421 protein-coding genes, 2 tRNA genes, 6 pseudogenes and 2 riboswitches (2 of these 431 cut by a window edge) are annotated in these 452,238 nt (G+C 68.0%); of the genes and pseudogenes, 206 read left to right on the top strand and 223 right to left on the bottom strand.

Annotation, left to right across the window (positions count from 1 at the left end; translation table 11 throughout):
* From FHS55_RS03355 to FHS55_RS03345, 3 genes are all read right to left on the bottom strand, one after another.
* Nucleotides 1–774: the 5' portion of an NAD+ synthase gene (locus FHS55_RS03355; RefSeq protein ID WP_183188625.1), read on the bottom strand. 912 nt of this gene lie to the left of the window's left edge; the window shows 774 of its 1,686 coding nt (coding positions 1–774); the start codon lies at nt 772–774; its stop codon lies beyond the left edge, outside the window.
* Nucleotides 775–836: 62 nt separating this feature from the next.
* Nucleotides 837–2,759: a rhamnan synthesis F family protein gene (locus tag FHS55_RS03350; RefSeq protein WP_246339785.1), complete on the bottom strand. Its 1,923-nt coding sequence runs from the start codon at nt 2,757–2,759 to the stop codon at nt 837–839.
* A 123-nt stretch (nt 2,760–2,882) separates the two neighbouring features.
* Nucleotides 2,883–3,233 (bottom strand): winged helix-turn-helix transcriptional regulator, encoded by a 351-nt coding sequence (locus FHS55_RS03345; RefSeq protein WP_183188233.1) that lies wholly within the window; start codon nt 3,231–3,233, stop codon nt 2,883–2,885.
* Between the two features lie 195 nt (nt 3,234–3,428).
* Between FHS55_RS03345 and FHS55_RS03340 the strand changes: the two genes are divergently transcribed.
* Nucleotides 3,429–4,451, top strand: coding sequence for a zinc-binding alcohol dehydrogenase family protein (locus FHS55_RS03340; protein WP_183188232.1), 1,023 nt, complete (start codon nt 3,429–3,431; stop codon nt 4,449–4,451).
* A gap of 56 nt (nt 4,452–4,507) precedes the next feature.
* Here the strand turns inward: FHS55_RS03340 and FHS55_RS03335 are convergent, their stop codons facing one another.
* The 3 genes from FHS55_RS03335 to gor all read right to left on the bottom strand — a co-directional run bounded on the left by FHS55_RS03335 (nt 4,508) and on the right by gor (nt 8,455).
* Nucleotides 4,508–5,341, bottom strand: coding sequence for an alpha/beta hydrolase (locus FHS55_RS03335; protein WP_183188231.1), 834 nt, complete (start codon nt 5,339–5,341; stop codon nt 4,508–4,510).
* Nucleotides 5,342–5,466: 125 nt separating this feature from the next.
* Complete coding sequence (locus FHS55_RS03330; protein ID WP_183188230.1) at nt 5,467–6,852, bottom strand: class II 3-deoxy-7-phosphoheptulonate synthase; 1,386 nt, start codon at nt 6,850–6,852, stop codon at nt 5,467–5,469.
* A 175-nt stretch (nt 6,853–7,027) separates the two neighbouring features.
* Nucleotides 7,028–8,455, bottom strand: a complete 1,428-nt coding sequence (gene gor, locus FHS55_RS03325; protein ID WP_183188229.1) for a glutathione-disulfide reductase — start codon at nt 8,453–8,455, stop codon at nt 7,028–7,030.
* A gap of 256 nt (nt 8,456–8,711) precedes the next feature.
* Here gor and FHS55_RS03320 point away from each other — a divergent pair, with 256 nt between their 5' ends.
* From FHS55_RS03320 to FHS55_RS03310, 3 genes are all read left to right on the top strand, one after another.
* Entirely contained in the window at nt 8,712–9,680 is a 969-nt protein-coding gene (locus FHS55_RS03320) for a Bug family tripartite tricarboxylate transporter substrate binding protein (protein ID WP_183188228.1), read from the top strand.
* A 116-nt stretch (nt 9,681–9,796) separates the two neighbouring features.
* On the top strand, nt 9,797–10,279 hold the full coding sequence (locus tag FHS55_RS03315; RefSeq protein ID WP_183188227.1) for a tripartite tricarboxylate transporter TctB family protein: 483 nt from the start codon (nt 9,797–9,799) through the stop codon (nt 10,277–10,279).
* A gap of 10 nt (nt 10,280–10,289) precedes the next feature.
* The gene (locus FHS55_RS03310; RefSeq protein ID WP_183188226.1) at nt 10,290–11,801 is read left to right on the top strand and encodes a tripartite tricarboxylate transporter permease; all 1,512 of its coding nucleotides are present in this window, start codon (nt 10,290–10,292) and stop codon (nt 11,799–11,801) included.
* Nucleotides 11,802–11,915: 114 nt separating this feature from the next.
* Here the strand turns inward: FHS55_RS03310 and FHS55_RS03305 are convergent, their stop codons facing one another.
* From FHS55_RS03305 to FHS55_RS03295, 3 genes are all read right to left on the bottom strand, one after another.
* The gene (locus FHS55_RS03305) at nt 11,916–12,479 is read right to left on the bottom strand and encodes a DUF2059 domain-containing protein (RefSeq protein WP_183188225.1); all 564 of its coding nucleotides are present in this window, start codon (nt 12,477–12,479) and stop codon (nt 11,916–11,918) included.
* A gap of 53 nt (nt 12,480–12,532) precedes the next feature.
* Entirely contained in the window at nt 12,533–13,246 is a 714-nt protein-coding gene (gene rpiA, locus FHS55_RS03300) for a ribose-5-phosphate isomerase RpiA (RefSeq protein ID WP_183188224.1), read from the bottom strand.
* Between the two features lie 142 nt (nt 13,247–13,388).
* Nucleotides 13,389–13,931: a hypothetical protein gene (locus FHS55_RS03295; RefSeq protein WP_246339783.1), complete on the bottom strand. Its 543-nt coding sequence runs from the start codon at nt 13,929–13,931 to the stop codon at nt 13,389–13,391.
* Nucleotides 13,932–14,111: 180 nt separating this feature from the next.
* Between FHS55_RS03295 and FHS55_RS03290 the strand changes: the two genes are divergently transcribed.
* The 3 genes from FHS55_RS03290 (at nt 14,112) to FHS55_RS03280 (ending at nt 15,944) form a co-directional block, all read left to right on the top strand.
* Nucleotides 14,112–14,819: an HAD-IA family hydrolase gene (locus tag FHS55_RS03290; RefSeq protein ID WP_183188223.1), complete on the top strand. Its 708-nt coding sequence runs from the start codon at nt 14,112–14,114 to the stop codon at nt 14,817–14,819.
* A 77-nt stretch (nt 14,820–14,896) separates the two neighbouring features.
* Nucleotides 14,897–14,971: transfer RNA gene (locus FHS55_RS03285), tRNA-Val, on the top strand.
* A gap of 382 nt (nt 14,972–15,353) precedes the next feature.
* A complete protein-coding gene (locus FHS55_RS03280) occupies nt 15,354–15,944 on the top strand; it encodes a L,D-transpeptidase (protein WP_183188222.1) in 591 nt (196 codons plus the stop codon).
* Between the two features lie 87 nt (nt 15,945–16,031).
* Here the strand turns inward: FHS55_RS03280 and FHS55_RS03275 are convergent, their stop codons facing one another.
* On the bottom strand, nt 16,032–16,412 hold the full coding sequence (locus tag FHS55_RS03275; protein WP_183188221.1) for a gamma-butyrobetaine hydroxylase family protein: 381 nt from the start codon (nt 16,410–16,412) through the stop codon (nt 16,032–16,034).
* 343 nt (nt 16,413–16,755) lie between these two features.
* Between FHS55_RS03275 and moaA the strand changes: the two genes are divergently transcribed.
* The 3 genes from moaA (at nt 16,756) to FHS55_RS03260 (ending at nt 20,154) form a co-directional block, all read left to right on the top strand.
* Complete coding sequence (moaA, locus tag FHS55_RS03270; RefSeq protein WP_246339859.1) at nt 16,756–17,742, top strand: GTP 3',8-cyclase MoaA; 987 nt, start codon at nt 16,756–16,758, stop codon at nt 17,740–17,742.
* Nucleotides 17,743–17,913: 171 nt separating this feature from the next.
* Nucleotides 17,914–19,104, top strand: a complete 1,191-nt coding sequence (locus FHS55_RS03265) for an MFS transporter (protein ID WP_183188219.1) — start codon at nt 17,914–17,916, stop codon at nt 19,102–19,104.
* A gap of 138 nt (nt 19,105–19,242) precedes the next feature.
* Nucleotides 19,243–20,154 carry a DMT family transporter gene (locus FHS55_RS03260; protein ID WP_183188218.1) on the top strand — a complete coding sequence of 304 codons (912 nt, stop codon included), beginning with the start codon at nt 19,243–19,245 and terminating at the stop codon, nt 20,152–20,154.
* A 49-nt stretch (nt 20,155–20,203) separates the two neighbouring features.
* Here the strand turns inward: FHS55_RS03260 and FHS55_RS03255 are convergent, their stop codons facing one another.
* The 4 genes from FHS55_RS03255 to FHS55_RS03240 form a co-directional block, all read right to left on the bottom strand.
* Nucleotides 20,204–21,298: a TRAP transporter substrate-binding protein DctP gene (locus tag FHS55_RS03255; protein ID WP_183188622.1), complete on the bottom strand. Its 1,095-nt coding sequence runs from the start codon at nt 21,296–21,298 to the stop codon at nt 20,204–20,206.
* A gap of 40 nt (nt 21,299–21,338) precedes the next feature.
* Nucleotides 21,339–22,427, bottom strand: coding sequence for a TRAP transporter substrate-binding protein (locus FHS55_RS03250; protein ID WP_183188217.1), 1,089 nt, complete (start codon nt 22,425–22,427; stop codon nt 21,339–21,341).
* A 197-nt stretch (nt 22,428–22,624) separates the two neighbouring features.
* Complete coding sequence (locus tag FHS55_RS03245) at nt 22,625–23,713, bottom strand: TRAP transporter substrate-binding protein (protein WP_183188216.1); 1,089 nt, start codon at nt 23,711–23,713, stop codon at nt 22,625–22,627.
* A gap of 155 nt (nt 23,714–23,868) precedes the next feature.
* Entirely contained in the window at nt 23,869–24,774 is a 906-nt protein-coding gene (locus tag FHS55_RS03240; RefSeq protein WP_183188215.1) for a DMT family transporter, read from the bottom strand.
* A gap of 120 nt (nt 24,775–24,894) precedes the next feature.
* Here FHS55_RS03240 and FHS55_RS03235 point away from each other — a divergent pair, with 120 nt between their 5' ends.
* The gene (locus FHS55_RS03235; protein WP_183188214.1) at nt 24,895–25,629 is read left to right on the top strand and encodes an ArsR/SmtB family transcription factor; all 735 of its coding nucleotides are present in this window, start codon (nt 24,895–24,897) and stop codon (nt 25,627–25,629) included.
* Between the two features lie 10 nt (nt 25,630–25,639).
* Here FHS55_RS03235 and FHS55_RS03230 read toward each other — a convergent pair whose 3' ends face one another.
* Nucleotides 25,640–25,930, bottom strand: a complete 291-nt coding sequence (locus FHS55_RS03230; RefSeq protein ID WP_183188213.1) for an antibiotic biosynthesis monooxygenase — start codon at nt 25,928–25,930, stop codon at nt 25,640–25,642.
* Between the two features lie 9 nt (nt 25,931–25,939).
* Nucleotides 25,940–27,130 carry an Mrp/NBP35 family ATP-binding protein gene (locus FHS55_RS03225; protein ID WP_183188212.1) on the bottom strand — a complete coding sequence of 397 codons (1,191 nt, stop codon included), beginning with the start codon at nt 27,128–27,130 and terminating at the stop codon, nt 25,940–25,942.
* 482 nt (nt 27,131–27,612) lie between these two features.
* On the opposite strand from FHS55_RS03225, the gene FHS55_RS03220 reads away from it, so the two are divergent.
* Both FHS55_RS03220 and FHS55_RS03215 read left to right on the top strand, forming a co-directional pair.
* Nucleotides 27,613–28,338, top strand: a complete 726-nt coding sequence (locus FHS55_RS03220) for an ABC transporter permease (protein ID WP_183188211.1) — start codon at nt 27,613–27,615, stop codon at nt 28,336–28,338.
* A 2-nt stretch (nt 28,339–28,340) separates the two neighbouring features.
* On the top strand, nt 28,341–29,087 hold the full coding sequence (locus tag FHS55_RS03215; protein ID WP_183188621.1) for an ABC transporter permease: 747 nt from the start codon (nt 28,341–28,343) through the stop codon (nt 29,085–29,087).
* Here FHS55_RS03215 and FHS55_RS03210 read toward each other — a convergent pair.
* Genes FHS55_RS03210 through cobT form a run of 3 tightly spaced genes read right to left on the bottom strand, consistent with a single transcriptional unit; the run spans nt 29,069 to nt 31,331 of the window.
* Nucleotides 29,069–29,740 carry a uracil-DNA glycosylase family protein gene (locus FHS55_RS03210; RefSeq protein ID WP_183188210.1) on the bottom strand — a complete coding sequence of 224 codons (672 nt, stop codon included), beginning with the start codon at nt 29,738–29,740 and terminating at the stop codon, nt 29,069–29,071. The two genes, FHS55_RS03215 and FHS55_RS03210, sit on opposite strands and share 19 nt — an antisense overlap.
* 40 nt (nt 29,741–29,780) lie before the next feature.
* Complete coding sequence (locus FHS55_RS03205; RefSeq protein WP_183188209.1) at nt 29,781–30,305, bottom strand: thermonuclease family protein; 525 nt, start codon at nt 30,303–30,305, stop codon at nt 29,781–29,783.
* A gap of 3 nt (nt 30,306–30,308) precedes the next feature.
* A complete protein-coding gene (gene cobT / locus FHS55_RS03200) occupies nt 30,309–31,331 on the bottom strand; it encodes a nicotinate-nucleotide--dimethylbenzimidazole phosphoribosyltransferase (RefSeq protein WP_183188208.1) in 1,023 nt (340 codons plus the stop codon).
* 73 nt (nt 31,332–31,404) lie between these two features.
* Here cobT and bluB point away from each other — a divergent pair, with 73 nt between their 5' ends.
* From bluB to FHS55_RS03180, 4 genes are read left to right on the top strand one after another with little or no spacing between them, the layout of a single operon-like run.
* Nucleotides 31,405–32,100, top strand: coding sequence for a 5,6-dimethylbenzimidazole synthase (gene bluB / locus FHS55_RS03195; protein ID WP_183188207.1), 696 nt, complete (start codon nt 31,405–31,407; stop codon nt 32,098–32,100).
* A gap of 16 nt (nt 32,101–32,116) precedes the next feature.
* Nucleotides 32,117–32,944, top strand: coding sequence for an adenosylcobinamide-GDP ribazoletransferase (gene cobS / locus FHS55_RS03190; RefSeq protein WP_246339782.1), 828 nt, complete (start codon nt 32,117–32,119; stop codon nt 32,942–32,944).
* Between the two features lie 20 nt (nt 32,945–32,964).
* Nucleotides 32,965–33,141 (top strand): DUF1289 domain-containing protein, encoded by a 177-nt coding sequence (locus tag FHS55_RS03185; RefSeq protein WP_246339781.1) that lies wholly within the window; start codon nt 32,965–32,967, stop codon nt 33,139–33,141.
* Nucleotides 33,138–33,866 (top strand): TIGR02281 family clan AA aspartic protease, encoded by a 729-nt coding sequence (locus FHS55_RS03180; RefSeq protein WP_183188205.1) that lies wholly within the window; start codon nt 33,138–33,140, stop codon nt 33,864–33,866. Before FHS55_RS03185 ends, FHS55_RS03180 begins: the two co-directional genes overlap by 4 nt.
* 17 nt (nt 33,867–33,883) lie before the next feature.
* Here the strand turns inward: FHS55_RS03180 and FHS55_RS03175 are convergent, their stop codons facing one another.
* Nucleotides 33,884–34,720 (bottom strand): sulfite exporter TauE/SafE family protein, encoded by an 837-nt coding sequence (locus tag FHS55_RS03175; RefSeq protein WP_183188204.1) that lies wholly within the window; start codon nt 34,718–34,720, stop codon nt 33,884–33,886.
* Nucleotides 34,720–35,751, bottom strand: a complete 1,032-nt coding sequence (gene dusA / locus FHS55_RS03170; protein ID WP_183188203.1) for a tRNA dihydrouridine(20/20a) synthase DusA — start codon at nt 35,749–35,751, stop codon at nt 34,720–34,722. The genes FHS55_RS03175 and dusA overlap by 1 nt, the downstream gene beginning before the upstream one ends.
* Before the next feature lie 493 nt (nt 35,752–36,244).
* Here dusA and FHS55_RS03165 point away from each other — a divergent pair.
* Nucleotides 36,245–36,931, top strand: a pseudogene (locus tag FHS55_RS03165) (site-specific integrase).
* Here FHS55_RS03165 and FHS55_RS03160 read toward each other — a convergent pair.
* Nucleotides 36,928–38,016: an LLM class flavin-dependent oxidoreductase gene (locus FHS55_RS03160; RefSeq protein ID WP_183188202.1), complete on the bottom strand. Its 1,089-nt coding sequence runs from the start codon at nt 38,014–38,016 to the stop codon at nt 36,928–36,930. The pseudogene FHS55_RS03165 and the gene FHS55_RS03160 sit on opposite strands and share 4 nt — an antisense overlap.
* A gap of 112 nt (nt 38,017–38,128) precedes the next feature.
* Here FHS55_RS03160 and FHS55_RS03155 point away from each other — a divergent pair, with 112 nt between their 5' ends.
* The 3 genes from FHS55_RS03155 to FHS55_RS03145 are packed head-to-tail and all read left to right on the top strand — an operon-like array spanning nt 38,129 to nt 40,824.
* On the top strand, nt 38,129–39,139 hold the full coding sequence (locus FHS55_RS03155) for an ABC transporter substrate-binding protein (protein ID WP_183188201.1): 1,011 nt from the start codon (nt 38,129–38,131) through the stop codon (nt 39,137–39,139).
* Between the two features lie 4 nt (nt 39,140–39,143).
* Nucleotides 39,144–40,019, top strand: a complete 876-nt coding sequence (locus tag FHS55_RS03150; protein WP_183188200.1) for an ATP-binding cassette domain-containing protein — start codon at nt 39,144–39,146, stop codon at nt 40,017–40,019.
* Nucleotides 40,012–40,824: an ABC transporter permease gene (locus FHS55_RS03145; protein ID WP_183188199.1), complete on the top strand. Its 813-nt coding sequence runs from the start codon at nt 40,012–40,014 to the stop codon at nt 40,822–40,824. Before FHS55_RS03150 ends, FHS55_RS03145 begins: the two co-directional genes overlap by 8 nt.
* Before the next feature lie 984 nt (nt 40,825–41,808).
* Here the strand turns inward: FHS55_RS03145 and FHS55_RS23330 are convergent.
* Nucleotides 41,809–43,866, bottom strand: coding sequence for a DUF3363 domain-containing protein (locus tag FHS55_RS23330; protein ID WP_246339779.1), 2,058 nt, complete (start codon nt 43,864–43,866; stop codon nt 41,809–41,811).
* Between the two features lie 138 nt (nt 43,867–44,004).
* On the opposite strand from FHS55_RS23330, the gene FHS55_RS23780 reads away from it, so the two are divergent.
* Nucleotides 44,005–44,235 carry a hypothetical protein gene (locus tag FHS55_RS23780; protein WP_343055951.1) on the top strand — a complete coding sequence of 77 codons (231 nt, stop codon included), beginning with the start codon at nt 44,005–44,007 and terminating at the stop codon, nt 44,233–44,235.
* A gap of 113 nt (nt 44,236–44,348) precedes the next feature.
* Here the strand turns inward: FHS55_RS23780 and FHS55_RS03130 are convergent, their stop codons facing one another.
* From FHS55_RS03130 to FHS55_RS03115, 4 genes are all read right to left on the bottom strand, one after another.
* A complete protein-coding gene (locus tag FHS55_RS03130) occupies nt 44,349–44,717 on the bottom strand; it encodes a rhodanese-like domain-containing protein (protein ID WP_183188198.1) in 369 nt (122 codons plus the stop codon).
* A 42-nt stretch (nt 44,718–44,759) separates the two neighbouring features.
* Nucleotides 44,760–45,206, bottom strand: coding sequence for an RrF2 family transcriptional regulator (locus FHS55_RS03125; protein ID WP_246339778.1), 447 nt, complete (start codon nt 45,204–45,206; stop codon nt 44,760–44,762).
* A gap of 192 nt (nt 45,207–45,398) precedes the next feature.
* Entirely contained in the window at nt 45,399–45,755 is a 357-nt protein-coding gene (locus tag FHS55_RS03120; protein ID WP_183188197.1) for a rhodanese-like domain-containing protein, read from the bottom strand.
* A 110-nt stretch (nt 45,756–45,865) separates the two neighbouring features.
* The gene (locus FHS55_RS03115; protein ID WP_183188196.1) at nt 45,866–46,942 is read right to left on the bottom strand and encodes a ketopantoate reductase family protein; all 1,077 of its coding nucleotides are present in this window, start codon (nt 46,940–46,942) and stop codon (nt 45,866–45,868) included.
* A gap of 103 nt (nt 46,943–47,045) precedes the next feature.
* Between FHS55_RS03115 and FHS55_RS03110 the strand changes: the two genes are divergently transcribed.
* Genes FHS55_RS03110 through FHS55_RS03100 form a run of 3 tightly spaced genes read left to right on the top strand, consistent with a single transcriptional unit; the run spans nt 47,046 to nt 49,840 of the window.
* Nucleotides 47,046–48,014, top strand: coding sequence for a Bug family tripartite tricarboxylate transporter substrate binding protein (locus FHS55_RS03110; RefSeq protein ID WP_183188195.1), 969 nt, complete (start codon nt 47,046–47,048; stop codon nt 48,012–48,014).
* 36 nt (nt 48,015–48,050) lie between these two features.
* Nucleotides 48,051–49,019 (top strand): Bug family tripartite tricarboxylate transporter substrate binding protein, encoded by a 969-nt coding sequence (locus tag FHS55_RS03105; RefSeq protein ID WP_183188194.1) that lies wholly within the window; start codon nt 48,051–48,053, stop codon nt 49,017–49,019.
* Between the two features lie 5 nt (nt 49,020–49,024).
* Nucleotides 49,025–49,840: an HpcH/HpaI aldolase family protein gene (locus FHS55_RS03100; protein WP_183188193.1), complete on the top strand. Its 816-nt coding sequence runs from the start codon at nt 49,025–49,027 to the stop codon at nt 49,838–49,840.
* Nucleotides 49,841–49,908: 68 nt separating this feature from the next.
* On the opposite strand, the gene FHS55_RS03095 is transcribed toward FHS55_RS03100, so the two are convergent.
* From FHS55_RS03095 to FHS55_RS03085, 3 genes are read right to left on the bottom strand one after another with little or no spacing between them, the layout of a single operon-like run.
* The gene (locus FHS55_RS03095) at nt 49,909–50,520 is read right to left on the bottom strand and encodes a peroxidase-related enzyme (protein ID WP_183188192.1); all 612 of its coding nucleotides are present in this window, start codon (nt 50,518–50,520) and stop codon (nt 49,909–49,911) included.
* Between the two features lie 16 nt (nt 50,521–50,536).
* Nucleotides 50,537–51,211 (bottom strand): 4-carboxy-4-hydroxy-2-oxoadipate aldolase/oxaloacetate decarboxylase, encoded by a 675-nt coding sequence (locus FHS55_RS03090; RefSeq protein WP_183188191.1) that lies wholly within the window; start codon nt 51,209–51,211, stop codon nt 50,537–50,539.
* A gap of 11 nt (nt 51,212–51,222) precedes the next feature.
* Nucleotides 51,223–52,428 carry a mandelate racemase/muconate lactonizing enzyme family protein gene (locus tag FHS55_RS03085; RefSeq protein ID WP_210286820.1) on the bottom strand — a complete coding sequence of 402 codons (1,206 nt, stop codon included), beginning with the start codon at nt 52,426–52,428 and terminating at the stop codon, nt 51,223–51,225.
* A 228-nt stretch (nt 52,429–52,656) separates the two neighbouring features.
* Here FHS55_RS03085 and FHS55_RS03080 point away from each other — a divergent pair, with 228 nt between their 5' ends.
* From FHS55_RS03080 to FHS55_RS23215, 15 genes and pseudogenes are all read left to right on the top strand, one after another.
* On the top strand, nt 52,657–53,637 hold the full coding sequence (locus FHS55_RS03080) for an ABC transporter permease (RefSeq protein ID WP_281379531.1): 981 nt from the start codon (nt 52,657–52,659) through the stop codon (nt 53,635–53,637).
* On the top strand, nt 53,634–54,503 hold the full coding sequence (locus FHS55_RS03075) for an ABC transporter permease (RefSeq protein WP_183188188.1): 870 nt from the start codon (nt 53,634–53,636) through the stop codon (nt 54,501–54,503). Before FHS55_RS03080 ends, FHS55_RS03075 begins: the two co-directional genes overlap by 4 nt.
* A complete protein-coding gene (locus FHS55_RS03070) occupies nt 54,500–55,345 on the top strand; it encodes an ABC transporter ATP-binding protein (protein ID WP_183188187.1) in 846 nt (281 codons plus the stop codon). The genes FHS55_RS03075 and FHS55_RS03070 overlap by 4 nt, the downstream gene beginning before the upstream one ends.
* Nucleotides 55,345–56,331: an ABC transporter ATP-binding protein gene (locus FHS55_RS03065; protein WP_183188186.1), complete on the top strand. Its 987-nt coding sequence runs from the start codon at nt 55,345–55,347 to the stop codon at nt 56,329–56,331. Before FHS55_RS03070 ends, FHS55_RS03065 begins: the two co-directional genes overlap by 1 nt.
* Nucleotides 56,328–57,545 carry an acyl-CoA dehydrogenase family protein gene (locus FHS55_RS03060; RefSeq protein WP_183188185.1) on the top strand — a complete coding sequence of 406 codons (1,218 nt, stop codon included), beginning with the start codon at nt 56,328–56,330 and terminating at the stop codon, nt 57,543–57,545. The genes FHS55_RS03065 and FHS55_RS03060 overlap by 4 nt, the downstream gene beginning before the upstream one ends.
* Nucleotides 57,546–57,576: 31 nt before the next feature.
* Nucleotides 57,577–59,178: an ABC transporter substrate-binding protein gene (locus FHS55_RS03055; RefSeq protein ID WP_183188184.1), complete on the top strand. Its 1,602-nt coding sequence runs from the start codon at nt 57,577–57,579 to the stop codon at nt 59,176–59,178.
* Nucleotide 59,179: 1 nt separating this feature from the next.
* Nucleotides 59,180–60,277 carry a ketopantoate reductase family protein gene (locus tag FHS55_RS03050; protein WP_183188183.1) on the top strand — a complete coding sequence of 366 codons (1,098 nt, stop codon included), beginning with the start codon at nt 59,180–59,182 and terminating at the stop codon, nt 60,275–60,277.
* A 19-nt stretch (nt 60,278–60,296) separates the two neighbouring features.
* Complete coding sequence (locus tag FHS55_RS03045; RefSeq protein WP_183188182.1) at nt 60,297–60,974, top strand: RraA family protein; 678 nt, start codon at nt 60,297–60,299, stop codon at nt 60,972–60,974.
* 51 nt (nt 60,975–61,025) lie between these two features.
* A complete protein-coding gene (locus FHS55_RS03040; RefSeq protein WP_183188181.1) occupies nt 61,026–62,018 on the top strand; it encodes a Bug family tripartite tricarboxylate transporter substrate binding protein in 993 nt (330 codons plus the stop codon).
* A gap of 27 nt (nt 62,019–62,045) precedes the next feature.
* Nucleotides 62,046–62,828: an RraA family protein gene (locus tag FHS55_RS03035; protein ID WP_183188180.1), complete on the top strand. Its 783-nt coding sequence runs from the start codon at nt 62,046–62,048 to the stop codon at nt 62,826–62,828.
* Nucleotides 62,829–62,835: 7 nt separating this feature from the next.
* Entirely contained in the window at nt 62,836–63,768 is a 933-nt protein-coding gene (locus FHS55_RS03030; RefSeq protein WP_183188179.1) for an NAD(P)-dependent oxidoreductase, read from the top strand.
* Nucleotides 63,752–64,213 carry a tripartite tricarboxylate transporter TctB family protein gene (locus FHS55_RS03025; RefSeq protein WP_183188178.1) on the top strand — a complete coding sequence of 154 codons (462 nt, stop codon included), beginning with the start codon at nt 63,752–63,754 and terminating at the stop codon, nt 64,211–64,213. Before FHS55_RS03030 ends, FHS55_RS03025 begins: the two co-directional genes overlap by 17 nt.
* On the top strand, nt 64,213–65,712 hold the full coding sequence (locus tag FHS55_RS03020; RefSeq protein WP_425485782.1) for a tripartite tricarboxylate transporter permease: 1,500 nt from the start codon (nt 64,213–64,215) through the stop codon (nt 65,710–65,712). Before FHS55_RS03025 ends, FHS55_RS03020 begins: the two co-directional genes overlap by 1 nt.
* Nucleotides 65,713–66,315: 603 nt before the next feature.
* Nucleotides 66,316–66,792, top strand: a pseudogene (locus tag FHS55_RS03015) (serine O-acetyltransferase); the annotation flags it as partial.
* 275 nt (nt 66,793–67,067) lie between these two features.
* Nucleotides 67,068–67,235, top strand: coding sequence for a flavin reductase family protein (locus tag FHS55_RS23215; protein ID WP_210286819.1), 168 nt, complete (start codon nt 67,068–67,070; stop codon nt 67,233–67,235).
* Here the strand turns inward: FHS55_RS23215 and FHS55_RS03010 are convergent.
* The 6 genes from FHS55_RS03010 to FHS55_RS02985 all read right to left on the bottom strand — a co-directional run bounded on the left by FHS55_RS03010 (nt 67,223) and on the right by FHS55_RS02985 (nt 72,840).
* Entirely contained in the window at nt 67,223–68,446 is a 1,224-nt protein-coding gene (locus FHS55_RS03010) for a YeeE/YedE family protein (RefSeq protein ID WP_343055950.1), read from the bottom strand. The two genes, FHS55_RS23215 and FHS55_RS03010, sit on opposite strands and share 13 nt — an antisense overlap.
* 44 nt (nt 68,447–68,490) lie before the next feature.
* Nucleotides 68,491–69,423 (bottom strand): sulfurtransferase, encoded by a 933-nt coding sequence (locus FHS55_RS03005; protein ID WP_183188176.1) that lies wholly within the window; start codon nt 69,421–69,423, stop codon nt 68,491–68,493.
* A 166-nt stretch (nt 69,424–69,589) separates the two neighbouring features.
* Nucleotides 69,590–70,540, bottom strand: coding sequence for a sulfonate ABC transporter substrate-binding protein (locus FHS55_RS03000; protein ID WP_183188175.1), 951 nt, complete (start codon nt 70,538–70,540; stop codon nt 69,590–69,592).
* 55 nt (nt 70,541–70,595) lie between these two features.
* Entirely contained in the window at nt 70,596–71,375 is a 780-nt protein-coding gene (locus tag FHS55_RS02995) for an ATP-binding cassette domain-containing protein (protein WP_183188174.1), read from the bottom strand.
* Nucleotides 71,376–71,378: 3 nt separating this feature from the next.
* A complete protein-coding gene (locus FHS55_RS02990) occupies nt 71,379–72,227 on the bottom strand; it encodes an ABC transporter permease subunit (RefSeq protein ID WP_246339777.1) in 849 nt (282 codons plus the stop codon).
* A gap of 1 nt (nt 72,228) precedes the next feature.
* A complete protein-coding gene (locus FHS55_RS02985; RefSeq protein WP_183188173.1) occupies nt 72,229–72,840 on the bottom strand; it encodes an NAD(P)H-dependent oxidoreductase in 612 nt (203 codons plus the stop codon).
* A gap of 134 nt (nt 72,841–72,974) precedes the next feature.
* On the opposite strand from FHS55_RS02985, the gene FHS55_RS02980 reads away from it, so the two are divergent.
* From FHS55_RS02980 to FHS55_RS02945, 8 genes are all read left to right on the top strand, one after another.
* A complete protein-coding gene (locus tag FHS55_RS02980) occupies nt 72,975–73,955 on the top strand; it encodes an aliphatic sulfonate ABC transporter substrate-binding protein (protein ID WP_183188172.1) in 981 nt (326 codons plus the stop codon).
* Nucleotide 73,956: 1 nt separating this feature from the next.
* A complete protein-coding gene (locus FHS55_RS02975) occupies nt 73,957–74,820 on the top strand; it encodes an ABC transporter permease (RefSeq protein WP_183188171.1) in 864 nt (287 codons plus the stop codon).
* A gap of 3 nt (nt 74,821–74,823) precedes the next feature.
* Nucleotides 74,824–75,582, top strand: a complete 759-nt coding sequence (locus tag FHS55_RS02970; protein ID WP_183188170.1) for an ABC transporter ATP-binding protein — start codon at nt 74,824–74,826, stop codon at nt 75,580–75,582.
* 8 nt (nt 75,583–75,590) lie between these two features.
* Nucleotides 75,591–76,769 carry an FMNH2-dependent alkanesulfonate monooxygenase gene (gene ssuD, locus FHS55_RS02965; protein WP_183188169.1) on the top strand — a complete coding sequence of 393 codons (1,179 nt, stop codon included), beginning with the start codon at nt 75,591–75,593 and terminating at the stop codon, nt 76,767–76,769.
* Between the two features lie 20 nt (nt 76,770–76,789).
* The gene (locus FHS55_RS02960) at nt 76,790–78,184 is read left to right on the top strand and encodes an FAD/NAD(P)-binding protein (RefSeq protein ID WP_343055948.1); all 1,395 of its coding nucleotides are present in this window, start codon (nt 76,790–76,792) and stop codon (nt 78,182–78,184) included.
* A gap of 264 nt (nt 78,185–78,448) precedes the next feature.
* Entirely contained in the window at nt 78,449–79,453 is a 1,005-nt protein-coding gene (gene tauA / locus FHS55_RS02955; protein WP_183188168.1) for a taurine ABC transporter substrate-binding protein, read from the top strand.
* Between the two features lie 163 nt (nt 79,454–79,616).
* Nucleotides 79,617–80,396, top strand: a complete 780-nt coding sequence (locus tag FHS55_RS02950) for a taurine ABC transporter ATP-binding protein (protein WP_183188615.1) — start codon at nt 79,617–79,619, stop codon at nt 80,394–80,396.
* Complete coding sequence (locus tag FHS55_RS02945; protein ID WP_183188167.1) at nt 80,393–81,298, top strand: ABC transporter permease subunit; 906 nt, start codon at nt 80,393–80,395, stop codon at nt 81,296–81,298. The genes FHS55_RS02950 and FHS55_RS02945 overlap by 4 nt, the downstream gene beginning before the upstream one ends.
* 69 nt (nt 81,299–81,367) lie before the next feature.
* Here FHS55_RS02945 and FHS55_RS02940 read toward each other — a convergent pair whose 3' ends face one another.
* The 5 genes from FHS55_RS02940 to FHS55_RS02920 are packed head-to-tail and all read right to left on the bottom strand — an operon-like array spanning nt 81,368 to nt 86,297.
* The gene (locus FHS55_RS02940; protein WP_183188166.1) at nt 81,368–82,591 is read right to left on the bottom strand and encodes an acyl-CoA dehydrogenase family protein; all 1,224 of its coding nucleotides are present in this window, start codon (nt 82,589–82,591) and stop codon (nt 81,368–81,370) included.
* Between the two features lie 7 nt (nt 82,592–82,598).
* Entirely contained in the window at nt 82,599–83,597 is a 999-nt protein-coding gene (locus FHS55_RS02935) for an NrtA/SsuA/CpmA family ABC transporter substrate-binding protein (protein WP_183188165.1), read from the bottom strand.
* Between the two features lie 30 nt (nt 83,598–83,627).
* Entirely contained in the window at nt 83,628–84,344 is a 717-nt protein-coding gene (locus tag FHS55_RS02930) for an ABC transporter ATP-binding protein (RefSeq protein WP_183188164.1), read from the bottom strand.
* Complete coding sequence (locus tag FHS55_RS02925; protein WP_210286818.1) at nt 84,341–85,183, bottom strand: ABC transporter permease subunit; 843 nt, start codon at nt 85,181–85,183, stop codon at nt 84,341–84,343. Before FHS55_RS02925 ends, FHS55_RS02930 begins: the two co-directional genes overlap by 4 nt.
* 31 nt (nt 85,184–85,214) lie before the next feature.
* The gene (locus tag FHS55_RS02920; protein ID WP_183188163.1) at nt 85,215–86,297 is read right to left on the bottom strand and encodes an LLM class flavin-dependent oxidoreductase; all 1,083 of its coding nucleotides are present in this window, start codon (nt 86,295–86,297) and stop codon (nt 85,215–85,217) included.
* Between the two features lie 374 nt (nt 86,298–86,671).
* Between FHS55_RS02920 and FHS55_RS23890 the strand changes: the two are divergent.
* Nucleotides 86,672–86,926 (top strand): annotated as a pseudogene (locus tag FHS55_RS23890) (transglycosylase SLT domain-containing protein); the annotation flags it as partial.
* Nucleotides 86,927–87,014: 88 nt separating this feature from the next.
* Here the strand turns inward: FHS55_RS23890 and FHS55_RS23325 are convergent.
* On the bottom strand, nt 87,015–87,188 hold the full coding sequence (locus FHS55_RS23325) for a hypothetical protein (RefSeq protein ID WP_246339775.1): 174 nt from the start codon (nt 87,186–87,188) through the stop codon (nt 87,015–87,017).
* Between the two features lie 273 nt (nt 87,189–87,461).
* On the opposite strand from FHS55_RS23325, the pseudogene FHS55_RS23320 reads away from it, so the two are divergent.
* A pseudogene (locus FHS55_RS23320) lies at nt 87,462–87,645 on the top strand (type VI secretion protein); the annotation flags it as partial.
* Nucleotides 87,646–87,713: 68 nt separating this feature from the next.
* Here the strand turns inward: FHS55_RS23320 and FHS55_RS02910 are convergent.
* The 10 genes from FHS55_RS02910 to FHS55_RS02865 form a co-directional block, all read right to left on the bottom strand.
* Entirely contained in the window at nt 87,714–88,697 is a 984-nt protein-coding gene (locus FHS55_RS02910; RefSeq protein WP_183188161.1) for a carbohydrate kinase family protein, read from the bottom strand.
* A 66-nt stretch (nt 88,698–88,763) separates the two neighbouring features.
* On the bottom strand, nt 88,764–90,395 hold the full coding sequence (locus FHS55_RS02905; protein WP_183188160.1) for a Na/Pi cotransporter family protein: 1,632 nt from the start codon (nt 90,393–90,395) through the stop codon (nt 88,764–88,766).
* 53 nt (nt 90,396–90,448) lie between these two features.
* A complete protein-coding gene (locus FHS55_RS02900; RefSeq protein ID WP_183188159.1) occupies nt 90,449–91,117 on the bottom strand; it encodes an HAD family hydrolase in 669 nt (222 codons plus the stop codon).
* Nucleotides 91,118–91,132: 15 nt separating this feature from the next.
* Nucleotides 91,133–91,972 (bottom strand): phosphodiesterase, encoded by an 840-nt coding sequence (locus FHS55_RS02895; protein WP_183188158.1) that lies wholly within the window; start codon nt 91,970–91,972, stop codon nt 91,133–91,135.
* A gap of 71 nt (nt 91,973–92,043) precedes the next feature.
* Nucleotides 92,044–93,324 (bottom strand): ABC transporter substrate-binding protein, encoded by a 1,281-nt coding sequence (locus tag FHS55_RS02890; RefSeq protein ID WP_183188157.1) that lies wholly within the window; start codon nt 93,322–93,324, stop codon nt 92,044–92,046.
* Nucleotides 93,325–93,412: 88 nt separating this feature from the next.
* A complete protein-coding gene (locus FHS55_RS02885; RefSeq protein ID WP_183188613.1) occupies nt 93,413–94,228 on the bottom strand; it encodes a carbohydrate ABC transporter permease in 816 nt (271 codons plus the stop codon).
* A 23-nt stretch (nt 94,229–94,251) separates the two neighbouring features.
* Nucleotides 94,252–95,169 carry a carbohydrate ABC transporter permease gene (locus FHS55_RS02880; RefSeq protein ID WP_183188156.1) on the bottom strand — a complete coding sequence of 306 codons (918 nt, stop codon included), beginning with the start codon at nt 95,167–95,169 and terminating at the stop codon, nt 94,252–94,254.
* Nucleotides 95,169–96,374, bottom strand: coding sequence for an ABC transporter ATP-binding protein (locus FHS55_RS02875; protein WP_183188155.1), 1,206 nt, complete (start codon nt 96,372–96,374; stop codon nt 95,169–95,171). Before FHS55_RS02875 ends, FHS55_RS02880 begins: the two co-directional genes overlap by 1 nt.
* 174 nt (nt 96,375–96,548) lie before the next feature.
* Nucleotides 96,549–97,391: a MurR/RpiR family transcriptional regulator gene (locus tag FHS55_RS02870; protein ID WP_183188154.1), complete on the bottom strand. Its 843-nt coding sequence runs from the start codon at nt 97,389–97,391 to the stop codon at nt 96,549–96,551.
* Nucleotides 97,392–97,444: 53 nt separating this feature from the next.
* Entirely contained in the window at nt 97,445–98,635 is a 1,191-nt protein-coding gene (locus FHS55_RS02865) for an ROK family transcriptional regulator (protein ID WP_183188153.1), read from the bottom strand.
* A gap of 113 nt (nt 98,636–98,748) precedes the next feature.
* Here FHS55_RS02865 and FHS55_RS02860 point away from each other — a divergent pair, with 113 nt between their 5' ends.
* The 5 genes from FHS55_RS02860 to FHS55_RS02840 all read left to right on the top strand — a co-directional run bounded on the left by FHS55_RS02860 (nt 98,749) and on the right by FHS55_RS02840 (nt 104,574).
* On the top strand, nt 98,749–100,023 hold the full coding sequence (locus tag FHS55_RS02860; protein ID WP_183188152.1) for an extracellular solute-binding protein: 1,275 nt from the start codon (nt 98,749–98,751) through the stop codon (nt 100,021–100,023).
* Nucleotides 100,024–100,031: 8 nt separating this feature from the next.
* A complete protein-coding gene (locus FHS55_RS02855; protein WP_183188151.1) occupies nt 100,032–100,937 on the top strand; it encodes a carbohydrate ABC transporter permease in 906 nt (301 codons plus the stop codon).
* The gene (locus FHS55_RS02850) at nt 100,934–101,782 is read left to right on the top strand and encodes a carbohydrate ABC transporter permease (protein WP_183188150.1); all 849 of its coding nucleotides are present in this window, start codon (nt 100,934–100,936) and stop codon (nt 101,780–101,782) included. The genes FHS55_RS02855 and FHS55_RS02850 overlap by 4 nt, the downstream gene beginning before the upstream one ends.
* 7 nt (nt 101,783–101,789) lie before the next feature.
* Nucleotides 101,790–102,899: an ABC transporter ATP-binding protein gene (locus tag FHS55_RS02845; protein ID WP_183188149.1), complete on the top strand. Its 1,110-nt coding sequence runs from the start codon at nt 101,790–101,792 to the stop codon at nt 102,897–102,899.
* 289 nt (nt 102,900–103,188) lie between these two features.
* Nucleotides 103,189–104,574, top strand: a complete 1,386-nt coding sequence (locus FHS55_RS02840; RefSeq protein WP_183188148.1) for an aminotransferase — start codon at nt 103,189–103,191, stop codon at nt 104,572–104,574.
* Here FHS55_RS02840 and FHS55_RS23885 read toward each other — a convergent pair.
* Both FHS55_RS23885 and FHS55_RS02835 read right to left on the bottom strand, forming a co-directional pair.
* Nucleotides 104,483–104,950 carry a DUF3363 domain-containing protein gene (locus FHS55_RS23885; protein WP_425485781.1) on the bottom strand — a complete coding sequence of 156 codons (468 nt, stop codon included), beginning with the start codon at nt 104,948–104,950 and terminating at the stop codon, nt 104,483–104,485. The two genes, FHS55_RS02840 and FHS55_RS23885, sit on opposite strands and share 92 nt — an antisense overlap.
* Before the next feature lie 17 nt (nt 104,951–104,967).
* Nucleotides 104,968–105,150, bottom strand: a pseudogene (locus tag FHS55_RS02835) (HNH endonuclease); the annotation flags it as partial.
* A gap of 172 nt (nt 105,151–105,322) precedes the next feature.
* Here FHS55_RS02835 and FHS55_RS02830 point away from each other — a divergent pair.
* Both FHS55_RS02830 and FHS55_RS02825 read left to right on the top strand, forming a co-directional pair.
* Nucleotides 105,323–106,090, top strand: a complete 768-nt coding sequence (locus tag FHS55_RS02830; RefSeq protein WP_183188146.1) for a helix-turn-helix transcriptional regulator — start codon at nt 105,323–105,325, stop codon at nt 106,088–106,090.
* Between the two features lie 442 nt (nt 106,091–106,532).
* The gene (locus tag FHS55_RS02825) at nt 106,533–113,810 is read left to right on the top strand and encodes an autotransporter domain-containing protein (protein ID WP_183188145.1); all 7,278 of its coding nucleotides are present in this window, start codon (nt 106,533–106,535) and stop codon (nt 113,808–113,810) included.
* Nucleotides 113,811–114,548: 738 nt separating this feature from the next.
* Here the strand turns inward: FHS55_RS02825 and FHS55_RS02820 are convergent.
* A complete protein-coding gene (locus FHS55_RS02820) occupies nt 114,549–115,133 on the bottom strand; it encodes a TetR/AcrR family transcriptional regulator (protein ID WP_183188144.1) in 585 nt (194 codons plus the stop codon).
* A 125-nt stretch (nt 115,134–115,258) separates the two neighbouring features.
* Between FHS55_RS02820 and FHS55_RS02815 the strand changes: the two genes are divergently transcribed.
* Complete coding sequence (locus tag FHS55_RS02815; RefSeq protein WP_183188143.1) at nt 115,259–116,281, top strand: NADP-dependent oxidoreductase; 1,023 nt, start codon at nt 115,259–115,261, stop codon at nt 116,279–116,281.
* Nucleotides 116,282–116,500: 219 nt separating this feature from the next.
* Here the strand turns inward: FHS55_RS02815 and FHS55_RS02810 are convergent, their stop codons facing one another.
* The 3 genes from FHS55_RS02810 to FHS55_RS02800 form a co-directional block, all read right to left on the bottom strand.
* A complete protein-coding gene (locus FHS55_RS02810; RefSeq protein WP_183188142.1) occupies nt 116,501–117,820 on the bottom strand; it encodes an MFS transporter in 1,320 nt (439 codons plus the stop codon).
* A 70-nt stretch (nt 117,821–117,890) separates the two neighbouring features.
* Entirely contained in the window at nt 117,891–118,313 is a 423-nt protein-coding gene (locus FHS55_RS02805; RefSeq protein ID WP_246339772.1) for a MarR family winged helix-turn-helix transcriptional regulator, read from the bottom strand.
* Nucleotides 118,314–118,721: 408 nt separating this feature from the next.
* The gene (locus FHS55_RS02800; RefSeq protein ID WP_183188141.1) at nt 118,722–119,828 is read right to left on the bottom strand and encodes a lytic transglycosylase domain-containing protein; all 1,107 of its coding nucleotides are present in this window, start codon (nt 119,826–119,828) and stop codon (nt 118,722–118,724) included.
* A 241-nt stretch (nt 119,829–120,069) separates the two neighbouring features.
* Between FHS55_RS02800 and FHS55_RS02795 the strand changes: the two genes are divergently transcribed.
* The 5 genes from FHS55_RS02795 to FHS55_RS02775 are packed head-to-tail and all read left to right on the top strand — an operon-like array spanning nt 120,070 to nt 123,465.
* A complete protein-coding gene (locus FHS55_RS02795; protein WP_343055988.1) occupies nt 120,070–120,837 on the top strand; it encodes a DUF4198 domain-containing protein in 768 nt (255 codons plus the stop codon).
* Between the two features lie 6 nt (nt 120,838–120,843).
* Nucleotides 120,844–121,488 (top strand): cobalt transporter CbiM, encoded by a 645-nt coding sequence (gene cbiM, locus FHS55_RS02790; protein WP_183188139.1) that lies wholly within the window; start codon nt 120,844–120,846, stop codon nt 121,486–121,488.
* Nucleotides 121,485–122,048 carry an Ig-like domain-containing protein gene (locus tag FHS55_RS02785; RefSeq protein WP_183188138.1) on the top strand — a complete coding sequence of 188 codons (564 nt, stop codon included), beginning with the start codon at nt 121,485–121,487 and terminating at the stop codon, nt 122,046–122,048. Before cbiM ends, FHS55_RS02785 begins: the two co-directional genes overlap by 4 nt.
* Entirely contained in the window at nt 122,048–122,758 is a 711-nt protein-coding gene (gene cbiQ / locus FHS55_RS02780; protein WP_183188137.1) for a cobalt ECF transporter T component CbiQ, read from the top strand. The genes FHS55_RS02785 and cbiQ overlap by 1 nt, the downstream gene beginning before the upstream one ends.
* Nucleotides 122,755–123,465 (top strand): energy-coupling factor ABC transporter ATP-binding protein, encoded by a 711-nt coding sequence (locus FHS55_RS02775; RefSeq protein WP_183188136.1) that lies wholly within the window; start codon nt 122,755–122,757, stop codon nt 123,463–123,465. The genes cbiQ and FHS55_RS02775 overlap by 4 nt, the downstream gene beginning before the upstream one ends.
* Before the next feature lie 36 nt (nt 123,466–123,501).
* On the opposite strand, the gene FHS55_RS02770 is transcribed toward FHS55_RS02775, so the two are convergent.
* The 3 genes from FHS55_RS02770 to FHS55_RS02760 are packed head-to-tail and all read right to left on the bottom strand — an operon-like array spanning nt 123,502 to nt 125,220.
* Complete coding sequence (locus FHS55_RS02770) at nt 123,502–123,720, bottom strand: hypothetical protein (RefSeq protein ID WP_183188135.1); 219 nt, start codon at nt 123,718–123,720, stop codon at nt 123,502–123,504.
* A gap of 48 nt (nt 123,721–123,768) precedes the next feature.
* On the bottom strand, nt 123,769–124,875 hold the full coding sequence (locus FHS55_RS02765; protein WP_183188134.1) for a WD40 repeat domain-containing protein: 1,107 nt from the start codon (nt 124,873–124,875) through the stop codon (nt 123,769–123,771).
* Between the two features lie 48 nt (nt 124,876–124,923).
* Nucleotides 124,924–125,220, bottom strand: a complete 297-nt coding sequence (locus FHS55_RS02760; RefSeq protein ID WP_183188133.1) for a hypothetical protein — start codon at nt 125,218–125,220, stop codon at nt 124,924–124,926.
* 101 nt (nt 125,221–125,321) lie between these two features.
* On the opposite strand from FHS55_RS02760, the gene FHS55_RS02755 reads away from it, so the two are divergent.
* Nucleotides 125,322–125,501 (top strand): hypothetical protein, encoded by a 180-nt coding sequence (locus tag FHS55_RS02755; RefSeq protein ID WP_183188132.1) that lies wholly within the window; start codon nt 125,322–125,324, stop codon nt 125,499–125,501.
* A 91-nt stretch (nt 125,502–125,592) separates the two neighbouring features.
* Here FHS55_RS02755 and FHS55_RS02750 read toward each other — a convergent pair whose 3' ends face one another.
* From FHS55_RS02750 to FHS55_RS02700, 11 genes and pseudogenes are all read right to left on the bottom strand, one after another.
* A complete protein-coding gene (locus tag FHS55_RS02750; RefSeq protein WP_183188131.1) occupies nt 125,593–126,063 on the bottom strand; it encodes a hypothetical protein in 471 nt (156 codons plus the stop codon).
* 120 nt (nt 126,064–126,183) lie between these two features.
* A complete protein-coding gene (locus FHS55_RS02745; protein WP_183188130.1) occupies nt 126,184–128,259 on the bottom strand; it encodes a sigma-54-dependent Fis family transcriptional regulator in 2,076 nt (691 codons plus the stop codon).
* A 94-nt stretch (nt 128,260–128,353) separates the two neighbouring features.
* Nucleotides 128,354–128,863 carry a hypothetical protein gene (locus tag FHS55_RS02740; RefSeq protein ID WP_183188129.1) on the bottom strand — a complete coding sequence of 170 codons (510 nt, stop codon included), beginning with the start codon at nt 128,861–128,863 and terminating at the stop codon, nt 128,354–128,356.
* A gap of 436 nt (nt 128,864–129,299) precedes the next feature.
* Nucleotides 129,300–130,931: a molecular chaperone GroEL gene (gene groEL, locus FHS55_RS02735; protein WP_183188128.1), complete on the bottom strand. Its 1,632-nt coding sequence runs from the start codon at nt 130,929–130,931 to the stop codon at nt 129,300–129,302.
* Between the two features lie 142 nt (nt 130,932–131,073).
* Complete coding sequence (locus FHS55_RS02730) at nt 131,074–131,937, bottom strand: metal-sulfur cluster assembly factor (RefSeq protein ID WP_183188127.1); 864 nt, start codon at nt 131,935–131,937, stop codon at nt 131,074–131,076.
* Between the two features lie 5 nt (nt 131,938–131,942).
* On the bottom strand, nt 131,943–132,965 hold the full coding sequence (locus tag FHS55_RS02725; protein WP_183188126.1) for an amidohydrolase family protein: 1,023 nt from the start codon (nt 132,963–132,965) through the stop codon (nt 131,943–131,945).
* A gap of 97 nt (nt 132,966–133,062) precedes the next feature.
* Nucleotides 133,063–133,434 (bottom strand): MmoB/DmpM family protein, encoded by a 372-nt coding sequence (locus tag FHS55_RS02720; RefSeq protein WP_183188125.1) that lies wholly within the window; start codon nt 133,432–133,434, stop codon nt 133,063–133,065.
* Nucleotides 133,435–133,440: 6 nt separating this feature from the next.
* Nucleotides 133,441–134,511, bottom strand: a complete 1,071-nt coding sequence (locus FHS55_RS02715; RefSeq protein WP_183188124.1) for an aromatic/alkene monooxygenase hydroxylase subunit beta — start codon at nt 134,509–134,511, stop codon at nt 133,441–133,443.
* A 57-nt stretch (nt 134,512–134,568) separates the two neighbouring features.
* The gene (locus FHS55_RS02710) at nt 134,569–135,630 is read right to left on the bottom strand and encodes a 2Fe-2S iron-sulfur cluster-binding protein (RefSeq protein WP_183188123.1); all 1,062 of its coding nucleotides are present in this window, start codon (nt 135,628–135,630) and stop codon (nt 134,569–134,571) included.
* Nucleotides 135,631–135,704: 74 nt separating this feature from the next.
* Nucleotides 135,705–137,379 (bottom strand): annotated as a pseudogene (locus FHS55_RS02705) (aromatic/alkene/methane monooxygenase hydroxylase/oxygenase subunit alpha).
* A 603-nt stretch (nt 137,380–137,982) separates the two neighbouring features.
* Complete coding sequence (locus tag FHS55_RS02700) at nt 137,983–139,035, bottom strand: NAD(P)-dependent alcohol dehydrogenase (RefSeq protein WP_183188122.1); 1,053 nt, start codon at nt 139,033–139,035, stop codon at nt 137,983–137,985.
* Between FHS55_RS02700 and FHS55_RS02695 the strand changes: the two genes are divergently transcribed.
* Both FHS55_RS02695 and FHS55_RS02690 read left to right on the top strand, forming a co-directional pair.
* Nucleotides 139,034–139,174 (top strand): hypothetical protein, encoded by a 141-nt coding sequence (locus tag FHS55_RS02695; RefSeq protein ID WP_183188121.1) that lies wholly within the window; start codon nt 139,034–139,036, stop codon nt 139,172–139,174. The two genes, FHS55_RS02700 and FHS55_RS02695, sit on opposite strands and share 2 nt — an antisense overlap.
* A 113-nt stretch (nt 139,175–139,287) precedes the next feature.
* The gene (locus FHS55_RS02690; RefSeq protein ID WP_183188120.1) at nt 139,288–141,153 is read left to right on the top strand and encodes a sigma-54-dependent Fis family transcriptional regulator; all 1,866 of its coding nucleotides are present in this window, start codon (nt 139,288–139,290) and stop codon (nt 141,151–141,153) included.
* A 17-nt stretch (nt 141,154–141,170) separates the two neighbouring features.
* Here the strand turns inward: FHS55_RS02690 and FHS55_RS02685 are convergent, their stop codons facing one another.
* From FHS55_RS02685 to FHS55_RS02655, 7 genes are all read right to left on the bottom strand, one after another.
* Nucleotides 141,171–143,162 (bottom strand): ABC transporter permease, encoded by a 1,992-nt coding sequence (locus FHS55_RS02685; RefSeq protein WP_343055947.1) that lies wholly within the window; start codon nt 143,160–143,162, stop codon nt 141,171–141,173.
* Nucleotides 143,159–144,235 (bottom strand): quaternary amine ABC transporter ATP-binding protein, encoded by a 1,077-nt coding sequence (locus FHS55_RS02680; protein WP_183188610.1) that lies wholly within the window; start codon nt 144,233–144,235, stop codon nt 143,159–143,161. The genes FHS55_RS02685 and FHS55_RS02680 overlap by 4 nt, the downstream gene beginning before the upstream one ends.
* Nucleotides 144,236–144,336: 101 nt before the next feature.
* Nucleotides 144,337–145,281, bottom strand: coding sequence for an ABC transporter substrate-binding protein (locus tag FHS55_RS02675; RefSeq protein WP_183188119.1), 945 nt, complete (start codon nt 145,279–145,281; stop codon nt 144,337–144,339).
* A gap of 149 nt (nt 145,282–145,430) precedes the next feature.
* On the bottom strand, nt 145,431–146,186 hold the full coding sequence (locus FHS55_RS02670) for a helix-turn-helix domain-containing protein (protein ID WP_246339768.1): 756 nt from the start codon (nt 146,184–146,186) through the stop codon (nt 145,431–145,433).
* 7 nt (nt 146,187–146,193) lie between these two features.
* Nucleotides 146,194–147,276, bottom strand: coding sequence for a heme-dependent oxidative N-demethylase subunit alpha family protein (locus tag FHS55_RS02665; RefSeq protein WP_183188118.1), 1,083 nt, complete (start codon nt 147,274–147,276; stop codon nt 146,194–146,196).
* 16 nt (nt 147,277–147,292) lie between these two features.
* The gene (locus FHS55_RS02660) at nt 147,293–148,249 is read right to left on the bottom strand and encodes a PDR/VanB family oxidoreductase (RefSeq protein WP_183188117.1); all 957 of its coding nucleotides are present in this window, start codon (nt 148,247–148,249) and stop codon (nt 147,293–147,295) included.
* Nucleotides 148,246–148,851: a dimethylamine monooxygenase subunit DmmA family protein gene (locus FHS55_RS02655; RefSeq protein WP_183188116.1), complete on the bottom strand. Its 606-nt coding sequence runs from the start codon at nt 148,849–148,851 to the stop codon at nt 148,246–148,248. The genes FHS55_RS02660 and FHS55_RS02655 overlap by 4 nt, the downstream gene beginning before the upstream one ends.
* Before the next feature lie 332 nt (nt 148,852–149,183).
* Between FHS55_RS02655 and FHS55_RS02650 the strand changes: the two genes are divergently transcribed.
* Together FHS55_RS02650 and FHS55_RS02645 are read left to right on the top strand one after the other, a co-directional pair.
* Nucleotides 149,184–150,542 carry a flavin-containing monooxygenase gene (locus tag FHS55_RS02650; protein ID WP_183188115.1) on the top strand — a complete coding sequence of 453 codons (1,359 nt, stop codon included), beginning with the start codon at nt 149,184–149,186 and terminating at the stop codon, nt 150,540–150,542.
* Nucleotides 150,543–150,570: 28 nt separating this feature from the next.
* Nucleotides 150,571–152,835, top strand: a complete 2,265-nt coding sequence (locus FHS55_RS02645) for a trimethylamine N-oxide demethylase (RefSeq protein WP_183188114.1) — start codon at nt 150,571–150,573, stop codon at nt 152,833–152,835.
* 382 nt (nt 152,836–153,217) lie between these two features.
* Here the strand turns inward: FHS55_RS02645 and FHS55_RS02640 are convergent, their stop codons facing one another.
* From FHS55_RS02640 to FHS55_RS02625, 4 genes are all read right to left on the bottom strand, one after another.
* Nucleotides 153,218–154,345, bottom strand: a complete 1,128-nt coding sequence (locus FHS55_RS02640) for an aminomethyl transferase family protein (protein ID WP_183188113.1) — start codon at nt 154,343–154,345, stop codon at nt 153,218–153,220.
* 222 nt (nt 154,346–154,567) lie between these two features.
* Nucleotides 154,568–156,250, bottom strand: coding sequence for an ABC transporter permease (locus FHS55_RS02635; protein WP_183188608.1), 1,683 nt, complete (start codon nt 156,248–156,250; stop codon nt 154,568–154,570).
* Nucleotides 156,251–156,309: 59 nt separating this feature from the next.
* Entirely contained in the window at nt 156,310–157,269 is a 960-nt protein-coding gene (locus FHS55_RS02630; RefSeq protein ID WP_183188112.1) for an ABC transporter substrate-binding protein, read from the bottom strand.
* 20 nt (nt 157,270–157,289) lie between these two features.
* Nucleotides 157,290–158,360 carry an ABC transporter ATP-binding protein gene (locus FHS55_RS02625; protein WP_183188111.1) on the bottom strand — a complete coding sequence of 357 codons (1,071 nt, stop codon included), beginning with the start codon at nt 158,358–158,360 and terminating at the stop codon, nt 157,290–157,292.
* Between the two features lie 294 nt (nt 158,361–158,654).
* Between FHS55_RS02625 and FHS55_RS02620 the strand changes: the two genes are divergently transcribed.
* The 9 genes from FHS55_RS02620 (at nt 158,655) to FHS55_RS02580 (ending at nt 170,095) form a co-directional block, all read left to right on the top strand.
* The gene (locus tag FHS55_RS02620) at nt 158,655–159,824 is read left to right on the top strand and encodes an ABC transporter ATP-binding protein (protein WP_183188110.1); all 1,170 of its coding nucleotides are present in this window, start codon (nt 158,655–158,657) and stop codon (nt 159,822–159,824) included.
* Between the two features lie 22 nt (nt 159,825–159,846).
* Nucleotides 159,847–160,998 carry an ABC transporter substrate-binding protein gene (locus FHS55_RS02615; protein WP_183188109.1) on the top strand — a complete coding sequence of 384 codons (1,152 nt, stop codon included), beginning with the start codon at nt 159,847–159,849 and terminating at the stop codon, nt 160,996–160,998.
* A 211-nt stretch (nt 160,999–161,209) separates the two neighbouring features.
* On the top strand, nt 161,210–162,031 hold the full coding sequence (locus tag FHS55_RS02610; protein ID WP_183188108.1) for an ABC transporter permease: 822 nt from the start codon (nt 161,210–161,212) through the stop codon (nt 162,029–162,031).
* Nucleotides 162,028–162,873: an ABC transporter permease gene (locus tag FHS55_RS02605; RefSeq protein ID WP_183188107.1), complete on the top strand. Its 846-nt coding sequence runs from the start codon at nt 162,028–162,030 to the stop codon at nt 162,871–162,873. Before FHS55_RS02610 ends, FHS55_RS02605 begins: the two co-directional genes overlap by 4 nt.
* A gap of 32 nt (nt 162,874–162,905) precedes the next feature.
* Entirely contained in the window at nt 162,906–164,000 is a 1,095-nt protein-coding gene (locus tag FHS55_RS02600; protein WP_183188106.1) for a LacI family DNA-binding transcriptional regulator, read from the top strand.
* Nucleotides 163,997–164,809 carry an inositol monophosphatase family protein gene (locus FHS55_RS02595; RefSeq protein ID WP_183188105.1) on the top strand — a complete coding sequence of 271 codons (813 nt, stop codon included), beginning with the start codon at nt 163,997–163,999 and terminating at the stop codon, nt 164,807–164,809. The genes FHS55_RS02600 and FHS55_RS02595 overlap by 4 nt, the downstream gene beginning before the upstream one ends.
* Nucleotides 164,806–165,564, top strand: coding sequence for a phosphodiesterase (locus FHS55_RS02590; RefSeq protein ID WP_183188104.1), 759 nt, complete (start codon nt 164,806–164,808; stop codon nt 165,562–165,564). Before FHS55_RS02595 ends, FHS55_RS02590 begins: the two co-directional genes overlap by 4 nt.
* A gap of 119 nt (nt 165,565–165,683) precedes the next feature.
* Nucleotides 165,684–166,898 (top strand): efflux RND transporter periplasmic adaptor subunit, encoded by a 1,215-nt coding sequence (locus tag FHS55_RS02585; RefSeq protein WP_210286817.1) that lies wholly within the window; start codon nt 165,684–165,686, stop codon nt 166,896–166,898.
* 134 nt (nt 166,899–167,032) lie between these two features.
* Nucleotides 167,033–170,095: an efflux RND transporter permease subunit gene (locus tag FHS55_RS02580; RefSeq protein ID WP_210286848.1), complete on the top strand. Its 3,063-nt coding sequence runs from the start codon at nt 167,033–167,035 to the stop codon at nt 170,093–170,095.
* Nucleotides 170,096–170,159: 64 nt separating this feature from the next.
* On the opposite strand, the gene cydX is transcribed toward FHS55_RS02580, so the two are convergent.
* From cydX to FHS55_RS02525, 11 genes are all read right to left on the bottom strand, one after another.
* Nucleotides 170,160–170,333 (bottom strand): cytochrome bd-I oxidase subunit CydX, encoded by a 174-nt coding sequence (gene cydX / locus FHS55_RS02575; protein ID WP_183188102.1) that lies wholly within the window; start codon nt 170,331–170,333, stop codon nt 170,160–170,162.
* 121 nt (nt 170,334–170,454) lie between these two features.
* Nucleotides 170,455–171,612 (bottom strand): cytochrome d ubiquinol oxidase subunit II, encoded by a 1,158-nt coding sequence (cydB, locus tag FHS55_RS02570; protein ID WP_183188101.1) that lies wholly within the window; start codon nt 171,610–171,612, stop codon nt 170,455–170,457.
* A 4-nt stretch (nt 171,613–171,616) separates the two neighbouring features.
* Entirely contained in the window at nt 171,617–173,194 is a 1,578-nt protein-coding gene (locus FHS55_RS02565; protein WP_183188100.1) for a cytochrome ubiquinol oxidase subunit I, read from the bottom strand.
* 69 nt (nt 173,195–173,263) lie between these two features.
* Nucleotides 173,264–174,952, bottom strand: a complete 1,689-nt coding sequence (locus FHS55_RS02560) for an amino acid ABC transporter ATP-binding/permease protein (RefSeq protein ID WP_183188099.1) — start codon at nt 174,950–174,952, stop codon at nt 173,264–173,266.
* Nucleotides 174,949–176,694, bottom strand: coding sequence for a thiol reductant ABC exporter subunit CydD (gene cydD, locus FHS55_RS02555; protein ID WP_183188098.1), 1,746 nt, complete (start codon nt 176,692–176,694; stop codon nt 174,949–174,951). Before cydD ends, FHS55_RS02560 begins: the two co-directional genes overlap by 4 nt.
* A complete protein-coding gene (locus FHS55_RS02550; RefSeq protein ID WP_183188097.1) occupies nt 176,691–177,308 on the bottom strand; it encodes a MarR family transcriptional regulator in 618 nt (205 codons plus the stop codon). The genes cydD and FHS55_RS02550 overlap by 4 nt, the downstream gene beginning before the upstream one ends.
* Nucleotides 177,309–177,490: 182 nt before the next feature.
* Nucleotides 177,491–177,907, bottom strand: a complete 417-nt coding sequence (locus tag FHS55_RS02545; RefSeq protein ID WP_183188096.1) for a DUF6691 family protein — start codon at nt 177,905–177,907, stop codon at nt 177,491–177,493.
* 3 nt (nt 177,908–177,910) lie between these two features.
* On the bottom strand, nt 177,911–178,369 hold the full coding sequence (locus tag FHS55_RS02540; RefSeq protein ID WP_246339766.1) for a YeeE/YedE family protein: 459 nt from the start codon (nt 178,367–178,369) through the stop codon (nt 177,911–177,913).
* Nucleotides 178,366–178,722 carry an ArsR/SmtB family transcription factor gene (locus FHS55_RS02535; protein WP_246339764.1) on the bottom strand — a complete coding sequence of 119 codons (357 nt, stop codon included), beginning with the start codon at nt 178,720–178,722 and terminating at the stop codon, nt 178,366–178,368. The genes FHS55_RS02540 and FHS55_RS02535 overlap by 4 nt, the downstream gene beginning before the upstream one ends.
* Nucleotides 178,723–178,726: 4 nt before the next feature.
* Nucleotides 178,727–179,608 carry an MBL fold metallo-hydrolase gene (locus FHS55_RS02530; RefSeq protein ID WP_183188095.1) on the bottom strand — a complete coding sequence of 294 codons (882 nt, stop codon included), beginning with the start codon at nt 179,606–179,608 and terminating at the stop codon, nt 178,727–178,729.
* A 28-nt stretch (nt 179,609–179,636) separates the two neighbouring features.
* Nucleotides 179,637–179,855, bottom strand: a complete 219-nt coding sequence (locus tag FHS55_RS02525) for a YgaP family membrane protein (protein ID WP_183188094.1) — start codon at nt 179,853–179,855, stop codon at nt 179,637–179,639.
* A 351-nt stretch (nt 179,856–180,206) separates the two neighbouring features.
* On the opposite strand from FHS55_RS02525, the gene FHS55_RS02520 reads away from it, so the two are divergent.
* The gene (locus tag FHS55_RS02520; protein WP_183188093.1) at nt 180,207–181,952 is read left to right on the top strand and encodes a chloride channel protein; all 1,746 of its coding nucleotides are present in this window, start codon (nt 180,207–180,209) and stop codon (nt 181,950–181,952) included.
* A 56-nt stretch (nt 181,953–182,008) separates the two neighbouring features.
* On the opposite strand, the gene FHS55_RS02515 is transcribed toward FHS55_RS02520, so the two are convergent.
* The 4 genes from FHS55_RS02515 to FHS55_RS02500 form a co-directional block, all read right to left on the bottom strand.
* On the bottom strand, nt 182,009–182,491 hold the full coding sequence (locus FHS55_RS02515) for a DUF2147 domain-containing protein (protein WP_183188092.1): 483 nt from the start codon (nt 182,489–182,491) through the stop codon (nt 182,009–182,011).
* Nucleotides 182,492–183,279: 788 nt separating this feature from the next.
* Nucleotides 183,280–184,263, bottom strand: coding sequence for an alpha/beta hydrolase (locus FHS55_RS02510; RefSeq protein WP_343055946.1), 984 nt, complete (start codon nt 184,261–184,263; stop codon nt 183,280–183,282).
* 316 nt (nt 184,264–184,579) lie between these two features.
* Nucleotides 184,580–185,542 (bottom strand): alpha/beta hydrolase, encoded by a 963-nt coding sequence (locus FHS55_RS02505; RefSeq protein WP_183188090.1) that lies wholly within the window; start codon nt 185,540–185,542, stop codon nt 184,580–184,582.
* Between the two features lie 459 nt (nt 185,543–186,001).
* Complete coding sequence (locus tag FHS55_RS02500; RefSeq protein WP_183188089.1) at nt 186,002–186,697, bottom strand: HAD-IB family phosphatase; 696 nt, start codon at nt 186,695–186,697, stop codon at nt 186,002–186,004.
* Nucleotides 186,698–187,352: 655 nt separating this feature from the next.
* Between FHS55_RS02500 and FHS55_RS02495 the strand changes: the two genes are divergently transcribed.
* Complete coding sequence (locus FHS55_RS02495) at nt 187,353–188,579, top strand: MFS transporter (RefSeq protein WP_246339852.1); 1,227 nt, start codon at nt 187,353–187,355, stop codon at nt 188,577–188,579.
* Between the two features lie 27 nt (nt 188,580–188,606).
* On the opposite strand, the gene FHS55_RS02490 is transcribed toward FHS55_RS02495, so the two are convergent.
* Nucleotides 188,607–189,677, bottom strand: coding sequence for a helix-turn-helix transcriptional regulator (locus FHS55_RS02490; RefSeq protein ID WP_183188088.1), 1,071 nt, complete (start codon nt 189,675–189,677; stop codon nt 188,607–188,609).
* Between the two features lie 542 nt (nt 189,678–190,219).
* Here FHS55_RS02490 and FHS55_RS02485 point away from each other — a divergent pair.
* The 3 genes from FHS55_RS02485 (at nt 190,220) to FHS55_RS02475 (ending at nt 194,544) form a co-directional block, all read left to right on the top strand.
* Nucleotides 190,220–191,656, top strand: coding sequence for a basic amino acid/polyamine antiporter (locus FHS55_RS02485; protein WP_183188087.1), 1,437 nt, complete (start codon nt 190,220–190,222; stop codon nt 191,654–191,656).
* Nucleotides 191,657–191,682: 26 nt separating this feature from the next.
* The gene (locus tag FHS55_RS02480) at nt 191,683–192,918 is read left to right on the top strand and encodes an arginine deiminase (RefSeq protein ID WP_183188086.1); all 1,236 of its coding nucleotides are present in this window, start codon (nt 191,683–191,685) and stop codon (nt 192,916–192,918) included.
* Between the two features lie 195 nt (nt 192,919–193,113).
* A complete protein-coding gene (locus FHS55_RS02475; RefSeq protein WP_183188085.1) occupies nt 193,114–194,544 on the top strand; it encodes a basic amino acid/polyamine antiporter in 1,431 nt (476 codons plus the stop codon).
* Between the two features lie 44 nt (nt 194,545–194,588).
* Here FHS55_RS02475 and FHS55_RS02470 read toward each other — a convergent pair whose 3' ends face one another.
* Together FHS55_RS02470 and FHS55_RS02465 are read right to left on the bottom strand one after the other, a co-directional pair.
* Entirely contained in the window at nt 194,589–195,266 is a 678-nt protein-coding gene (locus FHS55_RS02470; RefSeq protein ID WP_183188084.1) for an energy-coupling factor ABC transporter permease, read from the bottom strand.
* A 36-nt stretch (nt 195,267–195,302) separates the two neighbouring features.
* Nucleotides 195,303–195,541: riboswitch (cobalamin riboswitch) on the bottom strand.
* A gap of 68 nt (nt 195,542–195,609) precedes the next feature.
* Nucleotides 195,610–196,419: a DeoR/GlpR family DNA-binding transcription regulator gene (locus FHS55_RS02465; RefSeq protein WP_183188083.1), complete on the bottom strand. Its 810-nt coding sequence runs from the start codon at nt 196,417–196,419 to the stop codon at nt 195,610–195,612.
* 213 nt (nt 196,420–196,632) lie between these two features.
* On the opposite strand from FHS55_RS02465, the gene FHS55_RS02460 reads away from it, so the two are divergent.
* The 4 genes from FHS55_RS02460 to FHS55_RS02450 all read left to right on the top strand — a co-directional run bounded on the left by FHS55_RS02460 (nt 196,633) and on the right by FHS55_RS02450 (nt 200,642).
* On the top strand, nt 196,633–197,520 hold the full coding sequence (locus FHS55_RS02460; protein WP_183188082.1) for a choline kinase family protein: 888 nt from the start codon (nt 196,633–196,635) through the stop codon (nt 197,518–197,520).
* On the top strand, nt 197,517–199,967 hold the full coding sequence (locus FHS55_RS02455) for a GcvT family protein (protein WP_183188081.1): 2,451 nt from the start codon (nt 197,517–197,519) through the stop codon (nt 199,965–199,967). The genes FHS55_RS02460 and FHS55_RS02455 overlap by 4 nt, the downstream gene beginning before the upstream one ends.
* The gene (locus tag FHS55_RS23695; protein WP_281379528.1) at nt 199,964–200,098 is read left to right on the top strand and encodes a hypothetical protein; all 135 of its coding nucleotides are present in this window, start codon (nt 199,964–199,966) and stop codon (nt 200,096–200,098) included. The genes FHS55_RS02455 and FHS55_RS23695 overlap by 4 nt, the downstream gene beginning before the upstream one ends.
* Before the next feature lie 85 nt (nt 200,099–200,183).
* Nucleotides 200,184–200,642: an NUDIX domain-containing protein gene (locus FHS55_RS02450; RefSeq protein WP_183188080.1), complete on the top strand. Its 459-nt coding sequence runs from the start codon at nt 200,184–200,186 to the stop codon at nt 200,640–200,642.
* 2 nt (nt 200,643–200,644) lie between these two features.
* On the opposite strand, the gene FHS55_RS02445 is transcribed toward FHS55_RS02450, so the two are convergent.
* Together FHS55_RS02445 and FHS55_RS02440 are read right to left on the bottom strand one after the other, a co-directional pair.
* Nucleotides 200,645–202,696 carry an NAD(+) synthase gene (locus FHS55_RS02445; protein WP_183188079.1) on the bottom strand — a complete coding sequence of 684 codons (2,052 nt, stop codon included), beginning with the start codon at nt 202,694–202,696 and terminating at the stop codon, nt 200,645–200,647.
* A gap of 131 nt (nt 202,697–202,827) precedes the next feature.
* Entirely contained in the window at nt 202,828–203,514 is a 687-nt protein-coding gene (locus FHS55_RS02440) for a CBS domain-containing protein (protein ID WP_183188078.1), read from the bottom strand.
* A 518-nt stretch (nt 203,515–204,032) separates the two neighbouring features.
* Here FHS55_RS02440 and FHS55_RS02435 point away from each other — a divergent pair.
* Nucleotides 204,033–205,160, top strand: a complete 1,128-nt coding sequence (locus FHS55_RS02435) for an alpha/beta hydrolase (RefSeq protein ID WP_183188077.1) — start codon at nt 204,033–204,035, stop codon at nt 205,158–205,160.
* A gap of 123 nt (nt 205,161–205,283) precedes the next feature.
* Here the strand turns inward: FHS55_RS02435 and FHS55_RS02430 are convergent, their stop codons facing one another.
* On the bottom strand, nt 205,284–205,535 hold the full coding sequence (locus FHS55_RS02430; protein ID WP_183188076.1) for a DUF2188 domain-containing protein: 252 nt from the start codon (nt 205,533–205,535) through the stop codon (nt 205,284–205,286).
* Between the two features lie 244 nt (nt 205,536–205,779).
* Here FHS55_RS02430 and FHS55_RS02425 point away from each other — a divergent pair, with 244 nt between their 5' ends.
* From FHS55_RS02425 to FHS55_RS02390, 8 genes are all read left to right on the top strand, one after another.
* Entirely contained in the window at nt 205,780–207,441 is a 1,662-nt protein-coding gene (locus FHS55_RS02425; protein WP_343055945.1) for an ATP-binding protein, read from the top strand.
* Nucleotides 207,441–208,058, top strand: a complete 618-nt coding sequence (locus tag FHS55_RS02420) for a response regulator transcription factor (protein ID WP_210286846.1) — start codon at nt 207,441–207,443, stop codon at nt 208,056–208,058. Before FHS55_RS02425 ends, FHS55_RS02420 begins: the two co-directional genes overlap by 1 nt.
* 104 nt (nt 208,059–208,162) lie before the next feature.
* Entirely contained in the window at nt 208,163–208,528 is a 366-nt protein-coding gene (locus FHS55_RS02415) for a response regulator transcription factor (protein WP_183188074.1), read from the top strand.
* A 139-nt stretch (nt 208,529–208,667) separates the two neighbouring features.
* Nucleotides 208,668–209,321 carry a hydrolase gene (locus tag FHS55_RS02410; protein WP_183188073.1) on the top strand — a complete coding sequence of 218 codons (654 nt, stop codon included), beginning with the start codon at nt 208,668–208,670 and terminating at the stop codon, nt 209,319–209,321.
* A gap of 49 nt (nt 209,322–209,370) precedes the next feature.
* The gene (locus FHS55_RS02405; protein ID WP_246339762.1) at nt 209,371–210,078 is read left to right on the top strand and encodes an alpha/beta fold hydrolase; all 708 of its coding nucleotides are present in this window, start codon (nt 209,371–209,373) and stop codon (nt 210,076–210,078) included.
* Between the two features lie 43 nt (nt 210,079–210,121).
* Nucleotides 210,122–210,394 (top strand): XapX domain-containing protein, encoded by a 273-nt coding sequence (locus FHS55_RS02400; RefSeq protein WP_183188071.1) that lies wholly within the window; start codon nt 210,122–210,124, stop codon nt 210,392–210,394.
* Nucleotides 210,395–210,490: 96 nt separating this feature from the next.
* Nucleotides 210,491–212,365, top strand: coding sequence for an amidohydrolase (locus FHS55_RS02395; protein WP_183188070.1), 1,875 nt, complete (start codon nt 210,491–210,493; stop codon nt 212,363–212,365).
* 111 nt (nt 212,366–212,476) lie between these two features.
* A complete protein-coding gene (locus FHS55_RS02390; RefSeq protein ID WP_183188069.1) occupies nt 212,477–214,105 on the top strand; it encodes an MFS transporter in 1,629 nt (542 codons plus the stop codon).
* Between the two features lie 36 nt (nt 214,106–214,141).
* Here FHS55_RS02390 and FHS55_RS02385 read toward each other — a convergent pair whose 3' ends face one another.
* Nucleotides 214,142–215,161: an AraC family transcriptional regulator gene (locus FHS55_RS02385; RefSeq protein ID WP_183188068.1), complete on the bottom strand. Its 1,020-nt coding sequence runs from the start codon at nt 215,159–215,161 to the stop codon at nt 214,142–214,144.
* A gap of 133 nt (nt 215,162–215,294) precedes the next feature.
* On the opposite strand from FHS55_RS02385, the gene FHS55_RS02380 reads away from it, so the two are divergent.
* Genes FHS55_RS02380 through FHS55_RS02370 form a run of 3 tightly spaced genes read left to right on the top strand, consistent with a single transcriptional unit; the run spans nt 215,295 to nt 219,035 of the window.
* Nucleotides 215,295–216,740, top strand: a complete 1,446-nt coding sequence (locus FHS55_RS02380; RefSeq protein ID WP_183188067.1) for an APC family permease — start codon at nt 215,295–215,297, stop codon at nt 216,738–216,740.
* Complete coding sequence (locus FHS55_RS02375) at nt 216,737–216,958, top strand: hypothetical protein (protein ID WP_183188066.1); 222 nt, start codon at nt 216,737–216,739, stop codon at nt 216,956–216,958. The genes FHS55_RS02380 and FHS55_RS02375 overlap by 4 nt, the downstream gene beginning before the upstream one ends.
* 46 nt (nt 216,959–217,004) lie before the next feature.
* The gene (locus FHS55_RS02370; RefSeq protein ID WP_183188065.1) at nt 217,005–219,035 is read left to right on the top strand and encodes a primary-amine oxidase; all 2,031 of its coding nucleotides are present in this window, start codon (nt 217,005–217,007) and stop codon (nt 219,033–219,035) included.
* A 219-nt stretch (nt 219,036–219,254) separates the two neighbouring features.
* Here the strand turns inward: FHS55_RS02370 and FHS55_RS02365 are convergent, their stop codons facing one another.
* Nucleotides 219,255–220,676, bottom strand: a complete 1,422-nt coding sequence (locus FHS55_RS02365) for a helix-turn-helix domain-containing protein (protein WP_183188064.1) — start codon at nt 220,674–220,676, stop codon at nt 219,255–219,257.
* A 144-nt stretch (nt 220,677–220,820) separates the two neighbouring features.
* Between FHS55_RS02365 and FHS55_RS02360 the strand changes: the two genes are divergently transcribed.
* From FHS55_RS02360 to FHS55_RS02345, 4 genes are all read left to right on the top strand, one after another.
* Nucleotides 220,821–221,060 carry a hypothetical protein gene (locus FHS55_RS02360; RefSeq protein WP_183188063.1) on the top strand — a complete coding sequence of 80 codons (240 nt, stop codon included), beginning with the start codon at nt 220,821–220,823 and terminating at the stop codon, nt 221,058–221,060.
* Nucleotides 221,061–221,197: 137 nt separating this feature from the next.
* Complete coding sequence (aceA, locus tag FHS55_RS02355; protein ID WP_183188062.1) at nt 221,198–222,493, top strand: isocitrate lyase; 1,296 nt, start codon at nt 221,198–221,200, stop codon at nt 222,491–222,493.
* Between the two features lie 475 nt (nt 222,494–222,968).
* Nucleotides 222,969–225,152, top strand: a complete 2,184-nt coding sequence (locus FHS55_RS02350; protein ID WP_183188061.1) for a malate synthase G — start codon at nt 222,969–222,971, stop codon at nt 225,150–225,152.
* 256 nt (nt 225,153–225,408) lie between these two features.
* Nucleotides 225,409–227,718, top strand: a complete 2,310-nt coding sequence (locus FHS55_RS02345; protein WP_183188060.1) for a mechanosensitive ion channel family protein — start codon at nt 225,409–225,411, stop codon at nt 227,716–227,718.
* 23 nt (nt 227,719–227,741) lie between these two features.
* Here FHS55_RS02345 and FHS55_RS23310 read toward each other — a convergent pair whose 3' ends face one another.
* Nucleotides 227,742–228,383: a nitroreductase family protein gene (locus tag FHS55_RS23310; protein ID WP_343055944.1), complete on the bottom strand. Its 642-nt coding sequence runs from the start codon at nt 228,381–228,383 to the stop codon at nt 227,742–227,744.
* A 258-nt stretch (nt 228,384–228,641) separates the two neighbouring features.
* Here FHS55_RS23310 and FHS55_RS02335 point away from each other — a divergent pair, with 258 nt between their 5' ends.
* From FHS55_RS02335 to FHS55_RS02300, 8 genes are all read left to right on the top strand, one after another.
* A complete protein-coding gene (locus FHS55_RS02335) occupies nt 228,642–228,962 on the top strand; it encodes a GNAT family N-acetyltransferase (RefSeq protein ID WP_183188058.1) in 321 nt (106 codons plus the stop codon).
* A gap of 385 nt (nt 228,963–229,347) precedes the next feature.
* Nucleotides 229,348–232,134, top strand: a complete 2,787-nt coding sequence (locus FHS55_RS23305; RefSeq protein WP_343055943.1) for a DNA translocase FtsK — start codon at nt 229,348–229,350, stop codon at nt 232,132–232,134.
* A gap of 175 nt (nt 232,135–232,309) precedes the next feature.
* Nucleotides 232,310–233,800 carry an NAD-dependent succinate-semialdehyde dehydrogenase gene (locus FHS55_RS02325; protein ID WP_183188057.1) on the top strand — a complete coding sequence of 497 codons (1,491 nt, stop codon included), beginning with the start codon at nt 232,310–232,312 and terminating at the stop codon, nt 233,798–233,800.
* A 127-nt stretch (nt 233,801–233,927) separates the two neighbouring features.
* Entirely contained in the window at nt 233,928–234,767 is an 840-nt protein-coding gene (locus FHS55_RS02320) for a DMT family transporter (protein ID WP_183188056.1), read from the top strand.
* An 83-nt stretch (nt 234,768–234,850) separates the two neighbouring features.
* Nucleotides 234,851–235,693, top strand: a complete 843-nt coding sequence (locus FHS55_RS02315; protein WP_183188055.1) for an EamA family transporter — start codon at nt 234,851–234,853, stop codon at nt 235,691–235,693.
* A gap of 68 nt (nt 235,694–235,761) precedes the next feature.
* Nucleotides 235,762–237,096: an ATP-dependent DNA helicase gene (locus tag FHS55_RS02310; protein WP_183188054.1), complete on the top strand. Its 1,335-nt coding sequence runs from the start codon at nt 235,762–235,764 to the stop codon at nt 237,094–237,096.
* Between the two features lie 56 nt (nt 237,097–237,152).
* Entirely contained in the window at nt 237,153–237,302 is a 150-nt protein-coding gene (locus FHS55_RS02305; protein WP_183188053.1) for a hypothetical protein, read from the top strand.
* Between the two features lie 99 nt (nt 237,303–237,401).
* Nucleotides 237,402–237,851, top strand: coding sequence for an RrF2 family transcriptional regulator (locus FHS55_RS02300; RefSeq protein ID WP_183188052.1), 450 nt, complete (start codon nt 237,402–237,404; stop codon nt 237,849–237,851).
* Nucleotides 237,852–237,964: 113 nt separating this feature from the next.
* Here the strand turns inward: FHS55_RS02300 and FHS55_RS02295 are convergent, their stop codons facing one another.
* Complete coding sequence (locus FHS55_RS02295; protein ID WP_183188051.1) at nt 237,965–239,203, bottom strand: acyl-CoA dehydrogenase; 1,239 nt, start codon at nt 239,201–239,203, stop codon at nt 237,965–237,967.
* A gap of 271 nt (nt 239,204–239,474) precedes the next feature.
* Here FHS55_RS02295 and FHS55_RS02290 point away from each other — a divergent pair, with 271 nt between their 5' ends.
* The 6 genes from FHS55_RS02290 to FHS55_RS02265 all read left to right on the top strand — a co-directional run bounded on the left by FHS55_RS02290 (nt 239,475) and on the right by FHS55_RS02265 (nt 245,747).
* Entirely contained in the window at nt 239,475–241,073 is a 1,599-nt protein-coding gene (locus tag FHS55_RS02290) for an ABC transporter substrate-binding protein (protein WP_183188050.1), read from the top strand.
* Between the two features lie 224 nt (nt 241,074–241,297).
* Nucleotides 241,298–242,311, top strand: a complete 1,014-nt coding sequence (locus tag FHS55_RS02285) for an ABC transporter permease subunit (RefSeq protein ID WP_183188049.1) — start codon at nt 241,298–241,300, stop codon at nt 242,309–242,311.
* Nucleotides 242,301–243,236, top strand: a complete 936-nt coding sequence (locus FHS55_RS02280) for an ABC transporter permease subunit (protein WP_246339760.1) — start codon at nt 242,301–242,303, stop codon at nt 243,234–243,236. The genes FHS55_RS02285 and FHS55_RS02280 overlap by 11 nt, the downstream gene beginning before the upstream one ends.
* A gap of 3 nt (nt 243,237–243,239) precedes the next feature.
* Nucleotides 243,240–244,229 (top strand): ABC transporter ATP-binding protein, encoded by a 990-nt coding sequence (locus FHS55_RS02275; protein ID WP_183188048.1) that lies wholly within the window; start codon nt 243,240–243,242, stop codon nt 244,227–244,229.
* Entirely contained in the window at nt 244,226–245,218 is a 993-nt protein-coding gene (locus FHS55_RS02270) for a dipeptide ABC transporter ATP-binding protein (protein ID WP_183188047.1), read from the top strand. Before FHS55_RS02275 ends, FHS55_RS02270 begins: the two co-directional genes overlap by 4 nt.
* A gap of 37 nt (nt 245,219–245,255) precedes the next feature.
* A complete protein-coding gene (locus FHS55_RS02265) occupies nt 245,256–245,747 on the top strand; it encodes a hypothetical protein (RefSeq protein WP_183188046.1) in 492 nt (163 codons plus the stop codon).
* 45 nt (nt 245,748–245,792) lie between these two features.
* Here FHS55_RS02265 and FHS55_RS02260 read toward each other — a convergent pair whose 3' ends face one another.
* From FHS55_RS02260 to FHS55_RS02245, 4 genes are all read right to left on the bottom strand, one after another.
* On the bottom strand, nt 245,793–246,662 hold the full coding sequence (locus FHS55_RS02260; RefSeq protein ID WP_183188045.1) for an energy transducer TonB family protein: 870 nt from the start codon (nt 246,660–246,662) through the stop codon (nt 245,793–245,795).
* Nucleotides 246,663–246,726: 64 nt separating this feature from the next.
* Nucleotides 246,727–247,206 carry a TonB system transport protein ExbD gene (exbD, locus tag FHS55_RS02255; RefSeq protein WP_183188044.1) on the bottom strand — a complete coding sequence of 160 codons (480 nt, stop codon included), beginning with the start codon at nt 247,204–247,206 and terminating at the stop codon, nt 246,727–246,729.
* A gap of 6 nt (nt 247,207–247,212) precedes the next feature.
* On the bottom strand, nt 247,213–248,286 hold the full coding sequence (exbB, locus tag FHS55_RS02250; RefSeq protein WP_183188043.1) for a tonB-system energizer ExbB: 1,074 nt from the start codon (nt 248,284–248,286) through the stop codon (nt 247,213–247,215).
* A 216-nt stretch (nt 248,287–248,502) separates the two neighbouring features.
* Entirely contained in the window at nt 248,503–249,918 is a 1,416-nt protein-coding gene (locus FHS55_RS02245; RefSeq protein WP_183188042.1) for an FAD-binding oxidoreductase, read from the bottom strand.
* 150 nt (nt 249,919–250,068) lie between these two features.
* Here FHS55_RS02245 and FHS55_RS02240 point away from each other — a divergent pair, with 150 nt between their 5' ends.
* The 8 genes from FHS55_RS02240 to mgtE all read left to right on the top strand — a co-directional run bounded on the left by FHS55_RS02240 (nt 250,069) and on the right by mgtE (nt 258,573).
* Nucleotides 250,069–251,901 carry an ABC-F family ATP-binding cassette domain-containing protein gene (locus FHS55_RS02240; protein WP_183188041.1) on the top strand — a complete coding sequence of 611 codons (1,833 nt, stop codon included), beginning with the start codon at nt 250,069–250,071 and terminating at the stop codon, nt 251,899–251,901.
* Nucleotides 251,898–252,701, top strand: coding sequence for a TrmH family RNA methyltransferase (locus FHS55_RS02235; protein ID WP_183188040.1), 804 nt, complete (start codon nt 251,898–251,900; stop codon nt 252,699–252,701). Before FHS55_RS02240 ends, FHS55_RS02235 begins: the two co-directional genes overlap by 4 nt.
* 241 nt (nt 252,702–252,942) lie before the next feature.
* Nucleotides 252,943–253,569 carry an amino acid kinase family protein gene (locus FHS55_RS02230; RefSeq protein ID WP_183188039.1) on the top strand — a complete coding sequence of 209 codons (627 nt, stop codon included), beginning with the start codon at nt 252,943–252,945 and terminating at the stop codon, nt 253,567–253,569.
* Complete coding sequence (locus tag FHS55_RS02225; protein ID WP_183188038.1) at nt 253,566–254,147, top strand: flavoprotein; 582 nt, start codon at nt 253,566–253,568, stop codon at nt 254,145–254,147. The genes FHS55_RS02230 and FHS55_RS02225 overlap by 4 nt, the downstream gene beginning before the upstream one ends.
* The gene (locus tag FHS55_RS02220; RefSeq protein ID WP_183188037.1) at nt 254,140–255,606 is read left to right on the top strand and encodes a DUF6513 domain-containing protein; all 1,467 of its coding nucleotides are present in this window, start codon (nt 254,140–254,142) and stop codon (nt 255,604–255,606) included. Before FHS55_RS02225 ends, FHS55_RS02220 begins: the two co-directional genes overlap by 8 nt.
* A complete protein-coding gene (locus FHS55_RS02215) occupies nt 255,603–256,169 on the top strand; it encodes a DUF447 domain-containing protein (protein ID WP_183188036.1) in 567 nt (188 codons plus the stop codon). Before FHS55_RS02220 ends, FHS55_RS02215 begins: the two co-directional genes overlap by 4 nt.
* A 36-nt stretch (nt 256,170–256,205) precedes the next feature.
* On the top strand, nt 256,206–256,934 hold the full coding sequence (locus FHS55_RS02210) for a (5-formylfuran-3-yl)methyl phosphate synthase (protein ID WP_183188035.1): 729 nt from the start codon (nt 256,206–256,208) through the stop codon (nt 256,932–256,934).
* A 235-nt stretch (nt 256,935–257,169) separates the two neighbouring features.
* On the top strand, nt 257,170–258,573 hold the full coding sequence (gene mgtE / locus FHS55_RS02205) for a magnesium transporter (RefSeq protein WP_183188034.1): 1,404 nt from the start codon (nt 257,170–257,172) through the stop codon (nt 258,571–258,573).
* 155 nt (nt 258,574–258,728) lie between these two features.
* Here mgtE and FHS55_RS02200 read toward each other — a convergent pair whose 3' ends face one another.
* Genes FHS55_RS02200 through FHS55_RS02180 form a run of 5 tightly spaced genes read right to left on the bottom strand, consistent with a single transcriptional unit; the run spans nt 258,729 to nt 263,737 of the window.
* Nucleotides 258,729–259,526: a formylmethanofuran dehydrogenase subunit C gene (locus FHS55_RS02200; protein ID WP_183188033.1), complete on the bottom strand. Its 798-nt coding sequence runs from the start codon at nt 259,524–259,526 to the stop codon at nt 258,729–258,731.
* Complete coding sequence (fhcD, locus tag FHS55_RS02195) at nt 259,523–260,437, bottom strand: formylmethanofuran--tetrahydromethanopterin N-formyltransferase (protein ID WP_183188032.1); 915 nt, start codon at nt 260,435–260,437, stop codon at nt 259,523–259,525. Before fhcD ends, FHS55_RS02200 begins: the two co-directional genes overlap by 4 nt.
* Nucleotides 260,434–262,101, bottom strand: a complete 1,668-nt coding sequence (locus FHS55_RS02190; protein WP_183188031.1) for a formylmethanofuran dehydrogenase subunit A — start codon at nt 262,099–262,101, stop codon at nt 260,434–260,436. The genes fhcD and FHS55_RS02190 overlap by 4 nt, the downstream gene beginning before the upstream one ends.
* Nucleotides 262,102–263,343, bottom strand: coding sequence for a formylmethanofuran dehydrogenase (locus FHS55_RS02185; protein WP_183188030.1), 1,242 nt, complete (start codon nt 263,341–263,343; stop codon nt 262,102–262,104).
* A 13-nt stretch (nt 263,344–263,356) separates the two neighbouring features.
* Nucleotides 263,357–263,737, bottom strand: coding sequence for a 4a-hydroxytetrahydrobiopterin dehydratase (locus tag FHS55_RS02180; RefSeq protein WP_183188029.1), 381 nt, complete (start codon nt 263,735–263,737; stop codon nt 263,357–263,359).
* 180 nt (nt 263,738–263,917) lie between these two features.
* Here FHS55_RS02180 and FHS55_RS02175 point away from each other — a divergent pair, with 180 nt between their 5' ends.
* From FHS55_RS02175 to FHS55_RS02150, 6 genes are all read left to right on the top strand, one after another.
* Nucleotides 263,918–264,937, top strand: coding sequence for a beta-ribofuranosylaminobenzene 5'-phosphate synthase family protein (locus tag FHS55_RS02175; protein WP_343055942.1), 1,020 nt, complete (start codon nt 263,918–263,920; stop codon nt 264,935–264,937).
* Between the two features lie 90 nt (nt 264,938–265,027).
* Nucleotides 265,028–265,930: an NAD(P)-dependent methylenetetrahydromethanopterin dehydrogenase gene (locus tag FHS55_RS02170; RefSeq protein ID WP_183188027.1), complete on the top strand. Its 903-nt coding sequence runs from the start codon at nt 265,028–265,030 to the stop codon at nt 265,928–265,930.
* Nucleotides 265,914–267,071 (top strand): ATP-grasp domain-containing protein, encoded by a 1,158-nt coding sequence (locus FHS55_RS02165; protein WP_246339758.1) that lies wholly within the window; start codon nt 265,914–265,916, stop codon nt 267,069–267,071. The genes FHS55_RS02170 and FHS55_RS02165 overlap by 17 nt, the downstream gene beginning before the upstream one ends.
* Nucleotides 267,072–267,073: 2 nt before the next feature.
* Nucleotides 267,074–268,042 (top strand): methenyltetrahydromethanopterin cyclohydrolase, encoded by a 969-nt coding sequence (mch, locus tag FHS55_RS02160; RefSeq protein WP_183188025.1) that lies wholly within the window; start codon nt 267,074–267,076, stop codon nt 268,040–268,042.
* Nucleotides 268,043–268,050: 8 nt separating this feature from the next.
* Complete coding sequence (locus FHS55_RS02155; protein ID WP_183188024.1) at nt 268,051–268,971, top strand: RimK family alpha-L-glutamate ligase; 921 nt, start codon at nt 268,051–268,053, stop codon at nt 268,969–268,971.
* A complete protein-coding gene (locus FHS55_RS02150) occupies nt 268,968–269,804 on the top strand; it encodes a triphosphoribosyl-dephospho-CoA synthase (protein ID WP_183188023.1) in 837 nt (278 codons plus the stop codon). Before FHS55_RS02155 ends, FHS55_RS02150 begins: the two co-directional genes overlap by 4 nt.
* Before the next feature lie 5 nt (nt 269,805–269,809).
* On the opposite strand, the gene FHS55_RS02145 is transcribed toward FHS55_RS02150, so the two are convergent.
* Complete coding sequence (locus FHS55_RS02145; RefSeq protein WP_183188022.1) at nt 269,810–270,508, bottom strand: HisA/HisF-related TIM barrel protein; 699 nt, start codon at nt 270,506–270,508, stop codon at nt 269,810–269,812.
* A 44-nt stretch (nt 270,509–270,552) separates the two neighbouring features.
* Here FHS55_RS02145 and FHS55_RS02140 point away from each other — a divergent pair, with 44 nt between their 5' ends.
* The 5 genes from FHS55_RS02140 to FHS55_RS02120 all read left to right on the top strand — a co-directional run bounded on the left by FHS55_RS02140 (nt 270,553) and on the right by FHS55_RS02120 (nt 277,273).
* On the top strand, nt 270,553–271,530 hold the full coding sequence (locus FHS55_RS02140; protein ID WP_183188021.1) for an ATP-grasp domain-containing protein: 978 nt from the start codon (nt 270,553–270,555) through the stop codon (nt 271,528–271,530).
* Complete coding sequence (locus tag FHS55_RS02135; protein ID WP_246339757.1) at nt 271,527–272,585, top strand: hydantoinase/oxoprolinase family protein; 1,059 nt, start codon at nt 271,527–271,529, stop codon at nt 272,583–272,585. Before FHS55_RS02140 ends, FHS55_RS02135 begins: the two co-directional genes overlap by 4 nt.
* A 15-nt stretch (nt 272,586–272,600) precedes the next feature.
* Nucleotides 272,601–272,975, top strand: coding sequence for a dihydroneopterin aldolase (gene folB / locus FHS55_RS02130; protein WP_183188020.1), 375 nt, complete (start codon nt 272,601–272,603; stop codon nt 272,973–272,975).
* Nucleotides 272,976–273,055: 80 nt separating this feature from the next.
* Nucleotides 273,056–275,701: an aminopeptidase N gene (gene pepN, locus FHS55_RS02125; RefSeq protein WP_183188019.1), complete on the top strand. Its 2,646-nt coding sequence runs from the start codon at nt 273,056–273,058 to the stop codon at nt 275,699–275,701.
* A gap of 99 nt (nt 275,702–275,800) precedes the next feature.
* A complete protein-coding gene (locus FHS55_RS02120; RefSeq protein WP_183188018.1) occupies nt 275,801–277,273 on the top strand; it encodes a sensor domain-containing diguanylate cyclase in 1,473 nt (490 codons plus the stop codon).
* Here the strand turns inward: FHS55_RS02120 and fae are convergent.
* Complete coding sequence (gene fae / locus FHS55_RS02115) at nt 277,267–277,806, bottom strand: formaldehyde-activating enzyme (RefSeq protein ID WP_183188017.1); 540 nt, start codon at nt 277,804–277,806, stop codon at nt 277,267–277,269. The two genes, FHS55_RS02120 and fae, sit on opposite strands and share 7 nt — an antisense overlap.
* A gap of 369 nt (nt 277,807–278,175) precedes the next feature.
* Between fae and FHS55_RS02110 the strand changes: the two genes are divergently transcribed.
* Nucleotides 278,176–280,383, top strand: a complete 2,208-nt coding sequence (locus tag FHS55_RS02110) for a PAS domain-containing sensor histidine kinase (protein ID WP_246339756.1) — start codon at nt 278,176–278,178, stop codon at nt 280,381–280,383.
* 21 nt (nt 280,384–280,404) lie between these two features.
* Complete coding sequence (locus tag FHS55_RS02105) at nt 280,405–281,520, top strand: NAD(P)/FAD-dependent oxidoreductase (RefSeq protein WP_183188015.1); 1,116 nt, start codon at nt 280,405–280,407, stop codon at nt 281,518–281,520.
* A 12-nt stretch (nt 281,521–281,532) separates the two neighbouring features.
* Here the strand turns inward: FHS55_RS02105 and FHS55_RS02100 are convergent, their stop codons facing one another.
* From FHS55_RS02100 to FHS55_RS01970, 29 genes are all read right to left on the bottom strand, one after another.
* The gene (locus FHS55_RS02100) at nt 281,533–284,568 is read right to left on the bottom strand and encodes a bifunctional [glutamine synthetase] adenylyltransferase/[glutamine synthetase]-adenylyl-L-tyrosine phosphorylase (RefSeq protein WP_183188600.1); all 3,036 of its coding nucleotides are present in this window, start codon (nt 284,566–284,568) and stop codon (nt 281,533–281,535) included.
* 83 nt (nt 284,569–284,651) lie between these two features.
* Nucleotides 284,652–286,064 (bottom strand): ATP-binding protein, encoded by a 1,413-nt coding sequence (locus FHS55_RS02095; protein WP_183188014.1) that lies wholly within the window; start codon nt 286,062–286,064, stop codon nt 284,652–284,654.
* The gene (locus FHS55_RS02090; protein ID WP_183188013.1) at nt 286,048–286,728 is read right to left on the bottom strand and encodes a response regulator transcription factor; all 681 of its coding nucleotides are present in this window, start codon (nt 286,726–286,728) and stop codon (nt 286,048–286,050) included. The genes FHS55_RS02095 and FHS55_RS02090 overlap by 17 nt, the downstream gene beginning before the upstream one ends.
* A gap of 307 nt (nt 286,729–287,035) precedes the next feature.
* Nucleotides 287,036–288,613, bottom strand: a complete 1,578-nt coding sequence (locus FHS55_RS02085; RefSeq protein ID WP_183188012.1) for a Do family serine endopeptidase — start codon at nt 288,611–288,613, stop codon at nt 287,036–287,038.
* 95 nt (nt 288,614–288,708) lie between these two features.
* A complete protein-coding gene (locus tag FHS55_RS02080; protein WP_183188599.1) occupies nt 288,709–289,194 on the bottom strand; it encodes a cytochrome c-type biogenesis protein in 486 nt (161 codons plus the stop codon).
* 5 nt (nt 289,195–289,199) lie between these two features.
* Nucleotides 289,200–291,215, bottom strand: a complete 2,016-nt coding sequence (locus tag FHS55_RS02075; protein WP_183188011.1) for a heme lyase CcmF/NrfE family subunit — start codon at nt 291,213–291,215, stop codon at nt 289,200–289,202.
* Nucleotides 291,212–291,658, bottom strand: a complete 447-nt coding sequence (gene ccmE / locus FHS55_RS02070) for a cytochrome c maturation protein CcmE (RefSeq protein WP_183188010.1) — start codon at nt 291,656–291,658, stop codon at nt 291,212–291,214. Before ccmE ends, FHS55_RS02075 begins: the two co-directional genes overlap by 4 nt.
* 4 nt (nt 291,659–291,662) lie before the next feature.
* Nucleotides 291,663–292,784 (bottom strand): c-type cytochrome biogenesis protein CcmI, encoded by a 1,122-nt coding sequence (gene ccmI / locus FHS55_RS02065; RefSeq protein ID WP_183188009.1) that lies wholly within the window; start codon nt 292,782–292,784, stop codon nt 291,663–291,665.
* Between the two features lie 281 nt (nt 292,785–293,065).
* Entirely contained in the window at nt 293,066–293,533 is a 468-nt protein-coding gene (locus FHS55_RS02060; RefSeq protein ID WP_183188008.1) for a glycine zipper domain-containing protein, read from the bottom strand.
* A 90-nt stretch (nt 293,534–293,623) separates the two neighbouring features.
* Nucleotides 293,624–295,009, bottom strand: coding sequence for an ATP-binding protein (locus tag FHS55_RS02055; RefSeq protein WP_183188007.1), 1,386 nt, complete (start codon nt 295,007–295,009; stop codon nt 293,624–293,626).
* Nucleotides 295,009–295,680, bottom strand: coding sequence for a response regulator (locus tag FHS55_RS02050; RefSeq protein WP_183188006.1), 672 nt, complete (start codon nt 295,678–295,680; stop codon nt 295,009–295,011). The genes FHS55_RS02055 and FHS55_RS02050 overlap by 1 nt, the downstream gene beginning before the upstream one ends.
* Before the next feature lie 168 nt (nt 295,681–295,848).
* A complete protein-coding gene (locus tag FHS55_RS23690; protein ID WP_281379527.1) occupies nt 295,849–295,977 on the bottom strand; it encodes a hypothetical protein in 129 nt (42 codons plus the stop codon).
* Complete coding sequence (locus tag FHS55_RS02045) at nt 295,967–296,296, bottom strand: hypothetical protein (RefSeq protein WP_246339754.1); 330 nt, start codon at nt 296,294–296,296, stop codon at nt 295,967–295,969. Before FHS55_RS02045 ends, FHS55_RS23690 begins: the two co-directional genes overlap by 11 nt.
* A complete protein-coding gene (locus tag FHS55_RS02040) occupies nt 296,293–296,994 on the bottom strand; it encodes a lysozyme (RefSeq protein ID WP_183188005.1) in 702 nt (233 codons plus the stop codon). Before FHS55_RS02040 ends, FHS55_RS02045 begins: the two co-directional genes overlap by 4 nt.
* A 206-nt stretch (nt 296,995–297,200) precedes the next feature.
* Nucleotides 297,201–298,487 carry a hypothetical protein gene (locus tag FHS55_RS02035; protein WP_183188004.1) on the bottom strand — a complete coding sequence of 429 codons (1,287 nt, stop codon included), beginning with the start codon at nt 298,485–298,487 and terminating at the stop codon, nt 297,201–297,203.
* Nucleotides 298,487–298,660: a hypothetical protein gene (locus FHS55_RS23210; protein WP_210286815.1), complete on the bottom strand. Its 174-nt coding sequence runs from the start codon at nt 298,658–298,660 to the stop codon at nt 298,487–298,489. The genes FHS55_RS02035 and FHS55_RS23210 overlap by 1 nt, the downstream gene beginning before the upstream one ends.
* A 39-nt stretch (nt 298,661–298,699) precedes the next feature.
* Nucleotides 298,700–299,005, bottom strand: a complete 306-nt coding sequence (locus FHS55_RS02030) for a hypothetical protein (RefSeq protein WP_183188003.1) — start codon at nt 299,003–299,005, stop codon at nt 298,700–298,702.
* A gap of 16 nt (nt 299,006–299,021) precedes the next feature.
* Nucleotides 299,022–299,711: a DUF2793 domain-containing protein gene (locus FHS55_RS02025; protein WP_183188002.1), complete on the bottom strand. Its 690-nt coding sequence runs from the start codon at nt 299,709–299,711 to the stop codon at nt 299,022–299,024.
* A gap of 22 nt (nt 299,712–299,733) precedes the next feature.
* The gene (locus FHS55_RS02020) at nt 299,734–303,621 is read right to left on the bottom strand and encodes a baseplate multidomain protein megatron (protein WP_183188001.1); all 3,888 of its coding nucleotides are present in this window, start codon (nt 303,619–303,621) and stop codon (nt 299,734–299,736) included.
* A 187-nt stretch (nt 303,622–303,808) separates the two neighbouring features.
* On the bottom strand, nt 303,809–304,246 hold the full coding sequence (locus FHS55_RS02015; RefSeq protein ID WP_425485769.1) for an NlpC/P60 family protein: 438 nt from the start codon (nt 304,244–304,246) through the stop codon (nt 303,809–303,811).
* 2 nt (nt 304,247–304,248) lie between these two features.
* Nucleotides 304,249–305,106: a DUF2163 domain-containing protein gene (locus tag FHS55_RS02010; protein WP_183188000.1), complete on the bottom strand. Its 858-nt coding sequence runs from the start codon at nt 305,104–305,106 to the stop codon at nt 304,249–304,251.
* A gap of 24 nt (nt 305,107–305,130) precedes the next feature.
* On the bottom strand, nt 305,131–305,772 hold the full coding sequence (locus tag FHS55_RS02005; protein WP_183187999.1) for a DUF2460 domain-containing protein: 642 nt from the start codon (nt 305,770–305,772) through the stop codon (nt 305,131–305,133).
* Nucleotides 305,773–306,387 (bottom strand): phage tail tape measure protein, encoded by a 615-nt coding sequence (locus FHS55_RS02000; protein WP_183187998.1) that lies wholly within the window; start codon nt 306,385–306,387, stop codon nt 305,773–305,775.
* Between the two features lie 27 nt (nt 306,388–306,414).
* On the bottom strand, nt 306,415–306,606 hold the full coding sequence (locus FHS55_RS01995; RefSeq protein WP_183187997.1) for a rcc01693 family protein: 192 nt from the start codon (nt 306,604–306,606) through the stop codon (nt 306,415–306,417).
* Between the two features lie 2 nt (nt 306,607–306,608).
* Complete coding sequence (locus tag FHS55_RS01990) at nt 306,609–306,968, bottom strand: gene transfer agent family protein (protein ID WP_183187996.1); 360 nt, start codon at nt 306,966–306,968, stop codon at nt 306,609–306,611.
* A gap of 11 nt (nt 306,969–306,979) precedes the next feature.
* Nucleotides 306,980–307,387: a phage major tail protein, TP901-1 family gene (locus tag FHS55_RS01985; protein WP_183187995.1), complete on the bottom strand. Its 408-nt coding sequence runs from the start codon at nt 307,385–307,387 to the stop codon at nt 306,980–306,982.
* A 222-nt stretch (nt 307,388–307,609) separates the two neighbouring features.
* On the bottom strand, nt 307,610–308,014 hold the full coding sequence (locus FHS55_RS01980; protein ID WP_183187994.1) for a DUF3168 domain-containing protein: 405 nt from the start codon (nt 308,012–308,014) through the stop codon (nt 307,610–307,612).
* A 73-nt stretch (nt 308,015–308,087) separates the two neighbouring features.
* Complete coding sequence (locus FHS55_RS01975; RefSeq protein WP_183187993.1) at nt 308,088–308,408, bottom strand: head-tail adaptor protein; 321 nt, start codon at nt 308,406–308,408, stop codon at nt 308,088–308,090.
* Nucleotides 308,405–308,971 carry a head-tail connector protein gene (locus tag FHS55_RS01970; RefSeq protein WP_183187992.1) on the bottom strand — a complete coding sequence of 189 codons (567 nt, stop codon included), beginning with the start codon at nt 308,969–308,971 and terminating at the stop codon, nt 308,405–308,407. Before FHS55_RS01970 ends, FHS55_RS01975 begins: the two co-directional genes overlap by 4 nt.
* Nucleotides 308,972–309,103: 132 nt before the next feature.
* Between FHS55_RS01970 and FHS55_RS01965 the strand changes: the two genes are divergently transcribed.
* A complete protein-coding gene (locus FHS55_RS01965; RefSeq protein ID WP_183187991.1) occupies nt 309,104–309,847 on the top strand; it encodes a S1 family peptidase in 744 nt (247 codons plus the stop codon).
* A 41-nt stretch (nt 309,848–309,888) separates the two neighbouring features.
* Here the strand turns inward: FHS55_RS01965 and FHS55_RS01960 are convergent, their stop codons facing one another.
* From FHS55_RS01960 to FHS55_RS01930, 7 genes are all read right to left on the bottom strand, one after another.
* Nucleotides 309,889–311,139, bottom strand: coding sequence for a phage major capsid protein (locus tag FHS55_RS01960; protein WP_183187990.1), 1,251 nt, complete (start codon nt 311,137–311,139; stop codon nt 309,889–309,891).
* Nucleotides 311,140–311,215: 76 nt separating this feature from the next.
* Nucleotides 311,216–311,812, bottom strand: coding sequence for an HK97 family phage prohead protease (locus tag FHS55_RS01955; RefSeq protein WP_183187989.1), 597 nt, complete (start codon nt 311,810–311,812; stop codon nt 311,216–311,218).
* Nucleotides 311,809–311,979, bottom strand: a complete 171-nt coding sequence (locus FHS55_RS01950) for a hypothetical protein (protein WP_183187988.1) — start codon at nt 311,977–311,979, stop codon at nt 311,809–311,811. Before FHS55_RS01950 ends, FHS55_RS01955 begins: the two co-directional genes overlap by 4 nt.
* Nucleotides 311,976–312,164 carry a hypothetical protein gene (locus tag FHS55_RS01945; protein WP_183187987.1) on the bottom strand — a complete coding sequence of 63 codons (189 nt, stop codon included), beginning with the start codon at nt 312,162–312,164 and terminating at the stop codon, nt 311,976–311,978. Before FHS55_RS01945 ends, FHS55_RS01950 begins: the two co-directional genes overlap by 4 nt.
* Nucleotides 312,165–312,189: 25 nt before the next feature.
* Nucleotides 312,190–313,356 (bottom strand): phage portal protein, encoded by a 1,167-nt coding sequence (locus FHS55_RS01940; protein WP_183187986.1) that lies wholly within the window; start codon nt 313,354–313,356, stop codon nt 312,190–312,192.
* Nucleotides 313,357–313,561: 205 nt separating this feature from the next.
* Complete coding sequence (locus FHS55_RS01935) at nt 313,562–314,884, bottom strand: DNA-packaging protein (RefSeq protein ID WP_246339753.1); 1,323 nt, start codon at nt 314,882–314,884, stop codon at nt 313,562–313,564.
* Nucleotides 314,850–315,404: a hypothetical protein gene (locus tag FHS55_RS01930; RefSeq protein WP_183187984.1), complete on the bottom strand. Its 555-nt coding sequence runs from the start codon at nt 315,402–315,404 to the stop codon at nt 314,850–314,852. The genes FHS55_RS01935 and FHS55_RS01930 overlap by 35 nt, the downstream gene beginning before the upstream one ends.
* A 291-nt stretch (nt 315,405–315,695) precedes the next feature.
* Between FHS55_RS01930 and FHS55_RS01925 the strand changes: the two genes are divergently transcribed.
* Genes FHS55_RS01925 through FHS55_RS01915 form a run of 3 tightly spaced genes read left to right on the top strand, consistent with a single transcriptional unit; the run spans nt 315,696 to nt 316,925 of the window.
* The gene (locus FHS55_RS01925) at nt 315,696–316,211 is read left to right on the top strand and encodes a molybdopterin-binding protein (RefSeq protein ID WP_183187983.1); all 516 of its coding nucleotides are present in this window, start codon (nt 315,696–315,698) and stop codon (nt 316,209–316,211) included.
* Nucleotides 316,208–316,417: a TOBE domain-containing protein gene (locus tag FHS55_RS01920; RefSeq protein ID WP_183187982.1), complete on the top strand. Its 210-nt coding sequence runs from the start codon at nt 316,208–316,210 to the stop codon at nt 316,415–316,417. Before FHS55_RS01925 ends, FHS55_RS01920 begins: the two co-directional genes overlap by 4 nt.
* 10 nt (nt 316,418–316,427) lie before the next feature.
* Nucleotides 316,428–316,925, top strand: a complete 498-nt coding sequence (locus tag FHS55_RS01915; protein WP_183188596.1) for a TrmO family methyltransferase domain-containing protein — start codon at nt 316,428–316,430, stop codon at nt 316,923–316,925.
* A gap of 170 nt (nt 316,926–317,095) precedes the next feature.
* Here FHS55_RS01915 and FHS55_RS01910 read toward each other — a convergent pair whose 3' ends face one another.
* Nucleotides 317,096–317,665 (bottom strand): NADPH-dependent FMN reductase, encoded by a 570-nt coding sequence (locus tag FHS55_RS01910; RefSeq protein ID WP_183187981.1) that lies wholly within the window; start codon nt 317,663–317,665, stop codon nt 317,096–317,098.
* 247 nt (nt 317,666–317,912) lie between these two features.
* Between FHS55_RS01910 and dcd the strand changes: the two genes are divergently transcribed.
* A complete protein-coding gene (gene dcd, locus FHS55_RS01905) occupies nt 317,913–318,470 on the top strand; it encodes a dCTP deaminase (RefSeq protein WP_183187980.1) in 558 nt (185 codons plus the stop codon).
* 16 nt (nt 318,471–318,486) lie between these two features.
* Here dcd and FHS55_RS01900 read toward each other — a convergent pair whose 3' ends face one another.
* Nucleotides 318,487–318,867: a DUF6481 family protein gene (locus tag FHS55_RS01900; RefSeq protein ID WP_183187979.1), complete on the bottom strand. Its 381-nt coding sequence runs from the start codon at nt 318,865–318,867 to the stop codon at nt 318,487–318,489.
* A 143-nt stretch (nt 318,868–319,010) separates the two neighbouring features.
* On the opposite strand from FHS55_RS01900, the gene FHS55_RS01895 reads away from it, so the two are divergent.
* The gene (locus tag FHS55_RS01895) at nt 319,011–319,940 is read left to right on the top strand and encodes a DMT family transporter (RefSeq protein ID WP_183187978.1); all 930 of its coding nucleotides are present in this window, start codon (nt 319,011–319,013) and stop codon (nt 319,938–319,940) included.
* On the opposite strand, the gene FHS55_RS01890 is transcribed toward FHS55_RS01895, so the two are convergent.
* Nucleotides 319,937–320,701: a FadR/GntR family transcriptional regulator gene (locus FHS55_RS01890; RefSeq protein ID WP_183187977.1), complete on the bottom strand. Its 765-nt coding sequence runs from the start codon at nt 320,699–320,701 to the stop codon at nt 319,937–319,939. The genes FHS55_RS01895 and FHS55_RS01890 overlap by 4 nt on opposite strands.
* Nucleotides 320,702–321,107: 406 nt before the next feature.
* Between FHS55_RS01890 and FHS55_RS01885 the strand changes: the two genes are divergently transcribed.
* Complete coding sequence (locus tag FHS55_RS01885) at nt 321,108–322,244, top strand: alpha-hydroxy acid oxidase (RefSeq protein WP_183187976.1); 1,137 nt, start codon at nt 321,108–321,110, stop codon at nt 322,242–322,244.
* Nucleotides 322,245–322,300: 56 nt separating this feature from the next.
* On the top strand, nt 322,301–322,888 hold the full coding sequence (locus tag FHS55_RS01880; protein ID WP_183187975.1) for a LysE family translocator: 588 nt from the start codon (nt 322,301–322,303) through the stop codon (nt 322,886–322,888).
* Here FHS55_RS01880 and FHS55_RS01875 read toward each other — a convergent pair.
* Entirely contained in the window at nt 322,842–323,387 is a 546-nt protein-coding gene (locus FHS55_RS01875) for a YcgN family cysteine cluster protein (protein ID WP_183187974.1), read from the bottom strand. The two genes, FHS55_RS01880 and FHS55_RS01875, sit on opposite strands and share 47 nt — an antisense overlap.
* Before the next feature lie 249 nt (nt 323,388–323,636).
* On the opposite strand from FHS55_RS01875, the gene FHS55_RS01870 reads away from it, so the two are divergent.
* The 3 genes from FHS55_RS01870 (at nt 323,637) to FHS55_RS01860 (ending at nt 327,179) form a co-directional block, all read left to right on the top strand.
* Entirely contained in the window at nt 323,637–325,868 is a 2,232-nt protein-coding gene (locus FHS55_RS01870) for a transglycosylase domain-containing protein (protein ID WP_183187973.1), read from the top strand.
* Nucleotides 325,869–326,005: 137 nt separating this feature from the next.
* Nucleotides 326,006–326,581, top strand: a complete 576-nt coding sequence (locus FHS55_RS01865) for a DUF1214 domain-containing protein (RefSeq protein ID WP_183187972.1) — start codon at nt 326,006–326,008, stop codon at nt 326,579–326,581.
* A 52-nt stretch (nt 326,582–326,633) separates the two neighbouring features.
* A complete protein-coding gene (locus FHS55_RS01860) occupies nt 326,634–327,179 on the top strand; it encodes a DUF1254 domain-containing protein (RefSeq protein WP_183187971.1) in 546 nt (181 codons plus the stop codon).
* Here FHS55_RS01860 and FHS55_RS01855 read toward each other — a convergent pair.
* Nucleotides 327,174–327,401, bottom strand: a complete 228-nt coding sequence (locus FHS55_RS01855; RefSeq protein ID WP_183187970.1) for a hypothetical protein — start codon at nt 327,399–327,401, stop codon at nt 327,174–327,176. The genes FHS55_RS01860 and FHS55_RS01855 overlap by 6 nt on opposite strands.
* A gap of 211 nt (nt 327,402–327,612) precedes the next feature.
* On the opposite strand from FHS55_RS01855, the gene FHS55_RS01850 reads away from it, so the two are divergent.
* A complete protein-coding gene (locus FHS55_RS01850; RefSeq protein WP_183187969.1) occupies nt 327,613–328,776 on the top strand; it encodes a DUF2336 domain-containing protein in 1,164 nt (387 codons plus the stop codon).
* Nucleotides 328,777–328,801: 25 nt separating this feature from the next.
* Here the strand turns inward: FHS55_RS01850 and FHS55_RS01845 are convergent, their stop codons facing one another.
* Together FHS55_RS01845 and FHS55_RS01840 are read right to left on the bottom strand one after the other, a co-directional pair.
* A complete protein-coding gene (locus tag FHS55_RS01845) occupies nt 328,802–329,146 on the bottom strand; it encodes a DUF1491 family protein (protein WP_183187968.1) in 345 nt (114 codons plus the stop codon).
* 27 nt (nt 329,147–329,173) lie between these two features.
* A complete protein-coding gene (locus FHS55_RS01840; RefSeq protein WP_183187967.1) occupies nt 329,174–329,914 on the bottom strand; it encodes a peptidoglycan-binding domain-containing protein in 741 nt (246 codons plus the stop codon).
* A 202-nt stretch (nt 329,915–330,116) separates the two neighbouring features.
* On the opposite strand from FHS55_RS01840, the gene FHS55_RS01835 reads away from it, so the two are divergent.
* Together FHS55_RS01835 and FHS55_RS01830 are read left to right on the top strand one after the other, a co-directional pair.
* Entirely contained in the window at nt 330,117–330,602 is a 486-nt protein-coding gene (locus tag FHS55_RS01835) for a DUF5330 domain-containing protein (RefSeq protein ID WP_183187966.1), read from the top strand.
* A gap of 84 nt (nt 330,603–330,686) precedes the next feature.
* On the top strand, nt 330,687–331,124 hold the full coding sequence (locus tag FHS55_RS01830; RefSeq protein WP_246339752.1) for a SufE family protein: 438 nt from the start codon (nt 330,687–330,689) through the stop codon (nt 331,122–331,124).
* 12 nt (nt 331,125–331,136) lie between these two features.
* On the opposite strand, the gene FHS55_RS01825 is transcribed toward FHS55_RS01830, so the two are convergent.
* A complete protein-coding gene (locus FHS55_RS01825; RefSeq protein ID WP_183187965.1) occupies nt 331,137–331,679 on the bottom strand; it encodes a DUF6456 domain-containing protein in 543 nt (180 codons plus the stop codon).
* On the bottom strand, nt 331,672–332,079 hold the full coding sequence (locus FHS55_RS01820) for a helix-turn-helix domain-containing protein (protein WP_183187964.1): 408 nt from the start codon (nt 332,077–332,079) through the stop codon (nt 331,672–331,674). The genes FHS55_RS01825 and FHS55_RS01820 overlap by 8 nt, the downstream gene beginning before the upstream one ends.
* Nucleotides 332,080–332,311: 232 nt before the next feature.
* On the opposite strand from FHS55_RS01820, the gene FHS55_RS01815 reads away from it, so the two are divergent.
* Complete coding sequence (locus tag FHS55_RS01815) at nt 332,312–332,596, top strand: hypothetical protein (RefSeq protein WP_183187963.1); 285 nt, start codon at nt 332,312–332,314, stop codon at nt 332,594–332,596.
* A 141-nt stretch (nt 332,597–332,737) separates the two neighbouring features.
* Here FHS55_RS01815 and FHS55_RS01810 read toward each other — a convergent pair whose 3' ends face one another.
* Complete coding sequence (locus tag FHS55_RS01810; RefSeq protein ID WP_183187962.1) at nt 332,738–333,160, bottom strand: Ros/MucR family transcriptional regulator; 423 nt, start codon at nt 333,158–333,160, stop codon at nt 332,738–332,740.
* 348 nt (nt 333,161–333,508) lie between these two features.
* Here FHS55_RS01810 and msrB point away from each other — a divergent pair, with 348 nt between their 5' ends.
* A complete protein-coding gene (msrB, locus tag FHS55_RS01805; RefSeq protein ID WP_183187961.1) occupies nt 333,509–333,940 on the top strand; it encodes a peptide-methionine (R)-S-oxide reductase MsrB in 432 nt (143 codons plus the stop codon).
* Between the two features lie 14 nt (nt 333,941–333,954).
* Nucleotides 333,955–336,054: a S9 family peptidase gene (locus FHS55_RS01800; RefSeq protein WP_183188594.1), complete on the top strand. Its 2,100-nt coding sequence runs from the start codon at nt 333,955–333,957 to the stop codon at nt 336,052–336,054.
* A 75-nt stretch (nt 336,055–336,129) separates the two neighbouring features.
* Here FHS55_RS01800 and FHS55_RS01795 read toward each other — a convergent pair whose 3' ends face one another.
* Nucleotides 336,130–337,638, bottom strand: a complete 1,509-nt coding sequence (locus FHS55_RS01795; protein WP_183187960.1) for a hypothetical protein — start codon at nt 337,636–337,638, stop codon at nt 336,130–336,132.
* Nucleotides 337,639–337,935: 297 nt separating this feature from the next.
* Here FHS55_RS01795 and FHS55_RS01790 point away from each other — a divergent pair, with 297 nt between their 5' ends.
* Nucleotides 337,936–338,532 (top strand): superoxide dismutase, encoded by a 597-nt coding sequence (locus FHS55_RS01790; RefSeq protein WP_183187959.1) that lies wholly within the window; start codon nt 337,936–337,938, stop codon nt 338,530–338,532.
* A gap of 82 nt (nt 338,533–338,614) precedes the next feature.
* Here FHS55_RS01790 and FHS55_RS01785 read toward each other — a convergent pair whose 3' ends face one another.
* Both FHS55_RS01785 and FHS55_RS01780 read right to left on the bottom strand, forming a co-directional pair.
* On the bottom strand, nt 338,615–338,968 hold the full coding sequence (locus FHS55_RS01785; RefSeq protein ID WP_183187958.1) for a hypothetical protein: 354 nt from the start codon (nt 338,966–338,968) through the stop codon (nt 338,615–338,617).
* Nucleotides 338,969–339,010: 42 nt separating this feature from the next.
* Nucleotides 339,011–339,997: a CorA family divalent cation transporter gene (locus FHS55_RS01780; RefSeq protein ID WP_183187957.1), complete on the bottom strand. Its 987-nt coding sequence runs from the start codon at nt 339,995–339,997 to the stop codon at nt 339,011–339,013.
* A 180-nt stretch (nt 339,998–340,177) separates the two neighbouring features.
* On the opposite strand from FHS55_RS01780, the gene FHS55_RS01775 reads away from it, so the two are divergent.
* Complete coding sequence (locus FHS55_RS01775; RefSeq protein ID WP_183187956.1) at nt 340,178–340,567, top strand: hypothetical protein; 390 nt, start codon at nt 340,178–340,180, stop codon at nt 340,565–340,567.
* A 79-nt stretch (nt 340,568–340,646) separates the two neighbouring features.
* Here the strand turns inward: FHS55_RS01775 and folK are convergent, their stop codons facing one another.
* Nucleotides 340,647–341,195 (bottom strand): 2-amino-4-hydroxy-6-hydroxymethyldihydropteridine diphosphokinase, encoded by a 549-nt coding sequence (gene folK / locus FHS55_RS01770; protein WP_183187955.1) that lies wholly within the window; start codon nt 341,193–341,195, stop codon nt 340,647–340,649.
* Nucleotides 341,185–342,027, bottom strand: coding sequence for a dihydropteroate synthase (gene folP / locus FHS55_RS01765; protein ID WP_183187954.1), 843 nt, complete (start codon nt 342,025–342,027; stop codon nt 341,185–341,187). Before folP ends, folK begins: the two co-directional genes overlap by 11 nt.
* Nucleotides 342,028–342,192: 165 nt before the next feature.
* On the opposite strand from folP, the gene FHS55_RS01760 reads away from it, so the two are divergent.
* Genes FHS55_RS01760 through FHS55_RS01750 form a run of 3 tightly spaced genes read left to right on the top strand, consistent with a single transcriptional unit; the run spans nt 342,193 to nt 346,116 of the window.
* A complete protein-coding gene (locus FHS55_RS01760; protein ID WP_183187953.1) occupies nt 342,193–343,854 on the top strand; it encodes a helicase HerA-like domain-containing protein in 1,662 nt (553 codons plus the stop codon).
* Between the two features lie 8 nt (nt 343,855–343,862).
* A complete protein-coding gene (locus tag FHS55_RS01755) occupies nt 343,863–345,245 on the top strand; it encodes a dipeptidase (RefSeq protein WP_183187952.1) in 1,383 nt (460 codons plus the stop codon).
* Nucleotides 345,246–345,255: 10 nt separating this feature from the next.
* The gene (locus FHS55_RS01750) at nt 345,256–346,116 is read left to right on the top strand and encodes a branched-chain amino acid aminotransferase (protein WP_183187951.1); all 861 of its coding nucleotides are present in this window, start codon (nt 345,256–345,258) and stop codon (nt 346,114–346,116) included.
* 103 nt (nt 346,117–346,219) lie between these two features.
* Here FHS55_RS01750 and FHS55_RS01745 read toward each other — a convergent pair whose 3' ends face one another.
* Complete coding sequence (locus FHS55_RS01745) at nt 346,220–346,423, bottom strand: CsbD family protein (RefSeq protein ID WP_183187950.1); 204 nt, start codon at nt 346,421–346,423, stop codon at nt 346,220–346,222.
* Nucleotides 346,424–346,621: 198 nt separating this feature from the next.
* On the opposite strand from FHS55_RS01745, the gene meaB reads away from it, so the two are divergent.
* The 3 genes from meaB (at nt 346,622) to FHS55_RS01730 (ending at nt 348,827) form a co-directional block, all read left to right on the top strand.
* Nucleotides 346,622–347,614 carry a methylmalonyl Co-A mutase-associated GTPase MeaB gene (gene meaB / locus FHS55_RS01740; RefSeq protein ID WP_183187949.1) on the top strand — a complete coding sequence of 331 codons (993 nt, stop codon included), beginning with the start codon at nt 346,622–346,624 and terminating at the stop codon, nt 347,612–347,614.
* 118 nt (nt 347,615–347,732) lie between these two features.
* Nucleotides 347,733–348,116, top strand: a complete 384-nt coding sequence (locus tag FHS55_RS01735) for a response regulator (protein ID WP_183187948.1) — start codon at nt 347,733–347,735, stop codon at nt 348,114–348,116.
* Between the two features lie 63 nt (nt 348,117–348,179).
* A complete protein-coding gene (locus FHS55_RS01730; RefSeq protein WP_183187947.1) occupies nt 348,180–348,827 on the top strand; it encodes a pyroglutamyl-peptidase I in 648 nt (215 codons plus the stop codon).
* Here the strand turns inward: FHS55_RS01730 and FHS55_RS01725 are convergent.
* A complete protein-coding gene (locus FHS55_RS01725; protein WP_183187946.1) occupies nt 348,805–349,134 on the bottom strand; it encodes a c-type cytochrome in 330 nt (109 codons plus the stop codon). The two genes, FHS55_RS01730 and FHS55_RS01725, sit on opposite strands and share 23 nt — an antisense overlap.
* Nucleotides 349,135–349,202: 68 nt before the next feature.
* A complete protein-coding gene (locus tag FHS55_RS01720) occupies nt 349,203–350,432 on the bottom strand; it encodes a PQQ-dependent sugar dehydrogenase (RefSeq protein WP_425485780.1) in 1,230 nt (409 codons plus the stop codon).
* A 403-nt stretch (nt 350,433–350,835) separates the two neighbouring features.
* Here FHS55_RS01720 and FHS55_RS01715 point away from each other — a divergent pair, with 403 nt between their 5' ends.
* The 4 genes from FHS55_RS01715 (at nt 350,836) to dmeF (ending at nt 354,102) form a co-directional block, all read left to right on the top strand.
* Nucleotides 350,836–351,762: a TSUP family transporter gene (locus FHS55_RS01715; RefSeq protein ID WP_183187944.1), complete on the top strand. Its 927-nt coding sequence runs from the start codon at nt 350,836–350,838 to the stop codon at nt 351,760–351,762.
* Nucleotides 351,759–352,571: a TIGR02186 family protein gene (locus tag FHS55_RS01710; protein ID WP_210286813.1), complete on the top strand. Its 813-nt coding sequence runs from the start codon at nt 351,759–351,761 to the stop codon at nt 352,569–352,571. The genes FHS55_RS01715 and FHS55_RS01710 overlap by 4 nt, the downstream gene beginning before the upstream one ends.
* Nucleotides 352,572–352,657: 86 nt before the next feature.
* Nucleotides 352,658–352,936, top strand: a complete 279-nt coding sequence (locus FHS55_RS01705) for a metal/formaldehyde-sensitive transcriptional repressor (protein WP_183187943.1) — start codon at nt 352,658–352,660, stop codon at nt 352,934–352,936.
* Nucleotides 352,937–352,953: 17 nt separating this feature from the next.
* Nucleotides 352,954–354,102, top strand: coding sequence for a CDF family Co(II)/Ni(II) efflux transporter DmeF (gene dmeF, locus FHS55_RS01700; protein ID WP_183187942.1), 1,149 nt, complete (start codon nt 352,954–352,956; stop codon nt 354,100–354,102).
* Nucleotides 354,103–354,120: 18 nt separating this feature from the next.
* Here the strand turns inward: dmeF and FHS55_RS01695 are convergent, their stop codons facing one another.
* Together FHS55_RS01695 and FHS55_RS01690 are read right to left on the bottom strand one after the other, a co-directional pair.
* Complete coding sequence (locus FHS55_RS01695) at nt 354,121–355,530, bottom strand: AtzE family amidohydrolase (RefSeq protein ID WP_183187941.1); 1,410 nt, start codon at nt 355,528–355,530, stop codon at nt 354,121–354,123.
* Between the two features lie 11 nt (nt 355,531–355,541).
* Nucleotides 355,542–355,760 (bottom strand): DUF4089 domain-containing protein, encoded by a 219-nt coding sequence (locus FHS55_RS01690; RefSeq protein ID WP_183187940.1) that lies wholly within the window; start codon nt 355,758–355,760, stop codon nt 355,542–355,544.
* 206 nt (nt 355,761–355,966) lie between these two features.
* On the opposite strand from FHS55_RS01690, the gene FHS55_RS01685 reads away from it, so the two are divergent.
* The 3 genes from FHS55_RS01685 (at nt 355,967) to FHS55_RS01675 (ending at nt 356,874) form a co-directional block, all read left to right on the top strand.
* Nucleotides 355,967–356,043, top strand: a tRNA-His gene (locus tag FHS55_RS01685).
* A 169-nt stretch (nt 356,044–356,212) separates the two neighbouring features.
* Entirely contained in the window at nt 356,213–356,497 is a 285-nt protein-coding gene (rpsU, locus tag FHS55_RS01680; protein ID WP_183187939.1) for a 30S ribosomal protein S21, read from the top strand.
* A gap of 167 nt (nt 356,498–356,664) precedes the next feature.
* Nucleotides 356,665–356,874 carry a cold-shock protein gene (locus FHS55_RS01675; protein WP_183187938.1) on the top strand — a complete coding sequence of 70 codons (210 nt, stop codon included), beginning with the start codon at nt 356,665–356,667 and terminating at the stop codon, nt 356,872–356,874.
* Between the two features lie 210 nt (nt 356,875–357,084).
* Here FHS55_RS01675 and FHS55_RS01670 read toward each other — a convergent pair whose 3' ends face one another.
* Nucleotides 357,085–357,921 (bottom strand): universal stress protein, encoded by an 837-nt coding sequence (locus FHS55_RS01670; protein WP_183187937.1) that lies wholly within the window; start codon nt 357,919–357,921, stop codon nt 357,085–357,087.
* 150 nt (nt 357,922–358,071) lie between these two features.
* On the opposite strand from FHS55_RS01670, the gene FHS55_RS01665 reads away from it, so the two are divergent.
* The 4 genes from FHS55_RS01665 (at nt 358,072) to clcA (ending at nt 362,939) form a co-directional block, all read left to right on the top strand.
* Nucleotides 358,072–358,824, top strand: a complete 753-nt coding sequence (locus tag FHS55_RS01665; protein ID WP_183187936.1) for an ABC transporter permease — start codon at nt 358,072–358,074, stop codon at nt 358,822–358,824.
* Nucleotides 358,825–358,905: 81 nt separating this feature from the next.
* Nucleotides 358,906–360,096 (top strand): winged helix-turn-helix domain-containing protein, encoded by a 1,191-nt coding sequence (locus FHS55_RS01660; protein WP_183187935.1) that lies wholly within the window; start codon nt 358,906–358,908, stop codon nt 360,094–360,096.
* 155 nt (nt 360,097–360,251) lie between these two features.
* Nucleotides 360,252–360,366, top strand: a riboswitch (TPP riboswitch).
* 70 nt (nt 360,367–360,436) lie between these two features.
* Nucleotides 360,437–361,387 (top strand): ABC transporter substrate-binding protein, encoded by a 951-nt coding sequence (locus FHS55_RS01655; protein ID WP_183187934.1) that lies wholly within the window; start codon nt 360,437–360,439, stop codon nt 361,385–361,387.
* A 181-nt stretch (nt 361,388–361,568) separates the two neighbouring features.
* Complete coding sequence (clcA, locus tag FHS55_RS01650; RefSeq protein ID WP_183187933.1) at nt 361,569–362,939, top strand: H(+)/Cl(-) exchange transporter ClcA; 1,371 nt, start codon at nt 361,569–361,571, stop codon at nt 362,937–362,939.
* A 54-nt stretch (nt 362,940–362,993) separates the two neighbouring features.
* Here clcA and FHS55_RS01645 read toward each other — a convergent pair whose 3' ends face one another.
* The 5 genes from FHS55_RS01645 to phnC all read right to left on the bottom strand — a co-directional run bounded on the left by FHS55_RS01645 (nt 362,994) and on the right by phnC (nt 368,272).
* Complete coding sequence (locus tag FHS55_RS01645) at nt 362,994–364,748, bottom strand: ABC transporter ATP-binding protein/permease (protein ID WP_246339750.1); 1,755 nt, start codon at nt 364,746–364,748, stop codon at nt 362,994–362,996.
* A 235-nt stretch (nt 364,749–364,983) separates the two neighbouring features.
* Nucleotides 364,984–365,208, bottom strand: coding sequence for a hypothetical protein (locus tag FHS55_RS01640; protein WP_183187932.1), 225 nt, complete (start codon nt 365,206–365,208; stop codon nt 364,984–364,986).
* A 213-nt stretch (nt 365,209–365,421) separates the two neighbouring features.
* Entirely contained in the window at nt 365,422–366,243 is an 822-nt protein-coding gene (gene phnE, locus FHS55_RS01635) for a phosphonate ABC transporter, permease protein PhnE (protein WP_183187931.1), read from the bottom strand.
* 167 nt (nt 366,244–366,410) lie between these two features.
* On the bottom strand, nt 366,411–367,415 hold the full coding sequence (phnD, locus tag FHS55_RS01630; RefSeq protein ID WP_183187930.1) for a phosphonate ABC transporter substrate-binding protein: 1,005 nt from the start codon (nt 367,413–367,415) through the stop codon (nt 366,411–366,413).
* 14 nt (nt 367,416–367,429) lie between these two features.
* Nucleotides 367,430–368,272: a phosphonate ABC transporter ATP-binding protein gene (phnC, locus tag FHS55_RS01625; RefSeq protein WP_183187929.1), complete on the bottom strand. Its 843-nt coding sequence runs from the start codon at nt 368,270–368,272 to the stop codon at nt 367,430–367,432.
* Nucleotides 368,273–368,641: 369 nt separating this feature from the next.
* Between phnC and FHS55_RS01620 the strand changes: the two genes are divergently transcribed.
* Nucleotides 368,642–369,103 (top strand): hypothetical protein, encoded by a 462-nt coding sequence (locus tag FHS55_RS01620; RefSeq protein WP_183187928.1) that lies wholly within the window; start codon nt 368,642–368,644, stop codon nt 369,101–369,103.
* 66 nt (nt 369,104–369,169) lie between these two features.
* Here FHS55_RS01620 and FHS55_RS01615 read toward each other — a convergent pair whose 3' ends face one another.
* Nucleotides 369,170–369,568, bottom strand: coding sequence for a M15 family metallopeptidase (locus FHS55_RS01615; protein ID WP_183187927.1), 399 nt, complete (start codon nt 369,566–369,568; stop codon nt 369,170–369,172).
* A 94-nt stretch (nt 369,569–369,662) separates the two neighbouring features.
* Nucleotides 369,663–370,691, bottom strand: coding sequence for a hypothetical protein (locus FHS55_RS23300; RefSeq protein ID WP_246339748.1), 1,029 nt, complete (start codon nt 370,689–370,691; stop codon nt 369,663–369,665).
* 109 nt (nt 370,692–370,800) lie between these two features.
* Between FHS55_RS23300 and FHS55_RS01605 the strand changes: the two genes are divergently transcribed.
* Nucleotides 370,801–371,199, top strand: a complete 399-nt coding sequence (locus tag FHS55_RS01605; RefSeq protein ID WP_183187926.1) for a VOC family protein — start codon at nt 370,801–370,803, stop codon at nt 371,197–371,199.
* Between the two features lie 19 nt (nt 371,200–371,218).
* On the opposite strand, the gene FHS55_RS01600 is transcribed toward FHS55_RS01605, so the two are convergent.
* On the bottom strand, nt 371,219–372,880 hold the full coding sequence (locus FHS55_RS01600) for an electron transfer flavoprotein-ubiquinone oxidoreductase (protein ID WP_183187925.1): 1,662 nt from the start codon (nt 372,878–372,880) through the stop codon (nt 371,219–371,221).
* A 123-nt stretch (nt 372,881–373,003) separates the two neighbouring features.
* Here FHS55_RS01600 and FHS55_RS01595 point away from each other — a divergent pair, with 123 nt between their 5' ends.
* The 5 genes from FHS55_RS01595 (at nt 373,004) to FHS55_RS01575 (ending at nt 378,317) form a co-directional block, all read left to right on the top strand.
* On the top strand, nt 373,004–373,939 hold the full coding sequence (locus FHS55_RS01595) for a uracil-DNA glycosylase (protein WP_183187924.1): 936 nt from the start codon (nt 373,004–373,006) through the stop codon (nt 373,937–373,939).
* 175 nt (nt 373,940–374,114) lie between these two features.
* Nucleotides 374,115–375,527, top strand: a complete 1,413-nt coding sequence (locus tag FHS55_RS01590) for a cytochrome ubiquinol oxidase subunit I (protein WP_183187923.1) — start codon at nt 374,115–374,117, stop codon at nt 375,525–375,527.
* A 3-nt stretch (nt 375,528–375,530) separates the two neighbouring features.
* Entirely contained in the window at nt 375,531–376,553 is a 1,023-nt protein-coding gene (gene cydB, locus FHS55_RS01585) for a cytochrome d ubiquinol oxidase subunit II (RefSeq protein ID WP_210286812.1), read from the top strand.
* A 103-nt stretch (nt 376,554–376,656) separates the two neighbouring features.
* A complete protein-coding gene (locus tag FHS55_RS01580) occupies nt 376,657–377,712 on the top strand; it encodes a ParA family protein (RefSeq protein ID WP_183187922.1) in 1,056 nt (351 codons plus the stop codon).
* Between the two features lie 167 nt (nt 377,713–377,879).
* Nucleotides 377,880–378,317, top strand: a complete 438-nt coding sequence (locus FHS55_RS01575; protein WP_246339746.1) for a hypothetical protein — start codon at nt 377,880–377,882, stop codon at nt 378,315–378,317.
* Between the two features lie 50 nt (nt 378,318–378,367).
* On the opposite strand, the gene FHS55_RS01570 is transcribed toward FHS55_RS01575, so the two are convergent.
* Entirely contained in the window at nt 378,368–378,991 is a 624-nt protein-coding gene (locus FHS55_RS01570) for a ribonuclease HII (protein WP_183187920.1), read from the bottom strand.
* 123 nt (nt 378,992–379,114) lie between these two features.
* Here FHS55_RS01570 and FHS55_RS01565 point away from each other — a divergent pair, with 123 nt between their 5' ends.
* Entirely contained in the window at nt 379,115–379,738 is a 624-nt protein-coding gene (locus FHS55_RS01565) for a MarC family protein (RefSeq protein ID WP_183187919.1), read from the top strand.
* Nucleotides 379,739–379,759: 21 nt separating this feature from the next.
* Here FHS55_RS01565 and FHS55_RS01560 read toward each other — a convergent pair whose 3' ends face one another.
* From FHS55_RS01560 to FHS55_RS01540, 5 genes are all read right to left on the bottom strand, one after another.
* Entirely contained in the window at nt 379,760–380,641 is an 882-nt protein-coding gene (locus tag FHS55_RS01560) for a dienelactone hydrolase family protein (RefSeq protein ID WP_183187918.1), read from the bottom strand.
* Nucleotides 380,642–380,888: 247 nt separating this feature from the next.
* Nucleotides 380,889–382,526 carry a chaperonin GroEL gene (groL, locus tag FHS55_RS01555; protein ID WP_183187917.1) on the bottom strand — a complete coding sequence of 546 codons (1,638 nt, stop codon included), beginning with the start codon at nt 382,524–382,526 and terminating at the stop codon, nt 380,889–380,891.
* Between the two features lie 98 nt (nt 382,527–382,624).
* Nucleotides 382,625–382,921: a co-chaperone GroES gene (gene groES / locus FHS55_RS01550; protein ID WP_183187916.1), complete on the bottom strand. Its 297-nt coding sequence runs from the start codon at nt 382,919–382,921 to the stop codon at nt 382,625–382,627.
* A 332-nt stretch (nt 382,922–383,253) separates the two neighbouring features.
* Nucleotides 383,254–383,742: a phasin gene (locus FHS55_RS01545; protein WP_183187915.1), complete on the bottom strand. Its 489-nt coding sequence runs from the start codon at nt 383,740–383,742 to the stop codon at nt 383,254–383,256.
* 248 nt (nt 383,743–383,990) lie between these two features.
* Nucleotides 383,991–384,380 (bottom strand): phasin family protein, encoded by a 390-nt coding sequence (locus tag FHS55_RS01540; protein ID WP_183187914.1) that lies wholly within the window; start codon nt 384,378–384,380, stop codon nt 383,991–383,993.
* 312 nt (nt 384,381–384,692) lie between these two features.
* Between FHS55_RS01540 and FHS55_RS01535 the strand changes: the two genes are divergently transcribed.
* Together FHS55_RS01535 and FHS55_RS01530 are read left to right on the top strand one after the other, a co-directional pair.
* A complete protein-coding gene (locus FHS55_RS01535) occupies nt 384,693–387,626 on the top strand; it encodes a PAS domain-containing sensor histidine kinase (protein WP_183187913.1) in 2,934 nt (977 codons plus the stop codon).
* Between the two features lie 73 nt (nt 387,627–387,699).
* Complete coding sequence (locus FHS55_RS01530) at nt 387,700–389,304, top strand: site-specific integrase (protein ID WP_183187912.1); 1,605 nt, start codon at nt 387,700–387,702, stop codon at nt 389,302–389,304.
* Nucleotides 389,305–389,439: 135 nt separating this feature from the next.
* Here the strand turns inward: FHS55_RS01530 and FHS55_RS01525 are convergent, their stop codons facing one another.
* From FHS55_RS01525 to FHS55_RS01510, 4 genes are all read right to left on the bottom strand, one after another.
* A complete protein-coding gene (locus FHS55_RS01525; RefSeq protein ID WP_484477011.1) occupies nt 389,440–390,261 on the bottom strand; it encodes a ParB N-terminal domain-containing protein in 822 nt (273 codons plus the stop codon).
* A 5-nt stretch (nt 390,262–390,266) separates the two neighbouring features.
* A complete protein-coding gene (locus FHS55_RS01520; RefSeq protein WP_183187910.1) occupies nt 390,267–390,926 on the bottom strand; it encodes a hypothetical protein in 660 nt (219 codons plus the stop codon).
* Between the two features lie 113 nt (nt 390,927–391,039).
* Nucleotides 391,040–394,513, bottom strand: a complete 3,474-nt coding sequence (locus FHS55_RS01515) for a class I SAM-dependent DNA methyltransferase (protein WP_183187909.1) — start codon at nt 394,511–394,513, stop codon at nt 391,040–391,042.
* Nucleotides 394,514–394,560: 47 nt separating this feature from the next.
* Nucleotides 394,561–395,322, bottom strand: a complete 762-nt coding sequence (locus tag FHS55_RS01510) for a recombinase family protein (protein ID WP_343055935.1) — start codon at nt 395,320–395,322, stop codon at nt 394,561–394,563.
* A gap of 235 nt (nt 395,323–395,557) precedes the next feature.
* Between FHS55_RS01510 and FHS55_RS01505 the strand changes: the two genes are divergently transcribed.
* Nucleotides 395,558–396,586: a hypothetical protein gene (locus tag FHS55_RS01505; RefSeq protein ID WP_183187908.1), complete on the top strand. Its 1,029-nt coding sequence runs from the start codon at nt 395,558–395,560 to the stop codon at nt 396,584–396,586.
* A 228-nt stretch (nt 396,587–396,814) separates the two neighbouring features.
* Here FHS55_RS01505 and FHS55_RS01500 read toward each other — a convergent pair whose 3' ends face one another.
* Nucleotides 396,815–398,626, bottom strand: a complete 1,812-nt coding sequence (locus FHS55_RS01500) for an AsmA family protein (RefSeq protein WP_183187907.1) — start codon at nt 398,624–398,626, stop codon at nt 396,815–396,817.
* Between the two features lie 247 nt (nt 398,627–398,873).
* On the opposite strand from FHS55_RS01500, the gene FHS55_RS01495 reads away from it, so the two are divergent.
* The gene (locus FHS55_RS01495; protein ID WP_425485779.1) at nt 398,874–400,835 is read left to right on the top strand and encodes an acetoacetate--CoA ligase; all 1,962 of its coding nucleotides are present in this window, start codon (nt 398,874–398,876) and stop codon (nt 400,833–400,835) included.
* A 25-nt stretch (nt 400,836–400,860) separates the two neighbouring features.
* Here the strand turns inward: FHS55_RS01495 and FHS55_RS01490 are convergent, their stop codons facing one another.
* The 15 genes from FHS55_RS01490 to coxB form a co-directional block, all read right to left on the bottom strand.
* Nucleotides 400,861–402,531: an ABC transporter permease gene (locus FHS55_RS01490; protein ID WP_183187905.1), complete on the bottom strand. Its 1,671-nt coding sequence runs from the start codon at nt 402,529–402,531 to the stop codon at nt 400,861–400,863.
* A 219-nt stretch (nt 402,532–402,750) separates the two neighbouring features.
* Nucleotides 402,751–403,800 (bottom strand): extracellular solute-binding protein, encoded by a 1,050-nt coding sequence (locus FHS55_RS01485; RefSeq protein ID WP_425485768.1) that lies wholly within the window; start codon nt 403,798–403,800, stop codon nt 402,751–402,753.
* Between the two features lie 249 nt (nt 403,801–404,049).
* Complete coding sequence (gene bfr / locus FHS55_RS01480) at nt 404,050–404,526, bottom strand: bacterioferritin (RefSeq protein WP_183187904.1); 477 nt, start codon at nt 404,524–404,526, stop codon at nt 404,050–404,052.
* Nucleotides 404,527–404,650: 124 nt separating this feature from the next.
* A complete protein-coding gene (locus FHS55_RS01475; protein ID WP_183187903.1) occupies nt 404,651–404,944 on the bottom strand; it encodes a (2Fe-2S)-binding protein in 294 nt (97 codons plus the stop codon).
* Between the two features lie 166 nt (nt 404,945–405,110).
* A complete protein-coding gene (locus FHS55_RS01470) occupies nt 405,111–405,776 on the bottom strand; it encodes a GNAT family N-acetyltransferase (protein ID WP_183187902.1) in 666 nt (221 codons plus the stop codon).
* A 77-nt stretch (nt 405,777–405,853) separates the two neighbouring features.
* Nucleotides 405,854–407,140 (bottom strand): M16 family metallopeptidase, encoded by a 1,287-nt coding sequence (locus FHS55_RS01465; protein WP_183187901.1) that lies wholly within the window; start codon nt 407,138–407,140, stop codon nt 405,854–405,856.
* 30 nt (nt 407,141–407,170) lie between these two features.
* Nucleotides 407,171–408,580: a threonine synthase gene (gene thrC / locus FHS55_RS01460; protein WP_183187900.1), complete on the bottom strand. Its 1,410-nt coding sequence runs from the start codon at nt 408,578–408,580 to the stop codon at nt 407,171–407,173.
* Nucleotides 408,581–408,659: 79 nt separating this feature from the next.
* Nucleotides 408,660–409,400 (bottom strand): SURF1 family cytochrome oxidase biogenesis protein, encoded by a 741-nt coding sequence (locus tag FHS55_RS01455; RefSeq protein WP_183187899.1) that lies wholly within the window; start codon nt 409,398–409,400, stop codon nt 408,660–408,662.
* A gap of 62 nt (nt 409,401–409,462) precedes the next feature.
* Nucleotides 409,463–409,849 (bottom strand): DUF983 domain-containing protein, encoded by a 387-nt coding sequence (locus tag FHS55_RS01450; RefSeq protein ID WP_183187898.1) that lies wholly within the window; start codon nt 409,847–409,849, stop codon nt 409,463–409,465.
* Nucleotides 409,850–409,976: 127 nt separating this feature from the next.
* A complete protein-coding gene (locus FHS55_RS01445; protein ID WP_183187897.1) occupies nt 409,977–410,825 on the bottom strand; it encodes a cytochrome c oxidase subunit 3 in 849 nt (282 codons plus the stop codon).
* A 108-nt stretch (nt 410,826–410,933) separates the two neighbouring features.
* The gene (locus tag FHS55_RS01440) at nt 410,934–411,572 is read right to left on the bottom strand and encodes a cytochrome c oxidase assembly protein (protein WP_425485778.1); all 639 of its coding nucleotides are present in this window, start codon (nt 411,570–411,572) and stop codon (nt 410,934–410,936) included.
* Between the two features lie 13 nt (nt 411,573–411,585).
* The gene (locus FHS55_RS01435) at nt 411,586–411,900 is read right to left on the bottom strand and encodes a hypothetical protein (RefSeq protein ID WP_425485785.1); all 315 of its coding nucleotides are present in this window, start codon (nt 411,898–411,900) and stop codon (nt 411,586–411,588) included.
* Nucleotides 411,901–411,915: 15 nt separating this feature from the next.
* On the bottom strand, nt 411,916–412,893 hold the full coding sequence (locus FHS55_RS01430; RefSeq protein WP_183187896.1) for a heme o synthase: 978 nt from the start codon (nt 412,891–412,893) through the stop codon (nt 411,916–411,918).
* A gap of 153 nt (nt 412,894–413,046) precedes the next feature.
* Complete coding sequence (gene ctaD, locus FHS55_RS01425) at nt 413,047–414,639, bottom strand: cytochrome c oxidase subunit I (protein WP_183187895.1); 1,593 nt, start codon at nt 414,637–414,639, stop codon at nt 413,047–413,049.
* An 87-nt stretch (nt 414,640–414,726) separates the two neighbouring features.
* Entirely contained in the window at nt 414,727–415,581 is an 855-nt protein-coding gene (coxB, locus tag FHS55_RS01420; RefSeq protein WP_246339841.1) for a cytochrome c oxidase subunit II, read from the bottom strand.
* Between the two features lie 428 nt (nt 415,582–416,009).
* Here coxB and FHS55_RS01415 point away from each other — a divergent pair, with 428 nt between their 5' ends.
* Nucleotides 416,010–416,528, top strand: a complete 519-nt coding sequence (locus FHS55_RS01415) for an invasion associated locus B family protein (RefSeq protein ID WP_183187893.1) — start codon at nt 416,010–416,012, stop codon at nt 416,526–416,528.
* Nucleotides 416,529–416,538: 10 nt separating this feature from the next.
* Entirely contained in the window at nt 416,539–417,183 is a 645-nt protein-coding gene (locus FHS55_RS01410; protein WP_183187892.1) for an HAD-IA family hydrolase, read from the top strand.
* Between the two features lie 364 nt (nt 417,184–417,547).
* Here FHS55_RS01410 and FHS55_RS01405 read toward each other — a convergent pair whose 3' ends face one another.
* The 6 genes from FHS55_RS01405 to FHS55_RS01380 all read right to left on the bottom strand — a co-directional run bounded on the left by FHS55_RS01405 (nt 417,548) and on the right by FHS55_RS01380 (nt 423,388).
* Nucleotides 417,548–417,724 (bottom strand): hypothetical protein, encoded by a 177-nt coding sequence (locus FHS55_RS01405; protein ID WP_183187891.1) that lies wholly within the window; start codon nt 417,722–417,724, stop codon nt 417,548–417,550.
* Nucleotides 417,725–417,808: 84 nt separating this feature from the next.
* Nucleotides 417,809–418,051, bottom strand: coding sequence for a BrnA antitoxin family protein (locus tag FHS55_RS01400; RefSeq protein WP_183188585.1), 243 nt, complete (start codon nt 418,049–418,051; stop codon nt 417,809–417,811).
* A gap of 145 nt (nt 418,052–418,196) precedes the next feature.
* Nucleotides 418,197–419,855 (bottom strand): Na/Pi cotransporter family protein, encoded by a 1,659-nt coding sequence (locus FHS55_RS01395; RefSeq protein WP_183187890.1) that lies wholly within the window; start codon nt 419,853–419,855, stop codon nt 418,197–418,199.
* A 97-nt stretch (nt 419,856–419,952) separates the two neighbouring features.
* Nucleotides 419,953–420,558 (bottom strand): dimethylsulfoniopropionate lyase, encoded by a 606-nt coding sequence (locus FHS55_RS01390; protein ID WP_183187889.1) that lies wholly within the window; start codon nt 420,556–420,558, stop codon nt 419,953–419,955.
* Nucleotides 420,559–420,667: 109 nt separating this feature from the next.
* The gene (locus FHS55_RS01385) at nt 420,668–421,891 is read right to left on the bottom strand and encodes a DUF1501 domain-containing protein (RefSeq protein ID WP_183187888.1); all 1,224 of its coding nucleotides are present in this window, start codon (nt 421,889–421,891) and stop codon (nt 420,668–420,670) included.
* A gap of 3 nt (nt 421,892–421,894) precedes the next feature.
* Entirely contained in the window at nt 421,895–423,388 is a 1,494-nt protein-coding gene (locus tag FHS55_RS01380; RefSeq protein ID WP_183187887.1) for a DUF1800 domain-containing protein, read from the bottom strand.
* A 328-nt stretch (nt 423,389–423,716) separates the two neighbouring features.
* Here FHS55_RS01380 and mutM point away from each other — a divergent pair, with 328 nt between their 5' ends.
* The 10 genes from mutM to FHS55_RS01330 all read left to right on the top strand — a co-directional run bounded on the left by mutM (nt 423,717) and on the right by FHS55_RS01330 (nt 436,639).
* Nucleotides 423,717–424,628: a bifunctional DNA-formamidopyrimidine glycosylase/DNA-(apurinic or apyrimidinic site) lyase gene (gene mutM / locus FHS55_RS01375; RefSeq protein WP_183187886.1), complete on the top strand. Its 912-nt coding sequence runs from the start codon at nt 423,717–423,719 to the stop codon at nt 424,626–424,628.
* Between the two features lie 15 nt (nt 424,629–424,643).
* A complete protein-coding gene (locus FHS55_RS01370; protein ID WP_183187885.1) occupies nt 424,644–425,417 on the top strand; it encodes an enoyl-CoA hydratase in 774 nt (257 codons plus the stop codon).
* Between the two features lie 178 nt (nt 425,418–425,595).
* Nucleotides 425,596–425,862, top strand: a complete 267-nt coding sequence (rpsT, locus tag FHS55_RS01365) for a 30S ribosomal protein S20 (RefSeq protein WP_183187884.1) — start codon at nt 425,596–425,598, stop codon at nt 425,860–425,862.
* Nucleotides 425,863–427,017: 1,155 nt separating this feature from the next.
* Complete coding sequence (dnaA, locus tag FHS55_RS01360; protein WP_183187883.1) at nt 427,018–428,553, top strand: chromosomal replication initiator protein DnaA; 1,536 nt, start codon at nt 427,018–427,020, stop codon at nt 428,551–428,553.
* Nucleotides 428,554–428,917: 364 nt separating this feature from the next.
* Nucleotides 428,918–430,033, top strand: a complete 1,116-nt coding sequence (dnaN, locus tag FHS55_RS01355; protein WP_183187882.1) for a DNA polymerase III subunit beta — start codon at nt 428,918–428,920, stop codon at nt 430,031–430,033.
* Nucleotides 430,034–430,059: 26 nt separating this feature from the next.
* Nucleotides 430,060–431,235 (top strand): DNA replication/repair protein RecF, encoded by a 1,176-nt coding sequence (gene recF, locus FHS55_RS01350; RefSeq protein ID WP_183188584.1) that lies wholly within the window; start codon nt 430,060–430,062, stop codon nt 431,233–431,235.
* Nucleotides 431,228–431,632: a VOC family protein gene (locus FHS55_RS01345; RefSeq protein ID WP_210286810.1), complete on the top strand. Its 405-nt coding sequence runs from the start codon at nt 431,228–431,230 to the stop codon at nt 431,630–431,632. The genes recF and FHS55_RS01345 overlap by 8 nt, the downstream gene beginning before the upstream one ends.
* A gap of 62 nt (nt 431,633–431,694) precedes the next feature.
* The gene (locus FHS55_RS01340; RefSeq protein WP_183187881.1) at nt 431,695–432,309 is read left to right on the top strand and encodes a LysE family translocator; all 615 of its coding nucleotides are present in this window, start codon (nt 431,695–431,697) and stop codon (nt 432,307–432,309) included.
* A gap of 58 nt (nt 432,310–432,367) precedes the next feature.
* A complete protein-coding gene (gene gyrB / locus FHS55_RS01335; RefSeq protein ID WP_183187880.1) occupies nt 432,368–434,806 on the top strand; it encodes a DNA topoisomerase (ATP-hydrolyzing) subunit B in 2,439 nt (812 codons plus the stop codon).
* Between the two features lie 147 nt (nt 434,807–434,953).
* Complete coding sequence (locus tag FHS55_RS01330; protein WP_183187879.1) at nt 434,954–436,639, top strand: thiamine pyrophosphate-binding protein; 1,686 nt, start codon at nt 434,954–434,956, stop codon at nt 436,637–436,639.
* A 57-nt stretch (nt 436,640–436,696) separates the two neighbouring features.
* Here FHS55_RS01330 and FHS55_RS01325 read toward each other — a convergent pair whose 3' ends face one another.
* The 3 genes from FHS55_RS01325 to FHS55_RS01315 form a co-directional block, all read right to left on the bottom strand.
* A complete protein-coding gene (locus FHS55_RS01325; protein ID WP_183187878.1) occupies nt 436,697–437,260 on the bottom strand; it encodes a hypothetical protein in 564 nt (187 codons plus the stop codon).
* A gap of 29 nt (nt 437,261–437,289) precedes the next feature.
* A complete protein-coding gene (locus FHS55_RS01320) occupies nt 437,290–438,948 on the bottom strand; it encodes a lysine--tRNA ligase (RefSeq protein ID WP_183187877.1) in 1,659 nt (552 codons plus the stop codon).
* A gap of 90 nt (nt 438,949–439,038) precedes the next feature.
* Nucleotides 439,039–439,914 (bottom strand): transporter substrate-binding domain-containing protein, encoded by an 876-nt coding sequence (locus tag FHS55_RS01315; RefSeq protein WP_183187876.1) that lies wholly within the window; start codon nt 439,912–439,914, stop codon nt 439,039–439,041.
* Between the two features lie 185 nt (nt 439,915–440,099).
* On the opposite strand from FHS55_RS01315, the gene FHS55_RS01310 reads away from it, so the two are divergent.
* On the top strand, nt 440,100–442,022 hold the full coding sequence (locus FHS55_RS01310; protein WP_183187875.1) for a glycosyltransferase: 1,923 nt from the start codon (nt 440,100–440,102) through the stop codon (nt 442,020–442,022).
* Here FHS55_RS01310 and FHS55_RS01305 read toward each other — a convergent pair.
* Complete coding sequence (locus tag FHS55_RS01305; protein WP_183187874.1) at nt 441,973–442,563, bottom strand: SCO family protein; 591 nt, start codon at nt 442,561–442,563, stop codon at nt 441,973–441,975. The genes FHS55_RS01310 and FHS55_RS01305 overlap by 50 nt on opposite strands.
* A gap of 39 nt (nt 442,564–442,602) precedes the next feature.
* The gene (locus FHS55_RS01300; RefSeq protein WP_183187873.1) at nt 442,603–442,758 is read right to left on the bottom strand and encodes a hypothetical protein; all 156 of its coding nucleotides are present in this window, start codon (nt 442,756–442,758) and stop codon (nt 442,603–442,605) included.
* Nucleotides 442,759–443,059: 301 nt separating this feature from the next.
* Here FHS55_RS01300 and FHS55_RS01295 point away from each other — a divergent pair, with 301 nt between their 5' ends.
* The gene (locus FHS55_RS01295; protein ID WP_183187872.1) at nt 443,060–445,177 is read left to right on the top strand and encodes a putative bifunctional diguanylate cyclase/phosphodiesterase; all 2,118 of its coding nucleotides are present in this window, start codon (nt 443,060–443,062) and stop codon (nt 445,175–445,177) included.
* Here the strand turns inward: FHS55_RS01295 and FHS55_RS01290 are convergent.
* On the bottom strand, nt 445,171–446,106 hold the full coding sequence (locus FHS55_RS01290; RefSeq protein WP_183187871.1) for a 2-hydroxyacid dehydrogenase: 936 nt from the start codon (nt 446,104–446,106) through the stop codon (nt 445,171–445,173). The two genes, FHS55_RS01295 and FHS55_RS01290, sit on opposite strands and share 7 nt — an antisense overlap.
* A 147-nt stretch (nt 446,107–446,253) precedes the next feature.
* Nucleotides 446,254–447,198, bottom strand: a complete 945-nt coding sequence (locus tag FHS55_RS01285; RefSeq protein WP_183187870.1) for a LysR family transcriptional regulator — start codon at nt 447,196–447,198, stop codon at nt 446,254–446,256.
* Nucleotides 447,199–447,308: 110 nt separating this feature from the next.
* Here FHS55_RS01285 and FHS55_RS01280 point away from each other — a divergent pair, with 110 nt between their 5' ends.
* The 7 genes in view from FHS55_RS01280 to FHS55_RS01250 are tightly spaced (at most 51 nt apart) and all read left to right on the top strand, a layout consistent with a single transcriptional unit that may run on beyond the window.
* Nucleotides 447,309–448,763, top strand: coding sequence for a 4-hydroxyphenylacetate 3-hydroxylase family protein (locus FHS55_RS01280; protein WP_183187869.1), 1,455 nt, complete (start codon nt 447,309–447,311; stop codon nt 448,761–448,763).
* On the top strand, nt 448,760–449,251 hold the full coding sequence (locus FHS55_RS01275; RefSeq protein WP_183187868.1) for a flavin reductase family protein: 492 nt from the start codon (nt 448,760–448,762) through the stop codon (nt 449,249–449,251). The genes FHS55_RS01280 and FHS55_RS01275 overlap by 4 nt, the downstream gene beginning before the upstream one ends.
* A gap of 51 nt (nt 449,252–449,302) precedes the next feature.
* The gene (gene argE / locus FHS55_RS01270; RefSeq protein WP_183187867.1) at nt 449,303–450,472 is read left to right on the top strand and encodes an acetylornithine deacetylase; all 1,170 of its coding nucleotides are present in this window, start codon (nt 449,303–449,305) and stop codon (nt 450,470–450,472) included.
* Between the two features lie 39 nt (nt 450,473–450,511).
* Nucleotides 450,512–450,931, top strand: a complete 420-nt coding sequence (locus tag FHS55_RS01265; protein ID WP_183187866.1) for a RidA family protein — start codon at nt 450,512–450,514, stop codon at nt 450,929–450,931.
* A gap of 13 nt (nt 450,932–450,944) precedes the next feature.
* On the top strand, nt 450,945–451,622 hold the full coding sequence (locus FHS55_RS01260; protein WP_183187865.1) for a DUF1028 domain-containing protein: 678 nt from the start codon (nt 450,945–450,947) through the stop codon (nt 451,620–451,622).
* A 24-nt stretch (nt 451,623–451,646) separates the two neighbouring features.
* Nucleotides 451,647–452,072 (top strand): GlcG/HbpS family heme-binding protein, encoded by a 426-nt coding sequence (locus FHS55_RS01255; protein ID WP_183188582.1) that lies wholly within the window; start codon nt 451,647–451,649, stop codon nt 452,070–452,072.
* Nucleotides 452,069–452,238 carry the 5' portion of a type II 3-dehydroquinate dehydratase gene (locus tag FHS55_RS01250; RefSeq protein WP_183187864.1) on the top strand. Its footprint extends 289 nt past the window's final position, so 170 of the gene's 459 nt are visible here — the first part of the coding sequence; the start codon lies at nt 452,069–452,071; its stop codon lies beyond the right edge, outside the window. The genes FHS55_RS01255 and FHS55_RS01250 overlap by 4 nt, the downstream gene beginning before the upstream one ends.

Raw genomic sequence — 452,238 nt, 5'->3', positions numbered from 1 at the left:
GCCATCGGCCCAGCGCTCCCAGCGGGTGAGGCGCACCCGCTCCTGGAAATTCGGCAGCTGCACCGCCAGCGAACGGTCGGCATTGAGCACGAAGGAGGCGCCGTCGAACACGAGTTCGTCCTGCCCGCCCACCTGGTTGAGATAGGCCAGCGGCAGGCCGCTCTCGACCACGCGCGCCACCGCGACATTGGTCCGCTCGTCATAGACGGTGCGGCGATAGGGCGAACCGTTAGGATTGAGCAGCAGTTCCGCGCCGGTCTCGGCCAGGCACTCGATCACGTCCGGCGACCAGACATCCTCGCAGACCGGCACGCCGATGCGCACCCCCTTGAAGGCGATCGGTCCCGGCAGCGGCCCGGCGGTGAAGACCCGCTTCTCGTCGAACGGGCCGAAATTGGGCAGGTCCACCTTGTAGCGCACGGCGGCGATGGCGCCATCGGCGAGCAGCAGCACGGCGTTGTAGAGCTTGCCCCCCTCGACCCAGGGCGCGCCGAGAAGCAGCGCCGGGCCGCCATCGGCGGTCTCGGCCGCGAGCTCCTCCACTGCCCGGCGGCAGGCCGCCTGGAAGGCGGGCTTGAGCACGAGGTCCTCGGTCGGGTAGCCGGCGACGAACAGCTCGGTGAACAGGACGAGGTCCGCCCCCTGCTCCGCCGCCAGCGCCCGCGTCGCGCGCACCTTCGCGGTATTGCCGGCGATGTCGCCGACCGTGGGATTGAGCTGGGCCAGCGCGACGAGCAGCTGATCGGCGGGTTCGGTAGAGGAGCGATCGGACATGGCCGTCATTTAAGCGTACTCCCGCCGATCGGCAATCCTGCACCTCTCGCACCGGGCGCGCCTCAATCCTCCCAGTCGGTGCCCGGCACGCGCACGCCTACGGCCCGGTAGCCCGCCTTGCGCACGGCGAGCGGGAGGATGCGCTCCAGCGCATGCAGCAGCGTGCCGTCATCGGGCACCGGCTCGGGCGGATAATCGCTCCAGTCCAGCTTCAGGGCGAGGACAGGGGCGAGCGCGGCGGGGCGGGCGGCGAACATGTTGCCGATGGGAAAATCGACATAGGCGGTCATCGGCTCGCCCAAGTCGAGATCGGCGCGCAGCTTGGCGATGATCGCGGCATTGCGCCCCCAGTCGAGCACATGCCCGTCCTCGGGGTAGGCAAGGCCGACCGTGGGATCGCTGGCGAAGCGGGCGAGGATGGCGTCCAGCATCGGATGCTGGCCGCCGATCATGTTCTCCCACAGGAAGGTGCGCCAGGGATCGCCGATATTGCGCCGGCGCCCCTTGGTCTTCTTGCCGTGCACATGGAAGAACACGTCATAGCCGCCGTTCAGCAGCGGCTCGCGCAGCGCCGTGAAATAGGGGCCGATATCGCGGCCGAGATTGGGCACGACGGCGATTTCCACCCGCGCGGGATAGCCGGCGGTGATCGCGCGCAGCGCCGTCACCTTGGCATCGCTGTCGGTGGTGAGGAACAGGTCGGGCCGCGCCACGTTGCGCGTGAGCCGCTCCAGCATTTCCGGCAGCAGGTCGACATAGAAGAAATGCCCGTGCAGCGCGACCTTGAGCGCGGCAGCGGCGGGGCTCGCCTCTCCCGGCCTCACCACGCCATAGGACCACGGCCCCTCGGGCTGGCCGCGCTCGATCCAGTGGGCGAGCGGAAAGCGCCGGTTGGCGAGGCAGTCGACCGGGTTGAGCTCGGCATAGATCATCGGGTTGAAGCCCGAGCAGGGCCGGCGGAGAATGTCGCGGAACAGCTTCTCGCCACCGGTGCGGCGCGTGCGCCAGGCGATCACCTTCGCCCTGAGCGTCGCGGCCATGTCGCCGCCCTTGTTCTCGGGATCGAGGATTTCCAGCCGCTCCGGCCCGACGGTGAGCGCCAGCGCCACCTCGCGCTCGACCCGGCCCGCCGCCAGCGCACCGAGCGCGGCGAGGCGCGCCGAGCCCTCGCCGAGCGGGGCCTTGATGATGTGCCGATAATCGCGCCCGGCAAAGTCCGGGAAGGCCGCGTCCGCCGCCGCAAGGGCTGTGGGCGAGCAGAACACAACCTCGGTCGCCTGCCGCAGCAGGGGCTCCAGCACGGGCGGGGCGCTCTCCGCATCGGCGATGAAGACCACCGGAATGTCGCGTGCCTCGAAGGCGAGCGCGATATCGGCCGTGTCCATGCCCACCGCCACGGCGAAGCGGGGCGCGAGGCCGCGCGCCTGCAGGGCGAGCGCGCTCAGCAACACCGGGGACGGCACGCGCGACATCGTCACCGCGGCCGGCACCAGATGCGCCGCCATGTCGGGCGCGGGCCGCTCCGGATCGACCAGCAGCACGATCACGTCGTGATCGACCGCGAGCGCCTCGACCAGATGCATCGCCTCCCCGGCCGAATGCCGGCACAGAACGAAGGCGGCCGGGCGCTCAAGCTCGGCGGGCACGGGAAAGTGAACATGCGCGACCAGTGGCGGCAGGTCGGCATCGACATCCGCCATCCAGCCGGCGAAGGCGCGGCGCGGGCGGCCGTCCTTGCGGATCACCAGCGGGGCGAAGCTCTCGCGCGGGCGGCGATAGGCGTCGAAGACCAGCTTGCGCACGACCCAGCGCGGGCGGTTAGCAGCGTCGAAGATCGCCTTGGCGAGCGTGCGACCGAAGGCCTGGCTCCGGCTGGTCAGCCAGCGGCGAAACGGTCCGCGGGGCTTGGGCGCGCGATGGGGAATCCGCGGCAGATCGCGCGCGGCGGCCGCCATGCCGGCCCGGCTGCTAGTGGGCGTATCCAAGAAACCTCTCGACAGAATCCGGCGGCGCGCGCCCCCCGGCGGCTCGCGCGGCTCACAAAGCACAAGTTGCGCGGGCGTTCCAGCGCCCCGCGCACGGATGGGGCAGCCGGGCAAGGAAGCCTCTCACTCGGCGGCGGCCTCGAAGCTCGGCTGGCGCGCGCGGCCCCATTGGTGCAGCGCCATCATGGCGGGGCGCAGCGCCTCGCCCTCCGGCGTGAGCCGGTAGCCGACCTGCGGCGGCACGGTGGGGTAGACCGTGCGCAGCAGCACGCCGTCGCTTTCCAGCTCGCGCAGCGCCTTGGCGAGAATGCGCTGGGTGACGCCCGGCATGCGCCGCTGCAATTCGCTGAAGCGCAGCTCGCTGTTCAGCAGCAGGTGATAGACGATGCCGCCCTTCCACTTGGCGCCGATGATCTCCAGCGCCGCCTCGACCGCGCAGCCCTCGCGCGCATAGGTGCCGTGACGCCTCGCCATGTCCTTGCCTCCCCCGTAGCAGGCGGAATCTAGGCGCATGAGGGCGCTCGCGGAAGGGCGTATCCTTTTCGATACAAGACCACATTGTCGATACATGGCCACCTTTCCGTGCATTCTTGCGCGTGGCGCGCGATTGGTGAAACTGGCGCCAAATCCGGGTATCGCCCGGTTCGCCCAGCATCCGTCGAGGCCCGCATGAAAGCCATCGGTTACGCCCAGTCTCTGCCCATCACGGAGCCGCGCGCCCTGTTCGATTTCGAGGCGCCGCTGCCCGAACCCGGTCCGTTCGACCTGCGCGTGCGCGTGCTCGCGGTGTCGGTCAACCCGGTGGACACCAAGGTGCGCCGGCGCCGCGCCGGCACGCCGGAGGCACCGGTGATCCTCGGCTGGGATGCCGCCGGCATCGTCGACGCGGTCGGCGCGGCCGTCACGCTGTTCAAGCCGGGCGACGAGGTGTTCTATGCCGGCGATCTCGGCCGGCCGGGCACCAATGCGCAGTTCCATCTGGTCGACGAGCGCATCGTCGGCCACAAGCCGAAAAGCCTCGGTTTCGCCGAGGCCGCCGCCCTGCCGCTGACCGCGCTCACCGCCTGGGAAGGGCTGTTCGACCGTCTCGGCATCCCGCCGCGCGGCATGGGTGGCACGGAGCGCCAGTTGCTCATCGTCGGCGCGGCCGGCGGTGTCGGCTCGCTCGCCACGCAGTTCGCCCGCGCGCTGACCGATGTCACGGTGATCGGCACCGCCTCGCGCGCGGAGAGCCGCGCCTGGGTGGAAGCGCTGGGCGCCCATGCGGTGATCGACCATTCCCGCCCGCTTGCCGAGGAACTGACGGCGGCCGGGCTGGGGGCGATCGACTATACCTACAGCCTCACCCACACGGATGTGCACTGGGCGGAAATCGTCAAGGCCGCGCGGCCGCAGGGGCGCATCGCCCTGATCGACGATCCCGCGTCGCTCGACGTGATGCCGCTGAAGCAGAAGAGCCTGTCGCTGCACTGGGAGTTCATGTTCACCCGCTCCATGTTCCACACAGGCGACATGATCCGGCAGCACGAGATCCTGGACGAGGTGGCGCGGCTGGTCGATGCCGGCACCGTGCGCACGACGCTGGGTGCGCATTTCGGCGTGATCAATGCCGCCAATCTCACGCGGGCGCATGAATCGATCGAAGGCGGGCGGTCCATCGGCAAGGTGGTGCTGGAAGGCTGGCCGGACTGACCGGACCGGCACCCGATTCGGTCGCGCGGTCGCCGCTCGTTCAGGCGGCGGCCGCCTCAGACCGATTGGCGCTCGGGCAACAGCGTGACTGAGGGTGCCGAGACCGCTGTCGGGGCGGGCACCCCGAGCCGGCGGTCGAGCAGGCGCTCGATGCAGTAATAGCGGAAGCGGCGGATTAGGCCGGTGCGCTTGCGGGCGCGGATCTTGGCATAGGTGGGCGTCGAGGCCCGCTGGCGCCACAGCTTGGCCTCCAGCTCCGCCCCGTTGAACCGGTTGCCCACCACGTCAAGGATGACGCTCTCCAGCAGGCCGCATTCCAGGACGTAGCCGATGGAGCCGTGGCCGCTGAAATAGGTGTGCACCGACTCAAGCTCGACCTCCCGGCGCAGACGGCTGATATGCCGGCGGTCGAGGTTGAGCGGGTCGAAAAGGGCGTAGATCTTGGTCTCGCGGCGCGGGGCATTGCGATCCCACATCAGGCGCGCGCCCTCCGGAGCCCAGCGCGTTTCCCACCGCACCAGTTGCGGATCGACGCTGGCCTGCGGCGAGAAGGCGATCACCGTGTCGAGCGCCAGCGCCTGCGAGAAACGGATGGCGGCATAGCTGCCCATGCTGGTGCCATAGCCGATGACGCGCGTGCCGGGGGCGATGTCGGCGCGCACACGCGCCAGCGCCTCGGGCATCTCGTCGAGCTGGTACCAGGAATTGGTATGCGCGAGGAAATGATAGGCCGTGAATCCGCGACGCGCGAAGAACGCCTCGCCGAAGCCTTCACGGTCGTCGGTACGCGATGGATTTAGCGGCTCGAAGGTGACGAAGACGACGTCGTCACGCTCGCCCGCAACCTTGATGACCGAAAGCTCCGCACTCTCGAAAACGCTTTGCCGCAAGCCGGATCCCCCCCGCATTGGCAACCGCCGCAGACTTACGCCTGCGGCGAAACCAACTTACGGAGGGGCATCCGTTACGGCAAAGGCTTTTTCCAGAGATTGCCGTTATTGCTGAATATGTCGGGCTATTCCGCCGCCACTGTCACCGGACGGACACGATTGCTGCGGGATTGCTTGAGCAACTCGGCGACGAGGAAGGCCATCTCGATGGCCTGCTCGGCGTTGAGCCGCGGGTCGCAATAGGTGTGGTAGCGGTCCTTGAGGTCCGCGTCCGAGATTGCGCGAGCGCCGCCGGTGCACTCGGTGACATTCTTGCCGGTCATCTCCAGATGCACGCCGCCAGCATGAGTGCCTTCGGCCGCATGGACGGCGAAGAAGTCCTTCACCTCCTTGAGAATCTGGTCGAACGGCCGGGTCTTGTAACCCGAGCCGGCCTTGATCGTGTTGCCGTGCATCGGGTCGCAGGACCACACCACGGAGCGGCCCTCGCGCTCGACCGCGCGCACCAGCCCCGGCAGGTGGTCGCCCACCTTGTCGGCGCCGAAGCGGGCGATCAGCGTGAGGCGGCCGGCCTCGTTCTGCGGGTTCAGCGCGTCGATGAGGCGGATGAGGTCCTCCGGCTTCAGCGAGGGGCCGCATTTCAGGCCGAGCGGGTTCTTCACGCCCCGGCAATATTCGATATGCGCGTGGTCCGCCTGGCGCGTGCGGTCGCCAACCCAGATCATGTGGCCGGAGGTCGCGTACCAGTCGCCCGTGGTCGAATCCACCCGCGTCAGCGCCTGCTCGAAGCCGAGCAGAAGCGCCTCGTGCGAGGTGAAGAACTCGGTCGAGCGCATTTCCGGATGCGTCTCCGGATCGATGCCGATGGCCCGCATGAAGTCGAGCGCCTCGGTGATGCGATCGGCGAGCGCCTGGTAGCGGCCGGACTGCGGGCTATCCTTGATGAAGCCGAGCATCCACTGATGCGCGTTGCCAAGGCTGGCATAGCCGCCATTGGCGAAGGCACGCAGAAGGTTCAGCGTGGCCGCCGACTGGCGGTAGGCCTCCAGCTGGCGGCGCGGATCGGGAATGCGCGATTCCGGCGTGAAATCGATGTCGTTGACGATGTCGCCGCGATAGGACGGAAGTTCCACCCCGCCCACGGTCTCCATCGGCGCCGAACGCGGCTTGGCGAACTGGCCGGCAATGCGCCCGACCTTCACCACCGGCGAGGCGCCGGCATAGGTCAGCACCACCGCCATCTGCAGGAAGACGCGGAAGAAATCGCGGATATTGTCGGCGGAATGCTCGGCGAAGCTCTCGGCGCAATCGCCGCCCTGCAGCAGGAAGGCATCGCCGGTGGCCACCTTGGCCAGTTCGCGCTTCAGGCGGCGCGCCTCACCTGCAAAAACCAGCGGGGGAAAGGAGGCAAGCTGACGCTCCACCGAAGCGAGCGCTTCGGCATCCGGATAGTCCGGCACCTGCTGAATGGGCTTCGCCCTCCAGCTCTCCGGCGTCCAGCGATCGGACATGACGACCTCCTCACAGCACCAACGCCCGGCGGACAACCATTCCGCGCGGGAAAGGCCGGCCTTATACACCCAAGCATCCCGCCAATGCCAGAGCGCTCGCGCCACCCGATCCTTGCGCCGATGCGCACTTGCCTTGCGCCGATGCGAACTTGCCCCGGGCCTCGGAAGGCGGGCATCAGAAGGCGGGAGTGGCCTGCGCGGAAGCTTCGGGCAGCGGGTCGCTGGAGGCATGCTTGCTGCGCATCGTCACCAACTCCTCCGCGCTGGAGGGATGCAGCGCCATGGTGCGGTCGAAATCCGCCTTGCTGGCCCCGAGGTTGAGCGCCACCGCGGCGAGCTGCACGATCTCCGCCGAGGCCTCGCCGATGAGGTGGAGGCCGAGCACCGTGTCGCTCGCCTGATCGACCACCAGCTTCATGAAGACGCGCGACGGGCTGCCCGACAGCGTCGCCTTGAGCGGACGGAAATCGGTCTTGTAGATGTCGAGCCGGCGCCCCTGCGCCCGCGCCTGCGCTTCCGACAGACCGACCACGCCGACCTCCGGCTCGGTGAACACGGCGGTGGGGATCACCTCGTAATTCACCGCCCACGGCTTGCCGCCGAACACCGCATCGGCGAAGGCATGGCCCTCGCGGATGGCGACGGGTGTCAGCGCCACCCGGTCGGTGACGTCGCCCACGGCATAGATCGAGGGCACGCTGGTGCGCGAGGCGGCGTCGACCGTGATGGCGCCATTGGCGTTCAGCTCGACGCCGGCCGCGTCGAGGCCGAGACCGATGACATTGGGAACGCGGCCAATGGCGAGCATCACCTCGTCCGCGAACAGGTCGCGCCCGTCGCTCAGCCGCACGCGCTTGCCCGCCTCGCCCGCCTCGTAAATGCCCTCGATCGTCGTGCCGAAGGCGAAGGCGACGCCGTGCTGGGCCATTTCCTTGGCGAGATGGTCGCGGACCTCCTCGTCGAAGCCGCGCAGCAGCTTGTCGCCGCGATGCACCACCGTCACCTGCGCGCCCAGCGCGGCGAACACGCTGGCGAATTCGAGCGCGATATAGCCCCCGCCCTGAATGACGATGCGGCGCGGCAGGCGCGGCAGTTGCAGAGCCTCGTTCGAGGTGATGGCAAGCTCCCGGCCGGGAATGTCGATGCCGAGATTGGGATGGGCGCCGGTGGCGATGAGGATGGTGCCCGCCGTCACCACCGTTCCGTCGGCCAGCCGCACGGCATGGGGACCCTCGACCACGGCACGCTGGGCCACCATCTCGACGCCCGCCCGATCGAGATTGGCGCGATAGGCGGCCTCCAGCCGGGTGATCTCCTTGTCCTTGTTGGCGATCAGGGTCGGCCAGTCGAAGCGGGCCCCCTCGACCGTCCAGCCGAAGCCGGCGGCGTCCGCGAACTCGCCGGCGAAGCGGGCGGCATAGACGAACAGCTTCTTGGGCACGCAGCCGCGAATGACGCAGGTGCCGCCGAACCGGTATTCCTCGGCGATCCGCACCCGCGCGCCGTAGCCGGCGGCGATGCGGGCGGCCCGCACGCCCCCCGAGCCCCCGCCAATGACGAACAGGTCCACGTCGTAGCGGGTGTCAGGGGCAAAGCTCGACATGGCGGCCTCCGGTTCGCGGCGGAATATGCCGCAATCTTTGCGTGGCGCGGATCGCGATAGGCCCGATCGCCGCCACATGTGGGCATGTCGCCCCGCCGTCCCTCGCCGTCAAGCGCGCTCATGGCAGATCTACGACCTTTTCATGGCTCGTTCGCGCTCGACTCCCGTTGGGGGAGGTTCTAGCTTCCTCAACCCACAAGGGCGGGAGCAACGCCTCAGGGCATCGCATGCCCGCGCCCGAATCCGGAGGAAACTGATGACCCAGATATTGCGCGGGGCACTCGTCGCGGCGGCGCTTGCCGCCTTCGCCCCCATGGGCGCCGCCCATGCCGAGATCAAGGACCTGAAGATCATCGCCCCCGCCGCCCCCGGCGGCGGCTGGGACCAGACCGCCCGCTCGATCCAGCAGGCGCTTCAGTCCGACAAGCTGGTGTCGAACGTACAGGTGGTGAACGTGCCCGGCGCCGGTGGCACGATCGGCCTCGCCCAGTTCGTCAATGCCAACAAGGGCGATCCGAACACGCTCATCGTCGGCGGCTACGTGATGGTGGGCGCCATCATCACCAACAAGTCGCCGGTCAATCTCTCGCAGGTGACGCCGATCGCCCGCCTGACCGGCGAGTATGAGGCCATCGCGGTGCCGGCGAACTCCCCGATCAAGTCGCTGGCCGACCTCGTCGCCGCGCTGAAGGCCGATCCGCAGAAAGTGTCCTGGGCCGGCGGCTCGGCCGGCGGCACCGATCACATCACCGCCGGCCTGTTCGCCAAGGGGGTGGGCGTCGATCCCACCAAGGTGAACTACATCGCCTTCTCGGGCGGGGGCGAATCGCTCGCCTCGCTGCTCGGCGGCAAGGTCACGGCCGGCATTGCCAGCCTCTCGGAATATGATTCGCAGGCCAAGGCCGGCAAGCTGCGCATTCTCGGCGTGTCGAGCGCCCAGCGCCTGCCGGAGGCGCCCGACGTGCCGACCTTCAAGGAAGCCGGCATCGATGTCGAAATCCAGAACTGGCGCATGATCGCCGCGGCTCCGGGCATCACGCCCGAGCAGAAGAAGGAGATCAGCGAGACCATCGAAAAGATGGTGAAGTCCAAGGCATGGACCGAACTGCTCGCCCAGAAGGGCTGGGCCAACACCTATCTCTCCGGATCGGCCTTCGATGCCCAGCTGGCCAAGGATATCAGCGCCACCCAGACCATCCTGAAGGATATCGGCCTCGCGCAGTGAGGCCCTGCCCCTGAGGGCCGGAGCTTCGCGTCCGGCCCCGAACCTGCCGCAAAACCGCTCCCCCGTGGCCTGCACCGCGGGGGAGCCTTTCGTTCCGACTGCCGGGAGCAGCCCCGATGAACGCCCCTCGCCTCTCGTCCACTCGACGGCCCGACAAGGCCGGTTTCGTCATCGCCTTCGGGCTGGCCGCGCTGGCGCTCGTCGTCGGCTGGGATGCCTGGCGGCTGTCCAGCATCAACGCGCATTCCGCCGTCGGCCCCGCCGCCTTCCCCACCATCATCGCCGGGGGCCTCGCGCTGCTCGCCGTCGCCACCGCGGTGGAAGCGCTGCGCCGAGGCGAACAGGAGCGCCCGCGCGACGAGTTCGTCCCGATGGCCTGGGTGCTGGCCGGCCTCGTCGGGCAGATCGTGCTGCTGCCCTTGCTCGGCTTCTCGATCGCCACCGGCTGGCTGTTCGCCGCCACCGCAAAAGGCTTCGGCCGGGGTCCGGTCTGGGCGCATTTCCTGGCCGGCACCGTGCTGTGCTTCCTGATCTACGTGATCTTCGCCAAGGGCCTGCAGCTGGCGCTGCCCGCCGGCCCGATCGAACGGCTGATGTGAGGGCGCCGCCATGGACACATTCGCCGCGCTCAGTCAGGGCCTGACGGTCGCCCTGCAGCCGATCAATCTCCTGTTCGCCTTTGTCGGCGTCATGCTCGGCACCGCCGTCGGCGTGCTGCCGGGCATCGGCCCGGCGCTCACCGTGGCGCTGCTGCTGCCGATCACTTTCAAGCTCGATCCGGCCGGCTCGCTCATCATGTTCGCCGGCATCTATTATGGCGGCATGTATGGCGGCTCCACCGCCTCCATCCTGCTCAACACGCCGGGCGAGAGTTCCTCCATCGTCACCGCGCTGGAGGGCAACAAGATGGCGCGCGCCGGGCGCGGCGGGCCGGCACTCGCCACCGCGGCCATCGGCTCCTTCGTGGCCGGCACCATCGCCACGATCGGCCTCGCGCTGGTCGCCCCCACCGTGGTCGACATCGCCATCTCCTTCGGCCCGGAGGATTATTTCGCGCTGATGGTGCTCGCCTTCACCACCGTGTCCGCCGCCTTCGGTTCCTCGGTGACGCGCGGCCTCACCAGCCTGTTTCTCGGCCTCGCGCTCGGGCTCATCGGCATCGACCTGCAGAGCGGGCAGGCGCGCCTGTCCTTCAGCATTCCGGATCTTCTGGACGGCGTCGAGGTGACGACCCTGGCGGTGGCGCTGTTCGCCATCGGCGAGACGCTGTCGGTGGCCGCCGCCGGGGCGCGGGCCGACGAGATCATCGAGCCGGTGAAGGGCTCGGTCTTCATGACGCGCGAGGACTGGAAGCGCTCATGGAAGCCGTGGATTCGCGGCACCTTCCTCGGCTTCCCGATCGGGGCCATGCCGGCGGGCGGCGCGGAGATCCCCACTTTCCTGTCCTATGCGCTGGAAAAGCGGCTGTGCAAGAAGCCGGACGAGTTCGGCAACGGCGCCATCGAGGGCGTGGCCGGCCCCGAGGCCGCGAACAACGCGGCCGCTGCCGGCGTGCTGGTGCCGCTGCTCACGCTCGGCCTGCCGACCTCGGCGACGGCCGCCATCATGCTGGCCGGCTTCCAGCAATATGGGCTGAACCCCGGCCCGCTGCTGTTCGTCACCAATCCCGATCTGGTCTGGGGCCTGATCGCCTCGCTGTTCATCGCCAATGGCATGCTGCTCATCCTCAACCTGCCGCTGGTGGGGCTGTGGGTGCGCCTGCTCGCCATTCCCCGTCCGTGGCTCTATGGCGGCATCCTGGTCTTCGCCACGCTCGGCACGCTGGGAGCCAACCCCTCGCTGGTCGAGCTCGGCATGCTGCTGATCTTCGGCCTGCTCGGCTATGTGCTGCGCCGCTACGACTACCCCATCGCCCCGGTCGTGGTCGGCCTCATCCTCGGCCCGCTCTCCGAGCAGCAATTGCGCCGCGCGCTGGCGATCAGCGTCGGCGATCCGCTGGCCCTGTTCCAGAGCCCGATCGCGCTGACGCTCTACGCGCTCTCCGCGCTCGCCCTGTTCGGGCCGCTGCTGTTCTTCCTTCTCACCGGCCGCAAGGCACCGGTGGGGGCGGACGAGGACTGAGGCAGCCCTTCACCAGCCCCTTCACCAGCCCCTTCACCAGCCCACACAGCAAAATGCCCGGCGCGAGCCGGGCATTTTTCGTTTCCGTGCCGATCCTGCGGGAGGGAAGCGCGATCAGATGGTGAAGCCGCGCTTCTTCATCTCGTCACGAACCCGGCCTTCCATCTCGCGGGAGAAGCGCGAACTCCACGCCTGGATGCCGCGCAGGCCGTCATCGAGCACCTGCTGCCGGCGCTCCACGAACTTGCGGCCAACCGCCGAGCGGTAGAAGGTGAGCAGGTCGTTCAGCTCGGTTTCGGAGAACTGCGAGGCATAGGCGCGCGCCAGAATGTCGGTGATCTCGGCGCGGCGCGCCTCATATTCGGGCGCCAGCGACTTGGCGACCTCACGCAGGTCGCGGATGAGATCCGGATTGGCCTGCACGAAACTGCCGGCCGCCTGGTCGATGATGCCGGGAATGAGCGAATCGAAGCTCGACGCCTCGCCATTGGCGCTCAGCAGTTCGCGGGCCAGCTTCAGCTGGTTCGCGCTCGGCTCCGGCGCCTTGGCGCCCGCGGCCGGGGTAGCCTGCGCAAGCTGGAACGGCGCGGCGGGCTGCTGCTGCGCGATGGCCGGTCCCCCGGCAAGAATCGCTGGCGCAAGAATCACCGCGGCGAGGCCGGCGCCGATCAGCCGCATCCTGTCTTGTCCTGCACGGGCAACCCGCATGAATGTCTCCCTGACGAATTCTGTCACGCGCGGTCGATGACCGTCACGCCGTCGGCGCCCGCGAGAATGACGCGGCTCGCCAGATTGATGAAAAGCCCGTGCTCCACGACGCCGGGTACCTCGGCCAGCCGCGCGGCCAGCAGCGCCGGCTCGCGGATGACGCCATAGGCCGCGTCGAGGATGAGGTGTCCCTGATCCGTGACGAAAACATGACCGTCCGCACGGCGCCGCAAGGTCAGCAGCCCCTGGCAGCCGGCCGCGCGGGCGTTGCGCTCGATGCCGCGACGGATGGCGGCGACGCCGAAATCCACCACTTCGATCGGCAGCGAGAAGGCTCCGAGCTGCGCCACCATCTTCGAGGCATCGGCGATCACGATCATCTCATGCGCCGCGCTGGCGACGATCTTCTCGCGCAGCAGCGCGCCGCCGCCGCCCTTCACCAGGGTGAGGTCCGGCCCGATCTCGTCGGCGCCGTCCACGCACAGGTCGAGCACGGGATATTCGTCGAGCGTGCCCAGCGGCACGCCCAGGCTCTCGGCCTGCGCGCGCGTCACCTCGGAGGTGGGCACGCCCACCACTTCCAGACCCTGCGCCACGCGCTCGGCCAGCAGCTCGACAAAGTGCTTGGCGGTCGAGCCGGTGCCAAGCCCAAGCTTCATTCCCGAGCGGACATGCTCCAGCGCACGCGCGGCGGCCTGTCGCTTCAGCATTTCGGCGGTGACGGCGGCAGAGGACATGAGGGGCCTGGCACTTGAGGTGGGGAATTCGTCACGCGTTCCGCCGCTGCGTAGCGCCGAAACGGCGCCGCGACAAGGCTTTCCGGCCTCACATCCTGTGTCCGGGTCTTTCAGCGGCCCCGCCCTGCAACTGCCGGGCTCGTCACCGCGTCCCCGGCGTGCAGACCACGGCGGGCTCGACGCCACCGCCCTCCTTGGGCATGTCGCGCACGTAGCACACGCTCATCTGCCCGGTCTGGGTGTTGACGCGGAAAATGCCGGTCTCGCCGGAATAGCGGGTGGTCATGACATCATAGGCGCCCGCCGCCGTTCCCGCCGCGCTGGCATCGCGCGGGAAGCACTTGGTGATGCCGATGACGCTGCCCTCCGGCCGCTCGAACTGGCAGGCATTCACCTCGCCTGTGCGCATGTTCACGGAATAGACGCGGTTGGCCTGTGCCGAGGGCGGCGAGGTGAAGACATAGGGACCGTCCGCCGCCGCCGCGGGCGGCGCTGGAGTCTGGGTAGCCGCGGGAGCCGGCGAAGCTGCGGAAGGCGCTCCCGCCGGCGGCACGGTGGGCGCGGCGCCCTGCGCCATGGCCGCCCCGTCCGCCGCGATGTTCATGGCCAGCGCCAGCGCCGCAACGGCAATCAAGCCGGAGGCGCCCCGGGCCGCTGCCCCCTTGTGGCGGAACGTCGTCATCATGTCGTGGCTCCTCAATTGCGTCTCCGGATTACCATCTCACCCACGCTGCCGCATGCGCCCGATGGACGCGGTACGCTGGACAGGAAAAGCGGCGGGATTGTAGGCATCGAATGGCAGGCTCGTCTCGCGGCGGCGGGCACTCGACCCCCTCGTTGTGCACATCCAGCCGAAGGAGCCCTCATGCCCCGCTCATCCGCCCCTCCCGCCGTCATCGCCTTCGACCTCGACGGCACGCTGGTCGACACCGCCCCCGACCTGCTCGACACGCTCGATATCGTGCTTGCCGAGGCTGGCGCACCGCCGCTGCCGCGCGACGACACCCGCCGCATGATCGGCGCCGGCGCCAAGGCGCTGGTCAATCGCGGCCTCACCGCGGCCGGCATCCGCGTCGACGAGGCGACCTTCGCCACGCTTTATGACCGTTTCCTCGACCATTACGCCGCCCATATCGCCGATTCGTCGCGCCCCTTTCCCGGCCTGCTCGAAGCGCTGGACGAGCTTGCCGCGCGCGGCCACGTGCTGGCGGTCTGCACCAACAAGCTGGAATACCTCTCCCGCCTGCTGCTCGACCGGCTGGGCCTCACCGGGCGTTTCGCGGTGATCGCCGGCTCCGACACCTTTCCGGTCTACAAGCCCGATGCCGGCCATCTGCTCGGCACCATCGCGCGTGCCGGCGGGGTGCCCGAGCGGGCGATCATGGTCGGCGACAGCGCCACCGACGTGCTCACCGCCAAGAATGCGCGCATTCCGGTGATCGTGGTGCCGTTCGGCTATACCGAGACGCCGGCCGAGGAACTGGGCGGCGACGCGCTGATCCACCATTACGAACGGCTGCCGGAAACGGTGGAAGAACTGCTCATCCACGGTCCATGGCGCGAGCGCGCTTGACACCCACGGTGCCCACACACTAAATCCCCCCCGCCGCAATTGACGGCGACGCCCTCGGGGAACATCTCCGGGGCAGCGGGCGATTAGCTCAGCGGGAGAGCACTCCCTTCACACGGGAGGGGTCGCAGGTTCAATCCCTGCATCGCCCACCATTTACCTGGCAGCCCGTACGGGCGACGCCGACAATTCTCATCCTTCGCCGTATGGGTTTCTATTCCAGACACGGGAAATGAACGCGGGTCACCGCGCGAATCACGCACGTGTTCCCGCTCGCTGATTCGATTCCGTCCTCCGGGCAGGCCCTGCCGGCAATGGGCGGCGCACGACGCTTTGCCCAGATTCCCGCCCTCTCCATCCACATTCCGATACTGACTCCGACCGGCTTGGCCCGCCGGGGACGGTACAGCCGCGGGGCCGCCATCCGCCCGCTTCGTCAAGTCTCTGTTTGCAGTTCGCGGCGCATAGTCGTTTCATGGCCTCCATTGCGGGCGACGCAGAGGCAGGCCGCAAACGGATCGAGTTGTGAGGCGTGCAATGAGACTGACGAAGATTGCGGCCGGGGTGCTCACCGCGCTTGTGCTGGCGGGCAGCGCGCCGGCGTTGGCGCAGAGTTCGCTGCTGGGCAGCGCGTTTCCCAAGCCATTCGACTTCGGCATCGGGCCGAAGAGCGGCTATTCCGGTTCGCCGGTGCCGCGCCAGACCGTGCGCTATGACGGCAAGTACAAGCCCGGCACCATTGTCGTGAATACCGCCGAGCGCCGGCTCTATCTCGTGCAGGACAATGGCATGGCGCTGAAATACGGCATCGGCGTCGGCCGCGACGGCTTCCGCTGGTCCGGCGTGAAGACCATTACCCGCAAGGCCGAATGGCCGGGCTGGACGCCCCCGCCGCAGATGCTGCAGCGCCGGCCCGACCTGCCGCGCTACATGCCCGGCGGCATCGACAACCCGCTCGGCGCCCGCGCCATGTATCTGGGCTCCTCGCTCTACCGCATCCACGGCTCCAACGAGCCGGAGACGATCGGCCAGGCCGTGTCGTCCGGCTGCTTCCGCATGACCAATGACGACGTCACCGACCTGTATAACCGTGTGAATGTCGGCACCACGGTGATCGTGCAGAACTGAGAGCGCCTGACGCATCATCCCGGACCGCCGGCGCGGCCGATCCGGGATGCTCGTGCTCGACGGCGTGCCCGCTGGACGACGCGCGTGTCAGTGCCGGCGCACCGTGCCGGCTTCGTCACGCGAGAGATTCTTCGACGCCAGTTCCTGCAGGTAGCGGGTCCACCGCGCGTCCTGCTCGCGGCCCAGTTCGTGGAACGTGTCCCAGGTGTAGATGCCGGTCGAGTGGCCGTCGTCGAAAACGAGGCGCAGCGCGTAATTGCCGACCGGGATCAGCTCCTGGAGGCGCACCTCGCGCTTGCCGGCCACCAGCTGCCGGTCGGCCGCCGAATGGCCCTGCACCTCGGCGGAGGGGCTCTCGATCCGCAGATATTCCGCCGGCAGGGTGAAGCTCGCCCCGTCCTCGAAGGCGATGGTGAGCGCGCGATGATCCTTGTGGACGCGAATCTCGGTGGGCCAGGCGTCGGTCACGGTGCTCTTTCCCCGGTTGCATCTCCACCCCACATAGAGGGGGCGACGCCATCCGCCAAGCGGTGGGCGGCGCGCCCTGAACGGGCGAACGGGCAATCGTCAGTAGCTGACGTGCGCGCGGGGAAGATCTCACCGCCTCGTGATGGTCGAGTGGATGTTGCAATCGGGCGATAGGTGCCGGCGCCTTGGCGCCCGTCGGTCGACAGTCTAGAAATGCCGGCAACTGGCGCGACGTGGCGCCTCGGGAGCGATGCGCGTGAGCCGTCCGGAAGGCCTCCAGAACGCCCTCATCGGCGAAGCCCTGATCGACCGCCTGCAGCGGGAGGCGCCGCGCGCGCCGCTGATGGACACTTTCGGCCGGGCGGTGAGCTATCTGCGCGTCTCGGTCACGGACCGCTGCGATTTCCGCTGCGTGTACTGCATGGCGGAACACATGACGTTCCTGCCCAAGCCCGAGCTGCTGACGCTGGAAGAACTCGACCGGCTGTGCTCGGCCTTCGTCGCGCGCGGCGTGAAGAAGCTGCGCCTCACCGGCGGCGAACCGCTGGTGCGACGGGACGTGATGACCCTGTTCCGCTCGCTGTCTCGCCACCTCGATTCGGGCGCGCTGGAAGAGCTGACGCTGACCACAAACGGTTCGCAGCTCGCCCGCTTCGCCAAGGAACTGGCCGCCTGCGGCGTGAAGCGCATCAATGTCTCGCTCGACACGCTGGACCCGCAGCGCTTTCGCGCCCTGACCCGCTGGGGCGATCTCAACAAGGTGCTCGCCGGAATCGACGCGGCGCAGGACGCCGGCATCCATGTGAAGCTCAACGCCGTGGCGCTGGCCGGCGAGAACGAGGACGAGATCCCCTCCCTGGTCGAATGGGCGCATGGCCGCGACATGGACGTCTCGCTCATCGAGGTCATGCCGCTCGGCGAAACCGGCGCGGAGCGCCTCGACCAGTATCTCCCGCTCACCACCGTGCGCGAAAGGCTCGCGCAGCGCTGGACGCTGGAAGACATCGCGTTCCGCACCGGCGGCCCGGCGCGCTACGTCTCGATCAAGGAGACCGGCGGGCGGCTCGGCTTCATCACGCCGCTGACGCATAATTTCTGCGAGGGCTGCAACCGCGTGCGAGTCACCTGCACCGGCACGCTTTACATGTGCCTCGGCCAGGACGACGCGGCGGATCTGCGCGCGCCCCTGCGTGCCTCGGAGAGCGACGACAAGCTGCACGCGGCGCTGGACGACGCCATTTTCCGCAAGCCCAAGGGGCACGATTTCGTGATCGACCGCCCCGGCCGCCCCCCGGCCCTGCGCCGTCACATGAGCGTGACCGGCGGCTGAGGCGGACGGGCCCGGCTTGCCCCCACTATCGGCCTGAGCGGGCGCCTTTGACGCAGCGCACCGACATCGCTCCCTATTGTTGCCGCATCGCAACATCATTTGCGTAGGTTACGCGGGTACGTCCTGCTACCTACGCCCCGATCCTGCATTCCCTATCGAGCGAGTCCGTCCATGCAGCTCCCGCTGTTGGCCCTGGCCATGGCTTCCTTCGGCATCGGCACCACTGAATTCGTCATCATGGGCCTGCTGCCCGAAGTCGCCGCCGATCTTCACGTTTCCATTCCGGCGGCGGGCCTGCTGGTCACCGGCTATGCGCTCGGCGTGGTGGTGGGGGCGCCGATCATGGCCATCATCACCAATTCGCTGCCGCGCAAGGCCACGCTGATCGGGCTCGCCAGCATGTTCGTGGTGGGCAATTTCCTGTGCGCCATCGCGCCGGACTACGCGTTCCTCATGGCCGCGCGCGTGGTCACGGCGTTCTGCCACGGCGCCTTCTTCGGCATCGGCGCGGTGGTCGCGGCCAATCTCGTGCCGCCCAACCAGCGCGCCAGCGCCATCGCGCTGATGTTCGCCGGGCTCACTCTGGCCAATGTGCTGGGCGTGCCGCTCGGCACCGCGCTCGGCCAGGCCTTCGGCTGGCGCTCCACCTTCTGGGCGGTGGTGGTGATCGGCATCCTCGCGGTGAGCGCCATCGCGCTGTGGGTGCCGCGCGACATTCCCCATGCGGCCGGCAACATCCTCCGTGAATTCGGCGTGCTGCGCCGCCCGCAGGTGCTGCTGACCATGATGCTGAGCGTGCTGGCCTCGGCCAGCCTGTTCACCGTGCTCACCTATATCGCGCCGCTGCTGCGCGACGTGACGGGGCTGGCGCCGCACACCGTGACCTATGTGCTGCTGCTGTTCGGCGTCGGCATCACCATCGGCAACATTCTCGGCGGCCGCCTCGCCGACTGGCGGCTGATGCCCTCGCTGATGGGCATCTTCATCGGTCTCGCCGTGATCCTCGTGACGCTGGTCTTCGCCAGCCCCCATGCGGCGCTCACCGTGGCGACGGTGTTCGTCTGGGGCATTCTGGTGTTCGCCGTCGTGGCACCGATCCAGGTGCGCGTGGTGGATGCCGCCATCGGCGCGCCCAATCTCGCCTCGACCCTCAATCAGGGCGCCTTCAACCTCGGCAATGCCGCGGGCGCCTGGATCGGCGGGGCGTCCATCACGCTGGGCCTTGGCTATGCCGATCTGCCCTGGGTCGGGGCGGCGCTGGCCGTGGTCGCGCTTGGCCTATGCATGGTCTCGCAATCGCTGGAACGGCGTGATGGCGGTCTTGTGGCGGCGCGAGAGGGAGCGGCCTGCGAGGAATGCTGATCGGCCATGCCCTGACCGCAGGGCGTGGGACGGGATAGTTCTGGCCAAGGTGCCGGTGGCGTTCTATCACCCATGCAACATCCGATCCGGACGCGCGGCCCCTTCCTTCGCGCCGCGCCTTACGCTGCGTTCCATGACATGAACCCGTCTTCCGCCCTGCGCCGCGGCATCCTGCTGATGATCGCGGGCTCCTCGATTTTCGCGACCAACGACGCCTTCTCCAAGCTCGCGCTGGCGCATATTCCGCCGACGCAGGTGCTGGCGATACGCGGCGCCATGGCGGGCCTGTTCCTGCTCGCCCTGCTGGCGCACAAGGGCAAGTTGGCCAGCCTGCGCTTCGCGCTCGACAGCCGCGTGCTGCTGCGCTCCACCGCCGAGGCCTTCGTGGCGGTGCTGTTCATCACCGCCATCACCACGATGTCGATCGGCGATGCCGCGGCGATCATCCAGATCGCCCCGCTCATCACCATGGCGGCAGCCGTGCTGCTGTTCGGCACGCGCATCGAGCTGCGCGAATGGGTGGCGGTGCTGGTCGGCTTCGCCGGCGTGGTGCTCATCGTCAAGCCCGGAAGCTCGGCCTTCGATGCCATGGCGCTACTGCCGATCGGCTCGGCCGTGCTGCTCACCTTCCGCGACTTCGTCACCCAGCGGATCGGCGCGCATGTGCCCATCCTCGTCGTCACCTTCGCCACCGCCATGGTCGGCATGCTGCTCGGCTTCGGCGGCAGCCTGATGCAAGACTGGCGGCCGCTCGACCTGATGACGCTGGCCTGGCTGCTCGGCGGCAGCCTCACGCTGATCTGCGGACACATGCTGACCATCGCCGCGTTCCGCGGCAACGACGCCGCGGTGATCTCGCCCTTCCGCTACGCCGCGGTGGTGTGCTCGGTGGCACTGAGCGCCGCGGTGTTCAATGAGATGCCCGACCTCGTCTCGATCGGCGGCATGGCGCTGATCACGGCCGCGGGGCTCTATGCGATGCACCGCCACCGCCCCTCCCCCGCGCCGGTGGCCAGCGCGCTGCCCGAGGCGCCGGCCAAGCCGGTCTGACCAAGCCGGTCTGAACCGCGCGCCAGCGCCCGCCCTCACCCGCGCTTGCCTATCCGCGCGTGCGGGCGCGGATCATGTAGCCGTCATAGGGATATTCGCCGACCTGCCACCACAGGTATTCCTCGTTGCGGAAGGCGAGCATCGATTCATAGATGGTCTTGAAATCGGCATTCCTCGCCGAAATCTCCGCCATCAGCGCGATGTTCTCCTTGTAGGAGGCGTCCATGACCTCGGTCGGGAACGGCCGGAGCTGGGCGCCGGCGGCGACCAGACGACGCAGCGCGGCGGGGTTGCGCGCGTCGTATTTCGCCAGCATGTCGGCATTGGCATAGGCGCTCGCGGCCTCGAAGGCGGCCTGATAGGGCTTGGGCAGCGACCGCCAGGCCGGCAGGTTGACGATGAAATGGATGGTCGGGCCACCCTCCCACCAGCCGGGATAATAGTAATAGGGCGCGACGCGGTTGAAGCCGAGCTTCTCGTCGTCCACCGGGCCGACGAACTCGGCGGCATCGATCGTGCCCTTTTCCAGCGCCGGATAGATGTCGCCGCCAGCCAGGTTCTGCGGCACCAGCCCGAGGCGCGAGAGCACCTGCCCGGCCATGCCGGGGATGCGCATCTTCAGGCCCTTGATATCGGCCAGTGTCTTGATTTCCTTGCGGAACCAGCCGCCCATCTGCGCGCCCGTGTTGCCGCCGGCAAAGCCGATGACGTTGCTCTTGGCGAGGAAGGCGTTCTGCAGTTCCAGGCCGCCGCCATGATAGAGCCACGCCGTCTGCTGGCGCGCATTGAGGCCGAAGGGCAGCGTGGTGAAGGGCGCGAAGGCCGGATCCTTGCCGATATAGTAATAGAGCGCGGTCTGCGCGAGCTCGACGGTGCGGTTCTGCACCGCGTCCAGCGCCTGCAGGCCGGGCACGATCTCGCCCGGCGCGAAGACGTCGATGGTGAAGCGCCCATCGGTCGCCTCGCCCACATATTTCGACAGCAGCACCGCCGCGCCGTAGATGGTGTCGAGCGATTTCGGGTAGCTCGACGACAGGCGCCAGCGGATCTGCGGGGCGGTCTGGGCAATGGCGGGGGCGGCCAGCGCGACGCCGGCGGCGGCCGTCGCCAGCCCCGCGCCGCGCAGCAGGACGCGGCGTTCGATATGGCGGGTCATGGTTGCTTCCTTGGAGAGACGACGCCCATCACCCGCGCGAGCGGGCGCGGATCATGTAGCCGTCATAGGGATATTCGCCGACCTGCCACCACAGATATTCCTCGTTGCGGAAGGCGATCAGCGCGTCGATCACCTTCTTGAACTCGGCATTCTTGGCGCTCAATTCGGCGTAAAGCTCGTTGGTCGCGGTCCACGAGGCGTCGAGGAAGCTCTGCGGGAACGGGCGCAGCTGCGCGCCGGCACCCACCAGCCGGCGCAGCGCCGCCGGGTTGCGCGCGTCGTATTTCGCCAGCATGTCGGCATTGGCATAGGCGGTGGCCGCCTCGAAGATCGCCTGGTAAGGCCGGGGCAGCTCGTTCCATTTGCCGCGGTTGACCACGACATTCATGGTCGGCCCGCCATCCCACCAGCCGGGATAGTAGTAATAGGGCGCCACCTTCACGAAGCCGAGCTTCTCGTCGTCATAAGGCCCGACCCATTCGCAGGCGTCGATCGTGCCCTTCTCCAGCGCGGCATAGATATCGCCGGGGGCGATCTGCTGCGGCACCACGCCGAGCTTGGCCACGACCTGCCCGGCAATGCCGCCGATGCGGAACTTGAGCCCCTTGAAGTCGGAAAGGTCCTTCACCTCCTTGCGGAACCAGCCACCCATCTGGGTGCCGGTATTGCCGCCGAGGAAGCCCACCAGATTGTACTTGACGAGGAACGCGTCCTGCAGCTCGCGCCCGCCGCCATGGTAGTACCAGGCATTCTGCTGGCGGGCATTGAGCCCGAACGGCATGGTGGTGAAGCAGGCGAAGGTCGGATCCTTGCCGGTATAGTAATAGAGCGGGGTCTGGGCCACTTCGACCGTGCCGTTCTGCACCGCGTCGAGCGCCTGCAGCCCGGGGACGATCTCGCCGGCCGCGAAATTCTGAATCACGAAGCGCCCGTCGGTGGCCTCGCTCACATATTTCGACACCAGCTCGTTGGCACCGAATATCGCGTCCAGCACCTTGGGCACGCTGGAGGTGAGCCGCCACTGCACCTTGGGCGCGCTCTGGGCGATGGCGGGGGCGGCGACCGCGGAGGCGGCAAGGCCGAGCCCGGCGGAGCGAATGAGGTCACGACGTTTCATGCAGAATGTCCTGCCACAGGCCGCCCGATCCGCGCAACACCGCCCCCGTTCACGTCATCGCGGACGAGACCGGCGGGCCGCGCCCGGGAGGGCAGCGATGCAAAGGCGGACGCCGCCCCGGCCCTGCGCCAGGCAGCGACCGGGACGGCGTCCGGTGGGGCGACGGCGTTCCGCGTTCAGACGTCGGCCGCCGGTCGTCAGCCGCGCGGGCGGGTGCGGATCTGGAAGCTGTCGAACGTGTACTCGGCCACCTGCCACCACAGGTATTCCTCGTTGCGGAAGGCCTGCATGGCGTCGATCGCCTTCTTGAAATCCGGGTTTTTGGCCGAGATTTCCGCCCACAGCTCGTTGGTCGCCTTCAGACAGGCTTCCATGACATCGGTGGGATAGGGGCGCAGCTGCGTGCCGTTCGCCACCAGCCGCTTGATGGCCGGCGGGTTCTGCACGTCGTAGCGCGCCTGCATGATGGTGTTGGCATAGGTGGTCGCCGCCACCAGGGCCGCCTGGTAGTTCTTCGGCAGCGAATTGAACTTCTCGAGATTGGCGAAGGCGTGAATGGTCGGGCCACCTTCCCACCAGCCGGGATAGTAGTAGAACTTGGCCACCTTGTAGAAGCCGAGCTTCTCGTCGTCATAGGGGCCGACCCACTCGGCGCCGTCGATGGTGCCCTTCTCCAGCGCCGGATAGATATCGCCACCGGCGATCTGCTGCGGCACGACGCCGAGCTTCGCCATGACCTGCCCGGCAATGCCGCCGATGCGCATCTTCAGGCCGTTGAGGTCGGCGGGGGTCTTGATTTCCTTGGAGAACCAGCCGCCCATCTGCGTACCGGTATTGCCGCAGGGCAGGCCGAAGACGTTATATTTCTTGTAGAATTCGTTGAACAGCTCGTTGCCGCCATTCTGGTAGAGCCAGGCGTTCTGCATCCGCGCGTTCAGGCCGAACGGCACCGACGCCGCGATGGCGAAGGTCGGATCCTTGCCGACGAAATAATACGAGACGGTGTGGCACATCTCGACCGTGTTGTTCTGCACGGCGTCGAGCACCTGCAGGCCCGGCACCAGCTCACCGGCCGCGAAAACCTGGATCTGGAACTTGCCGTCCGTCAGCTCCGAAACCATCTTCGCCATCACTTCGGCACCGCCATAGATGGTGTCGAGCGATTTCGGGAAGCTGGAGGCGAGGCGCCACTTGATCTCGGGGGCGGACTGGGCAATAGCCGGCGCGGCAAGGGCTGTCGCCGCGACGCCCGTGCCGGCGGCGGCCAAAAACTGACGGCGCTTCATTCGTCTCTCCTGGTGGGGTTCCTCTCGGCGCGGTTGGGCATTTGCGCACCTCCGCACACGAATTGATTGTTCTTGAACTAGAGTTACGCCACGCCTTGCCGCTGCGCAACGGCGAGCCGCTTTCGCCTTAAGTTGAGTATCGCGATCACTGCCGGCTATTCAATTGCCGCGGTCCGTCGCGCCGGTAGCGTCATCGCCGCGACACCGGCCACCACGCAGACCAGTCCGATCCAGGCCGTGCCGCTCAGGCTCTCGCCCAACACCAGAACACCGATGGCAACGCCGATCGGCACGCGAAGATAGGCCTGCGCGGTGGTGCCGACCGAGCCCAGCGTGTCGATCAGCCGGAAATAGATCACGAAGGCCAGCGCGGTCGAGAATACCGACAGCGCCAGCAGCGCGAGGACGGAGGCGAGCGAGGGCGCCAGTGTCCACGGCCGATCGACGATCAGGCTTGCCGGCAGCAGGATCGCCGCGCCGCAGACGAGAGACCCCGCCGCCGGCAGGATGGGGTGGAGCCCGCGGAAGTTGCGCCCGAAGATCGCCGCGCCGGCATAGCAGACGGTGGCGAGCACGATGGCGAGTTGCGCCCACACTTCGCGCCCCACACCCTGCAGCGCCGGCACCCCGACCACGAGGCAGATCCCGGCCAGGCCCACGGCCACGCCAAACATCTTGGCGCCCGTCACCGGCTCGTGGCGGGTGATGAGCGCGGTCATCAGGAAGGCAAAGATCGGCGTCATCGAATTGAGGATCGCCGCGAGGCCGGCCTCCGTGGAGGTCTCGGCCCAGGCGATCAGCGTGAAGGGAACGACACTGTTGAGGCCGGCCTGAAACAGGAAACGCCGCCAGATCGGCGCGCCCCTCGGCAGCGCCAGTCCCCGACACCCCATGACGGCGAGCAGCACCGCCCCGGCGATCAGGGTGCGCGCTGCGATCAGCGTCACCGGCGGGATGGTCTCCACGCCGATCTTGATGAAGGTGTAGGACGCTCCCCACAGGGTGGAGAGAACCAGCAGCAGCAAGAGGTTCTTGGCGAGGGCGGGATCGAGGGTCTTCATGCGGGCATCCGGCGGTTCACGGGAGGCCCGCCGTCTAGCCCCTCCCCGCCCGCGAATGCTTCGGCGACGGCCGAACCATGAGCCGATGACGGGGGCCCGCGCCGCCGCTAACCTGCCGCCATGACCAACATCGCCTCCAACATCGCTTCCAACATCGCCTCCGCCAACGCCATCGCGCAGGTCGCCGCCCTCATGGGCGATGTCGCCCGCGCCAACATGCTCGCCGCCCTCATGGGCGGGCAGGCGCTGGCGGCGGGCGAACTCGCCAGCCATGCGGGGGTGAGCGCGCAGACCGCGAGCGGGCACCTCGCGCGGCTCTTGGATGCCGAACTCATCGCGGTGGAGAAACAGGGGCGGCACCGCTATTATCGGCTCGCCTCGACGCAGATCGCCGATCTGCTGGAGGCGCTGATGGCGGTGGCCGCCGCCGGCCCGAAGCGCCACCGCCCGCCGGGCCCGAAGGACGAGGCGCTGCGGCTGGCGCGCACCTGCTACGATCACATGGCCGGCCGGCTCGGCATCGCGCTGGCGGATGCCCTCACCCGCCGCGACCATATCGTGCTGGCGAATGGCCCCGGCCTCGTCACCGAGGGCGGCCGTGCCTTCCTGTGCGATGTCGGCATCGACCTCGCGGGCGCCTCAAAACGCCCGCTCTGCCGCACCTGCCTCGACTGGAGCGAGCGCCGGCCCCATCTCGCCGGCCATCTCGGCGCGGCGCTGCTGGGCAATGCGCTGGCGCGCGGCTGGGTGCGCCGCACGACCGGCAGCCGCGCGCTCGCTATCACGCCGGCGGGCCATCGCGGCTTCACCGATATGTTCGGCCTGCCGCAGGACTGGGCCCGCCCGAGCGCCTGAAAAGGCCGGCTCAGGCCGCGACGGGCTCCATCAGCGTGATGATGCACGGCTGGCGCTGGTGCGCATTGATCAGCGGCACCAGCCGGGTGAAGTGTTCCGTGCGGCAATGCGCGTCCAGCGCCGCGCGATCGGGCCATTCCTCGACGAAGACGAAATGGCCCGGGTCCTTCTGATCGATGAACAGATCGTAGGCGAGGCAGCGCGCCTCCTGCCGGGTCTTTTCCACCAGTTCGCGATAGAGCGGCAGGACGAGGTCGATGCTCTCGACCCGCATGAAATCCTGGGCGATCACTTTCAGCACGCGCGCGCCTCAGCTTTCCATCACGATGCGCGGCGCGGCGCGGGCGCCGGCGCGGCGGGCGGCGAGCGCCTCGCGCACGCCCTGGGCGATGTTGCGGTAGATCTGCGCTTCCGGACTATCCGGCGCGGTCGCCACGATCGGGCGGCCGGCGTCCGAGGTCTCGCGGATCGCCATCTGCAGCGGCACCTCGCCGAGGAAGGGCACGCCGAGGCGCTGCGCCTCATGGCGCGCGCCGCCATGGCCGAAAATATCCGAGCGCGTGCCGCAATGCGGGCACATGAAATAGCTCATGTTCTCGACCACGCCGAGCACCGGCACGTTCACCTTCTGGAACATGGCGATGCCGCGCCGCGCGTCGATCAGCGCGAGGTCCTGCGGAGTGGAGACGATGACCGCGCCGGCCAGCGGCACCTGCTGCGCCATGGTGAGCTGCGCGTCGCCCGTGCCCGGCGGCATGTCGACGACGAGGATGTCGAGGGGCGCCCAGTTCACTTCCTTGAGCAGCTGGCTGATGGCGGACATCACCATCGGCCCGCGCCAGATCATCGGCGTCTCTTCCTCGACGAGGAAGCCGATGGACATGACCTTGAGGCCCCAGGACTGCAGCGGCTGCAGCATGCGGCCATCCACGTCGGGCTTGCCCTTGAGGCCCATCAGGCGCGGCACGGAGGGGCCGTAAATGTCGGCATCGAGCAGACCGACCTTGAGGCCGAGCGACGACAGGCCGAGCGCGAGATTGGCCGCCAGCGTGGACTTGCCGACGCCGCCCTTGCCGGACGCCACGGCGATGATGGCGCCGACGCCCGGAAGGCCGGGGGTTTCCTTCTGCGGATCGGCGGGCGGCTGCGCGTGGGAATGGCCAGCATGTGAATGGCCCGCGTGAGAGTGCCCCCCGCCCTGCCCCGAGACGCGCACGGGCTGGGTGGAGCTGCCGCCCACGGGCGCCGCGCCACCCTTGCGCTCGGCGGTCAGCGCCACCAGCGCCGAGGTCACGCCAGGCGTGCCGCGCACGGTGCGCTCCACCGCCGCGCGCACCGGCTCCCAGGCCTGCGCCTCGCCGGCATCGACGGTGATGGACATGTAGACCTTGCCGTCCGACACGAGGATGTCCGACAGCGCACCCGTCTGCGTCACGGGCTGGCCGTTGGGCGCGGAAATCTGCGCCAGCCGGGCACGAACCTCATCTGCGGTTACCGCCATGATCGTCACGCTCCTTCCATGTCGTTCCCCGCGGTGAGACACCAGAGCGCCCACAGCGTCAACCCATCGATGCACATCGGCCGATCAGTTGTGCGTATGGCGGGAACACGACGCCATGCGGCGCAGTTTCCTGCTTAATTCTCCATCATTCGCGATTATGATCGTTATTGCATCGGCGGCGTTGCGCAGGGGCCGGCAAAAGTGCCAGCATTGCGCGAGCCGGAACAAAAACACAGCCGGCGCAGGCCCCGCCTTCCAGCGGGAGCACAATGGCAGAGGGGAACAGCATGAGCCTCGTCACCCGTTTCGCGGCGGTTTGTTCCGTCGTCGCGCCCGCCTCCGGCGGCGCGCCGGCCGGGCCCGTGCATCTGCCCTCCCGCGTCGACTGACGTTCCGCGCGCCGTTCCGGGCCAAGGCTTCCGGAATGGCGCTCCCGTCCCACGTCAACGGCCACCGGCCGCTTGCGGAGCGCCTTCCTCCCGATGCTGGATCTCCTGCGCCTGCTCTCCTTCGGCCCGAATGGCTGGGGCGATGAAATCGCCAGCGGCGCCCTGCTGACCGTCGAACTCGCCCTCGCGACTCTGCCCTTCGGCTTCGCGCTCGGTCTCGCCGTGGCGCTGGCCAAGGATTCGCGCTCTCGGGCGCTGCGGGCCGCGGCGGATACCTTCACCACCGTGTTTCGCGGCCTGCCCGAACTGCTCACGCTGTTCATCGTCTATTATGGCGGGCAGATGCTGTTCTCGCGCATCGCCAGCCATTTCGTCGAGGGAGCGACCATCGAGGTCAATCAGTTCCTCGCCGGCGTCGCGGCGCTGGGGCTGGTGCTGGCGGCCTTCTCCAGCGAGGTGTTCCTCGCCGCACTGCGCGCCGTGCCCCGCGGCCAGAAGGAGGCGGCGGCGGCGCTCGGCCTGTCGCGGTTCAATGCCTTCCGTCTCGTGGTGTTTCCCCAGCTCTGGCGCGTCGCCCTGCCCGGCCTGTCCAACAACTGGATGGTGCTGATGAAGGACACCTCGCTGGTCTCCGTCATCGCCATCAACGACCTGATGCGCCAGACCGCCATCGCGGTGGGCGTCACCAAGCAGCCCTTCTTCTTCTATCTCGTCGCCTGCCTCATCTATCTCCTCTTCTCCATCGCCTCCAGCCTCGTGCTGACGAGAGCCGAAAAGCGGGCGAATCGCGGGCTGACGCGCGCGGGAGGCAAGGCATGATCATGAACCTTCTTGCCCAGGCCGGCGACGGTTTCCTCTGGCTGATGGGCGTCATCGGCCTGAATGCCGACCTGATGGATCGCTACGGGCTGCGCTTTCTCGGCGGCATCTGGGTGACGCTGCAACTGGTCTTCCTCTCGGTGGGGATCGGCGCGGTGCTGTCCCTGCCGCTCGCCATCGCGCGCATCGAGGGCGGCAAGGTCGCCCGGTCGGTATCCTTCGGCTATTCCTATTTCTTCCGCGGCACGCCGCTGCTGGCGCAGACCTTCCTCATCTATTACGGCGCCGGCCAGTTCCGCGAGGCGCTGACCGATATCGGGCTGTGGTGGTTCTTCCGCGACGCGTTCAACTGCGCGGTGTTCACCTTCACGCTCAACACCGCCGCCTATCAGTGCGAGATCCTGCGCGGCGGCATCCAGAGCCTGCCGGTCGGCCAGACCGAGGGCGGCAAGGCGATGGGGCTCACGCGCTACCAGATCTACCGCACCATCCTCCTGCCGCAGGCCTATGCGGTGGGCCTGCGCCCGCTCGGCAACGAACTGATCCTGATGATCAAGTCCAGCGCCATCGCCTCGGTCGTGACGGTGTACGACCTGATGGGCGTCACCCGCCTCGCCTTCTCGCGCTCCTACGACATGGAGGTCTATCTCTGGGCAGCCGCGCTCTACCTCCTGATGGTGGAAATCGTACGCCGGGTGTGGAACCTGCTGGAACGCCGGCTGAACCGGCATCAGTTGCTCTCGCGTTGAGGGGGCTGCCCGAGAAGGCGCGCCACTTCGGCCCGCAGCACCGGCAGCAGTTCCGCCTCGAACCAGGGGTGACGCTTCAGCCAGCCCGTGTTGCGCCAGGAAGGATGCGGCAGCGCCAGCACGCGGGTCTCGCCTGACGCGGCCCAGATCTCCCGCCAGCGCGCCACCCGCTCGGTGAGCCCGCCGCCGGCGAAGCGCTCCAGCCCGAGGCGCCGGAGATGATAGGCCTGCGCGTTCGCGCCCACCGCCACCACGAGGTCGAAGGGCGGGCGCGCGGCGAACAGCCGGTCATGCCAGAGGCGCGCGCATTCCTTGCGCGGCGGCAGGTCGCCGCCCTTGGCGTCCTGCCCGGGAAAGCAGAAGCCCATGGCTGCGACGGCGATCCGGTCGGCATCGTAGAACGTGGCCCGGTCGACGCCGAGCCACGCGCGCAGCCGCTCGCCCGACGCATCGTTGAAGGACAGGCCCGACGCATGCACCTTTGTGCCCGGCGCCTGTCCGGCGATCAGGATGCGCGCCCTCGCCCCCATATGCAGCACCGGGTGCGGCTCATGCGGCAGCGGCCGGCCGAGCGGATGCTCGACGCAGGCCCGGCAGGCGCGGATCTGCGCGAGGAGCGCGTCGAGTGTTTCCGTGGGGGGCGAGGCGGGCATTCGCGTTAGATAGGCGCGACACCGGCGCGGCGAAAGCGGTTCACGACGGCGGGCGCGGATGGGCGGCGCGCCAGTCGGCCGGCAGGTCGAACGGGCCAGACCAGATGCCGCGCCCGGCATTGCGGGCGGCGGACTGCTCGCGCCGATAGGACAGGCCGGTCGCCACCGCCCAGCCCTGCTCCACGAGGCGGGCGGCGATATCCTGCCCCTCCACCTCGCAGACGGAGACGGCGCGGGCATAGCGGTCCTCGTCCACCGGGCGGCAGCTGACATTGCCGCCCTTGAGCAGCGCCACGAGCGCGGCCTTCGCCTTCTCGCCGCAGGGCCAGATCTCGCCGGCCCGACCGCAGGACTGGTGCAGTTCCGGCGCATCGATGCCGCCCAGCCGCACGCGCTCGCCCGCCACTTCCAGGCTATCGCCATCCGCCACCCGCACCGACCCGGTGAGCGGCGGCACGAGGCGCTCGACGACAAGCGCAACCACCACCAGCGCCGCGGCGAAGAGGATGGAATGCCACGTGCTCGGGCGCCAGCCGCCGCGCGGGCGTCGATAAAGCCGGGGCAAGGCTCAGGCGTCCGATACGCCGGCTTCCGCGAAGGTCGCCATGCCGGCGTGGCAGGCCAGCGCCGACTTGACGACGCCGATCGCCAGCGCCGCGCCGGAGCCCTCGCCCAGCCGCATGCCGAGATCGAGCAGCGGGACGAGGCCGAGTTGCTCCAGCACGCGGCGATGCGCCGGCTCGGCCGAGACATGGCCGGCGAGGCAATGGTCGAGCGCGCTCGGGTCCATCGCCTTGAGCACGGCGGCGGCGGCAGTGACGACATAGCCGTCCAGCACCACCGGCACGCGCTGCAGGCGCGCGGCGAGGATGGCGCCGGCCATGGCGGCGATCTCGCGCCCGCCGAGCTTGCGCAGCACCTCCAGCGGGTCATCGAGATGCCCGCGCGAACGTTCCACCGCCGCGCGCACCGCCTCGATCTTGCGCGCCAGCGTCTCGCCGGTGGAGCCGGTGCCCGGACCCACCCATTCGGCCGCCTCGCCGCCATAGAGGCCGTGGAAGATGGCGGCGGCAACCGTCGTGTTGCCGATGCCCATCTCGCCCAGGCACAGCAGGTCCGGCTCACCGGCCAGCGCCTCCATGCCGAACGCCATGGTGGCGGCGCATTCCGCCTCGGTCAGCGCGTCCGCCTCGACGATGTCGGGAGTGGGCAGATCCAGCGCGAGGTCGAACACCCTGAGGCCCGCGCCGAACACGCCGCAGATCTGGTTCACCGCCGCCTTGCCCGCCGTGAAGGTGGCAACCATCTGCTTGGTCACCTCGGAGGGATACGGCGACACGCCGCGCCCGGCCACGCCATGGGTCGCCGCGAACACCGCCACGGTCGGCCGGTTCACCGCCGGGATCTCCCGGCCCTGCCAGCCCGCGATGTGGATGGCGATCTCCTCCAGCCGCCCGAGCGCGCCGGGCGGCTTCACCAGCCTGTCCTGGCGCGCCCGCGCCGCGGCGCGGGCGGCTTCATCCGGGCCGGGCATCTGCGCGACGAGGTTGCGGATGTCGTCGAAGGGCAGGCCGGTGGCGGAGCGCAGCATGGAAGCCTCGTTCGTGATGCGGAACCGGCGCGGGGGATCGCGTCGGGCGCGGCGGCGGGGTAGACCCTCGCACATGCACGCGCAACCCCCCAAACCGGACGACACGCCTCCCGAAGCGTCAACCGAGCGCCCCAACCCTCCCCTGTTCGACGCGCCGTTTCGCGCCCGGCTCGACACGCTGTTCGCCTGGCGGCGGGATGTGCGGCATTTCCAGCGCACGCCACTGGCGACGGGCGAGGTGGAGGCGCTGCTCGCGCTGGCCATGCAGGCGCCCAGCGTCGGCCTCAGCCAGCCCTGGCGCTTCGTCCGGGTCGGCGCGCCGAAGCGGCGCGCGGCGGTGCGTGCCATCTTCACCGCCTGCAACGCTGAGGCACTGGCGGCCCAGCCCGCGAGCCGCGCGGCGCTCTATGCCCGGCTCAAGCTCGCCGGGCTCGATGACGCGCCCGAGCATCTCGCGGTCTTCGTCGAACCCGATCCGCGCGAAGGCCATGGCCTCGGCCGCGCCACCATGCCGGAAACGCTCGCCTATTCCGCCGTGATGGCGATCCACACGCTGTGGCTGGCGGCGGCGGCGCGCGGCATCGGGGTGGGCTGGGTGTCGATCCTCGATCCCCCGGCCGTGGCGACGGCGCTCGACGTGCCCGCCCAATGGCGGCTGGTCGGCTATCTCTGCATCGGCTATCCCTGCGAGCCGTCCGACGTGCCCGAACTGGAGCGCGCCGGCTGGGAGCACCGGCGGCCGCTGGCCGATGTCCTGCTGGAGCGCTGAAGGAAGCCCGCCCACCATGCCCATTCCCATGCTCGGCCCGGGACTCGGACAGATGTTGCGCGACACGCCCGGCGACGTGCCGGCGGCGCTGCGCTTCCTCTCGCGGCTGCCCATCCCGCCCCTGCCCTTCGAGCGGCCGTGGGATGAGGGGCGCGAACTCGGCCAGATGGCGCCGGCCTTCGCGGTGGCCGGTGCGCTGATCGCGCTGATCGGCGCCCTCGTCTTCACCCTCGCGGCCGCGCTCGGCCTCGGCGCCTTTCTCGCCGCCACGCTGACGCTGGCCGCGCTGATGATGGTGACCGGCGGCTTTCACGAGGATGGCCTGGCCGATACGGCCGATGCGCTGGGCGGCACGACGCGGACGCGGCGGCTGGAGATCATGAAGGACAGCCGGATCGGCAGCTTCGGCGTGCTGGCGCTGGTTGTGAGCTTCGCGCTGCGCGCCGGCACGCTGCAGGCGCTGGCGCAGCACGGCGTGCCGGCGGTGGCCGGGGCGCTGGTGGCGGCGCTGTCGCTTTCGCGGGTCGGGGCGCTGGCCATGCTCGCCGCTCTGCCCCCGGCGCGGGCGGAAGGCCTGTCGCGCCGCGCCGGGCGCCCGGCGGGCATGGCGCTCGCCGTGGGGCTGGCGGTGGCCTTCGCGATCGCCGCCGTGGCGGTTGTCCCCAGCCTTGGCGCGGGGGCCCTGCTCGGCGGCCTTCTCCTTGCGGCAGCGGGGTTTTTCGCCCTCGTCCGCCTTGCCCGCGCCCAATTCGGCGGGCAAACGGGAGATGTCGCCGGTGCGGCAGTGCTGGTGGTCGAGATTGCCTTCCTGACGGGTCTGCTTATCCTCTCCCGGCATCCCTAAGCGTACCGATTCCGATGCCGATGACGGTCTCAACTCCCTGTATCTCGATCTGCACGCTCGATGTGAGCGGACGGCAGTGCCTCGGCTGTGGCCGGACGCTGGCGGAAATCGGCGCCTGGAGCGGCATGACCGAAGCCGAGCGGCGCGCGATCATGGCCCGCCTCGCCGGCCGCCCCACCGCGGAGAGCGACCGATGAACGCCGACCGCCTGTTGTGGACCGTCATCCTCGGGCTGGCGAGCGGCATCGGCCTGCTCGTCTGGGCCTCGCAATATGGCGCCGTGGCCGGCCTCGACATGGGAGACCTCGTCCATGCGGTGGGCTATGGCTCGCTGGCGCTGGTGCTCGGCGCCGTCACCTTCACGGTGCTGACCGGCCGAATCGGTGAATTGCTGCGCGCCGCCATCCTGTGGGGGGTCATCTTCGCCTTCCTCGCCACCGGCTATACCTACCGCTTCGAGATCCACGCCGCCGCCTATCGCGTGCTGGCCGAGCTGGCGCCGGGCTATGCGGTGCCGCTGGCCAAGGACGGCACCCCCGCGGTGGAGGTGGCGCGCGCGCGCGACGGCGATTTCAACGTGCGGGTGGAGATCAACGGCAACCGCATTCCCATGCTGGTGGATACCGGTGCCTCCAGCATGGTGCTGACGCCCGAGGACGCGGTGGCGGTGGGCCTGCCGATCGAGTTCCTGCAATATGACATCCCGATCGACACCGCGAACGGGCGCGGGCGCGCCGCCGCCGTGGTGCTCGACAAGGTGGAGATCGCCGGCAGCATTGCCGAGCGCAAGGTGCCCGCGCTGATCGCCAGCCCCGGCTCGCTCAAGCACAGCCTGCTCGGCATGAGCTTCCTCTCGCGGCTCGGCAGCTTCGAGATCCGCGGCGAGAAGCTGGTGATGCGGGCGAAGGTCGGCTCGCCCTGAGGGAGCGCCGGCGGTGCTCAGTGCCCCGCCAGCGCGAACACGAAGCGCAGGCCGACGGTCAGGAGATACACCCCGAATCCGACCTCCAGCTGGCGCTTGGAGAAGCGGTGCGCCAGCCGCGCGCCGAGCGGGGCGGCCAGCGTCGCCACGCCGCCGACCAGTATGAGACCGGGCAGCGAGACATAGCCGAGCGAGAAGGGCGGCAGCTGCGCCAGATGCGGCAGCCCGCTGACGATATAGCCGAGCGTACCCGGCACCGCGATGAGCGCGCCGAGCCCCGCCGAGGTGGCGATCGCCGTGTGGATCGGCACGCGGTAGAGCGTGAGCACCACCGTCGCGATGCCGCCGCCGCTGATGCCGATCAACGGCGAGGCGGCACCGATGGCGAAGGCATAGGCCGACATGGCCAGCCGGCCGGGCAGTCGCTCCGCCAGAACCCAGCTGTCGCGGCCGAACAGAAGCTTCGACGACATCAGCACGGTGAACAGCACGAAGGCGATCTTCAGCACCGTGTCCGGCGAGATGGCCGCCAGCGCGGAGCCGGCGACGACGCCGACCACGAGCGGAAGCGCCCATTGCCGCAGCACGGTATTATCGACCTTCGTGCGGGCGCGATGGGCAAAGAAAGAGCGCAACGCGGTGGGCACGATGATAGCGAGCGCGGTGCCGACCGAGACATGCATGCGCTCGCCATCGCCCACCCCGATGGCGCCGAACACCTCATAGAGCACCGGCACCAGGATCGCCCCGCCGCCAATGCCGAACAAACCGGCGAGGATACCCGTGGCAAAGCCCGCCGCCAGCAGCGCGCCGGCCAGCCACATCAGATGGTCGAGCGGAATGGATTCGAGCATCAGGCCACCAGCGCCGCGCGCCCGGCCGCGCGCCGCGCCTCGGCCCGACGCACCTCATCCACCGCCGCCCGCAGTACCGGCAACCCCGCCTCGGGCTTCACGCCTTCCGTGGCAAGGTGCCGACGATAGGCCCGCGCGCCCGGCCGGCCGGTGAACAGGCCCAGCATGTGACGGGTGACGTCATGCAGGCGCCCGCCCGTCGCGCGATGCGCGGCGATATAGGGCTCGAAGGCCTCCACCGCCGCGAAGCCGTCCGCATGCGGCGCCGGCTCGCCGAACAGCACCGGGTCGACCGCCAGAAGCAGGTCCGGATTCTGGTAGGCGGCCCGCCCCAGCATCACCCCGTCGACATAAGCGAGCTGCGCCTGAGCCTCCTCCAGCGTCAGGATTCCGCCATTGATGCTCACCGGCACATCCGGCAAGCGCTGATCGAGCAAGCGCTGCTTGAGCCGGTGCACACGACCGTAATCGAGCGGGGGAACGTCGCGGTTCTCCTTCGGCGACAGGCCCTGCAGCCACGCCTTGCGGGCATGCACGATCAATCCGTCCACGCCCGCCGCCAGCACGGCGTCGGCCAGCGCGTCGAGGGCGGTCTCGGGGTCCTGCTCGTCGACGCCGATGCGGCACTTGACCGTGACGGGAATGGCGACCTCCGCCTTCATGGCGGCGACGCAGCGCGCCACCAGCGCGGGATCGCGCATCAGGCAGGCGCCGAAATTGCCGCCCTGCACGCGGTCGGACGGGCAGCCGACATTGAGATTGATCTCGTCATAGCCCCAGTCCGCACAGATCCGCGCCGCCTTGGCCAGCGCCTCCGGCTCCGAGCCACCGAGCTGCACCGCCAGCGGATGCTCGACATCGGAGAACCCAAGCAGCCGCTCGCGATCCCCGAAGATGACCGCATTGGCCGTGACCATCTCCGTATAGAGCCGCGCGTGGGACGACAGCGTACGATGGAACGCTCGGCAGTGCCGGTCGGTCCAGTCCATCATCGGGGCAATAGAAAATCTAAATGATTGATCTTTCGGCATTATTTTTGTAACTTCAAGGAGCTGGGCCGCGTCGTGTGCACTCGATTTTTCGCCACGATACGCCCCAATTTCCGATTTTTCGACGCGTGAGTGCACACGGAGCGCGCACGGATTCGCTGCCTTCACTAAACTAAAATCCAGCTCCTGGAGAGCCCGGATCCGTCGGAAGGGACAGTACGTCAACGAGACGTTCCTGCGCTGTCAGGATGCCGAAGAATGGGTGCTCGACAATGGACGCTCGACTTGGAGCGCCGCATCGATCGCCAGGAACCCGCTGTCATGCGCAAGTCGCGCGAGGCGAAACGCTCCGCGATCCCGTCGCGCTCCACCGCCAGGACATGGCTGAGGTGGGGATCCGGATCGGCCGCTCCAAGGATTTCTGCCTCACCGCCCTCGACGAGGCGCTCGAGCCCTGAAGATCGCCGAGATCGACCGCGAGCGCCTCATCAAATACGGAAGGGACCGCGCCAAAGAACGGGCTGGTCCGGTCAGCATGGACTTCGGATATATCAAGACCGTGCTCTCCCACGCTGCGGCGGTCCACGGCGTGACCCTCTCGACCGAGCCCCTCGATCTCGCGCGCATCGCCCTGAAGCGGCTCGGCCTGATTGGAAAAGGCAAGGAGCGGGATCGCCGGCCGACGCAGGACGAACCCAACCGCATCCTCACGGCGCTGGACGAGAATCCTCGGCAGAGCATTCCCGTTAGACGCATCGTGCGCTTTGCTGCAGCTACGGCCATGCGTCAGGCAGAAATCTGCCGCGTCGAATGGCGCGACTTCGATCCAAGGACGCGGATGCTGCTCATTCGGGACCGCAGGGACCCGCGCAGGAAAGATGGCAACCATCAGCGCATCCCGCTGCTCGATGTGGCGGGTTATGACGCGTGTGAGATCATCGAGTAGCAAGGAGCCGCCTTGAGCCGTCGAGAAGGCCGCATCTTCCCCTACAACGGCCGCTCGGTCGGCACCGCGTTTCGTCGGCAGTGCCAGGACCTCAAGATCGAGGACCTGCATTTCCACGACCTGCGCCACGAAGGCACCAGCCGGCTGTTTGAGGCAGGTTTCTCCATCGAACAGGTGGCGCTCGTGACCGGCCACAAGGACTGGAAGATGCTGCGGCGCTATACACACCTCAAGCCGGAGGCGCTGCACACTATCCGGGCACCGAGAGCGGCTTAGTAGACGAGAGAAAGGTTAGGTCGCGACAGCAGAGGCAGCAGCGTTTCTCCCTGCCGCTTGATCTCGCGCAGATAGGGCGTGTCGGACAATATGAACTGAGTAATGCCGAGGTCCTGGTATTTTCGAAGCGAACCGGCGACGTCCTCGGCCGAACCGACCAACCAGGTCGTGCCGGCGCCACCACCGCCGAACTTGCCCGGAGCCGTATAGAGATTGTCGTCGAGCACGTCGCCGCGGTGATGCAGGTCGAGCAGGCGCTGCTGACCAACGGCGGCTGGGCCCCTGTGATCCTGCCAGCCGGCGCCTCCGGTTCTGGCCATCTCCGCCACCTTTGCCTCGGCGTCGGCCCAGGCCTGCGCCGTCGTATCCCGCACCAGCGTCGTGATGCGCAGGCCGAACTCGAGAGGCGGGAGATCGCGATCCAGCGTGCGGCCCAAGGCCTTCAGACGTTCGATCCGCTCGGCCACGCCGTCGCGCGGCTCCCCCCAAAAGAGTTGAACATCCGCCTCGGTCGCCGCGACGCGTTCGGCCGCCTCGGAGGCCCCACCGAAATAGAAGCGCGGGTGCAGCCGGGCGCCGCGCGCGGTGATACGCGGCTCCACCGTTGCGCCCGCGACCAGGAAGTAGTCGCCGCTGAAGGTGACATCCTCCTCGGTCCAAAGCCGGCGCACCAGTCGCATGAATTCGCGGGTCCGCGCATAACGTTGCGTGGCGTCCCCCTCGCTGTCGCCATAGGCGGCAAGGCTGTCCTTGCCTGAGACGATGTTGAAACGGGTTCGGCCATCCGAAAGCTGGTCAAGCGTTGCCGCCGCACACGCGAACTGGGCCGGCTGCCAATAGCCCGGACGGATGGCGATCAGGGGCTCGAAACGGGTCGTGCGCGCAGCGAGCGCCGCTGCGACCGTAAAGGTGTCTGGCCGCCCCCAACCGGTGCCGATCAACGCACCGCTCCAGCCGTACTCTTCAAGTGCCTTCGCCTGATCGGTCAGGCTGTCGAGCGTGCCAGAATTCGACGCCGGCACGTCGCCACGATGGCCGGCCTTCACGTCGTTGGGGATGTACCAAAGGAAGTCAGAACGGCTCATTTCAATCCACGTTCCATGAGCGCCGAGGCAGCGGATGGAAGTCTCTATAGTATATTGACTTTATATAATAAAGCTCTGAATGTTGGTCATCCCAAGACATGGAGCCTTTCCCATGCGCGTTCGCGCCCTGCTCGTTGCTGCCACATTTTCACTAGTGTGGGTCGCTGGTTCATCCGCTGTCTCCTCCGCCCGCGCGGAGACGAATGAGTTGCGGATCGCCCAGCAGTTCGGAATCGCCTATCTGCCCCTGATCGTCGCGAAGGAGCAGAAACTCATCGAGAAACACGCCGCCACCGCTGGCGTAAACGATCTCAAGGTCGAGTGGCTGCGCCTCTCCGGCGCGGCCGCCATGAACGATTCGCTTATCTCCGGCGGCCTCGATTTCGCGACGGCCGGCGTTGCTCCGGCGATCCTCACCTGGGACAAGACGCGCGGCAAAACGGACATCCTGCTGATCGCCGCCCTCGGCTCCATGCCGAATGTGCTGACCACCAACAACCCGAACGTGAAGACAATCAAGGACTTCACCGATACCGATCGCATCGCCCTGCCCTCGGTCAAGGTCGGGTTCCAGCCGATTGTGCTCCAGATCGCAGCCGAGAAGGCCTTTGGCCAATATGACAAGCTCGATCATCTCACCGTGAGCCTGCCACATCCGGATGCGACGGCCTCGATCCTCTCCGGGACCGGCGGCATCACTGCCCACTTCACCTCGCCGCCGTTTTTCGAGCAGCAGTTGCAGAACGACAAGGTTCATGCGGTGCTGAACAGCTACGATGTGCTCGGCGGCCCGCACACCTTCAACGTCGTCTACGGCACGAAGAAGTTTGCGTTGGACAACCCCAAGACCGTCGATGCCTTCGTCGCCGCGCTGGACGAGGCCAATGAGTGGATCAAGGCGAACCCGAAGGACGCCGCCGCCCTCTATATCGCCGCCGAGAAGTCGAAGCTGGATCCCGGTTTTGTCGAGGCCATCATCCGCGACCCGCAGATCCGCTTTACGACCGTCCCGGAGCGGGTGGAGGTGTTCGTCGACTTTGAACACCGCATCGGCCTCATCAAGCAGAAGCCGAGCTGGAAGGAACTGTTCCAGCCGGGCCTGCACGCACGCAATGGGAGCTGAGCCGGTGGGTCGGCTCCCGCCGCAGAACCAGCCGGCGGCCGGTGATGGCCCACCGCCGCTGGCTGTGGAGCACGTTACTCTGCGCTACCAAACCGACGCCGGAACGGTCACGGCGGTGGAGGACGTGTCCTTCACCATCGACGCTGGCGAGCGACTGGCTTTGCTCGGCCCCTCGGGCTGCGGCAAGTCCACGCTGCTGCGCGCCGTGGCCGGCTTCCTCAAGACGAGTTCCGGCGAAATCAGGCTCCATGGCGCGCCGGTACGCGCGCCGGGGCCCGACCGCATGGTGGTGTTCCAGGAATTCGACCAGCTTCTGCCCTGGCGGACGGTGGCGGGAAACATTGCCTTTGCCCTTCGCCGTGCCCGCGGGCTGGGTCGGGCTGAATCGTTTGAACGCGCGCGCGACTGGGCGGGGCGCGTCGGTCTCGGCGGCTTTGCCGATGCCTACCCTCACACCTTGTCGGGCGGCATGAAGCAGCGCTGTGCCATCGCCCGCGCTTTCGCCGTGCAACCCGCCATCCTGCTGATGGACGAGCCCTTCGCCGCGCTCGACGCCCTCTCCCGCCGTCGCATGCAGGATGAGCTCCTGGCCCTGTGCGAAGAGACCGGCGCCACCTGCCTGTTCGTCACCCATGCCATTGACGAGGCGCTGCATGTGGGCACCCGCGTGCTGGTCATGACGCCGCATCCCGGCCGGATCGGCGCGGAATATGCCGTGCCCGATGCGGCGCGGCAGCGGGGCACCCCCGATTTCGGCCGGCTGGAGATGGAGATCCAGCAGCGCATCTTCGGCGCGGCGCTGCCGGAGGCGAAAACCGCCGCCAGTCTCCCGGCCAGGACGGACGCTCATCATCGCGTCGAGGTTACCCACAATGTCTGAAAGCACCCTCTCGACGTCCGCCCGCCCCGCCCCGTTCACCGTGGGCCCCCGCGCACGCCGTCTCGTCATCCTCGTGGGACTTGCCCTGATCTGGGAGTCCTATGCCCGCTGGCTGGGAAACTCGCTCCTGCTGCCAAGCTTTCTGGAGACGTTGGTGGCCTTGTGGGAGAACCTGCGCAACGGCGAACTGCCCGAGCGGGTGCGCGCCTCGCTCGGCATCCTGCTCACCGGCTACGGCATCGGCATCGGCCTCGCCGCGATCATCACCGCGCTGGCCGCACTGAGCCGCTGGGGCGAGAGCCTGCTGGGGCTGCTGACGGCGATGTTCAATCCGCTGCCCGCGATTGCCCTTCTTCCCGTGGCGCTGCTGTGGTTCGGCGTCGGCGCCTCCAGCCTCGTCTTCGTCATCGTCCATTCGGTGCTCTGGCCTTTGGCGCTCGCCTGTCACGCGGGCTTTCGCGCCGTGCCGCCGACGCTGCGCATGGCGGGACGCAACATCGGGCTCACCGGCCCGTCCTATGTCGTCGGGCTGCTGATTCCCGCCGCGCTACCATCCATCCTGTCGGGACTGCGCCTCGGCTGGGCCTTCGCCTGGCGTACCCTGATCGCGGCCGAAATGGTGTTCGGGGCCAGTGCGCGAGAGGGTGGCCTTGGCTGGTTCATCTTCGTCAACCGCTCTCAGCTCGAAACCGCCAATGTCTTCGCCGGCTTGCTGACCGTGATTCTAATCGGGCTGGCCGTCGAGAGCCTTGTCTTCGCCACGCTCAACCGTCTGACCGTGCAGCGCTGGGGACAAGAAGCCTGAGAGTTGGCGCACCTCAGCAAGGTGCTCTCCACGTCACCAAACTCGCTCGACTGAACATCTGCCCCGTTACTGGCACATCAGGGCGGGCTCGCCATATAGGGCGCTCACCCGGCTTGTTGAGGACGGATCGCTACTCGCCGGTTAGACGGCAAGATGAATTCGGCTCGATTCGCTACCCGAGTGCCGGGTACTGAACGTCTGGTTTCTGCCGAGGATCTATCGGCCGTTCTTGGCGGGAGCGGGATCGTTCTGTTGGGTTCGGCAATGTCCAGTGTCGGCAATTGCCCAAATGACCGCTGTCGCGCGCCCCGACCATTCCGGTTCTCTCACCGCGGAGAAAGCCGCTCACACTCCGCCCTACGCGATGGCCAGCCCCTGCCGGTCTGCCGCGGCCGGGTCAAGGCCGTAGCCGCGCGAAGCGCCAGCCTTGATGTGGCCGCGGCGGACCGGCCCACTGGTCTTGCGCGGAAGCGCTTTTCTTGTGAATGGCTTCGGTCGGCCGGCGGGGATGTCATCGACCAGCGATAGATAGCGAGCTCCCCATTGACGTCACTCCCATATTCGCATGATCGCCCATATCACCCGCCGCGAGATGTACGATCGCGTTTGGGCCGAGCCGCTTGAGGCCGTCGCCGCCAAGCTCGGCATTTCGCATTGGCGGCTGAAGTACCTCTGCGTCCAGCATCGCGTGCCGCTGCCGACCGTGACCTATTGGCGTGACAGAACAGCCGGCAAGAATGCGAGGCCGACAATCTTTGCCTCCTTAGCCGATCCCACCGTCGAGCTCATCCGTCTCGATCCGACGAGCCCGTCAGATCCGTTTATGGGGGAGCGCCTCGAACGGGCTCGCGAGGTAGCGATCGCGCCATGCCGCCTGATGAAGCCGCGAGAGCCCAATCCGCGAACGATCGACTGGTGCCGGATCGATAAACCCCACACTGCCGTATCGCTGACCGCCCATACACTGCGCCGCGCTAAGCCGGATCATGACGGCATCATCGCGATTGGCGGGGAAGGCCTGCTGTCAATGCGGCTGGGAGCCGGTTCGATCGAGAGGGCGATCTTCATTCTCGACAGCATCGCGCGCGGGATGGAGGCGCGGGAAATTTCCTGCACCCTCGCGGGCAAGCATGTCGAAGTTCGCGGGGCGTCGACAAGGTTCCCTTCATACTGGCGGAGACGATCAGACGGCAGAAGCACGAGCCCACGACCGCTGAGTTGAAGGCGGAGGAGCGCTATCGTGTCGCACGCCAGCGGAACTGGGCGCTTTCTTATCAGCGACAATATCCCGAGTTCGACTACGTCCCAACGGATGAAGGCGTACGGGTCGCCGCGCTGCCGCTCGATCACAGGGCGCGCCATTTCCAGATGCTCGCTCGGCCGATAGATGCCGCCGCTCTGCTCGGCCAGGATCGCGATGTTGAGGTCCGCCGGGCGTGGATCGGACTTTGTCGGTAGCGGGTCCAGCGCGACGATGTGGCCGCGCTTGATATCCTCCAGCCGGGAGGCGTCGCTGGTCTCGACATAATGGGTGCGCCCGTCCACCCCATCGATGACCAGATAGAACCGCTCGCCCATCTCATCGCCCGCCAATCCCTTGTCGAGCACGCGACCGACAAGGGCATGCGAGATTCTATTGCCATGAGTGACGTATTGCTCGGCGCCTCGCGCGTCAGCGAGGCCGTGATCGGCCAGCGCGCGGTGCATGGTGCGCAGGATGTCCTCACGCTCGCCCATCGCCCGGAGAGTGCTGTCGGCCCGGTCGGCAAGGCTCCAGCGTCCTGGCTCGATCTCCTCGGCGATGGCAAAGCTCTCCAGCCGCTTCACCCGATCGGTGAGAACAAGCCGGTTGGTCCGCACGAGATAGCTTTCTCCAGCGTCCGGTCGCAGGTCGACGACGCCGTGTTCGCGCTGCTCGGCGATCATCATCCGATCCAGCCGCGTGAAGCGATCCGCGTCCACCTCATGGCGCAGCTTGTTCTTCAGCTCGACCTCGGTCTGCGGGCCGAGCTCCAGCGTCATCAGCTCACTCGCCCGATGGCGGATGCCATGGGCGATGTAGTCACCGGCGACGTTGAGGATGCGGCCGTCGTCCAGCACGCCACGAACGAGGATATGACTGTGGGGATGGCCGGTGTTGTGATGATCGACGGCGATCCAGTCGAGCTTGGTCCCGAGGTCACTCTCCATGTGCTGCATCAGGTCACGGGTGAAACGCTTCAGGTCACTGAGCTCGGCGGCATCCTCCGGCGCGACGATGAAGCGGAACTGGTGGCGAACCTCACCGCTGCGCTCCATGAAGGCCCTGGCGTCGACCTCGTCACCTAGCGCCGAGTAGGCCCGCCCTCTCTCGCCGTCGCGGGTAACCCCGTCACGTTCGAGGTAGCGTAGATGCGCGCCGACCGCGCCGACCGAGACGGCGCCGCGCATCTTCGGGCCGCGCGCGCTCTTCCCCTTCCCGGCAAGCCTCACCACCCGCGCCTTCACCACGACGCGGCGGGAACGGAACCGGCCTGACGAACCGCTCTGCCAGCCGCCGCCATCGCGCGGCAGCGAGGCCATCACCTTGGCGCCGCGACCCCGGGCGTTGAAGCAGTGCTGCGCGCACATCAGCAGCGTTGGGACGACGCGGATCGCGCCATCGGCTACTCCGTCACACGACAGGAAGAGGCGGCAGCATCCGGCGATGAAGAGCGCCTGATCGCGAGGCTCTTCGCGGCAGACGCCAACTCTCTGCGCGGCCTTTCCGCAAAGCTCGACGTGCTGATCACCATCGGTGCGGATGGCGCAGAGGGGCGGCATTTCCCGTGGCCGGAACTGCGGCGCATCCGTAGGGATGTTGCACACTTGATGCAGTTGCGGTGTCACAATGCCGCCGGCTTCACTGCCTGAAGCAATCCTTGCACGCCAGGAAGTACGGATACGGATGGTGCAATGCTCGCGGCGGAGCAACAGCCCGAACACGTCCGCCGAATGCCGATTCCAGAGGTGTCGACCTTCGGGCTCTGAGGCCTTCATCATCGCCATGAGCGCCGCGGTCATTCCTGTGAATGCTGTCGACCTCGTGCAGTCGGCTTGCCATTTGGGACTGGAGGCCAGTTGCGCCGGCGAGACCATTCATATGGTGCAATCGAGGGACGACATCGCAATGTGTTCACCAATTTGCCGATGGAAGGAACGATGGATGGCTTCAAGCTGTGTAATTACGTCCGCAACCGCGAGCTACGGGTGAAGATCATCGTGGCCTCGGGCGAGGCGATCATCGAAGAGAGTGCCCTGCCTACGGGCCGCAGGTTCTTTTATAAGCCCTATCACGACCGCGTTATCACCGACGCCATAGGCCGCATGCCGTCGAACGAAGCACGGAAATCCCCTGCCGTCCTCAACGACAACCACTTGTCACATTGCTGAGATCCTCACGAACGCGGGGCCTCGCGGGACCTGGCGCACGCGATGTGAATGGTGAACGATTGGCATTTCTAAATGAAGCGACCGCCACCTAGCGGGCGAATAATCGCTTGAAATCAATCGTCCGGGGGGAGCAGCGCAAACAGGCCCGACAGGGCCAGGGCGCGAAACCCGCCGCGCACCCCGAAAACCGGCGACACGCCGAGCGAGCGGATGATCGGCACATAGGTGGACGAGCCGCGTTCGCTGCTGCAGAACACGACAACGGTCTGGCCATCGGTCAATGCGAGCCGATTGTGGGAGCGCAGACCGAACCGGTCGACGATGGTCATCTTCGGCACCACGACGGCCTGTTCGACCAGTCCGTCACGCGCGCGGGCGCGCTCCCCACGAACATCGACGAGCAGCGCGCCGGCAGCCACCGCCGCAGCGGCCTCTTCCGGTGTCAGATGATCGGGCGGCACGATCTCGGTAGCATCGGTCATGGAGATGTCCTTCGTCGCGAGGCGTTGCCTCAGCCCTGTCGCTCAGGAACAGGGCTCGTCGACCATGGCGAGGAGGTGGCCATGGGCCCGCAGATCCGCCAGCGTGCAGTGGTCGAGCACGTCGCAGATCGCCATGCGGACCTTGACCATGATGTGGCGGATCTCGCAGGTCGTCTCGTCGCAATCCGGACAGGGTGAATAGCCGCTGCGGCTGGCGCAGGCGATGGGAGCGAGCGGACCGTCAATCGCCCGGATGACCTTTCCGACAATGATATCGACGGCCGGCCGCGCGAGGCAGTAACCGCCCTGCGGTCCCTTGCGGGCACTCACATAGCCCGCATTGCGCAATTCGGAGAGAATGGATTCAAGGAACTTGCGGGGTATGCCGCGCGCCTCGGCGATCTCACCGACCTGCGCCCGTCTGCCTGCATCAATGCCGGCCAGGTATACGAGAGCCTTCAGCCCGTATTTTCCCTTCATCGTCAGCAAATGTAATGCGAGCCTTCCAACGTACGGGCAAGGATCAGCCCAGCTTTGTGCGAAACCTATGCCATGTGGCCGTACGGGTGAAGCGTGAGTTTCCGCCAAGGAAGCGCAACTCACACGACTTCGGATGGCGCGAGACCGTGCCGAACCGCTTGTGGCGGACCGGCATGGCAGGGGTTAGCGCGCAGGGCGCTATCAGCCGCAGGAGATTGCCGGCTCGCCGCCGAGCAGAGCCGGCGCTCCACCTTCCACATCGTAGACCTCGGAGAACCCGGCCTCGATCAGCGTCCGCACGAGCGGCTCGGATCCTTTGGGGCTGCCACAGAACAGCACGATCTTCTGCTCCGGCGCCACGCGGGCAACGCGGCGCGTCAGCACGTCGACGACGTCCGGCTTGGCAACGACAACCGCGCCGGCGACTTCGCCATCGCGGTTACGCCCGGTCAGGCTGCGGACATCGATGAGCAGGGCGCCCTGCGCGACCGCCTTGTGAGCTTCGGCGGCTGTGATCCGGAAGGCCGGGCGGACTTCGGAAGCGGTGGTTTCGGTCATTGTCGGTTCCTTGGTGGTGAGACAAAGCTCTGGTGAGACACAGGAGGGCCGTGCGGCCGTCCTCCCGAAGTGGGGTTGGCGACGTTTGCGAGTGCCGGCATGCCGCGCGCTCAGGTTGCGGCGAGAATCTCCTGCTCGAGGGTTGCGATCAGTTCGGCCGAAGGAGACAGTTCCCCCCGCTCGATCCCCCGCACGGCTGCGACAATCGCCGCGTTCGCGGGCGTCGCGATGCCAAGGCGGCTGCCGGTCTCCACGACGAGTGCGTTGAGGAAGTCGATCTCGGTGCGGCGCCCGCGCAGGACGTCCTGCCCCATCGACGGCCGTTGATATTCGCTGCGCCGGCCGTTGCGGGTCTCTTCGATGAGGATGCCCTCGACTTCGGTATAGGCAGCAGCATCGCCGCGCCCGGCACGACGCAGCGTGTCCGGGTCGATGCGGCTGACCGCCTGCAGCTTCAGCCCCTGCGCGAAGCCGACATCAACGGCTTCGCTGCCCAAGCGTATGGCGAAGCGGCGCGCCACGTCGTTTCGGGTGATGTCATTCCCCGACAGACTGCTGGCCGCCGAGAGCGAATTGCGCATCGCGTTGACCGAGAGCTTGGTCCAGCGCTCCGCATAGAGATCGGTGGTGATCTGCACCGTGTCGACGTCGCCCAGCACGGCGGCGAGATTTTGCAGCCGTGGTGTGAGGCTGCCGTCGAGTTCCCCCACGCGCAGGACGCCCGGCACGCCGCGCGGCACCGCGCGGCGAATTTTTGCCGGCTCATAGAGCTCGGCGGCGATGCCGGCAATCACCACGCCAACGGTGCGCTCGCGGCCGGCGACGCTCGCCACGCGCTCATCATTGATGCAGTTCTGCGCCGAGGCGATCACGCCCTGGGGAGTCAGGTAGGGCAGGATGAGCCGGGTCGCCCAGAGCGTGTCGTAGGACTTCAGCGCGATCAACGCGATGTCGAACGGGGCTTCGCGAACGAAGCCCTGGACATCGCCGACATGCAGGATGCGGACGGGAACGTTGATGCTCTCCTCCGGCGTGAGGCCCGACAGGGAGAAGCCGTCGCGGCGCACCGCCTCGACATTCTCCGGCCAGGGATCGATGAGCGTGACGTCGTGGCCGGCGCGGGCGAGGTAGGCGCCGATATAGCCGCCGACGGCGCCGGCACCGACGATGGCAACCCTGTTGGTCATGGGGCGGAATTCCTTGGAGCTATTGCGCGAGCTTTGAGTGCAATGTTAATCTATAGGACATATAGATATTATATTGAACCTATTTGAAGCAACAGGAATTCCGATGACGCTTCTGGATCGTCTCATCACGGCAGCGGTTGTCACGCTGCTGCTGGTGTCTGCCGTGCATGCCGACACCTATCCGTCGCGCCCGGTGACGCTCATCGTGCCTTTTGCTCCGGGCGGCGGGCTGGACGTGCTGGCGCGGGCGCTGAGCCCCGAGCTGGAGACACGTCTGGAGCAGCCCTTCGTGGTGGAGAACAAGCCGGGCGCCGGCTCGGCGGTCGGCACCGAGCAGGTCGCGCGCGCCGTGCCGGACGGCTACACGCTGCTCGTCACCTCCGATTCGCTGGTCACCGGGGCGGCCGTAAACAAGGATCTGCGCTACGATCCGGTGACGGACCTCGTGCCGGTCTCCGCGCCCTACCAGTCCAGCTATGTGCTGGTGGTTCACCCGAGCCTCGGCGTGTCGACGCTCAAGGAGCTCATCGCCAAGCTGAAGGCCGAGCCCGGCAAGTATAATTACGCCAGCTCCGGGATCGGCGGCTCGCCGCATCTGTCGGCGGCTTATTTCATCCAGCGCACCGGGGTGGACATCGTGCATGTGCCGCTGAAGGGCTCGTCGCAAATGGTCGCGGAGTTGCTGTCGGGCCGGGTGCAGATCGCCTTCCTCGGCCTCAGCACGACCTCCCAGTACATCGCCGACGGCAGCCTCAAGGCGCTCGCCGTGACCTCGCCCGAGCGTTACCCGCAACTGCCCGACGTGCCGACCGTGGCCGAGGCCGGGGTACCGGACTTCAAGATCGTCACCTGGTCCGGCGTCTTCGCGCCGAAGGGCACGCCGCAGCCGATCGTCGAGCGCCTGCAGAAGGAGATTTCCGCCATCGTGCAGCGCGCCGACTTCGCCAAGAGGACCGTCGCCAACGGCAACACGCCCTATGGCTCGTCCTCGGCGGCGCTCGGCGACGCCGTGACGGCGGACCTCGCCCTGTGGCGCGCGATCGTCAAGGCCGGAAACATCCAGGCGCAGTGAGCGCCGCCTCCGCATCCCTCTCACCGGAAGATCCTCATGAAACGCGTCGTCGTCGCGCTCCTCGCGCTGGCCGGCATGGCCGGGCTGTCGCCCGCCGCCATGGCGGATGACTATCCCGCCAAGCCGATCACCATCGTCGTCCCCTATGCGCCGGGCGGTGGCGTGGATGTGGCGGTTCGCACCATCGCTCCGTTCCTGCAGCAGCGGCTGGGCCAGCCCGTGGTGGTCGACAACAAGCCGGGTGCGGCGACGCTGATCGGCACCGAGGCGGTCGCCCGGTCCGCGCCCGACGGCTACACGCTGCTGGCGATTTCCGATTCGCTGGTGACCAACTTCGCCACGGCCAAGGAGCCGCGTATCAACCCGATCACCGATCTGGAGCCCATCGTCGCGACGCAGACGTCGAGCTACCTGCTGGTCGTGCATCCCAGCCTTGAGGTGAACAGCCTTGGGGAACTCGTTGCCAAGCTGAAGGCCAATCCGGACCGCTACAACTACGCGAGCTCCGGCCTTGGCGGCGCGACCCATCTGACCACCGAGTCTTTCCTCTCCCGCACCGGCACCAAGCTGGTGCATGTGCCGCTGCGCGGGGCGGGGCCGATCATCCCGGAAATACTCTCGGGCCGGGTGCAGCTCGCCTTCATGGGGCTGACCTCGATCGGCGAGCCGCTGGCGACCGGCCAGCTCAAGGCGCTGGCGACCACCGACCGGCAGCGCCAGCCGAGCTTGCCCGACGTGCCGACCTTCGCGGAGGCGGGTGTGCCGGATTTCGAGGTGGTCAACTGGTTCGGCCTGTTCGCGCCCAAGGGCACGCCCGACGCCGTGCTGGATGGGCTCAACCGGGAGGTCGTCGACATCGTGCGCTCCGAGGATGTCGCGGCCAAGATCCGCGCCACCGGCGGCAAGCCTTTCGGCTCGACGCGCCCGGATTTCCGCACCATCGTCGATGCCGACTATGCGCGGTGGAAGTCGCTGATCGCGACCGGCAATATCCAGCTTCAGTGAGCGCAATGGCCATTACCCCCAATCATACCAAGCGCCGGCTCGCGAAAGGCGAGCTGGCACTGGGCCTGTCGCTTCGGCAGGCCCGGACGGTCGACATCGGCAAGATCGCCCGCGCGAGCGGCTTCGACTTCCTGTTCATCGACACCGAGCACAGCCCGATCTCGCTCGACACGGTGGCGCAGATCGCCGTCGCCGCGCAGGATGCCGGCGTGACGCCGCTGGTGCGGCCGGCGGGCGATGATCCCGCCTTGCTGGCGCGTCTGCTCGACAGCGGCGCGATGGGGCTCATCGTGCCGCATGTCGACACAGCCGAGCAGGCGCGGCGCATCGTCGACGCCACGCTGTTCGCGCCCATCGGCCGGCGCGCCATGGTGCCGTTCCTGCCGCAGCTCGGCTTCGAGGCGCTGGCGCCGGCCAAGGTGGTGGACACCGTCAACGCCGACACGCTCATCGTGGTCATGCTGGAAAGTCCCGAGGCGATCGCCAATGCCGACGCCATCGCGACGACGCGGGGCGTGGACGTGCTGATGATCGGGGTGAACGATCTCGCCGCCGAATCCGGCGTTCTGGGAGAGACCGATCACCCCGTGATCCGCGAGGCCTTCCGCGTGACGAACGAGGCCTGCCGACGTCATGGCAAGATCTTCGGTGCCGGAGGGCTCAAGGACCGCGCGGTGATCGAGGGCTATATCGCGCAGGGCCTGCGCTTCCTGCCCACCGGCTCCGATCTCGGCTATTTCCTTCAGGCGGCTTCCGCCGATACGCGCCACTGGCGCACGGTCGGCGCGGCGGTCGCCGAAGTCGCCCTGGCAGCCGACTGATTTCCGCCCACACCGCAAGGCCGCGACCGGGAATGGCCCGGACGCGGCTTTTGTCGTCGCGCCAACCGTCACCGGAAGGAGACGAACGGCTCCGGGTTCGGGTGGATGCCGAGGGCGCTGTTCACGCGGTTGCTGAAGTTGAAATAGGCGGCGATGCCGGCCGCTTCGAGGATCTCGCGCTCGCTCAGGCCGACGCTGCGCAGCCCCTCAATGTCGGACGGCTCGATCTCCGCCGGGGCGCGGCTGATCTTGACCGCGTAGTCGGCGATGGCGCGCTCGCGCGGGGTGAGATCGGCACGGCGGTAGTTCACCTCCAACTTGCCCACCCACAGCGGGTCCCCGGTGATCTGCCGCAGCTTGGCGGCATGCCCGAACACGCAGGGCTCGCAGCGATTGTCGACACTGACGACGAGGGCGATCAGCTCGCGCTCCTTGCCGCTCAGGCCGCTGTCGAAATCGACGGTGAGCGAGCGGCTCAGCGCATCCTGCGCCAGCAGCAGGGCCGGAATCTGCGCCAGTACATATTGCGTGTTGCGAATGTATCCCCGCTTCTCCAGCGAGTCGGCGAACAGGGCGTCGGTCTCGGGCGTGGCGGTCGGGGCGGGCAGGTCGAGCCAGGACACCAGGCCCTCGACATGGGCCGTGGGGGCGGTCTCTGCCTTTTTTGCGACGTTTGCCATGGTCGGTTTCCTTGTGTCAGATCTCGAGATCTAGGCCGTTGCGCTTGAGCAGCGCATTGAAATTGCTGATGTCCCAGGTGGTGCGGCCTTTGGCGAGTTCGGCCCGGATGCCGGCCTCCTTCGCCTCGCGCTTGGTGGCGACGTCCAGCACCGCATCGACCTCGGCGAGCGGGATGATGACCAGCCCGTCATCATCGCCGATCACGAGATCACCCGGATTCACATGGATGCCGCCGAACACGATCGGCTCGGCGAGGGGCCCGAGGGATTCCTTGATGGTGCCGCGGATCGACACGGCACGGGTGAAGATCGGAAAGCCAAGGTCGCGGATGCTGGCGGCATCGCGCACGCCACCATTGGTGACGAGGCCAGCCAGACCAAGGGCCTTGGCGGATGTCGCCATGACATCGCCGAACGAGCCCTGCTCGGGATAGTCGCCGGCGTCGACCACCAGCACGTCGCCGGGCTTGGCCAGCTTCAGCGCGGCATGAAGGGTGAGATTGTCACCGGGCGGCGACTTCAGCGTGAAGGCTGGACCCAGGATCCGAATGCCGGGATAGGTTGGCTTGATGGCGGAATCGACAGCTCCCCTGCGGCCGAAGGCTTCGTGGGCGGTCGCCGCGCCGATGGCGCGAAACGCCTCGATCTGCGCGGCGGTCGGGCGCGGAAAATCACGGTTGATCTTGGACATAGGAGGCCTCGTCAGGCGGGAAGCGTGAAGGGCTGGGCGGAGACGGCTCCCTTGCGCGGGAACTCCTCCCAGTAATGGCGCAAATTCTTGCCCGGCAGTTCGGCATAGGGGCGCTTGAGCAGCTCCTCGCGGTCGAGGTCGATGCCAAGGCCGGGAGTGGTCGGCAGATCGACCCAGCCGGCCTCGATGTTCAGGCCTTGCGCTGTGATCGGCCGGGTCGGCTCGATCAGGTTCACGAACAGTTCGGCGATGGTGAAATTGGTGATCAGTGCCGACAGCTGGACCGTCGCGGCCAGACCGACGATCGGGCTGTTGAAATTGTGCGGACTGACCCCCACGGCATGCGGTGCGGCGAGCGTCGCGATGTCCAGCATGGCGGACAGGCCGCCGACCGCGCAGATGTCGGGGTTGATGATGTCGGCCGCCTGCTTCTGGAACACCGGAAGGAAGCCTTCCTTGGTGTAGATCGCTTCCCCGACCACGATGGGAATATGCGTCGAGCGCTTCACCTGGGCGGTGAGGTCGATGTTGTCGGGCGGGCAGGGCTCCTCGTACCAGCCGATGTCATACTCCGCGAAGCGCTCGGCCAGACGGATGGCATGGACCGGGGCGAGACGGCGATGGCCGTCGACCAGCAGCTCCACATTCGGGCCGACCGCCTCGCGCATCGCCTTCACATGGGCGACGGCCTCGTTCTCGTCGGCGCGGGAGATGAAGTTGCGCCACGGGCCGGGAATGGGATCCCACTTGATGGCGTCATAGCCCTGACGAACGACCTCGACGGCGCGGGACACCGTCTCATCGACACCCTTGGCACCGAACCACCAACCATTGGCATAGACACGGATTTTCTCGCGGACCGCGCCACCGAGCAGCTTATGGACCGGCAGGCCGGCAGCCTTGCCGATAATGTCCCAGGAGGCGATCTCGATCGCGCTCCAGGCGGCCAGAAAGTCCACGGAGCTGCGCCGAATCGCGAAATCGTCCAGCAGCACCTGCCCGAGATGGCGCAGGTGGAACACGTCCCGCCCAACGATCAGCGGCGCGATGGACTGCAGGTAGCCATCGACCACCTTCTCCTTCTTGCCGCTCACATAAGATTCGCCCCAGCCGTGAAGCCCGCTATCTGTCTCGATTCGAACAAATAGAAGATTCTTAGCGGTGCCTGGATTGTATAGAAACGCCTCTACGCGCGCTATCTTCACTATATTTCTCATCCATTGAGCAAAAATTGAATCAATCGATCGACGTCCTGCATCAAATTAGGGAATGATGCCGGCCTCAACTTGATCAATTAATTCCGCATGATCGCGAATTGGAGATGTGGCGTGCCACCTCCAGCGTCTTTTGCCTCCCGCGCCGGACGACATCGCTTATAGCGCTAGACACCGACCGGTTCAATCAATATAACATAATTCATATAGACTAAATCGGGTCACTCAGCTTTGCCTCCGCTCGCCACCTACACGCTTCGCCGCCTGGCGCAGACAATTCCCGTTATTGAATTGATAATGCTAGGGAATTTTATCTTGCTGAAAGCGATTCCGGGAGATCTCGTCGACGTCATCGCCGGTGAAGGCGGTGCCGCGTCTCCCGAATATATGGACATGCTGCGCGCCCAGTTCGGGCTCGACCGGCCGGATTGGGCGCAGTTCCTCGCCTATGTCCGGCAGCTGGGGCACTTCGATCTCGGCTACTCCTTCCGCCACAACATGCCGATCTCCCAGCTCATCCTGGACCGGCTGCCGGCGACCTTGCTGCTCATCGGCGCGGCGGTCGCCCTGGCTGTCGGCCTCGGGCTGCTGCTCGGCGCATTGGCCGCGCGCTTTCGCGGCGGGCTGGTCGATCAGGCGGTGTCAGTCTTCGCCGCCGTGGTTTTCGCCACGCCCGTGTTCTGGATCGGCCTCATGGCCATCGTACTGTTTGCCGTGCAGCTGCGCTGGTTTCCCCTCGGCGGCATGACGCAGATCGGCGGCCCTCCGGGCGTGCTCGGCGCCGTCGGTGATATTGCCTATCATCTGGTTTTGCCGGCCTCGACGCTGAGCCTGGCCTATCTCGCCCTTTATGCGCGGGTGACGCGGGCCGCGATGGGCGAGGTCTACGACCTCGACTATGTGCGCACCGCGCGGGCGAAGGGGATATCCGAGGCGCGCATTGCCATTCGCCATGTGCTGCGCAACGCGCTGCTTCCCGTGGTCACGCTGAGCGGCCTGCAGCTCGGCTCGGTGCTTGGCGGCGCGGTCGTCGTCGAGACCGTGTTCTCCTGGCCCGGCATGGGGCGCCTTGCCTTCGAGGCGGTGAGCGACCGCGACATCAACCTGCTGCTCAGCCTGTTCCTGTGCAATTCGCTGCTCGTGATCGTCATGAGCCTTGTCATCGATCTTCTCTATGGGGTGCTCGACCCGCGGGTCGAGCTGGCGTCATGAGCAGGTTCATCGCCCTCGCGCGTACAAACCCCTCTGCCCTCGTCGGGCTGGCGCTGCTGCTGGCTCTGGCAGGCGTCGCTACGGGAGCCGGCGTCCTCTATCCCGGCGATCCGATGGCCATGGTCGGGCCTCGCTCGCTCTGGCCATTGCGCGATGCGGCCTTCCCCCTGGGGACTGATCAGCTCGGCCGCGACGTCGCGGCCCAGCTCTGCCATGCCGCGCGCGTTTCGCTCTCGATCGGCGTCGGCGCCGCGATCCTCGCGACGATGATCGGCGTCAGTGTCGGAGCGCTCGCCGGTTACGCGGGCGGCCGCCTCGACGATGCGCTGACCCGGCTCAGCGAGTATTTCCAGACCATCCCGACTTTCCTGTTCTCCATGGTGCTGGTGGCCGTGCTGGCGCCGTCCATCGGCAGCGTCACACTGGCCATCGGGCTGACAGCGTGGCCCGAGATCGCGCGGCTGACCCGCGCGGAAGTCTTTCGAATCCGGCGCGCCGACTATGTGCTGGCCGCCGAGACGATGGGCCTCGGCCACGCCCGGATCATCGCCACGCATATTCTGCCGAACAGCCTCGCTCCGGTGATCGTCATGGTCTCCGCCGTGGTCGCCCACGCCATTCTGGTCGAGGCCGCACTCGCCTTTCTCGGTCTCGGCGATCCCAACACGATCTCCTGGGGCAGCATGATCGGCAATGCCCGCCCGCTGCTGCGCACCGCCTGGTATCTCACCGCGCTGCCCGGCCTTGCCATCTTTGTCGCCGTCATGGGCTTCGTGCTGCTGGGTGGGGGCGTGGCGGACCTGCTGAACCCGCGCATGCGCGTGCGCCGGACGAGCGCGGGCGAACTCCGCGGAGGCGACGCATGAGCCCGTCGCTGCTGGAGGTCCGCGAGCTGTCGATCGGCTTTGCCGCCGCACGGGGTGTCGTCTCCGCCGTGGAGCGATTGTCCTTCGACATCGCCCCGGGCGAAACACTGGCCCTCGTCGGCGAATCCGGCTGCGGCAAGACGGTGACCGGCCTCAGCCTGATGGGGCTGCTGCCCTCCGCGCGGATCGGCGGATCGGCCCGCCTCGCCGGGCAGGAGGTCCTGGGCCTCACCCCGCGCCAGCGCCGCAAGCATCGCGGCGCGCCCATCGCCATGGTGTTTCAGGATCCGCTCACCTCGCTCAACCCGGTGATGACCATCGGCGCGCAGCTCGTCGAGGCGATCCGCGCGGATCGCCCCGTCAGCCGACGCGAGGCGGCCGATTACGCCCTGCACCTGCTGGAGCGCGTGCGCATTCCCGCACCGCGCCAGCGGCTCGGGGAATATCCGCACCGTCTGTCGGGCGGTATGCGCCAGCGCGTCGTCATCGCCCTTGCGCTGGCCCAGCGGCCGGCCCTGCTGATCGCCGACGAGCCGACCACCGCACTCGACGTGACGATCCAGGCGCAGATCCTCCAATTGCTGCTGGAGCTCAAGAACGAGAACGGCATGGCGCTGCTGCTGATCACACATGACCTCGCGGTCGTGTCGGAAACGGCGGACCGCGTGCTGGTGATGCGTCACGGGCAGGCCGTCGAGGAACAGCCCGTCATTCCTTTCTTCGAGGCGCCGCGCCATCCCTATAGCCGCGGACTGATCGCCGCGCGTCCCCAGCCGCGCCCCCGCTTCGGGCCGCGTCCACGCCTGCCCGAGCTGGTCGATAGCGGGGAGTTTGCCGGCTGATGCTCGAGATCCAGGGACTGGACGTCGATTACCGCTCGCATGGCGGCACGGTGCGGGCCGTGCGAGGCGTTGACCTCGCGGTCGGGCGCGGCGAGACGCTCGGGCTGGTGGGCGAATCCGGCTGCGGCAAGTCCTCGCTCGCACGTGCCGTGATGCGGCTCACCGATGTCGCCCGTGGCGCGATTCGCATCGACGGGATCGACATCGCCCGCCTGAAGGGACGGGCCCTGCTGCCCTATCGTCGCAAATTGCAGATGGTGTTCCAGGACTCGGCGTCCTCGCTCGATCCGCGCTTTGACATGACCCGGATCATCGAGGAGCCATTGCGGACCACGCAGGCCAATGGCGCCGCCCGCGCGCGCCGGGTTGCTTCGCTGATGGATCAGGTCGGGCTCGCGGCCTCGCTGAAAGACCGTTACCCGCATGAGCTGTCCGGCGGCCAGCGCCAGCGCGCCGCGATCGCCCGCGCGCTCGCCTGCGGACCCGAGCTTCTGGTGCTCGACGAGCCGGTCTCCGCTCTCGACGTATCGCTGCAGGCGCAGGTTCTGAACCTGCTGGTTGACCTGCAGCAGGAATACAAGCTCGCCTACCTGTTCGTCAGTCACGATATCGGTGTCGTCCAGCACATGGCCGACCGCGTGGCGGTCATGTATCTCGGCCGGATCGTCGAGACCGGTACGCATGCCGACGTGCTGGCCGCACCGGCTCATCCCTATACACAGGCGTTGCTGGCGGCCGTACCGGTCATCAGCCCGCGTACTCACCGGATCGCGAACAGGCCCGTGGTGACCGGCGAATTGCCGAGCCCGCTCAACCCGCCCACCGGCTGCGCCTTTCATCCGCGCTGCCCGCTCGTGCAGGCGCGCTGTCGACATGCGGTTCCGCAGCTGCGCGTCGCCGGCGAGGGGCGCGCGGTCGCGTGCCACCTCCACGAGACATCCCAGGTTTCGTCGCTTTGCCTCCAAGAAGGACTCGTACCCGCATGACAGCCGCTTCCCCCGTTGCGCTGACGCGCGACCACATTGACGTCGTGGCTGTCGCCCGCGCACTCGCCGACGACATCGCCCGCGACGCCGCCCGTCGTGACCGCGAACACATCCTGCCCTACGAGGCGTTCGAGGAGATTCGGCACAGTCGGCTCGGCGCATTGCGTGTCCCGCGCCGCTATGGCGGGCTGGAGGCCAGCTGGCGGCAGGTCGCCGAGGTCTATCTGCTGCTCTCCAAGGCGGACACCAACGTCGCACAGGGCTTCATCCCGCATATCACCTCGGTCGAGCGGCTGGCGCTGCATGGTACGGAGGAGCAGAAGCGCCACTTCTTCGCGAGGGTGGTGGCGGGGGATTTGTTCGGCGTCGCCAATGCCGAACTCGGTGGCTCGGTGCGCGGCGCGGTCGCCACGACGCTGACGCGGGACGGTGCGAACTGGCGGCTGAACGGGCGGAAATACTATTCGACCGGCAGCCTGTTCGCCCAGCATCTGCGCGTCACCGCGATCACGCCGGACGGCGAACGCGTCGCGGTGCTGATCCCGCGCGAGCGTGATGGCATCCGCCTGCTCGACGACTGGGACGGGATGGGCCAGCGCACCACGGCCAGCGGCACGACCGAGCTGGAGAATGTTCTGGTCCTTGACAGCGAGATCATGAGCTCGGCCGGCTGGCATGGCTTGCCGCGCGATTACACCGATGCGGGGGTCCACCTGCTGCATGCGGGGCTGGAAGTGGGCATCGGCCTCGCTGTGCTGGACGATTCAGTCACCTATGCCCGCAGCCGAGCCCGCACGGTGCGCGAGAGCGGCGTCGTGCGTGCCGCGGAGGATCCGTTCATCCAGCACGCCATCGGCAAGATCGCGACCCGGGCACATGCGGCACAGGCGCTATTCCTGCACACCGCCGATCTGATCGACCGCGTGGCGGATGCTCCCGCGCGCGGCGTCGAGGGGGCGGCGCTGGAGCGGCTGGTCGCCGAGGCGGCCGCCGGCGTGTCGGAGATCAAGATCTTCGCGGCCGAGGTGGCGTTGAGCACGTCCGAGACGCTCTACGAGGTCGGCGGCGCGTCGATCACCCGCGCCGACGCCAATTACGACCGCCATTGGCGCAACGCCCGCACCCACACCACCCATGACCCGCTGGCCTATCGCGCGAAGGGACTGGGTGCCTGGTACCTCGACGGCATCGCGCCGCCGGTCGCCAACGCCTGACGCACCGCCATCAAACGAACAGGAGCGACCCGTGATCGCGATCGAACGTCGTACATTCCTCTCCCTGCTGCTGGGCTCGGCCGTCGCGCCGGCGTTCAGCGGCGCCGTGCACGCGGCCGGCCCCCTCAAGGGCGGCACGCTGGTGGCGGTGATCAACCCCGAGCCGACCGTGCTCACCAGCGCGGTGAGCAATCATTATTCGGTCAACGTCGTCTCGCCCAACGTCTATGACGGCTTGCTAAGCTACGACCACGCGATGCAGCCGCTGCCGAGCCTCGCCCAGAGCTGGGAGGTCGCGCCGGACAACCTCTCCATCACCTTCAAGCTGCGCCCCGGCGTGAAATGGCATGACGGCACGCCCTTCACCTCCAAGGACGTGCGTTATAGCGTGCTGGAGCTCTGGAAAAAGCTCCACCCGCGCGGGCGGACCACCTTCGCCAGCGTGACCGACGTGGAAACGCCGGACGAGCGGACCGCGGTGCTGCGCCTGTCGCAATCCTCGCCGATCATTCTGGGCGCCCTCAGCGCCGCGGAATCGCAGGTGCTGCCGGCCCATATCTATGCCGGGTCGGAGCCTGCCAAGAACCCCGCCAACCTCAAGCCGATCGGCACCGGGCCGTTCCGCTTCGTGCGCTGGAACAAGGGCGAATACATCGAGTTCGAGCGCAATCCGGACTATTGGGATGCCGGCAAGCCGTATGTCGACAAGCTGATCTTCCGCATCATCCCGGATGCCGCATCCCGCGCGGCCGCCTTCGAGGTGGGCGAGGTGCAGTATGGCCCGTTCGATCCCGTGCCGCTGGCCGACATCGCCCGTCTGAAGCAGGATCCCAAGCTCGCCTTCACCACGCAGGGCTATGAGTGGCTCTCGCCCATCTTCACCTTCGAGTTCAATACCCAGGACGCCATCACCGGCAATGTGAAGGTGCGCCAGGCCATCGCCCATGCCATCGACAAGCAGGGGCTGATCGACGCGGCGTGGTACGGCTTCGGCACGGTCGCCACCAGCCCGATCCCGCACTACCAGAAGTACTTCTCGAAGAATCTGCCGGCCTATCCGTTCGATCCGGCCAAGGCGAACGCGCTGCTCGACGAGGCGGGCTTCCCGCGCAAGGACGGCGGCGTGCGCTTCTCGATCTTCTTCGATTATGAATCGAACACGGATGCGCTGCAGAACACTGCCGAATTCCTCCGGCAGAACCTCAAGCAGGTCGGCATCGATCTCAAGTTGCGCTCGCAGGACACGCCCACCCTCTACAAGCGCGTCTACACCGACTACGACTTCCAGACCCGCGCCGGCCAGTTCTCGGCGATGATCGACCCGGCCATGGGCCTCTACCGGCTCTACTGGACCAAATCCATCGCCAAGGGCGTGCCCAACACCAATGGCGCGCGCTACTCCAACCCCGAACTCGACAAGCTGATCGAGATCACCCAGAGCAACCCGGATCCGGCCCAGCGTCTGGCGGCTTTCGAGGGCTGGCAGAAGATTGCCATGACCGACCTGCCGAACATTCCGCTGTTCGAGCTGCAGCGTTTGACGGTCTACAGCAAGCGTCTGCGGGGCATCCCCGACACGCCCGACCAGGCCTTCAGCGGACTGAAGGATGTCTGGCTCGAGAACGGGGCCTGAGATGGCGCCGCGTATCGCAATCATCGGCGCCGGTGCGGTCGGCGGCTATATCGGCGCCCAGCTCGCGGCGGCGGGCGAGGACGTGACGCTGGTCGACGGCTGGGCCGCCCATGTCGCGGCGGTGCGCGCGTATGGCTTCCGCGTCGACGGCATGGCGCCGGAGGAGACCGCCGCCATCCCCGTCACCATGCTGCATGAGAGCGAGATCGGCCGGCTTGGCGAAGGGCCGGCGATCGACCTCACCTTCATCGCCGTGAAATCCTACGCCACGCGCCACGCGGCCGAGCGGATCCGGCCCTTCCTGGCGCCGGGCGCGCTGGTCGTCTCGGCCCAGAACGGCATCAATGAGGACGTCATCGGCGAGGTGGTGGGGCACGGGCGGGTCGCCGGGCTGATCGCCGCGCGGATCGGCGTGGAACTCGACGGGCCCGGCCATGTGCAGCGCATGGTGCCGCGCGGAAGCCCGGGCATCGACGTGTTCCGCGTCGGTGAACCCGATGGCCGTCTCACCGAACGGATCGAGGCGCTGGGCGCGCTGCTGCGCAAGGTGGATTCGGTCAAGGTCACCACCAATCTGGCCGGAGAACGCTGGTCCAAGCTCGCCGCCAACGCCATGCGCAACGGCGTGTCGGCCGCCAGCGGCCTGTCGATCAACGCGCTGGATCGCGACCCCGCGCTGCGCCGGTTCGGGATCAAGGTCGCCGGCGAGGCGATCCGCGTCGGCGAGCGGCTGGGGTTCGCGCTGGAGTCCATCGGCCCGGTGCCGGCGACGCTCTATGCGCGCGCCGACGAGGGTGATGGCGCGGCGCTGGCCAAGGTTGAGGAGGCGCTGCTGGCGGCGGCCCTCGCCACCAAGGCGCGCAGCGACGCCCAGCGCCCCTCCATGGGGCAGGACGTCGCCAAGGGGCGCCCGACCGAGGTGGAGGAGATCTACGGCCTCGTCATCGCCCGTGCGCGCGAGGTGGGCGTCGCGGTGCCGGCCAATGAACATGTGCGCGCCGTGGTGCGCGAGATTGAAGCGGGCCGCGCCAAGCCGCATCCCGCGCTGCTGCTGAGTTTCGCCAGTCGCGGGACCGACCAGCCCGCCCACGCTGTCTGACCCCTTCGAGGATACTCCAATGACGAAGTTCGCTCCCGACTTTCCTCGCCCTACCCCGGCGCAGATCGCCGCCTTCGCCGATATTGGCACCGCGACGGCGCATGAGGCGTTCGGCCGACGCGGCGCGCTGCATCACGCCATCAAGCCCATCCGCAAGGGCCTGCGCCTGCTCGGTCCGGCCTTCACCGCCAAGGGCAAGCCGGGCGACAATCTCACGGGCCATGCCGCCCTCGCGCTCGCCAAGCGCGGCGACGTGATCGTCTATTCGGCCGAGGCGTTCACCGAGGGCGCGGCGTTCGGCGACGTCATGGCCGAGGCCGCCCTGCAACGCGGTATCGCCGGCGTGCTGATCGATGGCGCGGCGCGCGACGGCAACATCCTGCGTGAGAGCGACCTGCCGGTCTTCGCGCGGGGGCTCAGCCTCAAGAGCCGGGGCGACAAGGATTACTTCGGCCCGCTTGCCGAGGCGATCGTGGTCGGTGGGGTGGAGGTCCACCCGGGCGACCTCATCATTGGCGACGATGACGGCGTCGTGGTGATCCCGTTCGCCGACATCGATTGGGTGGCCGAGGTCGCCCAGCAGCGTTCGGAGAAGGAAACGGCGCTGCGGGCTCGGCTCGCAAGTGGTGCGATCACGACCTGGGATCTGTTCGGTCCAGCGATCCTGCGGCGCAAGGGTATCGACATCGAGATCTGATCGCGCGGCCAGCGGGCGCTGGCTCAATTTGGCAAATTAGGAAGTTTTTCTATGGAAAAGATAAAATTATTGCGGCGTCTGGCGCTGCTTCTGGCCTCTGGCATCGTCGCCTCGGGGATCGCTGCGGCCGGCGCGCCGGCCTTCGCGCAGTCCTGGCCGACCCAGCCGGTAAAGCTTGTGGTGCCCTTCCCGCCGGGGGGTGGCACCGACCTGCTCGCCCGCGAACTCGCCGACAAGCTGTCGAAAAAGTTCGGCCAGTCCTTCGTGGTGGAGAACCGCCCCGGCGCCGGGGCGGCGGTCGGCACGGAATATGTCGCGCGGGCGACCGATGGCCACACCTTCCTGTTCACCTCCTCGAACCACGTCACCGTGCCGGCGCTGAACACCAAGCTGCGCTACGACATCTTCAAGGACTTCAAGCCGATCGTGCTGGTGGCCGATCAGGCGAGCGTGCTGGCGGTCGATCCGGCGCTGCCGGGCAAGGACCTCAAGGAGGTTCTCGCCTACATCAAGGCCAATCCCGGCAAATTCAACTATGGCACGGCCGGCATCGGGTCCGGCCAGCATCTCAACACCGCCTATCTGCAGCAGCTCACCGGCATTGACATCGTGCATGTGCCGCTGAAGGGCCAGGGCGAGATCATCGCGGAACTGCTCGGCAAGCGCATTCAGGTCGGCTTCCTCGTGCTCAGCACCTCGCTGCCCTATTTCAAGAGCGGCGAGATACGCCCCCTCGGCGTCGCCACGGCGGAGCGCAGCAAGTTCGCTCCTGATATCCCGACCATTGAGGAAGCGGGCGTCAACGCCTTCGTCTCTCGCTCCTGGCTCGGCCTGCTGGGCCCGGCCTCCACGCCGGATGCCGTCGTCAAGGAGCTGAATACCGCCATCGTCGACCTCGCCAAGGACCCGTCCTACCTCGCTGTGACCGACAAGGCGGGCATGACGCTGGTGAATTCGACTCCGGCCGAGTTCGAGGCCGAAATCCGCCGCGGCTACGAGCAGTGGAAGCAGGTCGTCGCCACCGCGAACATCCAGACCCAGTGACCCAAGCCGCAGTCGAAGGAAGACACCATGTCCACCGACATCATTCTTGAGCAGCTCCGGCCCTATGCCGACCGTCTGGTCGGCAATCTGGATCCCCGCCTCATCCGCCAGGTCGAGATCGAGCGCTTCGACCCGGCGATCATCGCCGGCTACCTCGCGCTGCCCGATCTCACCTCCATGGTGGCCGACATACTCGACGAGTTCGGCTACGACACCGCCGTGCCCTCCCTGACGCTGCGCCCCCTGGCCACCGGCCAGCGCATCGTCGGTCCGGCGGTCACCGCGCGCCAGTCGCGGGCACGCCGCCTCGCGGGTCATGCGCTGGTCAATGGCGAGAAGCCGCGCGGTGGCGGCATCGATCAGATCACGCTGACACGCGCTGGCGACGTGTTCGTGGTGGATGGCGGCGGCGGCATCGATGCGTCCAGCTTCGGCGGCCTGCTCGCCACCGCCTCGCACGCCAAGGGGCTGGCCGGCATCGTCGTGGACGGCTCGGTGCGTGACAAGGCGAGCATCGTCCGCTCCGGCCTCGCCGTGTGGTCGCGCAGCGTGACGCCTCGCACCGGCAAGCATCGGCTCGAACTGGTGGAGTTCAACGGCACCGTCACCATCGCCGGCGTCCAGATCCGCCCGGGCGACCTCGTGCTGGGCGACGATGACGGGCTCATCATCGTGCCACCGGAAATCGCCGGCGCGGTGCTGGAGAAGGCGCAAGTCGCGGCCTCGCGCGAGAGCGTGCTGGTCGCCGCTCTGGCGGAAGGACGCTCGCCGCAGGAAGCGGCGAAGATCCTGCCGCCGAGCAAATGGTAGCCGCGTGATGACCCATGCTCCGCTCAAGATCGGCATCATCGGTTTCGGCGAGGTCGGTTCAAGCTTCACGCGCGGGCTGCTGGACGGCGGCGGCGTCGATATCGTCGCCTATGACGATCCTCCCGGCCCGACCGAGCGGGCACTCGCGCTGCGGCGCGCGGCCGAGCTCGATGTGAGACTGGCGTTCGAGCCTTCGATCCTGGGCGACCGCGATATCGTCCTCTCCAGCGTCACGCAGGATGCCGCGGCCGTGGCGGCGCGGGCCAGTATCCCCGCGCTGTTGCCGTCGGTCATCTATGCCGACGTCAATTCGCTCGGCCCGTCGGTCAAGGCGGAGGTGGCCGGCATCGTCACCGCGACGGGTCGCGCCTTCGTCGACATCGCCATCATGGGTGCGCCGGCCAGCGGGCTGCACCGTGTGCCGCTGCTCGCCGCCGGCGGTCCGGCGTCGGAACTGGCGGCGCGACTTGCGCCGTTCGGTTTCGACATCCGCGTCGTCGGCGACCGTCCGGGCCAGGCGGCGGCGGTGAAGATCCTGCGCAGTGTGCTGACCAAGGGGCTGGAGACGCTGCTGGTCGAATCGCTGGTCGCGGCGCGCCGTTACGGGCTCGACGGCGAGGTGATCGACAGTTTCGTCGAGATGTTCGAGCGCAAGGGCGCGCGCGACGTCATCGACTTCCTGCTCCGCTCGCATGGGGTACACGCCGGCCGGCGCGCGCTGGAGGTCGCCCAATCGGCGGACACCATCGCTCAGGTCGGCCTCGACCCGGTGGTCAGCCGCGTCGTCTCCGCCCGGCTCGCCGGGCTGGCCGATCTCGGACTCAAGCGGAGTCTGGGCGGCGAGCAGCCGGCCACGCTGGCGCTTGCCATCGCCCATCTCGACGCCGCGCTCGGTCACACCGCCTCACAGGAGACGCTGCTTCATGTCCGCCACGACTAGGAATCGCGACGAGATCGTCGGTGGGCTGCTGATCGCCGCGCTCGGCGCCGGCGTCTCCTATGTCGCCGCCACGCATTACCCCATGGGGACGGCCGCGCGCATGGGAACCGGCTACATGCCCACGCTGCTCGGCGCGGCGCTCGCGGTGCTCGGGCTTCTGGTCACCCTGCGGTCGCTGGTGGCGCCGGAGGGCCGGCCCATCGACGGGCGCGCGGGCGCACGACCGCTGGCACTCGTGCTGGGTTCCGTCATCCTTTTTGCCCTGCTCGTCGGCTCGCTGGGCGTCGTCGTCACCGGCATCATCACGGTGGTCGTCGCCGCCCTTGGCAGTCGCGACGCAAAGTGGCGGGAAGTCGTGCCACTGGCGATCAGTGTGTCGCTCGCCTCGTCCGTCGTCTTCGTCAAGCTCCTCGGCTTGCCGTTCAAATTTTGGCCGTTTCCATGATCAGCATCTGGGATGGTGTCCTGCACGGCTTTGTCGTTGCCGCGACGCCGATCAACCTCGCCTACTGCTTTCTCGGCGTCCTGCTGGGCACCTTCGTCGGCGTCCTGCCGGGAGTAGGCCCGCTCGTCACCATCGCGCTGCTGCTTCCCTTCACCTTTTCGCTGGAACCGACCACGGCGCTGATCATGCTGGCGGGCATTTATTATGGCGCGCAGTATGGTGGCTCAACAACGTCGATCCTGCTGAACATGCCGGGTGAGACCTCATCGGTGATCACCTGCCTCGATGGTCATGCCATGGCGCGCCAGGGCCGCGCCGGGCCCGCGCTGGCCATTGCCGCGCTCGGGTCTTTCTTCGCAGGAACGGTGGCGACCTTCGTCGTTGCCCTGTTCGCGCCGGCGCTGGCGAGCGTCGCTATTCGCTTCGGACCCGCCGATTACTTCTCCCTCATGACACTGGGGCTGGTCGGCGCGATTGTGCTCGCGCAGGGGTCGTTGCTGAAAGCACTGACGATGGTGATCCTCGGCCTGCTGCTCGGCCTCGTCGGCACGGACATCAATTCGGGCGACCTGCGGTTCACCTTCGGCATTCCGGAGATGTCCGACGGGATCAACTTCGTCTCCCTGGCGATGGGGGTGTTCGGCATCGGGGAAATCATCCGCATCCTCGTGCAGCATGAGAAGGAAGGCGGCACGATAATCGAGCACGGAAGGGTGATGCCGACGCGGCAGGATCTCATCCAGTCGGCCGGGCCGGCGCTGCGCGGCTCGATCATCGGCTCGGCGCTCGGCCTGCTGCCGGGTGGCGGCGCGGCGCTCTCGGCCTTCGCATCCTATACGGTGGAGAAGAAACTGGCACGCGACCCCTCCCGTTTCGGCAAGGGAGCGATCGAAGGTGTTGCAGGACCGGAATCGGCCAACAATGCAGCCGCTCAGACCTCGTTCATCCCGCTGCTGACACTCGGCCTGCCGTCCAACGCCGTGATGGCGCTCATGGTCGGGGCGATGATGATCCACGGCATCACACCCGGTCCGCAGATCATGAGGACCGAGCCGGACCTGTTCTGGGGGGTGGTTGCCAGCATGTGGATCGGCAACGCGATGCTGCTGGTGCTCAACATGCCGCTGGTCGGCCTGTGGGTGAAGCTGCTGCGCATCCCCTACCGGCTGCTGTACCCGGCCATCATCCTGTTCAGCTGCATCGGCATCTACAGCGTCTCGAACAGTTCCGTCGACCTGATCGCGGCGGCGGTGTTCGGGCTCCTGGGCTTCGTGCTGGTGGCGCTGCGCTTCGAGCCGGCACCGCTGCTGCTCGGCTTCATCCTCGGTCCGATGATGGAGGAGAACCTGCGCCGCGCGCTGACGCTCTCTCGCGGGGATCCCACCGTGTTCGTGCGCGAGCCGATCAGCGTGGTGCTGCTCATCGCCGCGGCAGCCCTGCTGATCGTCATCATCCTGCCCACGGTAAGGGTCAATCGCGAGAAGGTCTTCGCGGAATAGGGCGACCAAAAAAAATGCATGACTTCGCGAATATTTATGTAAATAGCCTAATTACAGTAAAATTATTTGCTCATTATACTTCGGTGCGGCGTGCTTTTCAGTTGAGCTCCGATGCAATTCGGTGAGGCTCGACTCATGTAACGACTGATCTGTTGCCAATTTTGTCGAGAGTGTGTTTGTTTAATACGTATATCTCTCTGCAGAATCGACGTATTTCGTGCATTTCACTTACGTGAAAGCGTCCGAAAGAGCATCGTCAGCGTCGCATAAGCCACCCACGGTGTGTGCGGCGCTGTCCAGCCGCTAGGCGGCCATTCTCGATGTCCAGCGCTCCGGTGCCTGTGCACCTGACGATAAGATCAGCTATGTCGAAGTTCCAGGGAGAGGCGCGGCTGCCTGGCACGTTCTGCTGCCGCCCGCGATCCTGCCGGCTCGATCAGGACGAGGCCGGTGGCTTCACGCGGCCGGCGGGCTCTTCGTCTCGACTTAGCGGTCTGCCCCTATTGGCTCAGCGCAACCACTTTCAGAACTTTCAGCCCTGCGGCGGCAGAAAGATCGACGCGCGGAGTTTTCAGGTTCTAATAGGTTCGCACGGGCCACTCCGAGATACTTCTTGTCTACCCCGGCCTGACGGCGGTCATTCATGACCGCATATCCCATGCGCTGCAGCAGTTGGGCGCGACCTTCCTTGCACGGCTGATCACCGATATCGCCCACTCGCGGACCGGCATCGACATCCACCCTGGGGCGCAGATCGGCGGCAGCTTCTTCATCGATCACGGCACCGGGGTGTTCATCGGCGAGACCACGGTAATCGGCGAGCGGGTACGACTGTATCAGGCGGTGACGCTCGGCGCCCGCAGCTTGCCGTCCGATGCCCAAGGCGCGTTGATCAAGGGCAACCGGCGCCATCCTATCAGCGAGACCGACATCGTCATCTATGCTGGCGCCACCGTGCTCGGCCGCGTCACCATCGGGCGAGGCTCGAGCATCGGCGGCAATGTCTGGCTGACACATGACGTTCCGCCCGGTAGCGCCATCCCCCAGGCCCATAGCCGAACCACAGGTAGGAATGAGTGATGACTCTTGCTTTCAGGCGGCCCGAATTGGCGGCCCCGCCGGTAGACGATTCCTGTCGCACCGCGCTCAAGCAAGTGGTTGGTAGTGTCGCCATCGCGACAACGGGCGTGGGTGACGAGTGCTGGGCCACGCTCGGGACCGTTTCCACCCTCCCCGGCGAGGTGCCGGCGCTGCTGGTTGCGGTTCGGGTGCGACCCCTCCAACGACCAGCAGTGGACCCCGCTTGACGACAACGTCCCCATCCTGGTGGACGCCATGACGGCTTCGACCGCGCGGTGGAGAACGTCATCGAGCGCGACAGCCATGTGCTCCTGATCGGCCGCATCCGGGCTGCACGAACCATCCCCCAGGGTGATCCGTTGCTGTCATGGCGCGGCGGCTATCGCTCGCTAGTCGGGGCGGGTGATGATTGGGCCCCGCTTATCGAGAGCTATCGGCTGTGAACCGTCATCAGCGCGCGACGGATAGGCAGCCCGAGCAGCGTCCCGACGAGGCAGGCGGCAAGAAACACCCATCCGGAAAGGGCACCGGCGTGAATGCCGGAGAGCAGCACGCCCACCGTGCATCCCAGCGCCGTCATGGCGCCCCACCCCATCAAAGTCCCTCCGACAAGTCCGCTGAACACATCGCGTGCTGACGGCCAGCGCGGCGTGAACTGGCCTGCAGCTAAAGCCGCGGCCAAACTGGCGGCGACGAGGCCACCGATGAAGAGCCCGTTCTCGGACAGCAGAGCCGCCTTGACCGCCGTTGCACAGCCGCGAAAGCTGTCAAGGCCGTGAAGCGTGTCCGGCAGCACGCCGAGCGCCCCGGCGCCGCTGCGCGCGAGGCTGCCGATCTCCGCCGTCACCCCGAGAGGACCGACCCGCAAATAGCTTGCGGCTGACAGCACACCGACGGCCGCACCGCCGATCGCCGCCGGCCAGCGCGCGATAAAGATGGCACGCGCCAGGCCGGAAAGGTCGATGCCAGAGGCCCGCGCTTCGACAACTCTGCCGGGCCGCGCGCGCCACAGGGCGATCCCGCCCAGCAACGCGAGCATAGCTAAGGTCGCTCCAAGCGTGCCGGCATAGCCTAGATAATGCGGCAGCCAGATCATCGGCGCCTCGGAGATCGCCGCCATGTAGAGCGGGTTCCAGGTGAGGAAGCCGAGCACGAACCCCGCCCCCGCCCCCAACAGGGCGAAGGGTGCGGTCGGCGATCCTTCACCGAGCCGATAAAGATGCGCGGAGATGCACGAACCCGACAGCGCCATGCCGAAGCCGAACAGCAGGGCGGCGCCGGCAAGCACAAGGCTAACCGGACCGATATGGGCGTCGGGCGGCAGGCGCTCGGGCGACGGCACCGGCAGCCAGGCGCCGATCACTACGAGATAGCCAGCCGCACCGACCGCCAGCGCGACTAATATCGCCAGCACGCCCCGTGGATCGCCGTCGTCGACCAGATCACGCGTGTGACAGAAAAAGCAGAACCGCGAGCGCTGCAACACCACCCCGAACAGCGCGCCAAGCGCCAGCGAAAGCCCGAGGGATCGCCCTTCGCCGTCGCCCGAAGACAGGTGCAGCACGCTCGCGACGATGGTCGCCGCGACGGCAAGGGAAATGAACACGGGGAGAATACGCATCAAGCCGCCGCATAAGAAACGGCGCGGCGGCACAGGCCCCGCGCCGCAGCCTGGAGGGAAACGTCAAGCGAGATCGTCTACTTGCCCTGCCACACCGTGCCGGCAAGATTGACGACGGGCACGCCGACCGAATTGCCGTACTCGGTCCAGGAGCCGTCATAGTTGCGCACGTCGTAGCCGAGGATGCGCGACAGCACGTACCAGGTGTGGCTGGAGCGCTCGCCGATGCGGCAATAGACGATGATCGGCTTGGAGCCGTCGACGCCGGCATCGGCATAAAGCTTCTTGAGCTCTTCCTTCGACCTGAACTTGCCGGTCTCGGCATCGACCGCCTTCGACCAGGGCACATTCTTCGCGCCCGGCACGTGGCCGGCACGGATCGACAGTTCCTTGGAGCCTTCCGGGGCGAACAGCTTGCCGGAGAACTCGTCACCGGACCGGATATCGACGATCACCGCGTCCTTCTTAGCCTCGACCACCTCGAGCACATTGGCGAGACGGGCGCGCAACTCCGGCTTTGCTGGCAGCAATGTCAGGTCGGACTTGGCATAGGACGGTGCCTTGGTATCGAGCGGCAACGCCTGCTTCTCCCACAGCTTGCGCCCGCCATCGAGCAGCTTCACCTGGTCGCCGAGACCGTACTGGTTGAACACCCACGCACCCCAGGCGGCGAACCAGTTGTTGTTGTCGCCATAGAGGACGATCGTGGTGTCCTTGGTCACGCCGGCCTTTTCAAGCAGCTCCTCGAACTTGGCCGGGCTGACGATGTCGCGTTTCACGGGATCGACCAGATCGGTGTGCCAGCTGATGTTGACCGCGCCCGGCACATGGCCGTGCTCATAGACTCCGGGATCGACGCTCACCTCGAATACCCGGACTTTCGGGTTTTCCAAGTTTTTGGAGAGCCATTCGGCATCAACCAGCGGTCCCTGCTGAGCGCTGACAGGGGACACTATTGCAGTCAGCAGGACGCCAACGAGCAATCCACCCGCCAGACGGAGGTTCGACATGGTATACTCCTCAGATTGCTTGACTCTGTTGGGATCTCAAAGCTCTGAGGCTGATAATTACGCAACGTAATATGACGGTCAATATATTTATATAAAATTAGTATATTATCGTTTGCGTTCAGCGAGGCAGGGCCGGCCCACTGTGAGGCCGGCCCGAGGCTTCACGTCAGGACGCGCCCTTCCTCACGGCATCGGCCACCACGATCTTCTTCGGCAGAAGCCCGAGCCCGAAGAAGGTATCGGCGACTAACTGCTGGTCCGCGATAACCTTCGGGGTGAGCGCTGCAACGCCGAAGCTTTGCCGTCCGACAGCGACGCTCAGAATGGGCGCCGGGATGCCGGTGATCGGCGCCAGTTCGGCGACCGCCGCCGCCGGGTCTTTCTGGATCCACTCGTCCGTCTCGCGGATCGATGCGATCAACGCGTCAATCACTGCCGGGTTGGCGTCGGCAAACTTCCGCGAGCCGAGATAGAACTGGTAGTTCGGCACGATGCCCTCAGCCGTCGTCAGTACGCGCGCGCCGATCGCCAGCTCGGCCGAAGCCTGGAACGGGTCCCAGATCGCCCAAGCATCGAGCGCGCCCTTCTCGAAAGCGGCGCGGGCATCGGCTGGCGGCAGGAATTTGGTCGTGATGTCGGTATAGGCGAGACCCGCCTTTTCCAGCGCCTTGACCAGCAGGAAGTGGACGTTGGAGCCCTTGTTGAGGCCGACCGTCTTGCCCTTGAGCTCCGCCACCGACTTGATCGCGCTGTCCTTGGGCACAAGGATCGCCTCGCCCTTGGGCGCCGGCGGCTCGTTGGCGAGGTAGAGCAGATTGTCGCTCGCGGCCTGCGCGAAGATCGGCGGCGCTTCGCCGGTCTGGCCGATATCGATGGCGCCGGCGTTCAGCGCTTCCAGCATTTGCGGCCCGGCGGCAAACTCCGCCCACTTCACTGTCACGCCCAGCGGCTCCAGCTTCTTCTCCAGAATGCCGCGGCCCTTGAGCAGCACCAGCGTGCCGTATTTCTGGTAGCCGACGCGCACTTGCGTCTCGGCGGCGAAGCCCGCGCGCGAGCCGAGGGCGAGGGCGAGACCTGCGGCCCCGGCAAGCGCGGTGCGGCGCGTGATCGACGTCATGGTAAGTCGTCCTTCTTTGCAACGTTAAAATTGGAAGGATAAGGAGCCCGCCGCCCTATGAGCCCAGCAGTCGCTCCAGAATGAGGCCTTCGAGCCGCGCGCTGTCGGCGTTGCCGCGTCGACGCGGACGTGGCAGCGGCACGTCGAGGTCCAGCGCGATGCGGCCGTCATCGATCAGGATGATGCGGTCGGCGAGCGCCACGGCTTCGGACACATCATGGGTCACCAGAACGGTGGTAAAGCCCTGCTCGCGCCAGATACGCTCGACGAGGCGCTGCATCTCGATGCGGGTGAGCGCATCAAGCGCGCCCAAGGGTTCGTCCAGCGCCAAAATCTGCGGGCCGCTGATCAACGCCCGCGCCAGCGCGACGCGCTGCTTCTGGCCGCCGGAAAGAACGGACGGCCACTCGCCGGCCCGATCGGCAAGCCCGACCTGCGCCAGCGCTGCAAGCGCGCGCTCATGACGTTGCTCGCCCCTCACCTCAGGCGGCAGGCCGACCTCGACATTGGCCAGCACACGCTGCCACGGCAGCAGGCGCGGCTCCTGGAACATGATGCGGGTCAGGCCCTCTAGTGGCTTACCGTCCGAGGTGATCGACCCGCCGGATGGCTGGTCGAGCCCGGCGAGCAGCCGCAGAAGCGTGCTCTTGCCGCAGCCGCTCTTGCCGACAATGGCGATGAACTGCCCCGCCTCAATCTGCAGATCGATCCCGTCGAGCACGCGCTTCGCGCCGAAATCGCGGCGGACCGCGTTGAAGCTCGCAGCAATGCCTCCGGCAACCGGTGGCTCGGCAGCGCGCTGTGGAACATTCAGAGGGCGAAGCGGGGCGTTCATCGCTCAACCCTCGGTTTTCTGAAATGAGGGGTGCCACTTCAGGCTCGCCCGTTCCAGTACCGTCGTCACGACGTCGGCCAACTTGCCAAGCAGCGCGTAAATCACGATCGCCAGCACAACGATGTCGACGAGCAGAAATTCACGCGCCTGCATTGCCATGTGGGCGAGCCCGGATTCGGCGGCAATAGTTTCGGCAACGATCAGCGTCAGCCACATGATGCCGAGCGCAAAGCGCAGCCCGACGAAGATCGAGGGCAGTGCGCCCGGCAATACGACATCGCGAAACAGCGTCCACCGCGTCATGCCGTAGGCACGCCCCATCTCGATCAGTTGCGGGTCGACGCTGCGCACGCCGTGCAGCGTGTTGATGTAGATCGGGAAGAACACGCCGAGCGCGACGAGGAATAGCTTGGCCTCTTCTTCAATCCCGAACCACAGGATCACCAGCGGGATCAGCGCCAGATGAGGAATATTTCGGATCATCTGCAGCGTGGTGTCGCTATAGCGGCGCGTGAGATCGGAGAGTCCGTTGGCAATGCCGAGGACGAAGCCGATGCTGCCACCCACCGCGAGGCCCGCCAGAGCGCGCGCCGTGCTCACCGCCATATGATGGATGAGTTCGCCCGATTTCAGAACCTGCCAGCCGGCACTGGCCACGGCGGATGGCGCGGGTAGCACGTTGGGCGCGAGATAGCCGACGCGCGACAGGACTTCCCACACCACCAGCAGCAGCGCGGGCAGGAACCAGCCGGCGATCCGCGCCTCGAAACGGCCAAGCACAGCGGCGCCTGGCGTCCCCTTGCGGCTGGCCCTTGCCGTGCCGAAGCGGGCGCTGCGTTCCACAAGCGACATGTCAGGCCGCCTCTTCGATCGTCGCGTGAGGCTTCATGCGCCGCGCCGTCAGGGCGTGAACCGCCTCCTCGACGACGCGCGCGAAGCGCTCCTGCGCCGCGCCGGGGCTGACGATTCCATTGGCGAAATCATTCTCGGTGAAGAATGCGCCGGTGCCGAGCGGCTGTGCCTGGAAGAAGGCGAAGAGGGGCCGGAGCTGATGCTCGATCACCAGCGCATGGCGCTCGCTGCCGCCGGTGGCGAGTAGCGCGACCGGCAGCCCGACAAGGCCACGATAATCCAGGAAATCAACGAAATGCTTGAACAGGCCGGAATAGGAGCCCTTGTAGACCGGCGAGCCGACGACCAGGAAATCGGCTTCCTCCACCGCCCGCAACGCTGCCTCGATCGGCTCGCTGGCCGGGCGCGTCCGCAGCGCGCCAATCCCGTCCAGCCCGGCGATGTCGACGAGTTGCGTGGTGGTTGCGAGACCGGCCACGCTTGCCTGCGCACTGATGCGCCCGAGTGCCAGATCGACCAGCGACAGCGTGCGCGAGGGGAAAGACAGGCCGCCGCTCAGTCCCACGATCTTCAGCGGCTCGACGCTCAAACTACCGGCTTTCAACAGGGTCATGTCGCATCTCTCATCGGTTCGACAGGGCGGACAAATGCCTCGTGAGCAAAAAGCCGATCCCCGCCACATAGGTCTTGCACAGTCAAAACTAATAATCTATCGATTTTATATATATTGCAATCGGGACCTCGCTTATGAACGTCTCCCTTACCCGGCGCGCTTTTACGGCCCTTGCCGCCATGGCCGCCGCGACGAGCCTTGCGGGCCTTCCCGCCGTCGCTGCATCGCCGGCAGAGATCCGGGTTGATTGGGCGACCTACAGCCCGGTCTCGATCGTGCTGAAGGACAAGAAATTCCTCGAGGAGGAATTCGCCAAGGATGGCACCACCATCCGCTGGGTGCAGTCGGCGGGCTCGAACAAGGCGCTGGAGTTCCTCAATGCCGGCTCGCTCGATTTCGGCTCGACGGCCGGAGCGGCGGCATTGATCGGCCGGGTCAACGGCAACCCAATCAAGTCGATTTATGTCTATTCGCGCCCCGAGTGGACAGCGCTGGTGACCCGCAAAGACAGCGGCATCTCCAAGGTCAGTGATCTCAAGGGCAAGAGCGTTGCCGTCACGCGCGGCACCGATCCGCACATCTTCCTGATCCGCGCGCTGGCCGCCAACGGCCTGACCGACAAGGACGTGCGTTTCGTCCTGCTGCAGCACGCCGATGGCCGTCTAGCGCTGACGCGCGGCGATGTCGACGCCTGGGCGGGGCTCGATCCGCTCATGGCCTCAGCCGAACTGGATGATGGCGCCGTGCTGTTTTTCCGCGACCCTGCCGCCAATAGCTGGGGCGTGCTCAATGTGCGCGAGGAGTTCGCGAAGGAAAACCCCGAGATCGTCAAGCGCGTTCTCGCCGCCTATGAGAAGGCGCGCAAATGGGCGGTCGAGAATCCTGCGGACCTCGCCGCCCTGCTGCAAGGCGCCACCAAGCTGCCCGCACCGGTCATCGCTCGCCAGCTTGAGCGCACCGATCTGACATTCGGCCCGATCGGCAACGAGCAGAAGCAGACCATCATCGCTTCCGGCAAGGCGCTGCAGGAAGCCGGCGTCATCGCCGCCAGCGTTGACGTTCCCGGCACCGTCGACGCGCTGATCGATTCCCGCTACCTGCCGCCGGGGCCCTGAGATGAGCGCCGCCGAGGGCATCGTCGAAACACCCAGCGCGCCGCCGAGGCGCCGCTGGCGCGTGAGACGCCCCGGGGTACAGCTCCAGGGCTGGCACCGGGTACTGCTCGGCCTCGCCCTGCCGGTTGGCGCGGCGCTCGCCTGGGAAATCGCCATTCGCACGGGCCTTAGCCAGGGACGGCTGCTGCCGGCGCCGACGACGATTCTGGCAACGCTCAATGATCTCGCCCGCAACGGCGATCTCGCCCTTCATATCCGCGCGACCCTCGCCCGCGTCGCCGCGGGTTTCGCGCTCGGCATCGCCGCCGGCACGCTACTCGGCGTGCTGGCGGGGGCTTCCAGCCTTGCCCGCGCGCTGATCGACCCGACATTGCAGGGATTGCGCGCCATTCCCTCCATCGCCTGGGTGCCGCTTTTCATCCTCTGGCTCGGTATCTTCGAGGCCTCCAAGATCAGCCTGATCGCGGTCGGCGTTGTCTTCCCGGTCTATCTCGGCACTCTGGGCGCCATCCTCTCGGTCGATCGCAAGATCATCGAGGTCGGCCGCAGCTTCCGCCTGACCCGGCCGCAGCTGGCCCGCCGCATCCTGCTGCCGGCGGTGCTGCCGCACTACATCGTGGCCCTGCGCTCCGGGCTCGGCCTCGGCTGGATGTTTGTCGTCGCCGCCGAGTTCATGGGCGCCTCGGAAGGCCTCGGCTATCTGCTGGTCGATGGCCAGCAGCTCGGCAAGCCGGCGCAGATCGTCGGGGCCATCGTGGTCTTCGCCGTGCTCGGCAAGCTGACCGACGCGTTGCTGGTGGTCGCGAGCGCGCCGCTGCTGCGCTGGGAAGACACCGCGCAGCGTGCCGCGGCGGCGGAGGGCTGAGCGATGCTGCGTATCGAGAATATCGGCAAGACCTACCCCTCCGGCGCCCAGGCGCTGGCCAATCTGACGCTGAACGTGCGGCCGGCCGAAATCCTCGCCGTGGTCGGCGGCTCGGGCTGCGGCAAGAGCACGCTGCTGCGCCTGATCGCCGGCCTCGACCGGCCGAGCACCGGCCGCATCGACCTCGATGGCGAGACCGTTACCGCGCCGCACCCGGCGATCGGCATCGTGTTCCAGGAGCCGCGCCTTCTCGCCTGGCTTAGCGTCGCGGAGAATATCGGCTTCGGCATCGCCCATGTGCCGCGCGCCGAGCGCGCCGCGCGCATCGAGGCGGCACTCCAGCGCATCGGCCTTGCCGGGCACGGCGACCGCTGGCCGCGCGAACTCTCCGGCGGCCAGGCCCAGCGCGTGGCGCTGGCCCGCGCGCTGGTCGCCCGGCCGCGCGTGCTGCTGCTGGACGAGCCGTTCTCCGCGCTCGATGCTTTCACCCGCGCCGATCTTCAGGACCACCTGCTCTCCTTGTGGGAAGACACCCGCCCGACGCTGGTGCTCGTGACCCACGACATCGACGAGGCCCTGTTGCTCGCGGATCGCATCGTCGTCATGCAGCCTCACCCCGGTCGCATCGGCGCGCTCCTCGATGTCACGCGGGAGCGTCCGCGCGCGCCCGGCGCGCCTGATGTCGAAACCCTCAAACGCCAGATACTGAACGTCCTCGGTCCCATCCGCCGCCAAGCGGCGGTGCCAGCCGCCGCAGAATAGGAAAACCCATGTCTCACCCTGGCTCCTCAAACGACGGACTGAATGTCCTGTGGTTCCTGCCCACTCATGGTGACGGGCGCTATCTCGGCACCGGGATTGGTGCGCGCGAGGTCGATATCGATTATCTGCGCCAGGTCGCGCAGGCGGCCGACCGGCTGGGCTATTACGGCGTGCTGATCCCGACGGGTAAGAGCTGCGAGGATAGCTGGCTTGTCGCCTCGGCCCTCGCCCCGGCCACGAAGCGCCTGCGCTATCTCGTGGCGGTGCGCCCGGGCCTTGCCTCGCCGACACTTTATGCCCGCATGACCGCGACGCTCGACCGCATCTCGGACGGACGCCTGCTCATCAACATCGTCACTGGCGGCGACCCGGTGGAGAATGCCGGCGACGGCATCTTCCTCAATCATGACGAGCGCTACGCGGTCACCGACGAGTTTCTGCAGGTCTACCGCCGCCTGCTGGCCGGCGAGCACGTCACCTATTTCGGCAAGCACATCAAGGTCGAGGACGCCCATCTGCTGTTCCCGCCGCAACAGGCGAACGGCCCGGCGCTTTATTTCGGCGGCTCCTCGGAAGCGGCGAACAAGGTCGCGGCCGAGCATGTCGACAAGTACCTGACCTGGGGCGAACCTCCGGCGGCCGTCGAGGCGAAGATCAAGCAGGTGCGGGCGCTCGCCGAAGCCGAGGGCCGCAAGGTGAGCTTCGGCATTCGTCTGCACGTTATCGCTCGCGAGACCGACGCCAAGGCGTGGGACGCAGCGGAAGACCTCATTCGCCACCTCGACGATGACACCATCGCCGCAGCACAGAAAGTGTTCTCCCGTCTCGATTCGGTTGGCCAGGCGCGGATGAGCGCCCTGCACGGCGGTCGTCGGGACCAGCTTGAGGTCAGTCCCAATCTGTGGGCTGGCGTTGGACTGGTGCGCGGCGGTGCCGGCACGGCCCTCGTCGGTTCCGGCGAGACGGTCGCCCATCGCATCCGCGAATATGCCGATCTCGGGATCGACAGCTTCATCTTCTCCGGCTACCCGCATCTGGAGGAAGCCTACCGCGTGGCCGAGCTGGTGCTGCCGCGCCTCAAGCTCAATCACTCGATCGCGCAGGCAAGCGGCAAGGTGAACACCGGCCCCTTCGGCGAGACCATCGCCAATGACTACCGTCCCCCGGTGCGCGCGGCACAGTCGTGAACGTGCCTCTGGAGGACAGGGTGATCGACACCCGAGTGGCCATTATCGGCGGCGGCTTCTCCGGGGCTGCCGTCGCATGGCACCTGCTGCGCCAGCAGCGGGAACTCGACCTCGTCATCCTCGAGCCGCGGGCGGAACTCGGCCGCGGCCTCGCCTACAGCGCCGCCGACCCGCAGCACCGCATCAACGTGCCAGCAACGCGCATGTCGCTGATCCCGGACACACCGGATCACTTCAACGACTGGCTGGAGACCTCCGGGGCGCTCGACGGCGACCCCGCCGCCCGGCATGAGGGGCGCAGCTTTCCCTCCCGCGCGGTGTTCGGGCTGTATGTGTCACAGGCGCTGGCGGCCTTTGCCCCGCGCCTCCACCATATCCGGGCGCGGGCAGAGGACATCGCCTCGGTTGACGGGCGCTATCACATCGCGGCGTCCGATGGCACGCTGATCCGGGCGGATATCGTGGTGCTGGCGGTGGCCCATGCCGCGCCTTCTGCCCCGCGCGCCGTCGAAGCGGCGCTGGACGGCCATCCCCGCTATGTCAGCGATCCCTGGCAGTCCGGCGCCTTTGATGCCATCCGGCCAACCGACCGCGTGCTGATCATCGGCACCGGCCTCACCATGGCGGACATCGTGGCGAGCCTCGAGGCACGCGGCCATACAGGCGAGATCCTCGCCATTTCCCGGCGCGGCCTGCGCTCGCGAGGCCACCCCGCCGCGCAGCACGATCCCGCCGGCGATTTTCTCACGCCGCCCATCCGCACCACCGGAGATCTGGTGCGCCGTGTCCGTGTCGCGGTGGCCGAAGCGGCGCAGCAGGGCAAGAGCTGGCACTGCGTGCTCGACCAGGTGCGCCTCCAGGGCAGTGCGATCTGGCAGGGCCTGCCACTGGCCGAGCGGGCCCGATTGCTGCGCCACCTGCGCCCGTTCTGGGACGTCCACCGCTTCCGCATCGCCCCGCAGATCGAGGACGTGCTGGACCGCCGGATCGCTGCCGGTACGCTCGCCGTCCGTGCGGCCTCGCTGAAGTCGGTCACGCGAGAGGGGGACGTCATCCATGTCGGGCTCCGCACGCGGCGCGACGGCGCGCTGGTGCAGGAGCGCTTCGACGCGGTCATCATTGCCACCGGGCCTGCCCACGGCTCGGTCTTCGCCGCCAACCCGGCGCTTGCCGCGCTGGAGGCGCACGGGCTGGCCCGCCCCGATCCGCTGCGGCTTGGCATCGACGTGACCCCCGAAGGCGAGGCGATCGATGCCAACGGCATCGCGCAGCCCACGCTGCTGGTCGCCGGCCCGCTCGCGCGGGGCACGATCGGCGAGCTGATGGGATTGCCCGACGTGACCCATCACGCCATCCGCATCGCCGGGACTGTCGATCGGGCTTCGCAACGCCGAGAGTCGGAGCGGGCGGCTTAACGCCGTCCAAAAGAAATCTACTGTATTAGTAGATTTATTCTTGACCGCTCGCGGCGCCTCTGCTCAGATACCTTACCGACGCTGGAGCACTGCCTCCGCATTGGCCGCCCGGCCGGCGTCGCGCAGAGGGGCGCATCATGACTTGGACCTGTCGACGCCGCTGACCGCCCGCCGGGGCAGCCGGCTCTAGCCATCGCCACATCGCAGTCGGCCGACACGCCGGCGCCACATGAGCGCCGCGACGGCGCACCCATGGAAATTCCAATGTCCAGCATCTCCCGCCGCGGCGTTCTCGCCGCCACCGCCGCGCTTGGTCTCTTGATCGCTCACCCCGCCGTCGCCGCCGAGTTCACCATCGCCTATCAGACCGGCGCCGACCCGGCCAAGGTTGCCCAGGCCGCCGGCACCTATGAGGCCGCCACCAAGTCGACGATCAACTGGCGCAAGTTTGATTCCGGCGCCGACGTGATCGCCGCCATCGCCTCCGGCAGCGTGCAGATCGGCTATGTCGGCTCCTCGCCGCTCGCCGCCGGCGCCAGCCGTGAACTGCCGATCGAGACGATCTATGTCGCCGCTCTGCTCGGTGATGCCGAGGCGCTCGTCGTGCGCAACGGCTCCGGCATCGAGAAGCCGGCGGACTTCAAAGGCAAGAAGGTCGCCGTCCCCTTCGTCTCCACCACCCATTATTCGCTGCTGGCGGCGTTCAAGCATTGGGGAGTCGATCCCAAGAGCGTCGAGATCCTCAATCTGCGCCCGCCGGAGATTGCCGCTGCCTTCACCCGCGGCGACATCGACGCCGCCTATGTCTGGGACCCCGCGCTCGGCAAGATCAAGGAAACCGGCAAGGTCTTCACCTCCTCCGCCGAAGTCGCCAAATGGGGCGCCCCGACCTTCGACGCCTGGATCGTGCGCAAGGACTTCGCCAAGGCGAACCCCGAGATCGTCGCCCAGTTCGTCAAGGTGACTGCCGATTCCTACGCCGATTTTGCCAAGAACGGCGCGACCTGGACGGCGGCCTCGCCGCAAGTCGCCGCCATCGCCAAGCTCACCGGCGCCAAGCCGGAGGAAATTCCCGAGCTCTTGAAGGGCAACAAGTTTCCCCTCCTGGCCGACCAGCTCTCCGAAGGCCTTCTCGGTGGCGGCACGGTCGAGGCGGTCACCCAGACGGCCGCCTTCCTCAAGGAGCAGGGGCGGATCGACGCCGTGCTCAGGGATTACGGCCCCTATGTCAGCCGCGCGCCGGCCGAGCAGGCCGCCAAGCTGAACTGAGGTTCCTTGCTGACTGACGTTCCTTCTTTCGTTCCCGAGCGTCGCGGATGGTGAGACCCGCGACGAACTTAAGGCCCGGCATTCGGCCCGTTTCGACGGTCCCGGTGTCGGGCCCCTTTTCTCACCGCTCCTCATGAGGCTCACGACGCTCATGACCGTCTCGATGAAACTGACGATCTTCCGCCTCGGCATGCGCTTTCCGCTCCCGCACGGCGGTGAGGTCGAGGTGCTGCGTGACGTGAACCTCGACGTCCCCGCCGGTGAACTGGTGCTGCTGCTGGGCGCCTCCGGCTGTGGCAAGTCCACCCTGCTCAACGCCATAGCCGGCTTCACCACGCCGACGGAAGGCGAGGTGTGGGTGGATAAGCGGCGCGTCACCGGCCCCGGCGCCGATCGCGGCGTCGTCCTTCAGACCGACGCGCTCTATCCCTGGCTGAACGCGCGCGACAATGTCGCCTTCGGACTGCGTCTGCGCTCCATTGCACAAACCGAGCGTACCGTCCGCGCCGAGGAAGCGCTCGCTTTGGTCGGCCTGGCCGGCAAGGGTGACCATGCGACATGGCAGCTCTCCGGCGGACAGCGCCAGCGCGTGAGCCTTGCCCGCGCGCTCGTCGCCGATCCTGACATCCTGCTGATGGACGAACCCCTCGGCGCACTCGACGCGCTGACCCGCGAGCAGATGCAGGATCTCGTGCTGGAGGTCTGGCAGCGCACCGGCAAGACCATCGTCTTTGTCACCCACAGCCTCGACGAGGCGCTGTATCTGGGCACGCGCCTTGTCGTGCTGGCCGGGCCGCCAGGGCAGATCGTCCTCGACGAGCCCCTCCCCTTCGCCCGCCGCGCCCTCCGCGAGGGCGGCGGCGCGAAAATCAAGTCCGCGCCCGACTTCGCCGCCGCCCGCGAAAGGTTGCGCGGGGTGATCTTTGCTGGAGCCCAGCCATGAGCCTTCATCCCGCTCCCTTCGTCCGTCCCGTCCCGGTAACGGAGCTCTCCCTGCCGTTCATCGTCCCGGCCGAAGGCGTGCCACGTGACGCGGACCAGACCGTTGACCGTCAGCGGACCACAATCTCCCTCCCCGCGATCCCGGCGCGGGTTGCGATATCGCTGGGCACGATCGCTGGCTTCCTCGCACTGTGGTGGCTCGTCACAGCGCTCCAGCTCGTCCCGGCGCTGTTCCTGCCCGCGCCTGGCGCCGTCGCGGAAAGGCTTCTCCGCCTTGCGAACGAAGGCTTTGTCGATGCCACCCTTGCCCAGCATCTGGGCGCAAGCCTTATGCGCGTCTTCGCGGCGCTGCTGGCGGCGCTGGTGCTCGGCGTGCCGGCGGGGTTCGCCATCGGGCTCAGCGCGGTGGGGCGCGGCATCCTCGATCCGGTGGTCGAGTTCCTCCGCCCGATCCCGCCGCTCGCCTATCTGCCGCTGGTCATCATCTGGGCCGGTATCGGCGAAACCGCCAAGGTACTGGTGATCGCCCTGGCCATGTTGCCGCCAATCATCATCGCCACCGCCTCGGGCGTGCGCGCGGTCGACCGCAACCGGGTGAATGTCGCGCGGGCGCTCGGCGCGACACCGGCGCAGGTGCTGCGTTTCGTGGTGCTCCCCTCGACACTGCCCGCCCTCCTCACCGGCACCCGCATCTCGCTGGGCGCGGGCTGGTCGACGCTGGTCGCCGCCGAACTTGTCGCCGCCACGCGAGGCGTCGGCTTCATGATCCAGTCGGCGGCGAACTTCCTCGCCACGGACGTGGTGCTCGCGGGCATCATCGTCATCGCCGCTGTGGCGTTCGCCTTCGAATGCGCCGTGCGCCTCATCGAGCGCACATTCGTCGGATGGGCCGGCAGAGGCTAGGCTGCCGGCCATTGCTCGACGTCTCCGTGTCCGGTGCCGCGCGGCCTTCCTGCGTGGCCGGCAGCCAGATCAGAAGAACCCCTTGGCCGGCAGCCGCGTCCCGTTCGCCTCGAAGGCGCCGATGGCTGCCGCCTTGGTCACACCGGGATTGTGCGTCGCGAGGGTCCGGGCGTTGCGCCAGTGGCGATCGAGGTTCCTGGCGCGGCTGGCGGCGCTGGCGCCCGCGAGATCGAAGATGCGGCCAGCGCTGCGAATGGCGAGTTCGTCCACGATGAGCTTGGCCCTTGCCGCGGCAAGAGCGGCGTCGTGGGCGAGGGCCGCGTCGTCGTGTCCGCTGTCGCGCGCGGCGCCGACGGCATCGAGCACCTCGGCGGCCGCGAGCACGGCAGCTTCGGCCGCGAAGGCGTCGGTCGACAGCTCGCCGAGCACCTGCTGCAACAGCGGATCGTCCGCCGGCCGCTCGGCGTTGGCGTAGTAGAACGTGCGGGTACGCCCCAGCAGCAGCCGCCTTGCATCGTTCACCACGGCTCGCGCGATGCCGGCGACGATGGCGGTCACGTAGAGCTGCGCCAGCGTGTTGGAATAGGCGTGGCCATAGCCCACCCCGTCGGCATCGAAGACGACCTCGGCGCCCTCGACCCGCACATGGCGGAAATGGCCGGTGCCGGAGGCGGTAAGGCGCTGGCCGACCCCGTCCCAGTCATCGACGATCTCGATCCCCTCGCGCCGTACCGGGATGATCACAGACGCGAGCCGCTCGTCCGGCGTCGCCGCGCGCACCAGCACATAGTCGGCGTAGAGCGTGCCGGTGGTGTAGTATTTGGTGCCCTCCAACCGGAAGCCGTCTCCCTCCGGGGTGATGGTCGTCGCAGGCAGCACGCCGCCGGCCGACTTGGCGCCCAGTTCAATGTTGCCGAGGCCGAAGATGGCGCCCCGCGCGATGGCTTCCTGCCAGACGCGGCCCTGGCCCTCCCGGGCCCAGCGCACATAGAGCTCGTTCACGGTGAAATGGTTGCGGAAGATGTGCGCGACGTTGGAGTCGGCCGCGCCGAGCCGGATAACGATCTTCAGCAATTGCCGGAAGGTGAGCCCGGCATGGTCCGGGCCCGGCAGGCGAAGCGCGCCATAGCCCGCCTCGCGCAGCAGGGCGACCTCGGCGAAGGGGAGGATCCGCTCGCGTTCGCGCTCGCTGGCCCCGGCCTCGATCCGGTCGAACAGCGGCTGAAGGCGTGCAAGTTCGGCCTCCCCATCGGCGGGAGGCCGAAGGAAGGAAGCATCGACGGGCTTGTTCATGACACCCTCACACCACGGCCACGTAATCGGTGACCTTCACCTTCTCCGGCAACACCTTGCGCTCGCTCAGCCAGTCCGCAGCGGTCTGGAACTTGGTGAGGAAGCCTTCGTCGGTGACGGAATAGGGGGTGTATTTGCGCTTCAGCGAGATGAAGTGGTCGCGCACGGCTTCCGGGTATTTGAGCCCCTTGAAGGCGATGGTCTCCGCCTCGACATTGTTGGCGTTCGCCCACTCGGCCTCCGCGACGATCGCGGCGTTGAAGGCGCGCACCAGGTCGGGGTTCTCCTCGGCAAATTTGCGGCGCGTCAGATAGGTGTTGAAGTCGATCTGGAACGGCAGGTCGCGCTCCTCGATGAACACATCCTGTGCGTCGTACTCGACGCGGGCGATGTCCACACCGGGGCTCCACATCGACCAGGCATCGACCTTGCCGGCGGCCAGCGCCGGGGCGGCGTCGGGCGGGTTGAGATAGACGAAATTGACCTTGGAGCGGTCGATATTGTGCTTCTCCAGCGCCGCGACGACGAGAAATTCGCCGAGGCCGGAGCGGTTCACCGCCACCGACTTGCCGATGAGATCTTCGACCTTGGAGATGCCGGAGCTTTTCTTGGCGATGATCGCGGTGGTGCGGGGCTCATAGATGAAGAACTGGGTAAAGACGAGCGGCGAGCCGGCGAGGATCGCCGCCAGCGCCGGCGTCGTGCTGCCGCCGAAGGCATAGTCGGCCGTGCCGCCGGTCACCGCCTGCATGGTCGGCGCATGATTGGGGAATGGGCCGATCCATTCGACCTTGATGCCCTGGTCGGCGAGCCGCTTCTCCAGCGCCCCATGCTCCTTGGCGAGGTAGCTCAAGCCGAAATAACCCCAAGTCAGGCGCAGCGTGTCGGTGTTACGCCCGGTCGCGGAGAATGACGGGCTTGCGCTGGCGAGACCCGCCGCCGCCACGCCGGCGAGCGATGTCGCCAGAAACCTGCGGCGCGACGGGATGAGGATCGAGTTCGGCATGGTGATATTCCTGTTAAATCAATGAGATGGTTATTTTTCATTGCCGACGGAGACGCCAAGCTCGCTCAGCAGTTCGGCGCGTGCGGCGGCCACGTCCTGGTCGGGGGTAAGGCGATGTTCGGCGGCGATGACGCCGTCGCGCATGACGAGGATGCGATCACCGAGCCGGATCGCCTCGTCGACATCGTGGGTGACCAGCAGAACGCCCGGCTGGTGACGGGCGACAAGGTCCTTGACGAGGCCGTGCATGCGAAGGCGGGTCAGCGCATCGAGCGCGGCGAAGGGCTCGTCCAGCAGCAGCAGCTTCGGCTCCTGCACCAGCGCGCGGGCCAGCGCCACGCGCTGCGCCTGCCCGCCGGACAGGTTGCGCGGCCAGTCGTCGAGCCGGTCGCCGAGCCCCACCTCCCCCAGCGCCGCAGCGGCGCGCGCGCGGGCATCGCCGGCACGCAAGCCGAGCGTCACGTTGCGCCACAGCGTCTCCCAGGGCAGCAGCCTGTGCTCCTGAAACACCACCGCCGGGCGGCCCGGCACCTCGATCGTGCCGCCCTGAACCGGGTCGAGCCCCGCCAGGGCGCGCAGCAGCGTGGTCTTGCCGCAGCCACTCTCACCCAGAAGCACGACGAACTCGCCCTGCCCGATCACCAGATTGAGGTGGTCGATGACACTCCGCTCGCCATAGGCACGGCGCAGATTCGAGACCACCACGGCGTTCTTCTGGAACGCCTCGGCCCGCGGCTGCACGGTCATCGCCCGGCTCCATAGTTCGGGTGCCATTTGAGCAGGCGGCGTTCGAGCAGCCGCGCGAGGCTGTCGGCCGCCACGCCGATCATCGCGTAGATGATGACGGTCAGCACGATGACGTCGGTGCGCAGGAACTCGCGGGCGTCGAGCGCAAGAAAGCCGAGCCCCGCCTGCGCACCGATGGTCTCGGCGACGACAAGGGCGAGCCATGCGGTCGCCAAAGAGAAGCGAACGCCCGTGAGGATGGAGGGCAGCGCGCCCGGCAGGACGATCCGCGCGATCAGTTCCCAATTGCTCAGCCCCTGCACGCGGCCAAGCTCCACCAGCTTCGGGTCGACCTGCCTTATGCCGAGCGTGGTGTTGACGTAGATCGGAAAGGCGACACCAAGCGCGACAAGGAAGATCTTCTGCCCCTCCCCCACGCCCAGCCAGACGATGACGAGCGGCAGCACGGCCAGGAACGGGATCGCCCGCACCATCTGCACGCTGCGGTCGATGAAAGCCTCGGCGATGCGGGAAAAGCCGACCAGCGTGCCGAGCGCGAAACCGATCCCACCGCCAATCGCAAAGCCGACCGCCGCGCGCAGCAGGCTGACGGCGAGGTCGTGCAAGAGAGTGCCGGAAACCGTGAGCTTGTAGGCGGTCAGGGCCACTTTGCTGGGCGCCGGCAGGAGGTGCGGCTCGATCCAGCCAAAGCGCGCCAGCCCCTCCCAGACGATAAGCAGCAGCACCGGCACCAGCCAGGACAGGGCGACGAGGCCGTTCTGCCCGAGCCGAATGCCCGGCAACGGCGCGGACGAATAGGTCCGGCCCTCAGTGGCGGCAAACTCGGTGGTCACACTCATTCCGGCTCTCTCTCGTCAAGCGGCCAAGGTTTCAGGCGTCGGAAAGCGCGAGAGCCGGCGCGACGTTGCCGGCGGCCCGCACGCGGGGGATGACCTCCCCCGCGAAACGGCGCAGCTCGGCGCGCAGCGGCTGGAATTGCAGCATGAACAGCTCGATCCCGGCGCGGTGGAAGGCGAGGATGCGCTCGCTCACCTGGTCGTAGGACCCGACGAGTCCAGCGGCGGTTCCGCCATTGGTGCCGACACGCACCGACTTCGCCATGGTCTGGAACATCACGGTCTTGGGGTCGGCGTGCTTGCGCTGGAGCGCGTGGACGTCCGCATCCTGTTTGGCTAGGTCGACAAGGCGCTCATAGGCCTCGCGCGCCTCGGCCTCCGTCGCGCGGGCGATCACGAAAGCAGAGAGGCCGAAGCGCAGCGGCGCGCCCTCGCGCGGGCGGCGACGCAGATCGGCGATCAGGCTGGCGACATCGGCGAGCGGCTGGCCGTTGATGAACCAGACATCGCTATGGTCAGCCGCCAGCGCCCGGGCGGGCTCGGATTCGCCGCCGATATAGATGGAGGGCCGTGCCCGATGCAGGTCGCGCGGCGTCAGTTTGTAGTCCGTGATCGAGAAATGCTGTCCCTTATGGGTGACGGCCTCGCCTGACAGCAGCCGGGAGACGATCGAAATCCACTCCCGGCCATAGTCGTAGCGGGCATCATGCTCGCCGAAGGCAATGCCGGCCTTCTCGAACTCGGCGCTGTTCCAGGCATTGATGAGGTTGATGCCGAACCGGCCACCGCTGATGTTCTCGATCTGCAGCGCCATCTTGGCGAGGAAGACCGGGTGGAAGATGAACGGCTTGATGGCTGCGATGATCTCGATCCGGCTGGTCAGCGCCGCCAGCGCCGCCGCCGCCGTCCAGGTTTCCAGTTGGTCATGGTCCGGCAGATGGGGATTGACGGTGTGCTGGGCGATCAGCGTCGAATGGAAGCCAAGCTGCTCGGCTTCCAGGATGACCGCCTTGTTGTGCTCCCACGACGCATCGAACGCCTCTTCAGGATCGTTCAACGCCGCGCGCGGACCGTGCACCGGCGCCCATACGCCAAAACGGATACCCTGCAACGCCATCGCCCGCCCCTCAGCTAATAATATATAGAATATATAGGTATTTGTGGGCAGGGTGTCAAATACGTCATCGGCCGTTCGCCGGGTGATGAGTTCGAAGCCGAGGCCAGGGCATCACCGCCGTCTCTGAAGTCGACGGGGACTTGCATTTCCGAGGCGTTTCCCTTGCCGGCGTGATGGCTCCGAAGCCGCATTTTTGCCCCAGGATCAGACGCGCCCGTCGATCCGAACCATGGTCCTTTGAACACGGACGAGGCCCATGACGGCGACCTCGCCCGGCGCGCCGCGGTGCGCTGACATGGATCGCTCTGGGCTCTTCCTCGCAGCTGGGACTATCGATCAGCGGAGTGTCGTCCGGCTCTGCCACCGCGCCAACTATGACGCCCACTGTGGCGTATTCCGTCGCGTTCGACGCCGCTTACATCAACGAAGCTGCGCAGCGCTTCGAGCTTCCTGGCGGCTGGATCCGTGCGGTCCTTCGAGGTGAGAGGGGCGGCAATCCGCGGGCCGCCTCGCCCGTCGGTGCTATAGGTTCGCATCCATCACGGCCTCGCGCCGATGCGGTCAACCCGCGCGATAACATCCGCGTCGGCGCGGCTTACCTGCGGCAACTTTATGACCGCTATGGCAGCATATGCGCACTGCTGGTGGCCTATAATATCGGCCAGCGCGCTATGAGGCGTCGCTTGTCGGCGAGCCTTTGCCGCCGAGGATACGCAACTACATCGCGGCTCTGGCGCCGATCATCGACAATGATTCTGACGCGGCTATCACCGGAACGGTGCGCTCAATCGTGCAAAAATGGCGCAAGGCGCCGCTGTTAATCGCGCAGCCCGAGCGTAGCAATTCAGCCAATGCCGCGCTCCTCGCGCCGCCATCGGGCGTGCTTTTCATTGCACTTTTGCCATCGTCAAGGCGGTACGACCATTAAGACCGGCTTTCGCACGCTGTCGGGCTCTGGCGCTACATGGAGGGCAAGGAGGTGCAGCACAGCGACCACGACCGCACGAGGGCAGGATAAAAGGACGCACATTGCGCGGTGGTCGGGACGATGTTTCTCCATGGGTTTTCTGCGGCCTAGGCACCTTGCGGAGCCGAACCAAAAGTTGCACGCGTCCCTTAGATGGCCGCAAATCGACAAACTTCTACACATTCCGAGGCTTCACCATGAGCGATGAACGCGAGTTCCGCGTCCGTCGCGGCCACATCCGCTCGGCCCGCGCCGAGCAGGCGCGTCCCTTCATCGCCCAGGCTCTCGCCTCGGCTCGAAAGGCCGGCGGCGGGGTTTCTCGCCCCGGCAAGAACGTCTCCGGCAATCGCTCACGCTTCGGTAGCGGACAGGTCGCTAGCCTTCGGACCAGCCGCGCCATCGATCCGCATCGCTTTCGGAATGGCCACGGTCCAGCCCGGCGGGCCGGATCACGCTTGCGACTGATGCACCAGCGCCTCATCCATCTCGTGCCGCCAGGGCGGGTTGGCCCCCACGCGGGTGACCGATATCGCCGCGGCGCGTACCGCGAAGATGAGCGCGGCCTCGATAGCATCAGCGTCCAGCGCCGCGAGCCCGGTAGGCGACAACGCGTCGCGCCGCTCCAGCGCCGCGAGGAAGGCCGCGTTGAAAGTGTCACCGGCACCCACCGTGTCGGCAACCGTCACCGTGGGCGCCGGCGCGGCGACATCGAGGCCAGCCCCTAAGGCACGCGCGCCGCGCGATCCCTGCGTCACCAGAACGAGATGCGGACCCATCGCGTGCACCGCCCGCGCCATCTCGTCCATGTCCCCCTTCCCCATCAGCCAGACGAGATCCTCGTCGGAGAGCTTCACCACATGGGCAAGGCCGATCAGCCGGCCGATGCGCGCGCGATAGGCGGCTTCGTCGCGGATGAAGCCGGGGCGAATATTGGGGTCGAGCATGATCAGCCTGCCCCGGCCGTCGCCAGCGATGCGCGCCGCGAGCGCTTCCAGGGTCGATCCGACCGGCTCGCCGACAAGGCTGATGCCCCCGACGAACAGCGCCCTGACGGAAGACGGAATCTCCGGCAGATCGGCCGGAGTGAGCATGCGACCGGCGGTGTTCTCGTCGAGAAAAAGGTAGTGCGCCTGCCCCTCGACCAGCGTGACGAAGGCCAGCGTCGTCGGGCGGTCGAATGGTCGGCATAGCGAGGTGTCGACACCCGCGCGTGCCAGTTCCGCGCGCAGGTGGTCACCGAACAGGTCGGTGGACAGGCCATACCAGAAGGCGGTCGGCGCACCGAGCCGGCCCGCCGCGATGGCGGTGTTGAACACCGCGCCGCCCGGCAGCGGCAGGAAGGCCCGGCCCTCCGGCGTCTCCCGAGGCACCATGTCGATCAGCGCTTCGCCGGCGCAGAGGATCGCCGGCCCGTTCTTGGAAGGCTCGGTCATGCCCCTGTCCTCAAGCGCGGACGTTCGGCCGCTGAGATTGAGGATGCGATCTTCGTGTGCTGCCTTCTATGCAAGAGGTTTCACCATCCGGCTATCGCGCAGGGCGCCCTGTTGCTCCAGTATTGGATAGGCGACCGAGGCGATGTGAGCGTTGATCCGCTTGAGATCGCGGAGAATGTCGAGATGCAGCGCGCTGGTGGAGACGCTCTCCATCCTCCCGTCGCGAAGCCGCTCATAGTGGCTCTGGGCGGAATTCTGTTCGAAGCGCCGAACGTCGACTTTCAGTTTGACCAGCTGGCGGGCGAGCTCGGGGTCGCGGGCCAGGAACAGGCTCTGGGCGAGGCGCAGGTTCGCGAGGGTGCGCTCGTAGAACGCATCGATCTCGGCGCGCCCCTCAGTGGAGAAGCTGAGATGATGGCGGATCTTTTTCGACACGATCTGCCGCAGGTTGCGATCGATTATGTCGCCGATATGCTCGAGATTGACCGCATAATCGGCGATCTCGCTCGCGCGGGCAGCGTCGGCCTCGCTGAGATTGGCGCGCGACAAGCGCGCGAGATAGAGCTTCACCGCCTCGTTGAGCCGGTCCACCTCGTCGTCGAGTGTGGCGGCGGCGGCGCAGAGCCTTGTGTCGTCGCGACGAAGCGCCTCGAGATTTCCCTCCAGCATGGTAGCCACCCGGTCGCCGATGCGCAGCGTCTCGCGGGCGGCGTTGGCGAGGGCGATCACCGGGGTGTCGATGCCGGCTGGATCGAGATGGCGAGGACCGTCGGGCGCGGCCGGCGCATCGGGGACCAGCCGCCGCATCGCCGCCGCCATCGGATCCAGCAGCGGCAGCCCGATGAGGGCGAGGGCGAGGTTGAACAGGATATGCGCGTCGACCACGAACAGGCCGGCATCGCCGATATGGGGGGCGAGCCACAGCGCCAGCGGGCCGGCCATGGGGAGCACGAGAGCGCAGCCGGCAAGACGGATCGCGAGATTGCCGAGGGTGACGCGCCGTCCGGCCGGCGTGCCCTTGAGGCTGGCGAGCACCGGCGGCACGGCGCCGCCGAGATTGGCGCCGAGCATCAGGGCGAGGGACAGCGGCGGCGCGAGCGTGCCCCCTTCCGCAAGCGCCATCACCAGCAGCACCACGGCGAGGCTGGAGGACGCGGCGCAGGCCAGCATCGCCGCGACGAGAACGGCCAGCACCGGCACCGCGCCGAGTGCCGCCATCAGTGCGGCGAGCACCGGCGCATGGCGCATCGGCTCCGTCGCCTGGCCGAGCAGATGCAGTGCCAGCAGCATCAGCCCGGCGCCGAGCACGGCGCGGGCGCTCGACCGCCACACGCGGGCGCTCGCCAGCGTGAAGGTGGCGAAGCCGGCGGCGATCAGCACCGGCGACAACACCTCCAGGCCGGATGAGAGCAGGCGGGCGACGAGGCTGGTACCGAGATTGGCCCCGAGCATGACCGCCTGCGCCATCGCGCCGGACATATAGCCGCTGCCGGCAAAAGCGGCGGTCATCAGGGCGGACGCCGTGCTGCTCTGCAGGGCGAGCGTGGCGACCAGCCCCACTCCGCAGGCGAGAAAGCGGTTGCGCGTTCCAGCGCCGATCCAGCGTCGCAGGCGCGTCCCGAACGCGCGTTCGACGCCGGTCTTCACCATGCGCAGCCCCCACAGGAGCAGGGCGACCGCGCCCATCAGGTCGAGCATGGGTGACCTCCTCTTTCACAACATGGCGGCATGGGGCCGACTATCCGGTCGGATCAGTTGGCCAGCCTCTCCAGCGCGCCGGGCACATCGGTCCAGCGCTGGACCGTTGTCGACGCGCCATGCTCGAGCAGCCGCTCCGCATGGCTCGGTCCGCAATGCGCCCCGCCGGTGAAGCCGATGACCTCCATTCCCGCCGCCCGGGCCGCCTTCACACCGGCAACGCTGTCTTCGATGACGCAGCAGCGCTCCGCAGGCGTCCCAAACGCCTTGGCGGCGTAGAGGAACAGATCAGGAGCCGGCTTGCCGTGCTCGACGAGAACCGAACTGAAAATGTGCGGCGCAAACTGATCCTTGAGCCCGGTGACGGTGAGCGCCAGATCGAGCTTGGCCGGCGTGCTGCTGGACGCCACGCATTTCGACAGCGGCAGCGACGCCAGAACGGCGCCGGCGTCCGGCAGGGGCTGCAGTTCCGTCCGCAATAGTTCCTTGACGCGGGAGGCCACGGCCTCGGCGAAGTCCTCGCCTAGCGCTCGGCCGGTTTCCCGCTCCACCGTCGCCATGAAGTCGGTTTGCGAGACGCCGGCGAACCGCCTGAGCACGGTTTCCAGCGGGTAGTCGGCAAAGCCGCGCCGGGCAAGTTCCTCGGCGTCGATGCGGCAAGCCAGCAGTTCGCTGTCAACCAGCACGCCGTCGCAATCGCAGATGAAAAGGGAAAAAGGCATCGATGCACTCATGACTTAGACGTTTCTGAAGATTTCGAGAGAGCCGGGGCCGCCATCGAAATCGGCAACCTCGCGCGCAACCGGGGTCTCGTCCGGCTGGACCTGCATGTGATGGAGAATGACCGTCTCGCCCTGGAACAGGATCAGCTCGTAGGAGGGCGGACGGTCGACATAGTCGGTCGCCATGCCGGTGAAAGGGGGCAGCATGGGATGGCAGGTGCCGCGCGCCGCGGAGAAGGAGCGTCCGCGCCGACGCCCGAACACCGGGACATGGACGTGGCCGAAGGCGAGGTGGATGACCTGCGGGTGCCGGTCCAGCAGCGCTTCCAGCTCAGCCCCGTCGGCGAGGAGCATGTAGCGGAAATACTCCATGCCGAGATCGAAGGGCGGATGATGCAGCGCCAGCAGGGTCGGCGTGGTCGGCGCGACGGCAAGCGTCGCCTCAAGCCAGGCGAGGCGGCGCGCGCACAGGCGTCCCGCGCTTGGAAATTCCTCGTCCAGCGTGTCGAGAAAGACCAGCCGCTGATCGCCGAGGTCGATGACGCCCTGCACGAAGCCCGCCCCGTCGTCCTGCGCCTGCGGAAAGACGCGGCGGAAAGGGGTGCGGCTGTCATGATTTCCCAACATCAGGCAGAGCCGCACCGGGAAATCCCCCAGAATCCCGCGCAGCCGCAGATAGGAGGCCTCGTCCCCGCGATCGGTGAGATCGCCGCTGACGAGGCACAGGTCGGCATCGGCATGCTCGCGCCGCACCGTGTCGAGAACCGACCGGAGCCGCGCTTCGGGATCGAAACCCACGACGCGCTCGCCTTCCGGGCAGAGATGGAGATCCGACAGCTGGATGATCTTGCTCATGGGATGATTGCTCCTGCATCCGAAGGGGCGCGCGAGCCGTGAAGCTCGCGCGCCGTTGCCGTCCGGAGACGTCAGTTCTTGGAAAGCGCCAGTCGGCTGGTCAGCTCCACGAGCGAGGCAAGGCCTTCATCCGGCGTAACCTGGCCGCGCATGATCTTGGAAAGCACGACCTTCTGCTCGTCCCAGATGCGCGGGCCGGAGCCGCCGGGATAGCCGAACCAGGGCTTGGCGATCGGCCACTGCTTGAGGCTGGTCGTCCAGTCCGGATTCTCCTTGTAGAAGGTGCCCAGATACTCTGACTCGGTCGTGCGCAGGTTGGTGGGCATGTAGCCCGAGCCCAGCACCACGATCTTCTGACCCTCCGGGCCGGTGGCGAACTTGATGAACTCCCAGGCGGCGCGCTGCTTGGCGGCGTCCTTGGTGAGAACGACCGCCGCGCTGCCGCCCGTCGGCAATCCGCCCTCACCCTTGATGGCCTTGGGATAAGGCGAGGTGCCGAACTGGAACTTGCCGCCGATGGTCTGGCCCATGACGCGGACTTCGGCGGTGGAGCCGATGAAGATGCCCAGCTTGCCGGAGGCGAATTGCTGGATCGCCTGATCCTCGTCGAGGAAGGGCATGCCGGTCTCGACCACCAAGCGGCGCAGCAGCGTCACGGCGCTCTTGCCGCTGTCGTCGCCGAACGTCACCTTGGTGCTGTCGGCATTCATGATGTGGCCGCCGGCGTTCAGGATGAGCGCCTGCCACAGCCAGTCGTCGCCCCATTCATTCGCGGCATAGGACATGCCGTCCGCCTTGCCGGCGGCGGAGATTTTCTTTGCGGTCGAGACGATGCCGTCCCAGCTGCTCAGCGCATCGGCGGAGGCGCCGACAGAGTCGAGCAGATCCTTGTTGTAATAGACGATGGGGGTGGAGGCGGTGAAGGGCAGCGCCCATTGCTTGCCCTGAACCTGGCCGAGCCGCAGCGTCTGCTCGGAATAGTTCGCCTTCACCCAATCGGTGCTTTCCTTGCCCAGGAAATCGCCAATTGGGACGCTCTCGCCGCGCGGCTCCAGCGTGCGGATCAGCTCGTTCAGATAGCTGTAGCCGGAGTACCAGACATCCGGCAGGTTTCCGGTGACCGCGCCACGCAGCATGCGCTGCTGGCCATCGGTGTAGCTGGCGGCCGGCGCCAGATAATTGATCCGGATATCCGGATGCGTCTTCATGAAGGCTTCCGCCAGCGGATCGTGAAAGCGCTTATGCGAGGGCCACGAATATTGCACGTTGAGCGTGATCGGCTCGGCAAGCGCCGGGCCAGCCACCGCGGCAGCGAGGCAGCCCGCCGCGAGGAACTGCATCCATTTGGACATGGGGGATCGTCTCCTGAGCAGAAGATGAAGAAGAATGCGGGAAAGGTGGGCCAGGGGCAGCCGCCTCGGCGGGAGGCGGATGTCTAGGTCATTTGAGGCCCGTCATGGTCAGCCCCTTGATGAACTGACGCTGGGCGATGAGGAAGATCACCATCACCGGGGTCACGGTGACGATCGCTCCCGCCATCAGGGCACCGTAGTCGGTGCCGAGGTCACCATCGCGGAAGTACAGCATACCGAGCGGCGGCGTTGCCATGTCTTGCGACGAGACGACGATCAGCGGCCAATAGAGATCGTTCCAGTGCGCCGTTATCGAGAAAACCGCGAAGGCGGCAATGACGGGGCGCGCGCTCGGCACGATGAGCTTGAGCAGGATCTGGATCTCGCTGAAGCCATCGAGCCGCGCCGCCTGGATGATCTCGTTCGGGAACGCCTTGAACTGTTGCCGAAGCATGAAGATCGCGAAGGGCGAGAAGAGGAAGGGAAAGATCAGCGCGAAATAGCTGTCCAGCGCTCCAGCATAGGCAAGGGCGATGTAGATCGGCAGCATCGGCACCTGAATGGGCACGCACAGCGCCGCGACGACCAGCCCGAACAGCAGGTTACGGCCCGAGAACGGGAACTTCGCCAGTGCATAGGCGGCGGGTATCGACACGGCCAGCTGCAGGAACAGCAGCACCGTCACCACGACAGCGCCGTTGAACAGGAAGCGCGCCATCGGCACCGTGGTGAACGCGCGGTGGAAATTCTCCACCACGATGCCGAATCCCTGCGGCAGGCCGAATGGATCGCTGAAGATCTCCGCCGGTGAGCGCATGACCGTTAGCAACATCCAGGCGAAGGGCAGAAGTATGATCGCGGCAACGACCATGAGAACCGCATTGGCGCCTGCCATGCGCAGCATATCCCTTGAAGCGTTTGGCGCGCTCATGAGTAGTGCACCTTCTTCTCGGCGACGAAGATCTGGAACATCGACAGCGCCGCGATGAACGCCAGGAACAGGATGGACAGCGCCGAGGCGTAGCCCATGTTGGTGTACTGGTAGGCCTCCAGATAGATCTTGTAGAGCAGCGTTTCCGTCGAACCGGCGGGCCCGCCCTGCGTCAGGGCCGCGACCCCATCGAACGCCTGGAAGGCGGTGATCGTCGTGGTGACGACTACGAAGAGGGTCGTCGGCCCCAGCATCGGGAAGGTGATGCGGATGAAGCGATCCCAGCCCGCCTCCATGCCATCGAGGGCGGCCGCGTCGTAGATGTCGGACGACACGGAGGAAAGACCGGCGAGGAACAGGATCGTGGTCTGGCCCACCAGCTGCCAGGCGCCGATGACCGCCAGGGTCGGCAGGGCCGTTGCCGGGTTGGTGAGAAAGTCGATCCGTCCCAGGCCGATCCACACCAGCCAGTCATTGATTGGGCCGATCCGCCCATGCAGCAGGAATTGCCAGACCAGCGCCATGGCGACGAAGGTGCTGGTGGCCGGGAGGAAGAACAGCACTTCGTAAGTGTGCCGCAGCCGCCGACGCTGCTGGATCATGAGCGCGAGAAACAGGCCGAGCAGAACGGCAATCGGCACCACGATGGCAACATAGACGAGCGTGTGGCCGATCGCGCCCAACGCGCGGGCATCGCTGGCGATCTGCAGATAGTTGCCCAGGCCGATGAAGGAGAACTGTATCGCGCCGAGGCTGTAGTCGGTGAAACTCAGCCCGAACACCACGAAGATCGGCGCGACCATCAGCAGGGAAAGAAAGAGGATGGCCGGCCCGGCCAGCAAGAGGCCATGGACCGCGGCCCGGTTCGCGGCCGGCCGTCGCCGGGCACGCGGAAGGACAGAGGTGCCGCTCATCACGACGCCTCCGCATGATGCGGCGCCGGCGCGACGTCGCGGTCGCCCGCGATGTGGGTGAGGCGCGCGCCGCTCTCGTCGAACAGCTTGAGGGCGACGGGATCGAACCCGATCGCCACGCGGGCATCGCCGGGCATTGCGAAACCCGCGAGTTGCGGGCCGGACAGGCGGACGATGACCCGTGGCCCCTCATCCACACGCGCGTGGACCAGCGTCTCATGCCCGATCGGCTCCAGGCGCTCGACCGTCGCCATCCATGACGGGGCAATGGCGCTCCCCTTCCCGCCGACGCGGATCGTCATGTCTTCCGGCCGCACCGCGATCTGCACCGGGCGGTCCGTGGGCTCCGTCATGGTGACGGGAAGATCGCGCCCGAGGCACCGGACGCGACGCCCCGACACGTCGCCCGGCAGGATGTTGATCGCCGGCGTGCCGAGGAACTTGGCCACGGCGATGTGGCGCGGATCATGAAAAATCGTCGTCGGCGTGCCGATCTGCAGCGCCCTTCCATCCATCATCAGCACGATGCGGTCGGCCATGGTCATGGCCTCGGTCTGGTCATGCGTGACATAGATGGTGGTGATGCCAAGACGGCGCTGGAGGTCGACGATCTCACCGCGCATCTCGGTCCGCAGCGCGGCGTCGAGGCTGGAGAGCGGCTCGTCCATCAGGAACAGCCGCGGTTCGCGGATCAGCGCGCGGCCGATGGCGACGCGCTGCTTCTGACCGCCGGAAAGCTGGCCCGGCTTGCGTGCCAGCAGGTGCGAGATGCGCAGCTGCGCCGCGACGCGCTCCACCGCGCTCGAAATCTCGCCGCGAATGGCGCGGCCGCGCGGCAGGAGGGCACCCAGCAACGGCTGCCGCTGCGCCCATGACATCTGCCGCATCACCAGAGGCGCGGCAATGTTGTCGTGGACGCTCATATGCGGATAGAGCGCGAAGCTCTGGAACACCATCGCGATGTCGCGACGGCTCGGCATGACGCCGATGAGACTGGCGCCATCCTCGGTCTCGATGGTGCCTTCCGTCGGCTCCTCGAAACCCGCGAGAATTCGCAGAAGCGTGGACTTGCCGCAGCCCGAAGGGCCGAGCAGGCAGAGAAATTCTCCCGGTATCACATCGAGGTCGAGGCCTCGAAGAACGGTGGTATCGCCGAAATGCTTGCCGAGGCCCCTGATTTTCAGGCCACGCGATGATGTCCCCATTGGCACGGTCGCCCTCTGTTTATGGTGCCGTTTAGTTGCCTGCGCCGTTGCGCCACGGAGCAAAACTCCACGCCTGCGCAGGATCCAGCCCGAATGGGCGCGACGTCCTCATGAGCGGGACGTTAATGGAGCATTACTTCATTTTTATGACGCCATCAATGGAGAAAAACTCCATCAGGCGTCAATGTCGGGTCCGCGAGGCGCCGCGAGCGCGGCAAGCGCCTCCGCGATGTAGACAGCCCGCGGCACCGCGTTGATGTAGCCGCCATAGGCCGGGATGTTCAGCTTCGCCATGGGCAGCACCACATCGGCGTGGCGCGCCAGCGCGCTTTTCGGGTGGCACGTCACCGCGACGCAGTAGGCCCCCGCCGCGCGTGCCGTTCGCAGGAAATCGACGGTGTTGAGGGTCACGCCGGATTCGGAAATGGCGATCGCGGCCGAATGCGGCCCGAGGCCGTTCGCCACCTCGTGAGCGAGGGTGACATCGCGAAAGGCGTGCGCGTTCAGGCGGGAGCGCAAAAGCCGGTAGGAGAACAGTTCGGCAATGATGCCGGAGACGCCCGAGCCATAAATGTCGATGCGATGGAGCGGGCGCAGCCGATCGGCGACCTTCTGCACGAGTGCGAGATCGAGCCCTTCCGCCGTGCGCGTCACCGAGCGGGAAAGTTCGCCAGCCAGCGTCAGCAGCTGGTGCTCGTCCTTCGGCACCGCCTCCGTCCCGACCGTGTCGCGTACGGCCAGTTCGCCAGCCAGCGCCAGCTTGAAATCGGAGAAGCCATTGAACCCCGACATCTGACACAGGCGAATGATGCTGGCCTCGCCAGCGCGGCACAGCCGGCTGAGTTCCTTGAGCGAAAAGCGAACGACCTTCTCCGGGTTCTCGACGATGTACAGCGCCGTGCGCGCCAGAACATTCGGCAGGCTCGGCATGCTGGCTTCGAGATAAGCGAGAGGGCCGGAATATCCGGTGCCCGCCTGGGAATTGCTGGTCGTCGGGGAGTGGCTGTCGCGCGGCATGCTGGTGTTTTACTCCATGACGCGGCCTCTGCCACCCTCCATTTTCCGTCGGGTCAGCCCTCGCTCTCCGCCCCGTTCCTTGCGCCGTCCGCGCTGCGGTAATGCGGATTGAGCAGCGTGAGGATCGGCAGGGTGGCAGCGCCGCGCGCCACGGCGTCCGCGCCGAGATCGGGCCGCATGAGGCGCGGCAGATCACGATTACCGTGCAAGGCGATCGATTCGTGAAGCGGCTCCACCGTCCGGATAAGGGCGTCGATCAGCCAGGCCGGCGCATTGCCGCCGATCATGATCGTCTCGGGATCGAAGAGATTTTCCAGCGTATTGATGCCATCGCGCAGCGGCACGATGGCTTGCTCGATCCACTGCGCCACGAGCGGATGGTCGGCCGCGACGGGATCGCTCAGATCCGGCACCGGACCCGCCCCCCGCGACGCCAGGAATCGCCGCAGCGCCTCGACACTGACATAGGTTTCCAGGCACCCCTTCTTGCCGCAGACGCAGGCGTTCCCGCCGGGAACCGCGATCGTGTGCCCGAGTTCGCCGGCATTTCCCCGGGCGCCAGCCAGGACTACGCCATTGATCATGATGCCGGTGCCAAGTCCGTCGCCGATGTAGAGGTAGACGAAATCGTGCAGCTGGCGCGCGGCGACACCGAAACGCGCTTCGGCGGATATCGCGCATTGGCCGTCATTGGCGAGTGCCACGGGATGGTTCGTCGCCTCCGCCAGCGCACGCTGCAGGGCGAGACCATCCCATCCCGGCAGGCGGGGCGGGCTCATGCGGGGAACGTTAAACGGACCCGGCGTCGCGAGGCCGATACCGAGAAACCGCCCTGCTCCGCCACGGGTCAGGAGCCGGGGAACCATCGCGGCGAGCGTCTGCGCCACCACCGTCACGTCGGCGCTGCCGAGTGGATGCACCTCCTGGTGAAGAACCGCGCCGCCAAGATTCATCACGACCGCGTTCGCCACGCCGAAATCGACGTGAAAGCCGAGAGTAAAAGCGCCATCCGCACGGACGGCGATCGGCTTCGGCGGCTTGCCGACCCGCCGCTCGCCTGACTTTTCCTCCTGCACGAAGCCGAGGGAGAGCAGTTCCTCGACGAGATCGGAAGTTGCCTGCTTCGACAGGCCGGTGATCTCCGAAATGGCGATACGGGGAATGGGGCCGCGAATGCGGACGGTCTCGAGCACCACCCAGAGATTGAGCGATTTGGACTTCACCGCATTCGTCGCGGACAGCATATCAGCACCACTTAAATTAATAAGTCAGTTTGACGGAATAATTATTGACAGCGCAAGGCACCCCTCGCACTCTGGTGGCAAGGCGTAAGTCAAAAGCCAGAAGGGGTCCATCCATGTCTGTCCTGCTGTCGCGTCGCGACATGCTGCTGGCCGCCTGTGCGGCCGGTGCTGCCGCCAGCCTTCCCTTTGACACGGCCCGCGCGTCGGAGGCGCTGAGCGTCTTCGGCCCCCTGCCGCCCGATCCCGCGCCGCCGGGAGCGGCAAAGTTCGCCGAAGCGGCGTTCGAGGCCTGGAAGAAGGCGCACAATGCGCAGGTAAGCTATGATCTGCTCGCCTGGCCGCAGCTGCATGACCGCATGGCCACCGCTTTCGCGTCCGGCTCGGCGCCCTGGAACGTGCTGTATATGTGCGGCTGGGTGCCGGAATTCGCCGCCTTCCTGGCCCCGTTCGCCGACGACCTGCCGAAGGCGCTCGTCGACGACCTCCCGGCCTCCAGCTTCGAGACCGTGACGTGGCAGGGCAAGCGCTACGGCGCGGTATTCACCCTGTCGTTGCTCACCTTGTTCTACAACAAGGAGCACCTCGCCGAGATCGGCTTCAGCGCTGCGCCGAAAAATTGGGACGAGTTCAAGCGCGCGGCAAAGGAACTGACGCGGGCCGGCCGCTACGGCTTCGTCGCCAATTACGGTGATCCAGCCGGCATCGGCGGCACCGCCAGCTACTGGATGGCGTTCCTCCAGCAGGCGGGCGGGAAGATGTATGGCGAGGACGGCCTGCCCGTCTTCAAGGGCGATGCCGGCGTGGCGGCGCTGCAGATGATGATGGACCTGATGCCGGGTTCCGACCCCGGCTCCATCTCCTATGCCGGCATCAACGACGCGACCAACGTGCTGATGGCGGGTCGCGCCTCGATGATGATGAACTGGCCCTTCATGTGGAACGCGGCGCAGGACCCGGCGCAATCGCAGATCGTCGGCAAGCTTGGCAGCGCGATCCTGCCGGCCGGCCCCGCCGGCAGCGCGTCGATCGATGGGACCGATGCCTGGACCGTCAGCAAGACCAGCGCCGATCCGGCTCTCGCCCGCCAGCTCGTCGAGTTCTATCTCGATGCCGACGTACAGAAGCGGCAGGCGCTCGATACGGGCTGGCTACCGATCCGGCTCTCGGTACTCGCCGACCCCGAGGTGCAGCAGAAGCTGCCGAACGCCGCCGTGGTTCTGGAGCAGGCGAAGCACCCTTACAACAGCTTCGTCACCCCCGACTTCAATCAGGTGACTCAGGCGCTGGGCACGGAAGTCCAGAAGGCCCTGCAGGGCCAGAAAACGGCGGCGCAGGCCATCGCGGATGCCTCCGATCTCGTTACCGCCATTGTGAAGCGCCGCGGCTGATCGCCCCGATGCCCTCCCCCGCCACGTATGAACAGCGCCGGCAAACCGCCGGCCTGTTCCTCCTCGCGCCGTCGATCGTCGTGCTGCTGGCGATCCTCGGCTACCCCATTGTGGAATCGCTGCTCCTCGCGTTCCAGAAAGTGCAGCTCGCGGCTGGCGGCATCGACCGGCAGTTCGTGGGACTGGCCAATTTCCAGCGCCTCGTCGCCGACGAGACGTTTCGCCGGGCGCTCTTGAATACCCTCTATTTCGCCGCGGCCGAAGTGGTGCTGGTCGTGCTGATCGCCTTCGCGATCGCCCTGCTCCTCAACCATCCCTTCGGACGCGCCGGGCTGTTCCGCATCCTGCTGGTGGTGCCGTGGGCGATCGCGCCGGTGGCCAATGCCGTGCTGTGGAAGTGGATCCTCAACGCCAATTACGGCGTGCTGAATGGCCTTCTCCAGTCGCTCGGGATCATCGACGTCTATCAGGTGTGGCTCGGCACTCCGGTCTCGGCGCTCAATTTCCTCCTGCTGGTCGATGTGTGGAAGTCGGTGCCCTTCGTCGCGCTGCTGTTGCTCGCCGGCCTCCAGCGCGTGCCCTCCGTCCTCTACAAGGCGGCCTATATGGACGGCGCGAGCCGCCTGCAGACGCTGATGCATGTCACGCTGCCCTCCATGCGGGCCGCCATTGCCGTCGCTGTTGTGCTGCAGACCATCTGGTCGCTGCGCATCTTCGACCTGGTCTTCGTGCTCACACGCGGCGGGCCGGCCGATGCGACGGTGCTGCTGAACTTCCTCGCCTATCGCGTGACCTTCAACTTCCTCGACATCGGTTATGGCGCGGCCATCGCCAACGTCATCTTCGTCATGACCATCCTGCTGGCCATTCTCTACATTCGGCTGGTGCGCCCGGCGGGGGAGGCCGCGCGATGAGCTATGCACATCATCGTCGCGGCGGCTTCAGCCTGCGGCTGCTCACCGGCGCCGGCCTCGTCCTCTTCGTCATCTGGTCAGCGGCGCCGATCCTTTGGCTCGCGCTGTCGAGCGTGCTGGAACAGCGGGCGCTCATCGCCCGGCCGCCCGACCTCTCCCCGCAGAACCTGACACTCTCCAATTTCATCACGGTGATCGGTTCGGCGGCGGCGCTCGGACGTGGCATGCTGAACTCGCTCATCGTCGCGCTGTTTGCCACCCTCGCCTCGCTGGCGCTGGGCGCACCGGCGGCCTATGCGCTGGCCCGGCTCTCGGTGCCGCGCGCGAGTGCCATCGCCTTCCTCGTGCTGGCGACACAGATGCTGCCGAGCATCGCCATCGCCATTCCGCTTTTCCTCGTCATCAGCCGGCTCGGGCTGATCGACAATCTGTTCTCGCTGGGTGTCGTCTACCTCTCGTTCAACCTTCCCATCGTCATCTGGATCCTGCGCAATTTCTTCCTCGGCATTCCCGACGGTCTGGAAAAGGCGGCGGCGATCGACGGGGCCGGGGTGATCGGGACCTTCTGGCACATCGTGCTGCCCATCTCGCTTCCCCCGCTCGGCGCCGCGGCCGTTTTCGCCTTTGTCGAGGCGTGGAACGAGTTCTTCTTCGCGCTGATCCTCACGCGCCAGTCGGCGCAGACCGTCCCGCTGGTGATCGCCGCCTTTGCCGGCCAGTACCAGACCGTGTTCGGCCAGATGATGGCGGCGGCGCTGATCAGCGTCGTGCCGGTGATCCTGCTGGCGGTGCTGTTCCGCGACTGGATCGTGCGCGGCTTCGCCGACGGGATGATGAAAGGATGACCACGGTATGAGTCCCTCCCCCTCCTCCACGCCGCTGGCCATCGAGCTGCGCGGCGTCGCCAAGACGTTCGGCAGCGTGCCGGTCTGTCGCGATGTCGATCTTGCCATCGCCGCCGGCGAATTCGTCACGCTTCTCGGCCCCTCCGGCTGTGGCAAGACGACGACGCTCAACATGGTCGCCGGGCTTGAGGACTGCACGAGCGGCGACATCCTGCTGGCCGGGCGGCGCGTCAACGAGCTCTCGCCGGTCGAGCGCGACGTCGCCATGGTGTTCCAGAACTACGCGCTCTATCCGCATATGACGGTGGCGCAGAACATCGGCTTTACCCTTCGCATGCGCGGCACGCCGCGTGCCGAGATCGACCGGCGGGTGAAGGACGTGACCACCGCGCTCGAACTGTCGCATGTGGTGGATCGTTTGCCGGCGCAGCTTTCCGGCGGGCAGCAGCAGCGGGTGGCGATCGGCCGCGCCATCGTGCGCGAGCCGCGCATCTTCCTGTTCGACGAACCGTTCTCCAATCTCGACGCCGCCCTGCGGGTGAAGATGCGGGCCGAGGTGAAGCAGTTGCACCGCCGGCTGGGCGTCACCTCCCTGTTCGTCACCCATGATCAGGAAGAGGCGATGTCCATCTCGGACCGGATCGCCGTCATGAATCGCGGCCGGGTCGAACAGTTCGGCACGCCGGAGGAAATCTATGCCCGCCCGGCTACCCGCTATGTCGCGTCCTTCATCGGCAATCCGCAGATCGAATTGCTGTCGGGAATCGTGGAGGCGCACGAAGGCGGCCCCGTGGTGCGTATCGGCAGCGAACTGGTGCGATTGGCGTCCTCCCTCAACACGCCGGCCGGCCGCTCCGTCGATATCGGCGTGCGGCCGGAGCATGTGAGGCTAGGCTCGGGGACGCTCGCCGGCCGCGTCCGCCTGGTTCAGCCCGTTGGGCCATCCAGCCATGTCGTCATCGAGTGGGACGGCGGATCGCTGATTGCCGCCCAGCCGGGGTTCTGCAGACTTCAGCCCGGCGAGCCCATCCGAGCCGAGATTTCCGCAGCCGACGTGATGGTCTTCGATCACGCCAGCGGGGTGCGACTTTCCCAAGGAATGCCGAGAGCGAATTAATAAGTCCGTTTGACGGAATAATTATTGACAGCATGGCAGGCTCTCGGCAATCTGGCGATGTCAGCAATGAAGTAAGGCATTCATGGCCGTCGTCCCGGCCGGGCGGTTGATCATCCAAGCCGCCCACTAAGACACGAAACCATCATTCGCTCGTTCCCGCGGTGAGGTCGCCTCCCCTCGGCGGCCGAATGCGATCGAACTTCTCTTCAGACATGCATGGCATCGGCCGCTGCGGCATTGCGCGCGCAGGCCGGGCGCCCGCACGCCATCAACACACGACAGGTGATCCATGAACCAGCCCGTGCTGCCGAACTCGCTCGAGGGGCGCGACGTCGCCGTCCATCTGCATTCGCAGACCAATCCGCGGCAAATGGAGGAAAACGGGCCGATCGTGATCACCCGCGGCGAAGGCATCCGCGTCTACGATGCCGCCGGAAAGCCCTATATCGACGCCATGGCGGGGCTGTGGTGCGCCTCGCTGGGCTTTGCCAATGAGCGCCTCGCCGCTGCGGCAAGCCGGCAATATGCCGAGCTCGGCTTCTACCACACCTTCTTCCAGCGCACCCTGCCGGGGGCGACAGAGCTGGCCGAGAAGCTGGTCGACCTCACCGGCATGACCGGCGGCAAGGCCTATTTCGCCACCTCCGGCTCGGAGGCGAACGAGACCATGGTGAAGCTCGCCTGGGTCTACCATACGGTGCGGGGCAAGCCGACCAAGCGCAAGGTGATCGCGCGCGACCGCGCCTTCCACGGCTCCACCATCGCGGCGGCCTCCATGTGCGGCCTCGGCTTCATGCACCGCGAATTCGGCCTGCCGCTGCCGGGCTTCCTGCACACGCTGTGTCCCGACGCCTATCGCGGCATGCTGGAGGGCGAGGACGAGGCCGCCTTCGTCGAGCGGCTCGCGCGCGAGCTGGAATCCCTCATCCTGCGCGAGGGCGCGGATTCCATCGCCGCCTTCATCGCCGAGCCGATCCATGCCGGTGGTGGCATCATCCTGCCGCCCGCCGGCTATTTTCCTCGGATCCAGCAGATCCTGAAGAAGTACGACATTCTCTTTCTCGATGATGAGATCGTCTGCGGCTTCGGGCGCACGGGGGAATGGTTCGGCAAGGACACGGTCGGCGCAAGCCCGGACATGATGGCGCTCGCCAAGGGGCTCTCCTCCGCCTATTTCCCGATCTCGGCTGTCGTGTTGGCGCCCGCGATCTATGAAGCCGTGAAGGAATTCAACAAAGCCGGCGGCAATTTCGGCCATGGCTTCACAAATTCGGGTCACCCGGTGGGCGTGGCGGTCGCGCTCGAAGCCATCGCCATCTATGAGGAAATGAACATCGTCGAGCACGTTCGGGCGATGGGCGCACGCCTTCGCGGCCATTTCGAGCGCATCGGCCGCGCGTCGCCCATCGTGGGGCAGGTGCGCGGCGCCGGCCTGATGCTGGGCATCGAGCTGGTTGCGGACAAGGCGAGCCGCACGCCCTTCGATCCGCATCTGCAGGTGGGCATGGCCTTCGACCGCATCGCCTATGGCAACGGCCTGGTGGCGCGCTGCATGGGCGACGTGCTGGGCTTCTCCCCGCCGCTCATCGTGACCGAGAGCGACGTGGATGAGATCGCCGAACGTTGCGAGACCAGCCTTCATCAGCTCGAGCGGCAGCTGGGTTGCTTACCTTGATGTGAGCGGCTTCCCCGCTGGAACATCCACGCTGTGAGGCCATGTCACGCAGGCGACGGGCAAGTATCACGCCGTGTGATGCGCCCTCACAACCCCAGCCCCTCTGCCGACCGCGATCGCACTCGATCCCGCCATCGCTTCGTGTGAGGCCCTCACATGGCGGCCGATCTGCTTGTCGAAGACCGGCTGCAAGGGCGTGAGCTGGAAGCCGAGACCCATCCTCCAGCATGGCGAAGCGGCCGAAGACGAGCTGAAGCTGGCGGATGCCGGTGCCCGAGACATATTCGCCGCGACCGGAAGGCCGGTAGGTCAGGCTGGTCGACTTGGCGAGGTGGGCGGCGACGCGCTCCGTCTCGCGGCGCTGGAGCCGGTTGATGAGGTCGGGCGCATCGCATCGGACAACCCGATCCGCCCGCGGTCGAACATCCAGTGCGCCGTACCTGACAGAGCCAATCCATTGATGACGATATAAGGGCCGTTCCCCTGAAGGGGCTGAATGTGGGCCGCCGCGACCTCGGCCCGCCGGCCACCCTTAATCCGCTTCAAGCCGCGGATGGCGCAGCGCTCGTCACAGGCGCGCGGCACGATGCGTTTGCGCCCTGTGCGATCCGCGAGGACGAATGGTGGAAGCCTCAAAACCTGCGTCTTGCATCTTAACTTGTCGGGTGGAAGGTTGGTATTTCGCGAGGCTACAGAGATGATTTGAACCGTGCCCGCGATTGGTTGCGGCACCCCTCAAGAAGAACCTATGCAGACAGAGATCATTCATCGCCTGTGGGATGAGCTTTCCGACTTCCAGGCCAGCCAGCCCGATCAGGCGGCTGCCCATTTCATGGGGCGGCTGTGCGACATGGTCGGGGCCTGGAACGCCACCTGGGCGGGTGCGATACGGATCGACGGAGACACCGGCGGGGACCCGCTCGAGGGCTGGCGGGTCGGTGCGGTGCAGGCGCTCCATCCGGTCGCCCCGCACCCGGACGAAGGCCATTTCAAGGAAATACTGCGCGTCTGGGACCGGCGCGAGATTGATCCCTCCTTCCTCTTGCCGATGCGCGCGGTCGGCACGTTCCGCACCTATTCGTTCCGCCGGGAGCTGCCGCCGGAATGGTTCGGCAGCGCGTTCTACGAGCGTCACTACGGCTCGATCGGCACGCGTGACGCGGTGTTCGTCGCGTTTCCGCTGAACGAGAACTGCGAGTCCCATTTCGGCTTCTATTCGCACCAAACGTTCGCCGACGAGGAGATCGCCCGGCTCACCTACACCTTGCGCGGGATAAAGTGGTTCCACCGCAGCCTCTTGCTGGCGAACGGGCTCCTGATCGCCTCTTCCCCGCTGACGCCGACGGAGCGCCGCATCCTGCAATTGCTCCTGACCGGAGCGGCCGAAAAGCAGATCGCCCGGCAGATGGATGTGGCGTCCTCCACCGTCCACCAGCATGTCATGCGCATCTTCCGCAAGTTCGGGGTGCGCAGCCGGGCCGCGCTCATGGGCCTCTGGCTCAATCGTGCCGGCTAGCGCCTTTTCCGATCGGACGGAAGCATCGGATCGACACGAAAATGTTCCAGATTCAATGGGCAGGAACCGGTTCTGATCGCACGCGTCATTCAACTTCTGCGGAACATGCTCGAGCGCCGTCCCGGCCTCGGTCGAGGGGATTCGTACCCGGCTAAACGAGAGAACCCGCGACGCATCCTCTATTTAGAGGACATGACCCCCTGCCTCCTCCTGTCCTAGTTTGCGTAACGGCATCGGGACACCGATTGGCGAGATGATTCTGGTTGGGCGAGCCAGAGGGGGAACGGGGCGGGTGATGCGGTTTGGCGGGCGAGTGCGGGCGCGTGAGCGTCACGAGACCTATTGCGTGAACCACATCGCGGCAGCAGGCGGCAGGGCGACAAGGCCATTCCCACCTGCGCGTCCATCACCCGTCCGCACCCGCGCCGCGGCGCTGGGAAGCGTGTCGCCTCTCGTCCTGTGCATGCTGGCCGGCACCCTCATCGCATCTCCCGCTGGCGCGCAGACATTCGGCGGCTACGGCGGCGCGGTAAATGCCCCGTCAGCCGCGGGCGGCGGTTACGGAATGGATGGCGAGGACGGTACCGAATCTTCGGACGAGGGCACCCCCTATTATGGCGGTGGCGGCGGTGGCGGCGCGGGCGCCCTGGTGGGAGGGGCCGGCGGAAAAGGCGCCGATGCGCCGGATGACGGCGGTTTTCAACGCGGCGGCGGCGATGGTGGCGACGGAGGTCATTCGGGTTCGGTCCAGAGCACCGACGCGACGCTCGATCCGGGTGTCGCGGGGATTTACGGCACGAATGGCGGCAACGGCGCTTCCGGCTTCAGCGGCTTCAGCTCCGGCAACCGCGTTGGCGCCTCGGGCGGTGGCGGCGGCGCAGGCGGATACGGCATCTCCGGACAAGGCAACATAAGCCTCATTTTGTCCGGAAGCGGTGTCGTTTCCGGCGGCAATGGCGGCGCGGGCGGGCAAGCCGGCTTGAATGGCGAGTTTGGCAGGGGCGGCGACGGCGGCAACGGTGGCGTCGGCGTCTATTTCGATTCGGCGTCGGTCCTCGACAATCGGGTCACGATCATCGGAGGGAACGGCGGTAAGGGCGCCGATGGCGTCTACGGCTCCAATGGCGGGGATGGCGGTACGGGCGTGTTCGCTCTGAACGGCCTGACGCTCTACAACAGCGGCACCATCACCGGCGGGAACGGGGCAAAAGGCGGCGCGGGCGAGTTTGGTGATGGTGTCATCGGCGCCGGCGGGTGGGGCGTGTTCGGCTCCAACATGGACATCACCACCAGCGGCGCCATCTCCGGCGGATTGTTCGGCGACGGCGAGATGCGCGCGAACGCCATTATATTCCTCAGCGGCACCAACAGCCTGACGCTGCAGGAGGGCTGGAGCTTCAACGGCAATCTGGTCGTGAACGACCCCGGCAGCTCGCTCACCTTCAAGCTGGACGGCATTGACGCCGATGTGTCGAACGACGTCAACGGCCAGGGCCGTGTCGTCGTCGATGTCGGGCCGCAGGTTCTGACGCTGTCGGGCGTCAACAAATACAAAGGTGGCACGACCCTCACCTCCGGCACGCTGAGCGTGGCGAACAAGGCGGCGCTGGGCGACGGCGTCAACCTCAGCTTCAATGCTCCGGTAAGCGGCGTGACCGGGCTTCCCAGTGCTGGATCCACCCTGTCATCCGCCATTTCCACCTATGCCAGCGCGCCGACCGTGGAGAACGCGGCGGCGCTGGCGGCGGCGCAGGCCGGCTACCGGCAGACGATCGGCGAGGGACAGGCCAGCGGCGAGTTGCCGACGCTGCAGATCACCGGGTTGGTGTCCCTCGACCCGGCGACCGACAGACCGATCACGATAGCGGATGGGCAGGCCGGTGCGATTCGCCTGGAAGGCGCCGATGCCGCGCTAACCATGTTCGGCTTCCCCATCAGCGGGACCGACAGTGGCATCGTCGTTGGAAGCGGCAGCGTGCTCGATCTCGGCGTCGGGGAAGGCCAGATGCAGGGCTATATCTTCGCCGGGAATCACGCTGGCACGGGGGGCGCGCTCTACAACGCATCTGGAACGGTGAGCATCGCCCGCGCGACCTTCATCGACAATGCGGCGGCTTCTTCCAGTGGCGCCATCCTGAATACGGGCGTCATGACGCTAACAGACAGTACCTTCTCGGAGAACTCCAGTGGCTATGGCGGGGCCATCGGCCAATTTGGCACCCTTCTCGTCGAACGCAGCCGTTTCACGGGCAATGACGCCCTGTCGGTGGGCGGAGCGATCTACACCTCGGGCGCGTCCCCGACCACGGTCATAGAAAGTAGCTTCTCTGGCAACAGCGCGGGGGAAAAGGGCGGTGCGATCTCGGCTGAAGGGCCATACAGACCCTTCGTTTTGAGCATCGTCGACAGCGATTTCACCGGCAACAGCGCGGGGTCGGTAGGCGGTGCGATCGCGCTGGAAGGCGGCACGCTCAACCTGACGGTCAGCGATGGCTTCAGCAGCCTGTTCTCCGGCAATATGGCCGATGGCGAGGCGTCGGCGATCCATGTTGGGACTGGCGTCCGCATGAACGTTTCTCCGACGTTTTTCGTCTACACGGCGTCCGCGCTTAAGGTGGGCGCGGAGACAGGGGCGCTGCTCGACATGCGCGACCCGATGAGCGGCGACGCCGACCACGTCACCAACACCGTGGCCAAGGCCGGGGCCGGGACCTGGGCGCTGGGCGGCGCGAACGTCTTCGCGGTGTCCGGCACCGGCAGCACCGATTTCGCCGTCTCGGAAGGCCGGCTCTATCTCTTCGCCGCAGGCGAGGTGGCGAACCCGACGACGCAGGACGAGGACGCCGTGGTCGGCGTGGGCACGCTGCAACTCGACGGCGCGACCTCCACCTTCACGGTCGGCGCCGACGCAACCTTGGTTGCCGGCGGCGCGAACAGCGTCTCCACCGACGGCACCATCGCCTTCGAGGACGGCGCCACGCTGCGCGGCGGCAATGCCGCCACCGCCATGGGCGGCGCCGATCCCACCTTCATGGAGGCCGGCGGCGCCACCTCGCTGAGCCTTACCGCCACCGGAGGCATCACGCTGGAGGGTACGCTCGACATCGCGGCGCTGGGCGCCACCGACAGCTTCACCCTCAACGGTGTACTCGGCGGCGCGGACGGCGCCCTCGCTAAATCCGGCGCCGGCACGGTGATCCTGACCAGCGCCAGCACCTTCGCGGCGGGAACCACGATCTCCGCCGGCACGCTGGCGCTCTCGGGAAGCGGTGCCCTCGCCGCCGCTGGCGCGATGACGCTCGATGGCGAAACGGGCGTGTTTGACATCTCGGCCGCCGACGGCGCACGCAGCATCGGCAGCCTGTCCGGCATCGCCGGTTCCTCCATCGTGCTCGGCACCAACGGGCTGACGATCGGCGGCAGCGGCGAGACCACCTTCGCCGGCAGCTTTGACGGCACCGGCGGGCTCACCAAGGCCGGCACGGGCACGCTGACCCTTTCGGGCACGAGCGCGCAGAGCTGGCAGGTCGACGCCGGCACGCTCGCGGCCGCCGCCGGCGGCTTCACCGGCGATGTCGGCATCGACGGCGACGCGACCTTCGAACTGGTTGCCGCGACGGCGTCTACCTATGCCGGCACACTCTCGGGCACCGGCACCTTCGCCACATCCGGCGCGGGTGTGCTCGCCTATACCGGCGACAGCGCGGCTTTCGCCGGCACGACCCGCGTCACCGCCGGGGAACTGGCGGTGAACGGCACGCTCGGCGGCGCGGTGGAGGTGAGCGCGGGCGCGGCGCTCGGCGGATCGGGAACGGTCCGTGGAGAAGTGACCGTCGCCAACGGCGGCAGCCTGACGCCGGGCAATTCTCCCGGCACGCTCAACGTGGGCTCGCTGGTACTGAACAATGCCTCGAGCCTGGAGTTCGAGCTCGGCCAGCCCGGCGTCGTGGGCGGGCCCAACAACGACCTCGTCGCCGTGACGGGCGGGCTGACGCTGGACGGCGTCGCCACGCTGGACCTCACCCCGCCGGGGCTCGGCACCTATACCTACACCTTGTTCACCTATGGCTCGCTGACCGCCGATAACGGCCTCATCCTGACCGGCGCGGTCGGCTACGACTTCGCTCTCGCCGTCGACGACGGACAGGTGGACCTCATCGTCAGCCAGAACGGGCTGCAATACTGGAACGGCTCGCAGGACCCGCCGACCGGCACGGTGCGCGGCGGTGACGGCGTCTGGAACAATGGCAACGTCAACTGGACCGACGCGAGCGGGCTGAGCGCCAACCCCTGGGGGGGTCTCACCGCCGTGTTCGTGGGCGCGGCGGGCACTATCGACGTCACCGAGGAAGTGGCGGTGGCGGGCCTGCAGTTCGGCACCACCGGCTATCGGCTGGAAGGCGCGGGCGCCCTCCGGCTGTCCGGCGCCGACACGGAGTTTCGCGTTGGCGCCGATGTCTCGGCCGAGATCGCCACGCAGCTCATCGGCAGCGGGGGCCTGCTGAAGACCGGCGCCGGCACGCTGGAACTCTCCGGCGTGAACAGCTACGAGGGCGGCACGACGCTGGCGATGGGCGTCCTGCAGATCAGCGACGACCGCAATCTCGGCGATGCCGATGGCGGGCTGACCTTCCTCGGCGGCACGCTGGCGACGACGGGAAGTTTCACCTCGAACCGCCAGGTCACGCTGTCCGCCACCGGCACCGTCGACGTGGCGGACGGCACGATCGTCACGCTGGCCGGCGAGGTCGAGGGCACGGGCGGGCTGGTGAAGCAGGGCGCCGGCGTGCTGGCGCTGGCGGGCGACACCACCTATGCGGGCGCGACCGACATTGTGGCCGGCACGCTGCGGGCGGAGACCTCTTCCGGGCTGTCCTCGCTGTCGGCGCATCGCGTCAACCAGGGCGCGCGGCTCGAGATCGCCGACGGCGTCTGGGCGGAGATCGCCGCGCTGGAAGATGGAGCGCTCGGCGGCGGCACGGTCCTTCTCGACGGGCCGGACAGCGCTCTGTCGGTCGGCGGCGACAATCGCGACACGCGGTTCACCGGCAGCTTCGCCGGCGTTGGCCTGCTGGAGAAGATCGGCAGCGGCACGCTCACCCTCACCGGTACCGGTAGTCAGCTGGGCGCACTGTCGCTCTGCGACTGCGGGGCGGGTGGCGGCATCACAATCGACGGCGGCAGTTTGGCGGTGAACGGGACGACGGGTCATCCCTCCACGGTATCGGTGGGTGACAGCCGTCTGGCCGTGGCCGGCGGCGGCTCGCTCACGGTGAGCGGTTCGAACGCCCTGTTCGAGGTCGACGGCGGCGTGGTCGAGGTGAGCGGCGCCAATTCGCGTGTGACCGTCGAGGGCGCCGCCCGGATCGGCGTCGAGCAGACGCGGGGCTTCCTCGTCAGCGACGGCGGACGTTTCGAGGTGGACCAGACGGCGACCTTCTCCGATCTTGGCGCGCCGACCTCGATGCTGGTCACCGGCACCGGATCGGTGCTTGAGGTTCACGGTCTCATGGAGATCGGCTTCCTTCCCCTCGACTATGCCGGCACGCTGACGGTCGCCGATGGGGGCACGGTCCGCGTGCGCGACACGCTGCACGTCAATGCCGGCAGCCGCCTCGTCATCGGCAGCGGCGGAGCGGCCGGCGCCGTCGATGCCGGGGTCATCGCGAATGACGGCGCGATCATCGGCAATTTCACCGATCTCGCGACGCTGGCCGCGCCGATCGCGGGCAGCGGCAAGGTGGTCATGGCCGGGGCCGGCACGCTGGTGCTGACCGGCGCCAACACCTACACCGGCGGCACGGAACTGAGCGATGGCATAGTGCAGGTGGCGGCGGACGCCAATCTCGGCGATGCCGCGGGCGGGCTCACCCTTGCCGGCGGCACGCTGTCGACGACGGCCAGCTTCGCTTCCGCGCGTGCCGTGAATGTGGCCGCGTCCGGCGGGTTCGACGTGGCCGCCGGCACGACGCTCGCGCTTTCCGGCACGCTCGCCGGCAGTGGCGACCTTGCCAAGCTGGGTGCCGGCGGGCTGAACTACACCGGCAACGGTTCGGCCTTCACCGGCGTGACGACGATCGAAGCCGGGCTTCTCCAGGTGAATGGCAGCCTTGGCGGGCCGGTTTCGGTGCTCGGCGGCGGCACGCTGGGCGGCGGCGGCACGATTGGCGGGCTTGTCGTCGGCAGCGGCGGCACCGTCGCGCCGGGCACGTCGCCGGGCACCCTCACCGTCAACGGCAATGTCTCCTTCGCGGCCGGCTCGACCTATGCGGCCGAGGCGTGGGCCGACGGCAGGCATGATCTCATCACCGCCACCGGTACGGCGACCTTGTCGGGCGGAACGGTCTCCCTGCTGGCACAGGCCGGCTATGGGAACCCGCTCGCCACCTACACCATCCTCGCCGCGCAGGCCGGCGTCGCCGGACAGTTCGCGGACGTCGTGTCGAACTACGCCTTCATCAGTCCGTCGCTGAGCTATGACGGCAGCAATGTGTATCTCACGCTGGCGCGCAACGATGTCGACTTCGCCGCGACGGCGATGACCGCCAATCAAGGCGCCGTGGCCAATGCGGCGCAGTCGCTCGGCCTCGGCAACCCCGTCTATAATAGCGTGCTGCAGCTCACCGCCAGCCAGGCGCCAGGCGCCTTCGACCAGCTCTCCGGCGAGGTGCATGCCTCGGCCCAGAGCGTGTTCATGGAGCAGAGCAGCCTCATTCGCGGCGCGCTGAACGACCGGCTGCGCGGCGCGCAGGGCAGCGTTGGCGCCGCCGCCGGCACGGTCGTCCGCGTGGTCGAGACGCCGGACGGCGCGCTCGCCTATGCCGCGCCCTCCAAGGTGCAGGTCGCTGCCGATATGAGCATGCCAATGAAGGCGGCTCCCCTGGTGGCACCGGCGGAAAGATTCGCGCTGTGGACCACGGGCTTCGGCAATTGGGGCTCGTTCAACGGCACCGGCAACGCCGCCGGCGTCACCAATTCCACCGGCGGCTTCCTGATCGGCGCCGACACGGTGATCCTCGACGGCTGGCGGGTCGGCGTCGCCGGCGGCTACATCTACACCGATTTCTCGGTGAGCGGGCGCAACGCCTCCGGCAGCAGCGATAACGGGCATGTCGGCCTCTACGCCGGCAAGACGTGGGACGCGCTCGCCCTGCGCTCCGGGCTCGCCTACACATGGCATGACGTCTCGACCGGCCGGACGGTTGCCTTCCCCGGCTTTGCCGACAGCCTCTCCGCGGATTACAATGCCGGGACCTTCCAGGCCTTCGGCGAGCTGGGCTACCGGATCGAGGCGCCCTTTGCGTCGCTCGAACCCTTCGCCAACCTCGCCTATGTCCATCTGAACACCGACGGCTATACCGAGCAGGGCGGCGCCGCGGCTCTGTATTCCGACGGCTCGGACTTCGACACCACTTTCGCGACGCTCGGCCTGCGGGCGTCCAGAGAGCTGACGCTGGGTGCCTATGAGGCGACCCTGCGGGGGACCCTCGGTTGGCGCCATGCCTTTGGCGACATCGCGCCGTCGGTCACGCAGGCCTTCCTCGGCTCGGATGCCTTCACCGTCACCGGGGTGCCGATCGCGGAAGACGCCGCCGTGCTGGAAGCCGGTCTGGATCTGCGCCTGAGCGCCAGCTCAACGCTCGGCATCGCCTATACCGGCCAGTTCGGTGACGGCGTGACGCAGAACAGCTTCAACGCCTCGCTCACTGTGAAGTTCTGAGGCGGGATAAGGCGAAGGGAGCGGAAGCCGATCCGGGCGCCGTTATCTCGGATGCGATCTGCCCCAACATCTCGCGCCACGCCGCGAGGCGGCGGAGCGGATTGGGACCAATCATGCCAATTCGGCCTGAGGGGAGAACGCCGTCCCGGCGAGGCGAATTTCCGATAAATATTTGAAAAAACTCGATTAAATGAATAATTCGAGATGCGGTTGTTGTTTCGAGCGGAGGCTCAAGAGATCGGCCGCGACAGATCGGCCGCGACGGGACCTTCCATGAGTCCACGTCGGGTCAACGCACGTCATAGGGCTATGGCGTCGACATCGTGCTCATCTGCGTCGCTCGCGGCCCGCCAATCCCACCTTTTCCCCTCTATCACCCGATATTGCCGCCGATCACCGCCCATCACCTTGCGGTATCGCGAACCGCCGCTTCCACGCTGTTGTCCGACACTTTCGCGCCTGAAACGCCAGCGCGACGGCTATCGAACGAAGCCGGTCATACAAGCTTGCGGTCTTGAACGGCCGATCTCGGGATAAACGGCCGTTTGTGACCACTTCAGCGTATGATCGGCAACGCGCCCACACTTCATTATTGGGCCGCCTCTTGGTCACGGCGGCTCACCTGCAAGGCGTCGTGCGTTAGGCAACGGACCCATCCGCCGGCCCGAGCCGACCGAACGGCGCGCGCCGTCCCAAGGACTGCGCAGCCCGTAGTGCGACCGGAGACACCCGGTGTCGTCAGGCTTGAGGCCAGGCACACAAAGCCTGCCGGGCAATTGCCGTCAGTCGCTCTCTGGAAAAGCCGGCCTTCGCCTGAACGGCCATGCCATGCGCGACCGCCAATATGTACGCGGCAAGCACCGAGGCATCGGCATCCGCCGGCAGGTCTCCCTCGTTTTTTGCCCGTTCAAATCGGTCTCGCAGGACCGCCTCACCATCTGCCCGCCATTTGATCAGCGCCTGACGACTGGCCTCCGAGTCGTCCGATCCGGCCAAGGCACCGTTAATGCCGAAACATCCTGTACGATCCGCAAACCGCGTGTTGAGCTCGACCGCCCCCTTGAGCACCCTCGTTGCCACCGCCCGGGCGGTTTCCAGATTCACAGCCTCCCAGACATAGTTGCCGTAGTGGCTGCCGTACCGGTCGAGCGCTTTGAGGAACAGCGCCTCCTTGTTGCCAAAAGCCGAATAGAGCGCCGGCCGCTCAACCCCGGTCGCGGCAACGAGGTCGGCATAGGAGGTTCCCTCGAAGCCCTGGCGCCAAAAAACGCCGAGCGCCGCGTCGAGCGCTTCCTCCACCTCGAATGTCCTTGGGCGTCCCATGTCCGCGTCCGCTCCATTTCATAATGAACGTTATTTAATCGACTTGACAATCGAAGTCCAGATACGTAACGCTCATTACGTAATGAGCATTATGTAATGCCTGCCATGAAGGTGAAGGACCCGAGATGACCAAAACGCTGAACCGCCAATTTACGCTCGCCGCGCGCCCCAAGGGGGCGGCCAAACTGAGCGACTTCAAGCTTGTGGAAGCGCCGGTGCCGCCGCTGGCTGAGGGGCAGGTGCTCGTCCGCAACACGCTGTTCTCGGTCGATCCCTATCAGCGCAACCTGATGGGTAACGGTTCGTCCGAATGGCCCGCGATCGAGATCGGTGAGCCCATGGGCGGCCCGACGGTCGCCGTGGTCGAGGAAAGCCGAAACCCGGATTTCGTCGTCGGCGATCGCGTTCAGACGTGGTCGGGTTGGCAGGACTATGCGGTCTCGGACGGTGCCGATCTTCGCAAGCTGGATGTCGGCGTCGCGCCACCGACGACCGCGCTCGGACCGCTCGGTCTCACCGGCTTCACCGCGTGGTACGGCATGACGAAGGTCCATGACTTCAAGCCCGGCGGCACGCTGGTGGTCACCGGAGCGGCGGGCTCGGTCGGCTCGGCAGCCGCGCAGCTCGGAAAGCTGCGCGGGCTGCGCGTTGTCGGTATCGCGGGTGGTGCCGCGAAGACGGCTTACCTCAAGGATCAACTCGGCCTGGACGATGCGATCGATTACAAGGCCGACGACTTCGCCGAACACGTCAAGCGCGCGCTCCCCGACGGGATGGACGCCTTCTTCGAGAATGTCGGCGGCCCAATTTTTCCGGTTCTGATGGAATATTTCAACACCAACGCGAAGATGGTCATCTGTGGCACGATCGCTGACTACAGCGACACCGAATTGCCGACCGGGACGAATTATTTGCCGCGGCTGATCACGCTGATCCACTACCGGTTCGTCGATATCAAGTCCTTCGCGACGCCCTATGTCATGCACACCTTCCCCGAGTTCCTGGCCGAGATGACGCCCCTGGTCACGAGTGGCAAGATCACGTTCGGCGAAGAACTCATCGATGGTTTCGAGAAACTTCCAGCGACGCTCCTGACGCTGTTTGACGGCAGCCATAGTGGCAAGAAGCTGATCGTGACCGCCGATTGACCCGCTCCGCCGCTTCGTCGGCGAGTACCCATCCCGGAGAAAGCGCCGGCGCTCTCCGCCTCATCGGCACCATGCCCCCAATGCCGGCGGAAATTCGCGGTCCCCAGAGACAGGTCGCAGACGCTGAGCCCGGTCCGTCCAAGCAGCGTGTACTTCACGATGTGCTTCCTTCAATGGAATGAGACGGGCCGTCACACCCGCGCTGTCACCCCCGCGCTGTCACCCCCGCGCTGTCACTGGTGCGCGATCCCGGCGCTCGCGCACCGCAACGATGGCGAGAGAGGCGATCAGGCAGAGAATGCCGGCGACGAAGAAGGCGGGCAGGTAGGTCTGGTAGAAGGTGCGGCTGAAGCCGGCGCCATAGGCGGCGGAAGCGGCGCCAAGCTGGTGGCCGGCGAAGATCCAGCCGAAGACCAGACTGGCGCGATCACCGAACCGGTCGGCGGCCAGCTTCACCGTCGGCGGCACGGTGGCGACCCAGTCGAGACCGTAAAACACGGCGAAAATGGACAGGCCGTAGAAGCTGAAATCGCTGAACGGCAGATAGAGCAGCGAGAGGCCGCGCAGGCCATAATACCAGAACAGCAGCCAGCGACTGTCGACGCGGTCCGATAGCCAGCCGGAGCCGACCGTGCCGATGAAGTCGAACACGCCGATCAGCGCCAGCATGCCGGCCGCCGTCACCGCGGCCATTCCGTAATCGCCGCAGAGCGAGACGAAATGGGTCTGCACGAGGCCGTTGGTCGAGGCGCCGCAGATAAAGAAGGTGCCGAACAGCACCCAGAACGTCGCCGACTTCGAGGCATCGCGCAGCGCCAGAAGCGGCGAGGCGAGCATCGCCTTCAACGTGGTGGGACGGGCGGGATTCGTCGGCGGCTCGCTGGCGCCATAGGGCAGCAGCCCGATATCGGACGGCCGGTCGCGCAGCAGGATAAGCACCGCGAGCGCGGCCACCAGCAGCATGGCGAGAATGAGCGACAGTGCGCTGCGCCAGCCGAGCGTTTCGGTGAGATGGGCCAGCAGCGGCAGGAACACCAGCTGCCCCGTCGCCGTCGAGGCGGTGAGCAGGCCCAGCACCAGCCCGCGCCGCTGGGCGAACCAGCGCGTCGCCACCGTGGCGCCGAGCACCATGGCGGTGAGCCCGGTGCCGAAGCCGACGACGACACCCCAGAGCAGCATGAGGTGCCAGACCCTGGTCATGAAGAACGACCCGAACACGCCAAGGCCGATGAGGCCGAGCGCCACGGTTGCCACCGGGCGCAGACCGAAGCGGTTCATGAAGGCGGCGGCAAAGGGGCCCATCAGCCCGAACAGCACGAGGCGGATCGCGAAGCCCGAGGAGATGTCGGCGGTGGCCCAGCCGAATTCGCGCTCCAGCGGGCCGATCAGCACGCCGGGCGCGCCCACCGCGCCGGCCGTGACCAGCATGGTGAGGAAGGTGACGGCGGCGACCACCCAGCCATAATGGATGCCGCGACGGGCAAAAAAGGCGGGAGGCGTCACCGTCGGAGCGGAGGTGACCGGGGGCTGACTTTCCATGGGTTCCCTTTTGCGGGTAGCTGCCCGCTTCTATGCGATGGCGATGGATTGGCGGACCATGCCGAATGGGTCAGATGGCGGCGATGAGATCCTCGAGCGCTTCGACGCGTTGCGGGCCGAGCCGTGCCGCGACCGCCTGCTGCGTCGCCTCCCACACCGGCACGGCCTGCTGGAGCAGGTCGCGGCCGCCTTCGGAAAGCTGGATCATGGCCTCGCGCTGGTCCTCGCTGCCGCGAGTGCTGATCGCCAGTTCCAGGCGCTCCAGCACGCGCACGTTGCGCCCGACCGTCGAGCGGTCGAGGTCACACAGGCTACCAAGCCGCGTAAGGCTGACAGGCTCGTTGCGGTGGATCCGGCGCAGCAGCGCATATTGCGCGACATTGATGCCGAGCGGCGCCAGCGCATCGTCATAAACCGCGCTAAGTCGGCGCGTCGCCTGGCGCAGTTGTGTGCAATAGCAAGGCATCTCCATAATGCGTGTATATACCTGCATATCACGTTCCGTCGAGAGGCCGTGGTGAAATATCCTCCTTGGCGATGCGCTCCCAATCCCGTCCGACATGGCTGGGATCAACGACGATCGCGGCGGCTGGCGCCGCTTCCTCGCTCCAAGCTGCGCCCGCGCCTTGTCGAGAGGATGCGGCAACGCCCGCTGCTGGCCGCGTGGGATCGCGGCAATCCCGGCATGGGGACGACGAAGCCCTGGCGCCGCGCCATCGCTTCCCGATATCGATGGCAGTGCTATGTCGCCGGCCAGAATCGAGCGCTGCCCGACGCGGCTTCCGGGCGTGCCATCCTGCGCATTACCGACGGAAAGACGGGGGAACCCATTCGAGCGGCCACGAATCGCGACTATTCGCAGGCCGGAAGGGGAGCGGCCGACGCGAGAGGCCCCGGGCGGCTATGGCTCGGCGGTTGCGGTGCGGATGAGGGAGCCGAGCATGCCCTTGCGCTTGGCCTCGTAGTAATAGCCCTTGGCATAGAGCGTCACCGCCCGCTTCTCATCGCGCCCGGCGACCCGATACGCATTGGCGAGATAAGCGACGGCGTAGGCCATGTTGGTGTCGGCCTCGAGAAGATCGTTCGGCGCCCCCCGGAAGCCGAGGGCGCGCGCGGTGTCGACGCGGATCTGCATCAATCCCCAATAGGGGCCGTGACGAAGGCTCTGGTTGAACCTGCTCTCCCGCCAGGCCACGCGGCGCACGAGCCGCGCGGGCACATCGAAACGCTCGGCATGACGCTGGATCAGCACCTCGATATGCGGGGGCGCGCGATCGGCCGACGCCCGGGCCGCCGCCGACTCGGGAGCGTCATCGATGGACCGCGCGGCATCCTCCTGGGGGATATCCTCCGGCGCGGCCTCGGTGCCGGCGTCTACCGCATTGTCGCCGGGTGCCGGCGCGCCCGCCGGCGGGGCCTCCTCGCGCGCGGCCGTCTCCGGCGGCGCCACGGAGACCGGCTCCGCGAGGCGCCGGGGCGGCAGTGGCGCCAGCGATGCCAGAACAATCCCGCGCTTCTCCACCAGTCGCTTCGGCGGCAGGGGGGCGGATGATGCGGGCAAGGCGGCAGGCAAGGCCGGAGGGATCAGGGCGGGGGAAATCGACGCCGAGGAAGGCGGCGCGGAGGAAGGCGGCGCCGAGGAAGGCGGAGCAAGCGCGCTCACCCGCTGGAAGACCTCGGCCCCAACCGCTCCCGGCCCACGGGCGACGAATTTGTCGCCGGGCAGCGCCCCATGCGGCGGATCGGTCAGCCATCCCGCATAGGAGGGAGCCACAAGGTCTGCGGGAACGTGGGCGACCGGCACCAGGAGCGTGGCGGGTACACTCCCGTCGCCGGACGGCCAGGCCAAGGGAGGCGCGGCAGCGGCTGGCGCGGCTGACGCCGGATTGGCGGCCGGCTCCGGCTGGTGCTGGGCCGCAGCCCATACCGGCAACACGCCCGTGAAAGGACTATGGGCGAGCGAACCCGCCAGCGCGAGTACCCCGACCACAAGGGGCCTTCGGCCCATCCGACGCTTTGCTGCTCGACATTCCACGCTGCTGCCTAGCACAATTCGTCAAAGGTCGAAATGCCCCCTCCCGCCACCCTTCCCGATGCCGCCCGTCGGCGCGCCGCCGGCATCGGCGGACCCGGCACGACTGCGCGGTGAGACATTTGTCCCCCGCGCGACACCGCGCGCTTGCAGCGAGCCATGGCGCTTGTATGATAAATCTTCACAATATTCATACGACGGGTGCCGCTTGGTCAGGATCGCCGCTTCGTTTCGCCTCGCCCTTCTGGGCCTCTCGCTCGGCTCCTGCGCCGCCTCGGCGCATTTTCAGGAGATCATCCCATCGGCGGACGTGCTGCCGGAGGGCGGCATCGTCACGCTGGACATGGTGTTCACCCACCCGGTCGAGGGCGGGCCGGTCATGGACATGCGAAAGCCGGTGCGCGTCGGCATGCTGGCCGATGGCACGCAGACCGATCTCACCGCGCAGATCACGGAAAAGCCGGTGGCGGGCCACAGCGCCTGGTCGCTGCGCCATGACCTGACGACGCCGGGCGCGGCGGTCTTCTACGTGGAGCCGCAACCCTATTGGGAGCCCGCCGAGGGCAAGCTGATCGTCCACTACGCCAAGGTCATCGTCGACGGCTTCGCCTCCGGCGAGGGCTGGGACGCGCTGGTCGGGCTGCCGGTGGAAATCCAGCCACTCACCCGCCCCACCGGCCTCTGGACCGGAAACCTGTTCTCCGGAATCGTGCTCAAGAACGGCAAGCCGGTTCCATTCGCCGAGGTCGAGGTGGAATTCATCAATGATGGGTCGGTCACGCCGCCCAATGATGCCTTCGTGACTCAGGTCCTCAAGGCCGACGCGAACGGCACCTTCAGCTACGCCATGCCGCGCGGCGGCTGGTGGGGCTTTGCCGCGCTGCTGGAGGCCGATGCGCCGCAAAAGTCGCCGGAAGGCAAGGATGTGCCGGTGGAACTGGGCGCGCTCATCTGGGTCAAGGCCACCGACATGGGCGAGAAATAGCCGCCCATGGCCCATATTCCCGATGGCATCCTGTCGCTTCCCGTGCTGATCGGCGGCGGGCTGATCACGGCCGCTGGCGTCGCGCTGGCGCTGCGGCGGCTCGACGACCGGATGATCCCGCGCGCGGCGATCCTCGGCGCGGCGGTGTTCGCGGGATCGCTAATCGCCGTGCCGGTCGGCCCCTCCAGCGTGCATGTGCTGCTGTCGGGCATGATGGGCATCATGCTGGGCACCGCGACCTTCGCGGTGGTGCTGGTCATCCTGCTGCTGCAGGCGCTGCTGTTCGGCTTCGGTGGCCTGACGACGCTCGGCGTCAACGCCGTCAACATCGCGCTGCCGGGCGTCGTCTTCGCCCTCCTGCTCGGTCCGGCGATCCGGGCGACGCATAGCGGCGTCCTGCGCGCCACGCTGGCCGGGGCGGTGGGGGCGCTCAGCGTCATGGGCACGGGCGGGCTGGTGGCGCTGTCGCTCGCCCTCTCCTTCTCGCAATATACCCCCGTCGCCAGCGTGCTGATGGCCACCTATCTGCCGCTGGCGGTGGGAGAAGCCTTCGTGACCGCGGCCATCGTGGGCTTTCTGGCGCGCGTGCAGCCGGAGGCGCTACAGCCGGTCATCGCGGTATCATCCGCGACCTCGTCGTCGCCGCCATGATCCGCGTCATCCTTTGCCTGCTCGTCCTTCTCGGCCCTGTCGGGGCGGCCGAGGCCCACAAGCTCAAGCTGTTCGCGACCGTCGAGGGGGCGACGATCGGCGGCTACGCCTTCTTCATAGGCGGCGGGCGGCCGCAGGGCGTGCCGTGGACCGTGAAGGACACGCAGGGAACGGAGGTCGCGTCGGGGCTGACCGACGCGGAGGGGCGCTTCGCCTTCCCGCTTCCGTCCCCTCCCGCCTCGGATCTCACCATCACCGTCGACACGCGCGAGGCGCATATCGCCTCCGTGACGCTGCCGGCTGCCCGGCTGGGCGGCGCGGCGGGGGCCATCCCCGAGCCACGCGCGCCAATGGCGACGGGCACGGCGACGGGCGCCCCCCTCTCCGACCCGCAGCTCGCCGCGTTGATCGAGGCGGCGGTGCAGCGGCAGATCGAGCCGCTGGAGGAGCGGATCGAGGCGATGGATTCCCGCCTGCGCTTAGTTGACGCGCTCTCGGGCGTGTTCCTCATCCTGGGGCTGGGCGGCATGGCCCTTTGGGCGAAAGGCCGGCGACGGTGATGGCCCCCGCCGACCTGCGCCTCCGGCTCCTCGCGGCGTTCATCGCCATCGGCTGCCTCTCGCAACTGCACTCGCTGGCGGTAGCGGGCGTTCTGCTCGCGCTTGTCCTGCCGCTGGCGTGGGTCTTCGCCCCCCTCGCCTTTCCGTGGCGGCGCCTCTGGCATCTGGAGGGCTTCCTGCTTCTGCTGTTCGCCACCCTGCCCTTCACCGTGGAGGGGCATACGCTGTTCGCGCTCGGGCCTTTCACCGCCAGCCAGGACGGGCTGTGGCGTGCGGCGCTGATCGCCGCCAAGGTCTCGACCTGCGTGCTCGTGCTGACGGCGCTGCTGGGCAATGTCGAGCCCTCGCGCCTCGGCGTCGCGCTGCGCGGCCTGCGCGTTCCCGAACGCCTCACCCGGCTCTGCGTGATGACGATGCGCTACACCGCGCTGCTTCGCGACGAGGCGCGCCGGCTGCACGACGCCATGCGCGCGCGCGGCTTCCGGCCGCGCTCCAGCCGCCACACCTGGCGCAGCTATGGCAACCTCATCGGCATGCTGCTGGTGCGCGCGCTTGACCGGGCGGAGCGCGTGGAGGAAGCCATGCTCTGCCGCGGCTATACCGGCAGCTTCCCCTACCACGCCCCGCCATTTCCGCCTCTGCGGGACTGGATCGGCTTCGGCGCGATTTCCGCCGCGGGCGTCGCCGTCCTGGTGATCGACCGGCTATGAGCGCGCTGATTTCACTGGAGAACGTCTCGATCACCCGCGGCGCGACCTCCGTGCTCGCAGACGTGGACCTTTCGCTGGCAGCCGGCGAGCGGCTGGCCATTGTCGGCCCGAACGGCGCGGGCAAGACCACGCTGCTGCGCACCATTGTCGGACTGGAGCGACCGGCGCGGGGCGTGGTCCGGCTGTTCGGCACGGCCTGCGCCGACGAGCGCGCCTTCCGGCGGTTCCGCCCGCGCATCGGCTTTCTCTTCCAGGACAGCGACGACCAGCTGTTCTGTCCCAGCGTGATCGAGGATGTGTCCTTCGGCCCGCTGAACATGGGCTGCACGGCGGACGAGGCACGGCGGCGCGCGCAGGCGGCGCTGGACGCGCTCGCCATCGGCCACCTGGCCGAGCGCATCAGCCATCGCCTGTCCGGCGGCGAGAAACGGCTCGTTTGCCTGGCCGGCCTGCTTGCCATGCAGCCGGACGTGCTGATGCTGGACGAGCCGACCAACGGCATCGACGCGGAAAACGGCCAGCGCCTGCGGGCGGCACTGCACGCCTTTCCCGGCGCCATGCTGCTGATTTCGCATGACGATCATTTCATCGCCGAACTGGCGACACGGGCGATGGTCATCCACGACCGCCGGCTGCTGCCGGGAGAGCGTCACGGCCATCGCCATGTGCACGAGCACTGGCACGTGCACCCGGTCGATCCCTCCTGAGGCGCGCGCGACGGCGCCGCCGGAAGATGGCAGCGCTCAGGAACTCAGGCCGGAGGCCGGCGAGCCGGCCTGCGCCCCCGCCGTGCTGAAATCCTTCTTCTCCGCGATGAAGCGGGCGGCAAGGACCAGCGTGCCCATGGCGAAATCGCGCCCATGAGCGGCGATCATCCGTTCGGCGAGGGTGGCGACTTCCTCGAAGAACAGGTCCTTGCTCTCGTCCTGCGGGTCGGGGGTCTGACGGTCGGGCGATGTCATGGCGTGTCTCCCTTGAGATGATTGATGTTGGACGGGTTTGAACCCGACCTATTTGAACAGATGCGGCGGTAGGTCGACCACGCCCAGCTCGCCCTGCGCGGTGGCGAAAGCGAGGTGCTCGCCATCGCCCGACCAGCGCAGGTTTTCCACCCGGCCGGCGGAGGGCTCGCGCAGCAGAAGCTCGTCGCGGTGGCCGATCTTGGCGATGACGATGGAGCCATCCGCGTAGCCGACCGCCACCAGCGGCTTGCGCGGATGCCGGCGCACCACTTCCACCGTCACCATTCCCGCGCGTCCGGTTTCGATGGTGCGCGGCTTGTCGCCCGGTTCGGCCATGTCCCACACGATGGTGCGGAAGGCGCCGCCCGTAGCCAGTTGACGGCCATCCGCGCTCCAGTCGAGCGAGCGGACAGGCGCGGGATAGTCGGGGAGCCGCAGCACGCGGCCGTCCTCCATGTCGAGCAGGGCGAGCCCGCCCTCCGCGAGGCCGATGGCGAGCCGCCGGCCCTCGGGCGACCAGGCCAGCACCTGCGTGCCCGCCAGCGCCAGATCGATCCGCCGCGCCTCGGCAAGGCCGATCACGGCGACGGCTTCCGGCGTCGCCAGCGCCACATGCTCGCCGTCCGGCGCGGCGGCCAGCGCCCGCAGCGGCCCCTCCATATGAGCGAGCGCCCGCGCGGTGCCGCCCCCGCCATCGTAGCGCACCACCACGCCGCCGGCGGCGACCAGCGCGCCATGGTCGGGCAGCGGCTCGATGGCATCGACCGCGCCGGTATCGATCTCGACGAGAATTTCCGTCGTCCCGTCCGGCGCCACCGTCACCAGCCGGCCGCTGGCACCGCCAACGATGAAGCCCTCGGCCCCGAACGGGGCCACCCGCAGCGGCGCGACATCGGCCACCAGCCGCATCAGCGGCGGCACCGGCCGGCGGCGAGGCGCGATGCTGGCGCGGCCGGTATCGAGCGCCACCCGCCAGCGCGCCTGCGCGGATTCGGGGTCGTCCATCGAGGCCAGCGCCAGCGTGCCGTCGCCAAGGGCGAAGGCGAGGCGCCCGCCGGCGCGATCGAAACGGCAGTCGCCCACCTCCTCGCCGAGCCGCCATCGGCGGGCCAGCAGCTTGAAGAGCGGGGTTGTCTCAGCTTCGGCGATACTCATGTTTCCCTCTCCTGCCCGTCTTCATGGTTTTATCGTCCGCCGGCCCGCTCATCGGCCGGCCAGCTGGCGATCGACCGCGTCGAGGCGATCCTCGCTGGCCGTCAGTTCCTCCCGGGCCGCGGCGAAGCGGGCCACCGCCTGCGCGAGCTGGACGCGCAGCGCCTCCAGCCGGGCCGGGGCGCCCGGCACGCCCTCCGCGACATCCCGCTCGCAGCGCTCGCCTTCCAGCTCCACGCCGCCGATTTCCTGCTGGCATTTCAGCTGGCGGGCATTGAGCCCGGCAATCTCCTGCACGATCGCCAGCCGCTGCATGAGCAGGGCACCCAGATCCGCCTCCGTATTCATGACCTCACCTCGCGACGGCGGTTAAGACAACGCGGCCGGGCTGGACGCGGGCCGGCGCGGCGGCGGATACTGGCGCCGTTGCAGGCGGCAAGGACGGGCCCATGTTCGATCTCATCGGCAAACCGCTGTTCGGCGCGCTCGCCGCGGTGGCCCTGGATGCGCTCGGGCCCGCCCATGCCTGCACGAACGCGCTGCGCCGGGCCGGCGAGAGCGGCACCCCGGCCGACATCGCCGCTGCCGAGGCCGCGCTGAAGCAACTGGCCGAACCGCTGCGCACGTAGTTGATGGGCGCGGCGCATCAAAGGCTGCGGGAGAACCCCGGCAGCCTGCTGGCGGCGATGCATCCGGCCGAACGTGGGCGCCTCCACTGAATCAGGTCTCGTCATCGCCCCCTCCCAGCATTTTGCGGTCGGCATCGATCTGGGCAAGGATGTCGCGCAATCCGCCGAGACTGGAGACGAAATGCTGCTCGGCGGTGTCGACATAGCCGTGCAGCGTGTCCCACAGGTCGGCCCGCAGCAGTCGCATCGCGTCGCCGCGCGAGCGCTCGAAAGTCTGCAGCCCCAGTTGGTGCTGCAGGGCGATGCCGTTGACCACGAAATCGGTCAGTTCCCGGCTGTGCGACTCCACGAACAGGCGCAGCAGCGGGTGATCGCCATAGAGCACGCCGTGGCGCTGCAACTCCTCCTCGATGAAGGACTGGAAGTGGCGTGAGAGCAGGTCGAGGCTCTCGCCGGTGATGCGGATGATGAAGGCGACATCGCGATCGGCCCGATCGAGGACCGCCGAGGCGAGCGCAGTCGAGCGGCTGGAGGCGCGCTCGAAATGGGGTGGCTCGGTCATGAGACATCTCGCCTTCCGCCGTTGGGGATCCCGTGGCACCGTGGGCGCCGCGGGACCTGAAGCCTTTGCCTCGACGCGTTTCCGTCATGCGAACCGGCATCCACGTCGCTCGGAAACGCCCTAGCGACCCGTCCTGTACTGGTGCAGTTTGCGATAAAGCGTGCTGCGGGCGATGCCGAGGCGGTCGGCCGCAAGGGACGTGTTGCCGCCGGTCGCCGCCATCGCTTTCTCGATGAGCTGGCGCTCGGTAGCATCGATGCGCTGCACCGGCTCGCTGGCGGCCACGCTCGTGCCCGGCGCCAGCTCGGCCTCCAGCTCGTGCAATTCGGCGGCGAAATCCTCGGGGAAATCGTCCAGCCCGACGATGCGCGAACGCGCCATCAGCACCATGCTCTCCACCAGATTGCGCAGCTCGCGCACATTGCCGGGCCAGCCATAGCGCTCCAGCAGATCCAGCACCGCGGGCTCGAACACCAGCGGCTCCATGTCGTAGCCATTGGCGATCTCGCGGCTGAAATGCTCGACCAGCCGGGCCACGTCGCCCTGTCGCGCGCGCAGCGGCGGGATGATGATCTTGACCGCGCCGATGCGGAAATACAGGTCCTTGCGGAAGCGCCCCTCGGCCGCCTCATGGCGCAGGTTGCGGTTGGTCGAGGCCACGAGCCGCACATTGAACGGGCGCGGCTTGCTTTCGCCAATGCGATAGACCGCCTTTTCCTCCAGCACGCGCAGCAGATAAGGCTGGAGATCGAGCGGCATCTCGCCGATCTCGTCGAGGCTGAGCACGCCGCCATCGGCGACCTCGAAGCGACCGGCGCGGCCCTCGCGGGTGGCACCGGTGAACGAGCCCGGGGCATGGCCGAACAGCTCCGCGCCGAGCAGTTCCTTCGACACCGCCCCGCAATTGAAGGCGACGAAGGGCTCCTTGCCGCTCTCCTGGCTGGCGGCGTGGATGAGGCGGGCGAACAACTCCTTGCCGACACCCGTCTCGCCCTCCAGCAGGATGGCTGACTTGCCGTGGGCGGCGCGCTCGGTACGCTCGATCGCCTCGATCAGCGCCTCGCTCTCGCCGATGATCGCCGCGCGCGCCGCCAGCAGCGCCTCGCCCGGCGCCGGGCGGATCGACGGTGCCGCGGGAGCCGCGCGCCGCGCCCGCACATTGGGGCCGAGCACGACCATCGCGCCGGAAAAGGCGCCATCGCAGACGAGGCGCTCGAACCCCTCCATCTCGAACCCGCCGGCGCCGGGCTTGCCAAGGCCGTCCAGCCAGCTGGCATCGTCGAAATCGACCAGCCGCGCGCCGATCTTCAGGTCGACACCAGGGTTGCGCTCCCGCCAGCGGGCGGGCGCGCCCTCGCTGTGATGGATCACGCGGCCGAAGCGATCCAGCAGCACGAAGCCGTCGCCCCGCTCGCCCCCGCCACGCATCCGGCTGAGGCACAATTCCAAGAGCCGCATGCGCTCGATGCGCATGCGATCGGCGAGGCCCAGTTCGATATGGCTGGCCGCCATCATGCCGAGCGCCACATTGTGGCGCTGGAAGATGTCGCGCGGGCCGGAGAAGTCGATGACGCCGATGATGCTGCCATCGAGCGGGCTGCGGATCGGCGTGCCAATGCAGGTCCAGGCCTTCACCCCTTCGCAGAAATGCTCGGCGGCACGCACATAGACCGGGGCGCCGGAACTGAGCGCGGTACCGATGCCGTTGGTTCCCGCCGATCCCTCACACCACTTCGCCCCGATCTCCAGGCGGATGTCGTGCGCATCATCCATGGTGCGGGGGTCGCCGCCGGCCTCGATGATCGTTCCCTCGTCATCGGTGATGACCACCATGGTGGAGGTATCGGCCAGCAGCTCGGCGACCCGCGCGAAGGTCACGCCGGCGATGGAGAGAAGGTCGGCCTTGCCCTTGCGGACCCGCCCGAGTTCCTCCGGGGAGAGGATGACGTCGCTGCCCCGCCCGTGCGCATCGACCCCAAGCCGGACGCTGCGCTCCCATGAGCGCTGGATGACGCCGCGCACCGGCAGGCCCGCTGTCGACGCCTCGCGCGAGGTGACGAAACGTTCCCAGGCCTTGGCGGTGGCCGCCTCGTCATAAGGAGGCGCGGTCGAGGGATCGACCGGGGCCTCCCGCTTCGCCGCCTCAGCGGGGCGAAGGGAGACGAGGGGTCCGCGCGGATAGGCAGGCTTGATCATGGACACGTCCGTGCGCATGCCAGAACTATCGCCCCTTCCCCGCCGCGCGCATCCGGCGCCGGCCGCGTGGAGCGGCGAGCGCGCCGAGGCGCGTTCAGGCGGTGGCGGTGGGCGGCGAGGAAGCAAAGCCGAGGCGCTCGGCAAGCAGCCGCTTGAGACGCTCCTCCCCGTCCTCGTCCGCGATGAGGGCGCCTTCCAGGTCGGCAAGATCGGCCTGCACCTCGTCGGACAGCGGATCGAAGAAACCATTGGCGCGGGTCGCCAGCCGCAGTTGCTGGCCCTCGGCCCCCATGCGCAACTCGCCCACGAACAGAATCTGGCGGCTGGTCTCCTCGTCGACGATCACCACGCGGTTATTGGCGCTGATGCGCACATAAGGGCGCGGCTCGTCATGCCGCCCGGTGGGCGCATAGCCGAGCAGGCTTCTGCGCTGCTCCTCCGGCGTCTTCACCGGCGCATTGCGGGAGCGTTTGATGTCGTTCCAGTGCCCGCCGGACAGTTGATTGGCAAGACGATCGATCGTTTTCCAGTTGTCGCGAATAACTTTCTTGGCAACGACATCCTCTTTTCGAGGACCGTCCTGTTTGGATATGACGTAAACCACTGCTCTCTCCCTTTATTATATTGTTCCAGAGCGTCTGGCTTCCCGAGTTGATCAGAGCCACTCGAGTTAGACTAATTGCTTAGCACGGTTTCAAACTGTCGTCACTTGTCAAGGCGGGAGAAATGCGGATCCGACCCGTTCCGCGAATGTCGCCGGGGCCGGCCATCGACCCCGCCGGCGCCAGGCGGCGCGTGGTGGAACACCCGCCAGGTTCCGGCGCGACACGCCGACGCAATGGCTTCGGCAAGGGCGCGCCACAGGCGCGTGACGGTTTCGAGCACCCGGCCGACATCGATGCCAGGGTGCGGCGGCGATGGCGCCGGGCCGCCCGTCCGCTGCGAAAGCGGGCGGGCGTCCGTGTCGGGGCGCGGCGCTGCGTTCGCGGCGAGCGGAGCGCCCCGTCGGCCGGACAAGGCCCGCCGGCGGGGCGACATGATCATGCCCGACCCAGCTTTTCCGCGCCGCCGCCAAGGGCGGGACCGGCGGTGGGATCGACATAATCGGGAATGTCCGCCACCAGCGTGGTGGTGGTCAGCACCAGCGTGGCGACCGAGGCGGCGTTGCGCAGCGCCGTATAGGTGACGCGCACGGGATCGACGATGCCGGCCGAGATCATGTCCGTCATCTCGCCCGACGCCGCATCGAAGCCGACGCCCTCCGCCGCGTTGACCAATTGGCCGACGATGGAATCGGGATCGTAGCCGGCATTGCGGGCGATGAAGGCTGCCGGGCGTGACAGCGTCTCGCGCACCAGCCGGATGCCCTCGCCGACATCGCCGTTGAGATTGCCGAGCTTGGCCGCCACGACAGGCGCGCATTGCAGAAGCGCGGTGCCGCCGCCGGCGACGATGCCCTCTTCCGCCGCCGCGCGGGTGGCGTTGAGCGCGTCGTCGATCAGCTGGATGGTGCGCTTCTGCTCCACCGGGGTGACGCCGCCGGCATAGATGATGGCGGTGCCGCCCGACAGTTTGGCGAGCCGCTCCTTCAGCTTGTCCTGCTCGATATTGGGCGGGGCCAGCTCGTGCTGGCGCTGCACCTGGGCGCGCCGCGCGGCGATGGCGTCCGGATCGCCGCCGCCACGCACGATGACGGTCTCGCGGGCGCTGGCGCGCACCTGACGGGCGGTGCCGAGATCCTCCAGCGTCACGTCTTCCAGCCGCCCGCCGAGATCGCGGGCGATGACCCGGCCGCCGGTGATGATGGCGAGGTCGTCCATCATCGCCTTGCGCCAATGGCCGTAATCGGGCGGGTTGACCACCAGCACCCGGCCGCGATTGCCCTCGCCGAGCAGGGTGACGACGACGTCGGGCGCGATCTCCTCGGCGACGATGACCAGCGTGCGGCCGGTCTTCGCCACCGCCGCGCGCAGGCCGGCAATTTCCTGCGGCGCGCGGACCTTGAGGTCGGTGAGCAGGATGTAGGGCTCGTCGAGCACCACTTCCATCTTCTCCACATCCGTCACCATGTGGTGGGAGATGTAGCCGCGATCGAACGACATGCCCTCGACGACATCGAGCGTGGTGTTGATGGTGAGGCCGTATTCGGAGGAAATGATGCCGTCGAGGCCGACCGTGTCGAGTGCCTCCGCGACCAGGCTGCCGAGATGGGCATTGGTGGCGGCGATGGTGGCCACCGCTTCCAGCATCTTGCGGTCCGTCACCGGGCGGGCACGGCTCTTCAGCGTCTCCACCACCACCTCGACCGCCTTGTCGATGCCCCGGCACAGGTCGACCGGCTTGGCGCCCCGGTCGAGCGCGGCGACGCCGTTCTGGATAAGGCCGTTGGCGATCACCATGGCCGTGGTGGTGCCGTCCCCGGCGACCGCGTTGGTCTGCATCGAGACCTCGCGCACCACTTGCGCGCCCATGTTCTCGAAGCGATCCGGCAATTCGATTTCCGAGGCGATGGTCACGCCATCGCGGGTGACGATGGGAGTGCCGATCGGCCGGTCGACCATGGCGTTCATGCCCTTGGGACCGAGCGTCGCCTCGACCGCCGCCGCCAGCTTGCTCACCCCGCGCGAAAGTGCGTGCCGGGCTTCGGCGTCATGCAGGATCCTCTTAGCCATCGCGTCCTCCTTGAGTGCGTCTTGTTTTGTGATGTCGTCTTGAGTGACGACGTGGTGGGTCGCTGTCGTCGTCGGGTGACCTTTGGTCCTTGGCGTGACGTCGGCTCGACCGGGTTTCGTCCTCGTTCGTCGACGCCGCGCGTCAGAGATCCGGCGCGGCGGTGGGCTGGAATGCGGAGACCTGTCGCGCGCAGCCGCCGCAGCAGGCCTTGCCGCCGCCGCCACAGGCATGAGCCGCGTGGTCGGGCTCGTGCGCCGGCACTTCAGGGGCCGGCGCCTCGCCATAGCGAGCATCGAGAAGACCGCGGCACAGGGCGCCGTTGGCTTCCATGTTGATGCGCACCGCGCGCAGCGCCCGCATATGCGCGGGGAGCGTCACCTCGGTGAGGGGAGCGCCCTCCAGCGTCACGAAGGCACGGTCACTGGGCGTCGAGGCCAGCGCGCGCGCCAGCAGCAATTCGCGGTAGCGCGGCTTCTGGCGCGCCGCTTCCTCGTCCTCCAGCACCACCCGATCCAGCGTGGCCAGGTCGGCCGAGACGATGGCGGCATTCGACCAGCCGGCCCGCCGCAACCCGAGGATCACCGCCTCCTGCCGGCGCTGGAAGGCCTTGCGATGGAAGGTCTCGCGCAGGTCCTCCAGCGTGCCGGAGACCTCGAAGGCGCTGAACGTCTCGGCGAAGGAGAGGCCGAGATGCGCGCCGCGATTGACCTCGTCCGAGGCCATGTGGTCGTGCAGCTTCGGATGCACCTCGCGCACGAAGGGCAGGCGTGCGAGTTCCCGGGCGATGTCGTCGACCATGAGGAAGGCGAAGTTCGGCGAGCACCAGTAGGTGGGCAGGCGGAAGCCGACATCGACGCGGCCGGCCGCGTCGAGCGAGACATCGGTCACGAAGCCGAGGTCGACGATGGACTCGTCGAGCTCGGGATCCATGACGCGGGACAGGCCGTCCCACAGGGCGGCGACACGCGTGTCGCCGCCGATCGGGGTGTTGTCCATCGCGCCCATCGCGCCTACTCCGCCGCGACGGCGAGCGGGGAGTTCTTCAGGCGCACCTTCTGCGCTTCGACATCGATATTGTAGAGCCGCGCGGCGTTGAGGCCGAGGATCTTGCGCTTGGCCTCCTTGGTGAGGTCGACGCCATGCTCCTGCTTGATGTCCTCGGGGATCTCGAAGTTCCAGAACTTCTCGACCAGCCAGCGCGGCGTCCAGATGGCGTAGTCCGAGCCGAACAGCAGCTTGTCCTCGCCGACCCAGAACAGCAGTTCGCTGATGACCTCGGCGAAGTAGCGCGGGCGGGAATGGATGAAGGGCAGCGCCACGGCGAGGCCGCCATAGACATTGGTCTCCTGCACCGCGATCCAGCAGAAATCGTCGAGCCGGGGCAGGCCGCAATGCTCGATGATGAAGTTGAGCCCCTGGAAGTCGGTCGCGACATGGTCGACGTCGTGGACGTCGAAGGCATCCTTGTCGAGCGGGATGATGGTCGGGCCCTTGTGGATGTGAACATTGGTGATGCCGAGCTTCTGGCAGAGCTCGAGGCAGCGATAGGAATTGGGATCGGTCAGCTTCCAGCCGCGCGACTCGCCCTTCCACTCGGCGGTGTACAGCTTCACGCCCTTGACGTCGTAGGTTTCCTTCAGGAAGTGGATGTACTCCAGCGCTTCCTCGCCGTCGCGCGGATCGTAGGCGCCGTTGACGATGAAGCGACCCGGCTGGCCCTGCGCCATCTCATGGTTGCGCTCGATCGTGTTGAAGCCGTTCTTGTAGAAGTCCTTGAGATAGGTCGACTGCACGATCGCCATGTCGTCGGGACCGTCGACGAACAGGTCGTGATACATCTTGTCGGCGCTGTACTTGGCGAATTGCTCGCGGGTCCACAGCTTGTCCTTGGGGCTCAGTGAGCTGTGGTAGCCGTAGAAGCAGTCGATGAACTGCTTGCCATGGATGTTCTTCTGGTTTTCCGGACTGCCGTCCCAGAAATGCGTGTGGCCGTCGATGATGAAGACCTCTTCGCCGTCGGGCGTCGTGTACATGGCGTTCTCCCTTCTGAATTGGATTGCCGCAGCGGGCCGGCCACCGCGGGCGCGGGCGAGCCGGGGGAGAAACCCCTCCCCCGGACGGCCGGTGGCGTCACTCGATGTATTGGCGCATCTCGTCCATGTCGCCGAACAGCGTGACGGTGTTGTCGTCGACGCGGATCATGCGGCCATAGTGGGTGGACGTGTTGACCTCGAAGATCTCGGCATTCATTTCCTTGCCGAGGATCTCGCCGATCTCGTCCATCTTGAAGACGATCTTGCCCTCGCCGTCGATGCGGATCAGCGCCGGCTGATAGGTCACGGTGACGTTGGGCTTCTGCGCCATGAACTCGGCGATGGCGCGGGCCTCGACGCTGTCATTCATGGTGACGCCGCACTGGTGCGAAATCGTCTGGTTGAAGACGATGGCGTCCATCTTCTGGAAGATGTTGCTGTTGGTGGCGGAACGCGATGTCACGGACATGGATGTTCACTCCCTGGGAATGTCGAGGCCGAGTTCGCCGAGGATCTTGCCGAAGCGCTCCAGCGAATGGCCATGCGCGTCGGCGTAGGACACCGGCTTGGAATGGGGCTGCGACCAGATGGGCTGCAGGCCGGCGGCGGCCTTGGCGGCGAGGGCCGCATGCTTGTGCAGCCAAGCCTGGAACAGGCCCTTATTGTGCCCCGCATGCTCGGCGTCGTGGACGAGCACGTGGAACAGATCGATGGCGTTGGCGAGGTTGCGCTCGTAGTCGGCCTCGGCCGCCGAGATCACCGAGGGGGTGATGAAGTCGCCATTGGGCGAGGCCACCTGCATGAGGAAGCCGGAGCGGAACAGTTCGCCCACCAGCGGCTCGAACACGATGTTGATGGCGAAATACTGCTCGAGATAATCGGTCGCGCCCATGATGGCCTCGACCGCGTGGCGGGTACCCTGCCACACCCCGTCCTCGAGCCAGGCGCGCTTGCCCGCCTCGTCGTCGAAACCGGAAATGTCCATGCCGATTTCGGCGAGGTAGAGCGTGATGTCCTGCGCGAGACGCAGCTTGTACGACGAATTGGTCAGCGTCGCGTTGTTGATCATCTGCGTGTAGCCGTAGCGCTGCGCCTGCATCAGCGAGGTGCCAAGGCCGAACTCAACATGCTTCCAGGCGCCGAGATGGGTCTGCAGCACCTTGATCCAGGCCCGGTCGAAGGCCTTGGGCGCGCCGGCCTTGCGGCCATTGGCGATGACCGCCTGCACCATCGCCTCGATCTTGGACTGGCGCTGGTAATGGGTGCGCTCCCACTCCTGGTCCGGGGCGCGGAACAGGTGCCAGTTGGAGCTCAGCGCGGCGGTGTTGTCCTTGGAATAGGCGCCCTTGCCATTGGCGAAGGAGATGATCCAGTCCTGCAGCAGGTAGCGCTCGGGATCGGGCTGGACGTCGACCGTGACGTCCTCGTAATGGGTGGCGCGCTTGCCGCGCGGCTCGAAGTAACGGTACTTGCGGCTATCGCTATCGGCGAAGATCGCCGAGCCGGCAGCCCCCGACTTGAACGTTGCCGTTTCTGTGGCGGTCATTGTCTTCCTCCCTTTTATCTGGCGACTTCAATTGAGACGGCGTGGAAGCCGGTCCGCTCAGCTGTGAGCGAAAGTCTCGGTTGTGGTGGACGCCGGCGTGAACTTGTCGAAGTGGATCCGCTCGGTGGCGACGTCGTTCAGTTGCAGGACCGGCACCAGCGCCTCGATCATCGGCTCGGGGCCGCAGGCATAGACATCGCAGTCCTCGCCGAATTCGAGCCGGCGCAGATGGGCGTCGAGCACCTCGTGCACGAAACCCGTCTCGCCGGTCCAGCCGGCATCGTCCGCGGCGTGCGAGAGCGCCGGGATGAAGTGGAAGCGGGGATATTCCGCGGCCAGCCGGGCGAATTCGTCGAGGTAGAACAGATCCTTCTGCGTGCGTGCGCCGTAGAAGAAGTGAACCTCGCGGTCCTCCCCGCTCTGGAAATGGTCGTTGAGGATCGACCATAGCGGCGACATGCCCGAGCCGCCGCCCACCAGGATCAGGGCGCCGGATCGTCCTTCCCGGCGAAAGCAGGTTCCGAAGGGACCTCGGGCATCGAGGCGGGTTCCGGGCGTGAGTTCTCCGTCGAGGCGGGAGGAGAAGCGTCCATTGGGGTATTTCTTGATGATGAACGCGAGCTCTTTGCCTTCGAGCGGCGTATTTGCCATGGAAAACGAACGCGTAATCGCCTCTGGTCCCGGGAGCGTGATGTCGACATATTGCCCCGCCCAGAATTTGATGGGCTGATCGAGCTCGATTTCCAGACGACGTATGTCATGGGTGAGTTCGACGACCCGCTTCACCTGCCCTGCGATGCTGCGGACCGGGATCGATTTCGACAGCAGCTCCTCGTCATAGTTGAGCAGGTCGACGTCGATATCGGTGTAGACGAGCGTGCGGCACAGGAGAATGTGGTTCTGGTCCCGCTCCATCTCGTTGAGCGCGAAGGTGGAATAGGTCTTCATTTCCACCTCGCCCTCGTTCAGCACGCATTTGCAGGCGGCGCAGCGGCCTTCCTTGCAGCCGTGCGGCAGGGCGATACCCTGCCGGAACGCGGCATCGAGGACGGTCTCGCCCTCCTCGACCTCGAATTCGACGCCGACCGGGTTCAAGCGGACGGTATAGACGTCGCCCATCGCGCGACCTCCCCTCGGATGTGTGCAGGCGGATGGCAGGCACGGGGCCGGACGAGCCGGCCCCGGCCATGCGCTCAGTTGCAGGGGTTGATGGTGAAGCCGGCGCGGTACTCGGCGAGATGCTTCTCGCGCTCGGCCTCGCTCATGCCCCGCAGGGTGATGAGCGGGCTCTTCAGCGTGAAGCCGCGCACATCGTCCAGCGTCCACATCTCGTCCTGCTCGAAGCGCAGGTGCGGCTGCGGCACCAGGGTCTTGCCGTCGGTACGCACGAAGCCGAGATCCTTGATGGCGTCGGCCAGATCCCAGTCGTGGTAGCAGCTTTCCCATTCGCGACGACCGCTGAAGCGGCCCATCGCCGGGGTGGGACGGCCCTGATATTCGCCGGCGAAGGCTTCAACCGCGGTCCAGCGGTCGAGTTCGTGGGCGAAGGTGTGCAGCTGGCCGTCGATCGTGTCGGTGACGATGTCCTCGCGCACCACGCAGGGCACCATCGAGCTCCAGCACCGGTGCGGGTAGACATAGCCGGTGTCGGGGTTGAAGGTGATGTTGGTCTGGCCGCGATGCGAGAGCTTCTCGTACCACTTCCAGTACTCGCCGAACTCGCCGTACCAGCCCGGATACTTCGACTCGAACCACTCGAAGTCCTTGTCGGTCTGAGCCTCGATGCGCCAGAAATTCACCGGCCAGCCGACCGAGAAGAACTGTGCGATCTTGTGGACGTAGTTCTTCTCGGTGATGCGCTTCCACGCCGTCTGCACGTCATCGTGGTGGATCTTGATGCCGTACTTCTCGAGGGGAAGCATGTAGGTGCGGTAGTAATCCTCGAAGATCCAGCGATGCCACATCTCCGCGTAGGATTCCTTGTTCTTGTCGCGGTTGGTGGTGCCGTATTCGATGAAGGTGCCGATGGCGGCATCCACGATGGCGTGGTTCTGCCAGAAGGCGTAGCGCATGTCGCGCTCGAGCAGGAGATGGTTTTCCGGCTCCTTCAGCATCGACATCAGCATGGAATGGCCGTTGCCGACATGCCGGCTCTCGTCGGACTGCACCGAGAGGAACACGGTCGGCAGCGCGTAGTCGCCATTGCGGGCGGCTTCCGAGGGCATGGCGACGAACAGCGTGTTGGTGAACGCGGTTTCCGCCACGACGGTGAGGTAGACATTGGCCGAGGTGATGGCATCGCCGGTGATGAAACCTTCACCGAACTGGCGGCCGATCGTGGTGGCGTAGCACTTGCCGAAGGCTTCCTCGGTGATGTCGAAGCCAGCCGGGTCGATATAGTTCTCCATGTACCACTTCTTCAGGTTCATCTGAATGGTGGAATGGCGGAACTCGTCGACCATCTGCATCGTGAAGCCGGTGCGCAGTTCCTCGCCCGGCGCCAGGCGCCCGACCATCGCCATGGAGCGCGCGGCCGAGATTTCCGGGAACGGGATGATGGCGAGGAAGAGCTTCATCCACTCCACCCAGCGCGGCTCGACATTGCGGAACATGTCGCCACGCAGCGCCGCGTCGAGCGCGCCATAGACGCGGTTGTCCTTCTCTTCCTGCATCGGAAAGTAGGAACGCAGCACCTGCTTCATCGGGTCGCGCGGCGCCTTGGTGATCTTGTAGTCGGTGGGGAAGGTCATCGCCTCCTGCACACACATAGGAGGGATTCCACCCGAGATCGGCGATCTTCTTGGCGGCTTCGGCGACGGGAATGCCCTTCTGCGCCGTGATCTTGTTGAGGGTCAGTGTGTTGGTCATTTCTACCATCCTCCTCCTGGATCGGAGTCCACGGTCTGTTTCCTCCCGCCGCCGGCGCGGCACGCGGTGCCACCCGGAGCCGGGCTTTGGGACATGGCGAACCGTTGCCTGGCGCAAGGTGCGACAAGCGGGTTCGACGACGGCAAAGGTCCAAGATCCGAGGGACGTGTCTGGCGGTTCGGTGGTCGCGCTCAGGGCGCGAGCATCGTCCACCGGCCGGCGGCGGGGTGCCGCGCCGGTGCCTTCCTCGAATATCTCCCCTTCGTTCTTGTCGCGGCTCGTCCCATGGGACCAGTCAGCATTTTTCTAATGTGAAGATTAGCAAGAGGCGTGCCAACTCGTCGCAGTAAGTGTTTTAACGACTTTTCAGGCTCGCCGCTTCCAATGACCGGCTGGATTGATCCGTTTTGCGAATCTCCAGCTTGTTGTTGTTTCATTTTGAGAAAATGTTGCATCGCCGAAGAGACAGACAACAACACTTACTTACCGAATTCATTGTTGCGTCGCGACATATATTTGCTGGGATGCCGAAATGATATATGGCATTCCAGAATCTCCCCGGCCGATATCGTCATGCCGCGGCAACATCATGCGGTACCGGCCTCAGGGGATCAGCACGGCCCGGCCGTGGATCTTGCCGGCATTGAGGTCGTGCAGCGCCTGGTTGGCCTCCGACAGCTTGTATTCCGCGGTCGCGAGATGAACCAGGCCTCGATCGGCCAGCGCCATCAGTTCGGTAAGTTCCGCCCAGGTGCCGACGAGATTGCCGATAATGTTGCGCTCGGAGATGATCAGGTCGACCGTCGGAATCTTGATGTCTTCGCCATAGCCGACGATGTAATAGCTGCCCATGGGCCGGGTCATCTTCAGGCCCTTGCTCGTGGTGCCCTTCTCGCCCACAAAGTCGATCACCGCCTCGGCGCCGACGCCGCCGGTGAGTTCCAGCACCGCCTCCACCTCGTTGCCATCGGCCTTCACCGTCTTGTCGGCGCCGCTCTTGGCCGCCAGCGCCAGCGAGGCGTCGGACTTGTCGACCACGATGACATCGGCGGCACACATGGCCTTGAGGCACTGGATGCCGATATGGCCGAGGCCGCCGGCGCCGATCACCACGCAGCTCTCGCCGGGCAGCAGGTGGCGCGTCGCCTTCTTCACCGCGCGATAGGCGGTGAGGCCGGCATCGGCATAGGGCGCCACTTCCTTCGGTGCCAGCGTGCGCGGCAGCGGCACGATGTTGCGCTCCGAGGTGCAGATGAACTCGGCATAGCCGCCGTCGCAATCGAGCCCGGGAAACTTGCCCGGCCCGTGCATGTCGAAGCCGCGCCGGCAGGCGAGGCAGGTGCCGCCGGTGATCTTGGGGTGAACGATGACCGGATCGCCCCTCTTCAACCCCTCGACTTCCTTGCCGACCTCCTCGATCCAGCCGGCATTCTCATGGCCCATGATGAGCGGCAGCAGCTGGTCGCCCGTCGGGTCCATGTGCGGCTTCCACACGCCCTCGATGATGTGCAGGTCCGTGCGACAGACGCCCGCGCCGCCGACGCGCACGATGACATCGGTCGACTTGACGATCTTCGGGTCGGGCACGTTCTCCTCGACCACCCAGCGATCGCCGGCGAGTTTTTCGTCATAGGTTTTCAGGACCTGAGCCTTCATGGCGTTCTCCCTTGTTTTTTCCGCGCCGGCCTGCGCCGTCGTCGAAGAGAACAAGCGCAGCATCCGTGCCAGAGAGCATTATCCTTATCTATCAATGACTTGGCGTTCCGGCGACGCACTATTGCCGTCCAGCGCCTGAACAGCCGGGCGAACGCAGTGTCCAGTTTCTGGCTATTGCCATCCGCGCGCATCGGGCGGAGGCTGGCGCAAAATGAAAAGAACGCCGCAAATAAGAACGCGGGAGGAACGCCAATGCCACCGCTCTCAAGCCTCGACCGGGCGCGCGCCGCGCTCGAAGCCGGCGGCCGCTTTCCCGGCGGCGCGCTCAATCCGGAAATCGCCCGCAGCTGGGAACGCTGCGTCGCCGGCGGGCTCGATCCCGGCCAGCGACCCTCCGAGGTCGTGGTGCCCTTTGCCGAGGTGAAGGCGCGGCGCGAGGCGCGGGCGCTGCTGCGGCGCCTCGCGCTGGCGCAGATGCAGCTGCTTTACGAGCAGATCGCCGGCTCGGAATTCATGATCGCCTTCGGCGACGCCGACGGGGTGGTGCTGGACACGCTCAGCGACGCGCGCTTCAGCGAGAGCGAGGCCGGGCGCGCCATCGTGCCGGGCAGCCGCTGGGACGAGACGATGCGCGGCACCAATGCGCTCGGCCTCGCGCTGGTGGAACAGGCCCCGGCCGCGGTCTATGGGCGCGAGCACTTCTTCGCCAGCCACGGCCGGCTGAGCTGCGTGGCCGTGCCGATCTTCGATCCCGCCGGCCGCATCGCCGGGCTGATCGACGCCTCCTCCACCAATGAGGCGCGCCAGCAGCACACCCATGCGCTGGTGCGCATGGCGGCGGCGGCGGTGGAGAACGGGCTGATCGCGCAGGAGCGCAGCGACGTGCTGCTCATCGCCCTGCACCCGCGCGCGGAATATCTCGATACGCTGTCGGCCGGGCTCATCGCCCTGTCGCCCGAGGGCGTGCTGCTGTCGCTCAACCGCCCCGCGCGGGCGATGCTGGCGGGGCTGGAGGCCGAGCCGGGCCAGCGATTCGAGGCGCTGTTCGACGGGAATCTCGGGGCGGTGGCGGACGAGATGGCCGCCCATGGCGTGGCGCGGCTGCGCGACCGTGCCGGCAGCCTGCTGCATGTGAGCTGCCGCCGCCTCGCCGGCCGCACGGCCGTCCCGGTCAAGGCCGCGCCGCCCGCCGTGACGCCGTCCAAGGCCTCCGTGCCGACGCCCGCCTTCGTGTGCGAGGATCCGGTGCTGCGCCGGCGCATGCGCGGGCTGGAGGCGGCGGTGCGCAGCCGGCTGGCCGTGCATATTCACGGCGAGACCGGCACCGGCAAGGAGCTGATGGCCCGCCATGTCCACGAGATCAGCGGCCGGACCGGGCCGTTCGTCGCGGTCAATTGCGGCGCGCTGCCCGAGAGCCTGTTCATCGGCGAATTGTTCGGCCATGAGCGCGGCGCCTATACCAGCGCGCGCAACGAGGGCTCCTCCGGTCTCATACGTCTGGCCGACAAGGGCACGCTGTTCCTCGACGAGGTGGGCGAGATCCCCCTCGCCGCCCAGAGCGCGCTGCTGCGCTTCCTCGACACGATGGAGCTGCGCGCCATCGGCGGCACGCGCGTCGTGAAGCTGGACGTGCAGATCGTCTCCGCCACCAATCGCGATCTGGCGGCAGCCGCAGCGGCGCGGCAGTTCCGTTCCGATCTCTATTACCGCCTGTGCGGTTTTGCCCTGGAGATTCCGCCGCTGCGGGCGCGCAGCGATTTCGACGCCATCGCGCGCCACCTCTTGGCGCTCCATGCGCCCGACGCGACGCTCCGCGAGGCCGCGCTGCAGCGTGCCCGGCTCCGGCCGTGGCACGGCAATATTCGCGAACTGCAATCCTTCCTGCGGCGCGCCGTGCTGACCGACGACGCCCTGGACGAGGCGGAAGAGGACGATGAGCCGGCGGACCCGGAGGCGGCGGCGGAGGTCTGCCGGCATTGTGCCGATACGATGCTGGCACGGCTGCGCTGCCGGCAGATCCGCGAGGCCTATCGCGACAGCGGCGGCAATGTGCTCGCCACCGCGCGCCAGCTCGGCATTTCGCGCACCACGGTCTACAAACACCTCGACGACGCGTGAGGGCGTGAGGGCTCCTCCTACAGCCCCATGCGCTGGCGGCGGGCGGCGACGAAACGGCCGATCATGCGGTCGGCGAGGATGCCGAGAAAGGCGATGGCGAGGCCCGCGGACAGGCCCTTGCCGGGATCGGCCTGCGAGATCGCCACCTGGATCTGCTTGCCGAGATCGTTGGTGCCCACGAAGGACGACACGACCAGCATGGACAGCGCCATCATGATCACCTGGTTCACGCCCAGCATGATTTCCGGCAGCGCATAGGGCAGCTCCACCTTGGTGAGGCGCTGCGTGCCGGTGCAGCCGGCCATGGTTCCGGCCTCCTGCAGGCTCGGCGGCACGCGCCTGAGGCCATGGTCGGTGAAGCGGATGGCCGGCACCATGGCATAGAGCACGATGGCCACCAGCGCCGACACGTCGCCGATGCGGAACAGCATCACCACCGGGAGCAGGTAGACGAAGGAGGGCAGCGTCTGCAGCGTGTCGCACATCGCGCCGAGAAACGCGTGCATGCGCTCGGAACGGCTGCCGAGCAGGCCGAGCGGCAGGCCGATCAGCGTGGCGATGACGACCGAGATCGAGCACAGGTAGATCGTCGTCATGCCGCGCTCCCACAGCCCGGCGACGGGGATGAAGGCGATGAGCGCCATCATCCCCAGCGCGAAGCGCCAGCCCCCCAGGGCATAGGCTCCCCCGCCCACCACCGCCACCAGCCCCAGCCAGGGAAAGCCGATGAGGAAGGTCTTCACCGGCACCAGCAGGTAGAGCAGCAGGAAGGTGCGGATGGCATCGGTGGTGGCGAACATGTTGATGTTCACCCACGACACCACGTCCGACCACATGTTGCCGGTGGAGATGCGGTACTCGTTCGGCAGTTTCTCCAGCGCCGGGACGACGAAGGAGAGCGCCGTGAAGCCGATGAGCACGACGAGACCGAGCCAGAACAGCTGCCGGCGGCGCTGCGCGGCGGGCCCGTGCACCGGGCGCATTTCCACCAGCGCGCGGCTCATGCGGTCGAGCACGATGGCGAGCGCCACCACGGCCAGCCCGGCCTCCAGGCCCTTGCCCAGGCCATTGGCCTGACGCAGCGCGTTGAGCACGTCGAAGCCGAGCCCCCCGGCGCCGATCATGGCGGCGATGATGATCATGTTGAGGGTCAGCATGATCACCTGGTTGACGCCGACCAAGAGGTCGTCGCGGGCGGACGGCACCAGCACCTTCCACAGCGCCTGGCGCGGCTCGCAGCCGGTCATGCGCGCGAGTTCGTCGAGTTCCGGCGGCACGCGCTTCAGCGCCATCAGGGTGACCCGCACCATGGGCGGCATGGCGTAGAGAATGGTCGCCAGCATGCCCGACACCGGGCCGACGCCGACGAGGAAGACCAGCGGCACCAGATAGGCGAAGGTCGGCACGGTTTGCATGAAGTCGAGCGCGGCCACCACCGCGCCCTCGATGCGTGGCACGCGATAGGCGAGGATGCCGATGAGGATGCCGCCGACCACCCCGCTCAGCACCGCGACGATGACCTGCGACAGCGTCACCATCGCGCTGTCCCACTGCCCGAAGACAAGGATATAGCCGAAACCGACGAAGCCCAGCAGCGCGAGGCGCGCGCCGCCCAGCAGGTAGCTCCAGATCGTCACCGCCGCGATGAGCCCGGCCCAGGAGAGGCGCGGAATGTGGAAGGCGCCGTCCTCGTCGCCAAGGGTGATGCCCGTCGAGAGCAGCGCCTTCGGCACATCCAGCGCATGGCCGAACAGGCCGGAGACGAAGCGCGTCATGTCCTTGAAGGTGAAGAGGCCGAAGGTGGCGTCGCGCGCCAGCCAATAGAGGAACGCCTTCAGCCAGTCGCTGATCGGCACGATCCATGTGGCGGGGTAGGACTTCGCCCAGCCGAACATGCCCGGCGCCGCATAGGGCAGGAGGACGGCGAGCGCCACGAGGGCGGCCACCATCCAGCCGACGGGAAAGCGGCGCGGGTGCGCCTCCTCGCGCGGCAGCGCCACCTCGCTCACGGAACGCCTCCAACCAGATTGGCGATCACGTTCGCTCGCTCCAGCTTGCCGATGACCATGCCGTTCTTGTCCACCACCGCCGCGGGCAGGTTTGAGGTGAGCACCACTTCCGCCACCTCGGCCACCAGCGCGCGCGCCGGCACCGTGGCGCCGAGCGCCTCGCCGGGCGTGACCGGCACGCTGACACCGCCGGCGGTGAGTACCTTGGCCCGCGCCACATGGCGGGTGAAGGCGGAGACATAATCGGAGGCCGGGTTGAGCACGAGTTCCTCGGCCGTGCCGACCTGGATGACCGCGCCGTCCTTCATGATGGCGATGCGGTCGCCGAGCCGGATGGCCTCGTCGAAATCATGCGTGATGAAGACGATGGTCTTGGACAGCATGCGCTGCAGGCGCAGGAACTCGTTCTGCATCTCGTGGCGGATCAGCGGATCGAGCGCGGAGAACGGCTCGTCGAGGAACCACAGCGCCGGCTCCACCGCCAGCGAACGGGCGATGCCGACGCGCTGCTGCTGGCCGCCCGAGAGTTCGCGCGGGTAGTAGCCGGCGCGCTCGGTGAGGCCGACAAGGTCGATCATCTTCAGCGCCCGCGCCTCGCGCTCCTCCTTCGGCATGCCCTGCACTTCCAGCGGGAAGGCGACATTGCCGAGCACGGTGCGGTGCGGCAGCAGCGCGAAATTCTGGAACACCATGCCCATCTTGTGCCGTCGCACCTGGATGAGTTCGGCCGGCGACATGCGCAGAAGGTTCTGGTGCTCGTAGAACACCGAGCCGCCGGTCGGCTCCACCAGGCGCGAGAGGCAGCGCACCAGCGTGGATTTGCCCGAGCCGGACAGGCCCATGATGATGAAGATCTCGCCCTGGCGGATTTCCAGCGAGGCATCGCGCACCGCCGCGAACAGGCCGGCCGCGCGCACCTCGGCATGCGTGGGCATCGGGTTCTCGCGCAGGAAGGCCTCGGCATTGGCGCCGTAGATCTTCCACAGGTTGCGGCAGATCAGCGCCGCCGGCGCGTCCGTGGCGGCCCGCACCTTGGCGGAGGAAGACGCGGTGTCTGGCGCGAGAGAGACCATGGCCATGGAGAGGGCCCTTCATCGATCGGTCGGGTGGCGACAAGGCAATCAGGCAGGCGAACCCGGCGCCGCGGCAAAGGGCAGCGGCGCCGGGCGAGCGATCAGTATTCGCCCTTGTGCTTGGTCACATAGGCGGCGACGACCTCATCCAGCGGCTTGCCGTCGACATCGACCTCCTTGACCATGAGGTTCAGCTCGGGTCCATCGACCTTGAGCTTCTTCATTACCGCATAGGCACCGGGCCACTTTTTCTTGGTCTCGGCGGAGGTGTACTTGAAGATCTCGCCATGCGGCTTGCCGCAGTCGAACGCCTTGTCAGGATTGATGCCCCATTTGGGATCGGTGTAGCAGGCCGCCTCATATTCCGGGAACTGCACCCACTCCCCCTCGAAGACGGAGGGCACCCAGTGCGGCGAGTAGACCCACAGCAGGATCGGCGCCTTGCGCTCATAGGCCGATTTCAGCTCGGCGAACATCGCCGCCTCGGTGCCGGCATCGACCGCGACGAAGGGCAGGCCCAGCGCCTCGATACGCTCGGGATCATGCCCGCCCCAGGTGGCTTCCATGCCGAGATAGCGGCCCTTGGGCGCGGTCTCGGGCGCGGAGAACGCCTCGCCGCACTTCAGCAGCGCCTTCCAGTCCGGCAGGCCGGGGCACTTCTCCTTCATGTAGAGCGGATACCACCATTCCTCCTTGGCCGCCGGGCCGAGGGGGCCGAGATTCTCGGTCTTGCCGGTGGCGTCGGAGGCCTTCATGGCATCTCCCGCCGTGGTGGCCCACAGCTCCGACATGAAGGTGATGTCGCCATTTTCCATCGCGGTGAGGCCGGTCAGGTAGTCGATGGTGACGTAGTCGACCTTGTAGCCCTTCGCCTTCAGCAGCTCGCCCGTGATGTGCGAGGTGATGTGCTGGCCCGTCCAGTCATGCAGGGCGATGATGATGGTGTCCTTGGATTCATCGGCCCGCGCCGGAGCGGGGGCCAAAGCGGGCAGTCCGCCGAGTACCCCGCACACCGCGAGGGTCTTGAGGAGGCTTTGAACGCGCATCGGAGCTTTTCCCTTGGATGGTTCTCTGGAGGCAATGCGTCGCGAAGAGTGTCCCCGCAGGAACATCACTTTCTTGGTAGGCAAATGTCAGGCCACTAGATCGGCGCGCCAAGGACGTTTTCGCGCGGAAGGATGTGCCGCCGCGGCACTCATTCCTTGGGGTAGACGATGATCGACAGGTAGGTCGCCGGCACGGAGATCAGTTCCTCCGGCCCGTGCTGGGCGGAGGCGTCGAAGAACAGGGTGTCGCCGGGCTCCAGCTGGTAGATCCGGTCGCCGTGGCGATAGCCGACGCAGCCGCCGAGCATGTAGATCAGCTCCACCCCGGCATGGCGGAACGCGGAATAGGGCGCGGCCTCTTCCGTCAGGGTGATCAGGAACGGCTCGATCATCACCCCCGCGCCGAGCGAATGGCCGAGCAGTTCGTAGATGTGCCCCGCCTTGGTGCCGCGCCGCTCGATGAGGGCGCCCTGCCCCGCCTTGACGAAGGAGCAGTCGCGCCGGTCGTCATAGCCGGCAAACAGCGAGGCGATCGGCACGTTCAGCGCGCTGGCCAGCGCGGTGAGCGTGGCCAGCGAGGAGGAGATCTGCCCGTTCTCGATCTTCGAGATCATGCCCGGGGAAATCCGCGCCGTTGCCGCCAGCTCGGCGCTGGTGATGTCCAGCGTCTTGCGATGCTGGCGGATCTGCGCGCCGATCGCCTGCTCGACCGTCAGGCTGGCGGCGCGCGGAGCGTTGGAGCCGGTGGGAAGGCCCTCCTCGCCCGTGCCCGGTAGCGCCTCGACGGGGGACCTGGCGGGCGCCTTGCCGTTCACCGCCGGGGCACCGTCCGCCCTCGTCTCGCTCTCCGCCGGGGCGGGCGGCGACTCGGCCGGTCGGGTCAGGGTGCGAAGCGGCATGCGCATGCCGGCCTCAGCGCTCGACAGGCAGGGCGGCGGGCGGCAGGGTGGACTGGCGGGGCGCCGTGCCCGCCGGCAGTTCGGCGCCGTCATCGAACGGCGCGAGATAGGCCACCGCCATCTCGCGAAAGCGCGTCGTGCCCTTGTAGTCGGCAATCTCGGGGTGCAGGTCGCGCAGCACGCGGTGCAGGCGCTTGCCCCACAATTCCACGCGGGCAAGGTCCTCGATGCTGCAGAGATAGCAGCGTATGCCGAAAAGAATGGCGTTGGAGCGCGGCAGGCGGAACAGCGACTGCAGTTCGACACGCAGATGCAGCTTCTGCCCGATGTTCTCGGCCGTCAGCGTGGTGCGATCCGGTCCCCATTGCGGGTAATTCTCCGGGCTGGTGTCGAGCCGCGGATTGACCGTCATGGTCCAGTTCAACCGGCGCACCGGCGCGCCATATTGCAGGCGCAGCAGGAACTTGAGCGCGCGGTCGAACACCCCCTTCTGGTGGGCGAGCGGCACCGGGCCGTGCCACTGGTGGAAGCTCATGCCGACATCGAAATCGAGCGACCAGTCGGCCTGCGTCGTCACCATGCCGGCATCGATAAACAGGTTGTCGTCGCGCTGGTCCTGCAGGGTGAAGTCGCCCTGCGCCTGACGGGTGATGTACTCGAAGGGCGGCAGCGGCAGGGTTGAGGCATCGCCGAAGGTGAAGCTGTCGCGAATGCCGAGCGGGCGGTTCTCCCAGGTCCAGCTGGTGCCCTCGCGGGTGAGGGTGAAATGCGCGGGATAGGAGGTCGCCAGGCTCTCCATGAGCAGTTCCAGCGTGTCCCACTGCGCCGCCATCATGTGCGGCAGCACCTTGCAGCGGCTGGGGTCCTGCTCCAGCACCTGTGCCCGCTCGCGGCACTCGGCGACATAATGCTCGTCGACATCGAACGGGTTGTCGAAGGCCGGCGTCGCCCCGCCCGGCACATGCGGCTCGATGTTCACCGAGTACATGTAGGCGTCTTCCGGGAAGGGGAACGGAAAGCGCAGCACCGCGGCGTCGGAGTTGGAATAGCGGAAGTCGTCGCGGAACGTCTCGTCCGGCTTGAACTGGATGGTCACGGCAGGCTCCGTCCGGTCAGAGGTCGAGAACGAGGCGCGCGGTACGGGACCGCGACACGCAGGTCATGATGAGGCGGTTCGAGGCACGTTCCTCGCCATCGAGGAAATGATCGCGGTGTTCGGGAATGCCTTCCGCCACCTCGATGAGGCACTGGCCGCAGGCACCGCCCCGGCACAGGCAGGGCGCTTCGACGCCGGCGGCCTCGATGGCGGCGAGCAGGCTGGTATCGGCGCCCACCATCACTTCCAGCCCCGAGCGCCGAAGCACCGCGATGAAGGGCTCGCCGCCCTCGGCCGCGCCGCCGAAGGATTCCGAATGCAGCCGCGAGCGCGGCCAGCCGAGCGCGGCGGCGCGCTCGATCGCCGAATCCATCAGGAGCGCGGGGCCGCAGGTGTAGAAATGCGTGCCAAGCGGCTGGCGCGCCAGCACCTCCTCCAGCACCGCCAGATCGACATCGCAATGGATGTTCACCTTCGAGGCCGGATAGCGCGCGAGCAGCCCTTCGAACACGGAGCGCTCGTCGGGCCGGCAGAAATGGTGCAGTTCCCACGGCGTGCCGGCGGCCTCGAAGGCGGCGATATAGGCGAGGAACGGCGTGAGGCCGATGCCGCCCGACACCATGAGATGGCGCCGCGCCGTGCGCACGACCGGGAAGAGATTGGCCGGCAGCCCGGCCTCGATCACATCGCCGTCCTGCACCTCCTCATGCAGGAAGGCCGAACCGCCCTTCGACCCGGCGACACGCCGCACGATGATGGAGTGGTGGCTGCGGTCCTGCGGGTTGGAAATGAGTGAATAGGCGTTCTTGAGCGTGCGTCCGGGCACGGGCAGATTCAGCCGCAGATGCGCGCCGGGGCCCGAGGGCGGAACCAGCCCGCCATCGGCGGGGATGAAGGTGAAGGCCTTGAGCGTTGGTGAGAGCGGAATGGCGGCGGCCACGCGCAGCGCCATGATGCGGGGGCGCGCGGTCATGGAAACACCTCCTCGACCGCCGGCAGTTCGCCCGGCGCCTCGGCATCGGCCTGCACGCCCATGAAGGCGGCATGGGTGCGCGAGAAATGATCGCGCACCACCAGATGCGCGCCGCAGCCCTCACACACCGCGAGGCTGGTGGTGACGCCGGAGGTGACGGTCTTGCAATGGACGCAGAACACCTTGCGGCGCAGCGAGCCGGCATGCGCGGTGAAGCACTCGGAGGGCTCCAGCCCCGCCTCGCGCGCCATCCGCGCCACATCCCAGATGAAGCCTTCCTCGCCGATCGCATAGAGGCGGAGCCCGACGGTCTCCTGCGCGAGGCGGTGGGACAGCCGGTCGAGCAGATGGGAAGCGGCGCGGAAGGCGCGCCGTTCCACCGGCGCGGCATTGCCGGGCGCGGCTTCCGCCTGCGGCTGGGCATCGACCGCGCTGGTGGCGGCGACGATCCAGTAGCCGAGCGGCGCGCCAGCACCGTCCGTGCCGTCGATCACCTCGCCCAGCGGACGGGGAGCGTCGCTGAGCACGAGATGGCGCCGGCCGGCGCCATCAAGGCTCAGGCGCTCATAGACGGGCCGGCTCTTTATGTCCGAAATCAGCATGCGTGCGGTCTCTGGAGGCCGTTCCATCGGGTGTCCGGCCTGAAGGCTGCCCGGGAAGCAGAGCCCTCAAACGACACTCAAAAGTTTCTCTTCGATAAAATGAAGTGTCCAGCAGGAAACTTTAGCCGTCAAGAACCACGACTGCCCATTGTTTGAGCGCGCTGCCGAAGACAAGGGCGGGCGGCGCGTCAAATTCTTTGCAGGAAACTAACTTGACAAACAAGAAATATCGGCGAGGCTTTGCATCAAGCTGGACGGACGGGTCTCCCCTGGAGGGTGGCCGCGATCTGGCACCTTGCAGCCGGCCCATCAGGACCTACGGGAACACGCACATGAGCATCCGCGTCGCCATTATCGGTGCCGGCCCCTCGGGCATGGCCATGCTTCGAGCCTTCCAATCCGCCCGGCAGAAGGGTGCCGAAGTTCCCGAATTCGTCTGCTTCGAGAAGCAGTCCGACTGGGGCGGCATCTGGAACTATACATGGCGCACCGGCCTCGACCAGTATGGCGAGCCGGTCCATGGCTCGATGTACCGCTATCTCTGGTCGAACGGCCCGAAGGAGTGCCTCGAATTCTCCGACTACACGTTCGAGGAGCATTTCGGCCAGCCGATCCCGTCCTATCCGCCCCGCGCCGTCCTGCATGATTATATCATGGGCCGCGTCGAGAAGGCGGGGCTGCGCGCGCATGTGCGCTTCAACTCGCCGGTGCGCTGGGTCGACTATTCCGACGCGACGGGCCAGTTCACCCTGACGGTGAAGGACAACGTCAAGGACGCGCTCTATTCGGAAGTGTTCGACTACGTCGTGATCGCCTCCGGCCATTTCTCGACGCCGAACGTGCCCCATTTCCCCGGCATCGAGATGTTCCCCGGCCGCGTGATGCACGCCCATGACTTCCGCGCGGCGGACGAATTCATCGGCAAGGACCTACTGGTGGTGGGAAGTTCCTACTCGGCCGAGGACATTGCCAGCCAGTGCTACAAGTACGGTGCCAAGTCGATCACCTTCAGCTACCGCACCCGCCGCTCCAACTTCAAATGGCCGAGCTGCTTCACCGAGAAGCCGCTGCTGGAAAAGCTGGACGGGCGCGTCGCCCATTTCATCGACGGCACGACGGCGGAGGTCGACGCGGTGATCCTGTGCACCGGTTATCTCCACCACTACCCGTTCCTGCCGGACGACATGCGCCTCAAGAGCGCCAACCGCATGAACCCGCCCGATCTCTACAAGGGCGTGATGTGGGAGAAGAACCACAAGCTGTTCTATCTCGGCATGCAGGACCAGTACTATACGTTCAACATGTTCGACGCGCAGGCCTGGTACGTGCGCGACATCATTCTCGGCCGCATCACCCTGCCCTCCGATGAGACAATCGCCGCCGACATCGCCGGCTGGCTGGCGAAGGAAGGCACGATCGAGACCGCCTTCGACGCGATCGACTTCCAGACCGACTACATGAAGGAGCTGATCCCGGCCACCGACTACCCCATGTTCGACCTCGACGCCGTCGCCGCGCTGTTCAAGGTGTGGGAACACGACAAGGAGCGTGACATCATGGGCTATCGCGACAATTCCTACACCTCGATCATGACGGGCAACACGGCGCCGCCGCACCACACCAAATGGATCGAGGCGCTGGACGATTCGTTCGAGGCCTTCATCAATCCTCCGGCCGTTGCGGCCGAGTAGGACGGGCCGCACCCGCGGGAGGAACGCCATGAATATCCAGCTCGGTTCGGCCGCTCCGGCGGCGCGGCGGATCAACCCCGCGCGGCTGCGCCATGTGGCACCGGGCGGCAGCTTCGTCCGCTTCGAGATGAAGCCCGGCGACCGCGCCCATATCCTCGACCCCGAGGGCGGGCAGGCGGGCCTGCTGATCGTGGCGGGCCTGTCCGACCCGCTGCCGGACCTGCTGGCGGGCGCCGTCCCCGTGCCGGGCCGCGAGGCGGTGCCGGAAGCCGCCCGCGCCTTTCTCGGCACGGACGTTTCCGCGTTCTCCCTCTTCTCCCCCGAGGCGGCGGCGGGCAGCGCCGTCAGCTTCACCGCGCCGGCACCGCTCTCCTGCGTTCTCCTCGCCCCGGGCGGGCCGATGGATCCGGGCGCGCAGGACGCCCCCACCGACCTGATCGTCGAGATCGAACCGGCCATCCCTTCCGCCGGCACCGTGCCGCCCCCGCTCGCCGAGCCCAAGCTCGATCTGCGCATCCGCGCGGCCTCGGCCAGCGCCTATGAGGTGAAGGCCGGCGACTATATCCAGATCATCGATGTCGACGGGCAGCAGTGCTCGGACTTCCTCGCTTTTGATGCCGCCAAGCTCCGTTCCGGCCGCGAGAAGGGGCTCGACCCCACCACCACCCGCACGCTGATGGGCTCGGCCAGCCCGGGCCCCGGCCTGCACTCGAAATATTATGACGAGGACCAGACCGCGCTGGTCGAGGTGATCCGCGACACGGTCGGCCGGCACGACACGTTCATGCTCGCCTGCAACGCCAAATATTACGAGGACATGGGCTATCCCGGGCACGACAACTGCACGGACAATTTCAACCGTGCCCTGACGCCCTATGGCATCGCGCCGAAAATGGGCTGGCCGGCGGTGAACTTCTTCTACAACACCTTCCTCTCACCGGGTGACCGCATCGGCATGGATGAACCGTGGTCGCGGCCGGGCGACTACGTGCTGCTGCGCGCGCTCACCGATCTCGTCTGCGCCTCGTCCTCCTGCGCCGATGATGTCGATGCGTCCAATGCCTGGCACCCCACCGATATTCATGTGCGCGTCTATGACGGCGCCAACCACTTCTCCAGAGGGATCGCCCACCGCATGACGCCCGACTCCGCCCCGCGGCTGACGCGCGAGACCGCCTTCCATGCGCGGACCTCGGCGCTCACCCGCAAGTTCACCGATTATCGCGGCTTCTGGCTGCCGGACGGCTTCAATGCCGGCGGGCCGATCGAGGAATATTGGGCCTGCCGCGAGCGCGCCGTGGTGATGGACCTTTCGGCGCTGCGCAAGTTCGAGATTCTCGGGCCGGATGCGGAGAAGCTCGTCCAGCTCGCCGTCACCCGCGACATCCGCAAGCTCGCGGTCGGGCAGGTGGTCTACACCGCGCTGTGCTACGAGCATGGCGGCATGCTGGACGACGGAACGGTGTTCCGCCTCGCCGAGAACAATTTCCGCCTGGTCTGCGGCGATGATTATTGCGGCGTCTGGCTGCGCGAACTGGCAGCAAAGCACGGGCTGCATGCTTTCGTGAAGTCGTCCACCGACCAACTGCACAATCTCGCGCTGCAGGGGCCGAAATCGCGCGACATTCTGCGCGAGATCCTGGTGACGCCAGCCCACCAGCCGAGCGCGGACGAGTTGAGATGGTTCCGCTTCACCATCGGCAAGATCGGCGACACACCCGTCATGGTGTCGCGCACCGGCTATACCGGCGAACTCGGCTATGAGATCTGGTGCCATCCCAGCCGCGGCGTGGAACTGTGGGACGCCATCCTCCAAGCCGGCGCGCCGCACGGGCTGGAGCCGCTCGGCCTTCTCGCGCTCGACATGCTGCGCATCGAGGCGGGGCTCGCCTTTGCCGGCTATGAATTCTGCGACCAGACCGACCCGTTCGAGGCCGGCATCGGCTTTACCGTGCCGGAATCGAAGCCGGACGACTTCGTCGGCAAGCAGGCCCTCGACCGCCGACGTGCCCACCCGGCAAGGAAGCTGGTCGGCCTCACGGTGGCGGAGAACGAGCCGGTGCATCACGGCGACCCGGTCTATAATGGGCGCGCGCAGATCGGCATCGTCACCAGCGCCACCCGCTCGCCGATCCTCGGTTCCATCATCGCGCTGGCGCGGCTGGACGTGAGCGCGGCGGAGCCGGGTGCGGGCGTAGAGATCGGCAAGCTGGACGGGCACCAGAAGCGCCTTGCCGCCACCATCGTCGCCTTCCCGCATTACGACCCGACCAAGAGCCGCGTGCGGGCGTAAAGCCTCACGGCACGCGTAAAGGCCGGAGCGGGGGGCGCTCCGGCCTTTTTGCATTGGGTGATCGTCATCCAACGAGACAGACGGTGTGCGAGCCGACCCGCGGCAGTCTTCCTTGACGTCACCCTCCCCGTCGGGGCGAGGTGGCCCGCGTCGCGGGTCGGTCAGGGGGCACACGGCGGCGGCACGCAGAGCCTGCCCTCACCGCAGCTCTCTTCCCCACGGGGACAGGGAGCAGCACCGGTCCGACCGGGCATCCCCCCACGGCATCGCGCGGGCGTCATCCGTCATCCCGGCCGACGCCAAGCGCAGAGCCGGCATCGCGCGCCATTCTGGCCACGATTCCGGATAGGCCTTTGGCCGTCCGGGATGACGACGGGGGATTTCAGCCCCGCTCCTCGAGCGGGTGGGTGCGCAGGCGCAGCGGGTCGTAGAACGGGGTCTTCACCAGCCGCCCGGTAAACGTGCCCTGCGGGCCCACCACCTCGAATTCCGTGCCGAAGGCGCCGAACTCAGGCAGAACGTGCACCAGCGCGATGGAGCGCATGAGGTGCCGGCTATAGATCGACGAGTTCAGCGAGCCGACTTCCTTGCCGTCCTTGAACAGCTTGGCGCCGGGCTCGATCTGCTCGTGATGGTCGATCTCCATGCCGCGCTGGACGACGCGCGCCTCGCCCTTGCGGCGGATCAAGGCCTCCCTGCCGCGGAAGGAGGGCTTGTCGAGGTTTACCGTCCAGTCCGCGCCAACTTCCCACGGCGTCTCGTCGCCCCTGGGCATGTCATAGGGGAAAAACAGCAGCGCGCCCTCCACGCGCACGATGTCGAGGCTCTGCCACGATACCGGGATGGCGCCGAACGGCTTTCCGGCCTCCAGGATGGAATCCCAGATGAACACGGTGTCGGCCGCGGCGCTGAACACTTCATAGCCGCGCTCGGCCGAATAGCCACCGCGCGCCAGCGTCACCGGCCGGCCGAACAGGGTCGCCGGGGCGTGCTCGAAATATTTCAGCGTGGTCAGGTCGATGGAGGCATGCGGCGCGAGGATGTCCAGCGCCCGCGGGCCCTGCAGCGACAGGACATGGGTGTCCCCGTCATTGGCCACCGACACGTCGCGCCCGGCGCTGAACTGCGCCAGAACCTCCTCCAGCTTGCCCGAGCCGTGCGAGAGACGGAAATCGTCAGCGGCGTTGCAATAGACCAGCACGTCGTCGATCAGCGATCCGTTGTCGTCGACGATATTGCTGATGGCCGACTGGCCCGGCTTCATCTTGGCGATATCCGAGGTCAGCACCTCGTTGAGCAGCGCGACCGCGTCCTTGCCCTTGACGTTCGCCAGATTGAGCGACGACACATCGATCAGCCCGGCGCGCGAGCGGATGGTGGCGACCTCGTCATACGGATCGGTCGAATAGAATTGCGGCAGAGGCATGCCGTTCCAGGACGATTCAAACTTGGTTCCGAGCTGGATATGCCGCTCGTTGAGAATAGAATTGCGAGGGAATACGGCGGTCATATCTGAGGAAACCTTCGTTCGACGAAGTCCGGGGTGCGGCAGACGAAACTGAACAGAAAATACCGGGCGACATACAGGCAAAGACATGCCCCGCCCGCGCCCTCAACGCTGGGAATGTTTGCATCGGGACGGGAGTGTGTCAACAAAATTTCTTGCAAAGAAAACGCCTTTCTCCTGCATGAAGAAAAGCGTTGCACCGGGCGCGCTCCAGGGAGCTTCGGCCTAGTGAAGCCCGGTAAAGCGTCCGCCGGCGATGCGGCGCAGCGCGGCGATCAGCAGCATCGGAATCAGCGTGGTCAGCACGATGGCGATGAAGCTCATGGTCATGCCGAGCCCCACCGAGCCCTGCTCGAACTGCCGCCAGATGAAGCCGGCAATGGTCATCATGCCCACCGGCGCCACCAGCAGCGAGGCGACCAGCTCACGCGAGGCGACCGCGAAGACCAGCAGCATGGAGGTGATCAGGCTGGGTAGCACCAGCGGCAGCATGATCCGGCGAAACACCGTGAAGGGCCGCGCCCCGGCCACCCGCGCGGCGGCCTCCAGGTTGTCGCCGATCTGCTGGAAGGCGGCGCTGGCATAGCGCACCGGCTGCGGCAGCAGGATGCAGCAATAGGCGATGAGCAGGATCAGCGGCGTATTATAGGGCGTGACCGGCAGCCAGGGCTGGTTCCACGCCAGGATCATGCCCACCGCCACGACCACGCCCGGCAGCGCGCTGGGCAGCATGGCCAGCATGTCGAGCGCGAGGCGGCCCCGCCCATGCCCCTTCACCACCGCATAGGCGGTGATGGCGCCCAGCCCCCCCGCCAACAGCGCCGTCGCGATGCCCAGCGACAGCGAGTTGACCAGCGCCTGCAGCGCCCCGCCCGTATTGGCGAAGACTTCGACGAAATTCTGCAACCCCAAATTGGACGGCTTGAGCCCGCCGGAAATGGTCTTGGACAGCGCCGTGGCGAGAATGGCGAGGATCGGCAGGCCGGTGGCGAGAAAGGCGACGAGCGCGAAGGCGGCCGTCACCGGCAGCGCCAGCGCCCCCAGCGCGCGCTTCTCCCGTGCCTGCGGCTTGCCCGAGACCGTGTCGTAATTGCGCCCGGCGAGGATGCGGCGCTGGATGAGAAAGGCGACAAGCGACAGACCGACCAGCAGCAGCGAGAGGATCGCCGCGCCCGGCAGGTCGATCGGCCAGTCGGAAATGCGGTTCTCGATGCCCGTCACCAGCACCTGGAAGCCGAAACGGCTGCCGAGCGCGGCGGGCGTGCCGTATTCCTCGATCGCCAGCGCGAAGACCAGCAGCAGGCTCGCCGCCAGCCCCGGCATGGCGAGCGGCAGGGTGACGCGGAAGAAGGCGCGTACCGGACGGGCGCCGAAGACGCGCCCGACATCGCCATAACGCGTGCCGACCGCCTCGATGGTGCGCGACAGCGCGAAATAGACCACCGGGAACAGGTTGAGGCTCATGATCAGAACCATGCCCGGCACGGAGAACAGCAGCGGGCCGAGATTGATCCCGGTGAGTTGCTGGAGATAGCCGCGCGGCTGCATCGACAGGATCCAGCCGAGCGTCGCGATATAGGGAGGGATCATGAAGGGGACGAGGAACAGCACGTCCCACACCAGCGCGAAGGGCACGCGGAACAGTGCGCGCGCCACCGCCAGCGGCACGCCGATCGCCACGCAGCCCAGCATCACCCCGAGGCCGAGGGTCAGCGTGTTGCCGGTGAGGTGCAGCAGCCGGGGATCGGCCACCGTGCGGCCGAGATGGACGAGGGGCGCGGCGAACGAACCGCGCCCCAGATCCGGAAAGATCGCCTGCAGGACGATGAAGACGAACGGCACCAGAACGATGACGCTCAGGCTGATGCCCGCGACCCAGCCCAGAAGCCCATGGCCGCCGGTCTTCATATCCCTCCGCATGGCTCAGGCACTCATTCTATCGGGCTATCGGGCGGGAACCGCCGCCCTCACTTGGCCAACAGCTTGGCGAACTCGGCCAGCGTCGTGTCGCGCGTGCCGTAGACCGCGGCCGCGTCGACCGGCAGGATCTTGAGGTCGGAGATCAGCGGGCGATTGGCCTTCACGTCGCTGCGCGCGGGCATGAGATAGGTCGCCGCCACCGCCTTCTGGCCCTCATCCGACAGCACGTAGTCGATGAACGCCTTGGAGGCGTCCGGCTGCTTCGACCATTTCAGGATCATCATCGGGCGCGGCGCGATGACCGTGCCGGAGGCAGGGAAGATCACGTCGATCGATTCGCCCTTGGCCTTGGCGGCCAGCGAAATGTAGTCGACCGCGCCGAACACCGCCGCCTTGGCGCCCTGCATGACCGGGTTCAGCGCCTCGGCATTGGCGCCCGCGACGATGGCGCCGTTGGCGGCGAGATCCTTGAACAGGCCCCAGCCATTCTTGGCCTGCAGCGCCGCCACCAGCTCGAACGAGGCGCCGGACTGCGCCGGATCGGGAAGGGTCACGAGATCCTTGTAGGCCGGCTTGGCGAGATCCGCCCACTCGGTCGGCCGGGGCGTGCCGGAAGCCGGGTTCCAGGCGATGCCAAGCGCGGAAATGCCCTGCGCCACGGCGGTGTCATTCTTCAGGAAGTCCGGCACCATGGCGGCGTTCGGGCTGGCATAGGCGACGAGCCAGCCGCGCTTGGCGAAGTCGCTCGCCGTATCCCACGAGGCCGAGATCAGCACGTCCACCACCGGATTGGCGGCTTCCGATTCGATACGGGCCATGATCTTGCCGGTGGTGGCCTGGAACACGTTGACCTTCACGCCGGTCTTTTCCGTGTAGCCCTTTGCCAGCTTGTCGATCAGCCCGCCGGGACCGGCGGAATAGACGGTGATGTCCGCCATCGCCGGGCTGGCCATGAGCGAGGCACCGAGGGCAAGGGCAAGGCCCATGGCGGCCGTGAATGCGCGCATTGTCGTCTCCTTCAGGGGTTTCAGGCGGCCGCGCCGGCGAACCAGCGCATGTCCTCGGGCGGGCAGAACAGCCCGACCACATCTCCAACGGCGGCCCGCACGGGACTTGCGAGCTGGATCTCGAACGGCGTGTCCAGGATCCTCAGCGTCAGCGCGTAGCCGTCGCCGCGAAAGCGGGTGCGCAGCACCTCGCCGGCCGGGCGGCCCTCCACGGGCGTGCCGATGCGGGTGCTGCGGCCGGGCAGCAGCAGTCGCGCCTCGCGGCCCGAGGGGCCCTCCGCGCCGACGCTCATCGCGGTGCCGGCAATCCGCCATCCGTCTGGCGTGCGCCGCATGGGCAGCACGCAGCCGAGATGGAGGAATTCGGCGACCTCCGGGCTCGCCGGCTCGGTCACCAGCGCCTGCGGCGGCGCCAGCTGGGCGATCCGGCCGGCCCGCATCACCGCCACCTGGTCGGCCAGCGCGAAGGCCTCCGTGCGGTCATGGGTGACATAGATCGCGGTCAGGCCGAACTGGGCGACCAGCCCGCCGATCTCGCCCACCATGGCCTCGCGCAATTCGGGATCGAGATTGGACAGCGGCTCGTCGAACAGCACCAGCTGGGGCTCGGCGACGATGGCGCGGGCAAGCGCAACCCGCTGCTGCTGGCCGCCGGACAGGTCGGACGGCCGGCGGCCCGCCAGCTGGCCAAGGCCCACGCGCTCCAGCGCGGCACCCACGCGCGCCCGGCGCTCGCGGGCCGGCACGCCGCGCATTTCCAGCGGAAAGGCGACATTGTCCGCCACGCTCATATGCGGCCACAGCGCGTAATCCTGAAACACCATGCCAAGCCCGCGCGCCTCGGGAGGGAGGAACGCGCCGCCCGCGGCATCGGCCACCCGCCGGCCGCGAATGTCGATCTGCCCGGTGGTCGGCGCCAGCAGCCCGGCGAGCAGCTGCAGAAGCGTGGTCTTGCCGCAACCCGACGGGCCGAGCAGCGCCAGCACCTCGCCCTGCGCCACCTCGAAGCCGACATCGTGCAGGATCCGCGCCGGGCCATAGGAAAGGCCAAGGCCGCGAACGCGGACCGCTGGAGAGGCTTCAGAGGACATGGACGTTCCGGGACATGAATGTTCCGCGCAATGAATGTGCGCGAACAGCTAAGGGAGCCGCATGACGGTCGCGTGACATCGCGAAGCCTCGGCACGGCCTCGCGGATTTGCCGGCCGTCAGCCTCCGGTAATCGATCCGGCACGACCCGGCAGGGCCGCGCGGGGGCGAGAGCACCCATGCCCCCAGCTTGACGCGGCGCGGGCGTCATCCAGCTGCAATGAACCCGCGCTAGCTGAGACCGCGACCGCCCATCCAGATGCACACCCCGTTGCACAGCTGTGCAAGGAACCCGCATGAACGACGACGCCTTCCTCCGCATCACCGATCTGTCGGTTGGCTATGGCGCGACGCGGGTGCTGGAGCGCCTGCGCCTTTCCATCGCCCGGGGTGAATTCGTGGCGCTGCTCGGCGCCTCCGGCTGCGGCAAGACCACGCTGCTGCGGGCGATTGCCGGCTTCGTCACGCCATCCGCCGGCGCCATCGCAGTGGCCGGGCGGGACGTGACCCGGCTGCCGCCGGACCGGCGCGGCATGGCGCTGGTGTTCCAGTCCTATGCGCTGTGGCCGCATATGAGCGTGGCGAAGAACATCGGCTACGGGCTCAAGCTCAAGGGCCTGCCGCGCGCGGCGATCGAACGGCGCGTCGGCGAGATCGAGGCGCTGCTAGGCTTGAGCGGCCTCGGGGGGCGCAAGCCCGGCGCGCTCTCCGGCGGCCAGCGCCAGCGCGTGGCGCTCGGCCGGGCGCTGGCGGTAGACCCGCAGATCCTGCTGCTCGACGAGCCGCTGTCCAATCTCGACGCCCGCATCCGCCTGAAGGTGCGCCACGAGATCCGCGCGCTTCAGCAGCGGCTCGGCATCACCGCCGTGCATGTCACCCATGATCGCGAGGAGGCGATGGCCATGGCCGACCGCGTCGTGGTCATGGAGGCCGGCCGCATCGCGCAGGCCGGCACGCCGGAAGAGATCTACAACCGGCCAGCCTCGGCCTTCGTCGCCGCCTTCATGGGCGCCGAGAACATGCTGGCGCTGAACGGCACGGTGAGGGGGGAGCACATCCACATCGCGGCCGGCCCGCACTATGGGGCGGCGGAAGTGCCGCTGGACGGGCGGGCGCTCGCCAGCGGTGCGCTGGAGGCGCGCTTCCGCGCCGAGGCGGTGCAACTGCAGGCGCACGATGCACCACCCGCCACCGAGGGGCTGGCGCTGTCCGGCCATGTCGAGGCGGTCAGCTATCTCGGCGGGGCCTGGCGCCACTCGGTGCGCATCGGCCAGACCCCGGTCTTCGCCGATGCGGAACATTCGCTGGCGCCGCGCACCGCCGTGCGGCTGACGATCCCCGCGGAAAAGCTGTTTCTCTTCAACACCCCCTCGCCGTCCGGCGCCGCCGCGCCGGCCGACGACACGCACCCGACCGCGACCCGCGCCACCCGGCCGGACCGCGTTCGCGAAGCCGCCATTTCCTGATCCTCACCGGAGACCTTGCCCCATGAAGAGCCTCCTCGCGCCCGCGCTCGCCTCCGCGACGCTCCTTCTCGGCTTTGCCGCCGCACCCGCCGGCGCCGCCGAACTCACCGTCATCACCGCCGGCGACCAGAACATGGTCGACTACGTCAACCAGTACCTCGCCCCGCTGTTCGAGAAGCAGTATCCCGGCAACACGGTGCGCGTGGTCGGCACCGGGCCGGGCGACGCCGGTTCGCAGAAGATCGTCGAGCGCTTCGACGCGCAGGACAAGGCGGGCAGCGCGACCTGGGACACCGACGTCGCGGTGGTGCACGAGAAGTTCGTCGGCCCGATGATCAAGGGCAATTATCTCGAATCCTACCGGGACCGGATTTCCAGCGGCAAGCTGGTCTCCCGCGCCAATGCCGACATGGCGTTGGGCACCAAGGTGACCGGCTATGTCATGCCGATGTTCAACAGCCAGACCGCCATCGCCTACAACCCGGCGCTGGTGCCGAACCCGCCCCGGAGCTACGCCGAGATCGCGCAATGGGCGAAAGCTCACCCCAAGCAGTTCGGCTATAACGGCATCAAGGGCGGCGCCTCGGGCGTCAGCTTCGTCATGGGCTGGATCTATGCCTTCGGCGATGGCGACGCGGCCAAGCTGATGAACGGCCCGTTCGAGGAAGCCGAGACGAAGAAGTGGGACGCCGCCTTCGCGAGCCTGCGCGACTTCACCAAGAACGCCACCCTCACGCCGGGCAATGCCGGGACGCTCGACCTGCTCTCGCGCGGCGAGATCGCCATGGGCCCGGTCTGGGTCGACATGTTCTATTCCTGGCAGGCCGACGGGCGCCTGCCGCCGGACTTCAAGCTGGTGCTGCCGGCCCCCGGCATGCCCGGCCAGCCGATGCACTATGTGATCCCGGCCAAGAGCGCCAACAAGGATCTGGCCGAGAAGTTCGTCGAGCTCGCCACAAGCCCGAAGGTTCAGGCGCAGGGCATCGTCGAGCGCTTCAACTGGTATCCCGGCATCGACGCCAAATATGTGCAGGCCGAACTTCCCGACGCGGTGTGGAAGAAGCTGTTCACCAGCGTCACGCCGGAAGACCTCGCCGCATACGGCAAGCCCTTCCCGATCGCGCCCTATAACAGCGCGATCCTGGAGGCCTATGAACGCCAGGCGACGAACTGAGCGATCACTCCAGCGGGTCGGCCCCTCTCCCCGACGGGGAGAGGGGGGCTTTGAGGCTCCGCAATCGCGTCGCGCTTCGCCGACCCGCTCCGCGGGCCACCTCTCCCCACCGGGGAGAGGAAAGTTAAGGCGGACGTTGGGCCCTCTCCGGCCCAACCGAGCCTCGAGTCACACAGCCCCCTCTCCACCCCACGCCTCTCCAGAAACCCCGATGCCCCCGCCCCTCCTCGGCCTCCTCCTCGTGCTGCCGGCCCTCGTCGTCGTGCTGCTGCTGTTCGTGGTGCCGCTCGGCGCCTCGGTGGCGGGCGCCTTCGTGGTGGGAGACGGCGTCGGCCTCGGCAATTTCGTCAAGACCTTCGCGCTCTACACGCCCGACATCGTCTTCACCGTGCTGATCGTCAGCCTGTCGACGGCGCTGATCGGGACTTTCGCCATCGCCATCGGCGGCTACCTCACGCTGGGCGAGAACCCGCGCGCGGTGGCGATCCTGCGCTGGCTCTACCGCTGGCCGATGTTCATTCCCTTCATCGTGGTCGGGCAGGTGCTGCGCACCTTTCTCGCCAAGAACGGCCTGATGAACAACGTGCTGATCGCCGCCGGCCTCATCACCCCGCTCGACGCCGCCAGCTTTCTCGACTGGCGCGGCATCGTCATCGCCTTCGTGTGGAAGCAGACGCCCTTCGTCGCCCTGCTGGTGGCCGGCGCCATGGCCTCGGTGGACCGCGGCACCATCGAGGCCGCGCGCAATCTGGGCGCCTCGCGGGCGCGCATCCTGGTCGAGATCCTGGTGCCGCAGGTTGCCACCACGCTGATGGTGTCGCTGGTGCTGTCCTTCGTCACCATGATGTCGGTGCTGTCGGTTCCGCTGATGATCAATGCCCAGTCACCGACCATGATCACCGCCGACATCGCCTTCCGCATCAATGCCTATGGCGATTATGGCGTGGCCAATGCGCTTGGCCTCGTCTCGCTCGCCATCAGCGCCTGCGCGGCGATCGTCTATCTGCGCCACAGCGTGCGGGAGCGGACATGACCCGGCCCGCCTCGTCCGTCTTCCGGCGCTCCGGCCTGACGCTCGACCTGTGGTGGATCCCGCGCGCGCTCATCCTGGGCCTGCTCGCCTTCGTCATCTTCGGCCCGCTGACCAATCTCCTGCTGTGGACCGTGGCCGAGCGCTGGTACTTCCCCCATGCGCTACCCATCGACTACGGCTTCAGCTACTGGGCCCGGGTCTTCGCGCCGCGCGGCAACGCAATGGAATCGCTCGGCAACAGCCTGCTGGTGGCGAGCCTCACCGTGCTGGTTTCGCTCACCCTCGCGATACCGGCCGGCTATGCGCTGGCGCGGCTCCAGCTGCCGTGCCGGGCGGTGATCCTCATCGCCTTCCTCATCCCGCAGGCCTTTCCCAACCTGCCGGTCTATGTGAACGTGGCGCGACTGTTCTACCAGATCGGCCTCAACGGCACGGTGCCGGGCGTGGTTCTGGTGCATGTCACCCATGGCCTCGTCTATGCCGTGTGGATCGCCACCGCCGCCTTCGCCGCCATCGATCGCGAGCTGGAACAGGCGGCGCGCTCGATCGGCGCCGGGGCGCTGCGGGCCTTTCGCGACGTGACGCTGCCGCTCGCCGCTCCCGGCCTGCTGGCCAGCGCGATCTTCGTGTTCCTGGAATCGCTGGACGAGTTCACCGGCAGCTACTTCGTCGGCGCGCCGGATGTGAACATGCTGCCTTTGCTGCTCTATTCGGCCGGGGCCGGCGGCAATTACCAGATCGCCTCGATCAGCGCGCTGCTGCTGCTGGTTCCGTCCATCGGCTTCATGCTGGTGGTGGAGCGCTTCCTCAAATCCGATGTGCTCTCGAAGGTCGGCCAGTGAAAAGCCCGCGTTCCCCCCTCCCGGTTTCAGCCATGCCGTTCTCGGACGAGGTGGTTGCCCGGCGTTTCGTCAGCGCCCAGCAGGTGGCCGAACTGGCCGGCGTCTCGCGCTCGGCGGTCTCGCGCGCCTTCACGCCCGGCGCCAGCATCGCCGCGGAAACGCGGCAGAAGGTGATGCAGGCCGCCGCCGAGCTGGGCTACCAGGTCAACGACCTCGCGCGCGGCTTGCTGGCCAATCGCAGCCGGCTGGTCGGGCTCGTCGTGACAAAGCCCGAGGTCGGCTTCCGCGCGCATCTGGTAGCGGCGCTGACGGGGGCGCTGATCCGGCGCGGCAATGTTCCCGTCGTCATCAATACCGGCCATTCCGAGGCGGAACTGCAGGCCGCGCAGGCGGCGCTGTTCGGCTATCGCGCGGAGGCGACCATCATCCTTTCCGGCTCGCCGCCCGCCGCGCTGGTGGAGACGGCGCGCCAGAACGGCCATGCGCTGGTGTCGATCGGCCGCTCCGAGCCGGGCTGCGACCATGTGAAGATCGACAATGCGGGGGCCGCGCGGCTGGCCGCCCGGCTGTTCCACGCGCAGGGTTTCCGCCGGCTGGCCTTTGCCGGCTCGCAATCGGGCACCCCCAGCATCACCGAGCGCGAGCTTGCCTTCGCGCAGGAGGCCCGGCAGCTCGGCGCCGATATGACCATCGTGCGCGGTGCCGACACCGACTATGCCGGCGGGCAGGAAGCGGCCGACGCGCTGCTCGGCCGGGCGGACCGCCCGGAAGCGGTGTTCTGCGTCAACGATCTCGTCGCCTTCGGGCTGATGGACGCCGCGCGCGGCCGCTTCGGCCTCGCCATCCCGCGCGACCTCGCGGTCATCGGCTTCGACGATATTCCCGAAGCCAGCTGGGGCGCCTATGGGCTCAGCACGTTCCGGCAGGATCCGGTGCTGATCGCCGCGCAGGCCATCGCCCATCTCGACCGCCGCCTCGCCGACCCCAGTGCATCCCCTTCCACCGCCCGGCTCGACGCGATGTTCATGGCCCGCATCACCACGCGCGCAGCCGCCGCCTCGCATGTCGAGGCGGCGCCGGTCGACACCCCCGCCGCCAACGACAGCCTCATTGGAGCCCACCCGTGAACGCCCCCGCCCACCTCACCGCGCGGATCGACGCCGCGCACGCCATCCTCGCCGAGGCCGGCGCCCGCGCGCTGGCCTATTTCGCGGACGTCGAAACGCTGGTGGTGGAGGCCAAGGCCAATGGACAGGACGTGGTCAGCATCGCCGACCGCGCGGTGGAGCAGCTGGTGCGCGGGCGCCTCGCGCAGGCCTTCCCCGAGGACGGCTTTCTCGGCGAGGAATCGGGTGCCGTGCCCGCCCGCTCGGATTTCGTCTGGGTGCTGGACCCCATCGACGGCACAAGCTGCTTTGTCCATGGCATTGCCAACTGGTGCGTCGCGCTGGCGCTGGTGGAGCGCGGGCGCACGGTGGCCGGCTTCATCCTCGACCCGAACGCGCAGGAAACGTTCGCCGCCGTGCACGGCGCGGGGGCCACGCTCAACGGCCGCCCGATCCGCGTCGATACGCGCACCGACCTGCGGCACGGCCTCACTTCGGTCGGCGCCAGTTTCCGCGTGCCCGCGCGGTTGATCGCCGCCGTCATCCGGCGGCTACTGGAAGCCGGCGGCATGTTCGTGCGCAGCGGCTCGGGCGCGCTCAGCCTCGCGCATGTGTCCTGCGGGCGGCTCGCCGCCTATTACGAGCCGCACATGCATGCCTGGGACTGTCTCGCCGGGCTGCTGCTCATCCGCGAGGCCGGTGGCTGGACCCAGGATGTCGCCGCCAGTGGGGATCTCGCGGCGGGCGGGACTGTCATCGGCTGTGCACCGCAGCTGTGCGAGGATCTGCTCGGCCTGATCGAAGCGGCGCGGATGGAGACTCTGCCATGAAGATCATCCAGGTCAGCGACCTTCACCTCGTGACGCCGGGCGAGCCATTATTCGGCAGCGACCCGCTGGCCCGGCTCGAGGACTGCATCGTCGATCTCAACCTCCATCATTCCGATGCCGACCTCGTCGTGTTCTCGGGCGACCTGACCGATAACGGCGAACCGGCCGCCTATGCCGCGCTGGGCGAGCGCCTGGAGGCACTTGTCCCGCCCTTCCGGCTGATGCTCGGCAATCACGACGCGCGCGAGGCCTTCGCAGCGGTATTTCCCGAGGCGCTCGGCGCGGACGGCTTCGCCCACTCTTTCGCCGACATGGACGGCATGCGGATCGTTCTGCTCGACACGCTGGAGCCCGGACGCATCGAGGGCCGGCTGTGCGGCGCCCGCCTCGACTGGCTCGATGCCAGCCTCGCCGATGCCGACCACGCGCTGCTGTTCCTGCACCACCCGCCCTGCCCGATCGGCGTGCCCGCGCTCGACGACACCTGCCTCGCGGATGCCGGCCGGCTCATGGAGGTGCTGCGGCGGCACCAGAATGCGCGGCACATCTTCGCCGGCCATGTGCACCGGCTGGCAAATGGCAGCTGGGGCGGCATTCCCTTCTCGACGCTGCGGGGCACCAACCATCAGTCGGCACTCACCTTCACCGGCCCGCACGCGGTCAGCTTCGAATCGCCGGCCTATGCCGTCATCCTGGCGAGCGGCGGCGCCGTCACCGTCCACCCGCACGAGTTTCCGGTACGGGATTGGGGATGACCGCCCGCACGACCCGGGCCTTACGTAAGGTACTGTGACTAAACAAGATTTAATGAGACGGATGACGGGTTGCGGCGCACAATGAGGGGAGTTAGCCGGACCGCCAGCGGAGTGTGACGATGGAAACTGCACAGAGGGCCTCGCGGCGGGGGCGCCTTGCCGTTCCATTGATCATGGGTGCCGTTCTGGCCTGCGCCGGCGGCGCCTATCTCTGGCGCGAGAACCGCGCCAATGCCGCGCAGCCCGCGGCTACGGCCGCTCCCCGGTCGCAGACCGTGCGCGTCAGCGTCGCGCCGGTGGAGCGGCGGGATGTTCCGGTCGTGCTCAACGGCCTCGGCACGGTGCAGGCCTCGCAGACCATCAACATCCACGCGCGGGTCGACGGCACGCTGCAATCGGTCAACTTCATCGAGGGGCAGAACGTGAAGGCGGGCGACGTGCTGGCCACGCTCGACCCGCGCCTCGCCCGCGCCAGCCTCGACCAGGCCCGCGCCGCCAAGGCCAAGGACGAGGCCCAGTTGCACGGCGCCGAGGCCGATCTCTCGCGCTACACCCAGCTGGTGCAGAAGGATTATGCCAGCCGGCAGTCGGTGGACCAGCAGCAGGCGACCGTCGACCAGCTGAAAGCCTCGATCGCCGCCGACGATGCCGCCATCGAGACCGCGCAGGCCAATCTCGACTACACCAATGTCACCGCCCCGGTGGACGGGCGGATGGGCCTGCGCCAGGTCGACCCCGGTAATATCGTCCATACCAGCGACACGACCCCCATCGCGGTGCTCACCGCGCTCAGGCCGGTATCGGTGATCTTCTCCCTGCCGGAGAAGGATCTCGACGCCGTGAAGGATGCGCAGGCGCGAGGCGCCGTGACCGTCACCGCCACCCGCGACGATGGCGGCGTGCTCGGCACCGGCAAATTGACCGTCATCGACAATCTCGTCGATGCCGGCACGGCGACCCTGCGGCTCAAGGCGGTGTTCGCCAATGACGACGAGCGGCTGTGGCCCGGCGGCTTCGTGCATGTGCTGGTCTCGGTCGACACGGTGAAGGACGCGCTCACCGTGCCGGTCGCCGCCGTGCAGCGCGGGCCGGACGGGCTGTTCGCCTGGGTGGTGGGCGAGAGCGGCGCCGCCGCCGTGAAGCCGATCGAGACCGGCCAGGTCGCCAGCGGCGTCGCGGTCGTGACCAAGGGGCTGGATGCCGGCGACAGGGTGGTGACCGAGGGCCAGTACCGGCTGCGTCCCAACGTGAAGGTGGCGATCAGCGGCGACAGCCAGAAGGAGGCCGGCCGCGAACACCTCGCCGAGGATGGCACCGTCAAGACAGGCCCTTGAAGCCTGCTCACCCGACGCGGGTTCGCGTTCGCGGGAAGACAGCGCTTTAGATCAACCGCCGACAGCCGAGTGCCGAGGACAGCGTCGTGAACATTTCCGCCCCCTTCATCGAACGCCCCATCGCCACCTCGCTGATGATGGCGGCACTGGCGCTGCTCGGCGTGGTCGCCTATCCGCTGCTGCCGGTGGCCCCGCTGCCGCAGGTGGACTTTCCCACCATCCAGGTCTCGGCGAGCCTGCCGGGGGCGAGCCCGGACACCATGGCCTCGGCGGTGGCCTCGCCGCTGGAGCGGCGCTTCGGCCAGATCTCCGGCCTCGACCAGATGACGTCGACCTCGACGCTGGGCTCGACCTCGATCACGCTGCAGTTCGAGCTCTCCCGCAATATCGACGCGGCGGCGCAGGACGTGCAGGCGGCGATCACCGCCGCGCTGCGGCAGTTGCCCGACGATCTCACCTCGCCGCCGAGCTATCGCAAGGTCAATCCCGCCGACAGCCCGATCATGATCCTGGCCGCCCGCTCCGACACAATGCCGATGACGCAGGTGGACGACATCGCCGACAACGTGCTGGCGCAGCGGCTCTCGCAGGTGCAGGGCGTGGCGCAGGTGGTGATCGGCGGCGAGCAGAAGCCGGCCATCCGCGTCCAGCTGGACCCCGCGCGACTCGCCGCCAGCGGGCTGACCTTCGAGGATGTGCGCACGACGCTGGCCGCCTCCACCGCCGAGGCGGCCAAGGGATCGATCAACGGCACGGTGCGCAGCTTCACCATCGCCGCCAACGACCAGATCCTGAAGGCGGCCGATTATGACGACGTGATCCTCGCCTATCGCAATGGCGCGCCGATCAAGGTGCGCGATGTCGGCCACGCGGTCGAGGGGGCGGAGAACGTCAATGTCGCGGCCTGGAGCGGCGAGAAGCGTGCCGTGGTGCTGCTCGTGTTCAAGCAGCCGGGCGCCAACGTCATCGAGACGGTCGACGCCATCAAGGCGACCCTGCCCCGACTCGACGGCATCATCCCCACCGGCATGACCATCGATACGGTGATCGACCGCACCACGACCATCCGCGCCGCGGTGGAGGACGTGCAGTTCACCCTCGCGCTCACCATCGGCCTGGTGGTGATGATCATCCTGCTATTCCTGCGCAATCTGCGCGCGACGCTGATTCCCGCCCTCGTGGTGGTGCTCTCGCTGGCCGGCAGCGCGGCGGTGATGTACGCGCTCGGCTTCAGTCTCGACAACCTCTCGCTGATGGCGCTGACCATCGCCGTCGGCTTCGTGGTGGACGATGCCATCGTCGTGGTCGAGAACATCGTGCGCTACATCGAGGAAGGCGAGCCGGCCTACAGCGCGGCCATGAAGGGCGCGCGGGAGATCGGCTTCACCGTGCTGTCCATCAGCCTCTCGCTGGTGGCGGTGTTCATTCCGCTTCTGCTGATGGGCGGCATTGTCGGCCGGCTGTTCCGCGAATTCGCCCTCACCGTCACCGCCTCCATCGCCGTTTCGGCGCTGGTCTCGCTCACGCTGACGCCCATGCTGTGCTCGCGCTTCCTCAAGCCGCCGGCGCACACGCATGGCTGGCTGTACCGGGGGATCGAAGCCGGCTTCGACGGTATCCTTGCCTTCTACGTGGCGACGCTGCGGATCGCGATGCGCTATCGCTTCATCACGCTCATGGTGTTCTTCGCCTCCGTCGCGATCACCGGCTGGCTGTTCGTGGTGGTGCCCAAGGGCTTCTTCCCGACGCAGGATATCGGCATCCTCACCGGCCTGTCGGAAGCCGCGCAGGACGTGTCGCCGGAAGAGATGAAGCGGCTGCAGCAGGCGCTCGGCGAGGTCATCGCCAAGGACCCGGCGGTGGCCGCGTTCGGCTCGGTGCTCGGTTCGGGCGGCGCGTCCACCACCAATACCGGCCGCTTCTTCATCGCGCTGAAGCCACTTGAGGCGCGCGACGCCTCGGCCTCCGAGGTCATCGCCCGGCTGCGGCCCAAGCTGAACGGCGTGGGCGGGGCGACCGTGTTCCTCCAGCCCTCGCAGGACATCACGGTCGGCGGGCGCATCTCGCGCGCGCAGTACCAGTACACGCTCACCGACGTCGATCTCGACGAGCTGGACGGCTGGGCGCCGAAGCTGCTCGCCCGGCTGCGCCAGATGCCCGAACTGACCGACGTGTCGAGCGACCAGCAGGGCAGCGCGCCGCAGCTCAAGATCGTCATCGACCGCGACCGCGCGGCGCGGTTCGGCATCCAGCCGGCGGTGATCGACGCCACGCTTAACGACGCCTTCGGCCAGCGCCAGGCGGCGCAGTACTTCACCCAGCTGGATTCCTATGCGGTCATCATCGAGGCGACGCCGGAGCTGCAGAAGCATATCGGCTCGCTGGACCAGATCTATGTGAAGTCGCCGATTTCGGGCCAGGCCATTCCGCTGTCGACCCTCGTCACCATCGATTCCAAGACGGTGGGACCACTCTCGGTCTCGCACCAGGCGCAGTTCCCGGCGGTGACGTTCTCCTTCAACCTCAAGCCCGGCGTCTCGCTGGGCCAGGCGGTGCAGGTGATCAATGCCGCCTCGGCAGAACTCGGCGCACCTTCAACCCTCTCCGGCAGCTTCCAGGGCAGCGCGCAGGTGTTCCAGAGCGCGCTGGCCAGCGAGCCGGCGCTGATCGCGGCGGCGCTGTTCGCGGTCTATGTCATTCTCGGCGTGCTCTATGAGAGCTACATCCACCCCCTCACCATCCTGTCGACACTGCCCTCGGCCGGCATCGGTGCGCTGCTGGCGCTGTGGGCGGGCGGGTTCGACCTCTCGGTGATCGGCATTATCGGGATCATCCTGCTGATCGGCATCGTGAAGAAGAACGGCATCATGCTGGTGGACTTCGCCATTGCCGGCGAGCGCGACCGCGGCATGAGCCCGGAGGAGGCGATCACCGAGGCCTGCCGGCTGCGCTTCCGGCCGATCCTGATGACCACGCTGGCGGCGCTGCTGGCCGGCGTGCCCCTGATGCTGGGGACCGGGACGGGATCGGAACTGCGCCAGCCGCTGGGCTTCGCCATGGTCGGCGGCCTCGCGCTGAGCCAGGTGCTCACCCTCTACACGACGCCGGTGGTCTATCTCTATCTCGCGCGGCTGCAGGCCCGGTTCAGCGCCCGTCCCCTGCCGGGCGCCACGCCCGCCCCCACCCCGGCCGAGTGAGCGGGAAAGGTCCGCCCCGACCGGCGCCGACGGCGCGCACCGGGGCGGTCCGTTGAGCGCTGGATCAGCTGCGCCGGCGGGTGGCGACAGCCGGGCGCGCGGGCACCGTCCGCGCCGGGGCCGGCTTGACCGGAGGACCGGCCCGCTTGGCATCATCGATCAGCTCGTACCACATGGCGTTCAGCACCGCGAAGGCGGCGGCGAGCGGCAGGCCGAGCAGCCAGGCGAAATACCACATCTGCATTCTCCCTTGAGCGTTTTCGAGCGAAGCGGATTCCGGTTCGCGTGACGAAAGCGTGTCAAAACGATCCTCTCGAGCCCTTCCGGCGAACGAGAGTTCGCCGGAAGGGCTCCGCCTCTCAATAGGCGTGGCTGTTGTCCTTCTGGATCTCGCCCGCATCCACCTTGCCCCACAGCACGCGGTACACCCAGCTGGTGTAGGCGAGGATGATCGGCACGAAGATTGCGACGCTGACCAGCATGATGAACAGCGTGAGGTGGCTCGACGAGGAATCCCACACGGTCAGGCTGGATTTCGGATCGACCGAGGACGGCAGGATGAAGGGGAACATTGTCAGCCCCACCGTCGAGATGATGCCGAAGATCGACACCGCGCTCGCCAGCACCGGCGTTACCTCCTTGCGCGCCCACAGCAGGGCGAACGCCGCCAGCGCGCCGAGAATGCCCAGCACGGGTCCGGCCAGCATCCAGGGATGCGCGGCATAATTGGCGAACCACGCACCCGCCGCGACCTCGGCGGTCTTGCCCAGCGGGTTGGACGGCCCGGCCACCGGGATCACGCTGGTGATGCGGTAGCCATGGATGCCGAGGAACAGCCACACGCCCCCCAGCACGAACAGCAGCACCGTCGCCAGCGCCGCGATGGCGCCGAACCTGCGCGCCCGCTCGGCCACCAGCCCGTCGGTCTTCAGAACCAGCCAGCCGGCGCCGTGCATGGTCAGCATGGCCACGGAGAGCAGGCCGGCGAGCAGCCCATAGGGGTTGAGCAGTTCGAACAGCGTGGAGCCGTCATAGAAGATGCGCAGGTCGTTGTTCAGGTGGAAAGGCACGCCCTGCAGCACGTTGCCCACGGCCACGCCCATCACCAGCGCCGGCACCAGCCCGCCGATGAACAGCGCCCAGTCCCACGCGCCGCGCCACAGCCGGCCTTCGCGCTTCGAGCGGTACTTGAAGCCCACCGGCCGCAGGATGAGCGCGAACAGGATGGCGAACATGGCGAGATAGAAGCCGGAGAAGGAAACCGCATAAAGCTGGGGCCAGGCGGCGAAGATGGCGCCGCCGCCGAGGATCAGCCACACCTGGTTGCCTTCCCAGACCGGCCCGACCGAGTTGATGACGATACGCCGCTCCAGGTCGGTCCTGGCGACGAAGGGCAGCAGGATGTCGGTGCCGAGGTCGAAACCGTCCATCACGGCGAAGCCGATCAGCAGCACGCCGAGCAGCAGCCACCAGATGACGCGCAGCGTGTCGTAGTCGATGAGCGTGTGAAGAACCATGTTCCTACTCCGCGGCGACGAGATGGGCGGGGATGAGATTGGCTTCAGGATCCTCGTCCGGCTCGGGCCCCTTGCGGATGGCCCGGATCATCAGCGTCATCTCGATGATGATCAGCACGGTATAGAGGGCCGCGAAGCCGACGATGGTGGTAAGCACGGTGGCCGCGCCGAGGCTGGACACGGCGGCGGCGGTCGGCAGCACGCCCTCGATGATCCAGGGCTGGCGGCCGATCTCCGCGACCACCCAGCCCATTTCCGCCGCGATCCACGGCAGCGGGATGGCCAGCACGGCCAGCCACAGCAGCGGCCGGTAGCGGTCGAGCGTGCGGCGCGCCGACAGGAAGAAGAACACCGCCGTCAGCAGGATGAAGAAGAAGCCGAGCCCGACCATGATGCGGAAGGCCCAGAACAGCGTCGGCACGCTCGGCACCGTGTCCCAGGCGGCCGCCTTGATCTGCTCGGGCGTCGCGGTGCGCGGATCGTCAACATAGCGCTTCAGCAACAGCGCATAGCCGAGATCCATGCCGTTATCCTCGAAGGCATCCTTGACGGCGGGGGGAATGGCCGCCGTGGAGCCCGCCGCGCGGATCTTCTGCAGCGCGTCGAAGGCAAGGATGCCGCTCTGGATCCGCTCCTCCGCATGGTTGACCAGTTGCTCGATGCCCGGCACCACGGTGTCGAGCGAGCGCGTCGCGATGAGGCCGAGCGCCCACGGAATGCGCACCGCGAAATGCGTCTCGCGGTCCTGCTCGCTGGGGAAGCCGAACACGGTGAAGGCGGCGGGCGCCGGCTCGGTCTCCCACATGGCCTCGATGGCGGCGAGCTTCATCTGCTGGTGCTCGGTGGTGAGATAGCCGCTCTCGTCGCCCAGAACGACGACGGAGAGCGAAGCTGCGAGGCCGAAGGAGGCGGCCACCGTCATCGAGCGCTTGGCGATCTCGATATGCCGGCCCTTCAGCAGATACCAGGCGGAGACGCCCAGCACGAAGATCGAGGCTGTCACATAGCCGGCCGAGACGGTGTGCACGAACTTCGCCTGCGCCACCGGGTTGGTCACGACGGCGAAGAAATCGCTCACCTCCATGCGCATGGTCTGCGGGTTGAACTCCGAACCCACCGGGTTCTGCATCCAGCCATTGGCCACCAGGATCCACAGCGCGGAGAAATTGGAGCCGGCCGCCACCGCCCAGGTGGCGATCAGGTGGCCCACCTTGGACAGCTTGTCCCAGCCGAAGAAGAACAAGCCGACAAAGGTCGCCTCAAGGAAGAATGCCATCAGCCCTTCGAGGGCGAGCGGCGCCCCGAAAATGTCGCCGACATAATGCGAGTAATAGCTCCAGTTCATACCGAACTGGAATTCCATCACCAGGCCGGTGGCGACGCCGAGCACGAAATTGATGCCGAACAGCACACCCCAGAACTTGGTCATCTGGCGCCAGACCCGCCGGCCGGTCATGACATAGACCGTCTCCATGATGGCAAGGAGCACGGAAAGGCCCAGCGTCAGCGGCACGAACAGGAAGTGGTAGAGCGCCGTCATTGCGAATTGCAGGCGCGAGAGGTCGACGACATCAAGTTCCATCGTGGTCTCCGGTTGCGTCCGGTCTCCTGGTCTTGTGGCACCGCACGGGCGCGGCGCCGGAAAGGCGTGTCAGTCGGGCCGCAGCGCGGCGAGCGCCGCCGTGAAGCCCGGCTCGCCGCGTCGGGTGAGGGTGTGGAGCGCGCCATCGGCGAGGACGGCGATGCGATCGGCGATCTCCGCCTCGCGCGCGAGATGAGTGGCGAGGATGATAGTCCGCCGGCCGGCATTCGCTTTGATGCGGCGCAACACGTCCCGCGCCGTCGGTCCGTCGAGCCCGTCGGTCGGCTCGTCGAGCAGCCAGAGCGGAGCGTCGCGCAGGATAAGCCGGGCCAGCGTCAGCCGCCGCGCCTGCCCGCCGGAGAGGCCGAGCCCCGCTTCGCCGAGCCGGGTGTCCAGCCCCTCGGGCAGGCCCGCCACCACCGCCGACAACCCGGCCGCATCCAGCGCGGCCGTCAGTTCCACATCGCTCGCGGCAGGATCCGCCAGCAGCAAATTGCCGCGCAGGCTGTCGAGGAACAACTCCGTGCGCTGGGTGAGCAGCGTCGCCGGCAATACTGCGAGCGTGCCCGCCGCCGGCGCGATCTCGGCGGCCAGCGCGGCGAGCAGGGTGGATTTGCCGACCCCGCTGGGGCCGACCAGCGCCAGCGTCTCGCCCAGCGGCACGCAGAGGTCGAGATGGCGCAGCACCGGCCGCGCCGCGCCGGGAGGGGCGAGGTCGACAGCGGCGAGTTCGGCCGCCATCCCCGCCTTGGGCGCGTGGCGCGGCACCGCCGCGCGCTGGCGCTTGAGGCGCGGAGCGACCCGGCCCGCCGCGATGAGCGCGCGCTCGGCCTCAATCACCCCGCGGCGCAGGGCAGCGAAGGGATCGAACGCCGCCAGCGCCACCAGGAGAACCAGCGCGGCGATCGGGGCGTCCATCCCGCCGCCGGCGGTGAGGGCGGCGACGATGACCAGCATCAGCGCCAGCAGCACCGCGCCGGCGATGCCGAAGCCGGCCGAAATGAACATCTCCACCCGGTTCAGCGCGTCGTCCGCCGCCGCGAGGCGTGCATCGGCGGCGGCCAGCCCGTCGCGCGCGGCCGAGAGGCGACCGGCCATGATGAACTCGCTCTGGCCCGCGACGAGGTCGACCGCGCGCGAGCGCAGCACTTCCAGCGCATGGAGCCGGCGGCGCGCCGGGCGCCGCGCGGCCCGCAGGCCGATCAGCGGGATGGCGATGCCGCAGGTGAGCACGACGAGCCCGAAGACGAGCGCGGTGTTCAGGTCGATCAGGCCGATGACGAGGACAGCGCCCAGTGTCACCACCAGCGCCGCGGCAACCGGCACCAGCACCCGCAGGTAAAGCGAATCAAGCGCGTCGATATCCAGCGTGAGGCGGAACAGCAGCCGCGCCGGCCGGTCGGCCAGCCGCCCCGCCGCCTCCGGCTCGGCCCAGCCGCGGAACAGCCTTTCGCGCAGGCCCGCCAGCACGGCCAGCGCCGCATCATGCGTCACCACCCGCTCGCCATAGCGCGCCGCGGTGCGGATGATGGCGAATAGCCGGATGCCGGCGGAGGGCACGAAGATGTCGAAGACCAGTGCGCCGGCCACGCTCAGTCCGGCGATGGCGGTGGCGGTGATGAACCAGCCGGCGGTGCCAAGGAGCGCGGTTCCCGCCGCCAGCGTCAGCGCCGCCAGCAGCGCGCCGGCGACCAGCGCGAGGCGTCGCTCGGCGAAGAACACGCGCAGGATCGCGCCGAGGGAGCGAAGCCGGGTCATGACGCGATCTCCCCGTTCGGCGCGAGGCGGATGATGCGGTCCATCCGCGCCGCGAGCACCGGATCATGCGTGGCCACAATCAGCGTCCGGCCGCGCGCGAGTTGCAGCAGCGCCTCGGTGATCTCGCCGGCCGTGTCGCTGTCGAGATGTGCGGTCGGCTCATCGGCGAGAATGAGCCCGGCCGACGGCGTCGCCGCAAGGCGGGCCAGCGCCAGGCGCAGCCCCTCGCCGCCGGACAGGCCGCGCCCGCCCTCGCCGATCGGCGCGGGACCGCGCGCCGCCGCCACCCGCTCCAGCCGGGCGGCGCGGATGGCGGCGCGGATGGCGGGCGCATCCACCCCCGGCCGGCCGAGCGCGACATTGCTGCCCAGCGTGCCCGCGAAGATATGCGGCTGCTGGCCGATATAGGCCATGCGCGCACGCAACCGGTCGGCGCTCAACGCCGTCAGTGGCTCGCCGTCGATCAGGATCCGGCCCGCTTCCGGCGCGGCAAGACCGGCGAGCAGCGCGAGAAGCGTCGACTTGCCCGCCCCGCTCGGCGCGAACAGCGCGACATGCTCGCCGGGCGCCACGGTGAGGTCAAACCCGTGGAACACCGCCGCATCCGTGCCGGCATGCCGGAAGCAAACCGATTCCAGCGCCAGCGCCGGGGCGCCGCCACCGGCGGGCACGGGGGCCACCGGCACATCGCCACCGACGACCGGCCGGCCGGGCTCCGCCAGTTGCTCAAGGGCGGCCAGCGCCGCCTGCCCCGCCGCCCGGTCATGCCAGGCGGCCGCCAGTTCGCGCAGCGGATCGAAGAAGGCCGGGGCGAGGAGGAGCACGAACAGGCCTTCACCCAGCCCGAACCTGTGGCCCCAACTGCCGAATTCGAGGGAGCCCAGGAGGTGCAGGCCGATATAGGCCGCGACCATCGCGACCGCGACGGCGGAGAATAGCTCCAGCACCGCCGAGGACATGAAGGCGATGCGCAGCACCACCATGGTGCGCCGGCGCAGGCTCTCCGCATCCACCCGCAGGCGCCGGGCCGTCGCGTCCACCGCGCCGAGCCCGCGAATGGTGGCGAGCCCGCGCAGCCGGTCGAGCAGGAAGGCGTTCATGCCGCCGACTTCGACCAGCTGGGCCTCGCTCGCCTCCTTGGCCCGCCAGCCGATCAGCGCCATGAATAGCGGGATGAACGGCGCCGCGAAGGCGAGCACGAAGGCCGCCGCCCAGGAGACCGGCAGCACGAAGGCGAGCAGGACCAGCGGCACGCAGGTCGCCTTGAACCGGGCCGGCCGGAAGCGGGCGAGATAGGGCACCACCGCCTCCGCCTGCTCGGCCAGCACGCTGGCGGCAAGGCCGGAGGTCGCGCGGCCGGCGTCAACCGGCGAGCGGCGCATCAGGGCGAGGGCCGCCAGCGCCCGCAACCGCGACAGCTCGGCCCGGGCGAAGCGGAAGGCCAGCCGCCCACCGGCGGCCTCCAGCCCCGCGCGCAGGGCGCCGAGCAGCACGAGACCGAGAGCCGGCAGCAGCGCCGCACTCATTCCCGCGCCATCGGCAATGCCCGCCACCGCGTAGGCGAGCAGCGCGGCCTGCGGCACCCAGATGAGCGCGGCCGCCACCTGCAGGCCGATAGCCCGACGCTCGGCGCGGCTCAGCGCGGCCGCGCCCGTCCGTCCACGGCGGCCGGAGAGCGTCGTCCGGCTGGCCGAGGAGGTGGCCGAGGAGGATGGGGCGGGAACGGCGCTCGTCTCGCTCATTCTTCCGGGTCCTTGCCGGGTGTCGCGCCGCCGCTGCGGCGCTCACCGGGCCGCTCGGACTTCCGGGCTCGACCGAAGGAGACGATGCGGTCCTTGGTTTCCAGCAGCCGCGTGATCTTCGAGCCGAGGCTCAGCAGCGTGGCGAGACGCTCGGTCTCCAGCCGCTTCACGTCATCATACCAGGTGGTCAGCTGCTCGATGAGATCGTGCATTTCCGCCATGCGCCGCTGCGCGTGGGCCTCCTCCTCGCTGCCGGCCGGCTGCATCAGGATCTCGCGCAGCACCGAGAGGGTGGGGTCGACCTCGCGCTTCTTGCGCTCCTCCGCCAGCGTCCGCAGGATCTGCCACACGTCGTCCGGGGTGGTGAAGAAGTCGCGCCGGTCGTCTGGCAGGTGCTTCAGCACGACGAGGTTCCACGCCTGCAATTCCCGCAGGCTCATGGAAACATTGGAGCGCGAGATGCCGAGCGCCTCGACGATGTCATCCGCGCAGAGCGGCCGGGGCGCCACATAGAGCAGCGCGTAGATCTGGCCAACCGTGCGGTTGATGCCCCACCGGCTGCCCATTTCGCCGAAATGAAGCACAAAGGAACGTATGAGCGGCGGCAGATTCACGGCGCTGGCCCCGACGAGTTTCGTACGGTGATTTCAGAAGTTTCTGAAATTAGTGGCCAGCATGTATTCCATTTTCGCACTCCCGCCCATCCGCGATTTGTCGATTTCGTCACCGCGGGGGTGGACGGATCGTCCCACCCCGCCCCGCTCCCGCGCTGGCGGCAGCTGTTCAGGCCGGCCCTTCAGGCCCGGCGCTCGGCCAGCGCCCGCGCCGCCCACATGCCGGCGAGCATGGCGGGGACGAAGACCAGCGTGCCGCTCGCCCCGAGACCGAGCGCGGTGAAGGCCGGGCCGGGGCAGAAACCACCCAGCCCCCAGCCGATGCCGAACAGCGCCGGCCCGAGGATCAGCCGCGCATCGATGTCGCGCCGGGTCGGCAGCTGGAAGCGCGGCGCCAGCACGGGCCGCTCGCGCCGCAGCGTCAGGCGGAAGCCGATGAAGGCGACCAGCACCGCCCCGCCCATGACGAAGGCGAGCGAGGGATCGAAGCTGCCGGCGAGATCGAGGAAATTCAGCACCTTGGCCGGATCGCTCATGCCGGAAAGGACAAGGCCGAGGCCGAACAGCAGGCCGAGAGCGAGATTGACCAGAACCGACATGGCTCAGCCTCCGATCACGTGACGCACGAGGAAGACGGTGAGAAAGCCGGCCGTCATGAAAACGCCGGTCGCAACGAACGAGCGGGGCGACAGGCGCGCCATGCCGCACACGCCATGGCCGGAGGTGCAGCCTCCGCCCCATACCGCGCCGAAGCCGACCAGCAGCCCCGCCGCAAGCATGAGGAGGAGGTTGGAGGAGACCGTCTGCACAACCGGCGCGCCCGTCACGGCACCGGCCACGAAGGGCGCGGCGATGAGGCCGGCGATGAAGGCCAGCCGTCCGGCAAAGCCACCCTCCCGGTAGGGCGGCAGCAACCGGCTCGCAATGCCGCTGATGCCGGCAATGCGCCCTTCGACCAGCAGCAGCAGCACGGCGCTGAGGCCGATGAGCGCGCCGCCCAGGAAGGAGGCGACGGGCGTGAAGTCGGTCAGCGGAAAAATCGTCGACGTGAAGCCTGTCATGGCGATACCTCGTTCTCGGCCCCGCCGGCACCGCGTGTCGCCGGCGCGCAGAACAGCCCGTGCAGGGTGGTGATGAAGGTTTCGACGCGGGGATCGGCGAGACGGTAGAACACCTGCTTGCCCTCCTTGCGCCCGGTGATCAGCCCCGCGACGCGCAGGCCGGCGAGTTGCTGCGACAGGCCGGGCTGGCGGATGCCGAGCAGATCCTCCAGCTCGCGCACCGAGCGCTCCCCGTCCACCAGCGCGCAGGCCACCAGCAGACGGTCGGGATTGGCCAGCTTCTTGAGGAAGGCGGAGGCCTCATCAACCCGCGCCTTCATCTGCGCGGCTTCCGGGTTCAGCGCGTCGGGCATGGTCTCAATCCCAGGCGGTATTGGTGAGCAGGTCGAGCGGGATCTTGAGATAGCGCACCCCATTCGATTCCGGCAGCGGCAGCCGCCCGCCATTGGTGTTGATCTGCAGCGATTGCAGGATGAGCCGGGGCATGGGCAGGCTGCGGTCGCGCGCCTCGCGCAGGGCGACGAATTCCGCCCCCGTGCGGCACCGCGTGAGGTGGATGTTCTCCGCCTTCTGCGCCGCCACGGTGGATTCCCAGGCCGGGGCGCGGCCATCCGGCTGGTAATCATGGCCGGTGAACAGCCGCGTCTCGTCCGGCAGCGCCAGGATGCGCTGGATCGACGCCCACAACGTGGTCGCGCTGCCGCCGGGAAAATCCGCCCGCGCGGTGCCGCTATCGGGCATGAACAGCGTGTCGTGCACGAAGGCCGCATCGCCGATCACATAGGTGATGGAGGCCAGCGTGTGCCCGGGGGAGAACATCACGCGCGCGTCGATCCCGCCCACCGCGAAGCGCTCGCCCTCCGTGAAGAGCCGGTCCCATTGCGAGCCGTCGGCGGGGAAATCCGGCCAGTTATAGAAGCCCTTCCACAATTCCTGCACGTCCTTCACCCGCTCGCCGATCGCCGTCGGCGCGCCGGTCCGGGCCTTTAGGTAGTGCGCGGCCGAGAAGTGGTCGGCATGGGGGTGGGTATCGAGGATCCACTCGACCGCGTACCCCTTGTCCGCGATGAAGGCGAGCAGGCGGTCCGCGCTGGCGGTAGCGGTCTGGCCCGATTTCTCATCGAAATCATGCACCGGATCGACGATGGCGCAGCGCCGCGCCGCCGGATCGGCCACGACATACTGGATCGACGAGGTGCGCGGATCGAAGAACCCGGTCACCTCGGGTTTCTGGCTCATGATGCCGGGGCCTCGCCGCGTCGGGGTATCACGAGCGCCGGTCGAGCTTGCCCGCACGACGCGGGCAGGTCGAGACGCCGAGCATCGAATAGAGCGGGCAGTTGCCGACCAGCGCCGTGAGCAAAGGCACGAGGCCGATGAGCCCCAGCCAGCGCAGATCGCCCTCGACCACGACCAGCAGTGAGAGCAGCGCGAGACCGACGACGACGCGCAGGGCACGGTCGGTGCGTCCGATATTGTGGTTCATGGGCTTCACCCTCCAACGGGGCCGGCAGGGATGTTCCTGTCGTCTCTTGGATAAAACGATTGCATTTTATTGCAACTATTTTTATGCAAGTATAAATACGCATCCATGCTGCCCTCGCTCGACGGACCGGCAGCCGAGGAGGCCGCGGGTATCCCGTCACTGCGGATCCGGCGATTTCCCGGGCGCCTGAAATGAATTAGAGCCTATCGTGAGGGGTTCTTCGCCGGATGGGCTCCCGGGTGGCGATATTCGCGGAGACGCGGCCGATATCGGCACGGCAGATGTCGGCACGGCAGGGTTTGGCGAGTGACAGTGGCTTCCGATCCGGCATCATCCACGCCTGAGACCGAGATGCGGTCGCTGCGGCAGCTCATTCGCGCGAGCGAGATCGGCATTGTGCTGCTGGCGGCGCTGGTCGGCGTTGCCGCGGGTTTGGCGGTCGTCGTGATGAACGCGGCGACGCAGGCGATGCACGAGTTCATCTTCCGCATCCCGCTCGACGCGCATCTGTCCATCACATCCGGCATGGCGCCGGCGCTGCTGCTGCTCGGACCCACGCTCGGCGGCCTCGTCTTCGGCGTCGGCTCCTGGCTGGCGACGCGCCGGGCCACCGCTCCGCCGGTCGATCCGATCGAGGCCAACGCGCTGCATGGCGGGCGCATGTCGCTGAAGGACAGCGCCATCGTCGCGGTGCAGACGATGTTCTCGAGCGGCGTCGGCGCCTCGGTCGGGCTGGAGGCGGGCTATACGCAGGCCGCGAGCGGCGCGGCCTCGCGGATCGGCCAGGCGGTGCGGCTGCGGCGCGCCGATCTGCGCCTGTTGGTCGGCTGCGGCGCGGGCGCGGCCATCGGCGCCGCCTTCAACGCGCCGCTGATGGGCGCTTTTTACGGCTTCGAGCTGGTGCTCGGCACCTATGCCATTCCCGCCTTCGTGCCGATGATGACGGCGAGCTTCACCGCCTCGCTTACCCGGCAGATCCTGCAACCCACGCCCGTGCCCGTGCTGCCGGCCCTCGATCCGCCGACACTGGGCGACTGGCCGGCGGTGCTGCTGCTTGGCCTCGTCTGCGCGCTGGTCGGCATCGCGGTCATGCGCGGCGTCACGCTGGTGGAAAGTGGTTTCCGCCGCTCGGCCCTGCCCCAGGTCTTGAGGCCGGCCGTCGGTGGTCTGATCGTCGGCGCGCTGGCGCTGTGGAACCCGGCGGTGCTCTCGGCCGGTCACGGCGCGGTCTATCATTTCATTGTCTCGGGCGATTCGTTCACGGTGCTCGGGTTGCTGCTGGTCGCCAAGGTGGTGGCCTCATCGGTTTCCATCGGCTCCGGCTTTCGCGGCGGCCTGTTCTTCGCCTCGCTGCTGATGGGCGTGCTGGCCGGGCGGGCCTATGGCGCGGGGCTGGACCTCGTGCTGCCCGGCCTCGTGGCCTCGCATGCCTTCTACGCTCTCATCGGCATGAGCGCCCTGGCGGTGGCGGTGGTGGGCGGGCCGATGACGATGACGCTGCTGGCGCTGGAGATTACCGGCGACCTCAAGCTGACGCTCGCGGTGCTCGCCGCCGCCGCGACCGCCTCGCTCACCACGCGCCGGCTGTTCGGCTTCTCCTTCACCACCTGGCGCTTCCATCTGCGCGGCGAGAACATCCGCGGCGCGCATGATGTTGGCTGGCTACGCGAACTTACCGTCTCCAGCCTGATGCGCCGCGAGGTGCCCCTTGTCGATGCCGATGCGCCGCTGGCGCAGGCGTGCCGCGCCTATCCGCCGGGCTCCACCCCCTATCTCGTCGCCAGCGAGAAAAGCGGGTTCTATGCCGGCATGGTCTCCACCACCGCACTGTTCGAGGCCGAGGCGGAGAGTGATGGCAAGGCCGATGCCCCCGCGACCTTGCGCGCGCTGCTGACCCATGCCGGCGAAACGCTCGCCCCCGGCATGACGTTGCGCGATGCGCTGGCCACCTTTTCACGGGTGGAGGCGGATGCTCTCGCGGTTGTCGATGCCGAGCGGCGGATCGTCGGCCTGCTCAGCGAGGCTCACGCGGTGAAGCGCTACAGCGACGAGATGGCGCGGCGGCTCGGCGAAATCACCGGCGAGCCGCTGGACTGAGCCGGCGGACGACGCGCGCAACGTCTGGCGCCGCGCGCTTCAGGTTGCGCCGGGCTTCAGCTCTGGCGCGTCTGCGGGTCCGAGCAGCGCCCGAGGCTGGAGGGCGCGCGGCGCCATTCCCGCGTCTGGCCGAGCGATTCGACGCCGATGAAGCCGGTAATGGCCAGTCGCCCGCTGGATCTCAACTCGGCGCTCAGCCGGTAGCGCCCGCCGGAGACGGGATCATAGACCCAGCCATTCTCGAAGCGGTCGTCATTGGGGCGCAGTCCACCGATGATTGACAGCCCGCACAGGGGCCTGCTGCGCGCGTCGGCATTCGGGTTGCGCATGTCGCGCAGCGGCTGCCCGTCCATGACGGGGGTCTTGAGCCAGACGATCCTTCCGCAGACCGAGCTGCCGCAAGACATCAACTCCACCGCCGCCTGCGAATCGTCGGTCATCCACACGCCGCGAATGTCATCGGGCGTATCCGCCAGGACGGGAGCGACGCCGCCGAGCAGGGTCAGCACGACGCCAAGTAGATGCCATATCCGTTTCATTGTTGCGCTCACGTATCCGGCCCCGCGCCCATCCGGCGCTGCGGCTTCGACCTCCTAAGCCTCCGCACGGACCGCTCCGGCATCGCGAATACCAACACGATGCCCAAGGCGTGACAGAGGATGACATTGTCGTACAAGATAGATTTTCCGGCCACAGACCCTTTTCGTCTGGAAGCGCTCCAGAAATGGATTCTTTCGCTAACGAACTGTGTTCGAGCCGGGACAAGGGCGCTTTCGGACCGCCAGGCAGCGGCGCGCCGCTGGGGGACGCCGACCCACGAGCGCGCGGGCGCCCTGCCCTTCGCATGAGGCCGGCGGCGAGAGCGCGCAAAAGGGAGCGACGAGGACGCGGAAAGGCGACGGCGGGGAGGCTTGTGAGAAGATCGAGCGGCGGCGGCCGGCGACCCGCCGATCCAGCCGTGCGATGCTGCGCGCGCGAGGGGTCGCATCCCTGCGGGAACGGGCGCGCGGCGCGTGCCAGCCGATCGGCCAATCCCGGCGGGGGGCCGACGTACCGCACGGTCGCCTGCCGGTGGTGCCACCGGCAATGCCGCAGGGCGTTGACGCCGACGGCACCGGACGAGCCGCACATTCCACAATGGAGCTCGATGCGGTCCGGTTCCCTTTACCAGTCGCCATCGTCGCCGGAAGACCGCCGAGGCGGCTCACGGGCATGGTGCCGCGTCGCTCACATTCCGCGCGGCGGCACGTGCCGGCAACCGCGAGGCCCGCCCTTGATCCGCTCACCTAAGCCGGGGCTGCGCGTGGAAGGGCGGCCCCGCGAAGGCTCAGAGGCTCATAAGCCGCATGCCGAGTTCCTGGGCCGTGGCGATGCCGGCGGGAATGACGCCTGACGTGGCCAGCCGGCTGCCGGGACCCGCCTGTTCCGGCAACGCGGCCGGGGCTTGGCTGGTCTTCTCGGCGGCCCGCAGGGGGACGGCGATCGGCGCTTCGCCGGCAATCTGCCGGGCGAAGCGGTTGGCGAACTCCACGCAGCGCTCGCCGACAAGGTCGCGCTGATGGTCGATCGTGATGACGTGATAGCAGTCGTCGAGCACCATCGTGTCGACCAAACCGCCCAGCTTGCGCTGCAGGGTCATCATGTTCTTGAGGCTCGCCACATCATCGATGCGGGACTGGATGACCAGCGTGCGCTGCTTGACCTGCGGCAGCATCGGCTTGAGGGCCGCCGTGAGACGCCAGAGTTCGCGCACCGCCAGAGCCGGTGTGGAGAGCAGGCCCGCCTCGCTCGAATTGCCGAATTTCATGGCATAGGCGATCATCGCGCGGGCCCGCTCGCACTTGAGCCCATAGGGCTCGCGCTCCTCGAAGCGGTAATAGCGCCCGAGTGGCGTCTGCATCGCGATGCGCAGCAGGAAGCTGTATTTCGGGATCGACCAGCCATCATAGGTCAGTGTCGGCGCCAGCATCATGAGGCCGTGCACGCGCTTGGGCTGTCGGGCCGCCACCAGCCCCGCGAGCACCGCGCCCATGGACAGCCCGCCGACGAGGATGCGCGAACAATGCTTCTCGAGCCGCTCGATGCCCTGCATCGCGCTCTGATACCAGTCCTCGAACGTCGTCGCGATGAGGTCTTCCTCGGTGCCGCAATGGCCCGCGAGCTGGCAGCACAGCACCGTGTGGCCGCCTGCGGCCAGCCGCCGCGCGGTATCGCGCATTTCGACCGGCGTCCCCGCAAGTCCGTGAATGAGGAGAACCCCGACCGGACCGCGTTCATAGAAAATCGTATGATCACTCGTATGTTTATGCACTGCCCACCCCACCAATTCTCTTCCGGCAAGCTGACGCTCGCCGTGATCGGGAACTAGTGTTCCCGCACCGCTAGGAGCCGCACCGCGAGGCGGGCGGCCTCTCACTCCACATCCCAGACGGCGAGATCACCCCTCTCACCGAAATCTGGAAGGCACGACGTCCGGCCAATGCGAATGACACCCATCGGCGCAGTCATACTGGCATCCACAGAGGTAATCCAGTACCTATCTTCACGTCCACAGGCTGCCTTCCTATTCCGTACCGTAGGGGAAGTGTCCGGTTACGGAATAGGAAGGCAGCCGGCGGCGCCGGCCATCAGGAGCCGTGCGCAACGCCCGCCGGCGCCAGACCCGCACTCATTCCCCCAACCCGGCTGCCGGGATCGGGCAACGCATGTCCAACCGACACCACGCCATTCGCCTTTTCCACCGCCCGCGCCGGGACGGTATAGGGCACCTCGCTCGCAGCGCCACGGGCGAAGCGGTTGACGAATTCCAGCACCCGCTCGCCAACCAGATGGCGCTGCTGGTCGACGGTGATGATGTGATAGCTGTCATTCAGCACCATGGTGTCGACCAGCCCGCCCAGTTCGCGCTGCAGCGTGGCCATGTTGCCGAGGCTCGCCACGTCGTCCTGCCGCGCCTGGATGACCAGCGTGCGCTGGTTGATCTGCGGCAGCAGCGGCTTCAGGGCGGCCGTCAGGCGCCAAAGCTCGCGCAGGGATGTCGCCGGCTTGGAAATCAAGCCCGACTCGGCGGAATTGCCGTATTTCAGCGCGTAAGCGACCATGGCCCGCGCACGCTCGTCCTTGAGCCCGAAGGGCTCACGCTCCTCGAAGCGGTAGAAGCGCCCGAGCGGCGTCTGCATGGCGATACGCAGAAGGAAGCTGTATTTGGGGATCGACCAGCCGTCATAGGTCAGCGTCGGCGCCAGCATGATGACGCCATGCACCCGCTTGGGCTGGCGGGCGGCGACCAGAGCGGACAGAACCGCACCCATGGACAGACCGCCGACGAGAATCTGCGAGCAGTGCTTTTCCAGCCGCTCGATGCCCTTCACCGCGCTCTCGTACCAATCCTCGAAATTCGTGGCGACCAGGTCCTGCTCGGTGCCGCAATGGCCCGCCAACTGACAGCACAGAACCGTGTGGCCACCTGCCGCCAGCCGGCGGGCCGTATCGCGCATCTCGACCGGCGTACCGGTCAGACCATGGATGAGAAGGACACCGACAGGGCCACGCTCGTAATAGATGCTATTATCGACAACAGGATTACGCATCGAAGCCCCCCTTCCAATTCCAATACGACCTGACCAAGCCCTTGACGCTCAGCAAACTTCCGGCTTGACCGTTGCCACGGCCTACCGATCGCCGGCCCGCGAGAAATTGGCGGCGAACCTTGCTGAACTGCTCGGGTAGTCAAGTAATCACGCGACCGGAGACAAAACGGCGCCAGGGCCCGCACCCTGTTGATGCGCCGTGCTGCATAGACAAAGATGAAGGCGCGGAACCCCGGTGCACCGATCCTGCACCCGAACTCCGAAACCCCTGTCGCGGTCAGGAACAACCCCTCCGCGCGGGTCTTCGCTTCCAAAGATCAGATGAAACAAGGAACGAGCCCTCGCTTCACCTGGCGGCTTTGGAAACACAACGCGCCACTCACCCATGCAGCACCAGCGAACGGGAGCCCACAAAGGCGCTCGTCGGTCGCACGGTGCCCATCGGTGACGCGGCTGCGATCACGCATTACTGCTCTCGAATGACACGTCGAGGGACGTGGGAATGGTCGGGCTGATCTCCGCCATGATCGTCGGCAGCAAGGCCAACGCGTCGGCGAAATTCGTGATGGCGATGTGCGGAATGCCCTCTTGCGCGCAGTACGTGGCGAGCTTGCCCTTGGCGAGGACGAAGTCGGCCCGCCGGGCGAGGCAGAAATCCGACCGCCCGTCACCGATCAGCACCAGCGGATGCCGCCCGCTCGTCGCCTTGCACTTGCAGGTGCCGCTGCCGCAGCCTTCCGCACCATTGGCGAACGCTGCCTTCCAGCCATCCGCGCCCATCTGCAGCATGGTGTTGGCGCTCACCGGCAGGTCGAGGCCGGCGGCACGCAGCAGCGGATGGATGAACAGATCGAAGCCGTCCGAGACGACAGAAACGGTGGCGCCATAGCGACGCGCGGCGGCGACGAAATCGGGGACGTCGGAATCGATGCTCAGCTTGGCGACGGCCTGCTCCAGTTCTTCCGGCGTGGCCCGGAACAACTCCACCTCACGGGAAATGCACTCGCGCGACGTCATTTCACCCGCGACACACCTATCCTCGATCGCACGCCATTCCGGTGTCGCAAAAGTATCGAACAACGAATCCGTAGCATCGGACGGGCAGATGGTGCCGTCAAAGTCCATTGCGAAATGTGGGCGAAGCGCCATATCCATGCTGTGGCCCTAATGTGAACGAGCGTATCTGAAAAACGCACCCGGCAGCGCCTGAAGCTCTCTTCCCACATATTCTCTGCAATTTTCTCCTAGATTTCGACGGGTCCGCACGACCTCTGGCACATATCGCCGCTTGCGTGGCTTCCGCGACACACTTTTGTGGCCGCCGCGGCTGGAGTGTGGCAAAAACAGGGCAAGGCGAGCGCTAACCCAGCATTCATTGGGACGCCGCACGATGTCTTTCCATCTTGAATGGACAATGGCGGAGGATTCTGCCGCGCCGGCCCCCTCCCCCTGCGCCCTCGGTGAGGAGACCCTGGGTTGCAGACGTGGGACTGCGTAGCCGGCGCGGCGCATCGGCACCAGCGTTCGCACGACCGCCCTTTTGGACTCCGCACCCTGCTGTCATGCGGCCCGGCAGCCCGCGCGATCGGGTACGGCCGGGCGTGGCGGACGTTTGAACATGCCGGTGCCGCACCGCTTGCCACGGCGCGGCGGCTGTGGTGCCTTGAAGGCGCATCAACTCACCATGTCCGCGAGGCTCATGACCCAAGCCCCGCAATCAGCGCCCGGCGACGATCCGTCAACACTCGTGCCGATGAGGCGCGCCGGTTCCGCACCTCCCCGCAGGCGCGGCCGGGCGCTGGTCGCGGTGATGCTCTGCAACGTGCTGGAATGGTTCGACTTCGCGATTTACGGCCTGCTGGCGATCCATATTTCCCGAGCCTTTTTCCCACAGCACGGCGCGAATGCCGCGCTGCTCGCCACGCTCGCGGTGTTCGGTGTGAGCTTCGTGATGCGCCCGCTCGGCGGCCTCGTGCTCGGGGGCCTCGGCGATCGGCGCGGGCGCAAGCCCGCGCTGCTGCTGGCGGCGAGCCTGATGGCGTTGGCAACGCTGTCGATCGGCCTCATCCCCGCCTACGACCGAATCGGCGCGCTGGCGCCCATCCTGCTGCTGGTGGCCCGCATGCTCCAGGGCTTCTCGGCGGGCGGCGAGTGGGGCGTGGCGAGCGCCTTCCTGCTGGAATCCGCGCCCAGAGGCCGGCGCGGCTTTGCCACCAGCTTCCTGTCAGCCACGGTGGCGCTGGGCAGCGGTCTCGCCAGCGCCGCCGCCGCGCTGCTCGGCAGCCTGCTGTCGGTCGAGGAGATGGCAGCGTGGGGCTGGCGCGTGCCCTTCCTGCTCGGTGCCGGGCTCGGCCTCCTCGCATTGTGGCTGCGCGCGGGCATTGACGAGACCCCGGTCTATCGGCAGGCGCGGACCCGCCGCACGCGGGGCGCCGGCCCAGTGCTCGACCGTGTGCGGCGTCCGGGTCTCACGGTGTTCGGCTTCACCGTCCACTGGACGGTCTGCTTCTATGTCCTCGTTATATACTTTCCGATCTTCACGCAGAAGCAGGCTGGCCTCAGTCCCGCCGAGGCGGGCTGGTCGACCGCGCTCTGCACGGCGATCATCGTGCTGCTGGTGCCGCTCGTCGGGCGATTGTCGGACCGCTATGGCCGGCGCCCGTTCCTCATCGCCTCGTGCCTCGCCGTGCTGGTGCTGGTGCTGCCGGGCTTCTGGAGCGTCCTGCACACCCAGAGCCTCGCGATGGTTCTACTCGTGCAGGCCCTGTTCGGCGTTGCCATCGCGCTGTATTCGGGACCCGGCCCGGCGGTGACGGTCGAATTGTTCGATACGCTGGACCGATCGCGCTGGTCGTCGATTTCCTATGCGCTGGCCACCGCCACGTTCGGCGGCTTCGCACCCTTCATCGCCGTCTGGCTCACCAGCGCGCTGGATAGCCCGCTGGCGCCGGTCGCCTATGTCGTCCTCGCCAGCCTCACGAGCCTGCTCGTCATCTGGCGGCGGATGCCGGAAACCGCGCACGAGCCTGTCGCGTAACGATCCGACGGGCAGGCCCCGCCTCGCCTATTCGTCGCGGCTCCCGAGGGCTGGCGTATCGAACGCGCGGACGCCCAGGGGCGGAATGCCCGGCGAGGCGACATCGAGCGCCGGCGAGGCGACATCGAGCGCAGGAATGTCGAGCGAGGGGGCGCGCCCGTAATGGGCGTGATAGGCCCGCGCGAAGCTGGAATAGCCTTCATAGCCGATGCGGCGGGCGACCTCGCTGATGGACAGCCGGCCTTCCCGCAGCATCTGCTGGGCCCGCTCCATGCGCTGGACCAGCGCATAGGCATGGGGCGTAACGCCGAATGCGTCGCGAAAGCCGCTGGTCAGTTCATTGCGGTTGAGCCCGACGCGCTGCGCCAGTTGCTCGATGGTCGGCGGGCTGCCGAACTCGCGCCGGTAGATCTCCGCCGCCGCCTCGATCGCCCGCGCCTTCTGCCGCGGGCCCGCCGGGCGGGGCGCGCCCTGCCCGGGCATCGCGCCGAGTTGGGCGACGACGTCGCAGAGGATCTCGATCGTCTTGGCGCCGACAAAGATGCCGCGCAGCGGTTCCTGATATTTGCAGGTCAGGATCTGATCCACCAGGTGCAGGCCGGTCGAGGACAACGGCATATGCAGCACCTCGGGCGTACCCGTGCGCGAGAGGAAGATGGGCCGGTAGGCGGCCGGCAGGCGATCGACGTTCAGCCGATAATGCTCCACCAGATGGCGCCGGTCGCAGATGATCAGCAGGCCACGCAGCCGACCGCCCGCTCCCACATCCACGACGGACTGAGGCACGTTGCTGATTTCCAGCAGATGCGGGCTGACGAGATCCATCCGCTGGCCGATCCAGCGGTGATAATTGCCGGAGACGATGGCCTGGATGCAGACGAGGTCCTGCCGGGCGATCTTCAGGCTGTAGGGCTGCCCGGCCTCGAAATTGAGCACATGCAGCAGCGTGTAATCGTCCACGCGCCGGTAATTATGCTCCTTCACACGGAAGATGTCGTCGCTCGCGCCCAGTGCCTCGGCCCCGCGCAGGCGCTCTCCGAGGCGCAGCCCGGTGAGTACGTCGCGAAAATCGATATCGAGCTTGCGGTACTCGGACATGCCCCAATCACTTCCCGTCCACCGGCCGCCGGAATGCTCGTGCACCCCGCATCGCCGGGCGTGCCGCCGCTCGACGGGCAGCCATGGCTATCGCGCATTATCACACGCTGTATCCAGTTATCATGCCCGGCTTCGCTTTGCGCCATTCCTCTGCCAGCAAACAGGCTGACGGCGCCCGCAAGGGCCTCGCCCTGAAGATGCGCCACTCGATCGCCCCCATTCGCCGAACCATCCCTTGCGCCCGATCAGCTTCCCACATGCCAAGAGGCGCCCCCGGCGCGGCAGAAACGCCAGCCCGCCGGCTCCCTGTGCCAGGCGGCGCGCTCGATCTGAATATATAATATCAAATACAATTGCTGCATTGCGGGACAAATCGGCTCGACCTGCTAGCTATTGCAAAACAAACGACAGATGCGCCATCTATAAAATTGCGTATCATGACACGCTTTTATTCGACACTCGGCGCATCATGACTGGGACTCCGAGAATTCCGGCTCGCTGGGTGGAATTCCGCCCTCCTTCCTCGCTCGATGAGGCGCATCATGGCTGACAAGTCGGCCGGCAAGCTTTCCCTTTTTTCGCTCACCGCCATGGTCGTCGGCTCGATGGTCGGCGCCGGCATCTTCAACTTGCCGGGCCGCTTCGCCACGGCGACGGGCCCGTTCGGCGCCATCATCGCCTGGGCGATCGCCGGCACCGGCATGTACATGCTGGCCCGCGTGTTCCAGGCGCTGGCGGAAAAGCGGCCGGACATCGATTCCGGCGTGTTCGCCTATGCCAAGGCGGGCTTTGGCGATTACATGGGCTTCCTCTCGGCCTTCGGCTACTGGCTGGGAAGCTGCCTGGGCAACGTGTTCTACTGGGTACTGATCGGCTCGACACTCGGCCGCTTCTTCCCCGAAATCTTCGGCGACGGCAGCACCGCCACCGCGATCATGGTGTCGCTGGCCGGTATCTGGCTGTTCCACTTCATGATCCTGCGCGGCGTCGAGCAGGCGACCTTCATCAACATGGTCGTCACCATCGCCAAGATCGTGCCGCTGATCGTGGCGATCCTCGCCTTCATCTTCTTCTTCAATTATGCGCAGTTCTCCGAGAACTTCTTCGGCGGCGTGGGCATGCCGGAGAAGACGCTGCTGGCGCAGGTGCGCGACACCATGTTGATCACGGTGTTCGTGTTCCTCGGCATCGAGGGGGCCAGCGTCTATTCGCGCTTCGCCAAGAAGCGTTCGGATGTCGGCTCGGCTACCATTCTCGGCTTCGTCGCCGTCACCGGACTGATGGTGGCGGTTACCATGCTGCCCTTCGCCACGGCGCCGCGCGCCTATATTGCCGGGGTGGCGAACCCCTCGCTGGCCGGCGCGCTGGAACTGGTAGTCGGCCACTGGGGCGCGATCTTCATCTCCATCGGCGTGCTGGTCTCGGTGCTCGGCGCCTATCTCGCCTGGTCGCTGATCTGCGCGGAAGTGCTGTTTGCCGCCGCCAAGTCCAAGGACATGCCCAAGCTGTTCGCGGCGCAGAACGGCAACCGCGTGCCGGCCAACGCGCTGTGGATGACCAATATCGTCGTCTCGCTGTTCGTCATTTCCACCTACTGGTCGCGCGACGCCTTCAACTTCATGCTCGACATGACCAGCGTCACCTCGCTGCTGCCCTACCTTCTGGTGGCGGGCTATGGCGTGCTGCTGGCGCGCAGCGGCGTCGGCTACGAGAAAACGCCGAACGAGCGCGGCCGCGACCAGGTCTTCGCGTGGATCGCCGTGGTCTACACGCTGTTCATGTTCGTCGCCGCCGGCCTGAAATACGTGCTGCTGGTCGCGGTGCTGTTCGTGCCGGGCACCATCCTTCTCTATTTCTGGGCCCGCCGCGAGCAGAAGGCGCGCCTGTTCACCCCCATCGAGCTGGTGATCTTCGGCGTGACCTTGGTGGCGGGTGCCATCGGCACCTACGGCCTTCTCACCGGCATCATCACACCCTGACAAGAACAAGCATCGGGAGCCTCATCATGGAAACGAAATTCGGCGTGCACTCCGAGGTCGGCCAGCTGCGCAAGGTCATGGTCTGCGCGCCCGGCCGGGCCCACCAGCGCCTGACGCCCAGCAATTGCGACCAGCTTCTGTTCGACGACGTGCTGTGGGTCGACGTCGCCAAGCGCGACCATTTCGACTTCGTCAGCAAGATGCGCGAGCGCGGCATCGACGTGGTGGAAATGCACAACCTGCTGACCGAGACCGTGGCGATCCCGGAAGCCAAGACATGGATCCTCGACAACCAGGTCGTGCCGAACCAGATCGGCCTCGGCTTCGTCGACGAGGTGCGCTCCTATCTCGAGGGCCTGTCGAACCGCCAGCTCGCCGAGACGCTGATCGGCGGCCTGTCGACCTATGAATTCCCCGAGACCATGGGCGGGGCCACGCTGGAGCTGATCCGCGATGCGGCCGGGGTGAACGAATATCTGCTGCCGCCGCTGCCGAACACGCTCTACACCCGCGACACCACCTGCTGGATCTATGGCGGCGTCACGCTCAACCCGCTCTATTGGCCGGCGCGGCACGAGGAGACCATCCTCACCACCTCGATCTACAAGTTCCATCCGGACTTCGCCGGCAAGGTGAAGGTGTGGTGGGGCGACCCGACGCAGGATTGGGGCATGGCCACGCTGGAAGGCGGCGACGTGATGCCGATCGGCAAGGGCAACGTGCTGATCGGCATGAGCGAGCGCACCTCGCGCCAGGCGATCAGCCAGGCGGCGGCGGCTCTGTTCGCGCAGGGCGGCGCCGAGCGCGTCATCGTCGCGGCCATGCCGAAGCTGCGCGCGGCCATGCATCTCGACACCGTCTTCACCTTCGCCGACCGCGACTGCGTGCTGCTCTATCCCGATATCGTCGACAAGATCGAGTGCTTCTCCTACCGCCCCGACGGCAAGGGCGGAGTGGAGCTTTCCAAGGACAAGGGCCTGGTCGAAACCGTTCGCGAGGCGCTGGGCCTGAAGGAGTTGCGCGTCGTCGAGACCGGCGGCAACGACTACATGCGCGAGCGCACCCAGTGGGACAGCGGCGCCAACCTCGTCTGCGCCTCGCCGGGCGTGGTGTTCGCCTATGACCGCAACACCTATGCCAACACGCTGCTGCGCAAGGCGGGCATCGAGGTCATCACCATCGATGGCTCCGAGCTCGGTCGCGGCCGCGGCGGCGGCCACTGCATGACCTGCCCGATCATCCGCGACGCGGTGGAGTTCTGAGGCGGGCCTTTCCCTCTCCTCTGAGCCGAGGGAGCCGCACGCGCACCCGTCCCCCTCTCCCCCTCGGGGAGAGGGTTGGGGTGAGGGGTTTTGCCGCTCCGCCATCGTCGATCCCCTCCCCGACCCGCTGTGCGGACTACCCCTCCCCTCCCCGGCGGGGAGAGGAACGTTTGACGGACGCATTCAGGTGCCTCGATGACCGAACCTTCCCCGCAGAAATTCGCCCTGCCGACGCTGTCCGCCATGGTGGTGGGCTCCATGGTCGGGGCGGGCATCTTCTCGCTGCCACAGACCTTCGGGCGCGTCACCGGCGGGCTCGGGGCCATCATCGCCTGGGGCATCGCGGGCGGGGGCATGCTGATGCTGGCCTTCGTGTTCCAGACACTGTCGCGCCGCAAGCCGGAGCTGGACGCGGGCGTCTATGCCTATGCCAAGGCCGGCTTCGGCAATTATCTCGGTTTCCTCTCGGCGCTCGGCTACTGGACCGTGTGCTGCCTGGGCAATGTCTCGTACTGGGTGCTGATCAAGTCGACGCTCGGGGCGCTGTTCCCGGTTCTGGGCGACGGCAACACCGTGACGGCGGTGGCGATCTCCTCGGTCGGCGTGTGGGTGGTGCACTTCCTCATCCTGCGCGGCGTGCGCGAGGCGGCCTTCATCAACACCGTTGTGACGGTCGCCAAGATCATTCCGATCCTGATCTTCCTCGTCTTCGTTGGGTTCGGCTTCAAAGCCGATATCTTCGCCGTGAATTTCCATGGCGGGCCGGGGCTGGAGAGCGAGGGCCTGTTCGCGCAGGTGCGCGGCACCATGCTGGTAACGGTGTTCGTCTTCGTCGGCATCGAAGGCGCCAGCGTCTATTCGCGCTATGCCAGGAAGCGCTCCGATGTCGGCCTCGCCACGCTGCTGGGCTTTCTCGGCGTGCTGTGCCTGCTCGTGCTGGTGACGATGCTGTCCTATGGCGTGATGCTGCGGCCGGATCTGGCGGAACTTCGCAACCCGTCCATGGCCGGCGTGCTGGCCGCACTGGTCGGGCCGTGGGGCGCGGTGTTCATCAGCCTCGGGCTCATCGTCTCCGTGCTGGGCGCCTATCTCTCCTGGTCGCTGCTGGCGGCGGAGGTGCTCTATTCGGCCGCGAAGATGGAGAGCATGCCGGCCTTTCTGGCGGCGGAGAACCGGAACAAGGTGCCGTTCGCCGCACTGTGGCTGACCAACAGCCTGATCCAGCTGTTCCTGATCCTGACGCTGTTCGCCGAGCAGGCCTTCCTGCTGGCGCTCAAGCTGACGTCCTCGATGATCCTGCTGCCCTATTTCCTCGTCGCCGCCTATGCGCTGAAGCTGGCGCTGAGCGGCGAGACCTATGGGCGCGAGCCGAAGGGCCGCAATGTCGACCTCACGCGCGCCGGCCTCGCCACGCTCTACGCCGCCGGGCTGATCTATGCCGGCGGCTTGAAATTCCTGCTGCTGTCGCTGGTGATCTACGCGCCCGGCACGGTGCTGTTCGTCATCGCCCAGCGCGAGCGCGGCCACCGGGTATTCGCCCCGGCCGAGGCGCTGCTGTTCGCGGTGGCGGCGGGCGGGGCCGTGCTGGCCTTCTATGGCCTGGCGACGGGGCGGATTAGCGTCTGACCCGCGAGGGGAACCGGGAGGCGCAGCGCCTCCCGGCCCGGATATCAGGCCGCGTTATAGAGACGACGCTCGAAAATCGGGCTGCCCTTGAGCCCGTTGAGCGCCTTGGCGGCGGCCAGCACGGCGAGATCGACCAGCGGCTCGACCAGAACGACCAGCATGTAGGCCGCGCCGAACGAGCCGATCGAGGCCGCGTTCTCCACGGTGAAGCCTTGGCCATAGAACGCCCAGAACGCCACCCACACGACGATACCGGCCTGGTAGGTGGTGGAGAGTGCCAGCGCCTGGCGGTACTTCAGCTCCACATAGGGCGTATTCGGCGCGATGATGCGGCCGGCCAGCGCGGTGAGCGCGAACAGCGGCACCAACAGCGTGGTGACGTTCATGCCGTATTGCGGCAGGTCGAACGGGGCGAAGAAGAGCCCCTGGATCAGCAGGCCGAGCGCGAGGCCGATCGCGGCCGGCGCGAGGCCGAAGATCAGGAACAGCGTCGAGCCGAGGATGAGATGCACCTCGGACACGCCGACCGGATGATGCGGCAGCACCTCGAAGAACGCGAAGACCAGCGCCGTGGTCATCGCGCTGCGGACGACAAGCGAGCCGAGCCCGCGCTCGCGCACGGCGTCGGCCGCCAGCTTCAGCGCATAGGTTCCGGCGCCCGCCGCCGTTACATAGCTGAGCCAGATCTTTCCTTCGGCCACGAGGCCGGGTTCGATATGCATGGGTCTCTCCTGTGCCGTCTCACCCGACGGCGTTTGCATGGGCCTTCCTGCAGGGCCGGTCTCCTGACTCGCGGGTCACGGCAAGCCTTCCGCCTTCCCGGCCCTCCCCTCGCGGGGGCAGGCCAGTGGCGCGTTGGAAGGCCGCTCGCCGCTCACAGTCGCGGGGGCGGTCGGGGCTTCGGGCGCGGTGTCCGTGACCGGACCAGCGCCCTTCCCCATTCCCGTTTCATCCGCGCGGAGCAATCCACGCGGACACCATGCAGCCTGCCCAACACGCCCGTCGCAGGACCCGCTGTCAAGCCGGCATGAGGTATTTGCCTGGGGGGCGAGCCGATGTGCGCCGCTAGAGGGGCGCCACGATGAGTTCGATGCCCGCCTCGGTGATCCAGCCCGCGTCGGCGGACGGGGGCGCGCGGTCCGTCACCAGAAGGTCGATATCGCTGGTGGCGCAGATGCCGACGGCGGCCCGCCGACCGAACTTGGAACTGTCCGCCACGACCAGCGCCCGGCTCGACGCCTCGATCATGGCGCGGGCGATACGCGCCTCGTCCAGGTCGAAATCCATGAAGGTCCCGCCGGCGTCCACCGCCGCCACCGACAGGATGGCGAGGTCGGCGCGGAACTGCCGGATGAAGGCCAGCGCCTCCGGCCCGACAGTCGCCGCGAGATCGGCGCGCAGTTCGCCGCCGGCCATGTAGACGCGGTTGCCCGCGCGGCCGACCAGATGGCGGGCAATCTCCAGCGAATTGGTGATCACGGTGAGGTTGCGGCGAATGCCCAGCGCCTGCGCCACATAGGCGGTGGTCGAGCCGGTATCGATCAGCAGAACCTGACCGTCCTCGACCCGCGCCGCGACCGCCGCGGCAAGCGCCCGCTTTTCCGCGGCGTGCACGCGCAGGCGTCGCTCGAACGGGGCTTCGGCGAGAGGCGCGGCAAGCGGCGCGACAAGCGGGATCGGCGCGGGCCCCGCCCAGGCGACGCCGCCATGGGCGCGCGTCAGCATGCCGGCCTCGACCAGCGCCCGCACATGCCGGCGCACCGTCTCGTCCGACACGCCGAGCTTTTCCGCCAGCGCGCGGATACGGGCGAAGCCCTGCGCGCGCACCGCCTCGAGGATCGCCGCCTGCCAGCGCGTGGGGTGAGGAACGGTCATGCGCGATCTCCCTTGTCGGGCAAGTTTGTGGAGTTGAGACTCTCAAATCAACAAATTTGAGGGTTCTGTGTTGATTTTCGTGGGAATGTCCGTGATCCTCATCGTCATGGGCCGAATGTGCCCCCGCTGCCGGCCCTTCCAGATCGGGTGTCTGTCCATGGTCCCCCTGTCCGCCCTTCGCCCGCTTCGTCTTTCGCTCCCGGGCACCGCCTTATGAGCGACACCGACGCCATCCGGGACAAGGTGCGCGCATTGGCCTTCTGGCGTGGACGGGTCGATCCGCAGCCGCTGACGGGGGGCATCACCAACACCAATTTCCGCGTGGAGGATGATGGCCGCCATTTCGTCGTGCGGGTGGGCGCGGATATTCCCGAGCACGGCATCCTGCGCGCGGCCGAGCTTGCCGCCAGCCGCGCCGCCCATGCGGCCGGCGTCTCGCCCGCCGTGCGGCACGCCGAGCCGGGCATATTGGTGCTCGACTATATCGAGGGCCGCACCTATGGCGCGGACGACGTGCGGGCCGATATTGAGCGCGTCGCCGCGCTGGTGCGCCGCGCCCATCACGGCGTGCCGCTTCATCTGCGCGGCCCCGCGCCGGCCTTCTGGGTGTTCCATGTGGTGCGCGACTATGCGCACCGGCTCACCGAGGCCCGCTTCCGGCTGGGCGGCGAGATCCCGCGCTATCTCAACGTGGCGGCGCGGCTGGAGGCGGCGGTCGGGCCGGTCGACATCGTGTTCGGGCATAACGACCTGTTGCCCGCCAACTTCCTCGACGACGGCACCCGGCTGTGGCTGATCGACTGGGACTATGGCGGCTTCAACTCGCCGCTGTTCGACCTCGGCGGGCTCGCCTCCAATAACGGCTTCAGCGCCGAGGAGGCGGAGCGCCTGCTCGCGCTCTATTTCGGCGCGCCGCCGGATGAGACGCGGCGCCGTGCCTTCCAGGCCATGCTGACCGCCTCGCTGCTGCGCGAGGCCATGTGGAGCATGGTCTCGGAAATCCATTCGCCGATCGACTTCGACTACCGCGCCTACACGCATGAGAACCTCGCGCGGTTCGAGGCCGCCCTTGCCGCCTTCAACGAGATGGACCGCCGATGAGCGCCCCCGATCTTCCCACCTCCGCCCGCGTCGTCATCATCGGCGGCGGCATTGTCGGCACCTCGGTGGCCTATCACCTGGGCAAGATGGGCTGGACCGACGTGATCCTGCTGGAGCGCAACAAGCTCTCCTCCGGCTCCACCTGGCACGCGGCGGGGCTGGTCGGGCAGCTGCGCACCAGCGCCAACATCACCCAGCTGCTGGGCGAGAGCGTCGCGCTCTACAAGCGGCTGGAGGCCGAGACCGGCCTTGCCACCGGCTGGAAGATGAATGGCGGCCTGCGCCTCGCCTGCAATGCCGACCGCTGGACCGAGGTGAAGCGACAAGCCACCACCGCCAAGAGCTTCGGCCTCGACATGCAGCTCCTCACCCCGAAGGAGGCGCAGGACCTGTGGCCGCTGATGACCATCGACGACGTGGTCGGCGCCGCCTTCCTGCCCACCGACGGGCAGGCCAACCCGTCCGACATCACGCAGGCGCTGGCCAAGGGCGCCCGCATGGCCGGCGTCACCATTGCCGAGGAGATCGGCGTCGAGGCGATCGAGGTCGAGCACGGCAGGGTCCGTGCGGTCGTCACCACCGCCGGCCGCATCGCCTGCGAGAAGCTGGTGATCTGCGCCGGCATGTGGTCGCGCGCGCTCGGCCAGCTGGCCGGGGTGAACATTCCGCTCGTGCCCGTGCAGCACCAGTACATGGTGACGGAGCCGATCCCCGGCGTGCCGCGCAACCTGCCCACCCTGCGCGATCCCGACCGGCTGACCTACTACAAGGAGGAAGTCGGCGGGCTGGTGGCCGGCGGCTATGAGCCGAACCCGATCCCCTGGGCGATGCGCGGCATTCCCGACGGCTTCCATTTCCAGCTGCTGCAGGAGGACTGGGAGCATTTCGAGCCGACCATGAACCTCATGCTGGGCCGCGTGCCGGCGCTGGAGAGCGCCGGCATCAAGCAGCTGATCAACGGGCCCGAGAGCTTCACGCCGGACGGCAATTTCATCCTCGGCGAGGCGCCGGAGGTGCGCGGCATCTATGTCGGCGCCGGCTTCAACGCCTTCGGCATCGCGAGCGGCGGCGGCGCGGGCATGGCGCTGGCCGAATGGGTGGCGAAGGGCGAGGCGCCCTATGACCTGTGGCCGGTCGACATCCGCCGCTTCGGCGCCAATCACCGCGACGAGGGCTGGGTGCGCACCCGCACGCTGGAGGCCTATGCCAAGCACTACACCATGGCCTGGCCGGCCGAGGAACATGCCAGCGGGCGCCCGCTGCGCCGCTCCCCGCTCTATGACCGGCTGAAGGCCGCCGGCGCGGTATTCGGCGAAAAGCTCGGCTGGGAGCGCGCCAACTGGTTCGCCACCGACGGGGAAGAGCCGCGCGACCGCTATTCCTTCGAGCGGCCGAACTGGTTCGCGGCCGTGGGCCGCGAGCACGAAGCCTGCCGCGAGCGGGCCGCGCTGTTCGACCAGAGCTCCTTCGCCAAGTTCGAGCTGGTCGGCCGCGATGCCGAGGCGGCGCTCTCGTGGCTGTGCGCCAATGACGTCTCCAAACCGCCGGGCACCCTCACCTACACCCAGCTGCTCAACGCGCGCGGCGGCATCGAGTGCGACCTCACCGTCGCCCGCCTCGCACCGGAGCGCTACTACATCGTCACCGGCACCGGCTTCGCCACCCATGATTTCGAGTGGATCGCCCGCCATATCCCCGACGGGCTGGAGGCAAGGCTGATCGAGGTCACCTCCGCCCATGCGGTGCTGTCGCTGTTCGGGCCAAAGGCGCGCGACATTCTCGGCGCGTTGACGAGCGACGATCTTTCCAATGCCGGCTTCCCGTTCGGCCGGGTGCGCGAGGTCACCATCGCCGGCGCGCCGGTGATCGCGCTGCGCGTGACCTATGTCGGCGAACTCGGCTGGGAACTGCACGTACCCGCCGAATTCGCCGCCACGGTGTTCGATGCGCTCATCGAGGCGGGGCGCCCGCACGGGCTGGCGCTGGCCGGCTACCGCGCCATCGAGACGCTGCGGCTGGAGAAGGGCTATCGCGCCTGGGGCGCGGAGATCGGCCCGGACCATTCCCCGCTCGTCGCCGGGCTCGGCTGGGCGGTGAAGCTCCGGACCAACCAGCCCTTCCTCGGCCGGGAGGCGCTGGAAGCGCAGCGCGCCAAGCCATTGCCGCGCCTGCTCGCCGCCTTCACCGTGGATGATCCCGCCATCGTGCTGCTCGGCCGCGAGACCATCTATCGCAACGGCGTGCGCGCCGGCTGGCTGGCGAGCGGGGGTTTCGGCTACACGCTGGGCAAGCCGATCGGCTATGGCTATGTCCGCGACCCCGCGGGCGTCGACGCCGGCTATGTACTCTCGGGAAGCTACGAGCTGGAAGTTGCCGGCGCGCGCGTCGCCGCCACCGCCAGCCTCGCCCCGCTCTACGATCCGCAGATGACACGGGTGAAGGCATGAACACGCCGCCCCGGCCGCCCCAAGCGCAGCTGCGCGCGGTGCCGGGGTTTTCGCTCGGTTTGACACATCGGGAGAAAGAACCCTTCAATATTGCCGAACGGAGCGGCGCGACGGCGGAGCAAGGCAGCTGACGCGCGCGAGGCGAAGCGGCGGCGGACCCATCCGCTGGCGCGCGTCTGACGACGCTCCGGAACTCGCCTGAACGGGGGGACGGGCGTGAGGAAAAGTGCCGGCATCATCCGATACCGCCGGGCCGGCGGTGTCATCGAGGTTCTGCTTATCCATCCGGGTGGCCCGTTCTGGAGCCGCAAGGATGAGGGCGCCTGGTCCATACCCAAGGGCCAGATGGAGGATGGCGAGGAGGAGCAGACCACCGCGCGCCGGGAGTTCCACGAGGAGGTGGGCCAGCCCGCCGAGGGCCCGCTGCAGCCGCTCGGCTCGGTGCGGCAGAAGGGCGGCAAGACCGTGCATGCCTTCGCGCAGGAGGGCGACCTCGACATCAGCACCGTCGCGAGCCTCCGCTTCTCTCTGGAATGGCCGCCCCATAGCGGGCAGCTGCGCGACTACCCGGAAGTGGACCGGGCAAGCTGGTTTACCCTTGTCGAGGCTCGCGCCAAGATGCTGCCGAGCCAGCTGCCGCTGCTCGACCGGCTGGAGGCGCTGCTGCAGGATTAGCCTTATCCGCTTTTGCCAGGCGGCAGCGCCGCGTCGAGCTCGTCCAGCCACACCCGCGCGCCGGCATCGGAAGGCGCCCGCCAGTCGCCGCGCGGCGAGAGCGAGCCGCCCGAGGAAATCTTCGGCCCGTTGGGCAGCGTGGAGCGCTTGAACTGGTTGGCGAAGAAGCGGGTGAGGAACAGCCGCAGCCAGTGGCGGATCTCCTCGCGCGAATAAGCCCGCCGGTCCTCGCCCGGCACATGCGCCGGCCAGCGCCCGCGCGTCTCGTCGCCCCAGGCCTGCTCGGCGAGATAGGCAATGCGCGAGGGGCGGAAACCGTAGCGCGTGAGGTAGAACAGATTGAAGTCCTGCAGCGCATAGGGCCCCACCACCTGCTGGGTGGATTGGATGGGAGTGCCCGCCCCGGCCGGCACCAGCTCGGGCGAAATCTCGGTGGCGAGCACGGCGGCCAGCACCGCCGCCGTTTCCGGCGAGACGTCGCCCGATTCCGCGACGAAGCGGATGAGGTGCTGGATCAGCGTCTTCGAGACCGAGGCGTTGACGTTGTAATGGGACATGTGGTCGCCCACGCCATAGGTGCACCAGCCGAGCCCCAGCTCGGACAGGTCGCCCGTGCCGACCACCAGTCCGCCCTGCTGGTTGGCGAGGCGGAACAGATAGTCTGTCCGCAGGCCCGCCTGCACGTTCTCAAAGGTCACGTCATAGACCGGCTTGCCCTCGGCAAAGGGATGGCCGAGATCGGCCAGCATCTGCCGCGCCGCCGGGCGGATGTCGATCTCCGCGCCGGTGACGCCGAGCGTGCGCATCAGCTCCCAGGCATTGGCCTTCGTCGCGTCGGACGTGGCGAAGCCCGGCAGCGTGTAGGCCAAGACGTCGGTGCGCTTGCGGCCCAGCTGGTCCATGGCGCGGGCGGCGACGATGAGCGCCTGCGTGGAATCGAGCCCGCCGGAGACGCCGATCACCAGCCGCCTCAGCCCGGTCGAGGCGAGGCGCTGCGACAGGCCCTGAACCTGGATGTTGTAAGCCTCGTAGCACTCCTCGGCGAGCCGCGCCTCGTCGGCCGGCACATAGGGAAAGCGCTCGATCACGCGCTCGAGCGCCACCGGCCCCGCCGGCCGCTCCAGCGCGAAGGGGACCGTGCGGAACGGCGCGGTCCCGGCAAGTTCGGTGCGCGCGCAGTCACCGAACGTGTTGGTGCGCATGCGCTCCTGACGCAGCCGCTCCAGATCGATATCCGCGGTGACGAAAGTTGAACTGGCCGGAAAGCGCTCGCTCTCGGCCAGCATCTCGCCATTCTCGAACAGTGCGGCATGGCCGTCCCAGGCCAGATCGGTGGTGGATTCGCCCGGCCCCGCCGCCGAATAGGCATAGGCGGCGATGCAGCGGCTGGAATGGCTGGCGCAGAGCAGGCGGCGGGTGCGCGCCTTGCCGATGGTGATGTTGCTGGCGGAGAGATTCAGCAGCAGTTCCGCCCCGGCCAGCGCTGCCCGGGTGGAGGGCGGCAGCGGCACCCAGATATCCTCGCAGATCTCGACATGGAAGTTCACCGCCACGGCGCCGCCGGAGCGGAAGATGAGATCGGTGCCGAAGGGCACGTTCGCGCCGGCGACCGCGATGTCCCCGCCCTCCCCGCCGCCGGGCGTGAAATGGCGGCGCTCATAGAACTCGCGATAATTCGGCAGGTAGCTCTTGGGCACCACGCCCAGCACCCGGCCGGCGTGAATGACCACGGCGCAGTTGTAGAGCCGCCCCGCCCGGCGCAGCGGCGCGCCGATGACGAGCACCGGGTTCAGCTCCTGCGAGGCCACGGTGACGCGGGAAATGGCCGCCTCCACCTCGTCCAGCAGCGCGTCCTGCAGCAGCAGGTCGTCGATGGCGTAGGAAGACAGGCCAAGCTCGGGGAACAGCATGACGCCGACGCCGCGGGCATGGCCGGCGGCGGCAAGTTCCAGATGCTCGTGCACGGCGAAGGCGGGGTCGGCCACCCGCCCGCGTGGCACGCAGGCCGCCACCCGCAGGAAACCGTGACGATACATGCAGCTGAAATCGGCCATCCCGCACCCGCGCCTTCGCAAGGCAGGCGACGACGGGCCGCCTGCGCGGCACGATCTTTACCAGCCCCGGCGGCGGGAGCCAGAGGCAAGACGCGTCTCGATCATGCCGCGCGGGGCGTGCGGGACCGGGCTCAGGCGGAGCCGCCGATCGGCTCGCGGATCAGATGATCATTGACCCCGCGCACGCCCGGCGTGGTCTCGGCGACGACGCGCAGCGCGTGGCGCTCGGTCTCGGCATTGGTGATGCCCCAGAGGTCGACGATGCCGTTATCCACCGTCACGTTGATGCGCCAGCTATTGGCCCAGGGCTGCGCGTTCAGCCGGGCCAGCACGCTCTCGCGAATGGCGGAATCGGTCTGCGGAATATCGAGCGAGGCACTGGCGCGCGCCACCGCCTGGATCAGGTTGGCGCGGCTGACAATGCCGATCAGCCGGCCGTTCTCGACGATCGGAATGCGCTTGACGCCATGCTTTTCCAGCAGGGCGGCGATTTCGTGCAGCGGCGTGTCGGGTGGCGCCGTGACCACGCTGCGCCGCATCAGGTCGGCGACGGTCGCGCCATGCGACTTCACATATTCCGCCGCCAGCGTGTCGCTGTCGGTCAGGGCGGAGAGCAGCCAGGAACGCCGGCGCTCGGTGCCCGATTCGACGCGGTGCAGGAGATCGCCCTCGCTGATGATGCCGACGAGATCGCCATCGTCGTTCAGCACCGGCAGGGCGCTGATGCGTTTTTCGAGGAGCAGCCGGGCGACATCGGTCACCCGATCGGTCGGCTTGGCGGTAATCACCGGCGAGGTCATCACATCACGCGCCTGCATGGTCGTCTCCCTTGGTATTTTCTATGCTGCATACGCAGCTTGGCAGAAGAAATGTCGCCTGCATTGATACCGATCAACAATGCGCAAGCCTGCGGTCAGGATTGGACTGCCGACGGCAAGTCATCGGCCGAGATGGAACCGACCCGGGGGATATTACCCCATCCGCTTCGCCAAGCTACCTCTAGGGAAGAAACACCCTGAATTCCGGTCGGCAGCGGGCGAACCAGCTGAAACGCGCCCCGCGAGCCAACCCGCTGGCCTCGATAAAGATGGTGGTCGTCAGTTTTGCCCGGTTTGCTATGATGTCGATGTCCGGCGCCTCGCCTCGTGAGAGCCGCGCTGCGGAGGATCGGCCCATGCCCTTTCCCAGCCCTGCCGATCCGCCGCCGCCCCGGGGGGCGTCAGCACCTGCCGCCGCCCCTGCGCAACCAAATTCGGCAACCCGTCTGGGCGGCGCCCATGGCTTGCGATCGACATAGACGCGTGAGGCCGGAAGCAAGGTTGAGGAGGGCCAACCAATGGAAAAACATCCCTTTCAGGACGGTTCCGATCCGTTCGCGCAGATGCGCGCGGCGCAGGCCGCCGCGATGGACCAGATGCGCGGCGCGCAGGCCCGCTCGCTCGACCTGCTCGGCTTCGGCACCCACGAATGCGCCTATGACATGGTCGGCGCCGGGCCGCACTGGCGGCTGCGGCGCTATCATGGCGCGACAGCCGGCGCCCCGCTGCTCCTCGTGCCGGCGCCGATCAAGCGGCCCTATATCTGGGACCTGACGCCGGATGTCAGCGTGGTGCGCTTCTGGCTCGATCAGGGTCTGTCGGTCCACCTGCTCGAATGGATCGCGCCGACCGACGCCGACGGACCGGCAGGAATCGAGGATTATGCCCGCGCCATCCTCGCGGCGGGCAGAGCCATCCGGGATGCTCGCGCGGAAGGTCTCGGCGAGGATCACGGGGAGGGGCGCGGGCATAACGAGGCGTCGGGGCCCCTCTTCCTCATCGGCCACTCGCTGGGCGGCACGCTGGCGGCCATCGCCTGCGCGATGGAACCGGATCTGGCCCGGGGTGTCGTGCTGCTCGGAGCGCCGCTCAGCTTCGAGCCGGGGTCGAGCGCGTTCCGCGATCTCGTGGTGGCTCAGAACCACGAGACGCCGGAGGACAGGCCGGTGCCGGGCTCTCAGCTGTCGCAAGGCTGCGCGATGCTCTCACCCGTCGCCTTCGTCTGGGCGCGCTGGATGGACATCGCGCTCAGCCTTGCCGATCCCGCCGCGCTGAACGTCCACCTCCATGTCACGCGCTGGGCGCTGGACGAGGTGGCGCTGCCGGGCAAGCTCATACGCCAGATGGTGGACTGGCTCTACCGCGAGGATCGCTTCCGGCTCGGCCGCCTTGCGCTCGGCGCGCGTTTGCTGGGCCCGGCCAATCTTACGACACCGGTGCTCGCGGTGATCACGCCGGCCGACGAGATCGGCCCGCGCACGGCCGTTGAGCCATTCTTCGCGCGGATATCGGGCGGCGACACGCAGATTCTCGAGCATCCCGCGGAAATCGGCGTCGGCTTGCAGCACCTCGCCATTCTCGCCGGCCGACGGGCGCATGCGCAGACCTGGCCGCAGATTGCCGGATGGATGGCGGCACGAGGCTGAACCGCATCCTTCCCGCCGACCCTCTGGCGAATACCGGTTCCCCGGACGGACTCCGGCGGGCCCCAACCCGCCGGATTCACGCAACCGACGCCCCTGCCCGACGATGCGTCAGGCCGGCCTCGTTCAGCGGGGGGCGATGTCGTCCACCTCGGCCTGGGGCCGGTCGCCGCCCAGCGCGGTTTCTTCGTGCCACTTGCCGTCCTTGTCCTGATACTGGATGCGCCGGGTCTCGTCCGGCAGCGACTGGCGCGCCGCGGCATGGCGCGCCGCCTTCAGCGCCGCATCATGAGTGGTGAAGGTCTCGGAATAGACATCGCCGAGCCGGTAGGCCCAGCCCTCGTCATGGGGGACGATCACGTAGTGAATCTGGCTCATGGCACGGGTTCCCTTCCACTGCCGCCGCGCGGTATCCCGGCGGCGTCGCTGGCTCAGGAGATCGACATCAAGACGCCACCTGTCAACCGCAGGCAGGCGCCGGGCTTCGAGGACGCACGCCCTTGTCGCGGCGGGGCACAGCGGCAGGATCGTTTCCGGACGGGCGACGTGGGTATAATCACGGCGCGTACCGCCGGCGGATGGCCGGCGCCGGCCGGGGAGCGCCGCAGGAGGAAAAGCCACGGTGGCTGACAGAGACGACCATCCTGCTTCGCATTCCCTGTCGCGCCCCTTCATGCAGCCATTGCTGGCCGCCAACGCGGCCGGGCTCTGGGGGGTCGTCGCCATCCTCCTCTCGCTCGTGCTGGTGTCCGGCTTCGTGGCGACCATGCCCTTTGCCCGGGCGCCCCTCGCGCACAGCGAATTGCTGCTGCCGGCCTATGCCTCCGCGACCGGCCTGCTCGAAGGCATCACCGCAGCCTTGCTGTTCTCGCTCTACACAGTCCAGCGGAACCGCGCGCTGCTGTTCCTCGCGGCGGGCTACCTGTTTTCCGCGCTGATCGTTCCAAGCTGGCTGCTGTCCTTTCCCGGCCTGTTCCCCGACTTCGGCTTCGAGTTCGGCCTGCAGACGACAGCGGCGATCGCGACGGTGCGCCGCATCGGCTTTACCCTCTTCGTGCTGGCCTACGCGCTCGCTCCCGCACGCGGTATTCCTCGCGGCACGACGCGCGGGAGCCTCATGGGTGCGATCGCGGCGGTGGCCGGCATGGTCGGTCTTCTCACCTTCGCCATCTTCGCCAGCCGCGAGACCCTGCCGGCCTTCATGCTCGATGGTCGCCACGTCGGTCGGCTATGGAGCTATGTTCCGCCGATCGCCCTCGCCCTCTATGGGCTGGACATGGCCATCCTGCTGCGGCGCCGGCGCAGCCAGCTCGATCTGTGGGTGGTTCTCGTGCTGTTCTCGCTGATGGTCGAGCTGCTGCTCATCTCCTATCTCGGTGGTGCCATCCGGCTCAGCGTCGGCTGGTGGGCCGGCCGGCTCTACGGGCTGGTCGCCGCCAGCATCGTGCTGCTGGCGCTGCTGGCGGAGACCACGCTCGTCTATGCGCGACTGGCCCGCACCGTCGCCGCCGAGCGGCGCGTGCGGCAGAACCGCCTCACCGCCATGGAGGCGCTGTCCGCCTCGATCGCGCACGAGATCAACCAGCCCCTCGCCAGCATGGTCACCAATGCCGACGCCGCGCTGCGCTGGCTGGCCAAGGCGGAACCACGGCTCGACAAGGCGGGGGATGCGCTGCGGCGGATCGTCGAGGATGGCCACCGCGCCAATGCGGTGGTCACCGGCATCCGCACCATGTTCACCACCGGCACGCAGGAGCGCGCCGAGCTGGACCTCAACGCGCTGGTGGAAGGGGCGGTGCAGAGCGCGAGCACGGAAGCGATGCATGGCTTCATCGAGATCCGCACCGACCTCGCGCCTTCCCCCCTGACCGTCGTCGGCAACACCGTGCAGCTTCACCATGTGCTGCGCAACCTCATTGAAAACGCCATCGATTCCGTGCGGATTGGCGGGGAATGGCCACGCCGCGTGATCGTGCGCACCCGGCTGGAAGCCGCGGGCGAGGTGCATGTGAGCGTCGCCGATAACGGCACCGGCATTGCCAGCGACATCGTCGAGCGGCTGTTCGACCCGTTCGTGTCGACCAAGCCGGGCGGCATGGGCATGGGGTTGATGTTCTGCCGCGCGGTGGTGGAGGCGCATGGTGGGCGGGTCTGGGCCAGCCCCAACCAGCCGCGGGGGGCGGTCTTCCATTTCTCGCTGCCCGCGGCCATGGTGCCGGGTGGCGATGCGCCCGATATGGCGGGCGCGGACCCGCGCGGTGGAGAACAGGGGGGCGCGCGATGATGGCATCCGTCGTCTATGTCGTGGATGATGACCGGTCGATCCTCGCCTCGCTGGAAAGCCTGCTCGCCTCCGAGGGCTATGAGGTGCTGACCTTCGACAGCGCGCAGGCCTTTCTCGACGCGCCCGCCCGCAAGACGCCCGGCTGCCTCGTGCTGGATGTCCGGCTGCGCGGCACTAGCGGGCTGGAATTCCAGCGCGAGCTGCGCCGGCGCGGCAATCCCACGCCGGTCGTGTTCATCACCGGCCATGGCGACGTGCCCATGTCGGTCGCGGCGATGAAGGCCGGCGCCATCGAGTTCCTGCTCAAGCCATTCCGCGACCAGGACCTGCTCGACGCCGTGCGCAACGGCATCGAGCTCGACCGCGCCCGCCGCTCGGCGGATTCGCAGATGTTCGAGCTGCGCGAGCGCTACGCGGCGATGACGCCGCGCGAACGCGAAATCATGCCGCTGGTGGCGAGCGGCCTGATGAACAAGCAGATCGCCTCCTCGCTGCAGCTCAGCGAGGTGACGGTGAAGGTGCACCGCGCGCAGATCATGCAGAAGCTGAAGGCGCGGACACTGGCCGACCTGGTGCGCATCTCCGACCGGCTCTCGGGGGATACCGGCAAGGAATAACCGGATCACACCCGAGGATAATTGTTCCCGCCCGGCGCGGGGGCCAAGCTCGTCCGTCTCGCCGCCCCCTGACAGAGGGGCGGCCTTCCGGAGCGGGCCCGCCGATGCACTGGGTGGTGGCGATCGTCGACGATGACGCGGCGTCCCTGGCGGCAATTGCCGGGCTGGTCGACGCGCTCGGTTTCAGTACCCTTGCCTTCCATGACCCCGCCGCCTTCCTCGCCGCGCGCGCCGTCGTCGAGGTGAACGCGCTGATCGCCGATTTCCGCCTGCCAGGGCTCAACGGGCTGGCGCTGCATCGCCGCCTCCGGCACCTCGGGATAAGCCTGCCGACCGTGCTCGTCACCGCCTATCCCGACGAGGCGACACGGCTTCAGGCCCTGAAGGAGGGGGTCCGGGCCTATCTCGCCAAGCCTGTATCGCCGGAAGCGCTGCTGGCGTGCCTGCGGCCGGCCGCGGACCCGCGCTGATACCGCGTGCGCCCCGAATTGCGTGCGATCGCGGGCATCGTCCTATCCTCAAGGTCAATCCGCCTCCCTCCGGGGCACAATTGCCCCGAACCGGCCGCGCTTCCTAAAACTCGGCACCTCCCCAACCAGAGGATGTCCGATGGCGACCGCGACCCCCACCCCCGGCAAGGCCCTGATCGCGCCCGACAATCACGCGCTCGTGCTCATCGACTTCCAGTCGCAGATGTCGTTTGCGACCAAGTCGATCGACGCGATCACGCTGCGCAACAACGCCGCGCTGATCGCGAACGCCGCGGCCGGCTTCAAGGTGCCCACCATCCTCACCACGGTCGCCGAGAAGAGCTTCTCGGGCCCGATGTTCTCGGAGATCACCGAGGCTTTCCCCGGGCAGAAGCTGCTCGACCGCACCTCGATGAACACCTGGGAAGACGCCGCCGTCATCGACGAGGTCAACCGCATCGGCCGCGACCGCATCGTGCTGGCCGGCCTGTGGACCAGCGTCTGCATCGTCGGCCCGGCGCTCTCCGCGCTGCACCAGGGCTTCGAGGTCTACGTCATCGCCGATGCCTGCGGCGACGTTTCCGACGAGGCGCATGAGCGCGCCATGGAGCGCATGATCCATGCCGGCGTTCGCCCCATGACCTCGCTGCAATATCTGCTTGAACTGCAGCGCGACTGGGCCCGCACGGAGACATACGAGCTCACCACCGGCATCGCCAGGAAGTTCGGCGGCGCCTACGGCCTCGGCATCACCTACGCCAAGACCATGTTCGGCGCCTCGGAAGGCCACTGAGCGCGGCCGCCGCCGGCCATCCCGTGCACCCATGCGACGGAGCATACCCTTGACCACGTCCTCTCCCAACAAGGCCACCGTCGTCCTCGTGCATGGCGCGTGGGCCGACGGGTCCAGCTGGCGGCGCGTCATCCGCGTGCTGCAGCAGCACGACGTCGCGGTCGTCGCGGTGCAGAACCCGACGAGCTCGCTCGCCGACGACGTCGCCGCCACCCGGCTGGCGCTCGACGCCATCGATGGTCCGGTCGTGCTGGCCGGCCATAGCTGGGGCGGCACGGTCATCACGCAAGCCGGCAACGACCCGAAGGTGAAGGCGCTGGTCTATGTCGCCGCCTTCGCCCCCGATGTCGGCCAGTCGACCGGCGACCAGGTCGCCGCCCATCCCGCCCCGCCCGGGCTGAGCGGCGTGAGCGACGATGGCACCGGCCATCTCAAGATGAGCGTGGAGAGCTGGATCGAGAATGTCGCGCAGGATCTCCCCGTGGAGGACGCGCGCATCCTGGCCGCCATCCAGCCCCCGCTGGGGCTGGCGACATTCGGCGACAAGGTGAGCCAGGCGGCCTGGGTGGACCGGCCCAGCTGGTACATCGTCTCCACCGAGGACCGGGCGGTGAGCGTCGACCTGCAGCGGGAACTGGCCAGCCGGATGAACGCGCGCACCACCGAGCTGACGGCGAGCCATGTCTCGCTGCTCTCCCTGCCGCAGGCGGTCGCCGAGGTCCTTCTGGAAGCGGCGGCGCAGGTCTCGGCCGGGTAGCCGTGGCCGGCGCCCCGCCCGCTCCCACAGGGAAGTCCGCGGCATGAAGCTCTATATCGCCTCGCTCGCCGCTGGCCTGCTGGTCGGCATCGTCTACAGCCTGATCAATGTCCGCTCGCCGGCACCGCCGGTGGTGGCTCTGATCGGGCTGTTCGGCATTCTCCTCGGCGAGCAGGTGGTGCCGGTGGCGCGCCACCTGATGCGGGGCGACGGGCTGCGCGCCGCCATCGGCCTGGCCGACTGCTCCGACCATGTGCTCGGCCAGCTGCCCGGGCGCAACGCCTCCTCTCCGCCGGAGACGCCGCCGAAATCCTGAAGGCCCGTGCCGAAGCGCGCCCCGCCGAACCATCGCGGGATTTGTCCCGGCCTTGCCGCGGCCGGCTTCATTCCTTCCCTGCTGGAGGCCCAGATCATGGCTCAGCCCGCCACCGCCGACCTCATCCTGCTCAACGCCAAGGTAACGACGCTCGACCGCGCGAACCCGCAGGCGGAGGCGGTCGCGGTGCACGCCGGGCGCATCCTCCTCGCCGGCCCGGCCGCCGAGGTGATGGCCCATGCCGGGCCGACGACGCGGGTGATCGATGCCGGCGGGCGGCGGGTCATTCCCGGGCTGATCGACAGCCACATGCACATCATTCGCGGCGGGCTGAACTACAACATGGAGCTGCGCTGGGACGGCGTGCGCTCGCTCGCCCACGCCATGGAGATGCTGCGCCGGCAGGTGGACAACACGCCCGCGCCGCAATGGGTGCGCGTGGTCGGCGGCTTCACCGAGCACCAGTTCGCGGAGAAGCGCCTGCCGACGCTGGAGGAGATCAACAAGATCGCCCCCGACACGCCGGTATTCATCCTCCACCTCTACGACCGCGCCCTGCTCAACGGCGCGGCGCTGCGCGCCGTCGGCTACACGAAGGACACGCCGAACCCACCGGGCGGGGAGATCGCGCGCGATGCCGCGGGCAACCCGACGGGGCTGCTCCTCGCCCAGCCCAACGCCGCGATCCTTTACGCCACGCTGGCGAAGGGGCCGAAACTGCCGCCCGAATACCAGAAGAACTCCACCCGCCATTTCATGCGCGAGGTGAACCGGCTCGGCGTCACCGGGGTGATCGACGCCGGCGGCGGGTTCCAGAATTACCCGGAAGACTATTCCATCGTCGAGGAACTGCACCGCGAGGGCCACCTCACCGTGCGCATCGCCTACAACCTGTTCACCCAGAAGCCGAAGGAGGAGCTGGCCGACTTCGCCCGCTGGACCAGCACGGTGACGCCGGGACAGGGCGATGACAGCCTGCGGGTGAACGGCGCCGGCGAGATGCTGGTCTATTCCGCCGCCGACTTCGAGGATTTCCAGGTGCCACGGCCTGACATGGCGCCGAGCATGGAAGGCGACCTCGAGCCGGTGGTGCGCCTTCTCGCCGAGAAGCGCTGGCCGTGGCGGCTGCACGCCACTTATGACGAGACCATTTCCCGCGCGCTGGACGTCTTCGAGAAGGTGAACAGGGATGTCCCCCTCGAAGGCCTCAACTGGTTCTTCGACCACGCCGAGACCATCACCGACCGCAATATCGAGCGCATCGCGAAGCTCGGCGGCGGCATCGCCGTGCAGCACCGCATGGCCTATCAGGGCGAGTATTTCGCGGAACGCTACGGTCCCCGCGCCACTGAACGCAGCCCGCCGATCCGCCGCATGCTCGACATGGGCGTGACGGTGGGCGCGGGCACCGACGCGACGCGCGTCGCCTCCTATAATCCCTGGGTCTCGCTGGCCTGGCTCGTCACCGGCAAGACGGTGGGCGGGCTCTCGCTCTACCCCGCCTCGAACCTGCTCGACCGCGAAAGCGCGCTGCGCCTGTGGACGCACGCCAACACCTGGTTCTCCAACGAAGTGGGCAAGAAGGGGCAGATCGCCCCGGGCCAGCTCGCCGACATGGTGGTGCTCTCGGACGATTATTTCGCGGTGCCGGGCGATGCCATCGCCGACATCACCTCGGTGCTCACCCTGCTCGGCGGCGCGCCGGTGCATGGCGCGGGCGACTTCGCCGACCTCGCCCCCGACCTGCCACCGGCCATGCCGGACTGGTCGCCGGTGCGCACCTTCGGCGGCTACCAGCAGCGCGCGCAGGCCGGTAAGGATGCGAATTATCAATTCGCCCGGCTGTGCGGCTGCGCCAACAGCTGCAACGTGCACGGCCACGCCCATGCCGGGGCCTGGGGATCGAACGTGCCGGTGTCGGATGCGGGCTCCTTCTGGGGCGCGCTCGGCTGCGCCTGCTGGGCGGTGTAGGCCACGGGTCGACGGCGTTTTCGACGGGCGAAGCGACATTCGCCTCGCCGGAAGACGCTCTAGCATGAGGGCGGACGCCACCCGGCGCCGGGAAGGATCGAGGAGCGCGCGATGACCAACGACCCGAAGGTGGCTCCGCTCGCCCCGCCTCCGGCACCCGCGCCGGCGGTGGGCAGCTTCGCCCCGCTCAAGCGCACGGTGTTCGCGGTGCTGTGGGGCGCGACGGTGCTCGGCAATACCGGCACCTTCATGCGCGACGTGGCGAGCGCCTGGCTGGTGACCGACCTCTCGGCCTCGCCCGCCGCGGTCGCGGCGGTGCAGGCGGCCGGCATGCTGCCCATCTTCCTGCTGGCCATTCCCGCCGGCGTGCTCTCGGACATTCTCGACCGCCGCAAGTTCCTCATCGCGGTCCAGCTGCTGCTGGCCTCGGTAAGCGCGACGCTGATGGTGCTCTCCGCCTCGGGGTTGATCACCGTGTCGGCGCTGATCATGCTGACCTTCATCGGCGGCATCGGCGCGGCGCTGATGGGGCCGACCTGGCAATCCATCGTGCCCGAGCTGGTGCCCCGCGGCGAGCTCAAGAGCGCGGTGGCGCTCAACTCGCTCGGCATCAACATCGCCCGCTCCATCGGCCCGGCGGTGGGCGGCCTGCTGCTGGCCGGCTTCGGCGCGGCGCTCACCTATGGCGCGGACGTGGCGAGCTACGCCATCGTCATCGGCGCACTCTTGTGGTGGAAGCGCCCGGCCGGCCCCGATGACGCGCTCAGCGAGCGCTTCGGCGGCGCCTTCCGCGCCGGGCTGCGCTATGCCCGCTCCAGCCGCGAGCTGCATGTTGTGCTGCTGCGCGCGGTGGTGTTCTTCGCCTTTTCCAGCGCGGTCTGGGCGCTGCTGCCGCTCGTCACCCGCGAACTGCTGCGGGGCGACGCGGCGTTCTATGGCATCCTGCTCGGCTCGGTCGGCGTCGGGGCCATCGGCGGCGCGCTGGTTCTGCCCACCCTGCGCGAACGCCTCGGCCCGGACGGACTGATGCTCGCCAGCGCCCTCGTCACCGGGCTCGCCGCTGGCGGGCTGGCGCTGGGGCCGCCAAAATGGGCGGCGCTGGTCATCCTGCTCGCAATGGGCGGCGCGTGGATCGTCGCGCTGACGACGCTCAACGCCACGGCGCAGGCGATCCTGCCCAACTGGGTGCGCGGGCGGGCGCTGGCCGTCTATCTCACCGTGTTCAATGGCGCCATGGCCGGCGGCAGCCTCGGCTGGGGCTTCATCGCGCAGGCGATCGGCCTGCCGGCAACGCTCCTCGCCGCCGCCGCCGGCCTCGTCATCACCGGGCTGATCGTCCACCGCGTCGCGCTGCCCAGGGGCGAGGCCGACCTCACCCCCTCCCATCACTGGCCCGAGCCGATGCTGGCCGAGCCGGTGGAGGGCGATCGCGGCCCGGTGCTCATCCTCATCGAGTACCGGGTGGCCAAGGCCGACCGCGACGCCTTCCTCACCGCGCTCCGGCAGTTGTCGGATTCGCGCCGGCGCGACGGCGCCTATTCCTGGGGCGTGATGGAGGACGCCGCCGAGCCGGAGTTGATCACCGAGTGGTTCATGGTGGAAAGCTGGGCCGAGCACCTGCGCCAGCACCGGCGCGTGTCGCATGCCGATGCCGACGTGCAGCAGGAGGTGCGCCGGTTCCACCTGCTGGAGGAAGGCCCGATCGTGCGCCATCTGCTGGCGGTGACATCGTCCCGCTGATGTCCCTGCCGTGAGGCGCGCCGGAGCGGAGCCGCATCATGGGGCGGGGCGGCTCCAAGACTTGCGGGCGCGCCAGAACACGGTGCTGTCGGCATAGCCCAGCGCCTCGGCGAGGCGGGCCTTGCTGGCCCCCGGGCCCGCGACGGACTGGTGCGCGGCGATGGCCTGGCGCTGCGCCCGCACGAGGTCGCGCAGGCACAGCCCCTCTCCCGCCAGCCGCCGCTGCAGCGTGCGCACGGAGAGGCCGAGCTCACCCGCGACACTGGTAAGGGTGATGGGCTTGTGCCCGAGATAGATGCCGATCAGCGCCCGCACCTGCTCGGCGAGGCCCGGCGCGCACCGCTCCTTCTCCCGGATATCGGCAACGTGCCGCTCCAGTATGGCGATGAGATCGCGATCCTCGCTGCGATAGACCCGCTCGGCATCGGCACGGGCGACCACGATGCGATTGGCCGACTGGCCGAACAGCAGCGGGCACCGGAACAGGCGCCGCAGATCGCCGGCATCCATCGGCGCGCCATGCTCGAAATGCACCTCGACCGGGTTCCACCCCGCGCTGAAGCAGCCGCGCACCAGCTGGCAGGTGGCGGCCAGCGAATATTCCGCGTCCTGCCGGCGCGGCCACAGGCGCGGGTCTTCAAGCCGGTAGCTCCATGTCACCCGGTCATCCGCCTCGACCACGCCGATGCCGGTCGCGCCCTGTACCAACGCGACATGCCGGGCCATGCGGGTGAGCGCGGCGCGGATGGTCGCGGAGAGCGCGAACAGCATGCCGATCGGCCCGATATCGCCCGGGCGGAACGTGGAGCCGAGCCGGGCCCCGAAGACGGGATCGCCGGTATGCACCGCCGCGTCTTCGAACACGGCGATGTAGCGCGCCATGGGAATGAGACCATACGGATCTTCCAGCTGTGAGCGCATCAAGCCATGGCCCGCCAGCAGCATGTCGGTCTTGCCGGTTTGACGGTCGAGCTGGGCCACCACGCTCAGCAGGACCGAGGCGCGGATTGAAGCGATTCCGGGCAGGACGGCGTCTAAATTCGGGGCATTTGCCATGATGGTCGGCTCCCGTGGCACCGCTGGCGCGAAGTATCGAATTCTCGGCATACGCAGCAATTCAAGGGCCAGCCGGGCCTCGATATTCCTCTCAGGAAATTATTGGCCTAGATGAAGAGAGAGGGGTCTCGTGATGTCCGTGAACGATGCTGTGCCGCTCGTGCCGCCCGACCGCCTTGCGAGGAACTCGGTGGGCCTCGCCCATATCATCTTCTTCGTGGTGGCCGCCGCCGCCCCGCTCACCGCCGTGGTGGGCGCCTCGCCTGCCGCCTTCGCCTTCGGCAACGGAGCGGGCGTGCCCGGCGCCTTCGTGCTGGCGGGCCTGCTCTACCTCGTGTTCTCCGTCGGCTTCGCGGCGATGAGCCGGCATATTGGCGGAGCCGGCGCGTTCTACACCTATATCGCGCAGGGGCTCGGCAGACCGGCGGGGGTAGGCGGCGCCTTTGTCGCGCTCGTCACCTACAGCGCGGTGCAGATCGCGGTCTATGCGCTGTTCGGCGTCTTCGTCGCCGCCGCGCTGGCGCCGCTGGGCCTTGATGCGCCGTGGTGGCTGTGGGCGCTCGTCGCGCTGGTGGCGGTGATGTTCTGCGGCCAGCGCAACATCGCCTTTTCCGGCGCCATTCTCGGCGTATGCATGCTGGCGGAGATCGCCATCCTGCTGCTGCTCGACATCGGCATCCTCGTGAAGGGCGGCGGGCCGGAGGGCTTCACCTTCTCCAGCTTCGCGCCCGCCACCGTGTTCGCGCCCGGCCTCGGCGTGGCGCTGGTCTTCGTCATCGGCTCGTTCATCGGCTTCGAGGCCACCGCCATTTTCGGCGAGGAGGCCGAGCAGCCGGAAAAGACCATTCCGCGCGCCACCTATATCGCGGTGCTGCTGATCACCGTGTTCTACGCCTTCTCGACCTGGGCGGCGGTGCAGTTCTACGGGCCCACTCAGGTGCAGTCCGTGGCCGCATCGGGGCTGGAGACCTTCTATTTCACCGCCGCCGGCGCGGTGCTGGGCGGCTGGTCGGTGGAGGTGATGAACCTGCTGCTGATCACCTCGCTGTTCGCCTGCATCCTCTCCTTCCACAACACGCTGAACCGCTACTTTTTCGCGCTCGGCCGCGAGGGGCTGGCGCTGAAATCGCTCGGCAAGGTGCATGCGGTGCACGGCTCGCCCCATGTCGCCGGCTATGTGCAGAGCGCGGTGGCGGCGGTGATCCTCGCGCTGTTCGTGCTGTCCGGGGCGGATGCCTATACCGTGGTGTTCTCCTTCATGTCGGCGCTCGCGGTCATCGGCATCCTGGCGGTACAGGTGCTGGTCTCGCTCGCCATCCTGCGCTTCTTCCGCACGACGCGGACCGGGCATGGCCCGTGGACCACGCTCATCGCACCGCTGCTCGGGCTGGTGGGACTTGTGGGGGCGCTGGGGCTGGTCATTTCCAACCTGTCGCTGCTCACGGGCAGCGAGAGCCCGGTGGTCGCCGCCTTCCCCTATGGGATTGCGCTGGTCTTCCTCATCGGCGTCGGCTTCGCGCTGGTGATCCGCGCCCAGAGGCCGGACCTTTACGCCTCGCTCGGCGAGGTGTTCGGATGAGCGCGCTCGCCCTGTCCCTCAAGGCCTCCGGCGGGCAGGTCCACCCGCTTCTGGCGGGAATGGCGCTGGCCGGCGCGCTGCTCGTCCTCGGCTCTGCCGCGCATCTCACCTGCTCGGTCTTCTGTGTGCACGCGATGTTCGGCGGCGCGCCGATGACGATGGCCTTGGCCCCGGACGTCATGCCCGGTGAGATCTGCACCTCGGCGCCGCGCCGCTGATCGCCTGCCGCCGCCCCTTCTCTTCCTTGCTATCGGAGCTTCCGCCATGGATGCCCAGACCGACGCCAAGCTTGCCGACGCCACGCTCGCCCACGCCACGCTCGCCCACCCCCACCCGCTCGATCCGCTCAGCCTCGACGAGATCGCCCGCGCGGTGGCCATCCTCAAGGCGGAGAAGGCGCTGGGTGCCTATCACCGCTTTCCCATCGTGCGGCTGGAGGAGCCGGCCAAGGCCGAGCTGAAAGCCCATCGCGACGGGGAGAGCCTGCCGCGCCGCGCCTTCGTGCTGACGCTCGACGCCGCCACCGGCGTGGCGGCCGAGGCCATTATCGACCTCAGCGCGGCGGGGCTCACGGACTTCAAGGTTCTGCCGAACGACCAGCCCCCCTATGGCCAGCCGCCGATCATGATCGAGGAGTTCATCCGCGCGGAGGAGATCGTGAAGGCCGATCCCGGCTGGCGCGCGGCGGTTGCCAAGCGCGGCATCACCGAGGCCGACATTCCCCTCGTGCAGATCGACCCGTTCTCGTCGGGTTATTTCGGTCGGGATTTCGAGAAGGGCCGGCGCATCGTGCGCGCGGTGTCCTACTGGCGCGAGGATATTCGCGACAATGGCTATGCCCACCCGATCGAGGGCGTGGTCGCCGTGGTCGATCTCGTCGCCAATCGGGTCGTGGACCTCGTGGACGAGGACAAGATCATCCCCATTCCGAAGAAAAAGCGCAATTACGGCCGCGAGGCATTCCCCGATATGCGCGATGATGTGAAGCCGCTCGACATCGTGCAGCGGCAGGGGCCGAGCTTCACCGTCGATGGCTGGCGCGTGGAGTGGCAAAACTGGAGCTTCCGCGTCGGCTTCACCCCGCGCGAGGGGCTGGTGCTGCACGAGCTCGGCATCAAGGACGGCGGCAAGCTGCGCCCGGTGATCTTCCGCGCCAGCGTGACCGAGATGGTCGTGCCCTATGCCGACCCGACCGCCAACCACTATTGGAAAAGCGCCTTCGACGCCGGCGAATACGGCCTCGGGCGCCTCGCCAACCAGCTGGAGCTCGGCTGCGACTGCCTCGGCCACATCCATTATTTCGACGTGCCGGCGGCGGACGATCTCGGCCAGCCCTTCACCATGCAAAACGCCATCTGCATGCACGAAGAGGACTATGGCACGCTGTGGAAGCACTATGAATTCCGCAACGGTATCTATGAGACAAGGCGCTCGCGGCGGCTGGTCATCTCCTTCTTCGCCACGGTGGGCAATTACGATTACGGCTTCTACTGGTATCTCTACCAGGACGGCACGATCCAGCTCGAGGCCAAGCTCACCGGCATCATCCAGACTGCGGCGGTGACGCCGGGCGAGGTCTATCCGTGGGGCGGCATGGTGGATGAAGGGCTGGGCGGGCCGACGCATCAGCATTTCTTCAATGCGCGCCTGCACATGGATATCGACGGTGGCGGCAACACCGTGACCGAGCACGAATTCGTGCCGCGCCCCTGGGGCGACGACAACCCGTATGGCAACGTGTTCGATTCCCGCAGCCGCGTGCTCAAGCGCGAGCTGGACAGCCCGGCACTGGCCAATGGCGAGACCGGGCGCTTCTGGAAGGTCTCCAACCCGAACGTCGCCAACAGCGTGGGCAAGGCGCCGGGCTACAAGATGGTGGTCATGCCCACCCCGGTGATGCTGGCGCAGGAGGGCTCCACCGTCGCCCAGCGCGGCGGCTTCGCCAGGAAGCACATCTGGGTCACGGCCTTCGACGCGGCGGAAAAATATGCCTCCGGCGACTATCCCAATGTGAATGCCGGCGGGGGCGGGCTGCCGGCCTATGTGAAGCAGAACCGGCCGATCGAGAACACGGATGTCGTGCTGTGGCATTCCTTCGGCCACACCCATGTGTGCAAGCCGGAGGATTTCCCGATCATGCCGGTGGAATATGCCGGCTTCCTCCTGAAGCCCAACGGCTTCTTCGCCGCGAACATCGCCATGGACCTGCCCCCCGAGAAGAACGCCCATTCGCGCGACAACCGCGAGGAAGGCGAGGAAGGCCGCAAGGGCGGGGGCGGGTCGTGCTGCCATTGAGGGCGGCTGGGGCAAGAGGACGCGGCGGAAGGATTCGTGCGCTGGGTCCCGGCTCTGCGCTCCGGCTGCGCCGTCGCGGGTGCATGACACGAGGGGCACGGCTTCCCGGACCAAGGTGCGGGTGAGCGCACCTTGGTCCGGGAGCCAGCGCAAGACCCTTCGGCCATCTCCCCGTGGGCCGGGATCCCGACAGCGTCGGACGCCGGCCGTGTAAAGCCTTCACACACCCCGCCGTGCGGTGGCGTAGAAGCTCTCCGCCCTCTCCGTCTCGTTCAGCGTGAAGCGGTGATCGAGCGGGGGCTGCGCGCGCTGCTCGCAGTCCAGCCGCGGGCAGATGCGGCAGCCCACGCCGATCGGCACCGTCTGCGAGGGGTCGTTGAGGTGGATGCCGTCGGAATAGACCATCTGCCCGGCATGGCTGATGTGGCAGCCGAGCCCGATGGACAGGTGCCGGCGCGGCGCGTTGTGCCGGTAGCCGCCCTTGGTGATCGACTTGGCGATGCAGAAATAGCGCTGGCCCTCCGGCATCTGGCTGAGCTGCACATTGATCCGCTCGGGGTGCAGGAAGGCCGCGTAGACGTTCCAGCGCGGGCAGGCGCCGGAATGGCGGGAGATGTGGATGCCCGACAGCGAAAACCGCTTGGAGATGTTGCCGGCGATGTCGGTGCGCACAAGGTGCAGCGGAATGCCGCTCTGGCCCGGCCGCTGCAGCGTGGTCATGCGATGGCACACCTGCTCGAAGCTGGTGCGGAAGCGGCGCTGGACCCGCTCGATATCGTAGCGGGTTTCCTGGCAGACCCGGAGGAACGGCTCATAGGGCATCACCAGCGCGGCGCCAAAATAGCTCGCCAGCGCATTGCGCGTCACGATCGCCGCGTCGGCGGCGAGGTTGCCGCTCTCGATCAGCTGGTCGATCTCGCGCGAGGCGGCGAGCAGGCCGAGCTGGTGCGCCACCACGAACAGGGCGGATTCGGGCGGCAGCACCTCGGCGGTGATCAGTTCGCGCGCATTGGCGTCATAGCGCCGGGCGATGCCGCCGGGCAGTGACGCCGAATGCCAGTTCAGCCCGAACACGTTGGAAAGATAGGTCTTCAGCCCGTATTCGAAGGAATCCGAGGCGACATCGATGTCGCGGCGCACCCGCTCCGCCGCCGCCTCCAGCGTCGGGAAATGGTTGGCGTTCTCCTGAATGAAATCGGAGACCGCATCGGTCGCGGGGTGATAGCCGACCTCGTCCGCGTCCGGCGCGCCGGGCTCCCCGCTGCGGCGCGCCTCGCGCAGGGTCTTGAACTGATCGAAGAGGCGCACGACCGCCCGCCCGACCGCCGGATTGGACGCGGCGAGGTCGCGAATGTCCTGGTTGGTCAGCGCGTTCTCGGCGAACACGTCGTCGCTGAACAGCTCCATGAGGTCGCCGACGAGGCGCGGCTCGTCATTCTCGACAAGTTCGCCGGGCTCGATGCCGAAATAGCCGGCCAGCTTCATCAGCAATGGCACGGTGATACGCCGACGGTTGTGCTCGATGAGATTGAGATAGCTGGCCGAAATGCCCAAAGCGCTGGCGAGGTCGGCCTGCGAGATGCGCTTGGTGCGGCGCAGCCGCTGCACGCGGCTGCCGATGCGCGGTTCGGTGGCGAGCATGGGCCCGGTCCTTTGCTCGGTTTACAAAACAGGCCTGTGAACTTTACAAGCCTTATCAGCTTAACATGCTCATACTGCTATATTTATTGCCCCTTCATGTCGAGTGTGAAATCTTTACATCACACCTCGAACGGAGGAATTGACATGAGACGGCATCACGACGGCAGCCAGCACAACGGCCCCGAGGAATTCGTTACCATCGTCGGCGGCAGCGCCGAGGAGATCAGCCGGACCTTTCGCGAGCAGGGTCTGGCCGAGCAGGACTTCACCATCGTCCACCGCATCGGCCGCCATCGCCTCGCCGGCCCGGCCGGGCAGGATCTGCTCGCGCTGTTCGATGGCCGCCAGCTCGTGGCCGCCACCTATACGCGCCGTGGCCGCTAGGCCGCGCTTTCGCCCGATCCTGCGCGACGAGGCCCGCGCGGCGCCTCGCGCCGGATCGGTGACCGCGGGAGCCTCCGCCTGCGTGGCTCCCGCGCCCCATCGCATCCCTTCAACGACCTCAGAATTCGAGAAGAACCATGCTGGACCAGCTTCGCACCCCCGCCACGCCGTTCCTTGCCCCGCAATGGGCACCGAACCGCTGGAACGGCATTCGCCGCACCTACTCCCCCGCTGACGTCGCCCGCCTGTCCGGCTCGCTGCGCATCGAGCACACGCTCGCCGCCAACGGCGCCCGCCGCCTGTGGGACCTGCTGCAGACCCAGGATTTCGTGCCCACGCTCGGCACCTATACCGGCGCGCAGGCGATCCAGCAGGTGAAGGCGGGGCTGGAGGCGATCTACCTCTCCGGCTGGCAGGTGGCGGCGGACGCCAATTCCTCCGGCGAGATGTATCCCGACCAGAGCCTGTATCCGGTCGACAGCGTCCCGGCCGTGGTCAAGCGCATCAACAAGGCGCTCACCCGCGCCGACCAGATCCAGACCATGGAGAAGGCGGACGGCATCACCGGCCCCGAGCTCGACTTCTTCGTGCCGATCATCGCCGATGCCGAAGCCGGCTTCGGCGGCCAGCTCAATGCCTATGAGCTGACCAAGGCGCTGATCGAGGCCGGCGCGGCGGCGGTGCATTTCGAGGACCAGCTGGCTTCGGAGAAGAAGTGCGGCCATCTCGGCGGCAAGGTGCTGGTGCCCACACGCCAGTTCATCCGCACGCTGAACGCGGCCCGCCTCGCCGCCGACGTCATGGGCGTGCCCACCGTGCTGATGGCGCGCACCGACGCGGAATCGGCGCGGCTGATCACCTCGGACATCGACGAGCTCGACCGCCCGTTCATCACCGGCGAGCGCACGGCGGAGGGCTTCTACCGCTACAATGGCGGGTTCGAGGCCGGCATCGCCCGCGCCGTGGCCTACGCGCCCTATGCGGACCTGTTGTGGTGCGAGACCTCGACGCCGAGCCTGGACGATGCCCGCCGCTTCGCGGAAGGCGTGCACAAGGTGCATCCGGGCAAGATGCTGGCCTATAACTGCTCGCCCTCGTTCAACTGGGCCAAGCACATGGACCGTGCCCAGATGAAGACCTTCCAGCGCGAGCTGGGGGCGATGGGCTACAAGTACCAGTTCATCACGCTGGCCGGCTTCCACAACCTCAACTACACGACCTTCGACCTCGCCCGCCGCTACCGCGAGGACGGCATGGCCGCCTATTCGCAGCTGCAGGAAGCCGAGTTCGCGGCCGAGAGCCAGGGCTTCACCGGCACCCGCCACCAGCGCGAGGTCGGCACCGGCTATTTCGACGCCATCGCCACCGTGCTCAGCGAAGGCGCCTCCTCGACCACGGCGATGAAGGAATCGACCGAAACCGCGCAGTTCTGACCGCGCAGTTCTGACGGCGCGAGCGTAACCCAGCTTGTCATCCCGGGGCGGAAGCCCAGCGAGCCTCCGGCGGGTTCGGGGAGAACCCGCCGTGAGGTCCGGCACTGTCCGGCGCCCGGGGATGACACTTTCATCGCGTACCGAGTCGCATCGCCGCACAGGTCCGCCATCCGGCGCCGGTGGAAAACCCGCGCCGGACGGCGTGACTCACGCGAAAAATGGTGCACCGCATCATACCATGGCGCCCGCAAAACGAGCCGCCAAGCCTGGCATTTTGTCGACCTGCCGCAACGCACGCAACCCGTTGAGGTTCCTGCAGTTCAGCCATGCCGGGAATGCAGGTGTCCGCCCTTGCCGGCGGCCACCTCTCCGACTAAGTGCGATATTGCGTCGCAGCAGTTATGTGCCGCATAGCACAAACTGGCCCGCCTCTGCGCCAGGCGCGGCCGCCCAATCGCCCACAAGGGGAAACGCCATGAGCCACACCGACGTCTCCGGCCTGAAGGTTGACGCTGCCCTTCTCGACTTCATCAATCATGAGGCGATCCCGGGAACGGGCGTGGACGCGGCTTCTTTCTGGAACGGGTTCGCCGGGCTGGTGGCGACCTTCGCCCCGCGCAATGCGGCGCTGCTCGCCCGCCGCGACGAATTGCAGGCGCAGATCGACGCGTGGCATCGCGCCCACCGCAACAAGCCCGTCGATCCCGCCGCCTATGAGGTGTTCCTCGCCGAGATCGGCTATCTGCTGCCCGAGCCCGAGCCCTTCGAGGTCGTCACCGAGAAGGTGGATGACGAGCTGGCCCGCATTCCCGGCCCGCAGCTGGTGGTGCCCGTCACCAATGCGCGCTACGCGCTGAACGCCGCCAATGCGCGCTGGGGCAGCCTCTATGACGCGCTCTACGGCACCGACGCGCTGCCCGAGGATCATGGCGCCGGCCGTTCCAAGGGTTTCAACCCGATCCGCGCCGAGCGCGTGATCGCGCGCGCCCGAGCCTTCCTCGACGAATCCGTGCCGCTCTCGGGAGCAAGCCATGCCGATGTCGTCGCCTATCGCATCACGGAGGGCGCGCTGAAGGCCGAGCTGAAGGACGGAAGCCACGCCGGGCTGAAGGACGGCGCGCAGTTCGCCGGCTATCGCGGCGCGGCGCAGGCGCCGCAGTCGGTGCTGCTCCTCAATCACGGCCTGCATATCGACATCGAGATCGACCGCGCGCACCGCATCGGCGCGACCGATCCCGCCGGCATCGCCGACATCGTCATCGAGGCGGCGGTGACGACCATCGTCGACTGCGAGGACAGTGTCGCCGCCGTGGATGCCGAGGACAAGGTTCTGGTCTACCGCAACTGGCTCGGCCTGATGAAAGGCACGCTCAGCGCCGCCTTCGCCAAGGGCAAGGAGACGGTGGAGCGCCGCCTCGCCAGCGACCGCACCTATGTCGCGGCCAATGGCAGCGATCTCACCCTGCACGGGCGCAGCCTCATGCTGGTGCGCAATGTCGGCCAGCACATGATGACCGATGCCGTGCTGGACGCCGCCGGCCATGAGATCCCCGAATCCGTGCTCGACGCGGCCGTGACCACGCTGATCGCGCTGCACGACCTCAAGGGCACGAGCGCGCGGCGTAACAGCCGCACCGGATCGGTCTATATCGTGAAGCCGAAGATGCACGGGCCCGAGGAGGTCGAGTTCGCCGTCGACCTGTTCGCCGGCGTCGAGACGCTGCTGGGGCTGGAGTCCAACACGCTGAAGATCGGCATCATGGACGAGGAGCGCCGCACCAGCGCCAACCTCGCCGCATCGATCCGCGCCGCGCGCGAGCGTGTCGTGTTCATCAATACCGGCTTCCTCGACCGCACCGGCGACGAGATCCATACCTCGATCGAGGCGGGCCCGGTGGTGCGCAAGAACGAGATGAAGGCGCAGCCCTGGATCAAGGCCTATGAGGACGCCAACGTCGATGCGGGCCTTGCCGCCCATCTCGACGGCCATGGCCAGATCGGCAAGGGCATGTGGGCGATGCCCGACCGCATGGCCGACATGCTGGTGCAGAAGATCGCCCACCCGCTGGCCGGCGCCAACACCGCCTGGGTGCCCTCCCCGACCGCGGCGACGCTGCACGCGCTGCACTACCACAAGGTCGATGTATTCGCCCGTCAGGCGGAGCTGCGCACCCGCACTCCGGCCTCCAAGCGCGACCTGCTCACCATCCCCGTGGTCGACCGCGGCAACTGGGAACCGGCGGCGGTTCAGGAAGAGCTGGACAACAATATCCAGGGCATTCTCGGCTATGTCGTGCGCTGGATCGACCAGGGCGTGGGCTGCTCCAAGGTGCCGGATATCCACGATGTCGGCCTGATGGAAGACCGCGCCACGCTGCGCATCTCCTCCCAGCATGTCGCCAACTGGCTGCTGCACGGCGTGGTGACACGCGAGCAGGTCGAGGAGACGCTGCGCCGCATGGCCAAGGTGGTGGACGGGCAGAACGCCGGCGACCCGCTCTATGCGCCGATGGCGCCCGCCTATGACGGCATCGCCTTCCACGCCGCGCGCGACCTCGTCTTCGAGGGCCGCACGCAGCCCAATGGCTATACCGAGTTCGTCCTTACCCGCCGCCGCCGCGAGGCCAAGGACGCGCAGAAGCAGGCACAGGCCGCCTGAGCGGCGCGTCGCCCCTGAAGCCAGCACCGTCAAACGGCCGCGCCAGCGCGGCCGTGGTGAACATTCTCGTGCCTTGCGGCTCCCCGGATACCGCGATTTCCCGATGGACAGCCCGCCCCGCGCGCCGGATAGTGGATCTGTCGCGGCGACCTCGACCGCCTCGAAGCGACGACTTCCGGCCGGGGCCCGCTCCGTATGCGGCTTCCGCTGGAGCCGGCGGAGGCAACAAGGCGGTCTTCCGTTTCGGCCCGGATCCATGACCTGCCTGTCACGCCTGTCGCTTCATCTTCTTTCCACGCTCCTCGCTCTCGTCCTGTGCGTGATACCCGTCCTCGCGCAGACATCGCCGTCCGCCGCCCCGCCGCCCGCGCCGCTGAGCCAGCAGCAGTTCGACCAACTGGTCGATTCGCTCGCCAAGGCGGTGAGCGAGCGCCTGCAGGCGCAGCCGGGCGAACCCGCCCACGCCGCCGCCGGCAAGGCGGCCACCGAAACCTCGGGAACCGCGAAATCCGCATCCGGCAAGGCCGCGCCCGCAGCGCCCGCCGCCAGCGCGCCGATGATGGACATGGCCGATGAGGAACCGCTCAGCGAGATGCTGATCGAGGTGATCGAACGCGGCGACGATGCGCTGGAGCAGTTCCCCGCGCTCATCGCGCAGGGCGCGCGCATTCCCACCATCCTCGGGCCGGAGCTGAACAGCGGGCGCGATCCCAACCGCTTCCTGCTGCTGCTGCTCGGCTGCGTCGCGGCGGCGCTTGCCACCGAATTGCTGCTGCGGCTGGCGTTGAAACCCGCGCGCCACTACCTGGCGCAGCGGGTCGAGGGTGCCGCCTCGATCTGGGCGCTCGCCGCGCTGGTGAGCCTCGACATGGTCGTGCTCACGGGCATGTGGCTCGTCACGCACGGCTTCGTCGTCGGGCTGTTCAGCGGTAGCGAGCCTCAGGACAAGTTCGGCTTCCTGGTGCTGACCAGCGTGTTCTACTGGCGGCTGTACCTTCTCATTTTCCGCATCGCGCTGCGCCCCAACCTGCCGCAGGCCCGCCTTGCCGGGATCGACACGGCGGGCGCGCGCAAGATCTACCACTGGGCTTCGCTGGTCATCGCGGTGGCGATCACGCTCGGCGACATCCGCCGTATTCTTGAGGGCATGCACTCCTCGCCGCTGGTGGTGGCCTGCGCGGTGCTGGTGAACACGCTGCTGCTCACCTCGCTGCTGGTCGCGGCCGCGGCGGCGGTGCGCGAGCCGGTGGCGCTGTGGTTCCACGGGCTGTCGCAGCAGGGGCGTCCCGGCCCTCTGGTGCGCACCATCGCGCGGCTCTGGCTGGTGGTCGCCATTCCCCTCTTTCTCGCGCTCGGCATGGCACGCATCTACGGCGCGCTGACCTCGGTGGGCAGCATCCACCTGGCGATCCTGATGACGATGGACGTGCTCATCGCGCTCATCGTGCTCGAATCCTTCATGGACAAGGTGTGCCGCCTGATGCGTGCCGACGTGCAGCCGGCGACGGCGGCGCGCGAGCGCGCCATCGAGGCGCTGATGCGCTGCGTGCGCGTCGCCATCCTGCTGCTGTCGCTGTCGCTGCTGTTCCGAATCTGGGCGGTGCACGGCGTCGGCATGATGGAAATGAGCCGCTACAACGCGCTGGCGGGCGCCGCCCTGCCGGCCGGAGCCATCCTGCTGGGCGCCTATTGCGCGTGGCAGACCGTGGAATACTTCACCACGGTGCACAGCGCGAAAGTCGCCATCATCATGCCGGGCCAGGAAGACCCGGATGCCCACAGCGACGCTCCCGCCTCGCGCATGAGCACGCTGATGCCGCTGCTGCGCGTCACGCTCCTGCTGGCCATCGTCGTCATGGCCGGCCTGACCGTGCTGTCCCAGCTCGGCATCGACATCATGCCGCTCATCGCCGGTGCCTCCATCATCGGCCTCGCCATTTCCTTCGGCAGCCAGACGCTGGTGAAGGACATCGTCTCCGGTGTCTTCTACCTCGTCGACGATGCGTTCCGGGTCGGCGAATATATCGATTGCGGGCGTGCCAAGGGCACGGTGGAAGGCTTCACGCTGCGCTCGCTGAAGCTGCGCCACCAGAACGGCATGATCCACACCATCCCGTTCGGCCAGCTCGGCCAGGTGACCAATTTCAGCCGCGACTGGGCGACGCTGAAATTCAACCTGCGCTTCACCCGCGACACCGACATCGAAAAGCTGCGCAAGACGGTGAAGAAGATCGGCCTCGAAATGCTCGAGGATCCCGACCTGAAGGACGATTTCCTGATGCCGCTGAAGATGCAGGGCGTCGCCGACATCACCGACAACGCGCTGGTCGTGCGCTTCAAGTTCACGGTGAAGCCGACCCGCCCGACGGTGATCCAGCGCGAGGCTGTCAAGCGCATGATCCGCATCCTGCCCGAGCAGGGCATCGAGTTCGCCAACAACATGGTCTCGGTGCAGGCGCTGGGTGGCCCGCCCGGCGCCGAACAGGCGGCGGCGGCGATCACCCGCACCCAGATCGCCAACGATCTCGCCCAGCGTGCCGCCGTCGAGGCCGCCGCGACGGGCTGACGCGCGCCCTCACGCGCGTCCCCTCAGGCGGGCGGCGTCCAGTGCGTGGCGAGCGCGCCGATATCGGGGCGCGGCCGGTCCGGCGGTATCTCGGTGGCGGTGCCGAGATGAACAATGCCGGCGATCCGCTCGCCGGGTCCGGCACCGAGCAGACGCACGGCTTCCGGATCGGTGGCAGCCCAGCCGGTGACCCAGATGCCCGAAAAGCCCAGCGCCTGCGCCCCATGCAGCAGGTTGAGGCACACGGCGCCGGCGGAAAGCTCCTGCTCGACGACCGGGATCATCGTCTCCCGGTTCGGCCGGCTCACCACCACCACGGCGAGCGGCGCGGGAAACAGGCGCGACATGATGCCGGCGAATTTCTCGCGCTTGTCCGGCGCCATGTCGGGATTGCGCGTGCGGTAGGCCCCCGCCAGACGGGCGCCAAGGGCAGCCCGCGCCTCCCCCTCGATCACGATGAAGCGCCATGGCGACAGCGCGGCGTGATCGGGTACCCGCACCGCGATGGCGAGGAGCCGCGCCAGCTCATCGGGCGTCGGCCCCGGCGCGCCCAGCCGGGCAGCCGGCACCGAGCGGCGCGTCTCCAGGGCCGTGAGCCAGGTCGGGTCCGGCGTCAGCGTGGCGGATGGGGACGGCGGCGCGGGGGGCGATGATTCGGACGACACGGGCAATCCTTCCTGCAACAGCGCGGCGCGGCTTGTTTGCCTGCGGGCGACGGCGGCGCGCAACCGGCGCGACGTTCCACGCTCCGCGATGCCTACCAACCACCCCGCACGCGCCCCAGATAACAGGTACCGTCGGGAAATGCGCCCATGCCATGGGCAGGGGGCGACTCCACGGCCGAATTGGTCGACAATATCCCACGGCAGCCGCCGCCGACTCGTGCGGCAGCGATAATCAGAGGCCGCCCCAAGGAGCACGACATGAGCATGAATGGTGAAGTTCCGGTCCGCGACAACCGCGGTGCCGACCGATTCGAAATCGAGCAGGACGGCCATCTCGCCATCGCCCAGTATATTCTGGCGCCCGATCACATCATCTTCACCCATACCGAGGTGCCACCGGAACTCGGCGGGCGCGGCCTTGCGACGCGGCTGGTGGAAGCGGGGCTCGCCAGTGCGCGCGAGCGCGGCCTGTCGGTCATTCCGCGCTGTTCGGTGTTTGGCCGCTACATGATGAAGCATCCGGAGACGCACGGGCTGATGGCGCCGGAAATCCGCGCCACGCTTGGCCTGCCGGGCTGAAAAGGCGCCGCCGCGTCGCCGGCGCCCCAGCGTCACGCAAAGGCCACAGCCCGGGAAAACCGCCCGTTTCAAACCCTTCATTAACGCTGTGCTCCTAACCATAGGAGCCAGCCAAATGGCGCGCCCCGGTTCGCTTCCGGAGCGCCCTCGAAGGTATCAGCGGCAAAGGTTTCGGCGTCCCATGCGTGCTCCCGTGCGTCCCAGCGATTCCAGCGAGTTTCCCTCTTCCGGCAAGACCGCGGATCGGGCGCCGGTGTCCACGCACCGATTTTCGCGGGCCAACCCGCAGCCTTTGCCGCCACCGGCGCCCAAGGGCAGCAAGCAGGCCCCCAGGCAAGCCCCCCAGCCGGGGAGCCCATCGGTTGCCGCGCCCAGCGGGCGTGTGGTGATTCCCAGCTGGCTGCAGCCCTTCTCCATGCCCCCGAACACGCGCTTCACCCGCACGCCGGACTACCTGCTGCGCAAGGCACCCGAGGAGATGGAGCGGCAGGAACGGCCGGCGGCCTCCGAGGCGGCGACCATCAATGCCACCACCGCTCTGGTGCCGCCGCGCGCCTCGCAGACGCCCGTGCTGCGCGTGCCGCCGCGCAAGCCGCCGCTGGGCGCCGGCCCTCAGCAGCCGATCATCGCCGCCGAACTGCGCAAGGCCCGCGCCGCGCAGGAAGCCGCGCGTGGTGAGAAGCCCGCCGACACCGACACGCAGCACCCCGCCCCGGGCGCCGCGGCGGCAGATATCGCGGCACCCGCGCCCTCCCGCGAAAGCACGGCCGGCGCGAGCACGGTCGTCGAGAGCGCCGTTGTCGCGGCTCCCGTGTCGTACGGCCCGGTCGTCCAGCCCGCCCCGTCGCCCGTCATCACCCGGACCGTCCCTTCCCAGGCTCCGCTCTCGACCACCCCCCTCTCCCAGCCGACCAGCTTTCAGGGCCCGCTGGCACCGGCGGCCATTGCCACGCCGGCACCGGTGTCCGTGGATGCGTCGCTGGAATGGATGGCCGACGGGGTCGTGCCGGCCACGGTGGCCGTGCCGGTCGCCCGCGACGCCGCGCCAAGTTCCATCCGCCAGATCGCCGGCATGATCCAGCTCGGCTGGGATGTTCCCCCGGTCCTGCCCTCGCAGCAGGACGAGACGCCGGAATGGTTGCCGGACGAGACCTTCGTGGTCGCCAACGACGCGTTCGCGGCGGAGGAGATCGATATCGACGCCGATGAGGCCGAGGATGGCGTTGCCGATGCCGATGCCGAGGATGACGATCTCGGCTATGACGATGATGGCGAGGATCCGGAAGCCTTCGACGATTTCGACGCGGCGGACGACGAGGCCGAAGCTGTTGCGGAACGGACCGTTGCGGAACTGACTGCGGCAGACGACGCGTTCTCGGATGACGAGAGTCTCGCCGACGCCGAGGCTGCCATGGCCGAGGATACGGCAGCGCTGCTGCCGGCCGGGCCGGCGGCGTTCGGCGGCTACACGGTGACGCCGGCGGAAGTCTCGTTCTGCTGGCCGGTCTTCGGCATGGTTGCCGTCCCCGTGGCCGAGCCCGCGCGTACCGCTGTCGCTCCGTCCGCCGCCGCACCTGCCACCGCCTCGCCGGCGGTTGCCGCCGCGCCCGTTGCCCCACGTCCCACGCCGCGTCTCGTGCCGTCCGAGGACATGGGCTACGAACTGCCCCCGCTCGACCTGCTCACCGAGCCGCCGGCGCATGAGCCGGACTATGAACTCTCCGAGGAATTCCTCGATCGCAACTCCGTCAAGCTGCAGCAGGTACTGCATGACTTCGGCGTGCGCGGCGAGATCATCGATGCCAATCCCGGCCCGGTGGTGACGCTGTATGAGCTGGAGCCGGCCCCCGGCATCAAGTCCAGCCGCGTCATCGGCCTTTCCGCCGACATTGCCCGCTCGATGAGCGCCATCTCCGCCCGCGTCGCGGTCGTGGAAGGGCGCAACGTCATCGGCATCGAGCTGCCCAACCAGCGGCGCGAGACGGTGTGGCTGCGCGAGATGCTGGCAAGCCATGAGTTCGAGGCGGCCAAGGCCAAGCTCGGCATCGGGCTGGGCAAGACCATTGGCGGCGAGCCGGTCATCGTCGACCTCGCCCGCATGCCGCATTTGCTCGTCGCCGGCACGACCGGCTCGGGCAAGTCGGTCGCCATCAACACCATGATCCTGAGCCTGCTCTACCGGCACAAGCCGGAGCAGTGCCGGCTGATCATGATCGATCCGAAAATGCTGGAACTCTCGGTCTATGAGGGTATCCCCCACCTCCTCACCCCTGTCGTGACCGACCCCAAGAAGGCGATCGTCGCCCTCAAATGGGCGGTGCGCGAGATGGAGGAGCGCTACAAGAAGATGAGCCGCCTCGGCGTGCGCAATATCGATGGCTTCAATGCCCGCGTGGCGGAGGCCGCGGCCAAGGGCGAGATCATCACCCGCACCGTGCAGAAGGGCTTCGACCGCGAGACCGGGCTGATCGAGGAAGAGGAGGAGATCATGGATCTCTCCGCCCTTCCCTATATCGTCATCGTGGTGGACGAGATGGCCGACCTGATGATGGTGGCCGGCAAGGACATCGAGGGCGCCATCCAGCGTCTCGCGCAGATGGCCCGCGCCGCCGGCATCCACCTCATCATGGCCACGCAGCGCCCGAGCGTCGATGTCATCACCGGCACGATCAAGGCGAATTTCCCGACCCGCATCTCCTTCCAGGTCACGAGCAAGATCGATTCGCGCACCATTCTCGGCGAGATGGGTGCCGAGCAGCTGCTCGGCCAGGGCGACATGCTCTACATGGCCGGCGGCGGGCGCATCTCGCGCGTGCACGGCCCCTTCGTGTCCGACCAGGAGGTCGAGCGCGTCGTCGAGCACCTGAAATCGCAAGCCCGGCCGGAATATCTCGACGAGGTCACGGCGGAGGAAGACGACGAGGCGACCCCGATTCCCGACGACGCCGCCGTGTTCGACAAGAGCGCGATGGGCGAGGAATCCGGCGACAGCTACGATCAGGCGGTGGCCGTGGTCCTGCGCGACAGGAAGGCGTCCACCTCCTACATCCAGCGCCGGCTGCAGATCGGCTACAACCGCGCCGCCTCGATCATGGAGCGGATGGAGAACGAGGGCATCGTCGGCCCGGCCAACCATGCCGGCAAGCGCGAGATCCTGCGCGACGCGCGCTGACATCCGCCACCACGTGGCTTTCCATCAACGGGCGGGGCCATCGGTCCCGCCCGTTCTGCGTTCTGGCGCACAGCGATGTTGCAGCGCAGCCTCTTTCGCCGGGCCGGGAGGAGGATTAGGTGTGTGCCACCTTCCCCCTCCCGGCATTCGCCGCGCCAGCCTCCAGAGGTCCGCCATGAGTACCGCTTCCTCCAGCACCGCCGCCAGCACCGCCCCCGTGAACTATCCCGACGTCCTCCTGTTCATCGATGGCGAGTGGCGCGAGGGCCGCGGTCATGACGGCACGCGGGCGCACGAGCCCATCGTCAATCCGGCCACGGAGGAAGTGATCGGCACCCTGGCCCATGCCAGCCGGGCCGACCTCGACGCCGCGCTCACCGCCGCCGAAAAGGGCTTCGCGACGTGGCGCCATGTCGTCCCGCACGAGCGCTACAAGCTGATGCGCAAGGCGGCCGAGATCCTGCGCGAGCGCGCGGACACCATCGCCACCCTCATGACGCTGGAGCAGGGCAAGCCGCTGGTCGAGGCTCGCCTCGAGACCAATGCGGCGGCCGACATCATCGACTGGTTCGCGGAAGAGGCGCGCCGACTCTATGGCCGCGTGATCCCGGCCCGCGCGGCCGGCGTGCAGCAGGTGGTGCACAAGGAGCCGGTGGGCGTCGTCGCCGCCTTCACGCCGTGGAACTTCCCGATCAACCAGGCGGTGCGCAAGATTTCCGCCGCGCTGGCCGCCGGCTGCTCGATCATCCTGAAAGGCCCGGAAGAGACCCCGGCCAGCTGCGCCGCGCTGGTCAAGGCCTATGAGGATGCCGGCCTGCCCAAGGGCGTGATCAATCTGGTGTTCGGCGTGCCGGCGGAGATTTCCGCCTACCTCATCCCGCACCCGATCGTGAAGAAGATCACCTTCACCGGCTCGACCGTGGTGGGCAAGCAGCTCGCCGCGCTGGCCGGGCTGCACATGAAGCGCGTCACCATGGAGCTGGGCGGGCACGCGCCGGCCGTGGTGTTCGAGGACGCCGACCTCGACCACGCGGTGAAGATGCTGTCGGGTGCCAAGTTCCGCAATGCCGGGCAGGTCTGCGTCTCGCCGACCCGCTTTCTCGTGCATGAGGACCTCTATGCCCGCTTCGTCGACGGCTTCACGGAGGCCGTGAACAAGGTGAAGGTCGGCAGCGGCCTTGACGCGGATGTCCGCATGGGCCCGCTCGCCAATGCCCGCCGCGTCGAGGCGATGGAAGGCTTCACCGCCGACGCCCTCGCCCAGGGCGCCACGCTGCGCGCCGGGGGCGCGCGCATCGGCAACAAGGGCTATTTCTTCCAGCCCACCGTGCTGACCGACCTGCCGGCGGATGCGCGCATCCTCAACGAGGAACCGTTCGGCCCGATCGTGCCGATCCAGTCCTTCACCTCCACCGAAGCGGTCATCGCCGAGGCCAACCGGCTGCCCTACGGGCTCGCCGCCTATGCCTACACCACCTCCGCCAAACGCGCCGACGAGTTCGCCCGCCGCGTCGAGAGCGGCATGGTGTCGATCAACCATCACGGCCTCGCTTTGCCCGAGACCCCTTTCGGCGGCATGAAGGATTCCGGCTACGGCTCGGAAGGCGGCATCGAGGCCATCGAGGCCTATGTGAACACCAAGTTCGTCACCGAACTCGGCCTGTGATCGACGACAGGCCCTGACATATCCCGGCCCTGGCGTAAAAAACGCGCCGGGGCCGGGGGAACCGGCTCGGCGGCCGGTGCGGAATGAGGTACCAAGATAACGGTTTCCCTCGCGCGCCGGCCTCCCCATGGATCTCGCCGTTTTCCTGGTCGTTCTCCTGTCGGCCGCCATGCAGGCCGCGTGGAACATCATCCTCAAGATCAAGCTGGATCCGTTCCGCGCGCTGGTGCTGGTGGGCCTCGGCGCCGGCGCATCGGCGCTGCCCTTCGCGCTGTGGATCGGCCCGCCCGACCGGGCTCTGTGGCCGTGGATCGGCGGCTCTGTGGTGGCGCACCTGAGCTACTACGCCTTCCTCATCGGCGCCTATTCGCGGGCCGATCTCGGGCTCACCTACCCCGTGGCGCGCGGCAGCGCGCTGCTGCTCACCGCGCTGGTCTCGATCCTGGTGCTGAGCGAGCCGATCGGGCTGATCGGCGTCATCGGCATCGTGCTGCTGGCGCTCGCCATCCTCACCATGGCGCGCGAGGCCTTCGGCCGCATGATGGAGGGCCGCGCGCTGCTGCTGGCGCTGGGCTCAGGCATCGCCGTCACCGCCTTCACGGTGATCGACGGCACGGCGGCGCGCATTTCCGGCTCGGCCAATGCCTACACGACCTGGCTGTTCGTCTGCGACGCGGTGGTGATCGCGCTCGTCGTGCTCGCCTGGAAGGGTCCCCGCTCCATGGCGCCCATGGTCGGCTTCCTGCCGCTCGGACTATTGGGCGGTGCCATGCTGTTCGTCAGCTACTGGCTCTCGGTCTGGGCGATGACGCAGGCGCCGATCGGCCTCGTGACGGCGGTGCGCGAATCCAGCGTGCTGTTCGGCGCCATCATGTCGGTCGCGATCCTGCGCGAACCCTTGCGCACCGACCGGATCATCGGCGCCTTCATGGTGATCGGCGGCCTCACCCTCATCAAGCTGCACTGAAGCCGGCGACCGCGCGGACGGTTCTCGGCAGGGCCGGCGGAATCAGATAGAGCGCGCTCTGTTCTCCCGGCAATGGCAGTTCCATGGACCTCAGTGTCTTCCTCGCGGTGATCGCCGCCGCCGCGATGCATGCCGGCTGGAACGCCATTCTCAAGATCCGGCTCGATCCCTTCATCGCCGTCGTGCTGGTGAATGCCGCCTGCGGCCTCATCGCCCTGCCGGTGGCGCTGTGGCTCGGGCCGCCGGAGCCGCATCTGTGGCCGTGGATCATCGCCTCGATCCTCATCCACCTCGTCTATTACCTCACGCTCAGCGGGGCCTACCGGCTGGCCGACATGGGGCTGGTCTATCCGCTGGCCCGCGGTAGCGCGCCGCTGCTCACCACCCTCCTGTCGGTGACGCTGGTCGGCGAGGCGATCGACGCGCAGGGTTTTCTCGGCGTGGTGGTGCTGGCGCTCGGCATCCTCGCCATCGCTTGGCGCCGCAAGGGCCTTGCCGCGCTGGACGGACGGGCGCTGCGGCTGGCGCTCGCCTGCGGCGTCAGCATCACCGCCTATACGCTGGTGGATGGGCTCGGCGCGCGCAGCGCCTCGTCGCCGCATATGTACACGTCCTGGCTGTTCGTGATGGACAGCCTGGTCATCACTATTTTCGGGTTGGCCTGGAAGGGACCGCGGGCGCTGAAGCCGGCGCTCTCCTTCATCGGGCCCGGATTCGCGGGCGGGGCAATGTCGCTGGCGGCCTACTGGATCTCCATCTGGGCCATGACGCGGGCGCCGATCGGCCTCGTCGCGGCGGTGCGGGAATCCAGCGTGCTGTTCGCCGCCGTGATCGCCGTCGTCGTACTGCACGAGCCGCTGCGCCGGGAGCGACTGGTCTCCGCCGCCCTCATCGTCGCCGGCCTCGTGCTGATCAAGCTGCACTGACAGAGCGGCGCGCAATTGCAAGCGGCACGGAATTGGCTCCCCGCGCCGGGCTGTGCTCCATTGCGCCCATGAACACGCTGCCCGCCACCACGATTCGCCCCTCCCTGTCGGAGGAGGCCTTCGCCGCTCCGCTCGCCCTTGTGCGCGAGGGGGCGCCGCTCATCATGGTTCTGGGGGGCGCGGGCACGGGCAAGACCACCTTCCTGCATGCCTTGCGGCGGCATGGCGGAGGGCGGCAGGCCTTCCTCGCCCCAACCGGCGTTGCCGCGCTGCAGCTTGGCGGGCAGACCATCCATTCCTTCTTCGGCCTGCCACCCCGCCTCGTCGATCCCGATCAGGTGAAGCCGCGTTCGCCGAAGCGCAACCTGATGAAGAAGCTGGAGCGTCTCGTCATCGACGAGGTGTCGATGGTGCGCGCCGACGTGCTCGATGCGGTGGACCGCTGCCTGCGCATCGCGCGCAGCGATCCCGCGCCGTTCGGCGGCGTGCAGGTGGTGCTGGTCGGCGATTTCCTGCAGCTGCCGCCCGTGGTGCCCACGGCCGAGCGCGAGATTCTCGGCCATCTCGGCTATGAGGGCCCCTTCGCCTTCGACGCTCGCGTGCTGCGCGAGGTGGAGGTGGCGCGCCTGCCGTTCACGCAGGTCTACCGGCAGACCGACGAGGAGTTCGTGGCACATCTGGCCGATCTGCGCATGGGCCGGCAGATGGAGCGCGCGGTTGCCGCCATCAATGCCGCCTCCTTCCGCGAGCATCGGCCGGGGCGGGTCCCGGTCGTGCTGGCGCCGACCAATGCCCGCGTCGACGCCTATAACCGGCGCGGCCTCGAAGGTCTGGCGGAGGCGGGACGCATCTTCGAGGGCAAGAGCGAGGGCGAGTTTGATCTTGCCACCGACCGTCTGCCGGTTCCCGAGACGCTGGTGCTCAAGGTTGGCGCGCGCGTGATGGCGGTGCGCAACGATCCCGAGAAGCAATGGGTCAACGGCTCGGTCGGCACCATTATCGGCCTCGCGCCCGACCGCGCCTTCGTGCGGCTGGACGGGGCCGGCGTCGTCGAAATCGAGCGCACCAGCTGGGAACGCATCCGCTATGACTGGGACGAGGCGACCGGGCAGATCGCGGCGAAGGTGGTCGGCACCTATTCCCAGCTGCCGCTCGTGCCGGCCTGGGCGGTGACGGTGCACAAGGCGCAGGGCCTGACGCTGGACGATGCCCGCATCGATTTCGACAGCGGCACCTTCGCGGCCGGGCAGGCCTATGTCGCGCTCTCGCGCGCCCGCTCCCTGGAAGGCCTGTCGCTGGCACGGCCGCTGCGCGCGTCCGATATCCGCATCGACCGGCGCGTGGCCGCTTTCACCACCGCTTTCGAAGCGGCGGGCCGGATCGGGACGACCGAGCCGCGCTGAGGGTTTACTAATTCCATATTGTTGATAGATTATGGGCCACCGAGGAAGGGGCGCCCATGAGCCAGACCAGCATCCGCCAGTATCGCGACAAGCTGCTCTTTGCGCTCGCCTATGCCATCGTGTTCGGCGCGATCCTGTTCGCGCATCCTTTCGCCAGCGAAAGCGCGGCGCCGTCGGCGGCCACGACAGCCGAGGTCGGGCGCTGAGCTAAAATCAGCACTGGCAATATCACTGCCCATCTATCATCTATATAGCGTATCAGGGCCGTGGATTGACTGCGGCCTTACGCGGGATTGTGGGCGGACATGCTGACGAACAAGGGAAAGTACGGCCTCAAGGCCATGCTCTTTCTGGCGAAGCTGGAACCAGGCAGCAGCGCCATGGGCCAGGAGATCGCCACCGCCAACAACATCCCCAAGAAGTTTCTCGACGCGATCCTGCTGGAACTGCGCAATGCCGGCATGCTGCGCTCCAAGAAGGGTCCGGGCGGCGGCTATGCCCTTGCCAAGACGCCACGCGAAATTCGCGTCGGCCATATCATCCGCACGCTGGACGGACCGCTGGCACCGATCGGGTGCGCATCCAAGAGCGCCTATGTGCCCTGCCAGGACTGCGAGGATCTGCCGGCATGCGCGGTGCGCATCACCATGACCAAGGTGCGCGACGCGATGTCGGACATTCTCGACCGGATGACGCTGCACGACATGGTGGTCTTCGCCAACACGCCCGACGCGGACCTGATGTACAATATCTGAGATCGCCGCCAAGGCAGTCGCCAAATGGCGATGCCTGACGGCTCCCGGCACCGCCCGAGAAGCGTCCGCCCATCACGGGCGGCGGCCCGGGACAGGCGCCGCCGAGGCATCGCTCAGAAGAATGCCTGATGCCCGGTAATGGCCCGGCCGAGGATCAGCGCGTGAATGTCATGCGTGCCCTCATAGGTATTCACCGTCTCCAGGTTCAGCATGTGGCGCATGACGGGATATTCCGAGGAAATGCCGTTGCCGCCATGCATGTCGCGGGCGAGCCGGGCGATATCCAGCGCCTTGCCGCAATTGTTGCGCTTGAGCATGGAGATGGTCTCCACCGGCAGCCGGCCCTCGTCGAACAGCCGGCCGGCGCGCAGCGCGAGCTGAAGGCCGAGCGTGATCTCGGTCGCCATGTCCGACAGCTTCTTCTGGATCAGCTGGGTGGCCGCCAGCGGCTTGCCGAACTGATGGCGATCCAGCGTGTAGCTCCGGGCCGCGGCGTAGCAGGCCTCCGCCGCCCCCATCGTGCCCCAGCCAATGCCGTAGCGCGCGCGGTTGAGGCAGCCGAACGGGCCCTTGAGGCCGGAGACGTTGGGCAGCAGGTTCTCTTCGGGAAGCTCCACGCCATCGAGCACGATCTCGCCGGTGATGGAGGCGCGCAGCGAGAGCTTGCCCTCGATCTTCGGCGTCGAGAACCCCGTCATGCCGCGCTCGACCAGGAAGCCGCGGATCTCGTTGTCATGCGCCGCGGATTTCGCCCACACCACCGCGAGATCGGCGATGGGCGCGTTGGTGATCCACATCTTGGCCCCGGAGAGGCGGTAGCCGCCGTCGATCTTCTCGGCGCGGGTGCGCATGCCGGCGGGGTCCGAGCCCGCATCCGGCTCGGTCAGGCCGAAGCAACCGACGATCTCGCCGGTGGCCAGCCGGGGCAGGAACCTGCGCTTCTGCGCCTCGCTGCCATAGGCATGGATCGGGTGCATGACCAGCGAGGACTGCACGCTCATCGCCGAACGATAGCCCGAATCGACCCGCTCCACCTCGCGGGCGACAAGGCCGTAGGACACATAGCCGAGCCCGGCGCCGCCGAACTCTTCGGGAATGGTCGGCCCCAGCAGGCCGAGTTCGCCCATCTCGCTCATGATCTCGCGGTCGAAGCGCTCCTCCAGATAGGCGGAAGCGACCCGCGGCAGCAGCCTTTCCTGTGCATAGTCGCGCGCCGTGTCCCGGACCAGCCTCTCCTCCTCGGTGAGCTGGGCCTCGAAATCGAGCGGATCGGCCCAGTCGAACACCGCACGACCGGACGAGCGGGCGGCAGGAGCGGTTCCAGCAGCGGTGGCGGAAGGCTCGGCACTCATCGGATCATGTCTCCTGAACCGTGGCCGGTCCGGCACCGGCGACCGTACGGTCTTACAACTTCGCACGCCGGCATGCACGCCGGCGCGACGCGCAAAGCCGCTCCAACGCTGGCCTTGCGAATTCACATGCGACTTTCGTCTATACATATGGTGTGATTGCGTAACGTCGAGACACATGCTTGAGTGGAGGCGGGCGACGGTGACTAAACAATAGGCTGGCCATTCGAACGGGCACGCCAACGCCGTGACGTCCATAAGAGGGGTTTTTCAAATGCTGGTCATCAACACCAAGGTGGTCATCGCAGCGGCGATGCTCACCGTGCTCGCTGCGCCTGCCTACGCCGCCAAGACGCTCGTGTATTGCTCGGAGGGCAGCCCCGAGAATTTCACGCCTGCCCTCAACACGACAGGCACCAGCTTCGACGCCGCTCGGCCCGTTTACAACCAGCTCGTCGAGTTTGAGCGCGGCTCCACCAAGGTGGTGCCCGGCCTCGCCGAGAGCTGGACGGTGTCCGACGACGGCAAGGAGATCACCTTCAAGCTCCGCAAGGGCGTGAAGTTTCATTCGGGCGTCAACGGCTTCACCCCGACGCGCGATTTCAACGCCGATGACGTGATCTTCTCGTTCGACCGTATGTGGAAGGACACCAACCCCTACCACAAGGTCACCGGCGGCGCGTACGACTACTTCAACGACATGAGCATGCCCGATCTGCTCAAGTCGATCGACAAGGTGGACGACTACACGGTGAAGTTCACGCTCACCGAGCCGAACTCGCCGATGCTGGCGAACCTCGCGATGGACTTCGCCACCATCCAGTCCAAAGAATATGCCGACATGCTGCTCAAGAAGGGCACGCCCGAGCAGTTTGACCAGATCCCGGTCGGTACCGGCCCGTTCTCCTTCGTGAACTACCAGAAGGACGCGGTGATCCGCTTCAAGGCGAACCCGAGCTACTTCCTCGGCAAGCCGGCGCTGGACAATCTGGTCTACGCGATCACCCCCGACGCGACGGCGCGCTACGCCAAGCTCAAGAAGGGCGAGTGCCAGGTGATGATCGCGCCGAACCCGGCCGACATCGCGGGCATGAAGACCGATCCGCTGGTGAACCTGATCTCGCAGCCGGGCCTGAACATCGGCTACCTCTCGTTCAACACGCAGAAGCCGCCCTTCGACAAGAAGGAGGTCCGTCAGGCCTTCAACATGGCGATCGACAAGGCCGCCATCATCAAGGACGTCTACCAGGGCGCCGGCCAGGCCGCGATCAACCCGATCCCGCCGACCATCTGGTCCTATAACAAGGACATCAAGGACTATCCGTTCGACCCGGCCAAGGCCAAGGAGATGCTGGCGGCGGCCGGCGTGAAGACCCCGCTCGACATCGACCTGTGGTGGATGCCGGTGCAGCGCCCCTACAACCCGAACGCCAAGCGCGTCGCGGAGATGATGCAGTCGGATCTCGCCAAGATCGGCGTCAATGCCAAGCTCGTCTCCTATGAGTGGGGCGAGTATCGCAAGCGCCTGCAGCAGGGTGAGCACATGACCGGCCAGCTCGGCTGGACCGGCGACAATGGCGATCCGGACAATTTCTTCTTCCTGCTCGGCTGCGCGGCCGCCCGTCCCGGCGGGCAGAACCTGTCCAAGTGGTGCAACAAGGAATTCGATGATCTGATCACCAAGGCGAAGACCATTTCGGACGTCGCCGAGCGCACCAAGCTCTATGAGCAGGCGCAGGTCATCGTGAAGGAAGAGGCGCCCTGGTTCACCATCGCCCACTCGGTCGTCTACGAGCCGACCCGCAAGGAAGTGGTGGATTACAAGGTCAGCCCGCTCGGCCGCCACGAATTCTATGGCGTCGACCTGAAGTGACCTGATGCCGGCGCCGGGGGCTGGAGCGCTCCGCCGGCGCCGGGCATTCGCGAACGAGCGGATGCGCCGTCGCCTTTGCAAGGGCGGCGGCTCATGCCGCAGGCAATGCCGTGGCGCGTGCCGCGTCCCTCGGGGCGCATTCCCCTCCCCGCTCGTGACGGCGCGCAAGCGCTTCGTCGCCCCTGGCGACGCCCGACGCGGGGCATTCAGAGCCCGGGATCTCGATGTTTCGATTTTTCCTTCGCCGAGTCGCGCTGACGCTGCCGACTTTCGTGGCGCTGATGTTCGTCACCTTCGTCGCCGTGCGGCTGGTGCCGGGCGACCCGATCGAGGCGCGCACCGGCGAGCGCGGCATCGCGCCCGAGCGCCTCGCCATGCTGCGCCACGACCTTGGGCTCGACCAGCCCGTCTGGCAGCAGTTCCTGCACTATGCCAACGGCATCCTGCACGGCGATTTCGGTGTCTCCATCGTCACCAAGACGCCCATCCTGCATGAATTCGCCATCCTGTTTCCGGCCACGCTGGAACTGGCCTTCTGCGGGCTGATCTTCGCCATCGTGCTGGGCATTCCCGCGGGCGTCATCGCCGCGGTCAAGCGCGGCAGCATCTTCGATCACTCGGTAATGACGGTGGCGCTGGCCGGCTATTCCATGCCGATCTTCTGGTGGGGCCTGCTGCTCATCATGTTCATGTCGGAATATCTCGGGCTCACCCCAGTTTCCGGTCGCATGGACCTCATCAATTACTATTTCGAGCCGGTGACGGGCTTCATGCTGATCGACAGCCTGCTGTCGGACCAGGAAGGCGCGTTCGGGGCCGCCGTGGCCCATCTCATCCTGCCCTCCATCGTGCTCGGCACCATTCCGCTCGCGGTGATCGCCCGCATGACGCGCTCCTCCATGCTGGAAGTGCTGAGCGAGGATTACGTGCGCACGGCGCGCGCCAAGGGCCTCTCGCCTCTGCGCGTGGTGGGCCTGCATGCGCTGCGCAACGCGCTGATCCCGGTCGTGACCGTCATCGGGCTGCAGACCGGCACGCTGCTCGCCGGCGCGGTGCTCACCGAGACCATCTTCGCCTGGCCGGGGGTGGGAAAATGGCTGATCGAGTCGATTTCCCGCCGCGACTATCCCGCGCTGCAAGGCGGCATCATGCTGATCTCCGGCATCGTCATCCTCGTCAATCTCATCGTCGACCTGCTCTATGTCGCGATCAATCCGAGGATTCGTCATGGCGGATGATCCGGTCCTCAACGCCACGGCAGCCGCCGTGCCGGCCGATGCGCTCGTCGAGACCGTCCCCCCGGAGGTGTCGCCGCTGCGGGCCTTCTGGTCCGCCTTCAGCGAGAATCGCGGCGCCGTGCTCGGCCTCGCGGTGGTGGTGTTCATCACCCTGCTGGCGATCTTCGCGCCCGTCCTCGCGTTGCATTCGCCGATCGAACAGTTTCGCGAGCATGTGCTGCTGCCGCCGGTATGGGCGGGGGGCGAGTGGGCCTTCCCGTTCGGCACCGATGCGGTCGGGCGCGACGTGCTCTCGCGCCTCATCTACGGCGCGCGCATCTCGCTCGGCATCGGCCTGTCGGTGATGCTGGTCTCGGTCGCGGTCGGCATCGTGCTCGGCCTGGCCGCCGCGTTCCTGCGCGGCATCGTCGAAGTGGTGGTGATGCGCGTCATGGACCTCGTGGTGGCCATCCCGAGCCTCGTGCTGGCTATCCTGGTCGTGGCGGTGCTGGGGCCGAGCCTCACCAACACGATCGTGGCCGTCACCGTCGTCTACCTGCCGCGCTATGTGCGCCTGGTGCGCGCGGCGGCCATGGCCGAGCTTTCGAAGGAATATGTCGTCGCGGCACAGGTGGCCGGCGTCGGCAGGCTGCGGCTGATGTTCGTCACCGTGCTGCCGAACTGCCTCGCCCCGCTCATCGTGCAGGCCGCGCTCGGCATTTCCGACGCGATCCTGGAGGCGGCGGCGCTCGGCTTCCTCGGCCTCGGCGCGCAGCCGCCGACCCCGGAATGGGGCGCCATGCTGGCCGACTCGCGCGAGTTCATCCGCTCGGCGCCGTGGATCGTGACGCTGCCCGGCCTCGCCATCCTCGTCACCGTGGTCGCCATCAACCTGATGGGCGACGGGCTGCGCGACGCGCTCGACCCGAAGCTGAGGAGGAGCTGAGAGATGCCGCTACTCTCCATCCGAAACCTCTCCGTCACCTTCGCCACCGGCCGGGGGCCGTTCAAGGCGGTGGATGGCGTCGATCTCGACGTCGAGGCGGGCGAACTGGTCGCCATCGTCGGCGAATCGGGCTCGGGCAAGTCGGTCGCCATGCTGGCGGTGATGGGCCTGCTGCCCTGGACCGCCAAGGTGACCGCCGACCGGCTCAGCTTCGACGGGCAGGACCTCGCCACCCTCACCCCACGCGAGCGGCGCAAGATCATCGGGCGCGACATCGCGATGATCTTCCAGGAGCCGATGTCGAGCCTCAATCCGTGCTTCACGGTGGGCTTCCAGATCCGCGAGGCGATGGCCGCCCATCTCGACCTGTCGCGGGCGCAGCGGCAGGCGCGGGCGGTGGAACTGCTGGAACTGGTCGGCATCCCCGAGCCGGTGCGCCGGCTGAAGGCTTTCCCGCACCAGCTCTCCGGCGGCATGAGCCAGCGCGTGATGATCGCCATGGCGCTGGCCTGCCGCCCCAAGCTCATCATCGCCGACGAGCCGACCACCGCGCTCGACGTCACCATCCAGGCGCAGATCCTCGACCTCTTGCTGCGGCTGCAGAGCGAGAGCGGTGTCGGCCTCGTGCTGATCACCCATGACATGGGCGTGGTGGCGGAGACCTCGCAGCGCGTCTGCGTGCAATATGCCGGTCAGCAGATCGAGATGCAGACGACCCGCGGCCTGTTCCGCGATCCGCACCACCCCTATACATCCGCCCTGCTGGCGGCCCTGCCCGAGCGGGCGCATGGCCGGCTGTTGCCCTCCATCCCCGGCGTGGTGCCGGGGCTGGCGGATCGGCCGAAGGGCTGCCTGTTTTCGCCCCGCTGCCGCTTTGCCACCGACACCTGCCGCACCGTGCCGCCGCCGCGCGCGAACGCCGCGCTCGGCCATGCGCTGTGCCACACCCCGCTGGTCGACGGCGTCCCGCGGGCCCAGGAAATCGCCGCATGAACGAGATCGCTCCCTTTGAGTCCAAGGCCGCCGACAGCGTGATGGAGGCGGTCAACCTCGCGCAAAGCTATGCGGTGGCGCGCGGCATGTTCGCCAAGCCCGCCACGGTGAAGGCGGTGAACGGCATCAGCTTCCGCCTCGCGCCGCGCTCGACGCTCGCCATTGTCGGCGAATCGGGCTCGGGCAAGTCGACCCTGGCGCGCATGCTCACCATGATCGAGCGGCCGGGCACCGGTTCGCTGCTGCTGGACGACGTGGATGTGGCGGACGCCGACAAAGCCACGCTGCGCCGCTATCGCGGCGAAGTGCAGATGGTGTTCCAGAACCCCTATGGCTCGCTCAATCCACGCCAGACCGTGGGCAAGGCGATCGAGGAGCCGCTGCTGGTCAACACCAATCTCTCCGCCGCAGAGCGGCATGCCCGCGCGGTCGACATGATGGCGCGCGTCGGCCTGCGGCCTGAGCATCACGGGCGCTACCCCCATATGTTCTCCGGCGGCCAGCGCCAGCGCATCGCCATTGCCCGCGCGCTGGTGCTGCGGCCGAAGATCCTGGTGCTGGACGAGCCGGTCTCCGCGCTCGACGTCTCGGTACGCGCGCAGGTGCTCAACCTGCTGGTGGAACTGCAGCAGGGCCTCGGCGTCGCCTATGTGTTCGTGTCGCACGATCTCGGGGTGGTACGGCACATGGCGGACGAGGTGCTGGTGATGTATCTCGGCCGCGCGGTCGAGCATGGCCCGCGCGACGCCATCTTCGATGCGCCCCGGCACCCCTATACGCGCGCCCTCCTCTCCGCCACGCCGATGGCCGACCCGGAGGCGAAGAAGGAGCGGATCGTGCTGGAAGGGGAACTGCCCTCCCCCTTCAACCCGCCCAAGGGCTGCCCGTTCAACCCGCGCTGCCCGCTGGTGGTGGAGCGCTGCCGGCAGGAAATGCCGCCGCTGGAGCGCAAGGGCGAGCAACTGGTCGCCTGCTGGGTGGCGCAATAGGGGCGGCGCGCCCGTCATCGGCCACGCAGGGCAGCGGATGACCGATCTGAGGGATTGCACGGTTTCGCAGCTGCTTCGCCTGCATGCTGGCATCGCCGACGAACTTCGCCGGCGCGAGTTGCTCCGCAGCGGCAATGGACCGGCGGGGGATTACGCCGAGGCGCTGTTCGCCCGCGCCTTCGGCTGGAATCTCAGCGCCAACTCCACCACCGGGTATGATGCGGTAGACTCGCAGGGCATCCGCTACCAGATAAAGTGCCGACGCGTGACAGTACGCAACCCGTCTCGCCAGCTATCGGCACTTCGCCGGTTGGACCAGAGGCCATTCGACCAACTTGCCGGGCTCATTCTCGATGAGAGGTTCGACGTGCATCGAGCTGCCATCATCCCCCTCGAGACGATCATCGCAGGATCAACCTTCACCCCCCACGTGAATGCGTGGAGGTTCATCCTGCGGGATGCCGCTCGGAACCTCCCAGGCACCCGCGACGTGACAGGCGAGATGAAGGCCGCGCCGGCCGCATTGTAAGCCGCACGCCGAGAGCACCGCACCGTGGGCGACGCGCCGGTTCAATTACCGCCGCGTGAAGTCCACCGGCACGCTGAAGCTGATGGTGCTGCCGCCAATATCGGCCGGCGGCGGCGGCACGGGAGAGGCGCGTCGCACCATGGCCACCGCCTCCTCATCGAAGCTGCCATTGCCGGAACCGCCGACCAGCCGCGCCGCAAGCACGCGGCCCGAGCGATCGATGGTGAAGGCGACGCGCGCCTTGCCGCTGCCATTCTCGCCGGTCGGATAGCGTTTGTGACGGTTGAGATGGGCCATCAGGCGCGAGCGCCAGTTCGCCACCGTCATCGAGCGCGAGGAGGAGGCACCGGCCGTCGGCGCGGCGACGCGGTCGGCGCGCGCGGCGTCGATCGAGGGCGCGGCCGAGGTCTGCGGCGCCGGCGGCTTCTCGCTCTTCTCCCGCTCCTTCGGCTTGGGCTTCGGCTTGGGCCGCTCCTTCGGCGGATCCGGCTTCTTCTCCGGCGGCGTCAGCTCGGCGGCCAGCGGCGGAGGGGGCGGTAGCGGCACCTCGATATCGGGAGCGGGCGATTGCGCGACCTCGGGAATCGGCTCCTGCTCGATCTCGGGCTCGGGCGGGGGCACGTCCTCCACCTCCGATAGCGGATCGGGGGGAACCTCCTGCTCGATCTTCTCCGGCGCTTCCATCATTTGCGGGCCGGGCGGCAGTTCGACAGGCTCGGCCTCGGGCGAGACCGGCAGTTCCGCCAGCTCGATCATGATCGCCGCCGGCTCGTCGGCCGCCACAAGGGGCGGCGGCTGCAGCATGTAGGCCACCGCCGCGCCGTGCACGCCCAGCACCACCACGCCGCACACAGCCCAGACGAGAACCTCCACGCTGCGCTGGCGCGGCCCGCCCTTGAGGAGCATCAGGCTCATGGCTGTGCCCGCATCTCTGGCTGTGCCCGCATCTGTGGCCGCACGCTCATAGTCCGCCGCACGTTCACCGTGCCACCGGCGCGGTGGAAGCGGGAGAGGTGGCAGCGGGCGCCGCAGCCGGCTGGCCGACCATTTCCAGCCCCACCAGCGCGATCTTGAGATAACCCGCCGCGCGCAGCAGGTTCATCACCTCCATCAGCGCGCCATAGTCGACGCTCTTGTCCGCCCGCAGGAAGATGCGCGTGTCCCTCTTGCCCTCGGTCGCGCGGTCGAGCGTGGAACTGAGCGCCTCGCGCGCCACGTCGTCATTGCCGAGCGCGAGGCCGAGATCGCCCTTCACTGTGAGATAGACCGGTTTGTCCGGGCGCGGCTGCACGGCGGCATTGGAGGCCGGCAGATCCACCGCGACATCGACCGTGGACAGCGGCGCCGCCACCATGAAGATGATCAGCAGCACCAGGATCACGTCGATGAAGGGCGTGACGTTGATCTCGTGGTTCTCGACGAGATCGTCGCTGTCGGTGCTCTGCAGCTTGGCGGCCATGGCGCGCTACTCCGCGGCGGCGCGCAGGCGCGAGGCGGCGGCAGCCGCCGGCGACGCGGCATGGACCTGTCCGCCGCGCGCACGGGCGACATCGCGACGGTCGAGATCGCGCGAGAGCAGGCGGAGCACCTCGGCCGCCGCGTCGCCCATCAGCACGCGATAGCCGGAAACCTGACGGCTGAAATGATTGTAGATCACCACCGCCGGAATGGCGGCGACAAGGCCGATCGCGGTGGCCAGCAGCGCCTCGGCAATGCCCGGCGCCACCACCGCGAGGTTGGTGGTCTGCGCCTTCGAGATGCCGATGAACGAGTTCATGATGCCCCACACCGTGCCGAACAGGCCGACAAAGGGCGCCGTGGCACCAATGGTGGCGAGCAGGCCGGTGCCTCGGGCAATCGCGCGGCCCGCCGCCACCTCGATGCGCCCCAGCGAAATCGACACGCGCTCCTTGATGCCCTCGGCCGGCAGATCACTGGAACGCTTCAGTTCCAACGCCGTCGCCTTGATCATGGCGCCGGCCGGTCCCGCGGCGCCGACATCGCGCGCTTCCTCCAGCGAGGCGGCCGCGAGGAAGCCCTTCAGCGCCCGCCGCAGCCGCGCCTTGGCGAAAAGCAGTTCCACGGACTTCGCGAGCCACACCGTCCAGGTGACGACGGACGCGAAGGCGAGGCCGATCATCACCGCCTTCACCACCCAGTCGGCCGCCATGAACATGCCCCATGGCGACAGATCGTGCGGCATCTGCGCGGCGACCGCGGCATCCTCCTGCGCGACCACCGGAGCCGGCGCCGCCGGATCCACGACGGGCGTGCCCGCCGGGAATGCAGGCGCCGGTTCGACGGCGGTGGGCTGGGAGGGCGTGGCAAGCGGCTGGAGGGGCACCGGCTGCGCACCGACCTGCTGCTGTGCTCCCGCCGGTGACGTCGTCACCGGCTGCCCAGCCACGGACACGCCGCTCTGCGGGGCGGGGGCGGCCGGCTGCTGGGCTTGCACCGGCGCAAGTCCGCACAGGATGGCCAGCGCCAGAAAGGCGGCGTGGCGCAGGCAAGGCGAAAAGGCGGTGGGGCGTGTCAGCATGGCGGCAACCCGAGTTCGGTCGGCCGCCCTGCTCCGCGTGATGATGCGCAGCGTAATGGCGTGCCGGAATGTCCGTTACCGGCTTCCATAAACCCGCAGGCACGAGGCGGACAACAGCAAAAAGCCTCAAGGCCTTAATGTAGAACGTTTCAAATCAGCCAATATCGTAACAAATACCAGTTTTACATTATTCCAAACTGATATTTACTACCGTCATCACAGATGGATCACCTTGCCCGGATTGAGCAGGCCGGCGGGGTCCAGCGCCCTCTTGAGGCGGTGCATCAGGTCGAGCCCCACCGCATCGGCGTAGTGCGCCAACTCCTCGCGCTTCAGTATGCCGATGCCGTGCTCGGCGGCGATGGAACCGTCCATCTCGACCACGATGTCGTGAACGACGCGGTTGAAGGCCTCCCACATGGCGAGGAAGGCGGCCTTGTCCATGCCGACGGGCTGGCTGAGATTGAAGTGGATATTGCCGTCGCCGACATGGCCGAACGGGCATGGGCGCAGGCCCGGCAGCAGCGCCTCGACCGCCGGCAGGGCGCGGGCGAGAAATTCCGGCACGCGAGACACCGGCACGGAAACATCGTGCTTGATCGAGCCGCCCTCGTGCTTCTGCGCCTCCGACATGTCCTCGCGCAGCCGCCACAGCGCCGCCGCCTGCGCCTGGCTGGCGGCGATGACGGCATCGACCACCTCGCCCGCCTCCATGGCGGTGCCGAGGCTTTCCTCCATCAGGGCGGCCAGGTCGAAGGCGCGGGTCGGCGCGGAAAACTCCGCCAGCACATACCAGTCATAGCGGTCGCGGAAGGGGCGCACGGTGCCGGGCATGTGATTGAGCACCGTCTCGACGCCGAAGGCCGCCATCAGCTCGAACGTGGTCAGCGCATCCCCCGCCTCGCCGCGCAGGCGCTTGAGAAGGGCGAGCGCGGCCGCCGGATCGGGCACCGCGAGGAAGGCGGTGGCGCGCTGCGCCGGCTGCGGAAACAGCTTGAGCACGGCGGCGGTGATGATGCCGAGCGTTCCCTCGGTGCCGAGAAACAGGTGCTTGAGGTCATAGCCCGCATTGTTTTTGCGCAGGCGCTTCATGCCGTTCCATACCCGGCCGTCGGCCAGCACAACCTCCAGGCCCAGCACCAGATCCTTCGCATTGCCGTAGCGCAGCACGGCGGTGCCGCCGGCATTGGAGGCGAGGTTGCCGCCGATGCGGCAGGAACCCTGCGAGGCGATGTGCAGGGGGAACAGGCAGCCCGCCGCTTCGGCCGCCTCGTGCAGCTTGTCGAGGATGCAGCCGGCTTCCACCGTCATGGTCATGTCGATGGGGTCGACCTGGCGGATGCGGTCGAGACGCTGCAGCGAGAGGAGCACCTCGCCGAACGGCACCTGCCCGCCGACCAGCCCGGTATTGCCACCCTGCGGCACCACGGCGATGCCAGCCGCCGCGCAGGCCTGGACGATGAAGGCCACCTCCTGCGTGGAGCCCGGCCGGAGCACGGCCGGCGTCTTGCCCTGATAGAGCCCGCGCTCCTCGCGCAGATAGGGGGCCATGTCCTCCGGCGCGGTGAGCACATGGGCAGCGCCGATGCGCTGGGCGATGGCGGCGAGCAGGCTATCGATCGAGGAGGACATGAACCGTCTCCGACAGGCGGACCAGAAATGGAGGCTCGCATAGCGCGATGATGGCTCACTTACCACAGCTTACATCCGTGTCGGGCGTTGCGACCCTTGCCGGCCTCTCCTCCCCTTGCCCCGCGCGCGCTTTCCCCCTATCCCCGCGCCATGGCGCCTCCTCTCCTTCTCCTCCAGGACATCCGACTGACGTTCGGCGGCACGCCGCTGCTCGACGGAGCGGAACTGTCCGTCTCCGCCGGCGAACGCGTCGGCCTCGTCGGCCGCAACGGTTCGGGCAAATCCACCCTGCTCAAGATCGCCGCCGGCCTCGTGCAGGCCGATAGCGGTCCGCGCTTCGTGCAGCCTGGCGCCACGGTGCGCTACCTGCCGCAGGAGCCGGACCTCTCCGGCTTCAAGACCACGCTCGATTATGTCGAAGCCGGCATGGGACCGGGCGACCAGGAATACCGGGCGATGTACCTGCTCAACGAGCTGGGACTCACCGGCGCGGAAGACCCGGCCAATCTCTCCGGCGGCGAAGCCCGCCGCGCGGCGCTCGCCCGCGTGCTGGCGCCCGAGCCGGACATCCTGCTGCTCGACGAGCCGACCAACCATCTCGACCTGCCGGCCATCGAATGGCTGGAGGCGGAAATCGCCTCGCTGCGCTCCGCCCTCGTGCTCATCAGCCATGACCGGCGCTTCCTGCAGGACCTGACCCGCGCCACGGTGTGGCTGGATCGCGGCCGCACCAAGCGCATGGAGCGCGGCTTCGGCTTCTTCGAGGAATGGCGCGACCAGGTGCTGGAAGAGGAAGAGCGCGACCAGCAGAAGCTCGCCCGCAAGATCGTCGCGGAAGAGCACTGGATGCGCTACGGCGTCACGGCCCGGCGCAAGCGCAACGTGCGCCGTGTGGGCGAACTCGCCGCCCTGCGCGCGCAGTTCCGCGACCATCGCGGAGCTGTGGGCACCATCACCATGGCCGCCACCGAGGCCGATGTCTCGGGCAAGCTGGTGATGGAAGCCGAGCACATTTCCAAGACCTATGGCGACCGCGTCATCGTGCGCGACCTCTCCATCCGCATCCAGCGCGGCGACCGCATCGGCATTGTCGGGCCCAATGGCGCCGGCAAGACCACGCTGCTGAAAATGCTGACCGGCGAACTGGCCCCCGATACCGGCAAGGCCAAGATGGGCACCAATATCGAGATGGCGACGCTGGACCAGCGCCGCGCCGCGCTCGACCCCAACCGCTCGGTGCGCGAAACGCTCACCGACGGGCGCGGCGATCAGGTGTTCGTCGGCGGCAATCCGCGCCATGTCATCGGCTACATGAAGGACTTCCTGTTCACCCCGGAACAGGCGGGCACCGCCGTCTCGCGCCTGTCGGGCGGCGAGCGCGGGCGGCTTCTGCTGGCCTGCGCGCTGGCACAGGCCAGCAACCTCATGGTGCTCGACGAGCCGACAAACGATCTGGACCTCGAGACGCTCGATCTGCTCGAGGAGATGATCGACGACTATGCCGGCACGGTGCTGCTGGTCAGCCATGACCGCGACTTTCTCGACCGCACCGTCACCGCCACCATCGCCTATGAGGGGGATGGCAACTGGGAGGTCTATGCCGGCGGCTATTCCGACATGGTGGCCCAGCGTGGCCATGGCGTTAAGGCGCGGGCGGCCGCCGCCGCGACGGCACCGGCGAGCAGCAAGTCCACAGCTGCCAAACCAGCGAAATCGACGGGGGCGGCCCCGGCATCGTCGGCCAAGCGCAAGCTCTCGTTCAAGGAGAAGCACGCGCTGGAACAGCTGCCCAAGCGCATCGCGCAGCTGGAATCCGACATCGCGCGGTTGAACAACAAGCTGCACACGCCGAATTTCTACACCCGCGACCCCGCCGGCTTTCAGAAATCCACCGCCGAGCTGACCCGCATCCAGGCCGAGCATGCCAAGGCGGAGGAAGAGTGGCTGCAGCTGGAAATGCTGCGCGAGGAACTGGGCGGGTGAGGCTCATCGAGCTCACCTCGTCGGACGACCCGCGCATCGACGCCTACCGCGTGATCAAGGAACGCGATCTCGTGGGGCGCGGCGGGCGGTTCGTCGTCGAGGGCAAGACTGTGCTCGACGTGGCGCTGTCGCCGCGCAACCGCTTCCCGCTGGAATCGCTGCTGCTGGCGGAAAGCCGCATCGAGGGGCTCGGCGGCCTGCTGGAGGGGGCACCGGAGGACCTGCCGGTCTATACCGCGAGCCAGGCCATCCTCGACGGCATTACCGGCTTCCACATTCATCGCGGCCTGCTCGGCATCGGCCTGCGCGGGGAGATGCCGGGGGCCGAGCAGCTCATCGCCGGCCTGCCCGCGGAAGCGCTGGTGGTCGTGCCGCTCGGCATCACCAATCATGACAATGTCGGCGGCATCATGCGCAATGCCGCCGCCTTCGGCGCTGACGCCGCGCTGTTCGATTTCGCGTCCTGCGATCCGCTCTACCGCAAGGCGATCCGCGTCTCGGTCGGCGGCAGCCTCATCGTTCCCTTCGCCCGCGAGGGCTCGGCGGAGGCGCTGCTCGACCTCCTTGTCGCCAACGGATTCGAGCTGATCGCGCTCAGCCCCGCCGGGAAGACCCCGATCACAGCCCTTCCTCGCCCGCGGCGGGCGGCGGTGCTGCTCGGCGCGGAGGGTCCCGGGCTACCCCCGCACATTCTGGCGCGCGCCCACACGGTGCGCATTCCTATGAAGGGGGATTTCGATTCCCTTAACGTCGCGACCACGAGTGGTATCGTGCTGCATTCCCTTGCGGATGCTCGATAACGGCCTCGTGAGGCGCCGATTCAACCCTCGACAAACGTCTCGAGAGGGATATCCTCAAATTGGAATACCAGACGGATTACCCGTTTGATGACCGTCGACTTCGTTACGACCCGGGGCCTAGCCCCGGGTCTTTTTTTGTAGCCGGCGATGCGCACCCGCCCTTTCCATTGATCCTTTCGCCGCGTGAGATAGTTTGCCCCTTCGGCGCCCGGCCTGCCGGCCGCCGGTGAGGAAACGCCAGATGCACGTAACATCGTCCCCCTTTCGCGGCCGATCGGCGGCCCGCCCCATCATCGTGAAACTCGGCGGTAGCCTGATGGGTTCGCCGCGCCTCGCCCTGCTGCTCGCCGATCTCGCCCGGCGCGGCGCGCCGCTCGTGCTGGTGACCGGCGGCGGGCCGCTGGCCGATGGCGTGCGCGCGCTGCAGCCCCGGATGTCGCTGAGCGATGGCGCCTGCCACCGCATGGCCATCCTCGCCATGGAACAGGCGGCCCACGCCTTCGCCGATCTCGCGCCCGGCCTCGTGCTGGCCGACAGCCTGCCCGCCTTCGCCCGTGCCCATGCACAGGGGCGCGCCGCGCTCTGGCTGCCCGCCCGCATGGCGCTGGCCGCCGCCGAACTGCCCGAAAGCTGGGACCTCACCTCCGACAGCCTCGCCGCCTGGCTCGCGGGTGAGACCGGCGCCGCCCGCCTGATTCTGGTGAAATCGGCTCCCGCCGCGGCCGGCAGCGGCCCGGCCGACTGGGTCGCCGCCGGGCTGGTCGACCCGCTGTTCCCGCGCTTTGCCGCCGCGTTTGGCGGCGCGGTCGACCTCGTCACGCCCGATACGGCACGGGTGAGCCTCAACGAGGGAGCGCGCGCGGCATGAGCGAGAATGAGGGGCATTATCCGCGCTGGGCCTGGGCGCTCACCGGCTCGGGCCATTTCTTCACCGAATCCATCGCCCTCATCAAGGCGCTGGACGCGGTCGACCTGTTCGTGTCCAGGGCCGCCGACGAAGTGCTGCGCATGTACAAGCAGGACCTGCCCAAGGACACGCGCATCTTCCGGGAAACGACGGCGAGTTCCGCGCCGGTGGGGCGTTTCTATGAGCAGCTCTACCACACGCTGGTGGTCTCGCCGGCCTCGTCCAACACGGTGGCCAAGGCGGTCTACGGCATTTCCGACACGCTGGTGACGAACTGCTTCGCGCAGGCCGGCAAGTGCCGCGTGCAGACAATCGTCTTCGCCTGCGACACCGCGCCGGAGATGATCACCATGGCGCCCAAGGGCCTTTACCCCGTCTATCCGCGCCGCATCGACCTGGAGAACACGGCGAGGCTCAAGGAATTCGAGGATACGACGGTGGTCGAGTCCATCCACGAACTCGAAGCCGCCATCGCCGCGCGCCAGAGCCTGATCGCCGGAAAGGAAGCCGCGGAGACGGTCGCGGCCAGCGATGACTGACGCGGCGAAACGGCCAGAGAAGATCGCCCTCGTCACCGGCTCGCTGGCCGAACCGCGCCTGACAAGGATCGCCGGCGAGATTGCCGATGCCAGCCTCGATCCAGTCGTGGTCAATGTCGGGGTCAAGGTCGCCGCGCTAATGACGGCGGAGATCGTCGAGCGCCGCCTCAAGCTTCCCGAGGGCACCGACCGCGTGCTGATGCCCGGCCGGTTTCGCGGCGATCTCGACCGGCTGGAGCGCTTCTTCGGCGTGCCGTTCTCGCGCGGGCCGGACGAGATGGCCGACCTGCCGGACTATTTCGGCCAACAGCGCCGCGCCGTCGACCTGTCAAAGCACGATGTCACCATCTTCGCCGAGATTGTCGACGCCACCGTGCTCGATGTCGAGGGCATCCGCGCCCGCGCCCTTTTCCTGAAAGGCGAAGGCGCCGACGTCATCGACCTCGGCTGCATGCCGGATACGCCCTTCCCCCATCTGGAAGAGGCGATCGCCGCGCTTCACGCGGAGGGGCTGAAGGTGAGCGTGGATTCCTTCGACCTTGGCGAACTCTCCCGCGCCACGCGCGCCGGCGCGGATTTCCTGCTCAGTCTCAACGAGACCAATCTGCACATCGCGGAGGAAGGCCCGGCGGTCCCGGTCCTCGTGCCGGCGAAACAGGGCGACCTCGATTCGCTGTGCCGCGCGGTCGACATCTGCCTCGCCAGCGGCCAGCCCTTCCTGGCCGACCCGATCCTCGATCCAATCCATTATGGCTATACCGCCTCGATCGTGCGCTATGCGGAGCTGCGCCGACGCTACCCGCACATTCCCATCCTCATGGGCATCGGCAATGTCACTGAGCTGACGGATGCCGACACAACCGGGATCAATGCCATCCTGATGGGGATGATCTCGGAACTGTATATCGGTGCCGTCCTGGCGGTGCAGGTGAGCCCGCATTGCCGCACGGCGGTGCGCGAATTCGACCGCGCCCGGCGCGAGTTCTTTGCCGCGCGGCAGGCCGGCGCGCTGCCGCAGGGCTTCGGTGGCGGCCTCATGGCGCTGCGCGACCGCAAGCCGCACGCGTCCACGCCGGAGGAGGTCGCGTATCTTGCGGGCCAGGTGCGCGACGGCAATTTCCGCATCGAGGTGAGCGAGGCGGGCATCCACATCTATAACCGCGACGGCCACCACATCGCCGACGAGCCCTTCGCGCTGTTCCCCCATCTCAAGGTGGAGGAGGATGGCGCCCACGCCTTCTATCTCGGCGTGGAAACCGCGCGAGCGGAGATCGCCTTCAAGCTCGGCAAGCGCTATGCGCAGGATGAGGGCCTGAAATGGGGCGTCGCCGGAGACATTGCCGGCAGCCCCGAGGAGGCCCATCGTTTGACATTCAAGCAGGCCGGCACGACCCTGCAGGCCAAGGCCGACCGGCAGTCGACCGCCGGAAAGCCGCAAACAGGTGAGACGCCGCCGTGATCCGTGAAGTCATCGTCACCACCCGTTCGCTCGCGGGTGAGCCGCATCTGGCGCCGATGGGGGCCAGCGTGATCGAGGGTGGCTACCTGCTGCAGCCGTTCCGCCCCTCGCGCACGCTGGACAATCTGGCGACGACCCGCATCGCGGTGGTCAACTTCACCGATGACGTGCGCATCTTCGCGGGCTGCGTAGTCGGCAAGCGCGTGCCGGTCGACGTGAAGAAGGCGACCTATATCGACTGCCCGCGCCTCGCCGACGCGCTCTCCCATGACGAGATCACCGTCGAGCGGGTGGAGGACGATCCGCAGCGCCCGAAGTTCTTCTGCAAGACCTACCATTCGGAAGGGCACAGCCGCTTCGAGGGACTGAACCGCGCCAAGGCTGCCGTGCTGGAGGCCGCCGTGCTGGTGAGCCGGCTCAACTTCCTGCCCGACGAGAAGATCGACCAGGAAATGGCCTATCTCGCCATCGCGGTGGAAAAAACCGCCGGGCCGCAGGAGCAGGAGGCGTGGGACTGGATGCTGGAGGCTGTCGCCGAGTTCCGCCGCAAGCGCGCGTCCTGAGCGAACCCACCCCCTGCATCCGCCCGCGAGCGCATCATGATCGAAAGACCGCCGGGCCTGCTGGCTTCCGTCGCCGACCTCCACGAGATGGAGCTGGCGCGGGCGGGCGGCGCCGATATCGTCGACCTTAAGCAGCCGGCCTTCGGCGCGCTCGGCGCCTGGAGCCCAACGGCTCTGACCGCCGCGGTGATGCTGTGGAACGCCTGGGATGGGGCCGGGCCCGGGCATCGCCCCGCCCTCAGCGCCACGGCGGGCGACCAGCCGATGGTGCCCGCCCTCATCCTCGCCGCCGCCACGCGGATCGCCGGCACGGGCGTACCCATCGTCAAGGTGGGGCTGTTCGCCTCCCCGCATGCGGGCGCCTGCATCGAGGCGCTCGCGCCGCTAGCCGCTCGCACGCGCCTGATCGGCGTGCTGTTCGCCGACGAGAACCCCGATTTCGGCCTCATCGCCACGCTCGGGCGCTGCGGCTTCGCCGGGGTGATGATCGACACAGCGGACAAGCGGTCCGGCTCGCTCACCGAGCATCTCGACCCGCTGACCCTCGGTCAGTTTGTCGGCGAGGCGCGCCGGCACGGGCTGATGACCGGGCTTGCCGGCTCGCTCAAGCTGTCCGACATCGCGACTCTCGCACCGGTCGGGCCGGACTATCTCGGCTTTCGCGGCGCGCTCTGCGCGGGCGGGCGCACCGGCACGCTCGACCCCGCGCGGCTGGCGCTGGCGCGCGAAAAGCTGGGCCTGTCGAGCGGCTTCCGGCGGGTCTGACGCACCGCACAAGAGCGTGCGCATCCGCGCTTGACTTCCATTCCGACGAGGTCCATTCCCCTCGCGCCGCCTGTCATGGTGGCGCAATCGGACCCCCTTACCCATGCCCAGCGACAGTTACAGTCGATTGTCCGGCCGTCGGCGGCCGGCGCCGTGAGCCGACCGCAGAACTGATCTGGGTTTTGGCTCCCTGCGCCGGCCGTCCGAGGGACGGACGTCGGAAAAGAGAGCCGAAATGGAAGAGATCCGCGACCCGGCGCCCAATCGCCGTGACGAAGACCGGCGTGACGATCCGTTCATCGACACGGCTGCGCTAGCCGCCGAGCTGGCCGAAGAACACCCTGCCGACATTGCAGAGGCTCTCGATGAGGAAGAGCCGGAAGTTGCCTCCGCCGTGCTCGCCAGCCTGTCGCGCGAGCAGCAGGTGGAGGTGCTCGACCAGTCGGACTTCGACCTGTCCAGCGACCTCATCGAGGCGCTGCCTGTCGAGGAAGCCGTGCGTCTCGTCTCGGCCATGTCCGCCGACCGCGCCGCCGACCTGTTCCGCTGGATGGAGGAGCCGGCGCGCTCGCACCTGTTCGCCCGGCTGCCGCCGGAAACACAAGCCGAGCTGAACCGCCTGCTGTCCTGGCCCGAGCACACGGCCGGCAGCCTGATGACGACGGAGTTCGTCACCGTTCCCTCCACGTGGACGGTGGGCGAGACGCTTCGGCACATCCGCGAAACCGAGCGCACGCGCGAGACGGTCTACGCGATTTACGTGCTCGATCCCGTCACCCACAAGCTGGAGCAGGCGGTGAGCCTGCGTAGGCTTATCACCGGCGAGAGCGGCCAGCCGATCCTCTCGGTGGCGCCCAAGCACGATCCGATCACCTGCGCTCCACTGATGGACCGCGAGGACGTGGCGCGACTCATCTCGAAATATGACCTGCTCGCCGTGCCTGTCGTGGACGAGCACGAGCATGTGCTCGGCATCGTCACGGTCGACGACATGATCGACGCCATCATAGAGGAGGGCACCGAGGACGCGCAGAAGTTCGGCGGCATGGAGGCGCTGGACGAGCCCTATATGGAGATGGGCTTCGTCGCCATGCTGAAGAAGCGCGCCGGCTGGCTCTCCATCCTGTTCCTCGGCGAAATGCTGACCGCCAACGCCATGCAGCATTTCGAGGACGAACTGGAGCGCGCCATCGTGCTGACCCTGTTCATCCCGCTGATCATGAGCTCGGGCGGCAATTCCGGCTCGCAGGCGACTTCGCTCATCATCCGTGCGCTGGCGCTGGGCGAGATCAAGCTGAAGGACTGGTGGCGCGTCGCGCTGCGCGAACTGCCTTCCGGCCTCGTGCTCGGCTCCATCCTCGCCGTGCTCGGCGTCACCCGCATCACCGTCTGGCAGATCGCCGGCTTCCATGATTATGGCGAGCACTGGGTGCTGGTCGCGGCGACCGTCGGCACCGCGCTGATAGCGATCGTCACGTTCGGCTCGATGACCGGCTCGATGCTGCCCTTCGTGCTGCGCCGCCTCGGCTTCGACCCGGCCAGCGCCTCGGCGCCGTTCGTGGCCACCTTCGTCGATGTGACGGGTCTTGTGATCTACTTCACCGTCGCCCTGATCATATTGCGCGGCACGTTGCTGTAGGGCACCCGCCCTACAGATGCAGCGCGATCAGATGGGGTCACGCATTCTCCATCAATCGTCCAGAAGCGCGTGGATCGGTCCGTTTGGTTCAACCTGACCGACCCCGGCTCCAGCGGCCGGGCCGACGCGAGCCGGCACCATTCGAGCCGGGAGCGTCAGCCCGGCGCCAGCACTTCGCCCTGCCCTCCGAGCAGCGTATCGCCCACCAGACGGCGGGCGCTGCCCCAATCCTTCAGGCGCGCGAGTTCCGGCACGCGCCGAGCGAGAAGGGCGAGCGCCACAAGTTCATGCGCCCCGGTGTCGACGAAGCCGGCGGGGAGCGCGGGGACCGATGTCGCAAGAATGGTACCGCGCTTCATGCCCCGACCCGCGAGCGGGCCGATGGCACCGCCGACGCTCACCGTGCCCGCGATCATGTCGGTCGCCAGCCCTTCGCCGGCATCGCCGTCGATGAGGATCAGGCCGCCGCGCTGGCGCTCGGCCGCGCGTGCGCCGGCATGGCCGCTGATCTTGATCACGCCGCCCGACATGCCTCGCCGCGAGCCGGAGGAGGCCGCGCCCGCATGCGCGCCGGCATCGCCGGCGAGTTCGATCCGCCCACCGGAAAGCTCCGCCCCGAGGAAGTCACCGGCCGTGCCGGCAATGCGCAGAATGCCGCCCGCCATGCCCCGCCCGGCCCAGGCGCCGACCGGGCCGTCGACGATCAGCTCGCCCTCCAGCATGCCGGCGCCCACGCCATCCAGCCGCGCATCGCCGATCTCGATCAGGAGAACGCCATCCGGCGCGCCCTCGATGAAGAACAATTCCGCCAGCGGCACGCTGCGCGTGCCGTGGGGCACGGCGAGATGCTCCAGCTCGCGCAGGGTGAGCGGACCGGTCACCGCCGGCGTGATGCCGGAAAAATCGACCCGCGCCTCGAACGGCGCGCGTGGCTTCAGCGAAACCCCGCTCATGCCGCGCCTCCCTCGGTGCCCATGATCTCACGCAGCTTGAAGTGGAAGGGGCCGAGATTGCCGCCGTAATTGCCGGCATCGATCGCCACGACGCCGCCCTCCTGGCCGACGGCGCAGGCGGCCTGGATGCCGACACGCGTCGCCTCCGCCACCGCCGCGAAGCTCACCCCGTCAATGACGATTTCCAGCACCGAGCCCACCTCCGGCGGCAGGGCGCTCGGCCGCGTGCCGCGCAGGGTGGGGCAATAGGCGTCGTTGCTGGAAGCGAACAGGCCCTTGTATTTGGAGCCGACCTTGGAGCCCGAGCGTACCACGCCACCGGGGAAGGGCAGGATGATGCCCTCCACCTTGCCCATCGCGGCCACCGCCGCCTCTGCCGCCTTCAGAGCGGCGCCGCGCGAGCGGGCGAGGATGAGGAAATTGCCGCCGCCCACGCCCTCGACCGAGCCGGTATCCTCGTCGCAGACGAACTCGCCCTCCATAACCGGCAGGCGCCAGAAGCGCTTGTTGCCGATCTTCTTGGAGATCTGGTGCCCATCGGCGAAATAGCGGATGGTCTTGGCCAGCGGCACGCGCTTGCCAGTCTCGATGCCGGCATAGCAGGCGGTGGTCGGACAGGTGAGCACGCACTGGCCGAGGCGCAGCGGCACCACCTTCTTCAGCGAGCCGAAATCCATCGCGAAGATAAGCAGCGACACACCCGGCCGCCCATCCGGCGTCTCCTCCGCGCTGAGCGTGCGCTCGATCGCCGCCTCGCAGCCGCAGCCGATGACCGAGGTGGCGAATCCCGTCGTCGTCCGCCCGGCGATCAGCGCCCATTCGGGCGTATCGGCGGTGACGATGAGACGGGTGCCGACCATGGGGAAGGCTTCCGCGAAAGTGTCGCGGATCTCCACGCCGTTGATGATCATGGCGCCACTCCCTCGCATTTGAGGATGGTCGGGCCGGCGCCGCCGCGCAGCTCGCCGTCGGCGACGCGGAAATGCTTCGATTTCAGCCCCACCGATTCGTCGAACCAGCGCTGCATGTCCTTGTCGATCGCCCGGTCGAACTCCGGCCGCGCCACATGGGTGGTGCCCTGCGCCAATTCCACCACCAGCCCGTCCTTGACGATCAGCCGGCCGTTCTTGAACACGTAGCGCGTGGTGGAGAACATGGCCTCGCGATCGGCGTCCTCGGTGTGCACGGCGATGTCGGCCACCGCCCCCACGCCCAGATGGCCCTTTTCCTTCAGCCCGAGGATGCGGGCGGGCGCGGCGCGGGTGAGAATGGCGACCTCTTCCAGCGAATATTCGCGGGTGATCTGGCCCAGCAGGGTGTGGGCCTGCGCCGCCTTGTTGAGGGTCGCCAGCTGCGCGTTGCGGAAGTCGCGGTCCATCAAGAGGCGGATGAGGTGGGGATAGGTGGTGAACGGGCCGCCATTGGGGTGGTCGGTGGTGAGGAAGATCCGCCACGGGTCCTCCACCAGCAGGAACAGCTCCAGCCCGATCGCCCATTGCAGCGCGTTGACGAAATTGCGGTCGCGATACTCGAACGGCACCACGCCGCAGGCCGCGTCCAGTTCGATATCCATGCCGATGGACTTGTTCGGGCTGGCAATGGCGCGGTTGCGGTATTGCGACATGTAATCGGCCGAGGCCGTCACCGTCTGGCCGAACATCACCTGCCCGACATCGACCGAGATGTTCGGGTTGGCGTTCACCATCTCCGCGATGCGCGCGGCGGAAGAGGAGAAGCGCTTGTCGCCCTCGGTGCCGTAGGAATGAAACTGCAGATGCGTCAAATGCAGGCGCCGCCCCTCGGCGGCGGCGATGGTGGCGAGCGTGGTCTCGTCATTGCCCGGCACGCCGAGATTGCAGCCGTGGAGGTGGATCGGGTGCGGCAGGCCCAGTTCCGTCACCGCGCGGATCAGCGTGGTCAGCACCCGGCGCGGCGAGACGCCGTAATGCGGGTTGGCCTCGTCGAGATCGAGCTTGCGGGCGTTGAACTTGAAGGCGTTGATGCCGCCGGGATTGACGATCTTGATGGCGAAGGCCTGCGTCGCCTCGATCATCCAGCCGACATAGGCGTTGACGGTCTCCTGATGCGCCCCCGCCGCCAGCAGGCGCTGGAAGAAATCATCGTTGCCCAGCACCAGATAGGCGCCGGTGTCGAGATTGGGGATGTCCGCCATTTCCAGATGCGCGCCGCGCGCATTGGCGCCGACCATGGCCGGCTCGAACACCGTGGTGTAGCCGAGCTCGGCATAGCGGCAGCCGGTGGCATGGGCGGTCGGCACCGCCCGCCCGCCGCCGCAGCCGCAGAAATTGCCGGGCATTTCGGGATAGGTCCGGCGGTCCTCCTGCATCAGCAGGCGCGCCAGGTTCATCTTGCCGCCGGCGATGTGGCTGTGCAGGTCGATGCCGCCCGCCAGCACGACATCGCCGCCGAGATCATACTCGGCATCCGCCTTGCTGTCGGTCGGCGCGACGATGCGCCCGTCCTCGATCTCGATGTCGCGCACCGCGCCGGTGGCGACGCCGTTCTCGCCATTGGCCGGATCGAGCACGCGCCCGCCCTTGAGCCGCAGTCTCATCTACCCCTCCGCTATGCAACGCACAGCCTCGGCGACGCTGGGCAGCGTCGCGACGCGCAAGGCGCCGAGCGGCAGGCTTACGATGGAATCCATGCGGAACACGGTGCCGGCATGATCGACGCCGGGCGTGCCCACCGGGATAAGAACATCCGGTTCGTTCTCGAATACTGTTTCGGGATGGGCAAGAGCAATGATCTTGCCCGCGAAGGAAGGCGGCGGCTCCGGCCGGAAGGCCGAAACCCACAGCAGCACATCCGCATCCGCCAGCGCCGCCTCGGTGGCATAGAGCGCACCGTCATGCGTGCTCGCCTGCCCGCGCACCGCGGTGCGCAAGGGATAGCCGAGCCGCCACAGCAGAAGCTGGTTCACCCCGATGATGTTGTCGCGTCCGCCGAGCGGGAACACGCCCGCACGCGTGGTGACGTTGAGCCGGTCGACCAGCGCCGTCGCCCGCTCGGCGACGAGGTCGCCGTCGTCGAGGGCGGCAGCGTTCCAGGTCGCGACCACGTAATGCGCGGCGCCCATCGCCTCGGCCAGCGCCGCCAGCTCGGCGGCGGGCACGCCGCCGAATGCCTCGCCCGGCGGCATACGGCCGTCGCTCAGCACACTGAGCGCCTCCAGCACGGCGACGGGATCATCCGTGGCGAGATGGGAAATGTCGGCATGCCCCAGCTGGCGCTGCGCCGTCTCGCCCGGCGCGCCGCCGATGAAGACCACCCGGCGACGACCTTCGGCGAAAAGCGGCGCCTCGGGAAACAGCCTCTCGAACAGCCGACCCCACTGGCCGGCGGGATCCTCGCCGATGACCAGCAGCAGATCGCAGCGATTGCGCACCTCCGCCAGCGTGGTGGCGAGCCAGCCGGTGCGCTGGGCGCTGGCGTAATTGCGGAACAGCCCGTCCGAGGCATGGTGATCGAGCACGCCGCCGAAGCGGATGGCGAGGTCGGTGAGAGCGCCGGCGCCGGCCATGTCGGTTCCGAGCCCGCCGATCAGCGTGGCGCGCGCGCCCAGCAGGATGTGGCGCGCCGCCTCGGCCGCCGTGTCGAGATCGACCGCCGCGCCCGCCACGCTGGCCGGCCGGTCGGCGACGTCGAGCCGGCGGATCAGCCGCGCCGCCTCCGCGCAGACCGTGCCGGCGGCGCGCAGCTCGCGCCCCTCGACCTCGACGCGCAGATCATCGCAGCCCAGCCCGCAGAAGCCGCAGACCACATCCTCGATCGTCTCAATCGCAACGTCGGCCATCGTTCCTGCCCGGTCAGTCATATTTGATGTAGGCGAAGCGCAGATCGCCGCGCGGCGTGCCTTCCAGCGCGCTGTCCGCCTCGGTGCCCGGCTGCCAGCCGACCACGTCCTCGATCTTCTTAGCCAGCTGAAAATCGCGTTCCGTAATGCCCTTGGCGTCATGCGACATCAGCCGCACCTCGACCCAGGCATAGGACGCCGTGATATCGGGATGGTGCCACGCCGCTTCCGCCAGATGGCCGACGGCGTTGATCACCATCAGCGTTCCCTTCCAGCTGGACGTGCGATAGGTGCGCCGGATCCAGCCATCCTGGAAGCTCCAGTGCGGCAGGTCGGCAGCAAGCCGTTCCTTCACCTCGTTGTCGGTGAAGGTCTTTTTCGGATCCAGCGCCATAAGCGGCGTCCTCGTGGTGCGTCCTCTAGGCGGCGGGCCCCCGTTCTGTCGCGGGTGGCTTCCCCCGATTCGGTAGCACGCGGCAGGGGCAGGCCGCAAATCCCCCCTCGCAGCTCATTTGCCCGGGGCGCTTGTCCTTGCCGCCCCGCCCGCCTTACGATGGCGATCGAGGAAACGCCCGTGAACAAGACGACGCCCAACCCGCAGACGGCGCACAGGCCGGACGGCAGCAACGTGGTGCGCATCACCGCGCCGGGCCGGCTGCATCTCGGATTCCTCGATCTCGCCGGCACGCTCGGGCGCCGCTTCGGTAGCCTCGGCATCACGCTGGACCGGCCCTCGACCATCGTGCGGATGCGGCGCGCGCCGTCGCTTTCGGCCACCGGGCCGGATGCCGGCCGGGCACTCGCCGCAGCCGTGAAGGCGGCCGAACGCTTCGGCATCGACAAGGCGGTGGAGATCACGGTCGAGACGGCGCTGCCACCCCATTCCGGCCTCGGCTCGGGCACCCAGCTCGGCCTCGCCGTGGCCACCGGCCTGTGCCTCTTGAACGGTCTGTCGCTCTCCCCGCGCGAGGTGGGGGCGGCGTTGGGTCGCGGGGCGCGCTCGTCCATCGGCATCGGCGCCTTTACCGAGGGCGGCGTGATCCTCGACGGCGGCAAGAAGCGCGGCTCGGACGCCCCGCCGCCCATCCTCTCGCGCCTGCCCTTCCCCGAGAACTGGCGGCTGCTGCTGGTATATGACAACAGCCATCAGGGGCTTAGCGGCAGCGAGGAAACGGCCGCCATGGAAGGCCTGCCGCCCTTCGCCGACACGCTGGCGGGCCACATGGCGCGGCTGGCGGTGATGGTGGCGCTGCCCGCGCTGGCCGAGGGGGATGTGGATTATTTCGCCGCAGCCATCGGCGAAATGCAGCGTCTGCTCGGAGACCACTATGCGAGTGCCCAGGGCGGCCGCTATACAAGCTCATCCGTCGCCGAGGTGATGGACTGGCTGGAGAGCCGCGGGCTGCGCGGCCTTGGCCAGAGTTCCTGGGGCCCCACCGGCTTTGCCGTGCTGGGCAGCCCCGAGGAAGCGGAAACGATTCTCAGCGAGGCCCGCGCCCGTTTCGGCGACCGGCCCGCTCTGGCTTTCGACTGTGTGCGCGGCGCCAATGCCGGGGCACGGATCGAATGGCTTGCCTGCCTCGAGCAGTGCTAGCGGCGGTTTTGGCGTAAACGCCCGCGTCGCTCTTCCGATCCTCCTCGACCAGAGGCCGTAAGGCCCATTTTGCCCAGGGACCGAAACGACATGGCGGACATCGCCCCGATTCTCCACATCGTCTCCCCGCTGCGCCACGTCTCGCCCTTCGACGTGAACATGGCGGTGGATGCCGGCTACGCGACCATCCTGCCCTATTCGGGCGTGACGCTCGACGAGATGGCCGACCTCACCCAGGACATGATGTTCTCGCGCAGCCCCGAGGCGGCTCCGCGCACCGGACTGTTCATCGGCGGCAAGGATGCGAGCCTCGCCCTCGACATGGCGGCGAAGGCGAAGAGCGTGCTGTTCGCCCCGTTCGAGATTTCCATCTTCGTCGATCCGGCCGGCTCGTTCACGACCGCGGCCGCCATGGTGGCCGAAGTCGAGCGCCGGCTGCGCCCGACCCATCCTGAGGGCATCAAGGGCGTGAAGGTGCAGGTCTATGGCGCGACCGGCGTGGTCGGCGGCATTGCCGGGGTGATCGCCGCGCAGGCGGGAGCCGAGGTGACGCTGGTCAGTCACCGCGACGTGGAGGCCGTGGCCGCCAAGGCGCGCGACTTCAAGCAGCGCTTCGGGGTGGATCTCGCCAGCGCCAGCGCCAGCAGCGAGGACGAGAAGCGCGCCCTGCTGCCCGGCACGCAGGTCGTGCTGGCCTGCGGCCGGGCCGGGGTGGAAATCCTCTCCGCCGATGCCCTTGCCGCCGCCCGCGATCTTCTCGTCGCCGCCGACGTCAACGCCGTGCCACCCGCCGGCATTGCCGGCATCGACGCCCATGCGGACGCCAAGCCGCTCGCGGGCGGGGCGGTCGGCATCGGCGCGCTGACCATTGGTCACCTCAAATACCGCGTGCAGCACGAGCTTCTGGCGCGCATGCGCGTGGCGACGCAGGCGCTGACCATCGGGTTCGAGGATGCCTTCGCGCTGGCCCGCTCCCTTGCCGCACCGAAATGATGTCGATGTCGATGTCGTCGTCGTCGCTGTCGCGGCACGCGGCCTTGCCGCCGCCGCCCGCCGCGCCGGACGGCGCGCGCTCGTCCTCGACCTGTTCGCCGATGAGGACACGCGCGAACTGGCGGTGGAGGCCCTCGCGCTGCGCCGCCTTCCCGGCTTCGCCATCGACCCGCAGGACCTGTTCGAGCAGTTGGCCCGCCATGCCGCCCCCGATCTCCCCCTCGTGCTCGGCACCGGCTTCGAGGCCACGCCCGAGCTTGTCGAGCGGCTCGGCGCGCGGTTCCGCCTGCTCGGCAATAGCGGGCGCACGCTGGTCGCGCTCAAGGAGCCGCGGATGATGGACCGGCTGCTGAGCGATATCGGCGTCCCCCATCCGCGCCTGTTCGATCGCGCGCTGGCCGGCGTGGCGACGCTGGAGAAGCGTATCGGCGGCTCCGGCGGCCAGCATGTGCGGCCGGCGGCGCGGGCGCGCGGTGAGGGCTGGTACCTGCAGGAACGCGTCGCGGGCCGCACGGTTTCGGCCCTGTTCCTCGGCAATGGCCGGCAGGCGCGCCTCCTCGGCTTTTCCGAGCAATGGTGCGCGCCGACCTTGGAGGCCCCGTTCCGCTATGGCGGGGCCGCCGGCCCGATCCGGCTGGAGGCCGGAATGGAGACCGAAATCGCCGTGGCGCTGGATGCCATCGTCGCGGCCACCGGCCTGGTCGGGCTGGCCAGCGCCGACCTGATCGTGAGCGATGAGGCCTGGCATCTCATCGAGATCAACCCGCGCCCGGGCGCGACGCTCGACATCTTCGACCACGTGCCGCTGCCGCCTCTGCTGGGGCTGCATATCGCGGCGTGCGATGGCGATCTGCCCGAGCGCGCGCCGCTGGACCCGGCGGAGATGCCGGCCGAGGCGGAAGCGGTTCGTGCCGCCGCCATCCTCTACGCCCCGGCCGATGTCGCGATGCCGCACGCCGCCCTGCCCGACTGGGTGGCCGACCGACCGCCCGCCGGCGCGCGCATCGCGAAAGGCGAACCCATTTGCACCGTCCTTGCGCGCGGCCGCGACGTGGCGCAGGCGCGCGCGCAGATCGACACCCGTACCGACCATCTCTGGCGTGACCTGAACCGGCCAGCCGCAACGCGGCGGAGTAACTGACCATGGACGACCTTTCCCGCCCCACGCGCCCGAGCGTCTCGACGCTGACGGAGCCGCTTGTCGAAAACCTGATCGCCCGGGCGCCGCAGCTGCGGCTCGCCGTCACCCGCAGCGCCGCAGGCGCCCGCATCGTCGACGCCGGCATCACGGCGCGCGGGGGCATCGAGGCCGGGCGGCTGATCGCCGAGATCTGCCTCGGCGGCCTCGGCGCGGTGGATATCGTGCCGGCCGCGCGCTTCAAACGCTGGGGCACGCTCATCGGCGTGCGCACCGCCGATCCGGTCACCGCCTGCCTTGCCAGCCAATATGCCGGCTGGAGCCTTGCCGAGGGCGAGTTCTTCGCGCTCGGCTCCGGCCCCGGGCGGGCGCTGCACGCCAAGGAGGAACTGTTCGGCGAACTCGGCTATCGCGACCAGGCTTCGAGCGCCGTGCTGGTGCTGGAGGTGGACCGTTTCCCCCCCGAGGTTCTGGTGGAGCGCATCGCGGCCGGCTGCGGCGTCGCCCCGGATCGGCTCACCCTCATCCTCACCCCCACCATGAGCCTTGCCGGCACCGTGCAGGTGGTGGCGCGCGTGCTGGAAGTGGCGCTGCACAAGGCGCATGCGCTGCATTTTCCGCTGGAGCGCATCGTCGACGGGCTCGCCAGCGCGCCGCTGCCCCCGCCCGCTCCGGATTTCATCACCGCCATGGGCCGCACCAACGACGCGAGCCTTTACGGCGGCGACGTGCACCTCTTCGTCGAGGGGCCGGAGGAGGAAGCCGCCGCACTGGCGGCCGGCCTGCCCAGCTCCACCTCGCGCGATTATGGCCGCGCCTTCGGTGAGATCTTCACCGCCTATAATGGCGACTTCTACGCCATGGACCCGATGCTGTTCAGCCCGGCGCGCGTCACCGTCACGGCGCTGTCGACCGGGCGCAGCTTCACCCATGGGGCTTTCGACGAGGCGGTGATCGACCGCTCCTTCGCGTGAGCCTGCGCATGAGCGCGCGGGCGGGCGACACGGTCGTCATCTTCACCGAGGATGCCGACTGGCACACGCGCAACCTCAAGGCCGCGATCGAGCGGACGGGGCTCCGGGTGATCGTGCTCTCGCTCAATGATTGCGGCTTCGCCATCGGCGAGACGGCGCATGGGCTGATGCTGCCGGGCTTCGGCGACGAATTGCCCGCCGCCGCCTTCGTGCGCCTCATCGCCAAGGGCACGACCGAGCAGATCACCGCCCGGCTCGGCCTGCTTCACGCCCTGCGCGAGCTGGGTGTGACGGTGATGAACGATGCGCGCGCGGTGGAACGCTGCGTCGACAAGAGCATGACCAGCTTCCTCATCGCGAAGGCCGGCCTGCCGACGCCGCGTACCCTCGTGGGCGAGGACCGCGCGGCGATGCAGGCGCTGGTCGACGAGGCCCCGGGCGACATGGTGCTGAAGCCGCTATTCGGTGCGCAGGGCAAGGGCATCCGCCGCATCCCCCCGCGCACCGCCCTTCCGGAACCGGAGACGGTTGGCGGCCTCTACTATCTGCAGGACTTCGTCACCCAGCCGAGCGGTCCCGATTTTCGCGACTGGCGGGTGTTCGTGATCGGCGGCGAGGTCGCGGCGGCGATGATCCGCCGCTCGCGGCGCTGGATCACCAACATCCATCAGGGCGCTGTGGGCGAGCGCGCGCCGCAGGATCCGCAGGCCTTCGACTTCGCCATCCGCGCCACAGCGGCGGTGGGTGCCGACTATGCCGGCGTCGACCTGATCGAGGATGCGCGCGGCGGATTTCAGGTGCTGGAGGTCAATTCCATGCCGGCCTGGAAGGGCTTGCAGAAGACCACCGAGGTGGACATTGCCGGCCGGCTCGCCGCCTATCTCGCGGGCGTGCTCAAGCCCGTGCCCGAGCCGATGCCCGCTCGATGACGCCGGACGCGATCGCGCGCGCCTTCCGCAGCGCCTGCCTGGCCGAACTCGATGCGCTCAAGCCGGGCAATGTGCACCACTTCAGCGCCGGCCACGGCATGGAGGTCGCCCATTTCGAGCGGGCGGCGGCCGCCGCCGCGCCCTGCATCGCGGCACCAGGCGCGAGGGTAGGCGCGCGCATCGAGACGGCGGTGGCGGCTTCGCTCAAGGTCACCGGGCTCAACAGCAATCTGGGCATCGTGCTGCTCTGCGCCCCGCTCGCGGCGGCGGCGGAAGCGGCGGGGCCGTTGCGCACCCGTCTCGCCACCGTGCTGAAAGGGCTCGACGCAGGCGATGCGCAGGCTGCCTTCCGCGCCATCGCCGCCGCCAATCCCGGCGGGCTGGGGCAGGTGGCGGCACACGATGTGGCCGCCCCCGCCCGCATCGGCCTCGTGGAGGCGATGGTACTGGCGGCGGGGCGAGACCGCATCGCCCGGCAATATGCGCGCGGCTTCGAGGACGTGTTCGACATTGGCCTCAACCGCTTTGCCGCCTTCGCGCAGGCCGCGCCCGAGGCCCGCACGGAGGCGGTCTACCTCGCCTATCTCACCGCTTTCCCCGACAGCCATATCGCCCGCAAATTCGGGACAGCGGTGGCGGAAGAGGTGCGGCTTGAGGCCGTTCGCGTGTCCGGCACGGTCGATCTTCACGCGCCGGCGGCCACGCGCCATCCGCCGCTTCTCGCCTTCGACCGCTCGCTGAAAGAACGCGGCCTCAATCCCGGCACCAGCGCCGATCTCACCGTGGCGACGCTGTTCGCCGCCGCCCTCGCCGCAGAACCGGCGGACGCATGAGCGGGTCAGCGCAGCCAGGCCTCGATCTCGCGTCGCGCGAGGCGGCCATCGTGAAGGGCGCTGGCCAGCAGGACGCCGGCGCAGCCGAGATCGGCGAGCCGGGCAAGGTCCTCGGCATGGCGCACCCCGCCCGCCGCATAGACCCGCCGCGCGCCGGCACGGGCGATGACCGCGCCGAGCCGCGCATAGTCCGGGCCCTCCCCTGCCCCGACCCGCGCCAGCGTCATCACGATCACAGCCTCCGGCCAGAGATGCGAATCAGCATGCAGCACGGTGGGCCCGCGCGGCCCTTCCGGGCCGAAGTCGAGCGAGAAGACGGCACCCGCGACGGCGAGCGCCGCCCGCCCCTGTTCGAGATCCGCCATCGTCTCGCTGCCGACCACCGGCCGGCCCGGGCCATGCACCGCGCGGCGCGCCACCCTGTCGGCCTCGGCCTCGCCGGCATCGACCCACAGCGCGAGGCCCGGATGCCGGGACGCGAGTTCGCCCAGCACCTCATCATGCCCGTCCCGGCCGGCAATGGCATCGAGGTCGGCCACGTAAAGCGTGCGAAACGGCGCGAGCCGCAACAAGGCGTCGGCCACGTCGTGGGGCGCCGATCCCGCGCAGAGCGGGGTCTCAATCGGGCGGTAGGCGTCCCGCGCGCCGCGCCGGGCGTGGACCACCGCACCTCCCATGAGGTCCAGGACGGGTATAAGTTCCACCTCGCGGCCTCTCCCTTCCCGCCTATTCAGATCGGGCGTGCCTAATGCAGGTCTTCGTGTGCGAAACGGTCACGGGCGGCTTTTATGCCGGCGCGGCGCTGCCGGAGGATCTGATAGACGAAGGCGCGCGGATGCGCGACGCGCTGATCGGCGATCTCGAGGACCTGCCCGGCATCCGCGTCGTCACGACGCATGATGCGCGCCTGCCGCAGCCGCCGCGCGGGACCAGCCGTCCCGTCGGACCGGGCGACGATGCCGGCGCGCTCTGGGACAAACTGGCGGCAGAGGCGCAGTGCTGCTGGCCGATCGCACCGGAATGCGAGGGCATCCTCGCGCGGCTGGTGGCGCGGCTGCGCACCCGCAACAGCCGGGTCATCGCCCCGGACGACGCCACGTTGCGCATCTGCGCCAGCAAGCGGGAAACGGCCGAAGTGCTGACCCGTGCCGGCGTGCCGGTCATTCCCACCTGGCCGCCCGGCATGGTTCCGCAGGGCCAGAAGGGCCCGTTCGTGATCAAGCCGGATGACGGCGCCGGGGCGCTCGATGTGATCCTTGTTCCGAGGCTGCCCACGGAACCTATCGCACCGGGCGCCGTCATCCAGCCGCTGGTCGCGGGAACCGCCGCCAGCCTCAGCCTGTTGTGCCAGCAGGGCCGCACCCATGTTCTCTCGGCCAACCGGCAGCATGTCGCGATCGTGGAGGGCCGATTCCGGTTCAGCGGCGTGACGGTCGGTGCCTTTCCGGTGGACGACACGCTGCGCACGCTGGCGGAGCGTATCGGCGCGGCGCTGCCGGGGCTGCGCGGGCTGGTCGGCGTCGACTACCTCGCCACCGCGGCGGGGCCGGTGGTGATCGAGGTCAATCCGCGCCTCACCACATCCTATGTCGGCCTGCGACACGCGCTTGCGGTCAATCCGCTCGCCTTCGTCGCCGAACTGATCCGCGACGGCGAGGTTCCCGAGGGCGACGTCCCGAACCTGCCGTATCTGCCGCCTGCCCGACCCGTGGAGATCAACCTTTGACATCCGAAACCCTGCGCAACGTCGTCCGCCTCGGCTGGGACGTCGGCGGCGCGCATGTGAAGCTCGCCGCCTTCGGCCGCGACGGCCGCCTCAAGGCAGTACGCATCGCTGCCTGCCCGGTGTGGAAGGGCGCCACGCATCTGCACGAGGCGATCCGCACGCTGCGCGCCGAATTCCCCGGTGACGCCGCCTCCGCCGTTACCATGACGGCGGAAGTCGCGGACCTGTGGCCTGATCGCCGCGCCGGGGTGGTCGGCACGGCGGCGATCCTGATCGAGGAACTTGGCACCGCGCCGCTCGCGCTGTTCGCTGGCCCGGAAGGCTTCGTGCCGGCGACGGAAGCGGCGGCGCATGCCGACATGATCGGCTCGGCCAATTGGTACGCCACCGCCGCCGTGCTGGCCCATCTGCTGCCGGGGGGCGTGCTGATCGACATCGGCTCGACCACCAGCGACCTCATCCCGTTCAGCGCCAGCCGGGTCGCCGCGCGCGGCTTCACCGATGCCCAGCGCCTCGCCAATAACGAACTCGTCTATGCCGGTGTCGTGCGCACGCCGGTGATGGCGCTGGCGGAGGCCGCGCCATGGGGCGGGCGCTGGCTGCCGCTGATGGCGGAGCACTATGCCACCACGGCGGATGTGCATCGGCTCACCGGCGAACTGAGCGAGATGGCCGATCTCCACCCCAGCGCCGATGGCGGTGCCAAGAGCGAAGAGGCCAGCGCCCGCCGGCTGCTGCGCATGGTGGGGCAGGATTTCACCCCGCAGGTGTTGCCGGCCGCCCGGGCGCTGGCCCGCTATTTTGCCGAGGAGCAGCTGCACCGGCTCAGCCGCGCCTTCGACGGCGTCGCCTCCGCCGGCCCGGAGGAAACCGACCTCATCGTCGGTGCCGGCGTCGGGCGCTTCCTCGCCGCCCGGCTCGCCGAACGTCGGAACCTCGCCTATCTCGACCTCGCCCAGGTGCTGACGGACGACGAAAACCTCGCGCGCGAGGCCGCCGATTGCGCGCCCGCCGTCGCCGTCGGCCTGCTCGCCGCCGCCCTCACCGAAGACTGACCGGGAAAACTCCGCATGGCCGCCTCCACCGCCGACCGCATCTTCCTTCGTGGCATCGAGCTTCACGCCCATCACGGCCTGTATGAGGAGGAGGCCCGGCTCGGCCAGCGCTTCGTCATCGATGTCGACTGGTGGCTCGACGCCGCGCCGGCTGCCATCCATGACGATTATGAAGAGACGGTCGGCTACGACAAAGTGTTCGCGCTCGTGCACGAAGTCTCCGCCGGGCACCGTTTCCAAATCATCGAGGCGCTGGCCGAAGCGATCGCCGGCGCGGTGCTGGCGCGCTATCCGCGGGTCGACAAGGTGCGGGTGGAGGTGCACAAGCCGGCTGCGCCCATTCCCGGCATCTTCCGCGATGTCGGCGTCGAGATCATCCGCACGCGGTGAGCGATTGCGCATGGCAGGGGCTTCCGGTTCCCGTGCCGAGGTCCTACTTCTTGGGAAAATGAGCGTTCCGGAGCCTAGCCATGTCGCGTGATGCCGAACCCCAGCCCGTCCGCCTCAGCGACTACCGGCCGCCGGACTGGCTGGTGGACACCGTCCATCTCGACATCCGCCTCGACCCCCATGCCACCCGCGTCATTGCCCGGCTGGCCATGCGGCCGAACCCGGACGGACGCGAGGGCTCGCCCATCGTGCTCGACGGCGACGAACTGGTGCTGAAGGCGGTCAGCCTCGACGGCACGCCACTGGCGGGCACGGCCTATAGCGCGACGCCCTCGGGGCTGACGCTGTTCGCCCCGCCGCAGCAGCCGGTGACGGTGGAGATCGAGACCTGGCTCGATCCGTCCGCCAACACGAAGCTGATGGGGCTGTTCCGGTCGAGCGGCGTCTACTGCACGCAATGCGAGGCGGAGGGCTTCCGCCGCATCACCTATTTTCCCGACCGGCCGGACGTGCTCTCCGTCTACACCACCCGCGTCGAGGCCGAGCGGGAGGAGGCGCCGATCCTGCTCGGCAACGGCAACCGTGTCGAGGCCGGCGAGATCGACGGCACGAGCCGCCATTACGCCATCTGGCACGACCCGTGGCCGAAGCCCTCCTATCTCTTCGCGCTGGTGGGGGGCCGGCTGGACAAGGTTTCCGATGATTTCCTCACGGCCACCGGCCGGCGGGTCGAACTCGGCATCTATGTCGAACCCGGCAAGGCCGACCGGGCCGGCTACGCCATGGATGCGCTGAAGCGCTCGATGCGGTGGGACGAGGAAGTGTTCGGCTGCGAATATGACCTCGATGTCTTCAACATCGTCGCCGTCGCCGATTTCAACATGGGGGCCATGGAGAACAAGGGCCTCAACATCTTCAACGACAAATACGTGCTCGCCAGCCCCGAGACCGCGACCGACGCCGACTATGCCAATATCGAGGCGATCATCGCCCATGAGTATTTTCATAACTGGACCGGCAACCGCATCACCTGCCGCGACTGGTTCCAGCTGTGCCTCAAGGAAGGGCTGACGGTCTTCCGCGACCAGGAATTCTCCTCCGACCAGCGCTCGCGCCCGGTGAAGCGCATCGCCGACGTGCGCCTGCTCAAGAGCCACCAGTTCGCCGAGGATGCCGGGCCGCTGGCCCATCCGGTGCGTCCTTCCACCTATCGCGAGATCAACAATTTCTACACGGCAACCGTCTACGAGAAGGGCGCCGAAGTCGTGCGCATGCTCAAGACGCTGCTGGGCGAGGAGGGCTTCCGCGCCGGGATGGACCTCTATTTCGACCGCCATGACGGCGACGCCGCCACGGTCGAGGACTTCCTTTCCTGCTTCGCCGAGGCCAACGGCATCGACCTCACCCAGTTCGCGCTGTGGTATGCGCAGTCCGGCACGCCGGAACTCGAGGTGGTGGGCAGCTGGGACGCGGCCACGCGCAGCTACCGCCTCGACATCGCCCAGCATCTGCCGGCAACGCCCGGGCAGGAGGACAAGGCGCCGATGGTGATCCCGCTCGCGCTCGGCCTGGTCGGGCCGGAGGGCGAGGATATGCCGCTGGTGCTGGACGATGGCGGCAATGCCCAACGCGGCGTGCTGCTAATCGACCAGCCCCGGCAGAGCTTCGTGTTTCGCGAGGTGGCGACGCGGCCGGTCGCCTCGCTCAATCGCGGCTTCTCGGCGCCGGTCAAGCTGACTTCGAACCTGTCGACCGACGATCTGGTCTTTCTGGCCGGGCACGACAGCGACCCGTTCAACCGCTTCGACGCGGCGCAGACGTTGGCCCTCGCCCATCTCGTCGCGGCGACGCGGGCACGGGGCGCCAGCCCCGCCCCTTCGGCGACGCCGCTGGTGGAGGCGCTGGGCGCGACGCTGGAGGATGCCGCGCTCGACCCCGCCTTCGTCGCGCAGGCGCTGTCGCTGCCTTCGGAAACCGATGTGGCACGCGAAATCGGCCGTGACGTCGACCCCGACGCGATCCATGCAGCGCGCGGGGACCTGCGCCGCACGCTGGGCGACGCGCTGCGCCCGCTGCTGGAGGCGACCTATCCCCGCCTCGCGCCCTTCGGCACCTATGCGCCGGACGCGGGCTCGGCCGGGCGCCGGGCGCTGCGCAATGCCTGCCTGGATCTGCTGGCCGCCACGGCGGCACCCGCCGACATCGCCCGGGCGGTGGCGCATTTCGAAGCCGCCGACAACATGACGGATCGCCTCTTCGCGTTATCCGTGCTGGCGCATGGCGCACCGCAGCAGCGCGAGCCGGCCCTCGCCGCCTTTTACGCGCGCTTCCGCGACGATCCGCTGGTGATCGACAAGTGGTTCGCCCTGCAGGCGCAGATCGCCGAGCCCGAGACGCTGGAGCGCGTGCGCACGCTCACCAACCACCCTGCCTTCGCCATGAGCAACCCCAACCGGGTGCGCGCGCTGATCGGCTCCTATTCCAGCGCCAACCCGACGCAATTCAACCGTGCAGACGGAGCCGGCTACCGTTTCATTGCCGATACCGTGCTGGCGCTCGACGGCCGGAACCCGCAGGTTGCCGCGCGTTTGCTCTCCGCCTTCAAGAGCTGGCGGGCGCTGGAGCCCCAGCGCCGCTCCCTCGCCGAGGCTGAAGTGAGGAGGGTAGCCGACACGCCCGGCCTCTCGCCCGATGTCGCCGACATCGCTGCCCGTTCTCTCAGCTAAGCGAGCGTATAAAAAGCGCAGTATTCGTCATTCCGGTCGGTACGGATTGGCGCTAGAGTCGGTGCCCTGCAAGATTGATTGCAGGACACATGGCGGTCCATGGTGGCTGACGGCACGGTCCCCGAGACAATCGAGCTGACGACGCTGTCGTCGGCCTATTTAAGCGCGCCGGTTGCGCTCGCCATGATCGGGCGCGACCTCACGTGCATGAACGGCAATCGGCGTCTTGCCGCGATGTTTGGCCGCCCGCTCGAGGAGATTGTCGGGCAGGATGTCGACACGCTGGTTCCCGGCTCCTCCGATCTGGTGAGGCGTGGCCTGGCCCGGGCCATCGCCGGCGCGTCGATCGACGAACGCGAGATGTCGATTCCCGGCCGGGACAATATCTACCTCGTCACCGCGGAACCGTTCCGCGACGTGAGCGGGACGGTCGTTGGGCTGTCTATCGCCTTTGTCGACATCACCGAGCGGCGCCGGACCACCGATGCGCTGGCCGAGATGGAACAGAGCATCACTTTCGCGCTGGAGAACGCCAATCAGTGGATCTGGGAACTCGACATCCCGAGCAACACGGTCCGGCGCTCGCCGCACTGGAAGCATGGACTTGGCTACGCGTCGCGCGAAGAGGTGAGCGGCACGGATGATGTCGCTTGGAGCGTGGTGAATCCGGAAGACCGCCCCTATGTGCTGAAGCGCTACCAGGATCTGCTCGACGGCAGGACCGATCTGTTCGAGGCCACCTACCGCGTGTCGCACAAGAGCGGCAGGTGGATCTGGATCATGGCACGGGGCCGCATCGTCGCGCGCGACGCCGAGGGCCAGCCGTTGCGCCTGCTCGCGACCAGCGTCGACATTACCCGCCAGAAACATGTCGAGCAGGAACTCGCTGCCACGGTACGCCAGCGCGAAAAGCTGGAACGCGAGCTTGTCGACGCCAACCGGCGCCTCACCGCGCTGTCCGAGATGGATCCGCTCACCGAACTGCCCAACCGCCGCAAGTTCGACGAGGTGCTGGCGCGTGAGATGCGCCGCAGCGGCCGTCGTCCCCCGTCCCTGGCGCTTATGATGATCGATGTCGATCATTTCAAGAGCTACAATGACCTGCACGGCCATCTCGAAGGCGACGAGTGCCTGCGCAAGGTGGCGGCCGCGCTGCGCAAGTCGGTGAACCGCGCCGGCGATTTGGTCACGCGCTATGGCGGAGAGGAGTTCGCGGCCGTGCTGGCGGACAGCGACGAATCCGGCGCTCTCATCATGGCAGGCACGATGCTGGAAGCCGTACGGGCGCTGCGGCTGCCGCATGCCGGCAGTTCATTGGGCCATATCACGGTCAGCATTGGCATTTCCGTGTTCGACGGGGCCTCGCCGCCGGGCACGAACATGATCCCGGCCGTGGTTATCCACGCCGCCGACCGCGCGCTCTATGCCGCCAAGCAGGCCGGCCGCAACTGCATCGCTTCAGCCGGCATCTCGAATGACGGCACGCTGAGCACCATGAAGGTCACGGAGAATGCGCCGACCGCGCGCTCGCGAACGCGCAGTCGAGAACCCCGCATTGATCCGGCTCAGTAGTCGATGACGCCGTCCAGCGCGTAGTGCTTCACGCTCTTGCGGTTGGCGATCAGTTCGTCGACCGTCGGCTTGCCGGTGATGGCACGCTCCAGCGCGATCTTCATCGCCTCGTAATTGGTGCGGTAAAGGTCGGCCTTGTCGAGATTGGGATCCTCGGCGCAGCGCGGGTCGAGCCACACCATGACGATCATGCAGAGCTCGTCGGCCTGATCCTTGGGCAGGATTCCCTCGACCAGGGCGTCGACGATCGCATCGCCGATGGCGCCCTGCACCACGCCGCCGAGCAGGTCGACATATTCCAGCGTGTGGATGGTGGCCTTGGTCGTCATCATGGTCGCCGGGCGCACCTGCTGGTTGAGGTCGCGTACCACGAACATCCGGGTGTGACCCTGCACCTGCCCCATCATGGAGGCGAAGGCCTGGCCGGCCGGGCCGCGCACCGAGCCGATCAGCACTTCGGGCATGGCGTCGGTGAACTGCCCCTCAGCCGCAAGAACCGTTGCTTCGCCGGTACGGAACCAGATCTCGCTCATTGTTCATTCTCCATCGCCTGCATCTTCAAGCGATCGCGAATAGCATCGACGCGGCCTCTTCGTCCATGGCGGGCAGCGACATGGTCGATGCATCGCCGCGACGACCCGAAAACACCCACAGGTTGCTAATTCGTTAACTTGACTCCTGCGGACTCTGGACGCGCGAGGTCGATTGGATTCAAATCAGCCTGATTCGGAGAGATGCGGCACATCGCTCCTTTCGCGGACGGGGCACTAGGACTTCGGGGGAGGCCGGCGATGGCGCGCGCCAACGCTGCGGGCGCTTCCGTGCGCGTACAAGCCATGAGAGGCTTGGCGCGTTCGGTGGCGAAACCCGCCTATCAACGGCTTGTCGACGCCGAACCTTTCATGCGCAGGGCAGTCCCTGCCCTGATCGTCGCCTTCATAGCAATCGTCGCCATCGCCTCCGCCGTCCAGATCCGATCCTACCGCGCCGACGCCGTCGCCAGCGCCAAGGACGAGCTGGCGCTGTTCGCCGTTGCCATTGCCAGCGAGATCGATCGACGCGGCAGCAGCGGGCTCGCGCCCGATGATCTGCTGAAATCGGGCCTGCCCTCGCGCGCCACCGAGGAGGGCCGCCGCTATGGGCTGATCGACGCGGCCGGCAAGGTCGTCGCCATCCATGACGAGGCGCCCGGCACGGAGACCGCCGACGACATCCGCACCATCCTGGCCAATGTGCAGGCCATCGCCGTGTTCGCCGAGGATGCCGGCGTGCTCGACGTGACCCTGGCCAACGGTTCCGCCGCGCTGGCGACGGTGCACAATCTGCGCGCCGCGCCGCTTCAACTGGTCGCCGTGCAGCCCTTGTCGAGCGCGCTGGCCACCTGGCAGTCGGATACGATCCTCACCGTCACGCTGCTGTCGACGACCGGGGCGGTGCTGCTGATCCTGGGCTTCGCCTTCCACTGGCAGGCGACGCGGGCGCGCGAGGCGGACGGCATCTACGACACGGTGCGCGCCCGCATCGATACCGCCCTCTCGCGCGGGCGATGCGGGCTGTGGGACTGGGACATGGGGCGCGGGCGCATGTTCTGGTCGAGTTCGATGTTCGAACTGCTCGGCCATGAACCGCGCGACGAGCTCATCTCCTTCGGCGAGGTCTCCGCCCTCGTCCACCCCGACGATACAAACCTTTATGATGTCGCCAAGGAGATCGCCGACAAGCCCGGCCGGATCATCGAGCGCATCTTCCGCATGAAGCATGCCGACGGCCATTGGGTCTGGCTGCGGGCGCGGGCCGAGGTGGTGCCGCAGGACAATGGCGAGCCCCCGCACCTCGTCGGCATCGCGGTGGACGTGACGGAGGAGCGCCGGCTCGCCGAGCGCACCGCCACCGCCGACATGCGGCTGCGCGACGCCATCGAGAGCATTTCGGAATCCTTCGTGCTGTGGGACAGCGCCAGCCGGCTGGTTCTGTGCAACTCCAAATTCCAGTCGCTGCACGGGTTCGGCGACACCAATGTCGCGCCCGGCACGCCGTTCGAGGCGATCGCCGCCATCGCCCGCCAGCCCGTGGTGCGCATTCCGCTGCGCACCGAGGACCGGCCGGAGGAAGGCGCGCGCGCCTTCGAGGCGCAGCTGGAGGGCGGGCGCTGGCTGAAGGTCACCGAGCGGCGCACCAAGGATGGCGGCTTCGTCTCGGTCGGCACCGAGATCACCGCGCTCAAACGCCACGAAGAGCGGCTGATGGAGAGCGAGAAGCGGCTGATGGCGCTGGTCGCGGATCTGCGCAAATCGCAGCAGACGCTGGAGATGCAGGCCCTCCAGCTGGCCGAACTCGCCCAGAACTATGCCGACGAGAAGAACAAGGCCGAGGACGCCAACCGCGCCAAGTCCGAATTCCTCGCCAATATGAGTCATGAGCTGCGCACGCCGCTCAATGCCATTATCGGCTTTTCCGAACTGATGGAGAGCGGCCTGTTCGGCCCTCTCGGCAACCTGAAATACAACGAATATTGCCGCGATATCCGCGATTCCGGCCGCTATCTGCTCGACGTCATCAACGACATTCTCGACATGTCGCGCATCGAGGCTGGCCGCGTGCAGCTGACGCTGCAGCCCACCAAGCTGGACGAGATCATCAAGGACGCCATCCGCGTCATGTCGGTGCGGGCGGACGAGAAGCAGCTTATCGTCACCAGCGAGAGCGACGTGGACGTGACTGTCGACGCCGACCGGCGCGCCCTCAAGCAGATCACGCTCAACCTCATCTCCAACGCCATCAAGTTCACGCCGGAGCATGGACGCATCACGCTGCGCACCCGCGCCTCCGCCCGCTCCGCGCTGATGGTGATCGAGGATACCGGCATCGGCATTCCCAAGAGCGCGCTGGCCAAGATCGGCCGCCCCTTCGAGCAGGTCGAAAGCCAGTTCACCAAGACCTACAAGGGCTCGGGCCTCGGCCTCGCCATCGCCAAGTCGCTGGTGGAGCTGCATGGCGGCACCATGCGCATTCGCTCCTCCGAAGGGGTGGGAACCACCGTCATCCTGCGCCTGCCATTGCACGGACGCCCCGCGTTGCAGTATCGCCATGCGGCAATGTCGGACAACTGACACGCGGGCTGGAAAGCAAGCATGAGCGAAACGGATCGAGCCTTTGTCGACTGCGTCGTGGCCGGCGCGGGGGTGGTGGGGCTCGCCGTGGCCCGGGCGCTGGCGCTCAAGGGCCATGAGGTGCTGGTGCTGGAAGCGACCGGGCTGATCGGCTCGGAGACCTCCGCCCGCAACAGCGAGGTGATCCATTCCGGCCTCTATTACCCCGCCGGCTCGCGGAAGGCCCAGCTCTGCGTCGCCGGCCGGAACGCGCTCTATGGCTATTGCACCGAGCGCTCGATCCCGCACCGGCGCTGCGGCAAGCTGATCGTGGCGGCGAGCGCGGCCGAGACCGCCAAGCTCGCGGCGATCGACGCGCATGCCCGTGCCGCCGGCGTCACCGACCTCCAGCATCTCGCCGGCGAGCAGGCGCGCGAACTGGAACCGGCGCTCAATGTGGTCGAAGCGCTGCTGTCGCCCTCCACCGGCATCATCGACAGCCATGCGCTCATGCTCGCCATGCGCGGCGATATCGAAGACGCGGGCGGCATGATCGCCTTCAACGCCCCGATCCTGCGCGGCAGCGTTGAGCCGGACGGCTTTTCGCTCGACGTCGGGGGCGAGGAGCCGATGGCGCTCGCCTGCCGGCTGTTCGTCAATGCCGCCGGGCACGGCGCCGTGCCGCTGGCCCGGGCGATCGAGGGCATTCCCGCGGAAGCGGTGCCGCCGGCCTATTACTGCAAGGGCTCCTATTTCACCCTGTCCGGCAAGGCGCCGTTCTCGCGGCTGATCTACCCGGTGCCGGAACAGGCGGGCCTCGGCGTGCATCTCACGCTCGACCTCGGCGGACAGGCGCGCTTCGGGCCGGATACCGAGTGGATCGACACGCCGCACTACGAGGTCGACCCGTTGCGCGGAAATGCGTTCTACGCCGCCATCCGCCATTATTGGCCGGCGCTACCCGACGGCGCGCTGAACCCGGCCTATGCGGGCATACGGCCGAAGATCGTGCCGGCGGGCGCCCCGGCCGCCGATTTCCGCATCGACGGGCCGGCCGAACACGGCGTGCCGGGCCTCGCGCAGCTGTTCGGCATCGAATCGCCCGGCCTCACCTCCAGCCTCGCCATCGGCGATCTTGTGGCGGAAAAGCTTTCCTGAGGGGCGGCTCTCTCAGGCGCGGCGGCGCGCGGGCGCGGCGGTCAGCAGCCGCTCGAAAGTTGCGCGCACCGCCGCCTGCGTCTCGAACAGATGCGCTTCGAGCGTGGAGAAGTCCGGCATCGCGCCGGCACGGGCCAGCAGGCGCTTCAGCGCCGGGCTCGCCTCAGCGCTTTGGAACGGCGTGGTCAGCGCGAGCCGCAAAACCTGCGTCAGGTCCTGCATCAGCCGGCAGGCATCGCCCAGCACCTGCCCATCCTGCGCGTCGAGCAGCCCCGCCTGTGTCGCCTGCGCGATCACCCGCGCGGTGGCGGTATCGATGACCTGCGGATGCGCGCGGGCATGGGCGAGCACGAGGTACTGGGCGATGAACTCGATATCGATCAGCCCGCCTCGGGCATATTTAAGGTCCCACGGGTCATCATCGCCCTTCTCGTCGGCGATGGCGCCGCGCATGTCGACGATGTCGGCAGCCAGCCGCGCCCGGTCGCGCGGCCGGCGCAGCACCTCGGCGATCGCCGCCTCCACTCGCGCGCGAAAGCCGGGCGAGGCCGAGACGACGCGGGCGCGGGTGAGCGCCATGTGCTCCCAGGTCCACGCCTCCTCCGCCTGATAGGTCTCGAAGCGCGGCAGGCTGGTCGCCACCGGCCCGGCCCGGCCGGAGGGGCGCAGGCGCAGGTCTACCTCATAGAGCTGGCCCGCATTGGTCGGTGTGGTCAGCGCGCTGACGAAGCGCTGCGTCAGGCGGGCGAAATATTGCGCGCCATGAAGCGGGCGGGGGCCGTCGCTCTCGGGGCGCTCCTCGTCGAAATCATAGAGCACGATGAGGTCGAGATCGGAGCCTGCGGTCATCTCCCGCCCGCCGAGCTTGCCCATGGCCAGCACGGCAAACTCGGCGCCGGCGACCCTGCCGTATGCCTCCTGAAAGCGCGCCGTCACCGGTCGCTCCAGCGCGCGGATGATGACGTCGGCCAGCCGGGCGAAGGCCTCCCCCGCGCGCGCGGCCGGCAGGGTGCCGGAGAGAATGCGCACGCCGATCAGCACATGCTGCTCCTGCCGGAAGCGACGGGTCTGGTCGAGCAGGTCCTCTTCGCCCTCCGCCCCCTCGATCAGCGCGGCAAGCCGGCTGGTCAGCGCCGGTTCGTCCGGCAGCGCGCCGAAAAAGGCGGGGTCGAGCAGCGCGTCGATCAGCGAGGGGCGATGCGCCAGCATCTCGCCGAGCCGGGGAGCGGTGCCGAGAATCGTGGCGATGAGACGTACCAGATCGGGGTGATGCACCAGCGCCGGCAGAAGCCGCGTCGCGATGGGCAATTCGCGGAAGAACCGATCCGCCGCCGCCAATGCCGCGTCCGCCGCGCCGCCGCGGGCCAGCGCATCGATGAGAAGCGGTAGGATGGCGGCAAGGCTGGTGCGAACGATGTCCGGGCGAAGCGCGCGATAGTCGTCGCCGGCGAGCCAGCCGCGCACGGTGGCGCTCGCGGCAACCGGGTCGCCATAGCCGAGCTTGTGCATGGTCGCCAGCGTCTCGCGATCGTCCTTTTCCGGGGGAAAATCCAGCCGCCCTTCGACCAGCGCGCGCGGCGGCGCGTCCTCGAACAGCTTGGAATAGTGATCCTGCACCCGCGACAGGCGCTCGACCAGCGCGCCCGCGAAATCCTCGCGGCGGGCATAGCCCATGAAGCGGGCGAAGGCGACGAGGCCCTCGGCGTCTTCCGGCAGCGTATGGGTCTGGGCGTCCGCCACCATCTGCAGGCGATGCTCCACCCGGCGCAGGAAGTGATAGGCCTCGTCCAGTTCGCCGCGCGCGCCCTCGCCGATCCACCCGGTCTCGGCCAGCAAGGCGAGCGCTTCCAGCGTGCGCGGGGTGCGCAGGCGCGGATCCCGGCCCCCGGCGATCAGCTGCTGGGTCTGCGCGAAGAACTCGATCTCGCGGATACCACCGCGCCCGAGCTTCACATTGTGCCCCTCGACCGCGATGGCCGCATGGCCGCGAAAGGCATGGATATCCTGCTTCATCGCATGGACGTCGGACACCGCCGCATAGTCGAGCGAACGACGCCAGACGAAGGGAGAAAGCCGGCGCAGGAAGCTGTGGCCGAGCGCGATGTCGCCGGCGATCGGCCGCGCCTTGATATAGGCCGCGCGCTCCCAGGTGGCCCCCTCGCGCTCGTAATAATCGAGCGCCGCCTCCACGGAGAGGGCGATGGGTGTGGAGGCCGGATCGGGCCGCAGCCTGAGGTCCACCCGCGCGACATAGCCGTCGGCGGTGCGCTCCTGGATCAGCCGGACAAGGCGCTGGGTGAGCCGCACGAAGAAGGGCGTTGGCTCCACGCCCTCCTTCAAGGGCGCGACCTCGGGATCGTAGAGCACGATGAGGTCGACATCGCTGGAATAGTTGAGCTCGCGCGCCCCATGCTTGCCCATGGCGAGCACGGTGAAGCCGGGCGGCGTGTCGGAGCCTGCAGGCTCGGAGGAGCCACCAGCCTTCACCGCCCCCCGGCGCAGCTTGCCGGCGGCCTGCGCCTCGCGGAACAGGAAATGCGTCGCGGCCGCGATGGCACCGTCGGCGCTGTCGGTAAGCTCGGATGTCACCTCGGCGAGGTCCAGCACATTGCCGATATCGGCCAGCGCGACGGTTAGTGCGGTCTCGGCGCGCAGCCGGCGCAGCGCCGTCATCGCCTCGGCCTCATCCTCCGTGACGGCGAGGACGGCCCTTGCCGCCGCGCGCGCCCGGGTCAGCCCATCGGCCGGATCGGACTCCAGGATGCGCACGAGGCGTTCCGGGTCGGCCCGCATCAATTCGGTAAGGAAGGGGGAATGCGCCGCGACGCGCGCGAGTACGCCGCGCATGGCCGGGAATCGCGCGGCAAGCGCCGCAAGGCGGGCCTCGGCTCCGTCTGCCTGCGCGTGTTCGGGACCAAACAGGTGCCGCACGGCGGCGGGCAGCCGGGCGGGCGCCCGTGTTCCGGGATCGAGCCGCATGCGGGCCGCCAGCGCGCCGGGCGCGCCGCCGCCCTCATGCCGGGATGCCTCTCCGGTGCCGCTGTGCATTCTCGCCATCAGGGCCGCACCCTCCATACCGCTCCCTAGCGTAACCGCGACCGGTTGCCAAATCGCTGCCGCCCCTGCGTCCCTCACACGGCAGCCACTTCCTCCATGGCCGGTGCCAGAGGCAGGTCGATGATCACGCGCAGCCCCGGCTCGTTATCCTCCAGCCGCAGCGAGCCGCCATGCAGGTGCACCACGGCCACCACCAGCGACAGGCCGAGCCCGAAACCCGGCCGCGTGCGGCTCGCCTCCAGCCGCACGAAACGCTCCAGAACGCGGGGGCGATCCGCCTCCGGGATACCGGGGCCGCAATCGGCCACCACGATGCGCGCCTTGCCGTCTACGCGGCTCGCCGCCAGACGGATCGTCCCGCGCGCGCCGGGTATGTCCGGCGCGCTGTATTTGATCGCGTTGTCGATGAGATTGGACAGCACCTGGGCGAGCAGCTCGCGCACGCCGATCACGCCAAGGGGCTCGACAGATTCGAGAGTGAGATCGAGCCCGCTCTCATCCGCCACCGGTTCATAAAGCTCGGCGACGCTCGCCAGCGTATCGGCAAGGTCGAACCGCACGGCGGCGGCGCTCGCCTGCCCGGCTTCGGCGCGCGCGATCATCAGCAGCGCGTCGAAGGTGCGGATAAGCCCGTCGGATTCGTCGATGGTCTGTTCGGTGGCCGCGCGCCACTCCTCGTCCGAGCGGGCGGTGCGCAGCGCGTCCTCGGCGCGGTTGCGCAGGCGCGTGAGGGGTGTCTTCAAATCATGGGCAATGTTGTCGGAAACCTGCTTCAGCCCCGCCATCAGCGCCTCGATGCGATCGAGCATGGCGTTGAGGCTGAAGGCGAGCCGGTCGAACTCGTCGCCCGTGCCGGCCACCGCGAGGCGGCCGGACATGTCGCCGGCCATGATGCCGTCGGAGATCGCCGTCATCTGGTCGATGCGCTTGAGCACGCGGCGGGTGACGAACAGCCCGCCAGCGACGCCGAGCACGACCAGCAGGCCGAGCCCCCACAGCGCCGGCCCGATGATGATCTTGCGCAGTTCCTCGCGCTCGACCACATCGCGGCCGATCAGCAGCCGGAACTCGCCCGGCAGGAACAGCACATTGACCAGCGCCCGGCTGGGCGGGGCGGCCTGGTCCTCCGAGCGCACATAGTCGATCTCGCGCCAGCCCTCCTTGTCGAGGAAGTTCAGCGGCAGGTTCAGGACATTGCCGGCGAGCGGCTCGCCGTTGAAGCTGGTGACGAGCAGCAGCCCGGCATCGGGCGCGCGCGAGCGGCGGTTCACCACCTGTACCAGCCGCGAAATGCCGCCGCGCTCGAACTGGGCCTGCATGAAGCTGGTGTCGTTCTCGATCGCCTCCACCGCCTGCCGCGTCACGAGGCGCTGGGTGTGCCACCCGAGATAGGCGATCACCGACCCGGCGAAGATCGCGAAGACGAGGAGATAGGCCGCGATCAGCTTGAACGCGGTCGTCCGGATGAGCCTACCGAGCGCCGTCACGAAGGATGTATCCCGCACCGCGTACCGTGTGGAGCAATGGCGGATCGAAGCCTTTGTCGATCTTGGAGCGCAGCCGCGAAACGTGCACGTCGATCACGTTGGTCTGCGGATCGAAATGATAGTCCCACACATTTTCCAGCAGCATGGTGCGCGTCACCACCTGCCCCGCATGGCGCATGAGATATTCGAGCAGCCGGAATTCGCGCGGCTGCAGCACGATTTCCTGGCCCGCGCGGCTGACGCGATGCGCCAGCCGATCGAGTTCGAGATCGCCGACGCGATAAAGCGTATCCGCCGCCTGCGGGCCGCCGCGCCGCGCCAGCGCCTCGACGCGGGCGAGCAGTTCGGAAAAGGCATAGGGCTTGGGCAGATAGTCGTCGCCGCCAGCCCTCAGCCCCGTCACGCGGTCATCGACCTGGCCGAGGGCGGAGAGGATGAGCGCCGGCGTCTGGTCGCCACGCCCGCGCAGATGGGCGATGAGCGACAGGCCATCCCGGCGTGGCAGCATGCGGTCGACCACCAGCACGTCATAGCCGCCGTCCAGCGCGAGGACGAGGCCATCCTCGCCATCGGTCGCGACATCTACGACATGGCCCGCTTCGCGGAACGCCTTGCGCAGATAGTCGGCGGCATCGCGATCATCTTCGACGACGAGCAGGCGCATGGCAAATTCTTCGGCGGATTTCCTGACCTCCGCCGGGTCGAGGGCCGGAAGGCCCGAACCCGGAGAGGAATCGGCGGCGGCGGCAAGATTCGAATTCGTCTCCATGTACGTCATTTCGAGCCTCGCGCCTATCGGAGCCGCCGGGTTGCACCATCGCGCCCACTTAAAAAGGACGACGCGGGAAGTCCTGAAGGACTCCCCGCGCCACCGGCCATCTGCAGTCCAAGGGGGCGACGGGACAGACCGCAGACGGAACCGATCCCCCGGGACGCCCGAGCGGCGCTCCGGAATGATCCCCGGCGCCGCGTCAGCCGCGGTTGTCGCCGAGCGAGATCGCCACGAAGCGGGTGCCCTGCTCGGACTTGACGCGCAGCAGCACGGCCTTGCGGTTGTCCTTCTTCGCGGCGGCGAGGCCGTCGCGCACGTCGGAGGGCTTCATCACCGGCTTGCCGGCAACGTCGAGGATGACGTCGCCCGCCTTCAGGCCACGCTCGGCGGCGGGACCGTTCGGGTCGACCTCGGTGATGACCACGCCCAGGTCGCCGGCGCCGGCGACACCCTTGGCGGGTGCCAGCGAAAGGCCGAGGCGCGGCACGTCGCGGTTGCCCTTCTCCTGCTCGGCGCCCTTGCCGGTGTCGTTCGAGGCGACGTCGGTCGGCAGCTGCTCGAGCGTGACCGGCACGGTGATGGACTTGCCGTCACGCAGCACGCTCAGCTTGACCGTGACGCCCGGCTTCTTGCGGGCGATGTCGCGCGACATCTCGCGGGAGTCCTTGATGGTCTCGCCGTCAATGGCCGTCACGATATCACCGGGCTTGAGGCCGGCCTTCTCGCCGGGGGTGCCGGGCTGCACCTGGGCGACCAGCGCGCCCTGGGCGTCCTTGAGGTCCATTGCCTCGGCTACCTCGTCGCTGACCGGCTGGATCTGCACGCCGACATAGCCACGGGCCACCTGGCCGCCAGACTTCAGGGCCTCGACCACCTGCGAGACGGTCTCCGAGGGGATCGCGAAGGCGATGCCGACATTGCCGCCCGAGGGGGACACGATGGCGGTATTCACGCCGATGACCTCGCCGTTCAGGCCGAAGGTCGGGCCGCCCGAATTGCCGCGATTGATCGGCGCGTCGATCTGCAGGAAGTCGTCATAGGGGCCCGAGCCGATGTCACGGCCGCGCGCCGAGACGATGCCCGCCGTCACCGTGCCGCCGAGACCGAACGGGTTGCCGACCGCGACCACCCAATCGCCGACACGCGGCGCGGTTTCAGCGAGCTTCACCCAGGGGAAATCGCCCTTGCCGTCCACCTTGAGCAGCGCCACGTCGGTACGCGGATCCGTGCCCACCACCTTGGCGGTGTAGCTCTTGCCGTCGGTCAGCGTCACATCGACTTCCGAGGCGCCATCGACCACGTGATTATTGGTCACGACATAGCCGTCGGCCGAAATGAAGAAGCCGGAGCCCTGGCCGACGACGCGACCATGGCCGCCGCCGGGACCACCGCGACGGGGGCCGGCGTCCGGGCCGCCCTGCGGGCCGTTCGGGCCGAGGCCGAAGCGGCGCATGAAGCGCTCGATCTGCGGCGGTACATTCTGCGCGCCCGGCTCGTCATCGTTCATCGCGACGTCGGCGTCGCCATCCTTCTTGACCTTCACGCTCACCACGGCGGGCGAAACCTTCTCGACGATGTCGGCGAAGGAGAACGTGCTGGCCGGCTGATTGGTGCTGAGCTGCGCCTCGGCGGGGGTCACGATTTCGGGCAGGACGACACCGCCGACGACACCGCCGGCGAGGGCCAGGGTGAACACGCCCGCGAGCAGCCGGGAACGGCTGCGGCGCAGCGTGGAGGACGAAGTCTTGGTGGTGTCGGAAAGCGCGTTGCGCGACATATGTCGTTCCTCGTTCGACCAGATCTCGCTTCCCCATCGGGAAGGTTCGAACGAGAAGATAGGTGTCCGCGCCTTAACGCAGGCTGGCGGTGGCGTTACAGTTTGGTAACGTCGCCGGAATTTTCGGAGAGCACGCGGCGGAGCTTTTCTTCCTCCTCGGAGCTCAGCGGAGCGGTCGGCGCGGGTCGGCTGCCGCGGCGGCGATAGGCGAGCCAGAGGCCGGCGCCGCCAACGACCAGCACGAGGAACGGCGCGAGCCAGAGCACGATGTTCGCGCCGTGCAGCGTGGGGCGCAGCAGCACGAATTCGCCATAGCGCGACACCAGGAAATCCATCACCTGGCCGTCGCTGTCGCCTGCCTTGATGCGCTCGCGCACGAGCAGACGCAGGTCCTTGGCCAGCGGCGCATCGGAATCGTCGATCGACTGATTCTGGCAGACCATGCAGCGCAGCTCCTTGGAGAGCTGGCGCGCCCGCGCCTCCTGCGCCGCATCGGGCAGCATCTCATCCGGCTGCACCGCGTGAAGCGGGCCGGCCAGCAGCCCGAGCGCGAGAAGGGCGAGAAGCAGCGCGCGGCGCATCATGCTCACTCCGCCGGCGCCGGCGCGGCGTCGGGCTTGCGCTCGGGGGTGGGTTTAGCAGGCTTGGGTTTAGCAGGCTTGGGAGCGCCGATGCGCAGCCGCCGGTCGCTCAGCGACAGTGCCCCGCCCAGCGCCATGATCACCGCCCCGAGCCAGATCAGCGTCACGAAAGGCTTCCAATAAGCGCGCACGCCGATGCCGCCGCCGGGCAGTTCGTCGCCCAAGCTCACATAAAGCTGGCTGAAGCCGAAGGTGCGGATGCCCGCCTCGGTGGTGGGCATGTTGCGCGCGGTGAACAGCCGCTTGGAGGATTCGATGGTGCCGATTTCCGTGCCGCCGCGACGAATGATGAAGATGCCGGTGAGGTCGCGGTAATTCGGCCCGTTGCGCGGCTCCACGCGGGCGAGCGTCAGTTCATAGCCGCCCACCTCGAAACTCTGGCCGATTTTCAAGCCGGTGATGCGCTCGGCGTTCCAGCTGGTTTCGGCAATGATGCCGAACAGGCAGACGCCGACACCGGCATGGGCGAGTGCCGCGCCATAGGAGGCGCGCGGCAGGCCGCGCAGCCGGGCGACGGACGTGGCCACCGGCACCCGGCCGACGGCGCCGCGCTCGGCAAGGTCGACCAACGCCCCGATGACGATGAAGGCGGCGAGCCCCATGCCGAGCGGCGCCAGCAGCGGGCCACCGCCCTGCAGGTAAGCCGCGGCAAGCGCGATCAGGATCCCCACCGCCAGCGCGCTCATCAGCCGTTGCGCCGCACCCGCCAGGTCGCCCCGCTTCCAGGCGAGCAGCGGGCCGAACGGCATGGCGAAGACCACGGGCAGCATCAGCGCGCCGACGGTCAGGTTGAAATAGGGCGGGCCCACCGTGATCTTGGCGCCGTTCCACGATTCCAGCGCCAGCGGATAGAGCGTGCCGACCAGCACGGCGGCGGCGGCGGCGGTAAGCAGCAGGTTGTTCAGCACCAGCGCGCCCTCGCGCGAGATGGGCGCGAAGAGGCCGCCCTGGCGCAGCATCGGCGCGCGCAGCGCATAGAGCGCCAGCGATCCCCCGATGAAGAAGACGAGAATGCCGAGGATGAACACGCCGCGCGAAGGATCGGTGGCGAAGGCATGCACCGAAGTCAGAACGCCCGAGCGCACCAGGAACGTGCCGAGCAGCGAGAGCGAAAAGGCGAGGATGGCGAGCAGCAGCGTCCAGACTTTGAGCGCATCGCGCTTTTCCATCACCACGGCGGAATGGATCAATGCGGTGCCGGCGAACCACGGCATGAGTGAGGCGTTCTCGACCGGGTCCCAGAACCACCAGCCGCCCCAGCCCAGTTCGTAATAGGCCCAGTAGGATCCCATCGCGATACCGACGGTGAGAAAAGCCCACGCGGCCAGCGCCCACGGCCGCACCCAGCGCGCCCATGCCGCATCGATGCGCCCGTCGATCAGCGCGGCGACGGCGAAGGCGAAGGTGATGGAGAAGCCGACATAGCCGAGATAGAGCAGCGGCGGATGGATGGCGAGGCCGATATCCTGAAGGACCGGGTTGAGGTCCTGCCCCTCCGCCAGCGCCGGAATGACGCGGATGAAGGGATTCGATGTCAGCAGGATGAACAGGAGAAACGCCACCCCGACCGAACCCTGCACGCCCAGCACATTGGCCTTGAGCGTCGCCGGCAGGTTGGTTCCGAACAGCGCCACCATCGCGCCGAACAGGGCCAGCACCAGCACCCAGAGCAGCATGGAGCCCTCGTGGTTGCCCCAGACGCCGGTGACCTTGAACAGCATCGGCTTCAGCGAGTGCGAATTCTCCACCACGTTCAGCACGGAGAAGTCGGACTGCACATAGGCCGCCGTCAGCACGGCGAAGGCGAGGCCGACGAAGCCAAGGAAGGCCACCGCCAGCGCCGGCCCGACGCGCATCAGCGCGGCATCGCCCACCCGCGCGCCCCATATCGGGATCACGGTCTGCAGGATCGCGACGGCAAGCGCCAGCACGAGCGCGAAATGGCCGATTTCCGGGTTCATCGCGTCGCCTCGCCTTCCTTCCAGACGCCCTGCTTCTTCAGCGCGTCGGCGACTTCCTTGGGCATGTATTTCTCGTCGTGCTTGGCGAGCACGCTGTCGGCGCGGAACGTGCCGTCGCCCAGCAGCACGCCCTCGGCAATCACGCCCTGTCCCTCCCGGAACAGGTCCGGCAGCAGTCCCTCATAATAGACCGCCATGTCCGCCCCGCCATCTGTCACGGTGAAGCGGACATGCGCATTGTCCTGCCGCATCACGCTGCCATCCTTGACCAGCCCGCCCAGCCGCAGGCGCGAGCCCGGGGCGGTGTGCTCCGCGGCGATCTCGCTCGGCGAGCGGAAGAACACGATGGTGTCGTTGAGCGCGAACAGCACCAGTCCCGCGGCAACGCCGAGCACGCCGATCGCGCAGGAGATGAGCAGAAGGCGCCGCCCTTTGCGGGTCATGTCGTCAACTCCCTAAACCGAGTTCGCGCGCCAGCGCGTCGATGCGCCCTAGGGCGCCGCCATCCGTAGCGAAATGCGCGCGCGCCTCGCTGGCGGCTGCCTTGGCCTTGTCGGCCTCGCCCAGCACGATCCGGGCGCGCATCAGGCGGAGCCAGCCCTCGATATCGCTGCCGTCCTGCGCGAGGCGCGCTTCCAGCCGCGCCACCATGCCGCGCACCATCTGGTCGCGTTCCGCCGGCGTCATGTCCTGCGCGGCAGCGACATCCGCGGCGCTCGGCCCCGGCGCGGTTGCCACCGGCGCCCCGACTCGGGCCAGCGCCGCGCGCAGCAGCCCCATCCAAGGTGCGTCGGGCGGGGAACTGGCGGCCAGCGCGCCCCAGATCTGCGCGGCATCGGCGGGGCGGCCGTCCTGCTCGGCCGCGAGGCCCAGGAAATAGCGTGCCTTGGGGTCCTTGGGGTCGGCCGCGACTGCCGCCTCGAAGGCCGCCTTCGCCTCGACGGTGACGACACCGCCCGCTTCGGCCGTCAGCGCCTCGCCGAGCCCGTTCTCCCGCACGGCGCTGGGGCCGAGCAGGCGGACGGCACTTGTCCAGGCGCGCGCCGCATCGGCGGTGCGGCCGATACGGGCATAGATCGGGGCCAAAACCTCGTAGCCGCGTCCGTCCTCGGGATTGGCCTCGAGATGGGCCTCGACTTTGCGCACGAGAATGGCGACGTCCGACTGGTCGGGCCGGGATTCCAGCCGCGCCGCCAGGGGCTGCGGCGGCAGTGTGGGCGAGCCGAGCTTGAGATAGAGCCCGCCCGCCATGACAGGAAGGCCGACCAGCCCGATCACGGCGACGATCTGCCGACGGCGGTCCGCACCGGAGGGGCGGGCCGCGCCGGAAGCCGTCTCGGCGGAAGCGCGCAGGATGCGCCGCCCCACCTCGGCACGGGCGGCGTCCCCCTCGGCCGCACCGATAAGGCCGCTGACGCGGTCGCGCTCGATCTCGGAGAGCTGGTCGCGATAGACGGCAAGATCGGCGGCGCTGGCGGCAGGCGCGGTGCCGCCGCCGGTGCGCAACGGCCACAGCACCGCCAATATGGCGGCCCCGGTCATGAGGGAGATGGCGGTCCACAGCAACATTAGCGTTCCTCTAATGCGCTGAGGTAGCCGAGCTTGGCGGCCTCGCCAATCCGTAACACCCTCAGTCGGATCGACGCAGGCTCACAGTCGCGGGATCACGGGGGGCAATGTCACGCGAGCGTGATCCGGCGAGCGACCGATCCGCTCGCCGGGCGACCGTGCCGCGCGGCGGATATCGCCCTGCCGGAGCGCCCTGCTTGCCGTCAAAGGCATCGACCGGTGCACGCTCGCACGAGCGCGACCGGCAGCCGGCCAGACAACCTGAAGTCCGTTGCCGGGCGTCAGCCCGCCACGGGCGCCCACGTGCCGTCCGGATTGCGGCAGGCGGTTCCGCGCGCGGTCTGCGGCTGGCCGTCAATATAGATCGTGTGGGTGAATTCGCGGCACTTGGGCGAGCCGCCGCGCGCATAGGCCGGGCCGGGAACGACCGTGCCGTAATTGCCATTATCGCCGCGCCAGCTCACGGGCGAGCCGGGCGAGCCATATTCGAGCGCCTGCATCTCCGCCTGCTGGGCACGCTGGCGATCCTGGTCGTCGAGCGCCGCGCCGATGGTGCCGCCGATCAGGCCGCCCGCGAGAGCGCCGATGGCGGCCCCCGCCACGTTCCGCCCGGCGATCGCGCCAATGATGCCGCCCGCGACCGCGCCGGTTGCCGCACCGCCGACCATGTTTGGGTTCTCCTGGGTGGCCTGACAGCCGGCCAGGGTCGCTCCGATCAGCACAAGGGCGACGAGAGGAACAGCGCGCATGAAGAATCCTTCCGAGATCAAGCCGCAGAGGGCGGCAGAAAGCGGTAGGAATAGGGCGAAACGGCGGCTCCGTCACCCGTCATGAGCGCCTCACGCGGCCGGCAGGCGCACGATGCATCTGAGGCCGCCGAAGGGCGAGCGATCAAAGGCGAGCTTGCCGCCATACAGCGCCGCGAGTTCCGCGACGATCGACAGGCCGAGCCCGGAACCCGGCTTGGTCTCGTCGAGCCGGCGGCCGCGCTTGAGCGCCTCAGCCTGCTGCTCGGGCGTGAGGCCGGGCCCATCGTCGTCGATGACGATCTCGAAGAAATCGCGCTGGCCGCCGGTGCCGGGCAACGGCGTCACGCTCACCTCCACCAGCGAGCGGGCCCATTTGCAGCCATTGTCGACGAGATTGCCGAGAATCTCCTCAAGGTCCTGCCGCTCACCGCGGAAACGCATGCCGGCCGCAACCTCCGCCTCGACCGCGATGCCACGCGCCCGATAGACCTTGGCGAGCGTCGCCGCCAGCTTCTCGACGATAGGACCGACCTCCTCCACCGTCGTGGCGACGGTGACGCGCGCGGCCATCCGGGCGCGCTCCAGATGATGGGCAACCTGCCCGGTCATGATCGCGGCCTGCTCCGCCACCTTGGCGGCGAGGGCGTCGTCGGGATGGAGCGAGGCGGTTCGCGCGGCTTCGTTCTGCAGCACGGAGAGCGGCGTCTTCAACGCGTGCGCGAGATTGCCGACATGGGTGCGGGCGCGCTCGACGATCTCGCGATTGGCGTCGATCAGCGCGTTGACCTCCGCGGCCAGCGGGGCGATCTCCTGCGGATAGGCGCCCTCCAGCCGGTCCGTCTTGCCGGTCCGCACCTGATGCAGCGCATCGAGCAGACGCTTGAGCGGGCGCAGGCCGAACAGCACCTGGAAGGCGAGCGTGAGCAGAAAGGCCATGCCGATGACCGCGAGCGTGATCGCCAGCGCGCGGTTGAAACCCTCGACCTCCTCCTCGATTTCCGCGGCGTCGGCGGCAACCGCGGCCACATAGCGGCCGTCCTCGCCGAGATCGACCGTGCGCTCGACAATGCGCAGCGTCTGGTTCGAGGGGCCCTTGCCATAGGCTTCGCGCAGGCCGGTGAGGTCGGCGGAGGTGCCCTGTTCGTAGAGCAGCGGCAGGCGCCCCTCGGGCAGGGAGCGCGAGGTCTTGAACTCGCGCGCCGGCCGGTCGACGCGGGCAATCTGCCAGTACCAGCCGGAAATGGGGAAATTGAAGATGGGATCGCCCAGCGTCGTCGGCTCCGGCATGGCGCCGGTGGTGGAATTGGCGACGTCGGCAACGATGGTCTTGAGATAGACGTCGAGCCGCTGGTCGAAGGCGCGCTCGACCGCGTCCCGGTAGATCGAGGACAGAGCCAGGCCGGTGACCAGCAGCACGGCGACGCTGACGAGGGTGGCCGAGGCGAACAGCCGAAGCGCGAGCGAGCCGACGCGCATCAGCGCGGGGCCTCCGGCGGCGCCAGAAGATAGCCGAGCCCTCGCACGGTCTGGATCACCTCGATGCCGAGCTTCTTGCGCAAACGGCCGACAAAGACCTCGATCGTGTTGGAATCGCGATCGAAATCCTGATCGTAGAGATGCTCGACCAGTTCCGTGCGGGACACGACCCGCCCGGAATGGTGCATGAGATAGGCAAGCAGCCGGTGCTCGTGCGAGGTGAGCTTGACCTGCTTGCCATCCACCGTCACACGGCCGGAGCGCGTGTCGAGCATCACGGGGCCACAGGTCAGTTCACTCGCCGCGTGGCCAGCGGCGCGGCGCAGCAGCGCGCGGATGCGCGCCAGCACTTCTTCCATGTGGAAGGGCTTGGCGACATAATCGTCGGCGCCGGCGTCGAAGCCCTGCACCTTGTCGCTCCAGCGGTCCCGCGCGGTCAGGATCAGCACCGGCACCTTGCGCCCATCGCGGCGCCAGGCCTCCAGCACCGACAGGCCGTCCATCTTGGGCAGGCCGATGTCGAGCACAATGGCGTCATAGGGCTCGGATTCGCCGAGATAATGGCCCTCCTCGCCATCATAGGCACGGTCCACGGCATAGCCGGCATCGACCAGAGCCTCATAGAGCTGGCGGTTGAGATCAGGGTCGTCCTCGACAACGAGCAGGCGCACGGCAGATCCTCACGGCAGCGCCGCGCGACCACGCGGCGCGCGGAGAATGCCATTGCCAGCGCCCCCTGTCAGGGGGGGATGCCCAGCACCGCCCGTCATGCGGTCCGCGCCGCCGGCATGGCGAGGAGCCAGGAACCCCGGCGAGGCGGGCGCGGCAACTCCGGCCCCTCAGCCGCGCCAGCCGCAGATCTCGCGGCCGACCGCGTTGTGCGCCTTGGCCTGCCGGACCGTCTCGTCCGAGTCATCGGCCGTCCAGAAGATCGGCCGAAAGGTCTCGCACACGGCTTCACCGGTCACGCCGGAACCCGTCGTCGTCGCGCAGCCGGCCAGACACAGCGTCGCGATCAGAGCGAGCGCGCGCATCAGCGCCCCTTTTGCGGATGTCGTCGGCATGGGCTTGCTCCTGTTCCCGGGCACGCTGGAGGGCGCCGGCCGCGCCTTTGTTGCGACCGGCGAGATAGGCGAGGCCTCCCGTCGCGAGGATGGCGAGGCCGGTGCGGATCGGCTTGGGCAGGGCGAGCCACCAGGGCAGCCAGACCTGCCACGTCGCGGCCAGCAGGGCGCCACCCGCCAGCGCCCATAACCACCAGGGGATGAGGTCGAGGATCCAGCTCATGCCAGCCCCACATCCGACCGGCTGCGCTTCCACACGCCATAGAGCGCGACGCCGATGCCGATCACGGTCAGCGCGACGAAGGCGTATTTCAGCACGGTCGAAACCTCCGTCAGCGGCGCCAGCTGCTGCGCGGCGTCGGAGGCGGCCGTGCCGAGCACGCCAACGCTCGCCGTCGCCGTGCCCTTGCCCTCGGTGCTGCCGGTGGCGCGCGGCTTGGGCGCCGGCTCGACATAGTTGGAGGCGACGAATGCGCCCTTCGCCCACAGCCCGGCCTCGGCCGCGCGCCGGTTAGTGAGGCCCGGCAGCGCCTTGCCGCCAGCCTTGTTCCACTTCATCAGTTCACGCGGCACGCTGGCAGGATCGCCGGCGTTCAGCTTCTTCAGCAGCGTCGATTTGCGGAAATTCGCCGGGCCGACATTGAAGCAGAACGACACCAGCGCGGCGAACTGGTTGTCGGTGATCTCGACCGTCACCGCCTGCCGCACCGCCGCCTCGTACTGGCCGAGGTCGCGGCGCAGGATGGCGGTGGCGTCCTCCTCGGTGATGGCGAACCCAGGCGTGACGCGGGGCGGGCCGGCGGCATCGGTATGACCATAGCCGATCGTCCAGATGCCGACCGGGTCCTTGTAGGCGTTAAGCCGCTTGCCCTCCCACTGCTGAATCAGCGCGAGGCCAGCCGCATTGATCGTGCGGGGCATGAACCGTCTCCAGATATCGGGAAGGATCGGAACGCAGCTGCGAAGGCTCAACCCACGGCGCATTTACCGCGGAGGCGATCACCACGTAGTATTGAGGTGTCGTCGTGCGTGCAGGACCAACGCGCGATGACCGGATGGGCCGGGCGGTGCCTTGGGGGGCACAGCGCTCGGCCCATCCGTTGACTACCTTCCTCGAGGGATGGCGATCACGCCGCCATGCCCCACCCGAAGCCACGCATGGCGCTGTCGACCAGGGCCGCGATCCCGGTCATGGCCGGCGCGGCGAGGTGCACGCCGTCGACCATGAGCGCCGAGGGCGGCACGTTGCCGTTGGCGACGGCGGTCACATCCGTGGTGCCGTTGGACAGCGAGAGCAGATAGGGCATGCACGGCAGCACCTTGCCGGGATAGGCCGCGAGCAGCGCGGCCGTGAGCGCGGTGACGGCCGTCTGTGCCGACGCCGACTGCCCCTCACGCTTGGCGGTGGGGATGATCAGGTAGTTCGTGTGGCCCAGCGCCGCGATGATCGCCTGATGGCGGGCGACATCATTGGCGGTCGTCGCGTCGAAGCTGTTATTGTCGCCGTCCCACCAGAGGGTGGGCAAGGCCTTCGCGAAGGCCGGCGCCGCCAGCATGCGCGTCTTGATCTGCTCCAGCGTCGAGCCGCCGACCGCCGTCATGTACGGCGTCCAGCCGAGCAGCGCGAGCGAGCGCCCGAAGCCGATTTCGGGGTTGCCCGCGCCGCCGCCATAGCTGTCGCCGTCCACCCAGCAGTCCCACACCGGGAGGCTATCCGCCTTGATGCGAGCCGTATCGGTGACGGCATCGGCGTAGATGGTAAACCGGCGGAACGGCGAGGCGAAATTCGCGCCGTTGCGGTCCCCGCCAACAACGAGATTGGTGACCACCGGCGCCCCGGGCCAGTTGGTGGACAATTGGGCATCCTGTCCATTATAGGCGCCGCGCATGGTGGCGCCATAGGAGGCCGCGACCCGCAGGATCGGCCCGCCGATGGGGCCGAACCCGGCCGGCAGGTACGATGTCGTGCCCGCGGTGACCGCCGCCACACCCAGAAACCCCGACGTGTTCCGCGATGCGGTCATCCGGTTGTTATCGTTGGAATAAAACTCGTAGGGATAGCGAGAGCCGCTCGCCCAGGCATCCGCGGAGTTGATGAACTCGGCGACCACATAGACCGAATTATCCGTCCACGGCAGGCGGATTACCCGGCTCGCACCCGTGCCCGAGAGCACCGTGCCGCCGATGGCGGCGAGGAACCGGTCGATCGACGCGAATTTGAGCCCGTACCAGCTCGCTCTGTCGTTCAGGAAGTCGATGTCGACGACAGCGCCGGCCCGCTCCCACGGCACCGCGTGGCTCTGGGCGTAGCGCACCAGCCGGTCGGTGGCCTGCCGGCCGAAATAGCCCTGCGCATCATGGCCGATGGCATGGCTCAGCGTGCGGGGGACGGCCAGATCGATTTCTCCGGACATCAGAATACCTTTCCTATCAGGACGAGAAGGGTGGTGCCGTCGCGCCGGGCGCGGACGGGGAAATGCGTGCCGTCGGCCGCCTTGCCGCGGAGGACGACGTAGCCGTGACGGAGCCGTGGGAGCGCGCGGCGCCCCCACCCGCCCGGCGACAGGCCGGGTCCGAGTGCGCTCATGGAACCTCCGTGGATGGCCGGTTCAGAATCGGGGGGGGCTCAGATCACCGTGTGGATGTGGAGGCCGGCGCTCGTGCCGGTCGCCAGCACGCGCCGGACGATGAATTCGAGGACGATGGGCAAGCCGATCGGCAGCGACAGGACGATGGGCTCGTCATCCTCATTCCACACGGGAAGGATGCAGACCTGCGCGCTGTCCAACGTCGTGGGCGCGAACACGCGGACGCGGGCGTAGCGCGGGAAATCTGCGGTGTCGTTCGGCACGACCGCCTCGCCGCTGCGGCCGAGGCTGGTGGGGGAGACGGCGCTGCCGCGCCAGGGGTCCTTGGCGGAATCATAGGGCATTGGGGGCTCCGCGGCGTCAGATGCCGAAGGCGAGGAAGAACAGGACGAGGCGCACGCGCCCGCCGGTGAAAGCGCCGCCCAGCGCGCTCACGCGCAGCGGCGTAGCGGCGTAGAAGGCCTGCGGGCCGATCACGCCGACATTGCTCGCGCCGACCGCGACGCTCAGCAGGCCGCCGAATTTCGAGGTGTCACCGGCGATGCCCACCTCGTAGGCGGTGGCACCGGTGACGGCTTGGACCGTGCGGCTGGCGACGGCGAGGCAGATGGCGCGGTCGGGAATGACGATGGAGGAGGTGACAAAGGCCCCGCTCAGCACCAGTTCCTGCTCCACGGCGCGCAGCGCCACGGTGCCGCCGGAGGGCGTGCCGGCGAGAAGATCCGCCCAGCCCGCCCCCGTATGGACCAGCGTCGTGCGCTCGGCGGCGACGAACAGGCGCCAGCCCGCCCGCGGCACGAGAAAGGTCCAGCCTCCGTCCAGCAGCGCGATCTGTCCGTCGCGCCCGGCCCAGTCGCCGCCCGCACCAGGCGCGATGAGGTAGCGGTCGCCCGCCACCGCTCCGCCGGGCGGCGTCGTGTGCACCCGGTCGATCACGGCCAGCTGCGCGAGAGCGTCGAGCTGCAGCAACGCCTCGTTATGGGTGACGTGTTTTTGCGCCTGCGCCGCCGCGAGCAGCGGCAGCGCGAGCAACGGTGTCGTCTCGCTCATCGGGATGTCCTGTCGGGTGAAGTCAGAGCGGAAGGCGCACTTCCAGCGGCCAGCCGGGGCCGACGCTGGCCGAGAGCTGGACGATGCGCACATCGAGGAAGGGCTGCGGCGCGCCGAAATCGGCCAGTTCGTCCGCCGTCGCGTAAAGCCAAGCCGGCGTGGCGGTGATGACGCTGCGCACCACCGCACCGGCCTCAATCAGGTCGATGCGGTAGGCCTCGGTCTCTTCGCCGAGCGGCACCTCGTTGAGATCCCAGGAATCGCCGCCGATCCGCGTGCGCCGGATCCAGCTCAGCGCGACGCCCTCCGCGACACGGCGCGCACGCGGCTGCACCGGCGCCAGCGGCCGCAGCGCGGCCGGCCCAACGCTTCCCACGATCTCGGCGACCCCGTCGTCGCCATGGTCGCGATCCGCCCGCCCGACGCGCAGAGCGATGCCGCGGCCGAGCAGATCCAGCCCGCTCACCGCCGCCGTCAGGTTCGCGTCGAGCCGCACGAGACGCGTGCCCGCCGGCCAGATGGCACGGGCCTGCGCCTCGGTGCCGAGCTGGCCGCGCAACAGCCCCGACAGCCGCCAGCGTCGCTCGCCGATCAGTTGCGCTTCCGCGAACTGCAGAAGTTCGACGCTCCCGTCGGGCGCGAGCAGCACCAGCGCGTTGGCTCCGCCCAACACCGCCTCCTCGCTCGCGGCCGCCAGCAGGCCACCATAGAGTTCAACCTCGAGCACCGGGCCGCGATGCCAGCGCCAGGGTGCACCAGGCGCCAGCTCGTTCAGCGTCTCGCCCATCACCGCCGGCGCGGCCAGCGTCGCCACCCGCTCGAAGCTCGCCCCGTCCACCTGCCGCCACACCGCCATGGCGCCCGGCCAGGGAGAGGCGAAAGCGGCCAGCCAGGCCAACGCTGTCGGACTGGTGTCCAGCACCGCCGGCAATCCCAGCAGCGCCAGTTCGGGCGGGCCGTGGCTCACCGGCACGGTGACGGGCGGCGCGCGCTCGGTTCGCACCGCGAGGCTAAAGACCGCCGGGTCGATGCCGCGCACGGAAACGGTGCGCGCCTCGCGATCCTCGATGGCGGTGATTTCCACCAGAAGCTGCCGACCGTCGCGGTCGATCCGCACCACGTCGCCCGGCTCCAGGGCGAGGCGCGAGGGCGGCAGGGTGAGGCGCCCGCTCTCGCGGCCTGCCCAGGCATCCTGCAACCCCATCTCGGCAAGGCCGGCGACGAGACCGCTATCGGCGATCATCGCGAGGTCCAGCGCCGTCTCGGCCCGCGCCCGGCCGGCCAGCCGGCGCGAGGCGGCGGTGGCACGGCGATAATCGTTCAAACCGTCCGTGAAGCCGAGGGTGACGCTGCGCGGCAGTTCGTCCTCGCTGGCTCGGGTGAAGCTGGGCGCGGCAATGTCCTCGCCGGCGACAACATCCTCGTCCGAAAGCGTCGCCACAAGACGTCCGCCGCGCGGGCGCAGCGCGAGCCCCTCCCCGTTCTCCATCAGATCGAAGCCGAAGGCCTGCGCCAGCGGCTCCAGCGCCGCGCGGGCCGTCATCGGCCGGTCGACCACATAGCCGTCGATTACCCCGCGCAACTGCGTGGCGTCGAGGCTGGCGCCGAAATCCTGCGCCAGCCGCGCGCCTAGCTCGGCGAGCGGAGCGGCGCCCAGCCGGCCGCTCAGCCAGTGCCCGGTGCGCCAGTTGGCGCCATCCGCCCAGATGTCGCGGGCGAGCGGGAAGATCGGAAAGGGCCGCGCGTCCCAGCTCCAGGCATAGATCGCCGCCGGATCGATCATCCGCCCGCCCGGCAGCGACGCGAGGGGATTGGCGTCCTCCTGTGCGAAGCCGTCCAGCGTCGCCTCAAGATGGCGGCGCTGCATCAGGTCGTCGCGCTGGCCGTTGGAGAAGGGCGGCAGGCCGTTCTCGACCGATTTCGGATCGGGGAACACGCTCGGGCGGTTCGCCCCCTTGTCCACGGCGGCACAGCCGAATTCCGTCAGCCGCACCGGCTTGGACCCCGGCATGAAGGCGGTCGGGCTGGCCATCCGCACCCCGCCGACCCGCTCGTGATGGGCGTTGCTCCACCACGACGCGACGTCCTTCTGGCGAAACACCCAGGGCTCGCCATAGGCTCCGTCGGTGATGGGTTGCCGCGCCTGCGCGTTGCGGGCGACATCATCCGGATAATACCAGTCGAAGCCCTCCCCGCCATGGACATTGCCGGCGAGATAGGCCCGGTCATAGCCGCTCGCATGCGCGGCCGCGTCGAGATGGGCGTCGCCATCGCGCCAGTCGGCGATGGGCGGATACCAGTCGATGCCCATGAAATCGATCGCCGGCGAGGCCCAGAGCGGATCGAGCGGAAAGCGCAGCTCCGCCCCGCCCTCGCGCACATGGCTGCCATATTCGGTCCAGTCGGCGGCGTAGCCGATCTTCGTCCCGGCGCGCAGCATGCTGCGCACTTCGCCGGCGAGCGAGGCGAACTGTGCCACCGCGGGATAGACGCCGGGGGCCGAGCGCACGCGCGTCAGCGCCGCCATTTCCGAGCCGATGATGAAGGCTTCCACCCCGCCGGCGAGTTCCACGAGCTTGGCGTAGTGAAGCACCATGCGGCGCAGCGTCCATTCCGCCGGCCCCGCATAATTCACCACCCCGCCCGCCACCGTGAAATGCGCGGCGGAAGCGCTGCCGAACAGCGCCGCCACCTGCGTGCCCGCCATCGCCGTGCCGTCCGGCGAGCCGGGCCGGTCCGGCGCGGGATGGCAGGTGATGCGCCCGCGCCAGGGATAGGTCGGCTGCGAGGCGCCCCCGCTCCACGGGTCGGGCCGCGTATTGCCGGGCGCGATGTCCATCATCACGAAGGGATAGAACTTCACCTTGAGGCCGCGCGCCCTCAGTCCCTCGATCGCGCGGCGCACCGTCTCGTCGGAGGGCGTTCCGCCATAGGCCGGCCGCCCGTCGATCTGGGTAACGAGATAGGCATCCGTGCGGGTGCGCCCGGCCACCCGCCAGGCGAGCGCCGCGAGCGCGGAGGTCGCCTTGTCGCGCCGCTCCACGCCCGGCTCGATGCGGCACTCGCCGGCGCGCAGATCCGTGCCGAACCAGGCGACGACGAGAGCCACGCGCTCCAGTTGGGGGCAAAGTTCCTGCAACTCATCGAGCGCGGCGTCGAGATCGCTGTCGGCGGTCTCCACATGCCGGTTCTCCGGCTGATAGGTGCCGGGTCGGATGACCCGCTTCACTTCCTGCGTGTCATAGCCGAACTCGGTGGCGCCGGGGATGAGCGTCACCGCCTTGAGCCGACCCTCCAGTTCTCCCACCACGCGCACCAGTTCGACCGTCACCTGCGGCAGGCGGTTGCCGTAATTGGCGAGCGGCAGGCGCTCGAACACCACATAGGCAAGGCCGCGATAGCCGGGCGCCGCGCCCTCGCGCGCCTCGATCAGCGGGTCCGGCAGCTGGTCGTCGCCGCCATGATGCAGGCGCAACGTGATCCCCTGCCGGTCCAGCGGCTTGCCATCCACCCAGATGCGGCCGATCCGGCTCACCGGCCCCTCGCAGAGCCCGACCGCGAAGCTGCCAAAGTAGCTGTAGGTTGTGGTCGAGGAGCGCGCGCCGCCGCCCTTGCCGCCGGAGGACTGGGTCTGGGTGGAAACCACCTCCTCCACCGACGCCGCCCAGATCACCTGCCCCGCCAGCCGGGCGCGGCCGTAGAGCCGCGGCAATGGCGCGCCCTCGCTGGAGGTCATGGTGCCGAGATCGGTAAGGCGGGGGCCCGTGACACGGCGGCCGCCACCGGTCAGCCGGCTATCGAGCGCCGCCCCGCCCAGCGCACCAAGCGCCCGACCGGCGACAGCACCAAGGGGCCCGAACAACGCCCCGCCGATCGTGCCGCCGAGCGTGCCGAGAATGAGAGTGGCCATGTCGATCCCGTCACTTGGTTTGATGCCTGCGGCGAAGCTGTGCGCTGGGTCCCGGCTCCGCGCTCCGGCGGCGCCTCCGCTGGGCCGGGAGACGAAATCCCCCGGTCCCGGACGCGTGGCGCCGCAGGCGGAACGCCGACCCGGAACCGGCGGAGACTGCGCGCGGCGGCAGACTCACGCCCCGCTCTCACGCACCCGGAAAGGCGAAGGCGTGGGCGAGGTGGCGCCGCCACCAGGGCGCGAGGAACACCTCGGCCACCGCCGCCCCGTCATGGGCGTGCACCATGCGTTCCGCGCTCACCAGGATCGCCGCGTGCTTGGCCGGCAGATGCGCCCGCCAGCGGAACAGCAGCACGTCGCCGGGCGTCATATTGGCGAGCGGGACCGCCCGCATGTGCCGCAGCGCCGCCTGCGCCATCTGTTCGGCGCGCGTCGCCTCGGCCCAGTCGGGCGCATAGGAAGGCAGACCCTCGGGCTCCGCGCCGATCACCGCCCGCCACACCCCGCGCACCAGCCCGAGGCAGTCGGTGCCATGCCCCCGGCAGGAAGCGCGGTGGAGATAGGGCGTGCCGATCCAGTGGCGCGCCTCGGCGACAATCCGGGCGCGCGTGTCGTCCATCGGCATGGTCAGCCTCCCGGCACGGCGACGCGCAGCACCGCGTCATTGCCCGGCATGTGCGGGAAACCGCGAAAATTGAGCGCATTGGCGAAGCGGTCGCGGCACGTCTCGAAGCGCTTGTCGCAGCCCGCCGTGACGGTGAAGGCGTCCCCCACCCCGAGCGGCTCCGGCGGGCGCTGCCACAGCTCCAGCCGCGCCACGCCGGCTGTCGCGTGGGTCTTCACCTCGCAGGCGAAGCCCTGATTGGCGCCGGAGGTGAAGATGAGCCTTCCTTGCGTGAACCAGCCGCCGGCAAAGCCGTCGAGCCCCGCCGCAACGAGCAGGCTCGCGGCCTCGACCGCGGAAACGGTACCGCTGCCGCGATAGGCCCCCTCCAGCGCCACCTTGCAGCGCGCATCGCCCAGATCCGCGTCGCAGCCGCCGGTGAAAAGCCGGCCCCGCACGATATTCAGCCGGCTCGACAGCGCGCGCAGCTCGGCGGTGAAGGCCCCGCCCTCACGCCGAACCTCGCCGATTGTGCCGCGCCGCAGCCGCAGGAAATTCGACGGTGCCGACCAGTCGGCCAGCATCAGCTCGACCTCGGCCCCGTCATACCGACCGGCGACGAGGTCGCCTTCATCGATGAGGTCGGAGGACAGCGCGGCGGACATTTCCCCCCCGCCGACCGAGAAGCCGAGCGCGGCGGCCTCCTCGCTTCCCGTCACCCCGCCCGCCGCGCGAAAGATCGTGCCAGCGACGAACAGGTCCTCATCATGCTCGGTGATGCCGATCACCCCGCCATCCGGGCGGGTGATGCGCCAGCAGCGCGCGAGCGTGGTCGCGCCGGTGGCGAGCGCGGCGGCAAGGCCGGCGGGCAGGTCTCTCATGTTCCGCTCCTCAACATGCGCGGCTCACGACCGGATCTCCAGGATCGGGATGCGCGGAATGGCGCCGGCTTCGAAGGCGGTGAGGTTGACCTCGAGAAAATCGGTGTCGAAGCGCACCGGCACATCGAACAGGAAGCCCGCCGTCACATTGGCCCCGGCGGCCGGCACATGGCCGGCGAGAAAAGTGACGGTGCCGGTCGTGGCATCGAGCGTGACATGCTCGCCCACCACCCGTTCCGCCCCGTCGACCGCGACGCGCACCGAACCCGCCACCGGCTTGGCGATGGGCCGCAGATAGGGGGCGTGCGCGCCGCCATAGGTCTTGGCCAGCGCAAACGCGGTCCGCGCTCCGTCACCGGTTCCAAGGCTCTGGTCGAACGGCGTCACGCCGGCGCCCGGCGCCGAGGAGGCATGGTCGAGCCGGTCGCGCCAGCGGAAGCCATAGAGCCGGCCGCGCCGCTCCTCGAAGAAGGCGACCACGGCGGAGAGCTGGGCCAGCGAGGTGACGCCATAGCCGGCATCCCAGCGCCGGCGCGAATGGTTGAGCCGCGTGTTGCGCTCCTCGCGACCGGTCAGCGTGGTGACGATCTCGGTCGCCCGTTCCGGGCCGCCCGCCGCGCCGAGCGCGATGTCGAGCGGGAACAGCGTCTCGTGGAAGGCGGGCATCTAGAGGCTCCTTTCGCCGCGTGCGACGGCGCGGGTGACGAGGCCGGCGAGATAGGCTTCCGAGCGGCGGAAGGCGCCGGGATCGGGCGTCGCCACGTTCACCGTCACGTTGACGGCGCGCCCGCTCGCCCCATCGGCGGCGACGCCCAGCCGCCCGTCCGGCCCGCGCCGGAGCGGCAGGATCGCCTCGGCCCCGCGCTCGCCCATCAGGCCGGTCTGGCCACCGGCAAGCGGGAAATAGGTCGGCGCCGCCACCACGCCGCCCTGCGCGAAGGGCACCACGCGCCCGCCCTGGAACGCGCCGCCCTTGGCAAAGCCGAGCGCACCACCAAGCGCGCCACCCAGCGCGCCCTGGAACAGGCCGGCAAGGCCCTGCTCCAGCGGGCGGAAGGCGGCATCGAGCGCGAGGGTGGAGAGGCGCGAGACCAGCGAGCGGAACACGTCATCTGCCGCCCTCCCCTTCAGCGTCGCCCCGGTGAGCGCATCGCCCACCACCCGGCCAAAGCCGCGAGCCAGCCGCTCGGCCTCGGAGAGTTCGCGGCGAAAGGCGCTGGTGTCGGCGGAAATCTCCACCGTCAGGCCCTCGCCCGCCGTGCCGTCATAGGTGTCGGTCATCGCAGCCCTCCATCCGCCAATGCCCCGTCAATCGGGAAAGCGCGCCATCAGCGCCGCCAGGCCGGTCCGGTCCAGCGGGGCGCGGGCGGGCCCCGCCACCGCCTCCACGGCCGCGGCGAATTCGCGAGGCGTCAGCGCCCAGAAATCGCGCGAGGACAGGCGCAGCCGGCCGAAGCCGAACGCCATCGCCTCGCGCCAGGGAAAGGCGCGCGCGCCCATGCTCACCCCGCCGCGCGGGGCGCCCGTTCCAAAGGGTCGGGTGGCGCGCCCTCCGCGGCGCCGAAGGTGGCGGTGATCAGCTCGCCGACGATGCGCGCGAAGCCGGCCGCCCCGCCCGGGGTGGTCATGCGCGCCACATCCTCCTCGCTCACCCCCTCGCCCGCCCCGCGCAGCCCGGCCGCAATGATGCGGATGGCGTCGCGCGCGGCGAGCCGGCCGGAGCCGAAGCGCTCGGTCAGCGCCACCAGGTCGCCGGCGGCGAAAGCGTCCTCCAGTTCCGCCAGCGCGCCGAGCGTCAGCACCAGCGTGCGCACGCGTCCGTCGAGTTCGGCGGAAATCTCGCCGCGATGGCGGTTCGCCATGGCACCCTCCCTCACAGCGCCACGAAGCTGAGTTCGCCCGCGCTCTCCAGCGCGATGTCGAAGGTCACTTCGCGATCATGCTCGGCGGCGATCTCCAGGCTGGTGATCTGGAACGGACCCTCGATGGTGCCGAAATCGGGCACCACCAGTTGCGCGGTACGCAGGATGCCATCGAAGAAGCTCTGGCGGATCAGCGCATCGGACGCCGCATCCTTGAAGATGCCGGAACCGGCGAGCGAGGCGCGCTTCACCCCGGCGCCCGCCAGCAATTCGCGCCAGCGCCCGGCGCTCTCGGCATGGGTCACGTCCACCGGCTCGGTGTTGAACGCGATCTGCCGCGAGCGCAGCCCGGCCACCGTCGCGAAGCCGGTGCCGTCGTGGATCTTCAGCAAGAGGTCCTTACCCTTCTGGGCTGCCATCGGCTGGCCTTTCCTGTGCGGGCGATTGGGAGGGATGTTCAGCGGCGGTTAACGCGGGTGCGCTAGGGTGACGTCCACACGGAGCCGAAAGCGCGCCCGCGCGGCTTCACACATCGCTTGCGCAAACCGGGCTAACCGATTTCATGTTCTGAGCGAGATCGAGATGGGTTTCGTCAGCCCCACGAATCCCTTGGCGCAGTTTCCTGATACGGTCGGAAATTCTCAATCTGCTTCTGTCACCGCGCGAAAGCGCACCAGCGCGCGATAGGTGCGCCCGCCCGCCTCGCGGCGGATCTCGGCATTGCTGAAGCGCAGGTTCACCAGCCGATGGCCGGCGAGTTCCAGCGGCGCGTCGTGTAGCGCCTGCTGCAGCTGGTGGGCGATGGCGTGCGCCTCTCCATGCCCGCCCTGCCGCGACCAGGCGAAGAGCGTGAGCCGATGCTCCTGTCCCGCCTCGGTGGCGGTCGACCAGTCGATAAGCTGCGCCTCGCCCAGCGTGACATAGGGAAATTCCGGCGCGCTCGGCGGCACGTCATAGATGCGCGGCCCGCCGAGAGCGGCGATCAGCGGCGCATCGGCTTTGAGCGCGTCGTGGACCGCCGCCCGCAGCGCATTGGCCGGGCTCATCGGCGCCTCCTCGGGCCGAGCTGCGCGAGCCGGCGAACCATCGCCGCCAGTCCCTTCAGCCTCACGTCGAATCTCATGGCGCTTCCTCCCGGCAGTCGCAGACCAGCCGGCGCCCGCGCCCTTCCGGGTCGCTCACGGCGTCGACGAGGAAATGTCGGGCGCCGAGCCGCAGACGGTCGCCGGGCTGCACCGTCGCCGGCGCGCGCAGCGTCACCGTGTGGGTGAGCACCGCTCCCGGCCGGTCGGCGATCTCGGTGGGGGAAGCACTGGTCTCGATCGCCCCCCACAGCGCATCGACGGCGAGAAAGCTGCGCGTCACCCCGCCTGCCCCGTCCGGCATTTCCACCGGGGTCTCGTGCACCAGCCGGTGGCGCATCTGCCCGATGGCGCTCATAGCCGCGTCACCCGGAACGGCGCCACCAGCGCGTCGAGGCTCGCGGGAAAGGCCGCGCCCGGCCCCGGCACGTCGCGATGCTCGTAGAAATGCGCCAGCACCAGCCGTACCGCCTCGATCAGCGAGGAAGGCACATGGTCGACCTCCGGCCCGTGCCCGGCGATCACGTCGATGGCGATGCCGGCGACCGCGCGTCCCGGCGCCGGCACGGCCGCGCGGTCGACCCGGATCAGCCCCGGCAGCCGCGCGATATTGGCGGTGAAGGCCGCCAGCGACACCTCGATCTCGGCGCCGGCGGCATCCACCACATGCGCGGCGACGATCTCGCGCAACGGGTTCACCGGCACCGCGATGAGCCCGGAAACCGGCCAGGTGTCGCGCACCAGGCGCCAGCTCTGGTCGATCAGCACGCGGCGGGTCAGCGCCTCGACCGTGGCGCGCGCGGCGGTGATCAGCGAGGCGATGAGCGCATCCTCCGCGTCATGGTCGACGCGCAGATAGGTCTTCGCCTCGGCAAGGCTGAGCGGCTCGGCCGGCGGGCCGGCGAGAAGAAGGGCGGGCATGGCGGCTCCTGGGCTGCATAGCAAAAGGGACGCGGGCGGCGCGCGGCGTGGGCAAAGGCATGGACGACGCGGGCGATTGACGCGGCGCGCGCGCCCCGCCAGAACGGACCGACCGTCCAGCCGGAATGACCGATGCGCCCCGTTCGAAGCCTCGCCCTCGCCGCCCTCGCCTTCGGCCTTCTCAGTGCCCCCGCCTTCGCCATCGTTGGCGGGCGGCCGGCGGACGCCGATCTCAAGGCGGAAACGGCGATGATCGTCTCGACGCGCGGCGCCTCCTGCACCGGCGTGGTGCTGGCGCCGAACGTCCTGCTCACCGCCGCGCACTGCGTGCAGCCGGCGGCGGATTATGCGGTCGTGGTGTTCGAGCCGGCCGGCCCGCGGCTGATCCCGGCCAGCCGCATCGCCGTGCATCCGGGTTTCGATCCGGCATCCTTCGACACCCGACGCCCGACGCCCGATCTCGCGCTGGTAAAGCTCTCGGCCGCGCTGCCGGGCGATTTCCGCCCGGCGACGCTAACCGGCGAGATCGCGCTGCCGGCGCGGCGCACCGCCTTCACCCTGGCCGGCTTCGGGGTGGTGAAGGACGGCGATGGCAAATCGGCCGGCACGCTGCGCATGGTCGATCTGCCGAGCATCGGCACGACCGGCGGCATCATGGTCCGCCTCTCGGCAGATAATTCAACAGGGTCGGCCGCCGCCGGCGGCTGCACCGGCGACAGCGGCGGGCCGGTGCTGCTGGACGGCGCGGTGGCCGGCATCATCGGCTGGTCGACCGCCGCCGGCGGCGCGCGCGGCTGCGGTGGCGTCACCGGCGCGACGCTAGTCGGCCCGCAGCGCCCCTGGATCGACGCGACGCTGCGGGCGATGGGGAAGTAGCGACTGGAATGTCCTCTTCCCCGTGGAAAACGGAGACGAAGCTACGCCGCGAACTTCAGCAGCTTGATCGCGTCGAAATCCTGCACGCCGCCGCCCACCCGCTTGGTGATGTAGAACAGTACATAGGGCTTGGCGGAGTAGGGATCGCGCAGCACGCGCACGCCGGCGCGATCCACCACGAGATAGCCGCGCTTGAAGTCGCCGAAGGCGATGGACAGGCTGTTGGCGGCGATGGCCGGCACGTCTTCCGCCTCGAAGACCGGGAAGCCGAGCAGGTGAGGGGGCGCGCCCGGGGCGGTGGGCGGCGCCCATAGATACTGGCCGTTCTCGTCCTTCAGCTTGCGCACGGCGCCCTGCGTGCGCCGGCTCATGACGAAGCTGCCATTCTGCCGGTAGCCGGATTTCAGGGCATAGACGAGGTCGACCAGCGGGTCGGCGGGGTTGGCGGAAGGAAAGTCGCCCGCCTCGCCGGTGGCGACGAAGCCGAGCTTGCCCCAGGTCCAGGCGCCCTCGGCCACCGTGTCATAGGCGAGGAAACCCTTCGGCTTGCCCGAGCCGTCGCCGGTGACGAAGGCGGTGCCCTCCTGCGCCGCGAAGGCGGCCTCGACCTCGATGGCCAGCCACTCGTCGATATTCACCGCCGCATCGTCCAGCAGGGTCTGCGTCGCGGCCGGCATGGCGTAGATTTCCATCGCCGGGAAGGTGAGTTCGTCCAGCACGGGGCTCGCGGTCTGGCTGCGCGCCGCCGTCTCCGCCACCCAGCCCACCGCCGGGCCGGAGGTCATGAACGGCTTCTTGTAAGTGCCGGAGGAAATCACCCGCACATCCGAGATGGCGCGGATCGGCGAGAGCGCCGCGAGGCGCTTGCCGATTTCCCGCTCGGTCTCGTTCGGCACGACATAGCCGCCATCGGTGGCGACGCCGGCCGAGAGCGCCTTGGCCTCCAGCCGCTTGAGCCCCGCCGCCTCGCCGGTGCGCACATAGGCGTCGAACGCCGCCTTGTGCTCGCGCGCCGCCAGGTCGCTGACGAAGCCGTCGCCGCCGCTGCCCAGCGCCGGCCGGCGGGTCTTCAGCACCAGTTCGTCGATGAGCGACTTCTGCGCGTCGAGCGCGGCATTGATACGCTCGACCTTGTCACGCGTCAGGGCATCGCCGCCCCGCCGCTCCAGCTCGCCGAGCCGCTGGTCATTGGCGTCCTTGAACGCCTCGAAGGCGCTCATGAAGTCCTCGAAGGCGGCGGAGACTTCCGGGCCGGCGGACTTCACTTCGGGTGCGGGATTGCTGAGATCCATGGTGCTGTCCCTGTTGCAAAATGGTTGCGTCATCCCGGCCGCGAGCGCCCGGAACGAGGATTGGTGAGGAAGAGGTTCAGGCCGGCAGCGGCTTCAGCCCCGGCAGGGTGCGCAGACGACGCGCGCCACGGCGGATGGCGGCCGCAAGGCCGAGGCCGAGGCCCCCGTCGCCGCGCTTGACCGAGGCGATGCGCGCATCCGGCTGCATGGGAAAGGTGACGACCGACACCTCCCAAAGGTCGATCCGGGCGAGGCGGCGCACCCGCGAGCGCGGGTCGGTGCGCCCCTCCACCGCGCGGAAGCCGATGGACAGCCCGTCCACCGCCCCCGCCCGCATCAACGCCAGCACCTCGCGGGCGCGGGCCACATCGAGCGTGAGGCGGCCGCGCACATAGAGGCCCACGCCATCCTCGCGCATGGAAATCCAGGTGCCGATCGGCTCGGCCGGATCATGCTGGAACAGCATGCGCACGCCGGAGGTGCCGCGCTCGGCCAGCGAGCGGGCGAAGGCTCCGGGCAGGATCAGGTCGCGGCCGAGATCGACGCGGCCGAACAGGGCGGCATAGCCCTCGAAGCTGCCATCGGGCTCGACCTGCGCCAGCCGGCCGGCAAGGGCCTTGGTCTGCAAAGGCGGGAGGGCACCCTCTCCCGCAAGGCGTGCGGAGCCGATCATGCGCCCTCCCCTTCGCCCTTGGGCCGGCGGGTGGCGGCGGCGCGCTCCAGCTTGCCGAGCGTGCGGCCGAACTGGCGGAATACCTGCGGCGCGTCGCCGGCTCGGCTCGGCGCGGGCAGTTGCGGACGATTGGGCAGGAAAGCCCGGATGCGCGGCATCGATGTCATTTCTCGTCTCCGAACAGGGCGTTGAAGCGCGCGATCTCGCGCACGAAATCGTCGAAGCGCCGCACCGCGCGGGAGAGTTCGCGCATCGCCGCCATGGCCAGCGCGGAGGCGCCGAGCGCCCACATCAGCAAGGCGAGATGGGCGAGGTCCGCCTTGGCCGCGAAGGCCTCGATCAGGGTCTGCATGGGCGTGTCCCTTCGCGGCGGGGCGCTACTCGCGCGCGCCATAGCCCACCGCGCGGCGCTTCTCGTCCTCGGTGAGGAAGGTGGCCTCGTTCACCCGCCGCCACAGCGCCTCGCGTTCCGCGCCCAGCGCCTCGATCGCATCGAGGTCGGGCTCGAGGGCCAGCGGGGCGGCGCCATAGGCCGGCGCCAGCCATGCCGCCAGTTCCTGGCCCAGCCGGCGCGCCAGCGGCAGCACGGTCTGGCGCCACAGCACGCGGCTGGCCTCGGCATAATTGGCGTAGGTGGCGTCCCCGGGGATGCCCAGCATCATCGGCGGCACGCCGAAGGCGAGCGCGATCTCGCGCGCCGCGGCGTTCTTGGCCTCCAGGAAGTCCATGTCCTTCGGCGAGAGCGAGAGCGGGCGCCAGTCGAGCCCGCCATCGAGCAGAAGCGGGCGGCCGGCATTGGCGGGGCCGGAGAAATTCGCCTCCAGCTCTTCCTTCAGCCGCTCGAACTGCTCGTCGGAGAGGTTGCCCGCCCCACCATAGACCAGCGCCCCGGAGGGGCGGGCCGCGTTGTCCAGCAGCGCCTTGTTCCAGGCGCCGGCGGCATTGTGCAGGTCCAGCGCCACCTGCGCCGCCTCCAGCGGCGGGGCGCCGTAATGGTCGTCGAGCGGGTTGAACAGCGCCACATGCAGGATCGGCGCGATACCGCCAGCCCCCGCCCCGTCCTGCACGAAACGCACCGAGCGCCCGCCGACGCTGTATTCGTAGGCCTCCGCCCAGCCATCCACGCCCGGCACGACGCGCATGCGGTCGGGGCGCAGCACGTGCAGCTCGCGCAGCTCGCCGCCGAGCGCTACCGCCTCGACATAGGCATTGCCGGCGATCATCAGATGCGCCGCCAGCGCCTCCATGAGGCCGGCGCCGGAAAGGCGCGCATTGGGACGAGCGAGGAGATCGGTCAGCGGATGGGCGGTGATTTCGCGCCCACCCTCCAGCAGGGTGAAGCTCACCTGCCCCACCGCCTCGGCGACCAGCCGCACGCAACGATGCGCCACGGCGTTGCGCTGGTAGCCCTCGCGCGCCAGCGCCGCATAGTCGCGCGGTGTCCATTGCGGCCGGTGCCCGCCGATGAGCGCGACAAGCGACTGCGTGCGCGAGGCCTTGGCCTCCGGCGGAACCACCGGGCGCCGGAAGGAGAAGAGCTTCATGAACGGGCTCCTGAATTCGAAGAAGGCTGTCATGCCGGCAGCGGCTGTCCCGCCGTCGTCCCGGCCAAGCGAAGCGCGCGCCGGAACCGTCCGCCGCGCGGCGCCGTCCCGCGATCCCGCCGCTGCCAGAACGCGATGGAAAGGTATGGGAGCCGGGAAGCCCGGCCATCACGACGTCCTGCGGGAGGACGGCGGCGCGGTCGTGCTAGATCCGCCGCACCCGCGGCGCGGCCTCGCGCGGGCCGAGCGCCAGGGCGGTGATGGCCCAGACCAGGGCGTCGAGCCGGTCGGGCGAGCGGCCGCTGGTCAGGCCCTCGGGGCCGAAATCGCACATCTCGTCCTCCAGTGCCGGGAAGGCCCCGGCATGGCGCACGCGGCCCTGCTCATAGAGCGCGGCTACCGGCTCGGCGCGCAGCCATTTTCCCCGCGTGGCGCGCACTTCCGTGACCGGCACGGCGGGATCGATGCCCGCCAGAATGGTCCGCACCATGTCCCCGCCCTGATTGACCTCGACCACCACCCGATCCGCCTCCAGCCGGTGGAACAGGCCGATCGCCCTTCCGCCCCAGCCGTTCGGCGTCAGCCCCTGCGCGCTCTCGTCGGCCAGCACATGCACGAGGCCGTCGCGGTCGATCCCGGCGGCGACGATGCCGCAGGCATCGGCATGGCGCTGCGCCGAGGCCGGCGGATCGACCGCCACCACCAGCCGGACCAGCGGCGGTGCCACGGCGACCCGCGCAGCCTCGATCGCCGCGCGATTCCACAAGGCGTCGTCGCGGTCCTCGATCAGTTCGCCGTCCAGTTCCTGCCGGCCCAGCCGCGTGCCGGCATAGCGGCCGACCACGGTTTCGAGAAAGGTCGGCGCGAGATGGGCGGCGTTTTCCGCCGTGCCCATCCGCGTCACCGCCGTGCGCGGATCCGCCAGCAGGGCGCGGATCAGGCTGGTCGGCCGGGGCGTGGTCGTCACCATCTGGCGCGGGCGCCGGCCGAGGCGCAGGCCGAATTGCAGCATGTCGAAGGTCGATTGCGCATAGCGCCACTTGGCCAGTTCGTCGCACCAGGCGGCATCGAACTGGGGGCCGCGCAGGCTCTCGGGATCATCGGCGGAAAAGCCCTGCGCCACCGCGCCGTTCGGCCATTCCAGGCGCCGGCGCGTCGGCTCCCAGTTGGGACGCTCGCGGCGCGGGTGCACGGCGAGGATGCCCGACACCCCTTCCACCATCACCTCGCGCAGATCCGCGAGGCTCTCCGCCACCAGGGCGATGCGCCCGGCCGGCGGGCCCATCAGCGGGCCGCCCAATCCCAGCGCGAGCGCGCGCACCCATTCGGAACCGGCCCGGGTCTTGCCGGCGCCGCGCCCGCCCAGCACCAGCCAGGTGAGCCAGTCGCCGCCACCCTGCGCCGCGCCGGGGGGATGCTGCGCCGGCCGGCCGATCAGCGGCCAGTGGTGCAGCAGCCATTCCGCCGTGTCGGCCTCCAGTGCGGCGAGCAGATCAGGCAGGCTTCCCTGCTGCCAGCACGCGCTCAAGTGTTTCGCCAAGCTCGCGTCGGAAGGCGTCGGCATCGCGCAGCTCGGCGTCATCCTCGTCTCCCTCAGGTTCGGCGCGTTCCAGCGCCGCGAGTTCGCGCAACGAACGCACGAGAATGGCAAGGGTGCGGGCCGCCCGCTCGGTCTCGGCCACGCCGTCCGAGGGACGCTCGCGGCCCACCCGGGCGATCAGCCGCTCCACGGCGGCGATCTCCTTCTCGATCCGCTTGACCAGCCGGGTGATCAGCTGGCCGCGCGGCACGGCCCGGCGGCGGCCGGTGCGAGCCGTGCGCCCCGCCGCGGCGGCGGGCGAGCGCGGGGCCGGACGGGCGGGCGGAACGGCCGTCGCCCGCGCGGGCCTCCGGCGCTTCCAGCCGCGCCGGCTCGCCTGGCGATAGACACCCGGCCCGGTGACGCCGAGCAGCTTTGCAATCTCCGCCACCGGTGCGTCGGTCTCTTCATAGAGACGCCGCGCCTCGCTGAGCTCCGCCGGCGAGATGGCCGGTTCATCCTGAGCCATGCCACCCCCGCCGCACGCTGCAAGCCAATAAAAAAGCCGGCCCAACGGCCGGCTGTCGAAAGAAGATCGGGGCGCCCTGCTCCGGCCGCCCATTGCCCGCGCAACCTGACGGGTCAGCAACCCGCCCCGCCGACGCAACTGTGGAGCATGACCTGAAGCTACCCGGCCAGCGTTACGCTGTCAAGGACTATTTTCCTAGATTAGGATTTATGTTCTGCCCCCTGCCGTTCCTGTCCATTGCCGCCGGACACCCAATCATGTATTCCACCGGATATATCTTGGTACGGACTCATGGCGCTCTCCCTTCTTCGCATCGCGCTTTTCGTGGCAGCTGCGCTCCTGTCGGGGGACGCCTTCGCGCGCGACCCCGTGGTTCTGGCGGCCCCCGGTGCCACGCGGGATCTACGCCTCGATACGCTGCGCGCCCTGGAGCCGCAGACGCGCGACGTCGCGTTTCGCACCTCCAAGGGCGAGGAAACCGGGCGCTACACCGGCGCGAGGCTGTGGGATATCCTGACCACCAACGGCCTCATCGATCCTGCGGCGCATGGCGCGCTGCTGCGCACCCTCGTCATCGTCACGGCGGGCGATGGCTACACGCTCGTCTTGTCCGCCGGCGAGCTGGCGCCGGACCTCGGCAACACGCCGGTCCTCCTGGCCTATGCCCGCGACGGCGTGCCGATCGAGCCCGCACGCAGCCCGCGCCTCATCGTGCCCGGCGATGCCCGCGGCGCACGCAACGTGCTCGACGTGGCACGCATCGACGTCCGCCTGCTGGACGCACCCACAAAGGAGAAAACCCCATGAAGCTCAGCGCTCGCAATGTCATTCCCGGCACCGTCCTCGCGGTCATCAAGGGTGCCACCACGACCCATGTGCGCCTCGAGGTGGCCGGCGGGCAGGTGATCACCTCCTCCATCACCAACGAGGCGGCGGAAGAGCTGGGGCTGAAGGAGGGCGGCAAAGCCTATGCCGTGGTGAAGGCGTCCGACGTCATCATCGCGGTCGACTGAGGAGGGCGCCATCGTCCGCCTCAACGAAATTCGCGCCGGCGAGGTCGCGATCGACCCGCCGCCGCCCACCGATGCCGGGCTCGTCTTCGTCGGCCGCCTTCGCACGCCCTGGACCTCGCGGCTGGAGACACCGCGCCTCGGTCGGCCGGACGGGCCGCTCTGCCGCATCGAACTGTTCGCGCCGTGGCACGCGGCGCTGGCCGGTATCGAGGCCTACGAACGTCTGGAAGTGCTCTACTGGATGCACCTCTCGCGCCGCGATCTGGTGCTGCAGAGCCCGGCCAATGACGGCGCGCTTCACGGCACCTTCGCGCTGCGCGCACCGGTGCGGCCGAACCCCATCGGCACCGCCATCGTGCGCCTCATCGGGCTGGAGCCGGACGGCGTGCTGCTGGTTCGCGGGCTCGATTGCGTCGACGGCACGCCGCTGCTCGACCTCAAGCCCGACCGCAGCCTGTTCACCCCCATCGCCCCAGAGCAGCCCGGCGACCGCCAGATCGGCGATTGAACGCGGCGCGCGAACCCGCCCGCCGCGCCGCACCCGTTCGGGATCGGGCACCGGGAAAGGGTCTCTCCGCGCAGCATGGAAACTGCGCGCAGGACTGGACGGCCCACACGGACCGACCCGTCCTGCGTCTCGCGAGGCCCGCGGGGGCAAGCGCCCGCCGCGCGCCGGCCTCAGCCCGCCTTGTGCCGTGCGAGTAGGTGGATTTCCGCCAGCAGCGCGTCGACGCCGCCGAGCAGGAAGCCGGCGGTCTTCTCGTCGACGAACACGCCATCCTTGATCTTGTCGGCGACGCCGGGAATGGCGAGGTGCGGATAGTCGATTACGCGCCCGCCGGCGGCGGAGAGCGATTCACGCACCTGCGCCTGCGCGCGGATGCCGCCGGTGGAGCCGGGCGAGGAGGTGACGACCAGCACCGGCTTGCCGCGCAGCGCGCCCTTGGCATAGGGGCGCGAACCCCAGTCGATGGCGTTCTTCAGCGCGCCGGATGTGCCGTAATTATATTCCGGCGAGGTGAAGATGACGCCATCCGCCGCCGCGATGGCCGCGCGCAACGCCGCCGCGCCCGCCGGCGGGGTCTGCGTGTCCTCATCCTGATTATACAGCGGCACGTCGTTGAGCGTGAAAACGTCAAGATCGGCCTTGGGCGCGAGCGCGGCCTTCAGGGCCAACAGCACGGCCGTGCTGTTGGCGCCGGCGCGCAGGCTGCCGGAAATGCCGAGAAGCTTGGGGCGGGTCGTCATGTCGCGAAACTCCAGATCATCAGGCGCGCGCCGGGGGCGCTGCGCGTCCCGCTAAATCTCGGCTGTTCGCGCCCATCGCTCAAGCGCCAAGCCATGCATTCCTGCAATCTTTCCCCTGCATGGCTGAACCCGCCTGCTCGGCCCTGCAATCCTGCGCTGCATGCGGCCCCGACCGCATCCGCCGTTTCGCATTGCGGCAAAGCGTGTTACCGATGAGGGGCGTTGCGTAGCAGGAGGGCCGTCGCCCTTGATCTTGACCGACCGCGACATTCTCGACGCGCTCAAGGACGGGGCGCTGAGCATCGATCCGGTTCCGCCGGCGGATTTCTACGCGCCGAATGGCGTGGATCTACGGCTCGACAGCCGCCTCACGCTCTACCGCCCCGTGGCCGAGGGCGACGACCCGGTGATCGACCCGGCGCGGCCGGGCTACAGCTTCCGCGAGGCCATCACCTCAATGGCCGACGATATCGAGATCGGCGGGGAAGGCTTCGTGCTCGATCCCGGCCGGCTGGTACTGGCCTGGACGCTGGAGCGGGTGGACATGCATCCCGGCGCACGGCTTGCCGCGCGCGTCGAGGGCAAGAGTTCGCTGGCCCGAATCGGGCTCATCGTCCATCTGACCGCGCCCACCATCCATGCCGGATCCACGGGTCGCATCCAGCTCGAGATCATCAATCTGGGTCCCCGTCCCATCCGCCTGCGGACCGGGATGAAGGTGTGCCAGTTGATTCTCGAGCAGACGCTGGGCGTGCCGCAGCGCGGCTATGGCGGGCAATTCGCCGGCCAGCGCGCGGCCGAGTGAGAGCGGGCGTGCGCTCTCAGCGCCCGCCGGCCCGCATCTTGCGCGCGGCGTAGCGCTCGTCGCGCTTGGCCTTCTGTGCGGCGGCCTCGGCAGTGGCGCGCTCGGCCTCGGCAGCGGCGTGAGCAATGGCTGCCTCGCGGGCGGCGATCTCGGCAGCCGCGTCAGCGGCGGCCTTGGCGGCAGCGGCCTCGCGGGCGGCGATCTCGGCGGCGGCGGCGGCTTCCGCGCGCGCGATGCGGCGCGCCTCGCGGGCCTCTTCCACGGCCTTGCGCTCGGCCATGCGGGCGAGGACGGCCGGATCGTCCTTGCTCGGCCGGGCCTTCAGGCGGTCAAGCAGACGTGCCTTGGCAGCGGCGGAGTTCTGGCGGCGGTCTTCGAAGCTATCAATCGTTTTCATGGCCGTTCTTTAACCCGAGAGCGCGCCGACGGCAATAACCAGCCTGCAAAACCGTGCATTGACAGGCACGCGCGGCGACGTAGTTTCGCGCCGCGATCCGGCCGCTCGGGGCTGCGCTTTCGCGTTCCCGCGGGCGTCGCATCATGAATCCCAGAGACCTCGCAAGCTATGTTTTCCTGGCCGTCGCCTGGGGGGCCTCCTTTCTCGCAGTCAGCCGGGTGATTCCCGCCTTCGGCTGGGTCGGCGCGGTCTCCTTCCGCGCGCTCATCGCCTCCGCCACGCTGTTCCTCGCGGCCAGGGCGATCGGGCGCCGGCTGGACTTCAGCTTCGGCATCGTGCCGCTCGTCGTGGTCGGCGCCACCACCGTGGCCGGCCAGCTCATTCTGCTCTCCTACAGCCTGCCGCTGATCGGCACCGCGATGTCGGCCATAATGGTCGCCACCATCCCACTATTTTCCATGCTCATCGCCCGCCTCTGGGGAGTGGAGCGCCTCGGCCCGGCCGGCACGCTGGGCGGCGGACTTGGGCTTGTCGGCATGATGTTGCTGGTCGGCTTCCCGTCGCGTCCCATCACGCCCGACTTCATGCTCGGCTGCGCCTGCATGGTGGTGGCTGCGGTTTCGGCCGCCTTCGGCAGCGTCTATGCCGGCCGCCGCCTGCGCCACGCCGGGGCGTGGGAGGTGACGATCGGCTCCTTCCTGGTCGGCGGACTGCTCACCCTGCCGCTGGTGCGCGCCGTGCCGGTTCCCGCCTGGCCCGCGCCGGTCGACTACCTGATGCTGCTCATTACCGGCACGGTCATGAGCGCCATGACCTACGCGCTGTATTTCCGCCTCATCACCACGATCGGCCCGACACGGGCGATCAGCGTCGAATTCGCGGTGACGGGCGTCGCGGTGCTCATCGGCACGCTGCTGCTGGGCGAGCACCTCTCCCCGGTGCAGATGGCCGGCGGGGCGGCCATCGCCGTCGGCTGCGCGCTGGTGCTCGGGCTGGTGCCCGGCCGGCGCGGACGCATACGGGCTCTGGCGTTTTCGAGCGATACGGATTCCGGCTCGCCGGACGTACCCTAGCCCCCCAGCAGGGTCGAGCGGTTGAGCCGGCGCAGCGCGAGGTCCGCCCGTTCGGCATCGCGGCGCGTCTTCTCCACGCTGTCGCCGGTGAACTTGAGATGGTGGTGCGCCGCCGCCTCGGCGGCCGCCTGATCGGCGTCGATGATGGCGCGACCGATTGCCTGATGCTGGGCCAGGAGGTCATCGCGGAAGGCGGGGTTCGCGAACAGGCTGGTGCGGTTGAAGAAGATGTCCCGCCGCAGCATCTCCGAGAAGGCCCGCATCACGTGCAGGATGACGAGATTGTGCGAGGCGGCGTAGATCAGCCGATGCAGCACGAGATCGGCCTCCGCCTCGCGGGTGGGGTCCTCGGCGCGGTGGGCTGTCTCCATCTCGGCGAGGCAGTCGCGGATGGCCTCGCGCTCCGGCTCGGTGGCGCGGATCGCGGCGAGCCCGCTGGCGGTCGTCTCCACCGCCGCGCGATACTCGAAATAGTCCGCCGTCACCGCCTCGTTGGATTGCAGAAGCCCGGCCAGCGGATCGGTGAGGCCGGCGAGGAACTGCGTGACCCGCGTGCCCTCGCGGCCGGTCGACAGTAGCCCGCGCGTCTCCAGTATCGCGAGAGCGTCGCGCAGCGAGGGTCGGGAGACATCGAGCCGCTCGGCGAGGTCGCGCTCGCTGGCGAGCTTCTCGCCCGGCCGCAGCACGCCCTCCAGAATGAGCCGCTCGAGATGCCCGGCAATGGCCTCCGCCAGCTTCGGAGTCTTGAGCCGCTCGACCATGGTGTCCTCCCCTGCCCCTTGTTCCTACGCCATTTTCCGCGCCGCGCACATTGCGCGCCCTCTGGCGCGCCCTCTGGCGCGCCCTCTGGCGCCCCCTGTTGGCGCCACGGGAGGCGCGCGACCAAAGCTCAAGGCGCATGCCAATTGACTTGACTGGTAAAACAAACTTACCAGACTGGATATTCATCATTGCATGCGCCCACCCTCGCGCGGTGCGCTCGCCAGGAACGTGCGAACGGAGAGCCCCGCTGTCCCATCCGTCCCCAAAGAGCCGTCCCGCGCCGGGAATGGCGCCCGCGATCGGTCCGGCGCCCTCCGTGCACGGGCCGGGCGGCATCCATCATTGACGTCCGACGGGGGAGGCGTATGAGCCTGCCCCAAAAGCCCGCGCAGGGGAAAGCGACCCATGGCCACCGTCACCAATATCCAGGACCTCCGGCAGATCGCGATGCGCAAGGTGCCGCGCGCCATCTTCCACTATGCCGACCGCGGCTCCTATGACGAGGTGACGCTGAAGGCCAACAAGGCCGACCTCGCCGCCATCCCGCTGCGCCAGCGGGTGATGATCGACGTGTCCGACCGTTCCACCGCCACCACGATGATCGGCGAGAAGGTGGCGCTGCCGCTGGCCATCGCGCCCACCGGGCTCACCGGCCTGTTCCATGGTGACGGCGAGATTCACGGCTGCCGCGCCGCCCACGCCGCCGGCATCCCGTTCACCCTCTCCACCATGTCGATCTGTTCGATCGAGGACGTGGCCGCGGCGGTGTCGAAGCCGTTCTGGTTCCAGCTCTATGTGATGCGGGACCGCAAATTCTCCGAATCGCTGATCGAGCGCGCCAAGGCGGCAAAGTGCTCGGCGCTGGTGCTGACGCTCGACCTGCAGATCCAGGGCCAGCGGCACATGGACATCAAGAACGGCCTCGCCGTCCCGCCCAAGCTGACGCTGGCCAACGCCATCGACATCGCCACCAAGCCGGCCTGGGCGATGAGCGTGCTGATGGGCAAGCGCCATTCCTTCGGCAATCTCGCGGTGCGCAAGGAGAGTGACAGCCTCACCACGCTCTCGCAGTGGATCGCCGGCCAGTTCGACCCCTCGCTTTCCTGGAAGGACGTGGAATGGGTGCGCTCGCTATGGCCGGGCAAGCTCATCCTCAAGGGCGTGCTGGATGTCGAGGACGCGAAGATCGCCGCTGAGGCCGGCGCCGACGCCATCGTGGTGTCCAACCATGGCGGCCGCCAGCTCGACGGCGCGGTCTCCTCCATCTCGGCGCTGCCGAAGATCGTCGACGCCATTGGCGGGGGCAAGAGCGAGATCTGGTTCGACGGCGGCGTCACCTCGGGGCAGGACATCCTCAAGGCCCGCGCGCTGGGCGCGCAAGGCTGCTTGATGGGCAAGGCCTTCCTGTGGTCGCTGGCGGCGGGCGGTCAGGCGGGCGTCGCCAAGGCCATCGAGATCATGCGCAAGGAACTCGACGTCTCCATGGCGCTCACCGGCACCCGGGACATCAACCAGGTCGACAAAAGCGTGCTCGCGCTCTGAGGCGGGTACGGGGAGCTCCCGATGTCGGGGCTGCCCCTGTGCGGCTAGATGGCAGGATGACCGATCCCGTCCTCTTCGTGCTCGCCGTGCTGGCGATCCTCGCCACCCCCGGCCCGACCAACACGCTGCTCGCCACGGCGGGCGCCGCGGTCGGCTGGCGGCGCGCGTTGCCGCTTGTTCCGGCGGAAGCGGCCGGCTATCTCATCGCCATCAGCGCCATCAGCGCCATCGGCCTCGCCCTCGGGCCGGTGGTGGCGGCGGCGCCGATGCTGGCGCTGGGCCTGCGGCTGATGGTCGGGCTCTATCTGCTGTTCGTCGCGTGGAAATTGTGGCGCGGCGCGGGCCTGCCCATCGCGGGGCCCGGCCTCGTGACGCCGGGGCGCATCTTCCTCACCACGCTGCTCAATCCGAAGGCCATCGTCTTCGCGCTCGGCGTGGTGCCGTTCAATGCGCCGGCCTGGCCGGGCTATCTCATGGCCTTCGCGCTGCTCACCGCTACCGTCGCCCTCGGCTGGATCGCCCTCGGCGCGCTGCTCGGCCACGCCGCCGATGCGGCCGGCCGGGCAAGCCTGGTGCCGCGCCTCGGCGCCGCCGTGGTCAGCGCTTTCGCGGTGATGCTGCTGACGCCGCCGCTGCTGCGCTGACGGGCGGGGTCTTCGGCGTCCGCCGTGTCGCCCCGCGCGGCAGGCGCAGCGGCCAGCGCACCATATGATCGACGAAATCCTGCAGCGGCAGGTCGTCTTCCAGCACGGCCACCTTGCCGCGCACCGAGACGCCGACCTGGTGCACGGTGTCGCGGTCGCCCGAGACCAGATGGTGCCACCAGTAGAGATCGCGCCCCTCCTCCACCAGCCGGTAGGCACAGGAGGTCGGCAGCCAGTCGATGGCCCGCACGGTCTGCGGCGTCAGGCGCACGCAATCGGGCACGACCGCCTGCCGGTTGGGGTAATCGCGGCAGCGGCAGCCATCCTCATCGAGCAGCTTGCAGCCGATATCGGTGTAGGCGATCGCCTCGGTATCCTCGTCCTGCAGCTTCACAAGGCAGCAGCGCCCGCAGCCGTCGCACAGGCTCTCCCATTCCGCGGAATCCAGTTCCTCCAGCGACTTGGTGCGCCAGAACGGCTCGGCAATCTCGGACGTCATGCGACCTTCGCAGCAGAAGCGGACCAGAAACGCCGGCGGCTTCATCGACCGGCAATCACACCTTAGATAGCGTCGGGCTTCCATTGAAGCGAGCCCCCTCGCGCCCCTCGTCGCCGCGCGAGGGCTCGGCTATAAGGCAGGAGCGCCACGACCGACGCCTTTCGAGCACCCGGCGGGACGCGTAACGGACTTTAGAGTACCGGGCGTTAGAGTGCCGGGCTTTAGAATACCGGCCTTGGAGTAGAGGGCTTGAGCGACACGCCGCAGGATGTTCCCCCCAAAGAGCCGTCTCCGGCCGCCCCCCGCGCGCGGGGCAGTCGTCGGCTGCGGAATTTCCTGCTGGCGCTCGATTCCTGGATCGATTCGACCATCTATGCCAGCGGCATCGGCCTGCGCGCGTTCTGGGATGCGTTCGTCGCCTTCACCGAGCGCTTCAACGTGCAGGGCCCGGCGCGCCTCGCCATCTCCCTCGCCTCGACCGGCATGAGCTGGGGGGCGATCGGCGCCGTGCTCATGCTGGCGCTGGCCGTGCCCGCCTTCCACGAGACCTCGGATGACTGGCTGAAGCGGGCCGAATTGTCCGTCACCTTCCAGGACCGCTACGGCAACATCATCGGCGAGCGCGGCATCCGCCACAATGACACGGTGCCGCTGGAGGAATTCCCCGATCACCTCATCAAGGCCGTGCTGGCCACCGAGGACCGGCGCTTCTACGACCATTTCGGCATCGATATTCCCGGCACCTTCCGCGCCGTGCTGTCCAATGCGCGCGCGGGCGGCGTGGTGCAGGGCGGCTCCTCGCTGACCCAGCAGCTGGCCAAGAACCTGTTCCTCTCCAACGAGCGCACGCTGGAACGCAAGATCAAGGAAGCGTTCCTCGCGCTGTGGCTGGAATTCCACCTCACCAAGAACCAGATCCTGAAACTGTATCTCGACCGCGCCTATATGGGCGGCGGCGCCTTTGGCGTGGACGCGGCGGCGCAGTATTATTTCGGCAAGTCCGCGCGCGACGTGAACCTCGCCGAGGCCGCCATGCTGGCCGGCCTGTTCAAGGCGCCGTCGAAATTCGCGCCCCATGTCAACCTGCCGGCCGCGCGCTGGCGCGCTTCCGTCGTGCTCGACAACCTCGTCGATGCCGGCTTCATGACCGAGGGCCAGGTGTTCGGCGCCCGCCGCAACCCGGCGACCCCGGTCGACCGCAAGCAGGACGACGTACCGGAATATTACCTCGACTTTGCCTTCGACCAGGTGAAGCAGATCGTCGACAAGCTGCCGCGCAGCTATGCCGAGCGCTCCTTCCTGGTGCGTACGGCGCTCGACCCGAACATCCAGAAGGCGGCGGACCTCGCGATCCGCGACAGCCTCAAGCAGTTCGGCAAGGATTACGGCGCCAAGCAGTCCGCCATGGTGGTGATGGAGCCGAACGGCGCGGTGCGCGCGATGGTCGGCGGGCGCGACTATGGCGAGAGCCAGTTCAACCGCGCCACCGACGCGCTGCGCCAGCCCGGCTCGTCCTTCAAGCCCTATGTCTATACCGCCGCGCTGATGACCGGCAAATACACGCCCGACACGATGGTGGTCGACGGGCCCATCTGCATCGGCAACTGGTGCCCGCAGAATTACGGCCGCTCCTATGCCGGCCGCATTCCGCTCATCACCGCCCTCACCCGCTCGCTGAACACGGTGGCGGTGAAGCTGGCCGAGGCGATCGGGCGCGGGCGCATCGTCGATCTCGCCCATGCCATGGGCGTGAAGAGCGAACTGAAGATCACCCGCGCCCTGCCGCTCGGCGCCGCCGAGGTGACGGTGCTGGACCAGGCGACCGGCTATGCCGTGTTCGCCAATAACGGCATGTCGGTCGACCCGCACGCCATCATCGACATGCGCACCCCCGCCGGTGAGCCCGTGTGGAACTTCGACCGCGACGGCCCCAAGCCGCACCGGATCATCCCCGAAAACGTCATCGGCATGATCAACCCCATGCTGAACAGCGTGGTGGAAAACGGCACCGGCCGGCGTGCCCGGCTGCCGGGGGTCAAGGTGGCCGGAAAGACCGGCACCACCAACGCCTATCGCGACGCGTGGTTCGTCGGCTTCACCGGCAATTATGTCGGCGCCATCTGGTTCGGCAATGACGATTACGCGCCCACCCGCAAGATGACCGGCGGCACCCTGCCCGCCATGACCTGGCAGAAGGTGATGGCCTTCGCCCATCAGGGCATCGAACTGAAGCCGCCGCCGAGCCTGGAGGGCCTGCCGGTGCCCAAGCTCGACGGCGCGGTGGCGGATGCCGAGGCGCTGCAGGTCGATGGCGTGCAGCGCCCCGTCACGCTGTCGCCGGCCGCCGCCCGGCAATTGATGACGCTCTCCAGCCGCATGCGGGAGGCCGCCGCGCAGCCGATCCGCCGGCCCACCGCCGCCGCCGATGCCGGCCAGATGCCGGTCCCCGCGTCCGGCGTGGGGGCGAGTGGGAGCAACTGAGACGCGACCGAATGGACGGCCTTGCCGACTCCGCCGATGGAGAGGCTTTGCCGATTGAGAGGGCTTTGCCGATTGACCTTCCCGCTTCCAGTGCCCATGCATGAGCGCACCCGCGTTCCATCGGATTGCCCGGACCCGTGCGTTCCCTCCTCTTCATCCTGACGCTCGCCATCGGTGCCGTCGTCGGCCTGGGCCTGACCTGGTTCACCACGGTCAAGGGCTATGGTCCGGCGTCGATCCGCTCCGGTGCCTGGGAAGCCTGGCCCAAGGCGGGGGCGGAGGATGCCGATCCCTATGCGCGAGCCGCGCTTGCCCGCGCCGGCGAACTGCCGCTGGAACTCGCCGACGGCCTCGCCTTCGTCGCCCGCACGGACGATGCCGGCATGCCACTGGACGGGCGCTGCGACATCCGGCTCACCGGCAGCCTGCCGCAGGCACGTTTCTGGACGCTCACCGTCACCGACCCGCGCGGCCGGCTGATCGACAACCCGGCCAAGCGCAGCGGCTTCACCAGCCCGGAAGTGGTGTGGAACCGGGACGGCACGCTCGACCTGCTGCTGGGCCCGCGCGCCCGGCCGGGCAACTGGCTGCCGACCGGCGCGCGCGAGCGCATCGTGCTCACGCTGCGGCTGTACGATACGCCGGTCGGCCTCGCCCGCCGCACCAGCGACGCGCCGGCCATGCCACGGCTGGTGACGGAGCGCTGCCCATGAGCGGCCTCGCCATGTCCGCCCGCCGCCACCGTGCAACGGGGGGACGGCCTTGATGAAAAGGCTGATCGTGCCGATCCTCGCCGGCCTCGTGCTGGGCGGCATCGTGCATTTGGTGGGGGTGCTGATCCTGCCCTATCTCGCGGAGAGGGACGCCTATTCCCGCCTGTCGGCGATCGGCGACGTGAACACCGTCACCCCCATCGACGACCCGTCCTCCGAGGGTGCGGTGCTGCCGGCGAGCGATCCGGCCTTCGTCTCGGCCGTGTGCCTGTACGATCTCGGCGACGGAGCATTGAAGATCCGCGTACCGACGACGGAGGACTACACCTCCATCTCCTTCTATACGCGCTACGGAATGCCGTTCTACGCCATCAACGACCGCTCGGCCGGACGCAGCGTCATCGAACTCGACTTGATGAACGCCAAGCAGAAAGCCGCGCTGCCGGAAAATGACGAAGTCACGGTGGCCGACCGTCTGGTGGTCGAATCCCCCAGCAATGAGGGCGTCGTGCTCATCCGTGGGCTGGTCCGCGAGCGTAGCGCCCGCGAGGCGATCAAGGCGCTGGTGGATGCCGCCGGCTGCGACAGCCCGTCATAGGCTGCCGCTGGTCGGCGCCGGTCCGTGACTGCCGCCAGCCGGCAGTTCCGGCACCTGCGCGCGCACGCGCTGGATCACCTGCAGGATCACGATTTCGCCGGTGGTCGCCTCACCGATGATGGCTTCACCCGTCTCGCCCTCCCCCACGGCGCGGGGAGGCTTGCGGACGCGCGAGGCGTCGCCCGGCGCTCGAGGAATGGCAAACGGCACGATCACGCCCATCTCGCCCTCCGCGGGGTTGCACGGATTCAAGCCATACGATCCAGCCGTGACGGGGGCGGATCGGCCGGGAAGGCCCGAGCTTCCCTTTGGTTAATCCGAATGACCCCATAACAATGGTTCATGGTTAACGCCTCGCTAACGTTCGAGGCCTAGCTTGGTTTCGCGGAACGGCGCGTGGCGCCGAATCATTTCATCAGACAATTTCATCCCTATGCCCCCTGCGACCGGTTCCGGCCTCAAACTCCTGATCGAGGAAGCACGTCGCCGGCACGAGGACACCCGGCCGGACATGCTGCGCGCGCTTGTCGGGCTGTACCTGCGCCAGCCCTCGCACAATGCGGACGAGCAGAGCCGCTTCGCCACGCTCGCCCGTCACCTGCTCACCGCGGTGGAGGCTCCGACAGCCGCCCGCGCGCTGCGCGAGATCGCACCTCGCAGCGATCTGCCGCGCGATTTCGTGCTCGATCTCATCGACGGGCCGATCGCGCTGGCCGGCCCGATGCTGCGCCTGTCACCGGTTCTGGGCGAGGAAGATCTTGCCGCGCTGGTGGACCGGGCGAATCCGGATCAACTGGCCGCCATCAGCGCCCGTCGCGAGGTCTCGCCGGCACTCGCCAAGCGGCTCGCGGCGCGCATGCACGGGGCCGGGGCGCCGGCGCGAGAGCGGCGCCCGGCCAACGCGACAGCGCTCGATACCGCCGCCATGACCGCCGAGATTGTCGCCGGCATCGCCACTGAACTCGCGGCCGCATTTCCCGAGCGCCCCGCCGCGCCCGACCGGGGTGAACCGCGCGATACGGTCGCTCCCGGCGGCGACCCGAGCATCGCGCCTCCGCCGGCCGTTCCGCGGCTCGACTATCTCGCCGCCTCGCCGGAAGAGCGCACCGCGCTGGTCGCCCGCCTCGTCACCCTGCCGCCTCTCTCGCTCGCCGAGCGGGTGGCGGCGGCCGACGGCACCTTTACCGATGCACTGCTCGATCTGGCAAAGGCCGCCGAGCCCGCCGGCATCGCCGCCCTCATGGAAGCCGCGCTGGGCGTGACGCGGGAGAATGCCGCGCGCATCGTCGCCGACGAGACGGGACAGGCCCTCGCCGTTGCCGCGCGGGCGCTGGGTCTGTCCTTCGCCGTGCTGTCGCGCGTGCTGTTCCGCCTGCACCCGGCGACGGGACGCTCGGCGGCGGAGATGAGCCGGCTGGCCGACATGTTCGACGGGTTGCCGCTGGCCAGCGCGCAGCATCTGGTCGCCAGCTGGCGCGGCGGGCGGCGCATGGTGCGGGAGCGGGCGGAGGACGCGCCGTCCATGCGCAGCTATGGCCACGCCCGCGCCACCCCCATTACCACCTCCGATTCGGGCGACGTGCGCCAGCAGGGGTGATCGCGCGGTCGCGGCTGTCGGTGGATCAGTCGCGCGCGAGTTCGAGGAAATGCCGCCCCTCGCGGTCCTCGATCTCGACGAACCAGAGGTCGGGATCGAAGCGGATCTCCTTCGCCATGCGCTCCTCGGCCGCGCTCTCGGGCGAGCCGGGCGGCACCAGCGGGGCGAAGAGCCGCTCGCCGGGCACCGCCACCTCGGCGAGCGAGGGCAGCGCCGGCCCGAACAGGCCGGCCTTGCCGTCGAGGGTCGCGATCTTCACGAAAATGGCGCCGGCGTCCTCGGCACCGCGCCGGCGCACGGCGGCAAAGGCGCCCACGCCATGGGCGCGACGGATCAGCGCGGAAACCCAGATGCCGCTTTTCAGACGCATGGCGTCCCCCTCGCGGTCAACCGCCGCCTATTGAATCTGCAGGCCGGCAATGGCGTTCAGCTCGCGCACCACGCGGTCGGAAATCTCGCCCGTCACCGGCAGGCGGCGGTCGCGTTCGAAGCGCTGGATCGCCTCGCGCGTCGCCTCGCCGGGACGGCCATCGACGCGGATCGGGCCGTAGCCGAGCCGGGCGAGCGCCTTCTGCACCTCCATCACGCGCGGCGAGGCCCCGACCTCGGCCGGCGGAACGACCGGGGCGGCGGGCGCGGCCGCGGCGACATTGGCGGGCGGCAGCAGCGGCGCGGCGCCGGCCGGGGCTGGCGCTGGCGCAGCGGCGGCAGCCGGCGCGCGCGGCGGCTGGGCGGGCCTGGCGGGCGGCAGCGGCTTGGCGGCCGGCGCGGGCGTGATGTTCATCGGCGCCGCGATGGCCGGCGCATCGGAATGGCTGGCGGGCGCCGGCGGCGGGGCGGGCAGCGGCGGCGCGGCCGGCGCGGGGGTCGGCAGTGGGGTGGAATCGCCCGCCACGGCCGCCGCGGCGGCGGCCAGAAGATCGGTCGGGAGGGAGCCGGTGACGGAGGCGGGCGCCGCGCGCCGCGCGCCATGGATCACCAGCGCATTGCCGAGAATCGCCGCGCTGGCGAGAGCCGCGAGGAACAGCATGATCGTATCGGACGTGCGCCGCCCCGGCCGGCTGGGCTGGATCGCGACGCGCTCGCCGTCGAGGTCGATCTCGTCGACCAGCAGATCGCTTGCGTAGGACCTCGGCATGGCATCCCGAACCGACGCGCCCCCCTGGCGCGGTGTCGTCCGACACTGCCACGAGAGCCTTAAGCGAACCCTAAAGCCGGAATTTTGCTTAACAAGCGCTTGCCCCGATCGCGCAATTTCACGCGTTGCCGACATCGGTTAGGCAACCTGATGCCGTTATCCTGCAGCCTTGAGGATCCTCCGCGAGGCCGCGGGAAGCGCCATGTTCTTTTTGCTACGCGTCGCATTCTGGTTGACCATCGTCCTGCTGCTCCTGCCCAGCATTCCGGGCGGGCCCCTGCATGACGCCGCCGCCCCGAAGGACCCGCCGGTGGGCGCCATGGAGGCGCTGTCGGCCGCCACCTCGGCCATGGCGGATGCGAGCGGCTTCTGCGCCCGCCAGCCGCAGGCCTGCGTCATCGGCGCCGGGGTGATCCAGATGATCAGCGAGCGGGCGGAAGCCGGAGCGCGCTTCGCCATCTCCTATATTGCCGAGCAGATCGGCGAGGAGAAGCGCCGCGCCGCCGCCCGCGCCACCGGGACGCCCACCGGCGACACGCTGACCACGCGCGACCTCAGCCCGGAATGGCAGGGCCCCACCGTGCCGGGCGCGGCGCCGAACGAGACCTCGGCCTCCGCGCCGGCCGGCGGCCCCGGCCCCGCCTCCCCCGCGCCCGCCGTGCCGCTGCCGCCCAAACGGCCGGCCTGAACGCGGCCGGCCTGAACTGGCGGCTGGCGTGCGCCATTGCACTCGGTGCCCCACCGCCCCTATATGCGCCAAGGCGAGGCGCACATGACGACATCGAGCATTGACGGCATCATCGAGGACTTCGAGCTTCTCGATAATTGGGACGACCGCTACCGCTATCTCATCGAGCTCGGGCGCACGCTGGCGCCCTTTCCCGAGGCGGAGCGCAGCGATGCCACCAAGGTGCAGGGCTGCGCCAGCCAGGTGTGGCTGGTGAGCCGCGCGACGCCGGCTGCCGCCGGCACCCGCCTCGACTTTCTCGGCGATTCCGATGCGCATATCGTGCGCGGGCTCATCGCCATCCTGATGGCGCTCTATTCCGGCCGCACGGCGCCGGAAATCCTCGCCGCCGATCCGGCGGCCGTCTTCGCCCGCATCGGCCTCAAGGATCACCTGACCCCGCAGCGCTCCAACGGCCTGCGCTCGATGGTCGAGCGCATCCGGGCCGACGCGCGCAACGCGCCCACCGCCCCGGCCCACTGACCCGCGCGGCCGTCACAGCGCCGGGCGGCCCTGCGCGCTCCAGGCCCGGATAGGCCCGGCACGCTCGGGACCGCGCGCGGCGACGGCGAGGCCATAATGGCGCGCAAGCCTGTCGAGCCCCAGGCCAAGCACCACCTTGGCGGTGCGCGCCGGCCAGCCGCGATCCTGCTCCACCTGCTCCAGCCCTTTGAGGAAGCAGCACACATCGGTGAGCAGGCCGGCAAATTCCGGGCCGGCGGCCTCCAGCGCCGCGCTCACCCTCTGCCGCGCCGCCATCGCCGCCTCCGAGGGCGTGAGCCCGGCGGACGGCCCGCGCCTTCCGCTGCGCCCGACAGCCTCCCAATCCGCCGTCAGGCGCGGCATCATCTGCGCGCGGGTGAAATCGGCACGCAGCCGCTCCCCCGCCACCAGCTGGGCGGCACCGACCAGCGCGCTGCCGTCGCGTCCGCGCCGGCGGGCGAGCCAGCCGAGCGGGCTTTCCTCCAGATCGACCAGTACCTGCGTGGCGACACCGTCGACCGCCACCTCCACCCGCTCCAGCCGACGCTCAGCCATGGCGGAGATCCTCCTTGCGGACAGCCTCGCGGGTGATGATGTCCTCGAGGTGGGCGATCCGCTGGTCCCAGACCGCCTGCTCGCGCCGCTCCTCCACCCGCTGGCAGGCATGGGCGACGGTCGAGGGGTGGCGCGCAAACCCCATGGCCACCCGGCGGAGCGACAGCCCGAGCGCGACATGGGCGAGATACATGGCGAGGGCCCGCACGGCGGCAATGGAGCGCCCGCCGGCGCGGCCGAGGACGGCATCCGCCGGCTGGTCGGTGTCGGCGGCGGCAAGATCCGCCGCCAGCCGGCAAAGCGCGCGGCACCGCGCGCGCGCGGCGTCTCCCGTTGCCGGATGCGGCGGCAGGATGGCCCGCACGGTGGGAGCGGAGGAAGAGATCGCGATGTTGCCCATGAAGTCGAACTCCGTACCTAGGAATTTCAACCTACAACCTAGGAAGGTATAACTCAACAACAAATGCTTTAAGTTGCATGTTTGCCGGGACATCCGGATCCGGCGCACCCGTCGGCACAACCCACGGTATAGGAAAATTATCCGACACCTGTCGCCGCGCACCCATACTGGCGGGCGTGAACGGCGAGGCGGAACCATGACATTGACGGGCGGCAGGCGAGCGATCCGATCCATGCGGAGCGAGGAGCCGGAGGTTGCCATCGCGGCGCGGGCGGCGGCGCTGCGCCCCTTCATCGGCACCACGGCGGAGGAGCGGCGCACCGCCCTGCTCCGGCTGCTGCGGCAGGAGCGCCGGGCCTCGCGCAGCGGGCATGGCTACGATGCCTCCCGCCACGCGGCGCTGCGCCGGCTCATGGCGGAAACGCAGGCTGCACCGGACCGGCTTCGCGGCCCGGGCGCGACGGCACATAACGAAAAGGCCGCCCGGGCGACCGGACGGCCTCGTCAACTTCGTTAGGGCGCAGGCGAGCGCAGCCGATTCGCGATCCCGGAGGGATGCCGTATCGGCATCTGGCTCATTTCCGACGAACGCGGGTTCACCGAGATCCGTCCGGCCAGCGGGCGGCGGCGATCCCTTCGACGAGGCGGGCGCCTTCGCTCAGGTCCGAACGGTGCGGCGACGCTGCTGCCCGAGGCCCATTTCCTTGGCCAGGGCGGAGCGGGCGGCGGCGTAGTTCGGCGCCACCATCGGGTAGTCGGGCGGAAGACCCCACTTCTCGCGATACTGTTCGGGCGTGAGGTTGTACTGCGTGCGCAGATGCCGCTTGAGCGACTTGAACTTCTTGCCGTCCTCCAGGCAAATGATGAAGTCCGGTGCAACCGACTTCTTCACAGGCACGGCAGGCTTGAGCGGCTCCGGCGTCAACTCGACCTCGCCGGTCGTCACGCGCTGCAGTGCAATGTGCACTTCCGTCAAGAGAGCAGGCAGGTCACTGGCCGGGACCACATTATTGCTTACGTAAGCGGAGACGATATCGGCGGCCAGCTCGATATAGGTTGCGGCGTCCGTGGTGTCGCTCATGGCTCATTCTTCAAAGGATGTTGGTATACCGGAACGCCGATTTATGGCATCCACATGTACGCGTCTATTTTCACGACAATACGCTTAGTGCCAGCGCATACAATTTGTCGTTTGGATATGCATGGATAGATAGACTTCCGCGTGAGAACCCGCAAGGTATTTCACGCGCCGTTCGCATATTTTGTTCGTGACATCACCTGTTGCTGAACGCACAGCCGGACCGGCGCCAAGCTCAACTGGATCCCGGCTATGCTTTTCACTCGGGGCAGCACGGCTTCGTGAAGCCGCCCCCGACTTGCCGTGCGGGGCAAGGCTTATTATCTCTATGAAAAATCGCCGGGGAATCCCATGAACGAGACCTTTCGCCGACCCAAAGTCGTGAAGACGGATGCCGAGTGGCGCGCCCTTCTGACGCCGGAGCAATACCGCGTCACCCGCGGCCACGGTACGGAATGCGCCTTCAGCGGCCCCTATCTGTCGCAAAAGGAAACGGGCACCTATAGTTGCGTGTGCTGCGGCGAGCCGCTGTTCCGCTCCGACACCAAGTTCGAATCAGGCACCGGCTGGCCCAGTTTCTTCCGCCCGATCGACGCTGACGCCGTCACGGAGGTGCATGACCATTCCTATGGCATGCACCGCATAGAGGTGCGCTGCGCCACGTGCGACGCTCATCTCGGCCATGTCTTCCCGGATGGTCCTCGCCCCACCGGGATGCGCTACTGCATGAACGGCGTCGCCCTCTCCTTCAAGGCAGACGCCACGCAGGACGTTGCCTCGTGAGCAACGGCCAGCCGATGCAAGCCCCGCTGGTCCGCAGTTTCCACGGCGAGACCCTTGTCGACCCCCATGCCTGGCTGCGCGCCGAGAACTGGCGCGAGGTCATGCGGGACCCGGCCGTGCTGGACGGGGGGATTCGCGCCTGGCTGGAGGCGGAAAATGAAGCCGCCGAGCGGTGGTTCGCGCCCCATGCCGGGCTGCGTCGCGCGCTGGTCGCCGAAATGCGCGCCCGCATCAAGGAAGATGATTCCTCGGTGCCGGCGGCGGATGGGCCCTTCGCCTATTTCACCCGTTTCCGCGAGGGCGGGCAGCACCCGCTGATCTGCCGCCGCCCGGCCGGCGCCGTCGCCGGCGAGACGATCCTGCTGGATGGCGACGCCCTCGCCGAGGGCAAGGCCTATTTCCAGTTCGGCGACGCCCGCCAGTCGCCGGACCACGGGCTCTATGCCTGGACCGCCGACGAGGCCGGCTCGGAATATTACACGCTGCGCGTGCGCGACGTGGCGGCCGGCACCGACCTTGCCGATGTGGTGGACGAGACCACCGGCGACGTGCTGTGGAGCGCCGACGGTGCCTATCTCTATTACATCCGCCGCGACGCCGAGCACCGGCCAAGCTTCGTCTATCGCCACCGGCTCGGGGCCGATCCGGCCGAGGACACGCTGATCTACGAGGAGCCGGACAAGGGCTTCTTCGTCTCGCTCGGACGCACGCAATCGGGCCGCTTCGGCCTCATTTCCTGCGGCGATCACGACACCAGCGAGATCTGGCTACTCGACCTCGCGGCCCCGCTCGACGCGCCGCGGCAGGTGGAGCCGCGCGAGCCGGGCCTTCGCTATGGGGTGGAGCACCACCCCTCCCTGGGCGGTGTCGACAGCCTGATCATCGAGACCAATGCCGACGGGGCCGAGGACTTCAAGATCGTCACCGCCCCGCTCGCCAGCCCCTCGCGCGCCCACTGGCGCGACCTCGTGCCGCATGTGCCGGGGCGGCTGCTGCTCTCGGTGAGCGTGCTGCGCGGCCATCTCGTGCGACTGGAGCGCGAGGACGGGCTGCCGCGCATCGTCGTGCGCGCGCTGGGCGATGGCGCGGAACATGCGGTCGCCTTTGCCGAGCAAGCCTATTCGCTCGGCTTCGATCCCGGCTACGGCTTCGACAAGACCGAGATCCGCTTCACCTATTCGTCCATGACCACGCCCTCCGAAGTGTGGGACTATGACGTGGCGAGCCGCGCGCGGGTGCTGCGCAAGCGGCAGGAAGTGCCCTCCGGCCACGACCCCGATCGCTACGTCACCCGCCGCCTGATGGCGCCGGCCAAAGATGGCGAACTCATCCCGGTATCGCTGCTGTTTTCCAAGGACACCCCGCTCGACGGCTCGGCCCCGTGCCTCCTGTATGGTTACGGCGCCTATGGCATCTCGATTCCCGCGAGTTTCTCGACCTCGCGCCTCTCGCTGGTCGATCGCGGCTTCGTCTATGCCATCGCCCATATTCGCGGCGGCACGGAAAAGGGCTGGCGCTGGTACCGTGAAGGCAAGCTGTCGAAGAAGCCCAACACGTTCAGTGATTTCATCGCGGCGGCCGATCACCTCGTCGCGCAGGGCATCATCGCGCCGGACCGCATCGTCGCCCATGGCGGATCGGCCGGCGGCATGCTGATGGGCGCGGTGGCCAATATGCGGCCGGAGCTTTTTGCCGGCATCGTCGCAGAGGTGCCGTTCGTCGACGTGCTCAACACCATGCTCGACGACACGCTGCCGCTCACCCCGCCGGAATGGCCCGAATGGGGCAACCCGATCGCCGACCGCGCGGCCTTCGACACGATCCGCGCCTATTCGCCCTATGACAATGTCACGGCGCAAAACTACCCCGCGATCTTCGCGCTGGCCGGCCTGACCGACCCGCGTGTGACCTATTGGGAGCCGGCCAAGTGGGTGGCGAAGCTGCGCGCAACCCGCACGAACCGCGCGCCGCTGCTGCTGCGCACCAATATGGAAGCCGGCCATGGCGGCGCCGCCGGGCGCTTCGACCGGCTGGAAGAGACGGCGCAGGTCTATGCCTTCGCGCTGGAAATCGCCGAACAGCCTGAACCGGCAGGCCTGCACCCGCTGGCCTGAGCCAGAAGACCCGCGTTCGCGGCATAAAAAAGGGGCGCCGCACGGCGCCCCTTTTCGCATCCAGCATCCGAGGCTTCAGGCGTCGCTGCGGGCGGCGGCGCCGGAGACGTGATCGCGCAACTGCTGCAGCGAGGCGAAGCGCACGGTTCCATCCGGCAGATCCGCCTCGATCGAGCCGTCGGAATAAAGCTTGTAGTTCATGCCAGCGATGGTGCCGGCCTTGAGCACCTTCACGTCCGGCGCCACCGGCTCGTCGTCGGCCAGCAGATCGACGTCGCTGAGGAAGGACGGCGCGGCGACCGGCTGGGCGGCGAATTCAGGCCGGGGGCCGGGCTCGCGTGCCGGCGCCAGCGGGGCAGGCTCCAGAACCGGCGGCTCGGGCTGGCGCGGTTCATCGAAGAACAGCGGGGCCAGCGCCGGCGCGGGGGCCGGCGGTTCCGGGATGCGCGGCGGCTCAACCGGGCGGGGCTCCATCGGCCGGGGCTCGGCCGCCGGGATGTCGACCGGGCGGGCCTCGACCGACCTGGTCTCGGTGAGCCAGGAATCCGTCAGGCGCGGATCCGGCGCCTTCGCCTCCGGCATGCGTTGGTCAGGAATACGGGGCTCAGGAATACGGGGCTCACCGATGCGAGGCTCGGACCGTCCGTCGTCGAAGCCCATCGGCGCGGGGGTCGTGCGCTCGGCGGCCACGCCATGCAGGGTGCGCAGGAAGCCGGGCAATTCGCGCGGCGCCTCGGTGGCGGGGCGAGGCGCCGGCTCGGCGACAGGCCGCTGCGCGGGCTCGGGCAGGAATTCCGGCTCCGGCGCGAATTCCGCCTCGGCGATGAAATCGGGCTCCCGCGCGGGCTCCTCGGCCCGTTCCGACTCCGGCACGATATCGCTTTCCAGCTCGCGCTTGCGACGGAACCAGGAGGGGAGGATGCTGCGCGGCTGGGCCGTCTTGCGTTCCACCAGCTCGGGAGCCAACGGCGCAGGCTCCTCGTAGTCGGGTTCCTCATAATGCGGCTCGGGCTCGGCCGGCCGTTCGGCTACCGGCGGCGGGGCGGGCTTCGCCACTGGCGCCGGCGGGGCAGCCGGCATCGGGGCGGGCATCGGGGCGGCCGGCCGCGCGGCCACAGGTTCGTGACCGGCGGCGCGGGTCTCATGCGCCGCCACATGCGCCGCAAGCCGCGCCTCGGGCGGGATCGAGCGCGCCTCGGGCTGGATCGAGCGCGCCTCGGGCGCCGGGGCACGGGCGCTGGAACGCGGCGGCGGTGCCAGTTCCGGCGCGGGCGCAGGCGCAGACGGCGCGAAGACCGGATCGAGGTCCGTCGCCATCAAGTCCAGTTCCTCGTCCATCACGGGGCGCATCTCGTCCTCAGGCTCGAAATGGACGACGCCATCGAGCCTATGGGCGATCTCCACCAGGGCCCGATGCACGTAGCCGAGGGCGACGAGCAGCAGGCCGCCGACAAAGCCGAAGCTTCCCGCCGTCAGGATCGCCGCGCCCGACGTCGTCTTCGATGCGTCGAACCCGAGCGCCCCGAGCAGAAAACCGATAACGGCAATTGCTGCGCCGATGCCGATGAAAATTGCACTCATCATTCACTCCGCCCCTCGACCGATTCGTCTTCGGCCCCCGTGCTGACGAACTTTATGTACGAACAGCGTTTATCAAAGATTTCCAGGCGATTGCACCCTCTGGCGTCGACTTGCGACGATAACGACGCATCCTCGGCATCGGCGCGTGCCAACGCCAAGATTTTCGGCGTGCGCGATGCTTTCGGTTGTCGAGTGTCACGGACGGCCCTATCTAGACATGGCCGATCCTCCTCGGTGCCAGCGCACCCGTGGAAGGCGCCGTCGCGGCGCGGCCGGTTTCATTTTGCGGAGACAGATTCCATGTCCTTCACGCTTCCCGAGCTTCCCTATTCCTACGACGCACTCGCTCCCTACATGTCGCGCGAGACACTCGAATACCACCACGACAAGCACCACCTTGCCTACGTCACCAATGGCAACAATCTGCTGAAGGGCACGGAATTCGAGGGCAAGTCGCTCGAGGAGATCGTCAAGGGCTCCTATGGCAAGATCCCCGGCCTCTTCAACAATGCCGGCCAGCACTATAATCACCTGCACTTCTGGAACTGGCTGAAGCCCAATGGCGGCGGCGCCATTCCCGGCGAGCTTGAAAAGAAGATCGTAGAGGATCTTGGCTCGGTCGAGAAGTTCAAGGAAGACTTCATTCAGGCTGGCGTCACGCAATTCGGTTCCGGCTGGGCCTGGCTGGCGTTGAAGGACGGCAAGCTCATCATTGACAAGACCCCGAACGGCGAAAGCCCGCTGATCAAGGGCGCGACCCCGCTGCTCGGCGTCGACGTGTGGGAACACTCCTACTATATCGACTACCGCAACCGTCGCCCGGACTACCTCAAGGCGTTCGTCGAGAATCTGGTGAACTGGGACTACGTGGCCGAGCTTTATTCCAAGGCGGTCTGACATCCCTGTCGAGAATCGCGGGCCGTCGGCACGATCAGCGTGCCGACGGCCCCTTTCTATGTCGCCCGGGCGGGCGGAAGCGTCAGCCGAGAATGTCGTATTTTCGCGGAACATAGCCCTTCACGCAGAAATCCATCCGGTAATTCAGCGAATATTCCGAGCGCCACTGGTAGAGCCAGTTCTCGCACGCGTCCTCGGTCTTGAAGCAGCCCACGGCGGTGCGCCATTCATAGCGGTAGATCCCGCCAAAGGCGTCGCGCTGGCCGGTGAAATGGCCGTACCATAGATTGGCTGCCGGAATGCTGGCCGCCATCGCCTTGCAGTCGCCGCCCTGAAAAGTGCCGGTGAACTCATAGGCCCCAGCGGGCTCGGCCCCGAGCGGGGCCCCCGCCGCCAGCGCGGTGACGGCGACGATGATGCGCAATGAGCGTTTCATGGCATGCTCCTTCCAGCAGCGGCGCCGCGCGGGATCTCCCGCTCAGAGCCAGCGAATCATCCGCAACAATGCGACCAGCCCCGCGCCAAGCAAACCGGCGATCAGCGTCACCGCCCAGAAGCCGTTCGGGTCCTGCGCGCCGGGAATGCCCTCCACATTCATGCCCATGAGGCCGGTGATGAGCGTCATCGGCGCGAACACCACCGTCACCGCGGCGAGGATCAGCATGGAGTGGTTCATCTGCTCGGCGCGCCGTTCCACCATCTGGTCATAGATGACGGCGGCGCGGTCGCGCACCGAATCCAGCTCCTCGGCAAAGCGCGTCACCCGGTCCGCCGCCTCGCGCAGCCGGTTGCGGTCGCGCGGGGAGAGCCATTCGGCATCCTCCAGCGAGAAATGGTTCAGCGCCTCGCGCTGCGGCGCGATGTAGCGGCGCAGGATGATGGCGACGCGCCGCACCTCCGAGACCTTCACGCTCAGATTGGACAGCGTGGCGCTGAGCACCAGTTCTTCCAGTTCGTCCGCCTGTTCGGCCAGCGCGGTGATGACCGTGTCCATGCGGTCGACAAGGCGCATGGAAAGGTCGGCGACGAACTCGCCCGGCGAGCGCGGCGCCCGGCCCCGCTGGATCGCATCCTCGAAATCGCCCACCGCCGACAGGGTGCGCTTGCGCACCGAGACGATGCGGTTGGGCTCCACCCAGAAGCGGATGGAATGCATCTCGTCCGGCAGCGAATAGGGCATCAGGTTGATGCCGCGCAGGTTCAGGAAGGCGCCATTGTCGAACAGCGCGCAACGCGGGCGCGTCTCGGCCGCGGTCAGCGATTCGATGATGGACGGATCGATCCGGCTCTCGTCGTTCAACCAGTTCTTCCCATAGCGGTGATCGAGCTGCTGCAGGTTGATCCAGTCGAAGCCGCGTCCGGAGGGAGCGCCGCGCCGTATCTCGTCCCAGCCGATGCGGCGGCCCGTGCCGGCGCCGTCGAAGGACCATGCCGAGATCAGGCCCTCACTATCGTAGTCGACCACGCGCCGCCCTCCGTGCCCGCGACATGAATGCGCGGTGAATGAGATAGATGGAATGCGTTCAGTTTGATGAACCTTTCGCAACAAGCGGTTCAGTTCACCGTAAGCCGCCGGGGACTAGCCTTCCCAGCATGAACGGCCGATCCCGGCCGCGGGCGATTAGCAGAGTTCATCGAGGCCATCATGTTCCGCTTTGCCAGGTTCCGCTTTGCCACCACCACCAAGCTGGCCGCGCTCGCGCTGGCCGGCCTCACCCTCGCCTCCACCGTCCCCGCCGCCGCGGGCGGTTGGGATGGCGGCCCCGGCCCCCGCTATGGCTGGGGCGGGCCGGGCCCGCGCCACGGCTGGGGAGGCGGCGGCCCCGGCTGGGGACGTGGCCCCAGCTATTATTACGGCCCGCGCAACAATGGCGGCGCCGTGGCGGCCGGCATCATCGGCGGGCTGGTGGTCGGCGGCATCGCCGCGGCGGCCGCCAACAACTACTACAACCAGCCGCGCTGCTGGACCGAGACCCAGACGGTCTATGACAATTGGGGCCGGCCCTTCTACCGCGACGTGCAGATGTGCCGCTGAGGCTTCCCCATTCCACGTGGCGTGACCATGCCGGGGGGCGGAGCGATCCGCCCCTTTCGCGCGCTGACCCGTTGGGCGTTCACCCGCTCAGTGGCGGCTCCACCTTGACGATGCCGGCGCGGTCGAGCCCCGCCAGCGCCTCGGTGATCGGCGTGCCGAGCACCACGAGGTCGGGTGCCAGCTCGGCGAGCGGGATGAGCGCGAAAGCCCGCTGCATCATGCGCGGATGGGGAATCTCCAGGTCCGGCTCGGCGATCACCTCCTCGCCATAGAGCAGGATGTCGATATCGATGGTGCGCGGCCCGAAGCGCACCTCGCGGGTGCGGTCGCGCCCGAAGGCGTGCTCCACCCCAAGCAGCATGCTGAGCAGTTCCCGCGCGGAAAGCTCGGTCTCCACCGCCACCACCATGTTGAGATAGGGCCCCTGCGGCACCGGCCCCCAGGGCGGTGTCTCGTAAAGCGAGGAGCGGGCGATGATCGTCAGCCCGGCGCGGGCGATGAGGCCCACCGCCTTGGCCATGGTGCCGGCGCGGTCGCCCAGATTGGAGCCGAGGCAGAGATAGGCGACGCGCTTCTCGACCTTGCGCGGCCGCCGGACGAAGAAGTCGGGCGCGGTGCTACGCGGCATGGAGGATCGCCTCCGTCACCCGCGCCGCCTGCACATGGGCGGCCACGTCATGCACGCGGACCATCGCGCAGCCGGCCATGATGCCGATGACGTTGGAGGCGATGGTGCCCGGCAGCCGCTCGGCCGGCGTGGTCTCGATCACCTTGCCGATCAGCGATTTGCGCGAGGTGCCCAGCAGCACGGGAAAGCCGAGCGCGACGAACCGGCCGAGCGCGGCGAGCGCCTGGAGGTTCTGCTCGAAGGTCTTGCCGAAGCCGATGCCGGGATCGAGGCTGATGCGCGCGGGGGCAATGCCGGCCCGCGCCGCCCGTTCCAGCGACTGCTCGAAGAAGGCGAGGATGTCGGCGACGATGTCGACGCTCGCATCGACCGTGCCGCGGTTGTGCATGGCGACGACGCCGGCATCATGGGTCGCGACCACGCGGGCCATGTCGGGATCGCCCATCAGGCCCCAGATGTCGTTCACGATCGCGGCACCTTTCTCGAGGGCCGCTTCGGCGACCACGGCCTTTTGCGTGTCGATGGAAAGCGGCACCGGCAGTCCGGCCAGCGCCTCCACCACGGGTAGCACGCGGCGCAGCTCGTCCTCCACCGGCACCGGAGTGTGGCCGGGCCGGGTCGATTCCCCGCCGATATCGATGATGTCGGCCCCCTCCGCCACCAGCCGGCGGGCATTGGCCAGCGCGTCATCGAGCGCGGCGCTGCGCCCGCCATCGGAGAAGGAATCCGGCGTGACGTTGAGAATGCCCATCACCAGCGTCCGCCCGGCATAATCGAGCCGGCGGCCGCGCGCGTCGAAGGAGCGTTGGGTGGGCGGGGCGAGAGCGGCCATGGTCTTCCCGGTCGTGCGTTTGTCAGCCTCCCCATCGCGCGCCACGGGGCGGAAGGCAAGCGCCGCGCGCGTGCCGACCGGCAATTGCCGCGAAGGCCCGGCTTGCCGAACCGCCCCCGCCTGCGCTCTAAAGGTGGACCTTGAGTGCGCTCGCGGGAGGCGATCATGTCGGCAGACATCGACGGCAAGATATTCGTCGGCAAAAGCGAGAAGCCGGAATACCTGACCCTGAAGCTCGCCAACCGCCACGGGCTCGCCACCGGCGCCACCGGCACCGGCAAGACGGTGACGCTGCAGACGCTGGCGGAAGGCTTTTCCCGGGCCGGCGTGCCGGTCTTCGCCGCCGACATCAAGGGCGACCTGTCCGGCGTCGCCATGCCCGGCGAGGGCCAGGACTGGATCCTCAAGCGCTGCGCCGAGGTCGGCCTCGATTATGTGCCGGACGAGTTCCCGGTGATCTTCTGGGACCTGTTCGGCGAGCAGGGCCATCCGGTGCGGGCCACCATTTCGGAGATGGGCCCCCTGTTGCTGGCGCGGCTGATGAACCTCAACGAGGTTCAGGAAGGCGTGCTCAACGTCGTTTTCCGTATCGCCGACGAGCAGGGCCTTCTGCTGCTTGATCTCAAGGATCTCCGGGCGATGCTGGCCTTCGTGGCCGAGAATGCCGCCCGGCTCACCACCACCTACGGCAATGTCTCCACCGCCTCCATCGGCGCCATCCAGCGCGCGCTGCTGGTGCTGGAGAACCAGGGCGCGGACAAGTTCTTCGGCGAGCCGGCGCTGGCGATTTCGGATCTGATGCGGATCGACCCGCGCTCGGGCTACGGCACGATCAACATCCTCGCCGCCGACAAGCTGATGGGTTCGCCCCAGCTCTACGCCTCCTTCCTGCTGTGGCTGTTGTCGGAGCTGTTCGAGGAGCTGCCGGAGCTGGGCGATCCCGACAAGCCGAGGATCGTGTTCTTCTTCGACGAGGCGCATCTGCTGTTCGACGACGCGCCCAAGGCGCTGCTGCAGAAGATCGAGCAGGTGGTCCGCCTCATCCGCTCCAAGGGGGTGGGCGTCTATTTCGTCACGCAGAACCCGCTCGACGTGCCCGAGAGCGTGCTCGCCCAGCTCGGCAACCGGGTGCAGCACGCACTGCGGGCCTTCACCCCGCGCGACCAGAAGGCGGTGAAGGCCGCCGCCGACACCTTCCGCCCCAATCCGAGGCTCAACACCGCGCAGGTCATCACCGAACTCGGCAAGGGCGAGGCGCTGGTTTCCATGCTGGAGGGCAACGGCACGCCTTCCATCGTCGAGCGCACGCTCATCGCCCCGCCCGCCGGCCGGGTCGGCCCGATCACGCCCGAGCTGCGCAAGGTCGCCATCGCCAACAGCCCGGTGCGCGGGCGCTATGACGAGACGCTCGACCGCGAGTCGGCCTATGAGATGCTGGCCAAGCGCGCGGCGGGCGATGCACCGGAAGAAGCCCCGCCCGCGCCGGGCCGCGGTGACACGGCCGCTCCCGCCCCCACCCAAGCCGATGCCGCGGGTGGCGGTGGCTGGATCTCCGACGTGCTGGGCGGGCTGTTCGGTGGTGGGCGGACCCGTGGGCGCATGACCATTGGCGAGCAGGTTGCCCGCCAGGTCACGCGCGAAGTGGTCAACCAGGCGACCAAGGCGATTTTGCGCAACGTGCTGGGCGGGCGGGCGCGGGCGACCGGCGCGGTCTCCGCCCCGCGCGCCACCCGGGCGTCGAGCGCTCCGAGCGCTGGACAATCCGACGATTTCGCGCAGATCTTCAACGACTTCACGGGCAACACGCCCACCAACCGCCGCAAGTGAGCCATATCATGTCCGATCTCGACCGCGTCCTCGCCGCGGTGGATGCCGACCTCGACGCTGCCATCGCGCGCCTGTTCGACTTCCTGCGCATCCCCTCCATCTCGACCGACCGCGCGTACGCGGCCGAGTGCCGGCGCGCCGGGCAGTGGCTGGTGGACGACCTCGCCGGCCTCGGCCTCACGGCAACGCTGAACGACACGCCGGGCCACCCCGTCGTCACCGCCCGCTCGGAGGGCGGCGCGGGCAAGCGCGTGCTGTTCTACGGCCATTACGACGTGCAGCCGGTGGACCCGCTGAACCTGTGGGACAACCCGCCCTTCGAGCCGACCCTCATCGAGGGGCCGAACGGCGCCAAGCGCATCGTCGCGCGCGGCTCGTCCGACGACAAGGGTCAGGTCATGACCTTCGTGGAGGCCTGCCGCGCCTATCTCAAGGTGACGGGCGCGCTTCCGGTCGATGTCACCTTCCTCGTGGAAGGCGAGGAGGAGAGCGGCTCGGGCAACCTGCCGCCCTTCCTCGCGGCCAACAAGGAGGGGCTCAAGGCCGACATCGCCCTGGTCTGCGACACCAGCATGTGGGACCGGCAGACGCCGGCCATCACCATCTCGCTGCGCGGGCTGATGCATGACGAGATCGTCATCACCTGCGCCAATCGCGACCTGCATTCGGGCTATTATGGCGGCGCGGCGGCCAACCCGCTGCATGTGCTCTCGAAGATCATCGCCAGCGTGCATGGCGCGGATGGCCACATCGCCATTCCCGGCTTCTATGATGGCGTGACCGAGCCGCCGGACGCGGTGAAGGCGCAGTGGGCCAGCCTCGGCCTCACGCCGGAAAGCTTCCTCGGGCCGATCGGCCTCACCACTCCGATCGGCGAGGCCGGACGCTCGCTGGTCGAGATGACCACCTCGCGCCCGACCTTCGAGGTCAACGGCATGTGGGGCGGCTATATCGGCGAGGGCGGCAAGACGGTGATCCCCTCCATCGCCACCGCCAAGATCACCTGCCGCCTCGTCGCCGGGCAGGACCCGATCCATGTGCGCGACGCGGTGCGCGCCTTCATCCGCGCCCAGCTGCCGCCCGACGCCAAGGTGGAATTCCTCAGCGGCGACGGCTCGCCGGCGGTGGCGGTGTCGCACGACAACCCCAACCTTGCCCGGGCGGCGGCGGCGCTTGAGGGCGAATGGGGCACCCCGGCCGTCACCATCGGCGGCGGAGGCTCCATTCCCATCGTCGGACATTTCAAGAAGACGCTGGATCAGGACACGCTGCTGATCGGCTTCGCGCTCGACGATGACCGCATCCACTCGCCGAACGAGAAATACGACCTCACCTCGTTCCACAAGGGCATTCGCAGCTGGGTCCGCGTGCTCGCGGCGCTGGCGGACTGAGGGGAGCCCGATGTCGCATCACTGGACCCAGACCTGGACCTTCCTCGATGGCCAATGGCACGAGGGCAATGTGCCGATCATGGGCGTGCGCACGCACGCTTCCTGGCTCGGCACCTCGGTGTTCGACGGCGCGCGCGCCTTCGAGGGGGTGACGCCGGACCTCGACCTGCACTGCCTGCGCGTCAACCGCTCGGCGCTGGCGATGGGCCTCAAGCCCGTGGTGCCGGTGGAGAAATGGATCGAACTCGCCCATGCGGGCGTGAAGCGCTTCGCGCCCGGCACCGCGCTCTACATCCGGCCGATGTACTGGGCGGAATTTCCCGGCCCGCGCACGGTGGATGCGGACCCCGAATCCACGCGCTGGTGCCTCAGCGTCTATGAGGCGGGCATGCCCGACCCGGCACGCGGCGCGGCGGTGACGCTCTCGCCGTTCCGCCGCCCGACCATCGAATGCGCGGTGACGGACGCCAAGGCCGGCGCGCTCTACCCCAATAACAGCCGCGCGCTGGTGGAAGCGCACGGGCGCGGCTTCGACAATGCCGTGCTGTGCGACATGCTCGGCAATGTCGCCGAACTGGCCACCGCCAACATCTTCCTCGCCAAGGACGGCGTCGCCTTCACGCCCGCGCCCAACGGCACGTTTCTCTCCGGCATCACCCGCACACGCTCGATCGGGCTGCTGCGCGAGGCCGGCGTGGAAGTGGTGGAGACGGCGCTGCGCTGGAGCGATTTCCGCGACGCCGACGAGGTGTTCACGACCGGAAATTACTCCAAGGTCGCGCCCATCACCCGCGTCGAAGCGCGCGAATTGCAGCCCGGCCCGGTGTTCCGCAAGGCGCGCAAGCTCTACTGGGACTTCGCGCATGGCTGAAGCCGCCCATGCCGCGAGCCGCTGAACCGGCAATCGGCCGACCGAAAAACGCCCCCGCCGGCCGGCGGGGGCTCCATCCTGCCGTGCAGCGCCGGCGACGCGGCTACATCTTGAAGCGCCGGCTCCAGTCGTCGATCTGGCGATTGGCTTCATCCTTCGCCAAGCCGTAGCGCTCCTGCAATACGCCTTCGAGCTGCTCGCGCTTGCCATGCAGGCGGTCGATATCATCGTCGGTCAGCTTGCCCCATTGCTGGCGCACCTGACCCTTGAGCTGTTTCCAGTTACCTTCGATACGATCCCAATTCATCGGGGCTCTCCCAGGTTACAAAGGGGTGCCTCGCCTCGTCAGGCAAGGGTCGCGCCGGCCCACGGTTGTCGAGCGACCTATCGGGTCGCCGCGGCATGGGCTTGCCGGAACGGGCTTGCCGGAACGGGGTTGCCGGAACGGGGTTGCCGGCACGGGCTCGGCTGCTAGCATCGCGAGAACAACGCACAGGTCGCCGTTTTGATCCACGCCGCTCCCCTTCCCTCGCTCGAGGCCCTGGTCGACGATGTGCGCGCCGGGCGCCGGGCGATGCTCGCCCGCGCGATCACGCTGGTGGAATCGCGCAAGGCTGCGCACCGCACGCTGGCCGAGGCGCTGCTGCAGGCGCTGCTGCCGCAGACCGGGCGGGCGGTGCGGGTCGGCATCACCGGCGTGCCGGGCGTGGGCAAATCGACCACCATCGACGCGCTCGGCACGCATCTTCTGGCGCAGGGCCACCGCGTCGCCGTGCTGGCGGTCGATCCCTCCTCCACCCGCACCGGCGGCTCGATCCTCGGCGACAAGACCCGCATGGCGCGCCTGTCGATGGACGAGCGCGCCTTCGTGCGCCCTTCGCCCTCCGCCGGCACGCTGGGCGGGGTGGCGGCGCGCACCCGCGAGACCATGCTGCTGTGCGAGGCGGCCGGCTATGACGTGGTGCTGGTCGAGACGGTGGGGGTCGGCCAGTCCGAGACGGCCGTGGCGGACATGACCGACACCTTCCTCGTGCTCATGCTGCCGGGGGCGGGCGACGAACTGCAAGGCATCAAGAAAGGCATCATCGAACTGGCCGACATCGTCGCGGTGAACAAGGCGGATGGCGAAAACCTCCCGCGCGCCCGCGCGGCGGCCGGTGAATACCGTGCCGCGCTTCACGTTCTCGGCGGCCGCGAGGCGCATTGGGCGCCGCCGGTGCTCACCTATTCCGGCCTCACCGGCGCGGGCATCGAGGAGGTGTGGAGCCAGGTGCTGCTGCACCGGGAGCGCTCCCGCCTCGCCGGCGCGTTCGAGGCCAAGCGCAGCGCGCAGCAGGTCAAATGGATGTGGACCCTGTTCGACGACCGGCTGCGCGGGCGCATGCGCTCGGACCCAATGCTGCGGGCCGAGGTACCGGCCATCGAGCGCGCGGTGGCCGAGGGCCGCCTCGCCCCCACGCTTGGCGCCTCACGCGTCGCCGCGCTGCTGGGTGTGTGAAACCCGCCGCCATCAAAGCAGTGGACAGGCGCGCGCGCAGGACCGACACTCCCGCCGCGTGAGCCGGCGTGCAATCGAAACAAGGCGTCGTCATCAATGGCGCGCAGGGAGGCACGGCATGACCAAGCAGGATCTCGCGGGACGACGGGTGTTCCTGGTCGAGGACGAATCGCTGGTCGCCATGATGATCGAGGAGATGATCGAGGAGCTTGGCGGCACGGTCGTCGGCACGGAATCGGGCATCAACGGCGCGCTCGACTTCATCGCCTCGCGGCATTCGGAGATCGATGTCGCGCTGCTCGACGTCAACCTCAATGGCAATCGCAGCTACCCGATCGCGCAGGCCGTGTCCGGCCACGGCATCCCCTTTGTGTTCGCGACCGGCTATGCCGATAACGACCTGCTCGCTGAATGGCGGGACCGGCCGACCCTTGCCAAGCCGTTCCAGCTGGCCGAACTCGAAGGCGCGCTGGCGCTGGCGCTCAAGCCGGGTCCGGGCTGAGGGCGCGACCGCGCATCGAGGCCACGCACCCATCCCGCCCCCCATCCCGGCAGCGTTCCATCGTTGAATCACCCCCTCGCGTCTGCGCGCCTGCTGATCACCGGTTTCGGCCGCTTCCCCGGCGCGCCGGCCAATCCCTCCGGCACGCTGGCGCGTGCGCTGGCCCGCTCGCGCCGTCTCAGCGAGCTCGACATCGCGGTGCGGGTGCTGCCCACAGCGTGGGAGGAGGCACAGGCCTTCCCGGCGCTGCTGCAGAGGCTTTCCCCGGACATCGTGCTGATGCTCGGCCTCGCAGGACGGCGGCGCGATATCTGCGTGGAATGCCTCGGACGCCGCACGCGCGGCGGCTTTCCCGATGTGCGCCGCCGACGCCCGGCCGCGCACCCGGGGAAGACGGGCCCCGCCCTGCGATATGCGACGGCGGATGCGATCGACCTCGTCCACGCCCTGCGCGGCGCGCATGCGCCTGCCCGGGTGTCGCGCGATGCGGGGCGCTATATCTGCAACGCTCTCGCCTATGGCGCCTATGGCTGGGCCCGCGCGGCGGAACCGGCGCGACGGGCGGTGTTCGTGCACATTCCCTATCCCCGCGCCGGCCTGACCGGCCCCGCCTTGCTGCGGGCGCTGGAAGCGCTGGTGCTACGCCTCGTCGCGCAGCACCAGCAAGCTCACCTCAACCCGCGGCACCTCACGGCGGCGTCCCCACCGTGATCGGGATCGACGCGTACCAGGCGGCAAGGTTGGCGATGTCGGCGTCGGACAGGCCCTTGGCGACCACGCTCATCATCTCGTTTTCGCGGCGACCGGCGCGGAAATCCTCCAGCGCCTTCGCGAGATAGATGTCGACCTGTCCGGCGAGGTTCGGCGCCGTGGGCAATTGCGACATGCCGTTGCTGCCGTGGCAGACCGCGCATTGCGCTGACGCCTTGACGCGCCCGGCCTTGGCATCCTGCGCCATGGCCGGCGCGCACAGCATCACCGATGCCGCGAGGAGCGGCACGCAGAAGACGACTCTCATCTGGTATTCCCGGACCTGGAGAAAGACCCCCGCGACAGCAATTGCCGCGGGGATGCGCCTGCGACGGCTCAATTGTCGCCGTAGGAGATGCGGTAGATGGCGCCGGCCGTGTCGTCCGAGACCAGCAGCGAGCCGTCATTGAGCTGCGCCACCGATGCCGGACGGCCGAGATATTCGCCGTTCGGCGTCAGCCAGCCGGAGGCGAACACCTCGGTCTTGTCGGCGGTGCCGTCCTCCTTCAGCGTGGTGAACATCACCCGCGCCCCGACCGGTGTGGTGCGGTTCCACGAGCCATGCTGCACCGAGAAGATGCCGCCGCGATATTGCTGCGGGAACTGCTGGCCGGAATAGAAGGTCATGCCGAGATCGGCCGCGTGGGCCGCCATCTCCACCTCCGGCTTCACCGTATCGGCGGGTGGCGTCTGGTCCTTGTATTCGACCGTGCGCACCGAACCGCCGCCGAAATAGGGGAAGCCGAAATTCTCGCCTTCCTTGGTGGCGCGGTTCAGTTCGCCGGGCGGGATATCGTCACCCATGCCGTCGACCTGATTGTCGGTGAACCACAGGGTCTTGTCCTTCGGGTTGAAGTCCATGCCCACCGAATTGCGCACCCCGGTCGCATAGACCTCACGGTTCTTGCCGTCGCGATCCATGCGCACGATGCCGCTCATGCCGACCTTCTTGTAGAGGTCCATCTTCTCCTTGGGGAAGACGTTGAAGGGCTGGCCGAGCGTTATGTAGAGCTTGTCATCCGGCCCGATGCGGCAGACGCGGGCGGTGTGGTTGAAGGATTCCTCCGCCACCGGGATCAGGTCGCCCTGCTTGACCACCTGAAAGGCGGCAACATCGGGCCCCTCGTAGAAGAACTCCGCCGCCGGGAACAGCAGCACGCGGTTCTGCTCGCTGACGAAGAGGAAGCCATCCTTGGAGAAGCATACGCCGTTGGGCAGCTTGAATTGGATGGAGGGCGCGAAGACTTTCACCTCATCGGCGACGCGGTCCTTGTCGCGGTCCGTCACCGCCCAGACCTTGGACTTGCGGGTGCCGACAAAGACCACGCCGGCGGAGGGGCCGACCGCCATCTCACGGGCGTCCGGCACGATGGCGTAGAGCGAAATCTTGAAGCCCTCCGGCAACTTGATCCCCGCCAGCGTCTTGTTGAAGGCCGCCACGCGCGGCCCGGTCTGCGGCACCGTCTCCATTTCCATGGAGGCGCCGGTGGACTGGAAGTTGGACAGTTTCTCGAGATTGTCGGTCGACTGGGCGAGGGCGCCGGAGACGCCGGCCGACAGCACCATGGCACCAGCCAGTATCGTCGACGCCATCAGAGCGCCGGCCCGCTGGCCGCGCTGGTTCTTGATCATGGGGTTCCTCCTAGGAATGCCGAACCTCGAGCGGGTCCGTTGCGCGGGCACGCTAGCATGGCAAATGCAGGCGATAAGTCAGCACTGATGTCTCTTATGGCAAAAAACTGGACAATTTTGCTTACCAGAGACCCGCTTCATCAAAATGTGGCATGTAAATACTACATCGTCACTTCGACACTCATAAAATATATTCATTATAATTCATGCCGTAAGAACCTGGCATGGGAGGCCCACGGCCAAGATCGAACGGCCCGCGACGATCCCGGGCATTTTCCGCCGCACGAATTCTGCTAAGGCGGAGAGTGGAATTCTCCACGCGGGCGAGGCGCGTCTCGTGACCATCTACCTGCCGATCGCGGAACTGCCGGTGAATGTCTTCACCCTCCTCGCCATGGGGGTGGCGGTGGGGTTCATATCGGGCATGTTCGGTGTCGGCGGCGGGTTCCTGATGACGCCGCTGCTGATCTTCCTCGGCGTGTCGCCGGCGGTGGCGGTGGCGAGCGTGAGCACCCACATGGCCGCCTCGTCCTTTTCCGGCGCGCTCACCTACTGGCGCCGCGGGCAGGTCGACCTGCAACTGGGGGCCGTGCTGCTGGCGGGAGGGCTCGCCGGCACGCTGGCGGGCGTCATCGCCTTCAAGGTCCTGCGCAGCTTCGGCCAGCTCGATCTGGTCATCGCCGTCGCCTATATCGTGCTGCTCGGCACGATCGGCACGTTGATGGTGGTGGAAGGGTTCGGGGCGGTCATCCGCCAGCGCCGCGGCGTGAAGGCGCCGGTGGCCCGGCCCGGCGCGCATCCCTTGTTCCTGCGCCTGCCGTTCAAGATGCGCTTCCGGCAATCGCACATCTATGTCTCGGTCATCCCGGTGGTCACGATCAGCTTCGCCATCGGCTTCCTCGGCGCGCTGATGGGCATTGGCGGGGGCTTCATCCTCGTGCCGGCGCTGATCTACCTGCTGCGCGTGCCCACCGTGACCTCGGTGGGCACCTCGCTGCTGCTGACGCTCTTCACCATGTTCGCGGCGATCATCATGCATGCCGTGCTGAACCAGACGGTGGATGCCGTGCTGGGCCTCGTGCTGATGATCGGCGGCACGGTCGGCGCGCAGTTCGGCGCGCGCGCCGGCCAGACGCTGAAGGCGGAGAACCTGCGGCTGCTGCTGGGGCTGCTGGTGCTGGCGGTCGGCCTGCGCGTCGCCGGGGACCAGATCGCGCGGCCGGCGGACCTCTATTCCGTCATCATCGACGAGCGGACGCCATGAGCGCCGCCCGTCGCGCCCGCATCCGACGGGGCGCCCTGCGGCTCCTGCTGCTCGCCGCCGCGCTCCTTGCCTGGCCCGGCAATGCCCGCGCGGACGGGCTGGTGCTCTCGCTGTCGAAGACGCGTGTCACCATCACCTCCAGCTTCACCGGCGAGAACATCGTGCTGTTCGGCGTCATCGAACCCGGGGCGGACATGCCGGCGACCGGCGCCTCCCCGGCCCATGACGTGGTCGTCACCGTGCGCGGGCCCAACCAGAGCTTTATCGCCCGTCGCAAGGAGCGCCGGCTCGGCCTGTGGATCAATGTCGACAGCCGCAGCTTCCTCGCAGCCCCCTCCTATCTCGCCGTGCTGAGCAATCGCGATCCCATGCTGATGAGCGACGCCGACACGCTCCGGCAGGAACAGGCCGGCTTCGGCAATAACCGTCTGCTGCAGCGCATCGGCGCGGACTATGCCGACGTGGTGCCGCAGGACCCGTTCCGACAGGCTTTCCTGCGGGTGAAGCAGGCGCAGGGGCTCTATGTCGAAAACGTCTCGGGAGTGGAGTTCATCGCCCCGCGCGTCTTCCGCGCGGTGTTCCCCATCCCCGGGCGAGCGCCGATCGGCACCTATGAGGTCGTGGTCAAGGTCTTCACCGACCACATCCTGACGCAGCGTGCCGCGCTGCGGCTCGACGTCGCCAAGGTCGATTTCGAGCAGGCCGTGGCCGGCGCGGCGCAGGACCACCCGTGGCTCTACGGCTTCATCTGCGCCTTCGGGGCGATCGCCGTCGGCTTCTGCGCCAATATCGTGTTCCGCCGCGACTGATCGCCTGTCGCCCGACCGACGCGGCAGGGGGTGACTTTGCCCGCCGCCACTATAATATAGGGGGGTACCCTATATCGGCGAGCATCATGTCCCATACCATCACGGAAAAATCCCGCCTGCTGGCCCGGGTGCGTCGCATTCGCGGGCAGGTCGAGGCGGTGGAGCGGGCGCTGGAGGCGGAGCTCGGCTGTGCCGACGTGCTGCAACTCGTCGCCTCGGTGCGCGGGGCGATGAACGGGCTCACCGTCGAGCTGATCGAGGAGCACATGCGCCACCATGTGGTCGATCCCGCCACCGAGCCGGACCGGGACCGGGCGCGCGGCGCGGGCGAACTGCTCGAAGTCATTCGCACCTATCTGAAATAGCCGCCGGAGCGCGCGCCATGACCGCCCCTACCCACGCGGACGCCCACGGCCGATCCGCTGCCCATGCCGGCGCCGGCACGCCGGCAGCCGGCCCTCTGTCCGACACGCATGCGCACAGCTTCCTCGGCGCCGGGCATGGCCGGCACGAGCGGCGCACCTGGATCGTCATCGCCATCACCGCCAGCGTCATGGTGCTGGAGATCGTCGCCGGCTCGCTGTTCGGCTCGATGGCGCTGCTGGCCGATGGCTGGCACATGTCCACCCATGCCGCCGCGATGCTGATCACCGCGCTGGCCTATCGCTATGCCGCGCGCCACGCGCAGGACCCGCGCTTCAGCTTCGGCACCGGCAAGGTCGGCGACCTCGCCGCCTTCGCCAGCGCCATCGTGCTGGCGCTGGTCGCCCTGCTGATCGGCGTCGAGAGCGCCCTGCGCCTCGCCGCGCCGGTGCAGATCGACTTCAACGAAGCGATCGCGGTGGCGGTGTTCGGCCTCTCGGTCAATCTCGTCTGCGCCTGGCTGCTGCGCGACGACCATGAGCACGCGCACGGACAGGCTCACGGCCACCATCATGGCCAGAATGGTGGCTCCGCCCACACCGGGCACCATGACCATGATCATGGTCACCACGAACACAGGCACGACGAGCACGAGCATCACGAGCACGGGCACGCCCATCCCCATGCCGCGCGCGGCGTGGGCGCGCAGGTGGCGGCCTCCAGCCGCGACAACAATCTGCGCGCGGCCTATCTGCATGTGATGACCGACGCGCTGACCTCGGTCTTCGCCATCCTCGCGCTGCTGGGCGGCAGCCTCTACGGCTTCCTCTGGCTCGATCCGGTGATTGGCATTGTCGGCGCGCTGGTGGTCGCCCGCTGGTCCCTGGGCCTCGTGCGCGACACCGCGCGCGTGCTGCTGGACTTCACCCCGCGTCGCGGCATCCCGCAGGCCATCCGCACGGCGCTGGAAGCCTCGGGCGCGCGCGTCACCGACCTGCATGTCTGGCAGGTCGGCCCCGGCCACTTCGCCGCCGCGATCGCCCTGCGCGCCACCGAGCCGCAGGCGCCGGCCGCCTACAAGCAGGGGCTGGAGGCCATCGAGGGGCTGTCGCACATCACCCTGGAGGTGAACGCGCTGGACGCTCCCGCCCTGCCGCGCGCGGCGTGAGGGGGCGCGACCGCCCGCTTACACCACCGGCTCCGGCGCCACCGCGATGCCCGCGCGCTCCAGCACCCGCGCCGCGCGCAGCGCCGCCGCCTCCTGCCAGGGTGCCGCGATCAGCTGCACGGCGATGGGCAGGGGATTGTCGGTGGCGATCGGCGCCGCCACCACGGGCAGGCCGATGAAGGAAATGGGCTGCGTGTAGATGCCGATATTCGGCCGCACCAGCATTTCGCGCCCGTCGAGCACGAAGGTCGCCTGCCCGCTGCGGGGCGCAGGCACCGGCGTCGCGGGGGCGATCAGCACGTCCCATTCGGCGAACAGCTCCACCGCCCGATCACGGAACCAGCGGCGGAAATTCTGCGCGCGGGCGATCCAGGCCGCCGGCAGCACGGCGCCGGCCAGCAGCCGCTCGCGCACCGCCGGGTCGAACTCTCCCGGCCGCTCGCGCAGCCGGTCGCGGTGCAGCGCCGCGCCTTCCGCCATGGTGATGAGATAGGCCGATGCGCGCGCCCGCTCGACCTCCGGCAGTTCCACGACCGTCGTCGCATCGAGCGCCCGTGCCGCGCGGGCCACGGCCTCATAGGCCTGCGGCGTGCCGGAGCGCGCGAACCAGCCGCCCAGCACCGCGACACGCAGATGGCCCGGCTCCTCAAGGCCGGGCAGCGTCGGCGCGGCCGGCTTGTCCGCCAGCGCGGCATCGTCCGGGTCGGGGCCGAGCAGGGCGTCATAGGTGGCGGCGAGATCGGCGACGTGGCGCGCGAACGGGCCGAGATGATCGAGGCTGGCGACGAAGGGAAAGCTGCGCGCACGCGACAGCCGCCCATAGGTCGGCTTCAGCCCGAAAATGCCGCAGAAGGAGGACGGCACGCGGATCGAGCCATTGGTGTCGGAGCCCAGCGAGAGCGGCACCAGCTTGCCCCCCACCGCCGAGCCCGAGCCGCCGGAGGAGCCGCCCGACATGTGGCCGGTGTCGTGCGGATTGCGCGAATTGCCGTCATGCAGGTTCTCGCCGGTGAAGTCATAGGCATATTCGCCCATGTTCAGGCCGCCCAGGCACACCGCCCCCGCCGCGGTCAGCCGCTCCACCAGCGTGGCGTCGCGCGGCGCCGGCGGGCGGTCGCGGTTGATCCGCGAGCCCGCCCGGGTCGACAGCCCCTCAAGGTCGAACAGGTTCTTCACCGCGAAGGGCACGCCCGCCAGCGGGCCCAGCACCGCGCCGGCCGCCCGCCGGGCATCGATCGCCGCGGCCTCCGCCCGCGCCCGCGCGCTCGTGACGTCGGTAAAAGCGTTCAGCACCGGGTCGACCTGCGCGATGCGCGCCAGCGCCGCCTCGGTGACGCTCCGCGCGCTCACCTTCCCGGCGCTCACCGCGTTCGCCAGCGCGAGGGCGGGACCGGCCAGCAGGCGGGCGGCTTCCGTGGTCTCATTCATGACAGGCTCGCTCACGGCACGTAGACCGGGGCGGGCTCGGCATCGTCGGGCAGCGCAAAGGAGGTGACCAGCCGGGCCATGGCGATCGCCGTCGCCAGATGCATCACCACGCGCGGGCGCAATTCCGGCTCCAGCGGCAGCCCCTCGATCGCCAGTCCGGCATCCAGCAGCGCGCCCGCCCCGCTATCCGCCCCTCCGCCGCCCGCGCCCGTGTCATCCTGCCGGCTCATGCCTTCCCCCGTGCTGATCGCGGAGCATCGCCCGCTTCGCCTCATCCGAGGCATACAGAAAACATGCCACGAAAGGCTCTCTCACGCGTGCCGAGAGTGGATCGGCAGGGGATGGAGGGGCAGTTGTCCCCGATTGCAGCAGAAGGAGGCATATGCGGCCTTGCCAAGCGGCTGCCGCTTAATTAGGTTCCGCGCCGTTCTGGCACGCAGCTGTAGCTCAGTTGGTTAGAGCGCCGGTCTGTGGAACCGGAGGTCGGTGGTTCGAGCCCACCCAGCTGTACCAGAGAATCACCCCCGACTCTCAATGCGTTGATGGCGGGTGGCGCCCTCGTCGCGGGTGAAGATGGCCTCACCGCCCTTCCAATCCCGGCCTCGTTGAACCATATGACGTCGTCGGTACCGATTCCGGCGCCGCACAACCCGCAGCCGAGCTGCAGACGATTGGATAGGCATTGCACGTACTGGTCAGGGATAACAACGTCGATCAGGCCCTTCGGGTCCTCAAGAAGAAGATGCAGCGCGAAGGCGTCTTCCGCGAGATGAAGGCCCGGCGCTCCTATGAGAAGCCCTCCGAGCGCCGCAACCGCGAGGCCGCCGAGGCGGTTCGCCGCGCGCGCAAGGCGGCTCGCAAGCAGGCCGTTCGCGAAGGGCTGATTGCCGCGCCGAAGAAGAAGGAAATGGTCCGCCGCCCGTCCGCCCCGGGCATGGCCGGCCCCTCCGAAAGCAAGGCGACATAACGCTTGCCGCCGAACTTTCGTTCGGGCATCCTTGATGCATCGATCTTGCATGTTGAACGTTGCCGGCGGCTTTTTGCCGTTTCGAACTTCCGCTCAAATCGATGTCATCACGACCAGCGCAATGAAGCGCGCGGTCAACTATCTATGCTGTCTCTAGGGATTTCGTCATGGCGACGGGTACTGTGAAGTGGTTCAACACCCAGAAGGGTTATGGGTTCATTCAGCCGGATCAGGGCGGGCCGGATGTGTTCGTGCACATCTCCGCGGTCGAGCGGGCGGGCCTCTCCGGCCTGAACGACGGCCAGAAGGTCTCGTATGAGCTCCAGTCGGACCGCCGCACTGGCAAGCAGTCGGCAGCCAACCTGCAGGCTGCGTGAGTCGAGCCTCGCGGCCATCCGGTGGCGGATGAACCCGCTGAGATCGTCCTATTCGTTGGAAAGGCCGGGGCAACCCGGCCTTTTTGCTGTCGGAACGCTCCCCGCAACGACGCCCCCTCGCCCGCACGAAAAAGGCCCGGCACATGGCCGGGCCTTTTTGCCCGGACCTTTTGGCCGGACCTTGTCGCATCCGTTTCCGATGCGCCCCGATCAGTGCGCCAGGAACAGCGGCACCGTCATGCGCTCCAGCATGTCGCGCGTCACGCCGCCGAGCACGAATTCGCGCAGCCGCGAATGGCCGTAGCCGCCCATCACGACGATATCGATGTCGCGCGCCGCCACTTCCCGCAGCAGCACGTCGACAATGCCCTCGCCGCTGGCCGGCACCAGACGCCGGAGTTCGACCGTCTTCTCGTGGCGGGCGAGATGGCGGGCGAGGTCGGCGCCCGGCAGCGCGTCGGCCTTCTTCGATCGGCCGGTATCCACCACCACGGCTTCGACCAGGTCGGCATGGGCGAGCAGAGGACGAGCCTCGGCCACCGCGCGGGCGGAGGCGCGCCCGCCGTCCCACGCCACCAGGATGCGCTTGGCGGAGAACGGCTTCTGCTGGTTCACCGGGATCAGCAGCACGGGACGGCCGGAATCGAACAGCACCGCCTCGGCGATCACCTCTTCCGCCCCGGGCCGATCCGGATCGGCCTGCCCGACAATGGTGAGGTCATAGAGGCGCGACAGGATGCCGATCTGCTCGGCGGCCCCGCCCGGCGTGCCGTCAATCGAGCGGATCTCCGCGTTGACGCCGAGCGAGCGGGTCGCCTCGCCGAAATAGGACACGGCGCGCTCCGCCAGCTTCTGGCCTTCGGCGCGCTGTGTCTCGAGAAAATCGGTCGAGAACGCTTCCGTGTAGATGGGCGGAATGTCGATCTCGTAGCTGATCGCCACGCCCGTCAGATGCGCCTTGAGCGCGGCGGCCGCCGAAACGGCATAGTCGACCGCCGTGTCCGCGCCCTCGCCGATGCGAAGACTTACAAGGATGTCCTTAATCATGGGCGTCTCCACTCCTTTTTCTGTCCAAGGCGCGCCCGATGCCGGGTTGCGCGGGCCGAGATCGGGCTTGGGGTATACACGTCCCGTCCACCGTCGCGCAGACGGTAGCCCCCGACTATAAGTGTTGCACCTGATATAGGATTTTGCCGCATGGCCGTCATCGGGCGAACGCTCGCGATCACGCTGATTCTGCTCGGCCTGTGGGAAGCCGCCGTCCGGCTCATGGCGATTCCCGCCTATATCCTGCCCGGCCCGCTGCGAATCGCCGTGACCGGGTGGAACAATGCCGCCATCCTCGCCCACAATGGCGCGATCACGCTGGGCGAGATGCTGCTGGGCCTTGTCTGCGGCTCGGCGCTCGGCATTGCCTGCGCGCTGGCCATGGCGGCCTCGCCGCTGGCGCGGCGGGCGATGCGGCCGGTGCTGCTGGTGGCGCAGGCGCTGCCGGTCTTCGCCATCGCGCCGCTCTTGGTGATCTGGTTCGGCTTCGGCCTCGCCTCGAAGATCGTGATGGCCAGCCTGATCATCTTCTTTCCCGTCGCCTCCGCCTTCCATGACGGGCTGGCGCGCACCGAGCAGGGGCTTGTCGACCTCGCGCGGCTGGGCGGTGTCGGCACGTTCAAGACGCTGCGCTACATCCGCATTCCGGCGGCACTGCCGGCCCTCGCCTCGGGGCTGCGGGTGGCCACCGCCGTCGCGCCGATCGGCGCCGTGGTCGGCGAATGGGTCGGCGCCTCAGCCGGGCTCGGCTATCTCATGATCTATTCCAATGCCCGCATGCAGACCGACATGGTGTTCGCCGCGCTCGCCATCCTGCTGGCGGTCGCGCTCACCCTGTTCACGCTGGTGGATCGCGGCCTCACCCGGCTGCTGCCCTGGGCGCCCGAGACGGCGGAAAGCTGAACGGCGGAAAGCCGGGCGCAACGTCACCGTCGGGCCGCATCCAGGCTTGGAACGAATCAAGAACCTGTTCACAATGCGCGGATGACGCTGACCCTCTCCAATAGCGATGCGCGCCGCATCTTCCTCGCCACCCAGGGCCTGAGCCGGCCGCGCGGCGCGCTCACCAAGGCCGGGCTGCTCGACCTCATAACCGCGATCGGCTTCGTGCAGGTGGACAGCATCGCCACCGTCGAGCGCGCCCATCACCACATCCTGTTCGCGCGCAACCCGAGCTACAAGCGCGAGCACCTCGCCACCCTGCTGGAGACGGATGGCGAGCTGTTCGAGCACTGGACGCATGACGCCGCCATCATCCCCAGCGCCTTCTACCCCTACTGGAAGCACCGCTTCGCCCGCTCCCGCGCCCGGCTGGTGGAGCGCTGGCGCAGCTGGCACGAGAACGGCTTCGAGAGCTATATCGAGCACGTGCTGGAGCGGGTGACGCGCGAGGGCCGGCTCATGGCGCGCGATTTCGAGGCCGAGAAACGCCCGCCCGGCGGCTGGTGGAACTGGCACCCGGAAAAGACCGCGCTGGAATATCACTGGCGCACCGGCACTTTCGCCATTGCCGGCCGCGAAGGCTTCCAGAAGGTCTACGACCTCGCCACGCGGGTCCTTCCCGCCCATCGCTTCGCCGGCGCGGTGAGCGAAGAGGCCTTCATCGACTGGGCCTGCACCAGCGCGCTGGAACGGCTCGGCTTTGCCACCTCGGGCGAGATCGCCGCCTTCTGGGACCTTGTGACGCCGGAGGAGGCCAAGCGCTGGGTGGAGGCCCATCGCGATCGGCTGGAGCCCGTCGCCATCGCCCCGGCCGATGGCGGCAAGCCGCGCGCCTCGCATGCCTTTGCCGGCAGCGCCGCGCTCTTCGACGCGCTGCCCCCGCCGCCGGCGCGGCTGCGTGTGCTCAGCCCGTTCGATCCGCTGCTGCGCGACCGCAACCGGGCGGAACGGCTGTTCGGCTTCAATTACCGCATCGAGGTGTTCGTGCCGGCGGAAAAGCGCATCTGGGGCTATTACGTCTTTCCCCTGCTGGAAGGCGACCGGCTGATCGGGCGCATCGACATGAAGGCCGACCGGAAGGCGGGCACGCTCGATGTGCGCCGCCTGTGGCTGGAGCCGGGCGTACGGGCCTCCGGCGGCCGCCTTGCCGCGCTCGATGCCGAACTCACCCGCCTCGGCCGTTTCGCCGGTGTGGAGCGCACGGTCTATCTGGAGGGCTGGCGGGGGGAGTGAACGCCCGGACGTGGATGGCCGGACGTGGATGGCCGGGCCAAGTCCGCCCATGACGAAACGTCGCGCGGCCCTTCCCACCTCTCCCCGAGGGAGAGAGAGCCGGTCGGCGCCCTGTCGCCGCCCATTTGCTCCCACCCGTCCGCTCTGCTAGCGTTCAGGCGTCCGAGGGGTGTCCCACGATCGCAGGATCAAGGGGCTGAGATGGCAGCCGCCAGACCCTTTGAACCTGATCCGGGTCATGCCGGCGAAGGGACGGAACGACGGCGGGGTCGCATGCGGGCGCCCGCGCCGGTTTCCCCCGAAAGCTCATGCGCCGGATCTCCAACTGGGAGGAGATCCAATGTTGACATCCATCACCCGCGCGCTCGCCGCCTCGGCCGTCGCGCTTACCCTGTCGCTCGCACCGGTCAGCGCCGCCGACAAGCTCACCGTCCTGCTCGACTGGTATGTCAATCCCGACCACGCCCCGCTGATCGTGGCGCAGGAAAAGGGCTTCTTCAAAGCCCACGACCTCGATGTCGAGCTGGTGGCGCCGGCCGACCCCTCCGCCCCGCCGCGTCTGGTCGCCGCCGGGCAGGCGGATATCGCGGTCAGCTACCAGCCCAACCTCTACCTCTCGGTGAAGGAAGGCCTGCCGCTGGTGCGCTTCGGCACACTGGTCTCGACCCCGCTCACCGCGCTGGTCGTGCTGAAGGACGGCCCGATCAAGTCCATCGGCGATCTCAAGGGCAAGACGGTGGGTTATTCCGTGGCGGGGCTGGAAGACGCGCTGCTCGGCACCATGCTCGCCAGCGCCGGACTGAAGCCTACCGACGTCACCATGATCAACGTCAATTTCGCCCTTTCTCCCGCGCTGGTCGCCGGCAAGGTCGACGCCGTCATCGGCGCCTACCGCAATTTCGAGCTCACCCAGATCAAGCTGGAGGGCAAGGAAGGCCTGGCCTTCTTCCCCGAGGAGCACGGCGTGCCGGTGTTCGACGAGCTGATCTATGTCGCCCACAAGGACAAGATCGGCGATCCCCGCCTGAAGCGCTTCCTCGCCGCGGTGGAGGATGCCACGATCTATATTCTCAACCACCCGGACGAGGCGTGGAAGCTGTTCGTCGCCGCCAATCCCAAGCTCGACGACGAACTCAACCGCACCGCCTGGGCCGATACGCTGCGCCGCTTCGCCCATGCCCCGGCCGCGCTGGACAGCGGCCGTTATGAGCGCTTCGGCGAATTCATGAAGGCGCACGGGCTGATCGACACGGTGGAGCCGGTGGCGACCTACGCGCCGACGCTGCCGTGAGGCCTGCTGCGATCGCCCCTTGCCTGGGGGATGCCGGGGCCGATCCGGGATCGTCCGGCTCCCATTCGCACGCCCGAGACGCGGCGGGCGGGGGGCGTTCGCGCGAGGATCCCTTTCCGCTCCCGCGCGGCAATGCTAACCGGGACATCGGTTTCGGCGGGCAGCGGGTGAGGAGCGAAGAATGGACAGGCGCAGCGGCAACGGGGTCTATTATGTCGTGGCGGCGCTGGTCGGCGCCACGGTCGGCGTTGTCGGCTCCGCGTTCCATGTCGGCGTGGAGCATCTCACCGCCGCCTGGCCCGCCTATCTGCGCGACGGCCTGCACCTGACCGGCCTCCCGCTCTATGTGGCGGCGGCGCTGGTCGGCGCGGCAATGACGCTGGTGTCGCTTTGGCTGGTGCGTCGCTTCGCGCCCGAGGCGAGCGGATCGGGCGTGCCGGAGATCGAGGGCGCCATGGAAGGCCTGCGCACGGTGCGCTGGCGCCGCGTGCTGCCGGTCAAGTTCGTCGCCGGACTGCTCTCGCTCTCCTCGGGCATGGTGCTCGGGCGCGAGGGACCGACCATCCACATGGGCGCCTCCATCGCCAAGGCCGCCTCCGACCTCATGCGCTGGCCGACCGAGGACATGCGCGGGCTTCTCGCGGCGGGCGGCGCGGCCGGCCTCGCGGCCGCCTTCAACGCCCCGCTCGCCGCCGTGCTGTTCGTGATCGAGGAGACGCGGCGGCAGTTTCCCTACAGCCAGCGCAGCTATATCGGCGTGGTGCTGGCCTCCTTGGCCAGCGCCATCGTCACGCAATACCTCACCGGCAACGTTCCCTACATGCTCATGGACGTGCCGGACATGCCCTATGGCATGCTGCCGGCCTTCGCGGTGCTGGGCGTCGGGCTGGGCGCGGCAGGCGTCGGTTTCAACGGCACGCTGGTCTGGGCGCTCGACCATGTCCGCAATCTCGGGCTGAGCACCTCGTTCTACATTTTCCCGGCTGTGGTCGGCCTCGTCGTCGGCGTCCTGATGTTCGTCCTGCCCGAGGCGACGCAGGGCGGCGAACTGCTGGCCGTGCAGCTCGCCGGGGAGCGGCTTCCGCTCGGCATCCTGGCGGTGATCGTGCTGCTGCGCTTCGTGATGACGATGGCGAGCTATTCCACCGGCGTTGCCGGCGGCATCTTCGCGCCGATCCTCGCGCTCGCCACCACGATCGGCCTCTGCTACGGCACCGCGCTGGGAACGGTGCTGCCACTGCCCGACCACGCCCTCCCCGCGCTCGCCATCGCCGCCATGGGCGGCCTGTTCGCGGCCACGATCGGCGCGCCGCTGGTCGGCATGGTGCTGGTGATGGAACTGACCGGCGCCTATTCCATGCTGGTGCCGGTCATGGTCACGACGATCCTCGCCAACATGACCGCGCAGGCGCTCGGCGGCCGGCCGATCTACGAGATCCTGCTGGAGCGCACGCTCGCCATCGAGGCGCAGGGCCAGCCGGCGCCCCGGCGCGAACGCCGCCGTCCCGCGCACAAGGACATGAGCGGCATGCCGGCCGCCGAGGACCGGTAGCCCGGGCCGGATCGATCAGGATCCGGCTCCGAACTCCCGAGAGAGAACGCCCCCTCACGCCGCGGGGGCGATGAGCGTGCCGCGGCCCTCCAGCCGCGCCGGCGCGCCGGCCTCCCGGGTAATCTCGATATGCCGGCTGTGCAGCGGCTTCAGCGTCGAGCGGTGGCCGATCGAGAGGATGGCGGTGGCCGGCAGACGGGCGCGCAGCGTGGTGTAGAGCGCCGCCTCGGCCGGCTCGTCCACGGCGGACGTCACCTCGTCGAGCAGCAGCACATCCGGCTTTACCAGCAGCGCGCGGGCGATGGACAGCCGCTGCTGCTCGCCGCCCGACATGATGGCCGGCCAGAGGGCTCGCTCGTCGAGCCGGTCGGTAAAGTCGTGGAGCCCCACCGCCTCCAGCACCTCGCGCAGCGCGGCATCGTCATGCTCGGCCAGCGGGTCGGGATAGGCCAGCGCGCCGCGCAGGCTACCCACCGGCACATAAGGCCGCTGCGGTAGCACCAGCATCCGCGCCTCCGGCGCCAGCGCCACCGCGCCCGAGCCATAAGGCCAGATGCCGGCCACCGCCCGCAGCAGCGTCGACTTGCCCGAGCCGGAGGGGCCGGTGAGCAGCACCGCCTCGCCCCGGCTCACCGAGACGCCGTCCACCATCAGCACGCTGCGCCCGCCCGGCAGGCGGACATCCATCTGGTCGATCGCCAGCATGGCGCCATCGGTGGCCGGCACGCGGCGATAGGCGCTGCCGGCGGCCGCGGCGCGGGCGGCGGCGATATTGTCCTCGAAGCCGATGAGACGGTCGACCACCGATTTCCAGTCCGCCAGCGTCGCGTAGGCATTGATGAAGAAGGAGAACGAGCCCTGCACCTGGCCGAAGGCGGAGGCGGTCTGCATCAGCTGGCCCAGCGCGATGGAGCCGCCGAAATAGGCCGGCGCCACCACGATGAGCGGGAACACGTTCGACACCTGACCGTAGCCGGAGGTGAACCAGGTGAGCCGCTTCTGGGCGATCATGATGCCCCAGTAATTGTGCACGATATGCGAGAAGCGATCGAGCAGACGCCCCTGCTCTACCTTCTCGCCGCCCAGCAGCGCGATCTGCTCGCCATTCTCGCGCACGCGCACCAGATCGACGCGGTAATCGGCTTCAAAACGCTGCTGGTCGTAATTGAGCTTCACCAGCACCCGGCCGATGAGATGGGCGATATAGGTGCCCACCGTGGCATAGGCGAAGGCCGCCCACACGAGATAGCCCGGAATGTCCCACTGGCGGCCGAACAGGGTGAAGTGGAACTCGCCCGACAGTCCCCACAGGATCACCGCGAAGGAGGCCAGCGTCATCATCGCGTTGAGCAGGCCGATGAAGATGCTGACGGTCTGGGCGATATAGGAGCGGATATCCTCGGCGATGCGCTGGTCGGGATTGTCCGCCATGTCGCCCTTCAGCCGCAGCCGGTAATGCGTCTGGTTGTCCAGCCAGGCGGTCAGATACTTGTCCGTCATCCAGTTGCGCCAGCGGATCTCCAGCCATTGCCGGAGATAGATCTGGTAGACCGCGACGATGATCGCCCCCGCCGCATAGGCCGCGAACAGCCAGAGCTGATGCGTGAAGGCGGCGTAGTCCTTTTCCTGGATGGCGTTGTAGAAGGCGTTGTTCCACTCGTTGAGCAGCACGGTCGCGTAGACCCAGCCGACTTCGAGCGCGACCACGGCGGCGAGCAGGATGCCGCCCCGCCATTTGTCCTCGCCACGGAAATAGGGAATGGACAGCCGCCAGACATCGGCGAGCAGCGAGAGGATGGCGCGCAGCAAGGGTGTTCTCCGGATCGGGAAGGCAATCGATCCGCGACACTTGCTGATCAATGCCAGCCAGAAGATGGCCGGCTCATTAAACTTTGGAAAGCGAGATCGCAACGACCGTGCGGGACCGCGTCGAGCGATGCTTCCTGTCGGCGCCCGGCGCACGAAAAAAGGCGCCGAAGGGAGCCGGCGCCTTGTCGAATGGGCCGTCCGATCGATCCGCGCGGGATCGCCGGACCCGCCGACGTCACTGTGCCGGTTTGGCGGCGGTCGGCGCCTTGTTGACGGTGGCGGGTGCCGTTGACGCGGCGGGCTGGGCGCCCACCGGCGCCTTGGCCGGGCGCCAGGGCTGCTTGCCTTCCTTCACGGTCTGCCAGAAGGCGGCGCGCTCATCCTTGCTGCGGCCGGAGGCGGACGCCGCCGAGACACCGAAAACCGCGATCAGCGTCGCGGCAATAACCATGCGGATCATCGTGCACTCTCCTCAAGCGGTGCGGTGTTGGGAACGCCGCTCCCTGTTTGTGAGAGTTAGCTGGGGAGGCGGGAGGCCTCTCACCACCGCCGTACGCGAAAGGCAGCCCTTGCAACGATGCAAGGCTCGCGGGCGGCGTTTGGCATGGCCTTCGCAGAAACATCGCACACGAGAGACAGGACCGGCGCGGACGCACCCGGCCCTGTCCATGCGTCAGATGAAGCGCTTGCGGATGTTCTGGCTGATCACGTCGAGCACGGAAACGGTGACGATCACCAGGATGAGGATGGCCGCGGCCTGCGAATACAGGAAGCCGCGCATGGTCTCGTTGAACACCATGCCAATGCCGCCGCCGCCGACAATGCCGAGCACGGTGGCCGAGCGGACATTGGATTCGAAACGATAGAGGGCATAGGAAATCCACAGCGGCAGCACCTGCGGCAGCACGCCATAGATCACTTCCTGCAGCCAGCTGCCCCCGGTGCCGCGAATGCCCTCGACGGGCGCGGGATCGATCGCCTCGACCGCCTCGGAGAACAGCTTGGCGACCACGCCTGTGGTGTGAACGAACAGCGCCAGCACGCCGGCAAAGGGACCGAGGCCCACGGCGGCGATGAAGATCAGCGCGAAGACGAGTTCGTTGATGGCGCGACAGCAGTCCATCAACCGGCGCACCGGGAAGGCCACCCATTTCGGCACGACATTGTCGGCGCAGAGGATGCCGAACGGAATTCCGACGATCACCGCGAGCAGCGTGCCCCAGATGGCGATGGCCAGCGTCTCCAGCATGGCGCTGGAATAGACGTCCCAATCCGTGAAGTCGGGACGCAGGAAATCGGCGCCCAGCGTCGCCATGTTGCCGGCATCGCGCATCAGCTGCGCCGGGTTCATCTCCGCCTCGTGCCAGGCGAAGACCAGCACCACGGCGCCAAGGGCGGCAAGGCCGAGACGAGCGAGGCGGGTCGCGAGCGGGGTCACGGGCGGCGGCGGCATGGTGCTCGTCGCGGCGCGGTGGATGGCGTCGGTTGAGAACATGGTCGCTCCGCTGGTCTTTCGAAGCCGCCCGCACGGGGTGCGCAGCGCGGCAGATATCTGTCGAGGATCTGTCGAGACGGATCCGGAGCGGCCTCGCAGCCGCTCCGGGACGAATCCGAGCCGGAAGGAAGCCCGCGCGGCGCGCCGCCGCGCAGGCCTCCGCGGCCTCACATGGCGGGCAGCTTCTTCTGCTGGTCTTCGAGGGCGGCGAGCTTGGCGTCGATCTCCTTGACCTTCGCGGCCTTCTCGTCAGCCGAGAGCTTGTCGTCGTTCTGCGCCTTGACCTTCGCCTTGAACAGTTCGAGCTGACGGATCGGGATCAGCTGGGCGTCGGAAGAGGCGAGGAAGGGCCCCCAGCCGTCCGAAGTCTTGGCGAGCACCGCGCGGGCATGCTCGATTTCTTCCGGGGTGCCGTTGCGGCCATAGGTCATGAAGAAGGTGTAGATCTTCGCCTTGAGGTCGGCCGGCAGGTCCTTGCGCCACACGATCGGGTCGCCGGCGATCATCGGCGAACGCCACACTTCCTTGATCTTGGCCGCTTCCGCCGGGCGGGTCTGCTGCAGGCGGGTCATGTTCTCGGTGTTGTTGGTGGCGAAGTCCACCTGCTTGTTGGCGACGGCCAGGAGGTTGCCCTCATGATTGCCGGTCACCACGCGCTTGTAGCACTTCTGCGGGTCGACATTGTTGAGCGCGAACACGTAATAGCCGGGGACCAGGAAGCCCGAGGTGGAGTTCGGGTCGCCATTGCCGAAGTTATAGCCCTTCGAGCAGTCGAGGATATCCTTGAGGCCGTTGATGTCGCTGCGATCGACATTGGTGACGATCAGCGAATAATAGCCCGAGGAACCGTCCGGCTTGGCGGTCTTCACGAAGACTTCGCCGCCGGCGCGGTCCACCGCTTCCATGGCCGACTTGTTGCCGAACCACGCCACGTCGACCTTCTTGAAGCGCATGCCTTCGATGACACCGGCATAGTCGCCGACGAAGAAGGGCTTCACGGGAATGCCGATGGCCTTTTCCATGTCCTTGAGCAGGGGCTCGAAGCTCTTGGCGAGGTTGGCCGAGGATTCGGTGGAGATGAAGCCGAAGTTCAGCTCCTTGATGTCCTCGGCGTGCGCCGGAGCGCTCGCGAGGGCGGCCAGCGCGAGGCCGGCGGCGATCAGGCTTTTCATGAAAATCGCTCCTGTCAGGATACGGTCTGGGATTGAGAGATGGCGACCGGCGGCGCCGGCACCACGAACTGGCTCGGCAGGATCAACTCCTCGGCGCTGGCGCCGTAGAGCTCGGTCAGGAAAGCCGCGTTGATCTGCGAGGCGGGACCATCGAACACCACGCGCCCGGCATTCATCGCCACCACGCGGTCGAAATAGGCGGTGGCGTAGTCCACCTGATGCAGCGAGACGCACAGCGCGATGCCGTGGTCGCGGCTCATCGTCACCAGCGTGTCCATCACCCGCTTGGCGGATTTCGGGTCCAGCGAGGCAATCGGCTCGTCCGCGAGCACCAGCCTGGCGCCCTGCACCAGCGCCCGGGCAATGGCCACGCGCTGCTGCTGGCCGCCGGAGAGTTCGCGGGCGCGCTTGGCGGCATGCTGGGCAATGCCGACCTCGGCGAGCGCGGCATAGGCGGTGCGGCGCTCATCCTCATTGAACAGGCCGAACGTGCCACGCAGCGCATTCATCCGCCCCAGCGCGCCGACCAGCACGTTGGTCATGACGGAGAGGCGGCCGGAAAGCGCGAATTGCTGGAAGACCAGGCCGATATTGCGGCGCGCGGCGCGCACGTCGGACTCGAGGCGTCCACCTTCCTGCACCTTGATGCCGAAGGCGTGCACGGCTCCAGTTCCGGAGCCCTGCGCATCGGCCAGGATGAGGCCCGAGGCAAGGCGGATCAGGGTGGATTTTCCCGAACCCGAGGCCCCGATCAGCGCCACGCGCTCCCCCTCCCGGATGGTCAGAGACACGTTCTCGACGGCACGCATGGCGCCGTAGGTCTTGCTGACGCGGTCGAGTTGCAACGCTGCCGCCATGAGTTTCCCTGCCGGGCCGTTGAAGCCAAGCTTGGGGTATCGGGGCGGGGTGACGCGTGGATGAAGGTTGCATTACGCTTCGATGACGCCCGCAAACGCGCCCGGCCCTTCGCTTCCGGCTGCAAGCGGTAGATCGGGCAGGTTTTTCATCCGGCGGCCCGGCACTCACCGCGAGCGGGAGATGACCACCCGGCGCCGCTCCCAGCGGCCGTGCATTCCCTAGCGTAGTAAACGCGAAGCCGGCTTTTCTCCGGCCCGGCCGAACCCTGTGTTGACTTGACTGTGCCCACGCTCACAGATGAGTGAACGGGCGATCCTCGGCAGTGCCAGCCGGTATCCCGCCCCGCGGCCACGTCACGAGGAGAGCCCATGTATTACGCGATCGTCCTCGCCACCATGGTGGTTCTGCCCATTGCCAGCATCGCCGCCGAATTGTCGACCACGACCGGCATCGCGAGCTTCGTGCTGGTGTCGATCAAATGGTTCGCCTTCTGGGCGGTGGGCGTGCGGCTGCTGCTGGCGGGACTGTCGCAGATCCTGCGGCCGGCCTTCACCGTGAAGGGAATACTGGGCATCGACGAACCGCGCGCCCATGTGCTGGCGCAGGAACTCGGCTTCGCCAACACCGCCATCGGCCTCGCCGGCCTGTTCTCGATGATGTTGGCCGGCTGGGTGGCGCCGATCGCTTTCACCGGCGGCATATTCCTCGGCCTCGCCGGCCTCAACCATCTGCGCCGGCCCGGCCGCAACCTGCGCGAGACCGTGGCCATGGTAACGGACCTCTGGGCCGCGTTCGTGCTGCTGCTCACCTTCGTGCTGAGCCTGTTCTAGGGTGAGGCCAGCTTGGCGAGGGAGGCGCTCCCCGCGCGCTGCGGGGAACGTCGCGCGCGCCTCGGCTCATGCCGGGTATTTCGACCATGACAGCTGATAATGCGGGCCATCCTTGAAGCTCGTCCAGTCGCCGCCCCACTCCACCGGCACGCCCTCGAGCTGTGCCGCCAGCTTCATGGCCACGGCGATCTTCTCATAGAGCGGCCAGTCCCAGCGAACCTGGCCACCCACCACCGCCGCGACATCGACCGCGTGGGCGACATTGTCGGGACCGCCGGGGATATGGCGGGAGCGTAGCGTCTGCGCAGCGCCCGCGGCCACAAGCTGCTTCTGCCGCGCCAGCGTTCGCGGGCCTTCGGTCACGATGAATCCGACCGAGGTGATCGTATCGCCGCGATGGACCACCCGGACCAGATCCGAATGAACGCCGACGAGATTATCGAGCGACCTCTTGTTGAGCGCCATCTTCCCCTCCCGCAAAGAATGGAAGGAAAATGCAACCTATGAGGTTATTTAGCAACCTATATGATAGGATTTGACGGTATACAACTCTCCACGGCTACCGCGCCCGGAAGCCGATATAGCCGCCTTCCCCGTCGAACAGCACGTCATAGCCGTTCAGCAGGTGGAAGCCGGTGTTGACGAAGGTCCGGTCGGGGGCAACGCGCAGGTGGATGGCGCCCGGCGTCAGCGGGCCGCCGTCGCCTACCGTGAAGCTGTAGAGCGGGAAGGCCGCCTCCCCCGTGCCGACCGAGACCGCCATCTGCGTGCCGGGGGGCAGCGTGCCGGTGGCGCCCTGCGCCTGCTCCGCCGGCAGGGTCGTGTACATCACCCCGACCCCGGTATCGACCAGCACCGTGCCGCAGGCCGGCGGGCTCGCGCCGTTGAGGGCGATGCAGGCGGGCGTGGCCTGCCAGTCCGAGCCGTCGGGCTTGCGGGCGAGCTTGAGATAGCGGAACGGACCTTGCGTGTTCGCGCGCGTCAGGCCGGCATGCACGCCCTCGCGCGTGAGGATGTAGCCCTGCCGGCGCGCGCCGTTCCCGCCCGTGACGTGCAGCAGAGGGTTCTTGTCCGGCGTGCTCTGGCTCTGCAGGTCCGCCTCGCGGGCGAAGCCGACGCCGACCATGGCGATATGGCGCGGGCTCGGGTCGGGCGTGCAATCGCGCGCATGGTCGAGGCACCGCACTTCCGTCACCGCCAGCACCGGCAACGGCTCGGTCGTGACGCTTGCCCCCTCGCGCCCCACCAGCGCCACCGGCGTCACCACCCACTGGCCGACCATGACGCGGCCGGAGCTGGAATAGGTGAGCTTGCCGGGCCCCTGCGACGGCAACTGGTCGAAGCCGGGTATATAGGCCGCCGCCACGACGATGCCGGTGGAGCCGGAATCGAGATCGGCGCTCAGCGGCTCCGCTCCGCCGAAGGAGAGGCCGATGCGCGGCACGCGGGCGAGCAGGCCCGGCCCGGCATCGAGATAGCGCAGGAACAGACCTTCGCGGTAGGGCGAATAGTCTGGCGGCTCCTGCGCGCGCGCCGAGCCCGCCGCCAGCGCCGCGGCGGCAAGGCCGACAACGGCAGCCCGGATCATGTGCCCGGGACGATCCTGAAGGATGCGAGGGGAATGGAACGCCAATCGGCGCCGCCGGATTTTAACGGGTAGCATCACGAGCCGATTCTCCCTCCAGCCGGAGCCGCGCATGTTCAGTCACATCACCGTCGGCACGCGCGATCTCGATCGCGCCGCTCGCTTTTACGATGCCGTGCTCATCCCGCTCGGGCTGACGCGCCGCACCGTCGTGCCCGATGGCGGACCGGCGGCCGCCGGCTGGAGCACGCCTAGGCAAACGCTGCCCCGCTTCTATGTCTATGAGCCGTTCGACGGACAGCCAGCCAGCGCTGGCAACGGCGCCATGACGGCGTTTCTCGCGCCCTCGCCGGCGGCGGTCGATGCCTCGTTCGCCGCCGGGCTGGCCGCAGGCGGGGGCAGCGAAGGAGCGCCGGGCCCCCGCCCGCACTACGGCGAGGGCTATTATGGCGCCTATCTGCGCGACCCCGACGGCAACAAGCTGCATATCGTCCATCGCGGCGACCTGTGACGGGGCCCCTGCCGGATGCTCACATGTTGGGATAGTTCGGCCCGCCGCCGCCCTCGGGCGCGACCCAGGTGATGTTCTGGTTGGGATCCTTGATGTCGCAGGTCTTGCAGTGCACGCAGTTCTGCGCGTTGATCACGAAGACCTCGTCCCCGTCCTTCTCGACCCACTCATAGACCCCGGCCGGGCAATAGCGGTTGGACGGGCCGGCATAGACGTCATGTTCGGACGCCTTCTGGAGGGCGAGGTTGGCCACCTTCAGGTGGATCGGCTGGTCTTCCTCGTGATTGGTGCTGGACAGGAACACCGAGGAGAGCCGGTCGAAGGAAACCACGCCGTCGGGCTTGGGATAGTCGATCTTCTTCGACTGCGCGGCCGGCTTCAGCGAGGCGGAATCGGGCTTGCCGTGCCCCAGCGTGCCGAAGGGCGAGAAGCCGAGCAGCGTGTTCGCCCACATGTCCAGACCGCCGAGGCCGATGCCGAGATAGGTACCGAGCTTCGACCAGAGCGGCTTGACGTTTCGCACCGCATGCAGGTCGCGGCCGATGGCGGAGCCGCGCCACTTGCCCTCGTAACCGGCGAGCACGTCGTGCTGGCGCCCGGCGGCCAGCGCGGGGGCGAGTTCCTCGGCGGCCAGCATGCCCGAGAGCACCGCATTGTGGCTGCCCTTGATGCGCGGCACGTTGACGAAGCCGGCGGCGCAGCCGAGCAGCGCCCCGCCGGGGAAGACCAGCTTGGGCACCGACTGGTAGCCGCCCTCGGTGATGGCCCGCGCGCCATAGGCGATGCGCTTGCCGCCCTCCAGCGTCTCGCGCACCATCGGGTGCGTCTTGAAGCGCTGGAACTCCTCGAAGGGCGAGAGATAGGGATTCGCGTAGTTCAGGTGGACCACGAAGCCCACCATCACCTGATTGTCTTCCATGTGGTAGAGAAACGAGCCGCCGCCGGTCTTCGAATCCAGCGGCCAGCCGAAGGAATGCTGCACCAGCCCCGGCCGGTGCTGCGCATCCGGCACGGTCCACAATTCCTTGAGGCCGAGGCCGAATTTCTGCGGCTCGCGCCCCTCGCTCAGGCCGAAGCGGGCGATCAGCTCCTTGGAAAGCTGGCCGCGCGCGCCCTCGGCGAACAGCGTGTATTTCGCGCGCAGCTCCATGCCGCGGGTGTAGCGGTCGGTGATCTCGCCATTGCGCCCGATGCCCATGTCGCCGGTGGCGATGCCCACCACCGCGCCGGCCGCGTCGAACAGCACCTCATTGGCGGCGAAGCCGGGGTAGATCTCCACGCCCAGCGCCTCGGCCTTGGTCGCCAGCCAGCGGGCGACATTGCCGAGGGAGCCGATGTAATTGCCGTGATTGTTCATCAGGGGCGGCATGAAGGCATTGGGCAGGCGCACCCCGCCGGCGGGACCGAGCAGGTAGAATCGGTCATCCGTGACCAGGGTCTTGAGCGGGGCGTCGGCATCCGCGCGCCAGTCCGGCAGCAGCCGGTCGAGGCCGATGGGGTCGATCACCGCGCCGGACAGGATATGCGCGCCGACCTCCGAGCCTTTTTCCACCACGACGACTGACAGGTTCTCGTCCAGCTGCTTCAGCCGGATCGCCGCGCTGAGCCCAGAGGGACCCGCCCCGACGATCACCACATCGAATTCCATGGCCTCGCGATCGGGCAACTCGTCCGCGTTCATGCTAACCCCTCCGGCACTGCGACGTGCTCATTGGATCATTTCCACGCTTGTTCCACGGCCCGCCGAACCTGACAACCGTCTCCGCGCCGGATAGGATCATCATTCCGACGGAAAGAAGGCCCTATGCCGCCGACACTTAGCGATCGCGATCTCATCGCCGAGCTGCTCGCCTTCCACGTGGAGGCGGGGGTCGATATCGCGCTGGGCGAAGAACCCGTGGATCGCTTCGCCGAAAGCGCGTCCGAGCGGGCCACCGCGCGGCGGCGCGGCCCCCTGGCCGCGGACGATTCGCCCCCTGCCGCCGCTGCGCCGCGGCCCTCCGCGCCGGATACCCGCCCCGCCGCCGCGGGCCCGGCCGCCGCACGTTCCGCCACCGCACATCCCGCCATCGCACGTGCCGCACCAGCGGCCGTCACGCCCGCCGCCCCTCCCCCGCCCGACCAGGCCGCGCTGGAGGCGCGCGAGGCCGCGGCACATGCGCCGACGCTGGAGGCGCTGCGCGACTTGCTGGAGCGTTTCGAGGGCTGCCCGCTGAAGCATACCGCGACCCGCCTCGTCTTCGCCGACGGCAATCCCAAGGCCCGGCTCATGCTGGTGGGCGAGGCGCCGGGGCGCGAGGAGGATATCGAGGGCAAGCCCTTCGTCGGCCGCTCGGGAAAATTGCTCGACCGCATGCTCGCCGCCATCGGCATCGACCGCGAGACCGCCTACATCGCCAATGTCGTGCCCTGGCGCCCGCCGGGAAACCGCACGCCGACGCCGCAGGAAACCGCCATCTGCCTGCCCTTCATCCGCCGGCAGATCGAGCTCGCCGATCCCGATGTGCTGGTGTGCCTTGGCGGGCCCTCGGCGCAGACCCTGCTCGGCATCCGCGAGGGCATCACCAAGGCGCGCGGGCGCTGGATGGACTATGACACCGGCACGCGCACCATCCCGGCGCTCGCCACCTTCCATCCCGCCTACCTGCTGCGCACGCCGCTCGGCAAGCGGATGGCATGGCGCGACCTGCTGGCGATCGAGAGCCGGCTCACGGAGCCGACGGCGCGGAAGCCCGACTAAAGTCGCAAGCCGAACGCCAAACGCCAAACGCCCCACCCCGGCCGATCCGCCCCGCTCCCTCGAGAGCCGGGGAGACTTCGGCCTGTCATCATTTGAGACGTTCCATCCTGGAGGATCTCGGGCATACTCGGGTGCCCGTCACCTATCGTCAGCGGTGATGAGATGGGGGAGCCTGATGGAATTCGATCCTGAAATCCTGGCGCGAATCCAGTTCGCGTTCACCATCTCCTTCCACGTCATCTTTCCCGGGTTCACCATCGGCCTGGCGGCCTATATCGCCACGCTGGAAGTGCTGTGGCTCGCCACCGGGCACGAGCGCTACCACCGCATCGCGCGGTTCTTCACCAAGATCTTCGCCGTGTCCTTCGGCATGGGCGTGGTGTCGGGAATCGTGCTCTCCTACCAGTTCGGCACCAACTGGAGCCCATTCGCGCGCCTCGCCGGCAACGTGATCGGCCCGCTGATCGGCTACGAGGTGCTGACCGCCTTCTTCCTGGAGGCAACCTTCCTCGGCATCATGCTGTTCGGCTGGAACCGGGTGCCGCGCGGGCTGCACGTCTTCGCCTGCGTGATGGTGGCGGCCGGCACCTCGCTCTCGGCCTTCTGGATCCTCTCGGCCAATAGCTGGATGCAGACCCCGGCCGGCTACCAGATGATCGACGGCGTGGCGCACCCGGTGGACTGGCTCTCCATCATCTTCAACCCCAGCTTCCCCTTCCGTTTCGCGCACATGGTGACGGCCTGCTACCTCACCACCGCCTTCGTCGTGCTGGCGGTGGGCGCGCGCTATGTCTATGCCGGCCGCTATCATGAGGATGCGCGCACCATGATGCGCATGGCGATCGGGCTCATCGCCATCCTCGCGCCGGTGCAGGCCTTCATCGGCGACGCGCACGGCCAGAACACGCTGAAATACCAGCCGCAGAAGATCGCCGCGATCGAGGCGCACTGGGGCGAGACGGATGGGGTGTCGGGCGGCGTGCCGCTGGTGCTGTTCGCCTGGCCGAACGAGGCGACCGAGAGCAACGACTACCAGATCGCCATTCCCCATCTGGGCAGCCTCATCCTCACCCATAGCTGGGACGGCACGTTCAAGGGGCTGAAGGAATTCGCCCCGCAGGACCGCCCGCCGGTGGCCATTCCCTTCTTCGCCTTCCGCATCATGGTGGGCCTCGGGGTGCTGATGATCGCCATCGGCTGGCTCGGCGCCTATCTTCTGTGGCGCCGGCGCGTGTTCGAAAGCGACTGGTATGTCCGCCCGCTGCAATATGTCTGGCCGATCGGCTTCGTCACCATCCTGTCGGGCTGGTTCGTCACCGAGGTCGGGCGGCAGCCCTGGGTGGTCTACAACGTGCTGCGCACGGCGGACGCCGTCTCGCCCGTCGCCGGCTGGGCGATGGCGACCACGCTGGCGCTGTTCGTGCTGGTCTACGCCATCGTGTTCTCCGGCGGCGTCTACTACATCAACCGGTTGATCAACAAAGGCCCCGAGGGCCCGGCCGTGGAACCGCCCACGGGCGTGCCGAACCGTCCGCTCGCCTCCGCCCACGAGGCGACCCGCGCCGCCATCAACGCTCCGGGGGAGTGAGACATGGATATCAGCCTCGGCATGGACGGGTACCTGCCCGTGATCTGGTCGCTGCTGCTGGCGGTGGCGATCGCCATGTATGTGATCCTCGACGGGTTCGACCTCGGCATCGGCATCCTCTTCCCCTTCGCGCGCAGCGAGCTGGAGAAGGACCAGATGATGAACTCGGTCGCCCCGTTCTGGGATGGCAACGAGACCTGGCTCATCCTCGGCGGCGGCGGGCTCCTGGTCGCCTTCCCGCTGGCCTATTCCATCGTCATGCCGGCGCTCTACCTGCCGGTCATCTTCATGTTGCTGGCGCTGGTATTCCGCGGCGTGGCGTTCGAGTTCCGCCATGTCGCCGATGACAGCCGCTTTCTGTGGAACATCGCCTTCGCGGCCGGCTCGACGCTCGCCGCCTTCTTCCAGGGCATGCTGCTCGGCGGCTTCGTGCAGGGCATCAAGGTCGCGGACAACGCCTTCGCCGGCGGCCCGCTGGACTGGGCGACCCCGTTCGCCGCGCTGTGCGGCATCGCTGTCGTGGCCGGCTACGCGCTGATCGGCAGCGTGTGGCTGGTGATGAAGACCGACGGCGCCGCCGCCCGCCGCGCCCGCGCCCATGCCAAGCTGCTCCTGCCGGTGGTGCTCGCCTTCATGGCCGTGGTCAGCCTGTGGACCCCGATCGCCTTCCCCCGCATCGCCGAGCGCTGGTTCACCACGCCGAACCTGTTCTACCTCGCGCCGCTGCCGCTGGTGACGCTGCTGCTGGCCTGGTTCGTGTGGCGCTGGCTGGAAGAGGGCCACGAGAACCTGCCCTTCTTCGGCGTCATCGGCCTGTTCCTGCTCGGCTATCTCGGCATCGGCATCTCGATCTTCCCCTACCTCATCCCGCCCAGCCTCACCGTGTGGGAGACGGCGGCGCCACCGGCCAGCCAAGTCTTCATGCTGATCGGCACGGTATTCATGCTGCCGGTGATCCTAGGCTATGTCGCCTTCGTGTACTGGCTGTTCCGCGGCAAGGTGCGCGAGGGGGAAGGGTATCATTGAGGAGGTAATTTAATATATCATTGATCAGCCATCCTGCATTATAAATATGCTTATCATCCCGCAATCATTCACTCCTACAGCAAACTATTTCCGAGATTATTAAATGACACACATACAGATCGCTTTCTTCAATCATAAAGGCGGAGTATCGAAGACAACATCGGTTTTTCATATTGGATGGAAATTGGCAAATCTTGGAAAGAAAGTTGTTCTTGTTGACTGCGATCCACAATGTAATTTGACTGGAGTAATACTTAATTATAGCAATAACGATGAATATCCTTATGAAAGTAAAAATGAAATACTTAATATTCGAGATGGACTTTCACCGGCATTTGAAGCGAGACCAGTTCCGCTATCTCCTGTTAAATTGCAGGCTGTAACTCAATGCCCCGGCCTATACGTTCTTCCTGGGCACGTTGGTTTAGCAGAATACGAAAGCCAGCTTTCTATTGCACATGAACTATCCGCTTCATTGAGTGTATTGCAAAATATACCTGGATCTTTACGTTGGCTTATCGATATAAGCGCTAAATCTATCGAGGCTGACTACGTTCTAGTGGATATGAGTCCCAGCCTAGGAGCATTAAATCAAAATTTATTCACTACAAGCGATGCATTTATTATACCAATGGCTCCCGATTTCTTCTCGGCAATGGCCCTCCGCTCTCTTTCGCGCGTCCTTCCGAAATGGATGACTTGGGCAGAGAAAGCTGGAACACAGACGGCTCTTAAGGAAGCCGCCTATCCTTGGCCCGAGAAAAATCCGAAGTACCTTGGATCCATTGTACAAAACTATCGAATCAGATCGCGCGATGGTAAAGAGGCCGCACCAACTCGCGCCTACCAGAAATGGTTCGACTCTCTTCTTGAAACTAAAAAAGACGTTCTTATTCCTGCACTCAATGGAGCCAATCTTTTACTATCAGACGAGAAATACACTGAATCTAATTCAAATATAAACACATTCCTGATCGAGGTTCCCGACTTCAATAGTTTGATTGCTATTTCACAGTCTCTGTCAAAGCCCGTCTTCGAGCTTAATCGTGAAGACATCATGAATTCAGGATCTGTCGCTCAAAATCAAGTTAAAAGCGCAAATAAATTTAATAAAATATACGATACGGCAGCCACTAAAATTATATCAATGACAAAATGAAACCTCATATCGCAGAGGCATACGGAAAACTTGCGCACGGATGCGATCGAGCTGAAGGCCTCCGACGTATATTCGAATATTTACACAGCATCGCACCTTTAGCTATGGATTGCAGCGACATACTTCGATCGGCCCTTATGTTATCAATTAGCTCTTTCGATCTTTTTATGCATGAAATTCATCGCTTGGAAATCCTAGAACGATTGAAAATTGGGCAAGAAATTCCTGCTTTGAAGGTACCTTACGGGGCCGCAATTACTAGCGGCGTATTGCAAATGGAAATTGTCGACGAATATATTAGGCGAGAGAACTCTTATAAGTCTTTTGTGGCTCCAGATAAGGTTGGAGATTGTTTACGTATCATAATGGACAATCCATGGGATAAAATTTCTGCTGAAATCGGGCAACCTGCAGCAGAATTGAAGTCAAATCTCAAACGTTTTGTCGATTTAAGAAATCGAATCGCACACGAAGCGGACGTGAATCCGGCATATGCCGGTATAGCACTTTGGCCAATATACAGCGAAGACGTCTCTAATTCTATTTCATTCATTCGAAATATTGGACTTGGTATATCCAAAGCAGTTAATAGCAACTCAACATAATAAAATACGATCTGTCCTGAATTGTTACACCGCAACGTAGCGCCTACTCCCTACACCCCCAACCTCGCCCGCACCGGCGCGAACGTCTTCCGGTGGTGTCGGCACACGCCCAGCTCCGCCAGCGCCGTCTGATGCTCCGGCGTCCCATAGCCCATGTGGCGCTCGAAGCCGTAGCCGGGGTGGGCGAGGCCGAGGGAGGCCATCAGGCGGTCGCGGGTGACCTTGGCGACGATCGAGGCGGCGGCGATCGAGGCGACGATGGCGTCGCCGCCGATGATGGTGCGGGCCGCGCAGGGCACGGGCGGCAGGTCGTTGCCGTCGACCAGCAGGAGCCTGGGCGCGCGCGGCAGGCCGGCACAGGCGCGGGCCAGCGCCCACAGGGTCGCCTGGCGGATATTGTGGCCGTCGATCCGCGCCGGCGGGGCGAAGGCCAGCGAGACCTCGGCGGTGGCGCAGATGGCCTCGAACAGCGCCTCGCGCCGGGCGGCGCTCAGCTTCTTGGAATCATCGAGCCCCTCGGGCACGCGATCGGGGTCGAGCACCACGGCGCAGGCCACCACCGGCCCGGCCCAGGGGCCGCGCCCCACCTCGTCGACCCCGGCCACCGGCACATCCCCGGCCGCCCAGGCGGCCCGCTCCAGCGAAAAATCCGGCTTCTGACGAACCGTCACCATGCGTCACAGTCCTTACGCGCGCCCAGGATCCCTGTACCCTTGAGTCGCGGCGCCACCATGCCGGCCCGGCCGGGCCGGCGCAACGGCCGCCGACCGGGTCGCACGCGACAGCAGGGGTGAGGGATGAACTGGTCCGAGCATGTTCAGGAGTTCGTCACGCTGTGGGTCGTGGTCGACCCGCTCGGCACGCTGCCGGTTTTCCTCGCCGTAACCGCGACGCTGAGTGCGCCCGACCGGCGCAAGGCGGCGCTGCTCTCGGTGATGATCTCCTTCGGCGTGCTGGTATTCTTCGCCATGGCCGGCCACTGGCTGCTGCAGGCGATGGACGTGTCGATCGAATCCTTCCAGATCGCCGGCGGCATCGTGCTGTTCCTGTTCGCGCTCACCATGATCCACGGCTCCAGCCATACCGATGCGAACGCGCCGGCGGAGACCAATCTCGTCGATATCGCGATCTATCCGCTGGCCATCCCCTCCATCGCCAGCCCCGGCGCCATGCTGGCGGCCGTGGTGCTGACGGACGATTCCCGCTTCGATTTCCAGGACCGGGTCATCACCCTCGTTATCTTCGCCCTCGTGCTGCTGGTGACGCTGGCAATCATGCTCACCGCCTCGCCGGTCGCCCGGCTGATCGGCCGCGGCGGCGCCTCGGTGATCAGCCGGGTGATGGGCATGATCCTGGCCGCGCTGGCGGTCGATCTCATCCTCAGCGCCGCCGCGCGCTGGCTGCACCTGCCGGCCATCTGAACCGCCGGCATCTGAACCGCATCACGTCTCGACCGGCGGTGGCGCGCCCAGATGCCGGGCGAGGAACGCGCCGGTGCGCTCCCAGGCGAGCGTGGCCGCCGCGGGATCGTAGCGGGTGGGGCTGGTGTCGTTGTTGAAGGCATGCTGCGCGCCCTCATAGACGTGCACCGTATAATCCGTGCCGGCCGCCTTCAGTGCCGCCTCATAGGCGGGGATCCCTTCATTGATGCGGGTATCCAGCCCGGCATAATGCAGCAACAGCGCCGCCCGGATGGCATCCACCCGATCAAGCGGGGGCTGCATGCCGTAATAGGCGACGCCCGCTTTCAACTGCGGGCTGGCCTCGGCCAGAAGATTCACCATGCCCCCGCCCCAGCAGAAGCCGATGGCGCCGACCGTGCCGGTCGAGGCGGAATGCGCGGCGAGGAAGGCGACCGCATCGACCAGCCGCGCCACGGTGGCGGTTCGGTCGAGCGCGGCGATGGCCTCGCGCGCCTTGTCCTCATCCTCCGGCGTGCCGCCCTCGGACGAGAGAAGATCGATGCCGAAGGCGAGATAGCCTTCCAGCGCCAGCCGGCGCGTCACGTCCTTGATATGCGGGTTGAGCCCGCGATTCTCATGGATGACGATCACCGCCGGGCGCCGTGCATCGACGCGCCGCGCCCGCGCGAGATAGCCGCTCACGCTCGCCCCGCCCGAGGGATAGCGGACGGTCGAGATGTCGAGTCGCGGATCGTCCGGCTCGACGATGGTGGCGCGGGCATAATCATTGGCCAGCAAGGGCAGCAGCGCCGCGGCCGCGGCGGCGGAGCCGGCGAGCGTGGCCAGCCTTTCCATGAACGCGCGGCGCCCGACATGGCCGTGGGTGAACCGGTCGTAGAGATCGATGATGCGCGGATCCATGGATGGCCTCCCGTTGCGGCGGACAGGATGGGGCGGATCGGGCGCGGACGCACATCAGGAATCGGGGAGCGGTATCGCGTGGAGGCATCGCCCGGCAACGAGTGCTTTCAACGCAAAAAGGGCGCGGCTCACGCCACGCCCTTTCGTGTTTTTGTCGAGGCTGGACCTCCTCAGAAGTCCATGCCGCCACTCAAGCCGGGCCTGGCCGGCTTGAGCCCCGAGAGACCGCAGGGTCGGCTGGACTTCCTCAGAAGTCCATGCCGCCCATGCCGCCGCCCGGCATGGCGGGGGCCGCCGCGGGGGGCTTCGGCAGATCGGCGACCATGGCTTCGGTGGTGATCAGCAGGCCGGCGATCGAGGCGGCGTCCTGCAGCGCGGTGCGCACGACCTTGGCCGGATCGACGATGCCGGAGGCGATCATGTCGACGAACTGCTCGGTCTGGGCGTTGAAGCCGAAGTTCTGGTCCTTCGATTCCTGCACCTTGCCGACCACGATCGAACCTTCGACGCCCGAGTTCTCGGCGATCTGGCGGATGGGCGCCTCGAGCGCCTTCAGCACGATCTTGATGCCGGCCTGGATGTCGGGATTGTCGTTGGAGAGCTTCTCGACCGCCTTCTTGGCGCGCAGCAGCGCAATGCCGCCGCCGGGAACGATGCCCTCTTCCACCGCCGCGCGGGTGGCGTTGAGCGCGTCGTCGATGCGGTCCTTCTTTTCCTTCACTTCGACTTCGGTCGCGCCGCCGACGCGGATCACCGCGACGCCGCCCGCGAGCTTGGCCAGGCGCTCCTGCAGCTTCTCGCGGTCGTAGTCCGAGGTGGTTTCCTCGATCTGCGACTTGATCTGCGCAACGCGGCCCTCGATGTCCTTCTTCTTGCCGACGCCGTCGACAATCGTGGTCTTTTCCTTCTCGATCACGACCTTCTTGGCGCGGCCGAGCATGGCGAGGCTGACGCTCTCCAGCTTGATGCCGAGCTCTTCGGAAATGACCTGGCCACCGGTGAGGATGGCGATGTCCTCAAGCATGGCTTTGCGGCGATCGCCGAAGCCCGGTGCCTTGACGGCCGCGACCTTGAGGCCGCCGCGCAGCTTGTTGACGACGAGCGTGGCCAGAGCCTCGCCTTCGACGTCCTCGGCGATGATGATGAGCGGCTTGCCCGACTGCACCACGGCTTCGAGAACCGGCAGGATGGCCTGCAGGCCCGAGAGCTTCTTGTCGAAAATGAGCAGGTAGGGATCTTCGAGATCCACCGTCATCTTCTCGGGGTTGGTGACGAAATAGGGCGAGAGATAGCCGCGGTCGAACTGCATGCCCTCGACCACGTCGAGCTCGGTCTCGGCGGTCTTGGCTTCCTCGACGGTGATGACACCCTCGTTGCCGACCTTCTGCATCGCGCCGGCGATCATCTCGCCGATGGACGCGTCGCCATTGGCGGAAATCGTGCCGACCTGCGCGACTTCGTCGGTGTTCTTCACCTTCTTGGCGCGCTTCTCGATATCCTTGATCGCCTCGGTGGTGGCGAGGTCGATGCCGCGCTTGAGGTCCATCGGGTTCATGCCGGCGGCAACCGCCTTAACACCCTCGCGGACGATCGCCTGTGCGAGCACGGTGGCGGTGGTGGTGCCGTCGCCGGCGAGGTCATTGGTCTTCGAGGCCACTTCGCGCACCATCTGCGCGCCCATGTTCTCGAACTTGTCCTCGAGCTCGATCTCCTTGGCGACGGTGACGCCGTCCTTGGTGATGCGGGGAGCGCCGAAGCTCTTGTCGATCACAACGTTACGGCCCTTGGGGCCGAGCGTGACCTTGACGGCATTGGCGAGAATGTCGACGCCGCGCAGCATCTTGTCGCGCGCGTCGCTCCCGAATTTTACGTCCTTGGCAGCCATGAGGCTCACTCCTGGATTGGATTGCGTGCGGCCCGCCGCCAGACGGGGCGGGCCGGATCGTCAGGGCAGAGGACCGGGCGAGCCGGCCCCGGCCGGCCTCAGCCGACGATACCCAGGACGTCGGATTCCTTCATGATCAGCAGGTCCTGACCGTCGATCTTGACCTCGGTGCCGGACCACTTGCCGAACAGCACCTTGTCGCCCGCCTTCACGTCGAGCGGAACCAGCTTGCCGGCCTCGTCGCGCGCGCCGGGACCGGCGGCGACGACTTCGCCCTGCGAGGGCTTTTCCTTGGCGCTATCGGGAATGATGATGCCGCCCGCGGTCTTCTCTTCCGCGTCAAGGCGCTTCACCACGATACGATCGTGCAGGGGACGAAACTTAAGCTTGGCCATTTATGGCTCCTCGGGTCTTCCGGTCGCGCGCCAGCATGGCGCAGGGGAACTCGTTCCGGCCTTATCCTAGCACTCTTCCGCGGAGAGTGCCAAAGGCGCTGCGGAGATAGGCAGCCCGGATTCCGGAGTCAAGAACCGTGGGCGCGAGAAAAAGCCCCGTGCGGGCACGAAAAAACCCGGCCTGCGTACAGGCCGGGTTCTTCCACATGGGAAAAATGTCGGGAGCAAGACAACCGGGGTTCCAGACATCCGGAAGCCAGGCCGCCAAGCTAGTCCCCATTGCCAAGGCGGGGCTCAGGCCGACGCAAGGCCGGCCGCGCCGCGCGCCGGGCTCAGGAGGCCTTTTTCATGCTCTTCTCGACCGACGCCTTGATCGGCTCGGCGGTTTCGGAGGCGACCTTCTGGGCCAGCGCCGAAAGCTCCTTGGTCTGCGCGGAGAGCACGTCGAACTGCTTGCGCACGTGGCCGGTCGAAATCTCGACAGCCTCCGAGACGCTCTTGGCAGAGAACAGCGCGCCGACATAGTCGAACGCCGCGTTCACATTGGTGCGCAGCGACTCGAGAGCCACCGCATTGTACTCGGCGACGCCCTTGGAGGCGGTCGTATAGGTATCTTCGAGCACGTCGGTGGTCTCTTCGGCGCTGGTCTTCATCTTCTCATAGGCATCGCGCGCGCTCTGCACGCTCTTCTCGGCCATCTCGCGCACCACGGCCGGCACTTCCAGCGCGGTGAGATCCATCTTCGGCATCGCCGACTCGAAAGCAGCGGTGGCCGCCTTGGCGGCCTTCTTCGGGGTCGGCGTAACGGTGGCGTCAACCATGATTTTCTCCTCGGGTCGCGGGTCAGAACAAGAGGGCACCGGCAGCATCCGCGCCTGTGCGGCCGTGCCTCGACTTGGCAGACGCGGCTTCAAGGGAGCCCTTCCAAGTCCGATACGCTCTATTTGTGCACTGCAATATCATATTGCAATGCACAATAAAACCCTCGCGTCGCATTTTTTGCGATATCGGGGAAAGGCCGCCGGTTGCCCCGAGAGACGGGGCGACCGGTCGGAGAGCGGAGGCGCGGTCAGTCCTTCTTGGGGTCGCTGCCCGACGCCGGCTTCGCGGCAAACGGTGCCGTCTGGCCGCCCAGCGCCTTGGCCTGCTCGGCCAGACGCGAGGCCTGATCCTTCACATAGTCGGCGTTGAGCCGCGCCCAGTCGTCCACCGTCGTGGCCTTGGCCAGCCGGGCCGCGAATTCGAAGCCGGCGGCGATATTGTCTTCGGCAAACCTCAGCGCCGTGCGGCGTAGATCGCGGCCCTGGTCATGGACAGCGTCCGCCTGCCGTCCCGCGTCGTCCAGCGCCTTGTGCGCGGCATTCATGAAACCATCCATCGCCGCGCGCGCCTGCCCGACGCCTTGTTCGGCAATGGCACGCAGTTCCGGCGGCACGTCGATTTTCGCATCATTCGCCATGGAGACCTCCACTACAGGGGCGCGGATTGATCGTATCGGGCCGCGTGAGCCAATCTATTGGCGCTGATGCCTACGACAAAAGTAGTATAGCAGATCCGCGGCACCAGCGGAAATCCATCGGGGACGCGCCAAAGGTTGCCGATGATTAACCGGGATCGGTCGCATCCGGTTAACCGGAAAGCGCGAAGCCCGTGTGACGCAGGGCCAGCATCGTGGCGCAGAGGCTCGGGCCGCATTATGGTTGTGGGAGTGAACATGCGGTCCTGTGTGCCTGGGGCTGCAGAAGCGAACCGCGACATTTGTCGGATTGTCATGAGCGTACCGACGGACGGGGATCATTCGGCAGCCGCGACACGCGCGGAAGAGGCGCTGCGGGCTCTGGCCGCGGCGGCCCTCGGCGCGGCCGTGCCGGCACTGCTGGTCCGGGTCGACGGCTCGCTGCTCGCCGCCAATGCGGCCGGCCGAGCCCTGTTCGCTGGCGCGCCGATTGCCGATGCCTTCGTCACCGCCACCGCCCGCCTCGCCCAGACCCTGCGCCCCGATCGCCCGCCGCGGCTCGAGCGGGTGCGCCTGCCCGGCCGGCTGACCCCGGCCACCTTCGCCTGCTCGCTGCTGGCAAGCGCCGGCACCCGGGCGCTGCTCATGGTGAGCGCGGAGACACCGTCCGTGGCGGCCGCTGCCCCGCCCCCCGCCCCGGCGTCTGCCGAGATGCCCGCGCGTGCGGCCGCCGCGGGCCGGACCTCCCCGGTGCCGGCGCCCCCGGAAACCAGCCCGTCGCCGTTGCGTTTCACCTGGCGAACCGACCTTCACGCGCGGCTGACCCATGTCGACCCGCGCCTCGCCCATGCGCTCGATCTCACCGCCGAGGCGATTGCCGGGCGCGACTGGCACAGCCTCGGCGCAGGCCCGGCCCACCACGCCGTGAGCGAGGGCCGAAGCTTCACCCACCTGCCGGTGCGGCTGCCGACCGCGCGTGGCGAGGTGCTGGATGTCGAACTCGGCGGCGCGCCCATCCGCGGTGAGGGCATGCGCGGCTTCGGCATCGTGCGCAACCGCCAGGCGGAGCCGTCCGGCAGTGTATCATCCGCGCGGACCGCGCCGCAGAGCGCGATGCCGATCGCGCCGCAGCCGCCACGCGGGACAGCCCGCGCGGCCGCGCCAGTTCTGCCTGTCCCCCCCGTTCCAGCGGGGCCTGCGGTCGAGCCGCCGGCGGTGGCGACGCCCCGCGCGCCGCAGGTTCCCGCCCCCGAGGCTCCAGCCGTTGAGCCGCCGCTGGCGGAGCCTCCTGCATCGGGCCTCCCCGCCTCCGGTGCATTCGGATCCGAGCCTTCCGGGGCCGAGTTTCCCGGGGTTGAGCTTCCCGGGCCCCCGCCTTCCGGCACCGAGGCCTTCTCGGGCGACTTCGCGTCCTCCGTGCGGGTGACGCTGAGCATCGTGCCGACCGCCCCCAATGTCGTGCCGCTGCGCGCGGGCGTGGAATCGGCGCCGGCCCGCGAGAGCGCCCGCTCGTCCTGGGAGGGACTGTCGAGCGGAGAGCTCAATGCGTTCCGCGAGATTGCGCGGGCCCTCGGCGCCCGGCTGGAAGGCCTCGACGACACCCATGACACGGGCGGCAGCCCGCGCATCGCCGAGCCCCACGCCCCGCCGCCCGCCGCGCCCGAGCCCGCCATACCTGCCGCTCCCGCCCCGCCTGCCGCCGTGCCGAGCATCATCGAGCCGGCGTCGCCCGCCCGGGCCACGTCGCCGGAGCCGGATGGGCTACGCCGCGCGCTTGCGGAGGGCGAGCGCCCCGTGCTCGATCGGCTGCCCGTGGGCCTCGTCGCCTTCCGCGATGACCGGCTGCTCTATGTCAACCGCGCCCTGCTGGACTGGACCGGCCATATCGGGCTGGAGGCGATCGAGGCAGCCGGCGGGCTCGCCACGCTGTTCGGCACCCCGCCCGCCAGCGATGGCGCCGACGGGCGCGCCCTCACCCTGCTCACCGCCAGCGGCCTGCCGCTCGCCGTCGAGGCGCGGCTGCTTTCCACCCCGTGGGAGGGCGGCCCGGCCATGCTCTATGTGCTGCGCCGCGCCGAGCCGGCCGATGACGAGCGCCTGCGCCAGGCCGAACTCGCCCTGCGCGAGGCCGAGGGCGCCGCCCGCGAACTACGCGCCATCCTCGACACCGCGACCGACGGCGTGGTGCTGATCGACGCCAAGGGCGTGGTTCTCAGCATGAACCACCCGGCCGAGGCGCTGTTCGGCTTCGCCGCGCGGGAAGTGAAGGGCGAGAATTTCACGCTGCTCTTCGCCCCCGAGAGCCAGCGCGGCGCGGTGGACTATCTCGACGGGCTCGCCTCGAACGGCGTCGCCAGCGTGCTGAATGACGGGCGCGAGGTGATCGGCCGGGTGCGCGAGGGCGGGCTCATCCCGCTCTTCATGACCATCGGCCGGGTGGGCGAGGACGCCTCGAAATTCTGCGCCGTGCTGCGCGACATCACGCAGTGGAAGCGCGCCGAGGAGGAACTCACCGAGGCCAAGCGCCTCGCCGAGCGCGCCAACCTCGCCAAATCCGACTTCCTCGCCAAGATCAGCCACGAGATCCGCACGCCGCTCAACGCCATTATCGGCTTTTCCGAAGTGATGATGGAGGAGCGCTTCGGACCGATCGAGAATCAGCGCTACCGCGACTATCTCAGAGACATCCATGCCTCGGGCGGGCACCTCGTTTCGCTGATCAACGACCTTCTCGACCTCTCCAAGATCGAGGCCGGCAAGCTCGACCTGTCCTTCACCAGCGTGCCGCTCAACGAAATCGTGCAGCAATGCATGGGCATCATGCAGCCGCAGGCCAACCGAGAGCGCATCATCATCCGCTCCTCGCTCGCCTCGGACCTGCCGCCCGTGGTGGCGGACGCGCGCTCGATCCGGCAGATCGTGCTCAACCTCGTGTCCAACTCGATCAAGTTCACCCGGCCCGGCGGGCAGGTGATCCTCTCCACCGCCCTGACCGACGCGGGCGAGGTGGTGATGCGGGTGCGCGACACCGGCATCGGCATGTCGGAGGCGGATATTTCCGTGGCGATGGAGCCGTTCCGCCAGCTCGCCACCTCCGGCAGCGCCGGCTCCGGTGGCACGGGCCTCGGCCTGCCGCTCACCAAGGCGCTGGCGGAGGCCAACCGCGCCAGCTTCAACATCCGCAGCGCGGTCGATGTCGGCACCATCGTCGAGATCACCTTCCCCTCGACCCGGGTGCTCGCGGAGTAAGCGTTTCCAAGGGTTTGTTGATTATCAAGGAGTTCCGGCCGTCACTCTGGTCCAGTGAGGCGGTCCAATGTGGATGGCGTACCCTCCCCCGAAGCAAGACCCGAAGTCCGGGCGCTGGCGTTTCCGCAAGGTTGTTCCCGAGCGCCTGCGGGCGCGGATGGGCAAGGGCGAGGTTGTCGAGTGGCTCGGAACCGATCCGGTCCACGCGCGCCGCCGTAACGCCGAACTACACGCCCAACTCGAAGCCAAATTCGCCGAACTGACCTCCGGCCTTGTCACCCTGACGCGCAAGCAGGCGCTCGCCCTCGCCGGCCGCTGGTATCAGTGGTTCATCGCGCGCTTCGAGGATGACCCCGGCAACGATCCGGAGGGGTGGGTGCTCCGGCTGGAGGCCTTTCACAATCTGGAGGCGACCGGCGGCGTCCTTGATGAGCGCGACCTGAGCGACCTCCCACACAAGCGGGGGCCGAAGATTGCCGCCCGTGTGCGTGCCCATTTGCACGACAACGGCTTTCTGTCCGAGTTCTTCCTCAACGAGGGCGTGACGCTCGCCCCCGACTCTCTGCCCCTGTTCATGGAGGCCATGGAAGAAGAATATGAGGCCGCCCATCTCCGCCTCAGCCAGTTGGCGCGCGGCGACTATCGTGAAGACGCGCGCCCCAAGCGGTTCCCGGCATGGGAGACGCCAGCAGCGCCGCTATCGGCTCCGGCGTCCCCCGCGCGCCCGGCCGATGCGGTCACTCTTCAGCAATTGTTCGAGCGCAGGAAGGCCGCAAACCCGGACTTGAAGCCCGGCACGCTGAAGGTCTACGCGCCCGCAATTGCCGCGTGCGACGCCTTTCACGAAGCCAAGGACGTGCGCAACATCACGTCCGATGACCTGTGGCGCTGGGCTGAACATCGCCTGAAGGTCGAAGGGCTTTCGCCCAAGTCCGTCCGGGACAATCACATCTCCGCCGTGAAGTCGGTCATGGGCTGGGCAATGAGCTATGAGGGCGGGCGCTTCCTTACATCGAACCCTGCTGCCGATGTGACCATCAAGGTGCCCAAGCGGGTTCGGGAACGGCAGCCGAATTTCCGTCCCGATGAAATCAAGGCCGTGCTCTCCGCCGCTCTTGCCGTCCCGGACGATCCGGAGAACCCCACACGGGCCTTCACCCGCCGCTGGGTGCCGTGGCTATGCGCGTACACGGGTGCCCGCGTGCAGGAGATAACGCAGCTTCGCGGTGCGGACGTCCGGCAGGAAGACGGCATTTGGGTGCTCGACATCACGCCCGAGGCCGGCACCGTGAAGACCGGTCAATCGCGCCGCGCCTTCCTGCACCAACACCTGATCGATATCGGCTTTCTCGACTTCGTGCGGTCGCGTGGTCCCGGCCCGCTGTTCTTCGACCCCGAGCGCCGTGAGAAAGCCGACGCCAAGACCCCGCAGGCTGAACTCAGTGCCAAACATCTGGCGGACTGGGTGCGGAAGGAGGCGAAGCTGGACCCCCGCGTCAAACCCAACCACGCGTGGCGCCACACGCTCAAGACCCGATTGACCGAGGCGGGTGTCGAGCCCTCGATCCGCGATATCCTCGTGGGTCACACGGTCGGCGGCGTCGCTCGCAGCTATGAGCACGCCAGCGCGGCTTTCCTGGCCGATCAGTTGAACCGGGTGCCGCGCTACGATGTCTGATCGGCTCCGCTTACGCACCAGCCCGCCCGAGGCACCGAACTCATTGAAAACAGAGGTCCGCCGAAGCCGAGCCGTTGACAGAGACCGTCCAATTTGAACGCCTATGGCTCAAGAACCACTGCAAATGCTAAATTCCTAGAAATGCCCCGCGTCTTCGGCGGTGGTGTCCGGCCCGTCCCAATGGGTGCTCAGTTCATCCTCTGCGGCGTGCTGCTGCCGGAAGCTGGCCAGCGTGCTCTCCAGCAATTCCAGCATTTCCTGCCGCGCGTAATAGTCTTCGGCGTCGATGAAGGCGGTGTTGAGCTTCGAGAGGCTGGCGCGAAATGCCCTCATCTCCTGCTGCGGCTCCGGGCTCTTCTCGACCAAGCCACCGGGGCCAACGAACTCCTCCGCGCCGCCCATTTTGAGGGCTGTCTTGCGGAAGTCGGTCCACATCCACTTGTGCACGGTCGCCTTGCTCACGCCGATGTCGGCGGCAATCTCGGCATAGGACTTGAGGGCGCCCGTCAGGTCCCGGCCATCCTTTGAATAGCCGCCCCGCAGAACGTGCTGGCGCGTCTGGACGTAGGTCTTGAACATCCGCCGCAGCTCGACACGCTTCAGCTGGCGGCCGTGCCGGGCGTTGGCCTTGGCGGCAAGCCAGCGGCCCTCGGAACGGGAGACCGCGACCGCAATCGCGTCCACCGCCTCCTGCTTGATCTGCTCCAGCGCCTCGAAACGGTGGTGTCCGTCGATGATCACCGGCATTGGCGCGTCGTCGCAGAAGGCCAGCACGATGGGGTCGACCTTGGTGCCCGATCGATAGGCGCCGATCAGCCGGCGCACATTGGCGCTGTCCAATCCCGTCCGCACCTGAAACGCCGGGTCGCGCCGGATGTCCTCCAGCTTCACCGTGGCAGGTTCCGTGGGCTTGCCCTTTGCGGCAGCGGCCTTCTTGCGAAGCTGGTCGATGTTCATCGTCTTCACGTCAAATCCTCCAGCGCGTCGCGGAAGGCACTGCGCTTGGCCTCTTCCGCGTCCCTGTCCTTGCGCTCCAGCGCCGCCAGTCGCACACCCACCACGCCAAGCGTCTCCACCAGCCAGTGCGCGAGGATGGAGGCCACGGTGGGGGGAAGGTCGCGATAGACGCGTTGCATGCGGCCGCTCGCATGGTCGTACCAAATTCCCGCGTTGACCTCCGCGAGGCCCCGCACGCGCCGCACCAGCTGGGTGGTGAATGCCGCATCGGAGCGGAAGCGCCGGGGCTCCGCGTCGCGCATCAGGTAGAGCGCCGCCACCGTCTCCACCACCTCCCGCGCCGCGACATCGGCAAGCCGGCCGGCCTCGCGCGCCGCCCGCAGTTCATCCCGGATCACGGTGCCGCCGCCCTCATAGCGGGCGATGATCGTGCCGGCATGGTCCATCACGGCGGTCCAGCGGGCTTCGCATTGCGCCCATAGCGGGCTCGCCGCGTTCTTGGCGATGCGGGTGCGCACGCGGGCGACATAGGGCGCCAGCGCCGCCCGGCTGATAGCCGCCTGGGCGATGTCGCCGTGCCGCCGCAGGCGGGACTTGTGCGTGGTGCAGTAGTGCCCGAAGCGGGTCGCCTCAACGCCGCATCCGGGGGCGCGGCAGGGTGCCATGGCGGAGCCCGTCAAATCTGCGTCCGTCCCCGGACAGACAGTCGCGCATTAAATCACGCCGGCCGGCGGAGCAAGTTACCGGCGCCCGCCATCCACCGCGTCATGCCACCGCGTCATGCCACGCGGCGGAACATGAAGCCGATGCCGTCCCGGCTGCTGGCGAAGCCCATGCGCACCAGCGAGGCCAGCGTGGCGCGCACCTGCGGCTCGACCCGCTTGCCCTGCCGGAAGCCGGCCGCGATGGAAGCCGCGTCCAGCGGGGCGGAGGCATTCGCGAGCGCGGACATGATGGCGGCGGTGCGCTCCACCTCGTTGGCGGGAAAGAGCGGCTTCTGCTCCTTCTCCGCCGCGACCACCAGCGTCATGGTGTCCTGCGTCTCGGCGGCCTCGACCTCGCGGGTGATGCCCGCCCGCGCCTTCTGGTAATCCGGCCGCAGCCAGCGGATGAGGCCGCGCGCCTCCTCCTTGGCCCGCTCCTTGTTGAGCGCCACGAGGCGGGCGATGATGTCTTCGTCGGACAGGTTTTCCGGCCAGCCATAGGCGCGGAACACCAGCGCATCGAGCTTGTCGTGCAGCTCTTTGAGGATCAGCACCAGCCCCTCGTCGCGGATGCGGATGTCGTCCGCGTCCAGCTTTGCCCCGGCCCGCAGCTTTTCCAGCACGTTGTACATCTGGGTCAACGTCAGACGCGGATGCTCCGCCTGCCGGGCCTTGCGGAAGGCGTCGAGTTCCTCGGCAACGGCGCGGATATCGGCTTTCAGCGGCTCGGAGACATCCGGGAACGGGTAGGGGTCGAGGACGCGGGATTTCGAGTAACGAGGGTCGTTGCCGATTCCGAGCCAGCCACCGGCCCGTAGCGCCCAAACAACGTGAGGTCTAGACGACAGCAGGCCCAAGTTCAACGCATCTCTGCTGGCCACGCAAATCAGCATATTGTCCGGCACAATCGACTCCGGCAAGAACTGGAATATCCGGTGCTTCGACGTCTCCACCGTGGCGATGTATCGGTCAAGCCCCTGTAGGGCTGGGCGAAAATCTGAACGGGGCTCGCCAAAAATCCACCAGTTTCTCCGGTAAGTCTCACGATTATTTACATCCCGCCCGTTCGGGTTTCCGCTCTTATCTTTGCTTTCTTTCACCGTCGAAACGACGTGCTGATAAATTTCAGGGAACCGTGCCCGCACTTCGTCAGCCATCAGTCCGAAGAGGTCGATTACCAACGCCTCCCGAGCACGGGCCGCTAGGTCACGGCCATTCCGGTAGGGGCGGATGAACGCCTCAAGCCCTTCTCGCCTCCCAAGTCCCAACGCTTGAGCTTCGGCCGGGCTGAGAATGAAGCCCGAGCCATGCAGTTTCATGCCGGGGGACGAAATGAAGTCATTCGCTCGAAGGGCCACTGCACCTGTCACATCGGCTCCAACCGTCAGATCAGGATTGATGTCGCCTTTGCGGTCGGCATACTCGATTTTCGGCGCGTCGCTCTCCAGCCCAACCTCCCGCACCACCTCGTGCAGCACGCCCTCGTGCTTGCCCGCCGCCGCCACGGTCATGGCGATGCGCACCGCTGCCGCGTCGCGCGTGACCTTGGTCCACGGGTGATCCGGTATCGCCATCAGCAGCGAAATCGGCTTCTTCGCCTTCATCCGCGCCGCCATGACACGGCGGGAGAATTCCTGCGTAATGGAATTGGTGGTCACGAAGCCGAAGCGCCGCAGCTTCGTGCCGCGCCGGGTCAGCAGGTCCGCCGCGCGGTCCCACCAGTACATCACGAAGTCGGCGCTCTCGTTCATGTGCGGGTGCGCTGCCCAGAGCGCCTTGGCATAGCCATCGCCCAGCCGGCCGCGCACGTCCTTGCCGCCGATGAAGGGCGGGTTGCCGACGATGTATTCCGCCTCCGGCCATACCGGCAGGCGCGGGTTGCGGAAGGTGAGCACCGGCACGCGGTGGCCCTCGGCATCCGTCTGCATCACCGGCTGCCCGGCCTCGTCCAGCACCGGCTCCGCGCCATCGGTCACCAGCACCGCGTCCATGGCCTTGATGGTCTTGAAGTCGCGCAAGATAGGCTCGGTCGGCTGGCCGCCCTGCGTGCGGAAGAACCATTGCAGGAAGCCGATCCACACCACCAGCTCGGCAATGGCCGCCGCATGGGCGTTCAGCTCCAGCCCGAGAAACTGGTGCGGGTCGATGGTGTGGCGGTCCAGTCCCAGCGCCTCCTGGCCTCCGAGGTCCGCCACCGCCTCCAGCACCTCGCCCTCCAGCCGCTTCATCAGCTCCAGCGACACGTAGAGGAAGTTGCCGGTGCCGCAGGCGGGGTCCAGCACCCGCGTCTGACACAGCCGGGCGTGGAATTTCGAAACCTCCTCCAGCGCCCCGCCGGCATTGCCCTCGCTGCTCAGGCGCTCCGCCGTGGCGCGCACATGGTCCCATTCGGCCCGCAGGGGCTCGATGATGGTGGCGACCACCAGCCGCTCGACATAGGCGCGCGGGGTGTAGTGCGCGCCAAGCTTGCGGCGCTCTATGGAGTCCAGCGCCTGCTCCAGCAGCGTGCCGAAAATGGCCGGTTCGACCTCCTTCCAGTTCGACTTGGCCGCCTCGTACAGCTCGCCGATTTCCTCGCGTGGCAGCGCCAGCACGGCGCGGTCTTTGAACAGGTAGCCGTTGAAGCGCTTCACCTTGGCCTCGATGGCATAGGCGAAGTCGCCCTTGTCCATCGCCTCCCACAGCTGCCCCACCAGCGCGGGAAACAGCTCCGGCTTGGCGCGGCAACGCTCCAACAGGCCCTTGAAGCTCTCCTTCGGGATAAGCTCCACATCCTCCGCGAACATGGTGAACAGGCAGCGCATGAGGAACGCGGCGATGGCCTCGCGCGAATAGAGCGGCCTGCCGTCCGCGCCTTTCTGCTCCTCCAGAAACTTCGACACCTTGGCGAGCCGGGTGGCGATGTCCCGCGTCACCTTCGCCGCGCGCTTGGTGGGGTCGAGGCTGTGCGGCTCGGTCCAGATCCGGCGAAGGCGCTCGCGCACCTCTTCCGAGCGCAGATCATGCAGGAAGATGCGAAAGCCCTGCCGGTCCGGGAACTGGGCATAGTTCTTCCCCTGCCCCGAGAAATCCGCATAGAGCTCGAAGCAGTTGCCGACATCGCAGACGATGAGGAACGGGGGCCAGCCTTCGGCCGGCGGCAGCGCCTTGGCATAATCCTCCGCCTGACGGCGGGCATTCATCATCAAGACGTCCCAGCGGCGGCTTTCGCGCTTGCCGTGCGGCAGCTCTGCCGGCGCGAACAGGCCCTGCTGCTCCTGGCTCACCGCCTTCGGCCCCTCGCCCTGCCGGCTCTGCTTGGCCTCCAGCACGAAGCAGCCGCGCTTGTAGAGGTCGATGCGCCCCTTCGCGGTGGACCCGTCCGGCTCACGGAAGGTAACCGCGCGCTCGAAGACATAGGCGTTCAGCTCGCTCGCGTGCCCGGCCGGCTCGGGCGGCGGAACGCCGATGACCGCGCACAGCTCCGCAAGGAACAGCGCATAATTCGCCCGCTCCTGTCCGCCCTCGCGCGCCGTCCAGCGGGTTATGAAGTGCTCGACATCAACCATGAACGCCCGGCAGTGGCACGAGGAAGGATTGCAAGGCTAGCGTTCGGTCAACCTGCGGGCAATGCGGTATCGGGGGCCTTGGCGGGGTTCATCCCCAACGCGCGATAGACACTCGCCCGGCCGATGCCGAGCGTCTTGGCGATTTCGGTCACGGTGCGGCCCTCGGCATGAAGACGCCGGGCATCATCCGCCTTGAGCCGGGCCGAGGGCTTGCGCCCGGTATAGCGGCCTTCCGCCTTGGCCTTGGCGATGCCCTCCTTCTGGCGCTCCAGCATCATCTCGCGCTCGAACTGGGCAAAGCCGGCGAAGATGTTGAGGATGAGCCGCCCGGTGGCGCTCTTGGTGTCCACCGTCTCGCCCCCGAGGTTCAGAACCCGCAGGTTCACGCCCTTGGCATCGAGGTCGCGCACAATGTCCCAGAGGTGCGTGGTCGAGCGCGCCAGCCGGTCAATCTTCGTCACCACCAGCGTGTCGCCCTCGCGCACATAGTCCAGCGCCCGCTCCAGCTGCGGCCGGGTGCCGACCGACGACGCCTGTTCGGTGAACACGCGCCCGCAGCCCGCCGCTTCGAGGTCCCGCCGCTGCGCTTCCAGCCCGGCCGCCTGCTCGGCCGTGGAGGTGCGCCCATAACCGATCAGGATGGGGGCAGGCGCCGGCATGGGCGTGCCACGCGGCCCCGGCTCGAACACGCCTCCTGCCTCGTGCTTCGCAGCGGCCGCAGCCGCCTCGCGCTCCAGCCGCGCGCGCTGGCGCTCCAGCTTCTCCTGCTGCTTCAGCAGCCGCTCCAGCGGATCGGCGACGCGTGCCATGCCCTGCCCTCGTGTCCAAAAGATCTAGACATGAGAGTCGTGAGCGTCCGAAATGTCAATACCCATCCTATTGGACGCGCAACACGCGAACGCGGACGCGTCCATATGGGCAGGGGCTATTGGGCAACTTTGTGGGAACGACGTCCTTGCTGAAGCCGTAAAACGCTTCGGCGACTGTTCAAGGACTGTAATCAAGACATACAATCATTCGGCGAATCGATGGGATTCATCAACCATGTCGAAACCTCAGGTAACATTCATCGAGCAAAACGCTCCCATCGATGAGTATGGTCGCGCACTCTACGCGGTCTCGCGCTCAGTCCTCCGCGCGATGTTGGACACTCTCACTGAGGAAGACCTAACCGATTTAAATACGCCCTTATTAGACGTCCGAATGCGTCAATTAGCAAAGGTTGCCCGTGTCGATAGGGACAAGGGTCTTCGCGGCGATGGGTTCGAATGGGCCGTTCATGAGGCCATATTGGGAAAAGAAGAGCGCGTTATCGACCCGCTGCATCACGCGATGCGGAAGGCGTCCAAATTTGTCAAGGATGCCGCTCCGCAGTCACTGATGTTTGGCCACGAGCGGGCTCGCTATCTCGGCTTCACTGATGCCGTTGTGGATGCAGCAGGGGCACAATCCTACATTTTGCCAGAAGGCAGCGGCCGACCATTTCACTTCGGAACTTGGGTTGCGAATGCAGCGCAAGGCAAAGTGGCGGAGGCTTTCCTACCACCTCGAATCCAGCAGATTTGGAAAACGGACCTCTTTGTGTCGGCTGAGGATGATGCCAGGCACTTTGCAGCGACTGTGAAGTCGAACTTCGACCTCCTTGAAGGTGGCAGAGGCCTACGAATTGGAATTGTTCCGGAGTCGACGCATCCCCTCAACAGGGCGGGCGTCCGATATAGTCCTGCGCACCGGCTTTGGATCGTCACGCTCGCTGATCCGAATGGCTTCATGGGGCTTTTCAACGACGCATACCAGGCAGTTGGACGCGCCATCATCACCTTAGGCAAGCAACCATTGCCCGCCTACTGGACCAAGCCGTCAGCCAAGGCTCAGCGCATCGAAGAGCAGCTGAAGAAATACCCGGACGCAACCGTCATTGATATAGAGTCCGCACTTGATGAGGCAGCCCAGCAGGACCTCGTCTCCGCGAAAGAGCGTCTTGTTGGCGTCAATGCACCCAACTGGCTACACATCAAACAGCTTGCGCCTCGGATCATTTCGCCGAAACCCCGCTTCGACAAGCTCGATTGAGAACCTCCTGCTGCCGGAGGGGGGAACGGTCCAATTCGTTTCAATTAAGTCCGCACTCACATCCCTGCCAAAAAACATCGCCACTGCCTTGACCGCACCCCAGCCATCTGGTCCAGTGCCCCATCAGTCGGTCGGATAAACCTCTTTATCCTCAACAGCCTAACACACGCTTCCCCGATCACCTTCCCCTCGACACGGGTGCTCGCGGAGTAGCGCCGGGCCGGCGGGTCAGGGGGCTTGATTGCTGACGCCGAGAGCGGCGGGCTGGGGGAAGAGCGGGCGGGCGGCGCCGGAGCGGCGGATGAGCGCCTGCGGATCGGGCAGAAGCAGCGGCTGGTCCCAGTTTCCCCGCACCAGGAACGGCAATTCGAACGTGGCCACCGGATCCGTGCCGGTCTTGGCCGAGGCCATCAGCTGGGCGAGGCCGGTGAAGTCCAGTTCGCGGTCGGCAATGGCGCTCTGGCCGCTGAGCGCGATGCGCAGGCGCGTGCTGGTGACGTCAAGCTTGCCCAGTTGGGCGATGCCGTCGCGGATGGCGGCCTCGATGAGGATACGATCGAACGCGGTGCGTCCGCCGTGCATGTCATTCGCCCCCGAGAGCGGGCGCTGCTCCAGCCGGGCGAGCACACGGCCGGCATCGATGCCCACCAGCGCCCCGTTCTTGCCATCCAGCGTGAAGGTGCCGTTGAGCCGCGAGACGATGGCCGCGATGCTGGCGCCGGTGCCGCCGGCGGCCAGGCGGAACGAGCCCGTGCCCTCGAGCCGCTGGGTGCGGAACAGGTCGCCCAGCGCCGGCCCCAGCTGCACATTCTCCGCGCCCAGTTCGACGCGGATCTCAGCCTGGGAAGCGGAGGCAGGAGAGACGTGCACAGCAGCGCGGAAAATCCCGCCCCACGCTTCCGCCTCGCCAACCGCGAACATCAGCTTGCCGGATTTGAGCACCGAACTCGCCGCCACGTTCTCGAGCCGGGCGCCGCCCGCCCTCACCTCGGCGGCGGACAGGCGCAGGTCGACATCGAGGCTTGCCAGCCGGCGCAGATTGATCGCCTCGTGGTTCCAGCTGTCGCTGTCGGGCTCGGAGACCGACAATTCGCCATAAGGCGAAAGATCCAGATGATCGCTGGCGAGCGATCCCTGCAGCACCGGGCGCGCGCCGTCGAAGCGCAGGTTGAAGCCGCCTTCACTCACATTGCCGTCGAGCTCAAGCTGCGCATCGGTGAGCGAGGCGCCCTGCCCCGACATCACCGCCTGCGCCCTGAGCGCGAACGGGCCGAAGCCCTGCTCGGTCGGCGCATCCAGATCAAGCCAGGCCAACGTATCGCGCAGGCGGCGGCTCGACACCGAGAGGGTGCCCACCGCCACGGCGCCGCCCGCCAGCTTGGCCGCGCCGTCAAAGGAGAACTCGCCGGGCGGGCCGGATACACCCAGGCGGACGCGGCCGGCGCCGCCCGTGGGCAGCGCCCCGAGCCCCGTGGCGCTGATGTCGAGCGCGAGCGGCTCGCTGCGCCAGGTCACTTCGCCGTGGATCGAGGCCTCGCTGCCGCCGCGCACCACGATGCGCAGGTCCGCATCCGGCAGCACCATTTCACGGACATCGTCACGGGCAATGAACAGCCGGCCGTCAACCACGCGGATATCGGCCGCGAACGTGCCCGACGCCAGGCGCAGCAGCATCGCGCCGAGCGGGTCATCGTCCAGCTGCCGGCTCGCCAGAGTGAGTTCGGGCCGGTCGAGGTCCAGCCGGCCGGCCCGGGCCTGCCCGGTGAGCAACGGCAGGAGATCCAGCACGATCCGCACACGGGGCACCGCGAGGCGCACGTCGTCCTTGCCGATCGTGGCGCCGTCCAGCTCGATCGCCGGCCAGGGCAGCACCGAGAAGCGGGCCGCGCCGTCGATCTCGACATCCAGGCCGCTGGCCTGCCGCAGAAGCACCGCCGCCTCCGCGCGCAGCCGCTCCTCGGAGGCAAGCTTCGGCGCCACCGCCGCCCCGACGAGCGCGATGAGCACGGGCAGCAGCAGGATGGGAATCAGTTTTCTCATCACGCGTCGCAGATCCCCCTGATTCCGCCTACAGCACGGCAGCGCCGCTGTGCAAGCGCGAGAGCGAGGGCTGGGGAGAATGACTTCAGTTGCCCGCAACATCTTGCGCTTCTGTGTCTGTTTGATGGCCTGACAGCGGGCGAGACGGGCGCTATGAATTGCCCATCGCCGACGTGCGCCGATGACGTGGATTGCGGGGTCCGCCACAAAGAGCGGATCCGCCTGGGAGAGGAAACGAGGGATGGTTGTGGCGAAGGAAGAGGCGCTCTGGACGCCGAGCGCGGAGAGGGTTGCGGCAAGCGTCGTCACCGCCTTCATAGCGAAGACCAATGCCCGCCATGGCACGGACCTGCACAATTTCCGCGACCTGCACGCGTGGTCGATCCTGCGGCCGGATGCCTTCTGGGAACAGGTGTGGGATCTTGGCGAGGTGATCGGCGAGCGCGGCGAGCGCGCCCTTGCCGACGGCGACCGGATGCCCGGCGCCCACTTCTTCCCGGATGCGCGGCTGAATTATGCCGAGAACCTGCTGCGCCCGCGCCCGCGCGAAGCCGTCGCGCTCATTTTCCGCGGCGAGGACAAGGTTCGGCGCCAGGTGAGCCATGGCGAACTCTGCGACCTGGTCTCGCGCCTGCAGCAGGCGCTGCGCGCCGCGGGCGTCGGCGTTGGCGACCGGGTGGCCGCCACCCTGCCGAACCTCCCGGAAACCATCGCCGTGATGCTGGCGACCGCTTCGCTGGGGGCGATCTTCTCCTCCTGCTCGCCCGATTTCGGCGATCGCGGCATTCTCGACCGCTTCGGCCAGATCGAGCCGAAGGTCTATGTCGCCTGCGACGGCTATTGGTATGCCGGCAAGCGGGTGTCCATCGCCGAGAAGCTGAAGAGCGTGGTGCCTCATCTCGCCAGCGCGGCGCGCACCGTCATCGTGCCCTATCTCGGCGAGGCCGAAGAGGTGGCGAGCGCCCTGCCGAACGGGGTTTCGCTCGAGGCCTTCATCGCCCCGTTCGCGGCAGCGGCGCCCACCTTCGAGCGGCTGCCGTTCAACCACCCGCTGTTCATCCTGTTTTCCTCCGGCACGACGGGCGTGCCCAAATGCATCGTGCACGGGGCCGGCAACACGCTGCTCCAGCACATCAAGGAGCACCGGCTGCATTGCGATCTCTCGCCCGGCGACCGGCTGTTCTACTTCACCACCTGCGGCTGGATGATGTGGAACTGGCTCGTCACCGGTCTCGCCAGCGGGCTCACCCTGTGCCTGTTCGACGGCTCGCCCTTCGCGCCCTCCCCTTCCGTGCTGTTCGACTATGCGGCGGAAGAACGCTTCGCGCTGTTTGGCACCTCGGCCAAATATATCGACGCGCTGCGCAAGGAAGGACTGAAGCCGGGCGAGACGCACGATCTCTCCGCGCTCAAGGCGATCACCTCCACCGGCTCGCCGCTGGCGCCGGCGGACTTTGCCTATGTCTATGAGGCGATCAAGGCCGACGTGCACCTCGCCTCCATCTCGGGCGGCACCGATATCGTCTCCTGTTTCGTGCTCGGCGATCCTACGGCACCGGTCTACAAGGGCGAGATCCAGGCGCCCGGCCTCGGCATGGCGGTGGAGGTGTGGTCGGACGAGGGGCAGCGCGTGTTTGGCGAGCGCGGCGAGCTCGTGTGCACCCGGCCCTTCCCCTCCATGCCCGTGATGTTCTGGAACGACCCGGACGGCGCGAAATATCATGCCGCCTATTTCGACCGGTTCCCCAATGTGTGGTGCCATGGCGACTTCGCGGAATGGACGGTGCATGGCGGCATCATCATTCACGGGCGCTCGGACGCGACGCTGAACCCGCAGGGCGTGCGCATCGGCACCGCCGAGATCTACGCCCAGGCCGAGCAGGTGCCGGAGATCGTCGAGGCCATCGCCATCGGCCAGGAATGGGACAATGACGTGCGCGTCGTGCTGTTCGTCCGGCTGAAAGCGGGCGCCGTGCTCGACGAGTTGCTCGAGAAGCGCATCAAGACGCAGATCCGCACCGGCGCCAGCCCGCGCCACGTGCCGGCCAAGATCATCGCCGTGAACGACATTCCGCGCACCCGCTCCGGCAAGATCACCGAGCTTGCCGTGCGCGAGGTGGTGCACGGCCGGCCGGTGAAGAACACCGAGGCGCTGGCCAACCCGGAAGCGCTGGAGTTATATCGCGACCTGCCGGACCTGGCGAACTGAAGGACGGGCCGGCCGGCTCTGCGCCTCAGCCCTCGCGAGGCCGCGACAGCCGCGCCAGCAGGATGACGGGCACCAGCCCCACCAGCACGATGAGCAGGGCGGCCAGCGCGCCGTCCTCATAGGTGCCGCGCGCGGCCTCGCCATAGACATGGCTCGCCAGCGTCTCGAAATTGAGCGGGCGCAGCATCAGCGTCGCCGGCAGTTCCTTCATGCAGTCCACGAAGACGAGGAGCGCCGCGGTGCCTAGCGCCGGGCGCAGCAGCGGCAGGTGGATGCGCCGCACCACCCCGCCCGGGCGCTCGCCGAGACTGCGCGCGGCCATGTCCATGGTGGTGCCGATCTTGCCGTAACCCGCTTCCAGCCCGCCGACCGGGATGGCGAGGAAGCGGATGACATAGGCGATGATGAGCGCCGCCCCGGAACCCGACAGAAGCAGCCCGGTGGTGTGCCCGAAAACCTGCGCGCTGAAGGCCGAGACGAGGTTGTCGAAGCCGGCCAGCGGCACCAGCAGGCCGACCGCCAGCACCGTGCCCGGTATGGCGTATCCCAGGCTCGCGAGGCGCGGCACCAGGCCGGAGGCCAGCGCCCCGGTTCGGCCGGCCACCGCCACCATCAGCCCGAGCCCCAGAGCGAGGGCGGTGCCGATGGCGGCGAACAGCGCGGTATTGGCCGCTTCCTGGAGGATCGTCGCCGGCACTCCGTGGAACAGCAGCCGCTGCCAGGCCATGTGCAGGAGGTGGCCCGCCGGCATCAGGAAGCCGAGCACGACGGGAAGTAGGCAGGCGAGGAAGGAGACGCATGCCGCGCCGGGCGCGAGGATGCGCCGCACTGGCGGGCGGGCGCGGGCGCCGTTGACCACGTTGAGATGGCGCCGGCCCCAGCGCTCCAGCAGCACGAACCCGAACATCACCGCGAGCATGAACAGGGCGATCTGCGCTGCGCCGGGCAGGCTGGAGCGGTTCAGCCAGGTCGAGTAGATCGACAGGGTCAGCGTCTGCACGCCCAGGAATTCGGAAGCACCGACATCGTTCACCGTCTCCATCAGCACCAGCGTCACCCCGACCGCGATGGCCGGGCGGGCGAGCGGCAGGGCGATGCGCAGGAAGGTCTCGGTGGCGCCGGCGCCGAGCATGCGCGAGGCTTCCAGCACCGAGGAGCCCTGCACGAGGAAAGCCGCGCGCGCGGTGAGATAAACGTAAGGGTAGAGGACCAAGCCGAGCAGCACGATGCAGCCCGGCAGCGAGCGCACCTCGGGTAGCCACAGGTCGCGCGGCCGGGCGAGCCCCAGCAGCGCGCGCAGCGCGGTGGGGATCGGCCCCAGCGGATGCACCGCGTCGACATAGACGAAGGCCTGGATATAGGTGGGGATGGCGAGGGGCAGCAGCAGCGCCCATTCGAACAGGCCGCGGCCGGGAAAGCGGCAGGTGGCCACCAGCCAGGCCGTGCCGGTGCCGATGGTGCCGGCCAGCACGCCCACGCCGAGCGCCAGCACGAGGGTCTCGAACATCGCGCGTGGCAGCACGTTGCGGATGAGATGAGGCCAGAGATCACCCGAGCCCTGCGCCGCCGACCACAGCAGCGCCGCGACCGGCAGCAGCACGAGCAGCGCCGTGCCGCCCGCGCCCCAGCGCAGCAGGCGCAGGCGGCTGCCCTCGCCGCTGCGTGTCGCGGTGGCCGTGGTGATGGCCGTGCTCATGGTCGTGAAACGCTCCGTTCGGCGCGGGGCCCGGCTTTCAGCGCGAAATTCCCCTGCACGACGGGAGCCGTGCAGGGGAGTGTCCGGGAGCGTTTTCCGCGAAAGCGGATCGACTTTCGCGCTGAGAAACCGCTCCGGCTTGTGGAAACCAGAGCCCTTTCTGATCGATCCGGTGAATTCACCTGGCGGATCCGGGCGCTGGCCGGGCGGGCGGGTGCATCAATCGTCGAAACCGACCTTGTCGACAAGGTTGGCCGCCGCCTTGCGGGCCTTGGCGATCGCCAGAAGGTCGATATTGTCGACCTTGAGCGGGCCGAAGGCGGCGATGATCGGGTCGGCCGGGACGCCGGGAACGACGGGGTATTCGAAATTCGCCTTGGCGTAGAGTTCCTGCGCGTCGGGCGAGACGAGGAATTCCAGCAGCTTGACGGCATTGACCTTGTTCGGCGAGGACTTCGCCACCGCGGCGCCGGAGATATTCACATTGGTGCCGCCATTCTGGAAGGTGGGCAGAAGCACGTTGATCGCCGCGCCCCATTTCTCCTGATCGGGGCCGCCCTTGCCGGAGCGCATCAGGCCCACATAATAGGAGTTGGCGAGGCCGATATCGCAAAGCTCGCCGAGGATGTCGCGGGCCACTTCGCGGTCGCCGCCGGTGGCCTTGCGGGCAAGGTTGGCCTTCACGCCCTCAAGCCACTTCTGCGTGGCCTCTTCGCCGTGATGGACGATATAGGCGGCGATCAGCGCCGTATTGTAGGGGTGCTTGCCGGAGCGGATGCAGACCTCGCCCTTCCACTTGGGGTCGGCAAAGTTCTCATAGGTGATGGCGTCGAGCTTGACGCGGTCCTTCGCGACATAGGCGACGCGCGCGCGCATCGAGAGCGAGAACCAGTTGCCGTCCGCGCCGCGCAGATTGGCGGGAATGGCCTTCTCCAGCACCTCGGACTTGACCGGCTGGGTCACGCCCTGGTCGACCAGATCGATGAGGTTGCCGATGTCCACCGTCATCAGCACGTCGGCGGGCGAGGCCGCGCCTTCCGCCTTCACGCGCTCGGCGAGCCCGTCCTTGACGAAGACGCTGTTGACCTTGATGCCGGTCTTCTCGGCGAAGGCGTCGAAGAGCGGCTTGGCGAGGGCAATCTCGCGCGTCGTGTAGACGTTCACGACCTCTTCCGCCCGGGCCGCCAGCGGCGCGGCGACAACACTCGCCGCCAGCAGGCCGCCCAGAGCAGCGCGGCGCGACATCGAAACCCAGTGAACCACCGTCATGTCTTTTCCTTCCGTAAGGGAAGAAACGGTATGGCCGCGCTTCCCATGCGATATCTGCGTGCCATCGCGGGTACCGTAGGGTCAGCCGGGGGTCAATGAAAAGAACTGTTATCTCAATACGTTAGAATTACTCAAATTCTGAATCGGTCTAAACTGAAGCCGCCATCGACCGGTCCGCACGAGCACCGGCGCATGAAAAAGGGCCGGTCCACGGACCGGCCCCCTCATTTATCGCGGCGATGCGCAGGCTCAGTCGAGATCGCCAATATGATGCTGGGCGTAGAGTTGCAGGCCGAGCTTGTCGATCAGGTCGAGCTGGGTCTCGAGGAAGTCGATATGACCTTCCTCATCGGCCATCAGCGCCTTGAACAGGTCGCGGCTGGGATAGTCCTGCACGCTCTCGCAATAGGTCGCGGCTTCCTGATAAAGCGCGCGCGCCCCGACCTCGGCGGCGAGGTCGCATTCGATCACTTCCTTCACGTCCTGCCCGATTCGCAGCGGCTCGAGCACCTGCAGGTTCGGGAAGCCGTCGAGGAAGAGGATGCGGTCGATGAAACGGTCGGCGTGGTGCATCTCCTCGATGGATTCCGCGCGCCACTTCGCCGCCAGCTTCTTGTAGCCCCAGTTGTCCAGCATGCGGAAATGCAGCCAGTACTGGTTGATGGCGGTCAGTTCGGAACGAACGCCGCGGTTGAGATACTCGATGACCTTGGGATCACCCTTCATGGACGCAGTCTCTCCCGACTTCGACAAATTCGATAAGGCAGCAAATTTTTAGAACAATTCCAATCAACACTCAAGCACGACGAGGCCTCCGTCCCGCCCTCGCAGCCGAGCCGAAGCACCGCGCTCACTCCGCCGCGACGGCGAAGCTCTCGGTGTGCGTGTGATTGTGAGGGTGATTGTGCCGCTGGGAATGACCCTCGACCAGCGCATGGGCCGGGCATTCGCGCGCGCAGCCGCCGCAATTGGCGGCATTCACATCGTCGATCAGCTTGCGGATGGTCCGCGCGCAGCGGCCGCACTGGGCGCTGCAGCCGAGACAGCGATAGACCTGCCCTGCCGTGCGGGCAGGCGATTCCGCATCCGTCAGCGCGTCGCGAATCTGGCGGTCTGACAGCACATTGCAGGAACAGACGATCATGGCGGCGCGGAACCGAAGTGACCAGCTACTTAGAATTATTCTAAATAGCTCCTTTCTCTTCGATTTTTCGCGCCAATTCACGCTGGCGTCAATCGGGAAAAACAAGCAGCGGTATTACATGCACGAAATCGCAGTCACAACGCCGCTATCTTTTAGTCGTTCCAGATTAGAGCTTGCCGCTCATCTCGCCTGCACTTTGGAACTCCCCCAAACTGGTGAGCTCATCGGGCATCCCCTCCCCCACCCGCGCGATCGGGTCGCCCGAGAGCCGGGCGAACAGAAGGTGGTCCTGCCACAGGCCGTTGATGCACAGATACTCGCGCGCATAGCCCTCGTGGCGGAAGCCCGCGCTCATCAGCAGGCGGCGGGAGGGGATGTTGCCGGGCAGGCAGGCGGCCTCGATGCGGCGCAGGCCCAGCGTTGTGTGGGCGAAAGGCAGCAGCGCGCGCACCGCCGCGCCCATGTGGCCCTTGCCGGCATGGGGCGCGCCCATCCAGTAGCCGAGGCTGGCCGTCTGGGTGACGCCGCGCCGGACATTGGACAGCGTCAGCCCACCGAGAAGGGCATGGTCGTCGCGGCGAAAGACCAGGAAGGGATAGGCGGCATCCTCGCGCACATCGCGGATGTAACGGCGTATGCGACGACGAAAGGAGCCGCGCGAGAGGTCGTAATTCGGCCAGAGCGGCTCCCACGGCGTCAGGAAGGCGCGGCTCTGCTCGCGCAGGGAGGACCAGGCGGCGAAGTCCGACATGTTCGGCATGCGCAGCACAACCCCCTCACCCTCGATGAGCGCCGGCGGCTCGGGCCAGGAAACCGTGCGAAACAGCGACATCGAGCGAGGCCGTGGAGGATGGGCCGTGAAGGGCATGCCAGGGATGATGGCCGGCGGGTACCGGCCATTCAAGAGAGTTAGGCGGCTTTCAGCCGTTCCGCAATGCGCGCCGCCGAGGCCAGCGGCTTGCCCGGCCCAAGGGCGGTGAACGTGGGCCTGCCACGGGCGATCATGGCCCGCCCGGCGGCCCGCGCGCGCTCCAGCGTCACCGCCTCGAGCTTGGCGACGATTTCCTCGAGCGGGATCGGCCGGCCGAAGGCCAGCATCTGCCGGGCCAGCTGATCCGCCCGCGCGCCCGAGCTTTCCAGCGCGGCGAGCAGGCCGACCTTGGCCTGCGCCTTGGAACGGGCGAGTTCGGCCTCGGTCAGACCCTCGACGGTGGCCTCGACCTGATCGATCACCACATCGACGAGTTCGCCGACATCCCCGCCATCGGTGCCGGCATAGATGCCGAACAGGCCGGTATCGGCATAGCCCCAGTGGAAGGAATACACGGCGTAGCAGAGCCCGCGCGCCTCCCGCACTTCCTGGAACAGGCGCGACGACATGCCCCCACCCAGGATGTTGGTGAAGACCTGCAGCGCGTGGATCTCCGGATCGCGGTAGGAAAGCCCTTCGAGGCCGATCAGCAGATGCGCCTGTTCCAGATCGCGCCCTCCGCCGATCTCCACCCCGCCCTGATAGCGGCCCGTGACCGGCACCGGCTTGTCCTGCGCCACAAAGCCGCCCAGGCGCTTGTGCGCCTCCGCGACCACGGCGTCGTGGTCCACCGCGCCGGCCGCGGAAAGGATGAGCTTGGGTGCGCGGTAATTGCGCGCGAGATAGGTCCGCAGCCGCCCGGCATCGAAGGAGCGCACCGTCTCGGGCGTGCCGAGAATGGAGCGGCCGATCGGCTGGCCGGGAAAGGCCCGCTCCTGGAACAGGTCGAACACCAGGTCGTCCGGCGTGTCGAGCGCGGCGCCGATCTCCTGCACGATCACATTGTGCTCGCGCTCCAGCTCCTCGGGATCGAAGGCCGGCTCCGTGAGGATGTCGGACAGCACATCGAGAGCCAGCGGCATGTCCTCGCCCAGCACGCGGGCATTGTAGCTCGTGTGCTCGACGCTGGTCGCCGCGTTGATGTCGCCGCCGACCGCCTCGATCTCCTCGGCGATGGCGCGGGCGCTGCGCCGGCGCGTGCCCTTGAACGCCATGTGCTCCAGGAGATGCGAAATGCCGTGCTCGTCGCCCTCCTCGTCGCGCGCGCCGACCCCGGCCCAGATGCCGAGCGAGGCGGTGGCGAGATGAGGCATCGCGTCGGTGATGACGGTAACGCCATTGTCGAGCGTGGTGATGCGGGCGGTGCCGACCTGTTCCGTGCTCATGCCTGTTCCGTGCTCATGCCTGCTCCATGCTCATGCCACCGGCTCCGCCGCGCGGGCGAAGCGGGCGATATAGGCCTCGATCGCCGCGATGTCGTTGGGAAGGGTCGGCGTGCGCTCCGGCCGCTCCAGAAGGTCTGCCAGATGGGGCGGCAGCGCGGGCCGCTCGCCGCAGGCGCGCTCCACCGCATCCGGGAACTTGGCGGGATGGGCGGTGGCCAGCACCACCTGCGGCACATGCGGATCCTGCGGGAGGCGCTCGGCCACCGAGACCGCCACCGCCGTGTGCGGGTCGAGCAGGTAGCCGGTCTCGCGCCGCACGCGGGCGATGGTGTCCGCCGTCTGCGCCTCGTCGGTGCGGCCAGCCTCGAAATCGGCGCGGATCGCCTCCAGCGCGCTGTTCGGCGGGGAGAAGGCGCCGGATTGGGCGAGCGCCGCCATCAGCCCGCGCAGCGCGCCGGCGTCCCGCTCCAGCGCCTCGAACAGCAGGCGCTCGAAATTGGACGAGACCTGAATGTCCATGGAGGGCGAGGAGGAGGGCACCACGCCCGTCGTCTCGTAGCGGCCGTTTGCCAGCGTGCGGACCAGGATGTCGTTCACATTCGTCGCGATGGTGAGCCGCGAGATCGGCAGGCCCATGCGCTTGGCGACATAGCCGGCCAGCACGTCGCCGAAATTGCCGGTCGGCACCACGAAGGAAACCGGACGGTGCGGCGCGCCCAGCGCGGCGCCAGCGACGAAATAATACACCACCTGCGCGACGATGCGCGCCCAGTTGATCGAGTTGACGCCGGCAAGGTGCAGCCGGTCACGGAAGGCGAGGTTGTTGAACATCGCCTTCACATGCGCCTGGCAGTCGTCGAACGTGCCTTCGATGGCGATGGCGTGGACATTGGCATCCGGCACGGTGGTCATCTGCCGGCGCTGCACCTCGGACACCCGGCCCGCGGGATAGAGGATGAACACATCCGTGCGGGCGCGGCCGCGAAACGCCTCGATGGCGGCGCTGCCGGTGTCGCCGGAGGTGGCGCCGACAATCGTGGCACGCGCGTCGCGCTGGGTCAGCACATGGTCCATCATGCGGCCGAGCAGCTGCATCGCCACGTCCTTGAAGGCGAGCGTCGGGCCGTGGAACAGCTCCAGCACGAAGCGGTTCGGGGCGATCTGCACCAGCGGCGTGGTCGCGGGATGGCGGAAGCTGGCATAGGCCTCCTCCAGCATCGGCGTCAGCACATCGGGCGTGAAGGCCGAATCGACGAAGGGCGCGATCACCTTCCCCGCCACCTGCGCATAGGAGCGGCCGGCGAGGCGCGCGATCTCCTGCGGGGTCAGCGAAGGAAACACGTCCGGCACATAGAGGCCGCCGTCGCGGGCAAGGCCGGCGAGCAGGGCATCGGAGAAGGCGAGTACCGGCGCCTCGCCGCGGGTCGAGATATAGCGCACGCGCGCCTCCGCTCACTAATTCGGCGGCAAACTAGTGGTGCCGCCGATCATAGGCAAGCAACAGCTTGCGCAACGCCCCTCAGCGCGCACGCAGCCGTTGCCAGGCATAGGCGGCGAACATCGCCAGAAGCGTGGCGGCGAGCCCGTACCAGGTCAGCGCATATTCGAGGTGCCGGTTGGCAAAGCTGACGCGCGTCAGCCCGCCGATCGGCATCCCTCCGGGGATGGGCGCGCCATCGGCGTCGATGAGGAAGGGCGCGGTGCGCAACAGCCCCTTGGCGCTGGCAATGGCCAGCGGATCACGCACGAACCAACTATCCTTGGCCGGGTCGTTATCCGGCCGGAACAGGCCGGACTCCTCCGGCAAGCGCAGCAGTCCCGTCACCGTGACGGGGCCGTCCACCTGCCCTTCCGGTCGGCTGGCGGGAAGCCGGCGGTCCAGCGGCACGAAGCCGCGATTGACCAGGATGGTCGAGCCGTCGAGCCTCACCAGCGGCGTCACCACCCAGTAGCCGGGACCGCCGGTCCCGTCGGGTGCGGTGTCGATCAACGCATAGACCTGCACTTCCAGATCATGGCGGAAGCGCCCTTGAGCGGTGACATGGCGATATTCGTCATCGCCAAAATTCACCTGCGGCCAGGCCGGCTCCTCGGGGGCGGGCTGGGCCGGCTCGTGGATGCGCGCGGCGACCTTGGCGACCAGATCCTCCTTCCACGCGAGCCGCTCCAGCTGCCAGGTGCCGAGCCCCACCAGCAGCGCGAACAGCGCGAGGACGCACACGCCCGCCGGCAGCAGCTTGCGCACGGCCGATTTGCGCACAGCTGATTTGCGAGGCTGTCCGGCAGGTGATGCGGCCGGGGGGGGCGACAAGGGCCTCGGAGTCACGAGCCACCCTTGTCGAGACGGCCCGGCTCTGCCTTGCGCGCATATTGGAGAGCGATCATCGTCGCCTTCAGCGGCCTCAGCAACCCGAGCGTCGCCAGAAGGACAAGCGGCGTCCACAGCACGGCATGCACCCAGAAGGGCGGCATCCAGGTGATTTCCACCCACAAGGCGAGGCCGACGACGACGCTGCCGGCGAGCAGGATGATGAACACCACCGGGCCATCGCCCGAATCATCGAAACTGTAGTCCAGCCCGCAGGCCTCGCAGCGCGGCGCCACGGTGAGGAAGCCGGAGAACAGCTTGCCGCGCCCACAGCGCGGGCAGCGGCAGGTGAGGCCGGCCTGATAGGGCGAGACTGCGGTGTGGAAGGGCTGGAGATCCATGGGCGGCTTCTACTCCCTTTGCGTGGCGCGGGCCATCCACGGGGACGGCCGCCGTCCGGCGATGGCCGGCGCGGCCAACGAAAAAGGGGCGGCCCACAGCCGCCCCCCGATCCCGATGATCAAGCTCTCAGTGTGGCGCGCCGGCGCTTCCCCACACATAGATGAAGGTGAAGAGGAACAACCACACGACATCGACGAAATGCCAGTACCAGGCCGCCGCCTCGAAGCCGAAATGATGGGTCGGCGTGAAGTGGCCGGCATAGAGGCGACCCAGGCACACGGCGAGGAAGATGGTGCCGACGATGACGTGGAAGCCATGGAAGCCGGTCGCCATGAAGAAGGTGGCGCCATAGATGTTGCCGGAGAAGGCGAATTCGGCGTGGCTGTACTCGAAGCCCTGCAACAGCGAGAACACGAAGCCGAGGCCCACCGTGAGCCACAGGCCCCACTTCGCCGCCTGCCGATCGCCATGCACGAGGGCGTGGTGCGCCCAGGTGAGCGTGGTGCCCGAGGTCAGCAGGATCAGCGTGTTGAGCAGCGGCAGGTGCCAGGGATTGAACGTCTCGATCCCCGTCGGCGGCCAGTGCCCGCCGGTGAACTCGGCGCGGGCGTAGTTGATCGGCTCGCCCACGAACAGGGCCGCATCGAAGAACGCCCAGAACCACGCGACGAAGAACATCACCTCCGAGGCGATGAACAGAATCATGCCGTAGCGCAGATGCAGCTGTACCACCTTGGTGTGGGCATGCTGGTACTGCGCCTCGCGGATGACGTCCCGCCACCACACGGCCATGGTGTAGATCACGCCAAGGAAGCCGACGATCATCACCAGCGAGGTGAGCTGCCCGTGCATCCAGAACACCGCGCCGACAGCCAGCACGAAGGCGAAGGCGGAGATGACGGCCGGCCACGGGCTGGGGTCGACCAGGTGGTAGTCGTGCTGCTTGGCGTGGGCGTCAGCGTGGGCCTGGGCCATGGGTCGCGCTCTCCGTTCCGTCACGTTTTTCTAGCGTGCCACTGCTGTGGCCGCAATGTGGCGTTCTGCCGTTCACAGGGGCCTGCCAAAGCGATGGCCTTGCTAAAACTAAAGCGGTGTCTTGCCCGCCTCCGCTCCGCCCGCCGGCTTGCCGGCCGCAACCGGGGCCGCCTTGGGGAAGAACGTGTAAGACAGGGTGATGGTCTTGAGATGCGCCATCTCCGGATCCTCCGCCAGGGCGGGATCGACGAAGAAGACCACCGGCATGTCCAGCGTCTCGCCCGGCTGCAGCGTCTGGTCGGTAAAGCAGAAGCACTGCATCTTCGCGAAATAGTAGCCCGACTGCGCCGGCGTCACATTATAGGTCGCCGCGGCGGTGGCCGGTTTGTCGCCGCGATTGCGCACCCGGTAATAGGCGATCTTGGTCTCGCCGATGCGCAGCTGCATGGAGCGCACTTCGGGCTCGAAGCTCCAGTTGAGGCCGGGCGCCACATTGGCGTCGAAGCGGACCTCCAGCGTGCGCTCAAGCGTTTTGGCCGGCGCCGCCGTCGCCACCTTGGTGGCACCGCCGAAGCCGGTGAGCTGGCAGAACATCTGGTATAGCGGCACCGCAGCGTAGGACGCGCCGGCCATCGCCGCCACGAAGACGACGCAGGCGACAAACACCGCATTTTGCCGCCAGCGCGGCACGGGTGTCATCACCCGCCCGGCCTGCGGGGTTTCTGGGGACGTGGGGGGCGATTCCATCATCATGGGCGCCTCACAACGGCCGGACCAGCACGGCGGGGCCGAGCTTCACGACGGTCACGACATAGAACAGAACACATAGCGCGGCGAGTACCAGCGCGATGGCGATGGAGCGCTGACGCTGGCGCCGCTGCTGCTCGCGCGTCAGCACCACCCCGTCGATCGCGCTACCCGAAACCTCGCGGCCAGTCGTCGAGCGGCCGGCAATCGTACGGCTCGCCATCTTGCGACCCGCACCCCCGGCCGCCGCGGCGCCCGTCGCGGTCGCGCCGCGCTCCACCGGGCGGCTCTTGCTGCGGGGGCCATAGCCCTTGCTCTTACGCGCCATCACGATCACCGCTGCTCAAAGCCCGGACCCGAACGGCACCACCGCCTCGACGAGGAGGACGGCGAAGAGCAGGAACAGGTAGATAATGGAAAAGCCGAACAGCTGCCGGGCAGCCTTCTCGGCGGGCGCACCCTCGCGCCGGCGATAGACCCGTGCCGCCAGCAGCACCATGCCCGCGCCGGCGATGCCGGAGACGATCCCGTAGGCTACTCCCGCCATGCCGAGGAAGAAGGGCGACATGGCCAGCGGCACGAGAACCAGCGTGTAGAGCAGGATCTGCCGCCGCGTCTCGGAAGGACCGGCCACGACGGGGAGCATGGGCACGCCCGCGCGCTCGTAGTCGCCCGACTTGTAGAGCGCCAGCGCCCAGAAATGCGGCGGGGTCCAGAAGAAGATGATGAGGAAGAGCAGCACGCTCTCCAGCCCGATGCCGCCGGACGCAGCCGCCCAGCCGACCATGGGCGGGAAGGCACCGGCCGCGCCGCCGATGACAATGTTCTGCGGCGTCCAGCGCTTCAGCCACATCGTATAGATGACGACGTAGAAGAAGATGGTGAAAGCCAGCAGCGCCGCCGACAATTCGTTGACCAGCAGGCCCAGCACCAGAACCGCGCCGATCGACAGCGTCATGCCGAAGGCCAGCGCCTCGCCCGGCGCGATGCGGCCCGCGGGGACCGGCCGGCGCCGCGTGCGGCTCATCACCGCGTCGATATCGGCATCCCACCACATGTTGAGCGCACCGGAGGCGCCGGCGCCGATGGCGATGCACAGCAGGGCCGTGAAGGCGATGACCGGATGCACCGCGCCCGGCGCCCGCACGATGCCGACCAGCGCCGTGAAGATGACGAGCGACATTACCCGCGGCTTCAGCAGCGCGATGTAGTCGGCCACCGAGCCGTGATGCAGCCCATCGACCGCCCGCGCCCCGTTGAGCGCCGCGTTGAGCGCCTCCTGGCGGGGCATGTCGTAATCGCGCGAGGCTAGGTCGGTCATTCACTCACTCCGGCGCCGTCCGGGGCGACGCTCCTGTTCGGTGGTCCGCCGGAACATCGACGGACCCGTGCAGGGGCGGACGATCGCCCCGCAGCTTCAGGCACGCCCGGCGCGGCAGGATCCGCGTCGGGGGAATTCAGGCCAGGCGCCCGGTCACTTGATCTTCGGCAGCACGTCGAAATGGTGGAAGGGCGGCGGCGAAGACAGGGTCCATTCCAGCGTGGTCGCGCCCTCGCCCCAGGGATTGGCACCGGCCGGCACCTTGGCGGCGAACATGCGCCATATGCCGAACAGGAACACCAGCACGGCGAAGCCGGAAATGTAGGAGCCGATCGAGGAGACCAGGTTCCAGCCGGCAAACGCGTCGGGATAGTCCGCGTAGCGGCGCGGCATGCCGGCGAGACCGAGGAAATGCTGGGGGAAGAAGACCAGGTTCACGCCGATGAAGGTCAGCCAGAAATGCAGCTTGCCGATGCTCTCGCTGTACATGTAGCCGAACATTTTCGGCGACCAGTAGTACCAGCCCGCGAAGATGGCGAAGACCGCGCCGAGCGACAGCACGTAGTGGAAATGCGCCACCACGTAATAGGTATCGTGCAGCGAGCGATCGATGCCGGCATTGGACAGCACCACGCCGGTGACACCGCCGACCGTGAACAGGAAGATGAAGCCGATCGACCACAGCATCGGCGTCCTGAACGAGATCGAGCCCCCCCACATGGTCGCGATCCAGGAGAAGATCTTGATGCCCGTGGGAATGGCGATGATCATGGTCGCGGCGACGAAATAGGCCTGCGTCGAGGACGAGAGGCCGACCGTGTACATGTGGTGTGCCCACACCACGAAACCGACCACGCCGATCGCCACCATCGCATAGGCCATGCCGAGATAGCCGAAGATCGGCTTCTTCGAGAAGGTCGAGACGATGTGCGAGATGATGCCGAAGCCGGGCAGGATGAGGATGTACACTTCGGGGTGGCCGAAGAACCAGAACAGGTGCTGGAACAGGATCGGATCACCGCCGCCGGCCGGATCGAAGAAGGTGGTGCCGAAATTGCGGTCCGTCAGCAGCATGGTGATGGCGCCCGCCAGAACGGGGAGCGACAGCAGCAGCAGGAAGGCGGTGACCAGCTGGGACCAGGCGAAGAGCGGCATCTTGTGCAGCGTCATGCCCGGAGCGCGCATGTTCAGGATCGTGGTGATCAGGTTGATCGCGCCCAGGATCGAGGAGGCGCCCGACAGGTGCAGCGCGAGGATCAGCAGGTCCATTGCCGGGCCGGGATGCCCGAGCTTCGAGGAGAGCGGGGGATAGATCGTCCAGCCGCCACCAAAGCCGTTGGAACCCGCCGCGCCCTCGACGAAGAGCGAGAGGATGGCGAGCGCGAAGGACGGCGGCAGCAGCCAGAACGCGACGTTGTTGATGCGCGGGAAGGCGGTGTCCGGCGCGCCGATCATCAGCGGCACGAAATAATTGCCGTAGCCGCCGATCATCGCCGGCATGACCATGAAGAAGATCATGATCAGGCCGTGGCCGGTGGTGAAGACGTTGAAGGTCTGCGGATCCGAGAAGATCTGCATCCCCGGCTGCTGCAGCTCCATGCGGATGCCGATGGAGAGGATGCCGCCCACGATCCCCGCCACGATGGCGAAGATCAGGTACATCACGCCGATGTCCTTGTTGTTGGTCGAATAGACCCAGCGCTTCCAACCCGTCGGATCGCCCGTGTGCCCGGCTGCATATGCCATTGAACCGTCCCTCATTCACGCGCTGGCGCGCTTCGTCTCGTACGCGCTTGGTCTTGTATTTCTAAACCCGGGTATCGGCGGACGCGCTCAGGGCGCGGACGCGATCACCTCGGCCGTCGGCGCGCCCTGGGCGACCCGCGTCGGCAGGTCGGCCGCGGCGAATTTCTGTTTGGCTTCCGAGACCCATGCGGTGAATTCGCTCTCGCTCACCACGCGGATGGAGATCGGCATGAAGGCATGGTCCTTGCCGCACAGTTCCGAGCACTGACCATAATATACGCCCTCCTTCGTCGCCTGGAACCAGCTCTCGTTGAGCCGGCCCGGCAGGGCGTCGATCTTCACGCCGAAGGACGGCAAGGCGAAGGAATGGATCACGTCGGCCGCCGTCACCTGGATGCGGACGATCTTGTTGACGGGGACCACCACCTCGTTGTCGACCGCGAGCAGGCGCGGCTGACCGGGCTTCAGATCCTCGGTCGCCACCATCAGGCTGTCGAAGCTGAACGGGCCATTGTCGGGATATTCGTAGGACCAGTACCACTGGTGCCCCGTAACCTTCACGGTGAGGTCCGCCTTGGGCAGGTCGAGTTCGAGGAACAGCAGCCGGAAGGAGGGAATGGCGATCGCCACGAGGATGAGCACCGGGACCACGGTCCAGGCCACCTCGATCAACGTGTTGTGGGTGGTGCGGGAAGGCACCGGATTGGCCTTCTCGTTGAACTTCAACGCCACGACGATCAGCAGCGCCAGCACCAGCACCACCACGCCGATGATGATGAACAGCAGGAAATCATGGAACGAATGAATGCTCTCCATGACCGGCGAGGCCGCTCCCTGGAGATTGATCTGCCACGGCGACGGCTGGCCCGTCCCGGCCGCGGCGACGCCAGCGCCCGCCATGGCCAATGCCAGGAAACCGACGGCCCCGCCGGCAATCCCCATGAAGAAGCCGGCGGCGTTACGCGCAGCGCTGCGGATCCACGACGTCATCGCGATCTTCACTCCCATCAACTCCCCGGGCCTCCGGTTTCCGCGCCGCCAGGTGGCCCGGCCCAGCCGGGTCGCCCGACGCCAGCAGGTCGCCCGGCCTTGCCCAAGCGCCCGGCAGACCGGAGGCATTTGATCTTCATCAAACACAAAAAGGACACCTGAGCAACGCACCGAGGGGGTCCGGGTCCTGCGACATGACGTCGGGTGCCTGGAACCGTTCTACTTGCTCGGGAGCCTCCGCCCCATTCTTGACATCGGCCTCGGGCGTTGTACGCGGGACACCCTTGTCCGCACACGAGCGCGGTGACGGCATGATTCGCCTTGTCCCGCAGCGGCGTTTCTTTAGAAGACTCCTCGTGCACATTATCTGGAGACAGCCCATGCGCGGCTTCGCGGCCCTCCGTTCGGCTTTTTTGGCAGCTTTCGCGGTTCTCGCGTTCATCGCGTCGTCCGCGAACGGGGCGCAGGCCCAGGGCGTGGTCCGTTCGGTCCATGGCGAGTGGCAGGTCCGCTGCGACACCCCCCCGGGCGCGCAGTCCGAGCAGTGCGTTCTGCTGCAAAGCGTGCAGGCCGAGGACCGGCCCAATGTCGGGCTCACCGTCATCGTGCTGAAGACGGCCGACCAGCAGAGCCGCCTGCTGCGCGTGCTCGCGCCGCTCGGCGTCCTGCTGCCCTCGGGCCTCGGCCTCAAGATCGACAATGCCGATGTCGGCCGCGCCGGCTTCGTGCGCTGCGTGCCCAATGGCTGCGTGGCCGAGGTGGTGATGGACGACAAGCTGGTCAGCCAGTTGCGCAGCGGCCAGAGCGCCACCTTCATCGTCTTCCAGACGCCCGAAGAAGGCATCGGCATTCCGCTCAGCCTCAAGGGATTCGGCGAAGGGTTCGACGCGCTGCCGTGAGGAACCGTGCATGACCGCACCGGACGAAGCCTCCCCCTCCCCCGGCCCGGACGTGCGTCTCGTCGTGTTCGACATGGACGACGTGCTGCTGCGCTATGATGTCGAGGCCCGCCGCGCGGCCATCGGCCGGCTGGCCGGGCTGACGCATGACGAGATCGAGCGGCGCATCTGGACGAGCGGCATCGAGGATGCCTCCGATGCCGGGCTGCTTTCCGCCGATGCCTATCTCGACGCCGTAGCCGCCGCCCTCGGCGTGCCGTTCGGCCGCCGCGAATGGCATGACACCCGCCGGCTCGCCATGACGCTGGATCCCGCCGTGACGGCCCTTGCGGCCCGGGTGAGCGCGCGCGTGCCGATCGCGCTCCTGACCAATAACGGCTTCATCATGAAGGAGCATTTCGACGCGCTGGTGCCGGAGTTGCGCGCGCTGTTCGGCCCCTCCATGCATGTCGCCGCCGAATTCGCGACCAAGAAGCCGGACCCCGCGATTTATCGGCGCCTCGCCGCTCTGCATGGCGTCGACCCCGCCGCAGCGGTGATGATCGACGACAAGGCGACAAACGTGGACGGCGCCCGCGCCGCCGGCCTGCGCGCCCACCATTTCACCCATGCCTCTCGGCTGGAAACCTTCCTCGACGGGATCGGTCTGCTCTAGGAAGCCGGGCGCCCCGGGGCGGAGGGATACGCCTGCCCGGCCGTCCGTCGCTCGGCTCGGCGTAGCGTCCATCGCCAGGGGCCGCGCGGCAGCAGCGGGAGGCGCCCGCCCGGCAGGACGTGGATCAGGATGTGGATCCGGTGCCCGGCCGCAACGCACCGCCGGCAGAAGCCCGGGGCCGCAGATCGGCGATGACGCAATGACAGGCTTCTTCCGCCCCTCGAAGCCCGCTCGGCGACGGGAGATTCCACGCCTCCGGAGCCGGACCAAGTCGCGCGATCATGTCGGACGAGGCGGATGGGGGGCGCCCGCGGCGCGGGGGTGCTGGCCGCAGGAACGGAACGCCCGGCTCCCGTCCGGCCTCTCAGTTCGCCTTCTCGTCCTCGATCATCGCCTCGAGGGCGCCGATCGTGACTTCCATGTCGGCGATCTTGCGCATCATGTTGTCCGAGGGAATCGTTCCCGCCTCGGCCGCGGCCTTGATGAGGTCGCGCTGCGCCGACAGCAGGCGGACGCGAAGGGACTGAAGCTTTTCATGCATGTTTCTGGAAACCGTGCTGCCTAGCGGGATGTGAGGACCAACCGAGGGGGAACGACGTCCGGGCGACGGGCAACGCGCCCGCCCTCACAACCCGGCAGCCTTGCGCAGCGCCGCATTGATGCGTTCCTGCCAGCCGGCGCCATCCTGCTGGAAATGCTCCAGCACCTCGCGATCGAGGCGGATGGAGACGATTTCCTTCGCGCTCGGCAGCACAGGAGCCCTGACGACAGGCGCTTCCGCTGCCGGCTTCGTCGTGGCGCTCTTGAACGCGGCCTCGGCATTTTCGCGGGCTGAGCCGCCGAAGCGGCGGGTGGGCGGGGGGCTCATCATGCGGTCCCGAGGGTGAATGGATCGCGATGCTATACCGCGATTCTCCCGAAAGTGGCGAATCGACGCGACGTGGCGCAATATTTCTGGCGAAAAACTTCGCTCCCTACCGTTTCGCGGTCTCCATTTCCCGACCCCGCTCCACTCAGTCACCCCGTGCGACGCGGCTGGCCAGCAATTCGCCGCTCCGCTCCAGAACGGGATAGGCGGCCGCGGAGACGAGATGGCTGTTGATCAGCTTCATGTCCCTGAGCAGATCGAGATAGAGGGCGCTGGCCTGCGCGGCGGAGAGCTGGCTGCCGCGCAGGCGCTCGAAATGCTGCAGCGTCGCGCGTGTCTCGGCCTCGCGGAACGCCACCTTCTCGTCGGCCAGCAGTCGCGCCGCGCGCGGATCCTCGGTCATGAAGAGAGACGCTGCGGTGCGCAGATTACCGATCAGGCGATCCATCAGCGCCAACAATTCCTGCTGGCGCTCGCGGGGATAGGCCAGGCCGCGCTTGAGGCCCTTGGAGGCGTGCGGCAGCAGATGGCGGTCGACCACGTCGCCCGCCTGTTCCAGATTCATGGTGAAGGTCAGCACCTGCTGCAGGCGCAGGTGGTCGTGCGGGCCGAGTTCGTCGGGGTCGATCGAGGTGAGATAGGACTTGATGGCGATGTTGAGCCGGTCGATCACGTCGTCGCGGCGCCGGGTCTCCACGATCAGCCGCCGGTCGCCGTTTCGGAGCGCCTCGCGCGCATCGCTCAGCACCGTCTCCAGCACATCGGCGATGCGCAGCGCCTCGCGGGCCGCCCCGCCCAGCGCGACGATGGGCGTCTCCTTGGCGGCGGGATCAAGATAGAGCGGGCTGCCCGGGTCGGCCGCGGCAGCGCGGGCGGGCAGCAGGAAGGCCAGCAGCCGCCCGAGCGGGCCCAGCACCGGCAGGAAGACCAGTGCCACCGCGATGTTGAAGAAGGTGTGGAAGTCGGCCACCGCCCGCGCATTGTCGGGCTGGAACGTCACCATCAGCTGGCCGATGGGCTGCAGCGCGGCGAGTGCCACGGCAATGCCCGCCAGCCGCATCAGGAGGTTGCCGAGCGGCACGCGCCGGGCCACCGGATCATCGCCGGCCGCCCCTTCGAGCAGCGGATTGATCGCGGTGCCCAGATTGGCGCCGAGCACCAGCGCGAAGGCGGCATTGGGCGGCACCACGCCATTGGCCGCCAGCGACATGACCAGCAGCACCACCGCGACGCTGGAATGCGCCGCCCAGGTGATGCCGGCGGCCAGCAGCACGTCGAGCAGCGGCGCGGTCGAAATGGCCCCCAGCAGCAGCCGCAGGCTCGGCGCATCCTCATAGTCGCGCATGAGGTCGAGCAGATGGCCGAGCGCGAGCAGCATCAGGCCGAGGCCGATCAGCACGCGGCCGAGATCATGGGTCTGCGAGGAGGAATCCCGGCGAAACATCAGCACCCCGACCAGGATGGCGATGGGCGCGGCCATGGCGATGTCGAAGGACAGGACCTGCACGATCAGCGTGGTGCCGACATTGGCGCCCAGCATCACCGCCAGCGCGGGAACCAGTTCCACCAGCCCGCCGGCCGCGAAGCCCGTCACCATCAGGCCGGTGGCGGTGCTGCTCTGGAGCAGCGTGGTTACGCCGAGCCCGGCGGCAAAGGCCCGCAGCCGGCCATTCAGGGCGCGCCCCAGAATGGCCTTCAGACGGGGCCCGAAGGCACGCTGCACGCCGGTCTGCACCATATGGGTGCCCCACAGCAGCAACGCGATGAATCCCGCGAGGTCGATCAGTGTGGCCGGAAAGGACATGTCGTCACGCTAAGCCCGAGGTGAGACATCGGACAAGCAATTATCGGTGCAGTTTGCGGCAAGCCCGGCACGCCAGCCCGCGCCCCACCCATCGGCCTCAGGCCGCCGACCGCTCCACCTTCAGCGCCCACAGCGCGAAGAGCGGAGCGTCGCCCGAGCGCATGGCATGGCGGATCGCCGGCACATTGTAGAAGGAGCCGCCGATGCCCGGTGCGAACCAATCGCTCTCGCCGTGCCGGAACTCGCCCCCCGAGAGCACGAGATAGGTCTCTTCCGGCGCATGGTCGTGGTCGGGATAGCGTACATGGGGCGCGAGCAGCGAGACGCCGAGCCAGACATCCTCCCGCTCCTCCACGCCGCCGGGGCCGACAATCATCGCGTTGGCATGGCCATCGACGAAATTGGCGCTGGCCGTATCGTCATGGGTGGGGCGCCGGCGCCAGGCCAGCATCGGCTCCAGCACCCGGAAGGCGGCGATGAGCCCGGCGACGGACGGCACAGCCTCTGCCGTGTCGAGCGCGGCGTCGAGGTGGTCGCAGGCCGGCAGTCGGCTGCCGGGCGTGGCGCGGGGCGCTGCGGGCGCCTCCAGCCGGACCTTGATCGCGGCGAGCGAGTTTCTGGCCTCGGGCGCCTGCGCCGCGCGCTCATAGGCGAAAAAGCAGGCGTCGAGAAAGGCCTGAAGCGCCTCGTTCCGAACGGTCATGCATCGCTCTCCTGCGGCCAGTGCCGGCCTGCGCGGCACGGCCGGTATTCCCTCCATCGAAACACGGGTGTCGGATGGCGCCAAGACCCGATCGGAAGCATCACCCGGCTCAGGCCACCAGATCCCTGAACGGCGCGATCGCGTCGGTATCGGGAAACACGTCGCGGGCGAGATAGCCGGCCGGGGCGCCGAACAGGTCGGCGAGCAGCCCCTTGGCGATCGCCCGCACGTCAACGGTCGGCCGGAGGTCCCGGCCCTCCAGCAGCGCGGCCTCCGAGAGGCCGGGCCAGTCGGCGATCACCCGGCCGCCGCGAATGGCGCCGCCGGCGAGCAGCACCACCGTGCCCGTGCCATGATCGGTGCCCTGCGTGCCGTTGATCCGCGCCGTGCGGCCGAACTCGGTCACCACCATCACGGCGGTGTCCTTCCATTTCGGGCCCAGCGTGGCGGCGAAGACGCCGAGCGCGTCGTCCAGCCCGCCCAGCCGATTGGCCAGCTGGCCCTTCACGCCGCCCTCATTGGCATGGGTATCCCAGCCCTCGAAGGCGAGCCCGGCAATGCGCGGGCCGTCGTCGCGGGCCAGAAGTCGGGCGGCGCCCAGCGCGGTCTGGCTCATTCCCTTGGGATCGGCCGGCCCGCCCTGCCGCTTGATGGCGGGCCCGTTCATGGCGATGAGGTCCTGCGTCTTCAGCCCGTCCAGCAGCGCCTGGTGCAGGCCGGAATCGCGCTCGGCATAGAGCGCGGTGAGGCGGGTGGCGAGATCGTCCCCGGCCGGCGGCAGCACGGCGGGGCTCCAGCCCAGCACCGGCGCGGGGCCGCGCACCACCAGCGGCGCCACCGGCCCGACGCCGAGCGCGCCCTGCGCGGCGATGCGCTCGCCCGCCGGCAAGCCGGCGAGGAAACGGTTGAGCCAGCCCGATTCGGTGCGCCCGGGCGCCGGCTGGCCGCTTTCCAGCACGTCCTGGCCATCGAAATGCGAGCGGTCGCGATAGCCGGTCGCCGCCGCATGCACGACGCTGGCCTGACCCGCCTTGTACAGCCGGGCGAAATTGGGCATCGACGGGTGCAGGGCGAAGAACCCGTCGAGCGGCAGCGCCGGAATGTCGCCGGTGAGCGAGAGGGCGAGATCTCCGTGCAGCCCGGCATAGGCGGGGTCGCCGACCGGGGCGACGGTGGCCAGCCCGTCCAGCGCGCCGCGCAGCACGATGCAGACGAAGCGGGCGTCGCGCGCGCCGGCGGCGAAGGCGAAGCGCGGCATGAACGCCCAGGCGAACAGCGCGCCGGACGTGCCGAGAACGGCGCGACGCGACAGCGAGGTTTCACACAGCTTCATGGCTCATCTCCTCTGGAATTCGGGCGACATGAGCAGGAGCGCGATCGCCTGCGGGCGGCTCTCGGCGCGCCGCACCGCCTGCAGCGTCTCGGCCGACACGGCCCCGCCGAACGCGGCGTCCGCCAGTTCGAGCGGTTCGGCGGTGGCGGCCGTGCGGCCGATCTGGTCGGCCACGTCGAGCCGCGTCTTGATGCCGGTGGGCGAGAGCCAGTCGTCGCTGCGGTCGGCGAAGCCCTTCGGGCTGCCGGGGTTCCACACCGGCTGGCCCATCGCCACCAGCTGCCCGGCCGCCACCTTGGCCTCGTCCGGCTTGCCGGTGAGGCGCAGCGCGGCGAACAGGAATTCCTGCGGCGAGCGCAGCTTGGCCGGCGCGTCCGCCCAGGCCTCCGGCGATTCGATGAGCGTGCGCGCCAGCTCCTTCAGGTCGCCGCCGCTGGTGCGAAAGCTCGCCGCCAGGCGATCGACCAGCGCGGGCGGTGGGTCATCGGCCACGAAATGCGCGGCGAACTTGCGGGCGATGTGGCGGGCGGTGGCCGGGTGGGCGGCCAGCGAGAGCAGCGCCGATTCACCCTGCTCCACCCCGCCCTCGGGATAGACGCGGCCGAGCAGCGTCTGGTCGCCCGGCTCGTGGCGGGCGGGCGCGAAGGTGAAGCGCCCGCCATTGAAGGCGTCCTCGTCGGCGGAGGCGATGGTCCAGCCGGTAATGATGCGCGCGAGCGCGGTGACGTCGGCCTGGGTGTAGCCGCCATCGACGCCGAGCGTGTGCAGCTCCAGCGTCTCGCGCGCCAGATTCTCGTTGAGGCCGCGCCGGTTCTTCAGCGCGGCATTGGAACGGGGGCCGATCGACTGGGTGTTGTCGAGATAGGCGAGCATGGCCGGATGCTGCTCGACGGCGCGCAGCATGTCCGGGAAGCGGCCGAGCACATGGGGGCGGATCGCCTCGCGCTCGAACGCCCCCGCCGTGATGCGCACCGGCGCGTCCTTCAGCGCGATGGCGAAATGATTGGCCCAGAACATGACCAAACGCTCGGTGAAGCCGACCTCGGCGCTGCGCGCCCGGACGAGCCGGGCGGCGATCTCCTGCTCATAGACCAGGTTATCGGGCGCGGGCGCCTTGGCGGCCGGCCCGGCCATCGACGGCGCGCCCATCGAGGGGGACGCCATATCCGGCGCCATCCCCGATGCCATGCCCGCCGGCATGGCTGGCGCGGCCGGCCTTTGTGGTCCGCGCAGCGCGACATTCATCGGCGCGGCGACGTCTGGCGGCGGGGCGCGGGTTTCCCGGGCGCGGGTGACGGCGCGCTGGTAGGCGGCGTTGCGCGCCAGCGCCGACTGGCTGCCCGGAAGGGAGGGGTCGTCCAGCCGGATGGCGGCCGGCCGCGCCATTTCCTCGATGAGGGCGCCGCGCGGGTCGGCGCGAAGCCGGGCGATGTCGCCGCGGCGCGGGCCGAGCCCGAAGCGGCGCAGGGCGGTGAGGGCTTTGAGCTCGTCGGACATGCGAGGGCCCCTGATGTCGACGCGTTGACGGCCTGCACGACACTGGCAAGCCGCGTGACAGTCTTCGACGTTGAGCGCCCCTTTTGGTCAGGCTGCGGAGGTTTTAGGGCTATTTGGCGACCATCGGGACGTCGGGGGCCTTTGTGTCGCAAACATCCGTGGCCTCGCGGAGCGGCAGCGGCACCCCGGTGCCTTCGCGCTCCCGGCGGCATTCGCCATCGACCCGCCCCGGACCGGACGCCGCACCCGGCCGCCTCGCGATCGGGCGCGCTCTTCCTATATAGAGACCGCGCGACACCCCTGCGCGTCACACCATCAGGAACACCGCATGCCCGAGCTTCCCGAGGTGGAGACCGTCCGGCGCGGCCTCGCGCCGGCCATGGAAGGGCGGCGGATCCGGGAGGCGCTGGCCCGCCGGCCGGATCTGCGCTGGCCGCTGCCCGAGCGCCTCAATGAGCGTCTGGCCGGGCGCCGCATTGCCGGGCTCGGCCGGCGAGCCAAATATCTGCTGATCGATCTCGATTCCGACGCAGCGGCCGCGAACGAGGTGCTGGTCGTGCATCTCGGCATGTCCGGCTCCTTCCGCATCGAGGCGGGAGATGGGGCGGGAGATCGGGCGGCCGAGGCGCCGGGCGCCTTCCACATTCCGCGCTCGAAGGCCGCCGCGCATGACCATGTGGTGCTGCGGCTCGAGCACGGGGTGGACATCGTCTACAACGACCCGCGCCGCTTCGGCGCCATGCTGCTGGTCCCCCGGACCGAGCTTGAGGCGCACCCGCTGTTCCGCGACATCGGCCCGGAGCCGCTCGGCAATGGCTTCGATGCCGCGGGCCTCGCGAAGGCACTCACAGGCCGCCGTACGCCGATCAAGGCGGCGCTGCTCGACCAGAAGATCGTTGCCGGGCTCGGCAACATCTATGTGTGCGAGGCGCTGCACCGCGCCGGCATCGCGCCGGAGCGGCTCGCCCTGACGCTGGCGAGCCCGACCGGCCGGGCCACGCGCGAGACGCGGCTTCTGGTCGAGACGATCCGCGCCGTGCTGGAGGAGGCGATCGCCGCCGGCGGTTCCACCCTGCGCGACCATTCGCAGGTGGACGGCACGCTCGGCTATTTCCAGCACACTTTCCGCGCCTATGACCGCGAGGGCCAGCCCTGCCTCGCGCCGGGCTGCCACGGCAGCATCGCCCGGCTTGTGCAGGCGGGGCGCTCCACCTTTTATTGTGCATCGTGCCAGAGATAGGGAGGCGCCCGCAGCATGGCGTATGACAACATCCTCGTGGAGACCAACGGGCACGTGGGCGTGATCACGCTCCACCGGCCGAAGGCGCTCAACGCGCTGAACGGCGCGCTCATCGCCGAACTCGGCACGGCGCTGGACGGCTTCGAGGCCGATCCCGGCATCGGCTGCCTCGTGCTCACCGGCTCGGAGCGCGCCTTCGCGGCCGGCGCCGACATAAGGGAGATGCAGCCGCTCACCTTCCCCGGCACCTATACCGACGACTTCCTGACGAGCTGGGACCGGCTCGCGCGCTGCCGCAAGCCGGTGGTGGCGGCCGTGGCGGGATATGCGCTGGGCGGGGGCTGCGAGCTGGCGATGATGTGCGACATCATCCTCGCCGCCGACAATGCCCGCTTCGGCCAGCCCGAGATCCAGCTCGGCATCCTGCCGGGCGCCGGCGGCTCGCAGCGCCTCACCCGCGCCATCGGCAAGGCCAAGGCAATGGAGATGTGCCTGACCGGGCGCACCCTCACCGCCGAGGAGGCGGACCGCTACGGCCTCGTCTCGCGCGTCGTGCCGCTGGCTGAGCTTCAGGCGGAGGCGATGAAGGTGGCCGACACCATCGCCAACCTTTCCCTCCCCTCGGTGGTCATGGCCAAGGAGAGCGTCAACCGGGCCTTCGAGACCACGCTGGCGGAGGGCATCCGATTCGAGCGGCGGCTGTTCCAGGCCCTGTTCGCCACCGCCGACCAGAAGGAAGGCATGGCCGCCTTCGTCGAAAAGCGCAGTGCTTCCTTTAACAATGCGTAAACGCCGTCCGGGGGCCGTCGTCGTCGCATGGCTTACATATTGACGCGGCAGCGCTCCGAGACTATAAGCCCGCCACTCGCGCGGGGTCCCGTTGGGTCGCCCCGCCTCATCATTTGCAACCGATATTTCGGGCAAGAAGCGGCCGGCGCCGCGCTTGCAGAGACGAAGAGGACGGCCGATGGCCAATACGCCCTCCGCCAAGAAGGCGGCTCGCAAGATCGAGCGCCGGACTGCGGTCAACAAGAATCGCCGCTCGCGTCTGCGTACCTTCGTGCGCAAGGTCGAGGACGCGCTCGCCTCCGGCGACGCGACCGCCGCTTCCGTCGCCTTCAAGGCGGCCGAGCCGGAGATCCAGCGCGCCGCCCAGAAGGGCGTGCTGCACAAGAACACGGCCTCCCGCAAGGTTTCGCGCCTGGCGCAGCGTGTCGCCAAGCTGAGCGCCTGATACCAGCTCGATACGAGCAACCTGAAGTTGCGGCAAAGCCCGGCGTCACGCCGGGCTTTTTGTTTGTGCGCGGCGCCTCCGCAGGCCCTCCCAAGCCCCTCCCGGCCCCCCTGCCCTGCCCGTCTCGCTGCAATGGCGTACGCATATTTACCGCGTTGCAAAACTGTCACGCCCGCGCGGGCGCGGCTCCCATGCCACCCCCCGCCACCACCAGCCGGCTTGACATGTCCGACCCCGCGGAGCAGGCGACCGGCCGCTCCGAACGGGGCATTTCCGGCCTCGGACCGCGCAGACTTTTCTCTTTATTTTCATAAAGTTACGCCTCACACGCCGACACCTCGGCAGAATCACCGGGAAGGCACCCCTCCCACCCGTCCCGAGCATAAAAATAGGCGAGGAAAGACCCGTCATGGAGCGACAGGGATTCTTGCAAAGGACTCAGAGATTTGCCGACTCATGGTTCTTTTTTGAGCGGCTGATTCGTCCATTTCGCAGGCGCCCCCATCGCCCACCGCATGGCGATGGCGTTGCGCCTGAGCCCCCCCCTGTGTATGTTGTGTTCATCCGGTTCCGCCGGACCATCTCAGCGAAAAGTTGAGTTCACGTACTGCTCATTCTGACATGAGGAGGAGGTAGTCATGCGTTGTTTCTGCTGCCCTTCCTCTCCGCCAGAGCGTCCCTTCAGGGAATTACACGGCAACGCGATCCAATAGGATGCGATTGTCGGAGTGAGTAGCGAACGCGTTCATTTGTATTCGTTTTAGAACAATCAAACCTGTTACAGGACGGCAAGGTTCTTGCCGCGAAGGGGTACCTATGACGACGCGCATGGACAGAAGAAGGGCGGCCCGTCAGAGCACTGACAGTGCCGAGGCCGAGGCTGGCTCCTTCTTCGCGGTTGACGATCGAGTTCTCGCGATCGAGTCCTGCGCCTGTCCCGCGGCGGCCGGCAGTTCCCCGCCCCGCTGAGCCCATACCGCCGACAATCCGAGAGTACCGGAGTTTCGGAACGGATCCCGCAAGGGCCGCCGACGACGTTTCATCGACATCGACATGCGTGTCCGCTCGCCCATACCGCCCTTCCCGGCGGTGCTTCGGGTGAGGCGGGTGGCCGTCCTTGTCTTCCAACAACCGCAAAAAACCAGCGGAGCTACCATGTTCAAAGCCAGCAGCATCGAGTCTTCAGACGGTGTGGCGTATCCCGGCCGCGTATCCGGTGCCGGTTCACGAGTCGGTTTGGACAGTACCCCGCGTGAGTTGGACGAGGCCCCGCATCAGGCGTGGGATCGTGTGCGCCGCCGCCTGAGGGCGGAGATCGGCGAGGAAGTCTATTCGAGCTGGTTTCCCCGTCTGGAACTCGACGGCCTCGCGCGCGGCACCGTGCGACTGTCCGTTCCGACGCGGTTTCTCAAGACCTGGATCCAGCAGCATTATGTCGAGCGCCTCACCGCGCTGTGGCAGGAAGAGGGTGGCGCCGAGCGCGTCGAACTGATCGTGCGCACCGCGGTGATGCGCGGCACGGGCACGGGCACGGGCACAGCCTCGACCGTCCGCCCGATCGTCGCGCCGGGCACCGTCCTGCGTACCGCCGTCGAGGCGCGTCCGCCGGCCGCCGTCGCGTCGGCCGTCACCACGCCCGAAGTGGGCAATGGCTCGCCGCTCGACCACCGCCTGACCTTTGCCAGCTATCGGCTGGGCGATTCCAACCGCCTTGCCCACGCGGCCGCTCTCAAGGTGGCGGCGGCGCCCACCGGTGCCGGTCCGGTGTTCAACCCGCTTTATCTCCATGCCGCGGTCGGCCTCGGCAAGACCCACCTCCTGCAGGCCATCGCCGCCGCCGGCCCGGAGCATGGCCGGCGCGTCGTGTATCTCACCGCCGAGCGCTTCATGTACGGCTTCGTCGCCGCGCTGAAGAGCCAGTCGGCCATTGCCTTCAAGGAGCAGCTGCGCGGCATCGACACGCTGGTGATCGATGACCTGCAATTCCTCCAGGGCAAAAGCGTGCAGCAGGAATTCTGCCACACGCTCAACGCGCTGATGGATTCCGGGCGCCAGGTGGTGATCGCCGCCGATCGTCCGCCGGCCGAGCTTGACGCGCTGGAAGAGCGCGTGCGCTCGCGCCTTGCCGGCGGACTGGTGGTGGAGATCGCCCCGCTGGACGAGGAGTTGCGGCTGGAAATCCTCTCCGCCCGCATCCATGCGCTCGCCAGCCAGCATCCCGGCTTCCACGTGCCGCCGGACGTGCTCGCCTTCATCGCCCGCCATTGCGGGCAGAACGGGCGCGACCTCGACGGCGCGCTCAACCGGCTGCTGGCCCATAACCAGCTCACCGCCCGCGCCATCACGCTGGAAATGGCCGAGACCGCCGTGCGCGACCTCGTGCGCTCCACCGAGCCCAAGCGCGTGCGGGTGGACGACATCCTGCGCATCGTCGCCAAGCACTACAACGTGACCCGCGCCGACATCCTCTCGCAGCGCCGCACCGCCAATGTGGTGAAGCCGCGCCAGATCGCGATGTACCTCGCGAAAACGCTGACCCTGCGCTCGCTGCCGGAGATCGGCCGCCGCTTCGGCGGACGCGACCACACCACCGTGCTGCACGCGGTGCGCAAGATCGAAGGCCTCATCGGCAGCGATCGCGCCATGGCCGATGAAGTCGAGGCGCTCAAGCGGCTCATCAACGACGAGTGACACGCGCGCCGGGCGGCGGCCCATCGCGATGACATCCGACGGTCCCTGCCTCAGGGACCGTCGCGCGCCCTGCCATTTGCAGGCGCCTGCCGGGAGCCATGGCGCGGCATGTGAAGGAGACAGCGTGTGACACGCCGCGCTCCATCATCGCCGTTTCCCCCGGCACCGCGCCAGCTTCGACACTTTCCCCATTATTTCGCCGCGCTGCAGCGCACCGCGCTTGCTATCACGCGGTGCTGACGGCAATGTCGGCTCCCCCGGCGGCGACCGCGCCGCCCGCCCGGGGCGCGGCATGGAGCGTGGCTTCGCGTCATGCGCGCTTCGTGCGTCTTCCGTTTCTCGTATAGCCACGGGTGTCGCGGCCATGAAGGTCACTGTCGAGCGGGCCGAGTTGCTCAAGTCACTCGCCCACGTTCATCGTGTCGTCGAACGGCGCAACACCATTCCGATCCTCGCCAACGTGCTGCTGCGCACCGATGCGCGCGGGCTGGCGCTGCGCGCCACCGACCTCGACATCGAGATCGTGGAGACGATTGCCGCCGAGGTGGGCCAGGAGGGCGCCACCACCGTCCCGGCGCACACGCTCTACGACATCGTGCGCAAGCTGCCCGAAGGCGCGCAGGTGCAGCTGGAGACTTCGGGCGACCGCGGCACGCTCACCGTGCGCGCCGGCCGTTCGCGCTTCGCCTTGCAGACCCTGCCCGAGAACGAATTCCCCGACCTCGCCGCCGGCGAGATGACGCATGCATTCACGATGCCGGCGGGTGAATTGAAGCGGCTGGTCGACAAGACCCAGTTCGCCATCTCGACCGAAGAAACCCGCTATTACCTGAACGGCATCTACCTGCATGTGGCGGATGCGGGCGGGCCGGTGCTGCGCGCGGTGGCGACCGACGGCCACCGCCTCGCCCAGGCCCAGACCGCCGCCCCCGCCGGCGCGGCCGGCATGCCCGGGGTGATCGTTCCGCGCAAGGCGGTCGCCGAGATCCAGCGCCTCGCCGACAATGCCGAGGCGGAAGTGACGGTGGAGCTCTCCACCTCGAAGATCCGCGTCTCGCTGGATCGCGTGGTGCTGACCTCCAAGCTGATCGACGGCACCTTCCCCGATTACGGCCGCGTCATCCCCACCGGCAACGACAAGACGCTGATCGTCGACAAGGCCGACTTCGCCTCGGCGGTCGATCGCGTATCCACCGTGGCGAGCGAGCGCGGGCGGGCGGTCAAGCTCTCCATCGCCGACGGCAAGCTGGTGCTCTCCGTCACCAACCCGGATTCGGGCAGCGCGACCGAGGAGATCGAGGTCGAGTACGCCGCGGAGCCGATCGATATCGGTTTCAACAGCCGCTATCTGCTCGACATCACCTCGCAGATCGAAGGCGGCACCGCCGAGCTCAAGCTCGCCGACCCCGGCTCTCCGACCCTGGTGCAGGATCCGGACAAGCGCGGCGCGCTCTATGTGCTGATGCCGATGCGAGTGTGAGCCCGTCGCCGACGCCTCATCTCGGCATGTCCCGCGCCCGCGTCATCCGCCTGCGGCTGACGGATTTCCGCAGCTATCACGGGGCGGAGGTTCGCGCCGGGGATGGTCCGATCGTGCTGGTCGGGCCGAACGGGGCGGGCAAGACCAACCTACTGGAAGCCATTTCGCTGCTGGCCCCCGGGCGCGGCCTGCGCCGGGCCGCACTGGACCAGTTCGCCGCGCGGCGTGCCGACGGCATGCCGGCGCGTGGCTGGGCGGTCGCCGCCACGGTTGAGGGCGCCTATGGCGAGGTCATGCTGGGCACCGGCATCGAGGCCGATGGCGTGGAGGCACGCAGCCGCCGCTGCCGTATCGACGGCGAACCGGTCGGTTCCGCCGCCGCCTTCGCGGACCATGTCCGGGTGGTGTGGCTAACCCCCGACATGGACGGGCTGTTCACCGGCCCGCCCGCCGACCGTCGCCGCTTCCTCGACCGGCTGGTGCTGGCGGTGGATGCCGAGCACGGCGCGCGGGTGAATGCGCTGGAGCGGGCCCTGCGCGCGCGCAACCGGCTGCTGGAGGAAGTATCCACCGATCCGCGCTATCTCGACGCCGTGGAGCAGGAACTCGCCGCCCTCGCGGTGGCGGTCGCCGCCGCCCGGCTGGAAACGCTGCGCCGACTGGCCGCCGGCATCGCGCAGGGCCGCGAACGGGCGAGCGACGATGCCTCGCCCTTCCCCTTCGCCACCGTGGCGCTGGAGGGCGAGGTCGAGCGCGCGCTGGCCCGCGAACCGGCCACGATCGTCGAGGACCAGTACCGCGACAGCCTGCGCGCCGGCCGCCCGCGCGACCGCGCCGCGGGGCGCACGCTGACGGGGCCGCACCTCACCGATTTTCTGGTTGGGCATGGCCCGAAGGCAATCCCCGCCGCGCAGGGCTCCACCGGCGAGCAGAAGGCGCTGTTGATCGGCCTCGCGCTCGCCCATGCCCGGCTGGTCGGCGAGATGGCCGGCATGGCACCGGTGATGCTGCTGGACGATGTCGTGGCCTATCTCGATCCCGTGCGCAGGGCGGCGCTGTTCGCGGCGCTCGACGCGCTGGGCGGCCAGGTGTGGATGACCGGCGCCGACCCCGCCGCCTTCGCCGCGCTCGGCGGGCGGGCGGAGCGCTTCACCGTCACGCCGGGGCGGATCGATCCGGCGGGGGAGTCTGAGCATGCTTGACCACGTCTCGATCACCGTTGCGGACCTCGCCCGCGCCCTGCCCTTCTATGACGCCGTGATGGCCGCGCTGGGCGTGCCCTGCGTGCGCCGGAGCGCGGACAGCATCGGCTATGGCGCGCGCAACGGGCCGGATGATGACAGCCACAGCTATATCAGCGTGGTCGCGACGCGCGGCACCGTGGTGGCCGACAACCGGCACTGGTGCTTTCGCGCGCCGACCCGCGCGGCGGTGGATGGCTTCCACGCCGCCGCCCTCGCTCATGGCGGGCGGAACGACGGTGCGCCCGGCCTCCGGCCGGACTATCACCCCGCCTATTACGCCGCCTTCGTGCGGGATCCCGATGGCAACCGCATCGAGGCGGTGTGTCATCGGCCCGAGAGCGCCGGCATGGCTTGAACTTTCCGCTCCGGAGCCCTATGTCACGGGTCTCGCGCGCGCGGCGCGCGCATGTGAGTTTGATGCACCTCTTCGATCTCATCGTCTTCGCGGCGGCTCTGGCGCTGGCCGCGGCCTCACCCGGCCCGAGCGTCATCGCCGTCATCGCGCGCACGCTGGTGCGTGGTCGCGAGGGTTCCGCGCCGCTCGTCGCCGGCATCGTGCTGGGCGACATGGTGTGGTTGACGGCGGCCGCCCTGGGTCTGGCCGCGCTCGCCGTGGCGCTCGGCTCGCTATTCGTGCTGGTGCGCCTCACGGCTGCGGCCTATCTCGCCTACCTCGCCTGGAAGCTGTGGACCGCGCCCGCGCACACGATCCAGGCGGCGGAGATCCGCGAGAGCGATTCAGCGCCCGGCCTGTTCCTGACAGGGCTCGGAATGACGCTCGGCAATCCCAAGGCGATGGCCTTCTACCTCGCGCTGCTGCCGAGCATCATCGACCTGAACCAGATCAGCGCGCTCGGCTTTGCCGAACTCTACGCCGTCATCGCTGTGGTGCTGACCCTGGTTTTCGCCAGCTATGTCACGCTGGCGCACAAGGCGAGGCACCTTGCCGGCAGCACGCGCGGCATCCGCCTCATCAACCGCGCCTGCGGAACCGCCATGGCCGGCGCCGCGGTGCTGGTGGCGACGAAATAAACACGCATTTGCGGTACAAAAGACTCATCAATTCAAACGATTCGCAGAGCTGGACCCCATGGCCGAACCCGACAACGCCCCGACCCCTGCCTCGAACGGGGATGATTACGGCGCGCAGTCGATCCAGGTGCTGCGCGGACTCGATGCCGTGCGCAAGCGGCCGGGCATGTATATCGGCGACACCGATGACGGCTCGGGCCTGCACCACATGGTCTACGAGGTGGTGGACAACGCCATCGACGAGGCGCTGGCCGGCTATGCCGATCGGGTCACCGTCACGCTCAACGCGGATGGTTCGGTCACGGTGACCGACAATGGCCGCGGCATTCCCACCGACATCCATTCCGAGGAAGGCGTCTCGGCGGCGCAGGTCATCATGACCCAGCTGCATGCCGGCGGAAAGTTCAACCAGAACTCCTACAAGGTCTCCGGCGGCCTGCACGGGGTCGGCGTCTCGGTGGTCAACGCGCTCTCCACCACGCTCGACCTGACCATCTGGCGGGGCGGCAACGAATATTTCATGCGCTTCAACGATGGCAACGCCGCCGAGGATCTTGCCATGGTCGGGCCAGCGCCGGCGGGCCATCGCGGCACCAAGGTAACGTTCCTGCCCAGCCCGAATACGTTCACCCATATCGCCTTCGACTACGCCACGCTGGAGCACCGGCTACGCGAGCTCGCCTTCCTCAATTCCGGCGTGCGCATCGTCCTCACCGACGACCGCAGCGCCGAGGGCAAGCGCGAGGAGATGATGTATGAGGGCGGCGTCGAGGCCTTCGTGCAGTATCTCGACCGCTCCAAGCAGGCCCTGCTGCCCAAGCCCATCGTCATCCGCGCCGAGCGCGACGGCATCATGGTGGAATGCGCGCTATCGTGGAACGACAGCTACCACGAGAACGTGCTGTGCTTCACCAACAACATCCCGCAGCGCGACCGGGGCACCCATTTCACCGGCTTCGCCGCCGCGCTGACGCGCCAGATGATCGGCTATTCCGAGCGCACCGGCATCGCCAAGAAGGAGAAGGTGGAGCCCACCGGCGAGGATTGCCGCGAGGGCCTGACCGCCGTGCTCTCGGTGAAGGTGCCGGATCCGAAATTCTCCTCGCAGACCAAGGACAAGCTGGTCTCCTCCGAGGTGCGCCCCGTGGTCGAGGCGCTGGTGAACGAGGCGCTCGGCTCCTGGCTGGAGGAGCACCCGGCCGAGGGCAAGGCGCTCATCACCAAGGTGGTGGAAGCCGCCGCCGCGCGTGAGGCGGCGCGCAAGGCGCGCGAGCTCACGCGCCGCAAGAACCCGCTGGACGTCGCCTCGCTGCCCGGCAAGCTCGCCGACTGCCAGGAGCGCGACCCCGCCAAGTCCGAACTGTTCATCGTCGAGGGCGATTCGGCCGGCGGCTCGGCCAAGATGGGCCGCAACCGCGCCTTCCAGGCGATCCTGCCGCTGCGCGGCAAGATCCTCAACGTGGAGCGCGCGCGCTTCGACAAGATGCTGTCGTCCGAGATGATCGGCACGCTGATCACCGCGCTCGGCACCGGCATCGGCCGCGACGACTTCAACGTCGCCAAGCTGCGCTACCACAAGATCATCATCATGACGGACGCGGATGTCGACGGCTCGCATATCCGCACCCTGCTCCTGACCTTTTTCTTCCGGCAGATGCCGGAGCTCCTGGACCGCGGCCACATCTACATCGCCCAGCCCCCGCTCTATAAGGTCTCGCGCGGCAAGTCCGAGCAGTACCTGAAGGACGAGCGCTCGCTGGAGGACTACCTCATCAACCAGGGGCTGGAAGAAGCCTCGCTGGTGGTGGCCTCGGGCGAGGTGCGCGCGGGCGCCGACCTGCACCACGTGCTGGAGAACACCCGCACCTTCCGCCATGTGATGAACGCGCTGCATCCGCGCTACAATCGGGCGGTGGTGGAGCAGGCGGCGATCGCGGGAGCCCTGGCCCCCGGGCTGCTCATCGAGGAAGATCGCGCCGCCGCCATCGCGGCCGTGGTGGCCGCGCGCCTCGACCTCATTGCCGAGGAGACCGAGCGCGGCTGGCTCGGCGAGGCGGACGGGGCCGGCTTCAAGTTCACGCGCACCGTGCGCGGCGTCAAGGAAGTGGCGGTGCTGGATGCCGCCTTCGTCGGCTCGCCCGAGGCGCGCCGGCTCGACAGCCTCGCCGCCGAGCTGCAGGAAGTGCATGCCGAGCCCGCCACGCTGCGCCGCAAGGGCGCGGAGACGGTGGTCTATGGCCCGATGGACCTGTTCGACGTCGTCACCGATGCCGGCCGCAAGGGCATCGCGCTGCAGCGCTACAAAGGCCTCGGCGAGATGAACGCCGAGCAGCTGTGGGAGACCACGCTGGACGTCAATGCGCGCTCGCTCCTGCAGGTGAGCGTGAAGGAGCAACTGGACGCCGACGACCTGTTCAGCCGGCTGATGGGCGACGTGGTCGAACCGCGCCGCGTCTTCATCCAGGACAACGCCCTGCGCGCCAGCGTCGACGTGTGATCGGCGCGCCCTCACCGGCCGCCGAAGAGCCCAGCCCTTCCCGGGAGAACTGACGAGCGATCTGCGTTTCGTCGCAAGGCTACTCGCCTTGGCGCGCTCCCGGCACTAGAGTGCCGCCCTCTTCGGCCCTCCAGTCCTGTGCAGATCATGACATCTCCTGTCCCCTCCCCCCGCACCGGCGCCCGCATCCTGGTGGACGCCCTCCTCGCCAATGGCGTCACCCGGGCCTTCGGCGTGCCGGGCGAGAGCTATCTCGACGTGCTCGACGCCTTGGTCGATACCAACGTCGATTTCGTCGTCTGCCGGCAGGAGAGCGGCGCGGCGATGATGGCGGAGGCGGCGGGCAAGCTCACCGGCAAGCCGGGCATCTGCTTCGTCACCCGCGGGCCGGGCGTCACCAATGCCAGCGCCGGCGTGCATGTCGCGCAGCAGGATTCCACGCCGATGATCCTGTTCGTCGGGCAGATCTCGCGCTCCATGCGCGGGCGCGAGGCGTTCCAGGAGGTGGATTACCGCGCCGTGTTCGGCACGCTGGCCAAATGGGCGGTGGAGATCGACGAGGCGGCCCGCATCCCCGAGATCATCGCCCGCGCCTTCCGCGTCGCGACGCAAGGCCGGCCCGGCCCGGTGGTGATCGCGCTGCCCGAGGACACGCTGAGCGAGATCGCGACCGTTCCCGACGCTCCCGCCGTCGAGCCCGCCGAGACCTGGCCGGGCCTCACCGACATGATGCGGCTGCAGAAAATGCTCTGGGCCGCCTCCAGGCCGATCATGATCCTGGGCGGCGCGCGCTGGAACCCGAAGGCGGTGGCGAGCGTGGTGCGCTTTGCCGAGCGCTTCGACCTGCCGGTGGCGGCCTCGTTCCGCCGCCAGATGCTGTTTCCCGCCGATCACCCGAGCTATGCCGGCGATGTCGGGCTCGGCATCAACCCCAAGCTGGTCGCCCGGCTGAAGCAGGCGGACCTCGTCATCGTCGCCGGCGGGCGGCTGGGCGAGGTGCCCTCGCAGGGCTACAGCCTGTTCGGCATTCCCGATCCCGGCGTGCCGCTGGTCCACGTCCATGCCGATCCGGACGAACTCGGCCGCGTCTACCAGCCGGCGCTTGCCATCAACGCCTCGTCCGCCGCCTTCGCGGCGGCGCTAGAAGGCGTGCAGCCGCCGACCACGCTTGCGTGGAGCGGCTGGCGCGAGGAGGCGCGGTCGGACTATCTCGCCTGGACCGAGGAGCCCCCGGCCAATCCCGGCGCGGTGCAGATGGCGACGCTGGTGCGCTACCTGCGCGCCCTGCCGGCGGACACCATCGTCTGCAACGGGGCCGGCAACTTCGCCACCTGGGTGCACCGTTTCCATCGCTTCCGCAGCTTCGGCAGCCAGCTCGCCCCGACCTCCGGCTCGATGGGCTATGGCGTGCCCGCGGCCATCGCCGCCAAGCGCGCCAACCCGGAGCGTACCGTGGTCGCGGTGGCGGGGGACGGCGATTTCCTGATGACGGGGCAGGAATTCGCCACCGCCGTGCAATACGACATCCCCATCGTGGTGGTGCTGATCGACAATGGCATGTACGGCACCATCCGCATGCATCAGGAGCGCGAATTCCCCGCGCGCGTCTATGCCACCACGCTGAAGAACCCCGATTTCGCCGCCTATGCGCGCGCCTTCGGCGGCTTCGGCATCACGGTGGAAACGGATGAGGCGTTCGCCCCGGCGATCGACGCCGCCTTCGCCTCGGAAAAGCCGGCGATCGTGCATGTGAAGCTCGACCCGGAAGCGATCACGCCGGTCGCCAGCCTCTCGGCCATCCGCGAGAAGGCGCTGGCCGCCAAGGCCAAGTAGGCCGCGCCGCGACAGAAAACGGCCGGGTGGTGCCCGGCCGTCCTGACTTTGCGAAGATCAGGCGGCGGCGGGCGCCGTCCCTTCCTGCGCCACCACGCGGACCGGGGCATGGGCGAGGCGGCGGTAGAGCCGGCGTTCCTGCACCAGCGGCCACCATTCGAACAGGAAGATCTCCATCGGCCGCCAGTTGGCGACCCAGCCGAGGATCACCAGCCCTTCCATCACCACTTCGGCAAGGCGCGAACCGGGGAACAGGCCGACCAGCGACTGGCCGATGACGAGGCACAGGCCGAGCACGATCAGGCCGATCACCAGCATCTTTCGCCCGAGCGTGAACAGCTTGGTCAGCTCGGCCGAGCGCCGCTCGGCCTGCCGCTCGAAATGGCGGCGGGCGATGTCGGGCAGGCTTTGCGCCAGCGCGCCCGCCGCCTGCGCTTCCGGCAGGTGGATGGCGATGGCGAGAGGCGCCTCCGGCGGTATTTCGCTGGCATGCTCGCAGATATATTCGTCGACATCGCCGTCCAGCCCGCGCTCGCGGAACGGGAAGGGATCGAGCATGTCGAGCAGTTGCTGCGGATCGTCCACTCTCAGGTCGATCCGCCCCTTTTCCCGCCTGGGCATGTGCCCCCCTCCCGCACGGCCCTTGAGGCTCAGGCCGCGCCCTGCACCAGTTCGCCGGCCAGCGCGCGAGCGATGAGCGCGCGCGTCTCCGGGATGCCGTAGGCGGCGACGAAGGAACCGAAGCGCGGCCCCTCCTTCTCGCCCAGCAGCAGCTCGTAAAGCGCGCTGAACCACGCGAAGGTCACGCCCGGCCCGCCGGTGGGGCTGGTGCGCTTGTGGTCCTGGTAGCGCGGCTCGGCGCGGCCGACATCGAGCACGGCGTTCTGGATCGCGTCGCGATCCGTCCCGTCCAGACCCGCGAGCGCGGCGTCGAGCGCGGCGAGCGCCTTGGCTTCCACCTCGTCCGGCAGTCGGTAGGAGCGGCGCGGCTTCACCCGGTCGACGAAGTAGCGCACGGCATAGCCGGCCAGCTGGTCGAGCGTCGGGTGCGTTTCCGGCGAGGTGCCCGGCGCGTAGCGCTCGATGAAGCGCCAGAGCACGCCCTTCTCCTCGGCATTGGACGCGGAGGCGAGCTTGAGCAGCAGGCCGAAGGTCAGCGGCAGCTCCACCACCGGCGGGTTGCCGGAATGGATGTGCCACACCGGGTTGCCCAGCCGATTCTTCCAGTCCTGCGCGGGGTAGCGGGCGAGGAAATTGAAATACTCGTCCACCGCCTTGGGGATCACGTCGAAATGCAGCTTCTTGGCCGAGCGCGGCGACTGGAACATGTACAGCGCCAGGCTCTCGGGGCTGGCATAGGTCAGCCACTCGTCGATGGTGAGGCCGTTGCCCTTGGACTTCGAGATCTTCTGGCCGTTCTCGTCGAGGAACAGCTCATAGACGAAGTGCTCCGGCGCCACGCCGCCGAGAATTTCGCTGATCCGGTCATAGATCGGCGCGTTGGTCTGGTGGTCCTTGCCGAACATCTCGAAATCGACGTCGAGCGCCGCCCAGCGGGCGCCGAAATCCGGCTTCCACTGCAGCTTCACGTTGCCGCCGGTGACGGGGACGGTCTTGTCCACCCCGTCCTCATCGGTGAAGGTGATGGTGCCGGCCGCGGCGTCGACCGCCTTGAGCGGCACGTAGAGCACGCGCCCCGAAACCGGCGAGATCGGCAGGAAGGGCGAATAGGTCGCCTGCCGCTCCTCGCCCAGCGTCGGCAGCATCACTTCCATGATGGCCTCGTACTTCGAAGCCGCCTTCAGCAGCACGGCGTCGAGCTTGCCGGAGAAATAATAGTCGGTGGCGCTGGCGAACTCGTATTCGAAGCCGAACGTGTCGAGGAAGCGGCGCAGCATCGCATTGTTATGGTCGCCAAAGCTCGCATAGCCGCCGCCGAACGGGTTCGGCACCTTTGTGAGCGGCATCTGCAGATAGGGCTTCAGCGCCGCCGGATCCGGCACGTTCTCCGGAATCTTGCGCATGCCGTCCATGTCGTCGGAGAAGCACAGGAGGCGCGTGGGAATCTTGCCCTCGGTCAGCACATGAAAGGCGTGGCGCACCATGGTGGTGCGCGCCACCTCGCCGAACGTGCCGATATGGGGCAGGCCCGAGGGGCCGTAGCCGGTCTCGAACAGCACCTCGTCCTTCGGTTTCCGCTTCAGACGCTCGACGATCTTGCGGGCCTCCTCGAACGGCCAGGCGCCGGCGTTCTCGGCCAGCACGCGCAGTTCGCCTGCAAAATCCTCGACCGGAGCGGTCTCCGTCATGGTCTGCCCTCCTGGGCTCTTTGAAACACAACGCGAAAAGGCGCCGTCAGGGCGCGCAGCCGCATGCTCTAGGTAGTGCGCGACGCCGCGTCAATAAACGCTGATGGGAAACCAGCGCAGATACAGGTCGGTATAGACGCCTTCCTCCCAGAGCTGGGCGAGAGCGTAATTCAGCGACTGGCGCAGCGCGTCATTGCCCTGCTTGACGGCGATGCCCATGCCTTCGCCGAAAAACAGGCTCTCGGTGAAGGGCCCGCCGACAAAGGCGCAGCAGCCGGCGGACATCGTGCCGTTGAGCCACAGCGCCAGCTGCACGCCGTCGCCGAAGACGAGGTCCACCTCGCCCTTCTGCAGGGCGTCGCGGGCGGCCTCGGGGCTGGGGAAGGAGCGGATATCGGCCTCGGCGAAGAAGCTGCGCAGATAAGCTTCGTGCGCCGTGCCCGTGACCACGCCGACCTTGCGGGAGGCGATGGCATCGGGCGTGACCGCCGCGACCGTGCCGCCCCGGCGGCTGACGAAGCGGGCCGGCGAGCGGAAATAGCGATCGGTGAATTCCACCGCCTGCCGGCTCAGGGGGGTGATGGCGATGCCGGCAATGGCGGCATCCGCCTTGCCCTCATCGAGCGCGGCGACCAGCGCGTCGAACGGCATCACCTCCAGCGTGCAGGTGATGGCCAGCTCGGTGCAGATGGCGCGGGCGATGTCGACATTGAAGCCCGCCGGCCGGCCGCCCTCGTCACGGAAGCTGAAGGGGGGGTAGTCGTCGGTGGTGACGAAGCGAATCTGCATCGGCAGCCGTGTCACGTCCGGCCGCTCGGGGCGGCGCTTCGGGTCCCAGAAGCCGGGCACGGCAACGCTGGCGGCGGCATCGGCGGTCCCGGCCGTCTGCGCCTGTGGCACGCCGCCCGGGGCGAACGAGGCGAACACCATGGCGAGCAGGCACGCCGCGAGTGTGTGGCGAGCCATGCCCGCCGCATGAACGGCCCGCGCCGCCGAAACGATGCGCGCCTTTCGAAGGACTCGACGAAGATAAGCGGAATATCTCAAACTGGCCTCGAACCTGCCACCGCCGGAAGGCGCGCCGCATCCTCTTCTAGCGCGGCGCCGCCGGCGAGGCGAGGGTTCGCTGATGGCTTTGGACGGGGGTGGCGATGAGACGACAGCCGCCCGACGGGGGAAGCGGGCTCGCGGCGCCGCCCGTGGAAATCGCCGGCCTGCTGCCCGGGTTCGAGGGCAGCGATATCGCCTATGCCATGGAGCGGGCCCAGCGCACCGGCGTCGGCGCCGACGAGGTCCTGCTGGCCGCCGGTGCCGTGCAGGCGGATGCGCTCGGCGAGGCAAGCGCGCGCATGCTCGGCCTCGACTTCGCCCCGCTCGTAGGCGAGGAGCCGGCGCGCAGCACCTCTCGCCCCGCCTATGCCGATCTCGTCGCGCTGCTGCGCTCGGGCCTGATGCGCCTGCCCGATGGCCGGCTGGTGGTAGCCGCGCGCGGTTTGCGGCTGCGTGAGCTGGCGGCCCGGCTGGCGAGCCGGCCGGAGTTGCGCCGCGCGCTGCTGCTGTCCACACCCGAGCGGCTGGCCAGCCTGGTGCGCCGGCGCTTCGCCGCCGCTCTCGCCGAGCAGGCGGCGTTCGGGCTCAAGCGCGACCAGCCCCGCCTGAGTGCGGGCACGCTCGGGGCGACGCGCGTGCTTTTCCTGGTTCTGGCGGGCCTGCTGGCTCTCGCCCCGCTGCTGCTTCGCCTGCTCCCCGGCCCGCTGGCGCTGGCGCTGACCAGCGTCACCGCGCTTATGCTGCTGGGCTGGAGCACGCTGCGCCTCGCCGCCTGCGCCGGAAGCGCGATGCAGACCGGACCACCACCGATGCGCGACGACCGGCGGCTGCCGGCTTATTCCCTGATCGTGCCGCTCTACCGCGAGGCCCGCATCGTGCCCCAGCTCGTCGCGGCGCTTCGGGCGATCGACTATCCCGCCGAGAAACTCCAGATTCTCCTCGTCATCGAAGCCGACGATCCGCAAACCGCAGCCGCCCTTGCGGGCCATGCGAACCGGCCCGGCTTCGAGGTGCTGATCGCGCCCGGCGCGGGGCCGCGCACCAAGCCAAAGGCGCTCAACGCCGCCCTGCCCTTCGCCCGCGGCAGCATCGTGGGCATTTTTGACGCCGAGGACATTCCCGATCCCGACCAGTTGCGCCGGGTCTGCGCGCTGTTCGCCAGCCGGGCCGGGACGGAAATCGGCTGCGTGCAGGCGCGGATCGCCATCGACAATGTGGCCGACAGCTGGATCACCCGGCAGTTCGCCGCCGAATATGCCGGCCATTTCGACGTGCTGCTGCCGCTGCTCGGCGGCTGCCGCCTGCCCTTTCCGCTCGGGGGAACCTCAAACCATTTCCGCCGCGAGGTGCTGGAGGAGATTGGCGGCTGGGACCCCTACAACGTGACCGAGGATGCCGATCTCGGCGTGCGGCTTGTCCGGCATGGCTGGAAGGCGGCAGTGATCGATTCCACCACCGGCGAGGAGGCGCCGCGCCGCTTTCACGCCTGGCTGCGCCAGCGCACCCGCTGGTACAAGGGCTGGATGCAGACCCTGCTGGTGCATGGGCGCCGGCCGCTCGCCCTGCTGCGCGAGGCGGGGCCCGGCAGTGGCGCGGCCTTCGTATGCCTCATGGGCGGCGGGCTGGCCGCGGCACTGGTGCACCCCTTCTTCCTCGCCGTGCTCATCGGCGACCTCGCCTTCGGCCGCCCGCATCCCGACGAGCTTTCGCTGGTCGCTGTCGAGGGGCTGGGCATCGGGGTGTTCGCGATCGGCTATTCGAGCGCCCTGCTCTGCACCGCCATCGGCATGCGGCGGCGGCGGCTGACCGGCCTCTGGCGCGTGCTGCCGCTGGTGCCGGCCTATTGGCTGATGATGTCGCTGGCTGCCTGGCGCGCGGCGATCCAGCTCGTCACCGATCCGCAGCTCTGGGAGAAGACCGATCACGGGCTGGCGCGGCTGCCACGCCGGCGCCTGCACCTCGCCCGAAAGCGCCCTAGAGATAGCGCCGCAGGTCGGCGGCCGCCTCCTCAGGGGGGCGCTTGAGGTTGAACGGCGCGATGAAGCTGCCGTCCTTGCCCATGAGATAGACGATGGCGGTGTGGTCCATCGTGTAGTCGCCGTCGCCGGTCGGCACCTTCCTGGCATAGACGCGGTAGGCGCGGATGATCGCCGCGACCTGCTCGGGCGAACCCGACAGGCCGCGGATGCGGGCATCGAAGCTGCCGAGATAGGACTTCATCACCTCGGGCGTGTCGCGCTCGGGATCGACGGTCACGAACAGGCCGCGGACCTTGTCGGCATCCGGCCCCAGCGCCTCGAACAGCTGCGACAGGTCGTAGAGCGCCGTAGGGCACACATCCGGGCAGTGGGTGAAGCCGAAGAACACGAGGAAGGGCTCGCCCGCGAAATCGGCCTGCGTCACCGCACGACCGTCCTGGTCGACCAGCCGGAACGGCCCGCCAACGGCACTGGCGCTCGCCACCGGCGCGGCGCCGCGCGGCAGAAAAGCCAGCGCGCCCGCCACGATCGCCACGGCACCAACGACGAAGACAGCGAGAAGGACGAGAACGCGACGTTGCATCATGACGGGCGAGACCTCACGGGAGCGCGGGACGACCGCACCTCAGAAGCAATAGGCGAAGCCGGCCGCCACCATGTCGAAGAAAACGGCGGCACCGTGACGCGCCCACAGGCCGATCGTCGCGGCGACCGCCACGGCGCCAGCGCCGATCATCGCCCAGCGCGTCCACCCGCGCCGAAGGCCGTCGCCCACCGTCATCCGTACACTCTCCGGAAAAATAGTTTCAATCTGGAAACGTTATTGGCCAATTTTCAAATCATTTATGGCGGATGGCTTGCTCCGTGCGCAGAATAATACTGAAATGCACGGCCACGTGAACGCTGGGTGCTTGCATCCATGTGTGAACGAATGATGTCTCGTCATGTTGCCGAATACGACATGCGAGGTAGAGGGTGGACGGACTAAGGCAGGTATAATGAATACTGGGCATCCGGGCCGGTCCTATGCTGGATCGTCGCGTGCGGACGACACGGCAGACGGCCGCGAGCGGAGCCGGCTGATGGCGGCGGTCGACGCCATGGCCGACGGGTTCGCGCTGTTCGACGCCCAGGACAGACTGGTTGCCCATAATCGCCGCTTTCTGGAACTGTTTCCCCTCCTTGAGCCGCTTGGCGACCTGCACGGCCTCAGTTTCTTCGCTCTCGCCTCGGTGCCGGACGGCGCCTCCCATGAGCCGCGAGGCGATGACGCGATCGCCGAACGCATGCGCCGCCATGCGGCAGCCGATGGCGAACCCTTCGACATCCCACTGCAGACGGGCGGCTGGGTGCAGGTGCGCGAGAATCGCACCCCCGATGGCGGCACGATCTGCGTGTGGAGCGACATTACCCGGCTGAAGGCCGCCGAGGCCCAGCTGCTGGAGGCGATTGACGGCGTCGGCGAGGGCTTCGTGCTGCTCGATACCGATGAGAGGATCCTGCTCGCCAATGACGGCATGCGCCGCCGCTTCGCCGAGGCGGGCGTCGAGATCGCGGTGGGCGGCACGCTTTCCGAGCGCATCGCCGAGGCGCGACGCCGGGGTATGTTCGCGGACGAGGTGGACGCCGCCTTCGCCGACACCTTTCTCACGCAGTTCCGCGAGACCGGCGAGCAGCGCGTGGAGGTTCCCCTTCGCGATGGCCACTGGATGCTGGCCAGCCTGCGGCGGATAGGGACGGGCTGCGCGGTCGGCATCTGGACCGATCTCACCGCGCAGAAGCGACGCGAGAGCGAGCTGATCACCATGCGCGAGCAACTGCGCCAGCAGAGCGAGGCCCTGGCGGAATTCGCCCGCCTCGTCGCCCTGCAGGCGCGCAGCGACCTGCTCACCGGCCTGCCCAACCGCTTCGCGCTGGAGGAGCGGCTCAACCAGTATCTGCGCGACGGCGAGCCGCGCAGTCTCTGGGTCGGCATGATCGACATCGATCACTTCAAGGGCGTCAACGATGCCGTGGGTCACGCGGCCGCCGACGAGGTGCTGCGCGAGCTCTCCCATGTCCTGCGCGCCCAGCTGCGCAGCGACGACATGCTGGCGCGGGTCGGCGGCGACGAGTTCGCCCTGGTGCTCAGCAATATCGAGGAGAGCGATGCGCTGCGCATTGCCCGGCGGCTCAACACGACCGTGCGCGAAAGTCCGTTCCACGTGAGCGGCCGGGCCTTCACGCTCGGGCTCAGCATCGGTCTTGTGCGTGGCAACGGCAATGCGAAGACCGTCTCCAGCCTGATCGCGGCCGCCGACACCGCCTGCTATGTCGCGAAGGAATCCGGCCGCGACCGCGTGCAGCTCTACGATCTCGGCGACCCCAAGGTGAGCAACACCCGCCAGCGGCTCAGCTGGGCGGAGCGGATCCGGCTCGGTTTCGAGCTCGGCCGTTTCCACCTGCATCTGCAGGCCATCGTCGATGCCGACCTCCAGCCGCTCGGCTATGAGGCGCTGATCCGGCTGGTGGACGAGAACGGCACCTATTGCCAGCCGGCGGAATTCCTGCCGGCGGCCCAGCGGCTCGGGTTGATGGGCCGGATCGACAGCTGGGTCTGCCGGCATGTGATGGATCTGGCGATCCACCTCATCGAGCGCGGGGCCGGCCACTATGTCTCCGCCAATATCGGCGCCCGCTCGCTGACCGACCCGGCCTTCCAGCGCAGTCTGATGGACCTGCTGGACCTGCATCCGGGCGTGGAAAGCGCCTTCCGCATCGAGGTGACGGAAAGCGAGGGAATTGAAGACATTGCCGAGATCGCGCGCTTTCTCTCCGATCTGCGCGGGCGCGGGATCTATGTCTATCTCGACGATTTCGGCAATGGCTACAATTCGTTCGAGGCGCTGAAGCGCTTGCCGGTCGACGGCATCAAGATCGACTGGAGCGTGACCCGCGACCTCCTGAGCGACCCGATCGACAAGGCGCTCATGATGGCGGCCATCTCGATCGCCCGATCGCTCGGCCTCGAACTGGTCGCCGAGGGGGTGGAGGAGGAGATCCAGCTCACCAAGCTGCGCGAGCTCGGCGCGATGATGTACCAGGGCTTCCTGTTCCACCGCCCGACCGACGCCCAGGACCTTCTGGCAAAGGGCTCACTGGCCGAGGACCTGCCCACCAAGGACCTACCCACCGAGGATCCGCTGGCGGCGCATCAGTAGCCGCGGGCGGGATCGACCTCGTGCAGCGGCGCCAGTCCCTGCCGCATCCGGCGGATGCTCTGCGCCACGTCGCGCGCGGCCAGCTTAGGCACCGTGATGCTGGCGAGGTGCGGGGTGATCAGCACGTTGTCGAGCGTCCAGAAGGGATGATCGGGCGGCAGCGGCTCGGTCTCGAACACGTCCAGCGTCGCCTCGGCGACTTGGCCCGAGCGCAGGGCGCCGATCAGCGCCGCCTCGTCGACCACAGCGCCGCGCGAGGCATTGATGAATTTCGCGCCCTTCGGCATCCGCGCGAATTCCCGCGCGCCCAGAATGCCGCGCAGATCCGGCGTCAGGGGCAGCAGGCTGACGATGATCTCGTTATCCGCGAGCACCCGCTCCAGCCCCTCCCGCCCGGTCTCGGAGGCGACGCCGGGAATGTCCTTCGGCGAGCGCGACCAGCCGGTGACGGTGTAGCCCATGCCGGCCAGCGCCCGCGCCGCCGGCGCGCCGAGTTCCCCCAGCCCCAGCACCGCGACCTTGATGTCGGCCAGCGGGCGGGGATGGACATAGTCCCACACGCCGCGCCGCTTGGCCCGCTCGAATACCGGGATGTCGCGGGCGTAGCGGGTGACGGCGAAGACGACATAGCTCGTCATCATCGCCGTCATGCCGGGATCGTTGAGGCGGGAAAACCTGACGGGCACGAGATCATCGCGCCCGAGCAGCGCATCGACGCCCGCGCCCAGATTGGTGACGAGCTGAAGATTGGGAAAGCGCGCGAAGAAGCCGCGCGGCGGCAGCCAGACAAGGGCATAGCGGATATCGGCGGGGTCGCCCACCTCGGGGTCCACGCGGAAATCGAGGTCGGGAAGCTCGGCGGTCAGCGCCTCGCGCCACGCCGCCGAACTATCGACCGGGCTGTAGAAAACCAGCGCCTCACGGCTCATCGCGCGCCTTCCTCTCGCTTCCCACCCTGGATGGGCCTGATAGCCTGAATGCCCCGGCGCCGCCAGCCTGTCGCGGGGGTGACGTTTCCTGCCAGTGAAACGCGGCGGGCTCGGCGCGCCCGTGCCCGGCGGGACCCGTGCGCCCGCTCAGCGGACCGTGGCATGCGGCGAGAGCGTGCCCGGCTCGAACAGCCCACCCGGCGCGAAGGACGCCGCGAGATGGCGGGCAAACACTTCCACCGCCGGGCGCGGCGCCTGCCGGCGCAGCTTGAGGCTGACAAGGCGCACCGGCTCCAGCCGGTCGGTCAACGGCACGGCGGCGACGCGCCCGCCATCATGGGTGATCTGCGTGCGCGGCAGCACGTTCTGGATGGTGTAGCCCCGCCCCTGCCCGACCAGCCCACGCGTCAGCTCGTAGACCCTTGATCGAAAGGCGATCTGCGGCTCCACCCCCGCCGCGCGGAACAGGCTCATGAAATAGTCCCGCGAGTGCGGCAGGTCGAGCAGGATGAAGGGCTCGCCGGCAAGCTCCGCGAGGCTGATGCGCTCGCGCTGCGCGAGCCGATGGTCGGCGGGCAGCACGGCATAGGGCGGCAGTTCGGCGAGCGGCTCGGCCACCACCTCCTCGGGCCGCGCGAATTCGTAGGAGAGAGCGAGCTCGGTGCGCCCCGACACCAGCGCATCGAGGATCTGCTGCTGGTCGCCCTCATCGAGGCGCACGGTGATGCCCGGATGGCTCTGCGCGAAGCGCGTGAGCAGGCCCGGCATGAAATGGGTGGCGGCGGTCCAGAAGCAGCCCACCGCGATCTCGCCGCGCACCTCGTCGGCCATCGCCCGCGCGTTCTGGCCGAAATCCCGCGCATGGTTCAGCAGCAGCCGCGCCTCGTTGATGATGCGGGTGCCGGCCATGGTGGTGGTGACGCCCCTGGCATGATGGCGCACGAAGAGCTGCACGCCGCATTCCGCCTCGAACTGCGCGATGGCGGCCGAAATCGAGGGCTGGGACACGTTGAGGTGCCGTGCCGCCTCGGTCAGGTTGCCGAAATCGGCGGTTGTCACCACGTAGCGCAGCGCGCGGAGCGAGACATTCATCCGAATTCTCTATCTCGCATCAGAATTTTCTATTTCGAGGAACGAACGATAATATTTTATCGATCCATGGGGAAAGCGCAATATTTCCTGACAGGAAAAGGAAGCACCGCATGATCCGCACAGGCGACGCGTACCGGCAGGGTCTCCAGGACGGCCGCGAGATCTGGATGGACGGCGAGCGGGTGAAGGATGTCACCCAGCATCCCTCCTTCAAGCCGATCGTCGACGTGCGGGCGCGCATGTACGACATGGCGCATGAGGCGCGCTACCAGGACCGCCTCACCTATGTCGAGGACAACAAGCGCAACACCATCTTCTACAAGCCGCCGCGCGAGACGAAGGACTGGAGCGACAAGATCGCCGCCGTCGATGCGGTCATGCAGGACATTGGCGGCGTGGTGACCCGCGTCGGCGACGAGACGATCGGCGAAGTCTGGTCGCTCATGGACGGGCGCGACGTGCTGGCGGAGTTTGACCCCCGCTTCGCCGACAATGTCGACCGGCACGTGCAGAACATCTTCGACAACGACATCTTCCATGTCTCGGCCAACACCGATCCCAAGGGCGACCGTTCGCTCGCCCCGCAGGATCAGGATCCCGACATGATGGTGCATGTCGTGAAGGAGACAGACGCGGGCATCATCATCCGCGGCGCCAAATACGAAACCGCCGCGGCCTATGCCGACCAGGCCTTCCTCAAGCCAACCGTCGGCGCGTGGACCAACGAGACGCTGTCCGATTACGCGGTGGGCGGCATCATCGAGATGGGCGCGCCGGGCGTGCGGCAGATCTGCCGCTCCTCCTTCGCCGGCCGCACCAATCCGAAGGACTACCCGCTCGCCAACCGGTTCGACGAGGTGGAATCGCTGGTCATCTTCGACAACGTGCTGATCCCCTGGGAGAACGTGTTCTTCTACCGCCACACCAAGGCGGCGCAGTTCGTGCGCGCGACGCTGCACCGCTACTCGGCCTTCCCCTATGTGCACCGCCTGCTCTACGTCGCCGACATGATGATCGGCGCGGCGATGTTCAACGCCCGGCAGACCGGGCTCGAAAAGCTGCAATCGGTGCGCGAGAAGCTCGCCGATCTCGTGTGCTACCGCGAGGGCATCAACGCCCACCTCACCGCATCCATCACGCTGGCGGAGAAGAGCCCCGGCGGGCTTTTGATGCCCAACCAGTCGATGCTCTATGCCGGGCGCATCCACGCCTGCGCCAACCTGCCGGCGATGATGCACATCGCCCGCGAACTGTGCGGCGGGCAGATCTGCGTGACGCCGAACGCCGCCGCCTTCGAGGCGGAAGGCTCGGGCGAGTGGCTGAAGAAATTCTACTCGCTGAACAAGCAGTGGGAATCCGAGGACCGGCGCAAGCTGCTCGCCTTCGCCCGCGACCTGCTCAATTCCGATTATGCCGGCCACCGCCTGACCTTCGTGCAGTTCGCGCAGGCGCCGCATTTCAACCATCTCAATGCGGTGTACAACGCCTTCGACTTTTCCGGCCCGCTCGACTTCGTGCGCAAGGCGGCCGGCCTGTCGGACCAGGTAATGGGGACCGGGAAATGAGCGGGATCGACGTCGCCCTGTTTCGCGAAGCCATGGGCCGCACGGCCTCGGGCGTGACCGTGGTCACCACGGACGGCGAGGCGGGACGGGCGGGCGTCACCGTCTCCTCGCTCTGCTCGCTGTCGATGGAACCGCCCTCGGTGCTGTTCTGCCTCAACAAGGGCAGCCGCACCCTGCCGACGCTGATCGCCAACGGCGTGTTTGCCGCCAACATCCTCGCGCATGGCCAGCACCGGGTGGCCGACAGCTTCGCCGGCCTGATCCCCGAGCTGGCGGAAGACCGCTTCGCGGTGGCTCAGTGGGAGCGGCTGCACACCGGCTCGCCGGTGCTGATGGGGGCGCTGTGCCGCTTCGACTGCCGGATCGCCGGCGTGTTCGAGTTCGGCACGCATCACATCATCGCCGGTGAGGTGCTGGCGCTGGCGAGCGACGCGGCCAAGCCGCTGGTCTATTCCAACCGCGCCTATCACAAACTCGAGGTCGCCTGACGCATGCCGAGCGAGGCGCGGGCGCGAGATCTGGCAGGAGGTGCGCCCGGCATGCCGGACGGCGCCGTCATCGACCTGCTCGGCCAGCTCATCGCCTTTCCCTCGGTCAGCGCCGGCACGAACCTGCCGATCCTCCATTTCATCGCCGATCATCTCGCCCGTCACGGCATCGCCAGCCGGCTCATCCCGAATGAAGCCGGCGACAAGGCCTCGCTCCTTGCCACGATCGGCCCAACGGAGCGGCCGGGCATCGTGCTTTCCGCCCATACCGACGTGGTGCCGGTGGCGGGGCAGGACTGGGCGAGCGAGCCGTTCCGCGCCGACATTCGCGACGGCCGCCTCTATGGGCGCGGCGCCACCGACATGAAGGGCTTCCTCGCCGTCGTGCTGGCGCAGGTCGGTGCCTTCACGCGGGCGGCGACCGCGACGCCGGTGCATCTGTGCTTCTCGTATGACGAGGAACTGGGCTGCCTCGGCGCGCCCGATGTGGTGCGGGAGGTGGCGAACCTGCCCGTGCCCCCGGTTCTCTGCATCGTCGGCGAGCCGACCGGGATGAAGGTCGCCCGCGCGCACAAGGGCAAGTTCGCCCGCCGCGTCACCGTCACCGGGCGCGGCGGGCACTCCGCCCTGCTGCACCGCGCCGCCAATGCGGTGGAAGCCGCCACCGAGGTCGCGAGCGGGCTGTTCGCGCTCGGCCGCACGCTGCGCGCCACCACCGACGCCGCCTTCGAGCCGCCCTATGCGAGCCTGCATGTCGGCTCCCTTCATGGCGGCAGCGCCCTCAACCTGGTGCCGGACCGCGCGACGCTCGAATTCGAGGCACGCACCCTGCCCGGCACCGATATCGGCGCCCTCAACGCGGCCCTTGATGCGATCCTGACGGAGGCCCGCGCGCGACTGCACGTGCAGGCCCCGGAGGCGGACATCGTGGTGGAGACGCTCAGCGATTATCCCGGGCTCGACACGCAAGCGGACAGCGCCGCGCTGGGCTTTGTTTCCGCGCTGGCCGATTTCCGCGAGCCACCCGTGACCCTCGCCTTCGGCACGGAGGCGGGCCTCTATCATGCGGCCGGTATCGCCACCCTGGTCTGCGGGCCGGGCGACATCGCCCGGGCGCACAAGGCGGACGAGTGGATCGGCCTCGACGAACTCGCCGCCGCGTGCCGCATGATGGAGCGCCTCGCCGCCCGCTTGAGCGAACCGCTCGACCTGACCGACTAACCGCCCCCGAAAGAGCCTTACCCCCGAAAGAACCCCGCCATGGTCCACACGCGCATCCGCCCCTTCAACACCCGGGCCACCTATCCCGAGCAGAAGCTCGACAATGATCTGTGCCAGGCCGTGGTGGCGCGGGGCACCATGGTGTTTCTGCGCGGGCAGATCGCGCAGGACCTCGACACGCGCGAGAGCCTCCATGTCGGCGATGCCGGCAAGCAGGCGGAGAAGGCGATGGCCAACATCAAGATGCTGCTGGAGGAAGCGGGCAGCGACCTCAGCCACATCTGCCGGGTAGTGATCTACCTCACCGACATCCGCCACCGCGAGGCGGTGTACCAGGAGATGGGGAAGTGGCTGAAGGGCGTGTTCCCGGTCTCCACCGGCCTCGTGGTCTCGGCGCTGGCCCGGCCGGAATGGCTGGTCGAGATCGAGGTGACGGCCGTCATCCCCGACGCCGCCTGAGCGGGAGGCGCGCGTGACCTTCTCCATCTCCGCCCGCTGCGCCGCCACCGGCCGGTTCGGCATCGCCGTCTCCTCCTCCTCGCCGGCAGTGGCGGCGCGCTGCGCCCATGCCCGCGCCGGCATCGGCGTGGTCTCCACGCAGAACATCACCGACCCGACGCTCGGCCCCAAGGGGCTCGATCTGCTGGCGAGCGGCCTGTCGCCCGACGAGGTGCTGGCGCGCTTCGCGCAGGAAGCGCCGTTCTTCGACTACCGGCAGGTCGTCGTGCTGGGCCGCCAGGGGCCGGCCGCCGGCCATTCGGGGGCGAAGACGCTCGGCACCCACGCCATCGCCCATGGCCGGGACGTGGCGGCAGCGGGCAACCTGCTCGCCTCGACGGACGTGCCGGCGGCGATGGTCGCGGCCTTCGAGGCGCTGCCCGAGGCCGATCTCGGCGACCGGCTGGTGGCGGCGATGCAGGCGGGCGTGGCGGCCGGCGGCGAAGCCGGGCCGGTGCACTCGGCCGGCCTCCTGATCGTCGACACGGTGGCGTGGCCGGTCGCGGATCTGCGGATCGACTGGTCGGAGGGCGACGTGATGGCCGAGCTTGCCGCGCTATGGGCGCTGTGGAAGCCGCAGATGGACGCCTATGTCACCCGCGCGCTCGACCCCACCACGGCGCCGTCCTATGGCGTGCCGGGCGATCGATAGCCCCTGATGAGCGAGGCCAGTCCCATGCCGTTCACCCGTCCCGCGCTCAAGCTGACCCATGCCGGCGCGCTCGTCATGCTGGCCGCCGCCGTCGCCCGGGCGAACGAACTTGGCGTGCCGCAGAACATCACCATCGTCGACGAGGGCGGCAACCTGCTGGCTTTCGTTCGCATGGACGGCGCCAGGCTGCTGTCGCGCGAGACCTCGCTGTCCAAGGCAATCACCGCCGCCTCGCACCGCCAGCCCTCCGCGCGGCTGAACCCGGCGGACGAGATCAAGCTGTCGCTGGCCGCCGGGCAGCGCCTGACCAATCTCGAGGGCGGGCTGCCCATCCTCCTTGACGGCACGTGCGTCGGCGGCATCGGCGTCGGCTCGGGCACGGGGGCGCAGGATGTGGAGGTCGCCCGCGCGGGGCTGGCCGCCATCGGCGCGCAGGATCAGACCCCATGAGCGCGCCCCGGCCGGTCCATATCCTGATCCTCAGCGGGCCCAACACCAATCTCTACGGGCTCGACCCGCACGGGCCCTATGGCGCGCTGACGCTGGACGACATCGCGCAGGCCTGCCGCGCACGCGCGCAGGCGCAGGGCGGCAGCGTCGATTTCCGCCAGTCGAA

Source organism: Ancylobacter tetraedralis (assembly GCF_014195655.1).
Taxonomy (GTDB): Bacteria; Pseudomonadota; Alphaproteobacteria; order Rhizobiales; family Xanthobacteraceae; genus Ancylobacter; species Ancylobacter tetraedralis.
The sequence above is the reverse complement of the archived record's forward strand: the minus strand, read 5'-3'. Positions and strand labels throughout refer to the sequence as shown.

Excerpts from the sequence above, each read along its gene's own strand:
- FHS55_RS03345 (WP_183188233.1), bottom strand. The coding sequence starts at position 3,233 with ATGGCGAGGCGTCACGGCACCTATGCGCGCGAGGGCTGCGCGGTCGAG.
- FHS55_RS03340 (WP_183188232.1), top strand. The coding sequence starts at position 3,429 with ATGAAAGCCATCGGTTACGCCCAGTCTCTGCCCATCACGGAGCCGCGC.
- FHS55_RS03330 (WP_183188230.1), bottom strand. The coding sequence starts at position 6,852 with ATGTCCGATCGCTGGACGCCGGAGAGCTGGAGGGCGAAGCCCATTCAG.
- gor (WP_183188229.1), bottom strand. The coding sequence starts at position 8,455 with ATGTCGAGCTTTGCCCCTGACACCCGCTACGACGTGGACCTGTTCGTC.
- FHS55_RS03320 (WP_183188228.1), top strand. The coding sequence starts at position 8,712 with ATGACCCAGATATTGCGCGGGGCACTCGTCGCGGCGGCGCTTGCCGCC.
- FHS55_RS03315 (WP_183188227.1), top strand. The coding sequence starts at position 9,797 with ATGAACGCCCCTCGCCTCTCGTCCACTCGACGGCCCGACAAGGCCGGT.
- FHS55_RS03310 (WP_183188226.1), top strand. The coding sequence starts at position 10,290 with ATGGACACATTCGCCGCGCTCAGTCAGGGCCTGACGGTCGCCCTGCAG.
- FHS55_RS03305 (WP_183188225.1), bottom strand. The coding sequence starts at position 12,479 with ATGCGGCTGATCGGCGCCGGCCTCGCCGCGGTGATTCTTGCGCCAGCG.
- rpiA (WP_183188224.1), bottom strand. The coding sequence starts at position 13,246 with ATGTCCTCTGCCGCCGTCACCGCCGAAATGCTGAAGCGACAGGCCGCC.
- FHS55_RS03295 (WP_246339783.1), bottom strand. The coding sequence starts at position 13,931 with ATGATGACGACGTTCCGCCACAAGGGGGCAGCGGCCCGGGGCGCCTCC.
- FHS55_RS03290 (WP_183188223.1), top strand. The coding sequence starts at position 14,112 with ATGCCCCGCTCATCCGCCCCTCCCGCCGTCATCGCCTTCGACCTCGAC.
- FHS55_RS03280 (WP_183188222.1), top strand. The coding sequence starts at position 15,354 with ATGAGACTGACGAAGATTGCGGCCGGGGTGCTCACCGCGCTTGTGCTG.
- moaA (WP_246339859.1), top strand. The coding sequence starts at position 16,756 with ATGGACACTTTCGGCCGGGCGGTGAGCTATCTGCGCGTCTCGGTCACG.
- FHS55_RS03265 (WP_183188219.1), top strand. The coding sequence starts at position 17,914 with ATGCAGCTCCCGCTGTTGGCCCTGGCCATGGCTTCCTTCGGCATCGGC.
- FHS55_RS03260 (WP_183188218.1), top strand. The coding sequence starts at position 19,243 with ATGAACCCGTCTTCCGCCCTGCGCCGCGGCATCCTGCTGATGATCGCG.
- FHS55_RS03250 (WP_183188217.1), bottom strand. The coding sequence starts at position 22,427 with ATGAAACGTCGTGACCTCATTCGCTCCGCCGGGCTCGGCCTTGCCGCC.
- FHS55_RS03245 (WP_183188216.1), bottom strand. The coding sequence starts at position 23,713 with ATGAAGCGCCGTCAGTTTTTGGCCGCCGCCGGCACGGGCGTCGCGGCG.
- FHS55_RS03240 (WP_183188215.1), bottom strand. The coding sequence starts at position 24,774 with ATGAAGACCCTCGATCCCGCCCTCGCCAAGAACCTCTTGCTGCTGCTG.
- FHS55_RS03235 (WP_183188214.1), top strand. The coding sequence starts at position 24,895 with ATGACCAACATCGCCTCCAACATCGCTTCCAACATCGCCTCCGCCAAC.
- FHS55_RS03225 (WP_183188212.1), bottom strand. The coding sequence starts at position 27,130 with ATGGCGGTAACCGCAGATGAGGTTCGTGCCCGGCTGGCGCAGATTTCC.
- FHS55_RS03220 (WP_183188211.1), top strand. The coding sequence starts at position 27,613 with ATGCTGGATCTCCTGCGCCTGCTCTCCTTCGGCCCGAATGGCTGGGGC.
- FHS55_RS03215 (WP_183188621.1), top strand. The coding sequence starts at position 28,341 with ATGAACCTTCTTGCCCAGGCCGGCGACGGTTTCCTCTGGCTGATGGGC.
- FHS55_RS03210 (WP_183188210.1), bottom strand. The coding sequence starts at position 29,740 with ATGCCCGCCTCGCCCCCCACGGAAACACTCGACGCGCTCCTCGCGCAG.
- cobT (WP_183188208.1), bottom strand. The coding sequence starts at position 31,331 with ATGCTGCGCTCCGCCACCGGCCTGCCCTTCGACGACATCCGCAACCTC.
- bluB (WP_183188207.1), top strand. The coding sequence starts at position 31,405 with ATGCACGCGCAACCCCCCAAACCGGACGACACGCCTCCCGAAGCGTCA.
- cobS (WP_246339782.1), top strand. The coding sequence starts at position 32,117 with ATGCCCATTCCCATGCTCGGCCCGGGACTCGGACAGATGTTGCGCGAC.
- FHS55_RS03185 (WP_246339781.1), top strand. The coding sequence starts at position 32,965 with ATGACGGTCTCAACTCCCTGTATCTCGATCTGCACGCTCGATGTGAGC.
- FHS55_RS03180 (WP_183188205.1), top strand. The coding sequence starts at position 33,138 with ATGAACGCCGACCGCCTGTTGTGGACCGTCATCCTCGGGCTGGCGAGC.
- FHS55_RS03175 (WP_183188204.1), bottom strand. The coding sequence starts at position 34,720 with ATGCTCGAATCCATTCCGCTCGACCATCTGATGTGGCTGGCCGGCGCG.
- dusA (WP_183188203.1), bottom strand. The coding sequence starts at position 35,751 with ATGCCGAAAGATCAATCATTTAGATTTTCTATTGCCCCGATGATGGAC.
- FHS55_RS03160 (WP_183188202.1), bottom strand. The coding sequence starts at position 38,016 with ATGAGCCGTTCTGACTTCCTTTGGTACATCCCCAACGACGTGAAGGCC.
- FHS55_RS03155 (WP_183188201.1), top strand. The coding sequence starts at position 38,129 with ATGCGCGTTCGCGCCCTGCTCGTTGCTGCCACATTTTCACTAGTGTGG.
- FHS55_RS03145 (WP_183188199.1), top strand. The coding sequence starts at position 40,012 with ATGTCTGAAAGCACCCTCTCGACGTCCGCCCGCCCCGCCCCGTTCACC.
- FHS55_RS23330 (WP_246339779.1), bottom strand. The coding sequence starts at position 43,866 with ATGACCGCGGCGCTCATGGCGATGATGAAGGCCTCAGAGCCCGAAGGT.
- FHS55_RS23780 (WP_343055951.1), top strand. The coding sequence starts at position 44,005 with ATGGATGGCTTCAAGCTGTGTAATTACGTCCGCAACCGCGAGCTACGG.
- FHS55_RS03130 (WP_183188198.1), bottom strand. The coding sequence starts at position 44,717 with ATGACCGATGCTACCGAGATCGTGCCGCCCGATCATCTGACACCGGAA.
- FHS55_RS03120 (WP_183188197.1), bottom strand. The coding sequence starts at position 45,755 with ATGACCGAAACCACCGCTTCCGAAGTCCGCCCGGCCTTCCGGATCACA.
- FHS55_RS03115 (WP_183188196.1), bottom strand. The coding sequence starts at position 46,942 with ATGACCAACAGGGTTGCCATCGTCGGTGCCGGCGCCGTCGGCGGCTAT.
- FHS55_RS03110 (WP_183188195.1), top strand. The coding sequence starts at position 47,046 with ATGACGCTTCTGGATCGTCTCATCACGGCAGCGGTTGTCACGCTGCTG.
- FHS55_RS03105 (WP_183188194.1), top strand. The coding sequence starts at position 48,051 with ATGAAACGCGTCGTCGTCGCGCTCCTCGCGCTGGCCGGCATGGCCGGG.
- FHS55_RS03100 (WP_183188193.1), top strand. The coding sequence starts at position 49,025 with ATGGCCATTACCCCCAATCATACCAAGCGCCGGCTCGCGAAAGGCGAG.
- FHS55_RS03095 (WP_183188192.1), bottom strand. The coding sequence starts at position 50,520 with ATGGCAAACGTCGCAAAAAAGGCAGAGACCGCCCCCACGGCCCATGTC.
- FHS55_RS03090 (WP_183188191.1), bottom strand. The coding sequence starts at position 51,211 with ATGTCCAAGATCAACCGTGATTTTCCGCGCCCGACCGCCGCGCAGATC.
- FHS55_RS03085 (WP_210286820.1), bottom strand. The coding sequence starts at position 52,428 with ATGAGAAATATAGTGAAGATAGCGCGCGTAGAGGCGTTTCTATACAAT.
- FHS55_RS03075 (WP_183188188.1), top strand. The coding sequence starts at position 53,634 with ATGAGCAGGTTCATCGCCCTCGCGCGTACAAACCCCTCTGCCCTCGTC.
- FHS55_RS03070 (WP_183188187.1), top strand. The coding sequence starts at position 54,500 with ATGAGCCCGTCGCTGCTGGAGGTCCGCGAGCTGTCGATCGGCTTTGCC.
- FHS55_RS03065 (WP_183188186.1), top strand. The coding sequence starts at position 55,345 with ATGCTCGAGATCCAGGGACTGGACGTCGATTACCGCTCGCATGGCGGC.
- FHS55_RS03060 (WP_183188185.1), top strand. The coding sequence starts at position 56,328 with ATGACAGCCGCTTCCCCCGTTGCGCTGACGCGCGACCACATTGACGTC.
- FHS55_RS03050 (WP_183188183.1), top strand. The coding sequence starts at position 59,180 with ATGGCGCCGCGTATCGCAATCATCGGCGCCGGTGCGGTCGGCGGCTAT.
- FHS55_RS03045 (WP_183188182.1), top strand. The coding sequence starts at position 60,297 with ATGACGAAGTTCGCTCCCGACTTTCCTCGCCCTACCCCGGCGCAGATC.
- FHS55_RS03040 (WP_183188181.1), top strand. The coding sequence starts at position 61,026 with ATGGAAAAGATAAAATTATTGCGGCGTCTGGCGCTGCTTCTGGCCTCT.
- FHS55_RS03035 (WP_183188180.1), top strand. The coding sequence starts at position 62,046 with ATGTCCACCGACATCATTCTTGAGCAGCTCCGGCCCTATGCCGACCGT.
- FHS55_RS03030 (WP_183188179.1), top strand. The coding sequence starts at position 62,836 with ATGACCCATGCTCCGCTCAAGATCGGCATCATCGGTTTCGGCGAGGTC.
- FHS55_RS03025 (WP_183188178.1), top strand. The coding sequence starts at position 63,752 with ATGTCCGCCACGACTAGGAATCGCGACGAGATCGTCGGTGGGCTGCTG.
- FHS55_RS03005 (WP_183188176.1), bottom strand. The coding sequence starts at position 69,423 with ATGTCGAACCTCCGTCTGGCGGGTGGATTGCTCGTTGGCGTCCTGCTG.
- FHS55_RS03000 (WP_183188175.1), bottom strand. The coding sequence starts at position 70,540 with ATGACGTCGATCACGCGCCGCACCGCGCTTGCCGGGGCCGCAGGTCTC.
- FHS55_RS02995 (WP_183188174.1), bottom strand. The coding sequence starts at position 71,375 with ATGAACGCCCCGCTTCGCCCTCTGAATGTTCCACAGCGCGCTGCCGAG.
- FHS55_RS02990 (WP_246339777.1), bottom strand. The coding sequence starts at position 72,227 with ATGTCGCTTGTGGAACGCAGCGCCCGCTTCGGCACGGCAAGGGCCAGC.
- FHS55_RS02985 (WP_183188173.1), bottom strand. The coding sequence starts at position 72,840 with ATGACCCTGTTGAAAGCCGGTAGTTTGAGCGTCGAGCCGCTGAAGATC.
- FHS55_RS02980 (WP_183188172.1), top strand. The coding sequence starts at position 72,975 with ATGAACGTCTCCCTTACCCGGCGCGCTTTTACGGCCCTTGCCGCCATG.
- FHS55_RS02975 (WP_183188171.1), top strand. The coding sequence starts at position 73,957 with ATGAGCGCCGCCGAGGGCATCGTCGAAACACCCAGCGCGCCGCCGAGG.
- FHS55_RS02970 (WP_183188170.1), top strand. The coding sequence starts at position 74,824 with ATGCTGCGTATCGAGAATATCGGCAAGACCTACCCCTCCGGCGCCCAG.
- ssuD (WP_183188169.1), top strand. The coding sequence starts at position 75,591 with ATGTCTCACCCTGGCTCCTCAAACGACGGACTGAATGTCCTGTGGTTC.
- tauA (WP_183188168.1), top strand. The coding sequence starts at position 78,449 with ATGTCCAGCATCTCCCGCCGCGGCGTTCTCGCCGCCACCGCCGCGCTT.
- FHS55_RS02950 (WP_183188615.1), top strand. The coding sequence starts at position 79,617 with ATGAAACTGACGATCTTCCGCCTCGGCATGCGCTTTCCGCTCCCGCAC.
- FHS55_RS02945 (WP_183188167.1), top strand. The coding sequence starts at position 80,393 with ATGAGCCTTCATCCCGCTCCCTTCGTCCGTCCCGTCCCGGTAACGGAG.
- FHS55_RS02940 (WP_183188166.1), bottom strand. The coding sequence starts at position 82,591 with ATGAACAAGCCCGTCGATGCTTCCTTCCTTCGGCCTCCCGCCGATGGG.
- FHS55_RS02935 (WP_183188165.1), bottom strand. The coding sequence starts at position 83,597 with ATGCCGAACTCGATCCTCATCCCGTCGCGCCGCAGGTTTCTGGCGACA.
- FHS55_RS02930 (WP_183188164.1), bottom strand. The coding sequence starts at position 84,344 with ATGACCGTGCAGCCGCGGGCCGAGGCGTTCCAGAAGAACGCCGTGGTG.
- FHS55_RS02925 (WP_210286818.1), bottom strand. The coding sequence starts at position 85,183 with ATGAGTGTGACCACCGAGTTTGCCGCCACTGAGGGCCGGACCTATTCG.
- FHS55_RS02920 (WP_183188163.1), bottom strand. The coding sequence starts at position 86,297 with ATGGCGTTGCAGGGTATCCGTTTTGGCGTATGGGCGCCGGTGCACGGT.
- FHS55_RS23325 (WP_246339775.1), bottom strand. The coding sequence starts at position 87,188 with ATGAAAAGCACGCCCGATGGCGGCGCGAGGAGCGCGGCATTGGCTGAA.
- FHS55_RS02910 (WP_183188161.1), bottom strand. The coding sequence starts at position 88,697 with ATGACCGAGCCTTCCAAGAACGGGCCGGCGATCCTCTGCGCCGGCGAA.
- FHS55_RS02905 (WP_183188160.1), bottom strand. The coding sequence starts at position 90,395 with ATGCTCGACCTGATGGGCGCGGTCGCCCTGCTCCTGTGGGGGCTGCGC.
- FHS55_RS02900 (WP_183188159.1), bottom strand. The coding sequence starts at position 91,117 with ATGCCTTTTTCCCTTTTCATCTGCGATTGCGACGGCGTGCTGGTTGAC.
- FHS55_RS02895 (WP_183188158.1), bottom strand. The coding sequence starts at position 91,972 with ATGAGCAAGATCATCCAGCTGTCGGATCTCCATCTCTGCCCGGAAGGC.
- FHS55_RS02890 (WP_183188157.1), bottom strand. The coding sequence starts at position 93,324 with ATGTCCAAATGGATGCAGTTCCTCGCGGCGGGCTGCCTCGCTGCCGCG.
- FHS55_RS02885 (WP_183188613.1), bottom strand. The coding sequence starts at position 94,228 with ATGCTGCGCATGGCAGGCGCCAATGCGGTTCTCATGGTCGTTGCCGCG.
- FHS55_RS02880 (WP_183188156.1), bottom strand. The coding sequence starts at position 95,169 with ATGAGCGGCACCTCTGTCCTTCCGCGTGCCCGGCGACGGCCGGCCGCG.
- FHS55_RS02875 (WP_183188155.1), bottom strand. The coding sequence starts at position 96,374 with ATGGGGACATCATCGCGTGGCCTGAAAATCAGGGGCCTCGGCAAGCAT.
- FHS55_RS02870 (WP_183188154.1), bottom strand. The coding sequence starts at position 97,391 with ATGCCGCGCGACAGCCACTCCCCGACGACCAGCAATTCCCAGGCGGGC.
- FHS55_RS02865 (WP_183188153.1), bottom strand. The coding sequence starts at position 98,635 with ATGCTGTCCGCGACGAATGCGGTGAAGTCCAAATCGCTCAATCTCTGG.
- FHS55_RS02860 (WP_183188152.1), top strand. The coding sequence starts at position 98,749 with ATGTCTGTCCTGCTGTCGCGTCGCGACATGCTGCTGGCCGCCTGTGCG.
- FHS55_RS02855 (WP_183188151.1), top strand. The coding sequence starts at position 100,032 with ATGCCCTCCCCCGCCACGTATGAACAGCGCCGGCAAACCGCCGGCCTG.
- FHS55_RS02850 (WP_183188150.1), top strand. The coding sequence starts at position 100,934 with ATGAGCTATGCACATCATCGTCGCGGCGGCTTCAGCCTGCGGCTGCTC.
- FHS55_RS02845 (WP_183188149.1), top strand. The coding sequence starts at position 101,790 with ATGAGTCCCTCCCCCTCCTCCACGCCGCTGGCCATCGAGCTGCGCGGC.
- FHS55_RS02840 (WP_183188148.1), top strand. The coding sequence starts at position 103,189 with ATGAACCAGCCCGTGCTGCCGAACTCGCTCGAGGGGCGCGACGTCGCC.
- FHS55_RS02830 (WP_183188146.1), top strand. The coding sequence starts at position 105,323 with ATGCAGACAGAGATCATTCATCGCCTGTGGGATGAGCTTTCCGACTTC.
- FHS55_RS02820 (WP_183188144.1), bottom strand. The coding sequence starts at position 115,133 with ATGGGACGCCCAAGGACATTCGAGGTGGAGGAAGCGCTCGACGCGGCG.
- FHS55_RS02815 (WP_183188143.1), top strand. The coding sequence starts at position 115,259 with ATGACCAAAACGCTGAACCGCCAATTTACGCTCGCCGCGCGCCCCAAG.
- FHS55_RS02810 (WP_183188142.1), bottom strand. The coding sequence starts at position 117,820 with ATGGAAAGTCAGCCCCCGGTCACCTCCGCTCCGACGGTGACGCCTCCC.
- FHS55_RS02805 (WP_246339772.1), bottom strand. The coding sequence starts at position 118,313 with ATGCAGGTATATACACGCATTATGGAGATGCCTTGCTATTGCACACAA.
- FHS55_RS02800 (WP_183188141.1), bottom strand. The coding sequence starts at position 119,828 with ATGGGCCGAAGGCCCCTTGTGGTCGGGGTACTCGCGCTGGCGGGTTCG.
- cbiM (WP_183188139.1), top strand. The coding sequence starts at position 120,844 with ATGGCCCATATTCCCGATGGCATCCTGTCGCTTCCCGTGCTGATCGGC.
- FHS55_RS02785 (WP_183188138.1), top strand. The coding sequence starts at position 121,485 with ATGATCCGCGTCATCCTTTGCCTGCTCGTCCTTCTCGGCCCTGTCGGG.
- cbiQ (WP_183188137.1), top strand. The coding sequence starts at position 122,048 with ATGGCCCCCGCCGACCTGCGCCTCCGGCTCCTCGCGGCGTTCATCGCC.
- FHS55_RS02775 (WP_183188136.1), top strand. The coding sequence starts at position 122,755 with ATGAGCGCGCTGATTTCACTGGAGAACGTCTCGATCACCCGCGGCGCG.
- FHS55_RS02770 (WP_183188135.1), bottom strand. The coding sequence starts at position 123,720 with ATGACATCGCCCGACCGTCAGACCCCCGACCCGCAGGACGAGAGCAAG.
- FHS55_RS02765 (WP_183188134.1), bottom strand. The coding sequence starts at position 124,875 with ATGAGTATCGCCGAAGCTGAGACAACCCCGCTCTTCAAGCTGCTGGCC.
- FHS55_RS02760 (WP_183188133.1), bottom strand. The coding sequence starts at position 125,220 with ATGAATACGGAGGCGGATCTGGGTGCCCTGCTCATGCAGCGGCTGGCG.
- FHS55_RS02755 (WP_183188132.1), top strand. The coding sequence starts at position 125,322 with ATGTTCGATCTCATCGGCAAACCGCTGTTCGGCGCGCTCGCCGCGGTG.
- FHS55_RS02750 (WP_183188131.1), bottom strand. The coding sequence starts at position 126,063 with ATGACCGAGCCACCCCATTTCGAGCGCGCCTCCAGCCGCTCGACTGCG.
- FHS55_RS02745 (WP_183188130.1), bottom strand. The coding sequence starts at position 128,259 with ATGATCAAGCCTGCCTATCCGCGCGGACCCCTCGTCTCCCTTCGCCCC.
- groEL (WP_183188128.1), bottom strand. The coding sequence starts at position 130,931 with ATGGCTAAGAGGATCCTGCATGACGCCGAAGCCCGGCACGCACTTTCG.
- FHS55_RS02730 (WP_183188127.1), bottom strand. The coding sequence starts at position 131,937 with ATGGGCGCGATGGACAACACCCCGATCGGCGGCGACACGCGTGTCGCC.
- FHS55_RS02725 (WP_183188126.1), bottom strand. The coding sequence starts at position 132,965 with ATGTACACGACGCCCGACGGCGAAGAGGTCTTCATCATCGACGGCCAC.
- FHS55_RS02720 (WP_183188125.1), bottom strand. The coding sequence starts at position 133,434 with ATGTCCGTGACATCGCGTTCCGCCACCAACAGCAACATCTTCCAGAAG.
- FHS55_RS02715 (WP_183188124.1), bottom strand. The coding sequence starts at position 134,511 with ATGACCGCCACAGAAACGGCAACGTTCAAGTCGGGGGCTGCCGGCTCG.
- FHS55_RS02710 (WP_183188123.1), bottom strand. The coding sequence starts at position 135,630 with ATGGGCGACGTCTATACCGTCCGCTTGAACCCGGTCGGCGTCGAATTC.
- FHS55_RS02695 (WP_183188121.1), top strand. The coding sequence starts at position 139,034 with ATGGCGTTCTCCCTTGTTTTTTCCGCGCCGGCCTGCGCCGTCGTCGAA.
- FHS55_RS02700 (WP_183188122.1), bottom strand. The coding sequence starts at position 139,035 with ATGAAGGCTCAGGTCCTGAAAACCTATGACGAAAAACTCGCCGGCGAT.
- FHS55_RS02690 (WP_183188120.1), top strand. The coding sequence starts at position 139,288 with ATGCCACCGCTCTCAAGCCTCGACCGGGCGCGCGCCGCGCTCGAAGCC.
- FHS55_RS02680 (WP_183188610.1), bottom strand. The coding sequence starts at position 144,235 with ATGGTCTCTCTCGCGCCAGACACCGCGTCTTCCTCCGCCAAGGTGCGG.
- FHS55_RS02675 (WP_183188119.1), bottom strand. The coding sequence starts at position 145,281 with ATGCGCGTTCAAAGCCTCCTCAAGACCCTCGCGGTGTGCGGGGTACTC.
- FHS55_RS02670 (WP_246339768.1), bottom strand. The coding sequence starts at position 146,186 with ATGCGCATGCCGCTTCGCACCCTGACCCGACCGGCCGAGTCGCCGCCC.
- FHS55_RS02660 (WP_183188117.1), bottom strand. The coding sequence starts at position 148,249 with ATGACCGCGCGCCCCCGCATCATGGCGCTGCGCGTGGCCGCCGCCATT.
- FHS55_RS02655 (WP_183188116.1), bottom strand. The coding sequence starts at position 148,851 with ATGCTGATTTCGGACATAAAGAGCCGGCCCGTCTATGAGCGCCTGAGC.
- FHS55_RS02650 (WP_183188115.1), top strand. The coding sequence starts at position 149,184 with ATGAGCATCCGCGTCGCCATTATCGGTGCCGGCCCCTCGGGCATGGCC.
- FHS55_RS02645 (WP_183188114.1), top strand. The coding sequence starts at position 150,571 with ATGAATATCCAGCTCGGTTCGGCCGCTCCGGCGGCGCGGCGGATCAAC.
- FHS55_RS02640 (WP_183188113.1), bottom strand. The coding sequence starts at position 154,345 with ATGACCGCCGTATTCCCTCGCAATTCTATTCTCAACGAGCGGCATATC.
- FHS55_RS02635 (WP_183188608.1), bottom strand. The coding sequence starts at position 156,250 with ATGAAGACCGGCGGCCATGGGCTTCTGGGCTGGGTCGCGGGCATCAGC.
- FHS55_RS02630 (WP_183188112.1), bottom strand. The coding sequence starts at position 157,269 with ATGCGCGCATTCACGGCCGCCATGGGCCTTGCCCTTGCCCTCGGTGCC.
- FHS55_RS02625 (WP_183188111.1), bottom strand. The coding sequence starts at position 158,360 with ATGTCCTCTGAAGCCTCTCCAGCGGTCCGCGTTCGCGGCCTTGGCCTT.
- FHS55_RS02620 (WP_183188110.1), top strand. The coding sequence starts at position 158,655 with ATGAACGACGACGCCTTCCTCCGCATCACCGATCTGTCGGTTGGCTAT.
- FHS55_RS02615 (WP_183188109.1), top strand. The coding sequence starts at position 159,847 with ATGAAGAGCCTCCTCGCGCCCGCGCTCGCCTCCGCGACGCTCCTTCTC.
- FHS55_RS02610 (WP_183188108.1), top strand. The coding sequence starts at position 161,210 with ATGCCCCCGCCCCTCCTCGGCCTCCTCCTCGTGCTGCCGGCCCTCGTC.
- FHS55_RS02605 (WP_183188107.1), top strand. The coding sequence starts at position 162,028 with ATGACCCGGCCCGCCTCGTCCGTCTTCCGGCGCTCCGGCCTGACGCTC.
- FHS55_RS02600 (WP_183188106.1), top strand. The coding sequence starts at position 162,906 with ATGCCGTTCTCGGACGAGGTGGTTGCCCGGCGTTTCGTCAGCGCCCAG.
- FHS55_RS02590 (WP_183188104.1), top strand. The coding sequence starts at position 164,806 with ATGAAGATCATCCAGGTCAGCGACCTTCACCTCGTGACGCCGGGCGAG.
- FHS55_RS02585 (WP_210286817.1), top strand. The coding sequence starts at position 165,684 with ATGGAAACTGCACAGAGGGCCTCGCGGCGGGGGCGCCTTGCCGTTCCA.
- FHS55_RS02580 (WP_210286848.1), top strand. The coding sequence starts at position 167,033 with ATGATGGCGGCACTGGCGCTGCTCGGCGTGGTCGCCTATCCGCTGCTG.
- cydX (WP_183188102.1), bottom strand. The coding sequence starts at position 170,333 with ATGTGGTATTTCGCCTGGCTGCTCGGCCTGCCGCTCGCCGCCGCCTTC.
- cydB (WP_183188101.1), bottom strand. The coding sequence starts at position 171,612 with ATGGTTCTTCACACGCTCATCGACTACGACACGCTGCGCGTCATCTGG.
- FHS55_RS02565 (WP_183188100.1), bottom strand. The coding sequence starts at position 173,194 with ATGGAACTTGATGTCGTCGACCTCTCGCGCCTGCAATTCGCAATGACG.
- FHS55_RS02560 (WP_183188099.1), bottom strand. The coding sequence starts at position 174,952 with ATGACCCGGCTTCGCTCCCTCGGCGCGATCCTGCGCGTGTTCTTCGCC.
- cydD (WP_183188098.1), bottom strand. The coding sequence starts at position 176,694 with ATGAGCGAGACGAGCGCCGTTCCCGCCCCATCCTCCTCGGCCACCTCC.
- FHS55_RS02545 (WP_183188096.1), bottom strand. The coding sequence starts at position 177,907 with ATGTCGGTTCTGGTCAATCTCGCTCTCGGCCTGCTGTTCGGCCTCGGC.
- FHS55_RS02540 (WP_246339766.1), bottom strand. The coding sequence starts at position 178,369 with ATGACAGGCTTCACGTCGACGATTTTTCCGCTGACCGACTTCACGCCC.
- FHS55_RS02535 (WP_246339764.1), bottom strand. The coding sequence starts at position 178,722 with ATGCCCGACGCGCTGAACCCGGAAGCCGCGCAGATGAAGGCGCGGGTT.
- FHS55_RS02530 (WP_183188095.1), bottom strand. The coding sequence starts at position 179,608 with ATGAGCCAGAAACCCGAGGTGACCGGGTTCTTCGATCCGCGCACCTCG.
- FHS55_RS02525 (WP_183188094.1), bottom strand. The coding sequence starts at position 179,855 with ATGAACCACAATATCGGACGCACCGACCGTGCCCTGCGCGTCGTCGTC.
- FHS55_RS02520 (WP_183188093.1), top strand. The coding sequence starts at position 180,207 with ATGCGGTCGCTGCGGCAGCTCATTCGCGCGAGCGAGATCGGCATTGTG.
- FHS55_RS02515 (WP_183188092.1), bottom strand. The coding sequence starts at position 182,491 with ATGAAACGGATATGGCATCTACTTGGCGTCGTGCTGACCCTGCTCGGC.
- FHS55_RS02505 (WP_183188090.1), bottom strand. The coding sequence starts at position 185,542 with ATGCGTAATCCTGTTGTCGATAATAGCATCTATTACGAGCGTGGCCCT.
- FHS55_RS02500 (WP_183188089.1), bottom strand. The coding sequence starts at position 186,697 with ATGGATATGGCGCTTCGCCCACATTTCGCAATGGACTTTGACGGCACC.
- FHS55_RS02495 (WP_246339852.1), top strand. The coding sequence starts at position 187,353 with ATGCTCTGCAACGTGCTGGAATGGTTCGACTTCGCGATTTACGGCCTG.
- FHS55_RS02490 (WP_183188088.1), bottom strand. The coding sequence starts at position 189,677 with ATGTCCGAGTACCGCAAGCTCGATATCGATTTTCGCGACGTACTCACC.
- FHS55_RS02485 (WP_183188087.1), top strand. The coding sequence starts at position 190,220 with ATGGCTGACAAGTCGGCCGGCAAGCTTTCCCTTTTTTCGCTCACCGCC.
- FHS55_RS02480 (WP_183188086.1), top strand. The coding sequence starts at position 191,683 with ATGGAAACGAAATTCGGCGTGCACTCCGAGGTCGGCCAGCTGCGCAAG.
- FHS55_RS02475 (WP_183188085.1), top strand. The coding sequence starts at position 193,114 with ATGACCGAACCTTCCCCGCAGAAATTCGCCCTGCCGACGCTGTCCGCC.
- FHS55_RS02470 (WP_183188084.1), bottom strand. The coding sequence starts at position 195,266 with ATGCATATCGAACCCGGCCTCGTGGCCGAAGGAAAGATCTGGCTCAGC.
- FHS55_RS02465 (WP_183188083.1), bottom strand. The coding sequence starts at position 196,419 with ATGACCGTTCCTCACCCCACGCGCTGGCAGGCGGCGATCCTCGAGGCG.
- FHS55_RS02460 (WP_183188082.1), top strand. The coding sequence starts at position 196,633 with ATGAGCGACACCGACGCCATCCGGGACAAGGTGCGCGCATTGGCCTTC.
- FHS55_RS02455 (WP_183188081.1), top strand. The coding sequence starts at position 197,517 with ATGAGCGCCCCCGATCTTCCCACCTCCGCCCGCGTCGTCATCATCGGC.
- FHS55_RS23695 (WP_281379528.1), top strand. The coding sequence starts at position 199,964 with ATGAACACGCCGCCCCGGCCGCCCCAAGCGCAGCTGCGCGCGGTGCCG.
- FHS55_RS02445 (WP_183188079.1), bottom strand. The coding sequence starts at position 202,696 with ATGGCCGATTTCAGCTGCATGTATCGTCACGGTTTCCTGCGGGTGGCG.
- FHS55_RS02440 (WP_183188078.1), bottom strand. The coding sequence starts at position 203,514 with ATGCAGGCGCGTGATGTGATGACCTCGCCGGTGATTACCGCCAAGCCG.
- FHS55_RS02435 (WP_183188077.1), top strand. The coding sequence starts at position 204,033 with ATGGAAAAACATCCCTTTCAGGACGGTTCCGATCCGTTCGCGCAGATG.
- FHS55_RS02430 (WP_183188076.1), bottom strand. The coding sequence starts at position 205,535 with ATGAGCCAGATTCACTACGTGATCGTCCCCCATGACGAGGGCTGGGCC.
- FHS55_RS02420 (WP_210286846.1), top strand. The coding sequence starts at position 207,441 with ATGGCATCCGTCGTCTATGTCGTGGATGATGACCGGTCGATCCTCGCC.
- FHS55_RS02415 (WP_183188074.1), top strand. The coding sequence starts at position 208,163 with ATGCACTGGGTGGTGGCGATCGTCGACGATGACGCGGCGTCCCTGGCG.
- FHS55_RS02410 (WP_183188073.1), top strand. The coding sequence starts at position 208,668 with ATGGCGACCGCGACCCCCACCCCCGGCAAGGCCCTGATCGCGCCCGAC.
- FHS55_RS02400 (WP_183188071.1), top strand. The coding sequence starts at position 210,122 with ATGAAGCTCTATATCGCCTCGCTCGCCGCTGGCCTGCTGGTCGGCATC.
- FHS55_RS02395 (WP_183188070.1), top strand. The coding sequence starts at position 210,491 with ATGGCTCAGCCCGCCACCGCCGACCTCATCCTGCTCAACGCCAAGGTA.
- FHS55_RS02390 (WP_183188069.1), top strand. The coding sequence starts at position 212,477 with ATGACCAACGACCCGAAGGTGGCTCCGCTCGCCCCGCCTCCGGCACCC.
- FHS55_RS02385 (WP_183188068.1), bottom strand. The coding sequence starts at position 215,161 with ATGGCAAATGCCCCGAATTTAGACGCCGTCCTGCCCGGAATCGCTTCA.
- FHS55_RS02380 (WP_183188067.1), top strand. The coding sequence starts at position 215,295 with ATGTCCGTGAACGATGCTGTGCCGCTCGTGCCGCCCGACCGCCTTGCG.
- FHS55_RS02375 (WP_183188066.1), top strand. The coding sequence starts at position 216,737 with ATGAGCGCGCTCGCCCTGTCCCTCAAGGCCTCCGGCGGGCAGGTCCAC.
- FHS55_RS02370 (WP_183188065.1), top strand. The coding sequence starts at position 217,005 with ATGGATGCCCAGACCGACGCCAAGCTTGCCGACGCCACGCTCGCCCAC.
- FHS55_RS02365 (WP_183188064.1), bottom strand. The coding sequence starts at position 220,676 with ATGCTCGCCACCGAACCGCGCATCGGCAGCCGCGTGCAGCGGCTGCGC.
- FHS55_RS02360 (WP_183188063.1), top strand. The coding sequence starts at position 220,821 with ATGAGACGGCATCACGACGGCAGCCAGCACAACGGCCCCGAGGAATTC.
- aceA (WP_183188062.1), top strand. The coding sequence starts at position 221,198 with ATGCTGGACCAGCTTCGCACCCCCGCCACGCCGTTCCTTGCCCCGCAA.
- FHS55_RS02350 (WP_183188061.1), top strand. The coding sequence starts at position 222,969 with ATGAGCCACACCGACGTCTCCGGCCTGAAGGTTGACGCTGCCCTTCTC.
- FHS55_RS02345 (WP_183188060.1), top strand. The coding sequence starts at position 225,409 with ATGACCTGCCTGTCACGCCTGTCGCTTCATCTTCTTTCCACGCTCCTC.
- FHS55_RS02335 (WP_183188058.1), top strand. The coding sequence starts at position 228,642 with ATGAGCATGAATGGTGAAGTTCCGGTCCGCGACAACCGCGGTGCCGAC.
- FHS55_RS02325 (WP_183188057.1), top strand. The coding sequence starts at position 232,310 with ATGAGTACCGCTTCCTCCAGCACCGCCGCCAGCACCGCCCCCGTGAAC.
- FHS55_RS02320 (WP_183188056.1), top strand. The coding sequence starts at position 233,928 with ATGGATCTCGCCGTTTTCCTGGTCGTTCTCCTGTCGGCCGCCATGCAG.
- FHS55_RS02315 (WP_183188055.1), top strand. The coding sequence starts at position 234,851 with ATGGACCTCAGTGTCTTCCTCGCGGTGATCGCCGCCGCCGCGATGCAT.
- FHS55_RS02310 (WP_183188054.1), top strand. The coding sequence starts at position 235,762 with ATGAACACGCTGCCCGCCACCACGATTCGCCCCTCCCTGTCGGAGGAG.
- FHS55_RS02305 (WP_183188053.1), top strand. The coding sequence starts at position 237,153 with ATGAGCCAGACCAGCATCCGCCAGTATCGCGACAAGCTGCTCTTTGCG.
- FHS55_RS02300 (WP_183188052.1), top strand. The coding sequence starts at position 237,402 with ATGCTGACGAACAAGGGAAAGTACGGCCTCAAGGCCATGCTCTTTCTG.
- FHS55_RS02295 (WP_183188051.1), bottom strand. The coding sequence starts at position 239,203 with ATGAGTGCCGAGCCTTCCGCCACCGCTGCTGGAACCGCTCCTGCCGCC.
- FHS55_RS02290 (WP_183188050.1), top strand. The coding sequence starts at position 239,475 with ATGCTGGTCATCAACACCAAGGTGGTCATCGCAGCGGCGATGCTCACC.
- FHS55_RS02285 (WP_183188049.1), top strand. The coding sequence starts at position 241,298 with ATGTTTCGATTTTTCCTTCGCCGAGTCGCGCTGACGCTGCCGACTTTC.
- FHS55_RS02280 (WP_246339760.1), top strand. The coding sequence starts at position 242,301 with ATGGCGGATGATCCGGTCCTCAACGCCACGGCAGCCGCCGTGCCGGCC.
- FHS55_RS02275 (WP_183188048.1), top strand. The coding sequence starts at position 243,240 with ATGCCGCTACTCTCCATCCGAAACCTCTCCGTCACCTTCGCCACCGGC.
- FHS55_RS02270 (WP_183188047.1), top strand. The coding sequence starts at position 244,226 with ATGAACGAGATCGCTCCCTTTGAGTCCAAGGCCGCCGACAGCGTGATG.
- FHS55_RS02265 (WP_183188046.1), top strand. The coding sequence starts at position 245,256 with ATGACCGATCTGAGGGATTGCACGGTTTCGCAGCTGCTTCGCCTGCAT.
- FHS55_RS02260 (WP_183188045.1), bottom strand. The coding sequence starts at position 246,662 with ATGAGCCTGATGCTCCTCAAGGGCGGGCCGCGCCAGCGCAGCGTGGAG.
- exbD (WP_183188044.1), bottom strand. The coding sequence starts at position 247,206 with ATGGCCGCCAAGCTGCAGAGCACCGACAGCGACGATCTCGTCGAGAAC.
- exbB (WP_183188043.1), bottom strand. The coding sequence starts at position 248,286 with ATGCTGACACGCCCCACCGCCTTTTCGCCTTGCCTGCGCCACGCCGCC.
- FHS55_RS02245 (WP_183188042.1), bottom strand. The coding sequence starts at position 249,918 with ATGTCCTCCTCGATCGATAGCCTGCTCGCCGCCATCGCCCAGCGCATC.
- FHS55_RS02240 (WP_183188041.1), top strand. The coding sequence starts at position 250,069 with ATGGCGCCTCCTCTCCTTCTCCTCCAGGACATCCGACTGACGTTCGGC.
- FHS55_RS02230 (WP_183188039.1), top strand. The coding sequence starts at position 252,943 with ATGCACGTAACATCGTCCCCCTTTCGCGGCCGATCGGCGGCCCGCCCC.
- FHS55_RS02225 (WP_183188038.1), top strand. The coding sequence starts at position 253,566 with ATGAGCGAGAATGAGGGGCATTATCCGCGCTGGGCCTGGGCGCTCACC.
- FHS55_RS02220 (WP_183188037.1), top strand. The coding sequence starts at position 254,140 with ATGACTGACGCGGCGAAACGGCCAGAGAAGATCGCCCTCGTCACCGGC.
- FHS55_RS02210 (WP_183188035.1), top strand. The coding sequence starts at position 256,206 with ATGATCGAAAGACCGCCGGGCCTGCTGGCTTCCGTCGCCGACCTCCAC.
- mgtE (WP_183188034.1), top strand. The coding sequence starts at position 257,170 with ATGGAAGAGATCCGCGACCCGGCGCCCAATCGCCGTGACGAAGACCGG.
- FHS55_RS02200 (WP_183188033.1), bottom strand. The coding sequence starts at position 259,526 with ATGAGCGGGGTTTCGCTGAAGCCACGCGCGCCGTTCGAGGCGCGGGTC.
- fhcD (WP_183188032.1), bottom strand. The coding sequence starts at position 260,437 with ATGATCATCAACGGCGTGGAGATCCGCGACACTTTCGCGGAAGCCTTC.
- FHS55_RS02190 (WP_183188031.1), bottom strand. The coding sequence starts at position 262,101 with ATGAGACTGCGGCTCAAGGGCGGGCGCGTGCTCGATCCGGCCAATGGC.
- FHS55_RS02185 (WP_183188030.1), bottom strand. The coding sequence starts at position 263,343 with ATGGCCGACGTTGCGATTGAGACGATCGAGGATGTGGTCTGCGGCTTC.
- FHS55_RS02180 (WP_183188029.1), bottom strand. The coding sequence starts at position 263,737 with ATGGCGCTGGATCCGAAAAAGACCTTCACCGACAACGAGGTGAAGGAA.
- FHS55_RS02170 (WP_183188027.1), top strand. The coding sequence starts at position 265,028 with ATGGCGGACATCGCCCCGATTCTCCACATCGTCTCCCCGCTGCGCCAC.
- mch (WP_183188025.1), top strand. The coding sequence starts at position 267,074 with ATGGACGACCTTTCCCGCCCCACGCGCCCGAGCGTCTCGACGCTGACG.
- FHS55_RS02155 (WP_183188024.1), top strand. The coding sequence starts at position 268,051 with ATGAGCGCGCGGGCGGGCGACACGGTCGTCATCTTCACCGAGGATGCC.
- FHS55_RS02150 (WP_183188023.1), top strand. The coding sequence starts at position 268,968 with ATGACGCCGGACGCGATCGCGCGCGCCTTCCGCAGCGCCTGCCTGGCC.
- FHS55_RS02140 (WP_183188021.1), top strand. The coding sequence starts at position 270,553 with ATGCAGGTCTTCGTGTGCGAAACGGTCACGGGCGGCTTTTATGCCGGC.
- folB (WP_183188020.1), top strand. The coding sequence starts at position 272,601 with ATGGCCGCCTCCACCGCCGACCGCATCTTCCTTCGTGGCATCGAGCTT.
- pepN (WP_183188019.1), top strand. The coding sequence starts at position 273,056 with ATGTCGCGTGATGCCGAACCCCAGCCCGTCCGCCTCAGCGACTACCGG.
- FHS55_RS02120 (WP_183188018.1), top strand. The coding sequence starts at position 275,801 with ATGGTGGCTGACGGCACGGTCCCCGAGACAATCGAGCTGACGACGCTG.
- fae (WP_183188017.1), bottom strand. The coding sequence starts at position 277,806 with ATGAGCGAGATCTGGTTCCGTACCGGCGAAGCAACGGTTCTTGCGGCT.
- FHS55_RS02110 (WP_246339756.1), top strand. The coding sequence starts at position 278,176 with ATGCGCAGGGCAGTCCCTGCCCTGATCGTCGCCTTCATAGCAATCGTC.
- FHS55_RS02105 (WP_183188015.1), top strand. The coding sequence starts at position 280,405 with ATGAGCGAAACGGATCGAGCCTTTGTCGACTGCGTCGTGGCCGGCGCG.
- FHS55_RS02100 (WP_183188600.1), bottom strand. The coding sequence starts at position 284,568 with ATGCACAGCGGCACCGGAGAGGCATCCCGGCATGAGGGCGGCGGCGCG.
- FHS55_RS02090 (WP_183188013.1), bottom strand. The coding sequence starts at position 286,728 with ATGCGCCTGCTCGTCGTCGAAGATGATCGCGATGCCGCCGACTATCTG.
- FHS55_RS02085 (WP_183188012.1), bottom strand. The coding sequence starts at position 288,613 with ATGTCGCGCAACGCGCTTTCCGACACCACCAAGACTTCGTCCTCCACG.
- FHS55_RS02080 (WP_183188599.1), bottom strand. The coding sequence starts at position 289,194 with ATGCGCCGCGCGCTGCTTCTCGCCCTTCTCGCGCTCGGGCTGCTGGCC.
- FHS55_RS02075 (WP_183188011.1), bottom strand. The coding sequence starts at position 291,215 with ATGAACCCGGAAATCGGCCATTTCGCGCTCGTGCTGGCGCTTGCCGTC.
- ccmE (WP_183188010.1), bottom strand. The coding sequence starts at position 291,658 with ATGACCCGCAAAGGGCGGCGCCTTCTGCTCATCTCCTGCGCGATCGGC.
- ccmI (WP_183188009.1), bottom strand. The coding sequence starts at position 292,784 with ATGTTGCTGTGGACCGCCATCTCCCTCATGACCGGGGCCGCCATATTG.
- FHS55_RS02060 (WP_183188008.1), bottom strand. The coding sequence starts at position 293,533 with ATGCGCGCTGTTCCTCTCGTCGCCCTTGTGCTGATCGGAGCGACCCTG.
- FHS55_RS02055 (WP_183188007.1), bottom strand. The coding sequence starts at position 295,009 with ATGCGCGTCGGCTCGCTCGCGCTTCGGCTGTTCGCCTCGGCCACCCTC.
- FHS55_RS02045 (WP_246339754.1), bottom strand. The coding sequence starts at position 296,296 with ATGAGCTGGATCCTCGACCTCATCCCCTGGTGGTTATGGGCGCTGGCG.
- FHS55_RS02040 (WP_183188005.1), bottom strand. The coding sequence starts at position 296,994 with ATGCCCCGCACGATCAATGCGGCTGGCCTCGCGCTGATTCAGCAGTGG.
- FHS55_RS02035 (WP_183188004.1), bottom strand. The coding sequence starts at position 298,487 with ATGTCCGGAGAAATCGATCTGGCCGTCCCCCGCACGCTGAGCCATGCC.
- FHS55_RS23210 (WP_210286815.1), bottom strand. The coding sequence starts at position 298,660 with ATGAGCGCACTCGGACCCGGCCTGTCGCCGGGCGGGTGGGGGCGCCGC.
- FHS55_RS02030 (WP_183188003.1), bottom strand. The coding sequence starts at position 299,005 with ATGCCCTATGATTCCGCCAAGGACCCCTGGCGCGGCAGCGCCGTCTCC.
- FHS55_RS02025 (WP_183188002.1), bottom strand. The coding sequence starts at position 299,711 with ATGAGCGAGACGACACCGTTGCTCGCGCTGCCGCTGCTCGCGGCGGCG.
- FHS55_RS02020 (WP_183188001.1), bottom strand. The coding sequence starts at position 303,621 with ATGGCCACTCTCATTCTCGGCACGCTCGGCGGCACGATCGGCGGGGCG.
- FHS55_RS02015 (WP_425485769.1), bottom strand. The coding sequence starts at position 304,246 with ATGCCGATGGACGACACGCGCGCCCGGATTGTCGCCGAGGCGCGCCAC.
- FHS55_RS02010 (WP_183188000.1), bottom strand. The coding sequence starts at position 305,106 with ATGAGAGACCTGCCCGCCGGCCTTGCCGCCGCGCTCGCCACCGGCGCG.
- FHS55_RS02005 (WP_183187999.1), bottom strand. The coding sequence starts at position 305,772 with ATGCCCGCCTTCCACGAGACGCTGTTCCCGCTCGACATCGCGCTCGGC.
- FHS55_RS02000 (WP_183187998.1), bottom strand. The coding sequence starts at position 306,387 with ATGACCGACACCTATGACGGCACGGCGGGCGAGGGCCTGACGGTGGAG.
- FHS55_RS01995 (WP_183187997.1), bottom strand. The coding sequence starts at position 306,606 with ATGGGCGCGCGCGCCTTTCCCTGGCGCGAGGCGATGGCGTTCGGCTTC.
- FHS55_RS01990 (WP_183187996.1), bottom strand. The coding sequence starts at position 306,968 with ATGGCGAACCGCCATCGCGGCGAGATTTCCGCCGAACTCGACGGACGC.
- FHS55_RS01985 (WP_183187995.1), bottom strand. The coding sequence starts at position 307,387 with ATGGCAGCCCAGAAGGGTAAGGACCTCTTGCTGAAGATCCACGACGGC.
- FHS55_RS01980 (WP_183187994.1), bottom strand. The coding sequence starts at position 308,014 with ATGAGCCCGGCCAATGCGCTGCGGGCGGCGGTCCACGACGCGCTCAAA.
- FHS55_RS01975 (WP_183187993.1), bottom strand. The coding sequence starts at position 308,408 with ATGAGCGCCATCGGGCAGATGCGCCACCGGCTGGTGCACGAGACCCCG.
- FHS55_RS01970 (WP_183187992.1), bottom strand. The coding sequence starts at position 308,971 with ATGCCCGCCCTTCTTCTCGCCGGCCCGCCGGCCGAGCCGCTCAGCCTT.
- FHS55_RS01965 (WP_183187991.1), top strand. The coding sequence starts at position 309,104 with ATGCGCCCCGTTCGAAGCCTCGCCCTCGCCGCCCTCGCCTTCGGCCTT.
- FHS55_RS01960 (WP_183187990.1), bottom strand. The coding sequence starts at position 311,139 with ATGGATCTCAGCAATCCCGCACCCGAAGTGAAGTCCGCCGGCCCGGAA.
- FHS55_RS01955 (WP_183187989.1), bottom strand. The coding sequence starts at position 311,812 with ATGATCGGCTCCGCACGCCTTGCGGGAGAGGGTGCCCTCCCGCCTTTG.
- FHS55_RS01950 (WP_183187988.1), bottom strand. The coding sequence starts at position 311,979 with ATGACATCGATGCCGCGCATCCGGGCTTTCCTGCCCAATCGTCCGCAA.
- FHS55_RS01945 (WP_183187987.1), bottom strand. The coding sequence starts at position 312,164 with ATGCAGACCCTGATCGAGGCCTTCGCGGCCAAGGCGGACCTCGCCCAT.
- FHS55_RS01940 (WP_183187986.1), bottom strand. The coding sequence starts at position 313,356 with ATGAAGCTCTTCTCCTTCCGGCGCCCGGTGGTTCCGCCGGAGGCCAAG.
- FHS55_RS01930 (WP_183187984.1), bottom strand. The coding sequence starts at position 315,404 with ATGGCTCAGGATGAACCGGCCATCTCGCCGGCGGAGCTCAGCGAGGCG.
- FHS55_RS01925 (WP_183187983.1), top strand. The coding sequence starts at position 315,696 with ATGGCGCTCTCCCTTCTTCGCATCGCGCTTTTCGTGGCAGCTGCGCTC.
- FHS55_RS01920 (WP_183187982.1), top strand. The coding sequence starts at position 316,208 with ATGAAGCTCAGCGCTCGCAATGTCATTCCCGGCACCGTCCTCGCGGTC.
- FHS55_RS01910 (WP_183187981.1), bottom strand. The coding sequence starts at position 317,665 with ATGACGACCCGCCCCAAGCTTCTCGGCATTTCCGGCAGCCTGCGCGCC.
- FHS55_RS01900 (WP_183187979.1), bottom strand. The coding sequence starts at position 318,867 with ATGAAAACGATTGATAGCTTCGAAGACCGCCGCCAGAACTCCGCCGCT.
- FHS55_RS01895 (WP_183187978.1), top strand. The coding sequence starts at position 319,011 with ATGAATCCCAGAGACCTCGCAAGCTATGTTTTCCTGGCCGTCGCCTGG.
- FHS55_RS01890 (WP_183187977.1), bottom strand. The coding sequence starts at position 320,701 with ATGGTCGAGCGGCTCAAGACTCCGAAGCTGGCGGAGGCCATTGCCGGG.
- FHS55_RS01885 (WP_183187976.1), top strand. The coding sequence starts at position 321,108 with ATGGCCACCGTCACCAATATCCAGGACCTCCGGCAGATCGCGATGCGC.
- FHS55_RS01880 (WP_183187975.1), top strand. The coding sequence starts at position 322,301 with ATGACCGATCCCGTCCTCTTCGTGCTCGCCGTGCTGGCGATCCTCGCC.
- FHS55_RS01875 (WP_183187974.1), bottom strand. The coding sequence starts at position 323,387 with ATGACGTCCGAGATTGCCGAGCCGTTCTGGCGCACCAAGTCGCTGGAG.
- FHS55_RS01860 (WP_183187971.1), top strand. The coding sequence starts at position 326,634 with ATGAAAAGGCTGATCGTGCCGATCCTCGCCGGCCTCGTGCTGGGCGGC.
- FHS55_RS01855 (WP_183187970.1), bottom strand. The coding sequence starts at position 327,401 with ATGGGCGTGATCGTGCCGTTTGCCATTCCTCGAGCGCCGGGCGACGCC.
- FHS55_RS01850 (WP_183187969.1), top strand. The coding sequence starts at position 327,613 with ATGCCCCCTGCGACCGGTTCCGGCCTCAAACTCCTGATCGAGGAAGCA.
- FHS55_RS01845 (WP_183187968.1), bottom strand. The coding sequence starts at position 329,146 with ATGCGTCTGAAAAGCGGCATCTGGGTTTCCGCGCTGATCCGTCGCGCC.
- FHS55_RS01840 (WP_183187967.1), bottom strand. The coding sequence starts at position 329,914 with ATGCCGAGGTCCTACGCAAGCGATCTGCTGGTCGACGAGATCGACCTC.
- FHS55_RS01835 (WP_183187966.1), top strand. The coding sequence starts at position 330,117 with ATGTTCTTTTTGCTACGCGTCGCATTCTGGTTGACCATCGTCCTGCTG.
- FHS55_RS01830 (WP_246339752.1), top strand. The coding sequence starts at position 330,687 with ATGACGACATCGAGCATTGACGGCATCATCGAGGACTTCGAGCTTCTC.
- FHS55_RS01825 (WP_183187965.1), bottom strand. The coding sequence starts at position 331,679 with ATGGCTGAGCGTCGGCTGGAGCGGGTGGAGGTGGCGGTCGACGGTGTC.
- FHS55_RS01820 (WP_183187964.1), bottom strand. The coding sequence starts at position 332,079 with ATGGGCAACATCGCGATCTCTTCCTCCGCTCCCACCGTGCGGGCCATC.
- FHS55_RS01815 (WP_183187963.1), top strand. The coding sequence starts at position 332,312 with ATGCGGAGCGAGGAGCCGGAGGTTGCCATCGCGGCGCGGGCGGCGGCG.
- FHS55_RS01810 (WP_183187962.1), bottom strand. The coding sequence starts at position 333,160 with ATGAGCGACACCACGGACGCCGCAACCTATATCGAGCTGGCCGCCGAT.
- msrB (WP_183187961.1), top strand. The coding sequence starts at position 333,509 with ATGAACGAGACCTTTCGCCGACCCAAAGTCGTGAAGACGGATGCCGAG.
- FHS55_RS01800 (WP_183188594.1), top strand. The coding sequence starts at position 333,955 with ATGCAAGCCCCGCTGGTCCGCAGTTTCCACGGCGAGACCCTTGTCGAC.
- FHS55_RS01795 (WP_183187960.1), bottom strand. The coding sequence starts at position 337,638 with ATGATGAGTGCAATTTTCATCGGCATCGGCGCAGCAATTGCCGTTATC.
- FHS55_RS01790 (WP_183187959.1), top strand. The coding sequence starts at position 337,936 with ATGTCCTTCACGCTTCCCGAGCTTCCCTATTCCTACGACGCACTCGCT.
- FHS55_RS01785 (WP_183187958.1), bottom strand. The coding sequence starts at position 338,968 with ATGAAACGCTCATTGCGCATCATCGTCGCCGTCACCGCGCTGGCGGCG.
- FHS55_RS01775 (WP_183187956.1), top strand. The coding sequence starts at position 340,178 with ATGTTCCGCTTTGCCAGGTTCCGCTTTGCCACCACCACCAAGCTGGCC.
- folK (WP_183187955.1), bottom strand. The coding sequence starts at position 341,195 with ATGCCGCGTAGCACCGCGCCCGACTTCTTCGTCCGGCGGCCGCGCAAG.
- folP (WP_183187954.1), bottom strand. The coding sequence starts at position 342,027 with ATGGCCGCTCTCGCCCCGCCCACCCAACGCTCCTTCGACGCGCGCGGC.
- FHS55_RS01760 (WP_183187953.1), top strand. The coding sequence starts at position 342,193 with ATGTCGGCAGACATCGACGGCAAGATATTCGTCGGCAAAAGCGAGAAG.
- FHS55_RS01755 (WP_183187952.1), top strand. The coding sequence starts at position 343,863 with ATGTCCGATCTCGACCGCGTCCTCGCCGCGGTGGATGCCGACCTCGAC.
- FHS55_RS01750 (WP_183187951.1), top strand. The coding sequence starts at position 345,256 with ATGTCGCATCACTGGACCCAGACCTGGACCTTCCTCGATGGCCAATGG.
- FHS55_RS01745 (WP_183187950.1), bottom strand. The coding sequence starts at position 346,423 with ATGAATTGGGATCGTATCGAAGGTAACTGGAAACAGCTCAAGGGTCAG.
- FHS55_RS01735 (WP_183187948.1), top strand. The coding sequence starts at position 347,733 with ATGACCAAGCAGGATCTCGCGGGACGACGGGTGTTCCTGGTCGAGGAC.
- FHS55_RS01725 (WP_183187946.1), bottom strand. The coding sequence starts at position 349,134 with ATGAGAGTCGTCTTCTGCGTGCCGCTCCTCGCGGCATCGGTGATGCTG.
- FHS55_RS01720 (WP_425485780.1), bottom strand. The coding sequence starts at position 350,432 with ATGGTGCTGTCGGCCGGCGTCTCCGGCGCCCTCGCCCAGTCGACCGAC.
- FHS55_RS01710 (WP_210286813.1), top strand. The coding sequence starts at position 351,759 with ATGAGCGCCGCCCGTCGCGCCCGCATCCGACGGGGCGCCCTGCGGCTC.
- FHS55_RS01705 (WP_183187943.1), top strand. The coding sequence starts at position 352,658 with ATGTCCCATACCATCACGGAAAAATCCCGCCTGCTGGCCCGGGTGCGT.
- dmeF (WP_183187942.1), top strand. The coding sequence starts at position 352,954 with ATGACCGCCCCTACCCACGCGGACGCCCACGGCCGATCCGCTGCCCAT.
- FHS55_RS01695 (WP_183187941.1), bottom strand. The coding sequence starts at position 355,530 with ATGAATGAGACCACGGAAGCCGCCCGCCTGCTGGCCGGTCCCGCCCTC.
- FHS55_RS01690 (WP_183187940.1), bottom strand. The coding sequence starts at position 355,760 with ATGAGCCGGCAGGATGACACGGGCGCGGGCGGCGGAGGGGCGGATAGC.
- FHS55_RS01675 (WP_183187938.1), top strand. The coding sequence starts at position 356,665 with ATGGCGACGGGTACTGTGAAGTGGTTCAACACCCAGAAGGGTTATGGG.
- FHS55_RS01670 (WP_183187937.1), bottom strand. The coding sequence starts at position 357,921 with ATGATTAAGGACATCCTTGTAAGTCTTCGCATCGGCGAGGGCGCGGAC.
- FHS55_RS01665 (WP_183187936.1), top strand. The coding sequence starts at position 358,072 with ATGGCCGTCATCGGGCGAACGCTCGCGATCACGCTGATTCTGCTCGGC.
- FHS55_RS01660 (WP_183187935.1), top strand. The coding sequence starts at position 358,906 with ATGACGCTGACCCTCTCCAATAGCGATGCGCGCCGCATCTTCCTCGCC.
- FHS55_RS01655 (WP_183187934.1), top strand. The coding sequence starts at position 360,437 with ATGTTGACATCCATCACCCGCGCGCTCGCCGCCTCGGCCGTCGCGCTT.
- clcA (WP_183187933.1), top strand. The coding sequence starts at position 361,569 with ATGGACAGGCGCAGCGGCAACGGGGTCTATTATGTCGTGGCGGCGCTG.
- FHS55_RS01640 (WP_183187932.1), bottom strand. The coding sequence starts at position 365,208 with ATGATCCGCATGGTTATTGCCGCGACGCTGATCGCGGTTTTCGGTGTC.
- phnE (WP_183187931.1), bottom strand. The coding sequence starts at position 366,243 with ATGTTCTCAACCGACGCCATCCACCGCGCCGCGACGAGCACCATGCCG.
- phnD (WP_183187930.1), bottom strand. The coding sequence starts at position 367,415 with ATGAAAAGCCTGATCGCCGCCGGCCTCGCGCTGGCCGCCCTCGCGAGC.
- phnC (WP_183187929.1), bottom strand. The coding sequence starts at position 368,272 with ATGGCGGCAGCGTTGCAACTCGACCGCGTCAGCAAGACCTACGGCGCC.
- FHS55_RS01620 (WP_183187928.1), top strand. The coding sequence starts at position 368,642 with ATGTATTACGCGATCGTCCTCGCCACCATGGTGGTTCTGCCCATTGCC.
- FHS55_RS01615 (WP_183187927.1), bottom strand. The coding sequence starts at position 369,568 with ATGGCGCTCAACAAGAGGTCGCTCGATAATCTCGTCGGCGTTCATTCG.
- FHS55_RS23300 (WP_246339748.1), bottom strand. The coding sequence starts at position 370,691 with ATGATCCGGGCTGCCGTTGTCGGCCTTGCCGCCGCGGCGCTGGCGGCG.
- FHS55_RS01605 (WP_183187926.1), top strand. The coding sequence starts at position 370,801 with ATGTTCAGTCACATCACCGTCGGCACGCGCGATCTCGATCGCGCCGCT.
- FHS55_RS01600 (WP_183187925.1), bottom strand. The coding sequence starts at position 372,880 with ATGAACGCGGACGAGTTGCCCGATCGCGAGGCCATGGAATTCGATGTG.
- FHS55_RS01595 (WP_183187924.1), top strand. The coding sequence starts at position 373,004 with ATGCCGCCGACACTTAGCGATCGCGATCTCATCGCCGAGCTGCTCGCC.
- FHS55_RS01590 (WP_183187923.1), top strand. The coding sequence starts at position 374,115 with ATGGAATTCGATCCTGAAATCCTGGCGCGAATCCAGTTCGCGTTCACC.
- cydB (WP_210286812.1), top strand. The coding sequence starts at position 375,531 with ATGGATATCAGCCTCGGCATGGACGGGTACCTGCCCGTGATCTGGTCG.
- FHS55_RS01580 (WP_183187922.1), top strand. The coding sequence starts at position 376,657 with ATGACACACATACAGATCGCTTTCTTCAATCATAAAGGCGGAGTATCG.
- FHS55_RS01575 (WP_246339746.1), top strand. The coding sequence starts at position 377,880 with ATGCATGAAATTCATCGCTTGGAAATCCTAGAACGATTGAAAATTGGG.
- FHS55_RS01570 (WP_183187920.1), bottom strand. The coding sequence starts at position 378,991 with ATGGTGACGGTTCGTCAGAAGCCGGATTTTTCGCTGGAGCGGGCCGCC.
- FHS55_RS01565 (WP_183187919.1), top strand. The coding sequence starts at position 379,115 with ATGAACTGGTCCGAGCATGTTCAGGAGTTCGTCACGCTGTGGGTCGTG.
- FHS55_RS01560 (WP_183187918.1), bottom strand. The coding sequence starts at position 380,641 with ATGGATCCGCGCATCATCGATCTCTACGACCGGTTCACCCACGGCCAT.
- groL (WP_183187917.1), bottom strand. The coding sequence starts at position 382,526 with ATGGCTGCCAAGGACGTAAAATTCGGGAGCGACGCGCGCGACAAGATG.
- groES (WP_183187916.1), bottom strand. The coding sequence starts at position 382,921 with ATGGCCAAGCTTAAGTTTCGTCCCCTGCACGATCGTATCGTGGTGAAG.
- FHS55_RS01545 (WP_183187915.1), bottom strand. The coding sequence starts at position 383,742 with ATGGTTGACGCCACCGTTACGCCGACCCCGAAGAAGGCCGCCAAGGCG.
- FHS55_RS01540 (WP_183187914.1), bottom strand. The coding sequence starts at position 384,380 with ATGGCGAATGATGCGAAAATCGACGTGCCGCCGGAACTGCGTGCCATT.
- FHS55_RS01535 (WP_183187913.1), top strand. The coding sequence starts at position 384,693 with ATGAGCGTACCGACGGACGGGGATCATTCGGCAGCCGCGACACGCGCG.
- FHS55_RS01530 (WP_183187912.1), top strand. The coding sequence starts at position 387,700 with ATGGCGTACCCTCCCCCGAAGCAAGACCCGAAGTCCGGGCGCTGGCGT.
- FHS55_RS01525 (WP_484477011.1), bottom strand. The coding sequence starts at position 390,261 with ATGAACATCGACCAGCTTCGCAAGAAGGCCGCTGCCGCAAAGGGCAAG.
- FHS55_RS01520 (WP_183187910.1), bottom strand. The coding sequence starts at position 390,926 with ATGGCACCCTGCCGCGCCCCCGGATGCGGCGTTGAGGCGACCCGCTTC.
- FHS55_RS01515 (WP_183187909.1), bottom strand. The coding sequence starts at position 394,513 with ATGGTTGATGTCGAGCACTTCATAACCCGCTGGACGGCGCGCGAGGGC.
- FHS55_RS01510 (WP_343055935.1), bottom strand. The coding sequence starts at position 395,322 with ATGGCACGCGTCGCCGATCCGCTGGAGCGGCTGCTGAAGCAGCAGGAG.
- FHS55_RS01505 (WP_183187908.1), top strand. The coding sequence starts at position 395,558 with ATGTCGAAACCTCAGGTAACATTCATCGAGCAAAACGCTCCCATCGAT.
- FHS55_RS01500 (WP_183187907.1), bottom strand. The coding sequence starts at position 398,626 with ATGAGAAAACTGATTCCCATCCTGCTGCTGCCCGTGCTCATCGCGCTC.
- FHS55_RS01490 (WP_183187905.1), bottom strand. The coding sequence starts at position 402,531 with ATGAGCACGGCCATCACCACGGCCACCGCGACACGCAGCGGCGAGGGC.
- FHS55_RS01485 (WP_425485768.1), bottom strand. The coding sequence starts at position 403,800 with ATGACGGTGGTTCACTGGGTTTCGATGTCGCGCCGCGCTGCTCTGGGC.
- bfr (WP_183187904.1), bottom strand. The coding sequence starts at position 404,526 with ATGAAGGGTGATCCCAAGGTCATCGAGTATCTCAACCGCGGCGTTCGT.
- FHS55_RS01475 (WP_183187903.1), bottom strand. The coding sequence starts at position 404,944 with ATGATCGTCTGTTCCTGCAATGTGCTGTCAGACCGCCAGATTCGCGAC.
- FHS55_RS01470 (WP_183187902.1), bottom strand. The coding sequence starts at position 405,776 with ATGTCGCTGTTTCGCACGGTTTCCTGGCCCGAGCCGCCGGCGCTCATC.
- FHS55_RS01465 (WP_183187901.1), bottom strand. The coding sequence starts at position 407,140 with ATGAGCACGGAACAGGTCGGCACCGCCCGCATCACCACGCTCGACAAT.
- FHS55_RS01450 (WP_183187898.1), bottom strand. The coding sequence starts at position 409,849 with ATGGATCTCCAGCCCTTCCACACCGCAGTCTCGCCCTATCAGGCCGGC.
- FHS55_RS01445 (WP_183187897.1), bottom strand. The coding sequence starts at position 410,825 with ATGGCCCAGGCCCACGCTGACGCCCACGCCAAGCAGCACGACTACCAC.
- FHS55_RS01440 (WP_425485778.1), bottom strand. The coding sequence starts at position 411,572 with ATGGAATCGCCCCCCACGTCCCCAGAAACCCCGCAGGCCGGGCGGGTG.
- FHS55_RS01435 (WP_425485785.1), bottom strand. The coding sequence starts at position 411,900 with ATGGCGCGTAAGAGCAAGGGCTATGGCCCCCGCAGCAAGAGCCGCCCG.
- FHS55_RS01430 (WP_183187896.1), bottom strand. The coding sequence starts at position 412,893 with ATGACCGACCTAGCCTCGCGCGATTACGACATGCCCCGCCAGGAGGCG.
- ctaD (WP_183187895.1), bottom strand. The coding sequence starts at position 414,639 with ATGGCATATGCAGCCGGGCACACGGGCGATCCGACGGGTTGGAAGCGC.
- coxB (WP_246339841.1), bottom strand. The coding sequence starts at position 415,581 with ATGGGGATTGCCGGCGGGGCCGTCGGTTTCCTGGCATTGGCCATGGCG.
- FHS55_RS01415 (WP_183187893.1), top strand. The coding sequence starts at position 416,010 with ATGCGCGGCTTCGCGGCCCTCCGTTCGGCTTTTTTGGCAGCTTTCGCG.
- FHS55_RS01410 (WP_183187892.1), top strand. The coding sequence starts at position 416,539 with ATGACCGCACCGGACGAAGCCTCCCCCTCCCCCGGCCCGGACGTGCGT.
- FHS55_RS01405 (WP_183187891.1), bottom strand. The coding sequence starts at position 417,724 with ATGCATGAAAAGCTTCAGTCCCTTCGCGTCCGCCTGCTGTCGGCGCAG.
- FHS55_RS01400 (WP_183188585.1), bottom strand. The coding sequence starts at position 418,051 with ATGAGCCCCCCGCCCACCCGCCGCTTCGGCGGCTCAGCCCGCGAAAAT.
- FHS55_RS01395 (WP_183187890.1), bottom strand. The coding sequence starts at position 419,855 with ATGTCCTTTCCGGCCACACTGATCGACCTCGCGGGATTCATCGCGTTG.
- FHS55_RS01390 (WP_183187889.1), bottom strand. The coding sequence starts at position 420,558 with ATGACCGTTCGGAACGAGGCGCTTCAGGCCTTTCTCGACGCCTGCTTT.
- FHS55_RS01385 (WP_183187888.1), bottom strand. The coding sequence starts at position 421,891 with ATGAAGCTGTGTGAAACCTCGCTGTCGCGTCGCGCCGTTCTCGGCACG.
- FHS55_RS01380 (WP_183187887.1), bottom strand. The coding sequence starts at position 423,388 with ATGTCCGACGAGCTCAAAGCCCTCACCGCCCTGCGCCGCTTCGGGCTC.
- mutM (WP_183187886.1), top strand. The coding sequence starts at position 423,717 with ATGCCCGAGCTTCCCGAGGTGGAGACCGTCCGGCGCGGCCTCGCGCCG.
- FHS55_RS01370 (WP_183187885.1), top strand. The coding sequence starts at position 424,644 with ATGGCGTATGACAACATCCTCGTGGAGACCAACGGGCACGTGGGCGTG.
- rpsT (WP_183187884.1), top strand. The coding sequence starts at position 425,596 with ATGGCCAATACGCCCTCCGCCAAGAAGGCGGCTCGCAAGATCGAGCGC.
- dnaA (WP_183187883.1), top strand. The coding sequence starts at position 427,018 with ATGTTCAAAGCCAGCAGCATCGAGTCTTCAGACGGTGTGGCGTATCCC.
- dnaN (WP_183187882.1), top strand. The coding sequence starts at position 428,918 with ATGAAGGTCACTGTCGAGCGGGCCGAGTTGCTCAAGTCACTCGCCCAC.
- recF (WP_183188584.1), top strand. The coding sequence starts at position 430,060 with ATGTCCCGCGCCCGCGTCATCCGCCTGCGGCTGACGGATTTCCGCAGC.
- FHS55_RS01345 (WP_210286810.1), top strand. The coding sequence starts at position 431,228 with ATGCTTGACCACGTCTCGATCACCGTTGCGGACCTCGCCCGCGCCCTG.
- FHS55_RS01340 (WP_183187881.1), top strand. The coding sequence starts at position 431,695 with ATGCACCTCTTCGATCTCATCGTCTTCGCGGCGGCTCTGGCGCTGGCC.
- gyrB (WP_183187880.1), top strand. The coding sequence starts at position 432,368 with ATGGCCGAACCCGACAACGCCCCGACCCCTGCCTCGAACGGGGATGAT.
- FHS55_RS01330 (WP_183187879.1), top strand. The coding sequence starts at position 434,954 with ATGACATCTCCTGTCCCCTCCCCCCGCACCGGCGCCCGCATCCTGGTG.
- FHS55_RS01325 (WP_183187878.1), bottom strand. The coding sequence starts at position 437,260 with ATGCCCAGGCGGGAAAAGGGGCGGATCGACCTGAGAGTGGACGATCCG.
- FHS55_RS01320 (WP_183187877.1), bottom strand. The coding sequence starts at position 438,948 with ATGACGGAGACCGCTCCGGTCGAGGATTTTGCAGGCGAACTGCGCGTG.
- FHS55_RS01315 (WP_183187876.1), bottom strand. The coding sequence starts at position 439,914 with ATGGCTCGCCACACACTCGCGGCGTGCCTGCTCGCCATGGTGTTCGCC.
- FHS55_RS01310 (WP_183187875.1), top strand. The coding sequence starts at position 440,100 with ATGAGACGACAGCCGCCCGACGGGGGAAGCGGGCTCGCGGCGCCGCCC.
- FHS55_RS01305 (WP_183187874.1), bottom strand. The coding sequence starts at position 442,563 with ATGATGCAACGTCGCGTTCTCGTCCTTCTCGCTGTCTTCGTCGTTGGT.
- FHS55_RS01300 (WP_183187873.1), bottom strand. The coding sequence starts at position 442,758 with ATGACGGTGGGCGACGGCCTTCGGCGCGGGTGGACGCGCTGGGCGATG.
- FHS55_RS01295 (WP_183187872.1), top strand. The coding sequence starts at position 443,060 with ATGGCGGCGGTCGACGCCATGGCCGACGGGTTCGCGCTGTTCGACGCC.
- FHS55_RS01290 (WP_183187871.1), bottom strand. The coding sequence starts at position 446,106 with ATGAGCCGTGAGGCGCTGGTTTTCTACAGCCCGGTCGATAGTTCGGCG.
- FHS55_RS01285 (WP_183187870.1), bottom strand. The coding sequence starts at position 447,198 with ATGAATGTCTCGCTCCGCGCGCTGCGCTACGTGGTGACAACCGCCGAT.
- FHS55_RS01280 (WP_183187869.1), top strand. The coding sequence starts at position 447,309 with ATGATCCGCACAGGCGACGCGTACCGGCAGGGTCTCCAGGACGGCCGC.
- FHS55_RS01275 (WP_183187868.1), top strand. The coding sequence starts at position 448,760 with ATGAGCGGGATCGACGTCGCCCTGTTTCGCGAAGCCATGGGCCGCACG.
- argE (WP_183187867.1), top strand. The coding sequence starts at position 449,303 with ATGCCGGACGGCGCCGTCATCGACCTGCTCGGCCAGCTCATCGCCTTT.
- FHS55_RS01265 (WP_183187866.1), top strand. The coding sequence starts at position 450,512 with ATGGTCCACACGCGCATCCGCCCCTTCAACACCCGGGCCACCTATCCC.
- FHS55_RS01255 (WP_183188582.1), top strand. The coding sequence starts at position 451,647 with ATGCCGTTCACCCGTCCCGCGCTCAAGCTGACCCATGCCGGCGCGCTC.